The sequence below is a fragment of the Streptomyces sp. NPDC046925 genome (genome assembly GCF_040644915.1).
Taxonomy (GTDB): Bacteria; Actinomycetota; Actinomycetes; order Streptomycetales; family Streptomycetaceae; genus Streptomyces.
Map to the genome: position 1 here is coordinate 394,578 of NZ_JBEYWZ010000003.1, position 455,774 is coordinate 850,351.

The 455,774-nt window shown below is 71.0% G+C and carries 405 protein-coding genes, 4 tRNA genes, 1 other RNA gene, 4 pseudogenes and 4 riboswitches (2 of these 418 cut by a window edge); of the genes and pseudogenes, 223 read left to right on the plus strand and 191 right to left on the minus strand.

Features of this window, described 5'->3' with window-relative positions; genetic code table 11:
• The 5 genes from ABZ906_RS15010 to ABZ906_RS15030 all read left to right on the plus strand — a co-directional run.
• On the plus strand, window positions 1–741 hold the 3' portion of the coding sequence (locus ABZ906_RS15010; RefSeq protein ID WP_361382028.1) for an ATP-binding cassette domain-containing protein. 81 nt of this gene lie to the left of the window's left edge; 741 of the gene's 822 nt are visible here — the last part of the coding sequence; the start codon falls outside the window, past its left edge; the stop codon is at window positions 739–741.
• On the plus strand, window positions 713–2,797 hold the full coding sequence (locus ABZ906_RS15015) for a YhgE/Pip domain-containing protein (protein ID WP_361382031.1): 2,085 nt from the start codon (window positions 713–715) through the stop codon (window positions 2,795–2,797). The genes ABZ906_RS15010 and ABZ906_RS15015 overlap by 29 nt, the downstream gene beginning before the upstream one ends.
• Before the next feature lie 50 nt (window positions 2,798–2,847).
• Window positions 2,848–3,465: a TetR/AcrR family transcriptional regulator gene (locus ABZ906_RS15020; RefSeq protein WP_361382034.1), complete on the plus strand. Its 618-nt coding sequence runs from the start codon at window positions 2,848–2,850 to the stop codon at window positions 3,463–3,465.
• Between the two features lie 413 nt (window positions 3,466–3,878).
• Window positions 3,879–4,493 carry a DUF4126 domain-containing protein gene (locus ABZ906_RS15025; RefSeq protein WP_361382037.1) on the plus strand — a complete coding sequence of 205 codons (615 nt, stop codon included), beginning with the start codon at window positions 3,879–3,881 and terminating at the stop codon, window positions 4,491–4,493.
• Between the two features lie 45 nt (window positions 4,494–4,538).
• The gene (locus ABZ906_RS15030) at window positions 4,539–6,065 is read left to right on the plus strand and encodes an NAD(P)/FAD-dependent oxidoreductase (RefSeq protein ID WP_361382040.1); all 1,527 of its coding nucleotides are present in this window, start codon (window positions 4,539–4,541) and stop codon (window positions 6,063–6,065) included.
• Window positions 6,066–6,101: 36 nt separating this feature from the next.
• On the opposite strand, the gene ABZ906_RS15035 is transcribed toward ABZ906_RS15030, so the two are convergent.
• The 5 genes from ABZ906_RS15035 to ABZ906_RS15055 form a co-directional block, all read right to left on the minus strand.
• A complete protein-coding gene (locus tag ABZ906_RS15035; protein ID WP_361382043.1) occupies window positions 6,102–7,007 on the minus strand; it encodes a hypothetical protein in 906 nt (301 codons plus the stop codon).
• 45 nt (window positions 7,008–7,052) lie between these two features.
• Complete coding sequence (metF, locus tag ABZ906_RS15040) at window positions 7,053–7,973, minus strand: methylenetetrahydrofolate reductase [NAD(P)H] (protein ID WP_361188871.1); 921 nt, start codon at window positions 7,971–7,973, stop codon at window positions 7,053–7,055.
• Window positions 7,974–8,062: 89 nt separating this feature from the next.
• Window positions 8,063–8,722 (minus strand): thiamine phosphate synthase, encoded by a 660-nt coding sequence (thiE, locus tag ABZ906_RS15045; RefSeq protein WP_361382046.1) that lies wholly within the window; start codon window positions 8,720–8,722, stop codon window positions 8,063–8,065.
• An 85-nt stretch (window positions 8,723–8,807) separates the two neighbouring features.
• Window positions 8,808–9,173, minus strand: a complete 366-nt coding sequence (locus ABZ906_RS15050) for an Rv2175c family DNA-binding protein (protein WP_361188876.1) — start codon at window positions 9,171–9,173, stop codon at window positions 8,808–8,810.
• Between the two features lie 64 nt (window positions 9,174–9,237).
• The gene (locus ABZ906_RS15055) at window positions 9,238–10,404 is read right to left on the minus strand and encodes an FAD-dependent oxidoreductase (protein WP_361383176.1); all 1,167 of its coding nucleotides are present in this window, start codon (window positions 10,402–10,404) and stop codon (window positions 9,238–9,240) included.
• Between the two features lie 182 nt (window positions 10,405–10,586).
• A riboswitch (TPP riboswitch) is annotated at window positions 10,587–10,700 on the plus strand.
• Between ABZ906_RS15055 and thiO the strand changes: the two genes are divergently transcribed.
• From thiO to ABZ906_RS15085, 6 genes are all read left to right on the plus strand, one after another.
• Window positions 10,698–11,888 carry a glycine oxidase ThiO gene (gene thiO / locus ABZ906_RS15060; protein ID WP_361382049.1) on the plus strand — a complete coding sequence of 397 codons (1,191 nt, stop codon included), beginning with the start codon at window positions 10,698–10,700 and terminating at the stop codon, window positions 11,886–11,888. Its footprint overlaps the riboswitch before it by 3 nt.
• Window positions 11,885–12,103: a sulfur carrier protein ThiS gene (gene thiS / locus ABZ906_RS15065; RefSeq protein ID WP_361188881.1), complete on the plus strand. Its 219-nt coding sequence runs from the start codon at window positions 11,885–11,887 to the stop codon at window positions 12,101–12,103. The genes thiO and thiS overlap by 4 nt, the downstream gene beginning before the upstream one ends.
• A gap of 6 nt (window positions 12,104–12,109) precedes the next feature.
• Window positions 12,110–12,904 carry a thiazole synthase gene (locus ABZ906_RS15070; protein WP_361188884.1) on the plus strand — a complete coding sequence of 265 codons (795 nt, stop codon included), beginning with the start codon at window positions 12,110–12,112 and terminating at the stop codon, window positions 12,902–12,904.
• A gap of 90 nt (window positions 12,905–12,994) precedes the next feature.
• A complete protein-coding gene (gene pknB, locus ABZ906_RS15075) occupies window positions 12,995–14,962 on the plus strand; it encodes a Stk1 family PASTA domain-containing Ser/Thr kinase (RefSeq protein WP_361382051.1) in 1,968 nt (655 codons plus the stop codon).
• Window positions 14,963–15,052: 90 nt separating this feature from the next.
• Complete coding sequence (locus ABZ906_RS15080; protein ID WP_361382054.1) at window positions 15,053–15,937, plus strand: deoxyribonuclease IV; 885 nt, start codon at window positions 15,053–15,055, stop codon at window positions 15,935–15,937.
• Between the two features lie 98 nt (window positions 15,938–16,035).
• Window positions 16,036–16,557 carry a DUF4396 domain-containing protein gene (locus ABZ906_RS15085; RefSeq protein WP_361188889.1) on the plus strand — a complete coding sequence of 174 codons (522 nt, stop codon included), beginning with the start codon at window positions 16,036–16,038 and terminating at the stop codon, window positions 16,555–16,557.
• A 36-nt stretch (window positions 16,558–16,593) separates the two neighbouring features.
• On the opposite strand, the gene ABZ906_RS15090 is transcribed toward ABZ906_RS15085, so the two are convergent.
• Window positions 16,594–17,226 carry a sulfite oxidase-like oxidoreductase gene (locus ABZ906_RS15090; RefSeq protein WP_361188892.1) on the minus strand — a complete coding sequence of 211 codons (633 nt, stop codon included), beginning with the start codon at window positions 17,224–17,226 and terminating at the stop codon, window positions 16,594–16,596.
• A 174-nt stretch (window positions 17,227–17,400) separates the two neighbouring features.
• On the opposite strand from ABZ906_RS15090, the gene bfr reads away from it, so the two are divergent.
• Window positions 17,401–17,880 carry a bacterioferritin gene (gene bfr, locus ABZ906_RS15095; RefSeq protein WP_190081362.1) on the plus strand — a complete coding sequence of 160 codons (480 nt, stop codon included), beginning with the start codon at window positions 17,401–17,403 and terminating at the stop codon, window positions 17,878–17,880.
• A 7-nt stretch (window positions 17,881–17,887) separates the two neighbouring features.
• Here the strand turns inward: bfr and ABZ906_RS15100 are convergent, their stop codons facing one another.
• Together ABZ906_RS15100 and ABZ906_RS15105 are read right to left on the minus strand one after the other, a co-directional pair.
• Entirely contained in the window at window positions 17,888–18,157 is a 270-nt protein-coding gene (locus ABZ906_RS15100) for a (2Fe-2S)-binding protein (RefSeq protein WP_361382057.1), read from the minus strand.
• A 154-nt stretch (window positions 18,158–18,311) separates the two neighbouring features.
• Window positions 18,312–19,664, minus strand: coding sequence for a class II 3-deoxy-7-phosphoheptulonate synthase (locus ABZ906_RS15105; RefSeq protein ID WP_361382060.1), 1,353 nt, complete (start codon window positions 19,662–19,664; stop codon window positions 18,312–18,314).
• Between the two features lie 281 nt (window positions 19,665–19,945).
• On the opposite strand from ABZ906_RS15105, the gene ABZ906_RS15110 reads away from it, so the two are divergent.
• A complete protein-coding gene (locus ABZ906_RS15110) occupies window positions 19,946–21,808 on the plus strand; it encodes an anthranilate synthase family protein (RefSeq protein WP_361382063.1) in 1,863 nt (620 codons plus the stop codon).
• Window positions 21,809–21,834: 26 nt separating this feature from the next.
• Here ABZ906_RS15110 and ABZ906_RS15115 read toward each other — a convergent pair whose 3' ends face one another.
• The 5 genes from ABZ906_RS15115 to ABZ906_RS15135 all read right to left on the minus strand — a co-directional run bounded on the left by ABZ906_RS15115 (window position 21,835) and on the right by ABZ906_RS15135 (window position 26,868).
• Window positions 21,835–22,839: a 2-hydroxyacid dehydrogenase gene (locus tag ABZ906_RS15115; RefSeq protein WP_361382066.1), complete on the minus strand. Its 1,005-nt coding sequence runs from the start codon at window positions 22,837–22,839 to the stop codon at window positions 21,835–21,837.
• Between the two features lie 69 nt (window positions 22,840–22,908).
• A complete protein-coding gene (locus ABZ906_RS15120; RefSeq protein WP_361188904.1) occupies window positions 22,909–23,946 on the minus strand; it encodes a 6-phosphofructokinase in 1,038 nt (345 codons plus the stop codon).
• A gap of 134 nt (window positions 23,947–24,080) precedes the next feature.
• The gene (locus tag ABZ906_RS15125; RefSeq protein WP_361383179.1) at window positions 24,081–24,725 is read right to left on the minus strand and encodes a response regulator transcription factor; all 645 of its coding nucleotides are present in this window, start codon (window positions 24,723–24,725) and stop codon (window positions 24,081–24,083) included.
• 68 nt (window positions 24,726–24,793) lie between these two features.
• A complete protein-coding gene (locus ABZ906_RS15130; RefSeq protein ID WP_361382070.1) occupies window positions 24,794–26,056 on the minus strand; it encodes a DUF5931 domain-containing protein in 1,263 nt (420 codons plus the stop codon).
• A gap of 65 nt (window positions 26,057–26,121) precedes the next feature.
• Window positions 26,122–26,868, minus strand: coding sequence for a lysophospholipid acyltransferase family protein (locus ABZ906_RS15135; protein ID WP_361188984.1), 747 nt, complete (start codon window positions 26,866–26,868; stop codon window positions 26,122–26,124).
• 160 nt (window positions 26,869–27,028) lie between these two features.
• On the opposite strand from ABZ906_RS15135, the gene ABZ906_RS15140 reads away from it, so the two are divergent.
• Window positions 27,029–27,808: an alpha/beta fold hydrolase gene (locus tag ABZ906_RS15140; protein ID WP_361188912.1), complete on the plus strand. Its 780-nt coding sequence runs from the start codon at window positions 27,029–27,031 to the stop codon at window positions 27,806–27,808.
• Entirely contained in the window at window positions 27,801–28,433 is a 633-nt protein-coding gene (locus tag ABZ906_RS15145) for a hypothetical protein (protein WP_361188914.1), read from the plus strand. Before ABZ906_RS15140 ends, ABZ906_RS15145 begins: the two co-directional genes overlap by 8 nt.
• Before the next feature lie 16 nt (window positions 28,434–28,449).
• Here ABZ906_RS15145 and ABZ906_RS15150 read toward each other — a convergent pair whose 3' ends face one another.
• The 6 genes from ABZ906_RS15150 to ABZ906_RS15175 all read right to left on the minus strand — a co-directional run bounded on the left by ABZ906_RS15150 (window position 28,450) and on the right by ABZ906_RS15175 (window position 33,300).
• Entirely contained in the window at window positions 28,450–29,208 is a 759-nt protein-coding gene (locus tag ABZ906_RS15150) for an endonuclease/exonuclease/phosphatase family protein (RefSeq protein WP_361382073.1), read from the minus strand.
• A gap of 90 nt (window positions 29,209–29,298) precedes the next feature.
• The gene (locus ABZ906_RS15155; protein ID WP_361188920.1) at window positions 29,299–30,240 is read right to left on the minus strand and encodes an ROK family glucokinase; all 942 of its coding nucleotides are present in this window, start codon (window positions 30,238–30,240) and stop codon (window positions 29,299–29,301) included.
• 54 nt (window positions 30,241–30,294) lie between these two features.
• Window positions 30,295–30,765, minus strand: coding sequence for a DUF5304 domain-containing protein (locus ABZ906_RS15160; protein WP_361188922.1), 471 nt, complete (start codon window positions 30,763–30,765; stop codon window positions 30,295–30,297).
• A gap of 71 nt (window positions 30,766–30,836) precedes the next feature.
• Window positions 30,837–31,973, minus strand: coding sequence for an ArsA-related P-loop ATPase (locus ABZ906_RS15165; RefSeq protein WP_361382076.1), 1,137 nt, complete (start codon window positions 31,971–31,973; stop codon window positions 30,837–30,839).
• A gap of 43 nt (window positions 31,974–32,016) precedes the next feature.
• On the minus strand, window positions 32,017–32,460 hold the full coding sequence (locus ABZ906_RS15170) for an SRPBCC family protein (protein ID WP_190081350.1): 444 nt from the start codon (window positions 32,458–32,460) through the stop codon (window positions 32,017–32,019).
• 90 nt (window positions 32,461–32,550) lie between these two features.
• Entirely contained in the window at window positions 32,551–33,300 is a 750-nt protein-coding gene (locus tag ABZ906_RS15175; RefSeq protein WP_361188987.1) for a metallophosphoesterase, read from the minus strand.
• Window positions 33,301–33,639: 339 nt separating this feature from the next.
• Here ABZ906_RS15175 and ABZ906_RS15180 point away from each other — a divergent pair, with 339 nt between their 5' ends.
• Window positions 33,640–35,436 carry an AMP-dependent synthetase/ligase gene (locus tag ABZ906_RS15180; RefSeq protein ID WP_361382079.1) on the plus strand — a complete coding sequence of 599 codons (1,797 nt, stop codon included), beginning with the start codon at window positions 33,640–33,642 and terminating at the stop codon, window positions 35,434–35,436.
• 194 nt (window positions 35,437–35,630) lie between these two features.
• Here ABZ906_RS15180 and ABZ906_RS15185 read toward each other — a convergent pair whose 3' ends face one another.
• Window positions 35,631–36,773 carry a glycosyltransferase family 4 protein gene (locus ABZ906_RS15185; RefSeq protein WP_361382082.1) on the minus strand — a complete coding sequence of 381 codons (1,143 nt, stop codon included), beginning with the start codon at window positions 36,771–36,773 and terminating at the stop codon, window positions 35,631–35,633.
• 115 nt (window positions 36,774–36,888) lie between these two features.
• Here ABZ906_RS15185 and ABZ906_RS15190 point away from each other — a divergent pair, with 115 nt between their 5' ends.
• The gene (locus ABZ906_RS15190) at window positions 36,889–38,157 is read left to right on the plus strand and encodes a glycosyltransferase family 87 protein (RefSeq protein WP_361382085.1); all 1,269 of its coding nucleotides are present in this window, start codon (window positions 36,889–36,891) and stop codon (window positions 38,155–38,157) included.
• On the opposite strand, the gene ABZ906_RS15195 is transcribed toward ABZ906_RS15190, so the two are convergent.
• The 5 genes from ABZ906_RS15195 to ABZ906_RS15215 form a co-directional block, all read right to left on the minus strand.
• Window positions 38,114–39,310 carry a hypothetical protein gene (locus tag ABZ906_RS15195; protein ID WP_361382088.1) on the minus strand — a complete coding sequence of 399 codons (1,197 nt, stop codon included), beginning with the start codon at window positions 39,308–39,310 and terminating at the stop codon, window positions 38,114–38,116. The two genes, ABZ906_RS15190 and ABZ906_RS15195, sit on opposite strands and share 44 nt — an antisense overlap.
• A 42-nt stretch (window positions 39,311–39,352) precedes the next feature.
• A complete protein-coding gene (locus ABZ906_RS15200; protein ID WP_361199089.1) occupies window positions 39,353–40,381 on the minus strand; it encodes an NlpC/P60 family protein in 1,029 nt (342 codons plus the stop codon).
• Window positions 40,382–40,636: 255 nt separating this feature from the next.
• Window positions 40,637–41,668 (minus strand): C40 family peptidase, encoded by a 1,032-nt coding sequence (locus ABZ906_RS15205; protein WP_190081344.1) that lies wholly within the window; start codon window positions 41,666–41,668, stop codon window positions 40,637–40,639.
• A gap of 382 nt (window positions 41,669–42,050) precedes the next feature.
• A complete protein-coding gene (locus tag ABZ906_RS15210) occupies window positions 42,051–43,400 on the minus strand; it encodes an NYN domain-containing protein (protein ID WP_361199086.1) in 1,350 nt (449 codons plus the stop codon).
• A gap of 34 nt (window positions 43,401–43,434) precedes the next feature.
• Window positions 43,435–43,674 carry a hypothetical protein gene (locus ABZ906_RS15215; RefSeq protein WP_361199083.1) on the minus strand — a complete coding sequence of 80 codons (240 nt, stop codon included), beginning with the start codon at window positions 43,672–43,674 and terminating at the stop codon, window positions 43,435–43,437.
• 138 nt (window positions 43,675–43,812) lie between these two features.
• On the opposite strand from ABZ906_RS15215, the gene ABZ906_RS15220 reads away from it, so the two are divergent.
• The 7 genes from ABZ906_RS15220 to ABZ906_RS15250 all read left to right on the plus strand — a co-directional run bounded on the left by ABZ906_RS15220 (window position 43,813) and on the right by ABZ906_RS15250 (window position 50,117).
• Window positions 43,813–44,547, plus strand: coding sequence for a rhomboid family intramembrane serine protease (locus ABZ906_RS15220; protein ID WP_361382091.1), 735 nt, complete (start codon window positions 43,813–43,815; stop codon window positions 44,545–44,547).
• Window positions 44,544–44,825: an Lrp/AsnC ligand binding domain-containing protein gene (locus ABZ906_RS15225; protein ID WP_361199078.1), complete on the plus strand. Its 282-nt coding sequence runs from the start codon at window positions 44,544–44,546 to the stop codon at window positions 44,823–44,825. Before ABZ906_RS15220 ends, ABZ906_RS15225 begins: the two co-directional genes overlap by 4 nt.
• Before the next feature lie 106 nt (window positions 44,826–44,931).
• Complete coding sequence (locus ABZ906_RS15230) at window positions 44,932–45,279, plus strand: small secreted hydrophilic protein (protein WP_361382094.1); 348 nt, start codon at window positions 44,932–44,934, stop codon at window positions 45,277–45,279.
• On the plus strand, window positions 45,266–46,723 hold the full coding sequence (locus ABZ906_RS15235; protein WP_361382097.1) for an ATP-binding protein: 1,458 nt from the start codon (window positions 45,266–45,268) through the stop codon (window positions 46,721–46,723). The genes ABZ906_RS15230 and ABZ906_RS15235 overlap by 14 nt, the downstream gene beginning before the upstream one ends.
• The gene (locus ABZ906_RS15240) at window positions 46,720–47,382 is read left to right on the plus strand and encodes a response regulator transcription factor (RefSeq protein ID WP_361199069.1); all 663 of its coding nucleotides are present in this window, start codon (window positions 46,720–46,722) and stop codon (window positions 47,380–47,382) included. Before ABZ906_RS15235 ends, ABZ906_RS15240 begins: the two co-directional genes overlap by 4 nt.
• Window positions 47,383–47,464: 82 nt before the next feature.
• The gene (locus ABZ906_RS15245; RefSeq protein WP_361382100.1) at window positions 47,465–48,877 is read left to right on the plus strand and encodes an SLC13 family permease; all 1,413 of its coding nucleotides are present in this window, start codon (window positions 47,465–47,467) and stop codon (window positions 48,875–48,877) included.
• Window positions 48,878–48,899: 22 nt separating this feature from the next.
• Window positions 48,900–50,117 (plus strand): glycerate kinase, encoded by a 1,218-nt coding sequence (locus ABZ906_RS15250; protein ID WP_361382103.1) that lies wholly within the window; start codon window positions 48,900–48,902, stop codon window positions 50,115–50,117.
• Here ABZ906_RS15250 and ABZ906_RS15255 read toward each other — a convergent pair.
• The 6 genes from ABZ906_RS15255 to ABZ906_RS15280 form a co-directional block, all read right to left on the minus strand.
• On the minus strand, window positions 50,069–51,454 hold the full coding sequence (locus ABZ906_RS15255) for an aminotransferase class V-fold PLP-dependent enzyme (protein ID WP_361382107.1): 1,386 nt from the start codon (window positions 51,452–51,454) through the stop codon (window positions 50,069–50,071). The genes ABZ906_RS15250 and ABZ906_RS15255 overlap by 49 nt on opposite strands.
• Before the next feature lie 167 nt (window positions 51,455–51,621).
• Window positions 51,622–51,738: riboswitch (SAM riboswitch) on the minus strand.
• 74 nt (window positions 51,739–51,812) lie between these two features.
• Window positions 51,813–52,877 (minus strand): anthranilate phosphoribosyltransferase, encoded by a 1,065-nt coding sequence (trpD, locus tag ABZ906_RS15260; protein WP_361199057.1) that lies wholly within the window; start codon window positions 52,875–52,877, stop codon window positions 51,813–51,815.
• Between the two features lie 139 nt (window positions 52,878–53,016).
• The gene (locus tag ABZ906_RS15265; RefSeq protein ID WP_361382110.1) at window positions 53,017–54,648 is read right to left on the minus strand and encodes a cytochrome bc complex cytochrome b subunit; all 1,632 of its coding nucleotides are present in this window, start codon (window positions 54,646–54,648) and stop codon (window positions 53,017–53,019) included.
• A complete protein-coding gene (locus tag ABZ906_RS15270) occupies window positions 54,645–55,700 on the minus strand; it encodes a Rieske 2Fe-2S domain-containing protein (RefSeq protein ID WP_361199051.1) in 1,056 nt (351 codons plus the stop codon). Before ABZ906_RS15270 ends, ABZ906_RS15265 begins: the two co-directional genes overlap by 4 nt.
• Window positions 55,697–56,506, minus strand: a complete 810-nt coding sequence (locus tag ABZ906_RS15275) for a c-type cytochrome (protein ID WP_190081330.1) — start codon at window positions 56,504–56,506, stop codon at window positions 55,697–55,699. Before ABZ906_RS15275 ends, ABZ906_RS15270 begins: the two co-directional genes overlap by 4 nt.
• Before the next feature lie 82 nt (window positions 56,507–56,588).
• The gene (locus ABZ906_RS15280; protein WP_361199048.1) at window positions 56,589–57,209 is read right to left on the minus strand and encodes a heme-copper oxidase subunit III; all 621 of its coding nucleotides are present in this window, start codon (window positions 57,207–57,209) and stop codon (window positions 56,589–56,591) included.
• A gap of 178 nt (window positions 57,210–57,387) precedes the next feature.
• On the opposite strand from ABZ906_RS15280, the gene ABZ906_RS15285 reads away from it, so the two are divergent.
• Window positions 57,388–57,789 carry a hypothetical protein gene (locus ABZ906_RS15285; RefSeq protein ID WP_361199045.1) on the plus strand — a complete coding sequence of 134 codons (402 nt, stop codon included), beginning with the start codon at window positions 57,388–57,390 and terminating at the stop codon, window positions 57,787–57,789.
• Between the two features lie 79 nt (window positions 57,790–57,868).
• Here ABZ906_RS15285 and ABZ906_RS15290 read toward each other — a convergent pair whose 3' ends face one another.
• The 4 genes from ABZ906_RS15290 to coxB form a co-directional block, all read right to left on the minus strand.
• Window positions 57,869–59,116 carry an Ig-like domain-containing protein gene (locus ABZ906_RS15290; protein ID WP_361382113.1) on the minus strand — a complete coding sequence of 416 codons (1,248 nt, stop codon included), beginning with the start codon at window positions 59,114–59,116 and terminating at the stop codon, window positions 57,869–57,871.
• Window positions 59,117–59,270: 154 nt separating this feature from the next.
• Window positions 59,271–59,669, minus strand: a complete 399-nt coding sequence (locus tag ABZ906_RS15295) for a cytochrome c oxidase subunit 4 (RefSeq protein ID WP_361199039.1) — start codon at window positions 59,667–59,669, stop codon at window positions 59,271–59,273.
• A complete protein-coding gene (gene ctaD, locus ABZ906_RS15300; RefSeq protein WP_361199036.1) occupies window positions 59,666–61,402 on the minus strand; it encodes a cytochrome c oxidase subunit I in 1,737 nt (578 codons plus the stop codon). The genes ABZ906_RS15295 and ctaD overlap by 4 nt, the downstream gene beginning before the upstream one ends.
• Window positions 61,399–62,361: a cytochrome c oxidase subunit II gene (coxB, locus tag ABZ906_RS15305; protein ID WP_361199033.1), complete on the minus strand. Its 963-nt coding sequence runs from the start codon at window positions 62,359–62,361 to the stop codon at window positions 61,399–61,401. The genes ctaD and coxB overlap by 4 nt, the downstream gene beginning before the upstream one ends.
• Window positions 62,362–62,677: 316 nt before the next feature.
• Between coxB and ABZ906_RS15310 the strand changes: the two genes are divergently transcribed.
• Window positions 62,678–64,057, plus strand: coding sequence for an aminotransferase class V-fold PLP-dependent enzyme (locus ABZ906_RS15310; RefSeq protein WP_361382116.1), 1,380 nt, complete (start codon window positions 62,678–62,680; stop codon window positions 64,055–64,057).
• 60 nt (window positions 64,058–64,117) lie between these two features.
• On the opposite strand, the gene ABZ906_RS15315 is transcribed toward ABZ906_RS15310, so the two are convergent.
• A complete protein-coding gene (locus ABZ906_RS15315) occupies window positions 64,118–65,092 on the minus strand; it encodes a carbohydrate kinase family protein (protein WP_361199027.1) in 975 nt (324 codons plus the stop codon).
• Between the two features lie 135 nt (window positions 65,093–65,227).
• Between ABZ906_RS15315 and ABZ906_RS15320 the strand changes: the two genes are divergently transcribed.
• Window positions 65,228–65,446 (plus strand): hypothetical protein, encoded by a 219-nt coding sequence (locus tag ABZ906_RS15320; RefSeq protein ID WP_361382119.1) that lies wholly within the window; start codon window positions 65,228–65,230, stop codon window positions 65,444–65,446.
• Window positions 65,447–65,615: 169 nt separating this feature from the next.
• Window positions 65,616–67,115 carry a hypothetical protein gene (locus ABZ906_RS15325; protein ID WP_361382122.1) on the plus strand — a complete coding sequence of 500 codons (1,500 nt, stop codon included), beginning with the start codon at window positions 65,616–65,618 and terminating at the stop codon, window positions 67,113–67,115.
• A gap of 121 nt (window positions 67,116–67,236) precedes the next feature.
• On the opposite strand, the gene ABZ906_RS15330 is transcribed toward ABZ906_RS15325, so the two are convergent.
• Window positions 67,237–67,593, minus strand: coding sequence for an iron-sulfur cluster assembly accessory protein (locus ABZ906_RS15330; RefSeq protein WP_030933606.1), 357 nt, complete (start codon window positions 67,591–67,593; stop codon window positions 67,237–67,239).
• A 273-nt stretch (window positions 67,594–67,866) separates the two neighbouring features.
• Between ABZ906_RS15330 and nadA the strand changes: the two genes are divergently transcribed.
• Window positions 67,867–69,063, plus strand: a complete 1,197-nt coding sequence (gene nadA, locus ABZ906_RS15335; RefSeq protein WP_361382125.1) for a quinolinate synthase NadA — start codon at window positions 67,867–67,869, stop codon at window positions 69,061–69,063.
• Window positions 69,064–69,112: 49 nt separating this feature from the next.
• Here the strand turns inward: nadA and ABZ906_RS15340 are convergent, their stop codons facing one another.
• Entirely contained in the window at window positions 69,113–69,361 is a 249-nt protein-coding gene (locus ABZ906_RS15340) for a hypothetical protein (RefSeq protein ID WP_361382128.1), read from the minus strand.
• Between the two features lie 18 nt (window positions 69,362–69,379).
• Here ABZ906_RS15340 and ABZ906_RS15345 point away from each other — a divergent pair, with 18 nt between their 5' ends.
• Window positions 69,380–70,600 carry a multidrug effflux MFS transporter gene (locus tag ABZ906_RS15345; protein WP_361382131.1) on the plus strand — a complete coding sequence of 407 codons (1,221 nt, stop codon included), beginning with the start codon at window positions 69,380–69,382 and terminating at the stop codon, window positions 70,598–70,600.
• Window positions 70,601–70,715: 115 nt separating this feature from the next.
• Here the strand turns inward: ABZ906_RS15345 and ABZ906_RS15350 are convergent, their stop codons facing one another.
• From ABZ906_RS15350 to ABZ906_RS15370, 5 genes are all read right to left on the minus strand, one after another.
• Window positions 70,716–73,862 (minus strand): efflux RND transporter permease subunit, encoded by a 3,147-nt coding sequence (locus ABZ906_RS15350; protein ID WP_361382134.1) that lies wholly within the window; start codon window positions 73,860–73,862, stop codon window positions 70,716–70,718.
• 151 nt (window positions 73,863–74,013) lie between these two features.
• On the minus strand, window positions 74,014–74,694 hold the full coding sequence (locus ABZ906_RS15355) for a response regulator transcription factor (RefSeq protein WP_361199005.1): 681 nt from the start codon (window positions 74,692–74,694) through the stop codon (window positions 74,014–74,016).
• On the minus strand, window positions 74,691–75,929 hold the full coding sequence (locus ABZ906_RS15360; RefSeq protein ID WP_361199002.1) for a sensor histidine kinase: 1,239 nt from the start codon (window positions 75,927–75,929) through the stop codon (window positions 74,691–74,693). The genes ABZ906_RS15355 and ABZ906_RS15360 overlap by 4 nt, the downstream gene beginning before the upstream one ends.
• Window positions 75,930–75,982: 53 nt before the next feature.
• Complete coding sequence (locus tag ABZ906_RS15365; protein WP_361382137.1) at window positions 75,983–76,261, minus strand: hypothetical protein; 279 nt, start codon at window positions 76,259–76,261, stop codon at window positions 75,983–75,985.
• A 28-nt stretch (window positions 76,262–76,289) separates the two neighbouring features.
• Window positions 76,290–77,081, minus strand: coding sequence for a PspA/IM30 family protein (locus ABZ906_RS15370; protein ID WP_361198996.1), 792 nt, complete (start codon window positions 77,079–77,081; stop codon window positions 76,290–76,292).
• Between the two features lie 268 nt (window positions 77,082–77,349).
• On the opposite strand from ABZ906_RS15370, the gene ABZ906_RS15375 reads away from it, so the two are divergent.
• From ABZ906_RS15375 to ABZ906_RS15385, 3 genes are all read left to right on the plus strand, one after another.
• The gene (locus ABZ906_RS15375; protein ID WP_361198993.1) at window positions 77,350–77,976 is read left to right on the plus strand and encodes a DUF3043 domain-containing protein; all 627 of its coding nucleotides are present in this window, start codon (window positions 77,350–77,352) and stop codon (window positions 77,974–77,976) included.
• Between the two features lie 74 nt (window positions 77,977–78,050).
• A complete protein-coding gene (locus ABZ906_RS15380; protein ID WP_361382140.1) occupies window positions 78,051–78,758 on the plus strand; it encodes a class I SAM-dependent methyltransferase in 708 nt (235 codons plus the stop codon).
• 95 nt (window positions 78,759–78,853) lie between these two features.
• Window positions 78,854–79,924 carry a trypsin-like peptidase domain-containing protein gene (locus tag ABZ906_RS15385; protein ID WP_361382143.1) on the plus strand — a complete coding sequence of 357 codons (1,071 nt, stop codon included), beginning with the start codon at window positions 78,854–78,856 and terminating at the stop codon, window positions 79,922–79,924.
• 77 nt (window positions 79,925–80,001) lie between these two features.
• Here ABZ906_RS15385 and ABZ906_RS15390 read toward each other — a convergent pair whose 3' ends face one another.
• Window positions 80,002–80,223, minus strand: coding sequence for a hypothetical protein (locus tag ABZ906_RS15390; protein WP_361382146.1), 222 nt, complete (start codon window positions 80,221–80,223; stop codon window positions 80,002–80,004).
• Window positions 80,224–80,313: 90 nt separating this feature from the next.
• On the opposite strand from ABZ906_RS15390, the gene ABZ906_RS15395 reads away from it, so the two are divergent.
• A complete protein-coding gene (locus tag ABZ906_RS15395; RefSeq protein ID WP_361198981.1) occupies window positions 80,314–81,513 on the plus strand; it encodes a bifunctional adenosylcobinamide kinase/adenosylcobinamide-phosphate guanylyltransferase in 1,200 nt (399 codons plus the stop codon).
• A gap of 9 nt (window positions 81,514–81,522) precedes the next feature.
• On the opposite strand, the gene ABZ906_RS15400 is transcribed toward ABZ906_RS15395, so the two are convergent.
• Window positions 81,523–82,317 carry a class I SAM-dependent methyltransferase gene (locus ABZ906_RS15400; RefSeq protein WP_361382149.1) on the minus strand — a complete coding sequence of 265 codons (795 nt, stop codon included), beginning with the start codon at window positions 82,315–82,317 and terminating at the stop codon, window positions 81,523–81,525.
• Window positions 82,318–82,492: 175 nt separating this feature from the next.
• Between ABZ906_RS15400 and cobT the strand changes: the two genes are divergently transcribed.
• The 3 genes from cobT to ABZ906_RS15415 all read left to right on the plus strand — a co-directional run bounded on the left by cobT (window position 82,493) and on the right by ABZ906_RS15415 (window position 86,199).
• On the plus strand, window positions 82,493–83,605 hold the full coding sequence (gene cobT / locus ABZ906_RS15405) for a nicotinate-nucleotide--dimethylbenzimidazole phosphoribosyltransferase (protein WP_361382152.1): 1,113 nt from the start codon (window positions 82,493–82,495) through the stop codon (window positions 83,603–83,605).
• A 93-nt stretch (window positions 83,606–83,698) separates the two neighbouring features.
• On the plus strand, window positions 83,699–85,480 hold the full coding sequence (locus ABZ906_RS15410) for a phosphatidylglycerol lysyltransferase domain-containing protein (RefSeq protein ID WP_361382155.1): 1,782 nt from the start codon (window positions 83,699–83,701) through the stop codon (window positions 85,478–85,480).
• On the plus strand, window positions 85,477–86,199 hold the full coding sequence (locus tag ABZ906_RS15415; RefSeq protein ID WP_361382158.1) for a hypothetical protein: 723 nt from the start codon (window positions 85,477–85,479) through the stop codon (window positions 86,197–86,199). The genes ABZ906_RS15410 and ABZ906_RS15415 overlap by 4 nt, the downstream gene beginning before the upstream one ends.
• Here ABZ906_RS15415 and ABZ906_RS15420 read toward each other — a convergent pair.
• The gene (locus ABZ906_RS15420) at window positions 86,145–86,903 is read right to left on the minus strand and encodes a hypothetical protein (protein WP_361382161.1); all 759 of its coding nucleotides are present in this window, start codon (window positions 86,901–86,903) and stop codon (window positions 86,145–86,147) included. The two genes, ABZ906_RS15415 and ABZ906_RS15420, sit on opposite strands and share 55 nt — an antisense overlap.
• A gap of 80 nt (window positions 86,904–86,983) precedes the next feature.
• On the opposite strand from ABZ906_RS15420, the gene ABZ906_RS15425 reads away from it, so the two are divergent.
• The 6 genes from ABZ906_RS15425 to aceE (ABZ906_RS15450) all read left to right on the plus strand — a co-directional run bounded on the left by ABZ906_RS15425 (window position 86,984) and on the right by aceE (ABZ906_RS15450) (window position 96,813).
• Window positions 86,984–87,766: an adenosylcobinamide-GDP ribazoletransferase gene (locus tag ABZ906_RS15425; RefSeq protein WP_361382164.1), complete on the plus strand. Its 783-nt coding sequence runs from the start codon at window positions 86,984–86,986 to the stop codon at window positions 87,764–87,766.
• Window positions 87,767–87,957: 191 nt separating this feature from the next.
• Window positions 87,958–89,487, plus strand: coding sequence for a leucyl aminopeptidase (locus ABZ906_RS15430; protein WP_361198960.1), 1,530 nt, complete (start codon window positions 87,958–87,960; stop codon window positions 89,485–89,487).
• A 314-nt stretch (window positions 89,488–89,801) separates the two neighbouring features.
• The gene (lpdA, locus tag ABZ906_RS15435; RefSeq protein ID WP_361382167.1) at window positions 89,802–91,190 is read left to right on the plus strand and encodes a dihydrolipoyl dehydrogenase; all 1,389 of its coding nucleotides are present in this window, start codon (window positions 89,802–89,804) and stop codon (window positions 91,188–91,190) included.
• A 59-nt stretch (window positions 91,191–91,249) separates the two neighbouring features.
• Entirely contained in the window at window positions 91,250–93,028 is a 1,779-nt protein-coding gene (gene sucB / locus ABZ906_RS15440; protein WP_361382170.1) for a 2-oxoglutarate dehydrogenase, E2 component, dihydrolipoamide succinyltransferase, read from the plus strand.
• A 150-nt stretch (window positions 93,029–93,178) separates the two neighbouring features.
• Window positions 93,179–93,802: a GntR family transcriptional regulator gene (locus ABZ906_RS15445; RefSeq protein WP_190081302.1), complete on the plus strand. Its 624-nt coding sequence runs from the start codon at window positions 93,179–93,181 to the stop codon at window positions 93,800–93,802.
• Window positions 93,803–94,116: 314 nt separating this feature from the next.
• Entirely contained in the window at window positions 94,117–96,813 is a 2,697-nt protein-coding gene (gene aceE / locus ABZ906_RS15450) for a pyruvate dehydrogenase (acetyl-transferring), homodimeric type (RefSeq protein ID WP_361382173.1), read from the plus strand.
• Window positions 96,814–96,880: 67 nt separating this feature from the next.
• Here aceE (ABZ906_RS15450) and ABZ906_RS15455 read toward each other — a convergent pair whose 3' ends face one another.
• Together ABZ906_RS15455 and ABZ906_RS15460 are read right to left on the minus strand one after the other, a co-directional pair.
• Window positions 96,881–97,852 (minus strand): YafY family protein, encoded by a 972-nt coding sequence (locus tag ABZ906_RS15455; RefSeq protein WP_361382176.1) that lies wholly within the window; start codon window positions 97,850–97,852, stop codon window positions 96,881–96,883.
• 57 nt (window positions 97,853–97,909) lie between these two features.
• Window positions 97,910–98,866, minus strand: coding sequence for an SDR family oxidoreductase (locus ABZ906_RS15460; RefSeq protein ID WP_361198944.1), 957 nt, complete (start codon window positions 98,864–98,866; stop codon window positions 97,910–97,912).
• A gap of 181 nt (window positions 98,867–99,047) precedes the next feature.
• Here ABZ906_RS15460 and ABZ906_RS15465 point away from each other — a divergent pair, with 181 nt between their 5' ends.
• Complete coding sequence (locus ABZ906_RS15465) at window positions 99,048–99,566, plus strand: DUF4240 domain-containing protein (RefSeq protein WP_361383182.1); 519 nt, start codon at window positions 99,048–99,050, stop codon at window positions 99,564–99,566.
• A gap of 105 nt (window positions 99,567–99,671) precedes the next feature.
• Here ABZ906_RS15465 and ABZ906_RS15470 read toward each other — a convergent pair whose 3' ends face one another.
• Window positions 99,672–100,439 (minus strand): peptidoglycan recognition protein, encoded by a 768-nt coding sequence (locus ABZ906_RS15470; RefSeq protein ID WP_361382178.1) that lies wholly within the window; start codon window positions 100,437–100,439, stop codon window positions 99,672–99,674.
• A 116-nt stretch (window positions 100,440–100,555) separates the two neighbouring features.
• Window positions 100,556–101,341 (minus strand): SDR family NAD(P)-dependent oxidoreductase, encoded by a 786-nt coding sequence (locus ABZ906_RS15475; protein ID WP_361198938.1) that lies wholly within the window; start codon window positions 101,339–101,341, stop codon window positions 100,556–100,558.
• Between the two features lie 249 nt (window positions 101,342–101,590).
• Here ABZ906_RS15475 and ABZ906_RS15480 point away from each other — a divergent pair, with 249 nt between their 5' ends.
• The gene (locus tag ABZ906_RS15480) at window positions 101,591–102,214 is read left to right on the plus strand and encodes a TetR family transcriptional regulator (protein ID WP_361383185.1); all 624 of its coding nucleotides are present in this window, start codon (window positions 101,591–101,593) and stop codon (window positions 102,212–102,214) included.
• Window positions 102,215–102,271: 57 nt separating this feature from the next.
• Here ABZ906_RS15480 and ABZ906_RS15485 read toward each other — a convergent pair whose 3' ends face one another.
• On the minus strand, window positions 102,272–103,381 hold the full coding sequence (locus ABZ906_RS15485) for a PP2C family protein-serine/threonine phosphatase (RefSeq protein ID WP_361382180.1): 1,110 nt from the start codon (window positions 103,379–103,381) through the stop codon (window positions 102,272–102,274).
• A gap of 132 nt (window positions 103,382–103,513) precedes the next feature.
• Window positions 103,514–104,002, minus strand: coding sequence for a GNAT family N-acetyltransferase (locus ABZ906_RS15490; RefSeq protein ID WP_361198933.1), 489 nt, complete (start codon window positions 104,000–104,002; stop codon window positions 103,514–103,516).
• 191 nt (window positions 104,003–104,193) lie between these two features.
• On the opposite strand from ABZ906_RS15490, the gene ABZ906_RS15495 reads away from it, so the two are divergent.
• The 3 genes from ABZ906_RS15495 (at window position 104,194) to ABZ906_RS15505 (ending at window position 109,121) form a co-directional block, all read left to right on the plus strand.
• Window positions 104,194–105,132 (plus strand): TIGR01777 family oxidoreductase, encoded by a 939-nt coding sequence (locus tag ABZ906_RS15495; RefSeq protein ID WP_361382183.1) that lies wholly within the window; start codon window positions 104,194–104,196, stop codon window positions 105,130–105,132.
• A 199-nt stretch (window positions 105,133–105,331) separates the two neighbouring features.
• A complete protein-coding gene (locus ABZ906_RS15500) occupies window positions 105,332–106,672 on the plus strand; it encodes an NAD(P)/FAD-dependent oxidoreductase (RefSeq protein ID WP_361382186.1) in 1,341 nt (446 codons plus the stop codon).
• Window positions 106,673–106,961: 289 nt separating this feature from the next.
• Window positions 106,962–109,121: a family 20 glycosylhydrolase gene (locus tag ABZ906_RS15505; RefSeq protein ID WP_361382189.1), complete on the plus strand. Its 2,160-nt coding sequence runs from the start codon at window positions 106,962–106,964 to the stop codon at window positions 109,119–109,121.
• 78 nt (window positions 109,122–109,199) lie between these two features.
• Here ABZ906_RS15505 and ABZ906_RS15510 read toward each other — a convergent pair whose 3' ends face one another.
• Window positions 109,200–110,645, minus strand: coding sequence for a regulator (locus ABZ906_RS15510; RefSeq protein WP_361198921.1), 1,446 nt, complete (start codon window positions 110,643–110,645; stop codon window positions 109,200–109,202).
• 219 nt (window positions 110,646–110,864) lie between these two features.
• Between ABZ906_RS15510 and lipB the strand changes: the two genes are divergently transcribed.
• The 4 genes from lipB (at window position 110,865) to ABZ906_RS15530 (ending at window position 113,987) form a co-directional block, all read left to right on the plus strand.
• A complete protein-coding gene (lipB, locus tag ABZ906_RS15515; protein ID WP_361382192.1) occupies window positions 110,865–111,719 on the plus strand; it encodes a lipoyl(octanoyl) transferase LipB in 855 nt (284 codons plus the stop codon).
• A gap of 118 nt (window positions 111,720–111,837) precedes the next feature.
• Complete coding sequence (locus ABZ906_RS15520; RefSeq protein WP_160504647.1) at window positions 111,838–112,803, plus strand: lipoyl synthase; 966 nt, start codon at window positions 111,838–111,840, stop codon at window positions 112,801–112,803.
• Window positions 112,804–113,051: 248 nt separating this feature from the next.
• Window positions 113,052–113,255 carry a hypothetical protein gene (locus ABZ906_RS15525; protein ID WP_361198915.1) on the plus strand — a complete coding sequence of 68 codons (204 nt, stop codon included), beginning with the start codon at window positions 113,052–113,054 and terminating at the stop codon, window positions 113,253–113,255.
• A gap of 30 nt (window positions 113,256–113,285) precedes the next feature.
• Window positions 113,286–113,987 (plus strand): DUF4191 domain-containing protein, encoded by a 702-nt coding sequence (locus ABZ906_RS15530; protein ID WP_361198912.1) that lies wholly within the window; start codon window positions 113,286–113,288, stop codon window positions 113,985–113,987.
• Between the two features lie 126 nt (window positions 113,988–114,113).
• Here ABZ906_RS15530 and ABZ906_RS15535 read toward each other — a convergent pair whose 3' ends face one another.
• Entirely contained in the window at window positions 114,114–114,581 is a 468-nt protein-coding gene (locus tag ABZ906_RS15535; protein WP_361198910.1) for an RDD family protein, read from the minus strand.
• Window positions 114,582–114,798: 217 nt separating this feature from the next.
• On the opposite strand from ABZ906_RS15535, the gene glnA reads away from it, so the two are divergent.
• Window positions 114,799–116,208: a type I glutamate--ammonia ligase gene (gene glnA, locus ABZ906_RS15540; RefSeq protein WP_361198907.1), complete on the plus strand. Its 1,410-nt coding sequence runs from the start codon at window positions 114,799–114,801 to the stop codon at window positions 116,206–116,208.
• Between the two features lie 97 nt (window positions 116,209–116,305).
• Here glnA and ABZ906_RS15545 read toward each other — a convergent pair whose 3' ends face one another.
• Window positions 116,306–116,920 carry a CGNR zinc finger domain-containing protein gene (locus ABZ906_RS15545; RefSeq protein ID WP_361383187.1) on the minus strand — a complete coding sequence of 205 codons (615 nt, stop codon included), beginning with the start codon at window positions 116,918–116,920 and terminating at the stop codon, window positions 116,306–116,308.
• A gap of 170 nt (window positions 116,921–117,090) precedes the next feature.
• Between ABZ906_RS15545 and ABZ906_RS15550 the strand changes: the two genes are divergently transcribed.
• Window positions 117,091–117,903: an MBL fold metallo-hydrolase gene (locus ABZ906_RS15550; protein WP_361382195.1), complete on the plus strand. Its 813-nt coding sequence runs from the start codon at window positions 117,091–117,093 to the stop codon at window positions 117,901–117,903.
• Window positions 117,904–117,924: 21 nt separating this feature from the next.
• On the opposite strand, the gene ABZ906_RS15555 is transcribed toward ABZ906_RS15550, so the two are convergent.
• From ABZ906_RS15555 to ABZ906_RS15575, 5 genes are all read right to left on the minus strand, one after another.
• Window positions 117,925–118,722: an ABC transporter ATP-binding protein gene (locus ABZ906_RS15555; protein ID WP_361382198.1), complete on the minus strand. Its 798-nt coding sequence runs from the start codon at window positions 118,720–118,722 to the stop codon at window positions 117,925–117,927.
• Window positions 118,719–119,750 (minus strand): iron chelate uptake ABC transporter family permease subunit, encoded by a 1,032-nt coding sequence (locus ABZ906_RS15560; protein ID WP_361382201.1) that lies wholly within the window; start codon window positions 119,748–119,750, stop codon window positions 118,719–118,721. Before ABZ906_RS15560 ends, ABZ906_RS15555 begins: the two co-directional genes overlap by 4 nt.
• Window positions 119,747–120,811, minus strand: a complete 1,065-nt coding sequence (locus tag ABZ906_RS15565; protein WP_361382204.1) for an ABC transporter substrate-binding protein — start codon at window positions 120,809–120,811, stop codon at window positions 119,747–119,749. The genes ABZ906_RS15560 and ABZ906_RS15565 overlap by 4 nt, the downstream gene beginning before the upstream one ends.
• A 64-nt stretch (window positions 120,812–120,875) precedes the next feature.
• Window positions 120,876–121,062: riboswitch (cobalamin riboswitch) on the minus strand.
• A gap of 7 nt (window positions 121,063–121,069) precedes the next feature.
• Complete coding sequence (locus ABZ906_RS15570) at window positions 121,070–121,522, minus strand: VOC family protein (protein WP_361383190.1); 453 nt, start codon at window positions 121,520–121,522, stop codon at window positions 121,070–121,072.
• A 65-nt stretch (window positions 121,523–121,587) separates the two neighbouring features.
• Window positions 121,588–122,454 carry a helix-turn-helix domain-containing protein gene (locus tag ABZ906_RS15575; RefSeq protein WP_361198889.1) on the minus strand — a complete coding sequence of 289 codons (867 nt, stop codon included), beginning with the start codon at window positions 122,452–122,454 and terminating at the stop codon, window positions 121,588–121,590.
• Between the two features lie 221 nt (window positions 122,455–122,675).
• On the opposite strand from ABZ906_RS15575, the gene ABZ906_RS15580 reads away from it, so the two are divergent.
• On the plus strand, window positions 122,676–123,818 hold the full coding sequence (locus ABZ906_RS15580) for an HAD family hydrolase (protein WP_361382207.1): 1,143 nt from the start codon (window positions 122,676–122,678) through the stop codon (window positions 123,816–123,818).
• Window positions 123,819–123,915: 97 nt separating this feature from the next.
• Here ABZ906_RS15580 and ABZ906_RS15585 read toward each other — a convergent pair whose 3' ends face one another.
• From ABZ906_RS15585 to ABZ906_RS15595, 3 genes are all read right to left on the minus strand, one after another.
• The gene (locus ABZ906_RS15585) at window positions 123,916–125,268 is read right to left on the minus strand and encodes a DUF2252 domain-containing protein (protein ID WP_361382210.1); all 1,353 of its coding nucleotides are present in this window, start codon (window positions 125,266–125,268) and stop codon (window positions 123,916–123,918) included.
• Between the two features lie 247 nt (window positions 125,269–125,515).
• On the minus strand, window positions 125,516–126,436 hold the full coding sequence (locus ABZ906_RS15590) for an alpha/beta fold hydrolase (protein ID WP_361382213.1): 921 nt from the start codon (window positions 126,434–126,436) through the stop codon (window positions 125,516–125,518).
• A gap of 114 nt (window positions 126,437–126,550) precedes the next feature.
• On the minus strand, window positions 126,551–126,856 hold the full coding sequence (locus ABZ906_RS15595) for a hypothetical protein (RefSeq protein ID WP_361198877.1): 306 nt from the start codon (window positions 126,854–126,856) through the stop codon (window positions 126,551–126,553).
• A 143-nt stretch (window positions 126,857–126,999) separates the two neighbouring features.
• Between ABZ906_RS15595 and ABZ906_RS15600 the strand changes: the two genes are divergently transcribed.
• Window positions 127,000–127,368, plus strand: coding sequence for an arsenate reductase family protein (locus tag ABZ906_RS15600; RefSeq protein ID WP_361198875.1), 369 nt, complete (start codon window positions 127,000–127,002; stop codon window positions 127,366–127,368).
• Window positions 127,369–127,417: 49 nt separating this feature from the next.
• Here ABZ906_RS15600 and ABZ906_RS15605 read toward each other — a convergent pair whose 3' ends face one another.
• Window positions 127,418–128,260, minus strand: coding sequence for an alpha/beta fold hydrolase (locus ABZ906_RS15605; protein WP_361382216.1), 843 nt, complete (start codon window positions 128,258–128,260; stop codon window positions 127,418–127,420).
• A gap of 275 nt (window positions 128,261–128,535) precedes the next feature.
• Between ABZ906_RS15605 and ABZ906_RS15610 the strand changes: the two genes are divergently transcribed.
• The 5 genes from ABZ906_RS15610 to ABZ906_RS15630 all read left to right on the plus strand — a co-directional run bounded on the left by ABZ906_RS15610 (window position 128,536) and on the right by ABZ906_RS15630 (window position 132,295).
• Window positions 128,536–129,006: a hypothetical protein gene (locus tag ABZ906_RS15610; protein WP_361198869.1), complete on the plus strand. Its 471-nt coding sequence runs from the start codon at window positions 128,536–128,538 to the stop codon at window positions 129,004–129,006.
• Window positions 129,007–129,188: 182 nt separating this feature from the next.
• A complete protein-coding gene (gene glnII / locus ABZ906_RS15615; protein WP_361382219.1) occupies window positions 129,189–130,208 on the plus strand; it encodes a glutamine synthetase in 1,020 nt (339 codons plus the stop codon).
• Window positions 130,209–130,374: 166 nt separating this feature from the next.
• A complete protein-coding gene (locus ABZ906_RS15620; RefSeq protein ID WP_361199114.1) occupies window positions 130,375–130,497 on the plus strand; it encodes a hypothetical protein in 123 nt (40 codons plus the stop codon).
• A gap of 88 nt (window positions 130,498–130,585) precedes the next feature.
• Window positions 130,586–131,215 (plus strand): winged helix-turn-helix domain-containing protein, encoded by a 630-nt coding sequence (locus tag ABZ906_RS15625; protein WP_361382222.1) that lies wholly within the window; start codon window positions 130,586–130,588, stop codon window positions 131,213–131,215.
• 84 nt (window positions 131,216–131,299) lie between these two features.
• A complete protein-coding gene (locus ABZ906_RS15630) occupies window positions 131,300–132,295 on the plus strand; it encodes an NAD-dependent epimerase/dehydratase family protein (RefSeq protein WP_361382225.1) in 996 nt (331 codons plus the stop codon).
• Between the two features lie 67 nt (window positions 132,296–132,362).
• On the opposite strand, the gene ABZ906_RS15635 is transcribed toward ABZ906_RS15630, so the two are convergent.
• Entirely contained in the window at window positions 132,363–134,552 is a 2,190-nt protein-coding gene (locus ABZ906_RS15635) for an MMPL family transporter (RefSeq protein WP_361382228.1), read from the minus strand.
• 232 nt (window positions 134,553–134,784) lie between these two features.
• On the opposite strand from ABZ906_RS15635, the gene ABZ906_RS15640 reads away from it, so the two are divergent.
• The 3 genes from ABZ906_RS15640 (at window position 134,785) to ABZ906_RS15650 (ending at window position 138,298) form a co-directional block, all read left to right on the plus strand.
• Window positions 134,785–136,056, plus strand: coding sequence for a sensor domain-containing protein (locus ABZ906_RS15640; protein ID WP_361198856.1), 1,272 nt, complete (start codon window positions 134,785–134,787; stop codon window positions 136,054–136,056).
• The gene (locus ABZ906_RS15645) at window positions 136,041–136,691 is read left to right on the plus strand and encodes a response regulator transcription factor (protein ID WP_361198853.1); all 651 of its coding nucleotides are present in this window, start codon (window positions 136,041–136,043) and stop codon (window positions 136,689–136,691) included. Before ABZ906_RS15640 ends, ABZ906_RS15645 begins: the two co-directional genes overlap by 16 nt.
• A 77-nt stretch (window positions 136,692–136,768) precedes the next feature.
• Window positions 136,769–138,298 carry a DUF1996 domain-containing protein gene (locus ABZ906_RS15650; RefSeq protein ID WP_361198850.1) on the plus strand — a complete coding sequence of 510 codons (1,530 nt, stop codon included), beginning with the start codon at window positions 136,769–136,771 and terminating at the stop codon, window positions 138,296–138,298.
• A 46-nt stretch (window positions 138,299–138,344) separates the two neighbouring features.
• Here the strand turns inward: ABZ906_RS15650 and ABZ906_RS15655 are convergent, their stop codons facing one another.
• Complete coding sequence (locus ABZ906_RS15655; RefSeq protein WP_361383193.1) at window positions 138,345–138,785, minus strand: hypothetical protein; 441 nt, start codon at window positions 138,783–138,785, stop codon at window positions 138,345–138,347.
• Between the two features lie 165 nt (window positions 138,786–138,950).
• Between ABZ906_RS15655 and ABZ906_RS15660 the strand changes: the two genes are divergently transcribed.
• Both ABZ906_RS15660 and ABZ906_RS15665 read left to right on the plus strand, forming a co-directional pair.
• Window positions 138,951–142,076 (plus strand): alpha-N-acetylglucosaminidase, encoded by a 3,126-nt coding sequence (locus ABZ906_RS15660; protein WP_361382231.1) that lies wholly within the window; start codon window positions 138,951–138,953, stop codon window positions 142,074–142,076.
• 79 nt (window positions 142,077–142,155) lie between these two features.
• Entirely contained in the window at window positions 142,156–144,069 is a 1,914-nt protein-coding gene (locus ABZ906_RS15665) for a hypothetical protein (RefSeq protein ID WP_361198844.1), read from the plus strand.
• Between the two features lie 4 nt (window positions 144,070–144,073).
• Here the strand turns inward: ABZ906_RS15665 and ABZ906_RS15670 are convergent, their stop codons facing one another.
• The 5 genes from ABZ906_RS15670 to ABZ906_RS15690 form a co-directional block, all read right to left on the minus strand.
• Window positions 144,074–144,598: a GNAT family protein gene (locus tag ABZ906_RS15670; protein ID WP_361382234.1), complete on the minus strand. Its 525-nt coding sequence runs from the start codon at window positions 144,596–144,598 to the stop codon at window positions 144,074–144,076.
• Entirely contained in the window at window positions 144,595–145,299 is a 705-nt protein-coding gene (locus tag ABZ906_RS15675; RefSeq protein WP_361382237.1) for a TetR/AcrR family transcriptional regulator, read from the minus strand. The genes ABZ906_RS15670 and ABZ906_RS15675 overlap by 4 nt, the downstream gene beginning before the upstream one ends.
• Before the next feature lie 77 nt (window positions 145,300–145,376).
• Complete coding sequence (locus tag ABZ906_RS15680) at window positions 145,377–146,447, minus strand: PDR/VanB family oxidoreductase (protein ID WP_361382240.1); 1,071 nt, start codon at window positions 146,445–146,447, stop codon at window positions 145,377–145,379.
• Between the two features lies 1 nt (window position 146,448).
• Window positions 146,449–147,375, minus strand: coding sequence for a metal-dependent hydrolase (locus ABZ906_RS15685; protein WP_361382243.1), 927 nt, complete (start codon window positions 147,373–147,375; stop codon window positions 146,449–146,451).
• A 56-nt stretch (window positions 147,376–147,431) separates the two neighbouring features.
• Window positions 147,432–149,090 (minus strand): fused response regulator/phosphatase, encoded by a 1,659-nt coding sequence (locus ABZ906_RS15690; RefSeq protein WP_361382246.1) that lies wholly within the window; start codon window positions 149,088–149,090, stop codon window positions 147,432–147,434.
• Between the two features lie 296 nt (window positions 149,091–149,386).
• Here ABZ906_RS15690 and ABZ906_RS15695 point away from each other — a divergent pair, with 296 nt between their 5' ends.
• The 3 genes from ABZ906_RS15695 (at window position 149,387) to ABZ906_RS15705 (ending at window position 153,053) form a co-directional block, all read left to right on the plus strand.
• Window positions 149,387–151,036 carry a glycoside hydrolase family 13 protein gene (locus tag ABZ906_RS15695; protein WP_361382249.1) on the plus strand — a complete coding sequence of 550 codons (1,650 nt, stop codon included), beginning with the start codon at window positions 149,387–149,389 and terminating at the stop codon, window positions 151,034–151,036.
• Window positions 151,037–151,061: 25 nt separating this feature from the next.
• The gene (locus ABZ906_RS15700) at window positions 151,062–152,096 is read left to right on the plus strand and encodes a LacI family DNA-binding transcriptional regulator (RefSeq protein ID WP_361198824.1); all 1,035 of its coding nucleotides are present in this window, start codon (window positions 151,062–151,064) and stop codon (window positions 152,094–152,096) included.
• Between the two features lie 75 nt (window positions 152,097–152,171).
• Window positions 152,172–153,053 (plus strand): phosphatase PAP2 family protein, encoded by an 882-nt coding sequence (locus ABZ906_RS15705; RefSeq protein ID WP_361382252.1) that lies wholly within the window; start codon window positions 152,172–152,174, stop codon window positions 153,051–153,053.
• Here ABZ906_RS15705 and ABZ906_RS15710 read toward each other — a convergent pair.
• Entirely contained in the window at window positions 153,050–156,043 is a 2,994-nt protein-coding gene (locus ABZ906_RS15710; RefSeq protein WP_361382255.1) for a bifunctional [glutamine synthetase] adenylyltransferase/[glutamine synthetase]-adenylyl-L-tyrosine phosphorylase, read from the minus strand. The genes ABZ906_RS15705 and ABZ906_RS15710 overlap by 4 nt on opposite strands.
• Before the next feature lie 127 nt (window positions 156,044–156,170).
• Between ABZ906_RS15710 and ABZ906_RS15715 the strand changes: the two genes are divergently transcribed.
• Window positions 156,171–156,683 carry a pyridoxamine 5'-phosphate oxidase family protein gene (locus tag ABZ906_RS15715; protein WP_361382258.1) on the plus strand — a complete coding sequence of 171 codons (513 nt, stop codon included), beginning with the start codon at window positions 156,171–156,173 and terminating at the stop codon, window positions 156,681–156,683.
• 86 nt (window positions 156,684–156,769) lie between these two features.
• Entirely contained in the window at window positions 156,770–157,204 is a 435-nt protein-coding gene (locus tag ABZ906_RS15720) for a VOC family protein (protein WP_361198809.1), read from the plus strand.
• 47 nt (window positions 157,205–157,251) lie between these two features.
• Here the strand turns inward: ABZ906_RS15720 and ABZ906_RS15725 are convergent, their stop codons facing one another.
• Window positions 157,252–158,064: a helix-turn-helix domain-containing protein gene (locus ABZ906_RS15725; protein ID WP_361382261.1), complete on the minus strand. Its 813-nt coding sequence runs from the start codon at window positions 158,062–158,064 to the stop codon at window positions 157,252–157,254.
• 483 nt (window positions 158,065–158,547) lie between these two features.
• Here ABZ906_RS15725 and ABZ906_RS15730 point away from each other — a divergent pair, with 483 nt between their 5' ends.
• On the plus strand, window positions 158,548–158,949 hold the full coding sequence (locus tag ABZ906_RS15730) for a hypothetical protein (RefSeq protein ID WP_361382264.1): 402 nt from the start codon (window positions 158,548–158,550) through the stop codon (window positions 158,947–158,949).
• Between the two features lie 5 nt (window positions 158,950–158,954).
• Here ABZ906_RS15730 and ABZ906_RS15735 read toward each other — a convergent pair whose 3' ends face one another.
• Window positions 158,955–159,539, minus strand: coding sequence for a hypothetical protein (locus ABZ906_RS15735; RefSeq protein WP_361382267.1), 585 nt, complete (start codon window positions 159,537–159,539; stop codon window positions 158,955–158,957).
• A 527-nt stretch (window positions 159,540–160,066) separates the two neighbouring features.
• On the opposite strand from ABZ906_RS15735, the gene ABZ906_RS15740 reads away from it, so the two are divergent.
• On the plus strand, window positions 160,067–161,407 hold the full coding sequence (locus ABZ906_RS15740) for a tetratricopeptide repeat protein (RefSeq protein ID WP_361382270.1): 1,341 nt from the start codon (window positions 160,067–160,069) through the stop codon (window positions 161,405–161,407).
• 735 nt (window positions 161,408–162,142) lie between these two features.
• Window positions 162,143–163,348, plus strand: coding sequence for a PIN domain-containing protein (locus tag ABZ906_RS15745; RefSeq protein WP_361382273.1), 1,206 nt, complete (start codon window positions 162,143–162,145; stop codon window positions 163,346–163,348).
• 235 nt (window positions 163,349–163,583) lie between these two features.
• On the opposite strand, the gene ABZ906_RS15750 is transcribed toward ABZ906_RS15745, so the two are convergent.
• Window positions 163,584–164,423 (minus strand): serine protease, encoded by an 840-nt coding sequence (locus ABZ906_RS15750; RefSeq protein ID WP_361382276.1) that lies wholly within the window; start codon window positions 164,421–164,423, stop codon window positions 163,584–163,586.
• Window positions 164,424–164,922: 499 nt separating this feature from the next.
• On the opposite strand from ABZ906_RS15750, the gene ABZ906_RS15755 reads away from it, so the two are divergent.
• The 3 genes from ABZ906_RS15755 to ABZ906_RS15765 all read left to right on the plus strand — a co-directional run bounded on the left by ABZ906_RS15755 (window position 164,923) and on the right by ABZ906_RS15765 (window position 167,477).
• Complete coding sequence (locus tag ABZ906_RS15755) at window positions 164,923–165,876, plus strand: DNA-processing protein DprA (protein ID WP_361382279.1); 954 nt, start codon at window positions 164,923–164,925, stop codon at window positions 165,874–165,876.
• A gap of 497 nt (window positions 165,877–166,373) precedes the next feature.
• Window positions 166,374–166,778, plus strand: coding sequence for a phosphoribosyltransferase family protein (locus ABZ906_RS15760; RefSeq protein WP_361382282.1), 405 nt, complete (start codon window positions 166,374–166,376; stop codon window positions 166,776–166,778).
• A gap of 237 nt (window positions 166,779–167,015) precedes the next feature.
• Window positions 167,016–167,477 carry a helix-turn-helix transcriptional regulator gene (locus tag ABZ906_RS15765; RefSeq protein WP_361382285.1) on the plus strand — a complete coding sequence of 154 codons (462 nt, stop codon included), beginning with the start codon at window positions 167,016–167,018 and terminating at the stop codon, window positions 167,475–167,477.
• A gap of 143 nt (window positions 167,478–167,620) precedes the next feature.
• On the opposite strand, the gene ABZ906_RS15770 is transcribed toward ABZ906_RS15765, so the two are convergent.
• Entirely contained in the window at window positions 167,621–169,096 is a 1,476-nt protein-coding gene (locus ABZ906_RS15770) for a caspase family protein (protein WP_361382288.1), read from the minus strand.
• Entirely contained in the window at window positions 169,093–169,551 is a 459-nt protein-coding gene (locus ABZ906_RS15775; protein WP_361382291.1) for a hypothetical protein, read from the minus strand. Before ABZ906_RS15775 ends, ABZ906_RS15770 begins: the two co-directional genes overlap by 4 nt.
• Window positions 169,552–170,016: 465 nt before the next feature.
• Between ABZ906_RS15775 and ABZ906_RS15780 the strand changes: the two genes are divergently transcribed.
• Window positions 170,017–170,556, plus strand: a complete 540-nt coding sequence (locus tag ABZ906_RS15780; protein WP_361382294.1) for a hypothetical protein — start codon at window positions 170,017–170,019, stop codon at window positions 170,554–170,556.
• 131 nt (window positions 170,557–170,687) lie between these two features.
• Here the strand turns inward: ABZ906_RS15780 and ABZ906_RS15785 are convergent, their stop codons facing one another.
• Complete coding sequence (locus ABZ906_RS15785; RefSeq protein WP_361200875.1) at window positions 170,688–172,049, minus strand: glutamine synthetase family protein; 1,362 nt, start codon at window positions 172,047–172,049, stop codon at window positions 170,688–170,690.
• Window positions 172,050–172,357: 308 nt separating this feature from the next.
• Here ABZ906_RS15785 and ABZ906_RS15790 point away from each other — a divergent pair, with 308 nt between their 5' ends.
• Entirely contained in the window at window positions 172,358–173,020 is a 663-nt protein-coding gene (locus ABZ906_RS15790) for a DUF3105 domain-containing protein (RefSeq protein WP_361200873.1), read from the plus strand.
• Window positions 173,021–173,040: 20 nt separating this feature from the next.
• Window positions 173,041–173,640 (plus strand): DUF305 domain-containing protein, encoded by a 600-nt coding sequence (locus ABZ906_RS15795; RefSeq protein ID WP_361200871.1) that lies wholly within the window; start codon window positions 173,041–173,043, stop codon window positions 173,638–173,640.
• A gap of 141 nt (window positions 173,641–173,781) precedes the next feature.
• Here the strand turns inward: ABZ906_RS15795 and ABZ906_RS15800 are convergent, their stop codons facing one another.
• Window positions 173,782–174,753: a hydroxyacid dehydrogenase gene (locus tag ABZ906_RS15800; RefSeq protein WP_361383196.1), complete on the minus strand. Its 972-nt coding sequence runs from the start codon at window positions 174,751–174,753 to the stop codon at window positions 173,782–173,784.
• 431 nt (window positions 174,754–175,184) lie between these two features.
• Here ABZ906_RS15800 and ABZ906_RS15805 point away from each other — a divergent pair, with 431 nt between their 5' ends.
• From ABZ906_RS15805 to ABZ906_RS15820, 4 genes are all read left to right on the plus strand, one after another.
• On the plus strand, window positions 175,185–176,039 hold the full coding sequence (locus tag ABZ906_RS15805) for an ABC transporter permease subunit (protein WP_361200869.1): 855 nt from the start codon (window positions 175,185–175,187) through the stop codon (window positions 176,037–176,039).
• Window positions 176,040–176,089: 50 nt separating this feature from the next.
• Window positions 176,090–176,953: a carbohydrate ABC transporter permease gene (locus ABZ906_RS15810; RefSeq protein ID WP_361200881.1), complete on the plus strand. Its 864-nt coding sequence runs from the start codon at window positions 176,090–176,092 to the stop codon at window positions 176,951–176,953.
• 67 nt (window positions 176,954–177,020) lie between these two features.
• Complete coding sequence (locus ABZ906_RS15815; RefSeq protein ID WP_361382297.1) at window positions 177,021–178,658, plus strand: extracellular solute-binding protein; 1,638 nt, start codon at window positions 177,021–177,023, stop codon at window positions 178,656–178,658.
• A 134-nt stretch (window positions 178,659–178,792) separates the two neighbouring features.
• Window positions 178,793–179,848 (plus strand): LacI family DNA-binding transcriptional regulator, encoded by a 1,056-nt coding sequence (locus ABZ906_RS15820; RefSeq protein ID WP_361200865.1) that lies wholly within the window; start codon window positions 178,793–178,795, stop codon window positions 179,846–179,848.
• 504 nt (window positions 179,849–180,352) lie between these two features.
• Here the strand turns inward: ABZ906_RS15820 and ABZ906_RS15825 are convergent.
• Together ABZ906_RS15825 and ABZ906_RS15830 are read right to left on the minus strand one after the other, a co-directional pair.
• Window positions 180,353–181,171: an alpha/beta hydrolase gene (locus ABZ906_RS15825; RefSeq protein WP_361382300.1), complete on the minus strand. Its 819-nt coding sequence runs from the start codon at window positions 181,169–181,171 to the stop codon at window positions 180,353–180,355.
• Window positions 181,168–181,977, minus strand: coding sequence for a DUF998 domain-containing protein (locus tag ABZ906_RS15830; protein WP_361382303.1), 810 nt, complete (start codon window positions 181,975–181,977; stop codon window positions 181,168–181,170). Before ABZ906_RS15830 ends, ABZ906_RS15825 begins: the two co-directional genes overlap by 4 nt.
• Window positions 181,978–182,047: 70 nt before the next feature.
• Between ABZ906_RS15830 and ABZ906_RS15835 the strand changes: the two genes are divergently transcribed.
• From ABZ906_RS15835 to ABZ906_RS15845, 3 genes are all read left to right on the plus strand, one after another.
• The gene (locus tag ABZ906_RS15835) at window positions 182,048–182,575 is read left to right on the plus strand and encodes a hypothetical protein (protein WP_361382306.1); all 528 of its coding nucleotides are present in this window, start codon (window positions 182,048–182,050) and stop codon (window positions 182,573–182,575) included.
• 132 nt (window positions 182,576–182,707) lie between these two features.
• Window positions 182,708–184,387 (plus strand): multicopper oxidase family protein, encoded by a 1,680-nt coding sequence (locus ABZ906_RS15840; RefSeq protein ID WP_361382309.1) that lies wholly within the window; start codon window positions 182,708–182,710, stop codon window positions 184,385–184,387.
• A gap of 92 nt (window positions 184,388–184,479) precedes the next feature.
• Window positions 184,480–186,234: an NAD+ synthase gene (locus tag ABZ906_RS15845; protein ID WP_361382312.1), complete on the plus strand. Its 1,755-nt coding sequence runs from the start codon at window positions 184,480–184,482 to the stop codon at window positions 186,232–186,234.
• Window positions 186,235–186,260: 26 nt separating this feature from the next.
• On the opposite strand, the gene ABZ906_RS15850 is transcribed toward ABZ906_RS15845, so the two are convergent.
• The 4 genes from ABZ906_RS15850 to ABZ906_RS15865 form a co-directional block, all read right to left on the minus strand.
• On the minus strand, window positions 186,261–187,478 hold the full coding sequence (locus ABZ906_RS15850) for an MFS transporter (RefSeq protein ID WP_361382315.1): 1,218 nt from the start codon (window positions 187,476–187,478) through the stop codon (window positions 186,261–186,263).
• Window positions 187,479–187,657: 179 nt separating this feature from the next.
• A complete protein-coding gene (locus ABZ906_RS15855; RefSeq protein WP_361382318.1) occupies window positions 187,658–188,680 on the minus strand; it encodes an endonuclease/exonuclease/phosphatase family protein in 1,023 nt (340 codons plus the stop codon).
• 174 nt (window positions 188,681–188,854) lie between these two features.
• On the minus strand, window positions 188,855–189,454 hold the full coding sequence (locus ABZ906_RS15860) for a TetR/AcrR family transcriptional regulator (RefSeq protein WP_361200849.1): 600 nt from the start codon (window positions 189,452–189,454) through the stop codon (window positions 188,855–188,857).
• Between the two features lie 61 nt (window positions 189,455–189,515).
• Window positions 189,516–191,108 (minus strand): MFS transporter, encoded by a 1,593-nt coding sequence (locus ABZ906_RS15865; RefSeq protein ID WP_361382321.1) that lies wholly within the window; start codon window positions 191,106–191,108, stop codon window positions 189,516–189,518.
• Between the two features lie 157 nt (window positions 191,109–191,265).
• Between ABZ906_RS15865 and panB the strand changes: the two genes are divergently transcribed.
• From panB to ABZ906_RS15880, 3 genes are all read left to right on the plus strand, one after another.
• Window positions 191,266–192,156 carry a 3-methyl-2-oxobutanoate hydroxymethyltransferase gene (panB, locus tag ABZ906_RS15870; protein WP_361382325.1) on the plus strand — a complete coding sequence of 297 codons (891 nt, stop codon included), beginning with the start codon at window positions 191,266–191,268 and terminating at the stop codon, window positions 192,154–192,156.
• Window positions 192,157–192,330: 174 nt separating this feature from the next.
• Window positions 192,331–193,350 (plus strand): ATP-binding cassette domain-containing protein, encoded by a 1,020-nt coding sequence (locus tag ABZ906_RS15875; RefSeq protein WP_361200844.1) that lies wholly within the window; start codon window positions 192,331–192,333, stop codon window positions 193,348–193,350.
• Entirely contained in the window at window positions 193,347–194,174 is an 828-nt protein-coding gene (locus ABZ906_RS15880; RefSeq protein ID WP_361382328.1) for an ABC transporter permease, read from the plus strand. Before ABZ906_RS15875 ends, ABZ906_RS15880 begins: the two co-directional genes overlap by 4 nt.
• Window positions 194,175–194,193: 19 nt before the next feature.
• Here the strand turns inward: ABZ906_RS15880 and ABZ906_RS15885 are convergent, their stop codons facing one another.
• Entirely contained in the window at window positions 194,194–197,511 is a 3,318-nt protein-coding gene (locus ABZ906_RS15885; protein ID WP_361382331.1) for a BTAD domain-containing putative transcriptional regulator, read from the minus strand.
• A gap of 91 nt (window positions 197,512–197,602) precedes the next feature.
• Window positions 197,603–197,962 carry a DUF6578 domain-containing protein gene (locus ABZ906_RS15890; protein ID WP_361382334.1) on the minus strand — a complete coding sequence of 120 codons (360 nt, stop codon included), beginning with the start codon at window positions 197,960–197,962 and terminating at the stop codon, window positions 197,603–197,605.
• 107 nt (window positions 197,963–198,069) lie between these two features.
• On the opposite strand from ABZ906_RS15890, the gene ABZ906_RS15895 reads away from it, so the two are divergent.
• Complete coding sequence (locus ABZ906_RS15895) at window positions 198,070–198,873, plus strand: site-2 protease family protein (RefSeq protein WP_361200836.1); 804 nt, start codon at window positions 198,070–198,072, stop codon at window positions 198,871–198,873.
• On the opposite strand, the gene ABZ906_RS15900 is transcribed toward ABZ906_RS15895, so the two are convergent.
• From ABZ906_RS15900 to ABZ906_RS15910, 3 genes are all read right to left on the minus strand, one after another.
• On the minus strand, window positions 198,863–199,051 hold the full coding sequence (locus ABZ906_RS15900) for a hypothetical protein (RefSeq protein ID WP_361200834.1): 189 nt from the start codon (window positions 199,049–199,051) through the stop codon (window positions 198,863–198,865). The genes ABZ906_RS15895 and ABZ906_RS15900 overlap by 11 nt on opposite strands.
• A gap of 106 nt (window positions 199,052–199,157) precedes the next feature.
• Window positions 199,158–199,862, minus strand: a complete 705-nt coding sequence (gene npdG, locus ABZ906_RS15905; protein ID WP_361382337.1) for an NADPH-dependent F420 reductase — start codon at window positions 199,860–199,862, stop codon at window positions 199,158–199,160.
• Window positions 199,863–199,899: 37 nt separating this feature from the next.
• Entirely contained in the window at window positions 199,900–200,988 is a 1,089-nt protein-coding gene (locus ABZ906_RS15910; protein ID WP_361382340.1) for a sialidase family protein, read from the minus strand.
• Between the two features lie 79 nt (window positions 200,989–201,067).
• On the opposite strand from ABZ906_RS15910, the gene ABZ906_RS15915 reads away from it, so the two are divergent.
• Both ABZ906_RS15915 and ABZ906_RS15920 read left to right on the plus strand, forming a co-directional pair.
• A complete protein-coding gene (locus tag ABZ906_RS15915; protein ID WP_361200828.1) occupies window positions 201,068–201,682 on the plus strand; it encodes a hypothetical protein in 615 nt (204 codons plus the stop codon).
• 397 nt (window positions 201,683–202,079) lie between these two features.
• Window positions 202,080–203,351 carry an MFS transporter gene (locus ABZ906_RS15920; protein ID WP_361383199.1) on the plus strand — a complete coding sequence of 424 codons (1,272 nt, stop codon included), beginning with the start codon at window positions 202,080–202,082 and terminating at the stop codon, window positions 203,349–203,351.
• Between the two features lie 25 nt (window positions 203,352–203,376).
• On the opposite strand, the gene ABZ906_RS15925 is transcribed toward ABZ906_RS15920, so the two are convergent.
• Window positions 203,377–203,598 carry a hypothetical protein gene (locus ABZ906_RS15925; RefSeq protein WP_361200826.1) on the minus strand — a complete coding sequence of 74 codons (222 nt, stop codon included), beginning with the start codon at window positions 203,596–203,598 and terminating at the stop codon, window positions 203,377–203,379.
• Between the two features lie 57 nt (window positions 203,599–203,655).
• On the opposite strand from ABZ906_RS15925, the gene map reads away from it, so the two are divergent.
• Window positions 203,656–204,513 (plus strand): type I methionyl aminopeptidase, encoded by an 858-nt coding sequence (gene map / locus ABZ906_RS15930; protein WP_361200825.1) that lies wholly within the window; start codon window positions 203,656–203,658, stop codon window positions 204,511–204,513.
• A gap of 161 nt (window positions 204,514–204,674) precedes the next feature.
• Window positions 204,675–205,331 carry a biliverdin-producing heme oxygenase gene (locus ABZ906_RS15935; RefSeq protein ID WP_361382343.1) on the plus strand — a complete coding sequence of 219 codons (657 nt, stop codon included), beginning with the start codon at window positions 204,675–204,677 and terminating at the stop codon, window positions 205,329–205,331.
• Between the two features lie 220 nt (window positions 205,332–205,551).
• Here ABZ906_RS15935 and ABZ906_RS15940 read toward each other — a convergent pair whose 3' ends face one another.
• From ABZ906_RS15940 to ABZ906_RS15950, 3 genes are all read right to left on the minus strand, one after another.
• Complete coding sequence (locus ABZ906_RS15940; protein WP_361382346.1) at window positions 205,552–206,247, minus strand: PhzF family phenazine biosynthesis protein; 696 nt, start codon at window positions 206,245–206,247, stop codon at window positions 205,552–205,554.
• Between the two features lie 18 nt (window positions 206,248–206,265).
• On the minus strand, window positions 206,266–207,783 hold the full coding sequence (locus ABZ906_RS15945; protein ID WP_361382349.1) for an HtaA domain-containing protein: 1,518 nt from the start codon (window positions 207,781–207,783) through the stop codon (window positions 206,266–206,268).
• Between the two features lie 61 nt (window positions 207,784–207,844).
• Window positions 207,845–209,293, minus strand: a complete 1,449-nt coding sequence (locus ABZ906_RS15950; protein WP_361382352.1) for an HtaA domain-containing protein — start codon at window positions 209,291–209,293, stop codon at window positions 207,845–207,847.
• A gap of 176 nt (window positions 209,294–209,469) precedes the next feature.
• Here ABZ906_RS15950 and ABZ906_RS15955 point away from each other — a divergent pair, with 176 nt between their 5' ends.
• The 7 genes from ABZ906_RS15955 to ABZ906_RS15985 all read left to right on the plus strand — a co-directional run bounded on the left by ABZ906_RS15955 (window position 209,470) and on the right by ABZ906_RS15985 (window position 217,013).
• Window positions 209,470–210,483, plus strand: coding sequence for an ABC transporter substrate-binding protein (locus ABZ906_RS15955; RefSeq protein ID WP_361382355.1), 1,014 nt, complete (start codon window positions 209,470–209,472; stop codon window positions 210,481–210,483).
• 5 nt (window positions 210,484–210,488) lie between these two features.
• Window positions 210,489–211,577 (plus strand): iron ABC transporter permease, encoded by a 1,089-nt coding sequence (locus ABZ906_RS15960; RefSeq protein WP_361383202.1) that lies wholly within the window; start codon window positions 210,489–210,491, stop codon window positions 211,575–211,577.
• On the plus strand, window positions 211,574–212,419 hold the full coding sequence (locus ABZ906_RS15965; RefSeq protein WP_361382358.1) for a heme ABC transporter ATP-binding protein: 846 nt from the start codon (window positions 211,574–211,576) through the stop codon (window positions 212,417–212,419). Before ABZ906_RS15960 ends, ABZ906_RS15965 begins: the two co-directional genes overlap by 4 nt.
• Before the next feature lie 274 nt (window positions 212,420–212,693).
• Window positions 212,694–213,857: an iron uptake system protein EfeO gene (gene efeO / locus ABZ906_RS15970; protein WP_361382361.1), complete on the plus strand. Its 1,164-nt coding sequence runs from the start codon at window positions 212,694–212,696 to the stop codon at window positions 213,855–213,857.
• A 50-nt stretch (window positions 213,858–213,907) separates the two neighbouring features.
• Window positions 213,908–215,158 carry an iron uptake transporter deferrochelatase/peroxidase subunit gene (gene efeB / locus ABZ906_RS15975; protein ID WP_361383205.1) on the plus strand — a complete coding sequence of 417 codons (1,251 nt, stop codon included), beginning with the start codon at window positions 213,908–213,910 and terminating at the stop codon, window positions 215,156–215,158.
• Between the two features lie 15 nt (window positions 215,159–215,173).
• A complete protein-coding gene (gene efeU / locus ABZ906_RS15980) occupies window positions 215,174–216,172 on the plus strand; it encodes an iron uptake transporter permease EfeU (protein WP_361382364.1) in 999 nt (332 codons plus the stop codon).
• Complete coding sequence (locus ABZ906_RS15985) at window positions 216,075–217,013, plus strand: hypothetical protein (RefSeq protein WP_361383208.1); 939 nt, start codon at window positions 216,075–216,077, stop codon at window positions 217,011–217,013. Before efeU ends, ABZ906_RS15985 begins: the two co-directional genes overlap by 98 nt.
• Window positions 217,014–217,080: 67 nt before the next feature.
• Here ABZ906_RS15985 and ABZ906_RS15990 read toward each other — a convergent pair whose 3' ends face one another.
• Window positions 217,081–217,824, minus strand: coding sequence for a bifunctional DNA primase/polymerase (locus ABZ906_RS15990; protein WP_361382367.1), 744 nt, complete (start codon window positions 217,822–217,824; stop codon window positions 217,081–217,083).
• Window positions 217,825–217,994: 170 nt separating this feature from the next.
• Here ABZ906_RS15990 and ABZ906_RS15995 point away from each other — a divergent pair, with 170 nt between their 5' ends.
• Entirely contained in the window at window positions 217,995–218,861 is an 867-nt protein-coding gene (locus ABZ906_RS15995; protein WP_361198334.1) for a glycerophosphodiester phosphodiesterase, read from the plus strand.
• Here the strand turns inward: ABZ906_RS15995 and ABZ906_RS16000 are convergent, their stop codons facing one another.
• Window positions 218,862–219,491 carry a TetR/AcrR family transcriptional regulator gene (locus tag ABZ906_RS16000; RefSeq protein ID WP_361382370.1) on the minus strand — a complete coding sequence of 210 codons (630 nt, stop codon included), beginning with the start codon at window positions 219,489–219,491 and terminating at the stop codon, window positions 218,862–218,864.
• Window positions 219,492–219,637: 146 nt separating this feature from the next.
• On the opposite strand from ABZ906_RS16000, the gene ABZ906_RS16005 reads away from it, so the two are divergent.
• Both ABZ906_RS16005 and ddaH read left to right on the plus strand, forming a co-directional pair.
• Entirely contained in the window at window positions 219,638–219,820 is a 183-nt protein-coding gene (locus ABZ906_RS16005; RefSeq protein WP_361198340.1) for a DUF6243 family protein, read from the plus strand.
• 172 nt (window positions 219,821–219,992) lie between these two features.
• A complete protein-coding gene (gene ddaH, locus ABZ906_RS16010) occupies window positions 219,993–220,817 on the plus strand; it encodes a dimethylargininase (protein ID WP_361198775.1) in 825 nt (274 codons plus the stop codon).
• Here ddaH and ABZ906_RS16015 read toward each other — a convergent pair.
• The 3 genes from ABZ906_RS16015 to ABZ906_RS16025 form a co-directional block, all read right to left on the minus strand.
• Window positions 220,814–221,830 carry a small ribosomal subunit Rsm22 family protein gene (locus tag ABZ906_RS16015; RefSeq protein ID WP_361382372.1) on the minus strand — a complete coding sequence of 339 codons (1,017 nt, stop codon included), beginning with the start codon at window positions 221,828–221,830 and terminating at the stop codon, window positions 220,814–220,816. The genes ddaH and ABZ906_RS16015 overlap by 4 nt on opposite strands.
• Before the next feature lie 102 nt (window positions 221,831–221,932).
• Window positions 221,933–223,111: a serine hydrolase domain-containing protein gene (locus ABZ906_RS16020; RefSeq protein ID WP_361382375.1), complete on the minus strand. Its 1,179-nt coding sequence runs from the start codon at window positions 223,109–223,111 to the stop codon at window positions 221,933–221,935.
• A complete protein-coding gene (locus ABZ906_RS16025) occupies window positions 223,057–224,412 on the minus strand; it encodes a Bcr/CflA family multidrug efflux MFS transporter (RefSeq protein ID WP_361382378.1) in 1,356 nt (451 codons plus the stop codon). Before ABZ906_RS16025 ends, ABZ906_RS16020 begins: the two co-directional genes overlap by 55 nt.
• A 106-nt stretch (window positions 224,413–224,518) precedes the next feature.
• Between ABZ906_RS16025 and ABZ906_RS16030 the strand changes: the two genes are divergently transcribed.
• Window positions 224,519–225,520 (plus strand): Gfo/Idh/MocA family oxidoreductase, encoded by a 1,002-nt coding sequence (locus tag ABZ906_RS16030; protein ID WP_361382381.1) that lies wholly within the window; start codon window positions 224,519–224,521, stop codon window positions 225,518–225,520.
• 19 nt (window positions 225,521–225,539) lie between these two features.
• Here the strand turns inward: ABZ906_RS16030 and ABZ906_RS16035 are convergent, their stop codons facing one another.
• Window positions 225,540–227,174, minus strand: a complete 1,635-nt coding sequence (locus tag ABZ906_RS16035; RefSeq protein ID WP_361382384.1) for an alkaline phosphatase D family protein — start codon at window positions 227,172–227,174, stop codon at window positions 225,540–225,542.
• Window positions 227,175–227,307: 133 nt separating this feature from the next.
• Between ABZ906_RS16035 and ABZ906_RS16040 the strand changes: the two genes are divergently transcribed.
• Both ABZ906_RS16040 and ABZ906_RS16045 read left to right on the plus strand, forming a co-directional pair.
• Window positions 227,308–228,147 (plus strand): SDR family oxidoreductase, encoded by an 840-nt coding sequence (locus ABZ906_RS16040; protein ID WP_361382387.1) that lies wholly within the window; start codon window positions 227,308–227,310, stop codon window positions 228,145–228,147.
• A 178-nt stretch (window positions 228,148–228,325) separates the two neighbouring features.
• A complete protein-coding gene (locus ABZ906_RS16045; protein ID WP_361382390.1) occupies window positions 228,326–228,790 on the plus strand; it encodes a lamin tail domain-containing protein in 465 nt (154 codons plus the stop codon).
• Between the two features lie 193 nt (window positions 228,791–228,983).
• On the opposite strand, the gene ABZ906_RS16050 is transcribed toward ABZ906_RS16045, so the two are convergent.
• Window positions 228,984–230,042 carry an aldo/keto reductase gene (locus tag ABZ906_RS16050; protein WP_361382393.1) on the minus strand — a complete coding sequence of 353 codons (1,059 nt, stop codon included), beginning with the start codon at window positions 230,040–230,042 and terminating at the stop codon, window positions 228,984–228,986.
• Window positions 230,043–230,094: 52 nt separating this feature from the next.
• Window positions 230,095–230,418, minus strand: coding sequence for a nuclear transport factor 2 family protein (locus tag ABZ906_RS16055; RefSeq protein WP_361198366.1), 324 nt, complete (start codon window positions 230,416–230,418; stop codon window positions 230,095–230,097).
• A 195-nt stretch (window positions 230,419–230,613) separates the two neighbouring features.
• Between ABZ906_RS16055 and ABZ906_RS16060 the strand changes: the two genes are divergently transcribed.
• Window positions 230,614–231,171 carry a DoxX family protein gene (locus ABZ906_RS16060; RefSeq protein ID WP_361382396.1) on the plus strand — a complete coding sequence of 186 codons (558 nt, stop codon included), beginning with the start codon at window positions 230,614–230,616 and terminating at the stop codon, window positions 231,169–231,171.
• A gap of 3 nt (window positions 231,172–231,174) precedes the next feature.
• Here ABZ906_RS16060 and ABZ906_RS16065 read toward each other — a convergent pair whose 3' ends face one another.
• A complete protein-coding gene (locus ABZ906_RS16065) occupies window positions 231,175–232,617 on the minus strand; it encodes a cytochrome P450 (RefSeq protein ID WP_361382398.1) in 1,443 nt (480 codons plus the stop codon).
• A gap of 229 nt (window positions 232,618–232,846) precedes the next feature.
• On the opposite strand from ABZ906_RS16065, the gene ABZ906_RS16070 reads away from it, so the two are divergent.
• Both ABZ906_RS16070 and ABZ906_RS16075 read left to right on the plus strand, forming a co-directional pair.
• Window positions 232,847–233,620, plus strand: coding sequence for a class I SAM-dependent methyltransferase (locus ABZ906_RS16070; protein WP_361382401.1), 774 nt, complete (start codon window positions 232,847–232,849; stop codon window positions 233,618–233,620).
• 123 nt (window positions 233,621–233,743) lie between these two features.
• Complete coding sequence (locus ABZ906_RS16075; RefSeq protein WP_361382404.1) at window positions 233,744–234,478, plus strand: hypothetical protein; 735 nt, start codon at window positions 233,744–233,746, stop codon at window positions 234,476–234,478.
• Between the two features lie 54 nt (window positions 234,479–234,532).
• Here ABZ906_RS16075 and ABZ906_RS16080 read toward each other — a convergent pair whose 3' ends face one another.
• Complete coding sequence (locus ABZ906_RS16080) at window positions 234,533–235,042, minus strand: hypothetical protein (RefSeq protein ID WP_361383211.1); 510 nt, start codon at window positions 235,040–235,042, stop codon at window positions 234,533–234,535.
• A 215-nt stretch (window positions 235,043–235,257) separates the two neighbouring features.
• Here ABZ906_RS16080 and ABZ906_RS16085 point away from each other — a divergent pair, with 215 nt between their 5' ends.
• Both ABZ906_RS16085 and ABZ906_RS16090 read left to right on the plus strand, forming a co-directional pair.
• Entirely contained in the window at window positions 235,258–236,196 is a 939-nt protein-coding gene (locus tag ABZ906_RS16085) for a glutaminase (protein ID WP_361382407.1), read from the plus strand.
• Between the two features lie 387 nt (window positions 236,197–236,583).
• Window positions 236,584–237,237: an endonuclease/exonuclease/phosphatase family protein gene (locus ABZ906_RS16090; protein WP_361383214.1), complete on the plus strand. Its 654-nt coding sequence runs from the start codon at window positions 236,584–236,586 to the stop codon at window positions 237,235–237,237.
• Window positions 237,238–237,255: 18 nt separating this feature from the next.
• Here ABZ906_RS16090 and rnpB read toward each other — a convergent pair.
• Window positions 237,256–237,667: RNase P RNA component class A (gene rnpB / locus ABZ906_RS16095), an RNA gene on the minus strand.
• Between the two features lie 55 nt (window positions 237,668–237,722).
• Complete coding sequence (locus tag ABZ906_RS16100; RefSeq protein ID WP_361383217.1) at window positions 237,723–238,301, minus strand: Uma2 family endonuclease; 579 nt, start codon at window positions 238,299–238,301, stop codon at window positions 237,723–237,725.
• Between the two features lie 203 nt (window positions 238,302–238,504).
• Between ABZ906_RS16100 and ABZ906_RS16105 the strand changes: the two genes are divergently transcribed.
• Window positions 238,505–239,332: a MerR family transcriptional regulator gene (locus tag ABZ906_RS16105; RefSeq protein ID WP_361383220.1), complete on the plus strand. Its 828-nt coding sequence runs from the start codon at window positions 238,505–238,507 to the stop codon at window positions 239,330–239,332.
• A complete protein-coding gene (locus ABZ906_RS16110; RefSeq protein WP_361382409.1) occupies window positions 239,329–240,246 on the plus strand; it encodes a hypothetical protein in 918 nt (305 codons plus the stop codon). Before ABZ906_RS16105 ends, ABZ906_RS16110 begins: the two co-directional genes overlap by 4 nt.
• Window position 240,247: 1 nt before the next feature.
• Here the strand turns inward: ABZ906_RS16110 and ABZ906_RS16115 are convergent, their stop codons facing one another.
• Window positions 240,248–241,690: an RNB domain-containing ribonuclease gene (locus tag ABZ906_RS16115; protein ID WP_361382412.1), complete on the minus strand. Its 1,443-nt coding sequence runs from the start codon at window positions 241,688–241,690 to the stop codon at window positions 240,248–240,250.
• 396 nt (window positions 241,691–242,086) lie between these two features.
• Between ABZ906_RS16115 and yaaA the strand changes: the two genes are divergently transcribed.
• Window positions 242,087–242,887: a peroxide stress protein YaaA gene (yaaA, locus tag ABZ906_RS16120; RefSeq protein WP_361382416.1), complete on the plus strand. Its 801-nt coding sequence runs from the start codon at window positions 242,087–242,089 to the stop codon at window positions 242,885–242,887.
• 79 nt (window positions 242,888–242,966) lie between these two features.
• Complete coding sequence (gene eda, locus ABZ906_RS16125; protein ID WP_361382419.1) at window positions 242,967–243,605, plus strand: bifunctional 4-hydroxy-2-oxoglutarate aldolase/2-dehydro-3-deoxy-phosphogluconate aldolase; 639 nt, start codon at window positions 242,967–242,969, stop codon at window positions 243,603–243,605.
• Window positions 243,606–244,040: 435 nt separating this feature from the next.
• Here eda and ABZ906_RS16130 read toward each other — a convergent pair whose 3' ends face one another.
• From ABZ906_RS16130 to ABZ906_RS16145, 4 genes are all read right to left on the minus strand, one after another.
• Window positions 244,041–245,252 carry a bifunctional RNase H/acid phosphatase gene (locus ABZ906_RS16130; RefSeq protein WP_361383223.1) on the minus strand — a complete coding sequence of 404 codons (1,212 nt, stop codon included), beginning with the start codon at window positions 245,250–245,252 and terminating at the stop codon, window positions 244,041–244,043.
• A gap of 54 nt (window positions 245,253–245,306) precedes the next feature.
• On the minus strand, window positions 245,307–246,050 hold the full coding sequence (locus ABZ906_RS16135; protein WP_361383226.1) for a C4-type zinc ribbon domain-containing protein: 744 nt from the start codon (window positions 246,048–246,050) through the stop codon (window positions 245,307–245,309).
• On the minus strand, window positions 246,046–246,897 hold the full coding sequence (locus tag ABZ906_RS16140) for a Nif3-like dinuclear metal center hexameric protein (protein WP_361198669.1): 852 nt from the start codon (window positions 246,895–246,897) through the stop codon (window positions 246,046–246,048). The genes ABZ906_RS16135 and ABZ906_RS16140 overlap by 5 nt, the downstream gene beginning before the upstream one ends.
• Window positions 246,898–246,986: 89 nt before the next feature.
• Entirely contained in the window at window positions 246,987–248,057 is a 1,071-nt protein-coding gene (locus ABZ906_RS16145) for an iron-siderophore ABC transporter substrate-binding protein (protein WP_361382421.1), read from the minus strand.
• 272 nt (window positions 248,058–248,329) lie between these two features.
• Here ABZ906_RS16145 and ABZ906_RS16150 point away from each other — a divergent pair, with 272 nt between their 5' ends.
• Both ABZ906_RS16150 and ABZ906_RS16155 read left to right on the plus strand, forming a co-directional pair.
• The gene (locus ABZ906_RS16150; protein WP_361383229.1) at window positions 248,330–249,412 is read left to right on the plus strand and encodes a hypothetical protein; all 1,083 of its coding nucleotides are present in this window, start codon (window positions 248,330–248,332) and stop codon (window positions 249,410–249,412) included.
• Window positions 249,413–249,474: 62 nt separating this feature from the next.
• The gene (locus ABZ906_RS16155) at window positions 249,475–249,642 is read left to right on the plus strand and encodes a hypothetical protein (protein ID WP_361382424.1); all 168 of its coding nucleotides are present in this window, start codon (window positions 249,475–249,477) and stop codon (window positions 249,640–249,642) included.
• A gap of 105 nt (window positions 249,643–249,747) precedes the next feature.
• Here the strand turns inward: ABZ906_RS16155 and ABZ906_RS16160 are convergent, their stop codons facing one another.
• From ABZ906_RS16160 to ABZ906_RS16170, 3 genes are all read right to left on the minus strand, one after another.
• Window positions 249,748–250,701: a 3-oxoacyl-ACP reductase gene (locus tag ABZ906_RS16160; RefSeq protein WP_361382427.1), complete on the minus strand. Its 954-nt coding sequence runs from the start codon at window positions 250,699–250,701 to the stop codon at window positions 249,748–249,750.
• Between the two features lie 17 nt (window positions 250,702–250,718).
• A complete protein-coding gene (locus ABZ906_RS16165; protein ID WP_361382430.1) occupies window positions 250,719–251,795 on the minus strand; it encodes a Zn-dependent alcohol dehydrogenase in 1,077 nt (358 codons plus the stop codon).
• A gap of 79 nt (window positions 251,796–251,874) precedes the next feature.
• Entirely contained in the window at window positions 251,875–252,729 is an 855-nt protein-coding gene (locus ABZ906_RS16170; RefSeq protein ID WP_361382433.1) for a MaoC/PaaZ C-terminal domain-containing protein, read from the minus strand.
• Window positions 252,730–253,019: 290 nt separating this feature from the next.
• Between ABZ906_RS16170 and ABZ906_RS16175 the strand changes: the two genes are divergently transcribed.
• The 4 genes from ABZ906_RS16175 to ABZ906_RS16190 all read left to right on the plus strand — a co-directional run bounded on the left by ABZ906_RS16175 (window position 253,020) and on the right by ABZ906_RS16190 (window position 256,562).
• Complete coding sequence (locus ABZ906_RS16175) at window positions 253,020–253,955, plus strand: ABC transporter ATP-binding protein (RefSeq protein WP_361382436.1); 936 nt, start codon at window positions 253,020–253,022, stop codon at window positions 253,953–253,955.
• Complete coding sequence (locus ABZ906_RS16180; RefSeq protein WP_361382439.1) at window positions 253,955–254,677, plus strand: ABC transporter permease; 723 nt, start codon at window positions 253,955–253,957, stop codon at window positions 254,675–254,677. Before ABZ906_RS16175 ends, ABZ906_RS16180 begins: the two co-directional genes overlap by 1 nt.
• A gap of 131 nt (window positions 254,678–254,808) precedes the next feature.
• Window positions 254,809–255,960 carry a sensor histidine kinase gene (locus ABZ906_RS16185; RefSeq protein ID WP_361198800.1) on the plus strand — a complete coding sequence of 384 codons (1,152 nt, stop codon included), beginning with the start codon at window positions 254,809–254,811 and terminating at the stop codon, window positions 255,958–255,960.
• On the plus strand, window positions 255,957–256,562 hold the full coding sequence (locus ABZ906_RS16190) for a response regulator transcription factor (RefSeq protein WP_361198691.1): 606 nt from the start codon (window positions 255,957–255,959) through the stop codon (window positions 256,560–256,562). The genes ABZ906_RS16185 and ABZ906_RS16190 overlap by 4 nt, the downstream gene beginning before the upstream one ends.
• A 194-nt stretch (window positions 256,563–256,756) precedes the next feature.
• On the opposite strand, the gene ABZ906_RS16195 is transcribed toward ABZ906_RS16190, so the two are convergent.
• The 3 genes from ABZ906_RS16195 to ABZ906_RS16205 form a co-directional block, all read right to left on the minus strand.
• Window positions 256,757–258,181 carry an MFS transporter gene (locus ABZ906_RS16195; protein ID WP_361382442.1) on the minus strand — a complete coding sequence of 475 codons (1,425 nt, stop codon included), beginning with the start codon at window positions 258,179–258,181 and terminating at the stop codon, window positions 256,757–256,759.
• 121 nt (window positions 258,182–258,302) lie between these two features.
• On the minus strand, window positions 258,303–259,493 hold the full coding sequence (locus ABZ906_RS16200) for a lipid-transfer protein (RefSeq protein ID WP_361382445.1): 1,191 nt from the start codon (window positions 259,491–259,493) through the stop codon (window positions 258,303–258,305).
• A gap of 34 nt (window positions 259,494–259,527) precedes the next feature.
• The gene (locus ABZ906_RS16205; RefSeq protein ID WP_361382448.1) at window positions 259,528–261,765 is read right to left on the minus strand and encodes an acyl-CoA dehydrogenase; all 2,238 of its coding nucleotides are present in this window, start codon (window positions 261,763–261,765) and stop codon (window positions 259,528–259,530) included.
• 240 nt (window positions 261,766–262,005) lie between these two features.
• On the opposite strand from ABZ906_RS16205, the gene ABZ906_RS16210 reads away from it, so the two are divergent.
• The gene (locus tag ABZ906_RS16210; protein ID WP_361382451.1) at window positions 262,006–263,739 is read left to right on the plus strand and encodes an MFS transporter; all 1,734 of its coding nucleotides are present in this window, start codon (window positions 262,006–262,008) and stop codon (window positions 263,737–263,739) included.
• 288 nt (window positions 263,740–264,027) lie between these two features.
• On the opposite strand, the gene ABZ906_RS16215 is transcribed toward ABZ906_RS16210, so the two are convergent.
• Window positions 264,028–264,672 carry a CatB-related O-acetyltransferase gene (locus ABZ906_RS16215; protein ID WP_361383232.1) on the minus strand — a complete coding sequence of 215 codons (645 nt, stop codon included), beginning with the start codon at window positions 264,670–264,672 and terminating at the stop codon, window positions 264,028–264,030.
• Window positions 264,673–264,825: 153 nt separating this feature from the next.
• On the opposite strand from ABZ906_RS16215, the gene ABZ906_RS16220 reads away from it, so the two are divergent.
• The 4 genes from ABZ906_RS16220 (at window position 264,826) to ABZ906_RS16235 (ending at window position 268,643) form a co-directional block, all read left to right on the plus strand.
• Window positions 264,826–265,479: a class I SAM-dependent methyltransferase gene (locus ABZ906_RS16220; RefSeq protein WP_361382454.1), complete on the plus strand. Its 654-nt coding sequence runs from the start codon at window positions 264,826–264,828 to the stop codon at window positions 265,477–265,479.
• 22 nt (window positions 265,480–265,501) lie between these two features.
• Complete coding sequence (locus ABZ906_RS16225) at window positions 265,502–266,509, plus strand: N-acetylmuramoyl-L-alanine amidase (protein ID WP_361382457.1); 1,008 nt, start codon at window positions 265,502–265,504, stop codon at window positions 266,507–266,509.
• 148 nt (window positions 266,510–266,657) lie between these two features.
• Entirely contained in the window at window positions 266,658–267,509 is an 852-nt protein-coding gene (locus tag ABZ906_RS16230) for a hypothetical protein (protein ID WP_361198766.1), read from the plus strand.
• A 123-nt stretch (window positions 267,510–267,632) separates the two neighbouring features.
• Window positions 267,633–268,643 (plus strand): LLM class F420-dependent oxidoreductase, encoded by a 1,011-nt coding sequence (locus tag ABZ906_RS16235; RefSeq protein ID WP_361383235.1) that lies wholly within the window; start codon window positions 267,633–267,635, stop codon window positions 268,641–268,643.
• 156 nt (window positions 268,644–268,799) lie between these two features.
• Here the strand turns inward: ABZ906_RS16235 and ABZ906_RS16240 are convergent, their stop codons facing one another.
• Entirely contained in the window at window positions 268,800–269,354 is a 555-nt protein-coding gene (locus tag ABZ906_RS16240) for a hypothetical protein (protein WP_361189679.1), read from the minus strand.
• A 115-nt stretch (window positions 269,355–269,469) separates the two neighbouring features.
• On the opposite strand from ABZ906_RS16240, the gene ABZ906_RS16245 reads away from it, so the two are divergent.
• Window positions 269,470–269,760 carry a hypothetical protein gene (locus ABZ906_RS16245; RefSeq protein WP_361189676.1) on the plus strand — a complete coding sequence of 97 codons (291 nt, stop codon included), beginning with the start codon at window positions 269,470–269,472 and terminating at the stop codon, window positions 269,758–269,760.
• A 44-nt stretch (window positions 269,761–269,804) separates the two neighbouring features.
• Here the strand turns inward: ABZ906_RS16245 and ABZ906_RS16250 are convergent, their stop codons facing one another.
• The 3 genes from ABZ906_RS16250 to ABZ906_RS16260 are packed head-to-tail and all read right to left on the minus strand — an operon-like array spanning window position 269,805 to window position 273,000.
• Window positions 269,805–270,896: a prenyltransferase/squalene oxidase repeat-containing protein gene (locus ABZ906_RS16250; protein WP_361382460.1), complete on the minus strand. Its 1,092-nt coding sequence runs from the start codon at window positions 270,894–270,896 to the stop codon at window positions 269,805–269,807.
• Window positions 270,893–271,636: a class I SAM-dependent methyltransferase gene (locus ABZ906_RS16255; protein WP_361189672.1), complete on the minus strand. Its 744-nt coding sequence runs from the start codon at window positions 271,634–271,636 to the stop codon at window positions 270,893–270,895. The genes ABZ906_RS16250 and ABZ906_RS16255 overlap by 4 nt, the downstream gene beginning before the upstream one ends.
• Window positions 271,636–273,000 carry a glycosyltransferase family 4 protein gene (locus tag ABZ906_RS16260; protein ID WP_361382463.1) on the minus strand — a complete coding sequence of 455 codons (1,365 nt, stop codon included), beginning with the start codon at window positions 272,998–273,000 and terminating at the stop codon, window positions 271,636–271,638. The genes ABZ906_RS16255 and ABZ906_RS16260 overlap by 1 nt, the downstream gene beginning before the upstream one ends.
• Before the next feature lie 220 nt (window positions 273,001–273,220).
• Between ABZ906_RS16260 and ABZ906_RS16265 the strand changes: the two genes are divergently transcribed.
• Complete coding sequence (locus tag ABZ906_RS16265) at window positions 273,221–273,856, plus strand: TetR family transcriptional regulator (protein WP_361189667.1); 636 nt, start codon at window positions 273,221–273,223, stop codon at window positions 273,854–273,856.
• 545 nt (window positions 273,857–274,401) lie between these two features.
• Window positions 274,402–274,644 (plus strand): annotated as a pseudogene (locus tag ABZ906_RS16270) (LuxR C-terminal-related transcriptional regulator); the annotation flags it as partial.
• Here ABZ906_RS16270 and ABZ906_RS16275 read toward each other — a convergent pair.
• From ABZ906_RS16275 to ABZ906_RS16300, 6 genes are all read right to left on the minus strand, one after another.
• Window positions 274,558–276,924, minus strand: coding sequence for an ATP-binding cassette domain-containing protein (locus tag ABZ906_RS16275; RefSeq protein ID WP_361383238.1), 2,367 nt, complete (start codon window positions 276,922–276,924; stop codon window positions 274,558–274,560). The pseudogene ABZ906_RS16270 and the gene ABZ906_RS16275 overlap by 87 nt on opposite strands.
• A gap of 140 nt (window positions 276,925–277,064) precedes the next feature.
• On the minus strand, window positions 277,065–278,834 hold the full coding sequence (locus ABZ906_RS16280) for an ABC transporter ATP-binding protein (RefSeq protein WP_361382466.1): 1,770 nt from the start codon (window positions 278,832–278,834) through the stop codon (window positions 277,065–277,067).
• Window positions 278,835–278,945: 111 nt separating this feature from the next.
• A complete protein-coding gene (locus ABZ906_RS16285) occupies window positions 278,946–279,071 on the minus strand; it encodes a SapB/AmfS family lanthipeptide (RefSeq protein WP_361189755.1) in 126 nt (41 codons plus the stop codon).
• Between the two features lie 45 nt (window positions 279,072–279,116).
• Window positions 279,117–281,975, minus strand: coding sequence for a class III lanthionine synthetase LanKC (gene lanKC / locus ABZ906_RS16290; RefSeq protein WP_361382469.1), 2,859 nt, complete (start codon window positions 281,973–281,975; stop codon window positions 279,117–279,119).
• Between the two features lie 202 nt (window positions 281,976–282,177).
• Window positions 282,178–282,411 carry a ferredoxin gene (locus ABZ906_RS16295; RefSeq protein WP_361189658.1) on the minus strand — a complete coding sequence of 78 codons (234 nt, stop codon included), beginning with the start codon at window positions 282,409–282,411 and terminating at the stop codon, window positions 282,178–282,180.
• Window positions 282,411–283,877: an aldehyde dehydrogenase gene (locus ABZ906_RS16300; RefSeq protein ID WP_361382472.1), complete on the minus strand. Its 1,467-nt coding sequence runs from the start codon at window positions 283,875–283,877 to the stop codon at window positions 282,411–282,413. The genes ABZ906_RS16295 and ABZ906_RS16300 overlap by 1 nt, the downstream gene beginning before the upstream one ends.
• Window positions 283,878–284,061: 184 nt before the next feature.
• Here ABZ906_RS16300 and ABZ906_RS16305 point away from each other — a divergent pair, with 184 nt between their 5' ends.
• From ABZ906_RS16305 to ABZ906_RS16335, 7 genes are all read left to right on the plus strand, one after another.
• Entirely contained in the window at window positions 284,062–285,111 is a 1,050-nt protein-coding gene (locus tag ABZ906_RS16305) for an MBL fold metallo-hydrolase (protein ID WP_361189654.1), read from the plus strand.
• A gap of 100 nt (window positions 285,112–285,211) precedes the next feature.
• Window positions 285,212–285,346, plus strand: a riboswitch (cobalamin riboswitch).
• 125 nt (window positions 285,347–285,471) lie between these two features.
• Window positions 285,472–286,692, plus strand: a complete 1,221-nt coding sequence (locus tag ABZ906_RS16310; RefSeq protein WP_361382475.1) for a prenyltransferase/squalene oxidase repeat-containing protein — start codon at window positions 285,472–285,474, stop codon at window positions 286,690–286,692.
• A complete protein-coding gene (locus tag ABZ906_RS16315) occupies window positions 286,689–287,363 on the plus strand; it encodes an SCO2322 family protein (RefSeq protein WP_361382478.1) in 675 nt (224 codons plus the stop codon). The genes ABZ906_RS16310 and ABZ906_RS16315 overlap by 4 nt, the downstream gene beginning before the upstream one ends.
• Window positions 287,364–287,371: 8 nt before the next feature.
• The gene (locus ABZ906_RS16320; RefSeq protein WP_361382481.1) at window positions 287,372–288,541 is read left to right on the plus strand and encodes an energy-coupling factor transporter transmembrane component T; all 1,170 of its coding nucleotides are present in this window, start codon (window positions 287,372–287,374) and stop codon (window positions 288,539–288,541) included.
• Window positions 288,538–290,214, plus strand: a complete 1,677-nt coding sequence (locus ABZ906_RS16325) for an ATP-binding cassette domain-containing protein (protein ID WP_361382484.1) — start codon at window positions 288,538–288,540, stop codon at window positions 290,212–290,214. Before ABZ906_RS16320 ends, ABZ906_RS16325 begins: the two co-directional genes overlap by 4 nt.
• Complete coding sequence (locus tag ABZ906_RS16330) at window positions 290,211–291,056, plus strand: ECF transporter S component (protein ID WP_361382487.1); 846 nt, start codon at window positions 290,211–290,213, stop codon at window positions 291,054–291,056. Before ABZ906_RS16325 ends, ABZ906_RS16330 begins: the two co-directional genes overlap by 4 nt.
• A 343-nt stretch (window positions 291,057–291,399) precedes the next feature.
• Window positions 291,400–291,855, plus strand: coding sequence for a transglycosylase SLT domain-containing protein (locus tag ABZ906_RS16335; protein WP_361382490.1), 456 nt, complete (start codon window positions 291,400–291,402; stop codon window positions 291,853–291,855).
• An 86-nt stretch (window positions 291,856–291,941) separates the two neighbouring features.
• On the opposite strand, the gene ABZ906_RS16340 is transcribed toward ABZ906_RS16335, so the two are convergent.
• Complete coding sequence (locus ABZ906_RS16340) at window positions 291,942–293,111, minus strand: steroid 3-ketoacyl-CoA thiolase (RefSeq protein WP_361189636.1); 1,170 nt, start codon at window positions 293,109–293,111, stop codon at window positions 291,942–291,944.
• 290 nt (window positions 293,112–293,401) lie between these two features.
• On the opposite strand from ABZ906_RS16340, the gene ABZ906_RS16345 reads away from it, so the two are divergent.
• Window positions 293,402–294,646 (plus strand): cytochrome P450, encoded by a 1,245-nt coding sequence (locus ABZ906_RS16345; RefSeq protein WP_361382493.1) that lies wholly within the window; start codon window positions 293,402–293,404, stop codon window positions 294,644–294,646.
• Between the two features lie 191 nt (window positions 294,647–294,837).
• Window positions 294,838–296,460, plus strand: coding sequence for a hypothetical protein (locus ABZ906_RS16350; RefSeq protein ID WP_361382496.1), 1,623 nt, complete (start codon window positions 294,838–294,840; stop codon window positions 296,458–296,460).
• Here ABZ906_RS16350 and ABZ906_RS16355 read toward each other — a convergent pair.
• Entirely contained in the window at window positions 296,414–298,534 is a 2,121-nt protein-coding gene (locus ABZ906_RS16355) for a bifunctional glycosyltransferase 87/phosphatase PAP2 family protein (RefSeq protein ID WP_361382499.1), read from the minus strand. The genes ABZ906_RS16350 and ABZ906_RS16355 overlap by 47 nt on opposite strands.
• A gap of 495 nt (window positions 298,535–299,029) precedes the next feature.
• Here ABZ906_RS16355 and proP point away from each other — a divergent pair, with 495 nt between their 5' ends.
• Window positions 299,030–300,445: a glycine betaine/L-proline transporter ProP gene (gene proP, locus ABZ906_RS16360; protein WP_361382502.1), complete on the plus strand. Its 1,416-nt coding sequence runs from the start codon at window positions 299,030–299,032 to the stop codon at window positions 300,443–300,445.
• 105 nt (window positions 300,446–300,550) lie between these two features.
• On the opposite strand, the gene ABZ906_RS16365 is transcribed toward proP, so the two are convergent.
• Complete coding sequence (locus ABZ906_RS16365) at window positions 300,551–301,663, minus strand: serpin family protein (RefSeq protein ID WP_361382504.1); 1,113 nt, start codon at window positions 301,661–301,663, stop codon at window positions 300,551–300,553.
• Window positions 301,664–301,816: 153 nt separating this feature from the next.
• Between ABZ906_RS16365 and ABZ906_RS16370 the strand changes: the two genes are divergently transcribed.
• Window positions 301,817–302,485 carry an O-methyltransferase gene (locus ABZ906_RS16370; RefSeq protein ID WP_361382507.1) on the plus strand — a complete coding sequence of 223 codons (669 nt, stop codon included), beginning with the start codon at window positions 301,817–301,819 and terminating at the stop codon, window positions 302,483–302,485.
• 78 nt (window positions 302,486–302,563) lie between these two features.
• Here the strand turns inward: ABZ906_RS16370 and ABZ906_RS16375 are convergent, their stop codons facing one another.
• Complete coding sequence (locus ABZ906_RS16375) at window positions 302,564–302,956, minus strand: hypothetical protein (RefSeq protein ID WP_361189616.1); 393 nt, start codon at window positions 302,954–302,956, stop codon at window positions 302,564–302,566.
• Window positions 302,957–303,255: 299 nt separating this feature from the next.
• On the opposite strand from ABZ906_RS16375, the gene ABZ906_RS16380 reads away from it, so the two are divergent.
• From ABZ906_RS16380 to ABZ906_RS16390, 3 genes are all read left to right on the plus strand, one after another.
• A complete protein-coding gene (locus ABZ906_RS16380; protein ID WP_361189614.1) occupies window positions 303,256–303,585 on the plus strand; it encodes an antibiotic biosynthesis monooxygenase in 330 nt (109 codons plus the stop codon).
• A gap of 113 nt (window positions 303,586–303,698) precedes the next feature.
• On the plus strand, window positions 303,699–304,337 hold the full coding sequence (locus ABZ906_RS16385) for a LysE family translocator (protein WP_361382510.1): 639 nt from the start codon (window positions 303,699–303,701) through the stop codon (window positions 304,335–304,337).
• Between the two features lie 5 nt (window positions 304,338–304,342).
• Complete coding sequence (locus ABZ906_RS16390) at window positions 304,343–304,891, plus strand: GNAT family N-acetyltransferase (protein ID WP_361382512.1); 549 nt, start codon at window positions 304,343–304,345, stop codon at window positions 304,889–304,891.
• Between the two features lie 54 nt (window positions 304,892–304,945).
• On the opposite strand, the gene ABZ906_RS16395 is transcribed toward ABZ906_RS16390, so the two are convergent.
• Window positions 304,946–307,015 carry an MDR family MFS transporter gene (locus tag ABZ906_RS16395; RefSeq protein ID WP_361382515.1) on the minus strand — a complete coding sequence of 690 codons (2,070 nt, stop codon included), beginning with the start codon at window positions 307,013–307,015 and terminating at the stop codon, window positions 304,946–304,948.
• 136 nt (window positions 307,016–307,151) lie between these two features.
• Here ABZ906_RS16395 and ABZ906_RS16400 point away from each other — a divergent pair, with 136 nt between their 5' ends.
• The gene (locus tag ABZ906_RS16400; protein WP_361382518.1) at window positions 307,152–308,144 is read left to right on the plus strand and encodes a peptidoglycan-binding domain-containing protein; all 993 of its coding nucleotides are present in this window, start codon (window positions 307,152–307,154) and stop codon (window positions 308,142–308,144) included.
• Window positions 308,145–308,274: 130 nt separating this feature from the next.
• Here the strand turns inward: ABZ906_RS16400 and ABZ906_RS16405 are convergent, their stop codons facing one another.
• On the minus strand, window positions 308,275–308,940 hold the full coding sequence (locus ABZ906_RS16405; RefSeq protein WP_361382521.1) for an HAD-IA family hydrolase: 666 nt from the start codon (window positions 308,938–308,940) through the stop codon (window positions 308,275–308,277).
• A gap of 229 nt (window positions 308,941–309,169) precedes the next feature.
• Complete coding sequence (locus ABZ906_RS16410) at window positions 309,170–309,748, minus strand: TMEM165/GDT1 family protein (protein WP_361189600.1); 579 nt, start codon at window positions 309,746–309,748, stop codon at window positions 309,170–309,172.
• Between the two features lie 489 nt (window positions 309,749–310,237).
• Between ABZ906_RS16410 and ABZ906_RS16415 the strand changes: the two genes are divergently transcribed.
• The 4 genes from ABZ906_RS16415 (at window position 310,238) to ABZ906_RS16430 (ending at window position 315,418) form a co-directional block, all read left to right on the plus strand.
• A complete protein-coding gene (locus ABZ906_RS16415) occupies window positions 310,238–310,885 on the plus strand; it encodes an HNH endonuclease family protein (RefSeq protein ID WP_361382523.1) in 648 nt (215 codons plus the stop codon).
• A gap of 117 nt (window positions 310,886–311,002) precedes the next feature.
• A complete protein-coding gene (locus ABZ906_RS16420; protein ID WP_361382526.1) occupies window positions 311,003–312,661 on the plus strand; it encodes an alkaline phosphatase D family protein in 1,659 nt (552 codons plus the stop codon).
• 275 nt (window positions 312,662–312,936) lie between these two features.
• Complete coding sequence (locus ABZ906_RS16425; RefSeq protein WP_361382529.1) at window positions 312,937–314,907, plus strand: FAD/NAD(P)-binding protein; 1,971 nt, start codon at window positions 312,937–312,939, stop codon at window positions 314,905–314,907.
• Between the two features lie 61 nt (window positions 314,908–314,968).
• On the plus strand, window positions 314,969–315,418 hold the full coding sequence (locus ABZ906_RS16430) for a DoxX family protein (RefSeq protein ID WP_361382532.1): 450 nt from the start codon (window positions 314,969–314,971) through the stop codon (window positions 315,416–315,418).
• A 79-nt stretch (window positions 315,419–315,497) separates the two neighbouring features.
• On the opposite strand, the gene ABZ906_RS16435 is transcribed toward ABZ906_RS16430, so the two are convergent.
• Window positions 315,498–316,103: a superoxide dismutase family protein gene (locus ABZ906_RS16435; RefSeq protein WP_361382535.1), complete on the minus strand. Its 606-nt coding sequence runs from the start codon at window positions 316,101–316,103 to the stop codon at window positions 315,498–315,500.
• 233 nt (window positions 316,104–316,336) lie between these two features.
• Between ABZ906_RS16435 and ABZ906_RS16440 the strand changes: the two genes are divergently transcribed.
• Window positions 316,337–316,957, plus strand: coding sequence for a VTT domain-containing protein (locus ABZ906_RS16440; protein WP_361189587.1), 621 nt, complete (start codon window positions 316,337–316,339; stop codon window positions 316,955–316,957).
• A gap of 132 nt (window positions 316,958–317,089) precedes the next feature.
• Here ABZ906_RS16440 and ABZ906_RS16445 read toward each other — a convergent pair.
• Window positions 317,090–317,299 (minus strand): annotated as a pseudogene (locus ABZ906_RS16445) (DUF2277 domain-containing protein); the annotation flags it as partial.
• Window positions 317,300–317,557: 258 nt separating this feature from the next.
• Between ABZ906_RS16445 and ABZ906_RS16450 the strand changes: the two are divergent.
• Window positions 317,558–317,905, plus strand: coding sequence for a hypothetical protein (locus ABZ906_RS16450; RefSeq protein WP_361189583.1), 348 nt, complete (start codon window positions 317,558–317,560; stop codon window positions 317,903–317,905).
• Window positions 317,906–317,945: 40 nt separating this feature from the next.
• Window positions 317,946–318,236: a hypothetical protein gene (locus ABZ906_RS16455; RefSeq protein ID WP_361382538.1), complete on the plus strand. Its 291-nt coding sequence runs from the start codon at window positions 317,946–317,948 to the stop codon at window positions 318,234–318,236.
• A gap of 23 nt (window positions 318,237–318,259) precedes the next feature.
• On the opposite strand, the gene ABZ906_RS16460 is transcribed toward ABZ906_RS16455, so the two are convergent.
• Both ABZ906_RS16460 and ABZ906_RS16465 read right to left on the minus strand, forming a co-directional pair.
• On the minus strand, window positions 318,260–318,553 hold the full coding sequence (locus ABZ906_RS16460) for a DUF4179 domain-containing protein (protein WP_361189580.1): 294 nt from the start codon (window positions 318,551–318,553) through the stop codon (window positions 318,260–318,262).
• Window positions 318,554–318,868: 315 nt separating this feature from the next.
• Complete coding sequence (locus ABZ906_RS16465; RefSeq protein WP_361189577.1) at window positions 318,869–320,056, minus strand: hypothetical protein; 1,188 nt, start codon at window positions 320,054–320,056, stop codon at window positions 318,869–318,871.
• Window positions 320,057–320,436: 380 nt separating this feature from the next.
• On the opposite strand from ABZ906_RS16465, the gene ABZ906_RS16470 reads away from it, so the two are divergent.
• Window positions 320,437–320,943 carry a response regulator gene (locus ABZ906_RS16470; RefSeq protein ID WP_361382541.1) on the plus strand — a complete coding sequence of 169 codons (507 nt, stop codon included), beginning with the start codon at window positions 320,437–320,439 and terminating at the stop codon, window positions 320,941–320,943.
• Between the two features lie 65 nt (window positions 320,944–321,008).
• Here ABZ906_RS16470 and ABZ906_RS16475 read toward each other — a convergent pair.
• Window positions 321,009–321,080: transfer RNA gene (locus tag ABZ906_RS16475), tRNA-Val, on the minus strand.
• A gap of 452 nt (window positions 321,081–321,532) precedes the next feature.
• Between ABZ906_RS16475 and ABZ906_RS16480 the strand changes: the two genes are divergently transcribed.
• From ABZ906_RS16480 to ABZ906_RS16495, 4 genes are all read left to right on the plus strand, one after another.
• The gene (locus ABZ906_RS16480; RefSeq protein WP_361189529.1) at window positions 321,533–322,858 is read left to right on the plus strand and encodes a hypothetical protein; all 1,326 of its coding nucleotides are present in this window, start codon (window positions 321,533–321,535) and stop codon (window positions 322,856–322,858) included.
• A 199-nt stretch (window positions 322,859–323,057) separates the two neighbouring features.
• Window positions 323,058–323,711 (plus strand): DUF4383 domain-containing protein, encoded by a 654-nt coding sequence (locus tag ABZ906_RS16485; protein ID WP_361382544.1) that lies wholly within the window; start codon window positions 323,058–323,060, stop codon window positions 323,709–323,711.
• Between the two features lie 37 nt (window positions 323,712–323,748).
• Window positions 323,749–324,393 carry a bifunctional 4-hydroxy-2-oxoglutarate aldolase/2-dehydro-3-deoxy-phosphogluconate aldolase gene (locus ABZ906_RS16490; protein WP_361382547.1) on the plus strand — a complete coding sequence of 215 codons (645 nt, stop codon included), beginning with the start codon at window positions 323,749–323,751 and terminating at the stop codon, window positions 324,391–324,393.
• Window positions 324,390–325,382: a sugar kinase gene (locus ABZ906_RS16495; RefSeq protein WP_361382550.1), complete on the plus strand. Its 993-nt coding sequence runs from the start codon at window positions 324,390–324,392 to the stop codon at window positions 325,380–325,382. The genes ABZ906_RS16490 and ABZ906_RS16495 overlap by 4 nt, the downstream gene beginning before the upstream one ends.
• A gap of 349 nt (window positions 325,383–325,731) precedes the next feature.
• On the opposite strand, the gene ABZ906_RS16500 is transcribed toward ABZ906_RS16495, so the two are convergent.
• The 4 genes from ABZ906_RS16500 to ABZ906_RS16515 form a co-directional block, all read right to left on the minus strand.
• Window positions 325,732–325,944 carry a zinc ribbon domain-containing protein gene (locus ABZ906_RS16500; protein WP_361382553.1) on the minus strand — a complete coding sequence of 71 codons (213 nt, stop codon included), beginning with the start codon at window positions 325,942–325,944 and terminating at the stop codon, window positions 325,732–325,734.
• A gap of 34 nt (window positions 325,945–325,978) precedes the next feature.
• Window positions 325,979–326,722, minus strand: a complete 744-nt coding sequence (locus ABZ906_RS16505; protein ID WP_361189752.1) for an HAD family hydrolase — start codon at window positions 326,720–326,722, stop codon at window positions 325,979–325,981.
• A gap of 77 nt (window positions 326,723–326,799) precedes the next feature.
• Window positions 326,800–329,391 carry a phosphoribosyltransferase gene (locus ABZ906_RS16510; RefSeq protein ID WP_361382557.1) on the minus strand — a complete coding sequence of 864 codons (2,592 nt, stop codon included), beginning with the start codon at window positions 329,389–329,391 and terminating at the stop codon, window positions 326,800–326,802.
• A 95-nt stretch (window positions 329,392–329,486) separates the two neighbouring features.
• Window positions 329,487–330,683 (minus strand): HpcH/HpaI aldolase/citrate lyase family protein, encoded by a 1,197-nt coding sequence (locus ABZ906_RS16515; protein WP_361382560.1) that lies wholly within the window; start codon window positions 330,681–330,683, stop codon window positions 329,487–329,489.
• A gap of 181 nt (window positions 330,684–330,864) precedes the next feature.
• Between ABZ906_RS16515 and ABZ906_RS16520 the strand changes: the two genes are divergently transcribed.
• Complete coding sequence (locus ABZ906_RS16520; protein ID WP_361189509.1) at window positions 330,865–331,770, plus strand: TerD family protein; 906 nt, start codon at window positions 330,865–330,867, stop codon at window positions 331,768–331,770.
• Window positions 331,771–331,800: 30 nt separating this feature from the next.
• Here ABZ906_RS16520 and ABZ906_RS16525 read toward each other — a convergent pair whose 3' ends face one another.
• The 6 genes from ABZ906_RS16525 to ABZ906_RS16550 all read right to left on the minus strand — a co-directional run bounded on the left by ABZ906_RS16525 (window position 331,801) and on the right by ABZ906_RS16550 (window position 336,439).
• On the minus strand, window positions 331,801–332,535 hold the full coding sequence (locus ABZ906_RS16525; protein WP_361189506.1) for a Tellurium resistance: 735 nt from the start codon (window positions 332,533–332,535) through the stop codon (window positions 331,801–331,803).
• A 148-nt stretch (window positions 332,536–332,683) separates the two neighbouring features.
• Complete coding sequence (locus ABZ906_RS16530) at window positions 332,684–333,832, minus strand: DUF475 domain-containing protein (protein WP_361382563.1); 1,149 nt, start codon at window positions 333,830–333,832, stop codon at window positions 332,684–332,686.
• A gap of 64 nt (window positions 333,833–333,896) precedes the next feature.
• A complete protein-coding gene (locus ABZ906_RS16535; RefSeq protein WP_361189501.1) occupies window positions 333,897–334,472 on the minus strand; it encodes a TerD family protein in 576 nt (191 codons plus the stop codon).
• Window positions 334,473–334,617: 145 nt separating this feature from the next.
• On the minus strand, window positions 334,618–335,193 hold the full coding sequence (locus tag ABZ906_RS16540) for a TerD family protein (RefSeq protein WP_190081432.1): 576 nt from the start codon (window positions 335,191–335,193) through the stop codon (window positions 334,618–334,620).
• Between the two features lie 152 nt (window positions 335,194–335,345).
• Window positions 335,346–335,813 (minus strand): peroxiredoxin, encoded by a 468-nt coding sequence (locus tag ABZ906_RS16545; RefSeq protein ID WP_361382566.1) that lies wholly within the window; start codon window positions 335,811–335,813, stop codon window positions 335,346–335,348.
• 188 nt (window positions 335,814–336,001) lie between these two features.
• On the minus strand, window positions 336,002–336,439 hold the full coding sequence (locus tag ABZ906_RS16550; protein WP_361189495.1) for a DUF3052 domain-containing protein: 438 nt from the start codon (window positions 336,437–336,439) through the stop codon (window positions 336,002–336,004).
• 413 nt (window positions 336,440–336,852) lie between these two features.
• Here ABZ906_RS16550 and aceE (ABZ906_RS16555) point away from each other — a divergent pair, with 413 nt between their 5' ends.
• A complete protein-coding gene (gene aceE, locus ABZ906_RS16555; protein WP_361382569.1) occupies window positions 336,853–339,585 on the plus strand; it encodes a pyruvate dehydrogenase (acetyl-transferring), homodimeric type in 2,733 nt (910 codons plus the stop codon).
• Between the two features lie 136 nt (window positions 339,586–339,721).
• On the opposite strand, the gene ABZ906_RS16560 is transcribed toward aceE (ABZ906_RS16555), so the two are convergent.
• Window positions 339,722–340,138: a peptidase inhibitor family I36 protein gene (locus tag ABZ906_RS16560; protein ID WP_361382572.1), complete on the minus strand. Its 417-nt coding sequence runs from the start codon at window positions 340,136–340,138 to the stop codon at window positions 339,722–339,724.
• 282 nt (window positions 340,139–340,420) lie between these two features.
• A complete protein-coding gene (locus tag ABZ906_RS16565) occupies window positions 340,421–342,031 on the minus strand; it encodes an MFS transporter (RefSeq protein WP_361189486.1) in 1,611 nt (536 codons plus the stop codon).
• Window positions 342,032–342,234: 203 nt separating this feature from the next.
• Between ABZ906_RS16565 and ABZ906_RS16570 the strand changes: the two genes are divergently transcribed.
• The 7 genes from ABZ906_RS16570 (at window position 342,235) to ABZ906_RS16600 (ending at window position 350,014) form a co-directional block, all read left to right on the plus strand.
• The gene (locus tag ABZ906_RS16570; protein WP_361189750.1) at window positions 342,235–342,852 is read left to right on the plus strand and encodes a TetR family transcriptional regulator; all 618 of its coding nucleotides are present in this window, start codon (window positions 342,235–342,237) and stop codon (window positions 342,850–342,852) included.
• Window positions 342,853–343,094: 242 nt separating this feature from the next.
• Entirely contained in the window at window positions 343,095–344,306 is a 1,212-nt protein-coding gene (locus ABZ906_RS16575) for an alpha/beta hydrolase (RefSeq protein WP_361189747.1), read from the plus strand.
• A gap of 66 nt (window positions 344,307–344,372) precedes the next feature.
• Complete coding sequence (locus ABZ906_RS16580; protein ID WP_361383242.1) at window positions 344,373–345,266, plus strand: DUF4429 domain-containing protein; 894 nt, start codon at window positions 344,373–344,375, stop codon at window positions 345,264–345,266.
• 116 nt (window positions 345,267–345,382) lie between these two features.
• Window positions 345,383–346,747: a sensor histidine kinase gene (locus tag ABZ906_RS16585; RefSeq protein ID WP_361382575.1), complete on the plus strand. Its 1,365-nt coding sequence runs from the start codon at window positions 345,383–345,385 to the stop codon at window positions 346,745–346,747.
• Window positions 346,744–347,415 (plus strand): response regulator transcription factor, encoded by a 672-nt coding sequence (locus tag ABZ906_RS16590; protein WP_361382578.1) that lies wholly within the window; start codon window positions 346,744–346,746, stop codon window positions 347,413–347,415. The genes ABZ906_RS16585 and ABZ906_RS16590 overlap by 4 nt, the downstream gene beginning before the upstream one ends.
• 149 nt (window positions 347,416–347,564) lie before the next feature.
• Window positions 347,565–348,788: an alpha/beta hydrolase gene (locus tag ABZ906_RS16595; protein WP_361382581.1), complete on the plus strand. Its 1,224-nt coding sequence runs from the start codon at window positions 347,565–347,567 to the stop codon at window positions 348,786–348,788.
• Entirely contained in the window at window positions 348,785–350,014 is a 1,230-nt protein-coding gene (locus tag ABZ906_RS16600) for an acyltransferase (protein ID WP_361382584.1), read from the plus strand. Before ABZ906_RS16595 ends, ABZ906_RS16600 begins: the two co-directional genes overlap by 4 nt.
• A 147-nt stretch (window positions 350,015–350,161) precedes the next feature.
• Here the strand turns inward: ABZ906_RS16600 and ABZ906_RS16605 are convergent, their stop codons facing one another.
• Window positions 350,162–351,103: an aldo/keto reductase gene (locus ABZ906_RS16605; RefSeq protein ID WP_361189745.1), complete on the minus strand. Its 942-nt coding sequence runs from the start codon at window positions 351,101–351,103 to the stop codon at window positions 350,162–350,164.
• 200 nt (window positions 351,104–351,303) lie between these two features.
• Window positions 351,304–351,930: a MerR family transcriptional regulator gene (locus tag ABZ906_RS16610; RefSeq protein WP_361382587.1), complete on the minus strand. Its 627-nt coding sequence runs from the start codon at window positions 351,928–351,930 to the stop codon at window positions 351,304–351,306.
• Between the two features lie 123 nt (window positions 351,931–352,053).
• On the opposite strand from ABZ906_RS16610, the gene ABZ906_RS16615 reads away from it, so the two are divergent.
• Both ABZ906_RS16615 and ABZ906_RS16620 read left to right on the plus strand, forming a co-directional pair.
• Complete coding sequence (locus tag ABZ906_RS16615) at window positions 352,054–352,542, plus strand: GNAT family N-acetyltransferase (protein WP_361382590.1); 489 nt, start codon at window positions 352,054–352,056, stop codon at window positions 352,540–352,542.
• Window positions 352,543–352,561: 19 nt separating this feature from the next.
• Window positions 352,562–353,377, plus strand: a complete 816-nt coding sequence (locus ABZ906_RS16620; protein ID WP_361382593.1) for a serine hydrolase domain-containing protein — start codon at window positions 352,562–352,564, stop codon at window positions 353,375–353,377.
• A 54-nt stretch (window positions 353,378–353,431) separates the two neighbouring features.
• Here the strand turns inward: ABZ906_RS16620 and ABZ906_RS16625 are convergent, their stop codons facing one another.
• The gene (locus ABZ906_RS16625) at window positions 353,432–354,100 is read right to left on the minus strand and encodes a pirin family protein (RefSeq protein WP_361189468.1); all 669 of its coding nucleotides are present in this window, start codon (window positions 354,098–354,100) and stop codon (window positions 353,432–353,434) included.
• A 203-nt stretch (window positions 354,101–354,303) separates the two neighbouring features.
• Here ABZ906_RS16625 and fasR point away from each other — a divergent pair, with 203 nt between their 5' ends.
• The 5 genes from fasR to fabF all read left to right on the plus strand — a co-directional run bounded on the left by fasR (window position 354,304) and on the right by fabF (window position 359,213).
• A complete protein-coding gene (gene fasR / locus ABZ906_RS16630; RefSeq protein WP_361189739.1) occupies window positions 354,304–355,443 on the plus strand; it encodes a fatty acid biosynthesis transcriptional regulator FasR in 1,140 nt (379 codons plus the stop codon).
• 89 nt (window positions 355,444–355,532) lie between these two features.
• The gene (locus ABZ906_RS16635) at window positions 355,533–356,480 is read left to right on the plus strand and encodes an ACP S-malonyltransferase (RefSeq protein ID WP_361382596.1); all 948 of its coding nucleotides are present in this window, start codon (window positions 355,533–355,535) and stop codon (window positions 356,478–356,480) included.
• 17 nt (window positions 356,481–356,497) lie between these two features.
• Window positions 356,498–357,529 (plus strand): ketoacyl-ACP synthase III, encoded by a 1,032-nt coding sequence (locus ABZ906_RS16640; RefSeq protein ID WP_361189464.1) that lies wholly within the window; start codon window positions 356,498–356,500, stop codon window positions 357,527–357,529.
• 98 nt (window positions 357,530–357,627) lie between these two features.
• Entirely contained in the window at window positions 357,628–357,876 is a 249-nt protein-coding gene (locus tag ABZ906_RS16645; protein WP_160504853.1) for an acyl carrier protein, read from the plus strand.
• Between the two features lie 74 nt (window positions 357,877–357,950).
• Window positions 357,951–359,213, plus strand: a complete 1,263-nt coding sequence (gene fabF / locus ABZ906_RS16650) for a beta-ketoacyl-ACP synthase II (RefSeq protein WP_361189461.1) — start codon at window positions 357,951–357,953, stop codon at window positions 359,211–359,213.
• A gap of 86 nt (window positions 359,214–359,299) precedes the next feature.
• On the opposite strand, the gene ABZ906_RS16655 is transcribed toward fabF, so the two are convergent.
• Window positions 359,300–359,794, minus strand: coding sequence for a DUF3145 domain-containing protein (locus ABZ906_RS16655; protein WP_361189458.1), 495 nt, complete (start codon window positions 359,792–359,794; stop codon window positions 359,300–359,302).
• 299 nt (window positions 359,795–360,093) lie between these two features.
• On the opposite strand from ABZ906_RS16655, the gene ABZ906_RS16660 reads away from it, so the two are divergent.
• Both ABZ906_RS16660 and ABZ906_RS16665 read left to right on the plus strand, forming a co-directional pair.
• On the plus strand, window positions 360,094–361,002 hold the full coding sequence (locus ABZ906_RS16660; protein WP_361382599.1) for an SGNH/GDSL hydrolase family protein: 909 nt from the start codon (window positions 360,094–360,096) through the stop codon (window positions 361,000–361,002).
• A gap of 44 nt (window positions 361,003–361,046) precedes the next feature.
• Window positions 361,047–362,036, plus strand: a complete 990-nt coding sequence (locus ABZ906_RS16665) for an aldose epimerase family protein (RefSeq protein WP_361382602.1) — start codon at window positions 361,047–361,049, stop codon at window positions 362,034–362,036.
• Between the two features lie 78 nt (window positions 362,037–362,114).
• Here the strand turns inward: ABZ906_RS16665 and ABZ906_RS16670 are convergent, their stop codons facing one another.
• Window positions 362,115–364,619 (minus strand): glycoside hydrolase family 3 C-terminal domain-containing protein, encoded by a 2,505-nt coding sequence (locus tag ABZ906_RS16670; RefSeq protein WP_361382605.1) that lies wholly within the window; start codon window positions 364,617–364,619, stop codon window positions 362,115–362,117.
• 158 nt (window positions 364,620–364,777) lie between these two features.
• Here ABZ906_RS16670 and ABZ906_RS16675 point away from each other — a divergent pair, with 158 nt between their 5' ends.
• Window positions 364,778–365,383, plus strand: a complete 606-nt coding sequence (locus ABZ906_RS16675) for a TetR/AcrR family transcriptional regulator (protein ID WP_361189451.1) — start codon at window positions 364,778–364,780, stop codon at window positions 365,381–365,383.
• Here the strand turns inward: ABZ906_RS16675 and ABZ906_RS16680 are convergent, their stop codons facing one another.
• Together ABZ906_RS16680 and ABZ906_RS16685 are read right to left on the minus strand one after the other, a co-directional pair.
• Window positions 365,384–365,767: a RidA family protein gene (locus ABZ906_RS16680; RefSeq protein WP_361382608.1), complete on the minus strand. Its 384-nt coding sequence runs from the start codon at window positions 365,765–365,767 to the stop codon at window positions 365,384–365,386.
• A gap of 50 nt (window positions 365,768–365,817) precedes the next feature.
• Window positions 365,818–366,012, minus strand: coding sequence for a hypothetical protein (locus ABZ906_RS16685; protein ID WP_361382611.1), 195 nt, complete (start codon window positions 366,010–366,012; stop codon window positions 365,818–365,820).
• A 155-nt stretch (window positions 366,013–366,167) separates the two neighbouring features.
• Here ABZ906_RS16685 and ABZ906_RS16690 point away from each other — a divergent pair, with 155 nt between their 5' ends.
• Both ABZ906_RS16690 and ABZ906_RS16695 read left to right on the plus strand, forming a co-directional pair.
• Window positions 366,168–367,070 carry an aminoglycoside phosphotransferase family protein gene (locus tag ABZ906_RS16690; protein WP_361382614.1) on the plus strand — a complete coding sequence of 301 codons (903 nt, stop codon included), beginning with the start codon at window positions 366,168–366,170 and terminating at the stop codon, window positions 367,068–367,070.
• A 60-nt stretch (window positions 367,071–367,130) separates the two neighbouring features.
• A complete protein-coding gene (locus ABZ906_RS16695; protein ID WP_361382617.1) occupies window positions 367,131–368,411 on the plus strand; it encodes a pyroglutamyl peptidase in 1,281 nt (426 codons plus the stop codon).
• Here ABZ906_RS16695 and ABZ906_RS16700 read toward each other — a convergent pair.
• Window positions 368,392–369,210, minus strand: coding sequence for an EI24 domain-containing protein (locus tag ABZ906_RS16700; protein ID WP_361382620.1), 819 nt, complete (start codon window positions 369,208–369,210; stop codon window positions 368,392–368,394). The genes ABZ906_RS16695 and ABZ906_RS16700 overlap by 20 nt on opposite strands.
• Before the next feature lie 124 nt (window positions 369,211–369,334).
• Between ABZ906_RS16700 and ABZ906_RS16705 the strand changes: the two genes are divergently transcribed.
• A complete protein-coding gene (locus ABZ906_RS16705; protein ID WP_361382623.1) occupies window positions 369,335–371,950 on the plus strand; it encodes a M14 family zinc carboxypeptidase in 2,616 nt (871 codons plus the stop codon).
• A 177-nt stretch (window positions 371,951–372,127) separates the two neighbouring features.
• Window positions 372,128–373,300 carry a serine hydrolase domain-containing protein gene (locus ABZ906_RS16710; RefSeq protein WP_361382626.1) on the plus strand — a complete coding sequence of 391 codons (1,173 nt, stop codon included), beginning with the start codon at window positions 372,128–372,130 and terminating at the stop codon, window positions 373,298–373,300.
• Between the two features lie 87 nt (window positions 373,301–373,387).
• On the opposite strand, the gene ABZ906_RS16715 is transcribed toward ABZ906_RS16710, so the two are convergent.
• Window positions 373,388–373,816: an organic hydroperoxide resistance protein gene (locus ABZ906_RS16715; RefSeq protein ID WP_361189433.1), complete on the minus strand. Its 429-nt coding sequence runs from the start codon at window positions 373,814–373,816 to the stop codon at window positions 373,388–373,390.
• 117 nt (window positions 373,817–373,933) lie between these two features.
• Window positions 373,934–374,980 carry an NADP-dependent oxidoreductase gene (locus tag ABZ906_RS16720; RefSeq protein WP_361189430.1) on the minus strand — a complete coding sequence of 349 codons (1,047 nt, stop codon included), beginning with the start codon at window positions 374,978–374,980 and terminating at the stop codon, window positions 373,934–373,936.
• A gap of 127 nt (window positions 374,981–375,107) precedes the next feature.
• On the opposite strand from ABZ906_RS16720, the gene ABZ906_RS16725 reads away from it, so the two are divergent.
• Complete coding sequence (locus ABZ906_RS16725) at window positions 375,108–375,611, plus strand: MarR family transcriptional regulator (RefSeq protein WP_361382629.1); 504 nt, start codon at window positions 375,108–375,110, stop codon at window positions 375,609–375,611.
• Window positions 375,612–375,635: 24 nt separating this feature from the next.
• Here ABZ906_RS16725 and ABZ906_RS16730 read toward each other — a convergent pair whose 3' ends face one another.
• From ABZ906_RS16730 to ABZ906_RS16745, 4 genes are all read right to left on the minus strand, one after another.
• Window positions 375,636–376,340: a hypothetical protein gene (locus ABZ906_RS16730; RefSeq protein WP_361382632.1), complete on the minus strand. Its 705-nt coding sequence runs from the start codon at window positions 376,338–376,340 to the stop codon at window positions 375,636–375,638.
• Between the two features lie 150 nt (window positions 376,341–376,490).
• Window positions 376,491–377,339: an SMP-30/gluconolactonase/LRE family protein gene (locus tag ABZ906_RS16735; RefSeq protein ID WP_361382635.1), complete on the minus strand. Its 849-nt coding sequence runs from the start codon at window positions 377,337–377,339 to the stop codon at window positions 376,491–376,493.
• Between the two features lie 27 nt (window positions 377,340–377,366).
• Window positions 377,367–378,671, minus strand: a complete 1,305-nt coding sequence (locus tag ABZ906_RS16740) for a helix-turn-helix domain-containing protein (protein ID WP_361189736.1) — start codon at window positions 378,669–378,671, stop codon at window positions 377,367–377,369.
• A 12-nt stretch (window positions 378,672–378,683) separates the two neighbouring features.
• A complete protein-coding gene (locus tag ABZ906_RS16745; protein WP_361189422.1) occupies window positions 378,684–378,836 on the minus strand; it encodes a hypothetical protein in 153 nt (50 codons plus the stop codon).
• 191 nt (window positions 378,837–379,027) lie between these two features.
• Here ABZ906_RS16745 and ABZ906_RS16750 point away from each other — a divergent pair, with 191 nt between their 5' ends.
• The 11 genes and pseudogenes from ABZ906_RS16750 to ABZ906_RS16800 all read left to right on the plus strand — a co-directional run bounded on the left by ABZ906_RS16750 (window position 379,028) and on the right by ABZ906_RS16800 (window position 391,950).
• Complete coding sequence (locus ABZ906_RS16750) at window positions 379,028–380,062, plus strand: DUF3068 domain-containing protein (RefSeq protein ID WP_361382638.1); 1,035 nt, start codon at window positions 379,028–379,030, stop codon at window positions 380,060–380,062.
• Between the two features lie 237 nt (window positions 380,063–380,299).
• Window positions 380,300–381,478: a glycosyltransferase family 4 protein gene (locus tag ABZ906_RS16755; protein ID WP_361382641.1), complete on the plus strand. Its 1,179-nt coding sequence runs from the start codon at window positions 380,300–380,302 to the stop codon at window positions 381,476–381,478.
• Entirely contained in the window at window positions 381,475–382,194 is a 720-nt protein-coding gene (locus ABZ906_RS16760) for a class I SAM-dependent methyltransferase (RefSeq protein ID WP_361189416.1), read from the plus strand. The genes ABZ906_RS16755 and ABZ906_RS16760 overlap by 4 nt, the downstream gene beginning before the upstream one ends.
• Window positions 382,191–386,744 (plus strand): alpha-(1->3)-arabinofuranosyltransferase, encoded by a 4,554-nt coding sequence (locus ABZ906_RS16765; protein WP_361383245.1) that lies wholly within the window; start codon window positions 382,191–382,193, stop codon window positions 386,742–386,744. Before ABZ906_RS16760 ends, ABZ906_RS16765 begins: the two co-directional genes overlap by 4 nt.
• A pseudogene (locus ABZ906_RS16770) lies at window positions 386,741–387,139 on the plus strand (condensation protein); the annotation flags it as partial. The gene ABZ906_RS16765 and the pseudogene ABZ906_RS16770, both read left to right, overlap by 4 nt.
• 567 nt (window positions 387,140–387,706) lie before the next feature.
• A pseudogene (locus ABZ906_RS16775) lies at window positions 387,707–388,642 on the plus strand (condensation protein); the annotation flags it as partial.
• Window positions 388,639–389,373, plus strand: coding sequence for a class I SAM-dependent methyltransferase (locus tag ABZ906_RS16780; protein ID WP_361189411.1), 735 nt, complete (start codon window positions 388,639–388,641; stop codon window positions 389,371–389,373). The pseudogene ABZ906_RS16775 and the gene ABZ906_RS16780, both read left to right, overlap by 4 nt.
• 16 nt (window positions 389,374–389,389) lie before the next feature.
• A complete protein-coding gene (locus ABZ906_RS16785) occupies window positions 389,390–390,295 on the plus strand; it encodes a hypothetical protein (protein ID WP_361189408.1) in 906 nt (301 codons plus the stop codon).
• Window positions 390,295–390,522: a Trm112 family protein gene (locus ABZ906_RS16790; RefSeq protein WP_361382644.1), complete on the plus strand. Its 228-nt coding sequence runs from the start codon at window positions 390,295–390,297 to the stop codon at window positions 390,520–390,522. Before ABZ906_RS16785 ends, ABZ906_RS16790 begins: the two co-directional genes overlap by 1 nt.
• Window positions 390,519–391,358 carry an FkbM family methyltransferase gene (locus ABZ906_RS16795; RefSeq protein ID WP_361189404.1) on the plus strand — a complete coding sequence of 280 codons (840 nt, stop codon included), beginning with the start codon at window positions 390,519–390,521 and terminating at the stop codon, window positions 391,356–391,358. The genes ABZ906_RS16790 and ABZ906_RS16795 overlap by 4 nt, the downstream gene beginning before the upstream one ends.
• Complete coding sequence (locus ABZ906_RS16800) at window positions 391,348–391,950, plus strand: hypothetical protein (RefSeq protein WP_361382647.1); 603 nt, start codon at window positions 391,348–391,350, stop codon at window positions 391,948–391,950. Before ABZ906_RS16795 ends, ABZ906_RS16800 begins: the two co-directional genes overlap by 11 nt.
• Here ABZ906_RS16800 and ABZ906_RS16805 read toward each other — a convergent pair.
• The 4 genes from ABZ906_RS16805 to ABZ906_RS16820 all read right to left on the minus strand — a co-directional run bounded on the left by ABZ906_RS16805 (window position 391,878) and on the right by ABZ906_RS16820 (window position 395,530).
• Window positions 391,878–393,110 (minus strand): Cmx/CmrA family chloramphenicol efflux MFS transporter, encoded by a 1,233-nt coding sequence (locus ABZ906_RS16805; RefSeq protein ID WP_361382650.1) that lies wholly within the window; start codon window positions 393,108–393,110, stop codon window positions 391,878–391,880. The genes ABZ906_RS16800 and ABZ906_RS16805 overlap by 73 nt on opposite strands.
• Before the next feature lie 252 nt (window positions 393,111–393,362).
• Window positions 393,363–394,247 (minus strand): hypothetical protein, encoded by an 885-nt coding sequence (locus ABZ906_RS16810; RefSeq protein ID WP_361382653.1) that lies wholly within the window; start codon window positions 394,245–394,247, stop codon window positions 393,363–393,365.
• 112 nt (window positions 394,248–394,359) lie between these two features.
• Window positions 394,360–395,094, minus strand: coding sequence for an HAD-IA family hydrolase (locus tag ABZ906_RS16815; protein ID WP_361382656.1), 735 nt, complete (start codon window positions 395,092–395,094; stop codon window positions 394,360–394,362).
• A 130-nt stretch (window positions 395,095–395,224) separates the two neighbouring features.
• Window positions 395,225–395,530, minus strand: a complete 306-nt coding sequence (locus ABZ906_RS16820; RefSeq protein ID WP_361382659.1) for a hypothetical protein — start codon at window positions 395,528–395,530, stop codon at window positions 395,225–395,227.
• 228 nt (window positions 395,531–395,758) lie between these two features.
• On the opposite strand from ABZ906_RS16820, the gene ABZ906_RS16825 reads away from it, so the two are divergent.
• Window positions 395,759–397,447 (plus strand): serine/threonine-protein kinase, encoded by a 1,689-nt coding sequence (locus ABZ906_RS16825; RefSeq protein ID WP_361382662.1) that lies wholly within the window; start codon window positions 395,759–395,761, stop codon window positions 397,445–397,447.
• On the opposite strand, the gene ABZ906_RS16830 is transcribed toward ABZ906_RS16825, so the two are convergent.
• Both ABZ906_RS16830 and ABZ906_RS16835 read right to left on the minus strand, forming a co-directional pair.
• Window positions 397,431–397,553: a hypothetical protein gene (locus ABZ906_RS16830; protein WP_361382665.1), complete on the minus strand. Its 123-nt coding sequence runs from the start codon at window positions 397,551–397,553 to the stop codon at window positions 397,431–397,433. The genes ABZ906_RS16825 and ABZ906_RS16830 overlap by 17 nt on opposite strands.
• Before the next feature lie 376 nt (window positions 397,554–397,929).
• Window positions 397,930–401,652 (minus strand): S8 family serine peptidase, encoded by a 3,723-nt coding sequence (locus ABZ906_RS16835; RefSeq protein ID WP_361382668.1) that lies wholly within the window; start codon window positions 401,650–401,652, stop codon window positions 397,930–397,932.
• 230 nt (window positions 401,653–401,882) lie between these two features.
• Here ABZ906_RS16835 and ABZ906_RS16840 point away from each other — a divergent pair, with 230 nt between their 5' ends.
• The 4 genes from ABZ906_RS16840 (at window position 401,883) to ABZ906_RS16855 (ending at window position 409,698) form a co-directional block, all read left to right on the plus strand.
• Window positions 401,883–402,401, plus strand: a complete 519-nt coding sequence (locus tag ABZ906_RS16840) for a CU044_2847 family protein (RefSeq protein WP_361382671.1) — start codon at window positions 401,883–401,885, stop codon at window positions 402,399–402,401.
• Window positions 402,398–404,107, plus strand: coding sequence for a trypsin-like peptidase domain-containing protein (locus tag ABZ906_RS16845; protein ID WP_361382674.1), 1,710 nt, complete (start codon window positions 402,398–402,400; stop codon window positions 404,105–404,107). Before ABZ906_RS16840 ends, ABZ906_RS16845 begins: the two co-directional genes overlap by 4 nt.
• 57 nt (window positions 404,108–404,164) lie before the next feature.
• Window positions 404,165–405,181: a MoxR family ATPase gene (locus ABZ906_RS16850; RefSeq protein ID WP_361382677.1), complete on the plus strand. Its 1,017-nt coding sequence runs from the start codon at window positions 404,165–404,167 to the stop codon at window positions 405,179–405,181.
• Between the two features lie 368 nt (window positions 405,182–405,549).
• Window positions 405,550–409,698 (plus strand): SAV_2336 N-terminal domain-related protein, encoded by a 4,149-nt coding sequence (locus ABZ906_RS16855; protein ID WP_361382680.1) that lies wholly within the window; start codon window positions 405,550–405,552, stop codon window positions 409,696–409,698.
• A 28-nt stretch (window positions 409,699–409,726) separates the two neighbouring features.
• Here the strand turns inward: ABZ906_RS16855 and ABZ906_RS16860 are convergent, their stop codons facing one another.
• Window positions 409,727–410,989, minus strand: coding sequence for an MFS transporter (locus tag ABZ906_RS16860; protein WP_361382683.1), 1,263 nt, complete (start codon window positions 410,987–410,989; stop codon window positions 409,727–409,729).
• A 250-nt stretch (window positions 410,990–411,239) separates the two neighbouring features.
• Between ABZ906_RS16860 and ABZ906_RS16865 the strand changes: the two genes are divergently transcribed.
• The 3 genes from ABZ906_RS16865 to ABZ906_RS16875 are packed head-to-tail and all read left to right on the plus strand — an operon-like array spanning window position 411,240 to window position 414,183.
• Entirely contained in the window at window positions 411,240–412,277 is a 1,038-nt protein-coding gene (locus tag ABZ906_RS16865) for a rod shape-determining protein (RefSeq protein WP_361189375.1), read from the plus strand.
• 50 nt (window positions 412,278–412,327) lie between these two features.
• Entirely contained in the window at window positions 412,328–412,594 is a 267-nt protein-coding gene (locus ABZ906_RS16870) for a hypothetical protein (protein ID WP_361189373.1), read from the plus strand.
• Window positions 412,591–414,183, plus strand: a complete 1,593-nt coding sequence (locus tag ABZ906_RS16875) for a GAF domain-containing protein (protein WP_361382686.1) — start codon at window positions 412,591–412,593, stop codon at window positions 414,181–414,183. The genes ABZ906_RS16870 and ABZ906_RS16875 overlap by 4 nt, the downstream gene beginning before the upstream one ends.
• A 61-nt stretch (window positions 414,184–414,244) precedes the next feature.
• On the opposite strand, the gene ABZ906_RS16880 is transcribed toward ABZ906_RS16875, so the two are convergent.
• Window positions 414,245–414,478, minus strand: a complete 234-nt coding sequence (locus ABZ906_RS16880) for a hypothetical protein (protein WP_361189369.1) — start codon at window positions 414,476–414,478, stop codon at window positions 414,245–414,247.
• 217 nt (window positions 414,479–414,695) lie between these two features.
• Between ABZ906_RS16880 and ABZ906_RS16885 the strand changes: the two genes are divergently transcribed.
• On the plus strand, window positions 414,696–415,097 hold the full coding sequence (locus ABZ906_RS16885) for a nitroreductase family deazaflavin-dependent oxidoreductase (protein WP_361189366.1): 402 nt from the start codon (window positions 414,696–414,698) through the stop codon (window positions 415,095–415,097).
• Window positions 415,098–415,264: 167 nt separating this feature from the next.
• On the opposite strand, the gene ABZ906_RS16890 is transcribed toward ABZ906_RS16885, so the two are convergent.
• The 3 genes from ABZ906_RS16890 to ABZ906_RS16900 all read right to left on the minus strand — a co-directional run bounded on the left by ABZ906_RS16890 (window position 415,265) and on the right by ABZ906_RS16900 (window position 415,665).
• Window positions 415,265–415,338, minus strand: a tRNA-Ile gene (locus ABZ906_RS16890).
• Window positions 415,339–415,514: 176 nt separating this feature from the next.
• Window positions 415,515–415,587 (minus strand) — tRNA-Asn (locus ABZ906_RS16895).
• 5 nt (window positions 415,588–415,592) lie between these two features.
• A tRNA-Asn gene (locus tag ABZ906_RS16900) sits at window positions 415,593–415,665 on the minus strand.
• 180 nt (window positions 415,666–415,845) lie between these two features.
• On the opposite strand from ABZ906_RS16900, the gene ABZ906_RS16905 reads away from it, so the two are divergent.
• The 4 genes from ABZ906_RS16905 (at window position 415,846) to ABZ906_RS16920 (ending at window position 421,500) form a co-directional block, all read left to right on the plus strand.
• Window positions 415,846–416,148, plus strand: coding sequence for a YtxH domain-containing protein (locus tag ABZ906_RS16905; protein ID WP_361189364.1), 303 nt, complete (start codon window positions 415,846–415,848; stop codon window positions 416,146–416,148).
• A gap of 62 nt (window positions 416,149–416,210) precedes the next feature.
• On the plus strand, window positions 416,211–417,647 hold the full coding sequence (locus ABZ906_RS16910) for an FGGY family carbohydrate kinase (RefSeq protein ID WP_361189362.1): 1,437 nt from the start codon (window positions 416,211–416,213) through the stop codon (window positions 417,645–417,647).
• A gap of 197 nt (window positions 417,648–417,844) precedes the next feature.
• Window positions 417,845–419,578 carry an ABC transporter ATP-binding protein gene (locus ABZ906_RS16915; RefSeq protein WP_361382689.1) on the plus strand — a complete coding sequence of 578 codons (1,734 nt, stop codon included), beginning with the start codon at window positions 417,845–417,847 and terminating at the stop codon, window positions 419,576–419,578.
• Window positions 419,578–421,500, plus strand: a complete 1,923-nt coding sequence (locus ABZ906_RS16920) for an ABC transporter ATP-binding protein (protein ID WP_361189357.1) — start codon at window positions 419,578–419,580, stop codon at window positions 421,498–421,500. The genes ABZ906_RS16915 and ABZ906_RS16920 overlap by 1 nt, the downstream gene beginning before the upstream one ends.
• Window positions 421,501–421,518: 18 nt before the next feature.
• Here the strand turns inward: ABZ906_RS16920 and ABZ906_RS16925 are convergent, their stop codons facing one another.
• From ABZ906_RS16925 to ABZ906_RS16945, 5 genes are all read right to left on the minus strand, one after another.
• Window positions 421,519–422,844 carry an RNA polymerase sigma factor gene (locus tag ABZ906_RS16925; protein WP_361382692.1) on the minus strand — a complete coding sequence of 442 codons (1,326 nt, stop codon included), beginning with the start codon at window positions 422,842–422,844 and terminating at the stop codon, window positions 421,519–421,521.
• Window positions 422,845–422,962: 118 nt separating this feature from the next.
• Window positions 422,963–424,876: a DNA primase gene (gene dnaG, locus ABZ906_RS16930; protein ID WP_361189350.1), complete on the minus strand. Its 1,914-nt coding sequence runs from the start codon at window positions 424,874–424,876 to the stop codon at window positions 422,963–422,965.
• Between the two features lie 44 nt (window positions 424,877–424,920).
• Window positions 424,921–426,183 (minus strand): FAD-dependent oxidoreductase, encoded by a 1,263-nt coding sequence (locus ABZ906_RS16935; RefSeq protein ID WP_361382695.1) that lies wholly within the window; start codon window positions 426,181–426,183, stop codon window positions 424,921–424,923.
• Window positions 426,184–426,312: 129 nt separating this feature from the next.
• Window positions 426,313–427,626, minus strand: a complete 1,314-nt coding sequence (locus ABZ906_RS16940) for a deoxyguanosinetriphosphate triphosphohydrolase (RefSeq protein ID WP_361382698.1) — start codon at window positions 427,624–427,626, stop codon at window positions 426,313–426,315.
• A gap of 67 nt (window positions 427,627–427,693) precedes the next feature.
• A complete protein-coding gene (locus ABZ906_RS16945; RefSeq protein ID WP_361382701.1) occupies window positions 427,694–428,584 on the minus strand; it encodes a sirohydrochlorin chelatase in 891 nt (296 codons plus the stop codon).
• Window positions 428,585–428,891: 307 nt separating this feature from the next.
• On the opposite strand from ABZ906_RS16945, the gene ABZ906_RS16950 reads away from it, so the two are divergent.
• Both ABZ906_RS16950 and ABZ906_RS16955 read left to right on the plus strand, forming a co-directional pair.
• A complete protein-coding gene (locus ABZ906_RS16950; protein ID WP_361189731.1) occupies window positions 428,892–429,503 on the plus strand; it encodes an ElyC/SanA/YdcF family protein in 612 nt (203 codons plus the stop codon).
• Window positions 429,504–429,698: 195 nt separating this feature from the next.
• Window positions 429,699–431,849, plus strand: coding sequence for a molybdopterin oxidoreductase family protein (locus ABZ906_RS16955; protein WP_361382704.1), 2,151 nt, complete (start codon window positions 429,699–429,701; stop codon window positions 431,847–431,849).
• A 102-nt stretch (window positions 431,850–431,951) separates the two neighbouring features.
• Here ABZ906_RS16955 and ABZ906_RS16960 read toward each other — a convergent pair whose 3' ends face one another.
• Window positions 431,952–432,386: a gamma-glutamylcyclotransferase family protein gene (locus ABZ906_RS16960; RefSeq protein ID WP_361382707.1), complete on the minus strand. Its 435-nt coding sequence runs from the start codon at window positions 432,384–432,386 to the stop codon at window positions 431,952–431,954.
• On the minus strand, window positions 432,386–432,742 hold the full coding sequence (cutA, locus tag ABZ906_RS16965; protein WP_361382710.1) for a divalent-cation tolerance protein CutA: 357 nt from the start codon (window positions 432,740–432,742) through the stop codon (window positions 432,386–432,388). The genes ABZ906_RS16960 and cutA overlap by 1 nt, the downstream gene beginning before the upstream one ends.
• Before the next feature lie 155 nt (window positions 432,743–432,897).
• Between cutA and ABZ906_RS16970 the strand changes: the two genes are divergently transcribed.
• Together ABZ906_RS16970 and ABZ906_RS16975 are read left to right on the plus strand one after the other, a co-directional pair.
• Entirely contained in the window at window positions 432,898–433,683 is a 786-nt protein-coding gene (locus ABZ906_RS16970; protein ID WP_361382713.1) for a hypothetical protein, read from the plus strand.
• Window positions 433,683–434,969, plus strand: coding sequence for a HAMP domain-containing sensor histidine kinase (locus ABZ906_RS16975; protein ID WP_361382716.1), 1,287 nt, complete (start codon window positions 433,683–433,685; stop codon window positions 434,967–434,969). The genes ABZ906_RS16970 and ABZ906_RS16975 overlap by 1 nt, the downstream gene beginning before the upstream one ends.
• A gap of 44 nt (window positions 434,970–435,013) precedes the next feature.
• Here ABZ906_RS16975 and ABZ906_RS16980 read toward each other — a convergent pair whose 3' ends face one another.
• Together ABZ906_RS16980 and ABZ906_RS16985 are read right to left on the minus strand one after the other, a co-directional pair.
• The gene (locus ABZ906_RS16980) at window positions 435,014–435,676 is read right to left on the minus strand and encodes a GPP34 family phosphoprotein (protein WP_361382719.1); all 663 of its coding nucleotides are present in this window, start codon (window positions 435,674–435,676) and stop codon (window positions 435,014–435,016) included.
• On the minus strand, window positions 435,673–437,577 hold the full coding sequence (locus ABZ906_RS16985) for a S9 family peptidase (protein ID WP_361382722.1): 1,905 nt from the start codon (window positions 437,575–437,577) through the stop codon (window positions 435,673–435,675). Before ABZ906_RS16985 ends, ABZ906_RS16980 begins: the two co-directional genes overlap by 4 nt.
• Before the next feature lie 368 nt (window positions 437,578–437,945).
• On the opposite strand from ABZ906_RS16985, the gene ABZ906_RS16990 reads away from it, so the two are divergent.
• The 4 genes from ABZ906_RS16990 to ABZ906_RS17005 all read left to right on the plus strand — a co-directional run bounded on the left by ABZ906_RS16990 (window position 437,946) and on the right by ABZ906_RS17005 (window position 441,702).
• A complete protein-coding gene (locus ABZ906_RS16990; protein WP_361383248.1) occupies window positions 437,946–438,647 on the plus strand; it encodes a DUF3159 domain-containing protein in 702 nt (233 codons plus the stop codon).
• A gap of 145 nt (window positions 438,648–438,792) precedes the next feature.
• A complete protein-coding gene (locus ABZ906_RS16995) occupies window positions 438,793–440,052 on the plus strand; it encodes a peptide synthetase (RefSeq protein ID WP_361382725.1) in 1,260 nt (419 codons plus the stop codon).
• A 137-nt stretch (window positions 440,053–440,189) separates the two neighbouring features.
• Window positions 440,190–440,813: a helix-turn-helix domain-containing protein gene (locus ABZ906_RS17000; protein ID WP_361189320.1), complete on the plus strand. Its 624-nt coding sequence runs from the start codon at window positions 440,190–440,192 to the stop codon at window positions 440,811–440,813.
• 184 nt (window positions 440,814–440,997) lie between these two features.
• Complete coding sequence (locus ABZ906_RS17005; protein WP_361382728.1) at window positions 440,998–441,702, plus strand: helix-turn-helix domain-containing protein; 705 nt, start codon at window positions 440,998–441,000, stop codon at window positions 441,700–441,702.
• 33 nt (window positions 441,703–441,735) lie between these two features.
• Here the strand turns inward: ABZ906_RS17005 and ABZ906_RS17010 are convergent, their stop codons facing one another.
• Complete coding sequence (locus ABZ906_RS17010) at window positions 441,736–442,404, minus strand: NAD(P)H-dependent oxidoreductase (protein WP_361382731.1); 669 nt, start codon at window positions 442,402–442,404, stop codon at window positions 441,736–441,738.
• A 110-nt stretch (window positions 442,405–442,514) separates the two neighbouring features.
• Between ABZ906_RS17010 and ABZ906_RS17015 the strand changes: the two genes are divergently transcribed.
• The 3 genes from ABZ906_RS17015 (at window position 442,515) to ABZ906_RS17025 (ending at window position 445,025) form a co-directional block, all read left to right on the plus strand.
• Complete coding sequence (locus ABZ906_RS17015) at window positions 442,515–443,300, plus strand: aminotransferase class IV family protein (protein ID WP_361382734.1); 786 nt, start codon at window positions 442,515–442,517, stop codon at window positions 443,298–443,300.
• A gap of 357 nt (window positions 443,301–443,657) precedes the next feature.
• Window positions 443,658–444,224, plus strand: a complete 567-nt coding sequence (locus ABZ906_RS17020; RefSeq protein WP_361382737.1) for a hypothetical protein — start codon at window positions 443,658–443,660, stop codon at window positions 444,222–444,224.
• A 132-nt stretch (window positions 444,225–444,356) separates the two neighbouring features.
• Window positions 444,357–445,025 carry a class F sortase gene (locus tag ABZ906_RS17025; RefSeq protein WP_361383251.1) on the plus strand — a complete coding sequence of 223 codons (669 nt, stop codon included), beginning with the start codon at window positions 444,357–444,359 and terminating at the stop codon, window positions 445,023–445,025.
• A 129-nt stretch (window positions 445,026–445,154) separates the two neighbouring features.
• On the opposite strand, the gene ABZ906_RS17030 is transcribed toward ABZ906_RS17025, so the two are convergent.
• The 3 genes from ABZ906_RS17030 to ABZ906_RS17040 all read right to left on the minus strand — a co-directional run bounded on the left by ABZ906_RS17030 (window position 445,155) and on the right by ABZ906_RS17040 (window position 447,781).
• Window positions 445,155–445,937 carry a TSUP family transporter gene (locus tag ABZ906_RS17030; RefSeq protein WP_361189308.1) on the minus strand — a complete coding sequence of 261 codons (783 nt, stop codon included), beginning with the start codon at window positions 445,935–445,937 and terminating at the stop codon, window positions 445,155–445,157.
• Between the two features lie 113 nt (window positions 445,938–446,050).
• Entirely contained in the window at window positions 446,051–446,242 is a 192-nt protein-coding gene (locus ABZ906_RS17035) for a hypothetical protein (protein WP_361382740.1), read from the minus strand.
• A gap of 15 nt (window positions 446,243–446,257) precedes the next feature.
• The gene (locus ABZ906_RS17040; protein WP_361382743.1) at window positions 446,258–447,781 is read right to left on the minus strand and encodes a ferric reductase-like transmembrane domain-containing protein; all 1,524 of its coding nucleotides are present in this window, start codon (window positions 447,779–447,781) and stop codon (window positions 446,258–446,260) included.
• Between the two features lie 560 nt (window positions 447,782–448,341).
• On the opposite strand from ABZ906_RS17040, the gene ABZ906_RS17045 reads away from it, so the two are divergent.
• The 6 genes from ABZ906_RS17045 (at window position 448,342) to ABZ906_RS17070 (ending at window position 455,196) form a co-directional block, all read left to right on the plus strand.
• Window positions 448,342–449,652 (plus strand): FAD-dependent oxidoreductase, encoded by a 1,311-nt coding sequence (locus ABZ906_RS17045; protein WP_361382746.1) that lies wholly within the window; start codon window positions 448,342–448,344, stop codon window positions 449,650–449,652.
• A gap of 1 nt (window position 449,653) precedes the next feature.
• Entirely contained in the window at window positions 449,654–452,260 is a 2,607-nt protein-coding gene (nirB, locus tag ABZ906_RS17050) for a nitrite reductase large subunit NirB (RefSeq protein ID WP_361382749.1), read from the plus strand.
• Window positions 452,260–452,583 (plus strand): nitrite reductase small subunit NirD, encoded by a 324-nt coding sequence (gene nirD, locus ABZ906_RS17055; protein WP_361382752.1) that lies wholly within the window; start codon window positions 452,260–452,262, stop codon window positions 452,581–452,583. Before nirB ends, nirD begins: the two co-directional genes overlap by 1 nt.
• A gap of 49 nt (window positions 452,584–452,632) precedes the next feature.
• Complete coding sequence (locus ABZ906_RS17060; RefSeq protein ID WP_361189292.1) at window positions 452,633–453,217, plus strand: TetR family transcriptional regulator; 585 nt, start codon at window positions 452,633–452,635, stop codon at window positions 453,215–453,217.
• 93 nt (window positions 453,218–453,310) lie between these two features.
• Complete coding sequence (locus ABZ906_RS17065; protein ID WP_361382755.1) at window positions 453,311–454,123, plus strand: glucose 1-dehydrogenase; 813 nt, start codon at window positions 453,311–453,313, stop codon at window positions 454,121–454,123.
• A 134-nt stretch (window positions 454,124–454,257) separates the two neighbouring features.
• Window positions 454,258–455,196 (plus strand): oxidoreductase, encoded by a 939-nt coding sequence (locus ABZ906_RS17070; protein ID WP_361382758.1) that lies wholly within the window; start codon window positions 454,258–454,260, stop codon window positions 455,194–455,196.
• A 71-nt stretch (window positions 455,197–455,267) separates the two neighbouring features.
• Here the strand turns inward: ABZ906_RS17070 and ABZ906_RS17075 are convergent, their stop codons facing one another.
• Window positions 455,268–455,774: the 3' portion of a hypothetical protein gene (locus ABZ906_RS17075; RefSeq protein ID WP_361189286.1), read on the minus strand. 30 nt of this gene lie beyond the right edge of the window; the window shows 507 of its 537 coding nt (coding positions 31–537); its start codon lies off the right edge, out of view; its stop codon occupies window positions 455,268–455,270.

A 455,774-nucleotide genomic window follows, 5' to 3' on the forward strand; every position in this document is an offset into this window, starting at 1 on the left:
TTCCGCGAGGTCGGCGTCGAGGCGGGACCCGGGTCACTGATCGCGGTCGAGGGGCCGTCGGGGTCGGGCCGGACCTGTCTGCTGCTCGCGCTCACCGGACGGATGCGCCCCACGGAGGGCGAGGCCCGCGTGGGCGGCTTCCGGCTGCCCAAACAGCTCGCGGCGGTCCGGCGGATCAGCGCCCTCGGGCCCGTGCCCGGCGTGACGGACCTCGACCCGGCGCTGACCGTCGCCGAGCATCTGCGCGAACGGGCGCTCCTGCAGCGGCGGTTCGGGGGCTCGCTGCGGGCCCTGCTGAAGCCGCGCGCCGAGCGTGCCGCCGAGGCGCGGCTGCGGATCGACGCCGCGCTGAGCGACGCCGGGCTCGACACGGAGTCGCTGCCCAAGGGACGGCGGACCTCCGTACGCGATCTGGAACGCCTCGAGGTGCTGCGCCTCTCGGTGGCCCTGGCCCTGATCGGGCGGCCCCTGCTGCTCGGCGTCGACGACGTCGACCTCAAGCTGTCGGACGCCGAACGGGACGAGGCCTGGAACCTGTTGCGGTCCCTCACCGAGAGCGGCATCACCGTCGTCGCCGTATGCAACGAAGCGCCCGATGACGCGGTCACCGTGTCCACGGAACGCAAGACCGCAGAGGCTCCGGCCGCCCCCGAAGACGACGCCGACGCCGATGCCACCGCCGACAACAACAACGACGACAAGGAGACGGCGGATGCGCTCGCCGAAGCTGGCCGCGCTTGAGCTCAGGCGCTTCGGCAGGGGGAAGCTGCCGCGCGCGGCGCTCGTCGCACTCCTGCTGCTTCCCCTGCTGTACGGCGCGCTGTACCTGTGCTCGTTCTGGGACCCGTACGGCCGTCTCGACCGGATACCCGTGGCGCTCGTCAACGACGACAAGGGAGCCACGGCCGCGGGCAAGAAGCTCGCGGTGGGCGACGGCATCGTGGACGGCCTGGAGGACAGCAAGACCTTCGACTGGCACGAGGTGAGTTCCGCCGAGGCACGCAAGGGCGTCGAGGACGGGACCTACTACCTGTCCCTGACGATGCCGTCGGACTTCAGCAAGCGCGTGGCGTCGAGTTCGGGGGACTCTCCGGAGACGAGCGCTCTGCAGGTCCGTACGAACGACGCCAACAACTACATCGTCGGGCAGATCTCCCGCACGGTCTTCTCCGAGGTGCGCACGGCGGCCTCCACCAAGGCGTCGCGCTCCTTCCTGGACAAGATCTTCATCTCGTTCTCCGACATCCACGGGGCGACCGAGAAGGCGGCCAAGGGCGCCGACAAGCTCGACAGCGGCATCGGCGAGGCCGAGAAGGGCTCCAAGAAGCTCGCGACCGGCCTGAAGGACGCCAAGGACGGCAGCGGCGATCTGGCCGGCGGCATCAAGAAGCTCGACAAGGGCGCCGGTGACCTGGAGAGCGGGTCGAAGAAGGTCTCGGACGGCACCCAGAAGCTGGCCGACAAGGTCAACGGCACCGCGGACGAGGTGCGGCCCTTCCTGAAGGACAACGGCAAGACGATCGGGGACACCGCCCGGCTGGTCGCCGACTCCTCCAAGGCCCTGCGCGGGCACCTGGACACCTGGGTCAAGCTCGCCCCCGTGGCGGCCGACGGCGCCAAGAAGGGCTCCGAGACCATCGGCGGCCTCTACACCGAGCGCTGCGTGGACTCCCCGGTGCCCGACCCGGCCTGCCCGAAGCTCAAGGAGGCCAAGACGGCCGCCGAGAACGTGTCGACCGTCGCGGACGACATGAACACCGTGGTCGAGGACCAGAACAGCGACGTCGAGAAGCTCGACAAGCACCTGGCCACGCTGCAGAAGAAGTCACGAGAGCTCGCCGAACGCGCACCGCACCTCGACGAGGACCTGGACAAGGCCGTCACCCAGATCAACGACCTCAACACGGGCGCGGGGAAGGTCGCCAAGGGCGCCAAGAAGCTGCACACCGGCCTGGGCACCGCCAAGACCGGCGCCACCGACCTCGACACGGGCATCGGCAAGCTGGAGACGGGCGCCAGCGACCTCAAGGGCGGCATGTTCAAGCTGGCCGACGGCTCCGGGAAGCTCTCCGGCGGCCTGCACGACGGCGTCAAGAAGATCCCCGACTACGACAAGAAGGACCGCGACCAGCGCACCGACGTCATGGCCGACCCGGTCCAGCTCGCCTCCCAGTCGATGCACAAGGCGCCCAACTACGGCACGGGCTTCGCCCCGTACTTCATCCCGCTGTCCCTGTGGGTCGGCGCGATGGTGGCGTACATGCTGATCCAGCCGCTCAACCGGCGCGCGCTCGCCGCGGGCGCCTCCGCCTGGCGGATCGCGTTCGCGGGCTGGCTGCCGGTCGCCGCTCTCGGCGTGCTCCAGACGGCCGCCCTGATGTCGGTCCTGCACTGGGGCCTCGGCCTGCAAATGGCGCGGGCGGCCGGGACGGTGGGCTTCCTCTGCCTGGTGACGTGCTGCTTCGCGGCGATCGTGCAGTGGCTGAACGCGCGCTTCGGGGCGGCGGGGCGGATTCTCGTCCTCGCGGTCCTGATGCTCCAGCTGACCTCGGCGGGCGGCACGTACCCCGTCCAGACGAGTCCGTCCTTCTTCGGCGCGATCCACCCCTTCCTGCCGATGAGTTACGTCGTCGACGCCCTGCGCAGGCTCATCACGGGCGGCGGGCTCGGCCCGGTGTGGCAGGCCTGCGTGGTCCTCACGGCGTTCACCGCGGGCGCCCTGGCGCTCACCGCGCTCTCCGCGCGCCGCAAGCAGGTGTGGACCCTGGACCGGCTGCACCCGGAGCTGAGCCTGTGAGACCCGCATCCGCGCCTGTACGGGCGCCAAGACCTGTGAGAATCGGGCCCATGGACAGCAGCGCAACCAGCACCCGGCGAGAGGCCACCCGGCAGAAGCTCTACGAAGCGGCCGTCACGCTCATCGCGGAGCAGGGCTTCTCGGCCACGACGGTCGACGAGATCGCCGAGCGGGCCGGGGTCGCGAAGGGCACGGTCTACTACAACTTCGCGAGCAAGTCGGTCCTCTTCGAAGAGCTCCTGCGGCACGGCGTCGGGCTGCTCACCGCTTCTTTGAAAGAAGCGGCCGAGAAAGCGGCGGGGGGCGGTGGCCGGCAGGTCGACGCGCTCGACGCGATGATCCGGGCGGGCCTGGTCTTCATCGACCGCTACCCGGCCTTCACCCAGCTGTACGTCGCCGAACTGTGGCGCACGAACCGCGCCTGGCAGTCCACCCTGATGGTGGTCAGGCAGCAGGCGGTGGCCGTCGTCGAGGACGTCCTGCGCGCGGGCGTCGAGAACGGCGAACTCAGCGAGGAGATCGACATCCCCCTGACGGCCGCCGCGCTCGTCGGGATGGTCCTGGTGGCGGCGCTCGACTGGCAGGCCTTCCAGCCGGAGCGCTCCCTGGACGACGTGCACTCGGCGCTCTCGCGACTGTTGCAGGGCCGGGTGAGCGGAGGGCACTGAGCCGCTCCGGAGCGGCTCGCCGAGCCCCGTGCACGAGGAAGCGCCGGTCCGGTGCCGCCTGATCTCCAGGCGGCGCCGGACCGGCGCTTCTCCCGTTCCCCCGTGTTCCCCCGTACTCCCCCGTGTTTCCCCCGTTCGGCCCTCCGGGCGGTCATCCCCGGACGGTCGCCCGTCTCCCCGTGTCTCGCTCCCACCTTCGGCGAGGTGGGAGGAGCGGCCAAGGGCGCCGCGCCGTTCCGCCGCCCCGTGTCGGCGGTACGGGCGCCGCGCCCTTCTCCGTGTCCCTCACTCTTCCGTCTTCGCAGGTCGGGACCCATCCGCGCTCCTACTCATCTCCACCACTAGGTACGGATACTCAGCCCCGGGCACTCATCCCCGGGCCGGGACGTTCCCGACTGGTTACGATCGCGTCCGTGTCCGTACTCCCCCTGGTCTTCACCAGCGGCTGGGCGAGCGGGATCAACGCGTACGCCGTGGTCCTGCTGCTCGGTGTCTTCGGCGCGACCGGGATCTCCGACGAGGTCCCCGAGTCGCTGCAACGTCCTGATGTGCTGATCGCCGCCGGGATCCTCTTCGCCTGCGAGGCCGTCGCCGACAAGATTCCTTACGTCGACTCGGTGTGGGACACGGTGCACACCGTGATCCGGCCGGTCTCCGGTGCGGTGGTGGGCGCGCTGCTCGCGGGCCAGAGCGGCTCGCTGCCCGATCTGGCGGCGGGCGCGGTGGGCGGTTCGACGGCGCTGGCGAGCCACTTCGTGAAGGCCGGGACGAGGATGGCGATCAACTCGTCGCCGGAGCCGTTCAGCAACATGATCGTGAGCACGGCGGAGGATCTGGGCGTCGGCGGGATCGTCACCTTCGCGATGTTCTATCCGGAGGCCGCGGCGATCATCGCGGCCGTGCTGCTCGTGCTCGGCCTGATCGCGGTGTACTTCCTGGTCTCGCGGATCCGGCGGTTCCTGCGGCGCAGGGCACAGCGGCGCGAGGAGAAACACCTCGCGGCGCAGGCGGGACGGCCGCCGGACTGAGGGCTCCCGGCGTGACTGTCAGTGGTGGCCGATAAAGTCCCTGGCATGGCACGGATTGTGGTGATCGGCGCGGGGATGGGCGCGATGGCGGCCGCTGCCCGGCTGGCCGTCGCGGGCCACCGGGTGGTGGTGCACGAGCGGTCGGGTTCGTACGGCGGCGCGCTCGGCAGCGTCGGGCGTGAGGGCTTCTCCTTCGACACGGGCCCCGGTCTCCTGCATCTCCCCGCCGTCTATCGCGACCTCTTCGTCAAGACGGGCAAGGAACCGCTGGAGCGGTGCGTCGAGCTGTCCCAGGTCGAGCCCGCCGTGCGGCACGTCTTCGCGGACGGCACGGCGGTCGACCTGCCGAACGCCTCGCGCGCGGGCGTCGGCGAGGCCCTGGACGCGGCGCTCGGCGGCGAGGCGGGCACGCGCTGGTCGGCGTACATGAACCGCGCCCGTGAGGCGTGGGACCGCACCCGGCGCCCCCTCCTGGAAGAGCCCCTCTGGCCGAACTGGCAGGTTCTCGCCGAGCGCGAGCCCTACCCCTCGGTGCCGCGCAAGCGTCTCCTGCGGCGCGAGGTGCGCGCGACCACCCTCACCGGAGTCGGCGAGCTCGAACTGGGCGGCGACGCACGCCTCCTCGCGCTCCTCGAGCAGTACGCCCTCGCGTGGGGACTCGATCCCCGTACGACCCCGGCGAGCGCCGCCGTCCTGCCCTACATGGAGCACACCTTCGGCGCGTGGTCCGTGCGCGGCGGCATGCGCGCGCTCGCCCGTGCCGTGTACGAACGGTGCCTCGCCCGGCGGGTCGAGTTCGCGTTCGACTCCCCCGTCGACCGGATCATCGAGAAGGACGGCCGCGCGGCGGGCGTCGAGCTCGCGGACGGGACGGTGCGGGAGGCGGACTTCGTGGTCGCCGGAGTAGCGCCCGGCGCGCTCGACGGCCTGCTGTCCGGTGCGGGCGGCATGTCCGGCACCTCCGGTGTGAACATACGGGCGGAGGGTGAGGTGCAGGCCCGCTCGGGGCTGCCGAGCCGCCTCATGATCTTCCTCGCCCTGCGCGGCGCCCGGCCCGACGGCACACCGCACCGCACGGTGCTGCACACGTCCGACCGCCGGGACGAGCTCGACCGGGTCTTCGGCGACCGCCCCGGACTGCCCCTGGCCCCCACCCTCACGGTGCTGCGCCCGGCCGACCCGGCGCTCACGCCCGACGCCGAGCACGAGGCGCTCACGCTGACGGCCACGGTGCCCGCGCACGCGGAGGTCACCGCGGCGGATGTGGAGCGGCTCATCGACCGTGCCGGGTCGGTGGTCCCCCGGCTGCGGGAGCGCCTGCTGTGGCACGAGGTCCACACCCCCGCCGACATCGCCCAGGCCACCGGCGCCGACGGCGGCGCGGTCCCGCCCCCGTCCCTCGCGGCGGGCGAGGGGCGGCTGCTCCACCCGGCCAACAACACGGGCCTGCCGGGGCTCTTCGCGGCCGGCGGCTGGGCGCACCCCGGCGGCGGACTGGCGCACGCGGGCATGTCGGGCACGCTGGTCGCCGGGCTGATCGTGGAGGGACCGGAGTTCCGGGGCTCGCAGTGAGGGGCGCGCGGTGAACGGACCCGCGGGCCCCCGGCCTCAGTAGCGGTACTGCTCGTTGTAGCCCGCGTCGTAGCCGTTCCCCTGGGTCTGCTCGCCCTGGTAGGGGTAGGGCTGCTCCGGCGGGAGTTCACCGCCGTACTGGCCGTACTGTCCGTACGGGTCCTCGGCGCTGCGCTGCTGCGGCACCCAGACCCCGCCGGGCGGGGTGTCGTTGTACGTCCCCGCCCCCGTGCCGTACGGATCGGCGGCGCCGTAGGACGCGTACTGCTGCTGGTCGCCGTAGGTGTCGTAGCTGGGCTGCCCGCCGTAGGTCTGCGTCCCGATGTACGGGTCGGAGTACGCGGCGTACTGCTGCTGGCCCGTCTCGCCGTACGCGTACGGCTGCTGGGGGTCATAGCCCGCCGCCGCGTACGTGTCGTAGCCGTAGGCGTTCTCCTGCTGACCGGACTGCTGGCCCGACTGCTGCGCCGACTGCTGCTGTGCGTACGCGTCGTCGCTGTAGACGCCGTACTGGCCGGTGTCGTCGGGCATCGGCTCCGGCGCGTAGACCCCGCCGCCGGGAGGGGTCTCGGGCGGCGGCCCGGCCGGGCCCGCCGACTCGTACTCCAGGTCGGAGACCTGGAGCGTCGGCTCCTGAGCGGCCTCGCCGCCCCGCTGCGTCGTCTTGCGGCGCTTGCTCAGACCGGGCTGGCCGCCGAGCGCCCAGCCGGTCGAGAAGCCGCGGCGGAACGACAGTGTCACGTACGTCTGTCCCGTGGCGAAGGCGATCGCGCCGATCCCGATGACCACCACCGAGGGCAGCAGCACGCCGATGACCACGCCGAGGAAGCCGCCGAAGGCGAGGAGCCGCCAGCGCAGCCGCGCCTTGTACTGCAACAGCACTTCGCCGAGCAGCCACAGCGCGACGCATCCGAACGCGATGTAGAGGACCGTCCAGCCCATGTACGCCCCTCTCCCCGCGGCCGCCGCCCTCCGGGGTACGGCCGGTCAGGCCTGCGGGTGATGCAGGCCCAGATTTTCGTAGATTTCCAGAGTCGCCGTGGAGTTGTTGAGCGTGATGAAGTGCAGCCCCGGGACACCCTCGGCCAGCAACCGCGCGCAGAACTCCGTCGCGAACTCGATGCCAATGGAGCGTACAGCCGCCGGATCGTCTTTGGCTGTGAGGATGCGCTCTTTGAGCTCCGGCGGGAAGGACGCGTTGCTGAGCTGGGGCAGCCGTTCGAGCATGCGCACGTTCGTGACCGGCATGATCTCCGGAATGATCGGTGTCGAGCAGCCCGCGGCCTCGACCCGGTCACGAAGGCGCAGATACTCCTCCGGATAGAAGAACATCTGTGTGATCGCGTAGTCGGCGCCCGCCCGGCACTTGTCGACGAAGTGCCGGACGTCGATGTCCCAGTCCTCCGAGCGCGGGTGCATCGCGGGGAAGGCCGCGACGCCGACGCAGAAGTCGCCCGACTCCTTGATCAGCCGGACGAGTTCAGCGGCGTACGTCAGGCCCTCGGGGTGCTTGACCCAGTCGGCGAGCGGGTCGCCGGGCGGGTCGCCGCGGACCGCGAGCATGTTCCTGATGCCGGCGTCCGCGTACTGCCCGATGATGTTGCGCAGCTCGGCCACGGAGTGGTCGACCGCCGTCAGATGGGCGACCGGCGTGAGCGTCGAGTCGGCGACGATCTGCTCCGTCTCCTTGACCGTGCCCGCCCGCGTCGAGCCGCCCGCTCCGTACGTCACGGAGACGAAGCTGGGGGCCACCGCCTCGACCCGGCGCAGGGCGTTCCACAGGTTCCGCTCGCCCTTCGGGGTTTTCGGCGCCGAGAACTCGAAGGAGTACGTCGTCTCGCCGGTCGCGAGCATGTCACGCACGGTGCGTGCGCGATCTGATCTGGTGGAAGGTGTGCCTAGGGCCATACGGGCAGGTTAGCGACGGGCCACCGCTACCGGCCAATCCCCGTCCACCCTGCGGACAGCCTCCGCGAAGGTTGGCCGAAGATCGACGATCAGGCCGTACGCAGCCGCTTTGCGAAGTCGGCCGCCGCGGCCGCCGGATCGTCCGCCTCGGTGATGGCCCGCACGACGACGACGCGGCGGGCGCCCGCTTCGAGCACCTCGTCGAGATTGCCGGCGTCGATGCCGCCGATGGCGAACCAGGGGCGGTCAGTGCCGAGGGAATCGAGAGAAGCCGCGTACCGGACGAGGTCGAGTCCGGGGGCGTACCGGCCCGGCTTGGTGGGGGTGGGCCAGCAGGGGCCCGTGCAGAAGTAGTCCACGCCGTCCTGCGTCGCCGCGGTGGCGGCCTCGGCTTCGGCGTGCGTGGACCGGCCGATGAGTACGTCGTCGCCGAGGATGCGGCGGGCCGCGGGCACGGGCAGGTCGCCCTGGCCCAGGTGCAGCACGTCGGCGCCGATGGCGTGCGCGACGTCCGCGCGGTCGTTCACCGCGAGGAGCTTGCCGTGCCTGCGGGCGGCGTCGGCGAAGACCTGGAGGTGTTCGAGCTCCTCGGCCGCCTCCATGCCCTTGTCCCGCAGCTGCACGATGTCGACGCCGCCGCCGAGGACGGCGTCCAGGAACTCGGGGAGGTCTCCCTGGCGCTTGCGGGCGTCCACACACAGGTAGAGGCGGGCGTCGGCGAGCTGCTCGCGGGCAGGCTTGGTGGCCATGTGTGGGTCCCCCCGGTCGTCGGCGGCCTACGGGCCGTGTGCCCCGGAGGACACACGGCCCGTACGCAACGGTTTTCCGTGTCGGTCAGACGGCGAGCGCCTGTGCGCGGCGCTTCACCTCCGTCCCGCGATTCTCGCTCAGGGCCTGCGCGGGGGTGCCGGGCAGGGTCGGGTCGGGAGTGAAGAGCCACTCCAGCATCTCTTCGTCGGTGAAGCCGTCGTCCCTCAGGAGCGTCAAGGTGCCGGTGAGGCCCTTGACGATCTTCTCGCCGTCGATGAAGGCGGCCGGCACCGCGAGCGCGCGGTTCTCACCACGGCGTACGGCGATCAGCTGGCCCTCCTTGACCAGCTGGCGCACACGCGTCACCTCGACGTCCAGCATTTCTGCGATGTCGGGAAGGTGCAGCCACTCGGGGACGAGAGCATCGGTCTTTGCGTCAATCTCGGTCACGGGGACAAGCCTAGCTCCGGGCACCGACAGCGGCCGGGCAGCCGCCCCCTCGGATACGCAAGCCCTACGGCAGCACGGCCTTCTTCAGCGGTACCGCGGGGTCCGCCACCAGGCCGGGATCGAGGCGTGCGCCCGCCTCGATCAGCTTGCGGCCCTGCGCCAGGTCCCTGGGGCGGCCCACCGCGAGAACGGCCGCAAGGGCGCCCCCGCGCAGCCAGCACACGCTCCAGGCCGCGCCCGACGGATCGCCGCGCCACACCAGCTCGTCGTCGGCGGTGTGATGACCGGCGAACTGGACGAAGCGGCCGAACTGCTCGGACCAGAAGTACGGCACGGGGTCGTACGCCGACGGTGTCTCGCCGATGATGTTCGCCGCCACCGTGCGCGGGCCCTGCAGGGCGTTGTCCCAGTGGTGGACGAGAAGGCGCTCGCCATACCTTCCCGAAGGGAAGGAGGAGCAGTCGCCGACCGCGTACACATCGGGTTCCGACGTCCGCAGGTGGTCGTCGGCGACGATCTCGCGGTGGGCGCCCAGGGTGATGCCGGAGTCCGCGAGCCAGTCCGTGGCGGGGCGTGCGCCGATGCCGACGACGACCGCGTCCGCGGGCAGCCGGGTGCCGTCGGCGAGCAGGACGCTGCCGGGCTCGACGCGGTCCACGCGCGCGTGGACGCGCAGTTCGGCCCCGGAGTCGGCGTACCAGGACGTCATCGGCGCCGCGACCTCCTCGGGCAGGGCCCCCGCGAGCGGCCGCCCGGCGGCTTCGACGACGGTGACCGAGCAGCCGGCCTCACGCGCGGCGGTCGCGAACTCGGCGCCGATCCAGCCCGCGCCGACGACGACGATGCGGTGCTGCCCGGCGAGCACGGGCCGCAGCCGCTCGGCGTCGTCGAGGGTGCGCAGCAGATGGACGCCCGGCACTCCGGACGTACCGGGCAGCAGGACCGGCTCGGCGCCGGTGGCGATGACCAGGGTGTCGTAGGGCACCGGGCCCGAGGCGGTGTCCAGCGCGTGGTCCGCCGGGCGCATACCCGTGACCCGGTGGCCCAGGCTCAGCTCGATGCCCAGGGCCTCGAAGTCGATGTCGAAGGCGGAGCCCTCCGCCTTGCCGAGCAGCACGGCCTTGGACAGCGGCGGCCTGTCGTACGGCTGGTGGGGTTCCGCGCCGATCAGGGTGACCGCACCGGCGAATCCCTGCTCGCGCAGGGCCACGGCGGTCTGCACCCCGGCCATCCCCGCGCCGACGATGACCACGCGCCGTTCGTCCTGCCTCTGCTGCTCGCTCACCCGATCACTGTAGGACGGTGGGGCGGAAGCATCTCAGGGCCCGGCGAGGAGATCTCTGACACAACGTCACGGTCCGTGAGCGCACAGCCGCCCTACTGCGCCGGGGCGCCAAAGGCTAAGGTTGCCGTGCAGACACTCGCGGGAGCCCGGACGCACCGGGCTGAGAGGGAGGCTGGAACGGCCTCCGACCGTACGAACCTGATCCGGGTCATGCCGGCGAAGGGAGGGGCTGGACGCCCATGCATTCACCCACAGCACCCCAAAAGACGACCGACGTCCTGGTCGTGGGGGGCGGCATCATCGGCCTGGTCACGGCCTGGCGGGCGGCCCAGCTCGGCATGTCCGCCGCGGTCGTCGACCCCGAACCGGGCGGCGGCGCGGCGCAGGTAGCCGCGGGCATGCTGGCCGCCGTCACCGAGCTGCACTACGGGGAGCAGACGCTCCTCGGCCTCAATCTGGCCTCCGCGCAGCGCTATCCGGAGTTCGCGGCCGAGCTCGCCGAGGCGAGCGGCCGGGATCTGGGCTACCGCGCGTGCGGCACGCTCGCCGTCGCGCTCGACTCGGACGACCGCGCCCACCTGCGTGAGCTGCACGCCCTCCAGGAGCGCTCCGGGCTCACGTCGGAGTGGCTGAGCGGGCGCGAGTGCCGCCGCCTGGAGCCGATGCTCGCGCCCGGCGTGCGGGGCGGCCTGCGCGTCGACGGCGATCACCAGGTCGACCCGCGCAGGCTCGCCGCCGCACTCCTGGTGGCCTGCGAGCGGGCGGGCGTGGTCTTCCACCGCGTGTGGGCGGAGCGCCTTGCGGTCGCGGCGGACCGGGCCACCGGAGTCGTCCTCGCCGACGGCACCGCCCTGGAGGCCGGTCAGACCGTGCTCGCCGGGGGCAGTCTCAGCGGGCGTCTGGCCGGGGTCCCCGAGGGCGTCCTGCCGTCCGTGCGCCCCGTGAAGGGGCAGGTGCTGCGGCTGGCCGTGCCGCAGCGGTACGCGCCGTTCCTGAGCCGCACCGTGCGCGCCGTCGTGCGCGGCAGCAGCGTCTACCTGGTGCCCCGCGAGAACGGCGAACTCGTCGTGGGCGCGACCACCGAGGAGCTCGGCTGGGACACGACGGTCACCGCGGGCGGCGTGTACGAGCTGCTCCGGGACGCCCACGAACTCGTACCGGGCATCACGGAACTGCCGCTGACCGAGACCCGCGCGGGCCTGCGCCCCGGCTCCCCCGACAACGCGCCGATGCTGGGCCCGACCGCGCTCCCCGGCCTCCAGCTGGCCACCGGCCACTACCGCAACGGCGTGCTTCTGACGCCCGTCACCGGCGACGTGATGGCGCACGCCCTGACCACCGGTGAACTGCCCGACGAGGCGCGGGGATTCACCCCGCTGCGCTTCGCCGACGCCTCCCTCACGCAGCGCTTCATGGAGCAGCCCGCATGACTCTCCCAGCCGTTACAGCCGTCTCCGTCAACGGAGAAGCACGCGATGTGGCCGCGGGCACCACGCTCGAAGCCCTCGTGGCCACCCTCACCGCGGCCCCCTCCGGGGTCGCCGCCGCCCTCAACGAAACGGTCGTACCGCGCACGCGGTGGGCCGCAACGCCGCTCGCCGACGGGGACCGCGTCGAGGTCCTCACCGCCGTCCAAGGAGGCTGAACCGACATGGCAGACGACCCCTTCGTCATCGGCGGGCTCACCCTTTCCTCGCGCCTGATCATGGGTACGGGCGGTGCGCCGAGCCTGGACATCCTCGAACGCTCCCTCGTCGCCTCCGGCACGGAGCTGACGACGGTCGCGATGCGCCGCCTGGATCCCGGCGTGCAGGGCTCCGTGCTCTCCGTCCTCGACCGGCTCGGCATCCGCGTCCTGCCGAACACGGCGGGCTGCTTCACCGCGGGCGAGGCGGTCCTGACCGCCCGGCTCGCACGGGAGGCGCTCGGCACCGATCTGGTGAAGCTCGAGGTCATCGCGGACGAGCGCACGCTGCTCCCCGACCCGATCGAGCTCATCGACGCCGCGGAGACCCTGGTCGACGACGGTTTCACGGTCCTGCCGTACACGAACGACGATCCGGTGCTCGCCCGGAAGCTGGAGGACGCGGGCTGTGCGGCGATCATGCCGCTCGGCTCCCCCATCGGCTCCGGGCTCGGCATCCGCAACCCGCACAACTTCCAGCTGATCGTCGAGCGCGCGGGCGTGCCGGTGATCCTGGACGCGGGGGCGGGCACGGCGTCCGACGCGGCGCTCGCGATGGAGCTGGGGTGCGCGGGTGTGATGCTCGCCTCCGCCGTTACACGGGCGCAGGAGCCGGTCCTCATGGCCGAGGCCATGCGGCACGGCGTCGAGGCGGGGCGGCTCGCGCACCGGGCCGGGCGGATTCCCCGGAGGCACTTCGCCGAGGCTTCTTCGCCCGTGGAGGGGATGGCCCGGCTCGATCCGGAGCGGCCCGCCTTCTGATCTCCGGCGCCTGTCACAGCTCGGCTGCAGTCGGGGCCCGGGCCTCCCCGGGCGGGCATCGGTGTCAGCGGTGGCTCGTAGAATCCCCCCGTGGACACGACCCTTCAGGACCCGCTCGTCGGGCAGGTGCTCGACGGCCGCTATCGCGTGGACGGGCGGATCGCGGTCGGCGGGATGGCCACGGTCTACCGGGCCGTGGACACCCGCCTCGACCGCGTGCTCGCGCTCAAGGTGATGCACCCGACGCTGGCCGCCGACGTCTCGTTCGTCGACCGCTTCATCCGCGAGGCGAAGTCGATCGCCCGGCTCTCCCACCCGAACGTGGTGGGGGTGTACGACCAGGGCGCCGACGGGGCGTACGTCTATCTGGCGATGGAGTACGTGGCCGGGTGCACCCTGCGTGACGTGCTCCGCGAGCGCGGCGCCCTCCAGCCGCGCGCGGCCCTCGACATCCTGGAGCCGGTCCTCGCCGCGCTCGGCGCCGCGCACCGCGCGGGGTTCGTGCACCGCGACATGAAGCCGGAGAACGTCCTCATAGGGGACGACGGCCGGGTGAAGGTCGCCGACTTCGGTCTCGTGCGGGCCGTGGACACCGTCACGAACACGACCGGCACGATCCTGGGCACCGTCTCCTATCTCGCCCCCGAGCAGATAGAGCACGGCACGGCCGACACGCGCGTGGACGTGTACGCCAGCGGTGTCGTGCTCTACGAAATGCTGACCGGCGCCAAGCCGCACTCCGGTGAGTCGCCCGCCCAGGTGCTCTACCAGCACCTCCACGAGGACGTGCCGCCCCCGTCGGCGGCCGTCCCCGGCCTGCCCGTCGAACTCGACGACCTGGTGGCCTCCGCCACCGCCCGCAACCCCGAGGTCCGCCCGCACGACGCGGTGGCGCTCCTGGGGCAGGCCAGGCAGGCACGGGCCGCGCTCTCCGTGGAACAGCTGGACGCGGTGCCTCCGCAGGCCCTCACGGCGGACCACGACCCGCACGACAACTCCGAAGACCGTACGAACGTGATCCCGCGCGCGGGACGCGCCGTACAGCTGCCGCTCCCCGCGGACGGCGGTCAGGACGAGCCGAGCCGTCAGGACGCGCTCAACCGCACGAGCATCCTGGCCACGCCGCCCCCCGAGCCGCCCGCCGCCCCCGGCCGCAGAGGGCGCCCCAACCCGCGCCGCGGGGTCCTGGCGATCGTCGCGGCCGTCCTGCTCGCCCTCGGCATCGGCGCGGGCGTCTGGTACATCAACTCCGGCCAGTTCACGAAGGTCCCGCCGCTCCTCGCGAAGAGCGAGTCGGCGGCCAAGAAGCGCCTGGACGAGACCGGGCTCGACGTCGGGGACATCAAGCGCGCCTACAGCGACACGGACAAGCGGGGCACAGTCATGGCCACCGACCCCAAGGCGGGCGAGCGCATCCGTGACAACGGCAGCGTGACGCTGACGATCTCCAGGGGCCCGGAGATCGTGAAGGTCCCCGACCTCGAGGGCCGCCCCTTGTCCGAGGCAAGGAACAAGCTCAAGGACGCCGGGCTCGCCCCCGGAATGACGAAGAAGGCATTCAGCGACGAGGTCCGCAAGGGCTCCGTGATCAGCACGGACCCGGAGACGGGCACCAAGCGCAAGGCGGGCTCCGCCATCACGCTCGTCGTCAGCAAGGGCCGCGAGGTCGAGGTCCCCGACGTGACCGGTGACTCCCGGGAAGACGCCACCTCCGAGCTGGAGGAGGCAGGTCTCAAAGTCAAGATCAAGACCGAGCGGGTTCACTCCGAGGAGGACAAGGGCACTGTCGTCGACCAGTCCCCCCGGGAGGGCGAGAAGCGGCTCGCCGAGGGTGACACGGTCACGCTGACGCTCTCCAAGGGCCCCGAGATGATCGAGGTCCCGGACGTCGAGGGCATGAGCGTGGACGACGCCACACAGGAGCTGGAGGACGCGGGCTTCCAGGTCGACGAGGACCGCGGTCTGCTCGGCATCTTCGGCGACAAGGTGGAGAGCCAGTCCGTGGAGGGCGGCGACCGGGCGCCCAAGGGCTCGGAGATCACCATCACCATCCGCTAGTCACCGGCCGGGGGCCCGAGGACGTACGACTCGGGCCCTTGCCGGGATCCGCCGACGAGGCGCCCCCGCGCGCGTGCCATCCTGGAGCGGGTGAGCAGCAACGACTCCCCCAGCGTCCCGTCCCGCAATCCCGTCGGCGGCCATGTCCCCGTGGCCGGCGGACTCGCCTCCGTAGGACTTTCGTACGCCCGTGAGCTCGGCGCCGAGGCCGTCCAGGTCTTCGTGGCCAATCCGCGCGGCTGGGCGACGCCGATCGGCAATCCCAAGCAGGACGAGGAATTCCGTGCGGCCTGCGCCGCCGAGCGGATTCCCGCGTACGTCCACGCGCCCTATCTCATCAACTTCGGCTCGCACACCGAGGCGACCGTCGAGAAGTCCGTGGAGTCCCTGCGCCACTCGCTGCGCCGCGGCCGCGAGATCGGCGCCCTCGGCGTCGTCGTGCACACCGGCTCCGCGACCGGCGGCCGGGACCGCGCCGTCGCCCTCGCGCAGGTGCGTGAGCGGATGCTGCCGCTCCTGGACGAGCTGACGCACGACGACGACCCCTTCCTCCTCCTGGAGTCGACCGCGGGCCAGGGCTTCTCGCTCTGCTCCCGCACCTGGGACTTCGGCCCGTACTTCGAGGCGCTCGACGCCCACCCGAAGCTGGGCGTCTGCCTGGACACCTGCCACATCTTCGCGGCGGGGCACGATCTGGCCGGGCCCGGCGGCATGAAGCAGACCCTCGACCTCCTGGTGGACACCGTCGGCGAGGGCCGCCTGAAGCTGGTGCACGCCAACGACTCCAAGGACGTGGTCGGCGCCCACAAGGACCGGCACGAGAACATCGGCACCGGTCACATCGGCGAGGAGCCCTTCCGCGAGCTGATGGCCCACCCGGCGACCGAGAACGTACCGCTGATCATCGAGACGCCCGGCGGCAAGGAGGGGCACGCGGCGGACGTGGCGCGCCTGAAGGAGCTCAGGAGCAACTAGACACCCCAGAGCCCCCAGAGATCTCTTGAGGAATACCCCCTAGGGGTATACGGTTCCTGTCAGACGGCAGGAGCCGCTATCCGACGTTGGGGGATCTCATGCAGCACGACGCACACGCCGGGCACGCGCACCACGGTCACGACCACGGTGAGCACCACACCCACGAGCCGCACGGCGCGGGCAAGGTCAGCTGGCAGATGGCGGCCAGGGCGACCCTGCACTGCCTCACCGGGTGCGCCATCGGCGAGATCCTCGGCATGGTCATCGGCACCGCCCTCGGCTGGGGCAACATGCAGACGATGATCCTCGCGATCATCCTGGCCTTCTTCTTCGGCTACGCCCTGACGCTGCGCGGCATCCTCGCGGCGGGCGTCGATTTCAGGACGGCGTTCCGGGTCGCGCTCGCCGCGGACACCCTGTCCATCGCGGTGATGGAGCTCATCGACAACGGCGTGATCGCGCTCTGGCCGGGCGCGATGGACGCCCATCTGTCGGACCCCATGTTCTGGTGGATCCTCGCCATCGCGCTGGCCGCCGCGTTCGTGATCACCACACCGGTCAACAAGTGGATGATCGGCCGCGGCAAGGGCCACGCCGTGGTGCACCAGTACCACCACTGACCTGCGAGAACGGCCCGAAGGGGCCGGAGCCGGGAACTAGAGCTCGGGGCCGTCCCCGGGCTCTTCCTGGTACGAGTAGCGCTGCTCGGTCCAGGGGTCACCGACGTTGTGATAGCCGCGTTCCTCCCAGAAGCCGCGGCGGTCGGCGGTCATGTACTCGACGCCGCGGACCCACTTCGGGCCCTTCCAGGCGTACAGGTGCGGCACCACGAGCCGCAGCGGAAAACCGTGCTCCGCGGTCAGCAGCTCGCCCCCTTTGTGGGTGGCGAAAATCGTGCGCTCGTCCATGAAGTCGGCCATCCGCAGATTCGAGCTGAAGCCGTACTCGGCCCAGACCATCACGTGCGTGGCGTCGGGCGCGGGGGGCGCGATCTCGAGCAGCGAACGAGCGGTCACCCCGCCCCATTCGGCGCCCAGCATGCTGAACTTCGTGACGCAGTGCAGATCGCCGACCACGGTGGCGTACGGAAGTGCGGAGAACTCCTCGTGGGTCCAGCAGTGCTTGTCCCCGTCGGCGGTGGCGCCGAAGACCCTGAACTCCCAGCGCTCCGGGCGGAACTTCGGCACCGGGCCGTAGTGCGTGACCGGCCAGCCCCGCTGGAGTCGCTGCCCCGGTGGGAGCTCCGGCTCCACTGCTTCCCGAGATGCGCGATCCGCCGGCTGACCCATGTCTCCATCCTGACAGACCCGGGTAGGTGGAAGTGACCACGAGGCCGTAGGCCCGCCCCGGCAGGGTGTTGATTGGGGCAACTCCTACTAAGCGTGCACTTACTGGACGGTCTTCGACACCGGTGCAAGGATGCGCGGAACCTGCCCAGTTACCACGTGGAAGGAGCCTCTGCGATGCAGGGCGACCCCGAGGTCATCGAATTTCTCAACGAGCAGCTGACCGCCGAGCTCACGGCGATCAACCAGTACTTTCTGCACGCCAAGATGCAGGAGAACTTCGGCTGGCCGAAGCTCGCGAAGTACACCCGGTCCGAGTCGATCGACGAGATGAAGCACGCGGAGATCCTGACGGACCGGATCCTCTTCCTCGACGGCCTGCCCAATTACCAGCGGCTCTTCCACGTACGTGTGGGCCAGACCGTCACGGAGATGTTCCAGGCCGACCGGCAGATCGAGGCGGAGGCCATCGACCGCCTCCGGCGCGGGATCGAGGTGATGCGCGGCAAGGGAGACATCACTTCCGCGAATATCTTCGAGTCGATCCTCGAGGACGAGGAGCACCACATCGACTATCTCGACACCCAGCTGGAACTGGTCGAGAAGCTGGGCGAGCCGCTCTACATCTCGCAGCTCATCGAGCAGCCGGAGAGCTGACCTCGGGCTAGGCCGCCTCGTCCAGGCCGGTGTCCAGACTGGCGTTCAGGCCCGCATCCACGCCGGTGAGGACGGGCTTGCCCTGGTCGGCAAGGGCCCTGCGGGGGCACGTGCCCCGGCCCAGGATCGCCTGAATGCTCCGTACGCACGAACCGCAGTCGGTGCCCGCCTTGCTGGCGGACGCTATCTGGCGGGGCGTGCAGGCACCGTCCGCCGCGTGCTGCTTCACCTGCGCCTCGGTAACCCCGAAGCAGTTGCAGACGTACACGCGGTTCACCTCCCGGACAGGGACTCATCGGCGGCGCCGTCCCGATTGATCGGTGAGGCTAACCTAACCTTACCCGGGACCTCCGGTCCACAAAAGCCCCGATACGACGGTGGGGCACGGATCACATGGATCCGTGCCCCACCGTCGCGTCTCGCGGGAATTCCTACTGGTCGCGGTACATCTCCGCCACCAGGAACGCCAGGTCCAGGGACTGGCTGCGGTTCAGGCGCGGGTCGCAGGCCGTCTCGTAGCGCTGGTGGAGGTCGTCGACGAAGATCTCGTCGCCGCCGCCCACGCACTCGGTGACGTCGTCACCGGTGAGCTCGACGTGGATGCCGCCCGGGTGCGTGCCCAGGCCCTTGTGGACCTCGAAGAAGCCCTTGACCTCGTCGAGCACGTCGTCGAAGCGGCGGGTCTTGTGACCGGATGCCGCCTCGAAGGTGTTGCCGTGCATCGGGTCGGTGACCCAGGCGACGGTCGCGCCGGACGCGGTGACCTTCTCGACCAGCTCGGGGAGCTTGTCCCTGACCTTGTCGGCGCCCATGCGGACGATGAAGGTGAGGCGGCCGGGCTCGCGGTCCGGGTCGAGGCGCTCGACGTACTGCAGCGCCTCCTCGGAGGTCGTCGTCGGGCCGAGCTTGATGCCGATGGGGTTGCGCACCTTGGAGGCGAACTCGATGTGCGCGCCGTCCAGTTGACGGGTGCGCTCACCGATCCAGACCATGTGGCCCGAGGTGTCGTAGAGCCGCCCGGTGCGCGAGTCCACGCGGGTGAGGGCCGACTCGTAGTCGAGGAGCAGCGCCTCGTGCGAGGCGTAGAACTCGACGGTCTTGAACTCCTCCGGGTCGGTCCCGCAGGCGCGCATGAAGTTGAGCGCGTTGTCGATCTCGCGCGCCAGCTGCTCGTACCGCTGGCCCGAGGGGGACGACTTCACGAAGTCCTGGTTCCAGGCGTGCACCTGGCGCAGGTCGGCGTAGCCGCCGGTGGTGAAGGCGCGCACCAGGTTGAGCGTCGACGCGGACGCGTTGTACATCCGCTTCAGGCGCTCGGGGTCGGGGACGCGGGACTTCTCGTCGAAGTCGAAGCCGTTGACCGAGTCGCCGCGGTACGTCGGCAGGGTCACGCCGTCGCGGGTCTCGGTGCCCTTGGAGCGCGGCTTCGAGTACTGACCCGCGATGCGGCCGACCTTCACGACGGGCACGGAGGCCGCGTACGTGAGGACGGCGCCCATCTGGAGCAGCGTCTTCAGCTTGTTGCGGATGTGGTCGGCCGACACGGCGTCGAAGGCCTCGGCACAGTCGCCGCCCTGAAGCAGGAACGCCTCTCCCTTGGCAACGGAGGCCAGTCGGGCGCGCAGCTGGTCGCACTCGCCCGCAAAGACGAGCGGCGGATACGACTCGAGGTCCGCGATCACATCGCGCAGAGCCTCGGCATCGGGGTACTCAGGCTGCTGCGCCGCGGGAAGGTCTCGCCAGGTGTTGCCACCGGTAGGGGTGGTCTTAGCGTTCACGGTCACCCGCACAACATTACGGGGTGACGCCCGCTGTCCATCCCCCCGCTCACGAAGTGAGACGGACCCGACACAGCGGGGCGTCGGAGGACAGCCGATGCGCTAGGGTGCGACGCATGTACACGCAGACGAACCGAAACTGGTGGTGGCCCGCTCATCCGGCGGCCCACTGATTCTGCGCGTATCGAGACTCGCGAAGGCCGCCCGAGGGGCGGCCTTCAGTGTTTTTCCGGGGATCCGGGAGAGCCGGGCCGTTCCTCTCCGAGTGAGAAGGAACAAGACCCGAGATGAACACCCCGAACCCCCTCGCCGCCCTGCCGGCCGGCGATCGCCCCTTCGCCGTCCTGCGGCGCCGTACGCCCGGCCATGACCACGACACGGTCGAGGTCCTGATCGGCGCGGTCGGCACGTACGACCGGCTCGCCGACATCCCCGACGAGGGCCTTGCCCTGGTCCCCTTCCGGCAGATCAGGGAGCGCGGATTCGACGTGCGCGACGACGGCACGCCGCTCGCGGTCCTGACCCCCGAGGAGACGTACGAACTCCCGCTCTCCGAAGCCCTGGCGGCGCTGCCCACGCATGACGTGCGCGTCGAGGGCGGGGCCTTCGACGTCGACGACTCCGCGTACGGGGAGATCGTCGGGCGGGTCCTGCGCGAGGAGATCGGGCGGGGCGAGGGCGCGAACTTCGTGATCCGGCGGACGTACGAGGGCGAGATCCCCGGATTCTCCCGGGCGGACGCCCTGGCGCTCTTCCGCAGGCTGCTCGTGGGCGAGCGCGGCGCGTACTGGACGTACGTCGTGCACACCGGGGAGCGCACGCTGGTCGGCGCGAGCCCCGAGGTGCATGTGCGGATGTCCGGCGGGACGGTCGTCATGAACCCGATCAGCGGGACGTACCGCTACCCGGCCGAGGGCCCCACGGCGACCGATCTGCTCGGTTTCCTCGCCGACGGCAAGGAGACCGAGGAGCTGTCGATGGTCGTCGACGAGGAGCTCAAGATGATGTGCACCGTCGGCGACATGGGCGGTGTCGTCGTCGGGCCGCGGCTGAAGGAGATGGCCCACCTCGCGCACACGGAGTACGAGTTGCGGGGCAAGTCGTCGCTCGACGCGCGCGAGGTCCTCAAGGATACGATGTTCGCGGCGACCGTCACCGGCTCGCCCGTGCAGAACGCCTGCCGCGTCATCGAACGCCATGAGGCGGGCGGGCGGGGCTACTACGCGGGCGCCCTGGCCCTCATCGGCCGCGACGCGGGCGGCGCGCAGACCCTGGACTCCCCCATCCTGATCCGCACCGCCGACATCGCCGCGGACGGAAAGCTGCGGGTCCCGGTCGGCGCGACGCTGGTGCGCGGCTCCGACCCGGCGGGCGAGGTGGCCGAGACCCACGCGAAGGCGGCGGGCGTCCTCGCCGCCCTCGGGGTACGTCCGGGGCGGCCCCGCGACGAGCGCGTACGCCCCGCCCTGGCCGACGACCCGCGGGTGCGGGCGGCGCTCGACGGGCGGCGGGCCGGGCTCGCGCCGTTCTGGCTGCGGATGCAGGAGCCCACGGCGGAGCTGTCCGGGCACGCCCTGGTGATCGACGGCGAGGACACGTTCACGGCGATGCTGGCGCATCTGCTCCGTTCCTCGGGCCTGACGGTGTCCGTACGGCGCTACGACGAGCCGGGCCTGCGGGACGCGGTGCGCGCGCACGAGGGCCCGCTGGTGCTCGGCCCCGGGCCCGGCGATCCCTCGGACGCCGCCGACCCGAAGATGACCTTCCTGCGCTCACTGGCCGCCGACGCCGTCCGCGATCACCGGCACGGCGTCCTGGGCGTCTGCCTCGGCCATGAGCTCCTGGCCGCCGAGCTGGGCCTGGAGATCGTCCGCAAGGAGGTGCCCTACCAGGGCGCCCAGACGCGGATCGATCTGTTCGGACGGCCGGAGACGGTCGGCTTCTACAACAGCTTCGTCGCCCGCTGCGACGAGGAGACGTCCCTGGAGCTGGCCGCGCACGGCATCGAGGTCAGCGGGGATCCGGCCACGGGAGAGGTGCACGCGCTGCGGGGCCCCGGTTTCGCGGGCGTGCAGTTCCACCCGGAGTCGGTGCTTTCGCTGCGGGGCACGGAGATCGTGCGGGAGCTGCTTTCGGGGGTTCTTGTGTAAGCGGGCCTGCGCAGGTCTGGGCCGGTCTAAGTCGCGAGGGGCGCCGGGACCAGCACGTTCTCGCTGCGGCGGCCCTCCCGGTAGTCCAGGACGTTCTGCACCGTGGTCCCGACGATCTGGCCGACCGCGTCCACGGTGTAGTACGCCTGGTGCGAGGTGACCACGACGTTCGGGAAGGTCACCAGGCGGGCCAGGGTGTCGTCCGTGACGGCTTCTAGGGACTTGTCGAGGAAGAAGAGCCCGGCCTCCGCCTCGTACACGTCGAGCCCGACGCCCGCGAAGCGCCCGGCCCGCAGCTCGGAGACCAAGGCATCGGTGTCGATCAGGCCGCCGCGGCTGGAGTTCACCAGGATCGCGTCGTCCTTCATCATGCGCAGCGCGTCGGCGCCGATGATGTGCTGCGTGGCGGGCAGCAGCGGAACGTGCAGGCTGATCAGGTCGGCTTCGGCGAAGAGCCGGTCCTTGTCGACGTACTCCATGCCGAGGTCGACGCACGCGGGGTTCTCGGCGACGTCCCAGCCGAGCAGGCGCATGCCGAAGCCGTGCGCGATCCGGGTGAACGCCTCGCCGATCTTTCCGGTGCCGAGCACACCGACCGTGCGGCCCCGCAGGTCCCGGCCCATCAGCCCGTCGAGCCTGAAGTCGAAGTCGCGGGTGCGGTTGCCGGCCCGGACGATGCGGCGGTTGACGGCCATCGCCAGGGTCCAGGCGAACTCGGCGACGGAGTACGGCGAGTAGTACGAGACGCGCGCGATGGTGAGGCCGAGGCGTTCGGCGACCCGGAGATCGATGTTGTTGAACCCGGTCGAACGCTGGGCGATCATCTGCGTCCCGCCCGCGGCCAGGGTCTGCAGGACGCGGCCGCCGAGGTCGGCGTTGACGCTGGTGGAGATGATCTCGTGGCCCGCGGCGATGGGGGCGGTGTCCTCGGTGAGGAAGACGTCCAGGCACCGGACGTCGTGGTGTCCCGCGAAGGCCTTCTCGATCAGCGGCTTCTCGTCGGCCTGCACGCCGAAGGCGAGGATCTCCATGCCGGGGAGTCTATGTACCACCCGGTGGGACGGCACCCGGAGCACCGGGCACCGTCCTACCCGGACGTCTCAGCCGAAGAAGACCCCGACCTCGGAGTACAGCTTCGGGTCCACCGTCTTCAGACGGGCCGTCGCCTCGGAGATCGGGACCCGCACGATGTCCGTGCCCTGGAGCGCGACCATCTTCCCGAAGTCGCCGTCCCGCACGGCCTCGATCGCGTGCAGGCCGAAGCGCGTGGCAAGCCACCGGTCGAAGGCGCTCGGCGTCCCGCCGCGCTGGACGTGCCCGAGGACGGTCGTCCGCGCCTCCTTGCCCGTCCGGCCCTCGATCTCCTTGGCCAGCCACTCCCCCACGCCCGAGAGCCGCACGTGCCCGAAGGAGTCCTGCGACCCGTCCTTGAGGACCATCTCGCCGTCCTTGGGCATGGCCCCTTCGGCGACGACGACGATCGGCGCGTACGAGGCCTTGAAACGCGAGGTCACCCAGGCACACACCTGGTCGACGTCGAAGCGCTGCTCCGGGATGAGGATGACGTTCGCGCCTCCGGCGAGCCCGGAGTGCAGCGCGATCCAGCCCGCGTGCCGCCCCATGACCTCGACCACGAGGACCCGCATGTGGGACTCGGCGGTCGTGTGCAGCCGGTCGATGGCCTCGGTGGCGATGCCCACGGCGGTGTCGAAGCCGAAGGTGTAGTCCGTGGCGGACAGGTCGTTGTCGATCGTCTTCGGTACGCCGACGACATTGATGCCGTACTCGTCGGTGAGCCGGGCGGCGACGCCGAGGGTGTCCTCGCCGCCGATCGCGATGAGGGACTCGACCTCGTTCTTGGCGAGGTTCTCCTTGATGCGCCGGACGCCGTTCTCCTCCTTGAGCGGGTTCGTGCGCGAGGAGCCGAGGATGGTGCCGCCGCGGGGCAGGATGCCTCGTACGGCCGGGATGTCGAGCGGGACGGTGTCGCCCTCCAGGGGACCGCGCCAGCCGTCCCGGAAGCCGACGAACTCATAGCCGTACTCCTGCACGCCCTTGCGGACGACGCCCCGGATGACGGCGTTGAGCCCGGGGCAGTCGCCGCCTCCGGTCAGTACTCCGATTTTCGTGGCCGCCATGGAAACGTCCCTTCGCCTCAGTGACCTGATGCGAGTCACGCTAATGGTGATCCAGGTCACTCAGGGACGGTGCGGATGGTCAATTCCTGGCCGGAACAAGGGAGTTGATCACCCGGATTCACTCGTATGGGGGGTCACGCGTCGTCGAGACCCCGCTCGATCGCGTACCGCACGAGCTCCACGCGGTTGTGCAGCTGGAGCTTGCCCAGGGTGTTCTGCACGTGGTTCTGCACGGTGCGATGCGAGATGACCAGGCGTTCGGCGATCTGCTTGTAGCTCAGTCCCTTGGCGACGAGCCGGAGCACCTCGGTCTCGCGGTCGGTGAGCTGCGGGGCCTTCGGCTCGTCCGGGGCGCCGGGCACCGGATCGGACGCCAGACGGCGGTACTCGCCGAGGACGAGGCCCGCGAGGCCCGGCGTGAAGACCGTGTCGCCGACGGCCGTACGGCGCACCGCGTCGGTCAGCTCGGCCGTCGACGCCGACTTCAGGAGATAGCCGGTGGCGCCGGACTTGACCGCCTCCAGGACGTCGGCGTGCTCGCCGCTCGCCGAGAGGACGAGCACCCGCAGGGCGGGGTTGGCGCCGACGAGTTCCTTGCAGACCTGGACGCCCGGCTTCAGGGGCAGGTTCAGGTCGAGCACGAGGACGTCGGGAGCGGCGGCCTGTGCGCGGCGCACGGCCTGCTCGCCGTCGCCCGCCGTGGCGACCACGTCGAAACCGGCCTCCGTGAGGTCGCGGGCCACCGCGTCCCGCCACATCGGATGGTCGTCGACGACCATGACCTTGACCGGGGCCGTGTCGCCGGTGTCGCCCTGGTCGGCCCCGCCGCCGTGCTGATGCTGCTCGCTCATCGTTCCTTTCCTGCCTTCCCCCGTGTGCTGCCCGCGTCCGGCGCGCCCTGTGCGGCCCGCGGGACCCTGAGTTCCACTTCTGTCCCCTGGCCCGGCACCGAGATCAGCTCGGCCGTGCCTCCGATGTCCCGCAGGCGCCCCCGGATCGACAGGGCGACACCGAGCCGCCCCTCGCCCTCGGCCTCCGCGAGACGCCCCTCGGGGATGCCGGGGCCGTCGTCCCGCACCGTCACGATCACCGCGTCCGGTTCGTCCTCCACCAGGATCCAGGCCCCGGCGTCCGGGCCCGCGTGCCGGTGCACGTTGTCCAGGGCGGCGCCCACCGCTGCGGCGAGTTCCCGCGCGGCGCGCGGCGCCATGGCCACCGGGGCGCCAGGCTCCGAGACGGTCACCTTCGCGCCCGCGTACGGGAAGAGGAGCGTGCGCAGGTCACAGGGCTCGCCGTCATCGGCGTCCGCGTGCTCGTCGGGCTCCTCCACCGCGCGGACGACGGCCCCGAGCGAGGCGTCCTCCGACTCGTGCGACGTCCGGACCAGGCCGCCCGCCACCAGGGTGCGCAGGGCGACCTCCTGCTCGCCCGCCATCCTGCCGAGCTCCGCCGCCTCGCCGCCGAGGGCGCTGCCGCGCCGCTGCACCATCGCGAGGACCTGGAGCACGCTGTCGTGGATGTCGCGGGCGAGGCGCTCCCGCTCGCGGGTCGCGGCCTCGATCTCCAGGGCGCGGGCGAGGGTGCGCTCGGAGGCGCGGGCCACCTCGACGACGTAACCGATGGCGATGGACGCGATGCAGACGAGCAGGACGTTGTGGAGCGTGTCCTGGGTGGGGCTGCCGCGCTGCGCGATGTTGGCGGCGCCGACGAGGGCCGACGCGAAGGCCGCCCACCGCCAGCCGCCCTTGATCGCGAACGCGAGCACGGCGCCCGCCGTCCATATGGACGGCAGCGTCGGGCCGTCGTGCACGATCCGCTGGTGCGAGTCGGCGACCGGCGTGAGCAGGATGCCGACGAGCGCGATGGTCAGGTCGGTGACCAGGAACCGCTTGGTGCAGCTCGCCGCGTTCGCGACCTTCGGCAGCGTGCCCAGGGTCCAGGCCGCGAGCACGGCGTAGAACGCGATGGCCACCCAGGGGCGGTCGAACTTCTCGTACGCGGCCACGAAGAGGCCGATCGCGTACAGCATCGTCAGTACGCGATAACCCGTGAGCGCACGCCACAGCGGCTGCTCGACCGACATCCTCATGACACGCACGCGCTTGGTCATGTCCCCCCACCCCTCGGGTCGCCGCCGGTCCCCCCGGGCGCTCGCTCCCCCGTACACCGACGCGCTTACGCGCCGGACCGTTCCTTCTCGGCCGCCGCGGCCGCCTTCTCCGCCTTTTTCTCGGCTTCCTTCTCGGCCTTCGCCGCCTCCGACATCCGGCGCTTGGCCGCCGTCGCGTACTCGTCGACGTACTCCTGGCCGGACAGCTTCATGATTTCGTACATGACCTCGTCGGTCACCGCCCGCAGGACGAACCGGTCCTGGTCCATGCCGTGGTACCGGCTGAAGTCGAGCGGCTTGCCGATCCTGATGCCGGGACGCATCAGCTTCGGGAGCACCTTGCCGGGCGGCTGGATCTTCTCCGTGTCGATCATCGCCACGGGGAGGACGGGCGCCCCGGTGGCCAGGGCCACGCGCGCGAGGCCGCCGGGCTTGCCACGGTAGAGCCTGCCGTCGGGCGAACGCGTACCTTCCGGGTAGATGCCGAAGAGCTCGCCCCGCTCCAGGACCTCGATGCCGCTCTTGATGGCCGCCTCGCCCGCGCCGCGGCCGCCGGAGCGGTCCACGGGCAGCTGGCCCACGCCCTTGAAGAAGGCCGCGGTGAGCTTGCCCTTCACGCCCGGCGACGTGAAGTACTCCGCCTTCGCGATGAAGGTGACCTTGCGGTCGAGGACCGCAGGCAGGAAGAAGGAGTCCGAGAAGGACAGATGGTTGCTTGCCAGGACGGCCGGCCCCTCGGCGGGTACGTTCTCAAGGCCCTCCACCCAGGGCCTGAAGCCGAGCTTCAGCGGCCCGCCGATGGCGACCTTCATTGCGCCGTAGATCAAACCGAGTGCCTCCTGTTAAGTGTGGATCAGACCATAACCCGCAGTAAGCCCAAAGAGCCCGACGGCCCTGGTCGGTGTCAGTCCGGTCGCGTACCGTGAAGTACTCCTCGAATCCCCGCTGCCACACCTCACGAAGGAGACCGAAGTGCCGGTCCTCCCCGGAGCCGAGCCGTACCGCCACGAGGGCGGCGAGGTCGGCGTCCTCCTCTGTCACGGCTTCACCGGTTCCCCGCAGTCCCTGCGCCCCTGGGCCGAGTACTTGGCGGGCCACGGCCTGACCGTCTCGCTCCCGCTGCTTCCCGGTCACGGCACGCGCTGGGAGGACCTCCAGGTCACCGGCTGGCAGGACTGGTACGCGGAGGTGGAGCGCGAGCTGAACGCCCTCCGGGAGCGGTGCACGGACGTCTTCGTCTTCGGCCTCTCCATGGGCGGCGCGCTCACGCTGCGTCTCGCCGCGAAGCACGGGGACGAGGTGCGGGGCATCGTCCTGGTGAACCCGGCGAACAAGGTGCACGGCCTGGCCGCGCACGCGCTGCCGCTCGCCCGGCATCTGGTGCCCTCGACGAAGGGCATCGCCAGCGACATCGCCCTGGACGGCTCGGTCGAGATCGGGTACGACCGGGTTCCGCTGCACGCGGCGCACTCGATGCGCCGCTTCTTCCAGCGGCTCGACCGTGAACTGCCGCAGGTGACGCAGCCGTTGCTGCTGCTGCACAGCCCGCAGGACCATGTGGTGCCGCCCGCGGACTCGGCCAGGATCCTCAGCCGGGTCTCCTCCACGGACGTCACGGAGACCCTCCTGGAACAGAGCTACCACGTCGCGACGTTGGACCATGACGCGGACCGGATCTTCGAGGAGAGCTACGCGTTCATCGGCCGGCTCGCCCCCAGTGTCGGTAAGGAAGGGACGGCCACCGGTGGCTGAGCAGGACCGAATCGAACCCGACGGCGAGAGCCGCGAGCCCGAGAAGAGGCAGGAGCCCTCCGAGGGGCTGCCCCTGGACGAGGACGCGGCCTGGCAGGCGATCGTCGCGGGGTACGGCCAGGAGCCCGCGGACCCGCCGGGCGCCAAGCCGTTCAAGTCCATCGAGGACCTGGCCCTGCTCGAACCGGAGACGAACGACACCCCGGGAGCGGACTCCGGCAAGGCCAGGAACCCCACGGCCCCCGACGACCCCGACGACTCCGGCTCCAAGAAGACGCTTGGCGGCTCCGTCTCCTTCGCCCCCGGCGTGGGCGCGGGCCCGCGTGACTACGACGCCCCCGAGGCCTCGGACGACGACCTCGGCGAGGACGACGAGGGTCACTTCGTCCCGCCGGAGCCGCCGCCGCTGCCCGCCGCGGACGTCACCGCGAAGTTCGCCTGGCTCGCCGTCCTCGGGGGCCCGGTGCTCATGCTGCTCGCGGTGCTGCTCGGCTGGCAGATGACGTGGTGGCTCGCGACGCTCAGCATCGGCGGCTTCCTCGGCGGCTTCGCCACGCTGGTGGCGCGGATGAAGGGCGACGACGAAGAGGACGACGAGGATCCGGGCCGCGGCGCGGTGGTCTAGAGGGACCCCGAGGGGCTCACAGGCCCTTGGCGGACGCGGGAATCCTGAGGGCGGCGAGCACCGGCAGATGGTCGGTGGCCGCCCGCAGATCCGCCTCGCTCACCCCGTCGAGCTCCAACGGCACGCCGCAGCCGAGGACTTCGACCCCGGAGGTGGCGAAGATCGCGTCGATGCGCTGATGCGGGTCGCCCGGCGTCGAGGTGTTCTCGCCGCCCCAGGGAGCGGTCTCCCAACAGTCCCGCAGCGTTGAGGCCAGCCTGCGGAACGTACGGCCCTTGGGCCGGTCGTTGAGATCGCCGCCCGCGACCGCGTGCTCCACGCCCATCCCGGCGAGCCGGTCGAGCAGCATCCCGCCCTGTGCGTACCGCTCGTCGGTCTGCAGGCTCAGATGGCAGCTCAGGACGCCGAGCCGGGCTCGGCCGAACCGCACGACGGCGGTCGCGAAGCCGCGCCGGTGCAGCCCCGGCGTCAGCGGAAGCAGCACGTCCTCGGTCCGCTCGACGGTGGCCCGCAGCGAGCAGAGCAGCGCGGGCCCCGACGCGGTGGCACCGCCCGAGAGCACCACCAGATCGGCGGCGCGGGCGAGCCGCGCCAGCTTCTTGCGCCACCGGAAGAAGCGGGGCGCTTCCTGGACGAGCACGAGATCGGGCGCGCAGGCGGCGATGACCCTGGCCAGCGCGTCGGTGTCGTCCCGCATGGACCGGATGTTGTAACTGAGCACCCGGACGACGGCCGAACCGTCGTCCTCGGTCCTGGAGTTGGGCAGCGTCACCATGGGGATCAAGATACGCGCTGCGGGAGGCCGCAACGACGAGGCCCGCCGCCCCCGAGGGGACAGCGGGCCTCGTACGCATGCTGCGTGCGGCTAGCCCTGGCGGGCCAGGTCGGCGGCGCCCACGAGGCCCGCCTTGTTGCCGAGCTGCGCGGCGAGCACCTGCGCGTGCGGGCGCCATTGCCCGCCGATGAGCCAGCGGCGGAACGACTTCCGGATCGGGTCGAGCACCAGCTCGCCCTCGTCCGAGAGGCCGCCGCCCACGATGAACGCGGAGGGGTCGAAGAGCGATGCCAGGTCGGCCAGGCCCGCGCCGACCCAGCGGGCCAGCTCGCGGTACGAGTCGACCGCGACCGGGTCGCCCTGCCGGGCCGCCTCGCTGATGTGCTTGCCCTCGATGCCTTCCACCGTGCCGTCGCCCAGGCCGAGGAGGATGTCCGCGGCTTCCGGCGTCGCGTTGGCGCGCTGCTTTCCATAGCGCAGGAGGGCGCGTCCGGATGCGTACTGCTCCCAGCAGCCCTGGCTGCCGCAGCCGCAGAGCAGCCCGTCCGGCACGACCCGGATGTGGCCGAACTCGGCGGCCACGCCGAAGCGTCCGCGCCGCAGCTTGTTGCCGATGATGATGCCGCCGCCCAGGCCCGTGCCGAGGGTGATGACGATGACGTCCTCGTGGCCCTGGCCCGCGCCGAAGCGGTACTCGCCCCAGGCGGCGGCGTTCGCGTCGTTCTCGACGACGACCGGCATGCCGACCCGCTGCTCGACCTTGTCCTTGAGCGGCTCGTGGCGCCAGTCGATGTTCGGTGCGAAGAGAACGGTGGCACGCTTGTCGTCCACGTAACCGGCGGCGCCGATGCCGACGGCCTCCACGTCGTTCCCCTTGCCGGCGCCGGAGACGGCGGCACAGATCGCGTCCACGATGCCTTCGGCGGTCGGCGGAGTGGGCACCGTGTGGGTGTCGAGAATGGTGCCCTCTTCGTCGACCACTCCGGCCGCGATCTTCGTGCCGCCGATATCGACGCCGATGGTGAGTCCCATGTGTCCCTCAGTTTCGGTCGAGCCCCGCTATGGGCAACCGTACCCGAGGGGTGTTCAGTCCAGGTCGATGTGTTCGCCGGGACCGGGGCCCTCGTCGCGCGGTTCGGGGCCCTTGGCGGCGTCGCTCCCGCGGGTCCAGCGGCCCTCCTGGCCCTCGACCGCGGAGCGGTAGGCGGCGAGCAGTTCGCTGCCGGCGGCGGCGAGGTGGTCGAAGACGTCGGGGTTGCGCTCGATGACCGGCTCGACGGCGGCCTTCGCCTGCTGGACGACCTGCTTCACGGTCTGCTCGACGGCGCCCTGCGCGACCGCGCCGAGCAGCGGCGTCTGGAGCCCGGACAGCTTCTCCGACACGGCGTCGACGAGCTTGCGCAGCTCCTCGCCGGCCGAGCCGGGCGGCGGCCCGTACTGGGCACGGCGCCGGGCCTTCTCCGCGGCGAGATCCTCGGCGCACGCCTTCTCCCACGCGTCGGCGTCGGTGTCGGCCGCTTCGGGTTCGGGCGCTTCGCGCTCGGTGGCATCGCTCATGACGGAAGACTCCTGCGGAGGGCGGTCCATGGATTCGTACTCTCGACGTTACCCGAACGGCGGTTGCGCGTTCACCGTGCCTGCGGCCACAGATCGGGGTCGGGCGTGAACCGCACCCGCAGCTCGCCCTCGCGCAGACCGGCGCCCGCGACGGTGCAGCGGCGCAGGGCCGACGGCAGGGGGACGATGCGGCGGAAGGGGCCCGCGGTGACGACCAGTTCGTCGCCGCGCCGGATCAGTCCGAGCTCCTCGCGCACGGCGCCGGGGAGCGGGATGTGCCAGGTCAGTACGCCGTCTTCGGCGAGGGCGTCGATGACGGGCCACTCAACGGGTGCCGGGGCGGCGGCGGGGGCGGGCACGCCGAGGGCGGCCAGGTCGTCGGCGCCGCGCGGGTCATGTCCCAGGTGCGGCAGGGGGACGAGGCTTTCGCCGTACGTCTCCTGCCACTCGGCCAGCGTTTTGCGCTGCTGGGCGATGAGCGCGGCGAACCATGTGCCGGCGGCGTCGTCGGGCAGTACGCGGTTGGCGTGCACGGCGTCGGTGCGCAGGCCTTGCAGGGCGAGGCCGGTGGTGGCGGCGCGCACGGCGTCGGCGGCCGCGGGTCCCGGCTCGGCGACCAGGCGGACCGTCGTGCCCGGCGCCTCGATCACGGCCCGGGCGGCGGCGAGTTCGGTGTCCCAGCGGGCCGCGGTCTCGTACAGCCAGGCGGAGGGCATCGGGACGCCCGCCATGCGGCCGAGCATGGGCCGCAGGGCACGGGCCGCCTGCCGCTCGGGCGGAAGGAGCCTGCGGAGGTAGCGGCACAGCTGCTCGGGCAGAGCGAGGACCGCGAGGGCGCGGGGCGCCGGGGGCAGGTCCACCACCACGGTGTCGTACGCGCCCTGTCCGGCGTCACGCAGCGCGCGCAGGAGGGCCAGCTCCTCGCTGCCGGGCAGCGGGGTGAGCTCCTCGCCCTCCAGACGTCCGGCGCCGAGCAGGTCGAGCGCGGAGGACGCGCGGTTCTGCAGGGCCAGGAGGTCGTCCCGGAACTCGTCGCCGGGACTCGGGCGCCGGACGGTGAGGTTCGCGTGTTCCGCGCCGAGGGTGTCGACGCGGTCGGCGCAGATCAGCAGGGTCCGGTGCCCCTCACGGGCGGCACGGAGCGCGGTGGCCGCGGCGACAGTGGTTCGGCCGGAGCCGCCGGGGCCGGTGAACAGAAGGGTGCGCATAGGAGTGAACGGTACGTGAGCCGCCGGGAGCGGCCCCGCGCCGTCAGGCCTTCGGACCGGCTTCCACGCGCTTCTTCAGGCCCGCGAGCGCCCGGTCGATGATGACCTTCTCCGCCTTGCGCTTGATCATGCCGAGCATGGGGATCTTGACGTCGACGGTCAGCTTGTACGTGACCTCCGTGCCGGTGCCCGCGGGCCGCAGCAGGTAGGACCCGTCGAGGGAGCGCAGCATCTGCGACTTGACGAGGGTCCAGCTGACCTCGTTCTCGCCGGTCCACGTGTACCCGAGCGTCTGGTCGTCCTTGATCGCGCCCGCGTCCATGACGAGGCGGACCTGCTTGGCGCGGCCCTGCTCGTCGGTGTCGAGCACCTCCGCCTCCTTCACCTCACCCGTCCAGTCCGGGTAGCGCGCGAAGTCGGCGATCACCCCCATCACCTCGGCCGGTGCCGCCTCGATCGTGATGCTCGAGCTGGTGTGTTCCGCCATCTCTGTGGCTCCTCCAGATGCGGTCCGGTACGGGGGATGGTGTCTATATGTGTGACGCGTGAAGGCTACCGCGCACCGAGTGGCCCGCTGTCACCACTCCAGGGCCCACGGCCTGCCCGAGCTCGCGAAGTGCCCCACGTTCACACACTCCGTCGCCCCGACCCGCATCCGCCGGGTCAGCGGTTGATGCACGTGGCCGAAAAGTGAGTACCTCGGGCGGGTCTTGTGAATGGCCGCGAGCAGCGCGCGGCTGCCCCGCTCGAAGCGGCGCGCGACGGTGTCGTACACGAGCTCGGGGACGTCCGGCGGGATGTGCGTGCAGAGCACGTCGACCTCCCCGATGGCCTCGATCTTGGCCGCGTACTCCTCGTCGCTGATCTCGTAGGGCGTGCGCATGGGCGTACGCAGGCCGCCGCCGACGAAGCCGAAGACCCGGCCGCCGATCTCGGCCCGGCCGCCGTCCAGGACGGTGGTGCCGGGGCCCGCGTACTCGGACCAGAGGTTCGGCATGTCGACGTTGCCGTACGTCGCGTACGTCGGTGCGGGGAAGGCGGCGAAGAGCTCGGCGTACTGCTTGCGCACCGCTTTCTCGATGGCCGGAGCGCGGTCTATGCCCGCCCACAGCCGGGCGCCGAGCTCTCTGGCCTCGTCGAATCGGCGTGCGGTGCGCAGCTCGACGAGGCGGTCCGCGTTCGCCTCGCCGAAGAGGTCGGGAAAGATACCGCGCGAGTGGTCCGCGTAGTCGAGAAACAGGACCAGATCACCGAGACAGATGAGTGCGTCGGCCCCTTCGCCCGCGCGGGCGAGATCCTTTGCGTTGCCGTGCACGTCACTGACCACATTGACCCTGAAACCTGGCATGCCGATCACCCTAGAACGCTCGGGCAAACGTGGGTAGAGGCCCCGAGAAGCACAAAGAAGGGGGCGGACCTGCGGTTACTTCCGAGTCGGGAATGGCGTGGCGTACTGTGCGGTTCAGACCACAAAGACGTGTGACGCACCGAACATCTGGCCCGGACCCCCTACCGAACAAGCCATACCCATGGGTAACGTCCGGGCAGTCCAGTAGTGCTCCAGCCTTCTTTCCCCCCATTTCCACGGAGCACCTGCCCGATCTTGGACCGCACCGTCGCATCGCACAACGTCGTGGCGCCGGCGCCCTATGTAGGAGCAGCAGTCTTGCGCGAGTTCAGCCTTCCGGCCCTGTACGAGGTCCCTGCGGACGGCAATCTGACCGACATCGTCCGCAGAAATGCCGCGCAGCATCCGGATGTCGCCGTCATCGGCCGCAAGGTGAACGGCACCTGGCAGGACGTCAACGCCAAGACCTTCCTCGCCGAGGTGCGCGCTGCCGCGAAGGGGCTCATCGCCTCCGGAGTGCGCCCCGGTGACCGCGTCGCCCTGATGTCCCGCACCCGTTACGAGTGGACGCTCCTCGACTTCGCGATCTGGAGCGCGGGCGCGGTCACCGTGCCGGTGTACGAGACGAGCTCCGCCGAGCAGATCCAGTGGATCCTGGGCGACTCCGGCGCCGTCGGCATCATCGTCGAGCTCGACGCCCACACCGCCGCCGTCGACTCCGTGCGCGACCGGCTTCCCGACCTCGTCAACGTCTGGCAGATCGACGCCGGCGGCATCGAGAAGCTGAACGCCGCGGGCGCCGACGTCCCGGAGGAGACCGTCGACGAGCGCAGCGCGGTCGCGGGCGCCGACGACCCGGCCACCATCGTCTACACCTCGGGCACCACGGGCCGCCCCAAGGGCTGTGTGCTCACGCACCGCAGCTTCTTCGCGGAGTGCGGCAACGTCGTGGAGCGCCTCAAACCGCTCTTCCGTACCGGCGAGTGCTCGGTCCTCCTCTTCCTGCCCGTCGCGCACGTCTTCGGCCGCCTGGTCGAGGTCGCCGCGCTGATGGCGCCGATCAAGCTGGGCCACGCGCCGGACGTCAAGAACCTCACGGACGAGCTCGCCTCGTTCCGGCCGACCATGATCCTGGGCGTCCCGCGCGTCTTCGAGAAGGTCTACAACTCGGCGCGCGCCAAGGCACAGGCCGACGGCAAGGGCAAGATCTTCGACAAGGCCGCGGACACGGCGATCGCCTACAGCCGCGCCCTGGACACCCCGAGCGGTCCCTCGCTCGGCCTGAAGATCAAGTACAAGACGTTCGACAAGCTGGTCTACAGCAAGCTGCGGGCTGTCCTCGGCGGACGCGGCGAGTACGCGATCTCGGGCGGCGCGCCGCTCGGCGAGCGCCTGGGCCACTTCTTCCGCGGCATCGGCTTCACGGTCCTGGAGGGGTACGGCCTGACCGAGTCCTGCGCGGCCACCGCCTTCAACCCCTGGGACCGCCAGAAGATCGGCACGGTCGGCCAGCCGCTGCCCGGCTCGGTCGTCCGGATCGCCGACGACGGCGAGGTGCTGCTGCACGGCGAGCACCTGTTCACTCGGTACTGGAACAACGAGGGCGCGACGGAAGAGGCGCTCGCCGACGGCTGGTTCCACACGGGCGACATAGGAACGCTCGACGAGGACGGCTACCTCCGGATCACCGGCCGCAAGAAGGAGATCATCGTCACGGCGGGCGGCAAGAACGTCGCTCCCGCGGTGATCGAGGACCGCATCCGTGCGCACGCGCTCGTCGCGGAGTGCATGGTCGTGGGCGACGGGCGGCCCTTCGTGGGGGCGCTTGTCACGGTGGACGACGAGTTCGTGGGCCGGTGGGCCTCGGACCACGGAAAGCCCGCCGACTCCACGGCCGCGTCGCTCCGGGAGGACGCGGACTTCCTCGCGGCGATCCAGAGTGCGGTGGACGACGGCAACGCGGCGGTCTCCAAGGCGGAGTCCGTACGCAAGTTCCGGGTGCTCGGCACGCAGTTCACCGAGGAGTCGGGGCATCTGACTCCGTCGTTGAAGCTGAAGAGGAACGTCGTGGCGAAGGATTACGCGGACGAGATCGAGGCGATTTACCGCGGGTAGCGTTTGCGGGGCGCCCACTCGCCGTGGGGGGCCTGCTTTCTTCGCGACTTGCGGTCGCGGCTGGTTGCTCGCGCAGTTCCCCGCGCCCCTGAAGCCGGGGCTGCGCCCCGCTTCTCAGGGGCGCGGGGAACTGCGCGACCAGCCGACAACGACGGTCAGTCGCGCAACAACCTCCAGCGGCACCCCACTAGGCGCTAAAGCAACTCCCGCAGCTTCTCCGCCAGGAGATCCCAGCGCCAGCGCTCCTCCACCCACTCGCGGCCCCGCCCGCCCATGCGCTGACGCAACTCCGCGTCGCCGAGCAGGGTGACGATCCGGTCCGCCGCCGCCTCGGGCGAGCCGCCCCGGACGACCCACCCCGTCTCCCCGTCGAGCACCGCGTCCGGCGCCCCGCCGGAGTCCCCGGCCACGACCGGAAGGCCGGTGGCGGAGGCCTCCAGGTAGACGATCCCGAGGCCCTCCACGTCAAGGCCGCCCCGCCGGGTCCGGCACGGCATGGCGAAGACGTCCCCCGCGCCGTAATGCGCGGGGAGTTCCTCCCACGGCACCGCCCCGGTGAACCGCACGGAGTCCGAGACCCCGGTCTCGGCGGCCAGCTTGCGCAGGTCCTTCTCGTACGGGCCGCCCCCGACGATCAGGAGCACCGCCTCGGGCTCCCGGGCCAGGATCCGGGGCATGGCCAGGATCAGCGTGTCCTGTCCCTTGCGCGGCACGAGCCGCGAGACGCACACCACGACCGGCCGGTCCGTCAGGCCGAGGCGGGCCCGCACGGCGTCCCCGCCCGATCCGGGGTGGAAGGTCTTCTCGTCGACGCCGGGCGGCAGTTGCACCATCCGCCCGGCCGCAGCGGGCGACAGCGCGGTGGCGATGCGCGAGCGCGTGTACTCGCCCAGATAGGTGATCGTGTCCGTGGACTCGCCGATCCGGCCGAGCAGTTGGCGTGAGGCGGGCAGTTGCGCCCACCCCGCCTCGTGCCCGTGCGTCGTGGCGACGAGCCGCCTCGCGCCGGCTTTCCGCAGCGTCGGCGCCATGAGCCCGAGTGGTGCCGCCGCCCCGAACCACACCGACTCGCAGCCGTGTTCGCGCAGGAGCGAGACCGCGCGCCGGGTGACGCGCGGGGTCGGGAGCAGCATCGTCGTGGGGTCGCGTACGACCTTGAAGGGCTGCTCGGCGTCGAAGGCGGCCGTCGCCTCGGCGCCCTCGCGGCCCCGCTTCCACGTGGAGGCGTAGACGACGAGCTGTTCGGGGTCCAGGCGCAGCGCCATGTTGTGCAGGAACGCCTGGATGCCACCGGGCCTGGGCGGGAAGTCGTTCGTGACGATCAGGGTCTTGTGCATCGTCGCCCGACAGTACCGAAAGCCCGCCGGGGCGCCGAACGGCCTCGCCTCCCGGACGGCCCCGCCTCTTGGCCCCTGCCCGGCCGCGCCCGGCATCATGGCTCACCGAACCACAATGAAGTATCCGAAAAGGGGCGTGGTGTGTGTGGCGCGGATCCTGACCGTCTGGGTGCTGACCAGGACGGTGCTGCTGCTCTGCGTCTTCGGGGTGCTCACCGCTCCCGGCCCTGACGTGACCAGCGACGTCTCCGTCATCTACGAAGGGTGGTACGAGGTCCTGCGCACCGGCACCTTCCCCCTCGACGACGTCACCTGGCAGTACCCGCCCGCCGCCGCCCTCGCGATCCTCTCCCCCGCCCTACTGCCGTTCGCCGGTTACACGTCGGCCTTCTTCGTCCTCGCCCTCCTCGCCGACGCGCTGGTCTGCGGGCTGCTCCTGTACGCGGGCGGACGGCCCGGCAAGTCCCTGCGGGGAGCCTGGACGTGGGTCCTGGGAGCGGCACTGCTCGGCCCGACCGTGTACGCCCGCTACGACGTGATGGTGACGGCCGTCGCGGTCGCCGCGCTGCTCGCCGGGGCCCGGCATCCCCGGGCGATGGGGGCTCTCGCGGGGTTCGGCGCGCTGCTCAAGGTGTGGCCCGCCCTGCTGCTCGTCGGCATGCCACGCGGGCGTGCCACCCGCAGCTCGTGGGGCGCGGCAGCCGCCACCGCCGTCGGCCTGACCCTGGCCTTCCTCGTGACGATGCCCGGCGCGCTCGCCTTCCTGACCTTCCAGCGCGACCGCGGCACCGAGGTCGAGTCGCTCGGCGCGCTGGTCTTCCATGTCGCACGGCATCTCGGCTGGCAGGGCGACGTGCAGCTCAACTACGGCTCGGTGGAGTTCCTGGGTCCCGGGGTCACGCTGGTCAGCACGGTGGCGCAAGGGCTCTCCGCGGCGGCCTTCTGCTGGCTGGTCGTGTGGCGGCTTCGCGCACGCGTCCGGGCGGCGAGCACGGTCGCGGACGCGGCCTTCGTCGCCGTCCTGCTGTTCACGACGACGAGCCGGGTGATCAGCCCGCAGTATCTGCTGTGGCTGGTCGGGGTCGCCGCCGTGTGCCTGGCGTTCCGCGGGAGCCGCATGGTGCTGCCCGCGCGCCTGGTGCTCGCGGCCACGTTCGTGACGTTCCTGGAGTTCCCCGTCTGGTTCTCGCACGTGGTGGCGAGCGATCCGCTGGGCATCACCCTGCTGCTCGTACGCAATGGTCTGCTCGTCGCGGCTGCGCTGCTCGCCTGCCGCAACCTGTGGCGGCAGACCGTGTCCGAACCACGGGCCCGCGAAAGCGCACCGGCGCCCGCACGGGTCAGCCGAGCTCCTCGCGCAGATACGTACGCCACTGCGCCGTGAACTCCTCCGGAGTGGTGTCCAGGACCTCCTCCATCGCGTCCTCGACCGCACCGGGCCGCTTCTCGTGCGCGCCCACCGCTTCGTAGAAGTCCCGCAGGTCCGCCTCGCCCCACTGGTCCGCGATCATCCGGCAGGCCAGCCAGGAGCCTTCGTACGCGGCGGCCAGCTTCTCCGCGTCCCCGCTGAAGCCGAAGTCGTCGTCCTCGGGGAGCGCTGCGGGCAGCCGCTCCCGCTCGACGGCGCGGCGCAGTTCGGGAGCGGCCTGCGCTGCGGTGCGGCCCGTGCCGCGGTAGCCCACCCAGTCGGCGAGGCCCTCGGAGAGCCACAGCGGGGTCGCGGACGAGGTGTGCGCGCGGGTCGCGACGTGGGTCGCCTCGTGGGTGAGCACGACCTGCTTGCCGAAGTCGCCGAGCACGCCGTACGCCTCGGGGTTGACGATGATCCGGTCGGCGGGAGCGGCACCGGAGCCGCCCGCCTCCCCCGTGGTCACCGCCGCGATCCCCTGATAGCCGGAGGCAGGCGCCCCGAGCAGCCCGGCCATGCCCTTGAGGGACTTGGGCACCAGGACGACGATCCGCTGCGGCCACTTTCCCTTCCAGGCGTCCCGCACCAGGGGAACCGCCCGGTCGGCGAGGTCCGCGTACCCGCGCAGCGTCGTCTTCTCCCGCTCGCCGTTCCCGACGCCGAGCACGAGGCTGTGAGCGCCCCGTACGGACGTGACGGGCCCCTGGTCCCAGAGTTGCTCCGAGGACTTCTCGGCGGGGCGCTCAGCGGCGACGTACCAGTGTCCGTCGCGCTCTCGCAGCGTGAGCGCTCGCGAGGTGGTGAGCGGCTCGCTGTCGTAGCCCTTGATGCGGTAGCGCAGGTCCGCGGTCGCGGTGGCCCGGTCGCCGGTCCGCTCGAAGGAGGTCAGGCGGTACTTCCAGGACGTCAGCGGCACCTCGCGGAGGTTGTCGTAGACGTCGGCGGCCCCGGCATCCTGGCCCGTCGCGCGGTACGCCCCGGCGTCGCGGTCGAGCACCGCGTCCGCGCGCCGGTCGAGCATCCTGCGCACGTCCGCGGGCGCCGCGTCGGGTGCCGAAGGACCGCCGCACCCGACGAGCAGGGCGACACAGATCCCCGACACCCACGACCCACGCCCGCGACCAGCCACGTTTCAGATCGTACGGGCAGCGGGCCGCGGGGGGGGGGCCGGTCAGACCCGGGTCACCGACGAGACCGGCATCATGCCGACCGGGTCGTAGCGCACGGCGGCTCCGGGGTAGGGGGCGTGCACGACCTGGCCGTTGCCCACGTACATCCCGATGTGGCTCGCGTCGTCGCGGTAGGCGACGAGGTCGCCGGGCTGCGCCTGCGAGAGGGGCACCTGCTGCCCCGCGTACCGCTGGGCCTGCGAGGTGCGCGGCAGGCCCACGCCCGCCTGCGCGTACGACCACTGGGTGAGCCCCGAACAGTCGAAGCCGGACGGGCCGTTGGCGCCCCACACGTAGGGCTTGCCGACCGCCGAGCGTGCCGCCGCGATAGCGGCGGCGGCCCGCGACGAGGACGGGGCGGCGCTGCCGAGGTCCGGCATGTCGCCGCGTCCCGAGCGCGACGACCTGTCGTACTCCTCCCGGTCCCGTGAGGACAGCGAGTTGAGCAGCCTGCGCGCCTTGGCGAGCTTGTGCTCGACGCTCCGCTTGTGGCGGGCCACGGCGGTGCGGCTCTTCTCCAGGTCGAGGAGTTTGCGCCCCGCCTCCGTGCGCTCCTGGGAGAGGCTGCGCTGGGCCTTCTGCAGGTCGGTCAGCTCACCGGCCTGCCGGGCGCTGATGCGGTCGAGTGCCGCCGCCTTGTCCAGATAGCCGTCCGGGTCGGAGGAGAGCAGCAGGGCCAGGGAGGGATCGACGCCGCCCGAGCGGTACTGCGCCCCGGCGAGCGAACCGAGCGCGCCGCGCATCGTGTTGATGCGCTCCTGGCCGCGGGCGACGCTGTCCTTGGCCCGCTCGACCTGCTCGCGCAGGGTGTCCGCGCGCTCGTCGGCCTTGTTGTACGCCTCGGTGGCCTTCTCGGCCTGCTCGAAGAGGCGGTCCACCTTGGCCTTGGTGGTGGCCGGGGTGTCCTGCGGTGCGGCGCCGGCCGGCGTCGCGACGAGAGCCGCCGCGGCAGTGGCCGCGGCGGCCGAAAGGATGGTGACGCGCGTGCTCCGGTCCGGACCGGACAGCGCGAGACGACGATGGGACCCCACGGGAAGCCGCTCTCCCTCCGCATGACGGACCCCCGGGCGAACCGGGGGAAAGTCCCCCGATCCGTCGGGGGAATGCGCGCGACAGTAGCGGTGAGATCACGTCACGGCCAAAGACCTCGCCGGGCACACAACGTGACGCGCCCCGCCGGAGACGCAGGTCACCGACGGGGCGTGAGGTCAGCGGGAGTTCCCCGAATTCGCCCGTTCGGGCGGACCACCGGTCGTTTCAGATGCGGACGACCGGGTGCCGGGAACTCAGATGCGGACGCCGAACTGGAAGGAGCCGATGGTGGACATCGACTCGTAGCGCACCACGGCGCCCGGCTTCGGCGCGTGCAGGACCTGGCCGTTGCCCGCGTACAGACCGACGTGCGCGAGGCTGTTGAAGAACACCAGGTCGCCGGGCTTCAGCTCGCCGCGGCCGATCTTCGGGCCGTCGTTCTGCTGGGTGTACGTGGTCCGGGTGATCTGGACACCGGCCTGGTTGTACGCCCACTGCGTGAGGCCCGAGCAGTCGTAGGAGTTGGGGCCGCTGCCACCGGAGACGTAGGGCTTGCCGATCTGCGTGGCGGCGGCGCTCAGGGCGGCCTGGCCGCGCTGCGAGGCCGGCGCCTCCTTGCCGAGGTCCACACGGTCGCCGGCGTCGCGGCTGGCGCGCTGCTCCTTGGCGGCGAGCTCCTGCTTCTCCTTGGCCGTCAGGGTGTTGAGCAGCTTCTGGGCGGCGCCGAGCTTGCTCTGGACTTCCTTCTTCTTCTTGCCCAGTTCCTTGCGCGTGTCGGCGAGGTCCTTGAGCTTGTCGGAAGCCTCCTTGCGCTCCTGCGCGAGGGTCCGCTGCTTCTCCTGGACCTTCTTGAGCGCCTCGACCTGCTGACCGCTCAGCTGGTCCATGGTGGACGCCTTGTCCAGGTAGTCGTCCGGGTCGGCGGAGAGGAAGAGCTGGACGGAGGGGTCAAGGCCGCCGGAGCGGTACTGCGCGCTGGCCATCGAACCGAGGCCGCCGCGCAGGTCGTTGAGGTCCTCCTGGCCGCGGGCGACCTTGTCCTGAAGCTCGCCGATCTCCTTCTCGAGCTTCTCCTGCTTCTCCTTGGCGCCGTTGTACCGGTCGGTGGCCCGGCCCGCGTCCTCGTAGAGCTTGTCGACCTTGGACTTGACCTCGTCCTTGCTCGGCTTCTCACTCGGGGCCGCGTTGGCCGCCTGGGAGGTGAGTGCGACGGCAGCGGCGGCGGTGGCGGTGAGCACGGTCACGCGCGCGCGGCTCGGCTGCTTGGGTCGGCGGTGGGACGCCACGAAGGCGGCTCCTTCTCCTCCAGCCGCCTACCGAGGGCCGGTCGGCGGGGACCACCGCTGCCACCCCGGATGGGTGATCAACCGAGCGGAGGTTCGAGGCGAGACCCTAGTGACCTTCTTGTGATCAGTTCAAATCCTGACCGGTAAAAAGTGGGGTGCCGGGCGCATATTTTACCGATAACGCACAGTCGGTAATGATGATTTGACGCTACGTCGCGCAGCGTGTGCACCAATTCGGGCATAGGTAACAGGAGTTACTTGCGCACCCTTTGCCGCGAAAGCGGCGTGCGCCGGTCGCGCGTAAGGGCGCGCACGCCGCACCTTCAGAAGACGTACGCCGGGTGATGCGAACGGGGCTGCGGCAGGCGCGCGCGAGGCCGGCTCAGCCGCGCGAGAGCCTCTTCAGGAGGACGGCGGACGCGACGGGGCGCGCGCCCGCCTTCGCGATCCCGTCGGCCACTTCCCGGTCGGTCGACACGACCACCACGGGGCGTCCTGACGGCTCGGCGCGCACCAGCTGGCGGATCAGCTCGTCCGCCGTGACACCGGGCTTGGAGAAGAGCACGCGGACCCCGCGCGGCGGCGCGAGCAGCACGGGAGCGGCGAGTTCGGCACCGTCGAAGACACAGGTCATCTCGGCGCCGGTCTGCGCGGCGAGCTGCGAGAGCGAGCCGAGAAGGCGCAGCCGCTGCTTCTCCAGGGGCATGGTCGGATAGCCGGTCTTGGTGACGTTGTAGCCGTCCACGACCATGTGCGCCTGGGGCAGCGCGAGCAGCTGGTCCAGGATCGCCGGGTCGTTCTCGGAGAGCGCGCGGGCCGCGATGTCCTTCGGTGTCATCCGGCCGGGCTCGACGGCGTCCACCGTCTCGGCGGGGCGCACGGAGACGGGCGGCAGGGCCAGTTCGCGGCGCAGTCCCTGGGCGGACTCCAGGACCGTGTCGAGCAGCAGCCGTACGCGCATGTCCTCGACGCTGCGGCCCTCGCGCGCCGCCCTGCGGCTGGCCTCCAGGGCGGCCTCGGTCTCGCCGAGCCGTGCCTTGAGGCGCCGGGTCTCGCTCTCGGCGGCGGACAGCTGCGCCTGGCCCTCGGCCTTGGCCGCGTCGGACTCGGCGGCGGCCTTGCGCAGGGCCGCCTCGCCGCGCTTGACGTCGCTGAGGGCGCCGCGCAGCTTGCGATGCATCGATTCGGCTTCCTTCTTCGCCGACTCGAGCTCCGTGCGCAGCCGTTCGGTCTCGGCCTTCGTGTGGCCGCGGGCAGCCGCCAGCTCCTCGCGCAGTCGTTCGAGTTCGGCCCGCGTCTCGTCGTCCACGCGCTCGGCGTCCGCCCGCAGGGCCTCTTCGCCCGCGGCGGTCACCAGCTTCACCCAGCCGGTGGGGCGCAGCACATAGGCCGCGGCCGCCACATCGAGGGGGTCCGCGGCCGGGGGTGGTGTGCCCGCGTCCAGGGCGCCGGTGAGCTCGGGCTGCGCCTCTCTGAGACGTTCGCCGATGCGCTGGCGGAAGAGCGGGTCGCCCTCCAGGGCCGTCGCCATGGCGTTGCCCGCGAACTTCGTGCGCCGGGTCGGCGTGAAGCGGGCGTACTGCCGCAGCTGCGCCGGAAGTTCGCCGACCGTCAGACCGCCGAAGCCGTCCGAGACGATCTGGACGACCCGTCGGCGCACCCCGTCGGGCAGCGGACGGTCGAGCACCTCAGCGGCGCCGTCGTCCGGCTCCCCGCTCGCGCTCTCCACCATCCGTCACCCCACTAGCTGTGCGGGGCCCGCTCCCTCAGGAGCCGGCGCCCGGCCTGTCCACGAGTTCCACCTGGTCCACCGCGTTGCACCAACGACAGCGAACCGACTCGATGGTCTCACTGACCACCTCGCGTTCCTCGACGTTCGACTCACCGGCCAGGTCGAGGTGCACATATTCGACGACCTTCGAACTGCGGGTCACGTCGAAACGCGTGAGATTGCCGCAGAGCGTGCAGCGCCACCGGGTGGTGTCGGTCGGCAGGGGAACCGTCATCGTGGCTGTTCGCTTTCCTTCGGAATTCCATGGTGCGTGGTGCCCGTAACCCTAAGGCCTGTAAGGGTCTCCTCGCGGCGGCCTCTCACGCGGCGGGGCGGTCTGTACGGTTTGCCGCCCTTACGTCATGCTCTGTTCATGATCAAGACGTGGGGTACGGCGGTCGGCCGGATGCTCAGGGGGCAGTCCGCCCCGGTGACGTACGGCCTGATCGGCGCATGCTGTCTGGTCTTCCTGATCTCCCCGCTGTCCGGGTTCAATCCCTCGTACGGCACGGGCGATCAGCTGATCGCCGCCCAGCAGGCCTACTTCGAGCGCTGGGGCGTGGTGCCGTCGGAGCTGTTCAGCGGGGCGCTGCGGCCCCTGCTCGCCCCGGCGACCGCGCTCTTCGTGCACGGCAGCTGGCTGCATCTCCTGGGCAACATGCTCTTCCTCTTCGTCTTCGGGGCGATGGCCGAGGAGCGGATGGGGCACGTCCAGTTCGCGCTCTTCTACCTCGGCTGCGGCTATCTCGCCCTCTTCGGCTACGCGGTCGCGCACGCGGGCTCCGACCAGACGCTGGTGGGCGCGTCGGGGGCGATCTCGGCGGTGCTCGGGGCGTTCCTGCGGCTCTTCCCGAAGGCGCGGGTCACCAGCATCTTCCCGTTCCTCTTCTTCCTGCCGCTGCGGTTTCCGGCGTGGGTGGTGCTGCCGTTCTGGGTGGCGCTGCAGTGGCTCGCGGCGCTGCAGGGCGGGCAGGGGCCCGGGGTGGCGTATCTGGCGCATCTGCTCGGGTTCTCGCTGGGGTTCCTCTACGCGTGGGTGAGGTATGGGCGGACGGCTAGAGTGAAGGAGCAGCCAGCACCGGCCATCGAGGGAGACAGCCAGCCGTGATCACCGCGATCGTGCTCATCAAGACCAGCGTGGACCGGATCCCGGAGATCGCCGAGTCGATCGCCGCCCTCGACTGCGTCAGCGAGGTCTTCTCGGTGACCGGCACGTACGACCTGATCGCCATGGTGCGCGTCACGCACCACGACGACCTGGCGGACGTCATCCCCGGCAAGATCAGCAAGATCCCCGGCGTGGAGGGAACGGACACGCACGTCGCGTTCCGCACGTACTCGCAGCACGACCTGGAAGCGGCGTTCGCCATCGGCCTCGACTCCTGAGGCGTCTCCTGAGGCGTCGCCGGGGGCCGGTCCACGGGCGCCGGATGAGCGTTTCTTCATCTGCCGCTCATGCTCCTGACGCGCTGTGCCGCGCACGCTCACTGCCATGGTCTTCTCCCATCGCATGGCGGCACTCGCCGCCGTCGTGGCGATCCCCCTCGGCATCGCCGCGACCAGCTACGCCCTGACGGACAGCCCCGAACCTCCCAAGGCCCCGCCCAAGGTGGAGCTGGAGAGCGGCTCTCCGTCAGCGCCGTCGTCGCCCTCATCACCCGCGTCGCCCGCGTCTCCTTCTACGAAGCCCACCACCACGCCCCGGCCGACGCCCAGTGACGAGACGGTGTCGCCGCCGCCGGTGAGCGAGAATTCCTCGGGCGATGACAACGACGACGACGGCAACGAAGGCAGCGGCCGGGGCGACAACGACGACGACGGCCCCGGTGACGACGGCTGAACGCCCGCTCCGCCGGATATCCGCCCGGGTCCGCATCCTGCTCTGGCTGCTCGTGGTGATGGCCGTCGCGCTCACCGCGGTCGCGGCCACCACGCGCTCCGTCCTGCTGCGCGACGTCGACCACCGCATCGACCGGCTGCTCGCCCAGGAGACCGCGGAGTTCACCAACCTCGCCCGCGAAGGGGTCGACCCGCACACCGGCCGGAAGTTCGCGGCCCCCGATCCCCTGCTGCGGCTCTTCCTCTCCCGGCAGTACGCCGACCCCGACGAGGAGCTCCTGGGTCTCGTCGGCCGCCCCGGCAAGGCGCCCGCGAAGAAGGAGCAGTCGCGCGAGCCGCGGATCGGCCATCCGCTCGCCGAGGACACCGCCGCGCTGCGCGCGGTCTTCGAGTCCCCCGATGCCACCGGCACCCTGCACCGCGACCGCGGCGAGGTCCGCTGGGCGAAGGTGGAGATCGCGGCGAGCGCGGGCCATCCGGCCGCGGCGTTCGTGGTCGCCTTCCACCCGGCGGGCGAACAGGCCAAGGCGGGTGACGTGTTCACGATGCTGCTCGCCATCTCCGGAGTGGCGCTCCTGATGACGACCGGCATCGGCTGGGCCGTCGCCGGGCGCATCCTCAAGCCCGTACGCCTGGTGCGTACGACCGCGGCGCAGCTCACCGAACAGGATCTGACCCAGCGCATCCCGGTCCAGGGAAGGGATGACATCGCGGCGCTCGCCGAGACGTTCAACGGCATGCTCGACCGCCTGGAGCGGGCGTTCGCCGCGCAGCGCGAGTTCGTCGACGACGCGGGGCACGAACTGCGCACCCCCATCACCATCGTCCGCGGCCATCTGGAGCTGATGGGCGACGATCCGCGCGAGCGCGAGGAGACGGTCCGGATCGTGACGGAGGAGCTCGACCGGATGAGCCGGATCGTCGAGGACCTGCTCCTCCTCGCCAAGGCCGAGCGCCCCGACTTCGTCACCCCGGAACCGGTGCAGCTCGCCGAGCTGACCGCGGACGTCTTCGTCAAGGCACGGGCGCTCGGCGACCGCGACTGGCGGCTGGCCGAGGTGGCCGACGGGGAGAGGGCCCTCGACCCGCAGCGCATCACCCAGGCGATGGTGCAGCTCGCCCAGAACGCCGTCCAGCACACGGTGCCCGGCGGGCGCATCGACATCGGCTCGCGCAGCTCGGCGGGCCGCGTCGAGTTGTACGTCGCCGACAGCGGGCCCGGCGTCCAGGCACAGGACGCCGCGGTGATCTTCGAGCGGTTCAGGCGCGGCACCGCACGCCGGGGCTCCCGGGCCACCGGCGCCGGGCTCGGCCTGGCCATCGTGCGCGCGATCGCCGAAGGACACGGGGGGCGAGTCGAGCTGCGGCCCACGGAAGGCGGCGGCGCCACCTTCGTACTCGTACTGCGAGAAGTACTGCGAGAACAGGAACCAGGACTGCCATGAACCGCATTCTCATCGTCGAGGACGAGGAGCGCATCGCCTCCTTCGTCGAGAAGGGCCTGCGCGCCAACGGCTTCACCACCACCGCGGTCGGTGACGGCGACGCGGCCTACGACTACGCCCTGACCGGCGGATTCGACCTGGTCGTCCTGGACATCGGGCTGCCGGGCAAGGACGGCTTCACGGTCCTGCGGCAGCTGCGCGAGGCCCGGGTGAGCACTCCGGTCATCGTCCTCACGGCGCGCGACTCGGTCCGGGACACGGTGGCGGGGCTGGAAGGCGGCGCGGACGACTGGATGACCAAGCCGTTCCGCTTCGAGGAACTGCTCGCGCGGGTGCGCCTGCGGCTGCGTACGGCGGCGGGGGCGCCCGAGGTGACGGTCCTTCGCAGCGGGGAGCTGACGCTGGATCTGCGCACGCGCAGGGCGCGTTCGGGCGAGCGGACCGTGGACCTGACGGCACGTGAGTTCGTGCTGCTCGAACTGTTCCTGCGCCATCCGGGTCAGGTGCTCTCGCGGGAGCAGATCCTCTCGCACGTGTGGGGGTACGACTTCGACCCCGGGTCCAACATCGTGGACGTGTACGTACGGGCGCTGCGCAAGAAGCTGGGCGCCGAGCGGGTGGAGACGGTGCGCGGGATGGGGTACCGGCTGCCGGGGTGAGGGCCAGTGTCCGGAGCCGTGGGTGAAATTCCCTTCATCAGAGCCTCATTGAGGCCTCACGGCCGGGCCCGAGGCTCGTCGTGTGACCCTGAATCTCCGCCAAGCGGCCACCCTGTGCGTCGCGCTCAGCCTGTGCGCGCTGCTCCTGGTGCCCGGCAACTTCCCCGGCCTGAGCGGCGACGCGCGGCTCACCCTTGGCGTGTTCGCGCTGGCGACCTGCGCGTGGATCGGTACGCCGATCGACGACACGTACATCGCGCTCGGCGCCGGGCTCGCGCTCACCGCGACCGGAGTGATCAGCAGCGACACGCTCTTCGGCACCCTCGGCGACGAGACGGTCTGGCTGCTGATCTGCGCCTTCGTGCTCGCGGCCGCGGTCGCCCGCAGCGGTCTAGCGGGCCGGGCTGCGGCCTTCCTCGTCAGCGGGGCCCGCACCGTACGGCAGTTGACGCACCTGACCACGGCCGCGCTGGTCGTGACGGCGTTCGCGGTGCCCGCCACGTCGGGCCGCGCCGCGCTCGCGCTGCCCGTCTTCCTCGCGCTCGCCAAGGTCCTCGCCGACCGGAAGCGACTGGTGGTGATGCTCGCACTGCTGTTCCCGACGGTGATCCTGCTCTCCGCGGTCGCCACCCTGATCGGCGCGGGCGCCCACCTGATCACGGTGTCCGTGCTGTGGGAGGCCACCGGCGACCGGATCGGCTTCACGCAGTGGATGCTGCTCGGCCTGCCGCTCGCCGTCGCCTCCTCCCACCTGGCGGCCGAGGCCGTCCTCCTGACGACCACACGGCGGGCGGACCGCAAGGGCCCCGTCCGCATCACCGTCGAGCAAATCCAGGAACACAGCGAGCAGCCGGTCTCCGGGGCCTGGGAGCCCGCTGAGACCCGCTGTGCCCTCCTCCTCGCCACGGTCGTCGCGCTCTGGTGCAGCGGGCCGCTCCACCAAGTGCCGCCCGCGGTCGTCGCGTTGATCGGCGCGGTCGTCGCCTCCTCCCCCGCCCTGGGGACCGTACGTCTGAAGGACGCGCTCAAGACCGTGCCGTGGGCGCTGCTGCTCTTCATGGCGGCGACGATGGCGATGGGCGTCGCCCTGGCCGACTCGGGAGCGGCGAAGTGGCTGGTGGGCGGGGTCCCCCTCGATGTGCCGCCCTGGCTCTTCCTGACCGTCGTCGTGGCGGTCAGCACGGCCGCGCACCTGGTCCTGCAGTCCCGCTCGGCCCGCTCGTCCGTCCTGGTCCCGCTGGTCGTCGCGGCGGCGGTCGGCGCGGGCGTCAACCCGGTCGCCGCCGCGCTCGCCTCCACGGCCGCCGCCGGCTTCTGCCACACCCTGCCCGCGTCCGCGAAGCCCGTCACGCTCTTCGCCGACATCCCCGGCACCCCCACTTACACCCCGCGTGACCTGCTGCGCCTCTCCGCGGTCCTGGCACCCCTGACCGCGGCCCTCGTCCTGCTCTTCGCCGTCACGCTCTGGCCGCTGCTCGGCGTGCCCGTCCGCTGATCCCGTTCGCACTGGAGACCCCATGCTGACCCGTTTCGCCATCGCCCCCAGCGGCTTCAAGGAGTCCCTGTCCGCGCCGTCCGCGGCCGAGTCGATCGCCGAAGGAGTACGCCGTGTCGTCCCGCACGCCGAGACCGATCTGATCCCCCTGGTGGACGGCGGCGAAGGCACCGCCCGCGCCCTGGCAGCCACCGGCGGAGGGCGCCTGGTCGCGCTGCCCGCCACCGGTCCCGTGGGCCAGCGGATCGGCACGCACTTCGCGCTCCTGCCGGACGGCACGGCGGTCGTCGAGATGGCCGCGGTCGCCGGGCTCTCGCTGGTCCCGCGCGATCTGCGCGACCCCGGTGCCACCACGACGTACGGCGTCGGCGAGCTGATCGGCGCCGCGCTGGACGCGGGCGCCCGCCGCATCCTGGTGGGCTGCGGCGACTCCGGCACGTCGGACGGCGGCGCGGGGGCACTCCAGGCGCTGGGCGCCCGGCTCCTGGACGCGGACGGCTGGGAACTCCCGCGCGGCGGCCGGGAGCTGACCCGCCTGAGCCGCATCGACGGCTCGGGGCTCGACCCCCGTCTGAAGGACACCGAGATCCGCGTCGCCTGCAACCCCTTCAACGTCCTGACCGGCGAGCGCGGCGTGGCCCGCGTCTTCGGCCCGCAGAAGGGCGCCACTCCCGCGCAGGTCGAACAGCTCGCGGCGGCACTCGACCGCTGGGCGCACGTCCTGACCCGCGACCTGCACGCCACGACGGACCTCGCCCTCGGCCCCGGAACAGGCGCCTCCGGAGGCCTGGGAGCCGGTCTCGCGGCCCTCGGCGCCCGGCTCCTGCCCCGCTTCGACGTCCTGCTCGACCATCTGGACCTGGACGCGAGGCTGGCCCGCGCCGACCTGGTCATCACCGCCGAGGGGGCCCTCGACCACCAGACGCCGCGCGGCAAGGTCCCCGCCGAAGTCGCCCGGCGCGCCAAGCGGTTCGGCCGTCCCGTCCTGGTCCTCGCGGGCACGATCGGCCAGGGCGCCCACCACGTACGGGCGGTGGGCGTGGACGCCTACAGCTCGATCCTGCCCGCGCCGGTCTCGCTGACCGAGGCGCTGGGGCGGGGCGGCGAGTTCCTCACCGACGCGACCGAGCGTGCCCTGCGGATGATCGTGCTGGGGTCACGCCTGAAAGGACGGGAGGGCAGGACGAAGGCTCAGGCGGCGTTGGTGTCCGGCACGCAGCGCCCGTCCTCGGTGCGGTAGTTCCAGCGCGCGCCGTCCGCCACCAGCTCCTTGACGGCGCGCACGAAGCGCTCCACGTGCTCGTCGGGGGTGCCCGCGCCGAAGCTGACCCGGATCGCGTTCAGGGACTTCTCGCCGGGCGCGGCCTCGGGGGCACCGCACTCGCCCTGGGTCTGCGGGTCGCTGCCGAGCAGGGTGCGCACCAGCGGGTGGGCGCAGAACAGGCCGTCGCGGACGCCGATGCCGTACTCGGCGGAGAGCGCGGCGGCGAAGTGCGAGCTGTTCCAGCCGTCGACGACGAAGGAGATGACGCCGACGCGCGGGGCGTCGTCGCCGAAGAGCGAGAGTACCTTCACCGCGGGCACCTCGGCGAGGCCGTCCTGCACCTTGGCGATGAGGTGGCGCTCGCGGGCGACGAGCTCGTCGAAGCCGGCCTCGGTCAGCGCCTTGCACGCGGAGGCGATCGAGTACACGCCGATGACGTTCGGCGAACCGGCCTCGTGCCGCGCGGCGGTGTCGTGCCACTCGACGTCCACGCCGCCGCCTGCTTCCTTGGGGCGCCGCGCGACCTTGCGCGAGGCGCCGCCGCCCGCGAGGTAGGGCTCGGCCGCCTGGAGCCAGTCGGAGCGGCCCGCGAGGACGCCGGAGCCGAAGGGCGCGTACAGCTTGTGGCCGGAGAAGGCGACCCAGTCGACGTCGAGCTCGCTGATGGAGACGGGGTGGTGCGGCGCGAGCTGCGCGGCGTCCAGGACGATGCGGGCGCCGTGCGCGTGGGCGGCGGTGGCCAGCTCCCTGACCGGCCACAGCTCACCGGTGACGTTCGACGCGCCGGTGACGCAGACCAGGGCGGGCCCGTAGGGGTCGCGGTCGGCGAGGGCGCGCTCCAGGGTCTCGACGGCCTGCTCGGCGGTGCGCGGCGCGTTCAGGTACGTCACGCGGGCGTCGCGCCAGGGCAGGAGCGAGGCGTGGTGCTCGGTCTCGAAGACGAAGACCTGGCAGTCGGCGGGCAGGGCGGCGGCCAGCAGGTTGAGCGAGTCGGTGGTCGAACGCGTGAAGACGACCTGGTCGTTCTCGCGGCAGCCGAGGAACTCGGCGACGGTGACCCGGCTGTTCTCGAAGAGGTCGGTGGAGAGCTGCGAGAGGTACCCGGCACCGCGGTGCACGCTTCCGTAGTACGGCGCGTACGCGGCCACGTCGTCCCACACGCGCTGCAGTGCCGGGGCGCTCGCCGCGTAGTCGAGCGCCGCGTAGGTCACCTCGCCGCCGGTCACGAGCGGCACGGTGACGTCACGGCCGAGGACGGGCAGCGGGGCGGCACAGACGGTCTGATCGGCGGCGACAGCGGTGGTGGCAGACATGGCGAACTCCCGTGGGAAGGCAGGCGAGTTCACTGCAGGGACGCACAGAGGGCGCTGCAGTGACGAAGAGAAAAAGGGGGTGCGGAAGAGGGGCCGGAAAGCCCTATCGCATTCGCTTGCTCACGAGACTGCTCCCTTGAGGACCAGGACCCCAGGGTGTTCGCAGGGGTCCGCGCTTGCCATACGCCTTGCTGCGTACGGCCTGGTCTTCACCCGGGGCACCCCGCCACGGACGGAGGGTTGCCGGACAGCGAGCCGGGGCTTAATCGCTGTCACTCATGACCTGTGCAGCATCTTGCCACACGATCTTCCCGGTGCACACCGCAGTCCGGCATCCGGACTGCGGTGTGCGCCACACTCACCTGTTGCTGGCCGCCACCCACCGCTCGAGGGCCTGCTTGGCGGCCCCGGAGTCGATCGACTCGGCCGCCTTCGCGATACCGGCGCCGATCTGCTCCACGAGGGTGCCCTCGCCCGGCGTGCGGGCCACCAGGGCCGCCGCCGTGTTGAGCAGCACGGCGTCCCGCACGGGACCGCTCTCGCCGTCCAGGAGCCGCAGCGCCACCTCGGCGTTGTACGAGGCGTCGGCGCCCCGCAGGGCCTCCACGGGGACGAGGTCGATGCCGACGTCCCGCGGGTCGAAGGCCTCCTCGCGCACGGCGCCGTCCCGTACGACCCAGACCCGCGAGGTCGACGTGGTCGTCAGCTCGTCGAGCCCGTCGTCGCCGCGGAAGACGAGGGAGGAGTGCCCGCGCTCGGCGAAGACCCCGGCCACGATCGGCGCCATCCGCGCGTCGGCGACACCGACCGCCTGGGCCCGCACCCTGGCCGGGTTGGTGAGCGGCCCCAGGGCGTTGAAGACGGTCCTGATGCCCAGCTGGCTGCGTGCCGCGCCGGCGTGCCGCAGCGCCGGGTGGAACTTCACGGCGAAGCAGAAGGTGATCCCGGCTTCGTCGGCCACCTCGACGACCCGCTTCAGGGGCAGCTCCAGATTGACCCCGAGCTTCTCCAGGACGTCGGAGGCGCCCGACGCGCTGGAGGCGGCGCGGTTGCCGTGCTTGACGACCTTCGCGCCCGCGCCGGCGGCCACGATCGCGGACATCGTGGAGATGTTGACGGTCTTGGCGCCGTCGCCGCCGGTGCCGACGATGTCGACGGTCTGCCCCGGCACCTCGATGACGTTGGCGTGCTCGTACATCGTCTGGACGAGGCCGGAGATCTCCTCCACGGTCTCGCCCTTGGCCCGCAGCGCGACCATGAAGCCCGCGATCTGCGCGTCGGTCGCCTCGCCCCGCATGATGCGGTCCATCGCCCAGGCCGTGTCGGCGGCGCTCTGGTCGCGCCCTTCGAGCAGCCCGTTCAGTACACCGGGCCAGGAACGGGCCGCCGCGGTGTTGCCTCCTGCGGGGGTCACAGCGCTCATCTGCCGCTCCTGGGTTCGTTCAGCCATAGGACAGGAACACCTTATCCAGCCCGCAGGACGGCAAAGAGCCCCGTCCATGCACTGGATGCATGGGACGGGGCTCTCGCCGTGGCGACCTTGTGGTCAGAGTGTCATTCGATCAGTGGTGGCCGTGGCCGCTCGTGATCTCCTTGTACTCCTCGGTGGTGGGCTTGGGGATCTGGTTGTCCTCCCCGTAGTAGCCCTTGGAGAGCTTGGCCCTCAGCTTCTGCGAGCCCGACACCTTGCGCTCGACGCCGTTCTCGTCGACCGCGGGGCCGATCTCGACCGGCGCGTACTGCTCGTGCGCGGTGAGCGTGTGCAGCTGCTCCTGATTGAGCGGCTCGTGGACCTCGATGAACTCACCGTGCGGCAGCCGCTTGATGATGCCCGACTCGCGGCCGTGCAGGACCTTGTCCTTGTCGCGCCGCTGCAGACCCAGGCAGATCCGCTTGGTGATGATGAACGCGAGGACCGGCGCCACGAAGAACGCGATGCGCACGAACCAGGTGATCGAGTTGATCGACAGGTGGAAGTGCGTGGCCCAGAGGTCGTTGCCGCCACCGATGAGCAGCACCATGTACCAGGTGATCCACGCGACGCCGAAGCCCGTACGGGTCGGGACGTTGCGCGGGCGGTCCAGGATGTGGTGCTCGCGCTTGTCGCCGGTGACCCAGGACTCGATGAACGGGTAGACCGCGATCGCGACCAGGACCAGCGGGAAGATGATCAGCGGGATGAACACGCCCAGGACGAGCGTGTGGCCCCACAGGTTGATCTCCCAGCCCGGCATCACACGGATCAGGCCCTCGGAGAAGCCCATGTACCAGTCGGGCTGGGCTCCGGTGGAGACCTGGTCCGGACGGTATGGACCGAGCGCCCAGATCGGGTTGATCGTGGCGATCGCCGAGACGGCCGCGATGACACCGAAGACCAGGAAGAAGAAGCCGCCGGCCTTCGCCATGTACACGGGAAGCAGCGGCATGCCGACGACGTTGTTGTTCGTCTTGCCGGGACCCGCGAACTGCGTGTGCTTGTGGTAGAAGACCAGGATCAGGTGCGCCACCACGAGGCCGAGCATGATGCCCGGCAGCAGCAGGATGTGCACCGAGTAGAACCGGGCCACGAAGTCGCCGCCGGGGAACTCCCCGCCGAACAGGAACATCGACAGGTACGTGCCCACGATCGGCACGGACAGGACGGCGCCCTGCATGAAGCGCACACCGGTACCGGAGAGCAGGTCGTCCGGGAGCGAGTAACCGGTGAAGCCGGTGAACATGCCCAGGACGAACAGCAGGAAGCCGAAGACCCAGTTGACCTCGCGGGGCTTGCGGAAGGCACCCGTGAAGAAGACGCGCATCATGTGCACGAACATCGCCGCGAGGAAGATCAGCGCCGCCCAGTGGTGGATCTGCCGGATCAGCAGACCACCGCGCACGTCGAAGCTGATGTGCATGGTCGAGTTGAACGCCTCGGACATCAGCTGGCCCTGCAGCGGGATGTAGCTGCCGTGGTACTCCACCTCGTTCATCGACGGGTGGAAGAACAGGGTCAGGTACACACCCGTGAGGATGATGATGATGAAGCTGTAGAGGCAGATCTCGCCGAGCATGAAGGACCAGTGGTCCGGGAAGATCTTGCGCATGTTGGCCTTGGCCAGGGAGTAGATCCCCAGGCGGCCGTCGGCCCAGTCGGCGACCCGCTCACCGGCGGGCGCCTCCTTCTTACGCGTATCAGTCGTCGTAGTGCTCATCCGCGCTCCCAGAATGCAGGACCGACGGGCTCGGCGAAGTCGCCGAGCGCCTCGAGGTAGCCCTCTTCGTTCACGGCGATGCGCAGCTGCGGCAGCGCGTGACCGGCCGGGCCGAAGATCACTCGGGCACCGTCGGAGAGGTCGAAGGTGGACTGGTGGCACGGGCAGAGGACGTGATGCGTCTGCTGCTCGTACAGGGAGATCGGGCAGCCGACGTGGGTGCAGATCTTCGAGTAGGCGACGACACCTTCGTGCGACCACTCGAGCTCTTGCTTGTCCTTGATGTCGTCCGGCTGGATACGGACGATCATCAGGGCCGCCTTGGCGATCTCCTTCTGGAAGTCGTGATCGTGCTCCTCCAGGCCCTCGGGCTTGGCGAAGGTCAGCGAACCGACCGCGATGTCCGACGGACGCAGCGGCTCGTTCGTGTTCATGTTCACGAGCAGCTTGCCCTTGGACCACAGCGTGTGCCGCAGCTTGTCCTCGGGCAGCGGACCGAGGTCACGCAGCAGGACGACACCCGAGAGCGGCACCATCGCGAGCGCGCCGAACATCGTGTTGCGGATCAGCTTGCGACGGCCGAACTGCGACTCCGCGGCACCGGCCTTGAAGTCGGCCATGACCTTGGCCTTGACCTCGGGCTCGGCCTCGATCGGGTGCCGCTCGTCGGCGACCTCCACGTCGGACATCAGGGTGCGGGCCCAGTGGACCGCGCCCGCGCCGATGCAGAACAGCGCCACGCCCAGGGTCATGCCCAGGGAGAAGTTCAGGGCACTGATGTGGCCGATCGGGAAGATGTAGACGCGCTTGTCGACCGGGAAGGCCACGTACGAGGCGATGAAGCCGATCGTGGCCAGCATCGACAGCGTGAACAGGAACGCGACCGCACGCTCGGACCGCTTGGCGGCCCGCTCGTCGATGTCCTGCACACGATGCTCGTGGGGCGGAAGCCCCGGGTCGGCGAACGGGTTCTCGTCCGCCACGGCCACCGAGCCGTGCTCGGTCTCCTGCGCGCTGGGCAGGTTCTCTTCTGGATTCTCTTGGCTACTCATGACTTCTTGGCCTTTGCGGTCCGAGCGGCGACCCACACGGCGACCGCGATCAGCGTGCCGAGACCGAAGATCCAGCCGAACAGGCCTTCACTGACCGGACCCAGGCCACCCAGCTTGAGACCGCCAGGGCTCTCGGTCTGTTCGCCGTTGACCGCGTCGAGGTACGCGATGATGTCCTTCTTGTTCTTCTCCGGCATCACCGTGTCGGGGAAGGACGGCATGTTCTGCGGGCCGGTCTGCATGGCCTCGTAGATGTGCTTCGGGGAGACATCCTCCAACGAAGGAGCGAACTTGCCCTTCGTCAACGCGCCGCCCTCACCGGTGAAGTTGTGGCACTGCGCACAGTTGGTGCGGAACAGCTCGCCACCCTTGGCGATGTCCGCCCCGTCCGGGCTGTACTGCTTCTCGGTGGGAACGGTCGGGCCCGCGCCCAGCGAGGCGATGTACGCCCCGAGCTGGTCGATCTGGGCCTGGTTGTAGATGGCCTTCTTCTTCGGCGCCTGGGCGCCCGGCTGCTGGAGCGGCATGCGGCCGGTGCTGACCTGGAAGTCGACGGCGGCTGCGCCGACGCCCACCAGGCTAGGACCGTCGGAGGACCCCTGACCGCCGGTTCCGTGGCAGCTGGAGCAGCCCACGGAGTACAGCTTCTTGCCCTCGTCGATGGCGAGGGACTGGGCGGTGTCGTCGGCCTGCGCCTTGTCCGCGGGTGCGAACGCGGCGTACAGCCCCCCGGTGGCCGCCAGCGCGAGGAGTAGGACGACGACCGCCGCCAGCGGGTGGCGTCGTCGTGCGGAGAGCTTTTTCACGGATTACCCCGGTGTCAGGATCTTCTGCGTCGATGCTTCTGGAAAGAGTCGGAACGTCGGGCCCGTCTGGGCCCGGCCCCGTTTACTTGATCATGTAGATCGTGGCAAAGAGACCGATCCAGACAACATCGACGAAGTGCCAGTAGTAGGACACGACGATGGCTGCGGTCGCCTGCTCATGGGTGAACTTCCTGGCCGCGTAGGTCCTGCCGAGGACCAGCAGGAAGGCGATGAGACCGCCTGTCACGTGCAAGCCGTGGAAGCCGGTGGTCAGGTAGAAGACCGAGCCGTAGGGGTCGGACGAGAGCGAGAGGCCCTCGTGCTTGACCAGCTCGGTGTACTCGTACACCTGACCGCCGATAAAGACCGCACCCATGATGAAGGTGACGATGAACCACATCCGGAGCTTCTTCACGTCACCGCGCTCAGCGGCGAACACGCCCAGCTGGCAGGTGAGAGAGGAGAGCACCAGGATCGTGGTGTTCGTCGCCGAGAACGGGAAGTTCAGCGCGGACGCCATTTCCTTCCAGTGCTCAGGACCTGTCACCGATCGCAGGGTGAAGTACATCGCGAAGAGGGCCGCGAAGAACATCAGCTCGGAACTCAGCCAAATAATGGTTCCGACGCTGGTGAGGTTCGGCCGATTGACCGGCGGGTGCGCGTGCCCGGTATCTACTGTCGTTGCTGTCGCCACGACCGACATTATGTCGGTCGCTTATCCCGCCCTCACCCCGGGGGGTGCCGTTCGGAGTGTCTGAGGGGTGTGTCCTGCCCGTATGGCCCATCGAAGGGCTGTCCGAACCGCTGTTGACGGGGTGTTCGGAGGGGTAGCATCCGCGCATCGGTCCCCGGCGAAATGCCCTCAACGAAGCGGAGGAACAATGCAGCCGACCGCCACGGTGCTGGTCTACAGCGACAACGCGAGCACCCGCGAGCAGGTCCGGTTGGCCACCGGACGCAGGCCGGCGGCGGACGTTCCCGCGGTCGAGTTCATCGAGTGCGCGACACTGCCCGCCGTCCTGAAGGAACTGGACCGGGGCGGCGTCGACGTCTGCGTCCTGGACGGCGAGGCCACGCCCGTCGGCGGCATGGGGGTCTGCCGCCAGCTCAAGGACGAGATCTTCCAGTGCCCGCCCGTGCTCCTGCTCATGGGACGCCCGCAGGACGCCTGGCTGGCCACCTGGAGCCGTGCGGAGGCCGCGGTGACCCTTCCGGTCGACCCGGTCGAGTTCCCGGACGCCCTGGCCGCCCTGCTGCGCGACAGGCTGGCCATCCAGGCCTGACGACCTGACGGCACGGCAGAAGGCCCCGCGCCTCGGCACGGGGCCTTCTGTGCTGTTCTGCGGCGCCGCCGGAGCGGTCCTAGACCTGCGGGCGCAGCCGGGCCGCGTCGAGCGCCGTGGGGCCCTTCTTGACGCCGCCGACCAGGGCGCTGCCCTCCCGCCAGCTCTTCCAGCCGACGTTCCAGTCGCCGAAGCCGTTGCCGAACGGATCCATGTCCGCTCCCGCGCTGTTGACGACCTTGACGATGTCGCCCTGCCGTACGGTCTCGTAGAACCAGGCGGCGTCGTCGGTGCTCATGCCGGTGCAGCCGTGGCTGGTGTTGGCGTAGCCCTGGGAGCCGACCGACCAGGGTGCGGCGTGCACGTACTCACCCGAGTCGGTGACCCGCGTGGCGTAGTAGACCATCTTGTCGTAGAAGTCCGATGCGCCGATGCTGGCGCTGGTCATGCGTACGGAGTACTCCTTGCCGAGCACCACCTTGACGCCGTTGCGCGTGGAGTAGCCGGGCTTTCCCGTCGTCACCGGCATGGAGTTGATCTCCTCGCCGTTGCGGTAGACCGTCATGTAGTGCGACCCGGCGTCCGTCACGGCCTCGATGCGGTCGCCGATGGTCAGCTTCAGCGGCTTGGCGCTGCCGCCCCAGAGCCTGTCGCGGACCTTGATGCCCTCGAGGTTGCTGCGCACGTTGATCGTCGCGCCCGTGGGCCAGTACTCCTTGGGCCGGTAGTGCAGCGTCTTGCTGTCCACCCAGTGCCAGGCGCCCTGTGTGGCGGGCTGCGTCTCGACCTTCAGGGCGCGCTCCACGATCGCCCTGGCGTTCTTGTCCTTCACCTTGGCGGTGAGCTTGGCCGTGACGGGCTGGCCGACACCGTACTTGCCCGAATCGGGGCCGAAGGTGACGCCGAGGCGCTTCTTCTTCGACGGGGCGCCCGTGTCGAACGTCATGACCTTGCGGCCCGGTGAGCCGTCCTCGTCCTCGGCGCTGACCCGCACCGTGTAGTGCGCTCCCGCGGCCAGCGGCGCCGTGCTGTGCCAGCGGGCGCCGTCGGCGGCGAGTTCACCCGCCAGGTACCGCCCGTTCGCGTCGGTGGCCGTCACATCGGTGATGCGCCCGTCCTCGCCCTTGGCGGTGACCTCCAGGGGCTTGTCCGGATCTGCCTTCTGGGTGCCCACAGGGCCGTTGAAGGCGATCTGGCCCGCCGCGTCGTACGGCTTAGCCGAGAGCGGATGGCCGTCGGAGCTGCCGCATGCCGTGGTTCCCACCCCGAGGGCGGACACCAGCAAGGTGCAGCTCAGTACCGTGCGGATTCGCGGTGAGTGGCTCATGAACACACGGTATGGAGGTTCATCGGCTCCGGCGCGCCGAGTGACCCGTCCGAGGGTCGGCCGCGACACGCCGAGGGGCCCGGACGCTCCTCGCGGAGTGTCCGGGCCCCTCGGTGAAGCGGGGTTTCCCTTGGTGGGACAGGGATTCACAGACTCACTGGGTCTGGTTCTCGCCCCGGTAGTACTCGAAGACCCAGCCGAACAGGCCGATCATGATGATCGGGGCCGAGAAGTAGAGCAGCCACCAGCCGAAGACGACGCCCATGAAGGCGAGCGCGCCACCGACGGCCAGCGAGAGCGGCTGCCAGCTGTGCGGGCTGAAGAAGCCCACCTCGCCGGCCTCGTCCGCTACGTCGGCCTCCTTGTTGTCCTGTGCGGAAGCGTCGACACGCCGGGCCGTGAAGGCCAGGTAGTAGCCGATCATGATGCACAGGCCGAAGGCGAGGAACAGCGCGGTCGTACCCGCCGGCTCCTTCGACCACCAGCCGTAGACGATCGCCATGGCGAGCACGAAGACGCTCAGCCAGATGAACATCTTGCCTTGGACCTTCACTTGCCGGCCTCCTTGCCGCCCGCGAGCGCCTTGTCACCGTGGCCGCTGTTCTCGAGCTGGTCGAGAGCAGCGATCTCAGGGTGATGCAGGTCGAACGCCGGGGATTCGGAACGGATCCGCGGCAGGGTGAGGAAGTTGTGCCGCGGCGGCGGGCAGGACGTCGCCCACTCGAGCGAGCGGCCGTAGCCCCACGGGTCGTCGACCTCGATCTTCTTGCCGTACTTGGCGGTCTTCCAGATGTTGTAGAAGAACGGCAGGATCGACAGACCGAGCAGGAACGAGGAGATCGTCGAGATCGTGTTCAGCGCGGTGAAGCCGTCGGCCGCGAGGTAGTCCGCGTAACGACGCGGCATGCCCTCGGCGCCCAGCCAGTGCTGCACCAGGAACGTGCCGTGGAAGCCGATGAACAGCGTCCAGAAGGTGATCTTTCCGAGCCGCTCGTCCAGCATCTTGCCGGTGAACTTCGGCCACCAGAAGTGGAATCCGGAGAACATCGCGAAGACGACGGTGCCGAAGACGACGTAGTGGAAGTGCGCCACCACGAAGTACGAGTCCGAGACGTGGAAGTCCATCGGCGGCGAGGCCAGGATGACGCCGGTCAGACCACCGAAGGTGAAGGTGATCAGGAAGCCGACGGCCCAGAGCATCGGTGTCTCGAAACTCAGTGAGCCCTTCCACATCGTTCCGATCCAGTTGAAGAACTTCACGCCCGTTGGCACGGCGATCAAGAACGTCATGAAGGAGAAGAACGGTAGGAGTACGCCACCGGTGACGTACATGTGGTGCGCCCACACGGTCACGGAGAGACCCGCGATCGCGATCGTCGCGCCGATCAGACCCATGTAGCCGAACATCGGCTTGCGGGAGAAGACCGGGATGACCTCGGAAATGATTCCGAAGAACGGCAACGCGATGATGTACACCTCTGGATGGCCGAAGAACCAGAAGAGGTGTTGCCACAGCAAGGCGCCGCCGTTGGACGCGTCGAACACATGGGCACCGAACTTGCGGTCCGCCTCCAGGGCGAACAGCGCGGCGGCCAGGACCGGGAAGGCCAGCAGGACCAGAACGGCGGTCAGCAGGACGTTCCACACGAAGATCGGCATCCGGAACATCGTCATGCCGGGTGCGCGCATGCAGATGATCGTGGTGATGAAGTTGACCGAGCCGAGGATCGTGCCGAAGCCGGAGAAGGCCAGACCCATGATCCACATGTCGGCGCCGATGCCCGGCGAGCGGACGGCGTCCGACAGCGGGGAGTAGGCGAACCAGCCGAAGTCGGCCGCACCCTGCGGGGTGAGGAAGCCGGCCACCGCGATGAGCGAGCCGAAGAGGTACAGCCAGTACGCGAACATGTTCAGCCGCGGGAACGCCACGTCGGGCGCGCCGATCTGCAGCGGCATGATCCAGTTCGCGAATCCGGCGAACAGCGGCGTCGCGAACATCAGCAGCATGATCGTGCCGTGCATCGTGAACGCCTGGTTGAACTGCTCGTTCGACATCAGCTGCGAGCCGGGACGAGCGAGTTCGGCGCGCATGAAGAGCGCCATCACGCCGCCGATGCAGAAGAACGCGAACGACGTGACCAGGTAGAGCGTGCCGATCGTCTTGTGGTCAGTGGTCGTCAGCCACTTGATGACCACAGCACCCGGCTGTGCGCGCCGTACCGGCAGCTCGTTCGCCGACGAGTCTTCTGCTGCCGCGGCACCCTGAGGTTCGTTGAGGATGCTCACAGGTTGTTCGTCTCCCGGTTCTTCTCGTGCTTCGTCTGCTCGATGCCGGCCGGGATGTAACCGGTCTGGTTCTTCTTCGCCAGGTCCTCGAGGTGCTTCTGGTAGCGCTCGGGGGAAACGACCTTGACGTTGAAGAGCATCCGGGAGTGGTCGACACCGCAGAGCTCGGCGCACTTGCCCATGAAGGTGCCCTCCTTGTTCGGAGTCACCTCGAAGGCGTTCGTGTGGCCAGGGATGACGTCCTGCTTCATGAGGAACGGCACCACCCAGAAGGAGTGGATGACGTCACGCGAAGTCAGTACGAAACGGACCTTCTCGCCCTTGGGGAGCCAGAGGGTCGGACCCGGGTTGTTGTTCTGCGGGTTCCGCTGGCCGGGCGTGCCGACGTCGTAGACACCACCGGCGTCGGACGGGAACGCATCACGGAACTTGTCCGGGATGGCCTCCAGCTCCTTGGCCGTCTTGGCGTCCTCCTTGTCGGAACCCTTCACGTTCTCGATGTAGTTGAAGCCCCAGCTCCACTGGTAGCCGACCACGTTGACCGTGTGGGCGGGCTTTTCGTCGAGATGGAGGAGCTTCGACTCGTCACGAGCCGTGAAGTAGAAGAGCACCGAGACGATGATGAGGGGGACCACCGTGTAGAGCGCCTCGATGGGCATGTTGTAACGCGTCTGCGGAGGTACCTCGACCTTGGTGCGGCTGCGCCGGTGGAAGATGACACTCCACAGGATCAGACCCCAGACCAGCACGCCCGTGGCGAGCGCAGCCGCCCACGAGCCCTGCCAGAGGGAGAGGATCCGGGGAGCCTCCTCCGTTACGGGGGTGGGCATACCAAGGCGGGGAAAGTCCTTGTATGTGCAACCGGTGGCGGTTGCGAGGATCAGGCCCGCAGTCAGCACCTGCGGCAGCTTCCGCCGCATCGGGCGCCGCGACGAGCGGTCGGAGCCGTTGGGACTCACGTAGCGCCTTCCCGAGAGTCTCGGCCCGCGCGGTCGGGTGCGGCCTTCTCGGTCGTCGGTCGCCGCCCTGCGGCGGGCAGGGGTTTGGATGTTTATGCGGGCCAAACCTTACTGGACGCTATTTGGGGTCGCGCGGGGAGGGTGCCTAACGCGCCGCGGGTCACTCCGAAGGGTGTTCCGCCCGGCCCGCGGTGGCTTTCTGACGGGAAGTCCGGCCGCCCGCCGGCTCGGCGGAATCTGCCGGTCCGCGACTGCGGGAGCGTCGTGGCCGAGCGCGCAGTTCCCCGCGCCCCTTCGGGGCGCTTAGCGTGACCGCGTGTCCTACTTTGATGTTGCCTCCTCCGCTCCCCTCCATCCCGTGGCCCGGCAGGCTTTGCAGGCCTCGCTGGACGAGGGGTGGGCCGATCCGGCGCGGCTCTATCGCGAGGGGCGGCGGGCCCGGCTGCTGCTCGACGCCGCGCGGGAGGCGGCCGCCGAGGCGGTCGGATGCCGCCCAGACGAGCTCTCCTTCACCTCTTCCGGCACCGTGGCCGCGCACTCCGGGGTGGCCGGGGCGCTCGCCGGGCGTCGGCGTGTCGGGCGGCATCTCGTGGTGTCCGGCGTCGAACACTCGTCGGTCCTCCATTCGGCGGCGTCCCACGAGGCCGCGGGCGGGACCGTGACCGAGGTGGGGGTGGACAGGGCCGGGGCGGTGTCCCCGGACGCGTACACCGCCGCGCTGCGCCCCGACACGGCGCTCGCCTGCCTGCAGTCCGCCAACCACGAGGTGGGCACCGAGCAGCCGGTGGCCGAGGTCGCTTCGGCGTGTCGCGCCGCCGGGGTGCCGCTCCTGGTGGACGCCGCGCAGTCGCTGCCGTGGGGCAGGGTGGGCGGGGAGTGGTCGCTGCTCGCCGCGAGCGCCCACAAGTGGGGCGGGCCCGCGGGCGTGGGTCTGCTCGTCGTGCGCAAGGGGGTGCGGTTCGCCGCGCGGGGTCCCGCCGACGAGCGGGAGTCGGGGCGTGCTCCGGGCTTCGAGAACATCCCGGCGGTGGTCGCCGCCGCTGCCTCGCTCCGTGCCGTACAAGCCGAGGCGGCCGAGGAGGGCGCGCGGCTGCGGGAGTTGACGGAGCGGATCCGGGCGCGGGTGCCAGGGCTCGTGCCGGACGTGGAGGTGGTGGGCGATCCGGAGCGGCGCCTGCCCCACCTGGTGACCTTCTCGTGTCTCTATGTCGACGGGGAGACAGTCCTGCACGAGCTGGACCGGGCCGGTTTCTCGGTCTCCTCCGGCTCGTCCTGCACGAGCTCGACGCTGACCCCGAGCCACGTACTGAAGGCCATGGGCGTCCTGAGCGAGGGCAACGTCCGGGTGTCACTCCCACGGGGGACACAGGAAGCGGAGGTCGAGCGTTTTCTGGAGGTTCTGCCGGGCGTGGTGGCCTCGGTACGCGAGCAACTGGGCGCGCCGGTGGCTCCGGTGAAGGGCGCGGAGTCAGCGTCGCTCGTCGTGGACGCGCTCGGAAAGCGCTGCCCGCTCCCCGTCATCGAGCTCGCGAAGGTCATCGGGGATGTGCCGGTGGGCGGCACCGTGACGGTCCTGGCCGACGACGAGGCGGCGCGGCTCGACATCCCGGCGTGGTGCGAGATGCGGGGGCAGGAGTACGTGGGCGAGGAGCCGGCGGACCACGGTGCCGCGTATGTGGTCCGCCGGAGCTCCTGAGCCTGCCGGGCGGGGCCTGGCCGGGCTGAACCCGGCCGGGCGCGGCCTGCTCGGCCGTGGCTAGGCCAGGCGGGCCTGGACCTCGGAGGCCGCCGCGTGGCCGTACGCCTTGGTGAAGCGGTCCATGAAGTTGCTGCGCTGGAGTTCGTACTCCTGCGTGCCCACGGTCTCGATGACCAGGGTGGCGAGCATGCAGCCGACCTGCGCCGCGCGCTCGTGCGATACGCCCCAGGCCAGGCCCGAGAGGAAACCGGCGCGGAAGGCGTCGCCGACGCCGGTCGGCTCGACCTTCGCCTCTTCCTCGGGGACGCCGACCTCGATCGGGTCCTGGCCCGCGGTCTCGATGCGCACGCCGTTCGCGCCGAGGGTCGTCACGCGGTGGCCGACCTTGGAGAGGATCTCGGCGTCGGTCCAGCCGGTCTTGGACTCGATGAGCCCCTTCTCGTACTCGTTCGAGAAGAGGTACGTGGCGCCGTCGAGGAGGGTACGGATCTCCTCGCCCTCCATGCGCGCGATCTGCTGGGAGAAGTCCGCGGCGAACGGGATCTGGCGCGTCCGGCACTCCTCGGTGTGGCGGAGCATCGCCTCGGGGTCGTCGGCGCCGATCGAGACCAGGTCGAGTCCGCCGACGCGGTCGGCCACGGTCTTCAGTTCGATGAGGCGGGCCTCGCTCATCGCGCCCGTGTAGAACGAGCCGATCTGGTTGTGGTCGGCGTCCGTGGTGCACACGAAGCGGGCCGTGTGCAGCGTCTCGGAGATACGGACCGATGATGTGTCCACGCCGTGCCGGTCGAGCCAGGCGCGGTACTCGCCGAAGTCGGAGCCCGCGGCGCCGACCAGGATCGGAGCCGTGCCGAGCTGGCCCATCCCGAAGCAGATGTTGGCGGCGACGCCTCCCCTGCGTACGTCCAGGGCGTCGACCAGGAACGAGAGGGAAACCGTGTGCAGCTGATCCGCGACCAGTTGGTCGGCGAAGCGGCCGGGGAAGGTCATCAGGTGGTCGGTGGCGATGGAGCCGGTGACTGCGATACGCACGACGGCATGCTCCTGTGGAGGAGAGGCGAGGGGTTGACACTTCACGCTACCGGGTCGGTGCACCCCCGCTGAAGAGGCCAAACTACCCGTTAGTAGGTCTTTTTTCGCGAGGTGTGCGATGCGTACGGTGCGGTCATGGCCGTTATCTCGAAGCATGTCGTCACCACGCGTCCCGTCGAGCTGCCCTCCGAGACATTGGAGACTCTGCGCGGCGACTGCGCCCGCATGGCCCCGCACTGGGTGACCCCCGCCGCCGCCGCGACCGCTCCGGTGTCGCCCGCGCTGATCCACGGGATCAGCGTCCCGCCCGCGTCCGCGCGGCTGATCGACGGCATGTCGGAGTACGGCGACTGAGCCGAGGGACGCTGCCGTCGGCGCACGCCGATGGCAGCGCGCGCTCCCGATGGAACCGCGCACTCCCCCGCTGCGTCCCACCGCTGTCCCCCGTAAAGGGGACGCGGAATACGAACGAGGCCCGCACACGGGCCTCCAGGGACAGCAGTGCAGTCAAAGGAGCGATGCGGTGAGCACCGAGCGATCCGACCATGACGCGGCCGAGCAGCACCGGCGGCGTTCCCGCCTTGCCGTCGCGTCGGTGGCGGCCACGGTGCTGCTCGTCGGTGGCGGCGGCGCCTACTTCGCCGCGACCGCGTCAGGCGGCAGCGACAGCGACAGCAGTTCTCCGGCCGGCAGCGGCGGGACGCCTCCGCCTCTCGCCCTCGACGGACACACGGACGGCGACCGGCAGGAGGGCGGCCAGGACGGCGGCACCGAGGGCATCGCCCCCGGAGAGCCCGACCCGAACGGCTCCGCCTACCGCGCGGAGGGCAAGCTGCCCGGCGGCCCCGACTCGGCGGCCGTGTACCAGGCGCGGGGCACCGTCACCAGCGACCAGGTCACCGAGCTGGCCAAGGCCCTCGGTGTCTCGGGCAAGCCCACCTCGCAGGACGGCGCCTGGAAGGTCGGCTCCGCGAAGGACGGCTCGGGGCCCTCGCTCCAGGTGAGCAAGCAGGCGCCGGGCACCTGGACGTTCTCGCGGTACGCCACCGGCGGCAGCGACAACTGCCTGAAGGGCAAGTCCTGTTCGAAGAGCCCGGAGACGTCCACCGCCCCGAACGGCAAGGGCGATCCGGTCGGCGAGAGCGCGGCGAAGAAGGCCGCGGCGCCCGTCCTGAAGGCGGTCGGACAGGACGACGCGAAGCTGGACGCCGGCCAACTCATGGGCGGCGTACGCATGGTGAACGCGGACCCGGAGGTCGGCGGCCTCCCGACGTACGGCTGGTCGACCGGCATCCAGGTCGGCTCGGACGGGCAAGTGGTCGGCGGCAGCGGACAGTTGAAGGCGCCGGAGAAGGGCGCGACGTACCCCGTGATCAGCGCCGACGAGACCCTGGCCCAGCTCAACAAGGCGGGCGGCGGCGGAAGCGTCGGCATCGGCGGCTGCGCCACCGCCATGCCCGAGGACGCGTCCGGCAAGGAGGGCAAGAAGCAGGCTCCGTGCGAGCCCTCGTCCGCACCCCCGAAGCCGCAGCCGATCACGGTGAAGGACGCCACGTTCGGGCTCGCGGTGCAGTTCGTGGACGGGCGCCAGACGCTCGTGCCCTCCTGGCTGTTCGACGTGCGGCCGAACGGCGCGAAGGACACCTTCACGGTGACGCATCCGGCGGTGGAGCCGAAGTTCATCACCTCGCCGAGCACACCGCCGTCGGACCCGACGCCCACCGACAAGCCCGCGCAGGAGCCGGGCACGGGGCAGAAGGACCCGACGGCGCACGTCGAGTCCTACCGCGCGGACGGCAAGTCCCTGACGGTGCACTTCTGGGGCGGTGTCTGCAGCGACTACTCGGCGTCGGCCGACGAGAGCAAGGACAGCGTGCGCGTGAAGGTGACCGAGACCCGCAAGAAGGGCGAGGTCTGCGTCATGATGGCCAAGGAGTTCACCGAGACCGTGACCCTGGACAAGCCGCTGGGCGACCGCAAGGTCGTGGACGCGGAGGGCGGCGCGACGGTGCCGCGCAAGTAGCAGCCCCGGCCCTCACGCACCAGCCCTCACCGGCCCTCACCGGCCCTCACCGGCCCTCACCGGCGAAAACGAAGGCGGCCCCCGAAATTCTCGGGGGCCGCCTTCGCACGTACAGACAGATTTAGCTGAACGAGTCGCCGCAGGCGCAGGAGCCCGTGGCGTTCGGGTTGTCGATCGTGAAGCCCTGCTTCTCGATGGTGTCGACGAAGTCGATGGAGGCGCCGCCCAGGTAAGGAGCGCTCATCCGGTCGGTGACGACCTTCACGCCGTCGAAGTCCTTGACCACGTCGCCGTCGAGCGAGCGCTCGTCGAAGAACAGCTGGTAGCGGAGGCCGGAGCAGCCGCCGGGCTGGACGGCGACGCGCAGCGCCAGGTCGTCCCGGCCCTCCTGCTCAAGAAGGCCCTTGACCTTGGCCGCGGCGGCGTCGGACAGGAGGATGCCGTCGCTCACGGTGGTGGTCTCGTCCGATACGGACATCTGCTTCTCTCCCGGGTTGTACGGAGACTGCTTGCCGACGGTTGCAACCGGCGGGGCCGCGGATTCATTCCGGGCCGAGTGCTGTCTTTGCGACTGCCTTTCGGCTGCCTGTCCCTTCATGCTCGCACATGCGGCCCCGTGGGGCATCGGCCTGCCGGAGGCGAACGCGTCACATCGACACTATGGCCATCGTCAAACTGACGTGAAGCGGTTATGATAGATAACGTCAATTAGACGAAAAGGCTCGTCTGCAGAAGAGAAAGGGTGCGTGTCGTGACCACCGCCCAGTCCCCCGCGGATCTCGTGGATCTCGATGTTCAGCCCACGCCGCTCGCCCTCCTGCTGCTCGGCCGCGAGGCCGACCCCAAGAGCGAGCGCGGCGTGGAGTGCCCCGGCGATCTGCCGTCGCCCTCCGACCCCGACCTGGTGGAGCGCGCCCGCGCCGCCAAGGAGAAGCTCGGCGACAAGGTCTTCGTGCTCGGCCACCACTACCAGCGCGACGAGGTCATCCAGTTCGCGGATGTCACCGGCGACTCCTTCAAGCTGGCCAAGGACGCGGCCGCCAAGCCCGAGGCGGAGTACATCGTCTTCTGCGGTGTGCACTTCATGGCCGAGTCCGCGGACATCCTGACCACCGACGACCAGAAGGTCGTCCTTCCCGATCTGGCCGCCGGCTGTTCGATGGCCGACATGGCCACCGCCGAGCAGGTCGCGGAGTGCTGGGACGTGCTGGCCGAGGCCGGGGTGGCCGAGCAGGTCGTGCCCGTCTCGTACATGAACTCCTCCGCCGACATCAAGGCCTTCACCGGCAAGCACGGCGGAACGATCTGCACGTCGTCGAACGCCAAGCGTGCCCTTGAGTGGGCCTTCGAGCAGGGCGAGAAGGTCCTCTTCCTGCCCGACCAGCACCTCGGGCGCAACACCGCGGTCCGCGACATGGGCCTCTCGCTCGACGACTGCGTGCTCTACAACCCGCACAAGCCGAACGGCGGCCTGACCGTCGAGCAGCTGCGGGACGCCAAGATGATCCTGTGGCGCGGGCACTGCTCGGTGCACGGGCGCTTCTCGCTGGAGAGCGTGGAGGACGTCCGCGCGCGCATCCCCGGCGTGAACGTCCTGGTGCACCCGGAGTGCAAGCACGAGGTTGTCGCCGCGGCCGACTACGTGGGTTCGACCGAGCACATCATCCAGACCCTGGAGGCGGCTCCCGCCGGTTCCAAGTGGGCGATCGGGACCGAGCTGAATCTCGTACGCCGCCTGGCGAACCGTTTCGCCGCCGAGGACAAGGAGATCGTCTTCCTCGACAAGACGGTCTGCTTCTGCTCGACCATGAACCGCATCGACCTGCCGCACCTCGTCTGGGCCCTGGAGTCCCTGGCCGAGGGCAAGCTGGTCAACCAGATCGAGGTCGACCGCGAGACCGAGCAGTTCGCGAAGCTGGCCCTGGAGCGGATGCTGGCGCTTCCGTAGGCCCTCTAGTTCCACTGCCGTAAGGGGCACCCGCCATTGCGGGTGCCCCTTACCGCGTTCTACGCTCCTTGAGCGCGCCCCCCAGCGCCTCTAGCGCCGGTACGGACGCGACGAGCGCCGTCCGCTGCTCCTCGGAGAGCGTGGCGAGCGCGTCGGCGAAGATCTCCGCCCAGGCGTTCTCGATCAGGGCCATGCCCTGCTCCGCCTTGAGGGTCGGCTTCAGACGCACCACCCGGCCGTCGTTCGGGTCCTTCTCGCGCTCCAGATACCCCGCCAGCGGCTTCCCGTTCCCCCGCACCCCGGAGGTCTCCGAGTCATGCCCTTGCTCACCGGCGCGCTCGCGCTGCTTTCGTTCATAGGTCCGCTCTCGACCGACATGTACCTCCCGGCGTTTCCGCGGATGGCCGATGAGTTGCACACCGATGCCTCCGGGGTGCAGCTCACGCTGACCGCGTTCCTGGTCGGGATGACGCTCGGGCATCTCGTCTTCGGGCCGCTCTCCGACCGGTACGGACGACGGGCGCCGCTGCTCGCCGGGGCGGCCGTCTGCACCGCGGGGACCGCCCTGTGCGCCGTGGCCCCCTCGCTGGGGTGGCTGGTCGCGCTGCGGTTCGTGGCCGGGTTCAGCGGGGCCGCGGGGGTCGTGATCAGCCGGGCCGTGGTCACTGACCGGTTGCAAGGGGCCGCCGCGGCACGGTTGTTCGGGGTTCTCATGACGCTGGCCGGGATCGCGCCGATCATCGCCCCGCTGGCCGGCGGCGCGGTCATCGGGGCCGTGGGCTGGCGGGGCGTGTTCTGGGTGCTCGCCGGGGTCTCGCTCCTGGTGACCCTGGCGGTGGCGGTCGGCGTACCGGAGAGCCTGCCCAAGGAACGGCGGCACGAGGGCGGGGTCCGGCAGGTGGTGGCCTCGGCCCGCGAGGTCGTGGGCGATCGGGCGTACGTGGGCTACACGCTCGCCTTCACCTTCGGCTTCGGGATGCTGTTCTGCTACATCGCCGGGTCGCCGTTCCTGCTGCAGAACGTCCTCGGCATGGGGGTGGGGGCCTCGTCCGTCGCCTTCTCCGGCGGGGCGGTCGTCGCGACGCTCTCCAGCGCGGTGGGGGCCCGCCTCGTGGGGCGGGTCGCTCCCGAGGCTCTGCTCCGGGGTGGGCTCTTCGCCATGCTCACGGGGACGTCCCTGCTGCTTGCCCTGACGCTGGCGGGGCTGCTGGGGGTCGTGGTGTGCCTGGCGCTGATGGCTCTGGTGTGTGGAGGGTTCGGGCTCGTCGTGGCCAACGCGGCGGCGCTCGCTCTTGAGCGGGTTCCTTACGCCTCCGGCGTGGGGTCCGCCTTGCTCGGTACCGCCCAGAGCGCGTGGGGCGCGGTGGTCGCGCCGTTGGTGGGGCTGGGTGGGGATTCCACTGCGGTGCCGCTGTTCTTCGGGATGACGGTGTGCAGTGGGGCCGCGGTTCTTGCTCTTGTGCTGGGCGTACGCGGACGGGGTGCCCCTCTGGGTGAGGGGCACCCCGTCGCTGGTGCTGCTGAGCGTCCGTTTTAACGCTGGTCCGGCGTCTGGGCGTTGTGCCCACCCTTCCCCAAGCTCTCGGCTTCGCTCGAGCAGGGGAGGCCCCAATCGCCGTGCGGAACGCCTGCCCACAACGTGGGCAGCCTGGTTACACCTGCGCAGGCTCCGTGGCGTCGGAGGGCTGCTCGGTCGAGTCGCCCGCCTTCTTTGCTCGCTTCGCCTCGCGCTTCGCGCGGCGACGCTCCTTGCGGAGTTCCACCATCGCGTACAGCGTCGGGACGAGGAGGAGGGTGAGGAGCGTCGACGTGATCAGGCCGCCGATGACCACCACCGCGAGCGGCTGGGCGATGAAGCCGCCCTCGCCCGTGATGCCGAGGGCCATCGGGAGCAGGGCGAAGATGGTCGCGAGGGCCGTCATGAGGATCGGGCGGAGGCGGTGCCGGCCGCCCTCGACGACTGCCTCGACCACACCGTGACCCTGCGTGCGGTACTGGTTGATCAGGTCGATCAGGACGATCGCGTTGGTCACCACGATGCCGATCAGCATCAGCATGCCGATCATCGCCGGGACGCCCATGGGGGTGTCGGTGGCGATCAGGAGACCGATCGCGCCCGTCGCCGCGAACGGGATCGAGACCAGCAGGATCAGCGGCTGGACCAGCGAGCGGAACGTCGCCACGAGCAGCATGAAGACGATCGCGATCGCCGCGAGCATCGCGAGGCCGAGCGAGGCGAACGCCTCGTCCTGGTCCTCGGAGACACCGCCGATGGACGCCGTGGCGCCGTCCGGCAGCTTCAGGGCGTCGAGCTTCTTGGTGAGGTCGGCGCTGACGGCGCCGGTGTTCTCGCCGGTCGGCTTCGCGGTGATCGTCGCGGCGCGGGCGCCGTCGATGCGGGTCATGGAGACCGGGCCGTCGACGAGCTTGACGTCGGCGATGTCGCCGAGCTTCGCGGCGCCGAGGTTGAGCTTGCGCAGTTCGGCGATGGTCTTCGCGGGCTGCGCCGACTTCACCACGATGTCGCGCTCGGTGTCGTCCAGGATCGCCTTGCCGCTCTCGGTACCGCGCACCGACTGGGCGACGGCCTGGCCGAGGGTGGTGTCGTTGAACCCGGCCGCGGCGGCCTTGGCGTTGGCCTTGACCGAGATCCGCGGGATGCTCTGCGACAGGTCGCTCTGGACGTCCGTGACGTCGTCGATCTTCGCGACCTCGTCCCGCACCTCGTCGGACGCCTTGCGCAGCACGTCGCCGTCGGCGGCCTTGACGACCACGCTCAGGTCCTGGCTGCCGAAGCCGTCACCGGCCGCGATGGACGTCTGGCCGATGCCGGAGAGCTTGCCGAGCTCCTCCTCGACCTTGTCCTGCGTCTTGTCGTACGCAGCCTTGTCCTTGAGCGTCAGGGTGTAGGACGCCTGGTTGGTGTCCGTGGAGCCGCCGAAGGCCGCCATGAAGCCGGAGGAGCCGACCGTGACCTGGTAGTCCTTGATCTCGTCCAGGCCGTCGAGCATCTTCTCGATCTTCTTGGCCGACGCGTCGGACGCCGCCAGGCTGGTGCCCGGCTTCAACTCCTGCTTGATCGTCAGGACTTCCTGCTCGCCCTGGTCGAAGAAGTTGGTCTTCAGGAGCGGCGCCATGCCGAACGTGCCCACGAGGATCACGATCGCGATGACGAGGCTGGTGAAGCGGCGACGGGTCGCGAAGCGCAGGACGGGGACGTAAATGCGCTGGAGCCTGCTCTTCGCCTCCTTCTCCTCGGCCTTGCGGCGGGCCTCCTCCGGGTCGGCGCCGCGCACGTCCTTCGGGGGACGCAGGAACCAGTACGAGAGGACCGGCACGACCGTGAGGGAGACGAGCAGGGACGCCAGGAGCGCCGCCGTGACGGTCAGCGAGAAGGAGCCGAAGAGCTCGCCCACCATGCCGCCGACCAGGCCGATCGGCAGGAACACCGCGACGGTCGTCAGGGTCGAGGACGTCACGGCGCCCGCGACCTCCTTGACCGCCGTGATGATCGCGGCCTCGCGCTCCTCGCCGTATCCGAGGTGCCGCTTGATGTTCTCCAGGACCACGATCGAGTCGTCGACGACACGGCCGATGGCGATGGTCAGCGCGCCGAGCGTGAGCATGTTCAGGGAGAGGTCACGCGTCCACAGCACGATCAGGGCGAGGACGACCGAGAGCGGGATGGAGACCGCGGTGACCAGCGTCGAGCGGATCGACGCGAGGAAGACCAGGATGACCAGGACCGCGAAGACCAGGCCGAGCGCGCCCTCGGTGGTGAGACCGTCGATGGACTTGGACACGGCCGGGCCCTGGTCGCTGGCGACCGTCAGGTCGGAGCCCTTGCCCAGGTCCTTGCGCAGGTCGGGCAGCTTGTCCTTGACCGCGTCGGAGATGGCGACGGCGCTGCCGTCCTGGTCCATCGTGATCGCGACGGCGAGGCTGGGCTTGCCGTTGGTCCGCGTGATGGACGTGGCCTCCGACGGCTGCTGCTTCACCGTGGCGAGGTCACCGAGGCGCACCGGCTTGCCCGCGCCCGCCGGGGAGCCCGGCTTGGCCTCGGGGGTGACCATCAGGTTCTGGATCTGCTTCAGGGAGGTGTAGCCGCCGCCCACCTGGACGGTGCGGTTCTTGCCGTCCTCGTCGAAGGAGCCCGCGGGGAGCGTGGCGCCGCCGGCCTGGAGCGCCTGTCCGAGCGCGGCCGGGGTCAGGCCCGCCTTCGCCAGCTTCTTCTCGTCGGGGGTGACGTCGACCTGGAGGTCGCGTACGCCGTCGACGGTGACCTGGGCGACGCCGTCGATGTCCTCCATGGCGGGGACGACGGTGCGGTCGAGCTGGTCGGAGAGCGCCTGCTGGTCCTTGTCGGAGGTGACGGAGAGGACCACGGTCGGGATGTCGTCCGTGGAGCCCGCGATGACCTGCGGGTCGACGTCGTCGGGGAGCTGGGCCCCGGCGCGGTTCACGGCCTGCTGGACGTCGGCGACGAGCTGCTTGGAGCCGCTGCCGTAGTCGAACTGGGCCATGATCACGGCGTTGCCCTCGCTCGCCGTGGAGGTGATGCCGGTGATGCCGTCGACCGCGTCGAGGGACGATTCGAGCGGCTCGACGACCTGCTTTTCGACCACATCGGGGGACGCGCCCTGATACGGGGCCAGGACGGACACCATCGGGAGTTCGATGGAGGGCAGCAGCTGCTGCTTGAGCTGAGGGATCGCGATCGCGCCGAAGACAAGCGCGATGATCGATATCAGCCCGACAAGGGCCCGTTGGGCGAGGCTGAACCGGGACAGCCAGGACATGGTGGTCTCTCTCTGTGGCGTACTGCGCAGGAACGGGCACCGGCGCGCCGGTGCCCCCTACACGATCTGCCATGTCCAGGGCAGGAATCGTCACTCCGAGGACCCGTTCTTATGCGGCGCATACTGCGGGCGCAGTACGTTGCGCCCGCACTCACTCCACCCTTGGACGTACCAGGCCCGATTCGTAGGCAATGACGACGAGTTGTGCCCTGTCGCGGGCGCCCAGCTTCGCCATCGCACGGTTCACGTGCGTCTTCACGGTGAGCGGGCTGACCTCGAGCCGCTCGGCGATCTCGTCGTTCGAATGCCCGCCCGCGACCTGGACGAGGACCTCGCGCTCGCGCCCGGTGAGTGCGTCGAGCCGCTCGCCGCGCACCCCGCCGTCGTCGTCCGAACCGTCGCCCTGCGCGAGGAACTTGGCGATCAGGCCCTTCGTCGCCACCGGGGAGAGCAGCGCGTCGCCCGCGGCCGCGATCCGGATCGCGCCGAGCAGTTCGTCCGGCTCCGCGCCCTTGCCCAGGAAGCCGGAGGCACCGGCGCGCAGCGACTGCACCACGTACTCGTCGACCTCGAAGGTCGTCAGCATGACCACCCGTACGTGGGCCAGGGCGGGGTCGGCGCTGATCTGGCGGGTGGCGGCCAGGCCGTCCGTGCCGGGCATGCGGATGTCCATCAGGACGACGTCCGCGGCCTGCGACTTGGCGAGTTCGACGGCCTCCGCGCCGTCCGACGCCTCGGCGACGACCTCCATGTCGGGCTCGGAGTTGACGAGCACCTTGAACGCGCTGCGCAGCAACGCCTGATCGTCGGCGAGCAGCACCCGGATCGTCACGCGGTCCCTCCCTCTGCCGGGGTGACCGGCTTTGCCGTGACGGGCAGGATCGCATGGACGCGGAAACCGCCGCCGTAGCGGGGTCCCGCGGTGCAGCGGCCGTTCAGGGCGCTGACGCGTTCGCGCATGCCGAGCAGGCCGTGTCCGCCGCCGTCGCTCCGGCCGCTCTGCTCCTTCTTCTCGCCCCCGCCGTCGTCCAGGATCGTGATCTCGGCGTTCGGTCCTACGCGGATGACGCTGACCTCGGCCTTCGCGCCCGTCCCCGCGTGCTTCTGCACGTTCGTGAGGGCTTCCTGGATGATGCGGTAGGCGGCCAGGTCGACTCCGGCGGGCAGGTCCGTGGCCGCGTCGCCGCAGGTGACCTCGACGGGGAGGCCCGCGTGCCGGAAGGTCTCGACGAGGTCGTCGAGGCGGGCCAGGCCCGGTGCGGGTTCGGTGGGCGCCTCGGGATCGCCGGTCTGCCGCAGCAGGCCTACGGTGGCGCGCAGTTCGTCGAGCGCGGAGCGGCTGGCGTCTCGTACGTGGGAGAGGGCTTCCTTGGCCTGGTCGGGGCGCTTGTCCATGACGTGGGCGGCCACGCCTGCCTGGACGTTGACGAGGGCGATGTGGTGGGCCACCACGTCGTGCAGATCGCGGGCGATGCGCAGCCGTTCCTCGGCGACGCGGCGCCGGGCCTCCTCCTCGCGGGTGCGTTCCGCGCGTTCGGCACGCTCCCGTATGGCGTCCACGAAGGCCCGGCGGCTGCGGACGGCGTCACCGGCGGCCGCGGCCATGCCGGTCCAGGCGAAGATGCCGAGGTTCTCCTGGGCGTACCAGGGCAGGGGGCCCGCCAGCATCGCCACCGCGGTGAGGCCGGTCATGGTGATCAGGCCGACGCGCCAGGTGGTGTGGCGGTCGGTGCGGGCGGCGACCGTGAAGAGGGCGATGACCACGCTCATCACGACACCGCCGCGGAATTCGCCGGTGACCAGGTCGACGACGGTGAAGCAGCAGGTCGCCGCGAGCACGACCCAGGGGGCGCGGCGGCGGAAGACCAGCGCGACGGCGCCGAGCACCATCAGGACGAGGCTGAGCGCGCCGGGGGTGCGGGTGCCCCAGGTGGGGCCGCCGTCATGGCCGTACGGCTCGACGAAGGAACCGACGACCATGCACACGAGGACGGCTGCCGCGAGGGCGCCGTCCACGGCCAGGGGATGCGCCTTGGCCCAGCAACGGCCTCGCACGAGAGTGGTCACGCCCTAAACGGTAAGGGGCCCGCTCGCCCGACCGTTCGCCCCGGGTCCATTCCCTAGCCGGGAATCAAGCCGTCGTCGCTCAGCATGTCGCGGACCTCGTCCAGGGTCGCGTCCGGGCCCGGCAGGATCAGTTCGGAGGGTTCCAGGGCGTCGTCCGGGAGGGGTTCGCCCAGCTCCCGGACCTTGTCCAGCAACGCGCCCAGCGTCCGGCGGAAGCCGGACTCGTCGCCGCCCTCCATCTCGGCGAGCAGCTCGTCGTCCAGCTTGTTCAGTTCGGTGAAGTGGCTGTCGGCCAGCTTCACCTGCCCCTCCCCCATGATCCGTACGATCATGTCGCCCTCCTCGGACGTGAGCGGTGAACTACTGCTTGTCGAAGCGCGGAGTGTCCTGCGGCTGCTGGGCCTGGGGCTGACCCTGACCCGGCTCGATGGCCTGCTTCGCCGTCGAGCCGCCGGCCAGCTCGGCCTTCATCCGCTGCAGTTCCAGCTCTACATCAGTACCACCGGAGAGGCGATCCAGCTCGGACTGGATGTCGTCCTTGGCGAGCCCGGAGGAGTCGTCGAGAGCACCGGAGGCCAGGAGCTCGTCGATCGCGCCCGCCCGCGCCTGGAGCTGCGCGGTCTTGTCCTCGGCGCGCTGGATGGCCATGCCGACGTCGCCCATCTCCTCGGAGATGCCGGAGAAGGCCTCGCCGATCCGGGTCTGCGCCTGGGCGGCGGTGTACGTGGCCTTGATCGTCTCCTTCTTCGTACGGAAGGCGTCGACCTTGGCCTGCAGGCGCTGCGCCGCGAGGGTGAGCTTCTCCTCCTCGCCCTGGAGCGTCTGGTGCTGCGTCTCCAGGTCGGTCACCTGCTGCTGCAGCGCCGCACGGCGCGAGAGCGCCTCGCGGGCCAGATCCTCGCGCCCGAGGGCGAGAGCCTTGCGGCCCTGGTCCTCAAGGGTGGAGGACTGCTTCTGGAGCTGGCTCAGCTGCAGTTCCAGGCGCTTGCGCGAGGTCGCCACGTCGGCGACACCGCGGCGCACCTTCTGCAGCAGCTCAAGCTGCTTCTGGTACGAATAATCGAGGGTTTCGCGCGGGTCCTCGGCCCGGTCAAGGGCCTTGTTCGCCTTCGCGCGGAAGATCATCCCCATACGCTTCATGACACCGCTCATGGGCTTCGCGCGCCCCCTTCTGACGGACTTCCAGCTCCAGGTACTGCAACAGAACCCACAGTACGGGCCCTGCATCCATTACCGCACTGTTCGCGTGCGGATGCGCTCATCCCCAAGGACGACTGTGTCCGGCCGGGCTCAGGCGTAGGGAGTAGGTGCACCCCCGGGAACCGCCCGAAAACCGCTTGTAAACCACACGGAACATCCCCTTAGCCACACAATCAAGACGCCCGGTGTTGCCGGATCGTTCCCCGTCGGGCGGGGGTCCATGCGTTCGCACCACGTACCCTTGGGTTTTGTGTTCCGTAGCCGATCCAAGGACGAGAAGGCCCCGGCGAGCAAGGCCCCGGTGACCGACTCCCAGCAGCCCCGTGACCCGCAGGCCCCGAAGGGCCGCCCCACGCCCAAGCGCAGTGAGGCCCAGACCCAGCGCCGCAGCGTGGCCAATACGCCCGTGACGCGCAAGGAGGCGGCGAAGCGGCAGCGCAATGAACGCCGCGTCCAGATGGACAAGCAGCGCCAGGCGCTCGCCAGCGGTGACGAGCGCTATCTGCCCGCCCGCGACAAGGGTCCCGTGCGCAAGTTCGCGCGCGACTTCGTCGACTCGCGGTTCTGCATCGCCGAGTTCTTCCTGCCGCTCGCGGTGATCATCCTCGTACTGAGCATGGTCCGCGTTCCGCAGCTGCAGAACATCGCGCTGCTGCTCTGGCTCTTCGTGATCGTCCTGATCATCGTGGACTCGGTGACGACGGCCTTCCGCCTGAAGAAGCGCCTGAACGAGCGCTTCCCGAGCGAGAGCAAGAAGGGCGCCGTCGCCTACGCCCTGATGCGTACGCTCCAGATGCGCCGGCTGCGACTGCCGAAGCCGCAGGTCAAGCGCGGAGAGCGGCCCTGAGCGGTTTCGCCGGCGGGGCCGCTGCGTGGCTTCAGAAGCTGGGTGGCCTGCGTAACGCCGTACGCCAGGAGCTGGTGACCCGGCAGCTCGACGAGCAGATAGCCGGGCGATTCCCCGTGGGGCAGCGCCTTCGCGTGCTCGACGTGGGCATGGGCCAGGGCACGCAGGCGCTGCGGCTCGCCCGCGCCGGGCACAAGGTGACGGGCGTCGAGCAGGACTCGGCGATGGTGGCCGCGGCGCGCGAGGCGCTCGGCACCGAGCCCGAGGGCATCCAGGGGCGGGTGCGCATCGTCGAGGGCGACGGGCGCGACACCGGGGTGCACTTCCTGCCGGGCAGCTTCGACGTCGTGCTGTGCCACGGCGTGCTGATGTACGTCGAGGAGCCGGACGCGCTGCTCGCGGGCCTTGCCCGGATGCTGGCGCCCGGCGGGCTGCTCTCCCTGCTCGTACGGAACGCGGACGCGCTGGCCATGCGGCCGGGGCTCGCCGGGGACTGGGCGGGGGCGATGGGGGCCTTCGACTCCACCGTGTACCGCAATCGGCTCGGTCTCGAGGCGCGGGCCGACCGGCTCGACGCGGTGTCCGCTTCGCTCGCGGGGATCGCGGCGCCGCTGCACGCCTGGTACGGGGTGCGGGTCTTCACCGATGGCGCTGCGGATGATGCGGCCGTGCCCGGGGACGCGGAACTGGCGGCGCTGCTCGCCGCCGAGGAGCGGGCCGGGCGGACCGACCCGTATCGCCGGGTCGCGGCTCTGTTGCATGTGTGTGGGGTGCGGGACTGATTGGACTGCCGCTTCGCGGCGGATCTTTCCCACCCACCCACCCGATTGCCCTGCATCTCAGGGCGACGTATGGGGGCGAACGTGACACTCGGGACATGAACGTCTCGCGTACCCGTAACGTCACCGCCGCCGCTGTCGTCGCCGCCGGGCTGCTGCTCGGCGGCTGCTCCGCATCCGGTTCTGGTTCCGGTTCCGGTTCCGGGGAATCCGGTGGGTCCACCACTCAAGCCGCGCCCAAGGCGGACAGCGGTCTGCAGGACGACTATCAGCAGGTCATCAAGGACGTCCTGCCGTCGGTCGTCCAGATCGACGCCTCCGAGAGCCTCGGCTCCGGCGTCGTCTACGACGACAAGGGCCACATCGTCACCAACGCCCACGTCGTGGGCAAGGAGCGCACCTTCAAGGTCACGACGGCCACCGGTGAGCAGGCCCTGACCGCGAAGCTCGTCAGCTCCTACCCCGAGCAGGATCTCGCCGTCATCAAGCTCGACAATCCGCCGGACGGGCTCAAGGCGGCGAAGTTCGCGGACTCCACGAAGGCCGAGGTCGGGCAGATCGTGCTCGCCATGGGGTCGCCGCTCGGTCTGTCCTCCAGCGTCACGCAGGGCATCATCTCCGCCACCGGCAGGACCGTCAGCGAGCCCCGCTCGGAGGGCTCCCCCGGCGCCACCATCGCGAACATGGTGCAGACGTCCGCCGCGATCAACCCCGGCAACAGCGGCGGCGCCCTCGTCACCCTCGACAGCGAGGTCATCGGCATTCCGACGCTCGCCGCGTCCGACCCCCAGATGGGCGACAGCGCGGCGCCCGGCATCGGGTTCGCCATCCCGTCGTCGATGGTGAAGACGGTCGCCGACCAGATCATCAAGGACGGCAGCGTCACCGACTCGGGCCGGGCCGCCCTCGGCATCACGGGACGCACGGTCCTCGGCGAGGACTACAAGCCCGCGGGCGTCGCCGTCGTCGAGGCGCAGAAGGACGGCGCGGCGGCCAAGGCGGGCATGGAGGCCGGCGACATCATCACCAAGCTGGGCGATACCGAGATCACCACGATCACCTCGCTCTCCGAGGTCCTTGCCGGGGAGAAGCCGGGCGACAAGGCAGAGGTGACGTACACCAGGGACGGCTCCGACAAGACCGCCGATCTCACCCTGGGCGAGATGTAGCGGGAAGAGCGACGGGAACGGCGTGAGGGGCGGCCGCTGATGCGGCCGCCCCTCACGCGTTCACGTCCGGGCGTCACTCATCCCTGCGCCGCGTCCTCCGCGTGCAGGCTCATCGGTCCGTAGATCTTGTTCGTGTCCTCGAAGAGCGACACCTGGTCGGCGCCGCCCTCGGCGAGCTCTTTCCAGAACTCGCCGACCCAGGACTCCGCGTCTCCCTGAGTGGTGAACTCTTCGGGCGTCAGAGCGGGCTGGACCTCCGTCCCGTCCGCCTTCTCGAACCGCCACGTCCATGCCGCCATGCCAGCCTCCAGATGGTCCGACAGCTGTGTGAAGCCGCTTGAAGCCTAGCCGGGCGAGCGGCGCTCGCGGCGACGCGGGAGGATCTTCCTGTGGAACTGACTCTGCTCGGCACCGGCGCTCCCGAGGGCCTGCCCCGCTCCGACTGCCCCTGCGCGGCCTGCGCGACCGCGCTCGGCGGCGCCGCGCGCGCCGCCACCGCGCTCCTGGTGGACGGCATCCTGCTGCTCGACCTCACGCCTGGTGCCGCCTTCGCGGCCGCCCGCGCCGGGCACTCGCTCGGCGGCGTACGGCAGGTTCTGCTCTCCCATCCGCACGACGGGCCCTCGGTGGAGGTGCCCGCAGGGCTCCCGCAGCCCGGCCGGGTGCCCGACGGGCGCGAGCTCGCGCTGCTCACCGGGCACCGGGTGCGCGCGGTGGCGATGGACCATCCGGGCACGGGATACGAGGTGACGGGCCCCGACGGCGAGCGGCTGCTCTATCTGCCGCCGCAGGGCGCGCCGGCCGGGGTGCCGGACGGGCATCCGGCGTACGAGATGGTCGTCGCGGACGTGATCGGGCGCCCCGACGGGCTCGCGCGGCTGCGGGCGGCGGGCGCGATCGGGGCGACCACGGACGTCGTCGCCGTCCATCTGGACCATGACGTGCCGCCGGGCGCGGAGCTGACCCGCAGACTCGCGGCCGCCGGTGCGCGGGCCGTGCCGGACGGGACGACGCTGGTGGTCGGCGCCTACGAGGACGTACCGGACGTGCCGCGCCGCACCCTGGTGCTGGGCGGCGCGAGGTCCGGGAAGTCGGTGGAGGCCGAGCGGCGTCTGGAAGCCTTCCCCGAGGTCCTCTACGTGGCCACCGGCGGGACCAGGAACGGCGACTCGGAGTGGGCGGACCGGGTGAGCGCCCACCGTGACCGGCGGCCCGCGTCGTGGAGCACCACCGAGACCTGCGACCTCGTGCCGCTGCTCGCCGACGACGGTCCTCCCCTGCTCGTGGACTGCCTGTCGCTGTGGCTGACGTACGCCATGGACGAGGTGAACGCGTGGGACGACGCCGAATGGGCGGGCGGGGGCGAGCGGGCGCTGCGCAAGCGGGTCGCCGAGCTCACGGACGCGGTGCGCGCGACCCGGCGCACGGTCGTCGCCGTGTCGAACGAGGTCGGCTCCGGCATCGTCCCCGCGACCGCGTCGGGCCGCCGCTACCGCGATGAACTGGGCCGTCTGAACGCGGCGTTCGCGGCGGAGTGCGAGCACGTCCTGATGGTCGTCGCGGGTCAGGCGCTCACCCTGCGGGGCTGACCCGGCCCCTCACTTCTTGGGGCCCCTGCGGGCGATGACCCGGTAGGCGTTGGAGAACCGGGTGCGGCTGACCAGCGGGGCGAGGAGGCGGTCGACCAGGGCCGCGGCGGCCAGCAGCGGGGCCGCGACGCGGGCCGTGGCGCGCATGCGGCCGAGGGCGAGGGCCAGGCCCGCGGCCAGGTCGAACGGGATGTGCGGCTCGCGCCGCTCGGTCGCCACGACGGTGTAGCCGAGGCTTTCGAGATCGCGCCGGAGCGCGGAGAGCGGGATGTCGTGGTGGGGGCCCGGCAGCGGCTGGTGAGGGCCTGGCCGCGGGTGGTGGGGCCCCGGTCGGAGCCATCCCTTGCCGAGGAGTCTGGCGTACCGGCTCTGCGGGACGGGGACCTCGATCATGAGATGGCCGCCGGGCCGCAACACCGTGCGGGCGGCGATGAGTTCGATGCGCGGGTCCTCGCTGCGCTCCAGGTAGTGGAACATGCTCAGCACGTCGTAGCGCCCCGCGAGCCCCGTCGCCAGGTCGGCGAGGAGCCCGACATGCGCCTCCTCCACGCGCCCGGCCCTGCGCCCCTCCTCCACGCGCCCGGTCGGGTCGAGCCCGTCGAAGGCGGTGTACGGGTGCACCTCCCGCGCGACGGCGGGGAAGTGGCCGTGCCCGGTGTCGATGTCCAGCCAGCTCTCGGGCTCGCCGAACGGGGCCATCGCCCGGGCCCGTGCCCGGTGGCGGCGGACGGAGTACGGCACGGCGAAGACCTTCTCGGCCCGGGCGGCGGCGGCCCGTGCGGTGTGCGTGGGCGTGACGGGCATGGACGTAACGGGCTCCTCGGTTCGCACGTAAGGGAACATAAACGTACGTAACGGGCGGTCGGCACCGGCGCAACGACACCGTGGAGATGGCCCGCTCCGCGGTGTCGCGCACGCCCGGACGCCTGCTGCCGGGCCGTCTGATCCGGGGCCGGACCCTGCCGGTACTGTTCGGCGAATGAGCTCGCTGAATCTCGACGACTTCACCGACCTGATCGAGCGGCCCGACGGCGGGGTGCGCCGCGACGCCGAGGAGCGCAGGGAGCGGCAGAGCGTGCCGCCCGGAGCGCTCGGCCGCCTGGACGAACTGGGCGAGTGGCTGTCCGCGGCCCAGTCCTCGGTGCCGGTCAAGCCGATCGAGCGACCGCGCGTCATCCTCTTCGCGGGTGACCACGGGGTCGCGCAGCTCGACGTGTCCGCGCGGCCCGCGGGCGGCGCGGCGGACCTCGTCCGTGCCGTGCTCTCCGGAGAGAGCCCCGTGGCCGTTCTCGGGCGCCGCCTCGACGTGCCCGTCCGGGTCGTCGACGTGGCCCTGGACTGCGACGCGGCCGACCTTCCCGCGGAGGTGGCGGGGCACCGGGTGCGGCGCGGCTCGGGGCGCACCGACATCGAGGACGCGCTGACGGCCGAGGAGGCCGAGGCCGCGGTGCGCGCCGGGATGGCCGTCGCCGACGAGGAGGCCGACTCCGGGACCGACCTGGTCGTGCTCGGTGACGTGAGCGTCGGCGGGACGACGCCCGCGGCGACGCTGGTCGCCGCGCTGTGCGGGACCGACGCGTCCGTGGTGACCGGCCGCGGCGGTGCCCCGATCGACGACCTCGCGTGGATGCGCAAGTGCGCGGCGGTCCGCGATTCGCTGCGACGGGCGCGGCCCGTACTCGGAGACCAGCTGGAGCTGCTCGCGGCGGTGGGCGGGGCGGACATCGCCGCCATGACCGGGTTCCTGCTGCAGAGCGCCGTGCGGCGTACGCCGGTCATCCTGGACGGCGTCGTGGCGTCGGCGGCGGCACTCGTGGCCCAGCGGGTCGCCTTCCGGGCGCCGGACTGGTGGCTCGCGGGGCACAGCAGCGGGGAGCCCGCGCAGGCCAAGGCACTGGACCGGATGGCTCTCGACCCCGTGCTCGAACAGGGCGTGCAGGTGGGCGAGGGGGTCGGCGGGCTTCTCGCGCTGCCGCTGGTACGGGCCGCCGCGGCGCTCTCCGCGGAGCTGCCCGAGCGGAAGGCCGAGCCGGAGGCGGACGCCGGGACGGACACCGGGACGGAGCCGGATACGCAGACCGAGGCCGAGTAGCAGCAGAGGGCGGCGCGGCCCGCTCGTATCCGAAGGCGGCGCGACCCGCTCACGTCCAAGGGCTGCCCGGTATGGCCCATATGATCCCTTTTCATGGGAGATGAGCAATCTGCTGCCGCCGGGCGCCGACGCGATCTGCGCAGGCGGCGGCTCGCCGCGGCCTTCAGCGTCTGGTACCTCCGCGCCGTCACCTTCATCAACTTCCTGAGCGCGGTCTGGGTCTCCCTGGGGCAGGACCTGCGGCGGCACAACACCGAGAACTACTTCACGCCGTACATGCTCACCGCGGGCTTCGCGTCCGGCGCGTTCACGATGTTCCTGGCGATCACGATGCGCCGCCGCAAACGCGCCGCCTGGATTCTCAACCTCGTACTGAGCGGGCTCTTCCTGCTCCTCTTCGCCTTCGCGATGGTCTTCCCGGAGATTCGCCGGTACGCGCAGAACTGGATCTCGCTGGCCCTGACCGCCGCCTTCGTCGCCTCGCTGCTCGTCGGGCGGCGGGAGTTCTACGCCAAGGGCGACCGCTCCAACCCGAAGCTGGCCGCGGCGGTCGCCGTCGGCGGTCTCCTGGTGACCTCGCTGATCGCCGCGTTCCTGGTCGGCGTCACCAACCGGGCGCACGACGACTACCGTTCGACCTTCCTCGACCGCTGGCGCTACGGCCTGATGCGCCTGGTCTCGCTGGCCGCCGACGACGAGCGCTTCGAGGGCATCGCCACGCCCGGCTGGGTCAACGTCACCATCAACGTGCTCAGCACGCTGCTCCTGCTCGCCGTCCTGTACGCGGCCTTCCGCTCGCGCAAGGCGGTCGACCCGCTCACCGAGGAGGACGAGCACAAGCTGCACGCGCTGCTCGACAAGTACGGGGAGCGCGACTCGCTCGGCTACTTCGCGCTGCGGCGCGAGAAGAGCGTCGTCTGGTCGCCGAGCGGCAAGGCGGCGGTCGCCTACCGGGTCATCGGGGGTGTCTCCCTGGCCTCCGGTGATCCCATCGGGGATCCGGAGGCCTGGCCGGGCGCCATCGAGCCCTGGCTGGCCGACGCACGCGAACACGGCTGGCTCCCGGCCGTGATGGGCGCCAGCGAGGAGGCGGGCACGATCTACGCCCGGCACGGCCTCGACGCGCTCGAACTGGGCGACGAAGCGATCGTCGAGACCGGAGAGTTCACCCTGGAGGGGCGGGCCATGCGGACGGTCCGCCAGGCGTACAACCGGGTCAAGCGGGCCGGTTACGAGGTGCGGATCCGCCGCCACGAGGACATCCCGGCCGACGAGATGGCGTACCTCCTTGAGCGCGCCGACGACTGGCGTGACGGGGCGACCGAGCGCGGCTTCTCCATGGCGCTCGGACGGCTCGGCGATCCGGCGGACGGGCGGTGCGTGATGCTCGAATGCAGGGACAGCAGCGCGGGGGAAGGGGCGGGCGAGTTGAAGGCGGTGCTCTCCTTCGTGCCCTGGGGGCCGAACGGGCTCTCGCTCGACCTGATGCGGCGCGACCGCGACGCCGAGAACGGCCTGATGGAGTTCATGGTCATCGAACTGCTCCAGCGCGCCGCCGAGATCAAGATCACGCAGGTCTCGCTCAACTTCGCGATGTTCAGGTCGGTCTTCGAACGTGGCTCGCGGCTCGGCGCGGGCCCGGTCCTGCGGCTGTGGCGCTCGCTGCTCACCTTCTTCTCCAAGTGGTGGCAGATCGAGTCGCTGTACCGCGCCAACGCGAAGTACCGCCCGATCTGGGAGCCCCGCTTCCTGCTCTTCGAGAAGAGCGGCGACCTGCCGCGCATCGGCATCGCGTCGGCCCGCGCGGAGGGCTTCCTGGAAGCGCCGGGCCTGCCCAAGTGGGCGCACCGCAAGCACCTGGAGTCCCGACGATGAGTTCCCCGGCGAGTCCCCCGGCCGCGGGCCGCAGCCCGGCCCGTCTGGCGCGTGCCGAGTGGGGACCGCTGTACGCCGCCGTACGGAACGGCATCGCCGAGCGGCGGTGGCGGGCCGCGCCCATGGCCCTGACCGCCGTCTGCCTCACCGCCCTGCTCCAGTTCACGCAGAACCAGCCGTGGGGCTATCAGTTCGTGCAGAACATCGGCTCCGTACGGGCCGAGGACCCGCTCTGGCTCGCCCTGCTCCGCACCCCGCTCTCGCTCTTCGTGCCCGCCCTCGACCTGCCCGTCTGGGGCGCCCTCGCGCAGATGCTGCTGGTGTTCGGCATCGCGGAGATCTGCATCGGCTGGTGGCGCACGCTCGTCATCGGCTACGCCGCCACCCTCGCGGGCACGCTCTACGCGCGCGTGGGCATCGAATGGGGTCCCGGCGGCCCGCTGGGGCTTCCCGCGTCGGACGCGCAGGTCGTCGACACCGGCCCGTCCGCCGCGGTGGTCGGGCTCGCGGTCTATGTGTGCTGGCGCTATCGGGCGTGGTTCACGGCGGGGCTCGTGATCGTGCTGATGGTCGTCGAGGTGATCGTCAAGAACAATCTCGCGGGCCGGGAACATCTGGCGGCGATCGCGGCGGCCCTGGTGCTCTGCGCCTGCTCGGCGGTGCTTCAGCGGCGCGGGCGCGCCAGTTCCGGGTCGGGTTTGCCGCCGATCCAGTCCTGAACCCTGCGGTGCGGTCCGGCCCAGCGGCGGTCGTGGCGGAAGACGCGCAGGCCCGCACGGGCGCGGGCGCGGGGCCGGTTGCGGTAGAAGCGCCTGGCCCATGCCGACCCCGGCCGGGCGAGGCGGATCGCGCCCACAAGGGCGACCAGCGGGACCACGATGCCGATCAGGGCCGTACGGAGCTTGCCCTTGACCAGGGCGATCAGGGCGAAGCAGCAGTTGACGGCGATGTTCAGGGCGAAGCCCGCGCGGTTGCTCCGCTCCTCGGGCGTCAGGTCGTTCACCCCGAACGGCGTGAAGCCGGTGAGCACGAGGACCACCAGGGCCGCGGTCAGCATCACGACCTCGACGCTCTTGCGGCCGCGCTCGCTCCAGTAGACGTCGTCGAGGTAGAGGATCAGCGCGAACTCGTCCAGTACGAGACCGGCGCCGATGCCGAAGAACACCGCCGCGAACATCGAGGCGAGGCTGTGCCGGCCGGCCGCGACCGCCCAGAATCCGCCCACGAGCATGAGGAAGACGCCGGGCACGACGTGGTGGATATGAACGTCACCCGAACTGATGTTCCGGAAGGGGCCTTTCCCCGCACGGATGAGGCGCGTGATGGTCCTCGTGACGAGAAAGGTCCCCACGAAGGCGAGCAGGGCCAGGAGAAGCGGCAGCTTCCCCGGCTCCACGATGTTCCGGTACCACCAGTCGGCCATGGGCCCATCCTGGGCCGGTGATCCGCTTGCCGCACGCCCGGCCCGACCGGCCGGGGGGCGGACCCAGGTAGCCTTCCGCGGTGCCCCGAACCTCCCCCGCCGACGGACTCCGCTTCGCCTTCGGCACCCTCACCGCCCTCCCCGTCAAGGTCACCAAGTGGGACCGCGAAGCCGCCCGCGCGGGCATGCTCGGTGCTCCCCTGCCGGGGCTGGTGGTGGGCCTCTGCGCGGCCGCACTCGGCGGCGCGCTCATGGCACTGGGCGCAGGGCCGCTCCTGGCCGCCACGGCGACCGCCGCGACCCCCGCCGTCCTCACCCGCGGCCTCCACCTCGACGGCCTCGCCGACACCGCCGACGGCCTCGGCAGCGCCAAGCCCGCCGACCAGGCCCTGCGCATCATGAAGCAGTCCGACGTAGGCCCCTTCGGCGTCATCACCCTGCTCTTCACGCTGCTCGCCCAGGTGGCCGTCCTCTTCCAGCTGTACGAGACCTCGTGGACCCGGGGCGCACTCGCCGCGGCGGTCTCGGCGACCGCCGCCCGCCTCGCGCTCACCCTGGCCGCCCGCACGGGCATCCCCCCGGCCCGTCCGGAGGGGCTCGGCGCGGCGGTGGCCGGAACGGTTCCCCGGGGCGCCGCCCTGCTAGTGACGGCGCTCGTCACCGCGGCGGCCGGGCTCGCCGCCCTGCCGTTCGGGGCGTACGGGGTCCTGCAGCACGCGGCGTCCGTGGTCCTCGCGGTGTGCGCCGCCGAACTCCTCCTGCGGCACTGCGTCCGCCGCTTCGGGGGCATCACCGGCGATGTCTTCGGCGCGCTCGCGGAGACCGCGGCCACCGCGGCCCTAGTGGTTCTGGCCCTCGGCTGAAACTCATGGGCCCGCCATCGTGAAACATAAAAACGCCGCCACGAACGGATGAATCCACGCCGACACGATCGAACGGGCGCGACGCGCGTAGGCTCATGTCCGGCGCCCTTTCGGCCCGTTCTAGGCTGGCGCCGGGCCGGGTCGACCCACCCCATCGGCCAAGAACTCAACGGAAGCGAGAATTCACCACCGTGACTGCTCTGACTCTCAGCACTGCCGCAGCGTCCGGCCTGCGTGCCGACGCGATCGTCGTCGGCGTCGCGAAGGGCGCCAAGGGGCCGGTCGTCGCTCCGGGCGCCGAAGCCGTGGACAAGGCGTACGACGGCAAGCTCGCCTCCGTCCTGGAGACCCTCGGCGCCACCGGCGGCGAGGGCGAGGTGACCAAGCTGCCCGCGCCGTCGGGCTTCAAGGCCCCGGTCGTCGTCGCGGTCGGTCTCGGCACGGTGCCGGAGAAGGACGAGACGTACGGCACCGACGCCCTGCGCCGCGCCGCCGGTACCGCCGCGCGTGCCCTGTCCGGTTCGAAGAAGGCCGCGTTCGCGCTGCCCGCCGAGGACGCCGACGACACCGGCGCGATCGCCGAGGGCGCGCTGCTCGGCGCGTACTCCTTCGACGCCTACAAGGAAAACGGTTCCTCAAAGGGCAAGGGCAAGGACGCCAAGGGGCCGCTCGCCGAGATCGCCCTGCTCGGCGGCAAGCCCCGCGACAAGGCGTACAAGGCCGCCGTCGAGCGCGCCACCGCCGTGGCCGAGGAGCTCAACCGCGCCCGCGACCTGATCAACACCCCGCCGAACGACCTGAACCCCGAGGCCTTCGCCGCCGTCGCGTCCGCGGCCGGCAAGGAGCACGGCATCAAGGTCCAGATCCTGGACGAGAAGGCGCTCACCAAGGGCGGCTACGGCGGCATCCTCGGCGTCGGCGTCGGCTCGGAGGCCCCGCCGCGCCTGGTGAAGCTCTCGTACACCTCGTCCAAGGCGAAGAAGCACCTCGCCTTCGTCGGCAAGGGCATCACGTACGACTCGGGCGGCATCTCGCTCAAGCCCGCCGGTCACAACGAGACGATGAAGTGCGACATGGCCGGTGCCGCGGCCGTCTTCGCCGCCGTCGTCTCCGCCGCGCGCCTGGGCCTCGAAGTGAACGTCACCGGCTGGCTGGCGCTCGCCGAGAACATGCCGTCCGGCTCCGCGACCCGCCCCGGCGACGTCCTGCGGATGTACAGCGGCAAGACCGTCGAGGTCCTGAACACGGACGCCGAGGGCCGTCTGGTCCTGGCCGACGCGATCGCCAAGGCCTCCGAGGACAAGCCCGACGCGATCGTCGACGTGGCCACCCTGACCGGCGCGATGATGATGGCGCTCGGCAGCCGCACCTTCGGCATCATGGCCAACGACGACGCCTTCCGCGCCGCGATCCACGACGCCTCCGAGGAGGCGGGCGAGCCCTCCTGGCCGATGCCGCTCCCCGAGCACCTGCGCAAGGGCATGGACTCCCCCACCGCCGACATCGCCAACATGGGCGAGCGCATGGGCGGCGGTCTGGTGGCCGGTCTCTTCCTGAAGGAGTTCGTCGGCGAGGGCATCACCTGGGCGCACCTGGACATCGCGGGTCCCGCCTTCAACGAGGGCGGCCCCTTCGGCTACACGCCCAAGGGCGGCACCGGCACCGCGGTCCGTACCCTGGTCCGCCTGGCCGAGCGCACGGCCGCGGGCGACCTCGGCTGACCTGCTGATCTCTCGTACGCGGGCCGGGGCCCGGACACCCAGATGTCCGGGCCCCGGGCTGCTTCCGGCCGATTTCGCCCTCGACGAAATCCGTACGTTCATACGCCTGAGTAACGCCCGGACGTGGCGAATCAGACGTCTCACAGCCCGGCCCGCCGTCCCACCTCCCGCCGACAAGTGCGAAGATGGGTTCTCGGCAGGACAGGGCCCCCACCACAGGGCCGAAACAAGAGCGGCCGAATACCAGCCGACCGACCGGTCGTCCCACGGGAAGAGCGGTCCGGCGTACGGCGCACATGCATGGAGGACGTGACGTGGCGAACGACGCCAGCACCGTTTTCGACCTAGTGATCCTCGGCGGCGGTAGCGGCGGTTACGCCGCGGCACTGCGCGCGTCGCAGCTGGGCCTGGACGTCGCCCTGATCGAGAAGGGCAAGGTCGGCGGCACCTGCCTGCACAACGGCTGCATCCCCACGAAGGCGCTGCTGCACGCCGGCGAGGTCGCCGACCAGGCACGCGAAGCCGACCAGTTCGGCGTGAAGGCCACCTTCGAGGGCATCGACATGGCGGCCGTCCACAAGTACAAGGACGACGTGATCTCGGGCCTCTACAAGGGCCTGCAGGGACTCATCGCCTCGCGCAAGGTGACGTACATCGAGGGCGAGGGCAAGCTTTCGTCCCCGACCTCCGTGGACGTGAACGGCCAGCGCGTCCAGGGCCGCCACGTGCTCCTCGCGACCGGCTCCGTGCCGAAGTCGCTGCCGGGCCTGGAGATCGACGGCAACCGCATCATCTCCTCGGACCACGCCCTGACCCTGGACCGCGTGCCGAAGTCCGCGATCATCCTGGGCGGCGGCGTCATCGGCGTCGAGTTCGCCTCGGCGTGGAAGTCCTTCGGGGCCGAGGTGACCGTCGTCGAGGGCCTCAAGCACCTCGTGCCCGTCGAGGACGAGAACTCCTCGAAGCTTCTTGAGCGCGCGTTCCGCAAGCGCGGCATCAAGTTCAACCTCGGCACCTTCTTCGAGAAGGCCGAGTACACGCAGGACGGCGTCCGCGTGACCCTTGCCGACGGCAAGACCTTCGACGCCGAGGTGCTGCTCGTCGCCATCGGCCGCGGCCCGGTCTCCCAGGGCCTCGGCTACGAGGAGCAGGGCGTCGCGATGGACCGCGGCTTCGTCCTCGTCGACGAGTACATGCAGACCAACGTCCCGACCGTCTCGGCCGTGGGCGACCTGGTGCCGACCCTCCAGCTCGCGCACGTCGGCTTCGCCGAGGGCATCCTGGTGGCGGAGCGCCTGGCCGGTCTCAAGACCGTCCCGATCGACTACGACGGCGTGCCGAAGGTGACGTACTGCCACCCCGAGGTCGCCTCCGTGGGCATCACCGAGGCCAAGGCCAAGGAGATCTACGGCGCGGACAAGGTCGTCGCCCTCAAGTACAGCCTGGCGGGCAACGGCAAGAGCAAGATCCTCAAGACCGCGGGCGAGATCAAGCTCGTCCAGGTCAAGGACGGTGCCGTGGTCGGCGTCCACATGGTCGGCGACCGCATGGGCGAGCAGGTCGGCGAAGCCCAGCTGATCTACAACTGGGAAGCGCTGCCGGCCGAGGTCGCCCAGCTCATCCACGCCCACCCGACGCAGAACGAGGCGATGGGCGAGGCTCACCTGGCCCTCGCGGGCAAGCCTCTCCACTCCCACGACTGACCCTCAGTTTCGGGCGCGACGACACAGACTTCCGCAATTCGTAAGGAGCAACTGAAACCATGGCGGTTTCCGTATCCCTTCCGGCGCTCGGCGAGAGCGTCACCGAGGGCACTGTCACCCGTTGGCTGAAGGCCGAGGGCGAGCGCGTCGAGGCCGACGAGCCGTTGCTCGAGGTCTCGACCGACAAGGTCGACACCGAGATCCCCTCCCCTGCCGCGGGCATCCTGGCCTCCATCAAGGTCGCCGAGGACGAGACGGTCGAGGTCGGCGCAGAGCTTGCCGTCATCGACGACGGCAGCGGCGCCCCCGCGGCCGAGTCCGCCCCGGCCGCCGAGCCCGCGCAGGCCGAGGCTCCGGCCCCGGCCGCCGAGGCCCCCGCCGCTCCGGCTCCCGCCGCCGAGGCCCCGGCCGCTCCGGCCGCCCCGGCCGGTGGCTCCGCCGAGGGCACCGACGTCACGCTGCCCGCACTGGGCGAGTCGGTCACCGAGGGCACCGTCACCCGTTGGCTGAAGGAGGTCGGCGAGGAGGTCGCGGAGGACGAGCCCCTGCTCGAGGTCTCCACGGACAAGGTCGACACCGAGATCCCCTCCCCGGCCGCGGGCGTCCTGCTCGAGATCGTCGTGGGCGAGGACGAGACCGCTGAGGTCGGCGCCAAGCTCGCCGTCATCGGCGCCGCCGGTGCCGCTCCGGCCGCTGCCGCGCCGGCTGCCCCGGCCGCTCCGGCCGCCGAGAAGCCCGCCCCGGCCGCCCCCGCGGCTCCGGCTCCCGAGCCCGCCGCCCCGGCCGCGCCCGCCGCTGCCGCTCCGGCTCCGGCTCAGCCCGCGGCTCCGGCTGCTCCGGCTCCGGCCCCGGCCGCTGCTCCGGCGCAGGCGCCCGCCGCGCCCGCCGCCCCGGCCCAGTCCTCCCCGGCCGACGACGGCGCGTACGTCACGCCGCTGGTCCGCAAGCTGGCCAACGAGCACGGCGTGAGCCTCTCGGACGTCAAGGGCACCGGCGTCGGCGGCCGCATCCGCAAGCAGGACGTCATCGCCGCCGCCGAGGCCAAGAAGTCCGCGGCCCCGGCTCCGGCCGCCGCCCCGGCCGCTTCGAAGGCCCCGTCCATCGAGGCGTCCCCGCTGCGCGGCCAGACGGTCAAGATGACCCGCATGCGCAAGGTCATCGGCGACAACATGATGAAGGCGCTGCACTCGCAGGCCCAGCTGACCTCGGTCGTCGAGGTCGACATCACGAAGCTGATGAAGCTGCGCGCCAAGGCGAAGGACGCGTTCGCGGCCCGTGAGGGCGTCAAGCTCTCCCCGATGCCGTTCTTCGTCAAGGCCGCCGCCCAGGCGCTGAAGGCCCACCCGGTCGTCAACGCCCGGATCAACGACGACGAGGGCACCATCACGTACTTCGACTCGGAGAACATCGGCATCGCCGTTGACGCCGAGAAGGGTCTGATGACGCCGGTCATCAAGGGTGCGGGCGACCTGAACATCGCCGGTATCTCCAAGAAGACCGCCGAGCTCGCCGGCAAGGCCCGCGGCGGTGGCCTCACCCCGGACGACATGTCCGGCGCCACCTTCACGGTCTCCAACACCGGTTCGCGCGGTGCCCTGTTCGACACGGTCATCGTGCCGCCGAACCAGGCCGCCATCCTCGGCATCGGTGCCACGGTCAAGCGTCCGGTCGTCATCAACCACCCGGACCTCGGCGAGACCATCGCGGTCCGTGACATGACGTACCTCTCGCTCTCCTACGACCACCGTCTGGTGGACGGCGCGGACGCCGCCCGTTACCTGACCACGGTCAAGGCGATCCTGGAGGCCGGCGAGTTCGAGGTCGAGCTCGGCCTGTAGTCCTACGGCCTGCGGTTCTGCGGAGCCAGGGCTGTAAGACTCGTCTCATCAGCGCGTACGCCCCCGTTCGGAGGTTTCCGAACGGGGGCGTCGCCGTATTGTCTAGGGGTCACCACGCCCCGGGGCGCTGCCCCCGCAGGAGGAGCCCACATGACCGCGCCCGTCGTTCACTCGCTGCGCGAACAGATCCGCGAGCACATCGTGGAGGGGATCGTCAGCGGGCGCTGGCAGCCGGGCGAGCGGATCGTCGAGCGGCGGATCGCCGTGGAGCTCGAGGTCTCGCAGACGCCCGTACGGGAGGCGCTGCGCGAGCTGGAGACGCTGCGGCTCATCGAATCGGCGCCCAACAAGGGCGTGCGCGTGCGGAATCTGACCGCGGCGGACCTGGAGGAGAGCTACCCCGTCCGCGCGGGCCTCGAGGCCATCGCCGCCGAGCTCGCGGCGGAGAGCCTGGCCGGTGACTGCTCGGCCCTCGAACCCCATGTCGCCGCCCTGTACGAGGCCGACCGGGCCGCCGACGGCACGTCCCAGGTGCGCCACACGGTCGGTTTCCACCGGGAGTTGGTGCGGGCCGCGAACAACTCCGTGCTCCTGCACACCTGGGAGGGCCTGGGCATCGAGGTCTTCACGGCTCTCTCGATCCGCTGGCTCGGGACGGTGCAGCAGTCGTACGCGGAGGAGCACGAGGCCCTCGTGTCCGCCTTCCGGAGCCGGGATCCCGCGATCGCCGAGCTGGTGAAGGCCCACGTACTGGGCTGCGCGCCGCGTCCCTGACACCCGCTCACGGGCTCGCGCTCATCCGTGACAGGCCCGCTCATACGTGCTCTCACCTGCGGTGATCCTTCAATTCGAAGGCACCGCGTGCCCGCGTTAATGGCACCGGATGCCTACTTTCTGAATATAAAAGAGTTTTCCCCTTCAACCCTTTGATCGATCATCGATCACGGAGTTAGAGTCTCCGACGGGGTTGTGGCGGAGCCGCACAAACGACTCCGTACCAGAGCCTCACGCCCTGTCCTGCCAAAGACTTCGGGCAACCCCACCCCTTACCGAACAGGGGACCCCCTCCGACTCAGGAAGGCGGCGACATGACCGACCCCTCCGCAATCCAGCCGAGCGAGCTCGACCAGCTCCCGGACCGCGACCCCGAGGAGACCGCCGAATGGCAGGCCTCCCTGGACGCCGTTACCCAGGCGGCCGGGCCGCACCGTGCCGCGTACCTGATGCGGCGCACGCTGGAGCGCGCCGAGGGCGCGGGCCTGGCGCTGCCCAAGCTCCTCGAGACCGACTACGTCAACACCATCCCCACCTCCGCCGAGCCGGCGATCGAGGGTGACGAGGCGATGGAGCAGCGGATCGCCGCGTGGAACCGCTGGAACGCGGCCGCGATGGTGACCCGGGGCAGCAAACACGGCGTCGGCGGCCACATCGCCACCTTCGCCTCCGCCGCCTGGCTGTACGAGACGGGCTTCAACCACTTCTTCCACGGCAAGGAGGGGGACGGCTCCGGCGACCAGCTCTACATCCAGGGCCACGCCTCCCCCGGCATCTACGCCCGCGCCTTCCTCGACGGCCGCCTGAACGAGGCGCAGCTCGACAACTTCCGCCAGGAAGCGGGCGGCAACGGCCTGCCGTCCTACCCGCACCCGCGGCGCCTGCCCTGGCTCTGGGAGTTCCCGACCGTCTCCATGGGCCTCGGCCCGCTGTCGGCGATCTACCAGGCGCGGTTCAACCGCTACCTCACCAACCGCAACATCAAGGACGTCTCCAGCTCCCACGTGTGGGCGTTCCTCGGTGACGGCGAGATGGACGAGCCCGAGTCGACGGCAGCCCTCGCGCTCGCCGCGCGTGAGGGTCTCGACAACCTCACCTACGTCATCAACTGCAACCTGCAGCGCCTCGACGGCCCGGTCCGCGCCAACTTCCGCGTGGTCCAGGAGCTGGAGGCCCAGTTCCGCGGCGCCGGCTGGAACGTCATCAAGGTCATGTGGGGCAACGCCTGGGACGAGCTCTTCCAGCTCGACACCAACGGCGCCCTGGTCCGCCGCCTGCGCGAGGTGCCGGACGCGCAGTTCCAGACGTACGCGACCCGCGACGCCGCCTACATCCGCGAGCACTTCTTCGGCTCCGAGCCCGCGCTCGTCGAGCTGGGCAAGCTGCTGAGCGACGACAAGATCAGCGAGTGCTTCCACCTCTCGCGCGGCGGCCACGAGGCCCGCAAGGTCTACGCGGCCTACCGTGCGGCGCTCACCCACAAGGGCGCGCCGACCGTGATCCTCGCGCAGACGGTCAAGGGCTTCACGCTGGGCAAGGGCTTCGAGTCCAAGAACGCCAACCACCAGATGAAGAAGCTGACGGTGGACGAGTTCAAGGACATGCGTGACCTCCTTGAGCTGCCGATCTCCGACAGCCAGTTCGTCGACGGCGTGGTGCCTTACGGCCACCCGGGCGCCGACTCGCCCGAGGTCCGCTACCTCCAGGAGCGTCGTGCCGCTCTCGGCGGTCCGGCCCCGGCCCGCCGCACGCAGCCGCTCGCGCCGCTTCCCGCCCCCGCCGACAAGGCGTTCGCCTCGTTCGACAAGGGCTCCGGTTCGCAGTCCGTGGCGACGACCATGGCGTTCGTACGCCTGGTCAAGGACCTCGTACGCGACAAGGAGACCGGCAAGCGCTGGGTGCCGATCGTCCCCGACGAGGCGCGCACCTTCGGCATGGAGTCGCTCTTCCCGTCCCTCGGCATCTACTCGCCCAAGGGCCAGACGTACGAGCCGGTCGACCGCGACCAGCTGATGTACTACAAGGAGGCCAAGGACGGCCAGATCCTCAACGAGGGGATCACCGAGGCCGGCTCCATGGCGGACTTCATCGCCGCGTCGTCGTCGTACGCGACGCACGGCGAAGCGATGATCCCCTTCTACATCTTCTACTCGATGTTCGGCTGGCAGCGCACCGCCGACCAGATGTGGCAGCTCGGCGACCAGCTCGGCCGCGGCTTCCTCGTCGGCGCCACCGCCGGTCGTACGACGCTGACGGGTGAGGGTCTGCAGCACGCGGACGGCCACTCGCCGGTGATCGCCGCGACCAACCCGGCCGCCCTGTCGTACGACCCCGCGTTCGCCTACGAGATCGCGGCGATCGTCAAGGAGGGTCTGCGCCGGATGTACGGCGAGGCCCACGAGGGCGAAGACCAGAACGTCTTCTACTACCTCACCGTCTACAACGAGCCGATGCCGCAGCCCGCGAAGCCCGCGGGTGTCGACGAGGGCATCGTGCGCGGCCTGTACCGCTTCAACACCGCCGAGACGGCGGGGCACTCCCCCGCGGCCAACGCCTCGCGCATCCAGCTGATCGGTTCGGGTACGGCCATCCACTGGACCCTCGCGGCCCAGAAGATGCTCGCCGAGGACTGGGGTGTGGCCGCCGACGTGTGGTCCGCGACTTCCTGGACCGAGCTGCGCCGCGACGCCCTGGAGGCGGACGAGGCGATCCTGCGCGGCGAGGAGCGCACTCCGTACGTGCGTACGGCGCTTGAGGGTGCGCAGGGTCCCGTGCTTGCCGTGTCCGACTACATGCGGCAGGTTCCCGACCAGATCGCGCAGTGGGTCGAGCAGGACTACTCGTCCCTCGGCGCGGACGGCTTCGGTCTCTCCGACACGCGTGACGCGGCCCGTCGCCACTTCGGCATCGACGCCGAGTCGATCGTCGTCGCCGCGCTCGCGCAGCTGGCGCGGCGGGGCGAGGTGCCCGCTGCCGCGGTGAAGGAGGCCCGGGCCAAGTACGGTCTGTAGCCTTCGGCTTGATGCGGGTACGGGTCTCTGCCCGGGTGGCAGGGGCCCGTAGCCGTGTGCGGGTTCGCTACTCGTAGCGGTTGGCCATCTTGGTTGCCGCCGCTGCGAACCGCTCTCTCAGCGCCTGCGGCTCCAGGACCTCCGCCTCCGGGCCCAGTGACATGAGCTGGGTGTACGCAACCATCTCGTTCTCGACCGGGAGCGTCACCGTCACCCAGCCCTGCGCGTCCGGCTCACCGGCCCCGTCCATCGCCTCGCCCGCGGACGCCGAGTCGGTGGCGTACGGAAGCCGTCGTACGCCCTCCTCGGAGAGCCGCAGCACGACCTCGGACCGCAGGATCGCCCGGGCGAACTGCGCCGCCCGTTCCTCCCAGAACCCCGGCAGGTCGAACTCCTCGTCGCGTACGAAACGGTCCTCGCCCGCGGCGATCGCGGTGAACCGGTCGATGCGGTACACCCGGAACGAACCGGTGTCGGGCACCCGCGCGCACAGATACCAGACACCGGCCTTGAGCACGAGGCCGTAGGGCTCCAACTCCCTTTCCACCTCGGAGTCCTGGCGCCGGTAGCGGGCGGTGACGAGGCGGTCGTCCCACACCGCGTCCGCGAGTACGGGCAGCAGCTCGGGCGTCGTCGTCTCCTTGAACCAGCCCGGCGCGTCCAGATGGAACCGCTGCGAGGCGTTCTGCGACGCGTCCCGCAGCGAGGGCATCAGCGCCGCCGACACCTTCAGACGGGCCGCCGACGCCGCGTCCTCCAGGCCCATCTCGCGCAACGCACCCGGCACTCCGGACAGGAACAGCGCCTCCGCCTCGCTGCGTCCCAGGCCGGTGAGCCGGGTGCGGTAGCCGCCGATGAGGCGGTAGCCGCCGGTCCGCCCCCGGTCCGCGTACACCGGCACACCGGCCTCCGAGAGCGCCTGGGCGTCCCGCGTGATCGTCCGCTCGGACACTTCGAGCTCATCCGCGAGCTCGGCGGCGGTCATGGAGGGACGGGCCTGGAGCAGAAGCACCATCTTGATGAGGCGGGCAGCGCGCATGCCCCCATGATGCCGCCGACCGGGGGACGATCACGCGCACCGGTTGCGGGCGGCCTCCTAGCGGTAGCCCGTGACGTCCGCGGGCTTGCCCTTCTGCTCGACCTCCGCGATGTAGCGCCAGGCGTCCGGCGCCGAGCCGTCGATGTCCGTGAAGCCGTACTCCTTGGCGAGGCCGCCGCTGGAGAGGGACTCCCCGTTCCAGCGGGCCACTTCGGGGTCGGAGGCGAGCGCGACCAGGGCCCGGCCCACGAAGGTGGGGGTCTCGGAGATGGCGAAGTGCGGGTTCTGCTCGCAGCCGTCCCGCCAGTTGTCCTCGGTGACGTGGAAGGCCGTGTCGAGCATGGACTCGGAGCGCAGCCATCCGGGGCTGAGACAGAGCGCCGTGCAGCCGTACTCCTTGACCTCCTCGGCGAGCCCTTGCGCCATCCGCAGCGGGGCCGACTTCGCGAGGTCGTAGTAGAAGGGCTTGCGGTAGTTGGGGCCGTTGTACTCCCTGGTCCCGTCGGTGACCTCGACGACCAGGCCGCCGGGGTTCTTGACGAGCAGCGGCAGTGCGTACCGGCTGGTGACGATGTGGGTCTCGATGCCCAGGCGCATCAGGCGCAGCCCCTTGTCGAGGTCGTGCTCCCACATTTTCTTGTCCCACTCGACGTGGATGTCGCCGCCCCAGATGTCGTTGACCAGGATGTCGAGACGGCCCTGCTCGCGATCGATCCGCTCGACGAGTGCCTCGACCTGCCCGGGCTCCAGATGATCGGTGGGTACGGCGATCCCCGTGCCTGTTCCGCCCGCTTCCCGGCCCGCTGCGGTGATCAGCTCCGCGGTCTCCTCGATGGTCTCCGTGGCGCGGCCCACCTCGCTGGTGTGCTTGCGCGTCGTGCGTCCCGTCGCGTACACGGTGGCTCCGGCGCGGCCGAGCTCCACGGCCATGGCCCGGCCCGCGCCCCGGGTGGCACCGGCGACGAGCGCGACCTTTCCGGTCAGTGGCTGCGCGGATGCGTGCGTGCTCTCCATGTCCCTGCTCCCCACGTCATTTCCTTCCGTGTTCTGCGTGTTCTCCATGTCAGGGAGGCTTCCACGCAATGCCGACATCTCCTGTCGGGTTTTCCATGGGCATGTGCACGCATAACGAGAGGGCCGCATCCGCCGCACTCCGCGTGCGTACCCACCCCCCAGGGCCGATGCTTGTCCCGTGATGGACGAGACGGAGTTCTGGGAGATCGTGGACCGCACCCGCGTGGCCGCCGACGGTGACCCCGAGGACCATGCCGACCTGCTCACCGAGCGGCTTCTCGAACTCGAACCCGACATGGTGCTCGACTTCGCCCGTCACTTCGAGGCCCGCTACAACCGTGCGTACCGCTGGGACCTCTGGGGAGCTTCCTCGATCATCCTCGGCGGCGCCGGCGAGGATGCCTTCGACTACTTCCGCTGCTGGCTGATCGGCCAGGGCCGCGAGGTCTTCGAGGGAGCCCTGCACGATCCCGACTCGCTCGCGGATCTCCTGGACTACTTCGACGAGGACGTCGACGGTGACGGCGAGGAGCTCGGCTTCGCGGCGGATGAGGCCTACGAGCAGCTCACCGGCGTGGTGACCCCCGATCTCGGCATCGCCCCCGCCCCTTCGGAGCCGGAGGGAACACCACTGGACTTCGAGGACGACACGGCGATGGCCCAGCGCTACCCGAAGCTCTGGGAACGCTTCGGCGACTGACGACACCGCGCCTTTACTGCTGACGGCCGGGACACCCCGCCGCCGGTCGGGACACCCCACTGCCGGTCGGGACACCGCGCTTCCGATCAGGACACCGCGCTTCCGCTACCGGTCCTGCAGTCGTGCCGCCTCCTTCCTGATCCCGGGGAGCGCGGCCATCAGTGCCGCTCCCGGGCATTGCGTGTAGAAGCCGTCCTTGTGCCCTGACACCGCCCTGAACTTGGCGCTCTTGCCCTTCGGATATCTGCTGAGGCTGTTCGACGAGACCAGCCGCACCTCGGAACGCGGGTCCACGTCCGTGAGGCCGAGCTTCCACGCCACCAGCGCCGCCATCGCGGCGGTCATCGCCTCGGGAACGGGCACCCCCTTCGTGAACGTCCCTATCGCCGCGATTCCCACCGATCCCCGGTTGAAGCCCTGCGTGTGCGCCCCGACCACGGCCCGGCCGACGCCGCCCGCACGCCCCTCGTAGATGGTCCCGCAGCGGTCGACGAGGAAGTTGTAGCCGATGTCGTCCCACTGCCTGCTCTCGGTCTGACCGGTGTACAGATAGCGGATGGTGCGCGGGGCATCGGCGCAGTCGTAGTCGTTCGGCGTGTCCGTGTGGTGCACGAACACCGCCTTGACCCGCTTGGCATACCGGGCGGGCGGCCCGCGCTCAGCACCGTCCATCCACTCGGAGCGCGGCACGATCCGCGGCTTGGCCGCCGGATGCCCCCTGGTCTGCCCCGCCGGGTGCCCCTTCGGCTGCCGCGCCCCGCCCTGCCCCGACGCCCCCGCCACGCCGGGGCCCGCGAACAGCGCGCACATCAGCAGGAGCCCCACGGTCGCGAACCGGGGCAGACGGCCGAGCACCGCTTGCAAGACACGCATGGTCCGACTGTCCGGCCCGCCCCCTCGGCCCGCGATCCCCGGTCCGCCGTTCGAGTGAACCGGAATCCGCTGCTCCGGAGCAGCGGACCCCTCTCCCCCGGACGGCGTCCGGGCCGTCAGAAGTGGGTGCCGCCGTCGACCCGGACCTCGGTGCCGGTGATGAACTTGCCGTCCTGCGAGCCGAGCAGGGCGACCACCGAGGCCACGGATTCCGGTCCCGCGAAGCCCTGCCCGATGGCGGGCGCCAGCTTCACGAACAGGCTCATGTCGGCGTCCTCGGGCAGGCCGGGGCCCACGCTCTGCCTGCTGGCACCGCTGCCGTCGGTCATGCCGCTCGATATGGAGCCGGGCTGGACGGAATTGAAGCGGATGCCCCGCTTGCCGTACTCCGCGGCCAGCGCGTGCGTCATGGACTGGATGCCGCCCTTGCTCGCCGCGTACGCCGCCATGTACGGGTGGGCGAACATCGCGGAGGTGGAGCTGAAGTTGACGACGGCGGCGTCGTCCCCCGCGAGCAGGGCCGGGATCGCCTCGCGGATCACCAGGAACGTGCCGACGAGATTGATCCGTATGACGTGCTCGAAGGAGTCCAGGCTGGTCTCGTGCGTGTGCGAGGAGCGGAGCACGCCCGCCGCGTTCACCAGGACGTCCAGGCCGCCGAGCGCGGTGACGGCGGCGGCCACACCCTCGCGCACCGCGGTCTCGTCGGAGATGTCGACCACGAGGGTGGTGAGGCGCTCCGCCGCGGCGCCCGCCTTGTCGTAGGTGTCCTTCAGGCCCGCCTCGCTGACGTCGGCGGCCACGACCCTGCCGCCCTCCGCGAGGATCCGCAGGACGGTGGCCTGCCCGATGCCCGAGCCGCCGCCGGTGATGAGTGCGCGACGGCCTGCGTAGCGGTCCATGAGATGTCTCCGATCAACTCCGGGCTCCCGGATCCGCCCATGGATCCGGGATTCCCGATCTGATTTCAATGTACGCCTGAGTGGCACGTTTTGCCACAACGACAATTCATGTATCAGGGTGAGAATCCCGCGTAGGCTGCGGGGGTGAGCACTCAGCCGACACCGCCACCGCCACCGCGTAAATCGCCGTCATCGCAGGCCGCGCAGACCCCGCAGGCCGCCCAGGCCGCCCAGGCCCCGCAACCGTCGCTGACCGAGCGCCGCAAGGCCGCCACGCAGCTCGACATCGCCCGCGCCGCGGCCGAGCTCTTCGCCGAGCGCGGCCCGGACGGCACCACGGCCGAGGAGATCGCGGGCCGGGCCGACGTGGCACTGCGCACCTTCTACCGGTACTTCCGCAGCAAGCAGGACGCGGTCGCACCGCTCCTCGCGGGCGGCGCCGCCGAGTGGCGGGCCCACCTGGCGGGTCTCGACCCGGCCGCGGGAGTGCCGACGGCCCTGGAGCAGTCCATCGCCGAGGCGCTCACCGCGGCGGACGACCGCGCGGCCGAGGCCCTGGAGTGGACCCGCGGGCTGCTGCGCGCCGCGCAGGACGATCCGGCACTGCGCGCCGTCTGGTACCGCGTGAACCAGGAGTCCGAGGAGCAGCTCGTGCCCGTACTCGCCCGGCTCGCCCCTGGCGGAGCCGACGACCTTGACGTGCGCCTGACCGCCGCCGCGGCCACGGACGCCGTCCGCCTCGCCCTGGAGACCTGGGCCGCCACGGACGCACCCGCCGAAGGCCCCGGCTCCCCCGCCGACCTGGCGGTGCGCTGCCTGCGCGAACTGACGGGCGGGCTGCGTCTCCTGGCCGCCGGGCGCGGGGACGGCTGAATCCGGCGCCCCGGTAACCGCTGGTACCGCTACGGCGCCCGCCCGCCGCAGGCCCCGCTACGGCGCCGGGTCCAGCGAGAACGCCAGCAGCGCCACGTCGTCCCCCACCCCTCCGCAGAACCGCATCAGGTCCTGCCAGACCGCCGAGGTCAGCGCCGAAGGGTCGTCCAGGGCTTCGGCGCAGAGCACCGCGACGCGCTCGGTCAGCGGGTAGAAGGCGCCGGACGCGTTCCGCGCCTCGGTCACCCCGTCGGTCACCACGAGCAGCCGGTCGCCGGGCTTCAGGACCAGGCTCGTCTCCTCGGGCGGAGCGACCCCGGCGATCCCCAGGCCCAGCGGAGCCCCCGGAGCGACGGTCAGCTCCTCGACGCGCCCGCCCCGCAGCAGCAGCGGAGGCGGATGGCCGCAGGAGACGATCCGCAGCTCGGAGGCGTCGTCCCGGAACTCCAGGAGCACGGCGGTGGCGAAGAGTTCCGCGTGCTCGGACTCCTCGGAGTCGACCACGAGACGGCGGTCGAGCCGGGCGGCGACCCCCTCCAGGTCGGGCTGGTCGAGCACCGCCTCTCGGAAGGCACCGAGCAGGGCCGCGACCGTACCGACGGCCGCGAGGCCGTGCCCCTGCACGTCACCCACCAGCGCCCGTACGCCGACCGAGCCCTTGCGTACGTCGAAGAGGTCGCCGCCGACCAGCGCCCCGCCCTGTGCCGCGCGGTAGAGGCCCGAGCAGCGCAGCGGGCCCACGCGCTCCGGCAGCGGCGGCAGGACGGCGAACTGGGCGGCCTCCGCGACGGTGCGCACGGTGACGAGCTGGGCGTCGCGCCGGCTGCGCACCCAGGCGAACACGACGCTCAGCAGCCCCACGAAGGCGACCGTCAGCAGATCGCTGTCCCCGGGACGGCCGAGTCCGAAGCCCGGCAGTTGGAGCAGCAGCACCGCGGTGCCGCCGAAGACGGCCGTGGCCAGGGCGCCGTACGAAAGGGCGGCCAGCGGCGGCACGGCGGCGAGCAGGAAGCTGAGGTCGATCGTCACCGGCGTGGCCAGCTGGATGACGCAGATCAGGAAGAGGAGCGCGGGCGGGGGCCAGCGCACCCAGTGGGGCGGCGGAGCCCCGCGCAGCCACCCCGGCTCCTCCCGGTCCCGCCGACTGGCAGCAGCGACCCTGAACATCGGTTCGCTCCTTCCGGTCGGCCTCCCCACGCTCCTACGCGCGCGTGCCCGCCGCACGCCGGGCCGGTCCGTCGGGTGCCGGGCCCCCGGCAGCCGGACGGCGGGCCCGGGGTGCCCGGAGTGCCCGGAGCGTCAGAGCACCCGCCCCATCAGGACGTCGTCCACGTACGAGCCGTCGAGGAAGAATTCACCCGGCAGCACCCCCTCGATCACGAACCCCTCGGAGTCGTAGAGGGCCCGGGCCGCGACATTGTGGCCGAGTACCCGCAGCGTGATGCGGCGCGCGCCCTGGCGGCGGGCCTCGTCGACCGCGGCCCTGAGCAGCTCGCGGCCCACTCCCTTGCCGCGCGCCTCGTCCGCGACGGCCAGGCCCAGGATCTGGCGCACGTGGGCGTTGGCGAGGAGAGGGGTGGGAAAACCGAGCCGGATGTAGCCGACGACCACGCCGTGCCGTTCGGCGACCAAGTGGTCGCGGGGACCGAAGCGGTCGGTGAAGAACGGCGGGTACGGGGGGCGCGGAGCCGGTTGTACCGCGTGCAGGGTCGACCAGGTGGTGCGGTCGATGCGGCCGAGGGCTGCTTCGTCGTCCGGCATGGCGGTACGTATGTTCGTGTCCGACATGAGCGCCACTGTACGACGGACGCCACTTGCCTCCCGGCGAGTAACCGCAACGGGCACCCCCTGCCTCCCGGCGAGTAGCCGTACGCCGGGCGCCGCACGCCTCCCGGCGAGTATCCGCACGGCGGGCGCCACGCGCGTCTTGGCGGAGATCCGGGACGCCTCCCGGCGGGTTTCCGGGGCAGGATGGCGTCATGGAGCCCACCGAGACCGAGCAGTCAGTCCCGTCATCAGCGCGGCGGTCCCGCATCGCCGTGGCCGGTGCGTCCGGCCTCATCGGAACGGCGCTGACCCGCGCCCTCGCCGACGACGGTCACGAGGTGGTGCGGCTCGTGCGCCGGGCGCCCCGTACGAAGGACGAGGTGCGGTGGGACCCCAAGGAGGGGTACGTCGACACGGCGGGGCTCGCGGGCTGCGACGTCATCGTCAATCTGGCGGGAGCCGGAGTCGGCGATCACCGCTGGACCGCCGCCTACAAGCAGGAGATCCGCGACAGCAGGGTGCTCGGCACTTCGGCGCTCGCCGAGGCGGCGGCCTCCCTGGACGAGCGGCCCCGCGTCTTCCTGTGCGCGAGCGCGATCGGCTACTACGGAGACACCGGTGAGCGCGCGGTGGACGAGAGCGCTCCCGCCGGACAGGGCTTCCTGCCCTCCCTGTGCGTGGAGTGGGAGGGCGCGGCCGCCGCGGCGCACGAAGCGGGCATCCGCACGGTCTTCGCGCGCAACGGCCTGGTGGTGGCGCGCGAGGGCGGGGCCTGGGGGCGGATGTTCCCGCTCTTCAAGGCGGGGCTCGGCGGTCGTCTCGGCAACGGCCGTCAGTACTGGAGCCACATCTCGCTGCACGACGCGGTGGCCGCGCTGCGGCACCTGCTCGACACGGAGTCGCTCTCGGGTCCCGTCAATGTGACGGCGCCCGAACCGCGCACCAACCGTGAGGTGACGGCCGCGATGGGGCGGGTGCTGCACCGGCCCACGCTCTTCACGGCACCGTCGCCCGCACTGCGCGTCGTGCTCGGCGAGATGGCCGGTGACGTGCTCGGCAGCCAGCGGGTCCTGCCGACCCGGCTCCTGGAGTCGGGATTCTCGTTCGCGTTCCCCGGCATCGAGGAGTCCATCCGCGCGGCGCTGCGGTAGAGGCCGCCGGGCCGTTCGCCCTCTTCACGGCTGCGATCTCGACGTACGGCCTCCGTGCGACCGGCGTGCGACCGTGCTCGGTCGATGCGCGACTGCCGCCGGACGTCAGGGCTCCTAACCTCGTGCGGAACTCCGTGATTCCGAAGCCCTGTTGAGGGCATGACGTCCCCAGCAGCCGCGCAACCCCGGGGAGGGGCCCGTGCTTGAGCCTGCGCACCATGCGGATGTCGTCATCGTGGGAGCGGGGGTCGCGGGACTGTCTGCCGCCCACCAGCTGACCAGGGCCGGTGTAACGACCGTCGTCCTGGAAGCCGCCCCTTACGTGGGCGGACGCATGTCGACGGAGAAGGTCGACGGATTCCGGCTCGACAGGATCGGGCAGCTGCTCACCACGTCGTATCCCGAGTTGCGCCACACGCCGGGGCTCGACGCTCTCGTACTGCGGCCCTTCGCGCCCGGCGTCCTGGTGCACAGCGACGGACGGCACCACCGCGCCGTCGAGCCCACCGGGCCCCGGCGCGCGAGGGGCGCACTTACCGCCGCACGCGCCCTCGCAACCGCCCCCAGGGGTCCGCGGACGGCATGGACCGCCCCGCGCACCACCCCCCTCGGGGGCGCGCTCGACCAGGCCCGCCTCGGCGCGGCACTCGCCCGGCTCGCGGCGACGCACCCGAAGCGCCTGATGACCCGCCCCGAACTCCCCGCGGCCAAAGCCCTCTTCTCCCGCGGCCTGCCCGCCCGCACCGTCAACGGCTTCCTGCGTCCGCTGCTCTCGGCGCTCCTCTGCGACCCGGACCTCACCACGTCAAGCCGGTGCGCGGACCTCGCCCTGCGCTCCTTCGCGCGTGGCCGCCTGTGCCTGCCCGAGGGCGGCGCCGAGGTGCTGCCCGAGCTCCTGGCGGCCGCACTGCCACCGGGGACGGTGCACACCGGCGTACGCGTCACCGCCGTCTCCACCACCTCGGTCACGACCGCGGACCACGGCGAAGTGAGCTGCCGGGGCGTTCTGCTGGCCACCGACGCCCGCGCCGCCGCCGAACTCCTTCCCGGCCTGCGCGTGCCGCCCTTCCATCAGGTGACCGTGCTCCACCACGCGGCCCCGGAGCCGCCGCTCGCCGAGCCCGCGCTGCTGCTCGACGCCGACCGCTCGGGGCCGGTCGCGCATACAGCCGTGATCAGCCATGTCGACCCTTCGCGCGCCCCCGCGGGCCGGGCGCTCATCTCGTCGACCGTCCTCGGTCCACCGCCTGACGAGCGCGCCGTCCTCGCCCATCTCGCCGATCTGTACGGCACGTCGACCGCAGGCTGGGAAACCCTCGCCGTCCATCACACCCGCGACGCGGTGCCCGCGATGCCGCCCCCGCACGATCTGCGCCGCCCGGTGCGGCTGCTCGCGGGGCTCTACGTGTGCGGGGCCCACCGGGACACCAGCACGGTGCAGGGCGCGCTCTATTCGGGCCGTCGCGCGGCGCGGGCCGCGCTCGCGGACTTGGGTGCGGACCCCGCGTACGGGACAGGGGAGCTCCCCATGGCGGCCTGACCCATCTGGCTACCCATCCAGCTACTCATCTGCCTGCCCGTCCAGCTACCCGTCCGGCTATCCATCCGACGTATACGCCACTCCCTTCGGCCCATACGCCAACCCCGGAAGCCTCCGCACCCCCACGCGGAGGCTTCCGCCTTTCCCGCGCATCCCTGCAACTTCCCTTGCCACACCAGTACCCCGCGGCTACGGTCCCACCGGATCGCCAAGCCGCGGGAGGACTCACGTGCGTCGCACCATCCCGGTGATATCGCTCATCCTCGGCCTATTCATGGGAGGTCTCTCTTTGCCGACCACCGCAACCGCATCGGAGACCGCACCGGAGACCACAGGGCCCTCCCCAGCACCCTCCGCAGCCCCCGTAGTACCCCGCCCCACCGACTGGACCGCGCTCGGCGGCCGCACGGAACTCACCGAGCGCACCCGCATCCTGATCGACCCGCGCGCGGGCTCCACCACCGCGCTCCCCTCGGGCCGCAGCGAATTCCCCGGCCCCGCACACCAGTCCGTACGCAAGCTCGCCGCCCAACTCCGTACGGAGATCAAGCAGGTCACCGGCATCACACCCCGGATCGTCCAGCACCCGGACCGACCCGCCCACGGCGACATCACGCTCGGACTCACCGCCGAGGGGAAGCTCGGCGCGGAGGGCTACACCTTCGACAGCGCGGGCCCGGTCCGTATCGAAGCCGCCTCCACCCACGGCCTCTACTACGGCACCCGCACCCTCCTTCAGCTCCTGCGCTCCACGGCCGACGACCACCGCGCCGTGCCCCGCGCCCGCTCCACCGACCGCCCCGCGCAGGCGATCCGCATGGTCCACCTCGACGCGGGCCGCAAGTACTGGAAGATCCCCTACCTGGAGAACCTGATCCGCAGGATGGGCGACCAGAAGCTCAACACCCTCTTCCTGCACCTCTCCGAGTCCGAGGGCTTCCGCCTGTACAGCCCGAAGTTCCCCGGCCTCGCCGACCCCGGCCACAGCTACGACCGCGCCGACATCGAGCATCTGAAGGCGTTCGCGGCCCGCCATCACGTCCAGTTGATGCCCGGCCTCGAACTGCCCGGTCACGCCACCGTGATCAGCGAGGCCTTCGGGATCGGCTTCGGTTCCGGCCCGGGCGCGTGCTCCGGCGCACACACGCACTCGCACCTCACGCCCGACTGGATCATCGACATGACCAGCGACAAGGCGATCGCGAAGTCGAAGGAGATCGTCGACGAGTTCGCGGGCTGGTTCGACGCGCCGCTGTTCTCGATCGGCGCGGAGGAGGTGCCCGGTCAGCTCGCCGAGTGCCCGCGCGTGCAGAACCATCTGGCGAGCGCGCCCGACGTGTCCACGCTCGGCGACCTCCTCAACCGCTACATCAACACCCTGGACGACGTGGTCACTTCGCACGGCAAGCGCACGGCCGTCTACAACGGCTCCGAACACCTCGAAGCGCCCCAGCAGAAGGTCCACGCCCCGGTCGTCTTCCTCACCTGGGAGGGCACGGGCGCCGAACCGGAGATCCCCGGGCACGACGAGATCGCCATCGGCCCGTTCTACGACACCCCGAACAACTACCACCACCTGTATCCGGACGAGCCCTGGATGTACGACAGCTGGGCGCCGAGCACCGCCCCCGACATGCTCGGCGCCGGCGTCACCAACTGGGCCGACTACAACTTCTGGGCCGACGACGGATACTTCGAGCAGAGCATGGCGGGCGCCCGCGCGATCCTCGCCGACCGCACCTGGAACAGGACCGCGACGCCGGACACCCTTGCCGACTTCCGGGCCCGCGCCGCCCGCATCGGCGACCCGCCGGGCACGACGCCCGCGCCGCTGCCGCCCCGGGTCGAGGGCCGGCCGAGCCATCACTGGACGTTCGACGACGCCTCGTACCCCAGCGGCTGGACGTACGCGGGCAGTCCCGGCAACACGATCTTCGCCGAGGACACGGCGGGCGGCCTCCCCGGCACCTCGTACATCATCAACAACCCCACTCCCGTGGACGGTGTGCGCGGCAAGGCCTGGCGCTTCGACTCCGACCGGGACGGCGTGGGCTTCGGCGGTCTGGACGTCGCCGAGCCGTGGACCGCGTCCGTGCAGGTCCGCCCGACGGCCCGGACCGGGGACCAGGTACTGCTCAGCTCCAGGGCGGGCGCGCTGAAGCTGATGCAGCACGGCACCGGGAAGGTCGGCTTCACGCGGTACGGAACGGCCGACCACAGCTTCGACTACACGCTGCCCCTCGACCGCTGGACCCGTCTGACGTGGGTGACGACTCCGGGGCAGACCATCCTGTACGCCGACGGGCAGCGGGTCGGGAGCGTCGCGGCGTCGATCCCCCTGCCGCTGCGGTCCATCGGCACGGAGAAGGCGAGCCTGCGGGGCGACCTCGACGAACTCACCACGTGGGACGAGGCGCTCACCCCCGACGAGGTCGCGCGCCTGCGCTGACCCCGTACGCCCGAGGGGACACGGGTAAGGGGCGGGCCTGCGCAGGCCCGCCCCTTACATCGCACCCGATATCCCGTCTCAGCTCAGCGCCGCGACCCGGTCCCGGTATCCGCGCACCGCCGCCGCGTCGCGGTACGGCTCAAGACGCCGCTCGAAGTCGCGTACGTACTCGACCGCTCGCACCGACCGCATCTCGCCCGCCGCCTGCGCCGCCTCCGCGCCCAGCTGGCAGGCCTGCTCCAGCTCGCCGAGGCCCAGGCGCGAGGAGGCGAGCACCACCCGGCAGAACAGGCGGCTGCGGGCGTACCCGGGGGCGCGCAGCTGGAGCGAGCGCTCCGCGTGCTGCGCGGCCACGCGGTACTGCTGGAGGTCCCGGTGGCAGTGCCCGAACTCGTCCGCGAGCTGCGCCTCGTCGAAGAACCGCGCCCAGTACGGGACCTCGTCCCCCGGCCGTGACGTCTCCAGGGCCCGCTCGGCGCGCACCATCGACGCCGTGCACGCCCGCACCTCGCCGAGCACCCCGTGCCCGCGCGCCTCGACCGAGTGCAGCAGTGCCTGTACGACGGGCGGTGCCGACGACCCGACGCCCTGCTGCGCCACCCGCGCCAGCTGCACCGCCTCTCTGCCGTGCCCGAGGTAGACGGCCTGCCGGCTCATCGTGATCAGGACGTACGAGCCGTACGCGCGATCGCCCGCCGCCTGCGAGAGCCGCAGCGCCTGGACGTAGTAGCGCTGGGCGAGCCCGTGGGCCGCGATGTCGTACGAGGTCCAGCCGGCCAGCCGGGTGAGGTCGGCGGCGGCGGCGAAGAGCCGCCGCCCGGCCTGCTCGCCGTACGTGCCGCGCAGCATCGGCTCGGCCTCGTGCTCCAGATAGCGCACGAGTGCCTGCCGTGCGTGCCCGCCGCCGTACGCGTGGTCGAGCGCCCGGAAGAGCTCGCCGACGGAGCGCAGGGCCGAGATGTCACCGCTGGTCACTCTCGCCCCGGCGCCCCGCTCGGGCTCCTTGCGCTGGCGGGGCACGGCGGGGCGCCCCTGGGTGGGGACGCGGCCGCCGTTCAGTCCGTGGTCGCCGCGCCCCACCCGGTCGTCGGCGCGGCCGATCAGCCAGTCCCTGCTGGGGACGACGAGCCCTGCCGGGGTGAACGCGATCTTCCGCAGTTCGGCATGGCTCCCGGAGTCCTTGCGCCAGAGCCCGCCGACGATGTCGATCGCCTCTTCGGGGCTCGCCGCGAATTCGAGCCCGGCGTACACCGGCGCACAGGCGTCGAGCCCAAGATCCTGCGCGGAGAGTCTGCGCCCTAACCGCCGGGTGAAGACCTCCGCGATGAGGGCGGGGGTGGTGCCGCGCGGCTGCTGGCCGCGCAGCCAGCGGGTCACGGATGTCTTGTCGTACCGCAGATCGAGACCGTGCTCGAGGCCCAGCTGATCGACGCGGCGCGCGAGCCCCGCATTGGAGAAACCGGCTTCTGAGATGAGCGCGGCTAGCTGGCGGTTGGGCGTGCGCTGCGGAGGTCGTTCCGTCATCAGCTGTGCGGTCTCCTGCCTTTCGGGCGTTGCTTGAGCAGCCCTTATGGCTCTATGAACGGCGTGAATGTAGCGGCCCTCACAGTCCCCATCGCGGCCTTCGACCCGCATTCATCCGATCGTGTGAGGATTGACCGGAGGACTGACGAGAATCCGCTGGCCGTACAGTGGCTGGGGGCGCGATATGTGCACGGTGCAGGTTCTAGGGAGGCACTTGCCGTGAGTGAGTTTCAGTTCGTCCGACTCGGCTTCGGTCCGGACTCGGTGGAGTACCAGGAGGCCTGGGACGAGCAGCGCCGCGTACACGCCGCCCGTTTCGCCGACGAGCTCCCGGACACGTGTCTGCTGCTCGAGCACCCGCCGGTCTACACCGCGGGCCGCCGCACCGAGGACAGCGAGCGCCCGCTGGACGGCACCCCCGTCGTCGACGTGGACCGCGGCGGCAAGATCACCTGGCACGGTCCCGGCCAGCTCGTGGGCTATCCGATCCAGAAGCTGCCGCGCCCGGTGGACGTCGTAGCACACGTACGCCGTCTGGAAGAGGCTCTTATCCGTACGTGTGCGGAGTTCGGCCTGGAGACGTCCCGCGTCGAGGGCCGCAGCGGCGTATGGGTGCTGGGTGACCCGGTCCAGGAGCGTCCGGCGCTCGGCGGGCTGACCCTGGACTTCGACCCGCGAACGCAGGACGACGAGTTCGACGCCCGGTTCAACGGCCCGGAGTACGCCCCGTCCAACGCGGGCCAGCGCCGCGAGGACCGCAAGATCGCGGCGATCGGCATCCGCGTCGCCAAGGGCGTGACGATGCACGGCTTCGCGCTGAACGTGAACCCGGACAACACCTGGTTCGACAAGATCATCCCGTGCGGCATCCGCGACGCGGGCGTGACATCGCTCTCGTACGAACTGGGCCGCGAGATCACGATCGCCGACGTCCTGCCCGTCGCCGAGAAGCATCTGCGGAACATCCTGGAGAACGCGGAACTGAAGCCGCGGCTCGTGGAGAAGGCAGCCGGGAGCCCCGAAAACCCCGAGAACACGGTTGAGCGCCCGGAATCCGAGAAGGCGACCGCCTAGACCGACACGGGCTCCGGGGAATGCACCCCGCCGGCCGGAGGTTGGCCGGACGTAAGCCCAACGACATGACGGGCGTACCCTGGTGTGCGCCGAAGAATCGAAGCTACAGGGAGCCGATGTGTCCGCAGTCGCACCCGACGGACGCAAGATGCTGCGCCTTGAGGTCCGGAACGCCCAGACCCCGATCGAGCGCAAGCCCGAGTGGATCAAGACCCGGGCGAAAATGGGCCCCGAGTACACGAAGATGCAGAACCTCGTGAAGAGCGAGGGCCTGCACACGGTCTGCCAGGAAGCGGGCTGTCCCAACATCTACGAGTGCTGGGAAGACCGCGAGGCCACCTTCCTCATCGGCGGTGACCAGTGCACCCGGCGCTGCGACTTCTGCCAGATCGACACGGGCAAGCCGCAGGCACTCGACCGCGACGAGCCGCGCCGCGTCGGTGAGTCCGTCGTCACGATGGACCTGAACTACGCCACGATCACCGGCGTCGCCCGCGACGACCTGGACGACGGCGGCGCCTGGCTGTACGCGGAGACCGTGCGCCAGATCCACGCGATGACGGCGGAGCGCGCCGAGGGCAAGACCAAGGTCGAGCTGCTCATCCCCGACTTCAACGCGGACCCCGACCAGCTGGCCGAGGTCTTCTCGTCCCGCCCCGAGGTCCTCGGGCACAACGTGGAGACCGTGCCGCGCATCTTCAAGCGGATCCGCCCCGGTTTCCGCTTCGAGCGCTCGCTCGAGGTCATCACCCGCGCCCGCGAGGCCGGTCTGGTCACCAAGTCGAACCTCATCCTGGGCATGGGCGAGGAGCGCGAGGAGATCAGCGAGGCGCTGCACGCGCTGCACGACGCGGGCTGCGAGCTCATCACGATCACGCAGTACCTGCGCCCGACGCCGCGCCACCACCCCGTGGAGCGCTGGGCCAAGCCGCAGGAGTTCGTGGAGCTCAAGGAGGAGGCCGAGGAGATCGGCTTCTCCGGCGTCATGTCGGGCCCGCTGGTCCGCTCCTCGTACCGCGCGGGTCGCCTCTACCAGATGGCGATCGAGAAGCGCGGGGCGTACGTCGCTTCGCAGGCGGTCTGATCTTCCCGCAGGAGCCCGACTGTGTGAATCGGCGCACAAGTGACTACTGACCAGTAGTGGCCGAGATGGCGCGGCCCGTACAGTCCCCGCAGGTGAGGGGTCCGTACGGGCCGCGTCAGTGTTTTGCGCTTGAGCGTCAAGGCTTCATCCGTGTTTGACCGGTCAGTCACGCCCTGGTAACACCAATCAGTGACCCTGGAATTACCCCACGTACAGCCCTAGCCATAGCCGCCCAGGAGGGCCCCACCATGCAGGCCGCGCCCGTACGCGCCACCGCCATCCCGTCCGTCACCGACGCACTGCGTGCCGTCGAGTCGATTCTCATGAGCAGCGGCCAGCGCACCGCCCGCCGCAACGCCTGGACATCCGTGCTCGACGACCGGCGTCGCGCCAAGGACCGGGCGGAGGCACTGCGCGTGCTCGAAGAGGCCATGCCAACCCACACGTCGTAGTCACTTCCAGGGACACGTAGACTTCACGACATGGCGAGGAAGGAAAACGCGGCGGACGCCGCGAACCCCGGGCGACTCAAGCAGATCGCTCAGACCTACAAGATGACCCGCAGGGCCGATCCGCGGATCGGTCTCATCATCGCGGCTGTGGGAATCGTCACCTTTGGTGTCTTCCTCGGTATCGGCTTCTTGATCGGTCACCCGATCTATCTCGGCATTCTCGGCTTCGTGCTCGCCTTCCTCGCGATGGCGATCGTCTTCGGGCGCAGGGCCGAGCGTGCGGCCTTCGGTCAGATGGAGGGCCAGCCCGGTGCGGCGGCCGCGGTGCTCGACAAGATCGGCCGCGGCTGGACGACGACTCCGGCGGTGGCGATGAACCGCAGCCAGGACGTCGTGCACCGCACGGTCGGCAAGGCGGGCATCGTGCTCGTCGCCGAGGGCAACCCGAACCGCGTGAAGAGCCTGCTGGCCGCCGAGAAGAGGCGGATGGCGCGGGTCGTCTCGGACGTCCCCGTGCACGACGTCATCGTCGGCACCGGCGAGGGCCAGGTCCCGCTGAAGAAGCTGCGTACGACGCTTCTGAAGCTCCCCCGCGTCCTCCAGGGCCCCCAGGTCACGGCCACGAACGACCGGCTGCGCGCGATGGGGGACCTCATGTCCAATATGCCGCTCCCGAAGGGGCCCATGCCGAAGGGCATGCGGATGCCTCGCGGCGGCCCGAAGATGCGGTAATTCCCCGCCTCTGCTCGCTCTACTTGTCTCTACGTACGGCGAAGGCCCCGGAACCGATTCGGTTCCGGGGCCTTCGCCGTACGAATTCGCTTCCGGGGCCTTCGCCGTGCGCTGAACGCTCTGTGCTCAGATCCGCACCTGGACGGCGCTTGCGAGGCGGTCGTGCAGGCCGCGGCCGTCGCGGTCCCAGATCAGGGCCGGGATCGCCACGCAGAGCAGCACACTGCGCAGGAGGACCCGGACGATGCCGAGCCGGCCGCCGCCCTCGGCGATGACGCGCAGCCGGAAGAGGGCCTTGCCGGGGGTGCAGCCGACCGTGCCGACCGTCAGGACGGTCATGACGAAGAAGATGCCGAGCGCCCAGTTCCCCATCGCCTGCTGGTCACCGCGAGCGAACAGGCCGTATGCGATGAGCATGCACAGGGCCCAGTCGACGACGACTGCGCCCATGCGCCGTCCGGGCCGCGCGATCGAGCCCGGCCCCTCCTCCGGCAGGCCGAGCTGCTCGCCGCGATACCCGAAGTCGACGCCCGCGTCCTCCGCGGCCGCACGAGGGCCGGAGAGCCACGATCCGATTACTTGCCTGTTGTCCACCCGTCCACGGTACTGCGCCCGTTTTCGTACGAGGACGGTCGGGGTAGGGCGAATGACAGCTGGCCCGAACTCGCCTCGGTTAACTTCGGCGAAACAAATGGGTCATGCTTGAGAAATCCCCCGTCCCTATGGTCGGGTCCCAGCGTGTGCCACCGCACTGGCCGCACAACGAGCTGCAACCCCGCCCCGCCTGGGGGTCGGGAGTAGGAGGAGTTGGATGTTCCAGAACGCCGACGACGCAAAGAAGTTCATCGCGGACGAGGACGTGAAGTTCGTAGATGTCCGGTTCTGCGACCTGCCCGGAGTGATGCAGCACTTCACGATCCCGGCAGCGGCGTTCGACCCGAACGAGGAGCTGGCGTTCGACGGGTCGTCGATCCGCGGCTTCCAGGCCATCCACGAGTCCGACATGGCGCTGCGCGCGGACCTGTCGACCGCCCGGGTCGACCCGTTCCGCCGCGACAAGACCGTCAACATCAACTTCTTCATCCACGACCCGATCACGGGCGAGCAGTACAGCCGTGACCCGCGCAACATCGCCAAGAAGGCCGAGGCCTACCTCGCGTCGACCGGCATCGCGGACACCGCGTACTTCGGCCCCGAGGCCGAGTTCTACGTCTTCGACAACGTCCGCTTCCAGACGTCGGCGAACGAGAGCTTCTACCACATCGACTCCGAGGCGGGCGCCTGGAACACCGGTGCGGTCGAGAACAACCGCGGCTACAAGGTCCGCTACAAGGGCGGCTACTTCCCGGCCCCGCCGGTGGACCACTTCGCCGACCTGCGTGCCGAGATCTCCCTGGAGCTGGACAAGAACGGCCTCCAGGTCGAGCGCCAGCACCACGAGGTCGGCACGGCCGGCCAGGCCGAGATCAACTACAAGTTCAACACGCTGCTCGCCGCGGCCGACGACCTGATGCTCTTCAAGTACATCGTGAAGAACGTCGCCTGGCGCAACCAGAAGACCGCGACCTTCATGCCGAAGCCGATCTTCGGCGACAACGGCTCGGGCATGCACGTCCACCAGTCGCTGTGGTCGGGCGGCGACCCGCTCTTCTACGACGAGCAGGGCTACGCCGGTCTCTCGGACACCGCCCGCTACTACATCGGCGGCATCCTCAAGCACGCCCCCTCGCTGCTCGCCTTCACGAACCCGACGGTGAACTCGTACCACCGCCTGGTCCCGGGCTTCGAGGCGCCGGTCAACATGGTCTACTCGCAGCGCAACCGCTCGGCGGCCATGCGTATCCCGATCACGGGCTCGAACCCGAAGGCCAAGCGCGTCGAGTTCCGCGCGCCGGACCCGTCCTCGAACCCGTACCTCGCGTTCTCGGCGCTCCTGATGGCCGGCCTGGACGGCGTCAAGAACAAGATCGAGCCGCCGGAGCCGATCGACAAGGACCTCTACGAGCTCGCCCCCGAGGAGCACGCGGGCGTCGCCCAGGTCCCGACCTCCCTCCCCGCGGTCCTCGACGCCCTCGAGGCGGACAACGAGTACCTCCAGGCGGGCGGCGTCTTCACGGCCGACCTGATCGAGACGTGGATCGACTACAAGCGCACGAACGAGATCGCCCCGATCCAGCTGCGCCCGCACCCGCACGAGTTTGAGCTCTACTTCGACATTTAAGCCGACTGGGCCGACAGGTCTGACGGGTCTGATGCAGCAGCGAGGGTCGCTGCCTCCTATGGGAGGTGGCGGCCCTCGCTGTTTTTTGTGTGGCTGCTCAGGCCGGTTTCGGCTGGGTGCGGCGGGCGTAGGCGCGGGCCGCTCTGGCTCTGTCGCCGCAGCGTGTGGAGCACCAGTGGCGGCGGCCGTGGCGGAGCAGGTAGCGGTTGCAGGGCGGGGAGCCGCAGGCGGTGAGGCGCGTGGCGTCGGGGGCCGTGAGGAGGGTCGCGGCGTCCGCGGCGAGGGTCGCCAGGGCGTGTTCGACGATCTGCGTGGTGGGGTGGGACGCGGCGCGGTGCAGGCCGCGGGCCGGGTCCCAGTGCAGGAGCGAGACCGCCGGGGCTCTGGTCAGGGCTTCGTTGACCGCGGCCAGTGCGGTCGGCGGGGGTGGGCAGTTGTCGAGCCTGGCGGCGAGCAGGGACCGGATCTGTTCCCGCAGGGTGCGCAGCTGGGCCGTGCACATCTCCTGGAGGCCCGCGTCCGCCGGGGCCAGGTCGCGGTCGGTGAGCCACTGGTTCGCGGCTTCCGGGGTGCCGAGGAAGTCGGTGAACTGGCCGCCGGGCAGGGCGATGGCGCTGTTGGCGAAGTCGAGCGCGGGGTACTGCTCGGCGCCCGGCGCGGGTGGTGGCGCCGGGGCCGCGGCGCCTGCGGCGCTCTCCGTCTCCGCGGTCATCGCCGCCTTCGCCTCCGAGGGCGCGGCCTTCGGCTCCGGGGGCGCGGTCTTCGGCTCGGCGGTCGCTGTTTCCTTCACGTATCTCATGGTACGCATTGCCTTCATCCGTGAGGAACGGCTACCGTTTATCACGGATAGACTTTCCCCCAACCGTGAGGCATGTGTCTTTCATGGCTGCTGCGGCTACTTTCGGCACGTCCGGCTCGCAAGACGAGCAGATCCCGGTCCGCGTCCTCGGCGGTCCCACCGCCTTCTTCGAGTACGGCGGTCTCAGGTTCCTCACCGACCCCACCTTCGACGCACCCGGCGACTATCCGGCCCCCGGCGGCGCCGGTCTGACCAAGACCGCGCCCGCCTCCGTCTCCCCCGACGACCTCGGCCCCGTGGACGTCGTCCTGCTCTCCCACGACGAGCACCCCGACAATCTCGACCACTCCGGCCGCGCCCTGCTCCCCGGCGTACCGCTCACCCTCACCACGCCCGGCGGCGGGCTCCGGCTCCGTGACAGCCTCGGGGACAAGGTGAAGGGGCTCGTCGACTGGGAGTCCGTCGAGCTCGACCGGCCCGGCGGCGGACACGTCACCGTGACCGGTGTGCCCGCCGTGCACGGGCCCGGCAGGCGCGAGGACGTCGAACCCCTCACCGGCGAGGTCGTCGGCTTCGTCCTGACCGGCGAGGGGCTCCCGACCATCTACGTCAGTGGCGACAACGCCTCTCTCGACGCGGTCCGGGAGACCGCTGAGCGGTTCGGGGGCGTGGACACCGCCGTCCTCTTCGCCGGCGCTCCCCGCTTTCCCTTCCTGTTCGAGGGTGCTCCGATCGTCCTCGACAGCAACCAGGCCGCCGAGGCCACGCGGATACTCGGGGCGCGGCGCGTCGTCCCCGTCCACTGCGACAGCTGGGCCCACTTCACCGAAGGGCGGGACGAGTTGGCGTCCGCCTTCGCCGCCGCAGGTCTGGCCGACCGGCTGCGGCTGAGCTGAAAGGCTCGAAGAACCTGGAGATCACCGTCGCAGGAAGCGGATCGACGGTCGCGCGTCCGGGCCGTCGTCCGCCGCCGGTGTCACCACCGCCCGCACCCCGTACACCTCCGCGATCAGCTCCTGCGTGATCACCTCGGACGGTGTGCCCGACGCGTGGGCCACGCCTTCGCGCAGGACCAGTACGTGGTCGCAGAACATGGCGGCCAGGTTGAGGTCGTGCAGGGCGATCACGCTGGTCAGGGGGAGGTCCGCGACCAGGGCCAGGAGGTCGAGCTGGTGCTGGATGTCCAGGTGGTTGGTCGGTTCGTCCAGGAGGAGTTCGCGGGGGTCCTGGGCCAACGCCCGTGCTATCTGGACCCGTTGGCGTTCGCCGCCGGAAAGCGTGTGCCAGGACTGGGCGGCCCGGTCCGCGAGGCCCGTACGGGCCAGGGCCTCGCGGACCGCCTCGTCGTCCCGTGGTGTGGCGGGGGACCACGCCCTGCGGTGCGGGATGCGGCCCAGGCGTACGACGTCCTCCACCGACAGTTCGACCTGCGTGGTGGCGTGCTGGTCGACCACCGCCACCCTGCGTGCCACGGTGCGGCGGCCCGCCTCCCGCAGGGGCAGGCCGTCCAGGGTGACCACTCCCGACGCCGGGGCCAGGACGCCCGCCAGGATGCGCAGGAGGGTGGACTTGCCCGAGCCGTTCGGGCCGAGGAGGCCGACCGTGGCTCCGGGGGGCGGGGCCAGGGTCACCCCGTCGATGACGAGGTGGCCGCCGGCTGTTCTGGACACCCGGTCGGCGCGCAGGCCGGATACGGCTTCCGTGTGTGGGGTCATGTCGTCTTCCGGGTGCGGTAGAGGACCAGGACGAACGCCGGGACGCCGATCAGGGACGTCACCACGCCCACCGGCACCTCCTGCGGGTCGAGGACCGTACGGGCCAGCGTGTCCACCCACACCAGGAACACCGCGCCCGCGAGCGCCGTGACCGGGAGCAGCCGTCCGTGCCCCGAGCCGACCAGGGCGCGGGCCGCGTGCGGCAGGACGAGGCCGACGAAGCCGATGGCGCCCGCGCTGCTGACCAGGGCCGCCGTGAGCAGGGCCGTGACGGAGAGCAGCAGGAGGCGGGTGCGGGCGACGTGGACGCCCAGTGTCGCCGCCGCGTCCTGGCCGAACACGAACGCGTCCAGGGTGCGGGCGTGCGCGAGGCAGACGGTGAGCGCGACGACGAGCACCGCCCCGCACAGCCAGACGTCCGTCCAGCCGACCCCGCTCAACGAGCCGAGCAGCCAGAACAGGACACTCCGCGTCGTCTCCGCGTCGCCCGCCGTGAGGATCACGAACGAGGTGAGCGCGGAGAAGAGCTGCATCGCCGCCACCCCGGAGAGGACCACCCGGTCGGCGCTACCGCCGAGGGTGTGGCTGAGCAGCAGGACGAGGGCGAAGGACACGACGGCCCCGACGAACGCGCCCGCCGAGACCGACACCACTCCCCCACCGACCCCGAGGACGACGATCGCGACCGCCCCCGTGGACGCCCCCGAGGAGACGCCGAGCACGAAGGGGTCGGCGAGCGGGTTGCGCAGGAGGGACTGGAGGACCGTTCCGCAGACCGCGAGGCCCGCGCCGCAGACCGCCGCGAGGAGCGTGCGCGGCATGCGGAGGTTCCAGACGATGCCGTCCCGGATGGGCGTCAGCGTCGCCTCGCCCCAGCCGAGATGGGCGGCCACCGCCGACCACACGTCCGGTACGGAGATGTCGGCGGGGCCGATGGTGACGGCCACCGCCACGGAGAGGGCGAGGGCGGCGAGGCCCGTCGTCCAGAGCAGGGCGGAACGTATGCCGCCGAAGGCGGCTGCCCTCACTTGGCGAGCCCGAACTCGCGCAAGGCGTCGGCGACTTGCTCCACGCCGTCCACCGTGCGGATGGTCGGGTTCATGGCCTGGCCGCTCAGCAGGACGTACCGCTTCTTCTTCACGGCGGTCAGGTTCTTGGTGGCCGGGTTGGACTCCAGGAACTCGATCTTCTTCTTCGCGCTCTCGGCGGTCTGCGACTTGCGGGTCAGGTCGCCGATGACCAGGACGTCGGGGTCGCGGTCCGCCACGGTCTCCCAGTTGATCTGGGGCCACTCCTCGCGGGTGTCGTCGAAGACGTTCTTCACGCCGAGTTCGCGGGTGATGATGCCGGGCGCTCCGCAGCAGCCCGCGATGTAGGGGGCGTCGGAGTTGGCGAACCAGTAGAGGACCGAGGTGTCGGACGCGTCAGCCTTCTTGATGGTCTTCGCGGCCTTCGCCACCCGCGCCTTGAGGTCCGCGATCAGGCGTTCGCCGCGCTTCTCGACCCCGAACGCCTCGGCCAGGTCCCGCACCTCGCCGTAGACCGTGTCCATGGTCAGCGTCTTGACGCGCTTGCCGTCGCCGTCGCCGCTGTTGTCCTTGCCCGCGCAGTCGGACGGCGAGACATAGGCGGGTACGCCGAGTTCGGCGAACTTGGCGCGGTCGGCGACGCCGCCCTTGCTGACCGTCGCCGTGAAGGACGCGGTGACGAAGTCGGGCTCCTTGGCGAGGACCTTCTCGAAGGAGGGGTAGCTGTCGGCGATCCGCTCGACCTTGGCGTTGTCCTTCTCCAGGCCCTTGAGCACCGGGTCCGTCCAGGTACCGGTGCCAACCATACGGTCCGCGAGGCCCAGCGAGAGCAGGATCTCGGTGGAGCCCTGGTCGAGGGAGACCGCGCGCTGCGGCGGCGCCTTGATCTCCGCCTTCTTGCCGCAGGAGGTCAGAGTCAGCGGGTAGCCGTCGGTCTTCTTGCCCCCGCCGGAAGTGGCGGAGGAGTCCGACGAGCCGCCGCAGGCGGTCAGAGTGAGGGCCAAGGCCGCGCTGAGGAAAGCAGGGACGGATATACGTACACGACGGGCTGTGGAGGACACACGATCCCTTGAGTCTCATGGCTCATACGCGGAGCCTGGCCTGCTTCATCACCTGTGCCGCTCGGTGCGCGGCGCAGGCGCCAGCAGGTCTTCGGACTCGGGGATCGGCCGGACGGGGCGCCTTCCCGGGCGTCCGTGGACGCCCAGTGGCCGTGGCCCCGCCCGTTCCCCCTCACCGCTGCGCGTCAGTTCCGGATTCGCACCGGATTCCCTGGCCCTGGTGTGGGTTGACTGGCGCTCGCAAGCTATCACGCGAGGTCAGGACCTCTGGTCGGCCCTCGGTGCGCCGCGGTAGGTGCCGAAGGACCACTTGTTGCCCTCGGGGTCGGCGATCGCGAACTCCCGGCTGCCGTACGGCTTGTCCTCGATCTCCCGGGTGATCTCGACCCCGGCGTCGCTGAGCCGCCGGTAGAGGTCGTCCACATGGTCGGTGACGACGTACGTGCCGAAGGTGCCCGGCTTCAGGCACCAGTCCCCGGCCCCGTCGTCGTACGAGCCGAGCATGATCGCGCCGCCCTCGGGCCAGTCGAGCTCGGCGTGGGCCACGCTGTCGCCGTCCTGGTAGACGGCGGTGCGCAGAAAGCCGACCGTGCCGACCAGGAAGTCGATCAGGGCGGGGGCGTCGTGCGCCTGGAGGGTCGGCCAGACGCTGGGGGCGCGACCGGCGGGGGTGGACCGGGGCTGCTGGTCCTGCTTCTCGGTGGTGTCCATGTCGCTGGTGTTCATGTCGGTGGTGTTCACGTCGCTGGTGTTCATGTCGGTGGTGTTCATGGCTCCTACTCTTCGCCCCCGCCATGGCTCCCGGCTTGGATATTCCGGCACTCTTCGGCCAGCCAGCCGCTGGGGCTCGCGCCGGTGTACTGCCGGAAGTCCCGTACCAGGTGGGAGTGGTCGTAATAGCCGCAGTCGGCGGCGACACCGGCCAGGTCGGGGGCGGCGCCCGCCGCGACGGAGCGTACGACGGCGTTGCGTGCACGCTGGAAGCGCATCAGGCGGCCCGCCTGCTTGGGGCTCAGGCCCGTCTCGGCGCGGAAGAGCGTGGTCAGGCGGCGTTCGCTGAGCGCGACGTGCCGGGAGAGGCCGCGCAGGGTGCCGACGCCCTGGTGCCGGGCCAGCCAGGCCCAGGCCTCGGCGACCTCCGGGCGTACGGCTCCCCCGGCGTCCGCGTCCGCCGCGCGCTGCCGCAAATAGGCGGACAGGGAGGTGAACCGCTGCTCCCAGCCGCTCTGCTCGCACAGCAGCTCCCGTACGTCGGCGGCGCGGCGCCCCATCACGTCCGCGCCGGGCGTGACCAGGTCGGCCGCCAGCTCCGCCGCGGGTACGCCGAACAGGGCGCGGGCGGCGAGCGGGTGCACGGCGAGCTGGATGCCCGCCTCGTGCTCGGGCCGTACGACGTACGCCGGGGACTGGTGCAGGCCGCCCACGACGATGTCCGTGCGCATGGCGTCGGGGCCGGTCGCCTGCCGGGGGCTGTGGCCGGTGGCGACGGGGCCGTCGAGGGAGAAGATCAGCGTGAGATAGGGGGACGGCAGGCCGCGGTGCAGACCGGGCTGCTCGCCCGCCGTGCGGTAACCGACGGCGGACACCACCATGCCGTCGAGCCGCGGAGCGGCCCGTACGAACTCCGGGGAGACGCTCTCCATGCCTTCCAGTATGCGATGCGCGTCGCTGCCGAGCAGGGCCGGAGAGCGTCGCTCCGGAGCAGGGCCGAAAGGCGTGCGGGCGTCTGACGCTGCTACCCGCGCGCAGGCGTCCCATGCCCGTTCCGTCCGGTGATGTCGATCATGGGAATCCGCCGCTCGGCCCCATACGATGACCCGCCGCTCCGGACGGGGCGCAGACCGCTCTCAGGGGGCACAGAACCATGGCATCAATGGCAAAGGGCAAGCTTGCCGTACTCGGCACGGCGGGCGCGCTCACCGCGGCCGTCATCGCGGGGACGGCGCTCTGGCCGAGCACGGACGCGACGGCCGCCGACGCCTCCGCGAAGACCGCCGCGAAGAGCGCCGGGGCCGCGGCCGAGCTGAAGCACTGGCCCGCACCGGTCGCGAAGAAGCTGGGCAAGGTCATCGCGGAGAACGGCGGCAAGGGCGCGTACGCCGTCTTCGACGCGGACAACACGACGTACCGCAACGACCTGGAGGAGTCCCTCCTGCCCTTCCTGGAGATGAAGGGGGTACTGACCCGCAAGTCGATGGACCCGTCGCTGAAGATCATTCCGTTCAAGGACACGGCGACGCACAAGGAGAGCCTCTACAGCTACTACAACCGGCTTTGCGAGGTCGACGACCAGGTCTGCTATCCGTGGGCCGCGCAGATCTTCTCCGGTTTCACGCTGAAGGAACTCAAGGGGTACGTCGACGAGCTCCTCGCCTACAAGAAGCCCATCCCCGCCGAGTACTACGAGGACGGGAAGCTGACGAAGACCGAGGTGAAGAAGCCCGAGTTCTTCACCGGCATGCAGGAGCTCTACAAGTCCCTGCGGGGGCACGGCATCGAGGTGTACGTCGTCAGCGCGGCCAGCGAGGACCTGGTCCGGATGGTCCTCGCAGACCCCAAGTACGGCTACGACGTGAAGCCCGAGAACGTCATCGGCGTCGGCCTCCAGCTCAAGGACCGCAAGACCGGCGAGGTCACCAGCTCCCGCAAGGAGATCGCGGAGGGCCGCTTCGACGAGAAGAAGCTGGCCAAGCGCGAGCTGACGCCGAACCTGTGGGCCCCGCTCACCTGGTACCAGGGCAAGCCCGCGGCCATCAACACGTACATCGACGAGTGGAAGAAGCCCGTCCTGGTCGCGGGCGACACCCCGGCGAGCGACGGCCCGATGCTGTTCCACTCCGCCGACGTGGAGCACGGCGGTGCGCGGGTCTGGGTCAACCGCAAGGACGCGTACATGAAGCAGCTGGACGGGATGAAGCAGAAGAACGCCGACCGGCAGCGTGAGCTCGGCCAGAAGGTGACCGCGGACAAGCGGTGGCTGACGGTGACACCGGACCAGATCGGCTAGACCGGCCAGATCGACCAGATCGGCTAGATCGGCTAGACCGGCTAGACCGGCCGGACCAGCCGAACCGGTCCGGCCGGACCGGCCAGATCAGGGCCCCTTACGACGCAGGACCGTCCGGACCCGCGGCATTCACGAGTCCCGAGGCGATCGCCTCGACGAGTGCCGCGTGGTCCTGCGCGTTCTGCGCGGCATAGCGCAGCGCGAAGTCGGCGACCGCCCGGTCGAACGTGTCGGAGCCGCCCAGGTAGGCGGCGATGGCTATGCGGTCGCCGGAGCGGGCGTGGGCGCGTGCCAGGGCCGTGCCGCAGAGCCCGGCGTAGGAGCGCAGCTCCGCGGCGGACATGGCCTCGACGTCCGCGGGGCCGCGCACGTCCCGGAGCCTGCGCCAGTAGAAGGCGCGGCCCCGGGGGCCCGTCATCCAGCCGAGGAAGATGTCGCCCGCCGCCTGGAGAAGGCGCTGCCCGGCGACCACACGGTGGCCGGGATGGACGTACGGACCGGCCGGCAGGTGCTCTTCGTAGACCGAGCGGACGGCTTCCTTGATCTGGAGGAAGAGCGGATCGTCGGCGTCGCGCCCGGCCAGGAGCACGATGAAGCAGCGGGTGCCGACGCCGCCCACCCCCACCACCTTCCGCGCCGCGTCCACGAAGCGGTAGCGGTCCAGGAGGAGTCGGCGCTCCTCGGAGAGCGTGGAGCGGTAGTCGCCGAAGATCTTGCGCACGGCCGCGATGTCCGGGGGCCCGGCCGGTATGAGGAGCGGCGGTTCGTGGACGATGCGGCGGACGCCGTCGGTTTCCCGGGTCAGCTTGCCGAGCGGCGGCAGGCTCGTGCGGGGCCGGGCCCCGTTGAGGGCGCTCTTCTCCCGGTCGCGGTGGCGGGTGGTGTCGATGAGCGGCAACAGGCCCCGGGGGTCGGTGCGTTCGTACCAGACCGCCAGTTCGCCGAGTCCGGCAAGGCGCCTCATCGACGTGCGGTACGCCGCCACCGCCGCGCGGCAGGCCGCGTGCGCCCCGCTCTCCGGGTGGCCGTTGGCGCGGGATGCCACGGCGATGCTCGCGGCCAGGCGTTTGACGTCCCACTCGAAGGGGCCGGGGCAGGTCTCGTCGAAGTCGTCGAGGTCGAAGAGCAGGGTGCCGTCCGGGGAGGCGAACAGGCCGAAGTTCAACAGGTTGGCGTCGCCGCAGAGTTGGACCGTGAGCCCGGTGTTCCACTGGACGGCGAGGTCCCCCGCCATGACGGCGACGGCGCCCCGCAGGAACGAGAAGGGCGATGCGGCCATGCGGGCGTACCGCACCGGCAGCAGCTCCTGGACGCGGTCCGCGCCCTGCCGTTCGAGCACGGTCACCGGGTCGGCGCGATCGGCGGAGGGGATCCAGGCCCCGTGCGAGGAACGGGAGGCGTTCTTGCGGGCGGCCCTGCCCTGCCGGGCACGTTCTTGCGGAGTGGTCATCGCCCGGGCCCCCCTTCTCCGTCGGCAGCTCCCGGCTGCGGCCTCCCCCTCGGCAGCCGCCCCCCTCAGCAGCAGCCAATGCCGCCGCGGTCGCGTACGCATGCCGGGTACGGCGAACGGGTGAGCAGGGCCGTGGCGCGTCGGGACTTCAGCTTGTCGGGTACGCCGGTTTCCCGGGAGCGCAGGCTGCTCGGGTTCGCCGGCGTTCCCGGGACCTCAGCTTGGGTAAGCCGACGTTCCCTGGACCTCAGCTTCCGCCCGCCACCGCCCACGCCGCCACCCCTTTGGCCAGCGCGCCTCCCGCCCGCGTCCACACGAAGTGGTCGAGGCGGGCGCCCGCCTCCTGCGCGGAGTACTCCCGGCGGGTGACGCGGGCTCCGGGCACCTTGCCGACGAGGTGGTCGAGAGCGGCTGCGGGGGCCCAGGTGTCGCCCTCCACGGAGACGGCGAGTACGGGCAGGTCGAGGGTGCGCAGGGCCGCTTCGTAGTCGTGCGGGGAGCCCGGGGAGGAGTAGCGGCCCGTGCGTCCCTGCCGTGCCCAGTCGCGCATGACGCCCTTGGGCTGGTTGCCGCCGAAGCCGAGCCTGGTGCCGGGCCAGCGGCCGAGCAGCGTGGAGATGGCCGCGGTGAGCAGTTCGCCGATGAGCAGCAGGGGCCCGCGCAGGGGTCCGTACGCGCGGAACCAGACGGAGCCCGACGCGACCAGGGCGACTCCGTCGACGCCGGGGCCGATCCCCAAGGATGCGTGTACGAGGCCCAGTTGGCCGCCCATGCTGTGGCCCAGGAGATACAGCGCGGGTTCCGGGCCCAGTTCGCCGCGTATCGCCTCGATGACCGCGACGAGGTCCTGCTCGACGATCGTGCGGTAGCCGTGGTCGGCGGCGTCCGGGTCGGTCACCCGCGGGGTGCTCTCCCCCTGCCCCCGCAGGTCCACGGTCAGGGCGGTGAGCCCTTCCGCGTGCAACTGGCGGGCGAACGCGCGGTAGTAGCGGGCGGGGGTGCCCATGGCGGGGAGGATCAGGACGGCCGGGGCGGGGCGCGGTGACGCCTCGCTGCCCCGCAGGCCCCGGACGGGAAACCGTGCCCCGTCCGGGAGTTGAGCGGTGACGAGCAGCGGCAGCTCGGCTGCCGGTTCCTGCTGGGCGGGGACGGATTCCGGCTGAGTCATGGGGTCAGCATGAACCACGCGTGCGGGCGGGGGCGCTCGGCCCCCGCCCGCACGCGCCGTGACGGCCGCCGTGACGACCGCCGTGACGACCGTGGCAACCGCGGTGCCGACCGCTCAGCGGCTGTAGCGCATCAGGGCGCGCACCATGTGGCAGGTGATGTCCGACGGCGGGTGGATTCCCACGTCCTCCGCCATGCTGCGGATACGGGTGTTGCTCGCTTGGTTCGCCAGATAGACGCCCGAGTCGAGGAGTGCTATCGCCAGACGCATGGCCTTCAGGCGCCGGTTGTGCGTGATGTACCACTCGCGCGGCCGTCCGGCCGGGAGCGGATGCTTCTCCAGTGGTGCGTACGTCGGGTCGATGATCACGGGCCGGGAAGCTTTGCGCTTGGACTTCGATGTGAGTGCGGCAGCGGGCACAGGCATCCTCCTGTCGCGGTCAGGAACCCCCGTCGGGAACCCTCGAACATTGCTTCAATTCTACCGCCGGGCACTGACAATCGCCGCTGGCCAGACGGGCTTTCGGGCGCTGTGACGGGTGGGTCGCGGGTAGCGTGTGCGGCATGGAGATCTGGATCAACCCCGCCTGCTCGAAGTGCCGCAGCGCGCTCACGCTGCTCGACGCGGAGGGCGCCGACTACACCGTCCGCCGCTACCTCGACGACGTCCCCTCCGAGGACGAGATCCGCGCGGTCCTCGATCGGCTCGGCCTGGAGCCGTGGGACATCACGCGTACCCAGGAGGACGCCGCAAAGGAGCTGAACCTGAAGGACCGTGAGGCCTGGCCGCGCGACGCCTCGGGCCGCGACCGCTGGATCACGGCGCTCGCCGAGCACCCCAAGCTCATCCAGCGGCCCATCATCACCGCCGACGACGGCACCGCGGTGGTGGGGCGCACGGAGGAGGCGGTACGGGACGCGCTGTCCCGCTAGCCACCCCGCAGTCCCGCAGTCCCTGGCGCCTGGCCCCTCCCCTCTGGCCTCAGCCGAGGAACTCGGCCACCCGGCCGTTCAGTTCGGCGGTCCGGGTGTGCGGCAGCCCATGGTGGCCGACATCCCGCAGCACGGCCGTCCGCACGGCGGGCAGCAGGTCGGCGGCGCGCGCCGCCACCTTGCCCGCGTCGTGCGCACGACCGCGCCCGGCGAGCAGGACGAGCACGGGAAGCCGCAGGGCGCGCAGCGCGTCCGGCGCCGGACGCGGCCCGGTGACCGGCTTCACCGTCGGGAAGTCCGCCGTGTGCTCCTGGAGCCGCAGCCAGTCCGGGTCCAGCGGGACGCCGCCGGTCTCCCAGGTGAGGAACGCGCGCGTACGCCGCGCGGAGGGGCGCAGGAGCATCGGCAGCGCGTGCAGCAGGTAGTTGGGCCGGAATCCGGCGAAGCACTGGGTCGGGTCGACGAGGACCAGACGCCGGACGCGGTGAGGTGCGTGCAGGGCGTAATGGAGCGCGATCCAGGCACCGTACGAGTGTCCGCAGAGATCGACCGGCTCCTCGGCCCCGAGCCCGTCGAGGAGCGCGTCGAGCCAGCCGGTCAGGTCGGCCACGGTGCGGATCGGCCGGCTCGCGTCCGGCGCGCTGCGCCCCGCCTCGCCGATCAGGTCGACGGCGTACACGCGCCGCTTGCGCGCCCACTTGGCGACGTTCGCGAACCAGCTTCCCGCGGTGGCGCCCCCGCCGGGCAGCAGTACGAGCGGCGGGGCGCCGACCGGTCCGCACACCGCGGCGTAGGTGTCGCCGAAGGGGGTGGAGACCGTGCGGTGCTCCGTCCCCTCGGGCCACTTCGCGAGGACCTTGTCGTACGCGATGAAGAACGCCTCGGTCGTCATCGGACTCCCCCTCCGTCGGTCGGGCCTTGAGTCTCACCCGCACCGGCCCGGACATGTCAGAGAACGGCGGGATGTCCGGTCGGACGGGCGACCGACGACGGCACGGATGACGGCGGACGCGGATGACGGCGGACGCGGATGACGGACGACGGACCCAGATGACGGCGGACCGACGGCCCATGTCCGGCGAAGCGTTACATATGCCCCCATAGCGTTGAGCACTCCATACATCGCAGGCCGGACGACGCATCCGGGAAACGGAGAGGAGTGCGCCCGTGCAGAGCCTGAAGTCCGGGGGCGTATACGGAACCATCCTCGCGAGCGCGCTGGTCGCGGCGCTGCACTCGGAGCACCAGGCCTACACGCCCTGGTACGACGCGGCCTGGATCATGGTCACCGCGGGCACCGCGGCTCTCGCGCACGGATACGCGCACCACATGTCCACGCACCGGCCGGGAACGGGCCTGCAGCGGTGGCGGCAACTGGTCCGTGAGCTCCTGGACGAGTGGCCGGTGATCGTCGCCTGCTGGCCCACTGTGGCACTGCTCGTGCTCGCCGGGATCTTCGACTGGCCGGAGGATCCCGTCACCTGCTCCGCGCTCCTCCTGAACGCCGCCCTCCTCCTGACCTGGGGCACGGTCGGCGCCCTCCGCGCGGGCTTCCGGCGGCGTTCGGCCGTGCTGCTCGGCATGGCGGACGCGGCGATCGGGCTGCTCATCGCGGCCGCCAACGCCGTCATCAAGTGAACCCGGACCAGGGGGACGAGGGGGGCGAGGCGTGAGGTGAGCCACAACCACCGCAGGTAACACGGGGTTCACATTCGAGCAATGGCCGGGAAATCGCCCGTTGGCAGGCTGCGCGGCATCACCACGGCACCGCAGCACCCGCACGTTCTGCGCCGTACCGAGCGTTCAAAAGGATGGCCCCCGTGACCTTCAAGGCTGAGTACATCTGGATCGACGGCACCGAGCCGACCGCCAAGCTCCGTTCGAAGACGAAGATCATGGCCGACGGCGCGGAGCTCCCCACCTGGGGCTTCGACGGATCCAGCACCAACCAGGCCAAGGGTCACGCATCCGACCGCGTGCTCAAGCCGGTCTTCACCTGCCCCGACCCGATCCGCGGCGGCGACGACGTACTCGTGCTCTGCGAGGTCCTCAACACGGACATGACGCCGCACGAGTCCAACACCCGTGCCGCGCTCGCCGAGGTCGAGGCGCGCTTCGGCTCGCAGGAGCCGATCTTCGGCATCGAGCAGGAGTACACCTTCTTCGAGGGCGACCGCCCGCTCGGCTTCCCCGTCGGCGGCTTCCCGGCCGCGCAGGGCGGCTACTACTGCGGCGTCGGCGCGGACGAGATCTTCGGCCGTGACGTCGTCGAGGCGCACCTGGAGAACTGCCTCAAGGCGGGCCTCGGGATCTCCGGCATCAACGCCGAGGTCATGCCGGGTCAGTGGGAGTTCCAGGTCGGCCCGCTCGCGCCGCTGGAGGTCTCCGACCAGCTGTGGATCGCCCGTTGGCTGCTCTACCGCACCGCCGAGGACTTCAAGGTGTCGGCGACGCTCGACCCGAAGCCGGTGAAGGGCGACTGGAACGGCGCGGGCGCGCACACGAACTTCTCGACGAAGGCGATGCGCGAGGGCTACGCCCCGATCATCACCGCCTGCGAGTCCCTCGGTGAGGGCTCCAAGCCGATGGACCACGTCAAGAACTACGGCGCGGGCATCGACGACCGTCTGACCGGCCTGCACGAGACGGCCCCGTGGGACGAGTACAAGTACGGCGTCTCCGACCGCGGCGCGTCGGTCCGCATCCCGTGGCAGGTCGAGGTGGAGCAGAAGGGCTACATCGAGGACCGCCGCCCGAACGCGAACGTCGACCCGTACGTCGTGACGCGTCTGCTCGTCGACACCTGCTGCACCGCCCTGGAGAAGGCCGGCCAGGTCTGACCCGATGGGTTCGTACGTTCCTGAAGGGGGCGCCCGCCGAACCGGTGGGCGCCCCCTTCGGCATGGCGGCCCCGAGGGGCGAATTCACGCCAAGGGTTGGCCAAGGACCCGTATCAGCGTGCGAGAGGGAACGACCGCCGCCCCGCCCATCTGCTTCAATGGGGTCATGGGCAGCTACGGGAACATCGCGACGGGTCGTGACCACGACCTCGAGCCGTTCTGGCCTTCCCGTCAGCACCACGACTTCGACCGGGTGTGTTGCCGCGCGACGAACGCGCAGGCCCTCTAACGCCGTTCACCCGGCTTTCGCCTGACGCGCACGACGTACGTACGTCCTCGTTGACTGACGACTCCCTCGCGCGAAAGAGCTGACTTCCATGGCGAACTCCCGTTCCTTCTCTGCCTCCACCGCTTCCACCGCCGCCGCCACGGCCACCGCCACGCCGCCCGTCCACCCCGGCCGGGGGCGGCTGCGCGCCGTCGCCCCGGACGAAGTGGTGCAGATCACCGACTTCCTGCCGCCGGGCGCGACCTGGCTGCCCGCGCCCCAGCACACGCTGCCCACCCTGCCGGGCCAGCCGCCGATGATCGGCTACCTGGTCCTCGTACCGGCCGGTCAGGAGCCGCCCGTCGCCGCCGGACCCGAGCCGGTCCAGCCGGCGGCCGCACAGGGGCAGGGACAGGGGCAGGGGTACGGCAAGGAGCAGGCGTCCGCCGGGCCCGTGTGGATCGACTCCGTGCAGCGAGCCGCGCAGGTCGACGGACGGCAGCTCGACCTCACGTACCTGGAGTTCGAGCTGCTCGCGCACCTCGTCGCCCACCCGCACCGGGTGCACACCCGCGACCAGCTGGTAACCACGGTGTGGGGGTACGGACACGTGGGCGACGGGCGCACCGTCGACGTCCACGTCGCGCGGCTGCGGCGCAAGCTGGGCGCCGAGCACCGTCAGACGATCCAGACGGTGCGCCGGGTGGGCTACAAGTACGCGCCGCCGACGTCCCGCTGACCCGGAAGTTCCCCGGTGGGGCCGGGGTCTGCCGGTAGCAGAACCCGGTTCCGCCGACGGAACGCGGCGTGCAGAGTCGTCCCCATGAGACTTCTGATGCTGGGCGGTACGGAGTTCGTGGGGCGGGCGGTCACCGAGGCGGCGCTCGCGCGTGGCTGGGAGGTGACGGTCTTCCATCGCGGGCGCCACGAGGCACCCGCCGGTGCGGTGTCGCTGCTCGGTGACCGCACGGCGGACGGCGGCCTGGACGCGCTCGCCGCCTCCGACGCCGAATGGGACGTCGTCGTCGACACCTGGTCGGGAGCGCCGCGTGCCGTGCGCGACACGGCGCGGCTGCTCGCCGGGCGGGCGGGACGGTACGTCTATGTGTCGAGCGTCTCCGTGTACCGGTGGCCGATCGCGGCGGGCTCCGACGAGAACCACGCCCTCGTCGGGGGAGAGCCCGACGCGGATGCGGTGGCCTACGCCGAGGACAAGCGGGGCGGGGAGCTCGCGGCCCTCGCGGAGTTCGGGGCGGAGCGCACGGTGCTCGCCCGCGCGGGGCTGATCCTCGGTCCGTACGAGAACATCGGGCGGCTGCCGTGGTGGCTGAACCGGGTCGCCCGCGGCGGGCCCGTACTGGCGCCGGGGCCACGGGAGTTGGACCTCCAGTACATCGACGCGCGCGACCTCGCCCAGTGGGTTCTGGACGCGGCTTTCGCGGGCCTGTACGGCCCGTACAACATCGTCTCCCCCGTCGGGCACACCACGACGGAGGAGTTCCTGAAGGCGTGCGTGGCCGTGGCGGGCGCGGCCGACACGGAGCTGCGGTGGACCGACCCCTCGGTGATCGCCGAACACGGCATCGAGCCTTGGACGCAGCTGCCGGTATGGGCGCCGCCCGGCGAGATGCACGACTCCATGCACCGCACCTCGACGGAGAAGGCGGTGGCCGCGGGCCTGCGGGCACGGCCGGTGGCGGACACGATCGCGGACACATGGACGTGGCTCCAGTCGATCGGCGGCCAGGCCCCGCACCGCCCCGACCGCCCGACGGTGGGCCTGCCCCCGGAGCTGGAAGCGAAGGCGCTGGGGCGGTAACCCGAAGACGGGGCGGTGGCGGGGCTGGTGTCACCAGCCCCGCCACCGCCCCGTCAGGGGTGCGGGCCTACACCCTGCCCGAGGGAACCCGCCGGGGAGCAGGCTGCTCGGCCGCCACAGGCTCGCCGTGAGAGATGCGGGGCAGCCACGAAAGCCCGCGCGGCGTCCGCCAGTTCCGCTCCCCCAGGAGCGTCATCAGGGACGGCAGAAGGACCATCCGTACGACCGTCGCGTCCAGCAGGACCGCCACGCCCAGGCCCACGCCCATCTGCTGCATGTCCTGCATGGACAGGGTGCCGAAGACCGCGAAGACCGCCACCATGATCACGGCCGCTCCCGTCACCGCGCCCGCGGTGCGCGTGATGCCCTCGCGGATCGCCGTGCGGTTGTCCAGGCCCCGGTCCCGTGCCTCGCTGATCCGGGAGACCACGAACACGTGATAGTCCATCGACAGACCGAAGAGGACCACGAGGACGAACAGCGGCATCCAGTTCTCGATCGCCCACACCTGCTCGGAGCCGATCAGTTCCGCGCCCCAGCCGTGCTGGAAGACCGCGGTCATCACGCCATAGGCCGCGCCCACCGAGAGCAGGTTGAGGGCGATGGACGTCACCGCGATCACCACCGAGCGGAAGCTGAAGAGCATCAGCAGGAACGTCACCGCCGCGATGAAGGCGAACACCGGCACGATGCCCTTGCTGAGCTGATCGCTGAAGTCGACGGAGTCGGCGAGGTCTCCGCCGACGTAGGCCTGTGCGTCCAGGCCGTCGAAGGCGGCGGGCACCACGTCGTCCCTGAGCTCGCCGAGCGCCTTCTTCGCCTCGGCGCCACTGCCGTCACCGGGCAGCGGTACGTCGATCTCGGCCACGCCCGCGTTCTTGTGGACGGTGAGTTCGGCGCCCTTGCCCGCGTCCCGCACCACCTCGTCCAGCGCGTCGCGCATCTTCTGCGACCGGATGTCGCCGGCCTCGTCCGCCTTGACGACGATCTTGGCCGGGGCCGGGCCGCCGGGGAACTCCTTGGTGATCTCCCGGAACGACACCGAGAGCGGGGCGTCCGAGCCGAACTGCTTCTCCAGGCCGAGCGCTTCGGTCTTCATGCCGACGGCGGGCGCCGCGAGGGCGAGGAGCAAGGCCACCGAGGCGACGGCGAAGAACTTCGGCGCGGCGAGCACGGGACGGAGGATCTTGCGCGCGATGCCGCCGCTGGCGTGCGCGCCCTTCCTGTTCTTACGGTTCAGGAAGGGGATGCGCCCCGCGTTGATCCGGTCGCCGAGCGCGGAGAGCAGCGCGGGAAGGACCGTGACCGAGCCGAGCATGGCCACGCAGACCACCAGGATCGTGGCGACCGCGAAGCCCTTGAAGAGCAGCAGACCCGACAGGAACATGCCCGCCATCGCGACCATCACGGTCAGTCCGGAGACGAGCACGGCCCGCCCGCTGGTGGCCGCCGCGATCCGCAGCGCGGTCTCCGCGTCATGTCCCGCGGCCCGTTCGTCCCGCTCGCGCCGCAGATAGAACAGGCAGTAGTCGACGCCGACCGCGAGCCCCATCAGGAACATCACCGAGTACGTCGTCTCGAAGAGGTGCAGCTGGTGGCTGGCGAGCGAGAGCAGGCCGAAGGCGGCCACGCACGCGGTCAGCGCGAGCCCGACCGGAAGCAGCGCCGCGACCACGGCGCCGAAGGCGACCAGGAGGATGCCGAGCGCCAGCGGCACCGCGGTGAACTCGGCCTTGGTGAGGTCGTCCGAGAGCAGGTCGCCGAGCTGCTTCTCGGAGCTCGCGTCGCCGAACTGGTAGACGGAGATGCCCTTCCCCGCACCGTCGTCCTTGGCCTTCTGCACCGCGTCGAGCACCGGCTGGACGCGGTCGGCGGCCTCGTCGGACGCGCCCTTCATCTGGAAGCGCAGCAGCGCGTCCTTGCCGTCCTTTGACGGCAGCGGCGCCTGCATCCGGCGTGTCTCGCCGGTCGCCGTCAGCGCCTCGGAGAGGTCGCCCGCCGCGTCCCGCCAGCCGTCCGCGGTCCTGGAGCTGACCATGACGAGCTCGCCGGCGGGCTCCTCGACGCCCGCGTCGTCCAGGATCGCGGCGGCCCGGCCCGAGTCGCCGACCCCCATCTCGTCGTCGGACGCGGTGACCATGCCCGAGGCCCCGCCGATGGTCGTGGCGAGCACGACGAAGAGCAGCCAGCCGAGGATGGCCGTCTTGCGGTGGTGGGCACTCCACACACCGAGTCGTGCCGCGAGGTTTGGCCTCATGGCGTTTTCGCCCCCATAAGTAAGCGTCGGATAAGTCGTTCGATGACAGGGACAACGCTAGAAATCCGGGGCCTGCCCACCCAGCCGCCGAAGCCCCCACTGTCCGAAGCACAGGGCGAGGTACGGGGGTGTCGTCAGGTACACCCCGCGCTCGGGTGCCGAGGCCAATGACCGGCGCACGCCCCAGCGGTGAGAATGTGCTCATGCGACCGGAAGAGATGGGGATCAGAAAATGACGAGGGTCCGTGCATCCTTGATCGCGGCAGCCCGGGGGCTCTATCTGGCGATCGCCACGCTCGCGGGGTCGATCACGCTCTTCGTGCTGTCGGTCGTCTCGATCGTCCTCATCGTGATCGGCGTCGGCGTCTTCACGACCCCGCCGCTCCTGATGGCCGTACGCAAGTGGGCGGACCTGCGCCGCGCCCAGGCCGGCGCGTGGTCGGGCGTACAGATCCCGACTCCCTACCGCCCCTTCCCCTCGGACCTGCGCCGGGGCATCACCGGGCTCGTGGAGCGCAACTCCCTGCTCCTCAAGGACCCGGCGACCTGGCGGGACCTGCAGTGGCTGCTCGTCGACATGACCGCCGGCTGCGTCACGGTGATCTTCGCGCCCGCGCTGCCGCTCTACATGCTGTACGGGTACGTCCTCGCCCTCGGCGTCTGGGAGCCGATCTACGACGCGGGCGGCGGCGAGTGGTACGGCTTCATCCACGTCACCTCGCAGAGCGACGCCAACATGGCCGCCCTGCTCGGCACCGCGCTCGGCATCGTCGGCCTCTTCGCCAACCCCTCCATCGTGCGCGGCCACTTCCTCCTGGCCCGGACCCTGCTCGCACCCACCACGTCCATGCGGGAGCGCGAACTGGCCCAGCGGGTGGACCGGTTGACCGAGACCCGGCACGACGCCGTGGACTCCTCGGCCGCCGAGCTGCGCCGCATCGAGCGGGATCTGCACGACGGCGCGCAGGCCCGGCTGGTCGCGATGGGCATGGACCTCGGCACCATCGAGGCGATGATCGAGAAGAACCCGGCGAAGGCCAAGGAGATGATCGCCAAGGCCCGGCAGAACTCGGGCGAGGCGCTGACCGAGCTGCGCGACCTGGTCCGCGGCATCCACCCGCCGGTGCTCGCCGAGCGCGGCCTCGGCGACGCGGTGAGGGCCTTGGCGCTGCGGCTTCCGGTGGAGACCGAGGTGGACGTGGAGCTCGCCGGGCGCGCGGAGGAGCCGGTGGAGTCGGCCGCGTACTTCGCGGTGAGCGAGGCGCTGACGAACACCATCAAGCACGCGGGCGCGGACCGCGTCTGGGTGGACATCCACCACGCCGACGGCCATCTGCGCATCGCGGTCACCGACAACGGCAAGGGCGGCGCGTCCATGGGGGCGGGCTCCGGGCTGAGCGGGATCGAACGCCGACTCGGTACATTCGACGGCGTACTTGCCGTCAGCAGTCCCGCGGGCGGTCCGACCATGGTGACCATGGAGATCCCTTGCGAGTTGTCCTAGCCGAAGATCTCTTCCTGCTGCGTGACGGTCTGGTCCGGATGCTGGAGGCATTCGACTTCGAGATCGCCGCCGCTGTCGAGACCGGGCCCGAACTCACCAAGGCCCTGGCCGAGTTGGAGCCGGACGTCGCCGTGGTCGACGTCCGGCTCCCGCCGTCCCACACGGACGAGGGACTCCAGTGCGCGCTCGCCGCCCGGCGGGCACGGCCGGGGCTTCCGGTGCTCGTGCTCTCCCAGCACGTGGAGCAGCTGTACGCGCGCGAGCTGCTCGCCGACGGGAACGGCGGGGTCGGCTATCTCCTCAAGGACCGGGTCTTCGACGCCGACCAGTTCATCGACGCCGTACGCCGGGTCGCTTCGGGCGGCACCGCGATGGACCCGCAGGTGATCCAGCAGCTCCTGTCGCGCCGGTCGTCGGACCAGCCGCTCGGCAAGCTGACGCCCCGCGAGCGCGAGGTCCTCGAACTCATGGCGCAGGGGCGGTCGAACGCGGCGATCGCGGCGGAGCTCGTCGTGACGGAGCGGGCGATCGCCAAGCACACGTCCAACATCTTCGGGAAGCTGGACCTCTCGGTCTCGGACGACGACAACCGGCGGGTTCTTGCCGTACTCGCCTATCTGGATCAAGGACGTTGAGAAGATCGCCCGCGGGAATCCCGGGGGAATCGCGCGGGTGATTGAACGGGGCCCACTCCTGTTGCGTACGTAGTCCCATGGGACGCACACCACGACGCACATCAAGAAAACGATCAAAACTCGCCGGGCGCGCCATCGCCGCCTCGGCGGCGCTAATCCTGGGCGGCGGCGGAATGGTCGCGGTGAATGTCTACGCGAACGCCGGGGAAAGCTCCGATTCGCCGTCCGCCAGGACACAGGCCGGTGACTGGCGCGGCAGAATGGGTCTCGCGACCATCAGCTGCCCGGATGTCGGCACCCGCCTTTCGGACGTACCGGACAGCGCCCGCGAGGACGTCGACCGGCGGCTCGCGGAGCTCGACACCCAGATCACCGCCGCGTACGAGAAGTTCTCCGATGCCCGGAGCGCCGAGCAGGCCAAGGCCGTGCTCGAACCCCTCGCGGAGAAGCGGCGGCCCACCATCGAGGGCATCGGCTCCTCGATCGACCGGGCGGGCGGCAAGCCGCCGCGGGGCATGGACGGCATGGCGCCGTGCACCATGCGGGCCGACGACTCGGCCGGGCAGCAGCCCCCGCAGAACGGCGGCGACGGCGGCGACGGCCAGCAGCCTCCGCAGGACGGCGGCGGGCAGGAGCAGCCCCCCGGTGACGGAGGGGACCAGCAGCAGCCGCCGGACGGCGGCGACGGCGGGCAGCAGCCTCCGGACCAGCAGAACGGCAACGGACCCGAGGCCTCCGACTTCGTCGACATCCAGTCCGTCCAGCCCAACGTCAACCGCCCCGGCAAACAGCGCGGTGCCTCGCGCGGCACCTTCACCACGAAGTGCGGGACGAACGAGAACGGCAAGTTCAATCCGGACAATGTCATCGCCGCGCCCGGTGTGAGCAATGGCGCCCACCACATGCACGATTACATCGGAAATCAGGCCACGGACGCCTTCTCCAGCGATGAAGATCTCGCGAACGGCGACACCACGTGCCGCAATCAGGGAGACAAGTCCACCTACTACTGGCCGGTCCTGCGGCTCCAGAACGGAGAGGACGAGAACGACGTCGGCGCGGACGGCGGCGGCAAGGACCAGAATGTCGGCCAGATCCAGACGCCGACCTCGGTCACGCTGAAATTCGCCGGGAATCCGACGAGCAAGGTTGTCGCGATGCCGCGCTTCCTGCGCATCATCACCGGTGACGCCAAGTCGCTGACCAACGGCGACGCGAACGCCAACGCCTCCTGGAGCTGCACCGGCTTCGAGGACCGGCAGCTGAAGGACAAGTACCCGATCTGCCCCGAGGGCAGCCAGGTCGTGCGGACGTTCAACTTCCAGAGCTGCTGGGACGGCCAGAACACCGACAGCGCCAATCACCGCACGCACGTGGCCTTCGCCGACGAGCGGAGCGGCGCCTGCCCGCAGGGCTTCAAGGCCATTCCGCAGCTGGTGCAGCGCATCGTGTACGACGTGCCGCCGGGTCCGGGATTCGCCGTCGACTCGTTCCCCGAGCAGCTGCACAAGCCGATCACCGACCACGGAGACTTCATCAACGTCTTCGACGAGAAGCTGATGAACCGCATGGCCAAATGCATCAACGGAAACAAGCGCTGCACCTGAGCCGAGCCGGCCCAGTGCGCAGGCTTGACCCCCTACTGCTGCGCGGTCAGCTCGTGTGGTGACCGGAGTGGCCCGAATGCCCCGGGCCTCCGTCCTCGTGATCCCCACCACCGCTACTCCCCGAGTGGTGCGAGGACTTCTCCACCGTCCCGCCGAGCCGGCCGCGCAGCCGCATGACCACGTTCTCCTCGCCGACCGCGATCCACTTCTTGCCGATGAGGTACGTGCCGCCGTAATCGGCCGCCTCGTCGAACCATTCGGCCTGGCCACGGGCATTTGTAAAGGTTACTAGGACGTAGCGGCGGGCACCTTTGTCACAGGTGGCCTGCCGCAGTTCGGCCGCGTCCGTCTGGATGTCGGGCTTGCACCGCGCCTTGGCCGCCAGCTGCTCAAGGCTGCCGCTCGCCGTGTCCGGCGGCGCGTCGTCGCCGTCCGAGCCGCACGCCACGAGCATCATCAGCAGTCCCGCACCCATGCCCGACAGCATGCGCCCGCGCATGCCCTTCTTCGCGCCCCCAAGCGTCTTCCGCGCTGCCTTCATCGTCCCTCCAGTCCCGTCAGGCGAGCCGAACTCGCCATCTCCGTATGCACCGTTGAGCGCTGGACGCCGCACGGATACCGTGCGCCGCACCATCAGACCCAGGGGGTACACATGTCCGATCCGTCTCGACGTTCCGTGCTCGGCACCGCCGGGGCCATCGGCCTCGGTGCCGCCGTCGGCGGTGTGACGGTTCCCGCCCACGCCGCCGAGGGGCCCGTCCGGGACCCCGCCCACGCCTTCGATACGGATTCCGCGCGCTCAGCACTCAACAGACTCCTGCCGCATCACGCGGAACAGTTCCGGCTCAGACTCGTCCCCGCGAAGGGCGGCACGGACCGTTTCCGGGTTTCGGGCGCGACCGGGCGCATCGAGGTGACCGGGACGACGCCCGCCGTGCTGCTCACCGGGGTCCACTGGTATCTGAAGTACGTCTGCGGGGCCCACATCGCCTGGAACGGCGACCAGCTGGACCTGCCGCGCAGACTGCCCGCCCCCTCGCGCCCCCTGGAGCGGTCCACCGCGCTCCCCCACCGGTTCGCCCTGAACGACACGAACGACGGGTACACCGCGCCGCACGCCGACTGGGCGTACTGGGAACGCATGATCGACGTACTCGCCCTGCACGGCTGCAACGAGGTTCTGGTGATCGCCGGTGCGGAGGCCGTCTACCACCGGGTGCTCCAGGACTTCGGCTACAGCGACGCCGAGGCGCGCGCGTGGCTGCCCGCCCCCTCGCACCAGGCGTGGTGGCTGCTCCAGAACCTCTCGGGGTACGGGGGGCCGCTGTCGCCCGAAGTCATCGCGGACCGGGCCGGACTCGGCCGCAGAATCGTCGACCGGCTGCGCTCGCTTGGCATGGCGCCGGTGCTCCCCGGCTACTACGGGCACGTGCCCGACGGGTTCGTGGCCCGCAACGGCGGGGACGCGCGGGTGATCCCGCAGGGCACCTGGCACGGGTTCAAGCGGCCCGACTGGCTCGACCCCCGTACCGCGTCCTTCGGGAAGGTCGCCGCCTCCTTCTACCGGCACCAGGAGCAGCTCTTCGGGGCGGCCGACAACTTCAAGATGGACCTGCTTCACGAGGGCGGCACCGCCGGGGACGTCCCGGTGCCCGACGCGGCGCGCGGCGTCGAGAAGGCCCTGCGGAAGTCCCGCCCCGGCGCGACCTGGGTGATCCTGGGCTGGGAGGCCAATCCGCTGCCCGAGCTCCTCGACGCGATCGACCGGCGCCGCATGCTGATCGTGGACGGCGTCTCCGACCGGTTCACGAGCGTCACCGACCGCGAGAAGGACTGGGGCGGCACACCGTACGCGTTCGGCACCATCCCGAACTTCGGCGGCCGTACGACGATCGGCGCCAGGGCCCACATCTGGAACGAGAAGTTCTTCGCCTGGCGGGACAAGAACGACAGCGCGCTCGTCGGGACGGCGTTCATGCCGGAGGCCACGGACCGCGACCCGGCCGCCTTCGAGCTCTTCTCCGAGCTGGCCTGGACGAAGGAGAAGCCCGACCTGAAGGCCTGGTTCGACGGGTACGCGGACTTCCGCTACGGCGCACGCGACACCGACGCCCGGCGCGCCTGGCGGGCCCTGCACGACACCGCCTACCGGCACACCGCCGTCGAGCGCAGCGACCCGCACGACTCCCTGTTCGCCGCCCGTCCGGACCTGGCGGCCAACCGCGCCGCCGAGTACGCGCCGCGCGCCCTGACCTACGACCCCGGCCGCTTCGACGCCGCGCTCTCCGGCCTCATCGGGGTCGGCGGTGCGCTGCGGGGCAGCGCCGCCTACCGGTACGACGTGGTGGACGTGGCCCGGCAGGCGCTCGCCCACCGGAGCCGGCAGCTGCTGCCGCAGCTCCGGACCGCGTACGGGCGAAAGGACGCCGGCACCTTCAAGGCGCTGTCCACCCTGTGGCTGAGGCTGATGCGCCTCGCGGACGAGTTGACGGCGACCAACTCGGCCTTCCTGCTCGGCCCTTGGGTCGAATCGGCCCGCAGGATGGGCACGAACGACGCCGAGCGCGCCGAGTTCGAGCGGACCGCCAAGGTCCTGATCACGGTGTGGGGCGGCCGGTCGACCTCCGAGGGCGGCAAGCTGCACGAGTACGGGAACCGCGAGTGGTCGGGCCTGATGGCCGACTTCTACGTCCCGCGCTGGCAGAAGTGGCTCGACGAGCTTGCCGACGCCCTCGCGGCGGGGCGCGCGCCGCGTGAGGTGGACTGGTTCGCGGTGGAGGAGCCGTGGACCCGCGAGCGCAAGGACTATCCCCTGCGGGGCATCGGCGACGCGTACCGCACCGCCTCACGGGTGCGGGACGTGCTGGCCCGCGCTCCCTACCAGGGGTCCCTCGAAGTCGTCGCCGATCCGCCGTCGCTGCCGCCCGGCGGCCACGCGCGCGTCGAGGCCGTCTTCCGCAACGTCAACGGCCTGCGGGCCACGGGCCGCGTCGACTTCAAGCTGACCGGGATCGACGCGGACCCCTCGGGCCCGACGTCCCTGCCCCGGGTCGCCGCGGCGGGCACGGGCAAGGTGGCATGGCGGGCGAACGCGCCGGGCACACCCCTCGACCAGCCGCTGCGGCCGCTGCCGTACGAGATCGAGGTGCGCTACGGCCCCGCGGGCGAGCGGCGGGTGACGGCCGTCCACGAGGGCGTGCTCTACGAGGCGGGTCCGGTGAGCGCCGGCTGGAAGAAGTACACCAACAACGCTGCCGTGTTCGGGGAGTTGGAGGGCCGCTATGCCATCAACGGCGCGGGCGCGGACCTGTGGAAGGGCACGACGGAGTTCGGCACGCTGTACCGCGACGGCGCGCTGCGCAGCGGTGTGTCGGTGACGGTCCGGGTCGACGCCCAGGCGGCCACCGGGCCGTGGGCCAGAGCGGGCATCATCGCGCGCAACGCGATGGGGACGCCGGGATCACCGGGCATCGTCGACCTCGCGGTCACACCGGCGAACGGGGTGGTCCTGTCGTACGACACGAACGGCGACGGCACGCTGGACACCTACAAGCGCATCACCGGCATCAAGGCACCGGTGCTGCTCCGCCTCGGTCGGCAGGGCGACGTCCTGACCGGGTCGTGCTCGACGGACGGCGGGGCCACTTGGCGGACAGTGGCGGGCGTGACCGTGCCGGGGGCAGCGGCGGCGCAGGACGTGGGGCTCTTCATGAGCGCGACCAACGGCGGCGACGGAACGCGCGGAACCGTGGAGTTCAGCGACTGGAAGGTCGGCTGAGACAGGAGGACCGGCCGCCGGGGAGGGGTGACGGGTCACCGGGAGGTGACCATCCGAGGATTCGCTCGTTTTGCTGAACGTGTCGTCGAATGTGAAGTCCCCCTCCCCGCCCCAGGATCTTTCCGGCGTCGTCGACGTCGAGCAGGCCGAGGCCGCCCTCGTCGAGCACTACCCGCGTCTGGTGCGGCTGGCCTATCTGGTCCTGCCGCCCAGCCTCGGGCGCAACCGCAGAGTCCTGACCGCCCACGCGCTGACCCAGCGTGCGCTGCCGCGCAGCCGCAGGTCGGGCGAGGGCGAGGCCATTCCGGTGCAGCGTTCGGAGGAAGGGGGCGGGCGTGGCGCCGACCCCGGTTACGCGTATGTGCGCCAGCGTGTGGTGCGCACCGCGCTGGACGCGGGGCTCCCGCTGCGGCGGACCGCCCTGCCCAAGCGTGCGCAGTTGCCGCCGCTGCTGCCGCAGGTGTGGGGGCTCAGGCTCTTCCCGCGGTCGGGGGGCGCCGATGAACTCGCCCTGGACCAGCGGCTCTCGGCGCTGTCCGGGCCCGCTCGCGCCGCGTACGTGCTGCGCGGCCTGGAGCGGCTCGCCGACGGTGACGTACGCAAGGTGCTCGACGCGGCCGGGGTCGATCAGCCGGGCGCCGCGCTTGCCGAGGCGGACGGCGTGGAGGCCGCGTACGACCTGCTGAGGTCCCCCGAGTTCGACCCCTGCTCGCTCCAGGCGCGGCCCACCGATCTGATGCGCCGCAGGCAGCACATGAAGGCCGCGGCCGTCGCGGTCGCCGCCGCCCTGGTGTGCGGGGCGCTCCTGGGTCTTCCCGGCGACGGGTGGGGCCCCGACGGGGCCGCGGCGCCCGCGTACGCGCAGAACCCCGCCGCGCAGGCCGCGCTCGATCCGGGGCAGCTGACGAAGGTGTCGGCCGGGGCATGGAAACGTTCCGCCCGCGCCGACTTCTCCACGTGGCCCGCCAGGGGCGCGCTCACCGGCGACCAGGCCCTGCTGCGGCGTGCCCTGGCCGTCTGGGCGAGGCCCGGCGAGTCGGTCCAGGTCTCCGCGACGACCGGCACGCCGGCGGGTGCGCCCGCCGGGCCCGCGCAACTCCTCTTCGCCGGTGAGGTCGACGCGGCCCGGGTCGTGCTCCTCTACGACGGGCTGCGCGTCGTGCGGTACGCCGAGCCCAAGGACGGCACCAGCGGAGCCGCCCTGGACTTCGCGCGCGTGGACGGTGCGACCAGCGCCGAGGCGAGCGCCCTGGTGGTGAGCCGCGTCGACGGCAACGTGCGGTATCTGACGGCGCCCTGGGTGAGCGGTGTCGGCGTACGCGATCTGCTGAAGCCCGCGGCGAGCGCCGATGCCGTCAAGCGGGACGGCGAGGGGGTCACCGAGCCGATGGCCAGTCCGGCGCAGGCCCGCGCGTGCTCCTCGTGGAACGCGCTGCAGCTGCGGGACGACAAGGGCGTGAACCGCCTCTCCACCGACCTCGGCGAACTCGTCCCCGCGCATCTCACCGCGGGCCGCCCGCAGGCCCCTCGCGAGGCCACCGCCGCGAACTGGTCCTCGACGGCCTGCTCGCTCGGCGACGCCCGCTCGAAGGGCGTGCGCTCCGTGAACTCCTGGCAGTACGCGCGCCAGGCGCTGCCCGAGGCGAACGGCGCGGCGACCTGGCTCTGCACCCGCGCCGACACCTGGCGGGGCGCCGGAGGCCGGGCCCTCGCGCAGTTCCAGGCGGGGGGCGCGGCGGCCGTCGCGGCCAAGGCGGAGGACTCCGCGGCGTGCGGTGCGCGGGAGCCCTCGGTGCTCGCGGGCGTGCGGTGGAAGTCCCGTGCCGGGAACTGGTACCTGCTCGGCGCCGGCAGCAACGACGTCGTCGCGGTCAAGGCCGCCGGAGGGTCGCGGACTACCGGCAACACCGTGGCCGCACCCCTGGAGCGCGGCGCACGCGCCGGCCTGACCGGCCGACTCGCCGACGGCTCGAAGGTATCGACCCTGCGCTGAGCCGTCAGGCGTCGGACGGGAGCAGGTCCCGCAGATCCTTCTCCAGGAGCGTCACGCCGTACGTGCTCCCGTCCGCCGCCACCTTCCCGGGCAGCTCCCCCACGACCGTGTAACCCGCAGCCTCGTAGTACTCCCGCAGGCGCGGGTTGGCCGACACGCAGTCGAGGCGGCAGCGCTCGCGGCCCGCCTCCGCTATGCGCCGCTCGGCGCGCGCCAGCATCGCGCGGCCCGTCCCCGCCGGAGCGCCGCGCCGCGTCATCAGGCGGTGCACATACCCGGCGACGGGCGGCTGTTCGCCCCAGGCGGGCTCGTCCGCCCACCACACCTCGTACGCCCCGGTGACCATCGCGCCGTCGTACGCGAGCCACACCTCGTCCTCGTCCGATGTGATCCGCCCGCGGAAGTGCTCCGCGCCCTTCTCGCCCGGCTTCCACTGGTCGATGCCCCGGGCCCGCATCCAGTGCGCGGCACCGTCGTAGAGGGCGACGAGGGTGGGGATGTCTTCTTCGTCGGCGAGGCGGTGGGTCAACTGCTCTGCTCCTGCGGTGCCAGTGCGATCAGGCGGGTGATCAGTTCCGTGAACGGGCCTTCCGGGGGTTCCGCGGCGAGGATGCGGCGCAGGATCGCCGCCATCTCCTCGTCGTGGGCCGCGCTCACCGCGGCGAGCGCCGCGAAGTCGTGGACCAGTTGGATTTCGAGTTCGGCGCGCGGGATGCGGCGTCCGTCGAGCCAGATGAGTGCCGTGGACTCGGCGAGCGAGATCCAGGAGCGGATCACGAGTTCGAGCCTGGCGGGCGGGTCGGTGATGCCCAGGTGCGAAAGGATCTGGACGTACGCCGCCTGCCGCACCGAATCGATCAGCGCGTTGGTCGTGGAGGAGCCGACCGCGGGGCCGCCGCGCATCAAGGCGGAGAAGCCGGGGCCGTGACCGTCCACGAAGTCCAGGAAGCGGCCCATCACCCGCAGCAGGCGCGCGCCGAGCGGACCTTCCCGGGGTTCCACGAAGCGGTCGGCCAGATCGTCGGCCGCGCGCTGCAACGCGGCTTCGTACAGGCTGAGTTTGCCAGGGAAGTAGTGGTAGACCAGCGGGCGCGAGATCCCCGCGGCCGCTGCTATCTCGTCGATGGACACGTCGTCGGGCGAGCGGTGGCTGAACAGGTCGAGCGCGACCCCGATCAACTGCTGCCGCCGCTCCTCGACACCCATTCTGCGGCGCACCCCGGTAGTCATGCGAACACCTTACCGAGCAGATCCGGCCGTCCAAGGGGCTGGTCCGCTCCAACCGTTCACATCTCCCGTCCCGTTTCTCACATGTCCAGGACGATTCGGTCACCGCTCGCCCTCGACACGCAGATCAGCATCGAATCGGCGCGCTCGGCGTCCGTGAGCAGTTCGTCCCGGTGGTCGATCTCCCCTTCCAGGACGCGCTGTTGGCAGGTTCCGCAGAATCCCTGCTCGCAGGAGTACGCGGTATCGGGCAGCTCCGCGCGCACCGCGGAGAGGACCGTGGTGTCGGCGGGCACGGTGAGGGTCCGTTTGCTGCGGCGCAGTTCCACCTCGAAGGTGCCGTTGCCGTCCGCGGAGGTGTGCGGCGAGAAACGCTCCAGGTGCAGTGCGGCGCCCGCGGGCAGCGTCGCCGCCACCGCCTCCATCAGGCCCTCGGGCCCGCAGACCTGGACGGCGGCGGAGGGGGCGAGGTCCGCGAGGAAGGCGGCCAGGTCCGGTCGGCCGCCCTCGTCCTCCGCGACGACCGTGAGCCGCCCCGCCGTCGTGCCCGCCAGCTTCTCCACGTCCTCCAGGAACGGCATCGAGGCCCGGGAGCGCCCCCCGTACAGCAGCCGCCACTCGCGGCCCGCGGCCTCGGCCGCCCGCAGCATGGGCAGGATCGGGGTGATGCCGATGCCGCCCGCCACGAAGACGTACGACTCGGCGTCGGCCAGCGGGAAGCGGTTGCGCGGGCCGCGCACCTCGACCTCCGTCCCCTCCCGGAGCTGCTCGTGCACCTCGCGAGAGCCGCCGCGGCCGCCCTGCTCGGCGCCGATCAGCCGGGTGGCGACGGTGTACGACGAGGTGTCCTCCGGGTCGCCGCACAGCGAGTACTGGCGGACGAGACCCGAGGGCAGGACCAGGTCCAGGTGGGCGCCCGGCTCCCAGGCGGGCAAGTGGTCGCCCTCCAGGCGCAGTTGTACGACTCCGTCGGCGACCGTCTCGTGCCGGGTGACGACCAGGCGCAGCGCGCGGGAGCGCGGGCGGCCCGACACCGGCTCCTCCAGGGCGGGCAGCGGCCACAGCGGGGACGCGTCGATGCGGCGCCGCATGGCCCGCTTGGCGAGCAGGGCGGCGCCGGTGACGAGCAGGACGGTGCGGATGCGGGGCATGTCAGCGCGCTCCCTTCGGCAGTGATTCCGTCGCGGTTTCGGCGGCGGTGGCCGCCGGTGACGAGGCGAGGTAGGCGACGGCCTGGGCGGTGCTGCCCTCGTGAGAGGGGTGGTAGGCGCGGCTCAGATAGCGGGGGATGGAGCGGAGCATGTCCGGAGTGGTGGGCAGCGTGCCCTTCTTGCCGCCCTGGTAGAAGTCCTTGAACGACGCCTTGCCGCCGATCAGGGTCGGGTCGTTCTCCATGAAGAAGCGCGCGCCGCGCTGCCAGAGGAAGACCAGGGCGGAGAAGGCCGTGGCCCAGGTGCGGGCGCGGCGGCGGTAGCTGCCGTCGACGTGCATGAAGAGCTCGAAGGCGACGGAGCGGTGCTCGACCTCTTCCGCGCCGTGCCAGCGCAGCAGGTCGAGCATCGTCGGGTCGGCGCCCCTGCGGTCGAGTTCGTCGGCGTTCAGGACCCAGTTGCCGAGGAAGGCGGTGTAGTGCTCGATGGCGGCGATCAGCGCGACGCGCTCCATCAGCCACCACTTGCGGGCCTTGCCGGGCGGCAGCGTCCGGTCGCCGAGCATCTTCTCGAAGAGCCAGTCGACCTGGGCGGTGTAGGGCGTGGGGTCGAGGCCCTGCTCCTTGAGGTGCGGCAGGACCTCGTCGTGGGCCTGCGCGTGCATGGCTTCCTGGCCGATAAAGCCGATCACGTCCTCGCGGAGCCGGTCGTCACGGATGTACGGCAGGACCTGCTTGTACACGTGGACGAACCAGCGCTCGCCCGCCGGGAGCAGCAGGTGCAGCACGTTGATCGTGTGCGTGGCGAAGGGGTCGCCCGGCACCCAGTGCAGCGGGGTGTCTTCCCAGGAGAAGGAGACTTTGCGTGCCTTGAGCGGTATGTGCTCGGACGCGACGGGCCTCGGCTCCCGGCTCTGCGTATTAGACATGGCGTCAATGTACTGACGGGTAGGCCCGTGGGTACAGGTGCGTGCGACGGTTTCTTTCAGACCGTCCCGGCGCCGGTGCGGCGCAGCGCGAGCAGTGCGATGTCGTCCTCGCGCGCACTTCCGAAGCAGGTGAGGAGCGTGTCGCAGAGGGCGGCGACGCCTCTCGGCGCCCCCGCGGCCGCGAGCCGCAGTTGCTCCATCGACACCGCCAGATCCGTGCCGCGCGTCTCGATGAGCCCGTCCGTCACCATCAGCAGGCGGTCGGTGCACGCGAGGACCACCTCGCTCGGCTCCGGCCGGTCGAGGCCGAGCCCCATCAGCGGCCCGCACGCGTCGACGTACGCGGCCGTGCCCTCGTCGCGCACCACGAGCGGCGGGATGTGGCCCGCGTTGGCGATCCGGGTGCGTCCGGTGGCCGGATCGACCAGGCTCAGGCACATCGTGGCCGTCACGCCGGGGTGATAGTGCTGGAGCATCCGGTCGAGGCGCAGCGCGAGCACACCGGGATCGGGGTCCTCGACGCAGTACGCGCGCAGGGCGTGCCGGATCTCGACCATCACCGTGGCCGCCTCCAGGGAGTGCCCCACGACATCACCGATGCCGGTCAGGACACCGGCCGGGGTGGGAAGCGCCGCGTAGAAGTCCCCGCCGATCTCGGCCTGGCTCGACGCCGGCTCATAGCGGACGACGACATGCGTGCCGGGCAGCTCCGGCAACTGCGCGGGCAGGAAGCTGCGTTGCAGGGTCAGCGCGATGTGGCGCTCCTCCTCGTACCGCAGGAGGGGTTCGGCGGCGAGCGCGGTGGCGTGGGCGAGCCGCTCGACGAGGTGCCCCGTCTCGTCCGAGGGGCCTGCCTCCTGCACGGGTGTCGCGAGGCACACCAGCGTGCGCCCGTCGCGCAGCCGGGCCAGGACAAGCCCGGCCTCCTCCGGCAACCCGTCGCACCACGGCCCGGCGGCCCCCACCGGGCGGAAGAAGCCGCCGGGCCACAGCGGGGCAGGTACGACGGTGTAGCGCACGCCCGAACGCCCCGACATGACGCGCCGCATCAGCCGGGCCACCGCCTCGTGCGCGGCGGCGTCGGGCAGCGTGGAGGCGGCTCTGCGCCGGGAGAGCCCCCGGTGGATCTCGCCGTCCTCGCCGAGCACGAACACCGTCGCGGGACCGCCGGTCAGCCGTGCCGTACCGGTGGCCGCCGCGTCGGCCAGCTCGCCGAGGCAGCGCGCCGACTGCACGTCCAGAATCGTCCCCGCGAGCATCGCGAGCCGCCCGACGCGCAGTTGGGCGTCGCTGCGGCAGCGGCCCCCGCGCACGGCGGCCCGGACGACCGCCTGGATCTCCTCCGGTTCGGCGGGCACCGTCAGATAGGACTCGCCTCCCGCGTCGAGCCCCCGGCACCGGTCGGCGGGCGGGCGGGCCGCCGCCGAGAAGTGCACGACGGGCAGGGCGGCGATGGGCGGCAGCTGCTTCATGCGGCGGCACAGCTCATAGCCGCTCATGTCCGGCAGGCCCACGTCGACGAGCGCCACGTCCGGGAGGTCGCCCGCCCGCATCCGTACGTCGAGTTCGATCAGGGCCTCGGCCGCGCTCGCGGCGAGCAGGACGCGATGGCCGTCCCTGCGCAGGACCGCGCTCAGCGCGTACCTGCTGGCCGGTACGTCGTCGACCACCAGGACCGTACTGACCGTATTCACTGCCTTGCCCTTGACGCTCACGCGGGACTGCCCCTCGGCGCGGAACGAGGCAGGCCGACTCGTGCCTGCCTCCTCAAGTTAGCGCTCCGGCGCGCGCCTCGGGGGAAGTCCGCGGCAGCGCGACCCGGTCCGGTGGAGGTCGTCGAACTCTCCGCTCGCGCGGACTCCTTGACGGTAGGATCAACCGCTTTGGCCCCGATGAGCTGCGGCGCGTACCCGACGCGCCCGCGCGCTCCGCCCGCACGGAACGTCGTGACCTTCACCTTCCGCGGGGCGTTCAACGGAGTGCCGCACATCCCGTACTACTGAGGGACTTCATGACCCAGCACGTCACCGCCGCCCTTCCCGCCGACGCCCCGGCCGACGACTCCGCGCGCCGCGAGTGGTGGCGCGACGCCGTCATCTACCAGGTGTATCCCCGCAGCTTCGCCGACGGGAACGGCGACGGCATGGGCGATCTGCCCGGCATCACGGCCCGCCTGCCCCATCTGAAGCGGCTCGGCGTGGACGCCGTCTGGTTCTCCCCCTTCTACGCGTCCCCGCAGGCCGACGCCGGGTACGACGTGGCCGACTACCGCGCGGTCGACCCCATGTTCGGGACCCTGTCGGACGCCGCCGAACTCGTACGGCAGGCGCATGTGCTCGACCTCAGGGTGATCGTCGACGTGGTGCCCAACCACTGCTCGGACCAGCACGAGTGGTTCAGGCAGGCGCTGCGCGCGGGGCCGGGGTCGCCGCCGCGCGAACGCTTCCACTTCAGGAGCGGGAAGGGCGAGAGCGGTCAACTGCCGCCCAATGACTGGGAGTCCGTCTTCGGCGGCCCGGCCTGGACCCGGGTCGAGGACGGCGAGTGGTACCTCCACCTCTTCGCGCCCGAGCAGCCCGACTTCAACTGGGACCACCCGGCGGTGCACGAGGAGTTCCGCTCCATCCTGCGCTTCTGGCTCGACCTCGGCGTGGACGGCTTCCGCATCGACGTGGCCCACGGCCTGGTCAAGGCGGCGGGGCTGCCCGACATCGGCCACGAGGAACAGGTGAAGCTCCTCGGCAAGCAGGCCGTGCCCTACTTCGACCAGGACGGCGTGCACGAGATCTACCGCAGCTGGCGGCGGATCCTCCGGGAGTACCCGGGCGAGCGGATCGCCGTCGCCGAGGCGTGGACGCCGACGGTGGAGCGCAGCGCGCGCTACCTGCGCCCCGACGAGCTGCACCAGGCCTTCAACTTCGAGTATCTGACGACCGGTTGGGACGCGGCCGGGCTGCGCGACGTCATCGACCGCTCGCTGACGGCGATGAACGCCGTGGAGGCGCCCGCGACCTGGGTCCTCTCCAACCACGACGTCGTGCGCCACGCCACCCGCTTCGCCGACGGCGACGCCGCGCGCGGTCTGCGCCGGGCGAAGGCCGCCACGCTTCTGATGCTGGCGCTGCCCGGCTCCGCGTACATCTACCAGGGCGAGGAGCTGGGCCTGCCCGAGGTGACCGAGCTGCCCGACGAGGTGCGCCAGGACCCGGCGTTCTTCCGCGGCACGGGGCAGGACGGGAAGCGCGACGGGTGCCGGGTGCCGATGCCGTGGTCGGGGCAGCGGGCGCCGTTCGGCTTCGGACCGGTCGAGGGCGGCCCCAGCTGGCTGCCGCAGCCCGCGGGGTGGAAGGGCCTGACGGCCGAGGCGCAGGACGGCGACCCCGCGTCCACCCTGGAGCTCTACCGCGGCGCGCTCGCCGTGCGCCGCGCGCACCCGGCGCTCGGCGCGGGCCGTGCCGTGGAGTGGCTCGACTCCCCCGAGGGCGTGCTGGCCTTCCGCCGCACCTCGCCGCGGGGCACGTTCGTCTGCACGGTGAACCTCTCCGCCGTGCCCATCACCGTCTCCACCCCCGGCGCCGTCCTCCTGTCCAGCGCGGACGTGACGCCCCGCGCCGCGGGGACGAAGCTCCCGGCAGATTCAACGGTCTGGTGGGCAGCCTGAGATGTGACCGGTACAGTCCAATCCTGTGACCGCGCGACTGGCCGACATCGCAGCGCAGGCGGGGGTCAGCGAGGCGACGGTCAGCCGGGTGCTCAACGGCAAGCCCGGCGTCGCCGGGGCCACCCGCCAATCCGTGCTTGCCGCACTCGACGTCCTCGGCTACGAACGCCCGGTGCGGCTGCGGCAGCGCAGCGCGGGCCTGATCGGGCTCATCACGCCGGAGCTGGAGAACCCGATATTCCCCGCGCTCGCGCAGGTCATCGGGCAAGCCCTGACCCGGCAGGGGTATACGCCGGTGCTCGCCACGCAGACGCCGGGCGGCTCCACCGAGGACGAGCTGACGGAGATGCTGGTGGACCGCGGTGTCAGCGGCATCATCTTCGTCTCGGGCCTGCACGCGGACACCTCCGCGGACATGCAGCGCTATGAGCAGCTGCGTGCGCAGGGGGTGCCCTTCGTGCTCGTGGACGGCTTCTCCCCCAAGGTGCAGGCGCCCTTCATCTCGCCGGACGACCGCGCCGCGATGCGCCTCGCGGTGACCCACCTCGCCTCCCTGGGGCATACCCGGATCGGCCTCGCCCTGGGCCCCAAGCGGTTCGTGCCCGTACAGCGGAAGATCGAGGGGTTCGTACGCACGGTGCAGGACCTGCTCGGACTGACTGCGCAGGAGATCGAGTCCGAACTCGTCCAGCATTCGCTGTACACGCTGGAGGGCGGGCAGGCGGCGGCGTCCGCACTGATGGACCGCGGCTGCACGGCCGTCGTGTGCGCGAGCGACATGATGGCCCTGGGCGCGATACGGACGGCGCGGCAGCGCGGATTCGAGGTTCCCGACGACATCTCGGTGGTGGGGTTCGACGACTCTCCGTTGATCGCGTTCACCGATCCGCCCCTGACCACGGTGCGTAAACCCGTGCCGTCGATGGGGCAGGCGGCCGTCCGTACGCTCCTGGAGGAGATCGGCGGCACGCCCGCCCCGCACAGCGAATTCGTCTTCATGCCGGAGCTGGTCGTTCGGGGTTCAACAGCTTCTTCCCCTCGGGGATGCACTCGTCCGTAGGGCGTAGAGAATGCGGCCTGAACCAGACCTTGGGATGATCGGGCGGATGGTCGGAATCTGGCAGACTCTGTGCCTATGGGTGAGATGACTGTGACGACACTGGAAGGCCGGCAGCGGCCCACCACATCACCCATCGCGGGCGAGCAAGAGGACCGCAATGGGCGGGCATTCCTGCGCCGTCTTCGCGCGCCGCGACGCCCGCGGCTCTGGTTCGAGATCCTCCTGATCGCCGTCAGTTACTGGACGTACTCCCTGGTCCGCAATGCCGTGCCGGAGCAGAAGGCGCAGGCCCTGCGCAACGCCGACTGGATCTGGCAGGCGGAGCAGCATCTGGGGATCGCCGTCGAACAGAGCGTCAACCACGCGGTGAACTCCGTGTCGTGGCTCATCGTCGGCATGAACTACTACTACGCGACGCTGCATTTCGTGGTGACGCTCGGTGTCCTGGTCTGGCTGTTCCGCAAGCATCCGGGGCGCTACGCGGCGACGCGCATGGTGCTGTTCGCGACAACCGCCGTCGCGCTCCTCGGTTACTACCTCTATCCCCTCGCACCCCCGCGCCTGATGAACGGCCACGACTTCATCGACACGGTCCTCGTCCACCAGACGTGGGGTTCGATGGCCTCCGGCGACCTCAAGCACATGTCGAACCAGTACGCGGCGATGCCCTCGATGCACATCGGCTGGTCCCTGTGGTGCGGCCTGACGATCTTCGCCCTGGCGTCGGCTCCCTGGGCCAAGATCCTCGGCCTGCTCTACCCCACGGCGACCCTCATCGTGATCGTGGCCACCGCCAACCACTTCTGGCTTGACGCGGTGGGCGGCATGATCTGCCTGGCCTTCGGCTTCGCGGTGGCCTGGCTCTGGTACGGGGCCCAGCCGCACAGGCTGCCGCGCGAGGTGGCGGCGCGGGCTCCGGACCCTGATCCGGCCCCGGCCCCGGCCTCAGCCGCCTAGGCGCCGTAGAACCTCTCCTCCATCACGGCCCGTGCCCTGCGTGTGGTGCGGCGGTAGTCGTCCAGCATGTCGCCCACGTGGCCCGGGTCGTATCCCAGGTAGCGGCCCACCGCCGCGAGTTCCCGGCCGTCCGAGGGGAACGTGTCGCCGGCCCGGCCGCGCACCAGCATCACCGCGTTGCGCACCCGGGTGGCAAGGACCCAGGCCTCGTCCAGGATCGCCGCGTCCTCGGTCGGGATCAGCTCGGCGGCGCAGGCCGCCGCGAGGGCTTCGCGGGTGCGGGTCGTGCGCAGGCCCGGTTCGGCCCAGCCGTGCGTCAGCTGCATCAGCTGGACGGTCCACTCGACGTCCGAGAGGCCGCCGCGGCCCAGCTTGGTGTGCAGGGTGGGGTCGGCGCCGCGCGGCATGCGTTCGGCCTCCATGCGGGCCTTGAGGCGGCGGATCTCGCGGATCGCGTCGTCGCCCAGGCCCTCCGCCGGATAGCGCAGCGGATCCACGAGTTCGATGAAGGCGCGCCCCAACTCGGCGTCCCCCGCGATGGGTTCGGCACGCAGCAGCGCCTGGGCCTCCCAGACGAGTGACCAGCGGCGGTAGTAGGCCTCGTACGACGCGAGGGTGCGCACCAGCGGGCCGCTCTTGCCCTCGGGCCGCAGATCCGTGTCGATCAGGAGCGGCGGGTCCGCGCTGGGGATCTGGAGGAGCCTGCGCATCTCCGAGACCACCTTGGCGGCCGCGTTGCCCGCCTCCTGGTCCCCCACGCCCTCACGTGCCTCGTGGACGAACAGGACGTCCGCGTCCGAGCCGTACCCCAGTTCGTGGCCGCCGAGGCGGCCCATGCCGATCACCGCGAACCGCACCGGAAGCGTGTCGCCCCAGCCCTCGCGGACCACCGCGCGCAGCGTCCCCGCGATCGTCGCGGCCGTGAGGTCGGAGACCGCGTCGCCCACCCGGTCCACCAGGGCGCCGGGATCGGCCTCGGCTGGGCTCTCCTCGGTGCCGTACGAGCCGATGATGTCCGCCGCCGTCGTGCGGAACAGCTCGCGGCGGCGTACGCCGCGCGCCGCCGCGACGGCCTGTTCGCCGCCGTCCGCGCGGCCCACCGCGGCCAGGACCTCCTGCTCCAGGTGGGCGTGGTCGCGCGGTTCGAGGCCGCGCTGGTCGCCGAGCAGGGCCACCGCTTCGGGGGCGCGCATGAGGAGGTCGGGGGCGAGGCGTCCGGCGGACAGGACGCGGGCGAGGTTCTCGGCCGCGGCGCCCTCGTCGCGCAGGAGCCGCAGATACCAGGGGGTTTTGCCGAGGGCGTCGGAGACCTTGCGGAAGTTCAGGAGGCCCGCGTCGGGGTCCGCCGAGTCCGCGAACCAGCCCAGGAGCACGGGCAGCAGGGTGCGCTGGATCGCCGCCTTGCGGGTGACGCCGGAGGCCAGGGCCTCCAGGTGGCGCAGGGCGGCCGCGGGGTCGTGGTAGCCGAGGGCCACCAGGCGTTCGCGAGCCGCCTCGGTGCTCAACCTGGTCTCGCCGGGCGCCAGTTGGGCCACGGCGTCCAGAAGCGGGCGGTAGAAGAGCTTCTCGTGCAGGCGGCGCACCACCGACGTGTGCCGCTTCCAGGCGCGGTTCAGCTCGGTGATCGGCTCCGTGCGCATGCCCAGGGAGCGGCCGATGCGCCGCAGGTCAGCGTCGTCCTCGGGGATCAGATGGGTGCGCCGCATCTTGAACAGCTGGATGCGGTGCTCCAGGGAACGCAGGAAGCGGTACGCGTCGTCGAGCTGGACCGCGTCCACGCGCCCCACATAGCCGCCTGCCGCGAGTGCTTCCAGGGCCACCAGGGTCGAGCCGCTGCGGATCGAGGTGTCGCCGCGGCCGTGCACCAACTGCAGCATCTGTACGGCGAATTCGACGTCCCGCAGCCCGCCGGGTCCCAGCTTCAGCTCGCGGTCGACCTCGCCCGCGGGGATGTTCTCCACGACCCGGCGGCGCATCTTCTGCACGTCGGGCACGAAGTTGTCGCGCTCGGCCGCATGCCAGACAAGGGGCGCGAGCGTACTGACGTACTCCTCGCCGAGGGCCAGGTCCCCGGCCACCGGGCGGGCCTTGAGCAGCGCCTGGAACTCCCAGGTCTTGGCCCACCGCTGGTAGTAGGCGAGGTGGCTGCTGAGGGTGCGCACCAGGGGGCCGTTGCGGCCCTCGGGGCGGAGGTTGGCGTCGACCGGCCAGATGGTGCCCTCGACCGTGGTCTCCGAGCAGATCCGCATCATGTGCGAGGCGAGCCGGGTGGCGGCCTGGATCGCCTTGCCCTCGTCGGCGCCGTCCACCGCCTCGCCGACGAAGATCACGTCGACGTCCGACACGTAATTCAGCTCGTGGCCGCCGCACTTGCCCATCGCGATGACCGCGAGCCTGCACTGCGAAGCGTCGGCGGGGGCCGCCGCCTCGGCCATGCCGAGCGCGGCGCGCAGGGTCGCCGTCGCCAGGTCCGCGAGTTCGGCCGCCGCCTCGGCGACGTCCGTCGTGCCGCAGACGTCACGTGCCGCTATGGCGAGCAGGCAGCGGCGGTAGGAGACACGCAGCGAGACCGGGTCGGTGGCGTCCTCCAGGCCGCGCTCGAACTCCTCGACGCCGGGGTGCAGGTCGGCCAGCTCGTACGTGGCCAGGGCACGCCAGTCGCCGGGGTGCCTGGCCAGGTGATCGGCCAGGGCCTCGGACGCGCCGAGCACGCCGAGAAGCCGGTCGCGCAGCGGCTTGGCGCTGACCAGGGTGTCGAGCAGCTCCCGGCGGCTCGTGTCGTCGGGCTGCCCCTCGACCAGGCGCAGCAGGCCGAGGAGGGCCAGGTCCGGGTCGGCGGCGGCGCTCAGGGCGTCGAGCAGCACCGGATCGGTCCGCACCGCGGACAGCTCGGGGGCGCCGAGAAGCCGCTCGGCGGCGGACGGATCGGTGAAGCCATGCCGCAGCAGCCGCGTGAACGTACTGCTCCTGCGCCCTTGCGGCAATGTCATCCCCGCGCCTCCGTTCGATCACTCCTGGCCCGAGCCTACGGCCTGACCGATGAGTTCTGCCCGCGTGCGGGGTCCGTACTTGGACGGGAGCATTGTTGGCGGCAACGGGAGGCGGACCATGGCGAGCATGTCGAGCGGGCAACCGCGTACGGAACTGGACGCCCGGTACAGCAGCACGGGGGCCGTAGCGACCCCCTGGCCCGACGCCGTGCGGCAGCTCAGGGCGGCCGAGCTGTTCTGGATCTCGTCCGTACGTCCCGACGGGCGCCCGCACGTCACGCCGCTGCCCGCGGTCTGGCTGGACGGCGCGCTGCACTTCTGCACGGGCCCCGAGGAGCGCAAGGCACGGAACGTGGCGGCCAACCCCGAGGTGGTGCTGACCACGGGCGTGAACCTGTGGGACAAGGGTTACGACTTGGTCGTGGAGGGAGCGGCGGTCCGGATCACGGACGAGGACAGGCTGCAACTTCTGGCGACGGCGTGGGAGGAGAAGTACGGCAGCTTCTGGCACTACGAGGTGCGGGACGGCTGCTTCCATCACGGGGCGGGCCACGCGTACGTCTTCGAGGTGGCCCCGCGTACGGCGTTCGGCTTCGGCAAGGGCGAGCCGTTCAGCCAGACGCGGTGGCGCTTCGCGTGAGGGCGCTTCGGGGCGAGGTACGGGGCGTCGGAGCGGACGCCGCCGTTCACGCTGACAGCTCCCCGGAGCCCTGATGTACTCGCCCCATGGAATACACACTCGAGGTGATCCCGCTCCCCGTCAGTGACGTCGACCGGGCCAAGGAGTTCTACCGCGACAAGCTCGGGTTCCACGTGGACATCGACCAGGAGGTCATGCCGGGCATGCGCATCGTCCAGCTGACCCCGCCGGGCTCGGGCTGTTCCATCGCCCTCGCCGACACCCTCTGGGACACGATGGACGGCCCCACCCCGGCCCCCGGCTCCTACCAGGGCCTCCAGCTCTGCGTCGCCGACGCGAAGGCGGCCCACGCGGAGCTGACGGCACGCGGCCTGGACATCTCGGAGCCGGTGGCGCACGCGCCGCAGGACGGCGGCACGTTCATGTACTTCAAGGACCCGGACGGGAATGGCTGGGCGATCCAGGAGTACCGGGTCCGGGCGGACACGCCTTTGCGGGCGGCGATCGTCAGCGCGCCGTAGGAGGTACGGGGCTGAACCGCGCGGGGCGGTCTGACCGCGCGGGCCAGTCATCCTTCCTGGAGGCACGCCTGACCTTTTGCCCTGAGGTCAGCCCCCAGGGCTGCGATACCGGTCATCGCGGCTTCGCAGGCCCGGCAGAGTCCTGGCTCCAGGCTTCGAAAGGCCCGGTCGCAGTGGTCACAGTTCTGGAGTGGGTCAGGACGGTGCTGCTCGATGGGCGAGGCCGGGAGCAGCGGCGGCAGGAGCGCGGCAAGGCGGTACGCGAGAAGTGCGGCCGGGCGATGGATCGCCTCGACCGGCAGTGCTGCGGTGAGCGTACGGCGTACGGCGTCGGGAGCGACATCGCGCTCCAGCCAGGCGGCGACGGCTGGCGCGAGGCGGCGGATGTCACGTTCGGCGAGCAGGAGGCGGGGGTCCTGGCGCCGCAGGCCGGTGAGCAGGGTGATCGCGGTGCGGTGATGGACGAGGTCGGGGGCGCCTGGAGCGGGGAGAGGGAGGGGTGTGGTGCTGGCAACGTGAGGTGGCGCGGGCTGCTCGGGTGCGAGCGGCCTCGGGCTGCGCGGCTGCGGGGCCCGGGGCTGGTCTCCCTCTGGAGGGCGCTTCATGGCTGCCGGGTTGTTGTACGACACCGTGCGGGTGATGACGCAGCCGGACGGCAGACGCTCACGGGTACGGGTGAGATAGCCGTGCTTTTCGAGTTCGCGAAGGGCGCCTGCGATACGAACTTCCCCCTCGGGGAAGCGGTCCGTGAGGCACTTGATGGACACCTTGGCGCCGGCGGGGAGCGACTGGATGTGGGTCGCGAGGCCGATGGCCGTGAGGGAGAGTTCGCGGTGCTGGGAGAGGTGGTTTCCGACCACGGTGAAACGGTCGGAGTGGCGGCGATTGATGTGCCGGACGCCGCTGGCGGGAACGGGGGGCGACGCGCAGGCGGGCGCGTTAAGCTGCTGATCAGCCATCGGGAAGTGTCGCTTCCTCGGTGGTCAGGCCCTCGCACCGGGATTGCACTCCCTGCGGGGGCCGTCGCATGTATGGGGTTGTGTCGCTGTCGGGCCGAGCCTGCATCGCGAACCGGCATATGCGCCAGCCGAGTTGGGGTGCACCACTCTTACGGGTGACGGACCTGCTGAGAAGGAAAGCCGCAAGGGCTGGGGCTGGTTGGGGTGGGTTCTCTCCCAAAGAACTTTGATCCTTGATGTCGGGCACCGCCGAGTGCTGGACGACCGGGTCGCGAAAACCTCGATGCGGCGCCCCGAAGCTGACCCGTGCGCACGTACGGCAACTGTTCGGCCGTTGTCCCGGCCGGAGAAGGCGCTGGGTCATGTGCCGCTACGCTGCCGCCCATGGCTGAGGCATTCGTCACCGGTGACGGCCACCGCGCATGCGGCATCTGCCCTTCGCGTCGCTTCCCGCTCGGTGAGTTCGACGTGGTCGACCGTCCCTCTCCGGCGTGTCCCTTCAGTCCCGAGGACGGCCATCGGTACACCCTGCGTGGTGTGCCCGTCTGTGTGCACCCGGAGAAGGTGGGCCTGCCGCCCGCGCCGTACAAGACGGACGGTGTGGCTCTGGTGGCGGACGTCGCGCTGCCCGATGACGTCGCCGAACTCGATGGGTACCTACGTGAGCTGGTGCACGGCGCAGCGCCTGGTGCGCTGGAGCTGCTGATCGACCTGGCGGACCGCGAGATCCGGCGCGCCTTCCCGGAGGTCGATGCGACTTTGGCGCTGCGCCGTGCGTTCAACTAGTGTCCCTAGCTGGCCATGGGGAAGCCGGGAACGAAGCGGCGGCCACCGTCAAGGACGCCGATGGGGCCGTACTTCGCGGTGACGACCGCCTTGCGCCTGGCGGTTTCCTCCTTGCCGAACCAGTAGCGCTCGTTCATCGGTCCCCAGGCTGCCCGGTAGACCTGGTGGGTGTAGTCACCGTGGTCCCACTCGCCGATGCTCTCGCGGTCAGTGGCGTGCACGAACTTGATGTCCGTACGTTCCTGGATGCGGCAGAGCACGGTGAACTGCGCGGCGAGCGCGTGGATCATCTCGTCCACAGGCACCGCTACGGGAATCTCAGCGGCCTCCTCGTCCTGGTCCGTCATCTCGTAGACGGCCGACTTGATCGCCATGGCGCGCATGGCCTCGGGGAACAGAGGTTCGGTGTCCTTCGCGACATCGAACCCGTCCACCAGGGCGTACCCGGTGAAGCTCTGCCAGTCCTCGTCGTACTTCGCACATGCCGTGCGCAGGCGGCCGAACTCACGGTCAGCCTCAACGATCGCGAGGATGTCGCGGGCTCGCCGCGCCACGATCTCCGGGGCGGGCCGTACTAGCGTTGTGGACACTGCTGCACTCTCCTTCGGTGGTTGGTGCATCGGTGGGCCCGTCCGGCTGCCGACCGCCGTCACGCTGAGGCAGTCGGACGGGGAGCTACCGCCGTTCACGGGCGGCAGTACCGCCCTCCCCGGCCGCCCGTAAGTGGGCACTTCACGCGGCCGGGGAGGAGTTCATGGGGTGGCCGGACTCGCGGGAGTCACGCCAAGCACGCCGCTGCCGTCCTCCTGGGCAGGGGCCGCTCTGTGCTGTGGGCACTGACACGGTGGGTACGTCATCGACCCGGGCGGCAGCTCGTACTCGTCCAGGACGTCGACCTTCAGCACGCCGCTCGTGCCCTGCTCCTTGGTCATCCGGGCAAGTTCTGCCCGCGCTTCGCTTCTCATGACTCAACCCCTCGGGGGATGGCAACGACGAGAGTTTCGCCGATCTTGCGTGTGCTCTACGTAACCGCGCGACCACGTACGGCGGTACCGTTGCAGCAGCCTCTGGACTTGAAAGCCTTGAAAGCACGCAAGGGCGTGGGGAGTTGAAAGTCATGGCGAAGCGCGAACCGAACGCAGCGCTCGGCCACCTGCTCACCGAGAGCCGTTGGACGTACCGCCAGTTCGCGCGGTCCGTGAACCGCATAGGTACGGAAACCGGCACCCCCTTGCGCTACGACGAGTCAGCCGTAAGCCACTGGCTCGGCGGCACGGTTCCGCGCGTCGCTGTACGGAGTTGCATCCTCGAAGCCTTCTCCCGCCGGCTCGGTCGTCCAGTCACGCACGCTGAAGCGGGCCTGCCCGTTCCCCCCGATCACTCCCCCATGTCCACGGATACCGTGGAAGGGCTGATTGATCTGGGGAGGCAAGATATGGACCCGTCCCGCCGCAGAGTGCTCGGCGCAGGCTTGTTCTCGGTAGCCCTGACGATCCCCGGCTGGCCCGACGTCATCGGACGTGCCGAGGCCGTACAGTCCGGACGCGCATCCCGCATCGGCATGAACGAAGTCGACATGGTCATAGCGATGACCGAGCGGGTCTCGGAGCTGGACGACCAGTTCGGCGGACGTCACGCCCGTCCCATGGCCGCCTCGTTCATGGTCAACACGGTCGCCTCGTACCTGCGGGCCGACGCTCCCGAGAACGTCCGGCAAGCGATGCAGTCCGCCGCATCGGACCTGCTGTACCTGACCGGCTACATGGCCGTGGACGAAGGGCTCCACGGGCTCGCCCAGCGCTACTACGTCAAGGCTCTGCAGCTGGCAGGGGCGGCTGACGATCACCTCACGTACTGCACGACCCTGCGTGGCATGAGCGTGCAAGCGGTCGACCTGCACCACGGGTCCAAGGCCATGGAACTGGCGGACGCCGCTGCCGCAGCATCCCCGAAGGCCGGGCCTAGGATGCGGGCCTTCCTTGCCGGCCAGCAAGCGCACACGGCAGCGCAGACGGGCGACCGTGCGAGCGCGCTGCGGTACATCCGGGAGGCAGAAGCCGCCATGGACCGTGCCGAGTCCCGGGGCAAGGCCTTCGGCTCGTACGATCCGTCATCGCTGAACTACCACATCAGCCAGGTGCGTTACGAACTCGGTGACGTGCCCGGAGCGGTGGAAGCGATGCTGCAGTCGGACAAGGTCCGGTTCAGCGTCTACCGGCGCACGCGGGTACGAAACCGCGCCACGCTCGCTGAACGGCAACTGGAGATCGGCCACTTGGAAGCGGCCTGCGCCACCTGGCATCAGGCGCTGGACGACTACCCCATGGTCCAATCCGGACGGGCAGATGATCGCGTGAAAGCCATGTTCGGCCTCATCCGCCCGCACCTGAAGAACGCAGCAGCCCGCGATCTCTACGACCGCGCACGGACGCTTGCACCCCCGTCATTGGCCGGTTGACTCGCCCGTCAAGGCCCAGCGATAGCCGGGCAGTCGAGAGGGCTCATGGTCGGCGCCCACGTCTCGGAACGGTCTTTCCGTTACCTGGCTGCACAGCGAACAGCTCCCATCCCACGCTTCGGGGCCGCCAGTCTCAGACCGGCGGCCCCGAAGGCTCAATGTAGTAAGAAACCCGTCCTGACCTGCGACTACAGCACCGGCAAGTCCTCAGCTCAAAGGCCGTGACCTCCGAGCGGTACTCCTCCCACTCCTGCTTCTTGTTGCGCAGGAATTGATCAGCGCTCCCGGCGGCCTGCGGCGATCCGTTGCGGAACCCTTCTGACCTGCTGGGCGAGAGCCGTTAGTGGTCGTCGTTGGTCGCTCCGGGCCGCCCTCTGACGGCCCAAAGACGGCCCAGAGACTGGGCTGCCGACCCTTGCAACACCGGCAGATTTGCAGTCGCCCGGGGATCAGTAGGGCACACCACGTCTGATATGCATTTCTGCTGCCTAGCAACACACCTGCCGTGCTTGGCGTCCACGCGTCGTTGAGCGAGCGACCTCCCGAGTGCACGTCAACCGTGCTCGCGCAACAGATGGTTGTCGGACGGCAGGCGCAACCACGGTTTTGTGACGCGGGTGAGGCGGACGGCAACCAGCCAATCGGCGAGCTGAGAATTTCGCCTGCGCCCAAGATTCAGACCTTGAGAGGGTGTGGCCGTAGGACCCTGATCTGAGGAAGATGGAGCCACCCACTTTGATCATTCTGGACGCGAACATCCTCTACAAAGGGCCGGACACCGTCACGACGGATCTACTCCAGACCATCCGAGCCGCAGGCGCAGAGAAGGTGGGCATCCCTTCGGTAGCGCTTGAGGAGCTTGTGGCGCAGCGCGTCAACCCATACCGGGAACGGTACGAGGCGGCCTCGGCAGCCTGGAGGAAGATCGCCGAAGACACCCCGTGGTCCCTGCCACAGAGCCTCCCCCATGTGGATGTAAACCGGTACGCGCACCACTGGCGCCGGCGGTTTGAGTCGGTCGCTGACAGCCTGGCGGCAAACGTGGGAATCCTCCGCGAGGCGCTAACCCGAGAGATGAATATTCTTCCTCCGTGCAAGCTCGTGGGCACTGATGGAGACAACAAGGGCCACAAGGTCGGAGCGCGGGACGCAGCAATCTGGCTGACAGCGGTCGATTACGCCAGAAACCATCCTGACGAGACGGTCTACTTTGTCAGTGCAAACACGCACGATTTCGGCAGCGGCGCCCCCTACCAACACCCAATGAATGAAGACCTCAATGGGATAGAGGACCGGTTCGTTCACGTCACAAACATGAACGAACTGGTCGATCTTTTCACTAAGAAGACGGTGCCGGACGATGCGGCGGTCAAGACCGTACTTGCATCCCCAGACACTGCTCGCCTTATGGGACGCGAGGCATTCCGACGGATGCGTAGCGGGGGCTTCCGTCGTTCGGTTCTTGCGTCGCCGCGGTTCGGTTGCTTCGACGCGGAAGCGATCGGCCAAGAGCCCACTGTCGCTCGAGGGTGGGTCGAAAAGCCGCTCGCCCAACTGGAGCACATCGGGGAGGCAAAGGCACACAGCATCGGGGATCACGTTTGGTCTTCGGTGGAGGCACGCTGGACCCTTGTCGGCATTGCCGAACTCCCCATGCGGGAGCAACGGGTCGTCGTGTGCTCCTGGCAGACTCGAATCCTCATCAGCACGACCAAACAAGACGCGGAGCCATCATTGCTGAGGTCTGAATCGCCGCAGCCGCCCTCGCCCGAAACGATGGAGAAGATGGGTTCGCTGGTACATCAGTCAGCGAAGAGTCTCCGACGGCGAATGACCCACATCGAAGACGTGAGGCGATTTATCGACGAAGAGCGAGCGGAGAAAGTACGCATGGACATCGAATGGGACGCCATGGCAGAGGAAGACGCAGAAAGCGAGTAGTGCCGGTCTGCCGGTGGGACAGTTTCGAGGCGATCTTGGCGGCGAGCCACCGAGACTCCGAGCATCCGAGTACTACGTCGGCCAGCCAGCAGGGCGCGAGCTGGCCATTCCCGAGACCTTGCAGGCTCGGTGACGCTCTCCACCGGCTCCAGCAGGAATCTCGATGGGAAGCAGGCCCCACGTCGGCGCTAGCCCGATCGCGGACGCAAGTGGGCCGCGGCGTGCAGCGGCAGTCCTAGAACGGTGGCTCTTGGGAATCACCGCCGTCCCAAGAGCCCAGAGTCGACAGACCAGATGAAGGCGTCTTGCGCTCTGGGATCGGAAGCTCATCCGGTAGATCAAATAGTTCAACCATCAATTCCCGGTTCCCAATCCCCGGATAGATCCTATTCTCTAAAAGGAGATTCCATAGCGGCTCGACCGTTAACGCCACTCCATAACCAAGCTCAGGCGCATTATAGTCAGTGAGCAGCGAAGTAGTAATAACTCCAAGCAGATATCCGTTGCTAGTCAGCGCTGGACCACCACTAAAGCCCCCGCGCGCCATCGGCGAAAGCACAAAGAGCGGATGTTTTGACCCCATGTATGGATCGATGACTGCATTAACCTCCCCGCGGGTGGCAACCAGCACCGGCGCGGGCGAGCTCGGTATTGGGGGATACCCGAGGATCACAACCTCCGTGAGGATCAGTGTATCGACAATCCAGTCGTCAAGATGTCCACCTATCTCTATGTGTTCAGTCTTTTCCCGAACGGGGCCGTCACTAAGCATTATGTTGGTGTACTTCATGTAATGCTCAAGCGAGAAGTCTGTTCTGAGTAGCGCGAGGTCAACGGTCTCATCGGCGGGATAGATCACCTCGACCGAATCTACCGATATGGTTCCAGTGTGAGGTACTAGACTGGCAATTTCCCTGCTCTCGACCACATGCCTGACTGTGACAAGGTATCCATCACCGATATGAAAGGCCGTTCCAACGCTCAGGGCGCCATCTTTACCCCGCGTCTCGACGCAGACTAGGCATGGCGCATACCGCGAATAAAAGTCAAGCTTCGACCCAGCTTGCTCTGTCATGTACGCATAGTATTCTGCTGCCCCCGATTAGTAACACCCCGTCGCACCAAAATGTCCGTGCGCCTTGCTGTTGGCGACGGCTCGGGTGGGGGTGTGCGCGGCGCCGACGGCCGGCGGTCTACCTGTCCGATGGCATCCGCAGATCGCCCCTCAGGTCCTCACCTTCAATTGAAGCGTGAACACGAGCTGGGCGTGGCTCTGAGGACAGCCCTCCATCAGCCGGAACTTGAAAGCCTTCGCCTTCAGACCCGCAAGGGGCCACCGGACTTGGAGAGGCCAGTCCATCGGAGCCGACCCACAGCACGCGCCGCCGCCTCATCGCCGGCCGCGCACCTGACGCCTGCTGCATCGTCACGCGGGCCACACTGGAACGGATCATCTTCCTGAGGTACTCACGTGAGTATCTACTGTGCGAGTGTATGGCCCAGCCCCGCGGATCCCCCTAAACTTTCAGCCATCGATCCTTCGAACATTGATCTTTGAGTAGAAGGAGCAGACGATGATCGATGAAGCACGGCTACGCCTCTTAGCCCTCTGCTCACTCCGCACAGACGGCAAGAGCGTGGACTGGTCAGTACTCGCGAGGGCAGCCCTGAGCGGCCATCTCGACGACCTGTGCGAGGGCTTCATTCCGGAAGCGTCGCCTTCAGCACGCAAGGCCCTGCCGATCCTCCGCCAGGCTCTCCAAGAGCATCCCCTCGATACACATCGAGCGCGCATCGAAGCCGAGTTGGAGCAAGCGGACGCGGTTGACGCCCGCTTGGTAACCGTCCTGGATGCTGACTACCCGGGTAACCTGCGAACCGTTCCCGACCTCCCGCCATTCCTCTTCTACCGAGGGAAGCTTGACCACGACTCTGACGCCCGCTCCGTCGCGGTCGTAGGCACGAGGGACGCCACTGAGCTTGGCCTCTCGCGCGCCCGAAGGGTGGCCCGCGAGCTAAGCGAAGCCGGTTTCACAATCTCGTCAGGACTAGCACGAGGCGTAGACACAGAGGCTCATCGAACCGCCCTCCATTTCGGACGCCGGACGATCGCAGTGATCGGCACAGGGATCACGAAGTGCTACCCCAAGGAGAACTTTGACCTCGCCGAAGAGGTCGCCGACGCGGGGCTCCTCGCCTCACAGTTCTGGCCGTCCCGTCCCCCCGGCCGAGACACCTTTCCACGTCGGAACCATGTCACTTCCGGGGTCAGTCTTGGCAGCGTCGTAATCGAGGCATCAGGAACGTCCGGCGCCAAGATGCAGGCCCGCATTGCCGGCGAGCAAGGCAGGCACGTTCTTCTACTCCAGTCGCTCGTCGACAGCCAGCCATGGGCTCAGAAGATGGTCGACTCGCGGCGAGCTACGGCGGTCACGACATCCGAACAAATGATCGAAATTCTAGATGCCCCCGCACGCTCCACGGAGGCTCCCCCCGCCCCCGCACAGCTCCTACTTGACGCCAAGTGATTGCCCAGCGACCGAATGTGCGCTTAGCCTTTCGGTTGGGGTCGGGATCGCGCAGGGGGGGTCGAGTGGCGTCTTACCGCCGTTTCAGGCGTCCGAAGGACGAGAACTGGGGTGCCAAAGGCTGGGTGCAGTGGCTACGCGAACAAGACGTAGCCCCATCCGCATCCGAGAGCGACGTCGGCGTATGCTGCTCGTTATGTAGGACCCCCACGCCGGTTGGGCGCTTCGGAACGCACTACGATCTATGCCTCGATTGTCGGTCTACATTCTCGGACGTACTGGACGGACTTGTTCCTATCTGCTATTCCCTTCACGACGGCTTTGAGGGAATACTTGCATGCGCCAAGAATGAACCCGCCGACTCTTGGCTCCGCTTACCTTTAGGCTCCCTTCTTTGGACCTTTACGAAAAAGCATAGAGGGTGCATAGAGTCCTCTTACGGAGGAACATTCGACCTCCAAATCCCCATACCATCTCACGCTTCAACCCGAAACGGCGTGAGCCACTTAGAGGAAATAATCCGTCGCGTTCGGGGCTTTTCTGCGGAGTGGACAACAAACGCCCTCGCCAAGACCGATGAATCAAAAGCAGGCGACAGGCGAAGAACGGTAGTTCCCGGTCTGTTTCAAGCCAGCCCGGCAGTCAAGGGCAAGCGAATACTCCTCTTCGATGACACGTACACTACGGGCAGCACCATGGGGAGTGCGGCACACGCACTGAAAAAACAAGGGGCAACCGCTGTAGTCGGCCTCACGCTTGGTCGTCAGCTAAGGGCCGAATGGTCGAATTCTCGCGATTTCGTCGCGTCACTTGAGGCCAGAGAACTGGACACGGACCAATGCATTGTTCACGGACACGGCCGCGAAGACCCATTCGACTTCTTCTACCAGCAGTCTGGGTAGTTCCTGTGCCTGAGGAGCTCATTCGTACCGGATCTGAGTCGGTACTTCACTGATCGAGGAAGAGCCAGAGTCCCTCTCAGCTCTCCCCAAACCCAGCCCGGACAGTCTGTCCGGGCTCTGGCTTCGACAGACGCGCACCCTGGACGTGCTGGTGGCGCTCCCAAGAGCACCTACCCGCCCCGAGAGCGGCTCTGTACCGTGAAACGGGCCCCTTCAAGCATCTGGAGGCAGCACGCAATGCGCGGTCTGGGAGATCACCTCAGCATCGGCGAACGGATCGCCTTCTACCGGAAGCGGCGCAGCTACACCCAAGAGGTGCTGGCCGGCCTGGTCGGTCATAGCACCGACTGGCTGGCGAAGATTGAGACCGGCCGCCGGAAGCCCTCTCGCATCGACATGCTCACCGAGCTCGCGCGCATCCTGCGGGTATCCCTCGGGGACCTGCTCGGACAAGCGATCCTCGTAGAGGACGACAAGCAGCAGGACGACGTGCCGGCCGTGCGCGACGCGCTCATGAGCCCGCGGCGGCTCTCGTGGCTGCTCTTTGGGTCCGAGGCAGAGACTCAACTCCCCACGCCTGCGCCCGTGGCCGCGCGCGTTGAGCACGCCTGGAACGACTACCAGGGCGGTCGGCTCCACGGCGTTAGGCAGCCACTTTGGGGCGAGCCTCTAAGATCATGGCCCAACGTCGTGCTTTAACGGGCAGGTCCACAGACTGCCCGACTCGCCATCAGCTTAACGGGCCATGATCACTCGCCCGAAAGCAGCTCCAGCCCAAAGCCGCTCCACCGACCTTGTCTGGGCGAACACCGAGGACCCGACTTACGTAGAGTCGTTAAACGTCAGTTAAGCCGTGTACGTTCCTCAAGAAATGCGTCTAGCACCTCACTATCTACGGTAATTTCAAGTTTGAGGTTCACGCTGATAGACGCTGCCTCCCCCGTGGCATATCGGTCACTCAAAGCATCAATCTCCGAGAAGTACTGATTGATGAATTCCTTAACCTGCCGGACAGGGGTGTCAGCAATAAGGGCAGTCATCTCGATCAAACGAGACGCTCTGTGAGGCGCAACAATGCCTCTGATTGCCATGGCCCAGTCCATGTAGTCTTCGTAGATGCCAACCAAGTCGCTGGCCATGCGCTTGATCAGGTTAGGGTCGGCCCGATCTGGCGATGCCTCAAATGCCCTGTCTTGCAATTCCTGGCTCAGACACTCGTCGATCCGGCCAGTGATTTTCTGTATCTTTTCTAGAGAACCGTCGACGTAATGACACAGTTGCGCAACACTCATTCGGCGCGACCGAGAAGATCGACCAGCTTCATACTGCGCCCACTTTTCGCTCAAAGAATTCATCCCGAGGCGCAGAGAAGAGGCGTACAGAAGATAATCCCAATGCGGCGGCTTAACGCGAATCAGCTCATCCCGCCCGTCAAGCGTCAGCGGGACGCGCGGGATATCGAGGGTCGCATCATCAACAAACGTACCCGAGCTGAGCGGGTTTCCATCGGATTCATTGACAACTGAAGTTACAATGGCCGATTGATCGAGGATCTGTCTATCGCGACCGGCTGCGGGATTTCTACCCAGAGCCATAACGTCGGAATTTTCAGTGATCTGTTGCTGAGGGATAGGGTTTCCGCTAGCGCGGAGCGAGGCCTGCAAATGCTTATAGATGGAATTCAGCGTTAGGAGACTCTCTCCACCAGAAATCCGCTCTTGCAGAATCCGAAGCAGCTCCCCGGTAAACGCCGTGAAGCGATCCTCTGGATGAGCCTTCGCCACCCCATGCCCGGGCGAGGCAGCCAGCACATAAGTTCCAGCCACGCGTACCTGGTTGAAAAATGCCGTATCCGATTCGGACGTGGATAGCGCACCCGTAATCGCTCGACCCGAGTAACAGCAATCCAAAATTACGACACGGGTCCTGGCCGTGCTTTCCATACACGCATCGCGAATGTGCGAATAGTCCACCCCAGTAAAAGGGAGTCGCAATCCTGGCGCAGTGTTCATGGTGGACAGGAAAAGTTCGTGCCGCGCGGCACTCAGCAACCCATGCCCCGCGTAATAGATCAAGAGCAGATCCTCTGCTTGATCTGCTGCGGTAGTTACCAATTCTCCAACACTGGACTGGTCTTCAGGGTCCAGAAGTGTTGTGCAGTTTTGAGGGGTGACGATGCCCGTAAGATCGTCTGTGAAAGTGTCGAATAGCGCCGATACGTTGTTCTTGACGCCGGGAACATCGGGAAGCTCAGACGACCCATATTGAGAACAGCCGATTAGGACAATGCGGGATTTCTCACTGTCGGGCAGTCTCATTCATCCCCTGCCTTGCTGGCCTCAAGCGCTTTGTTGAGCAATTCAGTGACCTCTTGCACAGTTGCCCTGGTGGCACCAATCTCAACGCTGGTTCCAGTCGGCCCCGTGACCTTCAGCGTGAAATCTGACTTCTTTGGTTGCTGAAACCATGCACTCAAGGAAGTGGCTAGAACTGAAATGACGCCTCCGCTGCCGACAGCAACGGCGAGCAGCTCAACTGCGGTTCCAAGGTCAGCATCCGACGGACTACCAGAAAGCCTCGTTCGCCCACGAAAACTGGGGTCGAGCCGCAGCCAAGACTCCAGGGACTCAAGCTGCCTTCGATCGTCGGCGTCGATGACAGTAATTTGAGCTTCAATTGGCCATGCTGCGGTCAACGGTTCCGCCACCTTCCAGATGCACGATGCATTCCCCCATGCGTTATTCATGATAATACGGGGGCGGTTGATACGCATGGTGGTTTTAGGAAATTTGGCCACTTGCAGTCGAGGGCCGCGATACCTAGCAGCTCAACGCCACAAGCGCCCTCCCGGGCCGTCCTGGGCCGTGGAAGGGCGCTCGTTGGTGACCAGCGCTGACAACTGGCGACGGCTGCGCCGCAGTTCAGAGCGTTGATCCAGTAGAGGGCCGCAGGTCACGGCCGTCCGTGATCGGTTGTGGCTGTACTGGTCCGCGACCATGAGTCCAGCGATCAAGCGACGGAAGAGTCTTGCGCCCCGAGAAGGATCACTCAGCGGCCGGAGCCGGCCGCCGTGGCCAGTTCGCCCCCTTGTGAGGGCTTGGTGCACCTGCCACACAGTTGATAGGTGAACCTGCAGGGGGGAGCGTGTCGTATGGCTGCGTTAGGTGGGGACGGGACCGAGCCGTCAGCTTGGGCAGTTGAACGGTTCGGGAGACAGGCCAGCGCGCTCGCTGCCGCCGTGCCGCTGCAACTGGTCAGGGCGCACGCGAAAGCGCACGACACGCACCTCACGGCAGGCCTGAAGAAGCGGAGCCCATACGGGGTAACGCGCGCGCAAGCCGTACGCGAGTACCTCGCGTACATGGCTCGGGAGTTGGGCGAGGCGGTTCGCGACGTGCGCGGCTATGAGTACGCGGTGGTCAACGAGTGCGCCCTCTTCCCATACCGGTACTCAGACCGGCCGCGACCACTTGACCGCGCTCGGCTGCCCGCAAACGTGTCCCCCACGCGCCGGCGGCTGTTCTGGGCCCACGGACCGCAGCAGCCGGAGGGGCTGTTCGAGCTTGATGGTGGCCTCACGACAGAGGAGTACCGCGGGCTACACGAAGCGTTCGAAGAACTCGGAGCCACGACAAAGCTCGTCTGCGTGTTCTTCACCGCGGATGCGGAGAACGGCATCCACGTCATCCAATGGGGCGAAGCCCTTCTCGAACCTGACCGCTCCTTCACGTGGCCGCACAGCGAGCAGCTCACGGTTGCGCCCGTGCCGCTGGAGTGAGGCATAGGCGGCCCGGTCTGGCGCCAGACGGCCCACAGACGGCCCAGTCGCAGTCAGACAGCCGAGAGGTCCCACGGTCGCTGACCGTGGGACCTCTCCGGTAAGTGCGCGAGAAGTGCTCTGACCTGCGACTAAAGCACGGGCAGGTTCTTCCGCAGCTCGAACGCCGTGACCTCGCTGCGGTACTCCTCCCACTCCTGCTTCTTGTTGCGCAGGAAGAAGTCGTAGACGTGCTCGCCGAGCGTCTCGGCGACCAGTTCCGACCGCTCCATCAGAGCAATCGCCTCCCCCAGGTTCTGGGGAAGCGGCTCGATGCCCATCGCGCGGCGCTCGGCATCGCTCAGGGCCCAGACGTCGTCGTCGGCGCCCGGCGGGAGTTCGTAGCCCTCCTCGATGCCCTTGAGGCCCGCGGCGAGCAGGACCGCGTACGTCAGGTACGGGTTCGCGCCCGAGTCGATCGAGCGGACCTCCACCCGGGCGGAGCCGGTCTTGCCGGGCTTGTACATGGGCACGCGGATGAGCGCGCTGCGGTTGTTGTGGCCCCAGCAGATGTACGAGGGTGCCTCGCCGCCCGCGCCTGCCGTGCGCTCCGAGCCGCCCCAGATGCGCTTGTAGGAGTTCACCCACTGGTTGGTGACCGCGGAGATCTCGGCGGCGTGCCGCAGGAGGCCCGCGATGAAGGAGCGGCCGACCTTGGAGAGCTGGTACTCGGAGCCGGACTCGTAGAAGGCGTTGCGGTCGCCCTCGAAGAGGGAAAGGTGCGTGTGCATGCCCGAGCCGGGGTGCTCGGAGAACGGCTTCGGCATGAAGGTCGCATTGACCCCCTGCTCCAGCGCGACCTGCTTCATGACCAGGCGGAACGTCATGATGTTGTCGGCGGTGGAGAGCGCGTCCGCGTAACGGAGGTCGATCTCCTGCTGGCCCGGCGCACCCTCGTGGTGGCTGAACTCGACCGAGATGCCCATGGATTCGAGCATCGTGATCGCCTGGCGGCGGAAGTCCATCCCGACGTTCTGCGGGGTGTGGTCGAAGTAGCCGGAGTTGTCGGCGGGGGTGGGCCGCGAGCCGTCCAGCGGCTTGTCCTTCAGGAGGAAGAACTCGATCTCGGGGTGGGTGTAGAAGGTGAACCCGAGGTCGGAGGTCTTGGCCAGGGCGCGCTTGAGGACATAGCGCGGGTCCGCGAAGGACGGGGAGCCGTCGGGCATCAGGATGTCGCAGAACATGCGGGCGGTGCCGGGGGCCTCCGCGCGCCAGGGCAGGACCTGGAACGTCGACGGGTCCGGCTTGGCAATCATGTCCGACTCGTACACCCGGGCGAATCCCTCGATCGCCGAGCCGTCGAAGCCGATGCCTTCGTCGAAGGCCTGCTCCAGCTCCGCGGGAGCCACCGCGACCGATTTCAGGAAGCCGAGGACATCCGTGAACCACAGGCGTACGAACCGGATGTCGCGCTCCTCCAGAGTCCGGAGCACGAATTCCTGCTGCTTGTCCATCTTCCGCTTCCACCCATCCTTGCTGGTCAGGCCGCCTGCGTCCCCGCTGCGTTCGGGCCGTTCTTGCGTTCGGGGACACATCGGGGCACATGAGCATCCCACCACACGGTTTCGAGCGCGTTGCGGGCCATGTGCCGCCCTGTGCCCATAGTGCCTGCTGATCGGCGCGCCCGTAACAGCGGGCGGCTTCGACTACCCCTACAGCCCGCCCGGCTCGCCCATTACGATCAGCGAACCGCTCCACCTTGTTCCGCATGTTCTGCCACGCGCGTCCCGCCCTTTACGTCGTCACCGCCGAAGGACACATCATGGGTTCCGCCAAGAAGTCGAGCACCGCATCCCGCAAGGCCCGAATAGAGGAGATGCGCAGGGCCGAGCGCGCACGCGACCGCCGGGGGCGTGTCATCACGATCACCCTGAGCGCGGTGGTGGTCGCCGCGCTCGTCGTCGGCGGTGTCGTCCTCTTCCAGAAGGGCGAGGACTCCGACACGGCATCCGACGGGAACTCCGCGCCGACGTTCAAGACGACCGCGGACGGCGAGAAGGTCTGGGACGCCAAGAAGCTGGGCCGCACGCACGTCACCAAGGACGTCAGCTACTCGATGACCCCGCCGGTGGGCGGCGACCACGACCAGGTCTGGATGAACTGCAACGGCGACGTCTACAAGGACGAGCTCCCCGAGCGCAACGCCGTGCACTCCCTGGAGCACGGCGCGGTCTGGGTGACGTACAACGACAAGGCGAAGCCCGCCGACCTGAAGAAGCTGGAGCAGAAGGTCAAGCAGACCCCGTACTCGCTGATGAGCCCCGTCAAGGACCAGAAGGACCCGGTCATGCTGTCGGCCTGGGGCCACCAGCGCACGGTGACCGGCGCGGACGACCCGAAGGTGGGCTCCTTCTTCTCGAAGTACGTGCAGGGCAAGCAGACCCCTGAGCCGGGCGCCGCCTGCACGGGCGGCAAGTCCCAGTGAGGCGGCGCACCTGCTGGGCCGTGGGCGCCGTGGCCGCCGTGGTGGTGGCCGGCGGCGGGATCACGGTCGCGGTCGCCTCGTCGAGCGGCTCGTCCGGCGCTTCCGTCCCGTCCACGGAGTCGGCCGACGCGGGCTTCGCCAGGGACATGGCCACGCATCACCAGCAGGCCGTGGAGATGTCGTACATCGTGCGCGACCGCACGAAGGACGAGGAGATCCGCCGCCTCGCGTACGACATCGCCCAGACGCAGGCGAACCAGCGGGGCATGCTGCTCGGCTGGCTCGACCTGTGGGAGCTGCCGAAGGTGCCGGAGAGTGCGCCGATGGAGTGGATGGGCATGGGGGACATGCCGCCGGGCGAGGACGGCGCGCTGATGCCGGGGATGGCGACGAACACCGAGCTGAAGAAGCTCGGGAAGCTGGACGGGCGGGCCGCGGAGGTGCGCTATCTCCAGCTGATGATCAAGCACCACAAGGGCGGGGTCCATATGGCCGAGGGGTGCGTGGACCGGTGTGAGGTGGGGGCCGAGGTGCGGCTCGCGCGGGGCATGGTGGCTTCGCAGGAGTCGGAGATCGAGCTGATGACGGATCTGCTGAAGGCGCGGGGCGCGAAACCGTAGGCACGGGGCTTTGCGGTGCCGTCATCGCCGGCTGCGCCGAGCTCGTCCTCACACGCCGGACGGGCTGACAGTTCCCCGCGGGTCCGGCGAGTTCTGTCAGCCGCCCGGCGCCTGACGACCGGTGTACGGGGCGGAGCCCGTTCACGCCATCCGCGGCAGCTCCTCCCTCAGCAAACGCCCCCGCAGCTCCTCCCCCCGCACGAACCTCTCCACCTCCCCCACCGCGTACTCCCCCAGCCGCCGCACCTCGCTCCCCTGCGCCCCCGCCACATGCGGGGTGACCAGGACGTTCGGCAGGGTCAGTAGGGGGTGACCGGGTGGCAGGGGCTCGGGGTCCGTCACGTCCAGGAACGCGTCCAGGCGCCCCGCCCCGCACTCGCGGGCCAGCGCTCGCGTGTCGACCAGTGAGCCCCGCGCCGTGTTGATGACGGTGCCGCCGTCCGGGATCAGCCGCAGCATCTCCTCGCTCACCATGCCCCGCGTCTCGGGGAGTTGGGGCGCGTGGACGCTGACGATCGAGCTGCGCCGGCACAGCTCCGGCAGGTCGACCAGCTCCACGCCGAGCCCCGCCGCCTCCTCCCGGCTGACGTAGGGGTCGGTGAGCAGCACCCGCATGCCCGCGTCGGAGGCGCGCAGCCCGGCCATGACCCCGCGGCCGATGCGGGAGGCCCCGATGATGCCGACGGTGCGGGCGTCGGCGCCCGTCCGTTCGGTGAAGGGCGGCCACCCGGAGGAGTAGCCCGCCGCGGCCGAAAGGGCGCCCTTCGCCGCGAAGGTGATCGCGGCGAGCGTGTAGGCCACGACGGGCCCCGCGTTCGCGTCGGCCGCCGAGGAGACCACCACGCCCCGGTCCCACAGCGCGTCCGTCACCACGGGTTTCACCGATCCCGCGGCATGCACGAGGGCCCGCAGCCGGGGCGCGTGGGCGAGGACGTCGGCCGTGACCGGCGGGCAGTTCCAGCCGGTGACCAGGATCTCCGCTTCGGCGAGCACCGCACGCGCGTCGGTGCCGGTGAGGGAGCCGCTGAGCAGGCCGGGCGCCAATTCCACGCCGCGGGCGAGCCGTTCGCGGATGTCGGGGGCGAACACCCGCTCCGCCACGTCCGCGCTCATGGCGAGCGCGGCTCTCGGCCGACGGACCGGCGCACTGACCGACGTACTGGCCGACGCACCGACCGGCTCACTGACCGGCTCACCGACCGGCGTACTGATCGGTGCGCTCTGCAACTCTGCCTGGTCTGCCACGCGTGACCATCCCTCGTAGTAACCGGTTACCCAACAGCGCCTGGAGGCTAGGCCGAAGTCGGGACGGCGGTCAAGAGATCGCGGGGTCAGGGGGGTTGACCGGCGTTAGTAACCGCTTTAGATTCCGGTCACCTTGTTCCGACGACGGAGGGGCTGCCGTGTCAGCGGTGACGAAGGACCGGACGGAAACCGAGGCGGTGAAGCCGCCCGGCGAACGCGAAATCCTGCCAAATGGCAACAAAGTAAAGCGTGATGAGCGATGGAAACGGTTTCGCTCCTCGCGAGTCCTGTTGCTGCTCATGGTGCCGGGGGTCGCGTACTTCCTGGTGTTCCACTACGGCGCGTTCATCGGGAACGCCGTCGCGTTCAAGGAGTACGTCCCCTTCGACGGCCTCTGGGCCAGCCCCTGGGTCGGCTTCGAGAACTTCGACCGGATGTTCGGCGACCCGGAGTTCTGGCACGCGACCTGGAACACGCTCTTCCTCGCGGTGCTCCAGCTCGTCTTCTTCTTCCCGGTCCCGCTCGGCCTCGCCCTGCTCCTGCACAGCCTGACCTCGGACCTGACGCGGCGCTTCGTGCAGTCCGTGGTCTATCTCCCGCACTTCCTGTCGTGGGTCATCGTCGTCGCCCTGTTCCAGCAGGTGCTCGCCGACACCGGCCTCCTCAACTCCGTGCTCGGGCAGGCGGGTCTGCACTCCGTCGACATCATCGGCAACCCGGACGCGTACCCCGCGCTCGTCGTCGCGCAGGTCGTCTGGAAGGACGCGGGCTGGGGCACGATCATCTTCCTCGCCGCGCTGATGCAGGTGGACGAGCAGCAGTACGAGGCCGCCGCCATCGACGGGGCGGGCCCCTGGCGCCGCTTCTGGCACGTGACGCTGCCGTCCATCCGGCCGGTCGTCATCCTGCTCCTGATCATGCGGCTCGGCGACATTCTCTCCGTCGGCTTCGAACAGATGCTGCTGCAACGGCAGTCGGTGGGACCCGAGGCCGGTGAGGTGCTCGACACCTTCGTCTTCTGGCAGGGCATCGTCGGCGGCGACACCGGATACGCCGCGGCGGCGGGCCTGTTCAAGGGCGTGGTCGGCGCGATTCTCGTCTTCGCGGCCAACAAGGTCGCCCATCGCCTCGGCGAGCAGGGGGTCTACAAGTGAGCACGAAAACCGCCGCGATACGGGCCGGACGCCCCCCACGCCCCTCCTGGATGGAGAAGCCCAAGCCGGTCACCCGGGTGGCCAAGGCCCTGGCGATCGTCACCATCCTGGTCATGGTCTTCGTGCCGTTCCTGGTCATCGTCTCGACGTCGTTCGCGTCGAACCGCGAGGTCATCGCCAACGGCGGCTGGGTCCTGTGGCCCACGCACCCGACCCTGCGCGCCTACGAGCAGGTCTTCGAGGGCGGCATCGTCACCAAGGCGCTCGGGGTCAGCGCCGGCATCACGATCATCGGCACCCTCGCCTCGCTGGCGTGCACCACGTTCCTGGCGTACGCGCTGAGCCGCCCCAAGGTGTACGGCGGGAAGCCGATCCTGCTGGTCGTCCTGTTCACCTTCCTCTTCCCGCCCGGCATGATCCCCGCGTTCCTGCTGGTCAAGGGCATGGGAATGCTGGAGAGCTATAGCGCTCTGATCGTCCCCGTCCTCATCAACGTCTTCAATCTGGTCGTCCTGCGGGGCTTCTTCCAGGGCGTTCCCGAGGAGTTGTTCGAGGCCGCGCGGCTCGACGGCGCGAACGACTGGCAGATCCTGTGGCGGGTCGTGCTCCCGCTCTCCAAGGCGGCCCTCGCGGTGGTCGGCCTCTTCTACGCGGTGAGCTACTGGAACGCCTGGTTCCATGCCTCGATCTATCTGGAGTCCGACCACTGGCCGCTCCAGCAGGTCCTGCGCACCTACGTCATGGGCGGCTCGCAGATCGCGGACACCGGGCTCAGCGACGCGGCGAACGTCTCGGCCCCGCAGACGATGCAGATGGCCGTCCTGGTGATCGCCACCGTGCCGATCCTGATCGTCTACCCCTTCCTCCAGAAGTACTTCACCAAGGGCGTGCTCACCGGCGCCATCAAGAGCTGAGCCAGTTCCTCGTGAGCTGAGCCAATTCCCGTGGTTTTGAAAGGTTGTCACTGTGTCCGGTTCCTCGATGTCGCGCCGTACGCTGCTGCGCTCCATAGCCGTCGGCGGGGCCGCGGTCGCGGCCCCCTCCCTGCTCACCGCCTGCTCCACCGGCTCCGGCTCCGGCGGTTCGGTCAGCAACGCCAACAAGAAGGCGGCGCCCTGGCCGACGTACACGCCCGCCAAGGGCCCCACGCCCGACCTCGCGCCCACGACCGAGGGCGTACAGCCCGGCTTCACCAAGTACCCCGGGAAGCTGGTGCAGGCGACGGCCGAGAAGCCGGGCAACGGCAAGCAGAAGATCAAGGTCATGACCATCACCTACGGCACCCCGCCGAAGCCGGTCGGATCGAACAAGTTCTGGCAGGCGATGAACGAGGCCCTCGGCGTCGAGGTCGAGTTCTCCGTGGTCCCGGACGCGGACTTCCGCTCCAAGATGTCCACGCTGATGTCGGGCGACGACCTGCCCGACATGATCAACTTCGGTGGCGGTTACGTCCTGCCGCGCGAGTCGCAGTTCGTGAAGTCGCGCTGCGAGGACCTCTCGGACCACCTCTCCGGGGACGCCGTCAAGGACTACCCGAACCTCGCCAACATCCCCACGTACGCCTGGGAGGGCATGGGCCGCGTCTCCGGCCGCATCTACGGGCTGCCGATCGAGCGCGCCAAGGTGCAGGGCGCGATGTTCATCAACCGTGAGGCCTTCGACAAGGCGGGCTACAAGCCGGGCATGGCGGCGGCCGACTTCCAGTCGATGGCGCGCGAGGCCTCCCGGAACAAGAAGTCCGCGCTCGGCGCCTCGTCGGTCGGCTTCTTCGGCTACCTCTACCACGCGATGTGGCACGGGGCGCCGAACCAGTGGCAGATCAAGAACGGCAAGGTCACCGACATGTTCGGGACCGACGAGTTCAGGGCCGCCCTGGAGTACATGTCCAAGATGCGCAAGGCGGGCTCGTACAACTCCGACGCCACCTCGATCTCGCAGGTCGACCTCAAGACGCAGTTCTACAACGGCACGGTCCGCTCGATGACGGACGGCTGGGGCGCGGCCATCTCCAACGCACAGGGCATCAAGGACGAGTTCACACTGGACGCCGCCGTGCCGTACGTGGTCGACGGTGCGACGCCGGTCTACCAGCAGAACCGCGGCTGTTTCGGCTACACCGTCATCAAGAAGGCGTCCAAGGACCGCGTCAAGCTGATGCTGCGGGTCCTGGACTGGCTGGCGTCGCCGTTCGGCTCCAAGGAGTACGAGCTGATGCACTCGGGCGTCGAGGGCACGCACTTCGAGTACGACAAGAACGGCGACCCGATTCCTACGTCGCTGGGCCTGGTGGAGAACAGAACGAATCTCCCCTTCGCGTATGTGATGGACGCACCGCAGCCGCTGTACTTCCCCGGCTTCGCCGACCTGACCAAGCGGCTGCACACGTGGGAGAAGGCGGTCGTCCCGAACCTCGTGCGCGACGACCACTGGGGCCTGATGTCGGACACGTACAACCGGCAGGGCGCGTCCATGCAGCAGATCGTCGAGGACGGCGTCACGGCGATCGTCTCGGGCCGCAAGAAGCTGTCCGACTGGGACGCCGTCTACAAGAAGTGGCAGGCGCAGGGCGGCGAGAAATCGCGCGAGGAGTTCGCGAAGGAGTACGAAGCGGCGCACTGATCCCGGCGGGCGCGGGATGCGTGCGGGCGCGGGATGATGGGTCCGGGGCAGGCTGCGGACAGGCTGCCGTGGGGGCAACCCCGCCCCGGATTCTGCTACTTGTACGTGACGGGCCGAGGACTTGAGGAGACACAGTGGGCGAGCGGGTCACCATCCGCGATGTGGCGGCGCGGGCGGGCGTCTCGGTCGCGACCGTCTCCCGGGTCCTGGCGGGCAACTATCCGACGTCGACGGCGTCGCGGGCGAAGGTGCTGCGGGCCGTCAAGGACCTCGACTACGTCGCCAACGCGCACGCGCGCGCGTTGGCGGGCGCGGGCCGCAAGACGATCGCGGTGCTCATGTTCGACGTGGTGAGCTCCTTCTACGCACATGTGGCGCAGGGCGTGGAGATGGAGGCGGCCCAGCGGGGCAGGCTCACCCTCGTCTCGTCGACGAACAGCGACCCGGCCCGTGAGCTGGCCCTGGTCCAGATGATGCGCGAGCAGGCCGCGGAGGCGGTGGTGCTCGTGGGTGGTGTCATCGAGGACGACGAGTACCGCGAGCGGATGGCGCGGTACGCGGAGGCGCTCGCGGCGGCGGGCTCCCGGCTCGTCCTGTGCGGGCGGCCCGCGCCCGCGCCGGACGTTCCCGCGCTGGTCGTCGAGTACGACAACGAGGCGGGCGCGTACGCGATCACGAGCCATCTCCTCGGGGCGGGCCACCGCAAGATAGCCCTGATCGGCTACCAGCCCGGCCACACCACGGGCGAGGCCCGTGTCGCCGGGTACCTGCGGGCCCTCGCCGATCACGGGGTGCCGCGCGAGGAGGCGATCCTGCACGGCATCGGGTTCGGGCAGAACCACGGTTACGAGGCGATCATGGACCTCCTCAAGAAGGCGGACGGACGCCCCGACTTCACGGCGGTGTTCGCGGGTGACGACAGGGTGGCGGCGGCCACGGTGATCGCGCTGCGGGAGCACGGGCTTCGGGTGCCCGAGGACATCTCGGTGGTCGGCTACAACGACGATCCGGTGGCCGCGGACATCACCCCCGGCCTCACGACCGTGCACATCCCCGCGGAGGAGATGGGCCGCACGGCGGTCCGCCTTGCTCTGGCGGGGGCGCCTCGATCGGGCCAGGAGAGGCATCTCCTGGGGACGCACATCGTGATCCGGGAGAGTGTACGGGGGCTCCGGGGGAGCCGGTCCTAGCCCGGTGGCTTCGGGCGAGCCCGCAGCGACGCCACTTTCACAGTGACCCGGCGGTGTCCCCGGGCCGGGGGGGCGGCGTTCCTCTGCAACCCGGCGGTATCCCCGGGCCGGGGGGACGCTGCATCCCGGTTGCCCGGCGGTATCCCCTGAACCGCCGCTTCGCGGCGGATGTCTCCCACCCACCCACCCGATTACCCGGCAGCTGCGAGGTGCCCCGCTCAACCGGTGGGTGGGTGGGCGGGCTGATTCCGCTGCGGGGTGACCGGGCGGCTGGGCGGTGTGAATCTGCTGCGGGGCAATCGGGTGGGTGGGCGGGAAAAGTTCGCCGCGAAGCGGCGGGCAGGGAGAGCACCGGCAGTCGGCGACGCACCCGAGCAGGACCCGATGCCGGGTGATCGGGTGGGTGGGTGGGGAAGGTTCGCCGCGCAGCGGCGGGTAGGGAGAGCACCGGCAGTCGGCGACGCTCCCGAGCAGGGGGAGATTCGGCGCGGAGCGGCGGGCGCTTCAGCGCGGCGTGGTGAGGATCGTCTCTGCCACTGACCGAGGCGCGTCCCGTATCAGGAGGTGGCCCGAGGGGTGGGCCACGTGGAAGGCCGCTTCGAGTGATGCGGCGAGCTTGCGCTGACGGGTGAGCCACGCCGTCCCTCCCCCCGCATACGCCGCCAGTACCGTCACCGGGAGCCGCCCCCGCAGGGGGAAATCCCGGCGGAGGTCGGCTAGTTCGACCGCCACGTCGCCGTACGTGGCGTACTCCAGGAGCGCACCCCGCAGCACCCGGCTCGCCCCGTAGACCCGCCGTACCTCGTCCGCCCGCGCCGCGTCCCCCCGTACCGCCGCCCTCCGCAAGGCAGGGCCGAACGCGCGCGGCAGCCCCGCCCCGGCCAGTACCGCCCCGCACGCCACCGCCGCCCCCACCCGCACCCCTCGCGGAACCCGCACCCCCGGCCGTTCCTCGACGCTGGAGTCGGCCAGGACCAGGCCCGCCGTACGCGCGGGGAAGAGGCGGGCGAACGCCTCGCAATGGAAACCGGCGAGCGAGTGTCCGACCACGGTGGCCGGGCCGGGGATGCCCACCGCGTCCAGGACCCGCGCGATCCGCTCGGCCTCACCCGCGAGCGTGGGCGCCACGCGCGCGTGCCCGCTCAGTCCCGCCCCCGGCCGGTCGAAGCGGACCACCGTCCGCCACGGGGCCAGGAGCTCCACCACCGGGTCCCAGTCGAACCACGCGAGCCCGAGCCCCGCGCTCAGCACACACACCGGCCCGCTCCCCGTCACCTCCACGTGGTGCGGCACTCCCCCGGCCCCGAGCCGTACGAATGTCATCCGCGTCGCGCCACCTCACTCGCGAGCAGCCCCACCCAGGCCGCGATGAGCAGCACCTGCAACCGCTGCCCCATCCCGAGCGCCCACGTGCCGTACCCCGCGTCGAACGCGGCGATGGCGGCCAGGGTCCAGACGGTGGCGGCCAGTTCGAGGAGGACGAGGAGCAGGCAGAGGGGGCTGACGAGGGACGGCAGGGTCCCGTACCACCGCGCCGCGAGCGTCAGCGCCACCATCCCCGCAAGCGCCCCCGTCACCGCGACACTGCTGCTCACCACGTGCGCCGCGTGCGCCAGGGGCAGGAGCCCCGCCCGCTCGCTCGCCTCGCAGACCGCGTCGGCGGTCGGCGCGCAGCTCATCGGCAGCCGGGAGTCGATCACGGTGGCCGCCCCGTACAGCGCGATCCCCGCCCACCCCAGCACCGTCCCCCGCCGGCGCGGCAGCCACCGCAGCGCGCCCGCGGCGCCCGCGAGGACGAGCAGCCCGGCGGTCAGGTCGGTCGTGCGGAACAGCGTGCCGTACGGCTGGTCCAGGGCGGCGAGTTCACTGACGTACGAGCTCACCGGCGAGAGCCCCGTCCCGAGGAAGGCTTCGCCGAGCCACGCGCTGTAGGCGACGGCGCCGAGCACGAGCAGGAGCGCGACGGCGTTGCGGGGGCCGGATCCGGTCCGGCTCACGACGGGCCCGACACTCGCGACGGACCCGACGCTCGCGACGGACCCGACACGCGCGACGCCACTCGCGGCACCGCTCACGGCGCCACCCGCGACCGCCGATGCCGTCTGTACCGGTTTATCCGTATTCGCCATGGGGTCATGATCGGTCCGGCACCGGGGGGCCGCACGTCGTCGGATACCCGGCCGGGGTAAGGTTCCGCCAATGGTGGCAACGGAGAGATCAGCGAACGGCAGGCAGCTCCTGCTGCTCGCCGCCCTGCTCTTCGGCATCGTGACGATGCATACGCTGGGCCACCCCACGGGGCACTCCGCGAGCACCGCGACGAGCCACACCGCGAGCCATTCGACGAGCCAGTCAGTGAGCCAGACGGTGAGCCAGTCGACGAGCCAGACGGTGAGCCAGTCGACGAGCCAGTCGGTGAGCCACGCAAGCGAACAGGCCGCCGGTCAGCATGAGATGAGCGCGGCCCACCCGGCACCGGACACGGCAGCCCCCGCGGACGCGAGCGCCGACAGCGGAGCCGCCGGAACCGGCGGGATGGACCCGCTCTCCGTATGCCTGGCCGTCCTCGCCGCCCTCACCCTCGTCCTGCTGCTCAAGGCGGGCCTGCTGCGGCCCGGCGGCTTCGCCGTCGCCGTGCGGCCGCTCGCCCGGCTGCTCGACGGCCTGCGGCCCAACCCGCCGCCGCCCCGCATACTCCTGTCCCGCCTCTCGGTGCTGCGCATTTAGGCCGACGCACCGGCTGCTTCGCTGCCCGCGAACCGATGGGGCCCCTGGTGGGAACCACCGGCGTCGAGCGGTGTATCAGAAGCAGCAGATGCGCCCATCTGCACGCACCACCACGACGAGGTGTACTCAGCCATGCGCAATCAACTCCGAGGCGATCAACACCCCCTGCGCTTCCCTTCCCGCCGCGCCCTGCTCGGCGCCGCGACCGCCGTCGCCGGTTCGGGGCTCCTGGCGGCCTGTTCCGGCTCCGGTTCCGGTTCTTCGGGACACGCCGGACACGGCAGCGGCTCCGAGCCCCAGGGCAGCCCCGAGGGCTATGTCGACCCGTCCGGCAAGGAAGTCGCCGCCGCGGAAAAGAAGCGAGCAGGCAGCGGCACGGTCCGCGAGGTGAAGCTCACGGCCACGACGACCGAGGTCGACCTCGGCGGCCGCAGCGTCAAGACCTGGGCGTACGGCGACCGGCTGCCCGGCAGGGAGGTCCGCGTCACCGCGGGCGACACCCTCGCCCTCACGCTCGCCAACCATCTCCCCCGGGCCACGTCCCTGCACTGGCACGGCCTGGCGCTGCGCAACGACATGGACGGCGTCCCCGGCCTCACCCAGAAGGCGATCAAGCCCGGCGCCGACTTCACCTACCGCTTCGCGGTGCCGCACCCGGGGACGTACTGGTTCCATCCCCACTCGGGCACACAGCAGGACCGCGGCCTGTACGCGCCACTGATCGTCGAGGACCCCAAGGAGCCCCTGAAGTACGACAAGGAGTGGGTCGTCGTCCTGGACGACTGGGTCGACGGGGTGGACGGCTCGACACCGGACGGTGTGCTCGCCGAGCTCAGCAAGGGCATGAGCGACCACGACATGGGCGACGACGACATGGGCGGCCACGGCACGGGCGGCCACGACATGTCGAACATGTCCGAGCCCGAAGCCGCGTCCTCAGGCCCCTCGGCATCCTCGGCGTCCTCACCGCCTTCAGGACCCTCCCGCATGATGATGGGCGCCAAGAGCGACCTCCTCGGCGGCGACGCGGGCGACGTGGCCTACCCGCACTACCTGATCAACGGCCGTACACCGGACGCCCCTTCCTCCTTCAGGGCCCGCCCCGGTGACCGCATCCGCCTGCGCATCATCAACGCGGGCGGCGACACGGCCTTCCGGGTGGCGCTCGGCGGCCACGAGATGACGGTGACGCACACGGACGGCTTCCCGGTGGAGCACGCGAAGACGGACGCGCTGCTGCTCGGCATGGGCGAGCGCTATGACGTCCTGGTCACCGCCAAGGACGGCGCGTTCCCGCTGACCGCGGCAGCCGAGGGCAAGAAGGCGGCGGCGCTCGCGGTCCTGCGCACGGGCGGCGGCGCGGCACCCGGCCCCTCGGTCCGCCCCGGGGAGCTGAAGGGCCGCCTCCTGACGGCGGACAAGCTGCGGGCGGCCCGGTCGGTCGCCCTCCGCTCCCGCAAGCCCGACCGGACGATCAGGATCCAACTGACGGGCGGCATGGCGAAGTACGACTGGGCCTTCGACAAGAAGCCCTACTCGCCCGGCCAGCGCCACCCGGTCCGCGCGGGTGAACGCGTCCGGCTGGTCTTCGCCAACTCGACGGCGATGTGGCACCCGCTCCACCTGCACGGCCACACCTTCACCCTGGCGAACACCCCGAACGGCCCCCGCAAGGACACCGCGGTCATCCTGCCGAACGGCACCCTGACGGTGGACTTCGATGCCGACAACCCGGGCCTGTGGATGCTCCACTGCCACAACGTCTATCACTCGGAGGCAGGAATGATGACGGTCGTCGGATACCGCGCCTGACCGGCGGCCAGCCCGTGGGGCGCCCCCTGCGTGGGGCGCCCCACACCTGCCGCACAGGACATCGCGTCGCTCTGACGATTAGACTGTGTTCCGTGCCTCAACTACGCCTCGCCCTGAATCAGATCGACTCGACCGTCGGCGATCTCGCCGGGAACGCGGAGGCGATCGTCCGCTGGACCCGGCACTCCGCCGAGCAGGGAGCGCACCTCGTCGCGTTCCCCGAGATGGCGCTGACCGGCTACCCCGTCGAGGATCTGGCCCTGCGGTCGTCCTTCGTCGACGCCTCGCGGGCGGCGCTGCGTACGCTCGCGACGCGGCTGGACGAGGAGGGGTACGGCGAACTGCCGGTCGTCGTCGGCTATCTCGACCGCACCGAGGAGGCCAAGCCGAAGTACGGCCAGCCCGCGGGCGCCCCGCGTGACGCCGCCGCGGTGCTGCACCGCGGCCGGGCCGTTCTGACGTACTCCAAGCACCACCTGCCGAACTACGGCGTCTTCGACGAGTTCCGCTACTTCGTGCCGGGCGAGACCCTGCCGGTCGTGCGGGTGCACGGCGTCGACGTCGCGCTCGCCATCTGCGAGGACCTCTGGCAGGACGGCGGCCGCGTCCCGGCCACGCGCACGGCGGGGGCGGGCCTCCTGCTCTCCATCAACGCGTCGCCGTACGAGCGGAACAAGGACGACCAGCGTCTTGAGCTGGTGCGCAAGCGTGCGCAGGAGGCCGGTTGCACCACCGCCTACCTCGCCATGATCGGCGGTCAGGACGACATCGTCTTCGACGGCGACTCGCTCGTCGTGGACCGCGACGGCGAAGTCATCGCGCGGGCACCGCAGTTCTCCGAGGGCTGTGTGGTCCTGGATCTGGAGCTGCCCGCCGCCGCTCCCGAGCCGCCGTCGGGCGTCGTGGACGACGGGCTGCGCATCGAGCACGTCACCCTCTCCGAGGAGCCCCTGGCGTACGAGCCGGAGCTCACCGGCGGGTACGCCGAGCGGCTCGACGACGACGAAGAGGTGTACTCGGCGCTGGTCGTCGGGCTGCGCGCGTACGCCGCGAAGAACGGATTCAGCAGCGTTCTGGTCGGCCTCTCCGGAGGCATCGACTCCGCGCTCACCGCCGCGATCGCCTGCGACGCGCTCGGCGCGAAGAACGTGTACGGCGTCGCCATGCCGTCCCGCTACTCCTCGGACCACTCCATCGGCGACGCGGAGGACCTGGCCCGGCGTACGGGGCTCAACTTCCGTACCGTGCCGATCGCGCCGATGTTCGACGCGTACATGGGCTCGCTTGGTCTGAGCGGTCTCGCCGAGGAGAACCTCCAGTCGCGGCTGCGCGGCACGATGCTGATGGCCCTCTCCAACCAGGAGGGTCACATCGTTCTCGCACCGGGCAACAAGTCCGAGCTCGCGGTGGGGTATTCGACGCTCTACGGCGACTCGGTCGGGGCGTACGGGCCGATCAAGGACGTCTACAAGTCCGTGGTCTTCCGGCTCGCGCAGTGGCGCAACCGTGCGGCGCTGGACCGCGGGCAGACTCCGCCGATCCCGGAGAACTCCATCAGCAAGCCGCCGAGCGCGGAGCTGCGGCCCGGCCAGGTGGACACGGACTCGCTGCCGGACTATCCCGTCCTGGACGCGATCCTGGAGATGTACGTGGACCGCGACCAGGGCGCGGACGCGATCGTCGCCGCCGGGTACGACCGTGAGCTGGTCGTCAAGACGCTGCGGATGGTGGACACCGCCGAGTACAAGCGGCGGCAGTATCCGCCGGGCACGAAGATCTCCGCGAAGGGCTTCGGCAAGGACCGGCGGCTGCCGATCACCAATCGGTGGCGCGAGAAGTCCGTCTGACCCCTCGCGCCCGTCCGGCCGCCTGCCTACCCGGCGTGGGTCGTCTCGCGGTCGGGCACCGAGTGCGCCGCCACCAGGCGGCCGCTGCCGGCCACGGGCGAGCGCAGGTCCACCAGATACGCGAGCCCGGCCACGGCCAGGCCGAGCACCGCGAGGAACGCCCCCGCCACCGCGGGCGACGTCACGCCGAAGCCCGCGGCGAGCGCGATGCCGCCGATCCAGGCGCCGCCCGCGTTGGCGAGGTTGAACGCCGCCTGGTTCGCGGACGAGGCCAGGGAGGGGGCCGCGGACGCCTTCTCCATGACCATCAGCTGCAGCGGCGAGCCCGTCGTGAACGCCGCCATGCCGAGCAGTGCCACGGCGATCGCCGCGCTCCACGCGGCCCCCATCATGAGCGGGAAGAAGGCGAGGACGACGACCAGGGCGGTGAGCCCGCCGAAGAGCGTGCCCCGCAGGGAGTGGTCGGCGAGCCGGCCGCCGAGCAGGTTGCCCGCGGTCGCGCCGACACCGAACAGGGCGAGCAGCAGCGTGACGCTGGATTCGGCGTAGCCCGCCGCGTCCGTGAGCATGGGCGTCACATAGCTGTACGCGGAGAACAGGGCGCCGAAGCCGGCGACGGTCGTGCCGAGCGCGAGCCAGACCGGAACGCTCCGCAGCGCCCGCAGCTCGCCGCGCAGGCCGCCGCTCTCGCCGTGGGCGTGGTCGGCGGGTACGAAGAAGGCCAGCGCCGCGATCGCTCCCAGGCCGATCGCGCTGACCGCGAGGAACGTGGCGCGCCAGCCGAGCTGCTGCCCCATGGCCGTGGCCACGGGCACGCCGACGATGTTGGCGACGGTCAGGCCGAGGAACATGAGCGAGACCGAGCGCGCCTTGCGCTCGGGAGCCACCAGACCGGTGGCGACCACCGCGCCGACGCCGAAGAACGCGCCGTGCGGAAGGCCGCTGAGGAAGCGGGCGGCCATCAGCCAGTGGTAGTCGGGGGCGGCGGCCGAGAGCGCGTTGCCCAAGACGAAGAGCACCATCAGGCCGATGAGGACGCGGCGGCGCGGCATGCGCGCGGTGACCGCGGCGAGCAGCGGGGCACCGATGACGACGCCCAGGGCGTACGCCGAGACCAGGTGTCCGGCGGTGGGGATGGATATGCCCAGGTCGTCGGCGACGTTGGGCAGCAGGCCCATCATCACGAACTCGGTCGTACCGATGCCGAAGGCGCCCACGGCGAGGGCGAGCAGGGCCAGGGGCATGAAAAACCTTCCGGGGGGAGCGCAGGAGGGGATGCATCGGGGAGGGGATGCAAGGGGGACGGGTGTTCCGTAAGTTTACGTACGGAACAAACCCTCTCAGGCTCAGTATTCCGTGAGGTTAAAAACGGATGTGCACCATGTGGCGGGAGTGACGCCCGCCGGGGGGGCAGGGCTAGGAGCTAGAGCTCCAGCCGCGCCGCGATGGGCAGGTGGTCGCTCGTCGTCTCCGGCAGTGTCCAGGACGACATCGGCTCGACGCCCTTCACCATGATCTGGTCGATCCGCGCCATCGGGAACGACGCCGGCCAGCTGAACCCGAAGCCGTCCCCCGCCGCACCCTGCGTGGAGCGCATCTGCGCGGTGACCGCGTTCAGGGCCCGGTCGTTCATCGTGCCGTTCAGGTCGCCGAGCAGCACGACCTTGGAGAGCTTCTCGTCGGCGATCGCCTCGCCGAGCGCGTCGGCGCTCGCGTCACGCTGGTTGGCGGTGAAGCCCGCGTCGAGCTTGACCCGCACCGACGGCAGGTGGGCGACGTGGACGGCGACCTCGCCCTTGGGGGTGACGACCGTCGTCCGCATCGCACGGACCCAGCCCAGCTTGATGTCCACGGGCTTGGTGCCGGTCAGGGGGTACTTGCTCCACAGGCCGACGGTGCCCTGCACCGAGTGGTACTTGTACGTGCCGGCCAGGGCCTTCTCGTACGTCGGGACGGCGTTGGCCGTGAGCTCCTCGAGCGCCACGACGTCGGCGCCGGACGCGGCGACGTCACGGGCGGTGCCCGACGGGTCGGTGTTGTCCGCGTTCACGTTGTGGGTGGCGACCGTCAGATCGCCGCCGGTGGCGGACTTGCCGGTGATCAGGCCGCCGAAGGAGCTCACCCAGATGACCGCGGGCAGCAGCACGGCGATCAGCGCGGTGGCGGACTTGCGGACGAAGCCGACGACGAGCAGGACCGGGATCAGCACGCCGAGCCAGGGCAGGAACGTCTCGATGAGACTGCCGAGGTTTCCCACGCCGTTCGGGATCTGTGCGTGGAAGAGCATCACCAGGGAGAGCAGGACCGCGATCCCCGCCGTGACGAGGCCGCGCTTCCAGATGCCCCGGTCATTGCGCCACCCGTCGACCAGGCGCCGGAACCGGGACCCCTGGCGGCCGGGTCCCGTGCCCCCGCTGCCTGTCTCCGTCACATACGCCTGCGCCATACGCTCGTCGCCTCACTGGTGCCGTGCAACCGTCCTCGCCCCTGAAACCCTAGGCGATAAACGGGAGTCCTCCCTGCCGTCCGAGACGGCCGTACGGGACGATGACGAGCCGGGCGGCTCGGTGGGTTCCGCATCTCCCCGCACAACGGGTCGGCTGTGACGAAACGCGCACATTCACCCCGTGGGCCGCAATCCCTCGAGGACGGTGTCCACGATCTGCTCGGCGAGGCCTTCGTGAAGGGGTGCGTCGGAGCGCAGGATGGTGCGCACGAGCATGGGGCCCACGAAGAGATCGTTGGCGAGCACGATGTCGACGTCCGCGCGCAGTTCGCCGTTCTCGACGCCCCGGCGCAGCACCTCGCGCATGACGCGGCGCTGGGGTTCGATGACGGTCGCGTGATACGCCTCCCACAGCTTCGGCAGGCTCTTCATCTGCGCGAACACGTTGTGCAGCAGGGCGGACGAGCGCAGGTTCACGCCGCGCCTGCGCAGATGTTCCAGGCAGACGATGATGTCGCCGCGCATGGACACCCCGGGCAGTTCGGGAGGGGGGTCGTCCATGCCGCGCAGGATGTCGACGAAGAGCTCCTCCTTGCCGCTCCAGCGACGGTAGATGGTGGCCTTGCCCACACCCGCCGTGCGCGCGATCCGCTCGATGGAGATTCCGGCGAGGGGCTCGCCGTCCTCGATCAGCTTCAGGGCACCCTCGACGATCGACCGCTCCACGGCCTCGCTTCGGGGACGCCCCCTGGCGCCTTTGGCGATGTGGCCCACGTCTGCTCCGCCTCTCGTCGTCCGCCGCTGCGCAGGGTCGATTGTCCCTGCCCGGGAGCCGTCAGTGCCCGGCGCCCACCGGGTCGGCCTTCCGCTGCCCGGGCTCCGGCTCCCGGGGCGTGCGGCCCGGCAGGAACAGGGCGACGACCACGACGCCGATCAGGGCGACGCCCGCGCCGCAGAGCGCCGTGACGTGCATGGCGTGCAGGAAGGAGTCATGGGCGGCGGTCACCAGGGGTTCGCCGCGCGGGCCGAGCTTGGCGGCGACGCCGAGGGTGGCCTCGATGGACTCGCCGGCGGTGTGCCGGATGTCGGCGGGCAGCAGGGTCAGCTTGTCCTCGACGCCGCTGCGGTAGGCCGCGGAGAGCACGGAGCCGAGCACGGCGATGCCCAGGGCGCCGCCGACCTGCCGGAAGGTGTTGCTCAGCGCGGAGGCGGAGCCGGCCTTCTCGCGGGGCAGGGCCTGCATGATGACGACGCTCGCGGGCGTCATGATGTGCGCCATGCCGGTGCCCATGAGGAAGAACATGACCTCCAGGATCCAGATCGGCGTGTCGGCCTCCAGGATCGTGAAGGCGGCGAGCATCGCGGCCAGGAGCAGCAGGCCGCCCGCGCACACGGCGCGGACACCGAAGCGGTCGACGACCAGGCGGGCGCGCGGCGCGAAGATGAGCTGGGCTGCGGCGAGCGGCAGCATGAGCAGGCCGGTCTGGAGCGGGGAGTAGCCGCGCACGCTCTGCGTGTAGAAGACCGCGAAGAACGTCACGCCCATCAGCGCGAAGAAGACGAGCGCGAGGGAGCTGATCGCCGCCGAGAAGACGCGGTTCTTGAAGTACGAGATGTCGATGGACGGGTGGTCGCTGCGCTTCTCGTGCAGCACGAAGCCGACGAGTACGGCGATGCCCGCGACGATGGTTCCCAGGACCTTGGGGTCGGTGAAGTCGGCGAGCTGGCCGCCCTTGATGATGCCGTAGACGAGCAGGACGAGGCCGACGATGGACAGGCCCACGCCCACCAGGTCGATGCGGCCCGGCTTGGGGTCGCGTGATTCGGGGACGAGCCAGATCATCAGGCCGATCGCGACGATCACGATCGGCACATTCACCAGGAAGACCGAGCCCCACCAGAAGTGGTCGAGCAGGACGCCGCCGGTGATGGGTCCGATCGCGATGGCGAGGCCGACGCCGCCCGCCCAGATGCCGATGGCCTTGGGCTGCTCCTCGCGCTCGAAGACGTTCATCAGGACGGCGAGGGTGGCGGGCATCACGAAGGCGGCGCCGAGGCCCATCACCGCGCGGAACAGGATGAGTTGGACGGGTGAGCCGGACTCGGCGGCGAGCGCGGAGCCGATGCCGAAGACGGCGAGGCCCACTAGCAGCATCTTCTTGCGGCCGAGCCGGTCGCCGAGCAGGCCCGCCGTGAAGAGGAGCCCGGCGAAGACGAGCGTGTAGGAGTTGATGGCCCACTCCAGGTCGCCCTGGGTGGCCCCCAGGCCCGTGGGCTCCGGGGTCGAGATCGTCTTGATGGCGACGTTCAGGATCGAGTTGTCGAGCACCACGATCAACAGGCTCAGCATCAGGACGCCGAGGATCGCCCAACGGCGCCGGTGCACGGCCTCCGGTATGCGAGGGGTGGAGACGGCGGGAGTAGTCATGGCATCAAGCCTAGAGCCATTCCGATACGAGACCGTCTCGTATTGTAAAGACTTTACCGAAGGAGGGCACTAGCCGACTTGCGGCACGCGATGCCACCATGGAGGAGATCCGGGGACGCCGTCAGGGCGCCTCGAGATAACAGAAGGAGCCGTTGCGATGACGCAACTTCCGGCTGCCCAGAACCAGCCTGCGGGTCCCGCCGCGAGCCAGTCCGCCGACAGCAGCAAGGCGCTGTACGGAGGCAAGAGCTCCCGCCGCATTACCGTCCGGGACATCACCGCCGCCAAGGAGCGGGGCGAGAAGTGGCCCATGCTCACCGCCTACGACGCGATGACCGCGTCCGTCTTCGACGAGGCAGGCATCCCCGTGATGCTGGTCGGCGACTCGGCGGGCAACTGCCACCTCGGGTACGAGACGACCGTGCCCGTCACGCTCGACGAGATGACCATGCTGTCCGCGGCCGTCGTACGGGGCACGTCGCGCGCCCTGATCGTCGGTGACCTGCCCTTCGGCTCGTACCAGGAAGGGCCCGTCCAGGCGCTTCGCTCGGCGACGCGCCTGGTGAAGGAGGCCGGGGTCGGCGCGGTGAAGCTCGAGGGCGGCGAGCGCTCGCTCGCCCAGACCGAGCTGATCGTCTCCTCCGGCATCCCCGTCATGTCCCACCTCGGCCTCACGCCGCAGTCCGTGAACACCATGGGCTACCGCGTCCAGGGCCGCGGCGACGAGGCGGCGCACCGCCTTCTTCGCGACGCGAAGGCCGCGCAGGACGCGGGCGCCTTCGCCGTGGTCCTCGAACTGGTACCGGCGGAGCTCGCGGCCGAGGTCACCCGCTCGCTGCACATCCCGACGGTCGGCATCGGCGCGGGCGCCGCCTGCGACGCGCAGGTCCTGGTCTGGACGGACATGCTGGGCCTGACCGGCGGCAAGATGCCGCGCTTCGTGAAGCAGTACGCGGAGCTGCGGAACGTGATGAGCGGCGCGGCCAAGGCGTTCGCCGAGGACGTCGTGGGCGGCACGTTCCCCGCCGCGGAGCACTCGGTCCACTAGCACCACCGGCGGGTTGACCCCGCCGCACAAGCCATAGCGGCACCACCGGCAGCCCGTCGATTTCCCCCGTCGACGGGCTGTCCGCTTTTCCCGCCGACATGCGCCCCGCGGCCCGGCATCCGGGTGTAGGCGGGCTGTCGGTGGTTTGTCGGTGGGGGCTGCCACTCTTACGGCATGAAGCGAATCGACGACATCCCCGGCGGCGCAGGAAGCGCCGTCACCGTGAGGGGACTGGTCAAGCACTACGGCGAGACCAAAGCACTGGACGGCGTGGACCTCGACGTACGCGAAGGCACGGTCCTCGGCGTTCTCGGTCCCAACGGCGCCGGCAAGACCACCCTCGTACGCTGCCTCTCCACCCTCGTCACCCCGGACTCGGGCACGGCCGTCGTGGCCGGGTACGACGTGGTGAAGCAGCCCCGCCAGCTCCGCCGGGTCATAGGCCTGACCGGCCAGTACGCGGCCGTGGACGAGAAGCTCTCGGGCCGCGAGAACCTCTACATGATCGGGCGGCTCCTCGACCTCTCCCGCAAGGAGTCCCGGTCGAAGGCCGACTCGCTCCTGGAGCGGTTCTCCCTCACCGAGGCGGCGGGCCGCCCCGCCAAGACCTACTCCGGCGGCATGCGCCGGCGCCTCGACCTCGCGGCGTCGATGATCGGCAGCCCCTCCGTCCTCTACCTCGACGAGCCGACCACCGGCCTCGACCCCCGCACCCGCAACGAGGTGTGGGCCGAGGTCAAGCGCATGGTCACCGACGGCGTCACGGTGCTGCTCACCACGCAGTACATGGAGGAGGCCGAGCAACTGGCCTCCGAACTGACCGTCATCGACCGCGGCAAGGTCATCGCCAACGGCGGCATCGACGAGCTGAAGGCGAAGGTCGGCGGCCGCACCCTGCGCATCCGCCCGGCCGACCCGCTGGAACTGCGCCCGCTGGCCGGTGCGCTCGACGACATGGGCCTGACCGGCCTCGCCACCTCCACCGTGGACGCCGAGTCCGGCACGGTCCTGGTGCCGATCCTCAGCGACGAGCAGCTCACCGCCGTGGTCGGCGCGGTCACCGCGCGCGGCATCACGATCGGCTCGATCGCCACCGAACTGCCCAGCCTGGACGAGGTGTTCCTCTCCATCACCGGCCAGAAGGCCAGCGCCCCGCAGGACGCCCGCCCCGAACTCGAGGAGGTTGCCGTATGAGCACCACCACTCTCACGCCGCCCCTCCACCAGGGCGAGGCGGACGCCCGCATAGGCCTGCGGGACCACGTGCGCCACACCAGCGCCCTGGTCCGCCGCAACCTCCTGTGGATCCGCCAGGACCCGGAGTCGATGCTCGACGCGATCCTGATGCCGATCATCTTCACGCTCCTGTTCGTGTACGTCTTCGGCGGCTCCATCGGCCAGGCGCTCGGCGGCGGCCAGGACCAGTACGTGCAGTACGTGGTGCCCGGCATGATGGCGATGATGAGCATGAACATCGCCATGGCCGTCGGCACCGGCTTCAACCAGGACTTCCAGAACGGCATCATGGACCGCTTCCGCACCCTGCCGATCGGTCAGGGTTCGGTGCTCTTCGCCAAGATCGTGGTGGAGCTCATGCGGATGCTCGTCGCCACGGCGGTCATGATGATCGTCGGTGTCCTGGTGGGCTTCGACATCACCAACTGGGGCGGTCTGTTCGCCGCAGTGGGCCTGTCCGCCCTCTTCGGCTCCGCCATCATGTGGATCTTCCTGGTCCTCGGCGTGTCGCTGAAGAGCGCCCAGTCCGTGCAGGCGATGGGCTTCCTGGTCCTGATGCCGCTGCAGTTCGGTTCGTCGATCTTCGCGCCGACGCAGTCGATGCCGGGCTGGCTCCAGGCCTTCACCGACTACAACCCGCTGTCCTCGCTCGCGGACTCCGCGCGCGGCCTGATGGTGGGCGGCCCGGTCGCCCACGACATCTGGGTGACGGTCGGCTGGTCGGTGGTGCTCACGGTCGTGATGGCGCCGATCGCGATCCACAAGTTCCGCACCAAGAGCTGATCGGCCGATACTCCACGGGCTACTTGATGTACCTGTCGCAGAGGGCGGCGGCCTCCTCCAGGGAGAGTTCGCCGCCTTCCGCGTACGCGGCTTCGTACGCGGCGTCACCCAGTGCCGCGCGCGCCGTCTCTTCGGCGGCCGTGTTGATCTCGCGCTCCGCGGCGGCGGCGAAGTGACCCGGCGGCAGCTCACGGCGGGCGACGGCGATCAGCCGCGCGGCGTCGGCGGCATGCCGGCCGCCGTCCAGCGCGGCCAGGGCGCGGGCGGCGGTGGTGAGATGCACGGAGGTCATCTGCGGCGCCATCATCTTGGTCAGCGGGTCGAGGGACTTGTCGAGCGCGGAGCGCGCCACGGCAAGACCCTCCGCATGGCGGCCGTCCACGGTGTCGAGCCACGCCTCGGCGCCCAGCATGAAGCCCTCGAAGATGACGAACTCGACGGCCTTGAAGTCCTCCCGCAGCAGCCGCAGTTGTTCGCGGGCCTCGGCGGAGCGGCCCGTACGGCCGAGCAGGTCGACGAGGAAGAACCGGGCGGCGGGCATCGACTCGCCGTTGCTGCTGGTCACGCCGTCACGCTCCATGACCGCCCAGAGCAGCTCCTCGCCCCTGGCCAGTTCGCCCGCCTCGGCGAGCACTCCCCCGAGCCGGGCCATGAGCACGCTGACCTGCGCGGGGGCGCCCAGCGTCTCCGCGTGCTCGATGGCGGCGCCGAAGTCCTCGGCGGCCAGGGTGTAGCGTCCGCGCCGCTCATGGGCCTCGCCGCGCGAGGAGAGCGCCTCGGCCATGCCCCACACGTCGCCGAGCCGGGTGAAGATCTCCAAGGACTCGTCGGCGTCACGGCGCGCGTCGCCCGCCCAGTCGGCGCGGTTGGCGCGGATGTTGGCGCGCTGCTGGAGGGATGCGGCGAGCTCCCAGTCGTAGCCGAGCTCGCGGCAGGAGGCGATGGTCGCGTCGATGATCTCGTACAGCCGGGTGATGTCCCCCTCGAGCATCACCGCGAAGAACCACAGGCTCCCCGGCGACCAGCACGTCTGCGGAAGACCCGGCCGGTACGCCTCCCGGATGCCCGCGAGTTTGTCGACGGCCTCCGGCGTCTGCCAGGCCTCCAGGTTCATGTCCATGCAGGAGAGCTGGATGAGGTGGACTCCGCGCCGCGCCTCTTCGAGCACCTCGGGGCGCATCGGCGGCGGGCTGTCCGTGCAGCGTTCGTAGAGCGGTTCCACCGGGGTGACGGGGCGGGCGAAGGGGTCGGGGCCGAGCGCGACGACCTCGCGGGACCAGTTGCGGATCTCGACGCGCAGGTCGCGGATCGTCCAGAACCAGGAGAGCGAGAGGACGAGGCAGAGCGCCTCCTGCTCCTGACCGGCGGCGACCGCGTGCCGCAGGGCGGTGCGCAGATTCTCGTACTCGATCTCGAGTCCCTCGACGGCTTCCCGCTGGCCGCCGCCCCGCAGCCGCGGTTCGGTGAGCCGGGCGAACTCCCGGAAGTACACGAGGTGGGCCCGCTCGGCGGCGGCGCGGTCACCGGCCTCGTCGAGGCGTTCGCCCGCGTACTCCGCGACGGTTTCGAGCAGCCGGTAGCGCATGCCGCCCCGCTGCGAAGGGGCGGCGACGACGAGGGACTTGTCGACCAGGGAGCCCAGTACGTCCGCGATGTCGAGCGGCCGGTGGAGGGGCGGGGCCCCGCACACCGCTTCGGCGGCGGCCAGGTCGCAGCCGCCCGAGAAGACGGAGAGGCGGCGCAGGACGGCGCGTTCGGGGTCGTCGAGGAGGTCCCAGGACCAGTCGACGACCGCGCGGAGGGTCTGCTGGCGGGGCAGGACCGTACGGGCGCCGTTCGTCAGGAGGCGGAAGCGGTCGTCGAGGCGGTCGGCGATCTGGCGCGGGGTGAGCACGCGCAGCCGGGCGGCGGCCAGCTCGATGGCGAGCGGAAGCCCGTCGAGACGCCGGCAGATCTCGGCGGCGGCTTCCGCGTCGTCCTCGATGCGGAAGCCCGGCCTTGCCGCCGCGCCGCGATCCGCGAGCAGGCGAAGCGCGATGGGCTCCGGCAGCGGCTCCACGGGGCGCAGCAACTCCCCCGGTACGCCGAGGGGTTCGCGGCTGGTGGCGAGGACGGTGAGGCCGGGGCAGTGCGCGAGCAGCCGGTCCGCGAGGCGGGCGGCGACGTCGATGACGTGCTCGCAGTTGTCGAGGATCAGGAGCATGCGGCGCGAGGCGCAGTGTTCGGTGAGGCGGACGACGGGGTCGTCGCCGTGCCGCTCCGACACCGCCCGCAGCTCTTCGGCGCCCGCGCCGCGCAGCACCGTCTCACGGGCGCCGAGCGCGGTCAGGACCGCCTCGGGCACGGCGTCGGGGTCCTCGACCGGCGCGAGCTCCGCCAGCCATACGCCGTCGGGCACGCCGTCCGCGTGAGCCTCGGCGACCTCCTGCGAGAGCCGCGTCTTGCCGGCGCCGCCGGGGCCGAGCAGCGTGACGAGGCGGGCCCGCTCCAGATCGCCCCGGATGGCCTCGATGTCGCCCTCGCGGCCGACGAAGGAGGTGAGCCTGGCGCGCAGATTGCCCTGCGGTCTCTGCGGCGGGCGGGGCCCCGCGGGCGGCTGCGGCGGGGTGTCGCTGCGGAGCAACTCCTCGTGCAGCGCGCGCAGTTCCGGTCCCGGATCGGCTCCGATGCGGTCCGCGATGAGCCGCCGTACGCCGTCGTAGGCGGCGAGCGCCTGAGCCGGGCGGCCCGCGTCGCGCAGCGCCCGCAGCCGCAGGGCCTGGAGCGGCTCGTCCAGGGGGTGGGTGTCGCACAGGGCGGCGAGCTCGGGCAGCGCCTGCTCGGCCCTGCCCAGGGCGAGCGCCGCGGCAAGGCGTGCGCGGCGGGCTTCGAGGCGGCGCGACTCCCACCGGGCGGCCTCCGCCGTGCGGTCGGGGAGGTCGGCGAGCGCGGGCCCCTGCCAGAGGGCGAGCGCGTCGTCCAGGATCGTCGCGGCCTTGGCCGCGTCACCGTCCGCGAGGGCGTCCACGCCCTCGCCCGCGAGCCGGTCGAAGCGGTACAGGTCGATGTCGTCCGGCGCGGCGCACAGCCGGTAGCCGCCGTCGGTCGAGGCGATCGCGTCGGCGCCGACGGCCCTGCGCAGCCGCCCCACGAGCGCCTGCACCGCCCCGGTCGCGTCGGCGGGCGGATCACCGTCCCACACCTCGCCGACCAGCGCGGCCACCGGGACGGGACGGGGAGCGCGCAGGGCAAGGACCGTCAGGAGAGCACGCAGCCTTGAGCCGCCGACGGGGGCATGGGTTCCGTCGGCGTGAAATGCCTGGGTGGTGCCGAGAATGCGATAGCGCACGGGGTCCATTGTCTCTGGTGGAGGTGCGGAGCGATGTCAGGTGCCGCGCCGGGCCGAAAGCACTGCGGGTCCCGGGTGCCGGCGTATCCGGCGGTGGCGGTCAGGCCGAGTCCTCCCGTACCTCCAGGGAGACCAGCACGCCCACTTCCCTGCGGAAGTGCCCCTTCTCCCGGCAGCCGTCCACCGGGTCCGTGAACCACTTCGGGCACTTCTCCACCGGGTGGAGCGACCTCTCCCCCTCCACCGGCTCGTACGTGCCGGCCCGCAGTGCGAAGCCCTGCGTCACCAGCTGGATCGACCGCACGCGCCCCACCGTGTCGGGCCCGTACTTCCCGTGCCGTTCCACGGAGTAGAGCGCCGGGCCGCCGCCCAGCTGCCACGTCACCTCGTCCCCCACGGAGAACGGCGTCCCGCAGCACTCCATCTGCCAGTCGTCGTACATCACGTTCCACAGCGCCATGCCTCCACCTTCCCCGGAACTCCCCACCGAGTGCGAGACGTTTTCGGCGTACACCGGGGTACGGTCCCGTACGACAACCGGCCCGCCAGACCCAGGAGCCCCACTCCATGACCACCGCTCCCACTCGACGCAGCGACCGGCGGATCAGTCCCGTCTTCCTCGGGATCGCCGCCGTCACCGCGGTCTCCGGCTGGGCCGTGTGGACCGGATTCGCGGACAATCCCGGGCTCGCCGTCTTCCTCTTCGTGACGGCCGCCTGGATCGTCTCGCTCTGTCTGCACGAGTACGCGCACGCGCGCACCGCCCTGCACAGCGGCGACATCTCCATCGGCGCGAAGGGCTATCTGACCCTCAACCCGCTCAAGTACACGCACGCGCTGCTCAGCATCGTGCTCCCGGTGCTCTTCGTGATCATGGGCGGCATCGGTCTGCCCGGCGGCGCCGTCTTCATCGAGCGGGGCCGGATCCACGGCAAGTGGAAGCACAGCCTCATCTCGGCCGCGGGGCCGCTGACGAACGTCCTCTTCGCGATCGTGTGCACCGCGCCCTTCTGGCTCGACGCGCTCTCCGGCGTCCCGGACACCTTCCGGTTCGCGCTCGGCTTCCTGGCCCTGCTCCAGGTGACGGCCGCGATCCTGAACTCGCTGCCCATCCCCGGCCTGGACGGCTACGGGGTGATCGAGCCCTGGCTCTCGCACAAGATCCGCCGCCAGGTGGAGCCGTTCGCGCCGTTCGGCCTGATCGCCGTCTTCGGCATCCTGTGGATCCCCGAGGTCAACGGCGCGTTCTTCGACGCGATCGACGCGATCCTGCGCGGCCTGGGCGTCGGCGATCTGGAGACGTACTGCGGTCAGGACTTCTACCGCTTCTGGGACGGCGACCCGAGCCAGTACTGCACGCTCAACCCGTAGCGGCGCGCGCGTTCCGCTCGGCCTTCGCCCGGCGCAGGTAGTACCACGCCATGTTCGACGAGAGCCCCGCGAGCAGCACCCAGACGACGCCGATCCAGTTGCCCTGGACGAAGGAGACCACGGCCGCCGCGACGGCGAGGACGCAGACCGTGAGGGCGTAGAGAGCGAGGCGGGGCATGGGGGTCGGCTCCTGTCGGGGGTCGGTTCGGGTGACGCGGGGACACCGCACGCAGCGACGTACGCGAACGGCGTCCGCATCCAGTGTCCCCCATGCCCGCTACGTCCTAGACGTCGGTCACGCGCAGCCCCGCGTGCGCCTTGTAGCGCCGGTTCACGGAGATCAGGTTGGCCACGAGGGACTCGACCTGGTGCGCGTTGCGCAGACGGCCCGCGAAGACGCCCCGCATGCCGGGGATGCGGGCGGCGAGCGCCTGGACGATGTCCGTGTCGGCGCGGACCTCGCCGAGGACCATGACGTCGGTGTCGATCTCCTCGACGGCCGCGTCCTGGAGCAGCACCGCCGAGAGGTGGTGGAAGGCGGCCGTGACCCTGGAGTCCGGAAGCAGGGCGGCGGCCTGCTCGGCGGCGCTGCCCTCCTCGGGCATCAGGGCGTAGGCGCCCTTCTTGTCGAAGCCCAGCGGGTTCACGCAGTCGACGACGAGCTTGCCGCTCAGCTCCTCGCGCAGCGCCTCCAGGGTCTTGCCGTGCCCGTCCCACGGCACGGCGACGATCACGATGTCGCTGCGCCGCGCGCACTCCGCGTTCTCGGCGCCCTCGACGCCGTGGCCGAGCTCGTCGGCGGCGGTCTGCGCCCGCTCGGCCGCACGGGAGCCGATGATCACCTTCTGGCCCGCGCGGGCGAGGCGGTAGGCGAGGCCGCGTCCCTGGTCGCCGGTGCCGCCGAGCACGCCGACGACGAGCCCGGAGACGTCGGGCAGCTCCCACGGGTCCTTGGCCGGAGCCTTCTGCACACTGTCGTTAGAGGTCATGCGGCCGACCTTACTCACCGTCCGCCGACCACCCGCGTCAGACCAGCGCCGCCACCGGTATCCGCCGGAAGGTGATCGTCTCGTACGCGCTGAAGTCCCCCGTCTCGTAGAGAAGTCCGACGGTCTCGTCGTCGACGCGGACGAGATCGGAGTACGCGGCGGGCAGCCCGTCCACCGTGTACGCGTCCTGCCACGTGATGCCGCCGTCGCGGCTGCGGCGCACCGTCATCAGGGCGCGGAAGCCGGGGTCGGCGGGCCCGGAGAAGAGCAGGACGTCGGGCGTACGCAGCTGGAGCACGCTGCATTCGACGACGGGGCCGACGAGACCCGCCTGCGGCCGGAAGGGCTTGACCAGCTTGTGGCCGCCGTCCGCGGAGTAGGCGTCGCCCCTGGTGCCGGGGGCCGGGGAGTCGTTGCGGGTGTTGAAGTAGAGCCGCCCGTCGGGGAGTTCGGCTGCGGTGGTCTCGTTGACGTTCACATAGCCGTCGGTGTTGTCGTCGATGTAGCCGATGCGCCAGGTCTGCCCGAGGTCGTCGCTGAGCAGGCAGTGGCCGCCGTTGTACTTGCCCTCGGTGCCGTTGTCCGTACCGGAGGGCGGCAGGGAGTGATTGGCGGGCACGACGATCCGTCCGGCAGCGCTGCCTTCGCCCAGCTGGACGGCGTGGCCCGGCGTGGTCGCGTACCAGCGCCAGTTCGCCTTCTTCGCCTGGCCGGTGATCTCCCTGGCCGCCGACCAGGTCAGGCCGTCGTCGTCGCTGTGCTGGACCCAGACCCGGCGGCCGTTCGCGGCGGAGACCTTGCCGCGCCGGATGGCGTCCTCGGTCGCGGCGGCGGCGTTGCGTACGTGCACGAGGAGGACGCGGCCGGTGTCCAGGACGACGGGGGCGGGGTTGCCCGCGAGGTCGGCGCCGTTCTTGGCGGCGACCTGGAGCGGGCCCCAGGTGCGGCCGCCGTCGGCGGACCGCTTCAGGACCACGTCGATGTTGCCGAAGTCGTCCTGCGAGCCGACCCTGCCCTCGCAGAAGGCGAGCAGGGTGCCGGAGTTCGTGCGCACGACGGCCGGGATGCGGAAGCTCGCGTAGCCCTCGCGTCCGGCGCGGAAAGGAACACTTGTCTCATCAGCCATCCCCGGTCCGTCCCCACCTCGGGCGAATTCCCGGTGAACGCCGCCTGACGACTCGCCCGTTGAGGCAGGATGCCGCCCCATGGACGCCGTACGGGTCGCGCTCCTTCGCGAAGTGCTCGCCGGAACCGAGTGGGTGGGCGCGACGCGCCGCTTCGCGGGGACGCTGCGGTCCTCCGTGGTGCCGCACGGGGGCGGGCTGCTCCTGGTGGGCACGGAGGCGTACGAGCCGTGGCATCTGGCCGCGCATCTCGTGGACGAGGCGGCGTGGTCCGGGACGCCGGAACTGACGCCGACGCTCGTACGCCACCGGGTACGGGAGGGGGATCCCGCCCATCTCTCGACCGGGCTCGGCCGGATCGAGGCGGCGCGGCGCGGCGAGACGCTGCTCGTGGTGGCGCCGGACACGCCCGCGGAGCCGCCGGGGGCGGGGCTGCTCGAGCGGGTGCACGACGCTCGCGCGGCGGGGGCGACGGTGCTTGCCCTGGGTTCGGGGCACGGCGATCTGCGGTCCATGGCGCACGAGGCGCTCGCCGTACCGGAGTCGCCGGACCTCGATCTCGACATGGTCCAGCATCTGGTGAGCGCGGCGGCGGGCGAGAACGCGGGTCCGGCTGCGCGGGGGCGGCGGCGACTCCGGGACCGCCTCTCCCGCCTGGCCGACCACCTCACTTCCCCACCACCGGCACGGTGGTGAGCCGGCCTGTCCTGGCCGGTGGCCGTGAGCGCGGCGGGCTTCCGCTCCAGACCGCCGCTCCGCGGCGGATGTCTCCCGCCCACCCACCCGAGCACCCCGCGTCATCCGCCGGGTAACGGGCGGGCGGAAAAGATCCGCCGCGAAGCGGTGGGCCCAGGGGCAAGCGCGCGATGAGGGGCAATCGGGCGGGTGGGTGGAAGACATCCGCCGCGGAGCGGTGGGCCCGGGGGCAACCGGGCGATGTGGGGTAATCGGGTGGGTGGGTGGGATAGATCCCCGCGGAGCGGTGGGCCGGGGGCACGCGCGACGCGCCCCGCCCCGGCCCTGGGGCCACGCATAAAGCTCCCCCGGCCGGAAAAATACGGTTGCCGCGGGCACGCCTGCGCACAGAGCATGGCTGTTCGTGTCTCTCTCCTCCGTGTTGCCCGATCTCTCCCCCTGGCGTTCCACCCGTGACTTCCGGCTGCTCTGGGTCCAGGGGCTCGTCACCACCTTCGGCAGCTTCATGGCGCTGGTCGCGCTGCCGTTGCAGATCAAGGACCTCACCGACTCGCCGCTCGCCGTCGGGGCGATGGGCGCGGTCGAACTGGTGCCGCTGATCGTCTTCGGGCTCTACGGCGGCGCACTGGCCGACGCGGTCGACCGGCGCAAGGTGATCCTCCTGACCGAGGCGGGCCTCGGCCTCCTCGCGGCCGTACTCCTCGTGAACGCCCTGCTCCCCGAGCCACTGCTCTGGCCGCTGTACGTGGTCGCCGCGGGAGTCTCCGCGCTCGCGGGCCTGCAACGCCCCGCCCTCGACTCCCTCATGGCCCGCATCGTGCCGCACGACCAACTCACCGCCGCCGCGGCGCTCAACTCCCTGCGCTGGAACGTCGGCGCCATCGCGGCCCCCTCGCTCGCGGGCCTGGTCGTCGCCTACGCGGGCCACCCACCCGCGTACGCGATCACGGTGGCCTGCTTCGCCGCCTCCGTGGCCCTGTGCGCCCGCATCGCCCCCGCGCCTCCCGCGCACGACGCGGAGAAGCCGTCGCTGCGGGGCCTCGCGGAAGGCGCGCGGTACGCCTGGTCACGGCCGGTGCTGCTCGGCACGTACGCGATCGACATGGCGGCGATGTTCTTCGCCTTCCCGAACACGATCTTCCCGTTCCTCGCGGAGGATCTTGACGCCGAGTGGTCGCTCGGCCTGATGTACGCGGCCGGGGCGGTCGGCTCGCTGCTGCTGAGCCTGACCAGCGGGTGGACGTCACGGGTGCGGCGGCACGGGCTGCTCGTCGTGTTCGGCGCGGCGGGGTGGGGCCTTGCGATCACGGCCGCCGGATGGTTCGGGAACGTCTGGGTGGTCCTGGTGTGCCTGGCCTTGGCCGGCGCGGGCGACATGCTCAGCGGCCTCGGCCGCTCCACCATCTGGAACCAGACGATCCCGGACGAGCTGCGCGGCAGGCTCGCGGGCATAGAGGTGCTCAGCTACAGCGTCGGACCGCAGCTGGGCCAGGTCCGCGCCGGGGCCGCCGCCGGCTGGACCGGCACCCGTACCGCGATCTGGTCCGGCGGCCTCGCCTGCGTGGCCTCGGTCGCGGCGCTGACGGCGCTGCTGCCGAAGCTGGTGTCGTACGACGCGAGCACGGACGAGGACGCGGCCCGCCGCCGGGAGGGTTCGGCCGCCCGGTAGCCGGCCGCGGCGCCCCGGCGGCGGGTCAGGAGCCGCCGGGGTCCTTGTCGTGCCACTTCGGGTCGGTCTCCCACTCCAGGTTCCGCTCGGCGGCGGTCTCCATCGCGCGCTGGGCCTCCTCGCGCGACGCGTAGGGTCCGAAGCGGTCCTTGCCCGGACAGTCGGGGCCCTCCTCGACCGTCTTGTGCTCCAGGCAGTAGTACCACTCGCCCGGTTTGCCGACGGTCCGCTTCTTGAACAGTGGCATGTCTGCTCCTCTCTCTCCCGCCATGCTGCCCCACGACCGCTGGTTAGACTCGCTGGCATGTCTGGCCAGTCACTGCTCGTCCCAGGGGAGCTCTCCCCCATCCGCCCCGTCCCGGGAAACATCAGGCGCCCGGAGTACGTGGGGAAACCCGCACCCACCCCGTACACCGGGCCCGAGGTGCAGACCCCCGAGACCATCGAGCTGATGCGCACCGCGGGCCGTATCGCCGCGCGCGCGATGGCCGAGGCCGCCAAGCACATCGCGCCCGGCGTGACCACCGATGAGCTGGACCGCGTGGCCCACGAGTACATGTGCGACCACGGCGCCTACCCCTCCACGCTGGGCTACCGCGGCTTCAAGAAGTCGCTGTGCACCTCCGTCAACGAGGTCATCTGCCACGGCATCCCGGACTCCACCGTCCTGAACGACGGCGACATCATCAACCTCGACGTGACCGCGTACATCGGCGGTGTGCACGGCGACAACAACGCCACGTACCTGGTCGGAGACGTCGACGAGGAGTCCGTGCTCCTGGTGGAGCGGACCCGCGAATCACTCGACCGCGCCATCAAGGCGGTCAAGCCCGGCCGCCAGATCAACATCATCGGCCGCGTCATCGAGTCGTACGCCAAGCGCTTCGGCTACGGCGTGGTCCGCGACTTCACCGGCCACGGCATCAACACGTCGTTCCACTCCGGCCTGATCGTCCCGCACTACGACAGCCCGCACGCGACGACGGTGATCAAGCCCGGCATGACGTTCACCATCGAGCCGATGCTGACCCTCGGCACCCACGACTACGACATGTGGGACGACGGCTGGACGGTCGTGACGAAGGACCGCAAGCGCACCGCGCAGTTCGAGCACACACTCGTGGTGACGGACAGCGGAACCGAGATTCTCACGCTTCCCTGACCTCTGAGCGGGTAGCGTTTTTACCGACAGGACGTCGGGAACCAGTTGACTTAGGTAAGCCTAACTTAGATGATCGGTAGCGGTCGTACTGGTTCCCGCCATCCGTCGGGATGGTGCGTTCCTTCGCTTTCCCGCGCTTTCTTCGGCTTCGGAGGTCCCTCATGGAACCGTTCTCCACGGTTATCCGCACCGCGTCGCACGAGCAGCACACGGAGGCGGAGACCTCGACGTTCATGAGCGACCTGCTGGGCGGCAAGCTGGGCGTCGACGCGTACGCGCGCTACACGGAACAGCTGTGGTTCGTGTACCGCGCCCTGGAGGAGGGCGCCGACGCGCTGCGCGACGATCCGGTCGCCGGGCCCTTCATCCGGCCCGAGCTGCTGCGCGTCGCGGAACTGGAGCGGGACCTGGCCCATCTGCGGGGTGCGGGCTGGAAGTCCTGGGCCGCGCCGCTGCCCGCCACCGCGGCGTATGCGGCGCGGGTCGCGGAGTGCGCGCAGGAGTGGCCCGGCGGTTATGTCGCCCACCACTACACCCGCTACCTCGGCGATCTCTCCGGTGGCCAGATCATCCGCGGCAAGGCGGAGCAGACGTGGGGCTTCGCCCGCAAGGGCGACGGCGTCCGCTTCTACGTCTTCGAGGGAATCTCGAACCCGGCCGCGTTCAAGCGGGGCTACCGGGAGCTGCTCGACGGGCTCGGGGAGGTCGTTCCCGATGAGCTTGAGCGGCAGCGGATCGTGGACGAATGCAAGCGCGCTTTCGCTTTGAATACGCAGGTGTTCCGTGAGCTGGGAGCCGAGTTCCCCCTGTCGGCGTAGGACGAACCCTGCGGGGGCTTCGCCCCAGACCCCGTACAAGATGGCCTCAAACGCCGGCCGGGCTGGAACTATCCGGCCCGGGCCGGATGTATCCAGCCCGTCCGGCGTTTGAGGACGAACTCGGCGAAGCCGGTGATTAACGGCACGCACAAGGCCCTCGCGCCAGCGAGTTTTTGGGAAGGGGCGGGGTTGGGGACAAATCCGCCGGAGGCGTGGAGCCTCAGGCCCCCGTCAGGCTGACCCGTCCCCCCACCTCGATCAAACCGCCCGGCGCCGGCGCCGTAAGGATCTGTGAGCCACGCCCCTGCGTGATGTTGAGCGCCCGCCCGAGCCGCTCCGTCAGGAGCAGCGCCGCCGCCCCCGTGGCTTCGTCCTCCCGGATGCCGTCGTCCCGGCCGGGAAAGCCCCGCGCACGGACCCGCCCAGCGGCCTCGTCCTCCCACGCCCAGGCGTACACCCACTCCCCCGGCGGGGGCACCACCAGGGCGTCCACCTGGGCCGGAGTGCCGTAGGCGCGCAGCGTCCGCGCCGGAGCCCACTCAGGCCGCGCCGCGATCCAGCTGAACTCCCCGTCCTGGCGGGCCTCCACCACCCCCGCGGGAGTGACGAGTTCGGGCACGTCCAGGAGCCAGGACGTCCCCACGCAGGGGTGCCCGGCGAAGGGGAGCCGCAGCGTAGGGGTGTAGATGTCGATGACCCCGCGCTCGGGGTCATCGACGAACACCGTCTCGCTGAAGCCGAGCTTCGCGGCGATCTCCTGCCGCTCGCCCCGCCCGGGCACGCGGGCCCCGTCGCGCACGACACCCAACTCGTTGCCGTGCCGGCCGTCGGGCCCGCAGAAGACTCGCAGGACGTCAAGGATCTCAAGACCCTCAAGGCCTTCAAGGCCCTCAAGGCCGCCAAGTGGTTCTGTCACTCCGGCATTCAAGCATCCTCAGGCCGTACGGCGCCGGGCCACGTAGACAGCTCCCGCACCCGCGGCGATGACCGCCCCCGCCGTGCCGAGCAGCGCCCCCGTGGGCATCGACGCACCGGTGGAGGCCATCGAGCCCCCCGTACCCCCGCCGACCGAGCCACCACCGAGGTCGGACGAACCCCCGCCGGTGGTACCGGAGGTGGAGCCGCCCGTCGAACCGTCACCGTCACCGCCACCGCCGCCCGGCAGCTCCGCGCCCTCGGCGACCGAGAGCGCCACCGTCACGGGGTCGATCGCGTCGCCCTCCTTGTAGCCGGACGGCGCGTCCTCGCTCTCGAACTGCTTCGCGCCCGCCGCGGTGAACGCCGCCGGCACCTTGTCGAGCACGACGACATCGTCCTTCGCCGCGTACGACGCCTTGGAGAGGTCCAGCGTCGCGAACTTCACGTCGTTGTCGGTGCCCTTGGGGGTGGTGACGTCCACGGTCAGCGTGCCCTTGGTGCCGTTCGCCGCCACCTTGATGTCGCTGAACTTCATGTCGATGCCGTGCGCCTTGTACTCGAAGCGGACGGCGCCGCCGAAGGACGCGTTCAGCTTCTTCGCGTCGCTGTCCACATCCCCCTCGGCGAACGGGAAGTCGTAGCCGTTGTCGTTCTTCTCGGCGCCGCCGGAGAGCGTGGCGCCGCCGCCGGACTCGATGTAGCGGCGGAAGCTCTCCTTCACGCCCCAGGCGAGCGAGCCGTCGTACACCTCGCCCGCGGGCTGCTCGGTGCCGGACGTCGGCTTGGGCGTCTCGGTCGGCTTCTGCGTCGGCTCGGGCGTCTGGGTGGGCTTCGCGGTCGGCTTCGGGGTCTCGGTGGGCTTCGGCGTCCCGGTGGGCTTGGGTGTCTCGGTCGGCTTCTCGGTCACGGGGCCGCCCGCCGTCACCGTGAGCGTGGCCGGGTCGAGCTTGTCGCCCTCCTTGTACATGCCGTCGAAGGCCTTGGCGCCGTCCGCCGTGAGCGTCGCCGGGATGTCCTTGAAGGTCATCGCGCCGCCCTCGCCCTGGCCCGGCCTGATTCCGGTCAGGTCGAGCGCGGCGAGGTCGATGTCGTTCTGGGTGGCGCCGTTGAGGGTGACGTCGGCCTGGATGGCGCCGCCCGTGCCCTCGGTGCGGACCTTGACGTCGGCGACCTTGATGTCGAAGCGGTGGGCCGTGGAGACGAAACGGACGCTGCCCTTGAAGGCGGTGTCGGTGGCGTGCGTCCCGGTGTCGTACGTCCCCGTGCCGTCGGTGAAGGTGAACACCCCGTTGTCGGCGGCCTGCTTGGCGCCGTCCGTGGCCTCGATCTTGCCCGCGGCGATGCCCGTGACGTACTTGCGGAAGGACTCCTTGAGGCCCCAGTCCAGCGTGCCGTCCTTGAGCTCCAGCTTCGGCGGCGCGGCGGCGGAACCGCCGTCGGCGGCGAGCGCGGGGAGGGTCAGGGCGGTCGCGCCGAGCGTGACGGCGGTGGCGACGGCTGCCGCGAGGGTGATGGGTCTACGGGTGGCGGCCATGATCAGGCTTCTCCTTGGAGAGGTACGGAAGAAGAGTGGATGAGCGGGGAGGGAGAGAAAGTCAGGAGTCCGACGCGGCACCGGAAGTGGCCGTCGTCGCGCGCTTCTTGCGTACGACCCCGAACGTGACCGCCCCGGCGAGCAGCACCGCCACGCCCGCGCCGATGCCGATCGGCACGGCGGGCGACGAGGAGTCGGAGGAGTCGGCGGCGTTCTCGGTCTTCGGCTCGGCTGCGGCCTTCTTCGCCTTGGGCGTCGGGCTCGCGGACGAACCGAGGTCGGGCAGCGCGGGCAGCTTCGCGTCGGCGTCGAGGGCGACGGCGAGCGAGAGCGGGTCCATCTCGGAGCCCGCCTTGTACATGCCGCCGAACGCCTTGGAGCCGTCGGCGGTGAGCTTCGAGGGCACTTCGGTGAGGGAGACGAGTCCGTCCTCGGGCTTCAGCTCCTTGGCCGCGAAGGTGATCAGCGGGGCCTTCTTCAGCGTGACGCCCTTGTCGCCCTTGCTTTTCACGTCAGCGAGGAGCGTGCCCTTGCCGTCCTTCACCTCGACGGCGACCTTGCTCAGCGCGAGGTCGAGGCCGTGCTCGCCGGTGAAGCGCAGCGTGCCCGCGAAGTCCGCGTCGAGGGTCTGCTTCTTCTTGTCGTACGTCCCCTCGCCCTCGGGGAAGCGGAAGAGCGCGCCGCCGTCCTCGGCCCCGTCCGTCAGTTTCCACTCGCCCTTGGCGATGGAGCCGGTGACGTACTCGCGGAAGGTGCGGCGCACGCCCCAGTCGACGGCCGCGTCCTCGATCCGGCCGGCCTTCGTCTTCTTGCCGGAGTCCGGGGTCTTTGAGGGCTTGGGCGACGGCTTCTTCGAAGGACCGCCGGAGCCGGACTTCGCCACGAGGTCCGTGGACAGGCTGACCCGGTCGAGTTCGGTGCCCGCGGTGTAGTACCCGGCGAAGGCCTTCGCGCCCTGCGAAGTGAGCGTCGCGGGAAGGTTGTTGAGGGCGATCGGTCCCGATCCGCCCTTCATGTTGATGCCGGACATGCCAAGGTTCGCGAGGGGCACCTGAGCGGTGGACGTGACCTTGCCCGTGCCCTTCTCCTTGCTGACCATGTCGGCGTAGAGCGTGCCGGAGCCTCCGGAGATCTTGACGGTGGGGCGGCTGATGGTGAGGTCGAGCTCATACGAGCCGCCCTTCTTGTGCCCGAGGAAGTGCACCCCGCCCGAGAACCCGGCGCTGAAGGCCCCGCTGTCCGGGTCGTACGAGCCCTTCGCCGAATGGAAGCGGAACTGGCTGCCGCCGACCGTGGCGGCGCCGCCCTGAAGCGTCGAACTCCCCTGGGCTATCGGCCCGGTGACGTAGCTCTGGAAGGAGGATTTGATGCCCCAGTCGAGCCGTCCGCCCTGGACCGTGCGGTCCTCGGCGTGCGCGACACCCGCCGGGAGCAGCGCTCCGACGAGTGCGGTGAGCACGGCCACGGCCGAGCCGCGGGCGACGGCTCGCGCCTGTCCTGACGACGACATGGGACCCCTCCAGATGTGGCTAATGAGGTAAGGCTAACCTAAACTACGATCACTCCGGCTGGAACCCCCATCCCGGCCATCCAGACCCGGGCACCCCACGGCAACCCTCCCGACACCACGGACAACGCCGGCGACAGGCCCTCAACTGCACGACAGGACGGTGGACTTCGGTGCGTATGCCGCGCTCAATCCGCAGGGCCGGCGCGTGGACCGCCGTTCTCGCCCTGACCCTCACGGGCTGTGGATCGTCGTCGGACGACGGCGGCGGAACATCCCCGAAGGCGAAGGCGGCGGCCTCCGCGCCCGACCGGGTCGAGCCCCTGAAGACCCGCCCCGATCCCGTGCTCCCCGCCACCGTCACGTCGGCGGACGGCAAGAAGGTCACCGTCGAGGACACGAGCCGGATCGTGCCGCTCACCGGCAGCCTGAGCGAGATCGTGTTCACGCTGGGGCTCGGCGAGAACGTCGTGGCCCGCGACATCACCGCGACCTTCGAGCAGGCGAAGAAGCTGCCGGTGGTGACGCGCGCGCACGACGTGTCGGCGGAGAGCGTCCTTTCCCTGAAGCCGACGGTCGTCCTCGCCGACACCTCGACGGGGCCCGCGGAGGCCATCGAGCAGATACGTGACGCGGGCATCCCGCTCGTGGTGTTCGACCCGGCGAAGAGCCTCGACGACGTGGGCCCCCGGATCGACGCGGTGGCCAGGACGCTGGGGGTCGGGAAGTCGGGCGACGAGCTCAAGTCCCGTACGCAGGAGCGCATCGCGCAGGTCCGCAAATCCATCCCGGCCGCCGCCCGCACCGAGAAGCCCCGCGTCGCCTTCCTCTATCTGCGCGGCTCCGCGTCCGTCTATCTGCTCGGCGGCCGCGAGTCCGGCGCGGGCTCGCTCCTGGAGGCGGCGGGCGCGGTCGACGCGGGCAAGGCGTCGGGCCTGAAGAAGGACTTCACGGCGATCACCAGCGAGGCCCTCGCCAAGGCCGCGCCGGACGCGATCCTGGTGATGTCCAAGGGGCTCGCGTCGGTGGACGGCGTGGAGGGTCTGCTCAAGGTCCCCGGTGTCGCCGAGACCCCGGCCGGTCTCGACCGCCGCGTCGTCTCGATCGACGACGGGGTGCTCCTGAACTACGGGCCGCGCACGGACCAGGTCCTGAAGTCCCTGGTGGAGCAGTTGTACGGGAGCAAGAAGTGACCGTCCTGACCAAGCAGGCGGACGCCGGGTCCGCCGCCGGTGAGCCGCCCGCGCCCCGCGCCCGCCGCCGGGGCGCGACCGCCTCCCTGACCGCCGGGCTCACGGCCGCCCTCGTGCTCCTGTGTCTCCTCTCCGCCGGTATCGGCGCCTACGACATCCCGCTGGGGGACGTGCTCGGTTCCGTGCAGCACCGGATCGGACTCGGCGGCAGCGCGCTCGACCGGGTCGCGGAGAGCGTCCTGTGGAACGTGCGGCTGCCGCGCGTGACGCTCGCGCTGCTCGTCGGCGGGTCCCTGGGGTGCGCGGGCGCGCTGATGCAGGGCGTGTTCGGCAATCCGCTCGCCGAGCCCGGCGTCATCGGGATCTCGGCGGGCGCGGCGGTCGGCGCGGTGGCGTCGATCGCGCTCGGCCTGAGCTTCTTCGGGAACTGGACGGTGACGGTCTGCGCGTTCGTCGCCGGGCTCGCGACCGTCCTGCTCGTATACGTCCTCTCGCGCAACGGAGGGCGTACGGAAGTCGTCACGCTGATCCTCACCGGTATCGCCGTGAACGCGTTCGCGGGGGCGCTCATCGGGCTCTGCATCTTCTTCGCGGACAACGCGCAGGTCACCCAGATCACGTTCTGGCAGCTCGGCTCGCTCGCCCAGGCGACGTGGCCGAAGGTCCTCGCCGTGCTGCCGTGCGCGGTGGCGGGCCTGGCGGTGGCGCCGCTGTACGCCCGGAAGCTGGACCTGCTCGCGCTCGGCGAGCGGCCGGCCCGGCATCTCGGGGTCGACGTCGAACGGCTGCGGCTCGTCCTGGTGCTGGTGGTGGCGCTGCTGACCGCCGCTGCCGTGGCCGTCGCCGGGATCATCACGTTCGTCGGTCTCCTCGTCCCGCATCTGCTGCGGATGGCGGCGGGGCCGGGGCACCGCTTCCTCGTGCCGGGCAGCGCGCTGGGCGGGGCGGTCGTCCTGGTCAGCGCGGATCTCGCGGCGCGGACGGTGGCGGCGCCCGCGGAGTTGCCGCTCGGGGTGCTCACCGCGCTCTTCGGGAGCCCGTTCTTCTTCTGGCTGCTGCGCAAGACCCGTCGCAAGCAAGGGGGTTGGGCATGATCGGGCGGATCGCGGGGCGGCTTCTCGCCTCCGGGCGCGGGCTCGCGCTGCCGGAGTCTTTCACTCCGGGCGATGTACTGGCGGAGACATCGGAGCTCGTCGTGCGGCTCGGGGGGCGCGAAGTGCTTTCGGGGGTGGCCGTCGCCGCCCGCGCGGGAGAGGTGCTCGCCCTCGTCGGGCCGAACGGGGCGGGGAAGTCGACGCTCCTCGCCGCGCTGGCCGCCGATCTCGCGGCCGACGAGGGGGGCGTACGGGTCTGCGGGCGGCCGGTCGCGGATTGGCCCGCGCGTGAACTCGCCCTGCGCCGTGCGGTGTTGCCGCAGGCGGCCGCGCTCTCCTTCCCCTTCGCGGTGGAGGATGTCGTACGGATGGGGCGCGCGCCCTGGGCCGGGACCGTGCTGGAGGACGACGACGACCGTGTCGTACGCGAGTCGATGGCCGCGACGGAGGTCATCGAGTTCGCCGCCCGCCCCTTCTCGGCGCTCAGCGGCGGTGAGCGGGCGCGGGTCGCGCTGGCCCGGGTCCTCGCCCAGCGGGCGCCGCTCCTGCTGCTCGACGAGCCGACCGCGGCGCTCGACCTCCGCCATCAGGAGCTGGTCCTGCGGATCTGCCGGGAGCGGGCCGCGGCCGGGGACGCGGTGGTGGTCGTACTGCACGACCTGGGGCTCGCCGCGGCGTACGCGGATCGGGTGGCGGTGTTGCGGGGCGGGGCAGTGGCCGCGGAGGGGGCTCCGGGGGAGGTCTTCACCGGGGAACTCCTGAGCGAGGTCTACCGACAGCCGGTCGAGGTCTTCCCCCACCCGCGAACGGGGGCTCCACTGGTGACGCCGGTGCGGGGCTGAGGCGCGGGCGGTCCCTGCGGGGCTCTCCCCAATCCCGCCCCTTCCCGAAACCAAGGGGCTCCGCCCCCTGGACCCCCGACAAGATGTCCTCAAACGCCGGACGGGCTGGAATTTCCAGCCCGTCCGGCGTTTGAGGACGAACTCGGCGGAGCCGGTGATGACGGCCACAAAGGCTTGACCCGCACTTTGCCGTTCTCGCAGGTAAGGGGAGGTTAAGTTAGGGTCCCCTCACCCCGGTCCGCCGGGGTTGTTCGTGAACCGCCTTGGAGTCCCCATGCACCCCGCCCGCCTCCCCCTCGCCACGGCCATCGCCGCAGCCGCCGCGCTCACCGCCATAACGGGCTGCACCGAGAAGAGCGACGCCAAGGGGGGCGGCAACACCGTCGAGGTGACCGCCACCGACGACAAGTGCGACGTCTCCACGACCAAGCTCCCCGCCGGGCACGTCGAGCTCGCCATCGAGAACAAGGGCTCCAAGGTCACCGAGGTCTACCTCCTGTTCCCCGACGACCGCATCGTCAGCGAGCGCGAGAACATCGGCCCCGGCACGAAGCAGAAGCTCACCGCCGAGGTGAAGGCGGGCTCGTACCAGATCGCCTGCAAGCCCGGCATGAAGGGCGACGGCATCCGCCAGAAGGTCACCGTCAGCGGCGGCAAGACCGTCAAGCGTGACCCCCGCCTGGACAAGGCCGTCGCCGACTACCGCGCCTACGCGCAGGAGCAGGCCGACGCGACGCTGCCCAAGGTGAAGCTCTTCACCGACGCCGTCCGCGAGGGCGACGTCGACGCCGCCAAGAAGGCGTACTCCACCTCCCGCATCGGCTGGGAGCGCACCGAGCCGGTCGCCGAGTCCTTCGGCGACATCGACCCGAAGGTCGACGTCCGCGAGGACGGCCTGGAGGAGGGCCAGGACCTGGAGAAGGACTGGACGGGCTGGCACCGTCTGGAGCGGGCCCTGTGGAAGGACAAGAAGATCGGCGAGCGGGAGAAGGAGCTCGCCACGCAGCTCGACAAGGACCTGAAGGACTGGCAGAACCGCGTCGGCAAGGCGGAGATCACCCCGACCTCCATGGCCAACGGCGCCAAGGAGCTCCTCGACGAGGTCGCCACCGGCAAGGTCACCGGCGAGGAGGAGCGCTACTCGCACACCGACCTCGTCGACTTCAAGGCGAACGTCGAGGGCGCGGAGAAGGCGTACGGCCTGCTCAAGGCCGTCGCATCGGAGAACGACCCGGCGCTCGTCAAGGAGCTCGACAAGCAGTTCGCGGCGCTGGACAAGCTGCTCGACAAGTACCGCCAGGGCGGCGGCAAGGACTCGTACACGTTCACGTCGTACGAAAAGCTCGACAAGGCGGACACCAAGGAGCTGCAGGACGGCGTCAACGCGCTCGCGGAGCCGCTGTCGAAGCTGGCCGCCGCCGTCGTCGGCAGCAAGTAGCGGCAGGGGGTGGCGGAGCGATGACCGAGACCACGAACGAGACCGGCAGCATGTCCGTGCCGGAAGAGGACACCGGCTCCGGTACCCCTTCGCGACGTTCGCTCCTCGGCTGGGGCGGTGCGGGGCTCGCGCTCGGCGCCGCCGTCACCGGGGGCGCCGTGGCGGTGGCCCGGTCCGGGGACGAGGCCGTGCCCGCCTCGTCGGCGGGCGGCGCGATCGCCTTTCACGGCAAGCACCAGGCGGGCATCGCCACGGCCGTGCAGGACCGGCTGCACTTCGCCGCGTTCGACGTGAAGACGGACGACCGCGAGCAGTTCGTGCAGCTCCTGAAGGACTGGACGAAGGCCGCCGCGCGGATGACCGCGGGGCACGAGGTCGGCGAGGGCGCCTTCGGCGGGCTCGCCGAGGCGCCGCCGGACGACACCGGCGAGGCCCTCGGTCTCAAGCCGTCCCGGCTCACCCTCACCATCGGCTTCGGGCCCGGTCTCTTCGAGAAGTTCGACCTCGCGGACAAGCGGCCCGACGCCCTCGTCGATCTGCCCAAGTTCCCCGGCGACAACCTCGACAAGTCCCGCGGCGGCGGCGATCTGTGCGTGCAGGCCTGCGCGGACGATCCGCAGGTCGCCGTGCACGCCATCCGCAACCTCGCCCGCATCGGCTTCGGCAAAGTCGCGGTGCGCTGGTCGCAGCTCGGGTTCGGCAAGACGTCCTCCACGACGCCGGGCGCGCAGACACCCCGTAACCTCTTCGGCTTCAAGGACGGCACCCGCAACGTCTCCGGCGAGGACGGCTCCGCGCTGGCCGAGCATGTGTGGGTGGGCGAGAAGGACGGGCCCGGCTGGATGGCCGGGGGCTCGTACCTCGTCGCGCGCCGCATCCGCATGAACGTCGAGACGTGGGACCGGACTCCGCTCGGCGAGCAGGAGGACATCTTCGGGCGCGACAAGGGCAAGGGCGCTCCGGTCGGCAAGGCCAAGGAGCACGACGAGCCGTTCCTGAAGGCGATGAAGCCGGACTCGCACGTCCGGCTCGCGCACCCGGACACCAACGACGGCGCGAGGATCCTGCGCCGCGGCTACTCCTTCACGGACGGCACCGACGGCCTGGGCCGCCTGGACGCGGGGCTCTTCTTCCTCGCCTACCAGCGGGACGTCCGCAAGGGTTTCATTCCGGTGCAGCGCAGTCTGGCGCGCTCCGACGCGCTCAACGAGTACATCCAGCACGTGGGTTCAGCGGTCTTCGCGATCCCGCCGGGCGTCCGCGACAAGGACGACTGGTGGGGCCGGGCACTGTTCAGCTGAGGGGATCTGACGGACATGTTCGGTAACTACCTGATCGGGCTGCGCGAAGGGCTTGAGGCCAGCCTGGTCGTCTGCATCCTCATCGCCTATCTGGTGAAGACGGAGCGGCGCGACGCGCTCAAGCCCATCTGGATCGGCATCGGCGTCGCGTGCGGGCTCGCGCTCGGCTTCGGGTGCGCGCTGACCTTCGGCTCGCAGGAGCTGACGTTCAAGGCGCAGGAGGCGCTCGGCGGTTCGCTGTCGATCGTCGCCGTGGCCCTGGTGACGTGGATGGTCTTCTGGATGCGGCGTACGGCCCGCCATCTCAAGACGGAGCTGCACGGCAGACTGGACGCGGCGCTCCAGATGGGCACGGCCGCCCTGGTCGCCACGGCGTTCCTCGCCGTGGGCCGCGAGGGCCTGGAGACCGCGCTGTTCGTGTGGGCCTCGGTGCGCGCGTCGAACGACGGGACGCCGGGGCCGCTGATCGGCGTGCTCCTGGGCCTGCTCACCGCGATCCTGCTCGGGTGGCTGTTCTACAAGGGCACGGTCCGCATCAATCTGGCCAAGTTCTTCACCTGGACCGGCGCCATGCTGGTGGTCGTGGCGGCGGGCGTCCTCGCGTACGGCGTGCATGACTTGCAGGAGGCGGAGTTCATCGGCGGCCTGCAGAACAAGGCGTTCGACATCAGCGCGACGATCCCCCCGGACAGCTGGTACGGCACGCTCCTGAAGGGCATCTTCAACTTCCAGCCGGATCCGACGGTTGTCCAGGTCACGGTGTGGCTGCTGTACCTGATCCCGACGCTCGCACTCTTCTTCGCCCCGGTAGGGTTCGGGCCCGGGAAGGGGAAGGTGAACGCAACGCATGAGCAGGCTTCCAAGGCAGCGCACTCCGATGCGGGTCGGACGGCGGCAGCGGCCGCTCCGGTACGCGATGGTGGCGTCGACGGTGACCGCACTGACGGTGACGGCGAGCGGGTGCGTGACGGTGCACGGGGAGCGGGAGGTCGTCCCGTCGGCGACGAAGGCTGAGGCCGACCGCGCCCTGAAGGACTTTCTCGCCGCGTACAACAAGGCCGAGAAGGCGTACGACCCGGCTCTGGACGCGGCGCGGGTCACCGGGCCGTTGAGCGCCATCAACCAGGCGGGCCTGAAGGTGCGGGGCACGCAGAATCCGGGCGGCAATCCCAAGCAGGTGCCGCTTGAGCTGACGGACGCGAAATTCTCGATCCCGAAGAAGGCCGGCTGGCCCCGGTGGTTCGTCGCGGACACGAAGTCCAACCGCAGGGGCGATCTGCGCTGGGTCCTGGTCTTCACCAAGGGCAGCAAGGACCAGCTGTGGGAGGCGTCCTACCTGAACCTGGTGTCGCCCGAGAAGATGCCCGAGCTGAAGAAGGACAAGGACGGCTGGGCCGAGCCGGTCGCGGCGGACTCCAAGGCCCTTGCGGTGGCGCCGCGGAACCTGGGCAAGGAGTACACGACGTATCTGAAGTCGGGCGGCGACACGTTCGCGCCGGGCAGCCATACGTCGCTGTGGAAGGAGGCCCGCGACAAGAACACCAAGCGCCGCGGCATCGCCGTCCAGTACATCGACGAGCCGCAGAACGAGGGAACGTTCGCTCCGGTGGGCCTGCGCACGCGGGACGGCGGCGCGATGGTCTTCTTCTCGACGCACCACTACGAGAAGCGGACCGCCGCGAAGGGCGTGGAGCTCGATGTGGATCCCGCGGTGAAGCCTCTCCTGAAGGGCGAGGTCAAGGAGTCGGTGACGCTGGAGCGCGTCTCGAACCAGCTCGTCGTCGACCCCGCGGGCACGGGCAAGGTGTCGTTCCTGAGCCGCATCCAGGGCCTGACGGGCGCGCAGGGGCAGTAGGCCCGCCGAGCGGCGGGCGGGATCTGATCCCCCTCGCGTGTGCGCCGACCCCGCCTTCGCGCGTGCGTCAGCCCCGCAGCGGCCAGGCGGCGGCTTCGTGCTGGGGCTCGCCCGCGACGCGGGCGCATTCGTCGGTGAGGATCTCCAGGAGCGTCAGCGGGTCCGGAAGGGCGTGCTCGGGGCCGCGGATCCAGCTGACGGCCAGATCGCCGGGGAGCCGCGCGGGCGGCACGAGGACGTACGAACCGCGGCAGTGCCAGCGCAGGCCGGGGTGTTCGTTCGTCGTCTCGGGGTGGCAGTCCAGCTCACAGGGCCACCACTCGTCCTCGTCCTCCGGGGTGCCGCGCGTGAGCGTGAAGAAGAGCATCCGCCCCTCGTCCATGACGCCCTCGGACTCGGCGACCGGGCCCACCTCGATGCCGTCCGCGAGGAGCCTGGCCAGGGCCTCGCGCCCGGCGTCCACCGGTACGTCGAGGACGTCGTGGACCATGCCCGTCGCGGTGATGAAGTTGGCCTGCGGCTGATGCCTGGCCCAGCGCTCGATCTGCCCGCGGTCGGTCGTGGCCTGCGTCTGCCAGGCGAAGGAGATGGGGTGCCTGGCGGGCGTGGGACAGCCGATGCGGTCGCACGAACATCGGTACGCGGAGGGGTGCGCGGCCGGTGAGAGCGGCAGGCCCGCTGCCGCCGCGGCGACCAGCAGGGCCTCGCGGCCCGCTTCCTCGCCCGCCGTGTCCTCCGGTCGGGGACGTCGGCGAAGCCACTGGGAAATCCTGCCCTGCCCGCCGGACCGGCGGCCGAACTCCGCGCCCATCAATCCCCTCACCTCGCATGTGTGCCGAGAAGCATGTCCCATGGTCGCACCATCCTGCTCCTCGGGGGGCCAGAGCCCACATCCGGGGTAGCTGGGGTGATGCGCGGCGCAGGGTGACATCGCGCGTCATTGCGTAGCAACAAGGGATATACGCCCCTACCGTGTTCGCCATGGTCACCAGGACTGTGCTCACGGGACTCTCGGGGTTCATGAGCCTCGCCACATTGACCCTCGCGACGCCCGCCGGAACCCTCAACCCGCTCGAATGGGGCGGCGGCCCTTTGACGGCGGAGGCACTCCCCCGCGTCACCTACACCGCCCACCGCGGCGGCGCCCTCGAGGTGCCGGAGAACAGCATGTCGGGCCTGGTGGCGGCGTACGAACGCGGTACGGCCCAGGTCATCGACGTCGATACGCGGATACTGCGCGACGGCACGCTGGTGGCCATCCACGACGCGACCCTGGACCGTACGACGACGTCCAGGGGCCCGGTGCGCTCGCTCACCCTGCGCCAGTGGCGGCAGGTCAGGCTGCGGCCGGGGGCCGGTCTGCCGGGCAGCTGGCGTGCCGAGCGGCCGCCGACGGTCGCCGAGGTCCTCGACCGTTTCGGCGGGCGCATCGTGCTGATGCTGGAGGCGAAGGACCCGGACAGTCTGCGCAGGCTCGGTTCGCTGATCCGCGCGCGGGGTCTGACCCGCTCGGTGTTCGTGAACTCCAACGACCCCGGCGTCGCCCTGCGCGCGCACCGCATGGGCCTGCTCGCGCAGGTGTGGCGCTCCAGGCAGCAGATGCGCACGGACCGGCCCGCGCGCTGGGCCGGGTTCGTGGACGTCCTGGACGTGGACCACAAGGCGCGGGACGCGGATCTCCTGCGCGCGGTCAACTCCGGGGTTCCGCGGGTGTGGGCGCACACGGTGACCACGCCGGGCCAGCGCGACCGGGCGCTGCGGCTCGGCTGCAACGGCGTGATCACGGACGCTCCAGGGCTGCTCGCGCGGACGCCGGTGAAGAAGGGGTGGCCGGTCGGAGCCGTGTGATCAGCGGGGTGCGATCCCGTGGAGGGCGTACTCGACGAGCTTGTCGCCGTACTCGTGCGTGAGCGGTCCCGTCCGCTGGAGCCAGCGCTGGGCGATCGGGCCGGTCCACAGTTCCAGGGCGATGCGGGGGTCCACCTCGGAGGAGACCTGGCCGGCTTCCTGGGCGGACCGCAGGCGCTTCACGTAGAGCTGGAGCGAGGGTTCGAGGAGCTTTTCGACGTACTCGGCGCCGATCTCGTCGTTCAGCATGCCCTCGGCGGCGAGTGCCCGGTAAGGGGCGTCGTACTTGGGGTTCTTGAGCTCGTCGATGGTGGCCCGTACGACGTACTTGAGGTCGGCCTCCAGGTCCCCGGAGTCCGGGATCTCGTGCTCCAGTTCATGGCCGGCCGCGGTGCTCGCCTCCTCGCTCGCCTGGTGGCCGAGGTCCAGGAAGGCGTCGAGCAGGACGGCGCCCTTCGACGGCCACCAGCGGTAGATCGTCTGCTTGCCCACGCCCGCGCGGGCGGCGATCGCCTCGATCGTGAGCTTGGCGTAGCCCACCTCGGAGACCAGTTCGAGGGCGGCGTCATAGATCGCGCGGCGCGAGCGTTCGCTGCGGCGCTTGGAGTCTGGGGCGGATTTCGTGGCCATGCCGTCGAATGTAACAGCGGACGAGCCGAGACGTACCGTCTCGTAAAAGCTTGACAAGACGAACCGTCTCGTTCAAAGTAAGTCAACGAAGCGAGACGATACGTCTCGCCCAAATCGCTCGATCCACTCGATCCGGAGGTACGCACATGTCGCGAGGCGGAGCAGGAAACATGCTGGGCGTGGGCGGTACGCGCACCAACCTCTCCCGCAAGGCGTTGCGCGGCGGGGGCCGCGGCGGTCAGATCGGCGGCGGGCTCAGCCCGCAGGCGCAGAAGCGTGAGCTGCTGCGCAAACTCCAGGAAGGCCGCTCGGCGCGCAGCGAGTCATGAGACGGGAACGTGGACGGTGGATTGACCATCCACCGACCCGGGTGGACCACTTGCCGAACCACCCGTTCAGATCACAGCGCGAGGGCTCCTCAGACCGCACCATGGGCAGCAACTGACCCGATACGGGCAGGAACTGACCACCGCGGTACGTGAGGAGCCCTCGTTGAGTCGTATTCCTCGTCGCGCCACACCCCGGCGCTATCTGATGTGCTCACCCGCACACTTCAAGGTCACGTACTCCATCAACCCCTGGATGGATCCCTCGAAACCGGTCGACGTCCCTCTCGCCATCGCCCAATGGGAGGACCTGCGCGACCGCTACCGCTCGCTCGGCCACACCGTCGAGGAGCTCGTCCCGCGTCCCGGCCTGCCGGACATGGTCTTCGCCGCGAACGGCGCGACCGTCATCGGGGGCCGCGTGCTCGGCGCGCGGTTCGCCCACCCCGAGCGCGGGCCCGAGGCCGTCGCCCACCTGGAGTGGTTCCGTGAGCACGGCTTCACGGACCTCCTCGAACCCACGCACGTGAACGAGGGCGAGGGCGACTTCGCCGTCACGTCCTCGTACGTCCTCGCCGGACGCGGCTTCCGCGCCAGCCCCCTGTCGCACGGGGAGGCCCAGGAGTTCTTCGGCCGCCCCGTCATCGGCCTCGATCTCGTCGATCCGCGCTACTACCACCTGGACACGGCGCTCGCGGTGCTCAGTGACACGGGGGACGCGGCGGACGACGTCATGTACTACCCGCCCGCGTTCTCGCCCGGCAGCCGGGCCGTCCTGCGCGGCCTGTTCCCCGACGCGCTGATCGCGGAGGAGCCGGACGCGGTGGCCCTCGGGCTCAACGCGGTCTCGGACGGCCTGCACGTGCTGCTCCCCCAGGGCGCGGTCGGCCTCTTCGCCCCGCTGCGGGAACGCGGCTACGAACCCGTCGCCATGGACCTGAGCGAACTGCTCAAGGGCGGCGGCAGCGTGAAGTGCTGCACGCAGGAGCTGCGCGACTAGCCCTCCGCGCTGTCCAGGTGGGGCGGCGGCCATGCGTCGCCCCACTCCGCGTCGCGGGCCGCGCGGTACAGCGGGCCGTGGCGCTTGGTCACCGTCTCGCGGTGCAGTCTCTCGTCCGCCGCGCACAGGTCGAGCAGGACCTGGCCCTTGCGGATCTGGGGTTTGCGCACCACGCGCTCGGCCGCCGGGACGGCGTCGAAGCGGACCGCGGCCACATAGCTGAACTTCTCGTCCTCGTACGGCAACGAGCCGCCCTTGACCTTCCGGTGCAGGGACGAGCGGCTGACGCGGGCGGAGAAGTGGCACCAGTCGTCGCCGGGCACGATGGGGCAGGCCGAGCTGTGCGGGCACGGCGCGGCGACCCGGAATCCGGCGGCGACGAGGCGGTCGCGGGCCTCGATGACGCGCGCGTAGCCGTCGGGGGTGCCCGGCTCGACGATGACGACGGCCTGCGCGGCACCGGCCGCCGCGTCCACGACCGAGCGCCGGTCGTCCTCGGTCAGCTCCTTGAGGACATACGACACCGTGACGAGATCAGTGCTCTCGATGCTGAGCGCCGATCCGATACGAGAGCGCTGCCACTCCGTGGCCTTCAACCACGGGTTGGCGGCCGCCAGTTCACGCCCCAGGGCCAGCGCGGGCTCGGCCCAGTCGAGGACCGTGACGGGCCGCTCGCCGCCCCAGGTCGCACTGACCGCCCAGGTCGCGGCGCCGGTCCCGCCGCCGACGTCGACATGGCTGCCGGGCGCCCACCCGGCGGGCGCGGCGTCCGCGAGCGCGCCGAGCGCGGAACGCACCGCCTCGAAGGTCGCGGGCATGCGATACGCGGCATACGCGGCGACGTCCGCGCGGTCCCGCAGGATCGGCGCGTCGGTCGGGGTCTGCCCCCGGTAGTTGGCGATCAGCCGCTCGACGGCCTGCGCGGCCTGCTTGGGCGGAAGCCCGTCGAGCAGCCCGGCGAGGGCGGCACGCAGGGCCTCACCGGGGACTACCGGGGAATGGGGGACGTTCACCCGGCGATTCTACGGGGGTCCAGGCCCCGTAAGGGGCGCGGGGAACTGCGCGACAAGCCCCCACCGGGCCCGCGGACGAAAAATCACCGCCCCCGGCGAAGCTCAGCGCGCAGCGCGTGCGAGCCGGGTACCAGCCCGCGCCCGAGGCCCACTGTCGGCAACCCCCCGCCGAGGATGAACCGTGTTCGCCAGCAGGATCAGAAACGAATCCGTGGCGGGGTCGATCACCAGGGACGTCCCGGTGAACCCCGTATGCCCCGCGGCCCCGCGCCCCGCGAGCTCCCCCATGAACCACGCCTGATCGAGCCCGAACCCGAACCCCGGCGGCGTCAGCATCAGCTCCACGAAATCGGGACCGAGTATGCGCGCCGTGCCGTACGACCCTCCGCACAGCAGCGCCCGGCAGAAGACCGCGAGGTCGCGCGCGGTGGAGAAGAGCCCGGCGTGCCCCGCGACACCGCCGAGCGCCCAGGCGTTCTCGTCGTGCACCTCGCCCCGCAGCATCCCCCGGTCCGCCTTCGCCCAGGGCCTGCGCTGATCCTCGGTGGCGGCCGCGTCGGGGCGCGGGCCGAAGCCGGTGGCCGCCATGCCGAGCGGCCGGGTGATGCCCTCGCGTACGAGGACGTCGAGCGGGCGGCCCGTGATGCGCTCCAGGACGTGCTGGAGGAGCAGCATGTTCAGGTCGGAGTACAGATACTGGCCCGGCGTCGACGACGGCGCCTCCGCGGCCAGGGCGGCGAAGCGTGCCGCGTCGTCCGGGCAGGCGTAGAGCGGCAGTTCGGGACGCAGGCCCGAGGTGTGCGTGAGCAGCTGGCGCACGGTGATGCCGTACTCGGCGGCGGCGGTGAACTCGGGGACGTACGCCGAGACGCGCGCGTCGATGCCGAGCGTGCCGCGCTCCAGCTGCTGCATCGCGGCGACCGTGGTGAAGAGCTTGGTGAGCGACGCCAGGTCGAAGGGCGTGCCGGTGCGGGTCAACACCTGCTCCGCGGGCGGCAGTTCGACGCCCGCGTCGGTCTTGGCGTCGTAGGCGGCGTAGCGCACCGCACGGCCCACCGCCTCCTCGACGGCGACCACGGGCCCGCGTCCGGCGAGCACGACGGCGCCCGCGCACCAGGGCCGCTCCCCGCGCGTCAGGGCGCGCACCTCGCGTACGAGGTGGTCCATCTCCTGCGGGTCGAGCCCCGCGCGGTCCGGCGTCCCGGCGCGCAGGAGGCGTGGCGCGGTCAGTGGTCCGTCCCCTCCCGGTTCGGTCTGGCCGTGTGCTGCCAGGGGCGGCACAGTCCCACGAAGCAGCCGATGGCCGCCAGCCCGCAGAAGAGCTGGACGACGGCCATCGGCACGGCCGTGGCCTCGCCCGCGATGCCCACGAGCGGGGATGCGATCGCGCCGATGAGGAAGGAGGACGTGCCGAGCAGCGCCGACGCGGAGCCCGCGGCGTGCGGGGTGCGCATCAGGGCGAGGGCGTTGGTGTTGGGCATCGCGAGGCCCATCGCCGACATCAGGACGAAGAGCCCGGCGGCGACGGGGAACAGGCCGACGTCCCCGAAGACCCCCGAGGTCATCAGGAGCAGCGCGGTGGCGGCGAGCACGATGACCGTCAGGCCGAAGGCTAGTGCCTTGTCGAGGCTGACCCGGCCGACGAGGATCTTGCCGTTGATCTGGCCGACGATGATCAGGCCGACGGAGTTCACGCCGAAGAGGAGGCTGAAGGTCTGCGGGGAAGCGCCGTAGATCTCCTGGATGACGAACGGCGAGGCGGAGATGTAGGCGAAGAGGGCGGCGAAGGCGAAGCCGCCCGCGATCATGTATCCGGTGAAGACGCGGTCGGCGAGGAGCGACTTCATGGTGCGCAGCGCCTCGACGGTGCCGCCGCTGTGCCGCTTCTCCGGGGCGAGCGTCTCGGGCAGGCTCCGCCAGACCACCACGGTCAGGGCGATGCCGATGACCGTGAGCACGGCGAAGATGCCGTGCCAGTCGGTGAAGCGCAGGACCTGGCCGCCGATGAGGGGCGCGACGACCGGGGCGACCCCGGAGATCAGCATCAGGGTGGAGAAGAAGCGGGCCATCTCCACGCCGTCGTAGAGATCGCGCACGACGGCGCGGGCGATGACGATGCCCGCGGCGCCCGCGAGGCCCTGCAACAGGCGGAAGCCGATGAGGAGTTCGACGGTGGGCGCGAAGGCGCAGATCGCGGTGGCGAAGATGTAGACGAAAAGACCGATGAGCAGCGGCCTGCGCCGGCCCCATTTGTCGCTCATCGGCCCGACGACGAGCTGTCCGAGCGCCATGCCGGTGAGGCAGGCGGTGAGGGTGAGCTGCGCGGTCGCGGCGGACGTGTGCAGCGAGCGGGTGACCTCCGGGAGCGCCGGCAGGTACATGTCCATGGAGAGCGGCGGGACCGCGGTGAGGCCGCCGAGGACGAGGGTGACCAGGAGGCCGGTGCGGCGCTTGGCGGCGAGGCCCGCGGCGGGGGCCGGAGCGGCGGGTGCGGCAGGTGCGGGGCCCGGGTCTGCCTTCCGGGACTGCCGTATGAGGGAGCCTTCGGACTCACTCGTGGTGCGGCTGCCGTGCTCCGGCATGCGGATTCCTTTCCGATTAGGCGTGCGATTACCTATGCTCTCAGCTCAGTCGTGCTGGTTGAGACCATTTCCGCGGTACTCCGCGGTACGGACAGGGGCCCCAGTGGTGGAAGACAACCGTGAACCCGTGCGCTGGGGCATCCTCGCGACGGGCGGGATCGCCGCATCGTTCACGGCGAACCTCCTGGACATGCCGGACGCGGAGGTCGTCGCCGTGGCGTCGCGGACCGACGCGTCGGCGAAGGTGTTCGCCGAGCGGTTCGGGATACCGCGCGCGTACGGGAACTGGAGCGCGCTCGCCGAGGACGAGGACATCGACGTCGTGTACGTGGCGACGCCGCACGCCTCGCATCTGGCGGCCGCGGGCCTGTGTCTGGACGCGGGCCGTGCGGTGCTCTGCGAGAAGGCGTTCGCGCTGAACGCGCGCGAGGCGCAGGAGCTGGTGACGCTCGCCCGGCGGCGCGGCCTGTTCCTGATGGAGGCCATGTGGATGTACTGCCATCCGCTGGTCAGGCGGCTGAAGGCGCTGGTCGACGACGGGGCGATCGGTGAGGTGCGGACCGTGCAGGCCGACTTCGGGCTCGCCGGTCCCTTCCCTCCCTCGCACCGGCTGCGGGACCCGGCGCAGGGCGGTGGCGCGCTGCTCGATCTGGGGGTGTACCCGGTCTCGTTCGCGCATCTGATGCTCGGGGAGCCGTCGGGGGTGACGGCGAGAGCGACGCTCTCGGACGAGGGCGTCGATCTCCAGACGGGAATGCTGCTCTCGTGGGAGAGCGGTGCTCACGCTCTGTTGCACTGCTCCATCAACGCGGGCACCCCGGTCAGCGCGTCCGTCACCGGTTCGCGGGGCCGCATCGACGTCCCGGACGGCTTCTTCTTCCCGGAGCGCTTCGTGCTGCACCGCGACGGCCGCGATCCCGAGGAGTTCACCGCCGCCCCCGGGGACGGCCCCCGCGACAGCCTCAAGCACGAGGCCGCCGAGGTCATGCACCGCCTTCGCGCGGGCGACACCGAGTCCCCGCTCGTCCCCCTCGACGGCACCCTCGCGGTCATGCGGACCCTGGACGCGGTGCGGGAGCGGATCGGGGTGCGCTACCCGGGCGAGTGAGCGCACCCCCGCGCGGGGCCTAGGCGGGCTTCAGGCCGGGGTCGCCCGCCTCCGTCACGAAGGACGCCGCCGTGGTGATCGGCGCGCCGGGCGTCGTCACCGCCGACACGGTCTTGAAGTCGGCGCGCGCGGATTCCTTGCCGAGGTCCACGGTCACATAGCCGCGGCGCCCGTTGTAGAACTTCATGTGCGGGTTGGCCTTGGTGTAGGTCTCCCAGTTCGCGGGCTTCTCGGCGCCGTCCTTGCCGCTCGCGATGGACGTGGCGACGATCTCCGTGCCGACCGTCTTGGACGAGGGGGCGTCGAAGTCCTTCTTGATGTCGTAGGCGTAGCCGACGTGCACGTCACCCGTGAGCACCATCAGGTTCTCGATCCCGGCCGACGCCGCGCCCGCCAGGACGCGCTCGCGCGATGCGGGGTAGCCGTCCCAGGCGTCCATGCTGACCTTCGCCACGGGGTTGAGGTCGAGCTTGCGCTGGGAGAAGTTGACCTGCTGCGGTACGACGTTCCACAGCGCCTGCGAGCGGCGCCAGCCGTCGATGAGCCAGCGCTCCTGGGTGGCTCCGGTGAGGGTGCGCTTGGGGTCCTGCGACTCCGGTCCGGGGATGTCGGAGCCGTCTCCGTAGGCCTGGTCGGAGCGGTACTGGCGGGTGTCCAGGACGTCGAACTGGGCGAGGTTGCCCCACTTCAGGCGGCGGTAGAGCTGAAGGTCCGGGCCCTTGGGCTGCTGGGGGCTGCGCAGCGGCAGGTTCTCCCAGTACGCGCGGTAGGCGGCGGCGCGGCGGATCAGGAACTCGGCGGGCGGGTTGCCGTTCTCGTCGAGGTCGCCCGCGTAGTTGTTCTCGGCCTCGTGGTCGTCCCAGGTGACGACGAAGGGGTGCGCGGCGTGCGCGGCGCGCAGATCGGGGTCGGACTTGTAGAGGGCGTACCGCAGGCGGTAGTCCTCCAGGGTCTGCGTCTCGCGGTTGTAGAGGGCGGGCAGGGTGCGGTCGGTGTAGTTGCGGGCGCCGCCGACCGAGTTCACCGCGTACTCGTAGAGGTAGTCGCCGAGGTGGAAGACGACGTCCACGTCGTCCTTCGCCAGGTGTTTGTACGCGGTGAAGTAGCCGTCGTGGTAGGCCTGGCAGGAGACGGCGGCGAGTTTCAGGGAGCTCACCCTGCTGCCGGCCGAGGGGGCGGTGCGGGTACGGCCCGTCTCGCTGATCCACTTGCCCGTCTTGAAGCGGAAGTAGTAGGTCCGGCCGGTGTTCAGGTAGTCGACGGCGACGCGCACGGAGTGGTTGTACTCGGGGTGGGCGGTGACGGAACCGCGTCTGACCACCTGGCGGAAGCGGGCGTCGCGCGCGATCTCCCACTCGACGACGACACGCTGCGCGGGCAGACCGCTGCCCGGCTCGTACGGGGACGGGGCGAGGCGGGTCCAGAGCAGGACCGAGCCGGGCAGCGGGTCGCCGGATGCCACGCCGAGCGTGAAGGGGTTCTCGGCGATCTTCCGGCCGTCGAGCTCGGCGGCGCTCGCAGCGCCCGCCGTCGGCAGATTGGTGGCGAAGGCGAGCGCGGCTGCGGCGCCCGTGACGGTGAGGAAACGCCGACGGCCGAGGTGGCGCGCGGCGGCTCGGAGCTCTGCGGTGTCCTGCTGGCCTGCGGATGTCATATGGCCCTCCCCTGACGATTGGTGTCCAGGGCATGCAAGTGGTGGGGGAAGACGCGCGACTGTCGCGTACACAACACCTGCATGGCGGACGGATGATGTCCGCATGGACGCCCCTCCCGTACGCTGCGGGGCCATGAACGCTGAGCCAACAGAGCAGACGAAGACCGCCGTGGTGACCGGAGCGGGCTCCGGAATCGGCAGGGCCGTGGCCGTGGAACTGCTGCGGGCCGGCTGGTCCGTGGCGCTCGCCGGGCGCCGCGTGAAGACGCTTGAGGAGACGGCGGCGATCGCCGCGGGGGTGTCGGAGGGCGCCGCGGTGCGGCCCGTGCCGCACGCGGAGGAGTCCACCGAGGCGAACGCCCCGGCCAGGACCGACGCCCTGTGCGTGGCCACCGACGTCTCGCGCCCCGAGGACGTGGCCGCACTCTTCTCGGCCGTACGGGACCGCTTCGGCCGCCTCGACTTCCTCTTCAACAACGCTGGTACGTTCGGCCCCGGCGGCGTCCCGGTCGACGAGTTGCCCTACGACGCGTGGCGGCACGTCGTCGACACGAACCTCAACGGCTCGTTCCTGTGCGCGCAGGCGGCCTTCCGGCAGATGAAGGAGCAGGACCCGCAGGGCGGCCGGATCATCAACAACGGCTCCATCTCCGCGCACGTGCCGCGCCCGCACTCCGTCGCGTACACGGCGACGAAGCACGCGATGACCGGCCTGACGAAGTCGCTCTCCCTGGACGGCCGCCCCTACCGCATCGCCTGCGGGCAGATCGACATCGGCAACGCGGCGACCGACATGACCGAGCGAATGCAGACCGGAATCCTCCAGGCCAACGGCGAGTTGGCGCCCGAGCCGGTGATGGACGTGGCGGACGTGGCGCGCACGGTGCGCCATATGGCGGAGCTGCCCCTGGAGGCGAACGTGCAGTTCGCGACGGTGCTCGCGACGAACATGCCGTTCGTCGGGCGGGGCTAGGTCCCTTCCGGAACCCTTCCTGCACCCTTCCGTGGCCGACCGTGATCCCGTGTTCACGGTCGGCCCACATCTGCACAAACGGAATAGATAACTCCGCGTCAATTACGCGCATCACGCCCCGTATGCTCAACGAGCCCTACACGGGAACTCCACATTCAGAGCACACACGGAGCACACCTTGCGCATACGTTCCGCCGTCCCGGCCGTCCTCGCGTCCGCCGCACTTTCGGCCTCGCTGCTCGCCGTCTCCCCCGCGAGCGCCGCCGCGCACCAGGGCGGACTGCACCTCGGGTACATCCAGTACGACAGCCCGGGCCGGGACACCCGCTCCAACTCCTCGCTGAACGCGGAGTGGGTGAACATCCACAACAACACCGGCTCGGCGATCCAGCTCAAGGGCTACAAGCTGAAGGACAACACCGGCTACACGTACACCTTCGGCAGCTACAAGATCGGCGCCGGAAAGACCGTCAAGGTCCGCACGGGCAAGGGCACCAACGCGTCCGGCGTCCGCTACTGGGGCCGCGGCTCGTACGTCTGGAACAACACCAGCGACAAGGCCCGCCTCATCAAGCCGAGCGGCTCCCTCAAGGACTCCTGCTCCTGGACGACCAGCAACCGCGGCTACAAGAGCTGCCACTGACGGCCACAGGCCACCTGAAGGGGGAGGGGGGCAGGGCAGCCGCTCCGTGACGGCCGGAGGGGGCCCGCGACGGGGAGCCGCGGGAATGACCGGGGTCGCGGAACGGTTGCCCTGCCGCATGACGCAGCAGGAAGAGGTGAGCGGGGCGGGGGCCTGCTCCCCGTAGAGCAGGGAGGTGCGACGGGGCGGGGGTCTACTCCCCGTCCGTCCCGCGCACCCCAGCCAGGATCCGCTCGACCTCCGCAAGATCCCCCGCGGTCAGCGGCCCGTACTCCAGCGCCCCCGCGTTCTCCTCGACCTGCGCCACGGTCCGGAAACCCGGCACGGGAACAGCCTGCGGGCTGCGCGCCCAGAGCCAGGCGAGTGCCCCCTGCGCGAGGCTCCGGCCGCCGCCGGTCAGCACCGATCGCACCGCGTCCACCCGCCCCAGCCACTCGGGATCGGCGCCCCCGCCCGTCCCGAAGCCCGGCAGCCAGGCGGGCGGAGCACTGCGGATGTCACCGGCCGCGGGCACGCGCCCCGCACCGAACTTCCCGGTGAGCAGCCCCATGGCAAGGGGACTGCGCAGCACGCTCGCGAGCCCGAGCTCCGCGCAGAGCGCCAGCATCCGGGGCGCGTCCTGGAGCACGTTGCAGCGGTGCTGCACCGCCGCGCAGTGCGGCCCCTCGGCGAAGATCGCCGCCCTGTCCGGGTCGTCCGTGCTCCAGCCGTAAGCCCGGATGAGGCCTTCCCGTACGAAGTCCTCGCAGGCGTCCCTCAGTTGCGCGGCACGCTCCGGGTCCGCGTCGCCGATGTGCAGCTGGTAGAGGTCGACGTGATCCGTGCCGAGCCGCTTCAGCGAAGCGGTCAGCGCACGGCGTGCGTACGCCACCGAGTCGTCCGCGCCGCCGAGCGCGGCCCGCTTCTCCTCGTCGAAGAGGTTGCCCCACTTGGTGGCGATGACGACGTCGTCCCGCCGCGCGCCGAGAGCGCGCCCCAGGACGCGCTCGCTGTGCCCCGTCCCGTAGTTGTCCGCGGTGTCGAAGAAGTTCACGCCGAGATCGACGGCCCGCCGGATCGCCCGCACCGACTCCTCGTCGTCGACCGCGCCCCAGCCGTACGGCTCCCCGGCCGGCCCCGACCACTCGCCCCCGATGGCCCAGCAGCCGAGCCCCAGCGCGCTGACCTCGATGCCGCTGCGCCCCAATGTCCTGTGTGCCGCCCGTGTCGTCCGTGTAGTCCGTGTCGCCCGTGTAGTCCGTGTCGTCTCCATGACCGGGGACGCTAGGAGTTGAAGCGCACGCGAAGACAAGCCCTCCGCGGATTTACGCCTGCCCCGTCTCGAACCGGGAGACCTTCCCGCCGTCGACGGTGAAGTGCCACTTCGTCCGCATCTCGCCCCACGTGTCGTTGCGGTACGTGACGATCAGCGTCTGCCCGCCGTCCGACTCGTTCTCCACGTCCATGTGGCCGTTCGAGGAGAAGACCTCGCGGTCGGTCCAGTCGGCGATGTCCCGGTCGGAACCGTCGTCGGACATGGTCGCGCCGGGCGTGAGGAGGTCCTCGAAGGCGGCCTTGTCGTGGGAGTTCACCGCGGTGACGAAGGCCCGGACCGTCGGGTCGGAGAGCCGGTTTACCTGGATGCTCATGCACCCACGGTCACATCGGCCGCCCGGCCCCGCCACCGGACGGGGTCACCCGTACGGCCGACTGAGCCGGTACGCGGCGGGGCTCTGACGGACGGTGGGAGGACGAGCACCGACACGCTCTCGCACACGCACGGGCAAAACCAGCACGGGCAACCAGCACCGGCAACCATCCGCTCACCCCCGGGAGACAGCACCATGACCAGTTCCTGCTTCGACCGCCGCGACCTGGGCCTTCTCCTGCTCCGGGTCGGAGCCGGCGGGGTCCTCGCCTCGCACGGGGCCCAGAAGCTCTTCGGCTGGTTCGGCGGCCACGGCATCGAAGGCACCGGCGCCTTCATGGAGTCCATCGGCTTCACCCCCGGCAAGGCCAGCGCCGTCGTCGCCGGGCTCGCCGAAGCGGGCGGCGGCACGCTGCTCGCGCTCGGCCTCGCGACCCCCGCCGCCGGTTCCGCGGCGGCGGGGGCCATGGCAGGGGCGACCGCGGTGCACGCCCCCAACGGCTTCTTCAGCCAGGGCGGCGGCTACGAGTACCCGGCGTTCCTCGGCCTGGTCTCCGCCGCCCTCGCCGTCACGGGCCCCGGCGCCTACTCCCTCGACAGCTCGCTCGGCCACTCCTTCAACCGCAACTGGATGGTTCCCGCGGCCCTGGCGGGCACGGCCATCGGCGTGCTCGTGTCGGTGGGGTCGCGGGCCAAGAACGTACGCGACCAGGAGAGCGCCGCCACGCCGGACGATCCGGGCACGTCGGCCTGACGGTCACACCGCCACGCTGCGGTCGTCCCCGTCGCTCTCCTTGCCGCTCTCCTTGCCGCTCTCGTTCGCCGGGGTCACGCCCGCGTGCGGAGTCATGGTGAGGCCGTCCGGCTTCACGGTGACCAGGGCCTGCGCCTTCGGTTCGGGCGAGGTGAGCGCGAGGCGCGGCCAGAGCTGTTTGACCGTGGCGAGGATGATGAGCAGTTCGGTCCAGGCGAAGGCCTCGCCGACACAGTTGCGGCGGCCCGCGCCGAAGGCCAGGAACGCGCCGCGGGTGGCGGCGTCGGGCCTGCCCGACCAGCGGTCCGGGTCGAAGCGTCCCGGCTCGGGGAAGACCGCCGGGTCGTGCTGGTGGAGGTAGGGGCTGTAGACGACGTCCGCGCCCTCGGGAATGCTGTGCCCGCCGAGCGTGACCGTGCGGGTCGCGGTCCTCGTGACCAGCCAGGCCGGGCCGTACATCCGCATCGTTTCCTGCAATACGGCGCGCGTGTAGCCGAGCCGGTCGAGGTCTTCCTGGCCCACGGGGCGGTCGCCGCAGACCGTGTCGAGTTCGTCCTGTATGCGGCGCGCGATGTCGGGGTTCTTCTCGATCTCGACGAACGCCCAGGCCAGGGTGGTGCTCGTGGTCTCGATCGCGCCCGTGAGCAGGGTGATGGCCTCGTCCTGGAGCTGGCGCCGGGACAGCGGTCCTGTCTGCGGGTCATGGGCGGTGAGAAGGGTGTCGAACAGCCCGGCGTCCGACGGCTGCGCCGCGTGCGGGCAGGCCGCCTCCGGGGCAGGGCTCCCGGCCTGTGCGGCGCTGCGGTGGTCGATGGCCTGGTCGATGAGGTGACGCAGCCGGGCGACCCGCTCGGCGTGCGCGCGGTTGGCGGGCAGCGGGAGGCGGGTGATCCAGCCGGGCAGGAGCGTCTGCCGGATGGTGCCCTGCATGATGGGCGGCATCAGGGCGATGAAGTCACGCTGCAGGTGAGCGGGGAGGTCCGCGCCGAACAGGGCGGTGAGGAACGCCGCGAGGGTCAGCTCCGTCATGTCGGCGAGGGTGTCCCGCGGCTCCCCTTCCGCCCATCCCCCGACGATCTCCCGCACCTTCTCGATCATGGTGTCGCCGCGGGTGGCGATGTGCGCCTTGTTGAACATCGGCTGCATGAGGCGGCGGTTCCGCATATGGGTGTCCCCGTCGGCGACCGTGGCAAGGCCGTCCCCGAAGAACACCTTCAGGGCGTCGATGATCCGCCCGCCCTTGGCATAGCTCTCGACGTCGGTGACCAGTACTTCCTTGGTCAGGGCCGGGTCGGTGACCACGTAGGCGGGGGTGCGGGCGAGTTGTATTCGCACCACCGGTCCGTGCTCGCGCAGGGAGTTCATGAACTCCAGCGGCTGCCGCTTCAGTTGCAGGCCGTGCCCGATCAGGGGAAGCGCTCCGGGCGCGAGAGGGGTGGGCGACATCCGCGTGGTTCTCCTTGCGTGGGGGGTGTGGTGCCTGTGGGGAGGTGGTGCCGGTGGGGACTGTGGTGCGTATGGGGGTTGTAGCGCGTTCGATGCATGCCCCACGGACATGTGATCAAATCCGCTTGATCGCGATCACTGCGTCACTGCTTCCGTACGAGGGGGCGGCGACGCACCACGTCGAAATTGGCTGTCTCCTGCCGGAGTTGCCGGGATAGCGTCGTCGCCCATGACCGAAACCACCGCCGCCCCGGACCTCCCGCCCCGCCTCACCCGCCTCACCTTCCACGGCCCCCTCTCCGAGGCGCGGGCCGCACGCATCGTCGAGCGCGTCGCGCCGGGCACGGGCTCCGTGCTTGATCTCGGCTGCGGCTGGGGCGAGTTGCTGCTCCGTGTCCTCGACGCGGCCCCGGACGCCACCGGCGTGGGCGTCGATCTGTCGGCCGATGACCTGGCCAGGGGACGGGCCAACGCCAAGGAGCGCGGTCTTGCCGACCGGGTCTCCTTCGTGGAGGAGTCGGCCACGGACACCACCCGAGGCCCCGCCGACCTCGTCCTGTGCCTGGGGTCGAGCCACGCGCTCAGCTCAGCCGAACCGCCCGGCCACACCGAGGCGGCCCTGCGCGCGCTGCGCGGCCTGGTGAGCCCCGGCGGCCGCGTCGTGCTCGGCGAGGGCTTCTGGCAGCGCACGCCCACCCCCGCAGAACTCGCCGGTATGTGGCCAGAAGCCCACGCGGGCGAACATCTCTTCCTCGGCGACCTCGTGGACGCGGCGATCTCCGCGGGCTTCCGCCCCCTGTGGGTGGAGACGGCGAGCGCGGCGGAGTGGGAGGACTTCGAGTCCGGCTACCGCACGGACGTGGAGGAGTGGCTGGCCACGCACCCGGACCACCCGCTGGCCGCCGAGACCCGCGAGAAGACGGACCGCCAGCGCAACACCTGGCTCCGGGGCTACCGCGACGTGCTCGGCCTGGCCTACCTGACCTTGATGCCGGTGAGCTGAGGCCGCCGCGGCCCCGCACCGGTCCGTGGACATCCGTCGGCCGCCGGGATACCGACCGAAGTCTGCCGCCCATCGACTTTCGGCGGCTGCCCCGCACCCCTCCGCCCGCCTAGCGTCGGGGACATGACCAGCGAAGAGAGCCTCGGCCCCGTACCGCTCCGCAAGGACCGTACGACGGTGCTCGGTTACCCGCGCCGTGACCTGCTGACCATCGTCATCGGCATGCCGCTCCTCGGCCTCCTGCTCGGCCTCGCCCTGCCGCCCCTCGCCCGGTGGCTGAGCAAATCGCCGGTACTGCCCTGGCGGGACCCCATCGAGTTCGCCGGCTCGCTGGACAAGCCGTGGCAGACGGCGATCGCGGTGGGCCTCGGTCTGGTGGCCGGGCTGCTCATCGCGGTCACCGAGATGGCCGAGACCCTGAAGCTGAAGCTGACGAACCAGGAGCTGGCGGTCGAGCAGCACGAGCGGACACGGACCATCGAACGCGCCCGTGTCTCGGCGGTGTTCCTGGACGGCAAGAACCTGGTGGTCCTGGACGAGACGTCACGCCAGTTCGCGCGCGGCGTCCACGAGGCGGCGGCACCGGTCCTGGCCGAGGCGTTCCGCTCGCACGGCTACCCGTGGCGGGACACCGACCCGCACGCGTCCCTGTTCAGCCGCTGGATCCCCGGGGCCCCCGGCCTGCCCGCCGAGGCGCACGCGGTCCTCGCGGCACGGAAGGTCGCGCTGAAGAGCAAGGCCGGGGAGGACGTACGGGACCTCGGCGAGACGATGCAGGGCCTGGGGTACGTCGTACGGGACGAGGGCAAGGACCAGTACTGGCGTCCGCTGGCGGCCGGGGCCGAGGAGACGGGCTAAGGGGGCGGCGCCGCTCGGAAGTGAGCGCCACCGCCCCCGCACCGGCTTGCTCCGTCAGAAGACGAACGGCCCCGGTGACTGCGCCGATGTGGCGTTACAGGTCGCGGTGATCCCGAGTACCACGACCTGGAGCGACTTGCCCTCCAGGCTGTCCCCGGCGGCGACGGTCCCGTCGAGCGGGCCAGTGGACACCTCGCCACCGGCCGGGATGGCCGGGTTGGAGCTGCCGGTGAAGGTCGCCGTGTCCGAGCCGTTCTTGGTGAGGGTGAGCGTGGAGTCGACCGAGTTCGCGGCGATGTCGATGGGGGCGCTGATCGCCGTCGTGGAGACGCTGATGGTCGCTGCGGTCCCGTCCTGGGTGGCCTTGAGCGTCGCCGAGCCCGAGCCCCACGACCCGCAGTCGAACGAGATGGTCGCGGTGTCCGGGGTGACGGCGGTGGCGGCGGGCGCCATCGCCAGCGCGCCCAGGGCGACCAGGCCTACGCCGAGCGCCGACCCGGCACCGAGCCTGCCGACGCCGTGCCGGAGGAAGCCGGATCTGCCCTGCCTGCCGAGTGCGTACATGCCATGCCTCATGAGGTCCTGCCTTCAAGTGGGGGGGAATGCGGGGGGACTTCGAGTCGTAACTGACGAGCAGTCAGCAACTCGGATCGCTGCTCATTGAGGCACGGACCCCATGAGGTGACAAGGTGCGCCTCCATGATTCTTGACATGCACCGGCCAATTTCGGCCGCGACCGCACGCGCTCCGAGACCCCCTCCCGGCACCGCGGGTGCAAAATGGCGATCATGACCTCGTCCTCGCCCCAGACCTATCAGCCGGTCCTCGACCGCATCGCGGCCGAGATCGAGAAGACGCCGGGGCGCGGCAGGCCCGCCGACTACATCCCGGCGCTCGCCGCCTGCGACCCGCGCCGGTTCGGCATGGCCGTCGCGGAGCCGGACGGCCGGGTGTACGGGGTGGGCGATTGGCGGCAGCCGTTCTCCGCGCAGTCCATCACCAAGGTCTTCACCCTCGCGCTCGACCTGGCGCGCGAGGGCGACGCGCTGTGGGAACACGTGGGCCGCGAGCCGTCCGGCAACCCCTTCAACTCGCTCGTGCAGCTGGAGTACGAGAACGGCATCCCCCGCAATCCCTTCATCAACGCGGGCGCCCTCGTCGTCACCGACCGCCTCCAGACGCAGACCGAGGACGCGTCGGGCACGCTGCTCGACTTCCTGCGCCGGGAGAGCGGCAACGACGGGCTCGCCATCAACGAAGCCGTCGCCGCGTCCGAGTCCGCGCACGGGGACCGCAACGCCGCGCTCGGCCACTTCATGGCGGCCTACGGCAACATCGACAACCCGGTCCCCGTCCTCCTCGACCAGTATTTCCGCCAGTGCTCCGTCGAGGCGTCCTGCGCCGACCTCGCCCTGGCCACCGGCTTCCTGGCCCGGCACGGCATCCGCGCCGACGGCACCCGCCTGCTCAGCCGCAGGCAGGCCAAGCAGATCAACGCCATCATGCTGACCTGCGGGACGTACGACGCCGCGGGCGACTTCGCCTACCGCGTGGGCCTGCCCGGCAAGAGCGGAGTCGGCGGCGGCATCATCGCCGTCGTCCCCGGCCACTGCACGATCTGTGTGTGGAGCCCCGGCCTTGACGAGCGGGGCAACTCGGTGTCGGGCGTCGCGGCACTCGACCGGTTCACGACGCTGACGGGGCTCTCGGTGTTCTGAGGATGACGAACATATCCACGCGCACCGGCGCGCGCCGCACCGCAGGCGGGAAGCGGGACACCGACCGCCGCGGCCGCAGGCGGGGACCGCTCGCAAGGAGCGCGTACGGCGTGTACGTCGCGCTGCTCGCCCTGCTGTTCCTGCTGCTCGTCGTACGCCTTGCGGGACTGGACGCGGGAACCCCGCTCGCCGTGCCCGTTGTCCTGTTCCCCTACGTGGCCGTACTCAGCGTCCTCACCCTGGCCACCGCGCTCGCCGTCCCCGCCCTCCGCTCCCGCCGGCCGCTCCTCGTCGCCGGACTCCTCACAGCCGCGTACGTCGTACTGCTGGTGCCGCGCTTCGTACCGCACAAGGGGCCGCATCCCGGCGGAGGCGGCCGAGTTGAGGGTGGCCACGCTCAACACCCATGTGGGCCAGGGGGACGCGCATGCGCTGGTGGAGCTGGTGAAGTCGGAACGCATAGACGTCCTGGCCGTGCAGGAGCTGCCGTCCGCCGGGATCACCGCGCTCGCCGAGGCGGGCCTGGGCAAGGTCCTGCCGCACCAGGAACTGCACCCCGAGAACGACTCCTCGCTCTACTCCCGGCTTCCGCTGACGCACGGCGGCCCCCTGAAGGCGGACACGGCCTGGCCGCAGACGGCCGCACAAGTGAGGGTCGGCGGACGCGCGGTGCGGCTGGTGGCGGTACACACGTACTACCCACTGGGCGACGCGGACCGCTGGGCCAGGGACATGACCGCGCTCACCACCGTCGCCCGCGACAGCGGCCCCGACACGGTGCTCCTGGGCGATTTCAACGCATCCACGGACCACGCCCCGATGCGCGACCTGCTCGCATCGGGCGGCCTCAAGGACACGCACGCCGAACTCGGCAAAGGCTGGCCCCGCACCTGGCCGGCCAACAAGAGCCTCCTCCCACCCCTGCTGCACCTGGACCACGTCCTGCACGGCTCGGGCCTGGCGGGCATCTCGGTAGCCGAACGAACAATCCCCGGCACGGACCACAGGGCAGTGATCGCCACACTGGCGATTTTGCCCTGAGGGGCCTGCGGAAAGGGGCAGACGAGTCGGGCTGTACGCCGGGTTCTGTCGCCCGGTCGCCTCGCGGCGGCCGGGGAGACGGCCATCCATCTAGGGTCCGCATTGCTGCGGACCTCGTGCGGTCTACCCGCGGACTCGGGCGGGCAGCCCTCGATCATCCGCGCAGGGCCCCGTCTCCGAGGCCCCTCTTGACCTTGCTCCAGGTGGGGTTTACCTAGCCGCCTGAGTCACCTCAGGCGCTGGTGGTCTCTTACACCACCGTTTCACCCTTACCGGAGGCCTTACGGTCTCCGGCGGTCTGTTTTCTGTGGCACTGTCCCGCGGGTCACCCCGGGTGGCCGTTAGCCACCACCTTGCCCTGTGGAGCCCGGACGTTCCTCGGGAAGACCCCCTGGTGAGGGAGACTCCACGCGACCGTCCGCCCGGCTCGTCTGCCGTGCCGCCCATGCTACCCGCCGGGCGCCGCAGCTCCGCGCCGCGGATCCTCAGTCGAACTCCGCGGTCTCCAGCTCGAAGCCGAACGGCTCGGGGAGGGCCATCGCCTTGCCGAAGGGGAGCGTGCAGTGCTCGCGGTAGTCATCCCCCTCCGGGTCGCGGAACAGCGTCACCGAGGAGCCCTCGCGGTCGATGAGCAGGTAGAGCGGAATGCCGCCACGGGCGTAGCAGCGGCGCTTGGCTTCGCGGTCCGCCTGCGGCTTGGCGCCCGTGACTTCGGCCACCAGGGAGACGCCCGCACAGGGCATCCATGGCTCGGCTCCGCGGAAGAGCCTCAGCTCTCCGGGGACGAACGTACCGTCCGGGATCGCGTGATTCTCCGGGCAGGCATCCCCGCTCTTCAGCTTCAGGCCCTTGTTCCCGGAGAACTGCATGTCTGTTCTGGATCGCCTGATCACCTGGCTCACGATCAGGCTGATGCAGTGCTCGTGATCCCCGTCCGGCGGCGGCGTCACGACAATTTCCCCCTCGATCAACTCCGCCCGGAAACCCTCCGGGGTGTCAAAGGCGAGGAAGCCCTCCAGGAGGACCTCCGCATGCGTGAGCTGCTCGTGTGCCTTGGCAGTAATGGTGACGCCCCTTCCGCGGTCGCTAGCCAGACTGGGACATCTATTGATCCGCCGCCCGAGAGATCGGGAGGTATTCCCTCGATCGAAGTGCGGGTACACGGGCGGACGTCAGGCTTCGCCCGCCCGGCGGGTCCCGGCCCGCGCCGCTTGACCTTGTCGCAGCGTCAACGTTTCTACTGGGGGGCATGAACGGGACGAGCGGGATGCGGATCGGGGAGCTTGCCGGGATTGTCGGGGTCACTACGCGGACCATCAGGCACTATCACCATCTCGGGCTGCTTCCCGAGCCCGAGCGGCGGGCCAACGGGTATCGGGCGTACGGGCTTCGGCACGCCGTCGTGCTCGCGCGGATCCGGCGGCTCACCGAGCTCGGGCTCGGGCTCGCCGAGGTGCGGGACGTGCTCGCGGACGACGCGGGGCGCGAGCTGGTCGAGGTGCTCGGCGAGCTTGACGCCGACCTCGCCCGGCAGGAGGACGCGATCCGTGAGCGGCGGGAGCGGCTGCGGGTGCTGCTCGACGGCGCGAAGCGCGGGGTGTTGTCCGCCGAGGGGCCTGTCTCCCCCGAACTGGGCGAATTCTTCGCCGAGGTGGCCCGCTCCACCGCCGAACGCGAGGGGCCCGAGTCCGTGATGGCCGCGAGGGACCGGGAGCTGCTGGCTGTCATCGACACGACCGCGCCGCCGGAGGACCGGGACAGGCTCCTTGCGGCGATGCGGCCCGCGCTGGCCACGCCGGGGGCGGTGGAGCGCGCGAACGAGGTGTACCGGTTGCTCGACGAACTCGCGGACACCGACCTCGCCGATCCGCGCACGCAGGCGGCCGTCGACGAGGCCGCCCGCGCGCTCGCCGACGCGCTGCCCGACTCCCTCCTGGACGACCTGGACGCGAAGGGCGTGCAGGCGGTGGCCGACGGGCTCGGCCGGGGCGGCGACGACCGGTTCCTCGAAGCCTTCTTCGCCGACTTCGCGCCCGCGCAGGCGGAGGCCGTACGCCGCGGGATGCGGCTGCTCATGGAAAGGGGTGCACGATGAGAGGCCGTGGACTGCACGGACTACACGGACTGCACGGACTGCTGCGGGGTATCGCCTGGGTGCTCATACCCGCCGAACTGGTCCTCCTCACCTTGCTGCTGGCGGGGGTCTCGCTCCCCTCTGACGTGCTCCTGGGCGTGGAGACCGTCGCCGTGACGCTTCTCCTCGTCGAGGTCACGGGACTCGCCGTCCTGTACCGGCGGGGCGGCAGCGCGGCGGTCAGGGAGGTCGTGCCGGAGCCGGTGCGCAGGATCGTCGGGCACGAGCTGCGGGTGCTCGGCAGTCTCGCTCTGTGGGTGACCCGAAGGCGGCACGGCGTACGGCAGGGGGACCTGGCGTTCGGGCACGCCCGCGATCAGGCCGCGATGATGTACGGCATCGTCTTCGTCTCCGTCGTGGAGACCGTGGGTCTTGCCGTGCTGCTGCGGAACTGGCCCACCGTCCACGCCGTGACGCTCTTCGTCGACGTCTACAGCGTGGTGCTGATGCTCGGCATCCACGCCGCGTCCGTGACCCGGCCGCACGTCCTTTCCGCCGACGCGCTGCGCGTACGCAAGGGCGCCCACCGGGATCTGCTGATACCGCTGGAGCGGATCGCATCGGTCAGCGGTGAGCGGCGCTTCACGCACGAGCCCGCCGACGGGGTGCTCGACCTGCCCGTCGCCGCGCAGACCTCCCTCACCCTGGAGCTGACGGAGCCCGTCACGGCGGTCGGACTGCTCGGCAAGAAGCAGCAGGTGACGACGGTACGGCTGCACTCCGACGAGCGGGAGAAGCTGCGGGCCGCGCTCAAGCAGGCCCTGGAGCTCAGGCAGGCCCCGGAGCTCAGGCAGGCCCCGGAGAACGAGCAGTCCCCGGAGAACGAGCAGTCCCGGGAGATCGAGCAGGCCCCGGAACTCCAGCAGACCCCGTAGCTCACGCGGGCGCGAACCGCACCTTCGCCGACCCTGGATCAGCCTGTGTGAGCCGCACCCGCAGCCGCTCCCCCAGCGGGAGGCCGCCCGTGCCGCCCTCGATGCGGGCCACGATCGCGGGGTCGGTCAACTGGACGGTGCCGACGTCGGGCGCACGCTCCTGGACGTCCACCACCACCGCGTCGAAGAGTTCGCCGACCCGGTCCTCGAGCAGCGCGGCCTCGACGAGGTCCACGCACTCGCGCTCCACGGTGTTGCCGCGCCGGGTCCCGTCCGCCATCTCCTTGGGCAGCTCGGGCAGCGCGGCGAGCACCCACTCCGGCGGCTCATCGCCGGCGGCAGCCGCCAGGCACAGCTCGGCGGCGTAACGGTCGACGAGGCGGCGCAGCGGGGCCGTGCAGTGGGCGTAGGGCGCGGCGACGGCGGCGTGCGTGGTGAGCTCGGGGACCTCGCCGCCGCTGAACGCGGTGTAACCGGCGCCGCGCAGCAGCGTCGTGCACTCCTGGAGGAACGCGGCGTGGTGCGGCAGGCGCGGGTCGAGGGAACGGACAAGACGGGCGTACGGGACGTGGTGCGGCCAATCGATGTGCAGGGCCTTCGCGGTGCGGCGGAGCCTGCCGACCGCGCCGTCGGGGGCGGTGGGCAGGGTGCGCAGGATGCCGTTGCCCGACTGGATCATCAGTTCGGCGGCGGCCATGCCGGTGAGCAGGGAGATCTGGGCGTTCCAGCCGTCGGCGGGGAGCGGGGCGCGGAAGTCGAGTTCGTACGACCCGTTCCTCTCGACGATCTCCTGCTCGGGCACGTTGAGGGAGATGCCGCCGCGCTCGACCTCCAACTGCTCGCGCAGCCGCCCGATGTCGGCGAGCAGCGCGAGTGCCTCTTCGGCGGTGCCGCCGTCGATGGCCTTCTGCACGCCGTCGTAGTCGAGCTTGGCGCGGCTGCGGACGAGGGCGCGGCGTACGTCGGCGGCGACGGTGCGGCCCTCCGCGTCGAGGTCGATGGTCCACAGGGCCGCCGGGCAGTCCTGCCCCGGCAGGAGGCTGGCCGCGCCCTCGCTCAGCGAGGTGGGGTGCAGCGGCACCTTCTCGTCGGGGAAGTAGAGGGTGGTGACCCGCCGGTGGGCTTCCGCGTCGAGCGGGGCGCCGGGCGTGACGTACGCGGCGACGTCGGCGATGGCGTACCGCACCCGGAAGCCGCCGTCTTCCCGCCGCGAGAGGTGCATGGCCTGGTCGAGGTCGACGGAGGTGGGCGGGTCGATGGTGAAGAGGGGGATGCCGGTGGCGTCGTACGCGGGAAGCCGTGGCGCGGCGAGGGCCCGCTCGGCATCGGCGAGAACGTCCGGCGGGAATTCCCCGGGAACGTCCAACTTCGCACGCAGTTCCCGCAGCACACCCCGCAACGGAGCTTCGGCTGCGCCGGTCACGCTGAGATGACGACGTGGCATGGGTCGAGCGTAGGCCGCGGGGGGCGGGGCGGCACGGTGGAGGGAGCGGGGCGGGACGCGCGCCGCGGAGGGGGCAGAGGTCTGCGTACGGCTCTCGCGCACCACTCAGTCGTGCGGGCGGGCATGCGGGCGGGCGGGAGACCCGCCGCCGGGCGGCGGAGGTGAGCACCCGCTGCCGGGTGTGCGGACGTGAGCACCCGCTGCCGGGTGTGCGGACGGCAAGGCGTCACGCGCCGCCGCGCAGGGGCGGCAGCGAGCACCGCCGCCGGGCTCGACGCGGTGCGGCACGCCCCGGCGCGGTGCGTCACGCGCCGCCGCAGGCGGATCCCGTTCCCCGGGGCGATTACCCTGGCGCGGGGCCGCATCCCCCACCCCGTTGCCCTCCGAAGGAGAACCATGCTCGTCCTGCTGCCGCCCTCCGAAGGCAAGGCGCCCTCCGGCCGCGGAGCCCCCCTGAAGCCGGAGTCGCTCTCCCTGCCGGCGCTCGCGGACGCGAGGAAGGCGGTTCTCGACGAGTTGGTCGACCTCTGCGTGGCGGACGAGGAGAAGGCCCGTGACGTGCTCGGCCTGAGCGAGGGCCTGCGCGGCGAGGTCGCCAAGAACGCCGAGCTCCGTACGGCGGGCGCGCGCCCCGCGGGCGAGATCTACACCGGTGTCCTCTACGACGCCCTGGGCCTCGCCACCCTGGACGCCGCCGCCAAGCGCCGCGCGGCCCGCTCGCTGCTCGTGTTCTCCGGGCTCTGGGGCGCCGTCGGCATCACCGACCGCATCCCCTCCTACCGCTGCTCGATGGGCGTCAAGCTGCCCGGCCTCGGCGCACTCGGCGCCTACTGGCGTACGCCGATGGCCTCGGCGATGCCGGAAGCGGCGGGCGACGGACTCGTACTGGACCTGCGGTCGTCGGCGTACGCGGCGGCGTGGAAGCCGAAGGGCGAGGTCGCCGACCGGACGGCGACGGTACGGGTGCTGCACGCGCAGATGGTCGACGGAGTCGAGAAGCGCTCCGTCGTCTCGCACTTCAACAAGGCGACGAAGGGACGGATCGTGCGCTCCCTGCTGGAGACCGGCGCGCAGCCGAAGGGCCCGGCCGAGCTGGTCGAGGCTCTGCGGGATCTCGGGCACGTGGTGGAGGCCGAGGTGCCCGCGAAGGCGGGTCGGGCGTGGGCGCTCGACGTGGTGGTGCGGGAGATCCACTGACGTTCCCGGATTACGGCCTTGATTGCAGCATGCGCAACGCCCTTTGCGCATGCTGCGTGGGGCGAGGCAGGATGCTCCCATGACTTCCCCCTCCGCCGCGGCCTCCGGCTCCGTGCTCGATCTCGCCCCCGTCGTTCCCGTAGTCGTCGTGGAGGACGTCGCCGACGCCGTGCCGTTGGCGCGCGCGCTTGTCGCGGGCGGGTTGCCCGCGATCGAGGTGACGCTGCGGACACCCGCCGCGCTGGACGCGATCCGGGCCATCTCGGCCGAGGTGCCGGACGCGGTGGTGGGCGCGGGTACGGTCATCTCGCCCCGGGGCGTCGAGGAGTCCGTGGACGCCGGGGCCCGGTTCCTGGTCAGCCCCGGTTGGACGGACACGCTGCTGGCCGCGATGAAGGCGTCCGGGGTGCCGTTCCTGCCGGGTGTCTCTACGACGTCCGAGGTCGTGGCGCTGCTTGAGCGGGGCGTGCGGGAGATGAAGTTCTTCCCGGCTGAGGCGGCGGGCGGTACCGCCTATCTCAAGTCGCTCGGGGGGCCGCTGCCGCAGGCCCGCTTCTGCCCTACGGGCGGTATCGGCCTCGCGTCCGCGCCGTCGTACCTTGCCCTGCCGAACGTGGGCTGTGTGGGGGGCAGTTGGATGCTGGCCGCTGACGCGGTCTCGGCGAAGGACTGGGGCCGGATCGAGACTCTGGCCCGCGAGGCCGCTGCGCTGGGCTGATGCTGGCCCCTGGCCCCTGGGCCTTGGGTGGGTGCGTTTCTGCGGGTGCGTTGCGGCTGATCGCGCAGTTCCCCGCGCCCCTTACGGGGCCGGAGGTGCGCTGGCCTCTGCGGGTGCGTTGTGGTTGAGCGCACCGTTCCCCGCGCCCCCTGCGGGGCCGAAGGTGCGCTGAATCCTGCGGGTGCTTCGTGGTGAGCGCGCCGTTCCCCGCGCCCCTTACGGGGCCCGAAGCTGCGCTGGCCTCTGCGGGTGCGTCGCGGCTGGTCGCGCCGTTCCTCGCGCCCCTGCGGGGCCCGGAGGTGCGTTGGCCTCTGCGGGTGGTTCGTGGTTCAGCGCGTCGTTCCTCGCGCCCCTTGCGGGGGCGAGGCTGCGGCGCCCGTAGGGGGGCGGGGAACTGCGCGGGCAGCCACGACGCAGCTGCAGGGGATCCGTTCGTTACCGCAGGTGTGACGTGTCGTTCAGGAGGCGGACCGATGCGTTGCCGTCGGAGTAGTACGCCACCGCCGAGACCGACGCCGCCGAGAGTTCCATGCGGAACAGGGACTCCGGGGGTGCGCCCAGTGCCAGGCGTACCAGGGTCTTGATCGGGGTGACGTGGGTGACCAGGAGGACCGTGCGGCCCGCGTACTCGGCGGCCAGACGGTCCCGCGCGGCGGACACCCTCACGGCCACCTCGGCGAAGGACTCACCGCCCGGCGGTGCCGCTTCCGGCGAGGCGAGCCACGCGTTCAGCTCATCGGGCTGACGCGCCCGCACCTCGCCGAACGTGAGGCCCTCCCAGGCCCCGAAGTCCGTCTCGCGCAGCCCGTCCTCGATGCGTACGTCGAGGCCGAGGCGGGCGGCGACGGCCTGCGCGGTCTCCTGGCAGCGCTTCAGCGGCGAGGAGACGATCGCCTGGATCGTGCCGCGCACGGCGAACGCCGCCGCCGCACGCTCGGCCTGTTCCCGACCGATCTCGGAGAGGGAGGGGTCGGTTCCGCCGCTGCCGGAGAAGCGCTTCTGCGGCGTCAGCGCGGTCTCGCCGTGCCGCAGCAGCACAAAGGTCGCCGGAGCGCCGAGGTCGGCCGGTGCCGCCCAGCCGACGGACGGCACCTGAGCGGCCGCCACGTTGCCCGCGGCGCGGGCGTCATCGGCACCCGAGGGCTCGGAGGCCTGCCCCACGGCCCCCGCGGCCCGCGCGGCCCTCGCGTCCTGCGCGTCCAGTTCCGCCGTCGACTCCGACGCCACCCACTGCTCGCCCCGCTTGCCCGCGTCCATCGCCTCGTTGGCGAGACGGTCCGCGTGCTTGTTCTTCTCGCGCGGGATCCACTCGTACGTGACCCGGTCCGGCGGGAAGACCCGCGCGGCCTCGGCGGCGAGGGGCTTCATGTCCGGGTGCTTGATCTTCCAGCGGCCCGACATCTGCTCGACGACGAGCTTGGAGTCCATGCGGACGTGGACCGAGGCGGCCGGGTCGAGTTCGTGCGCCGCCTTCAGGCCGGCCACGAGCCCCTTGTACTCGGCGACGTTGTTCGTCGCGACGCCGATGTACTCGGCGGCTTCCCGCAGGGTCTCCCCCGTGGCCGCGTCGATGACGACCGCGCCGTAGCCCGCGGGCCCCGGGTTGCCCCGCGACCCGCCGTCGGCCTCGACGATGAACTCCCGCACGGACGACACGGACGGCACGGACGGCACGGACGACACGGACAAGGCTCCCTGCCCCTAGATGCCGGACTCGGACGTGCGCACCAGGATGCGGCGGCAGTTCTCGCACCGCAGGACCGTGTCCGCGGACGCCGCCTTCACCTCGTTCACCTCGGTGATGTTCAGCTCGAGGCGGCAGCCCTCGCAGCGCCGCTGGTAGAGCTTGGCCGCGCCGACGCCGCCCTGCTGGTCGCGCAGCTTGTCGTAGAGCTTGAGCAGGTCGGCCGGGACCGAACCCGCCACGACCTCGCGCTCCTTGGTGACCGTGGCGGACTCGCCGTCGATCTCCTCGAAGGCCGCGTCACGCCGTGCCGTCGCGTCGTCGATCTTCGACTGGACGGAGGAGACACGTTCCGCCAGCTCGGAGACGCGCTCCTGGGCGGACTCGCGGCGCTCCATGACCTCGAGGACCACGTCCTCCAGGTCGCCCTGGCGCTTGGCGAGCGAGGCGATCTCGCGCTGGAGGTTCTCCAGGTCCTTGGGGGACGTCACGGCGCCCGAGTCCAGACGCTGCTGGTCGCGGTTGGCGCGCTGGCGCACCTGGTCGACGTCCTGCTCCGCCTTGGTCTGCTCGCGGGCGCAGTCGCTCTCTTCGGTCGTCGAGGCGACGTGCAGATCGCGCAGCTGCGCGAGGTCCTTGTTCAGGGACTCGATCTCGGCGTGCTCGGGCAGGGACTTCTTGCGGTGCGCCAGCTGCTGGAGGCGTACGTCGAGTGCCTGGACGTCGAGGAGTCGGATCTGGTCGGCGGGCGCGGCGTTAATGGGGGGCTCCTGTTGTGTCGGTAGTCGAGGCCGCGTGGGCGGTCCAGGGGTCGGTGACCGTCTTGGAGACGTGGACGCGAAGTCCCCATCCGTGACGGTCGGAGATCTGATCGAGCTGTGCCGCGGCCAGTTCGCACCACGGCCACTCGGTGGCCCAGTGCGCGGCGTCGAGCAGCGCGAGCGGGGTCTGCGCGCGGGCCTCGGACACCGGGTGGTGGCGCAGGTCCGCGGTGAGGAAGGCGTCCGCGCCGGACGCGCGTACGTCGTCGAAGAGGCTGTCGCCGGAGCCGCCGCTGACCGCGAGGGTGCGGACGAGCTGCTCGGGGTCGCCCGCGACCCGGATGCCCTGCGCGGTGGCGGGCAGCCGCTCGGCCGCGCGGGCGGCGAGTTCCCGGAGCGTCAGGGGGTGTTCGAGTTCGCAGATCCGGCCGAGACCGCGGCGGCCCCGCGGGTCTGCCGGGTCCGGTACGAGGGGACGGACGATCCGGAGGTCGAGCGCGCCCGCGAGGGCGTCGGAGACGCCCGGATCGGCGCGGTCGGCGTTCGTGTGGGCGACGTGCAGCGCGACGTCGTTCTTGATGAGGTCGTGGACGACGCGGCCCTTGAAGGTGCCGGCCGAGACCGTCGTCGTGCCGCGCAGATAGAGCGGGTGGTGCGTGACCAGGAGTTGGGCGCCCAGCTTCACCGCCTCGTCGACGATGTCCTGGACGGGGTCGACGGCGAAGAGGACACGGGAGACCTCCGCGTCGGGGTCTCCGCAGACGGTGCCGACCGCATCCCAGCTCTCGGCCAGTTCGGCGGGCCACAGGGCGTCGAGGGCGGCGATGACTTCAGACAGACGGGGCACAGAGGAAAGGCTACCTGCCCTCTGCGCCCCACTGGCCATGGCTTACGTACTGCTACCGGCCGCCCACCCGGCGCGTACCGCCTCGCACCCTACTTGACGAGGAAGCCCCTGAGATCGCCCAGGACCTCGTTCGCCGCCGTCACGCCGAGGCCCAGGTACCAGGTCTCGTCCGGGACGTCCTTCGCCTGCCCGGCCTTGACCGCGTCGAGCTTCTTCCACAGGGGGTTCTTCTCGGCCTCGGAGCGGCCCGTCTTCTTCGCGTCGCCGTAGACGCCGGTGAAGATCCAGTCGGCGTCGGCGTCGTCGATCTTCTCGGTGCTGATCTCCGTGGCGAGGTCGTTGACCTGCTGGTTCTTGGGGCGGGGCAGGCCGGTGTCGTCGAGGATGGTGCCGATGAAGGACGCCTTCGCGTAGAGGCGGACGCGGTCGGGCATGTAGCGGAGCATCGTGATGGTCGGCTTGTCGCCGCCGATGTCGCCGCCCAGGGACTTCGCCTTCTTCTCGTACGCGGCGAGCTCCGTCTTCGCCTTGGCGGTCTTGTCGAGCGCGGCGGCGTTCAGGAGGTAGTTCTCCTTCCACGTGAAGCCGGGGCGGATGGAGAAGACGGTCGGGGCGATCTGGGAGAGCTGCGGGTAGAGCTTGGCGGCGCGCAGTTCGCTGCCGAGGATGAGGTCCGGCTTGAGGTTCGCGATCGCTTCGAGGTTGAGGGCGTTGATCGTGCCGACGTTCTTGGGGTCCCCCGCGTCCTTCTTCAGGTAGCCGGGGATGCCGTCGTCTCCCTCGGTGGGGGCATAGCCGACGGGCTTGACGCCGAGCGAGACGACGTTGTCGAGTTCGCCGACGTCCAGCACGACGACCCGCTTGGGCTGGGCCTTCAGCTCGGTCTTGCCGCGCGCGTGCGCGATGGTGCGCGGGAACTCGCCCGGCTTGGCCGTGGTGCCCATCTTCGCGGTCTGCTCGGCGGCCTTGGAGAAGTCGTCGCCGCCCTGGGCCACGGCCTTGCTGCCGCTCCCGTCGTCGGAGGTGCCCGAGCTGTCGCCGGACCCGCAGGCCGCGAGGGAGAGAGCCCCGGCCACGGCGAGGGCCAGGGCCGTGGTGGCACGGTGGCGGCGGGATCTCGGGGATCGCGGGGATCGTACGGACCGCGGGGACGGGGACATCGGCGTGCTCCTGGGGTGCGCTGGTCGGTCTGCCGCCCGGCGGGTGCCGCCCGACCGCTCCCCAACCACTTAGGTTCGCCTTACTTTAAGCGCGCGCCTCCCGCGCAGCACAACCACCCCCACCCCCTCAGGCGAATCGGTACATCGCCACCCTTCTGTGTGAAGCGGGCGTCCACAGGTGCCACGGCAGTGCGTACGAAAACTAGCTTCGTGGCCCGGAGGTACCCCCCATGACAGCGCCCACGCTTGAGCCCGAGAATCTGACCGCGCCCATGACCGCGCCGACGTCCCGCCCGGCCCCCGCGACGCCCCTGGTGTTCACCGCGAACGGCGCGTACGCCGCCCGTCTCAGCCACACCGGCGGTTCCTGGTTCCCCGAGCGCTGGACCCTCGACTCCCCCGAGCCCTATGCGGTGCCGCTGCCCGGCAACCAGCCGGAGGAGCCCGGCACGGAGGTGCTCCCGATGGCCGACGGGAGGGTCCTGATCCACCGCGTCGCCGACCGCCGTCACCTGTTCGCTCTCCTGTACCCGACGGGCCCCGAGACCGGTGAGGTGCCGCTGGGTGCCGTGGAGTGCGGCGAGTCCCGCCTCACGCTGCTGCCGCCCTCGCCGGTCGGCAGCCAGGCCTACGCGCTCGCGGTGGGCACGCACTCGACGGCCCTCTGGCTGGTGGCGGGCGGCGCCTTCGGGCCCGAGCACGTCGCCGAGATCCCGGGGCACTGTTCGGGCGGGGTCTGGCTGGACGGCGAGGGCCGGATGCTGGCCCTGGACCGGGAGTCGGGCGGGCGGGTCAAGGCGGTGGCGGTGGATCTGGAGCGGGGCGGCGAGGTCTCTCCCCTCCTGCAGATCGCCGACGAGAGCGACGACCGGCTGCTGCTCGCGGACGCCGACAGCGGGCTGCTCCTGATCCGCTCGGACGCGCCGGGGCACGAGCGGCTCGGCTGGGGGGTCCTCGGCGGTACGCGTCCGGTGCGTTTCCCCGAGTGCCTGCGCCTGCCCGACGTCGCGGTGACGCCGTTCGCGATCCAGCCGGGGCAGACGCTGATGCCGGAGAGCTGCGCGGTGGCGTTGCGGATCGACGGGGCGGCGGGGAGCTGGCTCGGCATCTGGCGTCCCGCCGAGCGGCGGCTCCATCAACTGGCCGCGCCCGCAGGGTGGTTGGCCGGTGCGGGGTGGTGGACGCGGGAGGGAACCCTGCGTCTTCCGTATGCGACGGAAACGGTGCCCTGCGGGGTCGAGGAGGTGGAACTCCCGGTGGAACTTCCCGCTCCGGCGGAGGTGCCCGCGCCGGTCGCCGCGCGGCCCGTTCCGTTGCAGCAGGCGCCTCTCACCGGGCGCGGGGCGGTTGGTTAGACTCGCCCGGCCACACCGAACGATCTTCTTTACAGAGTTAACGGAATTACCGGTTATACGGGGTGAGTATTTTGACGGAGACCGAGATCCGCACGAATTCCGAGCGGAATCCCGAGCCGCGGGAGGCGGCGGACACCTCCGGTGCGGGCAAGCACCGGGGGCCGGTGGCCGAGCATGACGAGGCAGGGACGCCGCAGGGCCGGCACCGTCGGCAGGGCGACGAGAACTGACTGGCGCGGGGGCCTTGTAGGCGCCCTCATCACCGGCTTCGCCGAGTTCGTCCTCAAACGCCGGACGGGCTGGAATATCCAGCCCGTCCGGCGTCTGCGTATCGGCTAATCCCGCTTCAGGCCCAGCACCTCAGACGCCGCGAAGGTCTCGTTCGGGGGGCGGTCCGCGTAATAAGGGGACAGGGCCCCGTCCAGTTCCTCGTACGTGAAGACGCCCTTGGACGTGTCGAACTTCGCCGCCACCTTGGGGCGTTCGACCACGGCCACCATCCCGCCGTGGACCACCAGCAACTGGCCGTTGACCCCGGCCGCCGCGGGCGAGGCCAAGTAGCCCACCAGCGGGGCCACATGCTCGGGAGCGAGCGCGTCCAGCTCGCCGTCCCCCGGCTCCTGGAAGCCCGCGAAGACGTCCTCCGTCATCCGCGTCCGGGCCCGCGGGCAGATGACGTTCGCCGTCACCCCGTACTTGCCGAGTGCCAGCGCGCTCGACGTGGTCAGGCCGACGATGCCGCCCTTGGCCGCCGCGTAGTTCGGCTGACCGGCCGAGCCCGCGAGGAACGCCTCCGACGAGGTGTTGACGATCCGGCCGTACACCGGCCCGCCCGCCGCCTTGGAGCGTTCGCGCCAGTGCGCGGACGCGAAGTGCGTCGTGTTGAAGTGGCCCTTGAGGTGGACGTGGATGACCGAGTCCCACTCGCTCTCGCTCATCGAGAAGATCATCCGGTCCCGCAGGATGCCCGCGTTGTTGACCAGGATGTCGAGCTTGCCGTACGTGTCGACCGCCAACCGGACCAGCTCGCGTGCCTGTTCGTGGTCCGCGACATCGCCCAGGTGCGCGATTGCCTGTCCGCCCGCCGCCCGGATCTCGGCCGCGACCTCCTCGGCGGGCGCCGCCGACGCCTCGCCCGAGCCGTCCCGGCCGGGCTGTCCGAAGTCGTTGACGACGACGCTCGCCCCGAGCCGGGCGAGTTCCAGGGCCTCCGCACGCCCCAGGCCCCGGCCCGCTCCTGTCACGATCGCGGCCAAACCGTCCAGCGGCCGCGGCAATGGCTGTGCCATCAGGGATCGAAGTCCTCTCAGATCTCGATGCACGTACGCAGCGCGACGCCCGTACGCATCTGGTCAAGCGCTTCGTTGATCTCGGAGAGCGGCACCCGGTGGGTGATCATGCTCTCCAGGTCGATCCGGCCCGCGCGCCACAGGGCGATGGCCCGCTCGTAGGACTGCAGGACGTCACCGCCGCCGTACATGGACGGCAGGATCTTCTTCTCGTCGAAGAACAGCTCGAACATGTTCAGCTGGAGGTGGTCGTCCATGGCGCCCGCGCCGACGACGCACAGCGTGCCGCCGCGTCGCGTCGTCTCGTACGCGGTGCGGGCGGTGGCGGACTTGCCGACGACCTCGAAGACGTAGTCGAAGCCCTCGCCCCCGGTGATCCGCTGCTTGGCGTCTTCGAGCGCGTCCGGTGCGACCGCCTCCGTCGCGCCGAACCGCAGCGCGGCCTCGCGGCGCGACTGGACGGGGTCGACGGCGACGATCTGCGCGGCGCCCTTGAGCCGCGCGCCCTGGATCGCGGAGATGCCGACGCCGCCGCAGCCGATGACGGCGGCCGACGAACCGGCCTTCACGTCGGCGGTGTTGATGGCGGCGCCGAGCCCCGTCGTCACCCCGCAGCCGATGAGCGCCGCGATGTCGAAGGGCACGTCGTCCGGGATCGGCACGGCGCAGCCCGCGTCGACCACGACCTCCTCGGTGAACGTCCCCGTGCCCGCGAAGCCGAAGACATCACCGCCGGGGCGCTTGAAGTTGGGCGTGCCCGCGTTCATGAACCCGGCCAGGCACAGCTGGCTCTGGCCGCGCTTGCACGCCGGACACGTGCCGCAGGCGGGCAGCCAGCACACCAGGACCCGGTCACCCCGGCTGAGCCCGCTCACGCCGTCGCCGACGTCGACGATCTCGCCCGCGCCCTCGTGGCCGGGGATGAACGGCGCGGGCTGCGGCAGGACGCCGTTCATCGCGGAGACGTCGGAGTGGCACAGGCCCGTCGCCCGCACCCGGATCTTCACCTTGCCGGGGCCGAAGCCCACCGGCTCGACGTCGTCGAGGACCTCTAGTTTGTCCTGGCCTATCTCATGCAGTACGGCTGCGCGCATGGTGCGGCTCCTCTCGTACGAAGATTCAGGCGTGTCCCTGGCTTCCGGTGCGTCCGTGGTTTCCGGCGTGTCCGTGGCGTCAGGTGTGCTCGACGATCGTGTCGGCGAGGACCGGGGCGTCGTCCCGCTCGACCGCCGTGACCGCCACCTGGATCCGGCCCTCGGTGCGCCACATCCGGATGCGCAGGGTCTCGCCGGGGAAGACGATCCCGGTGAAACGGGTGCTGTAGCCGCGCACGCGCGACACGTCGCCGCCGAGCAGCGTGTCGACGACGGCCTTGAGCGTCATGCCGTAGGTGCACAGACCGTGCAGGATCGGCCGGTCGAAGCCCGCGAGCTTGGCGAACTCGGGGTCGGCGTGCAGCGGGTTCCAGTCGCCGGAGAGGCGGTAGAGCAGCGCCTGGTCCTCGCGGACGGCCCGCTCGACGGTCTTGTCGGGCTCGCCTTCGGGTGCCGGGAGGCGGGTGGAGGGGCCGCGTTCGCCGCCGAATCCGCCTTCGCCGCGTACGAAGATCTGGGCGTCGCTGGTCCACAACGGCCCGTCTTCGTCGGCGACTTCGGTGCGCAGCACGAGGATCGCGGCTTTGCCCTTGTCGTAGACGGCGGCCACCTTGGAGGTGGTGACGGCCTTGCCCTTGACCGGGATCGGGCGGTGCAGCGTGATGCTCTGGCCGCCGTGCAGGACCGCGGCCAGGTTCACCTCGATGCCGGGCGCCGAGAGTCCGCCGACGACGCCCATGCCGGCGCCCGCGACGGTCGCGAAGCTGGGCAGGACGTGCAGCTTCGACTCCAGGGTGTAGCGCAGCTCGTCGAGGTCGGTGGCGGGGGTGCCCGCGCCCAGGCCCAGGTGGTAGAGCTGGATGTCCTTGTGATCCCAGCCGATCTCGGCCGACCGGGGCTCCGCGGCCAGTGCTTTCGCGGCGTCGATGGGCATGTGGTTGGCAGCTCCTTGGCCGGTCCGACAACTGTCTGAAGACCTCGGTGCGGCCGTCCGCACCGTCGGTCGCACCGAGGTCGCAACAGGGCCGGAGGAGCCCGTTCTAGAACGCGTTCCAGTCCGGCGATCCCATGTATAGCCGAGCGTCCGGTAGTTGTGAAGACTCCTGACGTCACGTCAGATATGTGGCGCGGCAAGGCAGTCGATCACCGTGTGACATTTGTACCGGCGCAGTCCGTACAACCGCATCTGCCGCCTCCCCGCCCCCGGTTCGTAGCGTCATAGCCATGACGAAGACAGTTACCGGCGCCGAGCGGGCCGTGGCGTTCACCGGCGTGGTCAAGGCCTTCGGCGCGCTGCGCGCGGTCGACGGGGTCGACCTGGAGATCGGCCGGGGCGAGACCGTGGCCCTGCTGGGCCGCAACGGCGCCGGCAAGTCGACGACGATCTCCCTCCTGCTCGGCCTTGACGACCCCGACACCGGCCGCGTGGAGCTCTTCGGCGGGCCGCCCGGGGATGCCGTGGGCGCCGGGCACGTGGGCGCCATGCTCCAGGAGGGCCGCCTCGTCCCGCGGGTCACCGTGCGTGAACTGGTCTCCTTCGTGGCCGGGCGCTATCCGGCGCCGCTGCCGGTCGGCGAGGCCCTCGTGCTCGCCGGGATCGAGGATCTCGCCGGGCGGCGCGTCGACAAGCTGTCCGGGGGCCAGACGCAGCGGGTGCGGTTCGCGCTCGCCCTCGCAGGGAATCCCTCGCTGATCGTCCTCGACGAGCCGACCGCCGCTCTCGACGTGGAGGCGCGGCAGGAGTTCTGGGCGTCGATGCGGGCCTACGCGCGGCGCGGCCACACCGTCCTGTTCTCCACCCACTACCTGGAGGAGGCGGACCGGCACGCCGACCGGATCGTCGTCATGGACCACGGCCGGATCGTCGCCGACGGCAGCGGCGAGCAGGTCAAGCGGTCCGCGGGCGGCAGCACCGTCTCCTTCGACCTGGCCGGGCGCGGCACCGAGGGCCTGACGCTGCTGCCCGGCGTGGTCTCCGTCGAGGTGCGCGGGGACCGGGCACGGCTGCGTACGGAGGACTCGGACGCCACGGTGATCGCGCTCGCGGAACTCGGCGCGATACGCGGCCTCGAAGTCACCGCCGCCTCGCTCGACGAGGCGTTCCTGGCCCTGACCGCCCCTGGCTCCCCGCTCACCCCGCTCACCACGGAGGCCGTGTGATGTTCGCCTACGCCAGGCTCGAAGTGCGCAGAACGCTCCGCGACGTCGGCTTCATGATCGGCGGCATCGGCCTCCCGGTCCTGATGTATCTCCTCTTCACCAACATCGGCGGTGGTTCGGACTACGAGGAGTGGAGGACGACGTCGATGATCGGCATGGCCGCGTACGGGGCCGTGATCGCCGCCCTGAACACCGGGACCGGTGTCGCCGAGGACAAGACGATCGGCTGGCTGCGGCAGCTGCGGGTCACGCCCATGACGCCGCGCGAGGTCGTGACGGGCCGGGCCCTGACCGGTGTGGTGACCGTGCTCCCGGCGATCGTGGCGGTGTTCGCCGCGGGCGGCCTGGTCAACGGCGTACGCCTGGCGGCCTGGCAGTGGGCGGCGGCCGCGGTGCTGCTCTGGCTCGGCTCGCTGCCCTTCACGATGCTCGGGCTCGGCAACGGCTACCGGCTGACCGCGCAGACCACCGGTGTGGTGAACACGGCCTGCAATCTGGGGCTCGCGGTGCTCGGCGGCCTCTGGTTCCCCGTCGACCTGTTCCCCGGCTGGCTGCGCGCCCTCTCCGACTACACGCCCACGCACCGCTTCGCCCAGCTCGGCACCTCCGTGACGGACGGCGGCGGCATCGGTTTCGGCACGGTCGCGGTGCTTGCCGCATGGCTGCTCGCCTTCGGTTCGTACGCTGTGATCTCGTACCGCCGGGCTGCGCGGACGGTATGACGAGGCACCGCATGACGACCTCGACGATGCGCCACGGCGCGACAGGAGAAGCAATGCCGGCGAAGAACTTCTGGCAGAGGCACACACGTCTCGCGGGATGGAAGCACAGCAGCAAGGAGCAGCTCGCCGAGATGCGGGCGCAGGAGAAGTCGGGCCGCAGCAAGCCCGAGGACCTGGGCCCGCCCAACGGCTTCGCGATGCTGCCCTGGCTCCTGATGGGCATGGGCTCCTTCTCCAACCTCCTCCAGGGCAAGACGGGCAACCCCTGGCTCGCCGGCATCGGGCTGCTCGCCTTCAACTCCCTCTACATCAGCGTGGTGTTCCGCGCCTTCACCAGGCAGGCCCGCGAGGCGCGCGCCACCAAGTACTCGCTGCTCGGCCTGACCGCGGTCACCTTCGCCCTCGCCATCGGGTACGGCGGCAGCTGGCTGATGTTCTTCCCGCTGCTCGGCCTGGCGACAGGATCGGTCCTGCGGGGCAAGCAGCTGGTTCCCGCGGGGTTCGCCCTGAGCATCGCGGCGGCGGTGGTCGGCGGGCTCAAGGACGGCTGGGACGCGGCGGGCATCGCGTACGGCACGTTCCTCTCCGTCATGGTGACGGCGGCGATCCTGGCCCTCTCCGAGACGGTCAAGGAGCTGCGCACCACCCGTGAGGAGCTGGCGCGCACCGCGGTCGAGAAGGAACGCCTTCGCTTCTCCAGGGACCTGCACGACCTGCTCGGCCACACGCTCTCGGTGATCGTGGTCAAGGCGGAGGCCACGCGCCGTCTCGCCCCGCGCGACCTGGAGGCGGCGCTCGGCCAGGTCTCCGACATCGAGTCCGTCGGCCGCCAGGCCCTGACCGAGATCCGCGAGGCGGTCACCGGCTACCGCGAGGGCAGCCTCGCCACGGAGCTCGACCGGGCGCGCGACCTCCTGGACGCGGCGGGCATCGATGCGGTCGTACGCCAGTCGGGTCCGCCGCTCGCCCCGCAGACGGCGGCGCTGCTCGGCTGGGTGGTCCGCGAGTGCGCCACCAACGTCGTACGCCATTCCGGGGCGACCCGCTGCGAGATCGAGGTGAGCGGCACCGCCGAACGGACTCGGCTGCTGATCACCGACGACGGACGCGGCGTAGGCTCGACCACGCCCGGCAGCGGGCTGAAGGGCCTGGCCGAACGCCTGGCGGCGGCGGGCGGCTCCCTGGAGTCCGGCCCCGCACCGCGCGGCGGCTTCCGGGTCACGGCGGAGCTGCCGGTCACCGAGGTCGGCACCGGTCACGTTGTGGAGGAGCGCACCCCATGATCAGAGTCCTGCTCGCCGAGGACCAGGGCATGATGCGCAGCGCCCTCGCGCTGCTGCTCGGCATGGAGGAGGACATCGAGGTCGTCGCGCAGGTCGGCGCGGGCGACGAGATCGTGGACGCGGCGCTGAACTCCCGGCCCGATGTGGCGCTCCTGGACATCGAGCTGCCGGGGATCAGCGGGATCGACGCGGCGGCGGCGCTGCGGGAGGAGTGCCCCGAGTGCCGGGTCCTCATCCTCACGACCTTCGGCAGACCCGGCTATCTGCGGCGGGCCATGGAGGCGGGGGCGGTGGGGTTCCTGGTCAAGGACGGTCCCGTGGAGGATCTCGCGGAGGCGATCCGGCAGGCGCTGCGGGGGGAGACGGTGATCGACCCCGCCCTTGCGGCGGCGGCCCTGAGCGCGGGGCCCAGTCCGCTGACGGCGCGGGAGGCGGACGTCCTGCGGGCCTCCGTGGACGGAGCGACGGTCGCCGACATCGCGTCGAAGCTGCACCTCTCCGAGTCGACGGTGCGGAACTATCTCTCGGGGGCGATCGGGAAAACGGGGACGCGGAACCGGATGGAGGCGGTACGGGAGGCGAGACAGCGAGGCTGGCTTTAGCCGACCCAGAGGACTTTTTCCCCAACCCCGCCCCTTCCCGAAAACCGGCTGCGCCGGGGCGTCCTCAAACGCCGGACGGCTGGAAGATTCAGCCCATCCGGCGTTTGAGGACGAACTCGGCGAAGCCGGTGATGACCGTACGCACAAGGCCCCCGCGCCAGCGGGTTTTCGGGAAGGGGCGGGGTTGGGGAAAGTTAACGCTTAGAACTGTCCCGCGGCATCCACAGCAGCAGCACAAGGACCCCGGCCAGCAGAATGCAACCGCTCGTCCGGAAAGCCATCGCGTACCCGGACGTCAGCGCCTCCGGAGTCGTCGAGCCCCCCATCCGCGAAGCGGAGACAGTGGACAGGACCGCGAGGCCCAGCGCCCCGCCCATCGTCCGTGAGGTGTTGATGAGCCCCGAGACCAGGCCCGCGTCCTGCGGGTCCGCCCCCGAGGTGCCGAGGGAGGCAAGCGGGGTCGTGGCGAGCCCCGCGCCCAACATCATCACGATGCCGGGCAGCATGATCGAAGTGACGTAGTCGCCGTCGGCGGTCATCAGGGACTGCCAGCCGAACCCCGCCGCGGCCACCAGAATCCCGAGCACGGACACGTTCTTCGCCCCGAGCACCCGCATCAGGCGGGGCGCCAGCTTCGAGCCGAAGACGATCGTCAGCGAGGAGGGGATCAGCGCGAGGCCCGCCTTCAGGGCCGAGTAGCCGAGGACGTTCTGCGCGTACAGCGTCATGAAGAACCACATGGCGAACATCCCGCCGCCGCACACGAACATCGCCGCGTTCGCCGCCGAAACGGACCGCACCCGGAACAGCTTGAGCGGCATCAGCGGCACCTTCGTACGCGCCTCGACCAGCAGGAAGAGGCCGAGCAGCACGAGCCCGGCGGCCAGCGGCACCAGAGTCGCCGCGGCCGTCCAGCCCTTCTCCTCCGTCTGCACGATCCCGTACGCGAGCGTCGCGAGCCCCGCCGTCACGAGCACCGCGCCCGGCACGTCGAGCCGGCGCGCCTCACCCGCCCGGCTCTCGGTCAGCCAGGCCACGCCCGCGACGACGACGAGAGCGCCGATCGGCACGTTGATCAGGAGCACCCAGCGCCAGGAGAGCAGGTCGGTGAGGACACCGCCGACGAGACCGCCCGCGGCGCCGCCGCCCGCGCCCACCGCGGACCAGGTGCCGATCGCCCGTATCCGGGCGGGCCCCTCGGGCACGGCCGAGGTGAGGATCGTCAGGGTGGACGGGGCGAGGACCGCCGCGCCGAGGCCCTGCACGGCCCGCGCCACGAGCAGCTGCCACTCGGCCTGCGCGAGCCCGCCCGCGAGCGACGCCACCGTGAAGAGACCGAGCCCGACCAGGAACATCCGCTTGCGGCCGAAGAGGTCACCGGCCCGCCCGCCGAGCAGCATGAAACCGGCGAAGGCGATCGAGTACGCGTTGACCACCCATTGCAGTCCGACCGCGCTCATGCCCAGGTCTGACCGCATGGAGGGCAGCGCGGTGTTCACCACCGACACGTCGAGGACGACCAGGAACTGCCCGGCGCAGGCGGCGAGCAGCACCGCCCATACGGGGGCGGGCTTCCGCGCGGTCGCGGCTATGTAAGTGTCGGGGGGCGTTTGGACCATGACGGGAATGTTCTCAGGGATTGCATGCCCCGTGCATCGGGGTTTCGGCGCAAAGATTCTCGGCCGTGGGTCCTAGGACCCACGGCCACCTTCCGCCCCCCGAGGTGCCCCGGTCGGTCCCCTATCCCTTGCGCAGCAGCGTCACCACCGCCGCTCCCCCGAGCCCGATGTTGTGCGCGAGGCCCACCCGTGCCCCCGCCACCTGGCGTGCGTCCGCTTCACCCCGCAACTGCCAGGTGAGCTCGGCCACTTGAGCGATGCCCGTCGCGCCGAGCGGGTGTCCCTTGGAGATCAGGCCGCCCGACGGGTTCACCACCCACTGCCCGCCGTAGGTCGTCGCCCCGCTCTCGACGAGCTTCCCCGACTCGCCCGCCGCGCACATGCCAAGGGCCTCGTAGGTGAGGAGTTCGTTGATCGAGAAGCAGTCGTGCAGCTCGATCACGTCGACGTCCTCGATGCCGAGCCCCGACCTCTCGTACACCTGCCGCGCCGCCGCCCTCGACATCGGCTGCCCCACGACGTCGATGCACGAGCCCGAGTCGAAGGACTCCCCCGTGTCCGTCGTCATCGCCTGCGCGGCGATCTCCACGGCGCGGTCCTGGAGGCCGTGCCGCTCCACGAAACGCTCCGAGACCACCACCGCCGCGGCCGACCCGTCCGACGTGGGCGAGCACTGGAGCTTGGTGAGCGGGCGGTGGATGGTCTTGGCGGCGAGGATCTCGTCGACCGTGTACTCGTCCTGGAACTGGGCGTAGGGATTGTGCACCGAGTGCCGGTGGTTCTTGGCGCCCACGGCGGCGAGCTGCGCCTCACTGATGCCGTACTTCTCCATGTGCTCGCGCGCCGCGTTGCCGAAGATCTGGGCGGTGGGCGGGGTCATCTCGAAGCCATGCCGTGCCGCCATCACGCCGTAGTGCCGGGCGACCGGCGACGTCTTGAAGTCGCCGCCGTCCGAGCCGCCGCCGAGCGCGCCCCGCGCCATCTTCTCGAAGCCCAGCGCGAGGACGCAGTCGTTGATGCCGCCCTCGACGAACTGCCGCGCCATCATCAGCGCGGTCGACGCCGTCGCGCAGTTGTTGTTCACGTTGTAGACGGGGACGCCGGTCAGGCCCAGTTCGTACGCGGCCCGCTGGCCCGCCGTCGAGGCCTGGAAGCAGTAGCCGACCGGCACCTGCTCCACGTCCTCGTAACTGATCCCGGCGTCGTCGAGCGCCTTGGTGCCCGCCTCCTTCGCCATGTCCCAGTACTGCCAGTCCCGCGTCTCGGGCTTCTCGAACTTCGTCATGCCGACGCCGACTATGTACGCCTTCACTGTCCGGCTCCTTCTCCGTGGTGGGGCCAGGGCCCTAGATGATCGGGCGGGGCTCGGGGTCCCTCGGCAGGCCGAGGAGCCGTTCCGCGACGACGTTCAGCTGCACCTGCGTGGTCCCGCCCGCGATGGTCAGGCAGCGCGACATCAGGAAGCCGTGCAGCGCCCGCTCCCCCGCGCCCTCGCGGACCGCGCCCGCCGGGCCGAGCAGTTCCAGGGCGAGTTCGGCGACCTTCTGCTGGTGCGGGGTCTGCACGAGCTTGCGGACGGAGGCACCGGCCCCCGGTTCGGCGCCGGACACCTGCCGCATCGTCGTCCGCAGGCCGATGCAGGCGAGCGCGTGTGCCTCGGCGGCGAGGGTGCCGATCCGCGCGCGGCACGCGTCGTCGAGGTCGGCGGCGCGCCCGATGAGCGCTTCGAGACCGGTGTCGAAGGTCAGCTGGTCGGCCATGTGGACGCGTTCGTTGCCGAGGGTGTGGCGCGCGACCCGCCAGCCGTCGTCGACCTCGCCGACCACCGCGTCGGCGGGCAGCAGGACGTCGTCGAAGTAGACCTCGTTGAAGAGGGAGTCCCCGGTGATCTCCTTCAGCGGGCGGATGTCGATGCCCGGGGCCCGCTTCATGTCGACGAGGAAGTACGTGAGGCCCTTGTGTTTGGGGGCTTCGGGGTCCGTGCGGGCCAGGAGGATTCCGTGGTCCGCCCACTGCGCCGCGCTCGTCCACACCTTCTGGCCGTTGATCAGCCAGCCGCCCTCGACCCGCTGGGCCCGCGTCCGCAGCGAGGCCAGGTCCGAACCCGCTCCGGGCTCGCTGAAGAGCTGGCACCACAGCACCTCGCCCCTGAGGGTCGGCGCCAGGAACCGCTCCTGCTGCTCCCGTGTCCCGTACGCGATGAGCGAGGGCACCACCCAGGTGGCGATCCCGAGATCGCTGACGCGCACCCCGGCGGCCGCGAGCTCCTGCTGGACGGCGAGTTGCTGGACGGGGCCGGCGCCGAGGCCGTACGGCTCGGGCAGATGGGGCGCGGCGTAGCCGGTCGGGGCGAGGGCCTTGCGGGCGGCTGCCGGGTCGAGCCCCCGCGCCGGGGCGACGGCCTCGCGGGCCTGCTCCCGGTAGGCCTCCGCCTCCCGCGGCAGCTCCGTCCGCAGCTCCCTGCGCGCGCCGCCCTCCGCGAGCCGCACCGCCCGCAGCCGGTGCGCGTCACCGGTGCCGAGCAGCTGCCGGGCAACCAGTGACCTGCGCAGATACAGATGCGCGTCGTGCTCCCAGGTGAAACCGATGCCGCCGAGGATCTGGATGGCGTCCTTGGCGCAGGAGTACGCGGCGTCGAGCGCGGCCCCGGCCGCGAGCGCCGCCACGAGTCCCCGCACCTGCGGCGGCTCACCGGCCGCCCGCGCCGCGTCCCACGCGAGCGCCCGCGCCTGTTCGAGGCGCACCAGCATGTCGGCGCAAGCGTGCTTGACCGCCTGGAACTGTCCGATGGGCCGCCCGAACTGCTCGCGCACCTTCGCGTGCTCGACGGCCGTTTCGAGCGCCCAGCCGGCCACCCCGCACGCGTCCGCCGCGTACAGGACGCACGCCAGATCCCGTACGAGTGCCGTGTCCACGTCGAGCACCCGCCCGGCCGGGACCTCCACCCCGGAAGCCGTCACCTCGGCGGTGGGCCGCGTCGGGTCGGCGCTCTCCTGCGTGCGTACGGTCAGCTCGGCGGCGTCGACGGCCAGCCATACCGTGCCGGGCGCGGACGTCGCGGACTCCGCGGCCTTCGCGGCCTTCGCGGCCTTCGCGGCCTTCGCGGCCTTCGCGGGCAGGATCAGGAGGTCGGCGTCGGCTCCGCAGAGCACGGGCGGGGCAGCTCCGTCGAGGAGCCGGCCGTCCGCCGCGGGCGCCGCGGTCAGCGTGCCCGCACCGAGCGCGACGGCGCCGATCCGCGCCCCGGAGGCCAGGTCGGCGGCAAGGTCACGGGCGCCCGCCGCGTGCAGCACGGCCGAGGCGAGGGCGCTGGCCAGGTACGGCCCCGGCAGCGCGGCGCGTCCCGCCTCCTCCAGGACGACGGCGAGGTCCACGAGGCCGCCGCCCCCGCCGCCGCACTCCTCCGGCAGATGCACCGCGAGCAGCCCCTGTTCGGCGAGGCCGTCCCAGTACGCGGGCCTGCCGCCCGTGCCGGGCGGGGCGTCGAGCAGTTTGCGTATCTCCTCGGGCGGTACGGCGCGGGCGGTCCAGCCGCGCACCGCCGCCGCCAACTCCCCTTGTTCCTGCGTGATTCCGATGCCCATGCGCGTCCTCGCCGGTAGCAGCTTCCGGGACGGCGACAGACTAGAACACGTTCCAGTACGGCGGAAGCCTGACGGAGGGTCAGATATCGGGCCGCTCGGCGCACCGCCTATCCGGCCGGTTAACAACAGGTCAAGAATTCCCCTCGTACGACATCCGTCGGAATAGTCGCCTCGGGAAACAGGTTCGCACTGCACGTACCCCTGCCAGCTTTTTCGCAGCGCCCCCGGAGGCCCCACGTAATGACGCAGTCGACGACCCACCAACGCGGCCCCCGCGGAGTCGTCCCCGTACTCGCCTTCGCCGGCATCGTCGTCGCGGTGATGCAGACGCTCCTGGTGCCGGTCATCAAGGACCTGCCGACACTTCTGAGCACCTCGCCGTCGAACGCCACCTGGGTCATGACGGCGACCCTGCTCGCGGGCGCCGTCTCGACCCCGATCATGGGCCGCCTCGGTGACCTCTACGGCAAGCGCCGGATGCTCCTGACGAGCCTGGCCGTGATGGTCGTGGGATCGCTGATCTGCGGTTTCACCGATGACCTCGTCGTGATGATCGTCGGCCGCGCCCTCCAGGGCTTCGCGATGGGCGCCATCCCGCTCGGCATCGGCCTGATGCGCGACGAGCTGCCCCGCGAGAAGCTCGGCTCCGCGATGGCCCTGATGAGCTCCTCCATCGGCGTCGGCGGCGGCCTCGCGCTGCCGCTCGCGGCGCTGACCGCGCAGCACGCCGACTGGCACGCCCTCTTCTTCGGAGCGGCGGGCCTGGGCGTCATATCGATGCTCCTGACGGTGGCCTTCGTACCGGAGAGCAAGGTCAAGGCGCAGGGCACCTTCGACGTGATCGGCGCGCTGGGCCTCTCCGCGGGCCTGGTCCTCTTCCTCCTGCCCATCACCAAGGGCAGCGACTGGGGCTGGACCTCCGGCATGACGCTCGGCCTGTTCGGCGCGGCGGCGGTCGTCCTGGTCCTGTGGGGCGTGATGGAGCTGCGCCTCAAGGCGCCGCTGGTGGACCTGCGCACCACGGCCCGCCCCGCGGTCCTGTTCACCAACCTGGCTTCGATCATGGTCGGCGTGGCGTTCTACGCAATCTCGCTCGTCCTCCCGCAGCTGCTCCAGCTGCCGACCGCCACCGGCTACGGCCTCGGCCAGTCCATGGTCGTCGCGGGCCTGTGCGTGGCACCGCTCGGCCTCACGATGATGTTCACGGCTCCGGTGTACGCGCGCCTCTCGGCGAAGTACGGCCCGAAGGTGACCCTCATCCTCGGCATGCTGATCATCGGGATCGGCTACGGCGCGGGCCTCGGCCTGATGAGCGCCGCCTGGCAGACGATCATCATCGCGGTGGTGATCGGCGCGGGCATCGGCCTCGCCTACTCCTCGCTCCCCGCGCTGATCATCGGCGCCGTGCCGCCTTCGGAGACGGGCGCGGCGAACGGCCTCAACACGTTGATGCGCTCCATCGGTACGTCGGTCTCCAGCGCCGTGATCGGCATGGTCCTCGCCAACACCGCGGACCACGTGGGCGGCGTCGCGATCCCGACGATGACGGGCTTCAGGACCTCGTTCCTGATCGCCACCGGCGCGGTCGCCCTGGGCCTGGTCTTCGCCCTCTTCCTCCCCTCCGCCCGCCGCTCGGTCAAGACCCAGCTCCGGGCCAGCAGCGAGGAGGACGCGAACCTGCGCGCCGCTACGGAGGCGCTCGCCGGCTTCCACGGCCGTGTCCTCAGCCCCTCCGGGGCGCCGGTCGCCCGCGCCAAGGTCACACTGATCGACCGCCGGGGGCGGCAGGCCGGTTCTGCCCTCACGGACGAGGGCGGCCACTATGCGCTCCCGGTGCCGGGCGACGGCTCCTACGTCCTCGCGGCAACGGCCGCGGGGCATGCGCCGCTTGCTTCGGCGGCGGCGTATCGCGCGGACGACCGGGCGGTCGAGATGGACCTGCCGCTGCCGGGCGGGAGCGACGTGCTGGCGTAGGGGCGTTCCCTGCGGGGCCTTCCCCAGTCCCGCCCCTTCCCGAAACTGTGGGCTCCGCCCCCAGACCCCCGGGTGGGCACCCGGCGGAAACAGACCGGGGGCTTCGCCCCCCAGACCCCCGGAAAGACTGGCCTCAATCGCCGGCCGGGCTGAGATTTCCCCGAGCCGGGAAATCTCCAGCCCGTCCGGCGTTTGAGGACGAACTCGGCGGAGCCGGTGATTGCGGCACGCACAAGGCCCTCGCGCCGAGCGAGTTTTCGGGAAGGGGCGGGGTTGGGGAGAAATCCCTTACCCCCGCGGAGCGGCCTGCTCCAGCTCATCGATGGTCCCGGACATCACAGTCCGGACATGCTCCGTCAGATGCTCCGCAGGCCAATCCCACCAAGCAACAGCCAACAGCCGCGCAACCTCATCCTCGCTGTACCGCGTACGAATCAGCTTCGCCGGATTCCCCCCGACCACCCCATAGTCGGGCACATCGTCCACGACAACGGACCCCGAAGCGACCACCGCCCCGTTCCCGATCCGCACCCCCGGCATCACCGTCACCCCGTACCCGAACCACACGTCATGCCCGACGACGGTGTCCCCGCGCCCCGGCAACCCGCTGATCAGGTCGAAGTGCTCGCCCCACGAGCCGCCCATGATGGGGAAGGGAAACGTGGAGGGCCCGTCCATCCGGTGGTTCGCGCCGTTCATGATGAACCGCACCCCCGTCCCGAACGCACAGAACTTCCCGATACGGAGCTTCTCCGGCCCGTAGTGGTAGAGGACGTTGCGCGTCTCGAAGGCCGTCGCGTCATCCGGGTCGTCGTAGTACGAGTACTCCCCCGCCTCGATCAGAGGAGACTTCACCAGCGGCTTCAAAAGCACGACGCGAGGCTGATCCGGAAAGGGATGCAGCACCGTCGGATCAGCCGGTACGAGTTCCATGACCGTTCCCTTCACCGCTGTGTACCGCCCCGCCGCCATGATCAGCCGGGCCATGCGGCAGCATAGGTCGGCCCACGGCACAGACCCACCGCTTTTCCGCCCGCTCGTGCGCCCGCTCGTGCGACCGCATTCCCGAAGCCCAGGAGGACCCCCATGGCCGCCCCCCAGCCCAAGCCGGAAATCCTCGCCGCCTTCGAAGCGGCGAAGGGCTTCATGCCCACCGGCGAGGGCCTCGCCCTGTACGCGGCGGCGGCGGAAGCGGCGGCGCTCGGGCTGCCCCTCCTGGAGGTCGGGACGTACTGCGGCCGTTCCACGATCCTGCTCGCGGACGCCGCCCGCGAGGCCGGCGTCACGGCGATCACCGTGGACCACCACCGCGGCAGCGAGGAGCAGCAGCCGGGCTGGGAGTATCACGACCCGGCGACGGTCGACCCGGAGGTCGGCCGGATGGATACCCTCCCCACCTTCCGGCGCACCCTCCACCACGCGGGCCTCGAAGAGCACGTCATCGCGATCGTGGGCCGCTCGCCGCAGGTGGCGAAGGCATGGGGCGGACCGCTCGGTCTCGTCTTCATCGACGGCGGCCACACGGACGAGCACGCGACCGGCGACTACGAGGGCTGGGCCCCGCACATCGCGGAGGGCGGCCTGCTCCTGATCCACGACGTCTTCCCCGACCCCGTCGACATCATGACGGGCCAGGCGCCGTACCGCGTCTACCTCAGGGCCCTGGAGTCCGGCGCGTTCACCGAAGTCTCCGCAACAGACTCTCTGCGCGTCCTGCGCCGAACGGGCACGGGGATCTGACCTCGCGGTTAGAGTCGCTCTCGTGTCGTACGTAGGTCCGGACAGTCAGCCCCCACGCCCGCCCCGCCGTTTCACCGGCGGCCCCCTCACCGTGACGCTCGCCGCGCTGGTGCCCACCTGCCTGGCCGGGTGGCTCATCTATGAGGCGACGAGCGGGCCCGGAGGCGACGAGCCCGCCAGAACGCTCCCCGCCTCCAGCCAGTCCGCGCAGGGCTCCTCGTCCGCCCGGCCCTCCCCGTCGGCCTCCGGGAAGGACGACGACAAGGGGAAGGGGGACGACAAGGACAAGGACAAGGCGAGCGACGAGCCGAGTACGTCGAAGCCTCCGAAGTCGTCGGGCCGTCCCGCCGCCTCCGGGCCCCTCAAGGGCAAGGTCGTCGTCATCGACCCCGGTCACAACCCGGGCAACGGCAAGCACACGGCCGAGATCAACCGTCTCGTCAACGTCGGTACGCACCGCAAGGAGTGCGACACCACGGGCACCTCCACCAACAACGGTTACACCGAAGCCGAGTTCACCCTCTCCGTCTCGCGCCACCTGCGCACGCTGCTCCAGAAGGAGGGCGCCACGGTGAAGTTCACGCAGGACGGCGACCGCCCCTGGGGCCCCTGCGTCGACGAGCGCGCCCGCATCGGCAACGAAGCCCGCGCGGACGCCGTCGTCTCCGTGCACGCCGACGGATCGGCGGCCGGCAACCGCGGCTTCCACGTGATCCTGCCCGCGTCGGTGAAGTCCGGCGCCGCGGACACCTCGAAGATCGTCGTCCCGTCGCGCGACCTCGGTGAGCGCATCGCGGGCAAGTTCCTGAGCGCGACGGGCAGCGCCCCGTCCAACTACATCGGCGACGGCACCGGCCTCGACGTACGCAAGGATCTGGGCGGCCTCAACCTCTCCACCGTCCCCAAGGTGTTCATCGAGTGCGGCAACATGCGGGACTCGAAGGACGAGGCATTGATCACTAATGACGCCTGGCGGCAGAAGGCAGCCCGGGGGATCTCGGACGGAATCGTGAGTTTTCTGCGGGGATAACGCGTCGGTAGCTCTTTATGCCGAGCAGACACCCCGCCCGTGGGAACGATAATGTCCTCCGTACGATGGGGGGCCATCCCCGCGCTCTGCGCCGAGACCTGCGGCGAGCGACGCCTCCACCGACGAGACGACTTACGAAGGACCTGAAGTGAATATCCGCTCTCTCACTCGAGGCGACGGCGTGGTGATCGGGGCAGCGGTGTTGCTGTTCATCGCCTCGTTCCTGGACATCATCGACCTCGAAGGTGCTCCGGACTCAACCGATATGCCAAACGGCTGGAACAGCGGTCCGTTCCTGCTGGGGGTCACCCTCGCCGGGATTATCGGTGCCGTCTGCATCATCGTGGCCCGCGGCCTGCCCGCGGCCCCGAAGGTCCTCGGCATCGACCTCGGTCACTTCGGCGTCGCCTTCACCGTGGCCGCCCTCTGGAGCGCCCTCGGGCAGGTCTTCGACCCGGCCGGTGGCTTCGACAACATGGGGTCGGGTGACAGCGGCGTCGACGTCGGTGTCGGCACCATCCTCTCTCTCATCGCGACGCTGATCCTGGCCGCCGGAGCGATCCTCTCCCTGACCGTCCCCGCCTTCAAGGCCCCCCTCGTCGGCGCCGCGCGCCCCGCCCCGCAGCCCTACGGCGGGCAGCCGCAGGGTGGCTACGGCTACCCCGGTGCGCAGGGCCAGCCGCAGCAGGGTCAGCCGTACGGCGCCCAGCCCGGTCAGCCCCAGCAGGGTCAGCCCTACGGCGCCCAGCCGGGTCAGCCGCAGGGGCAGACGCCGCCTCCCGCGGCGGCGCAGGCCACCGGTGACTTCTCGCCGTTCTGGTTCGCCGTGCCGGTGCCGCGTCCGCTGTACGCGGAGGACGGTTCGCCCACGCCGATCGCCGAACTGGCGCCCGGCACCTGGTACCTGGCCGTCGAGCAGCGCGGTCCCGGCCTGGTGGCGCAGACGCAGGACGGCCGTCGTGGCGTGCTGCAGGACACCACGGGGATCCAGCGCGGCTGATCGACCGCACTCTCCCGCACCTCGCGGCCCCTCGCCCTTCCGGGCGGGGGGCCGTTGTCGTACAGTCGCCTCTCTGCACTGAACTGACGGACCGTCAGGAAGGAATGGGGCATGGGCACGGACATGCGCCTGGGGCTCGCACTCGGCTACTGGGGGCGCGGCCCCGACCCCGGGCATGTGGCACTCGCCCGGGAGGCCGAGCAGCTCGGTTATGACTCCGTGTGGACGGCGGAGGCGTGGGGCTCGGACGCCTTCACGCCGCTGACCTGGATCGCGGCACAGACCTCGCGGATCAAGCTGGGCACGGCGGTCGTGCAGATGGCGGCGCGGTCGCCGGTGACGACCGCGATGCACGCGCTGACCCTGGACCACCTCTCCGGCGGGCGGATGATGCTCGGGCTCGGGCTTTCCGGCCCGCAGGTGGTGGAGGGGTGGTACGGGCGGCCGTTCCCGAAGTCGCCGCTGACCGCGACGCGGGAGTACGTGGACGTCATCCGCCAAGTACTGCGGCGGGAGGGCCCGGTCACCCTCGACGGACGCTTCCACTCACACCCCTACCAGGGCGATGACGGCAGCGGTCTGGGCAAGCCCCTGAAGCCGATCACGCATCCGCTGCGGGCGGATCTGCCCGTACTGCTCGGGGCTGAGGGGCCCAAGAACATCGCGCAGACGGCGCGGATCGCGGACGGGTGGCTGCCGCTCTACTGGTCGCCGATGCGGTCCGACGTGTACGAGGCGTCGCTCGCGGGGGCGCCGGAGGGATTCGTGGTCGCGCCCATGGCGCGGGCGAAGGTCTGCGACGACGTTGCGGAGGGCTTGCTTCCGGTCAAGGCGATGCTGGGGTTCTATATCGGCGGAATGGGGCACTCCGCGCGAAACTTTCATGCGGATCTGATGGCGCGGATGGGGTTCGAAGCAGAGGCGCGAAGGATCCAGGAACTGTTTCTGGCGGGGCGCCGGGAGGAGGCAGTCCTCGCGGTGCCGGATGCTTTCGCCGATGAGATTTCGTTGGTGGGGCCGCGGGAGCGTATTGCGGAAAGGCTGGAGTTGTGGCGCAAGGGCCCGGTGACGGATCTGCTGGTACTGGCGCCTGACCCCCATACCCTGCGGGTACTGGCGGAGCTGAATAGCTAGGCAAGGGCGGCCCCTGCGGGGACCCCCGACAAGATGTCCTCAAACGCCGGACGGGCTGAATGTATTCAGCCCGTCCGGCGTTTGAGGACGAACTCGGCGGAGCCGGTGATTTACGGCAACCAAGGCAAACGTCAATGCCAGGCCCCCGCGCCAGACCTACCCCTTGGCCAGTTCCCCCGCCGACGGCACCTTGTCCTTGACCTCCGCGCCCGCGCCCTTGCCCGCGTCCTTCACCTTGTTGATGACGTCGTCGAAGGAGTTCACGACCGAGTCCGTCGAGTCGCCCTTGCGCAGCTTCTTCGGCAGGTCCTTCAGGGCGTCGATCCCGGCCGTCAGCGGCGCCACCGCCTTGGCGAGCGCCGGGTCGCCCTTCGCGTTCTTCGACGCCGCCTTCAGGCGGTTGTAGGCGAGCGTCCCCGCGAGCCCCGCCTTGATCAGGGCGAACTTCCGCCCGTCGGCGCCCTTCTTGAACTTCCCGGCCTTGAAGGGCTTCACGATCCACTGGTACGTCGCCCCGGCGGCGATGCCCGCGTTCGCGACGAACCGCGTCTTCGCGAACTTCTGCTTCTGTGCCGAGCTGGAGGCCGACGGCGAGGACGACGCCGCGTTGGCGTCGTCGTTGCCGCTGCACGCGGTCGTACCCGCGAGCAGGGCGCCGCACAGCACAGGGGCGACAAGTGACCGGCGTACGGCCGCAGCGGACAGCGACACGGGGGACCTCCAGGAGTGGACAGTTCTCCTGGCAGCCTCACCCCGCACGACGGGACCTGCCACCCGGGCGAGCCCGTACGGGTTTCAACCGCGTCTTTCCAGGTACACGGATGACATGTCCACCCGACAAGCACGTGGCAGCACCGCAGCGAGGGTCATCGTCATCGTCGCCGACGTGATGGCCATCATCCTCGGCCTGTGGATCCTCATGTATCTGTTGGACGCGAACCGCGCCAACGACCTCGTCCAGTTCATCCACGACGTGGCCCGCTGGCTCGCCGGCTGGTCGCATGATCTGTTCACGTTCGACGAGGCCTGGGCCCGCGTGGTCTGCGGATACGGCCTCGCGGCGCTGGTCTACGTCTTCGTGGGCCACGCCATTGCGGGACGGCTGCGCCGCTACTGACCGGTGCCGCTGCTACCCCCGGCAGCGGGATCGCTGCGGCGTCGCTACTGACCCCCGGTAGCGGCGCCGCAGCACTCCGGCGCGAGGCCCACCGGCAGGCGTTCTCCCGAGAACACCGCGCAGGTGGCCTCGTCGCCGCCCAGTGCCGCCACCGCGAGCAGCAGGGAGCCCGCCGTCCACGTGGTGAGTTCCTCGGGCCAGATCGCCTGGTCGTCGAAGACATAGCCCGTCCAGTAGAGGCCGGACTCCGGGTCCCGCAGGTGCTGGATCGACTGAAGGATCTCCAGGGCGCGGTCGGATTCGCCCAACACCCAGAGGGACAGGGCCAGTTCGGCGCTCTCGCCGCCCGTCACCCAGTTGTTGGGGATGACGCAGCGCACGCCGAGGTCCGGCACCACGAAGCGGTCCCAGCCCTCCTTCATGCGGGACTTGGCGTCCGCGCCGCTCAACGCGCCGCCGAGGACCGGGTAGTACCAGTCCATCGAGTAGCGGTCCTTGTCGAGGAACCGCTCGGGGTGGCTGCGGATGGCGTGGGCGAGGGCACCCGTGGCCAACTCCCAGTCCGGCTGCGGCTCTTCGCGCTGCTCGGCGATCGCCAGAGCGCACCGCAGCGCCTGGTAGATCGATGAACTGCCCGTCAGGAGCGCGTCGTTGACCGGCTCACCGTCCGACTCGCGCTTCCAGCCGATCTGGCCGCCCGGCTGCTGCAGGGCGAGGACGAACTCCACCGCCCCCACCACCGTCGGCCACAGGCGGTCCAGGAACGTGTCGTCGCCCGTCGAGAGATAGTGGTGCCAGACGCCCACCGCGATGTACGCGCAGAAGTTCGTCTCACGGCCCCGGTCCGTCACGTCGTGCGGGTCGCCGTCGGCGTACGCCGCGTACCAGGAGCCGTCCGGGTTCTGGTGCCGCGCGAGCCAGTCGTAGGCGCGGCCCGCCGCCGTGTGCTCGCCCGCCGCGTCCAGGGCCATGGCGGCCTCGGTGTGGTCCCAGGGGTCGAGGTGGTGGCCGCGGAACCACGGGATCGCGCCGTCCTCGCGCTGGACCGCCAGAATCCCGCGGACCGTCCGCGTGGCCTGATCCGCCGTCAGGACGCCCGGCAGGACCAGGTGTTCCGTCCGCTCCGGGCTCGTCACGCGTCGGTCTTCGCGTCGGCCTTCGGCAGGTGCGGCTTCGTCGCGTACGCCACGAAACTCTTGCCCACGACCGGGTTGAGCAACTGCTCCGCCACCTTCGTCGCCAGCGGCTTCTTCATGATGTCCCAGACCAGGAGCTTGTGGTACGCCCGCACCGGCAGCGCCTTGTCGTTGTCCACGCCGAACGCGCACTTGAGCCACCAGTACGGCGCGTGCAGGGCGTGCGCGTGGTGCGTGCCGTACGGCTTCAGGCCCGCCTCGCGCATCCTGCCGAGCAGTTCGTCCGCCTTGTAGATGCGGATGTGACCGCCCTCGACCTCGTGGTACTCGTCCGACAGGGCCCAGCAGATCTTCTCCGGGCCGTAGCGCGGCACCGTCACGGCGATGCGGCCGCCGGGCTTGAGGACGCGGACCATCTCCGCGAGCACGCCCTTGTCGTCGGGGATGTGCTCCATCACCTCGGAGATGATGACGACGTCGAACGAGGCGTCGGGGAAGGGGAGGTTGAGCGCGTCGCCCTCCATCGCGGTGGCGGTCGCGCCCGCCGGTGCCTCGCCCGCCTCCTTCATCGCGGCGAACCACTTGGCGACCTCGCGGATCTCCTCGCCGTTCTGGTCGAGGGCCACCACCTGGGCCCCCCGCCGGTAACACTCGAAGGCGTGCCGGCCCGCACCGCAGCCCAGGTCCAGGACGCGATCGCCCGCGGCGAGCGGGAAGCGGGTGAAGTCGACGGTCAGCATCAGCGATGGCTCCCGGAGTACGTCGGGGTGGTGGCCGGGCGGCGGCCGGATTGCGGGGCCGCGTTCTCGGCGATCGCCGCGCGGTACAGCTCTGCGGTGCCCCGGGCGGCTCTGGCCCAGGTGAATTTGGCGAGGACCCGCTCGCGTCCCGCCGCGCCGAGGCGCACCCGCAGGTCGCGGTCGCCGAGCAGGCGGTTCAGGCCCGCGGCGAGCGCGTCGGGGTCGGCCGGGGGCACGGCGAGGCAGGTCTCGCCGTCGGGGCCCGCGACCTCCGGGATCGCGCCGCCGGTCGTCGCGAGCAGCGGCGTTCCCGTCGCCATCGCCTCGGCCGCGGGGAGCGAGAAGCCCTCGTAGAGCGACGGCACGCAGGCAACCTCGGCCGAGCGGACCAGGTCCACCAGTTCCTCGTCGGTGATGCCCTTGACGAATTCGACGGCGTCGGCGAGGCCGTACTTCTCGATGGCCTGCGCGACGGGGCCGTCCTCGGCGCGCTTGCCGACGACGACGAGGTGGGCGGCGGGGTTCTCGGCGCGGACCTTGGCGAGCGCCTCGACGAGGTACACGAGGCCCTTGAGGGGGACGTCCGCGCTGGACGTCGTGACGATGCGGCCCGGCACCTCGGCGACCGACGGGTCCGGCGAGAAGAGGTCGGTGTCGGCGCCGATGTGCACGACGTTGATGCGGTCGTCGCGTACGCCGAGGTGGTCGATGATCTCCTGGCGTGACGTGCCGGAGACGGTGAGCACGGAGGGCAGCCTGCGGGCGACGCGCTTCTGCATGCGCGTGAACGCGTACCAGCGGCGGACCGACATGCGGCGGCGCCAGTCGGGCGCCGCGTCGAGGTCGAGGCGGCGGTCCACGGTGATGGGGTGATGGATCGTCGAGACGAGCGGGGCGCCGATGTCGCCCAACAGGCCGTAGCCGAGCGTCTGGTTGTCGTGCACGACGTCGAACTCGCCTCGCCTCGCGCGCAGATGGCGGCGGGCGCGCAGGCTGAACGTCGCGGGCTCGGGGAAGCCGCCGGTCCACATCGTCGCCACTTCGAGCGCGTCGACCCAGTCGCGGTACTCGCCGCGCTTGGGCGTGCGGAACGGGTCGGGCGAGCGGTAGAGGTCCAGGCTCGGCAGCTCGGTGAGCCGGAGTCCTTCGAGGCCCTCGTCGAGGACGGGGTAGGGCTGCGCGCCGATCACTTCGACGCTGTGCCCGAGGCGGGCCAGTTCGCGCGAGAGGTGCCGTACGTAGACGCCTTGCCCCCCGCAGAACGGGTTCCCTTTGTACGTGAGGAGAGCGATGCGCAACGGTCGGTCACCATCGGAGCCCTGCGGGCCCGTCCGGGGGCCCGCCTCCATGGCCTCAGCGGTCACTCTCGGCCCCCTTCTGCCTGCGGTTGTCCGCGAGGTTACGCCGGGACGGTAATCTAGAACAAGTTTCAGACTTGATCGTTGAATGATCGCTGAACGAGGTCTGAATCTACCGGCAGGTAGCCGCGCTGTAAGGCCCGGATCAGGTGATTCGCGCCACGGCGGGTGCCCTGCCATGCTGGCCCACCACATATCCGGACCGGGACGACGGACTACGGGACCTATGACATCGGAAGCCAAGGCAGCGGAAGTCGCAGCAGCTGATCCGGCGTCGCCGCCCCTGACCGAACGGCAGGAGGCGCGCCGTCGCCGCATCCTGCACGCCAGCGCCCAGCTCGCGAGCCGGGGCGGGTTCGACGCGGTGCAGATGCGCGAGGTCGCCGAGTCGTCGAGCGTCGCGCTCGGCACGCTGTACCGCTACTTCCCCTCCAAGGTGCATCTGCTGGTCGCCACCATGCAGGACCAGTTGCAGCACATGCACACGACGATCCGCAAGCGTCCGCCCGCCGGTGAGACGCCCGCCGAGCGGTGCGCCGAGACGCTGATGCGGGCCTTCCGCGCCCTCCAGCGCGAGCCGCATCTGGCGGACGCCATGGTCAGGGCGCTGACCTTCGCCGACCGCTCCGTGAGCCCCGAGGTGGACACGGTCTCGCGGCTGACCACGGCGATCATCCTGGACGCGATGGGCCTGGCGGAGGCGCCGACCCCCGAGCAGCTCTCGGCGGTCCGGGTCATCGAGCACACCTGGCACTCCGCGCTGATCACCTGGCTCTCGGGGCGGGCGTCGATCGCACAGGTCAAGATCGACATCGAGATGGTGTGCCGGCTGATCGACCTGACGTCTCCCGAGAGCGCGTAGCGGGCCGCCCAGGCCGCACGAGGCCGCCCCGAGTCTCCCGAAGCCGCTCGAAGGCCACCCGAAGCCACTCGAAGGGCGCTCGAACGCAAGCTCTGAACAGTTGCACGGGGGGCGCACACCCATCTGGCAATTGCGCCCCTGAGCCTCCTCTGGTCCCGCTTGGCCAATTCTGCGCGTCCGCATCGACGGTCCGCGCGGCTATGAATGGTCTACGTGCTGTACGAAGCCATCGGACCAAATGCGGAGAGCTGGAGTATCGGAACGTGATCCGGGTTCTTCTCGTGCACGACGCCTGTCTGCTGCGATCGGCCCTCGCCGAACGCCTCGCCCGTGAGCCGGACCTGGAGGTGTTCCATGCACCGTGGCGCAACGCCCGCGACCGTATCGGCGTGGTGCGGCCCGACGTCTGCGTGGTCGACCCCGAGGGCGACTCGGCGTACGCGTCCGCCGAGTTCGGGGAGCATTCCCATCCGGTGACCGGCGGACTCGGCACCCCGCTGCTCGTTCTGGCGTCCGGCAGCCGGCCGGGGCTGCTGCGGCGCTGCATGGAGGCCGGCGCCCTCGGCTACGTGGACAAGGCGAGTCCGCCGGACCGGCTGCTCGCGGGGATCAGGCAGGTGGCGGCCGGTCGGCGGTTCGTGGACGAGTCCCTCGGCTTCGGCTTCCTGAAGGCCTCTCAGATGCCGCTGACACACCGGGAGTTACTGGTCCTCGCGCTCGCCGCCGGGGGCGCGCCCGTCGCCGAGATCGCGAACCGACTGCATCTGTCCAACGGGACGGTGCGCAACTACATGGCCGCCATCACCCGCAAGACCGGGGCCCGCAACAGGATCGACGCGATACGGATCTCGCGGGTGGAGGGCTGGGTATGACGTCCCGTCCGCTCCGTTCGCGCCGTTCGCGCCGTTCGCCGGGCTCCAGCTGCCGCAGAGCTCGCGGTAGAGGGACGAGCTCCGCAGCAGCTCTCCATGGCTGCCGCACAGCGTGTGCGTCCCGTCCATCACCAGGATGCGGTCGGCGCGGCGGGCCGAGCTGATGCGGTGGGCGATCACCACGAGGGTGCCGCCGGGCCGCGCCGCGAACGCCCGCTCCGCGCGGGCCTCCGCCGCCGGGTCGAGGTGGCAGGTGGCCTCGTCGAGCAGGGCGAGGGGCGCGTGCGAGACATGGGCGCGGGTCAGCGCGACGAGCTGGCGCTCGCCCGCGGAGAGTGCGGCGGGGTCGACCGGGGCGTCGAGCCCGCCGAGCCGCTCGATCACCCCGCCGAGCCCGACAGCCCCGGCGGCGGCGATCAGCTCGGCGTCCCCGACGGCATCCTCACGCAGATACGCCAGGTTCTCCCGCACGGTCCCGCTGAAGACGTAGGCCTCCTGCGGGATCAACACCCGCCGCCCGACGGCCTCCGGCCCCCGCACACCCCGCCCGTCCACGCGCACGACACCGCTCCCGGCCTGAAGCATCCCGGCCACAAGCCCCACCAGCGTCGACTTCCCGATCCCACTGGGCCCGACAACGGCCAGATGCCCGCCCCGCGGAACGGTGAGCGAAAGATCCCGCACGACGGGCTCGGCGAAGGGCCCGTAGGCAAAGGAGACGGAGGAGAGCTGAAGGGCGGGGGCGGGGCGCCCACCGGCAGCAGTCGGGGCCACAGAAGTACGCCGATCGCCGCCCACGGGCTCGGCGTCACACGCCGCGGGCCGCACGGCGTGCGAGGCCGTGCCGTCTCCGCCGGCGGGCGTCGGGTGCCCGCCCGGAGCAGTCGGGGGCTCAGGAGCCGGTCGGCCGGTCGGCACGGGCTCGGCGTCACACGCCGCGAGCCGCCCGGCATCCGAGGCCGTACCGCCTCCGCCCACAGGCGTCGGGTGCCCGCCCGGAGCAGTCGGGGGCTCAGGAGCCGGTCGGCCGGTCGGCGCGGGATCGGCGTCACACGCCGCGGGCCACCCGGCATCCGAGGCCGTACCGCCTCCGACCACGGGCGTCGGGAGCCCGCCCCGAGCGGTCGGGGGCTCAGGAGCCGGCCGGCCGGTCGGCGCGGGATCGGCGGCGCACGCCGTGGGCCACACGGCGTGCGAGGCCGTGCCGTCTCCGCCCGCGGGCGTCGGGTGCCCGCCCGGAGCGGTCGGGGGCTCAGGAGTCGGTGGGGGCTCGGCGGCGGTCGCGGAGGGCGCGCTGCTGCCCGCGTCTCCGGCGGGGGTGGGCGGCGGGGTCCATGTCAGGCGGCGTAGGACTATTGCCAGGCGGGAGCCGCTGGTGCCCAGGCCGTGGATCAGGTTGTTCAGGGCCGGGAGCAGGGCCTGGGTGACGTAGGCGATCGCGCCGACCAGGGCGCCCGGTGTCACTCCGCGGTCCAGGAGCCAGGGCGCCGTCACGAGGAGCAGGACGAGCGGGAGCTGGCCGCCGGTCACGAGGGCCGCCGTGCGCAGGATGCCCCAGCGGGCGAGTGCGCCCGCCGCCCCGTACTCGGCGGCGACGGCCCGGTCCAGGTCCCCGGCCACTTCCCGCTCTGCACCGGCAGCCGAGATGTCCCGCAACCCCGGTGCCACGGAACCCAGTTGTGCGGCGATCTCCTCGTCCGCCACGAGGAACCTCTCCTGGCGCCGGGCCAGCGGACGCAGGCTCGCCGCGAACAGGGCGATCCCGGCGAGCAGCGGGGGCGCGACGACCAGGAGCAGCAGCGGGGCCAGCGAGAACAGGCCGATCAGCGCGCCCGCCGCCGTGAAGACGAAGGAGCGGGAGACGAGCACCAGGCCCGCGAACGTGTCCCTGGCGATCTCCACCTGCTGGGTGAGCCGGGAGACTGAGGCGCCGTCCGCCTCCCGCAGCCCCCGGCCGACGACTTGCCGTACCAGGGTGTCCCGCAGTGGCTCCACCAGATCGGCGACCGCGCGGAACACCCGCCCCGTGCCGTACGCGGCGACGACCACGCCGAGCCCGGCCCCGCCGAGCCACCCGAACCCCACCGCCGCGCGCCCGGCGAGGAACCCGTCGTCCAGGGCGCGCGCGAGGGCGTACCCGGTGAGGAAGGTCTGCCCCGTTTCGAGCACGGACCAGAGCGCGAGCCGCAGCAGCACCGGCCACCTGCGCCACAGAAAGCGGACACCCCGGCGGTACGGGCCCGACGGGGCCGGAGCCGGGGCCGGAGCCGGAGCCGGAGCCGCGGCCGGGTTCGAGTCCGAGGCCGGGTTCGAGTCCGAGGACAGCGCCGGACGGCTCACGCGCCGAACACCTCCCTGTACTCGGCCCGCTCCCACAGCTCCGCATGGGTCCCCACCGCTCTGATCCGGCCGTCGTCCAACCAGGCGACCACGTCCGCGCGGGCCGCCGTCGCCGCGCGGTGGGCGATGATGAGGCGGCTGCGGTGCGGGGTGTGGTGGAGGAGGGCCTCGGCGATGTGGTGTTCCGTCACCGTGTCCAGGCTCGACATCGCGTCGTCCAGGATCAGGATCCGGCCGCCTCGCGCGAACGCCCGTGCCAGACCGAGGCGTTGGGCCTCTCCCCCGGAGAGCGGCGCGTCGGCGCAGGGGGTGGCGTACCCGTCGGGGAGGCGGGTGATGAACGTGTCGGCGCGGGCGGCGCGCGCCGCGCTGCGGATGCGGCCGGGCGCCGGGCGCGGGGTGCCGAAGCCGATGGTGTCCTCCAGGGTCGCGCCGAGCAGGGCAGGGCGCTCGAAGGCGTAGCCGATCTCGCGGCGCAGCTCCTCGCGCCCGAGCGACCGCAGGGGGACGCCGTCGAGGCGTACGTCCCCTTCGTCGGGGTCGGCGAGCCGCCCCGCGAGGGCCGCGAGCAGCGACTTGCCCGCGCCGGAGCGGCCGACCACGGCGAGCGTGCCTCCTGCGGGCACCGTCAGGTCGACGCCGTCGAGCACGGTGCGTCCGCCACGGTCCGCCTTGATCCCTCGTAGCTCCAACAGACCGTCACCGGGAGGTAGTTCAGCGGATCCGTAAGAAGTCGTGGGCTCCGCGGCCACCTCCCCCAGGCGGCGTGCGGCGGCCCGCGCCCGTACCAGGCCGCCGAGTTGGCCGACGAGCATGCCGATGCCGGTGGCGAGCACCGCGTACCGGGAGGCGGACAGGAGCTCGCCGACGGTGATGCGGTCCTGGACGACGAGGTGGCCCGCGACCGCGATGACGCAGATCTGGAGCAGCGGCGCGACCGCGACCGCCTGCGCCTGGGAGCGGCCCTGGACCCGCCACATGCGGTGTCCCTGGCGGGAGAGTTCGGGCAGCGCCCCCAGTACGCGTTCCGCCTCTTTGTCCTCGGTGTGCGCCGCCGCGACGGTCCTGGCCCCGCCGATCGCCTCGCCCAGGCGGCCCGCGATGTCCCCCTGGACCTGCTGGTAGCGGGCCACGCAGTCGGACGAGACCCGCACGAACGCGCGCAGGAGCAGGACGAGGACGGGCGCCCCCGCGACGAACACCACGGCGAGCCAGCCGTCGATCAGGGCGAGGGCCACTACGGCGCCGACAGGCGCGACCAGGGCGGCGAGCAGCGCGGCGAGCGTGGCGGGCGCGACGCCCGCGTGTGCCGCGTTGTCGACGAGGCGGGCCACCAGGTCGCCGGGGGCGAAGCGCGCGGTGGCGCGCGGTCCGACGGCCAGCACATGGCGTCCGATACGGCCGCGCAGCCAGGCGGTGGCGCGGGCGTTGGTGGTTCCGGTGAGGACGCCGTCCAGGGCGTCCAGAAGCGCACTCGCCGCGACGAGCGCCGTACACAGGAGGATCCAGCGGCGGGCATCGGCACCGACGTGGCCCGCGGCGTGCCCCGCGAGTACGGCGTCCAGGGCACGGCCGATCGCGAACGGCAGGAGAAGACTCGCGCCCGCGCCGGCGACGCTGCACAGCGCGAGGACCACGCAGCGCACGGCGTTGTGACGGGTCACGGCCTTCAGCAGACCGGCGTCGTCAGCGGCGGCGGGTCGGGGTCGGTCGGATCCGCGCCGGTCGGATCGGCGCCGGTGAGGACGGGTGGTCGTGGTCGCCATGCGATCCGGGTCCTCACAGTCCTCGGGGTAGGAGATGGAGCCGGGCGGCGCCTCGGGGAGAGGCACCGCCCGGGTCCTCACGGCGTGCCGTTCAGACGGCACGGGCCGGCATCAGAGACAGAGGACGACACTCGCGTCGCTCCAGCACAGCAGCAGGCTCACGTTGCTGCCGCCGCCACCGTGGCCGCCGCCGGTCATCTCGTCGGATTCCATGCTCTGCAGGTCGAGAAGCGCCATGATCTTCCCTCTCATTTGGGGACGTTGTTGTCCTTGTGGGCGGTGTCACGACCCCGCGGATTCGCGGGACCGGCTCTGGGGCCGCCTCAGGGGCGGCAGGAAGGGGACGTGTGCTCCGCCGTCCCCCAGCGGGGCGGCGAGCGCGAGAAGACAGCCCGCCGTTCCGGTGTGCAGGTCCATGGAGAGCCGGAGCATCTGGTTGCCGGGGAAGGCCAGTTGGCCCGCGTACGGCATCGAGAACCAGCCGAGTCCCTCGATCTGCGCGGCGACCTCCCCCGGCGGGATACCGGGTGCGGTGCTGCGGTCGACGTGCAGGAGCAGTCCGGCCCGGCCCTGGAACAGGCCCGGCTGTACGCAGAAGCGTGAGCGCGCGGTGGCCAGGATGCCCGGCCGTACCGCCTCGAATCCGGCGTCGTCCCGGTGCGCGAGGTAGTCGTCGACGACCATGCCGATGCCGACGCTGCCGTCGCCGAGGTACGGCATCGTGCGCCACCCCTCGTCCACCCCGATACTGCCGTCGGGCCGCGCCACGCACCGGTCGAGGTCCGCGCGCAGGGCGCGTGCCGCCAGGTCGAGGAGCGCGGGGTCGCCGTTCCGCTCGTAGAGCCGCAGGAAGAGGAGTGCCGGGCCGGTGGCCCCGTGCAGCAGGCCGGCTCGTGGCCGCCCCTTCGGCGGGGTCCCGGCGGTGAGCCGCTCGCCGATCAACTCGGCTGCTCGTAAGGCGTGTTGTGCGAGCCCTTCCTCACCGGCGCTGTGCGCGAGGGAGTCGAAGGCGAGTCCGAGTCCGGCGAGACCGCCGTTCAGGTCGGAGGGCAGCCGCTGCCAGTTCTCCTGGAGGACGCTCTCCATCAGGTCGAGCGCCCGGGTGCGGTGACCGAGCCGTTCGAGTACGTGGGCGATGCCCGCGAGGCCGTCGTTCAGGCCGAGGGGCGTGCCGGGCGGGGCGGACTCGGTGTGCTTCAGGAGCCAGCGTTCGCCCTCCTCGTAGCGCTCGGCGCCGCTCTCGGCGAGGGCGTAGAGCACTCCGGCCGCGCCGTGCGCGAGGCCGAGCCCGCCGCCGTCGGCGAACGTCGCGATGTCGCCGGGGAAGAGCCGGTCGTCGCGCTCCGGGGTGGCCGAGGCGAGGATGGCCTTGACCATCGAGTCCCGGCTGCCGGGCCAGTCACCGAGATCGACGAGGCCGACGTGGCCGACGAGCGATGCGGCGACATCCGCGGCCGTCCTGGCGGCGGGCGCCCCGGCGACGGGCCTCCCGGCGGCGGGCCTCCCGACGGAGGCAGTCCCAGTGGCGGTCGTCCTGGTGACCGGCGACCCGGCAGTAAACGACCCGGCAGCGGACGACCCAGCGACGGGCGAGCCCGCAGCAGACGCCCCGGCCGCGGACGACCCGGCGACAGGCGACCCGCCGAAGGGATCCCCCGCAGCAGACGCCCCAGCCGCAGCCTCCGCACCCCCCGTCACGCCCTCCCCGCCCCGCTCGATCTCCGCCACCGCCTCCGCGAGGAACTCGGCCGGCACGTCGGGGAATTCGGCCGCGATCACCTTCGCGAGGTGCGCGGCCTTGTCGCGGTCGATGGCCAGCAGCGTGGTGATCGGCAGGAAGAGGGCGAGGCGCAGACAGGCGAGGGCGTAGAGGTCGACGTCGACGCCCTTGCGGTCCGCGGGTGCGAGGAAGCCGGGGTGGGCCACGACCTGTCTGCCGCCGTCCCCCACCCGCGTCGCGGCCTCGAAGTCGAGGAGCGAGACGGACTGTTCGTCGGGCGCGACCATGATGTTGAACATGTGGAGGTCGTTGAAGACGACCCCCCGCCCGTGCACGGCCGCGACGGCTTCCTCGACGGCACGGTGGATCCGCAGCGCCCAGGCCGTGTACGCGGCGACCGCATCGGCGTCCGGCTCGCTGACAAGCAGTGGATGCCGGTCCGCGAAGAAGGAGTTGAGGGTGCGGCCCTCCAGGAAGTCCATGACGAGGAAGCGGTGGCCGCCGAGTTCGAACCAGTCCCGTACTTCGGGCGCGACGCCGAGGCCCGCCAATCTCCCCAGCGCGTCCCGCTCGCGCTCCAGGCGGGCCACGGCGTCGGCCCCGTCGGATGCCAGGCCCGCGTGCGGCCGGCCCTCCTTGAGGACGACCTTGCGGCCGTCCCTGGTGTCGGTGCCCACATAGACCCCGCCGCCGTTGGAGAAGTGCAGCGCCTTCTCCATGCGGTACGGCAGGTCGGTGACCGTCGTGTTGTTCCGCGCCGCAAGCTGCGATTCGAGGAACGGCGGCAGCGTCACCCACTCGGGGACCCGGAAGGCCGGGTCGCGCGAGTCGGGGACGAGGCGGCCCCGATCATCCTCGATCGCGGGGACCAGACCGCCGCGCTCGTCGACGCACATACGGCGGGTGAAGGCGCCGTACCTGACGTACAGCGGGCCTTCCTGCCAGCGCAGGTCGGTGAGGATGTACGGGCCCTCGTTCCCCGCCAGTTCCTGTCCCAACTCCTCCAGAATGGAATGGAGTTGGCGCTCGTCGGCGGGGTAGATCGTGGCGAACTTCCCGCTGCCGTCGCGTCCGGCGTACTTGCTGTTGCGCAGGTGCAGCAGGGGCCGTCCCGCGATGAACTTGAAGGGGACGTAGCGCGGCACGCAGTGGTCCCAGACCGCCGCGGCGATCCGGTCGGCGTTCTCTAGCGTGGCGGAGACGTGGATCTTCCAGCCCTGCTGGGGCGCGGGCCTCGCGTGCCCTTCCTCGTCGACGGGGACGAGGGTCAGCCAGTCGCCCTGGCGCGCCGACCGCCATCCCCGCGGGACGGGGCGTTCCGCCGTCCCGAAGACGGGGGCGCTGCCGCCCACGGACAAACGGTCCGGAGTCTCGTAGAAGTGCCTGTCGGCCAGACAGTAGACCTCGTACCGCTTGTCCACGGCGTCCCCTCCCCAAGTGGTCCGGACTTGAGATTTCCAGACCGCAAAGGGGGCGGACAGTCACGGATGTCATCGATCGGGCATGCGGAACGCATGGGTAACTTCCTGTTCGCACCTGTTCGATCGAACACAATACGTACAGGACGTATACGAGTCGGCGCGGACGGCATCGCGTTAGTGAAGCCCGCTGCCGCCGGACCGATCAGTCCTCCGGGGGGAAGACGACCTCCCCACTTCCGGACAGCGTGATCGTGATCGCCTCGACCGGACATCCCTCGGCCGCTTCGAGCACCTTCTCGTTGGCGTCGGTCTCGGGCTCCGCGGGGTGCGACTGGCGGGCGGAGTCGAGCGAGAACCCGCCCGGCGCCGTGATCACGCACATCCCGGAGCCGATGCAGACGGACCGGTCCACCTCGACGTGCCAGCGGTCACCCATCAGGCACCCGCCCCCTCGTACCCGGCGGGGAGGTGGATCATCTTGTGCTCGAAGTACTCGCCGTACCCCTCGGGCCCGAACTCCCGCCCCAGGCCGGAGTTCTTGTAGCCGCCGAACGGTCCGAGCATGTCGAGGCTGAAGGTGTTCACGGAGTACGTTCCGGTGCGCACCTGCCGGGCGATGTCGATGCCGCGCTCCGTGTCCGCCGTCCAGACGCTGCCGCTGAGGCCGTAGTCGGAGTCGTTGGCGATCTTCACGGCCTCGCTCTCGTCGCCGTACGGGAGCAGGCAGATGACCGGGCCGAAGATCTCCTCGCGGGCCACGCGCATCGAGTTGTCCACGCCGCCCAGGAGCGTCGGCTCGACGTACCAGCCCTCGTCGAGTCCGGGCGGACGGCCGCCGCCCGTGAGGATCTTGGCGCCTTCCTCCTGGCCGATGCGGATGTAGTCGAGGGAGCGCTGCTGCTGTCGCTGCGCGACGAGCGGGCCGAGTTCGGTGGCAGGGTCGAGCGGGTCGCCGACCTTGAGCGCACCGGCCGCGGCGGCGAAGGCGTCGGCGAACTCGTCGTGGCGCGAGCGGGGCACGAGGATGCGGGTCTGGGCGACGCACGCCTGGCCGTTGATCATCCAGGCGAAGGGGACGATGCCGGCCACCGCGGAGGCCGCGTCCGCGTCCGGCAGGATCACGGCGGCGGATTTGCCGCCCAGCTCCAGGGTCACGCGCGTGAGGTTGCGGGCCGCGACCTCCATGACGCGCTTGCCCGCGCCGACGGAGCCGGTGAAGGACACTTTGTCGATGCCGGGATGCCCGACGAGGTACTCGCTCACCTCGCGGTCGGCCGAGATGATCGAGAGCACGCCCGGCGGCAGCCCCGCCTCGGTGGCGATCTCGGCGAGTATGTAGGCGTCGAGCGGCGCCTCGGGCGAGGTCTTGAGGATCACCGGGCAGCCGGCGAGCAGCGCGGGCGCGAGCTTGGCCGCGGCGGTGAACTGCGGGACGTTCCACGGCACGACGGCCGCCACGACGCCGACCGGCTCGCGCCGGACGAGGATCTTGCCGAGCGCTCCGTCGCGCTCCTCCTCGTAGGTGAAGTTCCGCGCGACGGTGAGCGCCGAGTCCCAGACCATCATCGCGGCGAGGGCCTGCACCATGATGCTGGAGGTGTACGGGGTGCCGTTCTCGGAGCTGATGACACGGGCGATCTCCTCGTGCCGTACGGCGAACGCGTCCTTGATCTTTGTGATGACCTCCATCCGCTCGTCGAGCGTCATCCGGGGCCATGGGCCGTCGTCGAAGGCCTTGCGCGCGGTGGCGACGGCCCGGTCGACGTCGGCGGGCGCGGCGTGCGGCACGCGCGCGAAGACCTGGCCGGTGTGCGGCGAGATCACCTCGATGACGTCCTTGCCGAGGGGGTCCACCAGCTCCCCGCCGATGAAAAGCTGCCCGTGTTCCACGATCTCGGTCATGGCTGACTGCCTCCTGCGGGATTCCGCCTGCGCGGCACGCTTTCTGACACTGTTTCAGAACTGATACCAGTTCTAGTTCCACTAGTCCACGGAGGGCAAGACTCAAGTAGCCTGACGAAAAGGTCGACTTGGGCGATCATTGGAACTAGTTCTAGTTGCGGACGAGAGAAGAAGAGGGCGCCCGATGACGCAGGTGACCGAACCGCAGGTGACCGAGCACGGCGGGGGCGTGTGGAGCATCAAGGTCCCGATCCCCGACAACCCCCTGGGCTTCACCCTCGTCCATCTCCTGGACACCGACGCGGGCCCCGTCCTCATCGACACGGGCTGGGACGACCCCACGTCCTGGGACGCGCTCGCCACCGGCCTCGCCGCCTGCGGCACGTCCGCCGACGCGGTGCACGGCGTCGTCATCACCCACCACCACCCCGACCACCACGGCCTCTCGGCCAAGGTCCGCGAGGCATCGGGCGCGTGGATCGCGATGCACGAGGCGGACGCGTCGGTCGTACGCCGCACGCGGACCGGGCCGCCCGCGCGCTGGTTCGACTACATGGCGGAGAAGCTGACGGCCGCGGGCGCCCCCGCCGACCATCTGGCCCCGCTGCTCGCCGCACGTGACGCGGGCCGCGCGCCCCGCCTGCCGGGCCTGGCCGCCGCGCTCCCCGACCGCGACATCACGCCGGGCGAACTGCTCGAACTACCGGGACGCAGGCTCCGCGCGATCTGGACCCCCGGCCACACGCCGGGCCACGTCTGCCTGCACCTGGAGGAGGAGCACCCGGCGCGGCTGCCCGGGCACGGGCGGCTGTTCTCCGGCGACCATCTGCTCCCCGGCATCACCCCGCACATCGGCCTGTACGAGGACCCCGACGACGACACGGTCACCGACCCCCTGGGCGACTACATCGACTCCCTGGAGCGCATCGGCCGCCTGGGCGCCGCCGAGGTGCTGCCCGCCCACCAGTACGCGTTCACGGACGCCCCGGCCCGCGTCCGGGAGATCCTGGCCCACCACGAGGAGCGCCTCACCGACCTGCTCGCCCTCCTCGCCGAACCCCTCACCCCCTGGCAACTCGCCGAGCGGATGGAGTGGAACCGCCCCTGGGACCAGATCCGCTACGGCTCGCGCAACATCGCCGTCTCCGAGGCCGAGGCACACGTACGGCGCCTGGTGAAGCTGGGCCGCGCGGAGGCGGTGGGCAACGATCCGGTGCGGTACCGGGCGGTGTGACCTTCACGGCGGGCCGTGCGACCTCCGCGGCGGGCCGTGTGGCCTCCGCGGGGAGCCGGTGCGGCCTTCGGGCGGGGGCGGGCAGCCCGGGCCGCTGCCCTACGGGCCGGTAGAGTGGGCTCGTCGTCATCATGCCCGTACAGGGGGAAGCCGGTGCGAATCCGGCGCTGACCCGCAACCGTATGCCGCACCCGCGCGGTAAGCCGGAATGCCCGGTACGGAACATGACCGGCTCGCGTCATCGGAACCGCCGATGACCGGCACCGTCGAGGTATACGGAGCCGGAGCCGCCCGGTGCCCGTGCCCAGCTACGCGCCCGTGCTGCCTCCGCTCCCCGCAGGGAGAGGCACCCGCCGCATCATGAACGTTCGCCGCAGCGCAGCGGTCCTGGCCGCCGTCGCCGTGTTCGGTTCGGTCGCCGCCCCGGCCGCCTTCGCGGACACCGCGTCCCCGTCGCCCTCCGCCAAGCTGCCCTCCGGCCTCTACGGCGACAGCGACCCCAAGTTCGACGGGGTGTTCCGGCAGTCGTACGCCCTGCTCGCCCAGGACTCGGCCGGTGTGAAGCCCGCCGCCAAGGCCGTCGACTGGCTGACGGGGCAGCAGTGCGCGAGCGGCGGTTTCGCCGCGTTCCGGGCCGACGCGGGCGAGCCGTGCGACTCCAAGACCATGGTCGACAGCAACTCGACCGCCGCCGCCGTGCAGGCGCTCGGCGCGCTCGGGGGCCAGGACAAGACCGTCAAGAAGAGCGTCGACTGGCTGAAGTCGGTGCAGAACGGCGACGGCGGCTGGGGCTACAACCCCGGCATGGACTCCGACGCCAACTCCACCGGCATCGTCATCGGCGCCCTGACCGCCGCGGGCCAGAAGCCGCAGTCGGTGAAGTCGCAGGATGGCAAGTCCGCGTACGACGCGCTGCCCGCGCTCTCCATGAGCTGCGACAAGGACGGCGGCGCCTTCGGCCTCGCGGACGTCAAGACCGGCAAGCTCTCGCCGAACGCGGACGCCACGGCGGCCGGTGTCCTCGGCGGCCACGGCAAGGGTCTGGTCGTCGACGAGGCGAAGAAGGAAGCCGCCGCCCCCAAGTGCGAGAAGGCCAAGACCGCCGAGCAGGCCGCGTCGAACGGCACGGGCTACCTCCTGAAGACCCTCGCCGAGGGCGACGACCACCTGATGTCCTCGCTGCCCGGCGCCAAGAACATGCCCGACCTCGGCAACACCGCGGACTCCGTGCTCGCGCTCGCCGCGGCCGGTCAGCCGGAGCAGGCGAAGAAGTCGGCCGAGTGGCTGTCGAAGAACTCCGCACAGTGGGCAGAGAAGTCCGGCCCCGCCGCCTACTCCCAGCTGATCTTCGCCGCCCACGCCGCGGGCATGGACCCGCGTGACTTCGGCGGCGCCGACCTCGTCAAGCAGCTCAACGCGCAGGGTCCCGCCCCGCAGGCTGCCGAGAAGGGCGACGAGAAGAAGGACAGCGACGACGACGGCAGCGGCGTCAGCATCTGGTGGATCATCGGCGTCGGCATGGTCGCCGGTATCGGCATCGGCTTCCTGTACAGCGGCAACAAGAAGAAGCAGCAGCTGTGACGCGGGGTCGCGCGCGGTGCGGGCGCCTGCTGGTCGGGGCGCTCGTCGCCGCCCTGCTCGGTGTCCTCGCCGCCGCCCCCGCACAGGCCGCCGGTTACCGCTACTGGTCCTTCTGGGACCGGGACGGCTCCTCGTGGGCGTACGCGAGCCAGGGGCCGAGCACCGCACGCCCCGACGACGGGTCCGTGCAGGGCTTCCGGTTCTCCGTGTCCGAGGACTCCAAGGACGCCGCGAAGCCGCGCGGCGCCGCCGACTTCGACACGATCTGCGCCAAGACCCCCGCCAAGGACGACCGCAAGCGGATCGCCCTAGTCATCGACTTCGGCACGGCCGCTGACGCCCCCGACGGCGAGACCCCGCAGCAGCGGCGTACCGCCTGCGCGCTGATCGCGGACGACGCGACGAGCGCGGACGCCCTCGCCGCGGTCGCCGGTCCGCTGCGCTACGACAGCAACGCCCTGCTGTGCGCCATCGCCGGCTACCCGAAGTCGGGCTGCGGCGAGCAGGTCGCGGGCAACGGAGAGCCCCAGAAGAAGAAGTCGGCCGCGAGCGAGGCAGGCGACAAGGAGGGCGGCTCCGGCGGCCCCTCCGTCGGCCTGATCGCGGGCGTCGCCGCCGTCGCCCTGCTCGGCGTGGCCGCCCTCTGGCAGGCACGCCGCCGACGCGGCTGAACCGCGCCATGAACGATCACCCGAGCACCGCTCCCGGTGCGCTGCGCAGGCGCCTGGCCCCCGAAGCGCACCGGAGCAACGCGCTGCACCCGGGCGCCTGGTGGGTATGGGCGCTCGGCCTCGGCGTCGCGGCGTCCCGCACCACCAATCCCCTGCTGCTCGGACTGCTCATCGGGGTCGCGGGCTATGTCGTCGCGGCCCGCAGGACGTCCGCCCCGTGGGCGCGGTCGTACGGCGCCTTCGTGAAGCTGGGTCTGGTCGTGATCGCGATCCGGCTCGTCTTCGCCGTCGTGCTCGGCTCCCCCATTCCTGGTTCGCACGTCGTCGTGACGCTGCCCGAAGTGCCGTTGCCCGACTGGGCGAAGGGCGTGCGGATCGGCGGCCGGGTGACGGCCGAGGGGCTGCTCTTCGCGCTCTACGACGGGGTGCGCCTCGCCGGGCTCCTCATCTGCGTGGGCGCCGCCAACGCCCTCGCGAGTCCGGCCCGGCTGCTCAAGTCGCTGCCGGGCGCGCTGTACGAGGTGGGGGTCGCCATCGTCGTGGCGATGACGTTCGCACCGAACCTGATCATGGACGTGCAGCGTCTGCGTGCCGCGCGGCGCCTTCGCGGGCGGGCGGACAAGGGCATCCGGGGGCTGCTCCAGGTCGGCCTGCCCGTCCTCGAGGGCGCCCTCGAACGGTCGGTCGCGCTGGCCGCCGCGATGGACGCGCGCGGCTTCGGCCGCAGCGCGCCGGTGCCCGCCGGGGTGCGCAGGGCGACCGCGGTACTGACCCTCGGCGGTCTGATGGGCGTCTGCGCGGGTACGTACGGACTGCTCACCGCGGGCGGCACGGGCTACGGCCTGCCGGTGCTTGCCGCCGGGCTGCTCGCGGCCCTCGCGGGACTGCGCCTGGGCGGGCGGCGCTCCGTGCGCACCCGCTACCGGCCCGACCCCTGGGGCGTGCGTGCCTGGCTCGTCGCCGGGTCGGGGGTCGCGGTGGCGGGCCTGATGATCTGGGCCGCCTCGTACGACGCGTCCGCCCTGCACCCCGGTGTCGTTCCCCTGACGGCGCCGACGCTGCCGCTGTGGCCCGCGGCCGCCGTACTCATCGGCCTGCTGCCCGCCTTCGTGGCACCGGTGCCCGCCGATTGTGCCGCCCCCGTTCATTCCCCCCCGCGTGCCGAGGAGCCCTCATGATCCGCTTCGAGGATGTCTCCGTGACGTACGAAGGGGCCGCCGGGCCCACCGTGCGCGGGGTCGATCTCGCCGTGCCCGAGGGCGAGCTCGTGCTCCTCGTCGGGCCTTCCGGGGTCGGCAAGTCGACGCTGCTCGGCACGGTGAGCGGGCTCGTGCCGCACTTCACCGGGGGCACCCTGCGGGGGCGGGTGACGGTGGCGGGGCGCGACACCCGTACCCACAAGCCGCGTGAACTCGCCGACGTCGTCGGCACGGTGGGCCAGGACCCGCTGTCGCACTTCGTGACGGACACGGTCGAGGACGAGCTCGCGTACGGCATGGAGTCGCTGGGCCTCTCCCCCGACGTGATGCGCCGCCGGGTCGAGGAGACACTGGACCTCCTCGGCCTCGCCGATCTGCGCGACCGCCCCATCGCCACGCTCTCCGGCGGCCAGCAGCAGCGCGTCGCGATCGGCTCGGTGCTCACACCGCACCCCGAGGTCCTCGTCCTCGACGAACCGACGTCGGCGCTCGACCCGGCCGCCGCCGAGGAAGTCCTCGCCGTACTCCAGCGGCTCGTGCACGACCTGGGCACGACGGTCCTGATGGCCGAGCACCGCCTTGAGCGGGTCGTGCAGTACGCGGACCAGGTGCTGCTGCTGGCGGCGCCCGGCGAGGCGCCCGTGCTCGGAGACCCCGCCTCGCTGATGGCGGTCTCTCCGGTCTACCCGCCGGTGGTGGGCCTGGGCCGCCTCGCGGGCTGGTCGCCGCTGCCGCTGACGGTGCGGGACGCCCGGCGCAGGGCGGGGGCGCTGCGGGAGCGGCTGACCGGCCCGGCTCCCGCCGTGACCGAGCCGCGCGAGGCACCTCCGGCGACGCGCAGGTCCGTCCTGCGCAGACGTACGAAGACGGAATCCCCGGAGGCGGCCGCCGCGAGCGTGTCGGGGCTTGCCGTCCGCCGGGGCCGCGTGGAGGCCCTGCGCCGCGTCGACCTCACCGTCCGCGCGGGCGAGACCGTGGCCCTGATGGGCCGCAACGGCGCCGGGAAGTCCACGCTCCTGTCCACACTGGTCGGCCTGCTCGAACCGGCGGCGGGCTCGGTCCGCGTCGGCGGCGCGGTTCCGCACCGCACGGGCCCGCGCGAGCTGATCCGCCATGTGGGCCTGGTCCCCCAGGAACCGCGCGACCTCCTCTACGCGGACACGGTGGCCGCCGAGTGCGCGGCGGCCGACCACGACGCGGCCGCGGAGCCCGGCACCTGCCGCGCGCTTGTGTCGGAGCTGCTCCCCGGCATCACGGACGACACCCACCCCCGTGACCTCTCGGAGGGCCAGCGCCTCACCCTGGCCCTCGCGGTCGTCCTGACGGCCCGCCCTCCTCTTCTCCTCCTGGACGAGCCGACCCGCGGCCTCGACTACGCGGCCAAGGCCCGCCTGGTCACGCTCCTGCGCGGACTTGCCGCCGAGGGCCATGCGATCGTCCTGGCCACGCACGACGTGGAACTAGCGGCGGAACTGGCCCACCGGGTGGCGATCCTCGCCGACGGCGAGATCGTCGCGGACGGTCCCACCCCGGAGATCGTCGTCTCGTCCCCGTCCTTCGCCCCGCAGACCACCAAGATCCTCGCCCCGCAGAAGTGGCTGACGGTCACGGAGGTACGGGAGGCGCTGGAGGCCGGGGGCGATGCCGCGTGAGCCCCGCCGTACCCCGCCCCGCCGCCACCCGCCAGGCCCGCCCCATCCGCCTGGGCCCGCGCTCCGTCGGCGCCCTCGCGCTCGTCAGCGCGGTCGGCGTCGTGGCCTTCGGGTGGCCGCTCATCGCGGGCGGGGACTCGGGGCTGAGCGCACACGCCGGTGACGCGCCCTGGCTGTTCGCGGCCCTGCTGCCGCTGCTGCTCGCCGTCGTCGTGGCAACCATCGCCGATGTCGGGCTCGACGCGAAGGCCATCGCGATGCTCGGGGTGCTCGCCGCCGCCGGGGCGGCGCTGCGGCCGCTGGGTGCGGGGACGGCCGGGATCGAGCCGATGTTCTTCCTCATGGTGCTCAGCGGGCGGGTGCTCGGGCCGGGCTTCGGGTTCGTGCTGGGTGCCGTGTCCATGTTCGCCTCGGCGCTGCTCACCGGGGGCGTCGGCCCGTGGATGCCGTTCCAGATGCTGTCCATGGGGTGGGTCTGCATGGGCGCGGGGCTGCTTCCGGGCGCCGACACCCTTCGCGGCCGGCGCGAGCTGTGGCTGCTCGCCGCCTACGGAGCGGTCTCGTCCGTCCTGTACGGCACCGTCATGAATCTGCAGGGCTGGCCCTACCTCGGCGGCCTGGCGACCGGCGTCTCCTTCGTGCCCGGTGATCCGGTCGCCGAGAACCTGGGCCGCTTCATCGCGTACTGCCTGGCGACCTCGCTGGGCTGGGACCTGCCCCGCGCCGTGGTCACCGTCCTGCTGAGCCTGGCCCTCGGGCCCGCCGTACTGAAGGCGTTGCGCCGGGCCACGCGCCGGGCCGCCTTCGAGGCGCAGGTCACATTCGAGGGGCCCAAGGCGTAGGCAGCCGCCCGCTCTCCGTTACATGGAGCTGCCTTCGAGGTGAGGCGGCCCACAGGACTTAGGTCCTCTACGAAGGAGGGCCGTAGATCATCCGTCTTGGCGCGTACGCGTCAATATTGGCTCTGACCTGGGGATTGAGAGCCAGATCACATGAAGGACTTTTCGCCTTGATGCGACATCCACTAGTAAAAGGGGGCATTGCGGAGGCGTAACAGCCCTGCTTCTCTGGATCGAGTCGCACAGCGCCACAAGATCGAACACCGGCGCCGACGCAGCCCCCGAGCCACACCCCCGTGGCCCACGGCAGGCCCGCGACACCATGTCCCCCACGGAAGGTCACGCTTTGTCCGCCACGCTCATCCGCCGCATCGCCACCCCGAAGAAGGCCCTCACCGGTGCCGCCGTGGCCGTCGCCACGACCGGCATGGTGTTCAGCGCGGGCGCGGCCCAGGCCGCCGCCCCGTCCGAGGCGAAGGCCGCGGCTCCTGCCGCCGCCCACGCCGCGGCGCCCACCTCGGCGAAGGCGATCGCGAAGAAGATGATCCCGGACCCCGCGCAGTACAAGGCGTTCAGCAAGATCGTGGAGCACGAGAGCGGCTGGAACGCCACCGCCACGAACTCCTCCTCCGGCGCCTACGGCCTGGTCCAGGCGCTGCCCGCCTCGAAGATGGCTTCGGCGGGCTCGGACTGGAAGACCAACCCCGAGACCCAGATCAAGTGGGGCCTCGACTACATGAACGACCGCTACGGCAGCCCCGTCGGCGCGTGGAACCACTGGCAGGCCAACGGCTCGTACTGAGCCGCCGGAACTGCCTGCAGCACCCGAGAGCGGCCACCCCCGGACAGGGGGTGGCCGCTCTCGTCGTACGTGAGAAAGCCCGCGGCCTACAGCCGCTGAATGATCGTCCCCGTGGCCACCGCCCCGCCCGCGCACATCGTGATCAGCGCGAACTCCTTGTCGCGGCGCTCCAGTTCATGCAGGGCGGTGGTGATGAGGCGGGCCCCGGTCGCGCCGACCGGGTGGCCGATGGCGATCGCGCCGCCGTTCACGTTCACCTTCTCCAGGTCCTGCTCGAAGACCTGCGCCCAGCTCAGGACCACCGAGGCGAAGGCTTCGTTGATCTCCACGAGGTCGATGTCCTTCAGGGACATCCCCGCCTTGCCGAGGACCGCCCGCGTCGCGTCGATCGGCCCGTCCAGATGGAAGTGCGGATCGGCCCCCACGAGCGCCTGCGCGACGATCCGCGCGCGCGGCTTCAGCTTGAGCGCCCGCGCCATCCGCTTCGACGCCCACATGATCGCCGCCGCGCCGTCGGAGATCTGCGAGGAGTTGCCTGCGGTGTGCACGGCGGTCGGCATCACCGGTTTGAGGCGCTCAAGGCCCTCCATCGTCGTGTCCCGCAGCCCCTCGTCCCGGTCGACGAGCCGCCACATGCCCTGCCCTGCGGCCTGCTCCTCCTCGGTGGTGGGGACCTGGACGGCGAACGTCTCGCGTTTGAAGCGCTCCTCGGCCCAGGCGGTGTTGGCCCGCTCCTGCGAGATGAGGCCGAGCGAGTCGACGTTCTCCCTGGTGAGGCCACGGTTGCGGGCGATACGTTCGGCCGCCTCGAACTGGTTGGGCAGGTCGACGTTCCACTCCTCGGGGAACGGCTTGCCGGGACCGTGCTTGGAGCCCGAGCCCAGCGGAACCCGTGACATCGCCTCGACACCGCAGCTGATGCCCACGTCGATGACACCGGCGGCGACCATGTTCGCGACCATGTGGCTCGCCTGCTGGGACGAGCCGCACTGACAGTCCACGGTGGTGGCCGCGGTCTCGTACGGAAGGCCCATCGTGAGCCAGGCCGTGCGCGCCGGATTCATGGACTGCTCCCCGGCGTGGGTCACGGTGCCGCCGACGATCTGCTCGACGCAGTCGGCGTGGATGCCCGTACGGCCGAGGAGTTCCCGGTAGGTCTCGCCGAGCAGATAGGCGGGGTGGAGATTGGCGAGCGCGCCGCCGCGCTTACCTATGGGGGTGCGTACGGCTTCGACGATGACAGGTTCCGCGGCCATGGGCGTCCTCTCCATCCACATCCCTCGGGGATGTCCCGGCACCCCCGAAGAGAACTAGTACGCGTTCTAGTTCTGCATGCAGTCTGCTGAGCCGGAGCCCGGCACCGCAAGGGGCTTGCACGCACCTTGCGCAGTACCTGCACGAAAGCGGGCCCGTCACGGGCCTTGCCACTTGTAGAACCCGTTACTACCTTGCGGACATCTCCTGATGGCCCGTCAGAACTACAACGCGCCCCAGCACCGCACCAGTAGACGACTCAAGACCCGGAACTGAACTCCTGGAGTTGCCGATGCCCTGTCCAGCGCTGCCCGACGGGTTCGACTTCACCGATCCCGACCTGCTCCAAGAGCGCGTACCGCTCCCGGAGTTCGCCGAGCTGCGGCAGGCGGAACCGGTCCGCTGGATCGCCCAGCCGCCGCGCATCTCGGGATTCGACGACGCGGGATACTGGGCCGTCACGCGGCACGCGGACGTCAAGTACGTCTCCACGCACCCCGAGTTGTTCTCCTCGAACCTCAACACCGCCATCATCCGCTTCAACGAGACGATCAGCCGGGACCAGATCGAGGTCCAGAAGATGATCATGCTCAACATGGACCCGCCCGAGCACACCCGGGTCCGCCAGATCGTGCAGCGCGGCTTCACCCCCCGCGCCATACGGTCGCTCGAAGACGCCCTGCGCGACCGCGCGGGCTCCATCGTCGAGACGGCCCTGGCGAACGCCGCCGCCGACGGCTCCTTCGACTTCGTCACGAACGTCGCCGTCGAACTTCCCCTCCAGGCCATCGCCGAGCTCATCGGCGTCCCGCAGGACGACCGGACGAAGATCTTCGACTGGTCCAACAAGATGGCCGCCTACGACGACCCGGAGTACGCGATCACCGAGGAGGTCGGCGCCGAGGCGGCCATGGAGATCGTCTCGTACGCGATGAACCTCGCCGCCGCTCGCAAGGAGTGCCCGGCCAAGGACATCGTCAGCCAGCTGGTGGCCGCCGAGGACGAAGGAAACCTCTCCTCGGACGAGTTCGGCTTCTTCGTCATCCTGCTCGCCGTGGCCGGCAACGAGACGACCCGTAACGCCATCACCCACGGCATGCACGCCTTCCTCACCCACCCCGAGCAGTGGGAGCTCTTCAAGCGCGAGCGCCCCCAGACCACCGCCGAGGAGATCGTGCGCTGGGCGACCCCGGTCGTCTCCTTCCAGCGCACCGCGACGCAGGACACCGAGCTCGGAGACGTGACGATCAAGAAGGGCGACCGCGTCGGGATCTTCTACTCGTCGGCCAACAACGACCCCGAAGTCTTCGACGAGCCCCATAAGTTCGACATCACCCGCGACCCGAACCCGCACCTGGGATTCGGCGGCGGCGGCCCGCACTTCTGCCTCGGCAAGTCGCTCGCGGTCCTGGAGATCAACCTCATCTTCAACGCGATCGCGGACGCCCTGCCCGATCTGCGGTTGGTCTCCGACCCGCGCAGGCTCCGCTCGGCCTGGCTGAACGGCGTCAAAGAACTGCAGGTCAGCACGGGCTGACCTGCTGCCGGGGAGGCAGCGGCCATTCATCCCTACGCCCCGCCCCTGCCCTCCCCGGCTCCCGACCGCACTTGGCCGCCATCCAGGTGGCATATCCGGCCAGGTGTGGTCCCGAGCCAACGTTTCCGTTGCGTAACGCGTCTTGAGAAGTAAACGTTGCCTCTCCAAGACTTCGAACGGAAACGGTTGCCGTGGTCTCCGCAGGTCTCCCCCTCGCACCATCGGGCAGCGCGCCGTCGGACCGGAAGACCTCCCTCCGCGCCTTCTGCCGACGCCACCGGATCCCGCTCATCGCCACGCTGCCCACCCTGCCGCTGTACGCGGTGTGGGCGGCGTTCCTCGCCACCGGCGGCGGCGATCTCGCGGCGCAGGAGGCCTGGGCGCGCTTCGCGTCCGAGCACGGGGCGTCCGCGTACGGCCTGTTCTGGTACGGCGGCATGCACACCGCCAACTACAGCCTGATCTCGCCCTACTTGATGGCGGCCCTGGGCGTGAAGACGGTGACCGTGGTGTCGGGTGTCGCCGGTGCCTGGCTGGTCGCGGCCCTCGTCGAGCGCACCGGGATGCGGCGGCCGCTGTGGCCCGCCGTGCTCGCCTCCCTCGCCGTGTGGTGCAACGTCGCGTCGGGGCGCACCACGTTCGCGCTCGGCATCGCCTTCGGGTTCGCCGCGTGCCTGGTGCTCGTGCGGGAGCGGCGTATCGGGGCGGCCGTGGTGTGCGCGGCCCTGGCCACCATGTCCAGCCCGGTGGCGGGCCTCTTCCTCGTGGTGGCGGGCGCCGCCTACTTCCTCGTACGGGACTGGGGGCGGGCCGCGGCTCTCGTCGTACCGCCGGTGGTGGTCGTGGGGGCGACGACCGTGCTCTTCCCCTTCAACGGCGAACAGTTGATGCCGTTCGACCGGATCTTCCCGCCCGTCCTGTTCAGCCTCGCGCTGATCGTGGCGGCGCCGCGCGAGTGGCGGGTGCTCCGCTGGGGGGCCGGGGTGTACGCGGCGGGGACGGTCCTCACCTATCTCATCCCCTCCCCGATCGGCACGAACGTGGAGCGTCTGGCCGAGCTGCTCGCGCCCACCGCGCTGCTCGGGGCGCTCCTGATCCCCGCGCTGACCCGCGCGCGCCGCACCGTGCTCATCGTCGCGCTCGTCCTCTCCTCGGCCTGGGTGGGGCAGAAGACCGCGGACGATCTGACGGTGTCGACGACCGTGCCGGAGTGGGCAGCCGACACGCGGGGCGTGGTGGAGGAGCTGGAGCGGCTCGGCGCCGACCGGGGGCGCGTGGAGGTGGTCCCGGCCCGCAATCACCGAGAAGCGACGGCCCTTGCCCCGTACGTGAACATGGCGCGCGGCTGGAACCGGCAGCTCGACATCGAGCGTGGCCGTCTCTTCTACGACGGGACCTTCTCGGCCGCCACCTACCGGGCCTGGCTGGACAAGTGGGCGGTCGGCTATGTGGTGCTTCCCTCGGGCAAGCCGGACGGGTTCGCCGAGGACGAGGCCGCCCTTGTCGCCGGCGGGCCCGAGTGGCTGGAGCCGGTGTGGCGGGACGCCCATTGGCGGGTGTTCCGGGTGAAGGACGCGGTGCCGATGGTGTCGAAGCCCGCGTCCGTCGTCCGCTCCACCGGGTCGACCATGGTGGTCCGCGTCCCCACCCGCGAGCCGGTGACGCTGCGCCTGGTGTACTCGCCGTGGCTCCGGGCGGAGGGCGCCTGCCTGAAGAAGCACGGCGACTTCACCCGGCTCACGGCCTCCGCACCGGGAACGTACAAGATCAGCTCGGGGTACGGTCCCTCGCCGGGTCCTTCGACATGTCGATGACCGGCTTCGCTCCGGTGGCGGGCGCTGCTCCCGTGGCCGGTTCCGCTCCTGTGGCCGGTTCCGCTCCTGTGGCCGGTTCCGCTCCTGATGCCACCTTCAGGGTCCTGCCGACGCGGGGCCCTGCCAGGAGGTAGCCGAGGCCGAAGCCCGCGCCGACCACGGCCGCGCCGCCCACCGCGTCCAGGATCCAGTGGTTTCCGGTGGCGACGATCGCGGAGACCGTGAACAGCGGGTGCAGCAGGCCGAGCGCCTTCATCCACCACTTCGGGGCGAGGGCCACGATCACCACACCGCACCACAGCGACCAGCCGAAGTGCAGCGAGGGCATCGCCGCGTACTGGTTGGTGAGCGCGGTCAGCGTGCCGTACTCCGGCTTGGTGAAGTCCTGCACGCCGTGGACCGTGTCGATGAAGCCCAGGTCGGGCATGAGGCGCGGCGGGGCGAGCGGGTAGAGCCAGAAGCCGACAAGCGCGAGGATCGTCGCGAAGCCGAGCGCGGAGCGTGCCCAGCGGTAGTCGGCGGGGCGCCGGGCGTAGAGCACGCCGAGGACGGTCAGCGGCACCACGAAGTGGAACGACGTGTAGTAGAAGTTGAAGAACTCCTCCAGCCAGCCGACCTTCACCACCGCGTGGTTGATCCAGTGCTCGATGTCGATGTGCAGGAACTGCTCGATCGAGTGGATCTGCTCGCCGTGCCGCTCGGCGGTGGCCCGTCCGCCGGAGTTGGTGCCGCCCGTCGCGGCGAGCCGCGCCTGCTGGTAGGCGGAGTAGCCGACGCGGATCAGGAGCAGTTCGAGCAGGAGGTTCGGCCGGGTGGTGACACGGCGCCAGAACGGGAGCAGCGGCACCCAGCTCCAGCGCGCGGGCGCGGGCCGCGCGTAGTCGGTGGGGACGGGGGTTTGGTACGTCGGGGCCGAGCGGGACAGGAACGGCACGACGGTGGCCGCGGCGAGGGCGGCGATCAGCACGATGTTGTCGCGGATGGGCTCCACGACGGGCATGTTCGGCAGCATCATCTTCGCGGGCAGCGTCGACACGAGGACGACGGCCACCGGCCACATGTACCGGTCGGACTGCTTCTTGCCGACCCGGCCGACCACCGCGAGCAGCACCCACAGGAGCTGGTGCTGCCAGGTCGTCGGGGACACCGCGACCGCGACGCAGCCGGTGATGGCGACGGCGAGCAGGAGCTGCCCGTCCTTGGCGTACCGCACGGCGCGGCGCAAGCCGAGCCCGACGACGGCCACGCCGAGGGCGACGAAGAGGCCGATCTCCAGCGGTCCTTCGAGGCCGAGCCCGAGCAGCGCGCCGTGCAGCGACTGGTTGGCGAGGCCGCCCGGGTTCGCGCCGAGGCCCGCGCCCGCCAGGTGGTGGATCCAGTACGTCCAGGAGTCGTGCGGCATCGCGGCCCAGGCGAGCGCGGTGCAGGCGAGGAAGGTGGCGCCGGTGGAGAGGGATGCGCGTCTGCGGCCGGTGAACCAGAACAGCGCGGCGAAGAGCAGCACGGTGGGCTGGAGCGCGGCTCCGATGCCGATGAGGATGCCGCCGGCGCGTTCCCCGCGGACCGCGAAGCAGCCGAGCAGCACGAGCAGGACGGGGATGATGCTGGTCTGGCCGAGGTACAGGGTGTTGCGCACCGGGAGCGACAGCATCAGGAGGCAGATCGCGACGGGCGCGGCGAGCAGTGAGGTGCGCCGGGACACGGGCTGCGGCAGGGCGCGGGCGGCCACCAGGCCGAGGACGACGACCAGGGTCAGCGTGCCGAACGTCCAGCCCCAGCCGAGCGCCTGTTCGGCGGCGCGGGAGAACGGCTTGAGCACGAGTCCGGCGAAGGGGGTGCCGGTGAACTTGTCGGTGTCGTAGAAGGAGCCGTTCACATGGAGGACTCCGTCGGGGCCGATCCAGGTCTCCAGATCGGTGAGCCGGTCCCCTTCCGGTGTACGCAGGACGACGATCAGCTGCCGCAGCGCCAGTACGGCGGCGATCAGCCAGAGGGCGGCACGGACCGCCCCGATCCGCGCATTCGGTGGACTCCCGAAGGCATTTCCCGGTCCTCCGTGCTCAACATTCGCCACGCGTCGTCGGCCCTCCCGCCCCGATCTTCATCTCTGCTCGGCCCAACGTCCGGCCCGCGCCGAGAGTTCACCTCCGGCACCCGGGACCGGCAGTCGGCTCCGAGAGGCTCGCGCCCTCTGGTGAGACGCAAGCAACCCCCATTTCACCTGTCGGCCACCACCGATTTCTACCGGCTTTTGCGCAGACTTCCCAACTGACTGATTCGTCCGAGTGGACCGCCGGATCTCCACCGAGTGCCCACTTCCCCTCCATGAGACGCCTGCCGGCCGTGCGATGCGGTTCCTTGGGCGAAGGGCGACATAGATCACAAAGGCGTCTTGTCGCCGCCTTCACAACCGGAACCATTCGCCCTGGATAGCGGCACATTCCGAACGGTGTGCGGCCATCCGGGCACCCAACGTAATGGTGCTGTCTACACCTATGGTCGTTTTCGAGCCGCCCCCCGCTGGGCGGCTCTGTCCTTGTCGTCAACCGAGAGGCAGGCGAGCGAACCCTTGCCGGCAGCCGCACCCGTCGCACCCGTAGCGCCGCAGACCCAGGCCCCTCCGTCCGCGCCCACCTCGCCGGACGTCACCGTCGTCGACCCGGCGATGGTCAAGCGGGCGGTGAAGGCGGCCGCGCTCGGCAATGCGATGGAGTGGTTCGACTTCGGCGTCTACAGCTATATCGCCGTGACGCTCGGCAAGGTCTTCTTCCCGTCGGGCAACCCGACCGCCCAGCTTCTCTCCACCTTCGGCGCCTTCGCCGCGGCCTTCCTGATCCGCCCGCTGGGCGGCATGGTCTTCGGCCCGCTCGGCGACCGCATCGGCCGTCAGAAGATCCTCGCGCTCACCATGATCATGATGGCGGCGGGCACCTTCGCGATCGGCCTCATCCCCTCCTACGCGTCCATCGGCGTGGGCGCCCCGATCCTCCTGCTGATCGCCCGCCTGGTGCAGGGCTTCTCGACGGGCGGCGAGTACGCGGGCGCCTCCACCTTCATCGCCGAGTACTCCCCCGACAAGAAGCGGGGCTTCCTCGGCAGCTGGCTGGAGTTCGGCACGCTCGCCGGCTACATCGGCGGCGCGGGCCTGGTGACCCTGATGACGGCCCTCCTCTCCACGGAGGACCTGCTCTCCTGGGGCTGGCGCATCCCCTTCCTGATCGCGGGCCCGATGGGTCTGATCGGCCTGTACCTGCGCATGAAGCTGGAGGAGACCCCCGCGTTCGCGGCGGAGCTCACCAAGGCCCACAAGAACGAGCAGTCCCGCCCGAAGGTGCGCCTGCGCGAGATGGTCACGGGCCAGTGGAAGTCGCTGCTCCTGTGCATGGGCCTGGTCCTGGTCTTCAACGTCACCGACTACATGCTGCTCTCGTACATGCCGAGCTATCTGACGAGCGAGCTGAAGTACGACGAGACGCACGGGCTTCTGGTCGTGCTCGCCGTGATGGCGCTGATGATGTGCGTCCAGCCGTTCGCGGGCGCGCTGACCGACCGCGTGGGCCGCCGCCCGGTGATCGCCGCGGGCTGCGCGGGCTTCCTGCTCCTCTCGGTCCCCGCCCTGCTCCTGATCCGCCAGGGCTCGCTCTGGGCGATCGGCCTCGGCATGGCGGCGCTTGGCCTGCTCCTGGTCTGCTTCACGGCCTCGATGCCGTCGACGCTCCCGGCCCTGTTCCCCACGAAGGTCCGCTACGGCTCGCTCTCCATCGGCTTCAACATCTCCGTCTCCGTCTTCGGAGGCACGACCCCACTGGTCGTCACGGCACTGATCGGCGCGACGGGAAACATGATGATGCCCGCGTACTACATGATGGCGGCGGCCGTGGTGGGCGGAGTAGCGGTGTGGTTCATGAGGGAGAGCGCGGGCCGCCCACTGCCGGGGTCGCTGCCGGCGGTGGAGGCAAGCAGTTCCAGCCCGTCCGGCGCTTGAGGACGAACTCGGCGAAGCCGGTGATGACGGCCACCGAGGTCAAAGCCAAGGCCCCTGCGCCAGCAGGTTCTCGGGAAGGGGCGGGGTCGGGGAAAAATCCCGCCCCTACCCCACCGGCACCCCCGCCTGCCAAGCAGTGAACAAGGGCACCTCCCCCGCCCCGTCGAGCACCACAACCCCAAAGGGCCGGTTGAAGGCAAGCCACTCGATCCGCCGAGGAACATACGCACTGCCCGGCGCCATAGGCACGGCCGTAACCGCCGCCGCCTCAACCCCCTCCTCCGCGACCTTCACCACCGCCTCCTGCACCACCTGTGATATCGCAAGCCTCTCCGGCGACATCCCGGAGAAGTCGGCCCCCTCGGAGAAGGCCCACCGCACCCCCAGCGCACCCAACTGCTCCGAGGCGTCGACCCGCGTCCGCAAGGACATCCGCGGCACCGCCATATTGATCTGCTCGGCGTCGATCCCGGTCCACCGCCCCTCCGGAGCCCAGGCGAGCGGCAGCACCTCCGCGGCCCCCGCCCCCGGCTCGCCGAGCACGAACCGCACCCGCGCAGGCGCCCGCCCGCCCTCCGCCCGGCACTTCAGCTCGACGACGCTCGCCCCGCCCACCGTCCACGCGCAGTTCAGCGGAACGGGCCGGTGCATGGTGGGCACCCGGTGCCGCACGCCGAGCGCGTCCGTGAAGTCCTGGTCGCGCGTGCCACCACCCTCGAAGGGGATCTCCCAACGCGCCTTGAGAGCCAGCGCGTTGACCAGCACCAGCAGCACATCCGGCGTGATGACCACGGGCAGCCGCTCGATCGACCCGCCCGTGGCCTCCCGCACCCAAGCGTCGATTCCGCCCGGGTCCATCGGCCCGAACCCCACCTCCGGCAGCGCCTCGCGAAAGGCGCGGTACACCGGAACCCGGCTCCACACCCCGGTGGCGACGGCCACCGCGTCCGTCCCGGCCAGTGCCCCCGCGGCGGCCGTGACCGCACCGGCGGCGTCCTCCCCCGCCACGCCGAGCAACTCCCGCAGCTCCCCGGCGGTTTCCTCCCGCGCGCCCACCGCGACCGCGGCCAGCGCGAGCCACAGCCCGGCGGGCGAGCACACGAAGTCCCCCGCGGCCCCGCCCTCGCCCTCGCGGCCCCCGGCCATCAGCGGCAGCCATCGGTCGGCGAGCCCCCTGATCGCCCCCGCCGGCAACATCTGCTCGGTCCCGTACGTCATCTCAACCCCCGCAGCTCACTGCACACGCCCCGCCACTACAGCTCGACGACTTCAGTATGCGAGTCCCCACTGACAATCGACCCCCACCGCATTAACATCGTTAGCGAACCTAATGAAAACGCAAAGTCGAACACCGGAAAGGCCCGGGCCCTCATGACCCAGCAGCAATGGACCGCGGTGGACACGTACTTCACCGACCTGCTCGCCCCCGGCGACGAGGCACTGACCGCGGCCCTGCACGACAGCGACGCCGCCGGACTGCCGCAGATCAGCGTCGCGCCGAACCAGGGCAAGCTGCTCCAGCTCCTGGCCCAGATCCAGGGCGCGCACCGCATCCTCGAAATCGGCACGCTCGGCGGCTACAGCACGATCTGGCTGGCCCGCGCCCTGCCCGCGGACGGCCGCCTGATCACCCTGGAGTACTCACCGGTCCACGCCGACGTGGCCCGCGGCAACCTCGCCCGCGCCGGCCTCGACAAGCTCACCGAGATCCGGACGGGCCCGGCCCTCGACTCGCTCGCCGGGCTCGTGGCCGAGGACGCGGCCCCCTTCGACCTGGTCTTCATCGACGCGGACAAGGCCAACAACCCGCATTACGTGGAGTGGTCGCTCAAGCTCACGCGCCCCGGCAGCCTCATCGTCATCGACAACGTCGTGCGGAGCGGCGCGGTGGCCGACGCCGACAGCACCGACCCCGGCGTGCAGGGCACGCGCGAGGCGCTCGACCTCATCGCCCGGCACCCGAAGCTGACCGGCACGGCGCTGCAGACGGTGGGCACGAAGGGCTACGACGGCCTGGCCCTGGCCCGCGTACTGGACTGAGCCCCCGAACCGACCGCGCCGGCAGCCGCAACCCCTGCCCTGCCGACCTCGCCCCCGCCCCTCGTATCGACCCTCGTATCAATACTCGTGATAGAAGCCGACGTTCACGCTGCGCGGCCCGGACCTGTCCTGGATGACGACGTCACCGGACCCGCCCCTCGGCAGCGGCGCCGTCCCCCCGTACTCCAGGGGTGACGCCACCCCGCTCACCGTCAGGCGGACCTGTGAGGCGGGCTCGGGATGCGAGCCGCGCAGCCAGGTCACCGTCCAGGCCCCGTCGGCCCCGCAGCGGAACTCCAGATGCGTACGCGACACGAACAGCCAGTCCTCCGGCGGCACCAGACGGCACACCCCGCGATCGCGCCCCACCCGCAACACGGCACCCGGCGCGCTCGGCGCGTCGGCCATGAGCATGCCCGCGGTCGCCCCCTCATCGGCCCCGGCCAACGAAGCCATGGTCAACTCCAGCACGTGCGTCCCCCCACTCTCGACGAACCGGACGCGAACCCCCGGAGCACGCTTACAAGCGCTCCGCACCGCGCCGCCGCATCCTAAGTCGCCCCTCGCGCGAAAGCACGGGCCCTTGGAACAATGAACCCATGACCGAACGGAAGCCACCTGGAGTCAACTTCGAGTCGTGGACTCCCCGACGCCCCCTCCGAGCGGGCGGCCCGGCAACTGGTGACGGACTGAACGTCAAGATCGCCCTGCTGAGCGCGTCGGAGGCATGCGCGACCGAGCGCGTCGGGGGCATGCGCGAGGATGGGCGGATGAGCATCGTGAAAATCAACGTCCTGACCGTGCCGGCCGAGCAGCGAGAGGTCCTGGAGAAGCGCTTCGCGTCCCGCGCCGGCGCCGTGGAGAACTCGGACGGCTTCGAGTGGTTCGAGCTCCTGCGCCCCATCGAGGGCACCGACGACTACCTCGTCTACACGCGGTGGCGTGACGAGGAGTCCTTCAAGGCGTGGATGGAGGGCCCCATGAAGTCGGCCCACCAGGGCGGCGGCGCGGCCGGCGGGGAGCGGCCCAAGCCCGCGTCGACCAGCGCCGCGGTGTGGTCCTTCGAGGTCGTGACGCAGGCCGCGCCCAAGGGCCAGTAGCGGCGAGAAGCGACCGGCAGCGGCCGGGAGCAGCCAGGAGCGGTCGGCGGCGGTCGGCGGCGGCCGGGAAAACCGATACCGGTGCGCCGCTCCCTCGTGGTGCGATGGGGCTCATGATGTCCACAGACCGGATACTCGCCTTCGCGGCGATGTCCTTCCTGCTGATCGTGATCCCCGGGCCCAGCGTCCTGTTCGTGGTCGGGCGGGCGCTGGCCCAGGGGCGCCGTGCCGCGCTGACCACGGTGGCGGGGAACACGATTGGCGCGTACGTGCTCGTCGTGGCCGTCGCGTTCGGGGTCGGGTCCGTCGTGGAGCGCTCGGTGGCCGTCTTCACGGCACTCAAGCTGCTCGGCGCCGCCTACCTCGTGTATCTGGGGATCAAGGCGGTGCGCCAACGCAAGGCGCTGCATGCCGCGTTCACCGGTGAGGGACCCGCGCACAGCGGTCTGCGTACGTTGTGGGAAGGGTTCGCGGTCGGCGTGGCGAACCCCAAGACCATCGTCTTCTTCGCCGCCGTGCTGCCGCAGTTCGTCGACCGCGAGCAGGGGCACGTCTGGTTGCAGATGCTGGTGCTCGGTCTCGTCTTCAACGCCATCGCCGTGGCGTCCGACAGCGTGTGGGGTCTGGCCGCGGCCACCGCGCGCGGCTGGTTCGCGCACTCGCCGCGGCGGCTTTCGATGATCGGCGGGGTCGGCGGCCTCACCATGATCGGTCTCGGCGTGAGTGTCGCCGCGACGGGACGCAAGGAGTGAACGCCGTGCACCGCACCGATACCCGTACCGAAGGCTCCGTTTCCTGGACCGTGGCCCCGGAGGCGGTCGGCTCGCCCGACGCCGCCGCGCTGTGGCGCACGTACTACACGGAGGTCAGCGACCGGTACTACCTCCTCCATGAGCGGCGCAGGACCGCACCCGAGGAGCTGGAGCGCGAGATCGCGGCCGAGACGGGCGACGACCTCCGCCCGCCCGCCGGCACACTCCTCGTCGCCCGGTATGGCGGCGAGCCCGCGGGGACGGCGGGGGTGCGGCTCCTGGACGACGTGAAGGGCGTCCGTACCGCCGAGCTCAAGCGCGTCTTCCTCCGCGAGGAGATGCGCGGCAGGGGCGGCGCCGCGCTCCTCCTGGCCGCCGCCGAGGACGCGGCCCGCGCGCTCGGCGCGGAGCAGATCGTCCTCGACACGCGCCTCGACCTGGTCGAGGCCAGGGCGCTCTACGCACGGCACGGCTACGAGGAGAGCGAGCCGCTCACCGAGCGGATGTACGCCGAGTGCTGGTACGTCAAGAAGCTGGTCCCGGCGGCCGGTTGAGGCCGCCTCCCAAGCCCGCCCCGCCGCTCAAGCCTGCCTTTCGAAGCCCGCCGCTCAAGCCGCGAGGCCACGCTGCACCGGCCTGCCTTCGTGCGGCCGTTCGCCGTCCGAGCCGCACATCTCGGCGCCGAGTTCCTCGACGAGCTTGACCAGGTCGGTGGGCCGGTCGGGGCCCCACCAGTCGCCGAGCAGTTCCGCGAGGGACTGCTCGCGGGCCTTGGACAGGGCCGCCACCGCCGTCCGCCCCTCGTCGGTCAGGGTCAGGGCCATGCCCTCGCGGCGGGCCAGGCGGCGCTCCTCGACCTGCCGGGACGCCGCCGTGATCACGGACAGCGGCACGGTGCTGCGGTCGGCGAGCGCCGCCGGTTCGACGTGGCCGTGGCGGCTGATGCGCAGCAGCAGCCAGCTGGCGGCGGGCAGCAGGTCGAGGCCCGCGCGCTCCGTGATGCGCACGTAGATCTCGCGGCGGCCCTCCCGTGTGCCGAGCGCCGAAAGGGCGCGCGCCACCTCGTCGTGCGACGAGCGCTCGACGGGGTTGCTCGCGAGGGTCTGCGTGGTGTCGGGCGCCGTGACCGAGCGCCGCAGCTTGTCCTCGCGCAGGAACCAGGCGAGGACGAAGGCGACCAGGGCCGCGGGCACCGCGTAGAGGAAGACGTCCGTGATGGACGAGGCGTAGGCGTGCAGGACGCCGGGGCGCAGGGACGCGGGGAGTTCGGCGATGCCGCGCGGGTCGGCCTTGAGGGAGTCCGCGCTGACGCCGGGCGGCAGCGCCTGGCCCGCGACGGCGTCGGAGAGCTTGGTGACGAGCCGGTTGGCGAAGATCGTGCCGAAGATGGCGACCCCGAACGAGGCGCCGATGGAGCGGAAGAACGTCGCGCCGGAGGTGGCGACGCCCAGGTCCCCGTACGGGACGGCGTTCTGCACGATGAGCACGAGGACCTGCATGACCAGGCCGAGCCCGAAGCCGAAGACGAAGAAGTAGGCGCTCATCTCGGCCGTGCTGCTCTGCTCGCTGAGCTGGTGGAGCAGGAGCAGGCCGAGCGCGGTGACGCCGGTGCCCGCGATCGGGAACACCTTCCAGCGGCCCGTACGGCTGACGATCTGGCCGGACCCGGTCGACGCGATCAGCATGCCGATGACCATCGGCAGCATGTGCACGCCCGACATCGTCGGCGAGACGCCCTGGACGACCTGGAGGAACGTCGGCAGATAGGTCATCGCGCCGAACATCGCGAAGCCGACCACGAAGCTGATGATCGCGGAGAGGGTGAACGTCCTGACCCGGAAGAGCTTCAGCGGAATGACCGGTTCGGCGGCCCTGCGCTCGATGGCGACGAAGGCGGCGGCGAGTACGACGCCGAGCACCGCGAGGCCGATGATCTGCGGCGATGCCCAGTCCCATGTGGTGCCGCCGAGCGAGGCGACGAGGACGAGGCAGGTGGCGACGGCCGCGATCAGGAAGGTGCCGAGGTAGTCGATGGTGTGCTTCGTGGAGCGCACCGGGATGTGCAGGGCGGCGGCGATGACGACGAGCGCGACGACGCCGATGGGCAGGTTGACGTAGAAGACCCAGCGCCAGCTGAGGTGCTCGGTGAACAGGCCGCCGAGCAGCGGTCCCAGGACACTGGTGGCGCCGAAGACCGCGCCGAACAGGCCCTGGTACTTGCCTCGTTCGCGGGGCGGGACGATGTCGCCGACGATCGCCATGGACAGGACCATCAGACCGCCGCCGCCGACGCCTTGCAGCGCGCGGAAGCCGATGAGCTGCGGCATGTTCTGCGCCATGCCGCACAGGGCCGAGCTGATCAGGAAGATCACGATGGCCAGCTGGAACAGCTTCTTGCGGCCGTACTGGTCGCCGAGCTTGCCCCAGAGCGGCGTCGCGGCCGTCGCGGCGAGCAGATACGCGGTGACGACCCAGGACAGGTGCTCCATGCCGCCGAGTTCGCTGACGATGGTGGGCAGCGCGGTGGAGACGATGGTCTGGTCGAGGGCGGCGAGCAGCATGCCGAGCAGCAGCGCGCCGATGGAGACCAGTACACCGCCGTGCGCGTGTCCGTCCTGCGGCCGGGGGACGGGGTCCGGCTCCGGTTCCACGGAGCGGGTGCTGACGTCCTGTGTCATGGACACACACCTCCTGAGGCGCCTGCGCGAGCTGCGGGAACCTCTCCCTCCATCCTGGTCCGTGCGACCCGTTATGGCCTGTTGAAGCCGGGATCTGCATAATCGCTGGAGTTCTCTAGGGGTGGGGTACGAAAGAGTGAACAGCGACGACATACGTCCGAGCGGCGCCGATGACGGCCCGCGGTGCCCGCAGTGCGGTACTTCGCGCGAGCGGGGCAGCGCGCCCGTCTGCGGCTGTACGGAGCGGGCCGCGGACGCGGCACGGGAGACGAGGTCGGCGGATGCCGCCGCGGCGGAGGACTTCGATCCGCTGCGCATCCGTCCGTACGTGACGCTGCCGGAGCCCGGCAGCACGGAAGAGGCCGAGCCCGAGCCCGCGGCGGCCGCCGCGCACGTTCTGCCACCGGAGACGGCGGCCGTGCCGCCGCGGTCGGCGGATGTGGGGCTGTTCGCGGCGGGCGGCGCACGGGAGGGCGATCCGCGCCTGTCCCCGCCCCCGCCGCCGTACGACGAGGAACCGGAGCCGCGGCGCGCCCGTGTCGGCCTGTACGCGGGCGTGGGCGCGGTGGCCGTCATCACCGTCGCGGTGCTCGCCGCGGTGCTGTTGCCGCCGGACAAGCCGCAGCGGGACGACCGCGCGCTGCCGGAGGTGCCCACGCGCGCGGTGAACGCCCCGTCCGGCGCCGGCACGGAGTCGGCGACGGTTTCCACGCCGCCGCCCTCCACGCCCGCGTCCCCGTCCGCGGACCCGTCCACGTCACCCACGGCGAGCCCGTCCCCGTCGCCGTCACGCAGCGCGTCGGCCGAGGAGAGGCCCACCCGGCCGCCGAGCCGTTCGACGGCGCGGGCGACGGAGTCGGCGAAGTCGGACGCGGCAGCGCAGGACACCGCCCTGAGCCAGGGCGACAGGGGCCCGGAGGTCGAGGAGCTGCAGTACCGCCTGCGACAGCTGTACCTCTACATGGACGACACGGACGGCAGCTACGACGCCGGGGTCGCGGACGCGGTGGCGCGCTACCAGTTCGCCCGCGGCATGCGGAAGGACGACCCGGGGGTCTACGGGGCGGAGACGCGGGCGTCGCTCGAGGCGGAGACGTCGGAGCCACGACGGCACGGGCCGCGGCGGTAGCCGCCCAGCGTCCCGCGCCCCCTCCCGACGGCAAGGCAAAGGCGCCCGGCAAGGCAAAGGCGCCCGGCACCGTGAAGGTGCCGGGCGCCCGATGCGTGAGCCGTGAACCGTGAACCGTGAGTCGCGAGCCTCAGCCGAACGTAAGCCGAAGCGTCCCGTCCCCGGTGGCCGTGACCCGCACCTGCGTCAGGTCGGGGACGTGCACGGTGGGCCCGTACTCCCCGGCCCTGGGCCCGATCCCCACGACCTGCATGCCGGCGGCGAGCCCCGCGGCTATCCCGGCGCCGGAGTCCTCGAAGGCGATGCAGTCGGCGGGGTCGAAGCCCAGCTCGGCGGCCCCCTTGAGGAACCCCTCGGGGTCGGGCTTGCTCGCGCCCACGCTCTCCGCGGTGATCCGCACGGCGGGCAGCGAGAGACCGGCGGCGGCCATCCGCCCGGTGGAGAGCGGCACGTCGGCGGAGGTCACGAGCGCGTGCGGAAGCCCTTCGAGGGACTCCAGGAAGGCCGCGGCACCCGGCACCGGGACGACGCCCTCCATGTCCGCGGTCTCGGCGGCCAGCATCTCGCGGTTCTCCGCGTAGTTCTCCTCCATGGGCCGCTCCGGAAGGAGCACCGCCATCGACGCGTACCCCTGCCGCCCGTGGACGACCCTGATGACCTCGTCGAAGTCGAGACCGTGCCGCTCGGCCCAGCGCTGCCAGCAGCGCTCGACCACGGCGTCGGAGTTGACGAGGGTTCCGTCCATGTCCAGGAGCAAGGCCCGGGCGGTCAGAACAGAGGCGGTCTCAGCCGTCATCGACGTACTCCAGAGCACAGAGGGGGTCTCCGCGGAGGAATGAGCGGAGGACATGGGGAGGCATGCGGAGGAAGGATCAAGGCAGCCCCGCCCGCCGGTCAGGGAACACGGGCGGAGCCACTTTGTTCCCCCACGGTACAAAAAGAGGCCCCCAGACGCCAGCACCGCAGGTCACACCCACAACGGAGCCCCAGTTAGATGCCCCAGACACCTAACTGAACCAGACGCCTCAGGCAATCGCCTCGTACAGGCTCCACACACCGAGCGCGGTCATCAGGAGCGCCGCGATCTTGGTGATGAGCGAGAGCGGCACGCGCTTCATCAGCGCCTTTCCGCCGACGATCCCGAGCCCGGCGACCGCCCACAGCGCGAGCACCGCGCCAAGACCCACGGAGAGCGGGTCGTCGTAGCGCGCGGCCAGGTTCGCGGTCATGATCTGCGTCAGGTCACCGAACTCCGCGACCAGGATCAGCATGAATCCGGCGCCGGAGACCTTCCAGAAGCTCTGGTCCTTGGGCTCGCGGACCTCTTCCTCCTCGTCGCCGCCCTTCAGGAGCAGCATCGCCGCGCCGCCGAGGAAGAGGACGCCGGTGATCGCGTGCAGGAGTTGCTGCGGCAGGAGGGTGAGCACGCTGCCCGCCGCGACGGCGAGCACGACATGGACGACGAAGGCGGCGGCGACCCCGACGAAGACGTACGAAGCGCGGTAGCGCGTCCCGAGGACGAGCCCGGCCAGCGCTGTCTTGTCCGGGAGTTCGGCAAGGAAGACGACGCCGAAGACGAGCGCCATCACGCTGATGCTGATCAAGGTTCCTCAATCGGTCGGGGCTGCCCCACCGAGAGCAATCTGTACATCACGTACGACACCTCGGCACGGCAGCACACACGGACGCACACGGTCGTGTACGTCGGGCACTGCTTGCCGAAGGTCTCGCTGGCCGGTCACGTCGATGACGGGACCTGCCTCCGGGCGCCGGCTCAGACGAGCTGAGCAGTATGTCGACGGTCCGGCGAAGAGCTACTCCCCTTCTGCGCCATCCATCGTACGGGACGTCCGCACCGCCCGGACCAGGGCCTTTCGACCCCCCGGAAAAGTGACGCGGGCCACACTCCACGCCCTTCGGACACGCTTTCGGCAACTCCCTTACAGGTGAGCGGACATGACACGGCGCCAGAACTCTTGAACTGACCACCTGTTTGACGCGACCCTGTCACCTGACGCACATCCACAGGAAACCCCGCCGCGTCAGCATGGCCGCCCCAACGGCCAACATCCCCCCACATCAAGGGAGTTCGTATGTCCGCTGTCTACGCGCGTCGACGCCTCGTCACTCTCACCGCCCTGACCGCCCTCGCCTCCGGGGCGGCCCTCCTCACCGGCGCCCCCGCCCAGGCCGCTCCCCCGGCCCCGGTCTCCGCCGCCACCGCCCGCACCTACCTGGGCGACCTCACGGAGAAGGCCGAGGGCTCCTCCGACGGCTACAGCCGCGAGAAGTTCCCGCACTGGAGCACCCAGTCCGGCGCCTGCAACACCCGCGAGGTCGTCCTCAAGCGCGACGGCACGAACGTCGAGCAGGACTCCAGCTGCGCCGCCACGTCCGGCACCTGGAAGTCCCCCTACGACGGCGGCACCTGGACCGCGTCGGGCGACGTCGACATCGACCACGTTGTCCCGCTCTCCGAGGCCTGGAAGTCCGGCGCGAGCAGCTGGACCAACACCCAGAGGGAAGGTTTCGCCAACGACCTGACCCGCCCGCAGCTGATCGCCGTGACCGACAACGTCAACCAGGCCAAGGGCGACAAGGACCCGGCCGAATGGCTGCCGCCCACCGCCTCGTACCACTGCATGTACGCGCGGATGTGGGTGGACGTGAAGCACCACTACAAGCTCACGGTGAACCCGGAGGAGAAGAGCAAGCTGTCCTCGATCCTCAACGGCTGCTGAGCTCACCCCTCCGCAAGCAGCGAGGTCACCGGCCTGTAACCGGCGGGAATCCCCGGAACCTCGCCACGGACCTCCGTCGTTCCGTACCGTACGGGGCGACGGAGGAGAGTGATCATCGTGGCACGGCTGCGCCTGGGTCCGCTGCTGAGGTACGTCGACGGTTCGTCGGCGACGGTCTGGGTCGAGACCGACCGCCCCTGCACCGCCGAAGTGCGGTGCGCGGACGGCGCCAAGGGCACGGCCGACACATTCCAGATAGCGGGTCACCACTACGCGCTCATCCCGGTCACGGGCCTGAACCCGGGCACGGAGACCGCGTACGAGGTGCGGCTCGGCGACGGCGGCGTCCCCGTGTGGCCGCTGCCGGACTCGCCCTTCCCACCGAGCACCATCCGCACGCCGGGCGAGGGGGAGGACGAGACACTGCGCGTCACCTTCGGATCCTGCCGCTGGGCGGCCCCGCCGAGCGGGGAGCACGACCCCGTGGGGCCCGACGCCCTGGACACCCTTGCCGCGCGGATAGCGGGCGGTACCGATGCCGACCGCCCGGACGTCCTGCTCCTCCTGGGCGACCAGGTGTACGCGGACAACACGTCGGAGGCGACGCGCCGCTGGCTCGCGGCGCGGCGGAACCTGAACGACCCGCCGGGCGACCAGGTCGCGGACTACGAGGAGTACACCCACCTCTACTACGAATCGTGGCTCGACCCCGAAGTGCGCTGGCTGCTCTCCACCGTGCCCAGCTGCATGATCTTCGATGATCACGACGTGATCGACGATTGGAACACCAGCGCCGCCTGGCTCGCCGAGATGCGCGAGACGCCCTGGTGGCGCGAGCGCGTGCTGAGCGGCCTGATGTCGTACTGGGTCTATCAGCACATCGGCAATCTGCCGCCCGCCGAACTGGAGCGCGACGAGCTGTACGCCTCGCTGTGCGCGACGCCCGACGGCACGGACGACCTGCGCGCCTTCGCCGCCGCCTCGGACGCCGACCCCGCGGCGACCCGGTGGAGCTACCGCCGGGACTTCGGCCGCGTACGCCTGCTCATGGTCGACACCCGGGCCGCGCGCGTCCTGGACGAGCAGAACCGCGCCATGATCGACCCGGACGAGGCGCGCTGGCTGCGCGAGCAGGCCCTGGACGGCGCGGGCGGGGAAGGCGGCTGCGATCACCTTCTGATCGGTACGTCGCTGCCCTGGCTCCTGCCGCACCTCATCCATGACGCCGAGGGCTGGAACGCCGCGCTGTGCCGCGGTGAACGGGGCGCGCGCTGGGCCCGCTTCGGCGAGAACCTGCGCAGGCGCTCGGACCTGGAGCACTGGGCGGCGTTCCCCGCGTCCTTCGACGCGCTGACCTCCCTGATCGCCGAGGCGGGCACGGGGGAGGGCGCACCGGCGACGGTGTGCGTGCTCTCCGGCGACGTCCATCACGCGTACATCGCCGAGCCGACCTGGCCGGGCGGCGGCGGCCCCGACGCCCGTGTCCTTCAGCTGACGTGCTCCCCCGTCCACAACTCCATCCCCGCGTCGATAAAGCTGGGGTTCCACTTCGGCTGGAGCAAGGCGGGCCGGGCTCTCGGCCGCCGCTTCGTGCGACACGGACGGATCACGCGAGCCGCCATCAACTGGCGCAAAACGGGTGGCCCTTGGTTCGGCAACCAGCTCATGACGCTGACGTTGCGGGGCCGTTCGGCACAGGTGCGGCTGGATCAGGCGCAGACGGTGAAGGGCGCGGGAGTGCGCCTCGCGACGACGCAGGAGTCGCGGCTTTCGTGAGCCCGCACTCCCTGTACTCCCTTAACCCCCTTTCGCGTCCCTTTGATTCGCATTGCCCCGCATCGGCGACCGGCGCGCCACGGCACTGACGTGACACAGGCCACACCCGTCAGGCGAACCTCCGATCCGGGGTTCGCCTGCGGGGCTTCCGGCGGCATGATGAGGCGGACCGTCCGCTTCCAACGCCCCCCCAGTCCCTCGCAGTCCTCACAGCCCCTACAGCTTCCACAGCCCCACTCCCCCCACCGCCCCCTCGATGCCCGGGAGCCACGCCTTTGTCCGCACCATCCGCAGCGGCCGTACCGGGACGTGACATCGCTGTCGCCGTCGTCGGCGCGGGACCCCGCGGCACGAGTGTCCTGGAACGCCTCTGCGCCTCGGCGACCGAACTCCTGCCACCGGGGGCGCGGCTGACGGTCCACGTCGTCGATCCCTCGCCGCCGGGTCCGGGACGCGTCTGGCGGACCGCCCAGCCGGGCGAGCTGCTCATGAACACGGTCGCCTCGCAGGTGACCCTCTTCACCGACGAGAGCGTCGACTGCGCGGGCCCGATCCGGCCCGGACCGAGCCTGTACGCGTGGGCGGCCGCCGGGCACGCGCCGGGGCTCGGCCCCGACGACTACCCCACGCGCGCCTGCTACGGCCGCTATCTGGAGTGGGTCTTCGCCGAGACCCTGCGCGGCGCCCCCGGAACGATCCGGGTCGAGGTGCACGCGGCGCGCGCCGTGCGCCTCGACTCCGAGGACGGCACGGACGACGGCGCCCAGCGCCTCGTACTCGACGACGGCCGTGAGCTCCCCGGCCTCAGCGCCGTCGTCCTCGCGCAGGGCCATCTGCCCGTGGTGAGCGACGAGGGGCAGGAGCGCTTCGCCGCGCACGCCGCACGGCACGGCCTGCGCCACATACCGCCGGCCAACCCCGCCGATGTCGACCTGTCCGCCGTCGCCCCCGGCGAGCGCGTCCTGCTGCGCGGGCTCGGCCTGAACTTCTTCGACCACATGGCGCTCCTGACCGAGGGCCGCGGCGGACGCTTCACGCCGGCTCCGGGGGGCGGCCTGCGCTATCGCCCGTCGGGACAGGAGCCGAAGCTGTACGCGGGTTCGCGGCGCGGCATCCCGTACCAGGCGCGCGGCGACAACGCGAAGGGCCCGTACGGGCGGCACCTGCCGCTGGTCCTCACCCCCGACGTCATAGCCCGCTTCCGCAAGCGCGCGGACAGCGGTGACGCACCGGACTTCCTCGACGAGATATGGCCGCTGGTCGCTAAGGAGGTCGAGACGGTCTACTACACGGCCCTCGTCCGGCCCGCCGGGCGGGCCGCGGACTTCCGGGACGCCTTCCTCTCGGCGGCACACCGCAGCGCTCAAGAGGCCCTGCTGCTGGACGAGTTCGGGATCCCTGAGGCCGCGCGATGGTCCTGGGACCGCCTTGCACAGCCACACTTCGGCCATACTTTCCGCTCCCCCGGTGACTTCCGCGCCTGGCTGCTCGCGTATCTGCGCGAGGACACCGCGCAGGCCGCGCTCGGCAATGTCGCCAGCCCCCTGAAGTCCGCCCTGGACGTGCTGCGCGACCTGCGCAACGAACTGCGCCTGATCCTCGACCACGGCGGCCTGGCCGGAGTCTCCCGCCGCGAGCACCTGGACCGCTGGTACACGCCGCTCAACGCCTTCCTCTCCATCGGCCCGCCCCGGCGCCGTATCGAGGAGATGACGGCCCTCGTCGAGGCGGGCGTCGTCGAGGTGGTCGGCCCGCGGCTCGACGTGCGGCCCACCGCGGACGGGACGTTCCTCGCGCACTCGCCCGACGTACCGGGGTCGGCTGTGTCCGTCACCACAGTCATCGAGGCCCGGCTCCCCGAGCCAGACGTGCGGCGCACGGCGGACGAACTGCTCGGCCGTCTCCTCGCGGCGGGCCAGTGCCGCGCCCACGTCGTCGACGGCTACGAAACCGGAGGCCTCGACGTCACACCACGCCCCTACCACCTGATCAACCGTCAAGGTCGTTCCCACGCAAGGAGGTTCGCGTTCGGGGTGCCTACGGAGGGTGTGCACTGGGTGACGGCGGCGGGGGCCAGGCCAGGCGTCGATTCGGTGACCCTGTCGGACGCGGACGCCGTGGCGCGGGCCGTGCTGCGGGCGGCGGCGGGAGCCGCGGAGATCCCCCGCGCGGCAGGAGCGGCCCCCTCCGCGGCCGAAGTGGAATCCGCCGAATGGCCAGATGTTGAACTTGCAAGCATTGATTAGGTTCCCCTAACCTTGGGCCTCCGCTCGGTTACCGTCCCCAAAACCGAAGGAGTCCCCCACCATGACTGGACGTCTCAACAGCGCCCAGCCCTACGCCCTCGGGCTGTTCCGCATCGTCATCGGCCTGCTCTTCGCCTGCCACGGCGCCGCCTCGCTCTTCGGCGTGCTCGGCGGCGCCGCGGGCGGCGGCACGGTCGACGCGGGCACCTGGCCCGGCTGGTACGCCGCCGTCATCCAGCTGGTCGGCGGCGGTCTCGTCGCGCTCGGTCTCGGCACCCGCGCCGCGGCGTTCATCTCGTCGGGCTCGATGGCGTACGCCTACTTCAAGGTGCACCAGCCGGAGGCCCTGTGGCCGATGCAGAACGGCGGAGAGGCCTCCGCGATCTTCTGCTGGACCATGCTCCTGCTCGTCTTCACCGGCTCGGGCGCGCTCGGCATAGACCGCCTCTTCGCCTCGCGCGGCGAGAGCGGGGCGAAGGCGGAGTCGGAGCGGACTCCGGTGGCCGCCTGACGCGCACCCGCCCATGTGACGGCGCCCCCTCCCCCGTACGCACACGGAGGAGGGGGCGCCGTCACGTTCCGGTGACCCGTCAGCCGACGGGCGCGAACGGCACCGTGAAGCACGCCACCCGGTCCCCCGCGCCACCCGGCTCGTGGTGCACCACGACGGATCCGGCGGCGCCCCTGCGGAACTCCCAGCCGTGGCGGGCCTGAGCCCCGCCCGAGCCGTCCGGGCCCGGCGTGAAGTCCAGCCAGACCTCGTTCTCCGGGTTGACGTAGGCCGGGTCCTTCGAGGGCTGGTGGGGGTCCTTGCGGTGCTGATAGTGCCCTCCGGCCGCTTCGGGGTCGGCGCCGCACGGCTTCTGGTGCACGTGCGCGCCGTACGCGTGGCCCGGTTTCAGCCCCTTGACCCGGAGCCTGACCTCCATGCCACCCGGCCCGCCGCGCTGCTCGACCTCGATCGAGGAACCGGCGGGGACGAGCTTCTGGTCGTACGTGATCGCCGACGAGGGCAGCAGGGCCGTGGGCGGCGCGAACCGCGCCCCGACCCGCATCCAGTAACCGGGCGTCGCGTCACCCGCCACGCCGCCACCCGCACCCGCTCCGGTACCTGCTCCTGCACCTGCACCTGATACGCCCGCGCCCGCCGCAAGCACCGCCGTGGCCACGGCCCCGGCCAGCATTCCTGCCACCATCGTCCCGCTCCTTCCGTACTGCCCCTGGACTTAGTTGCTACGGGACATCGGCCCCGTACGCCCTGCCGGGAGCGGCAGCCGGGTGAACGTGATGTAGCGAACATATGAGCCCCCCATGAATCTCCGACGGGGAGCGCGGCGTACGCTGTACAGCTGTCACCAAGCCGCCCCTGCCGCTCCCCCACGACGTCGCGGCAGCCAAGCCGTCGACGGGGGAGTTACGGGGAATTTCGGTGCTTGAGACTCTGGGCGCACTGACCAGCAGCCCATGGATCTACGTGGCGGTAGCGGTTTCCGTACTGCTCGACATCGTCGTTCCGGTGCTGCCGAGCGGCGTTCTCGTCATCACGGCGGCCACGGCTGCCGCCGCGGCGGGCACGGCGGGCGCGGGGGCCGTTCCGCACGAGGTCCCGGACATCCTGCTCCTGCTGCTCTGCGCGGCCACCGCATCGGTCCTGGGCGACATGGCCGTCTACCGCCTCGCCCTGCGCGGCGGCGAGCGCCTGGACCGCGCCATCGCCCGTTCGCGGCGTCTGACCACCGCGCAGGAACGACTCGGCACGGCGCTCTCCCGGGGCGGCGGCATCCTCGTCGTCATCGCACGCTTCGCCCCCGCGGGCCGCTCGATCGTCTCGCTCGCGGCGGGCGCGGCACATCGCAAGGTGCGCGAGTTCCTGCCCTGGTCGGCGCTCGCGGGCGTGGCATGGGCGGGCTACAGCGTCGCGCTCGGTTACTTCGGCGGGCAGTGGCTGGGCGCGTCCTGGCTGGCCACGGGCGTCTCGCTGCTCGCGCTCTTCGCGGCGGGCGCGGGGGCGGCGTTCCTGGTGCGGCGGCCGCGGGCGGCGGCGGCCTAGACCGGCCTGGTCCGGGAGGGCTTACGCGGCCGGGGCTTCTCGGGCCTCTCGTTCCTCTCGACCTTCCCGGCCCTCCCGGCCCTCCAGACCCTCCCGGCCTTCTTCGGCCGTCTGTTCGGCGGGCCGCGACCTGGCCCCGCGCACCTCGATCCCGGCGAGCAGTTCGGCGGTGGCTTCGGCGATCGCGTCCACGGCGCGGTCGAAGACCTCGCGGTTGTGCGCGGCCGGGGCGCGGAACCCGGAGACCTTGCGCACGTACTGGAGCGCGGCGGCCCGAATCTCCTCCTCGGTGGCGTCCTCGGGGATGGCTGGCGGACGGAGCGTCTTGATGCTGCGGCACATGCCTCCAGCTTGCCGCGTCGGGGGCGCGGGCGGGAAGTCGTCGCGCCCGGGCCGTGCGCGGGAAGCCGTCCCGCCGGGGACGTAAGCGGAACACCGTCGCGTCCGGGCGTGGCCGGCAAGCAGACGCGCCCGCGAGCGCCCCCGCGAGCCCCCACTCGTCACCGGCAGCCCTCTGGAGCCCTCGGGCGCCCCGAAGTTGTCCTACATCATGCGTGGCGACCCTCGCACTCGAAAATCGAACAGGAGTACCATTAGCGGGTGCCTGAAACCCCTGCATACGACTTCCCTGACGACCTCCTCGCGGGTCAGGAGGAACTGCACCAGGTCCGGGCCGAACTCCTGGCCCTGCTCAAGCGGCTCCCCTGGTCCGTCACGCCCCTGGAGGGCTTCAGCGACGACCACGGCTGGCGAAAGGTGGAGCGCCCGGCTTCGCCCGGCTGGACGCCCGACGAACAAGCGGAGGTGGAAAAACTCCGCTCACGGGAGCGGGAGTTGGCGGTTTTCGTCACCTGCCACCGCTTCTGGGCTCAGGTGTCCGGTCCGGACGCCGTGACGGCCCGCGCACGGCTCAAACACACGCACGAGAAAGCCATTGACACCGAGTGACAGCGGGCGTTGACTCCAGCTACGCCGAGGAGGTGTGGCCATGAATGTATGGCTGGTCGTCCTGCTCCTTGTACTGGTCGGCCTTGGTTTCAGCCAGCCCCTCATGTGGCTGGCGGCGGCGGTACTCCTCTACTTCATGATCCAGCAGTACGACCGCGCGGGCTCGAAACGGAGCAGCGGCAGCAGCCCGGGCTCGAGCGCCGGAGGCGGCGGGGGTGGCGGCGGAGGCGGCGGCTTCCCCAAGACCTACCGCGACTACCGCATCCGCAAGGAACGCCAGGAGCGCTGGGACCGCAGGTACCGCCGGACACACCCCCATTCGGGCAACTGAGCGGGCCCCCGCGCCCGGACGGGTCAGCCGGTCGGCGACCCGGCGGCAAGGCCTCCGAGCATCGGGACCGCGCTCTGCGCCGCGTCGTCGACCACGGCCGTGGGAGCCGTGGGGTTGTCCGCCTTCAGCTCGCCGCTCTGCTCGTCGACGTCGAGCCCGCCGAGAGTCTCCTGCAGGTCGTGCGTCGTCGCCGTGACGGGGTCGAGCACCTGCGGGTCCCCGCCGGCCGACGGCTGCGGCAGGGCGAAGGCGGGCGACACGGCCCCCAGAGCGAGGCCGATACCGACGAGGCCTGCGGCAGCCTTGGCGATCTTCACGAGACGTGTCCCTTCCGGCAGGGCCCGGGAGCGGCACGACGGTCGTGCGCCCGGAGCGTCCGCAGGTCGGACACTCATGACCCTGTCCGGATGCCACAACTGCCGGGCGATCCCCGAGGTTCTGGCCGACCACCCGATCGATTTCACGGGCCCCTGCCGCGTCCCCCCGCCTAGTCCCCCGTCGAGCCCCCGCCGAGTCCTCGTCGAGCCCCCGCCGCGCCCCCGCCGCGTCCCCGTCGATCCACAGACGCCGGGTGGCCCGGCAGGAGCAGTGCTCCCGCCGGGCCACCCGGTCCGTGCTCGCCGCCCGGAGGCTCAGCCGCCCTGTACGGGGCGCCGGTTGGCCGCGGCCCGGAGGCCGGCGACCGTGAGCGCCACGACCAGCAGCGCGGCCAGCGTCGCTGCCGCCGCCGAGAGGGCCGGGAGCGGCGCAGACACCCCGTCGGGGCGCAGCACGTAGGCGAGCGTCGTGGAGTCGACCCGGTCGCCCACCAAATGGCTGACGGTCAGCACACCTGCCACCAAGGTGGCCGCCACCGCCACGATCGGCGACCCGCTGAAGCACAGGGCCAGGCCCGCGAGGACGCAGACGCCGAAGACGCAGAACGCGGCGGTGAGTCCGAAGGTGGACGCGTCGGACCAGTTCAGCGGGAAGTGGGCCGCCGCGCAGAGCAGCAGCAGTACGCCTGCCGCGCGACGCAGCCACACCAGGGCCGTCCTGCCCTGCGGCTGCGCGGCCGCGGTGTCCGGAGCGGACGACGGGGCCGCGGCCGCGACGGGCGGCTTGGTCGGCGCCGCCGGGGCCTGGCCCGGGGCCGGCGCCTGGCCCTGTGCCGGGGCCATGGCCTCGGTGCTGTCGGCGTCCTTGCGGTCGCTCAGCCTGCCGATCAGCTGCATCAGGTCCTCGACGGACCTGGTCGTGCCCGCGGCGTGCACCGCCTCGGCCCCGCTGTGCGGATCGTGCGGCGGGCGGGACAGCAGGTGAACCAGACGGCTCACCTCGGGAATCGGCCGTTCTTCGGCGGCGTGCCGGATGGCCTCGTCCATGTGCTCGGCGGGGTGCTCCGGCGGGCCGAGGAGGTCCACCAATTTGGTGACGTCGTCGACGGAGCGGGCCACGCAGGCCAGACGGAGTACGGAGGCGGCGGTCGGCATGCCTTCGGGTGACTGCTCCAGGAGGGTGACGAGGTCGACTACGTCGTCCAGTGGCCTGGACACCACGGCGACCCGGATCAGCTCGTCGACGGCATCGTCGTCGACGTCCGGCGTCTTCTGGCGCGGCGGTCCGTCGTCGTCCGCGGGTGGGGTCCGCTCCGGAGGAACGTCGCCGGAGACGTCGTCGGGGACGCCGGGGGCTTCGTGGTCGACCGGCTGCTGCCAGGGCGCGGGCTGGTGGCGGGGCGGGGCGCCGAGTTGCGCGGTGCCCCAGTGAACCGACGTCGTCACCAGAGGTTCGCCGTTCCCGGATATGTCCCCCGCGGCAGAGAATGACTCAGCGGCCATTTTCTTTCTCCATTTCAGCGGGGCTTCCTCACCCCGCACGTGAGCGTGTCTCCCGTTCTATGCACGCTTCTTCCACCCCGCCACCGGAGGAGCCGTCCGGCGGTACGTCCCGGGGCGCCCCGGGACGCATGTGAACTGGTGGGGCGAGTGCGGAGCCCGGCGCCGCGTCCGCCGGGATCCGGAGGCGGCGCGACCCGCGCCGCCGAGGGGGCAGGAGCACGGCCTCGCGCAAGCGGAACCGCCCGCACGGGTGGAAGGGAGGCTTCCGCTGTTCCGCCCGGGACTGCCGTCATGCAGTTGGGTAGCGCCCGTGTGGTGACAAACGGATACTGCAACTCGGCTTCGGCATAGCGTGGTTACCGGGAGAGGGGGTCAAGTCCATGTCGACCAACTACGTGATCCTCGTCGTCGACGACCACAGGGACACCCTGTTCGCGCTGGAGAGCGCACTGGCCCCTCTCGGCTACCCGCTGGTGAGCGCGACCAACGGCGACGACGCCCTCCGAGTGGTCCTGCGGGGCAACGTCGGGCTGATCCTCCTGGACGTCCGCATGCCGGGCGTGAGCGGATTAGACGTCGTGCACTATGTGCGCCGTCTGGACCAGACCCGTTCCATCCCCATCGTCCTGCTGACCGGTTTCGACGTGAGCCGGGAGGTGGCGGCCAAGGCCTTCCTGCTCGGCGTGGCCGACGTCGCCCTCAAGCCCATCGACCCGCTCACCCTGCGCACCAAGGTCCGCTATCTCTTCGAAACCCACCGGCAGCTGAAATTGATGCAGCTGGAAATCGAGGAACTCCGGGCCCTGGTGAAGGACGGAGCCGTCGAATCGACCAACAACAGCCACTCCGAGGCACAGAGCTCACCCGAACCTCGGATTGAATCGTAAAAAGCCCCCCGGCCGAGCACGGCCGAGGGGTCAAAAGCAGGCTCTCACCTGCCACTTGTCCAGGGTGGGCGCGGACGGTTTCGAACCGCCGACATCTGCCTTGTAAGGGCAGCGCTCTACCACTGAGCTACGCGCCCCGGAATATTTCGACAGCCTACCTTGCCGGTGGCCCCGCCCCGCAAACCCGTATGGGGGGTGCCCGGGAGCCCGCGCGCCGGGCCGCCGGCCTGCCCCGCGTGTCCGCCCGCAGCGAAGACGGCAAAGTCGCGGTGCGCGGCGCGAACTAACCGGCCCGTGTGTTCGTCATTAACCGGTGGGAGAATGTGACACCGGGCAGGGCGGATGACAGCACGGGAGAGGGATAGTGACGGCGACACCTTCGCAGCCGTACACACCGGATACGTCGGGCGAGTCAGTGGTGCTGGTACCGGATGAGGATGTACGTGGCTGCGGGAGCGTGCGGCCGCGATCTCTCCCGGAAGACGGTCCGGGCCAGCGGAAACAGCACGAACGGCAAGAACAGCAAGACCAGCAGGACCAGCAACGTCACCGCCGGGGTCGTCGGGACCGTCGCGGCCCGCGGCGCCCTGTGTCCCCCCTCCGCGACGCCGTGGCGCTCGCCCTCCTGCCGCTCCCCCTCCTCGCCCTCGCCCTGCCCGCCGCCTTCGCGGGCGGCGGCACCCGGCGGTGGTTCGGCGGGCGCGGGGAGAGCATGCGGGCCGACGCCCAGGCCGCCAAGGACGCGGCGGCCGCCGCCTTCTACGAACTGGACACCGCCCAGCGGGACCTGCGGATCTCCATCGAGACCATCGTCGCCGTGGACTCGACGCCCGCCGCGCAGCGGGCCGTCTCCGACTTCGAGGCCATCGGGCGCCGGATCGACGAGGTCAGCCATCAGTACATCAGCGCGGTGGACGCGCACGACCTCGACCGCGACGACCTGGAAGCCTCCGTCGCCGCCCGCGCCCGCACGGAGCTGACGCAGGCCAAGGGCGAGCTGGACAAGGCCAGGGGCGACCTGGAGCGGTTCCAGCAGGGCCTCGGCCCGCTGCTCGACAAGGCGGAGACACAGCTCGCCCGGCTCGCCCCCGCCGTCGAGCGCGCCCGGCAGACCCTCCTGGCCGCCACGAACGCCCTCGACGCCGTCCGGGCGGCCGGGCTCAAGGCCGACGACCTCGCCGCGCGCCTCGCCGCCCTCGGCCCGGAGCTGACCAAGCTCAATCAGGGCGCGGGACAGCACGGCGTGCCGGAGACGCTGCAGCGCGCCGACCGCGTCCTGCGGGACGCCGAAGCCGTCCGCGCCGAGGCCGAGCGGCTGCCCGAGCGGGCCGCCGAGACAGACCGCCGGCTGGTCTCGCTGCGCACCCGCGCGCAGGCCCTCACCACCCGCAGCGGCCAGGTCGATCCGATCCTCAGCGAGTTGCGGCGGCGCTTCACCGTCGCCTGCTGGCAGGACCTGCAGCACGTCCCCGACCAGGCCGCGGAGAACGTACGGCAGGCCGAGGCCAAGCTCAGGGAAGCCCGGCAGGCGCGCGAGGAACAGCGCTGGCCGGACGCCACATCGCTGCTCTCGACGGTCCGTGCCCTGCTGAACTCGACGGACGAGGCGGTATCGGCCGCGGGCGACCGGCTCCAGCGGCTCAACGCGGTGTCGAAGGACCCCCAGCAGGAGATCGAGCGCACCCGCTTCGCGATCCGGGACGCCCAGCGCCTGGCCATGGCGGGGCGCCAGACACCGGAGCAGCGGCACGCACGCCCGCTGGACGAGTCCGTGGCCCGCCTGGACCGCGCGGTGTCCTCCCTGGAAGGCCGCCACCCTGACTACTGGCACTTCCTGACCGAGACCGAAGCCGTCCGGCAGACGGTGGCGGGTGTGGTCTCCCGGATCCGGGAGGAGCGGGGACAGGGGGCCTAGGAGCGCGGCAATGGGCCTGCGGGGCGGCCGGCCGGGGTTCCGGTGGTCGGTGCTCCGGTTCCGCTGGTTGGCGGTCCGCGGTCCGGGGGCGGATCCTTGAGGTACGTACGCCGACGTCACCGTACGCGGGTGAAGGCGATCGGCGTCCGCCGCAGCACCGTACAGAAGCGGCCTCCGCGCGCACCCAAGGGAGGCGGACATGGCCACGCATGTACTTCATCACTCGGGGACGAAGCGCCCCGGCCGACGTGTCACGTTCAACGAACACCTGCCCGTCGACCACCACCTCAGCACGATCTACCGCGTCGGCGCGGGCCTCATGGGGCTCGTCCTGCTCGCGTTCGGCATCCTCGGTCTGATCGACAAGGTCGGCTTCTTCGACACCGGGGGCGACACCGTCGCCGGTCTGAACACCAACGGCGCGCTGAGCGTCCTGTCGATCTGCGTCGGCCTCCTCCTGTTCGTCGGCATGGTGATCGGCGGCAACTTCGCCTCGACGCTCAACATGGTCCTGGGCTGCGCCTTCGTCCTCAGCGGCTTCGTGAACCTCGCCATCCTGGACACCGGCCTGAACTTCCTCGCCTTCCGCATGCCGAACGTCCTGTTCAGCTTCGTGGTGGGCCTGCTTCTGATGGTCTTCGGCATGTACGGGCGGGTCGGCTCGGCCCTGCCGCACGACAACCCGTACTGGAAGGCACGCCACCCCGAACAGGTGCGGCACGTCGAGAGCGGGCGGGCACGGCACCTGGAAAGCGGCCGGGCGCGGCACGCGGAGAGCGTCGGGAGCGGGCGGGATCGTGGGGCCCACAAGGCCGTGACGGGACACCGTCCGGAGCGTGCGGACCAACCCTGAGCAGGCACGTCGTACGCCCTGTGCGAGTCTGGGTGGCATGTCGGACCTCACCACTGCCTTCAGTAAAGCCCTGCGGACCCGGCGCCTGGTCGCCATCGTGCGCGGCACCGACGCGGAGGCCTCCTTCCGGACGGTCATGGCGCTCGTCGAGTCCGGAGTGCCGCTCGTGGAGGTCTCCCTCAGCGGCGCCGACACCCCGGGTGTCCTGCGCCGGGCCCGCGCCGAACTGGGCGACGAGGCCTGGCTGGGCGCGGGCACGGTCCTGACCGCGGACGACGCGCGGCGGGCCGCCGACGCGGGCGCGAACCTGATCGTGACGCCGGGCCTGGGCGCCGGGGTGGACGAGGCGCTGCGGCGGGAACTGCCCGTCGCGGCCGGGGTGCTGACCCCGACCGACGTGATCGCGGCGAGCACGTCCGGCGCGACGGCCCTGAAGATCTTTCCCGCGTCGGCGATGGGCGGGCCCGCCTACCTCAAGGCGCTGCGGGCCCCCTTCCCCGACCTGCCCTTCGTACCGGTGGGCGGTGTGGACGCGGCGGCCGCCGAGGAGTATCTGGCGCTCGGCGCGGTCGCCGTGGGCGTCGGCTCCCCGCTCATCGGGGACGCGGCGGACGGCGGCGACCTGGACGCGCTGCGCAAGCGCGCGGCGGAGTTCGTGGCGGTCACGGGAGCGGGCCGATGAGCGCCGCGCACCCCGGGGACGCTGTCCGTGACGTCCTGACGCTGGGCGAGACCATGGTCGCCCTGCGCGGCAGCGGCCCGCTCAAGCTGGGCGGATCGATGGACGTGTCCATCGCGGGCGCCGAGTCGAACGTGGCCATCGGCCTCGCCCGGCTCGGTCACGCGACGCGCTGGGCGGGCGCCGTCGGCGACGACGAGGCGGGCGAACTCGTGCTGCGCACGCTGCGGGCCGAGGGGGTCGACGTCAGCGGGGCGTCGCGCGACCGGGACGCGCCCACGGGGCTGATCCTCTTCGAACCGCGGCTGCCCGAAGTGACCCGCGTGCACTACTACCGCGCGGGCTCCGCCGGTTCGCGCCTGGCGGCGTCCGCCGTCGAGCGCGCCTTCGCCGCCGGCGGCGCGCCCCGCGTCCTGCACCTCACCGGCATCACCCCGGCTCTCGGCCCTGCCGCCCTCGATGCCTGCCGCCGCGCCCTCGAACTCGCCAAGGAGCACGGCACGACGGTCTGCCTCGACGTCAACTTCCGCTCACGGCTGTGGAGCGAGAAGGAGGCCGCCGGGGTCATGCGGTCCTGGATTCCGTACGTCGATGTCCTCATCGCCTCGGACGACGAACTGCCCCTGTGCGTACCGTCGACGGCTGCTGCCGCTGCCGGTGAGGTCTCCGCCCTGGCCGACGGGCTGCTGGCGCAGGGCGTGCGCGAGGTCGCCGTCAAGCTCGGTGCCCACGGGGCGACGGCGTACACCGCCGGGGGCGAACTGCACGCGCCCGCACGGCCGGTGCGTGCCGTGGACGCCGTGGGCGCAGGGGACGCGTTCGTCGCCGGGTATCTGTCGGCGCTGCTCGACGAGGCCGATGTGGCGGGGCGCCTCGACCGCGCCGTGACGACGGGCGCGTTCGCCGTGGCGTCGCACGGGGACTGGGAGGGGGCGCCTACGCGGGCTGAACTGGGGTTGTTGGGGGCGGGGGCGGGGACTGTCGTTCGGTAGCGGGGTAGCGCGGTGGCGCTGCGCTGGCCTTTGCGGTGACCCCGGCCGTGGGGCGGTCGGTCTGGTCTGGTCTCCGCGGGGCGGTGGGGGCTGGTCGCGCCGTTCCCCGCGCCCCCTACGGGGCGCCACCTCAGCCGCGGGTCCCCGCTGCCGCGCTGGCGGGGGCTCGTTGCGTAGATCCCTGCGGGCCGGTGGGGGCTGATCGCGCCGTTCCCCGCGCCCCCTACGGGGCGCCACCTCAGCCGCGGCAGCCCCCGCCGCCGCGCTGGCCGGGGCTCGTTGCGTAGATCCCTGCGGGCCGGTGGGGGCTCGTCGCGCCGTTCCCCGCGCCCCTTGCGGGGCGCCCCCCTCAGCCGCAGCAGCCCCCGCCGCAGCAACCGCCTCCGGCTCCCTGGGTGGGGGTGGGGGCTGAGGCTGTGCCGGCTACTGCCACCGTTGACAGCAGTTTCACCGAGTCCTCGTGGCCTGCGGGGCAGGTCGCGGGGGCGGCGGACTCGGCCATCGGGCGGCTCAGCTCAAAGGTGTCGCCGCAGGAACGGCAGCGGTACTCGTATCGAGGCATGGGCCAAGGCTAGCGGCAGCGGACCGGCCACAGGTCAGACGCCGGACGAGGCGTGGTGCAGGAAGCCCCGCAGGATCTCCTCCCCCGCCGCCACGCCCCGCTCCGGCAGCACCGTGAGCCCCGGCGCGGTCCAGCCCGTGTCGGCCAGCTCGCCGTGCCCGGGGCGCCACGAGCGGTCCGCGGCGAGCAGCAGATCGGCGTCGAGGAGCGAGTCACCGGCGGCGAGTATCTCGTCCGCGCCGATACGCCGGGCCACCTCCCGCACCGCCGCGCTCTTGGTCAGCGGCTTCGGCACGGCGTAGATCTTGCGGCCCTGCAACGAGACCGTCCAGCCGCGGCTCTCCGCCCACACGGCGAGCTCCTTGACCCACCCTTCCGGCAGCAGCGCCCGCTCGACGACCAGATAGGCGAAGAGGTCCTCGGCCACCCGCTCCTTCAGGAGCCAGGCCGGGTCGGCGGCACGCACCATGTGTGCGCGGACCTCGTCGAGGGACGCGCACTCGGCGGCGAGACGCCGGTCGACGGCCGCCCGCCACTCGGCGTCGGAGACGCCGTCGACCAGCAGGTGCCCGCCGTTGGCACAGATCGCGAACTTCGGCGCGGGGCCCGGCAGATGGATGCGGCCGTACTGTTCGCGCGTGCGCGTGGTCGTCGGCACGAAGACCGTCCCGCGCCCCACCTCGTCGAGCAGACCCGCGGCGGTCTCGGTGACGTACGACAGTGGCTTGCTCTCGTACACCTCGACGCAGAGCAGGCGCGGCGCCTCGGCGTCGGGCATGGTCAGGCCGAGAGCGGCGGCGGAGTAGATGAGGGTGCGGTCGAGATCGCTGGCGACCAGCACCGTCCGGGGCGTACTCACTTGGCGGCCACCGCCTTGCCTACCGCCTTGCCGTCCGTGCCGGTGGCGCCGCGGGTGAACTTCGGGTGGATCAATCCGACGCAGGTGTAAGGGAGTTCGGCCACTTCCTCCACCGGCACACCGCGCTGCTCCGCGAGGAGCCGTACGTGATCGAGGTCGGCCCCCGCTCCCGCGCGCGCCAGGATCTTCCAGGGGACACGGCGGAGCAGGACGCGTGTCGTCTCGCCGACGCCCGGCTTGACCAGGTTCACGTCGTGGATGCCGTACTCCTCGCTGATCCGCTCGACGGCGGCCCAGCCCTCCCAGGTCGGGGCCCGGTCCGCGGAGAGCAGTTCCTTGACCCGGCCGTCGACGGAGTCGGTCACCTCGTCGAAGCGGGCCGTGATGGCGCCGAGGAAGTCGACGGACACGTCCGTCCCGGCGAGTTCGCGGTAGAACTTCGCGCCGTGGAAGTCGTCGGGTCCGACCAGGTCCGCGCGCAGGACCGTGCGCGATATGAGCCCGGAGACCGTCGAGTTGAGGCACGCGGAGGGGATGAGGAAGTCCTCGCGGGTGCCGTAGGTGCGCACGCAGGAGCCGGGGTCGGCGAGCACGGCGATCTCGGGGTTGAAGCCGGCGGGCCCGCCCGCCTCCTCGAACTCCCGCACCGCGTCGGCGAGTTCGCGCGTGATCGCGCCCTTGCCCGTCCAGCCGTCGACGAAGACGACGTCGGCCGTGTCGTGGTGGGCGGCGAGCCAGCGCAGCGCGTTGGCGTCGATGCCCCGGCCGCGCACGATCGACACGGCGTAGTGCGGCAGGTCCAGGCCGTGCCGGTGCTCGGCCCAGCGCCGCATCAGTACGCCTACGGGGGTGCCCGCGCGGGCCAGCGAGACCAGGACGGGGCGGGGAGAGCGTTCGGCGAGCACGGTCTCGGTGACGGTGCCGACGGCCTGCGCGATGCGCGCGGCGGAGGTGCCGAGCGCCGCGCGGAACAGCTCCTGGTACTGCGGGCTCGGCTGGTACTCGACCGGCAGCGACTCGGCGTAGTGCGCGCCACCGCTCTGTATCGCCTCCTCGCGCTCCTCGGTGGGCGCTTCGAGCCGTACGTCCGAGAGGTCCTGGAGCAGCCAGCCGACGTCTTCGGCCGCGTACGAGGAGAAGTCGGGGCCGCGAAGGGGCTCGGGCAGCATGGAGGGCCTTTCGGGGGTGTGCTCGGAGGCGCGCTTGGAGGTGTCCTCGGGGGCGCGCTCAGGTACGTACGAGGGCACCACGGCCAGCAGCACCTGCGGAGTGTGCGCGGCGAGCTGCGCCAGCAGGCCGCCGGGGGCGTGGAGTTCGGGGCGGTCGGCCACGGAGTCGACCACGAGGACGATCGCGTCGAAGCCGCCGCCCGCGACGTTGTACGCGTACCTCTCGCCGGGTCCGTCGGCGGGCGCGTCGTGCGCGGGGAAGACGAGGCGGCTGCGGATGGCGTAGCCGGGGTCGTCGACGGCGAGCACGGGCGAGCGGGTGGTGGTGGAGTAGCGCACCTCCGCGGCACCGGCGGGCAGCCGCTCCTCCAGTGCCTTGCCGAGGGCCAGCGGCGCGTACATCAGCTCCTCGAAGCCGAGCACGAGGACGCGCGAGCGGGCGGGGGCAGGGGTGGAAGCGGGGGCGACGGCGGGAGCAGGGGTGGGGGCGGGAGCAGGGGTGGGGGCTGGTGCGGGCGCAGGGCCGGGTCCCGCGACGGGAGCCAGCGCCTCCGCGATCCGGTCCGCCATCCCCGGAAGCGCCGCGTCGAGCGCCGCCCGGTGCCCGGGCGCGAAGCCGTGGCGCCCGCCGTCCGGCACCCCGGCGGGCCAGCCGAGGTCGACCCTGCCGACAGAGCCGCCCTCCCTGCGCGGCGCGGGAAGCGCCGCAGCCTCGTACTCCTCGACCAGTGCCTGCCCCTTCTCCAGGACCCCGTCCGGCAGGCTCACCGTGCCGGACGCCAGCGTGATCAGGTCGACCCGCGCGCCGATCTCGCGGGCGAAGCCTGCCAGGCGGCCCTGGTCCTGCGGGGAGCGCATGTCGACGAGCGCCACGATGACGTACCGCTCGCGCGGGTACAGCTCGTGCAGGGCGCGGATCGTGTTGAGGACGGTGTTTCCGGTGGAGAACTCGTCGTCGACGAGGACCAGCGGGCCGTCCCTGGTGAGCAGCCGGGGGTCCTCGGGGAGCAGCAGGTGCGAGGTGGCGTGCGAGTGGGACTCCTCGAAGCCGCCCGCCCTGCGCACTCCGTCGACCGGGCGGCGCGTGGAGTGCAGGTAGGGCGCGAGGCCGATGCCGTCCGCGACGCAGTGGCCGAGGCCGGTGGCCGTCTCCGCGTACCCGAGGACGACCGCGCGCCGGGCCTCCGCGTCGCCCAGGAGCGCGCGCGCCCGGACGCCGAGGTCGTGCCCGGCCGCGTACACGACGGAGGGCAGCTGCGGCACATGCTTGCCCAGGACGTTCGACACCAGGAGGTGCGCCCGCTTCGGGTTGCGGCGCAGGGCGAGGCCGAGCAGGTCGCTCAGCCCCGGGTCCCCGGCCAACTCCACGCCGAGCCGCTCGGCGACCCACGTCCCTGACCACACCACGTCGTCGTTCACAGTCCTCGCACAGTCCTTAGGTTCCTTGGGTTCTTCCGCATTTACGTTCTTCGTTGCGTTCTTCGCCGTCGGCCGGAGACCCGGCTCGGCCGGGGTCAGTCGGAGAGCCCGGCGGAGAGCAGTTCCACGAAGCCGATGTCCTCGCGCGCGACGCCGAACACCTCGGCGCGCATGAGGGTCCCCTCGGCCCACGCGCGGTGCGGCTTCACCTCGTTCATCTTGTTCGTGTACGCCGAGCGCATGACCCCGCCGCCGTCCCGCTCGGGGCGCAGGATGTCCTCGGCGTCGCTGAACTCCTCGTGGGTGACGACCGAGAGGGCGTGCACGGGCAGGACGTGCGAGGGGTGGATGCAGGTCTTGCCGAGCAGGCCGTTGGCCCGGTCGAGCTCGATCTCGCGGAGCAGCCCGTCGATGTCGTGCTCGATGAGCGCCTGCCGCAGCTCCTCCGCCCGGCCCTCCAGGAAGGGGCTCCGGCGCAGCTGCGGCTTGAACATCCGCTCCTGGACGCGGAAGTACTCCCACACGGGCCCTGTCACGGTGAAGCCCGTGCCGTCGGCGCGGCCGAGGCGGTTGACCACGTCGGCGATGACCGAGGCCACGATGTGGACGTCGTAGGCGGTCATGTGCGGCGGCCTGCGCAGTCCGTACGCCGAGCAGAAGTCGGTGACGCCGAGCCGCAGCGCGAGGACCCGCTCGCGGTACTTGTCGACGGTGCGGGCGATCCCGGCGAGGGTCTCGGCGCGGCTCTCCAGGTGCAGCAGCTCGGGCGATTCGAGGACGGGCATCGCGAAGAGCCGCCGGCCGGTCGCGGCCTCCGCCGCTGCGAGCGACTCCAGGAAGGCGACGCCGCGCTCCTCGGTGAACTTGGGCAGTACGAATCCGGACAGCAGCCGGATGCCGGGACCGAGGCGGTCCGCGATGTCGGTTATCTGCTCGGGGTCCCGGACCCGGATGAACAGGAGCGGCAGTTCCGGACCGTCCGCGTCCGCACCGATACGGCCCGCGGCGTCCCGCTCCGCGAGGTCGGCGAACTGCCTGACCAGGTTCTCCTCGGCGCCGATGACCTCGGCGTCGTCGATCGAGTCCTCGAGGCAGAGCACCATCGAGATCACGCCACGTCCGGCCTGCTTCAGGATGTCGTCGGCCAGGCGGGGGCGCGTGGCGGGGCTGTAGAGCGTGGCCCCGAGTGCGGCGGCGAGCAGGCGCGGGGAGGAGTCCGCGGTGAAGGAGCACGGCTCCCGATGGAAGAGACGCTGTCGCACCTCTGGGGCGATATGCCCGAAATGACGCATGATTTCCCCTGTACTCGTCGGCGCGACCCGACGTGATGTGGCCGGTAATAGTACGTAGGGACGGGTGTCAAGGGTTCCCCATGGGCATGAAATTCAGGTAACCCGGCCGTGTCGGACACACGGGCCACACACCGTCACCCCCGCGTTGTCCCGTTCGAACCCGGGAAGGCAGGATGACCGCATGACGCACGCGATGTTGAAGGGGTCGAACGTCCCGCTCGAAGCCACGGCCGTCCGCGCAGTCCTGCGCTGGACCCCCGGGCAGGGCGTCCCGGACGTCGACGCGTCGGCCCTGCTGCTCGGCGCCGACGGCCGCGTGCGGTCCGACGAGGACTTCGTCTTCTACAACCAGCCGCGCCATCCGTCGGACAAGGTCTGGCGGCTCGGCAAGAAGCGCGTGACCGGGGGCCTCTCCGAGGGCTCGACCGACACGATCCAGACGGATCTGGCGGGCCTGGACGGGGCGGTGAGCCGGGTCCTGCTCGTCGCATCCGCCGACGACACCGCCTTCAAGCACGTACGCGCCCTGCGCATCCTGCTGTACGACGCCGCGGCGGGCGAGGCCGAACCGCTCGCCTACTTCGACATCACCCCGCAGACGGGCGACGAGACCGCCCTCATCTGCGGCGAGCTCTACCGCCGCGGTGACGTGTGGAAGTTCCGCGCCCTCGGCGAGGGCTATCTGAACGGCCTGGAGGGTCTCGCCGGTGACTTCGGCATCTCCGTGGACGAGTCGGAGGCGGTGACCGAGCCGACGACCGAGGCATCCCTGCCGCAGCCCTACCCCCAGCATCACCAGCCGCTGCCCGAACCGGCCACGCAGGCGCTGCCCCCGCAGGTCCCGGCCACGCACGCGCCGGCTTCCCAGCCCTTCCCCGCCCCGGCCCCGCAGCCCGCGTACGGCTACCCTCCCGAGCCCCCGCGCCACCAGCCGGCCCCGCAGCCTTCCTACGGCTACCCGCAGCACGCGCCCGCCCACGCGGCTCCGGCTCCGCAGCCCAGTTACGGCTATCCGCAGCCCGTGGCGCCGATGCCGGACCCGAACTTCCGGCTGCCGCCCCAGGGCCCGCAGTTCCTGGCGCGCTGAGCCCGCGGCGAGGGCCCGGGGCGGGGCCGCTCACACCTTGGACTTGTAACCGCGGCCCCACTGCAGCCCCCAGCCGTAGAGGCGGTCGAGCTCGGCCTGGAAGCCGTAGACGAACTTCACCTCGCGGCGCACGACCAGCTCGTCCTTGACGTTCTCCAGCGTGAATATCGCGCAGGAGCGTGCCTGCGGCTGGCGCTCGTCCAGGTCGATCTCGATCCGCGGCCCGTTGCTGGGGTAGAGCGTCACCTTGGCGTGCGTGCGGTCGAAGGCCGGCGTCTGGTCGTAGATGTAGGCGAAGAACAGCAGCCGCTTGATCGACTCGCGGTGGTCGAGGTTCACGTAGATCGTCTCGCCGGACGGTGAACCGAACCGGTCGTCGCCGCTGAGCTTCACGAACGGCGGTGCGTTCAGATCCCCGAAGAAGCTGCCCAGGGGCTGTACGACGCCCTTGGCGCCGTCCACCGTCTCGTACAGGCAGCCGAGGTCGAGGTCCACGTTGACCACGCCCTGGGTGTGCGCCTGGACCACGTCGGGCTGGAACATCCGGAAAGGATGCCGCAGCAGGCCGCCGCCCTTGCGCTTGCCGATGATGTCGGACGTCCGCATCTGCCAGGAGAGGTTGACCCGGAGATTGCCGGTGGCCGCGCCCTGTTTGTTGAGCGAGACCGTCGGGTGCCGCTTGGTGAGTTCGATGGAGTTGGTCGCGGCGCTCCCCGACTCGAAGTCCATCGAGCGCCCACGGAATAGACCGTCCCAGAAGGACATCGCCGCCCCCAAAAGTTTCCGGAGCCCCATGGGCCCGTCACGAATGCCGACGGGGCGGCCAGGAGGACTCGTCCTCGATGGCCGCCCCGTTCAGAAGCGTTCCTCACTCATCCGCCGGTCACACGCCGGGAACGAGCCGGACCCGAACTCACACGCCCGACGAGACCTCTGTCTTCTCGTCCGAACCCGAGCCGTTGCCCTCGGCGGCCGCCAGCCTCTTGTTGCGGCGCACGGACGACCAGAAGGACCAGGCGATCAGGACGACGCCGACGAGGCCGGTGATGACCTCGTGGATCTCGTACTGGATCGTGACGAGCAGGATCACGGCGAGGGCGCCGATCGCGTAGTGCGCGCCGTGCTCCAGGTAGACGTAGTCGTCGAGGGTGCCCTGGCGGACCAGGTAGACGGTGAGCGAACGGACGTACATCGCGCCGATGCCCAGGCCGAGCGCCATCAGGACGATGTCGTTCGTGATGGCGAAGGCGCCGATGACGCCGTCGAAGGAGAACGACGCGTCCAGGACCTCGAGGTAGAGGAACATGAAGAAGGCGGCCTTGCCGGCCAGGACGACCGCGGGAACCTTCTTGCCCGTCTTCTTGGCCTCTTCCTCCTCCTCGTGCTCGCGCTCCTCCTCTTCCTCGAGTTTGTTCTCGAAGAAGCCGGACAGACCGCCCACCACCAGATACGTGATGAGTCCGGCGATACCGGAGATCAGTACTGTCTGTGCCTTGTCCACATGCGCGCCACCGTGCTGGTGGGCGTGGGTGGCGACGGTCATCGCGGAGACCATGAGCACGATGAGCGCGATGCAGACCGACAGCATGTCGATCTTGCCGAGCTTGGCGAGCGGGCGCTCAAGCCAGCCGAGCCACTTGATGTCACGGTCCTCGAAAATGAAGTCGAGGAAGATCATCAACAGGAACATGCCACCGAACGCGGCGATCGACGGGTGAGCGTCGGTCACCAGCTGCTGGTACTTGTCCTTGTCGTTGAGCGCGAGACGCACAGCCTCGATGGGGCCGATCTTGGCGCTGATCGCCACGATCGCGACGGGGAACACGAGCCGCATGCCGAAGACGGCGATCAGGACACCGATGGTGAGGAAGATCTTCTGCCAGAAGGCACTCATCTTCTTCAGGATTCCGGCGTTGACCACCGCGTTGTCGAAGGACAGCGAGATCTCGAGGATGGACAGGATCGCCACGACCCCGAAACCCGTCCACCCCCCGTAGAACACCGCCGCGACCAGGCCGAGCGCGGTAACCGCGAACGACCAGCCGAAGGTTTTCAGAAGCACTGGCTACCCAATCGTGTGTGTACGGGCTCCCGTGTAGCGGTCTCCCCCGCGCCGGTCCCCGGCTTTACGAAACATTGACCCCGAAGTCTAGAGCGATGCCCCGCAGACCTGACGCGTACCCCTGCCCTACTGCACGGAACTTCCACTCGCCGCCGTAGCGATAGACCTCGCCGAAGATCATCGCGGTCTCCGTGGAGGCGTCCTCGGAGAGGTCGTACCGCGCGAGCTCCTGGTGGTCGGCCTGGTTGACCACGCGGATGAACGCGTTGCTCACCTGGCCGAAGGTCTGGCCGCGATTGTCCGCGTCGTGGATCGAGACCGGGAAGACGATCTTGTCGCAGTTGGCGGGCACCTTGGCGAGGTCGATCAGGAGCGACTCGTCGTCCCCGTCACCCTCACCGGTGAGGTTGTCACCGGTGTGTTCGACGGAGCCGTCCGGGCTCTTGAGGTTGTTGTAGAAGACGAACCACTCGTCGCCGATGACCCGGCCCGAGTTGCACATCAGCGCGCTGGCGTCGAGGTCGAAAGGGGCTCCGGTGGTGGAGCGCGCGTCCCAGCCGAGACCGACCAGGACCTGTGTGAGGTTCGGTGCGGCCTTGGAGAGGGAGACATTGCCTCCCTTGGCGAGCGTGACGCCCATGATGTGGTCCTCCCCGTGGTTCGTGAGCAGAAATCCCCGGGCCCCCGTGCGGGCGCCCCTGTCCGGGAACAAGAGTTTTGAGCACGTCCGGCGCCGCACTCGTGGTGTGCGGCGCCGGACGACAAGGCGGAGGGTGTTGCTCGGCTCAGACGTTGACGCCGAAGTCCTGCGCGATGCCGCGCAGGCCCGAGGCGTAGCCCTGGCCGACGGCGCGGAACTTCCACTCCGCTCCGTTGCGGTACAGCTCGCCGAAGACCATGGCCGTCTCCGTGGAGGCGTCCTCGGAGAGGTCGTACCGCGCGATCTCCGCGCCGCCCGCCTGGTTCACGACGCGGATGAACGCGTTGCGCACCTGGCCGAACGACTGCTGGCGGGTCTCGGCGTCGTAGATCGAGACCGGGAAGACGATCTTGTCCACGTCGGCCGGAACGGCGGACAGGTCGACCTTGATCGCCTCGTCGTCGCCCTCGCCCTCACCGGTGGTGTTGTCACCGGTGTGCTCGACGGATCCGTCCGGGCTCTTCAGGTTGTTGAAGAACACGAAGTTGCCGTCGCTGCTGACCTTGCCCTCGGCATTCGTCAGGATGGCGCTGGCGTCGAGGTCGAAGTCCGTACCGGTGGTGGTACGGACGTCCCAGCCCAGGCCGACCAGAACCGCGGTCAGGCCGGGGGCCTCCTTGCTCAGCGATACGTTGCCGCCCTTGCTGAGGCTGACTCCCACAAATCCTCCCAAATAGATGTCCAGGGGCGGGGAGCCCCAGTCGTGCTTTGCCATCGGATCAACGAATGGATCCTAGTGACCGGTTCCCGGCCGACACAGGCTCTGCACCCGAAGAATCACAGGGTGTCACCCCTGAGGAAGCACAGGGTCGGTCACAGGGCGTCGAGAGCCTTGACGTACTCGTTGAGGTCGCGGGCGTCCGGCAGGCCGTTGACGACGGTCCAGCGCACCACGCCCTGCTTGTCGATGATGAAGGTGCCGCGCACCGCGCAGCCCTTCTCCTCGTCGAAGACGCCGTACGCCCGCGAGGCCTCGCCGTGCGGCCAGAAATCGGAGAGCAGCGGGTACTCCAGGCCTTCCTGGTCGGCGAAGACGCGCAGGGTGTGGATGGAGTCGTTCGAGACCGCGAGCAGCTGGGTGTCGTCGTTGACGAACTTCGGCAGTTCGTCGCGCAGGGCGCAGAGCTCGCCCGTGCACACGCCGGTGAACGCGAACGGGTAGAAGAGCAGCACCACGTTCTTCTCGCCGCGGAAGTCCGACAGCTTCACGGTCCGGCCGTGGTTGTCCTTCAGCTCGAAGTCCGGGGCCTTGGTGTCGGTCGCGATTCCAGCGAGCGCCATGAGCTGAGCATCCCTTCGATGAGGCTGTTCGGGTGACGTCCACCCTACGCAACGGGCGTTTCGTCCGATCACTGCCCATGGCGGGCGCCTCGCAGACCCCGCACATACGCATGAGCCCCCACCGGCACGTACCGGCGGGGGCTCACGGCGATTGACTCAGTCGACTTCCTGCTGCCTGAGCGGCAGCTTCACCGCTTCTTGGCTGCCGCCTTCGGCGTGACCAGACGGCTGCCCGTCCAGTCCTTGCCCGCGTTGATGCTCTTGGTCTGAGCGAGGCCGGCGGTCTGGGCTGCTTCGTTGATGTCGCTCGGCTCGACGTAACCGTCGCGGCCGGTCTTCGGCGTCATCAGCCAGAGGTCGCCGCCCTCTTCGATCAGCTGGGTGGCGTCTACCAGCGCATCCGTCAGGTCGCCGTCGTCCTCGCGGAACCACAGCACCACGGCGTCAGCAGTGTCGTCGTAGTCCTCGTCGACGAGCTCGCTGCCGATCACCCCTTCAATGGCCTCGCGGAGCTCCTGATCGACATCGTCGTCGTAGCCGATCTCCTGGACCACCTGCTCGGGCTGGAAACCCAGCCTCGCGGCAGGGTTGGTCCGCTCCTCCGCGTGGTCCGCGGTCGCGCTCACGGCTTGCCTCCTGATCATGTTTTCGGGAATGCCTTCATCCACGCGCGTGCGCGGGACATTGGCGGTAGTCCACACGGGCGGACCGGATCGCGCAAGTACCCGGCCGTCAAGACCGCTGAAACGGTGACGTTCCCGGCCGTGTCGCCGCAACTCAAGGCCCATCTGCCAGAACCTTCTCCGCTCGCACTTCGCTCGCGCGACGCCGGTCGGAACTGGGCTCCGAACGGCCTTACGAACCGGCTAGGCAGGATGGGCGTATCGTTGCGATTTGGTCGAGCCTACCCCAGGGCCGCCGGACGGGCGCCTCGGTTACCTCTGAGTAGAGATGACGATTAGGCCTACGCGGTACACGATGGGGAACGTCTCACAGCCAGGCAGAACCCAGGCGAAAGCCCCAACAGCGAAGGAACAGCGTGGCTTCCGGATCCGATCGCAACCCGATCATCATTGGCGGCCTGCCGAGTCAGGTCCCGGACTTCGATCCCGAAGAGACCCAGGAGTGGCTCGACTCCCTCGATGCCGCGGTGGACGAACGCGGCCGCGAGCGGGCCCGCTACCTGATGCTCCGACTTATCGAACGTGCGCGCGAAAAGCGCGTAGCCGTACCCGAAATGCGCAGTACGGACTACATCAACACGATCGCCACCAAGGACGAGCCTTTCTTCCCCGGCAACGAGGAGATCGAGCGGAAGGTCCTGAACGCGACCCGCTGGAACGCCGCGGTGATGGTGTCGCGCGCCCAGCGCCCCGGCATCGGCGTCGGCGGCCACATCGCCACCTTCGCCTCCTCCGCCTCGCTCTACGACGTGGGCTTCAACCACTTCTTCCGCGGCAAGGACGAGGGCGACGGCGGCGACCAGATCTTCTTCCAGGGGCACGCGTCCCCCGGTATCTACGCCCGCGCCTTCCTCCTGGACCGGCTCTCCGAGCAGCAGCTCGACGCGTTCCGCCAGGAGAAGTCGAAGGCCCCGAACGGACTTTCGTCCTACCCGCACCCGCGCCTGATGCCGGACTTCTGGGAGTTCCCGACCGTCTCCATGGGCCTCGGCCCCCTCGGTGCGATCTTCCAGGCCCGCATGAACCGCTACATGGAGGCGCGCGGCATCGCCGACACCTCCAAGTCCCACGTCTGGGCCTACCTCGGCGACGGCGAGATGGACGAGCCCGAGTCGCTCGGCCAGCTCTCCATCGCCGCCCGCGAGGGCCTGGACAACCTGACCTTCGTCGTCAACTGCAACCTCCAGCGCCTCGACGGCCCGGTACGCGGCAACGGCAAGATCATCCAGGAGCTCGAGTCGCAGTTCCGCGGCGCCGGCTGGAACGTCATCAAGCTCGTGTGGGACCGCAGCTGGGACCCGCTGCTCGCCCAGGACCGCGACGGCCTCCTGGTCAACCGGCTCAACACCACGCCCGACGGCCAGTTCCAGACCTACGCCACCGAGACCGGCTCGTACATCCGCGAGCACTTCTTCGGCGACGACCAGCGGCTGCGCGCCATGGTCGAGAACATGACCGACGAGCAGATCCTGCACCTGGGCCGCGGCGGCCACGACCACAAGAAGGTCTACGCGGCGTACGCGGCCGCCAAGGCCCACAAGGGCCAGCCGACCGTCATCCTCGCCCAGACGGTCAAGGGCTGGACCCTCGGCCCGAACTTCGAGGGCCGCAACGCCACGCACCAGATGAAGAAGCTGACGGTCGACGACCTCAAGGGCTTCCGCGACCGCCTGCACATCCCGATCACGGACCAGCAGCTCGAGGACGGCGCCCCGCCGTACTACCACCCGGGCCGCGACTCCGAAGAGATCCAGTACATGCACGACCGCCGCCAGAGCCTCGGCGGCTACGTCCCCACCCGCGTCGTCCGTTCCAAGCCCCTCCAGCTTCCCGAAGACAAGGCGTACGCGACCGCGAAGAAGGGGTCGGGCCAGCAGTCGATCGCCACCACCATGGCGTTCGTCCGCATCCTGAAGGACCTCATGCGGGACAAGGAAATCGGCAAGCGTTTCGTGCTGATCGCCCCCGACGAGTACCGCACCTTCGGCATGGACGCCTTCTTCCCGAGCGCGAAGATCTACAACCCGCTCGGCCAGCAGTACGAAGCCGTCGACCGCGATCTGCTCCTGGCCTACAAGGAGTCCCCGACCGGCCAGATGCTGCACGACGGCATCTCCGAGGCCGGTTGTACGGCCTCGCTGATCGCCGCGGGCTCGGCCTACGCCACCCACGGCGAACCGCTGATCCCCGTGTACGTCTTCTACTCGATGTTCGGTTTCCAGCGCACCGGCGACCAGTTCTGGCAGATGGCCGACCAGCTGGCCCGCGGCTTCGTGCTCGGCGCCACCGCCGGCCGGACGACCCTGACCGGCGAGGGCCTCCAGCACGCGGACGGCCACTCGCAGCTGCTCGCCTCGACCAATCCGGGCTGCGTCGCCTACGACCCGGCGTTCGGTTACGAGATCGCGCACATCGTCAAGGACGGCCTGCGCCGGATGTACGGCCCCGACAGCGAGGACGTCTTCTACTACCTCACCGTCTACAACGAGCCCATCCAGCACCCGGCCGAGCCCTCCGATGTGGACGTCGACGGCATCCTCAAGGGTATCTACCGGTTCAAGACGGGCGAGCAGGGCGCCATCCCGGCGCAGATCCTCGCCTCCGGTGTCGCGGTCCCGTGGGCGGTCGAGGCCCAGCAGATCCTCGCTTCGGAGTGGAACGTCAAGGCGGACGTCTGGTCGGCGACCTCCTGGAACGAACTGCGCCGTGAGGCGGTCGACGTGGAGCGCCACAACCTCCTCCACCCCGAGGAGGAGCAGCGCACCCCGTACGTGACGCAGAAGCTTTCCGGCGCTGAGGGTCCGTTCGTGGCCGTCTCCGACTGGATGCGGAGCGTCCCCGACCAGATCTCCCGCTGGGTCCCCGGCACCTACCAGTCCCTGGGCGCCGACGGCTTCGGCTTCGCGGACACCCGCGGTGCGGCCCGCCGCTTCTTCCACATCGACGCCCAGTCGATCGTGGTCGGCGTACTGACCGAGCTGGCCCGTGAGGGCAAGCTCGACCGCTCCGTGCTGAAGCAGGCCATCGACCGCTACCAGCTGCTCGACGTCACGTCGGCCGACCCGGGCGTCGCCGGAGGCGACGCCTAGGCCGCGCGGCGCCTGAGCACGTAGGTCGCCCGGAGGGCGGTGGGACGGTGACTCCCGCCGCCCTCCGGCGTTTCCTGCGAAGTGGCGTTCCCTGCGAGCTGGCGTTCCCTGCGAGGTCAGGTCTCCCGCGACCCGGTCAGTTCTCCCAGACCTTGAAAGCCCTCACGCGGTAGGGCGATTCGGGGAGCCAGGTGCCACCTCCCGGATAGGTGTCGAACTCGCCGGTCTCCCCGCACTCCGCGGATTGATACGTGGTGACCGGCCGGCCCGTGCGGTTGGCGAGAGCTTGAGCGCTGCCCCCCTCCGGCAGCGCTACACAGCTCTCGATGTCGATCCCGGACAGCTCATACGTCTGTCGGGCGCCCTTGAACTGCGCCTTCCCCCATAGACAGAGCTCTCCCGGCCCGCAACGGCCGAGCCCCGGCGGCGCGGCGGCCCCCGCGTACTTCGCAGGTGTCGCGGAATCGGCCTTGGCGAGCGGTGTCGTGGCCCCGGCCGGTACGGGGGCCAGGATCACCGAGGCGAGTGCGGCGACGGCGAAGGTCGTGGGCATGGTCGTACGCATCTTCATCAACTCCCGTTTTGTGTCGAGCACTTGTGTGCCGCGTCGATCACTTGCGAGAACTGTGACCCACTCGCTAGCTCCGTCGGAAGGGGTACGAATGTGCGTCACCCAGATAGGCGAAAGCCCCCCAGTTGAACCCTGAGGGGCTTTCCCTGATACGCGGATGCGTGGCCCGTGCGCGAGCGACCGGACGCCGCCGGCGTCGGACGCGGGCGCCAGGCGTCGGCGCCAGACGTCGGCGCCAGACGTCGGCGCCAGACGCCCGCGCTGCTAGATGTGTCCGACCCCCGCGCCCGCCTCGGCGTTGGCGCCTCGCTTGGTCAAGGTGGCGACCAGGGCCGCGATGACCGCGACGACACCGGCGACGGTGAAGGCCAGGCCCATGCCGGACACGAACGTGTCGTGCGCGACCTTGGTGATCGCCTCGGCGACCGGCTCCGGCGTCTTCGGCGGAATCGGGGCCCCGCCCATCTCGACGGCGCCGGACGCCTGGCCGAGCTGCTCCGGCGTCAGGGGCGGCAGCTTGGCGTCCGCCCAGTTCGCGGGAAACTCCTCATCGACCCGGGATGCCATCACCGCGCCGAGCACCGCTGTGCCCAGCGCGCCGCCGACCTGCATGCCGGCCTGCTGCAGACCGCCCGCGACGCCGGACAGCTCCAGCGGGGCGTTGCCGACGATGACCTCGGTGGCTCCCACCATCACGGGGGCGAGGCCGAAGCCCAGCATGGCGAGCCAGAGCGACATCGGCAGCGTCGCGGTGTCCGTCGTCATCGTGGACATGCCGAACATCGCGACGGCCGTGGCCACCATGCCGCCGACGAGCGGGACGCGGGGCCCGAACTTGGTGATGAGCGCGCCGGCGATCGGCGACGAGACGATCATCATGGCCGTCAGCGGCAGGAGATGCAGTCCGCTGTCGACGGGGCTCATGCCGTGCACGTTCTGCAGGTAGAACGTGACGAAGAACAGCCCGCCCATGAAGGCGAAGGCCATGAGGACCATCAGGACCACGCCCGCGGACAGCGGGACGGACCTGAACATGCCCAGCGGGATGAGCGGTTCCTTGACCTTCGTCTCCCAGAAGGCGAAGAGCACGAAGAGAACCACCGCGCCCGCGAGGAAGAGCAGCGTCTTGGTCCCGCCCCAGCCCCACTCCGAGCCCTTGATGAGGGAGAGGATCAGCGCGAACATGCCGCCGGACAGGAGGACGATGCCGGGGATGTCGAAGGACTTCGGCGCGTTCTCCGCGCGGTGGTCCTTGAGGATCACCAGGCCCAGGCCGAGCGCGATGACGCCCACGGGCACGTTGATGAAGAACACCGACTGCCAGCTGACGTGCTCGACGAGCAGGCCGCCGACGATCGGGCCGCCCGCGGTCGAGGCGCCGATGACCATGCCCCAGATGCCGATCGCCATGTTCAGCTTCTCGGCGGGGAAGGTGGCGCGCAGCAGGCCGAGCGCGGCCGGCATCAGCAGGGCTCCGAAGAGGCCCTGGAGCACGCGGAAGGCGACGACCAGGCCGACGCTGCTGGAGAACCCGATCGCGCCGGAGGCCACGGCGAAGCCCGCCACGCCTATGAGGAAGGTCTGCCGGTGACCGAACCGGTCACCCAGCTTGCCGGCGGTGATCAGGGCGACGGCGAGCGCGAGGAGGTAGCCGTTGGTGATCCATTGGACGCCGGCCATCGTGGTGCCGAGGTCACTGGCGATGGCCGGGTTGGCGATCGCCACGATGGTGCCGTCCAGGGCGACCATCATCACGCCGATCGCGACGGAGAAGAGCGTCAGCCAAGGGTGGCCGCGGAGCCCCTTGGCCGGGGCAGGAGCGGACGATGGCTCCGGCGCCTTGTCCGCCTTGTCGACGGTGATCTGACTAGTCATACGTTCGAGGCTAGTGTCAGCCGCTGACAGTTGACCAATCATTTCACAAGTCGGTAGCTGTCATGTAGCTCACAGGTATGCTGAGCTGGTCATATCGGCGGAAAGAGGGCCATGGTGTGAGGACCGAGCAGCGCGCGGCGGACCCCGCGAAACCGCAGGCCGAGGCCTCCGGAGGCAGCTCCGACGAGCCCTCCCGGACCGGACTGCGCGAGCGGAAGAAGCAGCGCACCCGTGACGCGCTCCTGCGCGCCGCTCTCGAGCTCTTCACGACCAAGGGGTACGAAGAGACGACGGTCGACGAGATCGCCGAAGCCGTCGACGTCTCCCAGCGCACGTTCTTCCGGTACTTCGCCAACAAGCAGGAAACCGCTTTCGCCGTACAGGAGATGGTGGAGCAGCGGTTCGTGGAGGTGCTGCGCGAACGCCCCTACGCGGAAACGCCGTTCGTGGCCCTGCGCAGGGCCGTCATGGACGCCTGGGACGCGATGGGAAGGTCCATCGAGGAGGTGGTCCCGGTCGAACTCCACATGCGGACCTACCAGATGATCGAGTCCACCCCTTCCCTGCTCGCCGCCCACCTGCGTCGCTCCATCGAGATGGAGGAGGAGATCGCGCGCGTGATCGCCGAGCGCGAGGGGCTCGACCTGGACACGGACCCGCGACCGCGCGTGGTGGTGGCCGCCTTCAGTGGCGTGATGCGCGTGACGGGACGGCTGTGGGGCGCGGGCGAGGACTACAGCGTGGAGTCCATCCGCGCGATCACCGAGACCTATCTCGACCAACTGGGGCCCGCATTGACGGAGAACTGGCGCACAGAGTGACGACACGTGCACTCCGCACGGTTCACCCGGCAGATCGAAGCATCGAACAAACAACACACTGAGTGCCGATTGATGCACCGTCAGTAGGGGTCAACGCCCGGCGCGCTGCGCATATGCGCCACCTACGGAGTGTTACGAAAGCGCTCGAAGTGCGCCCGCTATGCCTCAATTACCCCACAGGAAACGTGATCTGCCTCACCCGATGTACGGCGGGCATCACGATTCTCCTAGGGTGTCCCGTAGTGACTTCCTTCGACTCCTCCCCTCAACTCAGCGCCTGGCGCGCTCTGCTTGCGCTCGCCGTCGTGTTCGTCATGCTCGCGACCACCGGCTGGACCGCGGTACGCCACCACAAGGACGACGCGTCGCCGCTCGCTGCCTCGCTCTCCGCCTGGCAGAGCGGGCACATCAACGGACGGGCCCTGCCCGACGCCAGTGCCCCGGCCGGCAGGCTCGCCCACTTCTTCGCCTCGCTCGACGCACATCAGCGCACTCGTCTCGCCGCCCGCTATCCCCTTGCGGTCGGCAACATGAACGGCGCCCCCGTGGAGCTGCGATATCGCGCGAACCGCATCGCCCTGGACCAAGCGCGCAAGATCGAGCAACAGCGCATGCACGACAAGCGCCTCTCCCCGATCGGGCAACAGGAGGCGGAGCGCAGAATGAAGCGCTTCGGCGTGATGATGCGCCCTGAGCGGCATGTCCTGTCGTTCGATCCCATGGGGTCGGGTCGTATGGCCGAAGTCTTCGGAGATCTCGACCGGGCCTCCCGGGTGTCGGTCGTGGTGCCCGGCGTGGACACGAACCTGCTGACCTTCGAGCGGACGAACCGCAAGTACTCCGCGCCTGTCGGCATGGCCAAGTCCCTGTACCGCGCGGAGCGCGCGGCGAGCCCACGCGCGCGTACCGCCGTGATCGCCTGGGCCGACTACACCGCGCCCATCGGCCTCGGTGTCGACGCGGCCACCTCCATGCGCGCGGACGAAGGTGCGATCCGGCTCAACTCCCTGGTGCGCGGGCTGCCGGGGCACTCATCTGTCGCGCTGTACTGCCACAGCTACGGCTCGGTGGTCTGTGGCGTCGCCGCACGGCAGCTGCCCTCCCGTGTTTCCGACATCGCGGTCGCGGGCAGTCCCGGCATGCGCGCCGACACGGCCGCGCAGCTGGGTACGGGCGCCCGTATCTGGGCGACCAGGGACGGCGACGACTGGATCCAGGATGTGCCAAACATGGAGGTCGGCGGGCTCGGCCACGGTGCCGATCCCGTCTCGAAGGACTTCGGCGCGCGCGTGCTGTCCGCACGGGGCGCAATCGGCCACACCGGCTACTTCGAGCCGGGCACGGAGAGCCTCAGGAACTTCGCCGACATCGGCACCGGCTCGTACCGTTCGGTCCGCTGCGCGAGCGGGAATGATGCCTGCCGGAGTGAATTTTCCGGCACGACAGTGGCCTGACGCGCGTAGAAATCAACGAAACAGCGGCACGCCGCAGGAGGGACGGAGGCGCGCGTGCCGCCTACGATGAGCCGCATGGGTGATGTACTGGCCGGATTTCACGCCGCCTGGGAGTTCGAGTCCGACTCCGTGCTCATCCGCTTCGAACGGGGAATCCGCACGCCGAAGCTTCTCCAGGCACTCGGTGAACGTCGCATCCCCCACGAGGCGATCGCGGCGGTGACACTTACTCCTGGCAAGCGCGGGACGGTCGTCCTGCACGCTGTGCCGAGACCTGGCGCGGATCCGCTGATGGAGGCGGCCGCGGGCCAGCTCAAGGACGGCTACGACCCGTATCGACTCGTGCTGCCCGCCGAGCGGGAGACGCTCGCCGAGTACTACGCGGACGAGCTGCGGGAACAGATCACCCGGGACGACTGCGGGCCTCCGGACCGCTACCTGGTGGCGCCTCCGGAGACGCCGCTGCAGTTCAAGGCGTACGACGGCAAGGCGTCCTTCGACGGCAAGTCGGTGGCCTTCCGGTGGTTCTGGACGGGCGCTTCCTCCGCGAAGTGGAAAGCCGGCGACCAGAGTTTCCTGGTCACGGACCTGAGCGGCGTCGAGTGGCGCTCTCCGGAGGTCTTCGAGGGGCATCTGCGGCTGCTGCGCCGTGAGACTCCGCTCGCCCAGCCCGCGCAGGCGGACCAGGACCCCGCGGCCGTCGTCTTCGGTCTGGGGTACGGCCCCGTGCACGAGTCGCTGCCCTTTGCGGCGTCGGTGCTCGCCGCGGTGCGGGCATCGGGCCCGGCCCTGACACCCGGCATGACGCCCGGCACGGTCCCGGGTGCCCCCGCGGTGACCCGGCGTGACCCTGCGGACATCGCGGAACGCATCCGGCACCTCGGCGAGCTGCACCAGGCCGGTCTGCTCACGGACGAGGAATTCACGACGAAGAAGGCCGAGCTGCTGGCGGAGCTGTAGATCACGGCTCATACCGGGGTATCACCGCAAGCCCGGTTCATACCTGGGTATGAAGTGCAGGTCAGCTCCGCAGTACGATGCCGCGCGGCCTGCTTCTTGCCTACGCTGATCAGGCCATGAGCAGCGCATCGACACCACCGGACCAGGACCCCCGCCCACCGGCCGCCGAGCCGGACGGGAGCGGGGTCGCCCTTCAGCGCGTGACCGCGGGCGTCCGCGACGGGCTCGGCAGGGCGGGGGCCTTCCTCTCGACGCCCGCGGGACGAGCCGAGCCGCTCCTTGCCCGGGCGCCCAAGCGCTGGATACGGATGCTGCCCCTGACCGTCGCGCTGGCGTTCGTCGCGGCACTGATCCCGGTCACCACCCAGGTACTGACGAACGACTACGGCGTGGACGGCGGCCTGGCGGGCGCCCTCGGCGTCGCCCAGGCCGCACCGCTGCTGCTTGCGGTCAGCCGCCCGCTGGCCGCCTGGTGCATCGTGATCGTCGCGGACGTCGTCGGGGCGATCGTGACGCTGTCCTCGGGCAACGACCGGCCGGCCCCCTGGACCGCCATGATCATCGTTGGCTATGTAGTGGTGTGCCTGCTGCTCTCCCTGCGCGAAAGCCGCCGCACCCTTCTGGGCATCTGGCTGGTCACCGTGGTCGTGAGCCTCCTCCTCGGAGCGTTCCGGGACGACGGCAGCCAGGACACCAGCGTGCTGCTGATCGTGCTGAGCGGTGTCGCGCTGCTGCTCGGCGCGCTGCTGCGCGAGCGTGGCGACGCGCAGCGCAGACTCATCGAGCAGGAATCCATCAGCGAGGCCGAGCGCGCCCAGCGCACTCTCCTCGAAGAACGAGCCCGCATCGCACGTGAGTTGCACGACGTCGTCGCCCATCACATGTCCGTGATCACCGTGCAGGCCGATTCCGCTCCCTACCGCCTCGACGGCCTTCCGGACGAGGTCCGTGAGGAGTTCGGGAGCATCGCCACCAGCGCCCGTGAATCCCTCACCGAGATGCGACGGCTGCTCGCGGTGCTGCGCAGCGAGGACACTCCGGGCGAGCGGGCCCCGCAGCCGGGGCTCAGCCGACTGCCGCATCTGGTCGAGGCGACGGTGCGCGCCGGTATACCCATCGATCTCTCACGCCCCGAGTTGACGGTGCTCACGCAGCTGGCCGAGGTCACACCGGCCGTCGACCTGTCCGCGTACCGCATCGTCCAGGAAGCCCTGTCGAACGTGATGCGGCACGCGCCGGGAGCGCGCACCACCATCACCGTGAGCCTGGACGAGGAACACCTGCTGATCCTGGTGGTCAACGACCCGCCCACCGGAACACCCGCTTCGTTGGAGCACAGCGGCACAGGTCACGGCCTCGTCGGCATGCGCGAACGCGTACGTTTGGTCGGCGGCACGGTCGACGCCGGGCCGCTGCCCGGCGGCGGTTTCCGCGTGGCAGCCCAACTTCCCCTCCTCAAGAAGGAATCCGGCACCGCATGACCATCCGCGTGATCATCGTCGATGACCAGAACATGGTGCGGGCCGGCTTCGCCGCACTCCTCGCGTCCCAGAGCGACATCGACGTCGTGGGCGAGGCACCGAACGGCAAGGAAGGTGTGGACGTCAGCCGCAAGACCCACCCCGATGTCGTCCTGATGGACGTCCGCATGCCGGAGATGGACGGACTCGCCGCGGCCCGCGCCCTGTTGGAGCCGCCGCCCGGCGTGGTGCACGTGCCGAAGGTACTGATGCTCACCACCTTCGACGTGGACGACTATGTGTACGAGGCGCTGCGCACCGGAGCCTCGGGCTTCCTGCTCAAGGACGCCCCGCCCGCCGACCTCATCTCGGCGGTACGCGTGGTGGCGTCGGGCGAGGCGCTCCTCGCTCCGACGGTGACGCGCCGTCTGATCACGGAATTCATCAAACGGCGGCCACGCACCGACCAGTCACTGCGACTGAACGGCCTGACACCGCGTGAGACCGAGGTACTGGGGCTGATCGCGCGCGGCCTGTCCAACCAGGAGATCGCCGAACGCCTTGTGCTCGCCGAGCAGACGGTGAAGACCCACATCGGCAAGGTCCTCTCCAAGCTGAACCTGAGGGACCGCGCGCAGGCCGTGATCTTCGCCTATGAGTCGGGCCTCATCACGCCCGGAGAGCAGTAGGCCCTCACTCCCATACCGCGGTATGACCTCCACATACCCAGGTATCACCTGCTAGTTGGCACCCCAGTGTGAGGTGCGGACAGGCACCGTCTCCCTACTTTTCCCTCGTCACGCCAGAGCGTGCCACGAGTTGGGGAGGGAGACGGGCCATGCGCCTTCGTTCTTGGAAAGCCCGCGAGAGCTGGAAGAACCGCGGCAAGCGGACGTTGATCGCCGCGGCGCTCACGACGACGATCGCGGCCGGTACGACCGGATGGGCCGTCGGCAACGAACAGCAGCCGCTCACGGGCCCGCCACCGGGCACACACGCCTGGCGCGCGGATCATACGTGGGGGGTGCGGCTGCCGGACCCGGCCACTGCGGCCCCCGCCCGAGTCGCCGCGTTCTTCGACTCGTTGAGCGAGGCCGAGCAGCAGAGGCTGGCCGGTCGGCACCCCTCGGTGGTCGGCAATCTGGACGGCGCTCCGACCGCCCTGCGGTATGAGGCGAACTCCCTCTCCCTCAAAGCCGAGCGTGCCCGGGAGCAGGCCCGCGAGAGCGATCCGGACCTCACCTCGCAGGACCACGAGCGGGCCCGGTCTCTCGTTGCGCGTTATGAAGAGCTTCTGGCGCCCGGTCGGCAGATACTCGCCTTCGACCCCCGCGGCAGGGGTCAAGTGGCCGAGGTGTACGGGGACTTGGCGGGCGCTCGACACGTGTCCGTGGTCGTGCCGGGCTCCGACATCGATCTGAGCACCTTCGACCGCTCGAAGGACAGGTACGGCACACCCGCCGGGATGGCCCGCTCCCTGCGTGCCGCGGCCGGCAAGGACACCGCCGTGGTCGCCTGGGTCGGGTACACCACTCCGGTCGGCCTCGGTCCCGACGCCGCGACGGGACGACTCGCCGCGGCCGGCGCGCCCCGGCTCGCTCGGTTCGTGCAGGGCCTGACGGCATCGGGTGCGCCACGCCCCGCCGTGTTCTGCCACAGCTACGGCTCGGTGGTGTGCGGCCTGGCGGCTCCCCGGCTGACGGCTTCCGACCTGGTGGTGCTCGGCTCCCCCGGCATGCGTGCGGACAGCGTGGCCGATCTGCACACCTCCGCCCGCGTCTGGGCGGCCAGGGACGACAGCGACTGGATCGGTGACGTGCCGAACGTCGAGCTGTTCGGCCTCGGCCACGGCGAGGATCCGGCCGACCCTGGATTCGGCGCGCGCCGCGTCCCCGCGGAACGGGCCGAGGGCCACACCGGCTACTTCGCCCCGGGGACGGATTCCCTCCGGGCCTTCGCCGCCATCGCGGCCCACACCACTTCCCCCGGAACACCGGACAACGGCACCGACGGCAGCACACCTGCCGCCGAGGCCCGGCAGGTCGGAGAGCGGCAGTCATGAGTCTCACCCCACTGACCACCCTGCGCAGGACTGCGTCGGAGATCGACGCCAAGACCCCCGCACACCGCGACCGGGCCATAGACGGGCTGCGTGCGCTCGCCCTGCTCGCCGTGCCGACCGGGCACTGGCTGCTCGGCGGATTCACGCTCGACACGGGCGGCGCGCTGCACAACGCCAGCCCCCTGGCTTCGTTCGGATTCTTCGCGCCGCTCAGCTGGGTGCTGCAGATGCTCGGCATCTTCTTCCTGGTCGGCGGCCACGCCTCCGCCCTCTCGTACCGCCGGGCGGTGGTGCGCGGTGAGTCGACGGGGCGCTGGCTGCGCGGACGGGTGGCGCGTCTCGGCCGCCCGGTCCTCGGAGTGACGGCCGTCTGGGCGGCGCTGATACCGGTGCTCTACGCGACGGGCGTGCCGGGCACGACGCTGCGCACGGGGTCCACGCTGGTGATCCAGCCACTGTGGTTCGTCGGGATCTATGCGGTCGTCACCGCGCTCACTCCGTGGTGCATCAGGGCGGCAAAGCGGCTCGGTGCCGGGGCCGCGGTGCCCCTGCTCGGCTCGGTCGCCGTCGTCGACTTCCTGCGCTACGGCCCGTTCTCCGACGCCATGCCGTCCTGGCTGAGCCTGCTGAATCTGCTGCCCGGCTGGCTCTTCGCCTATCAACTGGGCGTCAGCTGGGGCGAGAAGAGGCTGGGCAGGCGCGGTGCGTGGCTGCTGCTGATCGGAGGGACGGTCCTCTTCGCCGCTCTGCTGCTGGTCTTCCACTATCCGGCGTCGATGGTCGGCGTTCCGGGTGAGGCCCGGACGAATTCGCACCCGCCGTCACTGCTGGTCCTGGCGCTGGCGGCCGCGCAGAGCGGGGCGGCGATCCTGTTGCACGAGCGCATCGGCACGTTGCTGCGCAGGCCGGCTCTGTGGGCGCCGGTCGTCGTGATCAACCTGTCGGCGATGACCATCCTGTGCTGGCATCAGACGGCGATGCTCGCGGCGGCCGTGCCCGGTTCGTTCTTCGGCGGCACGGTGCCGGGACTGACGGCGGGTCCGGACACCTGGGGCTGGATAGCCGCCCGGGTGGCGTGGCTTCCGGTCTTCGGAGCGCTCCTGCTGCTGATAGGCCGGTACGCCCGCGGTTTCGAGGCGCCGTGGAAGCGTGCCACGCATGCGCGGCGGGCACTCGCCGGGCTCCTGGCGGCCGGGTTCGCGGTCTTCGCGCTGGGTCTGGCGTGAGCGGCGGGACCGCGCTGGCCTCCGCCGGGGCGACCGGCCGGGCCCGGGGGGGGGGCAGATTGGCGGGAGCAGCCGCTAGTCCCGGTGCCTCGCCGGGTGGGGACCGTTGCGACTCGGTTCCCACCCGGCGGAGGGGCCCGCTGTCCGCTACTCGCGACCGGCCGAGGTGAAGGTCATGTCGGCGTAGCGGTCGCCCGCGACCCGGGAGGCGATGGGGTCGAGGAGGGCGAGTTCGGAGGAGGTGAGTTCGAGGCGGGTGGCCGCGGTGTTCTCCTCGACGCGGGTGCGCTTGCGGGTGCCGGGGATCGGGACGACGGCCAGATCGTGGGCCCGGGCCTGCTGCTGGACCCAGGCGAGGGCGACCTGGCCGAGGCTCGCGCCGTGGGCGTCGGCGACGGTGCGGACGGGTTCGAGGAGGGCCGCGTTGGCGGCGGCGTTGTCGCCGGTGAAGCGGGGCTGCTGGCGGCGGAAGTCGTCCTGGCCGAGTTCCTTGTCGGCGCTGACGAACGAGCCGGTGAGGAAGCCGCGGCCGAGCGGGGAGTAGGGGACGAGGGCGACGCCGAGATCGGCGGCGACGGGGACCACGCCCCGCTCGATGTCACGGCTGAAGAGCGACCACTCCGACTGGAGGGCGGCGATGGGGTGGACGGCGTGGGCGGCGCGGAGTTCGGGGCCGGTGACCTCGCTGAGGCCGAGGTGCTTGACCTTGCCCGCGGCGACCAGTTCGGCCATCACGCCGACGGTTTCCTCGATGGGCACCTGGGGGTTGCGGCGGTGCATGTAGTAGAGGTCGATGGTGTCCACGCCGAGGCGCTGGAGGCTGGCGTCGATGCAGGAGCGGATGTAGGAGGGGTCGTTGTTGATGATCCGCTTGGTCGAGTCGTTCGGGTCGATCGACAGGGCGAACTTGGTGGCGATGACCACCTCGTCGCGGTGGGCCTTGAGGAAGGGGGCGAGGAACTTCTCGTTCTCGCCGGCGGCATAGGCGTCGGCGGTGTCATAGAAGGTGACGCCCAGTTCGAGGGCGCGCTCCAGGGTCGCCCGGGCCTCCTGTGCGTCGGTGGGGCCGTAGGCGAAGCTCATGCCCATGCAGCCGAGTCCCTGGACGCCGACTTCGGGGCCGCCCGTCCCGAGCCGCACCTTCGCGATCGGGCCGGGCGCCTGGCCCGCGGACCCGGTGGTGCCGGGGGTCCCGGTAGTGCCGGGTGCCCCGGTGGTGGAGGCCGAGCCGGTCGTCGCAGCCGTCTCGGGGGTGTCGGGGGTGTCGGGGGTCTTGGCGGTCATCAGTTTCAGAGCCTCTCCGACGCCGGGCGGGCGTCAGCGTAAAAGTTGATCTTGTAGTCGAGGACGGCGAGCGTGTCCTGGAGCTCCGTGATGCGGGTGCGGACGTCGCGGCGGGTCTGTTCGAGGAGCTCCTGGCGCTCGGTGAAGGTGTCGTCACCCTCGCGCACCAGCTCGGCGTAGCGGACCATGTCCGCCACCGGCATGCCGGTCAGGCGGAGCTTGCCGACGAAGGTGAGCCAGTCGAGATCGCGGTTGCGGTAGCGGCGCTGGCCCGTGTGGGAGCGGTCGATGTGCGGCATCAGGCCGATGCGCTCGTACCAGCGCAGGGTGTGTGCGGTCAGGCCGATGAAGGCGACGACCTCGCTGATCGTGTAGCGGTCCTGCCCGTTCGGGCGGGGGTGCGGGGAGGGTGCCGAGGCGCAGCCGTCCGCCTTGGTGCCGGTGCCGGTGCCGGTGGTGTCGGCGCCCGTGCCCGTACCTGTACCCGTACCGGCTTCGGCGCCCGTGCCGGTGTCGGTGCCAGTGCCGGGGCCGGTGGCGCCGTCCGTGGTCTCGGCGGAACCGGGGGGCGTCTTGGTCACGCCTCGCGCGGGGCCCTGTGTGCGGGTGGTCTCGGTCTCCATCACCGTCATGACCACCACGCTAGAACCTTGGAGTGCGCTCTAAGCAAGCAGAACCGGGAGGAAATATGTGACGGAAACAAATCCTCGGAAAATCGGGGGACGCCGCCATGGGTGGTGGCTACGGTGCCGATCATGAGTGCTGCACGTCGTGCCACGCCAGAGGATGCCGAGGAGCTGATGAGGCTGCGGCAGGTGATGATCGACTCGATCTTCGCCACCCGCCCCGCCGGGGCCGCCGAGTCCGACACCGGGTGGCATGCCGAGTCCCTTTCCGTGGTGCGGGCCAAGCTGGATGACCCGGAGGGCGACTTCGCCGCCTTCGTCGTCGACCAGCCAGGCCGTGCCGGGAAGCTGGCGGCGCTGGTGGTAGGGACGCTGGATTACCGCATCGGGCGGGCCGGTAATCCGCGGGGGCTCATCGGTCATGTGTTCAGCGTCGCCACCGATCCGGATCACCGGCGGCGGGGGTATGCGCGGGCCAGTATGGAGGTGCTGCTCGACTGGTTCAGGGAGCGGGGAGCGGGGAGCGTCGATCTCAATGCGTCGGCGGAGGCGGAGCCGTTGTATGCCTCGCTGGGCTTCGTGCGCAAGCCCGACCCCTCGATGCGGTTGAGCCTGTAGGCCGCTTAGTCTCGTACCCATGCAGAGCCTGGCGTTGATCGAGAACTGGCCGGTCCCCACCGCTGCCGCCGCCGTCGTCCGCGCGGACGGCACGGTCGTCGGGGCGCACGGACCCACCGGGCACCGTTTCGCGCTCGCTTCGGTCACCAAACCGCTGGCGGCGTACGCGGTGCTCGTGGCGTACGAAGAGGGTGCCGTCGAGCTCGATGAGCCCGCCGGGCCCGAGGGGTCGACGGTGCGGCATCTGCTTGCGCACACCAGCGGGCTCGCGTTCGACGAGCACCGGGTGATGGCTCCGGCCGGGACGCGGCGGCTGTACTCCAACGCGGGGTTCGAGGTGCTCGGGGATCACATCGCCAAGGCGACGGACATTCCCTTCGGGGAGTATCTGCGGCAGGCCGTGCTCGAACCGCTGGGGATGGGGGCGACCTCGCTCGACGGGGATGCGTCGCCCGCCAAGGACGGGGTGTCCACCGTCGACGACCTGGTGAAGTTCGCCGCCGAGGTGCAGGCGCCGCGGCTGCTCGATCCGCGGACGGTGGCCGACGCGATGTCCGTGGTGCATCCGGGGCTGAAGGGTGTGCTTCCCGGTTACGGGCATCAGAGCCCCAACGACTGGGGGCTCGGGTTCGAGATCCGGGACTCCAAGTCGCCGCACTGGACGGGGAGTTCGTCCTCGCCCAGGACGTTCGGGCACTTCGGGCAGGCGGGGACGTTCCTCTGGGTCGATCCCGATGCGGGGGCGGCGTGTGTCGCTCTGGCGGACCGGGCGTTCGGGCCGTGGGCCGTCGAGGCGTGGCCCGCTTTCACCGACGCGGTACTTGCCGAGCTGTAGTCCGTTCCTTCACGCCGGCCCGGCGGAGGCTCCGCACCCGCGCCGCGCGGCGCCTCAGCCTGCCGCCATCTCCCACACCAGCAGCTCCGCGCCCTCGCTGCCCGTCGGCGACACCGCCTCCAAGCCGTCGGCGTCCGTGATGCGTGCCGCGTCGCCGGTCAGCAACTTCTCGCCGCCCAGGTCGACTTCCCCCCGTACGACGTGGACGTACGCGAAGGGGGCGTCCGGGATCGCGGTGCGTTCGCCCGCGCCGAGTCTGCGGACGTGGAGGAGCGCGCCCGCCGCCGGTACCGCGTACGGGGTGGAGTCCGCGATGCCGTGGACCACCTCGTAGGACGGATCGCCGCCCGGCGAGAGAGGGGACAGCCACATCTGGACGAAGACCAGGGGGCCCTCCCCGTCATTGCGTTCCACATGGCGGACGCCGCCCGCCGCGCTCAGATGCTGGACGTCCCCCGGTCGCACGACCGAATCGTGCCCGGCCGAGTCGCGGTGGGTCAGTTCGCCCTCCGCCACCCAGGTCACGATCTCGGTGTGGCTGTGCGGGTGTTCGTCGAAGCCCGCGCCGGGCGCCAGACGCTCTTCGTTGCAGGCCAGGACCGCGCCGAAGCGGACGTTGTCCGGGTCGTAGTGCGGCCCGAAGGAGAAGGCGTGGAAGGTCTCGATACCGGCGCCGGGCTCCCCGCCGCGGTACCGGTCGCCTGAGCGCCGTACATCAATCACACACCCCACGTTAGACCCGGCACCGCACACCCCCGTCCCGATAAGGCAGTCTTGTCCCCGTGCCCGAACCCTCTGCGAACGAAGCCCGCCAGGACGCTCATCAGGCAGCCCACGCTCAGCAGGCAGCCCACGAGGAAGCCGCGCGCCACGAGGAAGCCGCCCGCCAGGACGCGCACCGGAAGGCTCACGCGCACTCAGCCACGCTGAAGCGCCTCGAGCAGTCATCCGGCAGCCTCGCGGCGCAGGCCATCGCGCGCATGGACGAGACACTGTCCTGGTACCGGGCCATGCCCCCGGAGAACCGCTCCTGGATCGGCCTGGTGGCGCAGGCCGGCATCGCCGCCTTCACCGAGTGGTTCCGTCACCCGGACGCCCCCCAGGCCATCTCGACCGACGTCTTCGGCACCGCCCCGCGCGAGCTGACCAGGGCGATCACCCTGCGCCAGACCGTCGAGATGGTGCGTACGACGATCGAGGTGATGGAGTCCGCGATCGACGAGGTCGCGGCCCCCGGCGACGAGTCCGTCCTGCGTGAGGCACTCCTCGTGTACGCCCGCGAGATCGCCTTCGCCACCGCGCAGGTCTACGCGCAGGCCGCCGAGGCACGCGGTGCCTGGGACGCCCGCCTCGAATCGCTCGTCGTGAACGCCGTGCTCTCCGGCGAGGCCGACGAAGGGGCGGTGAGCAGGGCCGCGGCGCTCGGCTGGAACTCGCCCGAGCACGTCTGCGTCGTCCTCGGCACCGCGCCCGACGGGGACAGCGAGCTCACCGTCGAGGCCATCCGCCGCGCCGCACGGCACGCCAAGCTCCAGGTCCTGACCGGTGTGCTCGGCGACCGTCTGGTCGTCATCGCGGGCGGCAGCGACAACCCGCTGCAGGTCGCCAAGGGCCTGATCGGCCCGTACGCGGCCGGTCCCGTCGTGGCGGGCCCCATCGTCCCCGACCTGCTCGCCGCCACCCGCTCGGCGCAGGCCGCGGCCGCCGGGCTCAAGGCCTGCGCCGCCTGGCAGGACGCCCCGCGTCCCGTCCTGGCGGACGATCTCCTGCCGGAGCGCGCGATCGCGAGCGATCCCGCCGCGCGCGAGCAGTTGGTGGAGGAGATCTACAGACCACTGGAGGAAGCGGGCTCCGCACTCCTGGAGACCCTCAGCGTCTACCTGGAACAGGCCAGCAGCCTCGAAGGGGCGGCGCGGATGCTCTTCGTGCACCCCAACACCGTGCGCTACCGGCTGCGACGTGTGACAGACGTCACCGGTTGGTCACCCTCCGATGTGCGCTCGGCATTCACTCTGCGGATCGCGCTGATCCTGGGGCGTCTGGCCGACGGAGATCTCCAACCATAGGATTTTGTCGGGCCCCTACAATTCCCCCAGCGGTTCTTCGTCCCTGTCCCCACGGGCGGCTCCCACCGTCCACAAGAGAGAGTGTGAGAGTGCTCGTACTCGTCGCTCCCGGCCAAGGCGCCCAGACGCCCGGCTTCCTGACTCCCTGGCTCGACCTTCCCGGCGCCGCTGACCGCATCGCCGCCTGGTCGGACGCCATCGGGCTCGACCTTGCCCACTACGGCACGCAGGCCGACGCGGACGCCATCCGCGACACCGCCGTGGCCCAGCCCCTGCTGGTGGCCGCCGGTCTGCTGTCCGCCGCGGCACTCGGTGACGCCCTCGCCGCGAACAAGCCCGGCGCGGTCGCGGGACACAGCGTCGGCGAGATCACCGCCGCCGCGTACGCGGGTGTCATCGGCGACGACGCCGCGCTCGGTCTCGTCCGTACGCGCGGTCTGGCCATGGCCGACGCCGCCGCGATCACGGAGACCGGCATGGCCGCCCTGCTCGGCGGCGACCCCGAGGTCACCGTCCCGCACCTGGAGAAGCTCGGCCTGACGCCGGCGAACGTGAACGGCGCGGGCCAGATCGTCGCCGCGGGCACCGCGGAGCAGATCGCCGCGCTCGCCGAGGACAAGCCCGAGGGCGTGCGCCGCGTCGTACCGTTGAAGGTGGCGGGCGCGTTCCACACGCACCACATGGCTCCCGCGGTCGCCACGCTGGAGGAGGCCGCCAAGTCCCTCTCCCCGGCCGACCCCAAGCTGACGTACGTCTCCAACCGTGACGGCCTGGCCGTCACGAGCGGTTCGGAGGTCGTGTCCCGCCTGGTGGGCCAGGTGGCCAACCCGGTGCGCTGGGACCTGTGCATGGATACGTTCAAGGACCTCGGCGCCACGGCGATGATCGAGCTGTGCCCCGGCGGCACGCTCACCGGTCTCGCCAAGCGCGCCCTGCCCGGCGTGCGGACGGTGGCGCTCAAGACACCCGACGACCTCGACGCCGCTCGTGAGCTCATCGCCGACACCGCATCCGCCGCCGACGCGGCGGGTGCCTGAGAAGGAGCCAGGAGAGCATGTCGAAGATCAAGCCCAGTAAGGGCGCCCCGTACGCGCGCATCATGGGTGTCGGCGGCTACCGCCCGACTCGTGTCGTGCCCAACGAGGTGATCCTCGAGACGATCGACTCGTCCGACGAGTGGATCCGCTCCCGCTCCGGCATCGAGACCCGGCACTGGGCCTCCGACGAGGAGACCGTGGCAGCGATGTCCGTCGAGGCCTCCGGCAAGGCGATCGCCGACGCGGGCATCGCTCCGGAGCAGATCGGCGCGGTCGTCGTCTCGACCGTCTCGCACTTCAAGCAGACCCCGGCCATCGCCACCGAGATCGCGGACAAGGTCGGCGCGGGCAAGCCCGCCGCGTTCGACATCTCCGCCGGTTGCGCGGGCTTCGGCTACGGCCTGACCCTCGCCAGGGGCATGGTCACCGACGGCTCCGCCGAGTACGTCCTGGTCATCGGCGTGGAGCGGCTGAGCGACCTGACCGACCTGGAGGACCGCGCGACGGCCTTCCTGTTCGGTGACGGCGCGGGCGCCGTGATCGTCGGCCCTTCCGAGGAGCCGCAGATCGGCCCCACCGTCTGGGGCTCGGAGGGCGACAAGTCCGAGACGATCAAGCAGACCGTGGCGTGGAACGACCTGCACGTCGGCGATGTCTCGAAGCTGCCGCTCGACAGCGCGGGCAACGTCAAGTTCCCTGCGATCACGCAGGAGGGCCAGGCGGTCTTCCGCTGGGCCGTGTTCGAGATGGCGAAGGTCGCGCAGCAGGCGCTGGACGCGGCCGGAATCACCGCGGACGATCTGGATGTCTTCATTCCGCATCAGGCCAACGAGCGGATCATCGACTCGATGGTGAAGACTCTCAAACTGCCGGCTCATGTCACGGTCGCCCGTGACGTGCGCACCACCGGCAACACGTCGGCAGCCTCGATCCCGCTCGCGATGGAGCGGCTTCTGGCGACCGGCGAGGCGAAGAGCGGCGACACCGCGCTCGTCATCGGCTTCGGGGCGGGTCTCGTGTACGCCGCCACGGTCGTTACCCTCCCCTAGGCATCACGTCCGGATCATTCGGTCCGTACGGCTGTAAACCAACCTGCCGCTGCCGCGGCGGGCGCCACACCCTCTGGATACATAGAAGGAGCGCCAACATGGCCGCCACTCAGGAAGAGATCGTCGCCGGTCTCGCCGAGATCGTGAACGAGATCGCCGGCATCCCGGTCGAGGACGTCCAGCTGGACAAGTCCTTCACCGACGACCTGGACGTCGACTCGCTGTCCATGGTCGAGGTCGTCGTCGCCGCCGAAGAGCGCTTCGACGTCAAGATCCCCGACGACGACGTCAAGAACCTCAAGACGGTCGGCGACGCGACCAGCTACATCCTCAAGCACCAGGCCTGATCCAAAAGGCCGTACTGCTGTCGCCACCCGGCGGTGGCGCCGCTGATCCCCTCAACACCGTGGAGAAATTTCCTGTGAACCCGACCAATCGCACCGTGGTCGTCACCGGTATCGGCGCAACCACACCGCTGGGTGGCGACGCAGCCTCGACCTGGGAGGGTCTGCTCGCGGGCCGTTCCGGCGTCCGTCTTCTCGAACAGGACTGGGCGGCCGAGCTGCCGGTCCGCATCGCGGGCCAGATCGCGGTCGAGCCGGGCGAGGTCATTCCCCGCCCGCAGGCCCGCAAGCTGGACCGTTCGGCGCAGTTCGCGCTGATCGCGGCCAAGGAGGCCTGGGCCGACGCGGGCTACACCGCGAAGGCCGGCGAGGACACTGCCGTCGACCCGCACCGCCTCGGCGCGGTCATCGCCTCCGGCATCGGCGGCGTGACCACCCTGCTCGACCAGTACGACGTGCTCAAGGAGAAGGGCGTACGCCGCGTCTCCCCGCACACCGTGCCGATGCTGATGCCCAACTCGCCGTCGGCCAACGTCGGCATCGAGCTGGGCGCCCACGCGGGTGTGCACACGCCCGTATCGGCGTGCGCCTCGGGCGCCGAGGCCATCGGCTACGCGATCGAGATGATCCGCACCGGTCGCGCCGACGTCGTCGTCGCGGGCGGCACGGAGGCGGCGATCCACCCGCTGCCGATCGTCGCGTTCGGCAACATGATGGCGATGTCCAAGAACAACGACGACCCCGAGGGCGCCTCGCGCCCCTACGACGTCGACCGCAACGGCTTCGTGCTCGGCGAGGGCGCCGGCGTGATCGTCCTCGAGTCCGAGGAGCACGCCAAGGCCCGCGGCGCGAAGATCTACGCGGAGGCCGTCGGCCAGGGCATCTCGGCCGACGCCCACCACATCACGCAGCCCGAGCCCTCCGGCAACGGCATCGCGGCGGCGCTGCAGAACCTCATCGACGGCACGGACCTCAAGCCCGCCGAGATCGTGCACGTCAACGCGCACGCGACCTCGACGCCGCAGGGTGACGTCGCCGAGATCAAGGCGCTGCGCAAGGCCTTCGGCGACGACGTCGACCACATGGCGATCGCCAGCACGAAGTCGATGACCGGCCACCTGCTCGGCGGCGCGGGCGGCGTGGAGACCGTGGCCACGGTCCTCGCGCTGAAGAACCGCATCGCCCCGCCGACGATCAACATCGCGAACCTCGACCCCGAGGTCGACGCGGACGTCATCCGCGACGAGGCGCGCCCGCTGCCCGAGGGCAGGATCGCGGCGCTGAACGACTCGTTCGGCTTCGGCGGCCACAACGTGGTCCTCGCGTTCCGGACCGTCTGACCCGGTCGCACACGACGCGAAGGGGCCCCACCGGACGGTGGGGCCCCTTCGCGTCGTCTCAGACCACCTGTCTCACACCACCTGTCTCACACCACCTGGTGCAGCCAGCGCACCGGGGCGCCCTCTCCCGCGTACCGGAAGGGCTCCAGCTCGTCGTCCCAGGGCTTGCCGAGCAGCTTGGCGAGCTCGGCCTCCAGATCGCTCTCGCCGCCCTTGGAGCGGGCCAGGGCGGCGCGCAGACGGTCCTCGGGGATCAGGATGTCGCCGTGGATGCCGGTGACGGCGTGGAAGATCCCGAGCTCGGGCGTGGCGCTGTACCGCTCGCCCTCGGCCGTGGGGCACGGCTCGGAGGTGACTTCGAAGCGCAGCAGCTGCCAGCCGCGCAGGGCGGAGGCGAGTTTGGAGGCGGTGCCCACCGGGCCGCGCCAGGAGAACTCCGATCTCCAGCTGCCGGGCGCCGCCGGCTGTCTGATCCAGTCGAGGTTGACGCGCGCGCCGAGGACGCCCGCGACGGCCCATTCGACGTGCGGACACAGCGCGCGCGGTGCGGAGTGCACGTACAGGACTCCACGTGTCGTCACCGGGACCTCCAGTGTGGGTCGAGGTTCGCCTTCCCCAGCGGCCTCGCGCCCGTGCCGAGCGTTGCGGCCCCGAATCCGGGAAACTCCCGAAAACGGGACAGATGTGACGTGATGTAATTTAGCGGAACCGAAAAGGCTGGGTGCCACTGGGTGGCGAGGCTACCGTGCGGCGGGGCAAGGAGTGTGACGTACCGTCGGTCCCAAGGCCAGGAATCTCACCATTCACTCGCAGGTGCGCCGAAACGGCGCGGTCGGCCTACGGCGAGCAGATGGCCTACGGCAACAGAGGGGACCCGAGGATGCGGAATCGAAGCCACCGCCCGCGTGCCGCCGTCGCCATGGCCACGGCGGTTCTTCTCGGCGCAGGCGCGCTCACCGCGTGTGACGCCTCCGGCGGCGACTCCCCCGCACCCAAGGGCCCATCGGCGACGAAGCCCTCGCCCAAACCCACTCCGACCTGGGACGCGAGCCCGGACTCCCTGGCGGCCGTCGGCGACTCCATCACCCGCGGCTTCGACGCCTGCTCGGTGCTCGCCGACTGCCCCGAGGCGTCCTGGGCGACCGGCACGGACTCCGAGGTGCGCAGCCTCGCGACGCGCCTGCTCGGCAGGGAGCGGGCCGCCGACCACAGCTGGAACCACGCCAAGACGGGCGCGCGCATGGCGGATCTGCCCGGCCAGGTCGAGCAGGCCGTGGCCAACCGCCCCGAACTGCTGACGGTGATGGCGGGCGCGAACGACGCCTGCCGCCCCTCTGCGGCCTCCATGACCCCGGTCGCCGAGTTCCGCGCCGACTTCGAGAAGGCGATGCGCACGCTGCGGCGCGAGCTGCCCAAGACCCAGGTGTACGTCAGCTCGGTGCCGGATCTGATGCGGCTCTGGTCCCAGGGGCGCACCAACCCCCTCGGCAAGCAGATCTGGAAGCTGGGCATCTGCTCCTCGATGCTGGCGGACCCGGACGCGCGGGACGCGGCGGCGACGGAGCGGCGGGAGACCGTGCAGAGCCGGGTGATCGCGTACAACAAGGTGCTCAAGGAGGTGTGCGCGAAGGATCTGCGCTGCCGGTACGACGGCGGTGCGGTCTTCGAGTACCGCTTCGACGGCGACCAGTTGAGCCACTGGGACTGGTTCCACCCCAGCAAGAACGGCCAGTCGCGCCTGGCCGAACTGGCCTACCGGCAGGTGAAGGCCAAGGATCCCGAGGGTTGATACCGAGGGCCGCGGGCGGCGCGGCCCGGCGTAGGGTCACGATCATGCGCAGTGAACTCTTCGGGACGCTCCCCGACGGCACCTCCGTCCATCGCTGGACCCTGGAAAGGGGCGGGGTGCGGGTACGCGTCCTGACGTACGGCGGCATCATCCAGTCGGCGGAAGTTCCCGACCGGTCGGGACGGCGCGAGACGGTGGTCCTGGGCTTCGACGACCTCCAGGGCTATCTCGACCACCCCGGGCCGTACTTCGGGGCGCTGGTGGGCCGGTACGCGAACCGGATCGCGGGCGGCGAGTTCACGCTCGACGGGCGGACGTACCGCCTGGCGCGGAACAACGACCCCAACGCGCTGCACGGCGGCACCGCGGGCTTCGACAAGCGGGTGTGGGAGGCCGCGGAGGTCGAGCACGGGGTGCGCCTCACGCGGGTGAGCCCGGACGGCGAGGAGGGGTATCCCGGACGGCTCGCGGTGTCGACGACGTACACCCTGGACGAGTCGGGAGCGCTGCGGATCGGCTATGAGGCGACGACGGACGCCCCGACCGTCGTGAACCTCACCAACCACTCGTACTGGAACCTCGCCGGAGCCCGGAGCGGGAGCGGCGCCGGGGGTCACGAGCTGCGGATCGACGCGGCGCGCATCACGCCGACGGACGCGACGCAGATCCCGACCGGGGTGTTCGAGGACGTCGACGGGACGCGTTTCGACTTCCGGGCGGCCCGGAAGGTCGGCGACGGCATCGACCACAACTACGTCCTGGACAAGGGCGTCACCGCGCGGCCGGTCGAGGTGGCGGAGCTGGGCGACCCGGCGTCCGGTCGCGTGCTGACCGTCGCGACGACGGAGCCGGGCCTTCAGCTCTATACGGCGGACCACTTCGAGGAGCCGCTGCCCTTCGCGCCGGGCGACGGGGTCGCCCTGGAGACGCAGCACTTCCCCGACTCCCCCAACCAGCCGCAGTTTCCGGGCACGGTGCTGCGGCCGGGTGAGGTGTACGGGTCGGAGACGGTCTACGGCTTCTCGGTCCGATAGGTCCGATGGGTCCGATGGGTCCTATGGGTCCTATGGGTCCTATGGGTCCTATGGGTCCGATAGGCCGATCGACCCGCGTCAGACGGCGATCGTCTCGCTCAGCCTGCGGTCGGTGAGCGAGCGGCCCGCCTGGATCTCGTACGAACCGCCCTGGTACGCCCAGGAGTTGCTGTCCTCGTCCCAGATCTCGAAGGCGCGGCGCGGGAGTTCGATCCGGACCTCCGCGCTCTCGCCGGGCCCCGCCTCGACGCCCGCGAAGCCGGCGAGCCAGCGGGCCGGGCGGCGGCCGTCGTCCGCGGACGGGGCGAGGTAGACCTGGACGACCTCGCGGCCCGCGCGCCTGCCGGAGTTGCGGACGCGGACCGTGGCCGTCGTACCCGTAGTGCCCGTAGTGCCGTCGATGTCGAGGGATTCGTACGTCCAGTCGGTGTAGCCGAGGCCGTGGCCGAAGGGGTACGCGGGGGTGGCGCCCGCCTTCTCCCAGGCGCGGTAGCCGATGAACACGCCCTCCGTGTAGGCGAGTTCGCCGTCGGCCGGGGTGACATCGGTGACCGGCGCGTCCGCGAGGGCGCCCCATGTCGTGGGCAGCCGCCCGCCGGGCTCCTCGGCGCCGAGCAGCACGTCGGCGAGCGCGGCGCCGCCCTCCTGGCCGGGGAACCAGCTCAGGAGCACCGCCGCGACGTCCTCGCGCCACGGAAGTTCCACCGGGGAGCCGGAGTTGACGACCACGACCGTACGGGGGTTGGCCGCGGCCACCGCGCGTACGAGGTCGTCCTGGCGGCCGGGCAGCCGCAGGTCCTTGCGGTCGAAGCCCTCGGACTCGACGCGCTCGGTGGTGGCGACGACCACGACCGCCGTTTCGGCGCCGCGCGCCGCCTCGACGGCCTCGGCGATCAGCTCGTCGGGGTCGCGCCGCGGCTCCAGGTGCACGAAGGAGAACACGACGCCGGGCAGCGGGGCCGCGTACTCCTTGTCGAGCGGGTGGAGCAGGGAGACCTCGACGGTCTCGCCCTGTGTCAGGCGCACCTTGGCGCGCTCGACCGGTGAGCCGAAGAACGCCTCGAAGGGATCGGACTCGGAACCCATCACCTGGGACCCGTCGAAGACGACCTCGCCGCCGACGCTCAGCGTGAAGGCGCCGAGGCCGCGGGTGCCGAAGGAGTGCTCGCCGCTGACGCGCGGCGTGAACGTGCCGACGACCTCGATGGAGGCCATCGTCTCGTGGGTGACGCCTTCGGGCAGGTCGTCGCCGATCCACTGGACCTGGCCGGTGGGGAGATTGCCCTCGCCCAGGATGGTGCCGTCCGCGTCACGGCAGACGGCGCGCAGCTCGAACCCCTTGTCGGCGGGGGCGAGTTCGTCGCTCGGGTCGGCGCCGAGCGCGTACGTCAGCCGGTCGTCGCCGAGGGCCGCCGTGAGGCCGTCGAGCGGGGAGACCACGTGCGCGGGGAAGACGGTGGCGGAGCCGCCGCCCAGGACGCGGGCGTCGCGCGCGGCGGCGCCGATGAGGGCGACGGAGGCGGTCGGCTTCAGCGGCAGCACTGCGTTCTCGTTGTTCTCGTCGTGTGCTTCGTCGCGTACCTCGTTGCGTACGAGGACGAAGGCGCGGCGGGCGATCTCGCGGGCCAGTGCCTCGCCGTCGATCTCGGCGAGCGCGTCGGTGACCACGGGCTCGGCGCCTTCGAGGATGCCGACGCGGGCGGCGAGCCGCAGGACCCTGCGTACGGCCTCGTCGACCGTGGACTCCTCGACCCGTCCGCCGCGCACCGCCTCCGCCAGCGCCTCGCCGTAGACGGTCCGCGGTCCCGGCATCGCGACGTCGAGGCCGCCCTCGATGGCGCCGGTGGTCGAACGGGCGGCCATCCAGTCGGAGACGTTGTAGCCGTCGAAGCCCCATTCGCCGCGCAGGACCTCATTGACCAGGTAGCGGTGCTCGGTCATCGTCACGCCGTTGACCTGGTTGTACGCGGTCATGATGCCCCAGGGGTGGGCGTTGGCGACGATCGCTTCGAAGGGCGCGAGGTACAGCTCGCGCAGGGCGCGCTCGTCCACCTTGTTGTCGACGGTGAAGCGGTCGGTCTCGGCGTCGTTCGCGACGAAGTGCTTGACGGTCGTGCCGACGCCGCCCGACTGCACGCCCCGGACATAGCCGGTGCCGATGACGCCGGTCAGGTACGGGTCCTCGCTGTACGCCTCGAAGTGCCGGCCGCCGCGGGGCGAGCGGTGCAGATTGACGGTGGGCGCGAGGAGGACGTGGACGCCCTTGCGGCGGGCCTCCTGGGCGAGCAGGGCGCCCGCGCGGCGGGCGAGGTCCTGGTCCCAGGTGGCGGCGAGCGCGGTCGGGGACGGCAGCGCGACGGAGGGGTCGTCGGCGGTCCAGCGGGTGCCGCGCACGCCGATCGGGCCGTCCGACATCACGAGGGACGCCAGGCCGATGGCGGGCAGCGGGTGCAGCGACCACATGTCGCGCCCGCCGAGCAGCCGGGCCTTGCCGCCCAGGTCGAGCTTGCCGAGCGCGGCCTCCACGGCCGCCTCCCGCGCCTGGTCGGCCTGCGTGGCTCCGGGTCCCCGGGTTCCCGCCATGGCGGTACCTCCTCGTTGAAGTCCGTTCCGTACGTCCTCTCCATCCTGCCTCGCCTACCTGTAGACCGGTAGATTTCGTAATCTGGACGTTATATTTTGATCGGTATGGCGTACGGTCGTCCCGCGGGCAGGACCGAGAACGTGAAGGGGCGGACGCGATGGCTCCCAAGACCAGGACCACGGCGAAGGCAACGGCCAAGGCCACGACCAGGGCCAGGAGCGAGGAGCGGCGCGCGGAGATCCTGCGGGCCGCCCTGGAGGTGATCGCCGAGCGCGGTTACCGCGGCGCGAGCCTGGGCGCCGTCGCCGAGCGGGTCGGGCTCACCCAGCAGGGCCTGCTGCACTACTTCCCCACGAAGGACGCGCTCCTGGTCGCCGTCCTGGAGGCCCGCGACCAGTGGGACGCGGTCCCGTCGAACGAGATCCGCCTCGATCTGCTCGGCTCGCTCGTCGAGTACAACGCGATGCGCCCCGGCATCATCCAGACCTTCTCCGCGCTGCTCGGCGAGAGCGTGACGGACGGACATCCGGCACGGGAGTACTTCACCGAGCGGTACGGATCGGTGCGGGAGAAGTTCGCGGCGGTGCTGCGCGCGGAGTACGGGGAGCGGCTGCCCGGCGGCCTGACTCCGGAGGCCGCGGCGCCGCTGCTCGTCGCCGTAATGGACGGGCTCCAGTACCAGTGGCTCCTGGACCCCGGATCGGTGGACATGGCGGGGGCGTTCAGGGACTTCCTCGCCCTCCTGAACGGCGGGAGCGAGTGATCAGGCGTCCCGGACGGCCGCCACGACGTCGATCTCGATGAGCGCCTCGGGGCGGAAGAGCCGGGGCACCTCGACCGTCGTGCTGGTGGGCGGTGTCGCGGTGAGGAACCGCGCGCGTACGGCGGCGTAGGCGGGCAGGTCGCCGAGGTCCGTCATGAACGTACGGATGTTGATGATGTCGTCGAGTGTCGCGCCGTGTGCCTCGAGCAGGGCGGCCAGGGTCTCGAAGATTCCGCGGCTCTGCGCGGCGGTGTCGTCGCCTTCGGCGATCTGTCCCGAGAGGTACAACAGGGCGCCCCCGTCGTCGAGTTCGACGCGGGCGACCTGGGAGTAGGGGCCGAGGGGGCGGGGCGCGGAGGCGGGGTTGTCGATGGTGACGCGCATGGTGCGGGGTGCTCCTTCCGGGGTGCGGGTGTGGGGCGTTGCGGGTGGGGCTACCGGGCGTTGCGGATGTGGGTGACCGCCCGTGCGATGTCCTCGTGGACGATCTGCGGGTCCGCGGCGGCCGCCTCGTAGTGGGCGAGGACCGCCTCCATGGCCGGGAGGCGGGTGGCCTCCGTCGCGAGCGCCACGTCCTTGACGGCGAGGTCGCTGCCGATGTGCACGCCAGTGGCGAAGGCACGGCCCACCGCGCCTCCCAGGGGCTTCCTCGCGGCGCTGCGGGACGCCGAACGGCACGGGCGCTGACGCTCCATCGGGAATCGGGTTGACCCGCCGTCCCCGTACCGCTTCGATCAGCGTCGGTCCTTACTGTGCCGCTGTCCCGTCACACGGAAAGTCCCGTATGCCTTCTGCCAAGATGCACGCCCACGAAGCCGACATCGACGCGCACCTCATACGCCGGTTGCTCGCCGCGCAGTTTCCCGACTGGGCGGACCTCGACGTCGAGCCCGTCGACTCGAACGGCACCGTCAACGCCATCTACCGCCTCGGCGACGACATGGCCGTCCGGCTCCCGCGCATCGAGGGAGGCGTCGCGGACGTACGGCGGGAAGTGCTGCACCTGCCGCGGCTCGCGCCCTCGCTGCCCGTCGCCATCCCCGCGCCGCTGGGGCAGGGCGAGCCCGGCGAGGGCTTCCCGTGGCCCTGGTACGTGTACCGGTGGCTGGAGGGCGCGAACCCCGTCGTCGGCGGTGCGGGACAGTCCGCGCTGTTCGCCGCCGACCTGGCCGAGTTCGTCATGGCCCTGCAACGCGTCGATCCCGCGGGCGCGCCTGCCGCGTACCGCAGCGGACACCTCGCGCCCCGCGACGCCGACACGCGTGACGCGATCTCGCGGCTCCACGGCGTCATCGACACCGACGCCGCCACCGCCGCCTGGGACGCGGCCCTGCGCACGCCCCGGTGGGAGGGGCCGCCCGTCTGGGTCCACGCCGATCTCCAGCCGGGGAATCTGCTGGCCGCCGACGGACGGCTCGGCGCCGTCATCGACTTCGGGTGCATGGGGTACGGCGAACCCGCCGTCGACCTGATGACCGCGTGGAGCCTGATGGCGGCCGACACCCGGGAGACCTTCCGTACCGCTCTGGGCGTCGACGACGCGACCTGGGCGCGCGGGCGGGGCTGGGCCCTGTCGATCGCGCTCATCGAGCTGCCCTACTACCGGACCAGGAACGCCACCATCGCGAGGATCGCGCGCCATGTGATCGAGGAAGTGCTCGCGGATCATGCCGGGGTGAACCGCTAGCGGACAGCGCCTTCCTGGCGGAATACTGCGATCACCCCCGCCGGCCACGGAAGGACTCCCGTGTCACTCTCGCCCCTCGTCTCCCCGCGGCTCGCCGCGATCGGTGTCACCCTCCTGCTCTCCCTCGCCGCCGTGCCGTCCGCGTCGGCGGCCACCGCGCCGGCCGCCACCGCGCCGGCCGCCACCGCCGAGGAGCAGCGCCTCGACCGGGCGGCGCCGCAGGAGATCCTGCGCAGCAGCGGATTCGACACCGTGGCACCGAAGTTCGCGCGGGCCCTGGAGCGCGCCCACTCGTACGCCGAGGCCAAGCGCGTCGTCGTACGGCAGGGAGAGGCGCTGTGGCGGCGTGCCGTCGACCGGGCGCAGGGCCGGGGCCCCGCCGGTGAGCTGAGCCGCGACGACGACCGGCCGCTGTACTGGGCGCGGCTCGGGATGACGCGTGAGCTGCGGCAGTGGGAGCCCGCCCGCTTCAAGATGAGCGAAGCCCGGCAGGGGCTTCTCATACGGGCCCTCGAGGACGCGTCCCGCGGGCACGACTCCATCAGCTACCCGAAGAAGGATGCCGCGGGCCACCGCCTCAAGCGCATCCTCGTCACCGGCTTCGACCCCTTCACGCTCGACCGGGACGTCCGCATCAGCAACCCGTCGGGGGCGACCGCCCTCGCGCTCGACGGCACCGTCATCGAGACCGCCGACGGTCCCGCGCGCGTGGAGACCGCCGTCTTCCCCGTGCGCTGGGACGACTTCGCCGAGGGCACGGTCGAGCGCACCCTGCGCGCGCACCTGCCCCGCGTCGACCTCTTCACCACCATCAGCCAGGGCCGCGCGGGCCGCTTCGACATCGAGCGGACCAACGGGGCCTGGCGGGGCGGCTTCCCCGACAACGAGAACCTGTCGCGCACGGAGACGGTCCCGGTGGCCGATCCGGCGTCGCAGCCCCAGTGGACGTCCACGACCCTCCCGTACAAGGAGATCGTGGGCGCGCAGACGGGCCGCTTCCCCGTGTACGACAACACCTCGGTGACCGAGATCCCGGCGGGCCAGAGCGCTCCCGTGGTGCGGCCCGACGGACCCACCGCCGGTTCGACGGCCCGTGAGGGCGGCGGCGGCAACTACCTGTCGAACGAGATCGCCTACCGCGCGACGCTGCTCCGCGACCGCCTCGGCCTGCACGACCGCCTGCCCGGCGGCCATGTGCACACGCCGATCCTCCAGTTCGGGGCGGGCAACACGGACCCGGCCACGGGCAAGATCACCGATCCCGAGTTCGTGCGCAACCGCCTCGACATCATCGCGCAGGTGCGGCAGATCCTGACGACCGCTATGGACGCTCGCCGGTAGCGGGCATCCGGCCGCCGGGACCGGGCGAACCGTCCGGTCCCTGCGGGTCGTCGTCCCCCGTGTCCTCGCCCGCGAGTTCCCGTGCCATCAGCGTCGCGCCCGCGACCGCGCCCGGCATCAGGAACACCGCGACGAACGGGACGAGGAAGGCCACGGCGAGCGGCGTTCCGAAGCCCCAGGCCAGCATCTTGCGGCCGCGCAGCCGCGTGAGCCGCTCGCGGAGTTCGACGCCCCGGCGCTGGAGCGCCACCGCGGTCAGCTCCTCGACCAGGAAGAAGCCGGTCACCATGAAGCCGAGCACCGGCACCACGGTCTGGCCGACGACCGGGATGAAGCCGAGGGCGAAGAGGAGGATGCCCCAGATCACGGCCCGTACGACGATGCGCAGGCTGTCGCGCGCGGAGATCCACAGCTCCCGCCAGAGCGGCAGGCCCGACTCGGGGGCGTACCCGGCGACAGAGATGTCGACCTTCTCCGACAGGGACTCGTAGAAGGGCTGGCCGATCAGGAGTGTCACGGCCGTGAAGGTGATCACCGAGAGGAGGAGGGCGAGCGCGAAGAGCAGCGCGGTGAGGAAGCCGCGGAACAGGCCGACCCACGGCGATGACCAGTCGTCCGCGAAGGGCGTCGCCCAGCCGACGAAGTCCGTGCCCCACAGGGCGAGCGCCACGAGCGCCGCCGCGTACAGGAGCAGGGTGATCAAGCCGGGCAGCAGGCCGACTCCGTACTGCTTGCCGTGCTGGGCGACCCAGCGCTGGCCCTTCATCAAATAGCCGAAGCCTCGTCCCAGATCACGCATGCGGCACAGCCTATCCGCCGGTCGCGGGCCTGTGATCGACGGGATGCACGGGGCCGAAGGCCCTCTTGTTGCACGGGGGTTGAAACGGTAGACCACGCGTACCGAATCTCAACCGGAGGTACGTATGGGGATGTCCCGGCCATCCAGACCCGTTCTGCTCACCACGCTCGCCTCGGCGGGAGCGCTCCTCTTCACCACGCTCGCCCCCGGCAGCGCGACCGCCGACCCCCGGCCCGGCGGCCGCGACATCCTGCGCGAGGGCTCGCCGCTCAGCAGCACGGAACGGGCCGCCAGGAGTCCGGAGAGCGCCGCCGACCGTGCCCTTGGAGCATCGGACGGCTCCGGCCTGGCGAGCGGCAAGAACCGCGGCTATCCCCGCGAGCAGAAGCTCACCCCGCCGCCCGCGAACCCTGACGACAAGTCGATAAAACTGGGCCTCGCGCCCTATCACTCCATAGCCCCGAAGCTGAATGACATCCAGGGCATCGGCGACCGCGTCAGCGTGGAGATCGCGGGCCGGTCGGCGGGCGGGCACCAGCTCTACCTGGTGACCGTCACCTCCCCCGAGTCCGCCAAGGAGACCGCGCGCCAGGAGCGGATGCGCGACCTCATCGAGCACGCGCCCGCCAGCGCCGCCAAGGACCCGTCGATCAAGTCCTCGTACAAGACGCCGGTCTTCGTCAACAACAACATCCACGGCAACGAGTGGGAGGGCACGGACGCCGCCCTCAAGCTCATCGAGAAGCTCGCGAAGGCCACGGACGGCAAGACGAAGGACCTGCTCGCGCACAACCGGCTGTACTTCAACGTCACGGCCAACCCCGACGGCCGCATCGCGGGCACCCGCGCCAACGCCAACGGTTTCGACCTCAACCGCGACTTCATCACCGCCTCGCAGCCCGAGGTCCGCGCGATGCGGCAGATCGCGATCGACAAGCAGCCCGCGGTCATGATCGACCTGCACGGGTACGTCAACGGCACCCTGATCGAGCCGACGACTCCCCCGCACGGCGAGAACTACGAATACGACCTCTTCCTCAAGAACACCTACGCCAACGCCCTGGGCATGGAGGCCGCGGTCAACGGCCTCGGATACACCCCCGAGAAGGACGGCGTGGAGCCCGCGATCATCCCCTTCCGCGACCAGGAAGAGGGCTGGGACGACTGGCCGCCGATCTTCACCCCGCAGTACATGCCGTTCCACGGCGCGGTCGCCGCGCACACCATCGAGTTCCCGATGACCGTCAACAACGACGAGTACGACGAGCTTCCGGTGCCGGAGCTGCGAAGGCGGTCCGCGATCAACGTGGACATCGCGGGCGCGGCGATGACGGCGACCCTCAAGTACACCCAGGAGCACCGCACTTCGGTGATCGCCGACCAGATCGAGACGTTCCGGCGGGGCGCGGCGGGCGCGAAGCAGGTGCCGGTATCCCCGGAGACCGTGCCTGGGGTGCCCGGCATCGGCCCGGAGGACGTCTACACGACCGACTTCCCCCGCGCATACGTGATTCCGCGGGTCATTCCGGCGGGCAAGGAGAAGGGCGAGCGCGGCCAGCGTTCGGCGGCGGCCGCCTCGCGCCTCGTGCAGCATCTGCTCGACAACGACGTGGAAGTCCGCCGTGCGACACGGGACTTCAGGCTCGGCGGGACCTCGTACGCCGAGGGTTCGTACGTCGTCGACATGCGGCAGCCCAAGCGCGGGCTCGCCAATGTGATGCTCGCCGACGGGCGCGACATCAGCGACAAGGTGTCCATTATGTACGACATCTCGGGGTGGAGCCTCGGGCGGTTGTGGGGTGCGACGGTGGACTCCGTGAAGGGCGGCTCGCTGTCCGGCGTGCGGTCGCGTGCCGTGGACTCCGCGTCGCGGGTCGGCCATGTCGCCTCGCGCGGGGATCTTCGCCTGCGGCTCGACGACGCGCGGGAAGTCGCGGCTCTCAACTGGCTGCTCGCGCGCGGTACTTCGGTGCGCAGGGCTGACGACGGAAGCGTGATCCTGCCGTCGTCCGCGCGGGGTGCGGCGGTCGCGGCGGCGAAGAAGTACGACGTGGCTTTCGACGCGACGAAGGCGAAGGGCGGCGCTGTCGTCCGCTCGACGCGGGTCGCGGCGGCCGTCACTCCGGGTGAGCTGTTCGCGCTGCGCGAGATGAACTTCGACGTGGTGCCGGTGTCGACGGATGTCCTCAACGCCGGGTTCGACTGGAAGAAGTCGGGGGCGGACGCGCTGTTCGTGTCGGCGGGGCTTGCGTACGGGGAGCTGAACGCGGGGGCCAAGGCCGGGCTCGACGGGTTTCTCTCCCGTGGCGGCGGGCTTGTCGGGCGTGGGTCCGAGGGGGCCTCGCTGAACTCCGACGCAAAGCTGCTTTCCGTTGAGGCGGTCTCCGGGAACGGGGATGCCAATGGTGTGGTGCGGGTCGTCAACTCCGGTGGGGTGGTGACCGGCGGGGCGCCTGAGCATTCGTTCGTGTACGCGCCGATGTGGTTCACCGGGCTGGGGAGCGGGGTGCGGGTCGAGCAGTCCTATGGGGGTGGGAATCCGCTGGTCTCCGGGCACTGGCGTGCGGTGGAGGGTGGCGCCGGTGGACCCTCTGACGCCGCGGGTCAGGCGTCTGTGGTGAGTGGGGCCGCTGCGGGGTCCCGCGTGGTTCTCTTCGGCACCGAGCCGCTGTTCCGGGACCACCCCAAGGGGGTGTTCCCGCAGGTGGGGCGGGCGCTGCTGAGCGTGGGGCGGGGCTAGGGCGATCCCTGCGGGGCTTTCCCCAGTCCCGCCCCTTCCCGAAACTGGGGCTCCGCCCCAGACCCCGTACAAGATGGCCTCAAACGCCGGCCGGGCTGAAACAGCCCGGCCGGTCTGCAACCAAGGCCCCTGCGCCGGCGGGTTTCTGGGAAGGGGTGGTTAGGGGAATCGAAAAGCATGACCCGCGAGATCAAAGTGCAAGGCACCACCTCAGCCGGATACGAAGCCGTGCGGGACGCGTTCACCGCGCTGCTGGCCGCGGAGAAGCCCGATCACGCCGCGCAGCTCTCCGCCTATGTGAAAGGGCAGCGCGTCGTCGACCTGTGGGTCGGCCCGGACACCGGGCCGGGGACGCTGTTCGGCGTCTACTCCTCCACGAAGGGCGCCGCCTACCTCGTCGTGGCGCTGCTCGTCCAGGACGGCGTCCTGGAGCTCGACAGAGAAGTGGCCCACTACTGGCCGGAGTTCGCCGCCGAAGGCAAGGGAGAGATCACCCTCAGGGAACTCCTCTCGCACCGCGCGGGCATCGTCGGCGCCGACTCCGGATTCACGCCGGAAGAGGTCGCCGACGACCGTGCCGTCGCCGCCCGCCTGGCAGGCCAGCGCCCGTACTGGCGCCCCGGTACCGCCTTCGGCTACCACGCCCTCGCCATCGGCGCCCTGGCCGGCGAGGTCGTCCTGCGGGCCACCGGGCGGACCCTGGGCGAGTTGTACGAGGAGCGGGTCCGCGCCCCGCTCGGGCTCGACTTCTATCTCGGGCTCCCCGAAGAGCTCGAACCCCGGTTCCGCTCGGTCCTGCCGATGCTCCCCACCCCGGCGGAACAGGCCGCACTGGACGCGCAGCCCCCGCAGCCCGGCACCCTGAACGCCATCGCCTTCAACCGCAACGGCGCACACCCCACCGACCTGGAGGCGTTCCCCAACTCCCGTCTGGTGCGCGCCAAGGGGCCCGCCTCGGCGGGCGGTGTCGGCTCGGCGCGCGGCCTCGCCGGGATGTACGCGGCGGCGGTCACCGGGCTCGACGGCCGGGAGCCTCTTCTGAAACCGGACACCGTGGCCGAGTTCGGGCAGATCCACTCCAATGGGTTCGACCTGGTGGCCAGGGCCCACAAATCGTTCGGCGTGGGGTTCCAGAACGTCGCCGAGGCCTGGTATCCGTTCCTCGGCGCAGGGTCCATCGGGCACAAGGGCGTGGGCGGCTCGCAGGCGTTCGCCGACCCGCGCAGCGGGCTCGCCTACGGGTACACGCGGCGCAGGTTCCCCTTCCCCGGCGGTTCGGTCCCGGAGGACGAGCCCCTGGTGCGGGCCATCCACACTGCGGCCATCCGCACGACGGCCGTCACCCGCTGATCCGTACGACGCAGGGCCGCGCCCCGGCATTCCGGGGTGCGGCCCTGCGTACGGTGCCAGCGGTGCCAGCTGCGCCGAAGAAGAGCGTCAGGCGACCGCGAGCTCCACCTTGATGTTGCCGCGCGTGGCGTTCGAGTACGGGCACACCTGGTGCGCCTTCTCGACCAGGGACTGCGCGGTGGCCGTGTCCACGTTCGGGATGGAGGCGCTGATCGCGACCTCGAGGCCGAAGCCGCCGGCCTCGGTCGAGCCGATGCCGACCTTGGCGGTCACGGTCGAGCCCGTGATGTCGACGTTCTCCTTGCGGGCGACCACGCCGAGCGCGCCCTGGAAGCAGGCGCTGTAGCCGGCCGCGAAGAGCTGCTCGGGGTTGGTGCCCGCGCCGCTGCCGCCCATCTCCTTCGGCGGGTTCACGACGACGTCGAGCTTGCCGTCGTCGGTGGCGACGCGGCCGTCACGGCCGTTCTCGGCGGTGGCGACGGCGGTGTACTTGACGTCGATCTGCTGGATGGACATAAGTGCCGGTTCCTCCTGAGATGTTCCGCGATGCGCGCCCACAGTCGCGACAATGTGGAATCACTTTATCGGATGCCGGAAAGTAACTTCCGGGGGTGCGTCTCGCGTGCCCGCGTCTCAGACCAGGGAAACGACCATCTTTCCGGTGTTCTCGCCGCGCAGCATGCCGAGGAACGCCTCCACGCCGTTCTCGACGCCCTCGACGAACGTCTCGTTGTACTTGAGCTCACCGGAGCGGATCCAGGCGCCGACCTCGTTCACGAACTGCGACTGGAGGTTCTCGTGGTCCCCGACGAGGATGCCCTGGAGGCGCAGGCGCTTGCCGATGATCATGGCCATGTTGCGCGGGCCCGGCGTCGGCTCGGTGTCGTTGTAGCCCGCGATCATGCCGCAGATGGTGGCGCGGCCGTGCACGTTCATGCGGCTGATGGCCGCTTCGAGGTGCTCGCCGCCGACGTTGTCGAAGTAGACGTCGATGCCGTCGGGGGCCGCCTCCTTCAGCTGCTCGACGACCGGGCGCGGGTCCTTGTAGTTGAAAGCGGCGTCGAAGCCGAGCTCCTCGACGAGGTGCTTCACCTTCTCGTCGGAGCCCGCCGAGCCGATGACGCGCGAGGCGCCCTTGAGCTTGGCCATCTGGCCGACCTGGGAGCCGACGGCTCCCGCGGCGCCGGAGACGAACACCGCGTCGCCCTCCTTGAAGGAGGCGACCTCGAAGAGCCCCGCGTAGGCGGTCAGACCGGGCATGCCGAGCACACCGAGGTACGCCGAGAGCGGCGCGGCCTGCGCGTCCACCTTGACGGCGTGCTTGGCCGGGACGGTCGCGTACTCGCGCCAGCCGGCGAAGTGCAGGACGTGGTCGCCCACCTCGTAGCCCTCGGCGTTCGAGGCGACGACCTCGCCGACCGCACCGCCCTGCATGGGCTCGTCCAGCTTGAACGGCGGGGTGTACGACTTCACGTCGTTCATCCGGCCGCGCATGTACGGGTCCACGGAGAAGTGCAGGTTGCGGACCAGGATCTGGCCGTCGGCCGGGGCGGAGACAGGGGCCTCGCGCAGCGCGAAGTCCTCCGGGACCGGCCAGCCGTGCGGGCGGCGCACGAGGTGCCACTCACGGCTGACGTCGGGGAGCTGCGCGGACCCGGGGGCCTCGGGGGTGACGGACATGCGGGCGTCCTCCTCCTGCTCAGACTGCCGTCGCCGGCAGACTGACGTTGCGGAAATGCTTCAGGTTGTGAAACAACCATGCGCCTACATATTTCATGATGTCAAGTATCGGGGTAGCCTGGAGCGCATGGCCACCACCAGCTCCCGCACCCCGCGCACCGATCCCCTGACGCTCGAAGTCGTCGAGCTCATCGGCACGGTCGTCGCGCGTTACTACGAGGAGTACGACGCCGCGGCGGGCAAGCACGCCCTCACCGGGGCGCAGGCGCGCGTTCTCGGACTGCTCTCCCTCGAACCGCTGCCCATGCGTCGCATAGCCCAGAAGCTGAAGTGCGAGCCGTCGAACATCACGGGGATCATCGACCGTCTCGAAGCGCGCGGACTCGTCGAGCGGCGGCCCGATCCGGCCGACCGCCGCGTGAAGCTGGCCGCGCCGACGGACGAGGGGCTCGCGGTCGCCCGCAGCCTGCGCGAGTCGCTGGACTTCGCCAGGGAGCCGCTGGCCGAGCTCTCCCGCGAGGAGCGCCTGTCGCTGCGCGCGCTGCTGCGCAGGATGATCGGCGAGGGCGGCGAGACCAATGGGACAGGTGGGACCGTCGGGGTCGGCGAAATCACCGAGAACGAGCGCTGACCCCAGCGCGTCCACAGCCGACCGCTACGTGCACCACCACAGAAAGCGGTCACAGGTCTCCGACGGCTCCGGGTCGGGCGTCGGGTCCGGGCGCTGTGTGGTCGGCGGGGGCGTGGGGCGCGTGGTTCCGGGGGTGCCCGGGGCCTGTGGCGAGTCCGGGGTGCCGGGGGCGGACGTCGTGGCCGGAGCGGTCGAATCGGGGGACTCGCCGGCCTCGCCCGTCTCGTCCGCCTTCTCGGCGTTCTTGGCCTTCCGCGTCTCCTCGGCCTCCTTGTCCTTCGCGGACTCGGACGCCGAAGCCGATGCCGAGGGGTCGGCCGACTGGTCCGCGGCGGCCTCGGCGCCCACCGCCGCACCGCTGCGGGGGTCGTCCGGCTTCCGCGACGCGGACTTGCTCGCCGAGCCGTCCGGCGACGAGGACGCCGTGGGTTCGTCCGAAGAGCCCTCGATGCCGAGTTCGGCCAGGCTCAGACCGCCGGCCGCGAGCGCGAGACCGGCGGTGATCAGCAGGACCTTGCGGCGTTTGCGGCGGTGCGCCCGGCGACCGCGCTCCCGGCGGCGACCCCTGCCGCGCGGTGCCTCGTCGTCGTACGCGTGCTCGGAACCGTCCGGTTCGTTCTGTGCGGCGACCGCCTCCGCGTACTCACGGCAGGCTTCGGCCGGGGTTCCGCACCCCGGGCAGGCCAGGGCGCCGTTGAGGTGCCTGTGGCACGGGTGGCAGTAGTCCATGAGGCATGGAGGCTAAGTGAGGCGCGGGTGACAGAGGAAGCCGCTGCCGTGAAGGTTGTGTGCGGAATCGAATGTTCCAGCGGCTCCTGCTTCCGCTATGGGGCAATCCGCCTGTTCCGCGCCGGTCACGAACGCCGACCGGCAAGGGCGCTAACCCGCGAACGCCGTCTGCTCCACGCCCTGCCCCGCGTCCGGCACCACGAGCACGGATCCGGACAAGGGGTGCGGTGCCTCAAGTCCCGTACAGGCGGAGGTGATGTAGAGGTCGCGCAGTCCCGCGCCGCCGAACGCGCACGCGGTCGGGCGGGCCACCGGAAGTTCGATCACCCGGTCCAGGGCGCCGGAGGGGGTGTAGCGGCGCACGGCCGCCCCGTCCCACAGGGCGACCCAGACGCAGCCGTCGGCGTCGACGGCGAGCCCGTCGGGGTATCCGGCCACGGGCTCTATGGCCGCCAAGGTGCGCCGGGAGACGGGGAGTTGGTCCTCACCCATCTCCAGTACGTCGATGCGCCGGGTGAGGGTGTCTATGTAGTACATGGAGCGGCCGTCCGGGCTCCACCCCGTGCCGTTGCTGACGGACACGTCGTCGAAGACCTCGGTCACGGTGCCGTCGCCGGTCAGCCGGATCAGGTTGCCGCCGCCCGTCGCCTCGTCGTAGCGCATGGTGCCCGCCCAGAGCGAGCCGTCGGGGGCGACGGCCGCGTCGTTGCCCCGGCGGCCCGGAACGGGCTCGTGGTGCAGCCAGCGGAACGCGCCGCCGTCGGCCATGGAGTCGTAGAGAGCCACGCCGTCCCGGAGATTGACCACCAGGCCGCCGCCCGCGCGCGGTTTCGCGGCGCCGACGTGCTGCTCGGTGGCCATGACCGAGCGGCGTCCGTTCGACGGGTCGTACGTGTGCACGCGGGAGCTGAGGATGTCGACCCAGATGAGCCGCCGGGCGGCATGATCCCAGGTGGGGCCCTCGCCGAGTGCTGCCTGCGCGCGTACCGCTATGTCCATTGCCGCAGGCTACCCGCACACCCCCGCTCAGCCCACCCGCCCGAGCTCGCCCCGCAACCGCCGGGCCCTGAGCACCAGTTCCAGCTCGAAGCGGCGGTCGGGATCGTCGACCTCGTCGCCCCACAGCTCCCTGATCTGCCGCAGGCGGTAGCGCACCGTCTGCGGATGCACCCCGAGACGGGCGGCGACCTCCGGCGCTCCGCCCCGCGTCTCCAGCCAGGCCAGCAGGGTCTCGGCGAGGCGGCGGCCGTGCGCGGGGCCGCAGTGGGCGAGCGGGGCGAGGCAGCGGCGGGCCAGGTCCTCGATGAGTTCCTCCGGCTGGAGCAGGACCAGGGCCTCGGTGTGCTCGGTGCAGTGCAGGACCTCGCCGGAGGGCAGCAGTCCGCGCTCCATGAGACGGACCGCGGCCTCGGCCCAGCGCAGTGACTTCGCGGCGTCGGCGAGCGGCACGGGCGGGCCGATCGCGCCGGACCAGCCCGCCATGGCGCGCCGCAGCAGCTCGGGGCGGCCCGCCGCTTCCGGGTCGGGGACGACCATACGGGGCTGTTCGGTCTCCATGTCGAGCAGGACGCCCTGGCCGACGGCGGGCGCCACGGCTTCCCTCGCCGGGCGGAGCAGCACCCCGACGGCGACCCGTTCGGGCAGCTGCCAGCCGACGCGGGCGGCCCGTTCGTCGAGCGCGCTGCGGACGCCGGGCCGCCGCTGCCCTGAGTGCGAACCGGAACCCGAACGGGAACCGGAATCGGCCGGCGCTCCCGGCCCCGGTTCGCCGCGCCGCTCGGAGAGCAGCAGCTCCATCAACTTCCTTTGCAGGCGCAGTCGTTCACCCGCCTGCCGGGCCGCGGCCTCGGCGTATCCGCGGACGGACTGGTCGACCAGACCGTCCAGATACTCGAAGCCCGACTCGGCGAGTTCGTACATGGCCGGTGGCGGGATCTCGATCTGCTGGCCGATCTCGGCCAGGCGGCGCCAGGCCAGCCGCACGCCGAGGCGGTAGATCGCCTGGAGCGAGTCGAGGCTGCGGCCGTGCAGGCCCTCGCCCCTGCCGAATTCCTGGAAGACCTCCAGCGGATAGCGGGGCCGCCCCTCGGCGGACGCGATCTGCTGGACGAATCCCTCCAGGGCACGGCGTATGCCGATGAGCGCCATGGGCTCGCCCGAGTCGTCGAGGACGACCGGCAGGCCGGGGTACTCGGCGCGGATCTCCCGGAGTATGTCCTGGGCCAGGGCGGGCACTTCGTCCAGGGCGAGCGCCGCGAACCGCCGTACGAGCACGGGCGGCACGTCGCGCCAGGCCGAGCGGACGGACAGCGAACCCTGGCTCTCGGTCACGGGCACGGCCACTCACTGTCCCCGAGGGGCAGTCTCGTAGTGCACGAGTGGTGTGTTGGGCTGTTCCGGCGTCGCGTTCAGGGCGGCGACGATGCCGAACGCGGCGCCCACGGCGAGTGCCGCGGCGACGACGACGGTCAGACCGGCGGCTAGCAATCGGTGCATGTCAGGGTCAGCCTCTCTGCTGGAGGTCGTCCCCACCCTGGTCGTACGGACATCGATCACACAGTCCCGAACCGGCCCCGCCCGGCAAGTGCACAGTCTCATCAACGCATTGACACTTCGTCAAGGGTCCGCCTAGCGTCACGGCCCCATACGGCTCGGTAACACTTCTCACCCGCCCCCAGGAGTGCCGGATGCGCCGCACAGCTTCACCCCTCTCGCTGATCCTCCTCGGTCTGGGCGTGTTTCTGCTCGTCCTGGCCCCGATGCTTGCCTGGTACGTCGCACCGCAAGCGAAACGCACTCCCGTCGACATCGACACCACCACGGTCTTCAAGGGCAGAGGCAGTTATTTCGACACCGAGAAGATCAAGACCGTGCACGGCAAGAACCTGACGATCACGCGTCAGGTGCGCGGCGACGTGGCCGACAGCAACGACGAGCACGCGGTCTGGGACGTGGTCACGTCCGTCGACCCGGACTCGTCGCTTCCGGCCTCCGACCCGCATGATTCGCTCCAGTTCACGACGGAGCGCTGGGTCACCGACCGCGAGACGAACAGGCCGGTGCACTGCTGCGGCGAGAAGCCGTACTTCGAGGGCGAGGCCTACCTCAAGTTCCCCTTCGACGTGCAAAAACGCTCCTACATCTGGTGGGACAACACCCTGGGCGCCACCGTCCCGCTGACCTTCCGGGGCACCAAGAAGATCCAGGGCTACGAGGGCTACCGCTTCACCGCGAAGGTGAAGCCCGCGAAGACCGGAACGCGTCTTGTGCCGGGCCGCCTGGTGGGGCAGCCCAAGCGCAGCAACGTGCTCGCCGAGGAGTGGTACGCCAACCACGGCGTCGAGCTGGTCGCCGACAAGCGCACGGGCCGGATCATCTACGCGGCGATCGGCCCCCGCAAGACGCTGCGCGCCCCCGGCTCGGACAAGGACGCGACGGTGCTGCTCGACAGCAAGCGCATCGCGTTCACGACGAAGACGCAGAAGGCACAGGTCGAGCTCGCCGACGACGACAGCAGCCGGCTCGAACTGGTCGGCGGGACGCTGCCCGTGGGGGCGGCCGTGCTGGGTGGGCTGCTCGCGATCGCGGGAGGCGTTCTGGTGCTGCGGGGACGGCGGTCCGACAGCGGGACACACGGGTCAAATGGGCCGGGCAGTGCGGCGGAGCCGAACGGTCCGAATGGCGATACGTCCCCAACCACCCTGCAACCCAGCACGATGTGATGAGACGTCAGCCGTTGAAAGCCCAGAACTTGTCACTTCGGTGAGTAGCCGCGTCGAAGACTGCGGCGAAAACTAACGTTCCCACCCGAGCACAGTCCCCGCACGACCCCCGCACCACCCCCGCACAGTCACAGCACCGCGCACAGTCCGAGCACAGCACGTCCGCAAGCGACCCCCGAACGGTGCAACCCCCCATAAGCGCCTCACGGTTCCGCACCCTGACGAGTTGGAGCACGCATGCCCCAGCACGTGCCTTCTCCGCTGCGCGCCGCCACCCCGCGGGCCGCGCAACGGCTTCCGGCACTTCCCCCGCAGCCGCGCCGGATCGTTTTTCTCGCCCGCCGCGATCTCGCGAACCCGGCCGCGGGCGGGTCCGAACTGCTCGTCGACCGACTGGCCGACGGCCTGAGCAAGCTCGGCCACCAGGTCACCCTCCTGTGCGGGGGCCCGGCCGCGTTCCGCGACTACCGCGTCGTGTCGGCGGGCGGCGACCTCGGGCACTATCTGCGCTCGCGTTCCGCCTTCACCCGGCAGGTCGGCGACTGCGACCTCCTCGTCGAGGTCTGCAACGGCATGCCCTACCTGGCGCCGCTGTGGCACCGCGGGCCCACGCTGTGCCTGGTCAACCACGTCCACACCGATCTGTGGGGGATGCGCTTCCAGGGCGCGCTCGCCCCCGCGGCCCGGCTCGGCCGAAGACTCGAACACTGGTCGCTCTCCGGCGCCCAGCGCGGGAATCTCCTGGTGGCCGTCTCGCCGTCGACGGCCACCGCCCTGCGCGCGATAGGCGTCGAGCGTGAGCGCATACGGATAGTCCACAACGGGGTCGAGGAGCCGGGGACGCTGCATCCCCGCTCGGACGAGCCGATGTTCCTGGCGATGGGACGCCTCGTCGAGTACAAGCGCATCGATCTGCTCCTTCGCCTCTGGGAGCGCGTCAGACCCGTCACCGGAGGACGTCTGGTGATCGTGGGCGACGGCCCCGAGCGGGAGCGCCTGGAACAACTCGCAGGTCCAGGCGTGGAGTTCAGGGGCCATGTCTCCGAGGCGGAGAAGCACCGGCTGCTCTGCGAGGCGTGGATGCTGCTCCATCCGTCGGCCGTGGAGGGCTGGGGCCTGGTGATCACCGAGGCGGCGAGCCGTTCGACACCGGCCATCGGTTTCGACGTACCGGGTGTACGTGACTCCATCGAGGACGGCGTGACGGGACTGCTCGCCCGCGGCGAGAGTTCCTTCGCCGCCGCCTGGTGCACCCTGGCGCTGAGCGCCGAGCGCCGCAGGGCCTTCGGCAAGGCCGCCGGTGAGCGGGCCGCCGGCTACCGGTGGGCCAATTCCGTACGCGAGTTCCAGGCGGTGGCCTCCGAGGCGATCGTCACGCACCAGGCAGCACAGCAGGCACCCCAGGGGTCCGTGTGAAGGACCCGTCCCTGCGCCGTTCCGCCACCCTCTTCCGGGCCTTCATGCGCGAGCAGCAGGAGCCCGAGCGGTGTTACACCCTGCTCGCCCGTGACGCCGCCGACCAGGTCGAGGCCTATGGACCGGTCAGGGACCGCGTCGTCGTCGATGTCGGCGGCGGCGGGGGCTACTTCACCGAGGAGTTCCGGCGGCGCGGCGCGCACAGCTTCCTCTTCGAGCCGGACCCGGCCGAGCTGGGCGCCAAGCCGCCGGAGGGCTCCGTCGTCGCCGACGGCTACCTCCTGCCGCTGGCGGACGGCGTCGCCGACGTCACCTTCTCCTCCAACGTCCTGGAGCACGTGGACGATCCGCAGACGTTCCTCAGCGAGATGGTGCGGGTGACCAGGCCCGGCGGCCTGATCTACGTCTCCTTCACCAACTGGTACTCGCCGTGGGGCGGCCACGAGTGGGCGCCCTGGCACTACCTGGGCGGCGCCCGCGCGCGGGCCCGCTATGAACGGCGTACCGGCAGAGCAGCCAAACACACGCTCGGCGAGAACCTCTTCGCCCACCACGTCGGCCCGACCCTGCGCCAAGTGCGGGCGAGGGACGACGTGTCCGTCGTGTCCGCACGGTCCCGCTACTGGCCCTTCCTGGCCGGTGCCATCACCAAAGTGCCGGGTGTACGCGAGTTCGCCACCTGGAATCTCCTCCTCATCCTCAGGCGGTGTCCATGACCACGGTGCAGGCCCCACCCCCGGCGTCGGTCCGGCCCACGGCTGACGCCCCCGAGCCCGGACGGGGGCCGCGCTCCAAGCGCTGGCTGTTCGGGTTCTGGGCCGTGGTGTTCGTCCTCTTCCTGGCCGTGCAGCCGGGGCGGATGACGTTCGACACCAAGCTGGGTGTGGCCGTCGACCCCTGGCAGTTCCTCTCCGACCTGGGCCAGCTCTGGCACGACCGGGGCGGGTTCGGCGGAATCCAGGACCAGTACGTCGGATACACCTGGCCGATGCTGCCGTTCTACGGTCTGGCGAAGCTCGTCCAGCTCCCCGTGTGGCTCGCGGAGCGGCTCTGGCTTTCGCTGATCGTGGCCACCGCGTTCTGGGGTGTGCTGCGGCTCGCCGAGCGGATGCGGATCGGCAGCAGCGCGAGCCGGCTGCTCGGCGCGATGGCGTACGCCCTGTGGCCGACGTTCACCGTGGTCGTCGGGTCGACGTCGGCGGCGGCGCTGCCCGGCGCCCTGCTCCCGTGGGTGCTTCTCCCGCTCCTGAACGACCGGATCAGCGCGCGCTCGGCCGCCCTGCGCTCCGCGCTCTTCATCCCCTTCATGGGCGGCGTGAACGCGGCGGCGACACTGGCGTCCCTGCTTCCGGTGGGCCTGTATCTCCTGTCGAGACCGAACGGACCGCGCAAGCGGAAGCTGATCACCTGGTGGGTGCCCGGCGTCATCCTCGCCACCGCCTGGTGGGTGGTGCCGTTGTTGATGCTCGGCATCTACGGCGAGAACTTCCTGCCCTATGTGGAGACCTCGGCCACCACGACCGGCACGATGTCGGCCACGGAGACCCTGCGCGGCGCGGGCAACTGGGTCGCGTACCTGAACTTCGGCGAGGCATGGCTGCCCGCGGGCTGGACGGTCGCGACGGCCTGGATCGTCGTGGTCTGCTCGGGGTTCGCCGCCGCCCTGGGCCTCGCCGGGCTCGCGCGGCGCGATCTGCCCGAGCGGCGCTGGCTCGTCCTGACCGTGCTCTCGGTCGCGCTCGTCACGCTCGCCGGGTACGGCGGCGCGTTCGGCGCGCCCTTCCACGACACCGTGCAGTCGTGGCTGAACGGCGGGCTCGTCCCCTTCCGCAACATCTACAAGTTCCAGACGGGCCTCGCGCTCGCCCTGGTCTTCGGCCTGATGCACCTGGTGGGCGTGGCCGCGCAGTCGCGCGGGGCGCGGCCGGTGCGGGGGCGGCGCTACGCCCCGCTGATCGCGGCCCTGCTCGTCCTTCCGGGCCTCGCCTTCCCCTACCTGAACGGCTCGATCCTCCAGCCCGGCTCGTTCAAGAAGCTGCCGACGTACTGGCAGGCGACGGCCGACTGGCTGGAGAAGTACTCCCCCGACTCCCGCGCGCTCGTGGTGCCCGCCACCGCGCACGGCATCTACACCTGGGGCTCGCCCATCGACCAGCCCCTGGACGTGCTCGCCGACTCGCGCTGGGCACAGCGGGACTACGTCCCGTTCGGCACGCCCGGCAACCGGCGCGCGATGGACGCGGTGGAGCAGGCGCTCGCCACGGGTGGCGCCGTCCCCGGCCTCCAGGACTATCTGACGCGCGCGGGCCTCTACTACGTCGTCGTACGCAATGACCTCGACCCCGACCAGATCGGCAACGTGCCGACGTCGACCGTGAAGCGGACCCTGGAGGAGTCGGGCTACGACCGCGTCAAGGGCCTGGGTCCGACCGAGACCGGCGGGATCATCCCCGACGACACGCCCCTCCAGGTCGAGGGCCTCTACCCGCGCGAGCGCGCGGTGGAGATCTACGCCCCGAAGTCGGGCGCCGAACGGCCGGGACAGGCCGGGATCAAGCCGGTGTCGAACACGGCCGTGGTGAGCGGCGGCCCCGAGTCGCTGCTCCAGCTCTCCGCCGACCCCTCCATGCGGGACCGACCGTCCGTCCTGACCGGCGACAACCACCCCGGAGTGGGAACTCCCGCACTCCAGGCGGTCGGTGACGGTCTGCGCCGCGCCGACACCCGCTTCGGCCTGGTCAGCTCCAACACCTCTTATACGTACACACCCGGCGAACGCAACGCGAGCGGCGCCCTCCAGGATCCGGGCAAGAAGCCGCACCAGATCCTGCCCACCGACGGGATCGAGCACCAGACGACGGCGGTGCTGCGCGGCGCGAAGTCCGTGACGGCGTCGAGCTACGGCAACTGGCTCTTCCATCTGCCGCAGTACGACCCCGTGAACGCCTTCGACGGCAACCCTGCGACGTCGTGGGCCGAGGGCAGCCCCGGAACGCCGAAGGGCGCCTGGATCAAGGCGGAGTTCAGGTCCAAGGAGTCGATCCCCTCCTCGATCCGGGTCATACCGCTGCCGCAGGAGGGCGTGCGGGCCGCGCCGACGCGGGTGCGGGTGGAGACGGAGCAGGGCAGCCGTACGAGTTTCCTCCAGCCCAACGGCATGCGGCAGCGCATCAAGGCGCCCGCCGGTGAGTCGAGCTGGCTGAAGGTCACGATCCTGGACGCGCAGATCGGCAGGGAGGGTCTGACCGGCGCCGGGTTCTCGGAGATCACCGTTCCGGGTGTGCGCGTGACGAAGCTCCTCCAGCTGCCGAAGGACACCGGGGCCGACGCGGGCCGCGACGCGGCTGCGGGCGCCGACGCGACGACGTACTCGATGCACCGCTCCTCCGACCCGGGCGCGCTGAACCCGGTCAACGCCGAGTCGGGGCTGCACCGCCGCTTCTCGACGCCGGCCGACGGCGAGTACGAGGTGAAGGCGAGCGCGCTCGCCGTTCCGGGGTCCGAGCTCGACGAGCTGCTCTACAAGGTGGCTCCGGAGCAGAAGGACCAGATCATCGCGAGCGCCGACTCCACGTCGAAGCTCGGCGGCGGTCTGTCCCCGCGCAATCTCACGGACGGCGATCTGACGACGGCGTGGATCGCCGGCGACAGTCCGGTGGTCCATCTGAAGTGGAAGGGCAAGCAGGAGATCGACGAGATCGTCCTGCCTGCGGCGGGCGGGCTCTCGACGCGCCCCGAGAAGATCGAGATCAGCTCGCCGGACGGCGCGGCGGTCGCCGGTGTCGACGAGAACGGCAACGCGCGGTTCGCGCCGATCACCACGGACGAACTGACCGTCACCATCACGCAGACCGCGCCGCTCACGGTCCACAACCCGGTGGCGGACGCCCAGTTGCAGCTGCCGGTGGGGCTCACCGAGGTCTATGTCCCGGCCCTCGACAAGTTCCGTACGGAGCAGCCTCCGGCCTCGGAGAAGTTCGAGCTCGCCTGCGGGGAAGGCCCGGATCTCGCCGTCGACGGCAAGCTGCACGCGACGAGCGCGAAGGGTTCCGTACGGGATCTGGTCGAGCGGCGGCCCATCGAGGTGACGCTCTGCTCGCGCGGATCGGAGAACACGACGATGTCGCTCGGTTCCGGCGAGCACACCGTCGAGGCCGGTGACGCGGGTCCGCTCGCCCTCATGGACGTCTCGCTGACGCAGGGGACGCCGGGGTCGGTCGACAAGGAGTCGCGCTCCCTGAACATCAAGGACTGGCTCGGCGACCGGCGCGAGGTGGCGGTGGGCGCGGGCTCGGCCTCCTACCTCTCGACGTACGAGAACATCAACGACGGCTGGAAGGCCACGCTGAACGGCAAGGAGCTGTCGTCCGTGCGGCTCGACGGCTGGCAGCAGGGCTTCCTGATACCCGAGGGCGAGGGCGGCACGGTCAAGCTGTCGTACGAGCCCTCGCGGATCTACGAGATCGGTCTGATCGGCGGCGGTATCGGCGTCCTCGCGCTGATCGCCCTGGTCCTGATCCGGCGCCGCGACCCGAACCCGGACGGTCCGGACGTGGCGCCGCCCGCGCCGGGGCTGATCCTGGGCACGGTGGCGCTGACGCTGGTGGGTGTCGTGATCGCGGGCTGGTTCGCGCTGCTTGTGCCCGCGCTCGCGGTCCTCGCGTGGCGCCGGCACTCCCTTCTTGTCCCGCTGGCCTTCCTGGCGATGGGGGCGGCGGGGATCGTGGCGGCGGTGAATGCGGGTGAGCCGACCACGTCGGACGCGGGCGCGTTCAGTCCCGCGGCCCAACTCCTCGCGCTGATCGCGCTGTTCGCGGCGCTGGTGAGTGTGCGGGGCACCGCTGCGGGGGCGCGCGGCGACACCGGGGAGCCCGGTGAGGGCGGCGAGGCTGCCGCCTGGGAGCCGCCTCCGCATCAGCCGCCGCCCGCCGCTCCCCCGGTAACGCCTCCGCCTCCGGGTGGCAGCACGCCGGTGCCCGGGCCCGACCAAGACCCGGGTACGAGGCCGCTGCCCCGCCGCAAACGCGGGGAGAGCGGGGCGGGTGCTGATGCGGGTGGTGGCGGCAGTATGGACGCGGGGGGTGCTCCGCGGGCCGCGAGTTCGACCATCTCCGCGCGGGGCCCGGCGTCCGCACAGGCGGAACTTCCGCCGCCGGGCGCGCGGACCGCACGGACCACGCGCTTCAGGCGGCGCAGGCCAAGGACGACGGAGGGGCTCGCGGGAGCCGCGGCGCCGTCCGCCCCCGGGGAGGACACCAACCGATGACCGCACTCGATCACCCGGCACGTCACGCGGACGGACCCGAACGGCCCCCGGAGCGCGTGCCGTTCCCCGTCGTCGACGAGGTCGCCCGGCACTGCCTCCAGGAGGAGGAGCCGGAGACGGTACACATCGAGGTCCACCTGCCCGGCACCCCGGACCCGGCCCGCCTGAAGGCCGCGTTCGCCGAGGCCCTGCGCCGCCACCCGCGCATCCTGATGCGGGAGGCGCGGGGGCCCTGGTACCGGCGCCGCTACGAGTGGGAGCTGACGGGGGAGCCGGACGTGGAGGTGGTGACGTTCCCGCCACCGGAACGGGACGCCTTGAAAAAGGCCCGCACCCGCTCCCTCTCGGAGGCCCCACCCTTGACGGCATCCCCACCGATCCGCCTGGAGGTAATAGCCGCCGAGGAAGCCTCCGACGCGGCCGCCTCCAGCACGGCCGGAGCAGCCACCTCCCAGAACGGCCGCGCGAACGCGGCTCTCGGCGAGGCGGCCGGTACGGGCTCCGCCCCCGCCGGGGCGGACCGCCCGGGCTCAACCCCTGCCCCGGACGGGGCAAGTACCGCACGGAATGGCAACCCGAACACTGCCCTCGGCGGGGCCGACGGCTCAGGTCCGGACAGGACTGCCGCCACCAACGGCAGTGACGCAGGCGCCCGACCCGGCGAGGGCGCCGGCCCGGGCGGGGCGCCCGCCAGCGGCACGACCGTCGTCCCGGGGGGTGGCGGGGCGGGAGCCGCCGAAGGTGCTCCACCCGCCACCGGTGGCGCACCAGCCCCGAATCGCGAAGAGGCAACCGCCGGGTCGGGCGAGGGCACCGACCCGGGCGGCGCACCCGCCCCCGGCACTCCGGGGGTCGGCGAGGCGACCGCCTCGGGCGTCGGCCCGGACGCGGGCGGTGTCGAGGGGCCCGGCGCCCCCGGCGCGGGCCCCGCACCCACCAGCGCAGGGCGACCCGCCAGCAACGGCAGTGTTCTCTTTCTCACCATCAATCACACCGCCCTTGACGGCCCCGCCTGTCTGCGCGTGCTTGCCACCGCCGCCGAGTTGTACGGCGGGCAGGACAACTCGCCCGCCGCGCCTCCCTTGCGTACGGCCTCGTCCTCCGGGGCCGAGAGTGACGCCGAGCCGGTCGCGGATGCGCCCGGTGGGTGGGCTCCGCCTGCCCGGGTCTCGCGCGGGACGCCCGAGCCCTCGCCCGGCAACGGCATGCTCGTCGCCGAACTGGCCGTGCCGAGGCGGCCGAAGGGGGCGCCGTTCACCGTGAACGACCAGCTCATGGTGGCGACCGCGCTGATGATCGCGCACTGGAACCGGGAGCACGGAGCGCGGCCGAAGCCGTTCCGGATCACCATGCCCGTCGACGACCGGCCCCGCAGCATGGACATGCCGATAGGCAACGGCACGCGGCTCGTCGAAGTGCCTTTCAGCGCGGCCGAGTTGACCTCCGAGGATTGGGGCCCCGAGGACATCGGGGCACTCCTGCGCCGCACCGCCGAACGTACCCGCGCCCTCAAGGCCCTCCCCCGCCCCCAACTGGGCCACGGCGCCGCCCTGCTGACCTCGCCCGTCCTGCCCGTCACCCTCAGGGCCGCACTCACGCGCGGTCTGCGCAGAGCCGCCGCGCCCTGGACCTCCACCACGCTGCTCAGCAACATCGGGCGCGTCCCCTACCCCCTCGACTTCGGCGACGCCGGCCGCGCCCACGCCGTCTGGTTCTCCGCGCCCGCCCGTCTCCCCCGCGGCCTGACCGTGACCACGGCCGCCACCGCCGGGCGTCTGCACGTCGCCCTGCGCTGGTCGAAGACCCTGCTCAGCAGCGGCGACGGAGCCCATCTGCGCGACCTCTTCGAGCACTACCTCCACGCCACCGAGCACACGGAGGAGGGAACGAAGCGATGACCAGCACCAGTACCGCACCCCGCGACCTGCGGGACTTCTACGAGGACCCCTCCGTCCCCGTCGCGTCCGGCGACGCCCGCAGCCTGCGCCAGGCCCGGATGCTCGCCGACGCCATAGGACCGGCCACCGCCCGCACCTGCGTCGTGCTCGACATCGGCTGCGGCGACGGCACAGCGGCGGCGACCGCGGCCCCGCTCCTCGCGGGCCACCGCGTGATCGGCGTCGACTGGTCGCAGGACGCCCTGAAGCGGGCGCACGCGCACCTTCCGTACGTCGTGCGCGGCGAACTGACCGACGGCGGGCTCCCGTTCGCCGACGGTGCCGCCGACGCCGTCCTCTTCAGCGAGGTCATCGAGCATCTGGTCGACCCCGACAGCGCACTCGACGAGCTGCGCAGAGTGCTCAGGCCGGGCGGTCACCTGATGCTGTCCACGCCCAACCTCGCCGCCTGGTACAACCGCGGGCTCCTGCTCGCGGGGGTGCAGCCCGTCTTCTCGGAGGTCAGCCTGCGCGGCATCCACGGCCGCCCCGGCAGCGAGGTGGTCGGGCATCTGCGGCTCTACACCGCCCGCGCGCTGCGCGAGTTCGTCGCCGCTTCCGGATTCGACGTCGTACGGGTCGCCGGCGCCCCCTTCCACGGCGTGCCACGCCCGCTGCGCGCCCTGGACCGGCTCGCCTGCGCCGTGCCGAGCGCCTCGTCGATCCTGCTGCTGCACGCCCGAAAGGCGTAACGCCATGTGGTGGGGTGTGACCGCCGCACTGCTCGCGAACGTCCTCTACAGCACGGGGTTCGTCCTGGAGAAACGTGCCCTCACCGCGATGCCGTCCGTCAGCGTGCGCAGCCCGGCACGGCTGCTCAGGCAGGTGATCTCCAGCCCGCTGTGGATCGGCGGATCGCTCGCGCTCGCCGCGGGGTTCGGCGCGCAGCTCGCCGTCTACCGGACGCTGCCCATCGCCGCCGCGCAGGGCATCTTCGTCTCCGGGCTCGTCCTCCTGCTCCTGCTCTCCTCCGTGCTGCTCGGGGAGCAGACCTCGGGGCGCGAGCGGTACGCCGTCGGGGCCATCCTCCTCGCGCTGCTCATGGTCGTCCTCTCGCTGAGCGAGGAGGCGGACACCGTGAGCCGCAGCGCGCCCGTGCCACTCGTCCTCACGGTCTGCCTGCCCTCCCTCGCCGCGGGAGTCCTGCTCTACGGCTCGGCCGAGCGCCGCGCGAAGCACCGGCACCGCCTGCCGACGACAGGCGTGGAGTACGGGGTCGCCGTGGGGCTCCTCTACGGAGTCAGCTCGCTCGCCATCAAGGGCGTCTCCAGCTATCTGACCACGCAGGGCCTCGGCTCCGCGCTGCTGCACCTGCTCGCCAGCCCGTACCCGTATCTCCTGCTGTTCACCGGCGCGTTCGGCCTGGTCATGTCCCAGGCGGCGCTCCAGCGGTGCCGGGCCTCGCTCATCGTGCCGGTCTGCACGACGGTTACCGCGCTCTTCACCGCGGTACTCGGAACGCTGGCGTTCGGCGAGCCGCTGCCCGACGAGCCGCTGCGGCTCGCCCTGCGGATCGCGGGCACGGCGCTCGCGGTGACCGTACTCCTCGCCATGCCCAAGCATGACGCGCCACCACCGCAACCCACGCCCCCCACCAAGGAGTTGACCAGCTGATGAACCCCGAAGATCCCTTGCTGAAGATCCTCGCCTGCCCGCTGGACAAGGGGCCCCTGCATCTCCTGGAACCCTCGGAACCCCTCGTACCGGAGGAGGTGCTCTACAACCCGCGGCTGCGCCGCCGCTACCCGATCGTCGACGGCATACCGCAGCTCCTGCCCTCATCCGGCGAGCAGTTGTCGGAGGACGAGCACGAGCAGCTCCTGAAGCGGATATCCACGTGACGGGCCCGCATAGGACCGAGGCGAGCCCCCACAAGACCGTGGCCGCCCGCCTCGCCCCGCACCTCCCCGCCCGGCTCATCGCCTCCCTGGCCCGGCTCGTCTATCCGCGCTTCGAGCCGGAGCTGGCCCGCCTCGCGGACCTCTGCCCGCGCGACTGCGGCACCGCGGTGGACGTCGGCGGCTGGTACGGGCCCTGGTCGCGCCGCCTGGCCTCGCGTGCGCGCCGCGTGGTGACGGTGGAGCCCGTCCCGCATCTGGCCCGGCTCCTGGAGACCTCCACGCCCGGCAATGTGCGGGTGATCCAGGCCGCGGCGACGGACCGCCCCGGCACGGCACGGCTCTGGCTGCCGCGGGGCGACCGCGGCGACCGCGGGGTCTCCTCGCTCATCCGCAGGGACATCCACGCCGAGGCGGTCGACGTGCCCTGCCTGACCCTGGACGGGCTCGGCCTGCGCGACGTCGACTTCATCAAGATCGACGTGGACGGCAACGAACTCCCGGTCCTGCAGGGCGCCCACGATCTGCTCGTCCGCGACCGTCCGGCCCTCTTCATCGAGCTGGAGTCCCGCATCCAGCCGATCGAGCCGATCGTCGATCTGCTCACCCGCCACCACGGCTACCAGGGCTGGGTCCTTCCCGACCGCACCTGGCTGCCGCTCGCCGACTTCGACCTGGAGGCGCACCAGAACGACACGTCGTACGTCGTGTCGCAGGGACTGCTGCGCAGGGTGCTCACACCGCGCAGGCCCCGGTACGTCAATTCGGTCCTGTTCCTTCCCGGCGGGCGGCGCCCGGGAGCGGCGGCGGTGCGCGACCATGGAGCGCATGTCCGCTAGCTCCGCCTCCAAGTCCTCCGGCCCGTTCACGCCCCTCGATTTCCAGTTGGTCCTGCTGCGCCGCATGGCCGACCACAATCCGGACCTGGTGGAGGCGGCCCGGCACGAGCTCGGCGTCTCCATCGCGGACATGCGCGAGGCCAACCGCCGCTGGCAGGCGATGACCCGTTCCGCGCGCTCGCGCGGCGCGGCCGCCCGCTACCGCTCGGTGCTCGGCGCCCCCGAGGCCACCGTGACGCGGCGGATGGGAGACCTGGAGTGCGAGGCGCTGCTGTGGCCGGTGCCGCTCTGGCCGAGCCTGCGCTTCGAGGTCCTGCGCGCACCGAACGGCGCGGTGTGGAACGAGTGGCTGATCCGCGGGCCGGGCGCTGAGGGGCCCGCGCTGCGGACGCTGGACGACCTCACCCCCTGGTCGTGCACGGTCGACGAGGCCGCCCGCGCGTTCGCCCCGGCCCGCCCCATGGAGGGCACGGCGCCCACGCGCTGGCGGCTCGCCTTCACGGCACCGGACGCGGCGGGTCAGCCGCGGCGCTGCGTCGCGGAGTTCACCTGGGGGCTGTTGCAGAGGGTGGCGTTCCCGGACGGTGACTGACGCTTCCGCAGCGCCGCGGCGCCGACCGCCAGGGCCAGCGCCACGAGCAGCGCGCTGACCCACGGGGGCGAGCGGTGGCCGAGCCCCGCCGCGAGGGCGAGGCCGCCGGCGGCGGGGCCGATCGCGGCGCCCACGTTCAGCGCGGCCGTGGCGAAGCCGCCGGAGAGGGTGGGGGCGCCGGTGGCCGCGTAGAGCGCCTGCGTGATCAGTGCGGAGCCGACGCCGAAGGACAGCGCGCCCTGGACGAGGACGAGCACGACCGCCGCCACGGGATTCCCCGCGGTCAGCGCGAAGAGCGCCCACCCGGCGAGCAGCGCTACCGCGCCGGTGAGGAGGAACGGCACGGGCCGCGCGTCCGCGAACCGCCCCGCGACCGTGACCCCGATGAACGACCCCGCCCCGAACAGCGCGAGCAGGGCGGGCACCCAGCTCTCCGGGAACCCGGTGACATCGGTGATCACCGGCGAGAGATAGGTGAACGTACAGAAGGTCGCGCCGTTCACGAGCGCCCCGAGCAGCAGGGTCACGACCAGACGCGGCTCGCGCAGCGCCCGCAGTTCCCCGCGCACACCGGACCGCTCGGGGCCGGACACGCCGCCGGACGCGCCGCCGGGCATGCCGCCGGGCACGGACCACAGGATCGCGAGGACGGCGGGCACCGACACCAGGGCCACCGCCCAGAACGCGGACCGCCACCCGAAGAACTGCCCGAGCAGCGCGCCGCCGGGGACGCCCACGACACAGGCGAGGGTGACGCCGGCGAGCAGCACCGAAGTGGCCCGCCCCTTGGCGTTCGGCCCGACCATGCCGACGGCGGCGACCAGGGCCACCGCGAGGAACCCGGCATTGGCGAGCGCGCCGATGACCCGGGTGACGAGCAGCACGGCGAAGCTGCCGGTCAGGGCGCCGACGACATGGACGAGCAGGAAGGCGAGAAGAAATCCGAGCAGCGCGGTCCTGCGCGGCCAGCGACGGCTGAGGAGGGCCATCACCGGGGCGCCGATGACCATCCCCACGGCGAAGGCCGAGGTGAGGGTGCCCGCGGTCGAGAGGGACACGTCGAGGTCGGCGGCGATGTCGGGGCCGAGACCGGAGAGCATGAACTCGGAGGTGCCTTGCGCGAAGACGGCAAGTCCGAGCATGTAGAGGGCAAAGGGCATGAGAGTACTCCGCGAGGGAAAAGTGAGTCCGCACGACAGCGCGCCCCGATAGGGCGCGGGGCTGTGAAAATGCGGCTCCGCCGCGTGGGCGCGTCCAGCCACGACGCACGCAGACGCACGCTGCGGTTCCGCATACCTGCTTGGCCACCGGACATGCCGGGCCGGTGGCTAAGGTCTGTCGGACTCAGGGCTGGACATGGCGGCAGGGTATGCAGCCCCCGGCCGCCGCGTCCATCCGATTACCCCGCCCGATCACCCCGCGGCGTCGAGGATCTCCTCGGTCACGGCGGACAGCGATCCCGGATGCAGGCCGAGGAAGAGATTCGGCTCGACGAGTTCCAGCTCCATGACGCGGAGCCCGTCGCCCTCGGCCCCGTCGATGAGGTCGACCCGCGCGTACAGCAGCTCGGGCGTCCCCGGAACCGCGGCCAACGCCCGTTCGGCGAGGGCGAGCTCGGCGGGCGTCGGCTGCCACGTCCTGAGGTCGGGATGGGGCATCTTCGCGTCGTCGTACGCCGTGCCCGGAGCCAGTACCGCGCCCTTCCGCACGGCGTGCAGGAAGCGCCCGCCGACATACACGAGCGCGCGTTCGCCGGTCTCGTCTATGCGCGGCATGTAGGGCTGCACCATGGCGGTGAGACCTTCCGCGTGCATCCGCTCGATGTGCCGTACGGCGGCTTCGTATTCGCCCTTCTCGTACCGGCCCGCGTAGCGCGCGCCCGCCCCGGACGCGGGCTTGACGACGAACGCGCCGTCGTCCGGGATCTCCAGCGGATCACCGGGCGCCAGATAGCGCGTGGGCACGACGGGCACGCCCGCCGTCTCCAGCGCCTCCAGGTACCGCTTGTCGGTGTTCCACCGCACCACGGACGCCGGGTTGGCGAGGACGGTGAGCCGCGCGACGCGCCCCGCCCAGGCCACGAACTCGGCGAGGCGCTCGCTGTAGTCCCAGGCGGACCGTATGACGACGAGGTCGAACCGCTCCCAGTCGACCCGCGGGTCGTCCCAGGCCACGGTGGCGACTTCGGCGCCGGCCGCGCCGAGCGAGCGCGCCAGTTCGGGGAGGTCGCGGTCGAGACCGGTCTCCAGCTGAGGCCTGCTGGTGACCAGGGCAATCGTGGGGCGGTCTGGTGACACGGAGGCCTCCTGGGTTCGATGATCCGCCCCGCAGGCTAACAACTTCTCGTCGTGCTCCCGACAAGTGCCTTGCCCAGGTCAGCGGGGCGTCCAGGCGCGCGCCCCGCCGTGATCAGTGCGGGCCGTCGACCAGCCGGAGCACCGCGTCGAGGCCGCGCACCGCTCCCGGCGCCGCGCCGCCCGGCAGTACGTAGGACCGCAGCCCCGCGCCCGCGGCCCCGCCGTCCTTGGCGGGGTGGTCGCCGACCATCAGGGTGTCCGCGGGGGCGACGCCCAACTCGGCGCAGGCGTGGGCGAAGAGACGCGGGTCGGGCTTCTCCGTGGCGTGTTCGTACGAGTGGACCCAGCTGCCGAACCAGCGGTCGAGGCCGTGCCGCGCGAACGTCGGCCGCAGATCCCAGCCGACGTCACTGACGACGCCGAGCACGATGCCGCGTGCGTCGAGTGCGGCCAGCGTCTTCTCCGCGTCCGCGTACGGCAACCAGTGCTCCGGGGAGCGGAGTTGGTCGTAGAGGACGTCGGCGAAGGGGGCGAGGACCGGGGCGGAGGCGTACCACGTGGTGAACGCGTGGCGGTGGGCCGCGGACGAGACGTCGCGTGCGTGCTGGGCCTCGATGACGGCGGGGTCCGTGAGGCCCGCCTCCAGGGAGGTGAGGATGGCGTCCATCGCGGTCTCGTCCACCGGGCCGGGCAGCGCGGCGCGGATGCGGTCCTCGTACGACTTGATCTGGAACAGCGTGCCGGAGAAGTCGAAGAGCACCGCCTCGGGCCGTGTGACCGGGGCGGGAGCGACGGTGCGGATGGGGCCTTCGGGGCCCGCGACGGGCAACGGGCGGGGAGTTGGCATGGGGTCTGCCTATCGGCCGTCGCGTAAAGCCACGATGAAGGGCCCCCGGAGACTCCCCACGGAGACACGCACGCGGCGCCCCGGGGGAGCGGGGCGCCGCGCGCCGTGCCGGGCCGTGCAGGGCCGGGTCTCAGAGGATGAAGACGCTCTGGGCGGTCTCCGTGTGGTACGTCTCGCCCGGGTACACCAGCCACTCCACCGGGCCGCTGCAATCGGGGCCCGAGTGGACCTCGGCGATGGCGTCGGTGTTGTTGGTCACCGATGTCGGGAACCAATCGACGGCGTAGCAGCCGCTCGGGTTTTCGTACTCCTGGCCGTTGATGCTCAGGACACCCTGTGCCGCGTACGCCGAACCCGGCACCGCGATCGTCAGGGTCGCGGCGGCCGCGAGCGCCCCCAGCGCCACGGCCATGCGTCGTCGCATCGTGTCGATCATGTCGAGATCCCCTCCACCGTGCGGATCGCTCCCACGCGATCCGCTGGAGTCACTAAACGTAGGCGATCAGGCACGCCCCGTATCCGGCGCGCGGTTGCACGTGCCCTCAGCACGTGTGCCCTCTGCCTCCCCCGACCCCTCTTCACCGCTCGGTCACGCCACTCACGCACCACGGTCACCAATCAGCCCAACTGCGCCATTTGCAACGTGAGTTCGTATGATGCGGCCATGGCGAGTCACGGGGATCACATAGCGGGGCGCTACCGCATCACGGCGCCGCTCGGGCGCGGCGGCATGGGCACGGTCTGGCGCGCACAGGACGACCTTCTGGGCCGCGCCGTCGCGGTGAAGGAGTTGCACGTCGACGCGGGGCAGTCGGCCGCCGACGCCGCGGGGCGGCGCGAGCGCACGCTGCGCGAGGCGCGCACGGTCGCGCAGGTGAAGCACCCCGGCATCCTGGTCCTGCACGACGTCGTCCAGCACGACGACCAGCCCTGGCTCGTGATGGAGCTGATCGACGGACGCTCGCTCGCCGACCGGCTGGCCCTGGAGGGCCCGGTCCCGCCCGCCGAGGCCGCCCGCATCGGTCTCGCCCTGATCGCCGCCCTGCGCGCCGCGCACTCGGCCGGAGTCCTGCACCGCGACCTCAAGCCCGCGAACGTGCTCCTGGAGGCGGGCACGGAGCGCGTGGTGCTCTCCGACTTCGGGATCGCGCAGGTCGACGGGCAGACGACGCTCACGGAGACGGGCGCCTTCGTGGGGTCCCCGGAGTACACCGCCCCCGAGCGCATGGCTGGCAAGCGCACGGGCCCGGAGTCCGACCTGTGGTCGCTCGGGGTGCTGCTCTGCGCCGCCGTCGCGGGCGAGTCGCCGTTCCACCGCGACTCGGTGGCGGGGGTCCTGCACGCCGTCGTCATGGACGAGATCCGGATTCCCGACTCGGCGGGCCCGCTGCTCCCCGTCCTGCGCGGCCTCCTGGAGCGGGACCCCGGTCGGCGGCTCGGCGCGGACGAGGCCGAGCAGGCGCTGCGCGGCTTCCTGGTGGAGGAGCGGATGCCCACCGTGCCCCGCACGCCGGTGGCCCCCAAGCCCGTACAGCCGCCCCCGCCCGACCCTGCGATCGTGCTCGGCGCCGCCCCCGCGCCGCCCGCCAGGACCCGGTTCCGTACGGCCCTCCTGGCCGGCGCCCTGGCGGTCGTCCTCGCGGCGGGCGGCACCGGCGCCTGGCTGATGACGCGGGACTCCGGATCGCGGTCGGACGCGACGGCGAGCGGCGGCCCCGCCGCCGAGGTGCGCGAGAAGCAGGAGAGGACCAAGGAACCGTCCAAGAAGCCCGCCAAGAGCGCCGACAAGCCCAAGAACCCCGGCAAGAAGGGCCCGGCCGCGCCCGAGCCGTCGCCCGGGGGCAGCGGCAAGGAATCCCCGGCGGGGACGGCCACGCCCGACAAGCCGGACGACCCCGCCGACGATCCGGCCCCCGCGGGCTACCGGACGGTCTCCGACCCGACCGGCTTCACGATGGCGGCACCCACCGGCTTCGTCCGCTCCGCCGAGCCGCCCCGCGTCTTCTACAACTCGGCGGACAACGCCTTCCGCATCGGCGTCCACCCCCAGCCCCTTGACCCGGACGGCCCCCTGGCGGTGATGCGCCAGGCACACGAGGACGGCCCGTCGGACTACCCCGGCTACCGCGACGGCTCGGTCCGGCAGACCACGCACAACGGCCACCCCGCCGCCGTATGGGAGTTCACCTGGAACGGCGGCTCCGGCGACGGCGGACCGCGCCGCACCTTCGACCTGAGCTGGGACGAGGGCGGCAAGATGTACGACCTGTGGGTGTCCGCGCCCGCGGGAAAGGCGGCGGCGGGCGAGCGCCACTTCATCAAGGCGCACCACTCCTTCACACGCACGGGCTGAGGACAGCCCCGTCCTGCTGCTCCGGGCCTTCGAGCTCGGCGCGGTAGCGGCGGCCGAACTCCTCGTACGCGTCGCGGTGTTGGTGGCCCATCGTCACGCGTCTCAAGCCCCTCCGCATCTCGAAAATACGAACACGGGAGCAGTTGTTCCCTTGAACAGGTGATCGTTCCGTCAGGGATTGCATGTGACGCATGTGATTGACGATGATTACGGAAAGCAAGCAACGGGCTGCAGACCGTAGTTGCCGCGTTCCCGGTCCATGTCCCATACGAGGACCGGCAGTTGAAAGATCCTGAGCAAGTCCCACAAGGAGAAGCACCACCATGAACATCATCACGGACGTCGTCGCCGGTATCGCCCACTTCCTCGGCTGGCTGATCTGACGTCACCCGGAGACCCACCCGGGTCCTCCCCGGGCACTCACGCAGCGGCGCCGCCTTCCCCGTCCCAGGGGAGGCGGCGTCGCCGCGTTCCGCCCTCCGCTACTTCACCCCCACCGCCCGCACGATCTCCTGCGTGACGGAGCCGCCCCGGTCATCCTTCGCCGAGGCCCGCAGCGAAACGAACTCCGCGGATCCGGGCACCTTCAGCTTCCCGTCCCACGCGGCCCTGCCGCCGTCCCGGTCGAGGCCGACGCCCTTCCAGGTCTTCCCGTCGTCGTAGGACACCTCCAGCTTTCCGCCCCCGACGGCTCCGGTGCCGACGGCCCCCTTCACGTACTCGGCGTAGATCCCGACGTCCACGGAGCGCCCGCCGCGGACGTTCCCCGCGAGATCCGTGTCCACGTCGAAGCCGAGGTTCAGCAACGGCAGGAACGTCTTGCGGTCGGCTGCCGTCTCCTTCGACTCGAAGGTCCACTCCGAGTGGCCCTTCGTGGCGAGCCGCCACCGCCCCGCGTCGAGCGTCGTGTCCGTGACGACCTTGTACGTCGTCGGCTCCGGATCCGCGTCCCACGCGTACACACCCGAGCTCTTCTTCCGGTCGACCAGCTCACCGTCCGCGTAGACCTCGCTGACCTGCGTCATCGAGTCGTCGTTCCACACGTCGCCGAACCCCGTGTGATCGGGCCCGGAGTCACCCCAGCCGGGAACGTTGAACTCCAGGTTGTTGCCGGTCCGCGTCTGGCCCCAGCCGAGCCCCGTACCCAGCCACGGGTGCCACACGGGCTTGAACCAGTTCAACTCGCCGCGCTTGCCGCCCCGGTAGGCGACCAGCCCACTCCGCTCCTCGATGGCGCCGGGCCCGACGGACACCGACTCGTGCCACAGCTGACCGGCTCCCGTGGACGCGTAGTCCGTGCGCTCGACCGGGTAGTCGATCTTCTCCTGGAAGCCGAACCCGACGGAGAAGGTGTCCGTCAGGGAGTAGCGGAACTCGCCGCCCGCCACCGGCTTCACCGCGTGGAACTTCGTGTCGAGCACCGCGAGGTCACGCTTCGACGGCTCGTACGTGAGGTCGCGGGGCACCGCTCCCTCGTGGCCCTCGGACAGGTCGTAGACGTAGGGCGTGCGGGACGTCGCCGTCGTCTCCGCCGTCCGACCCGCCTTCGCCGCCGCGAGCAGCCGCGCGCCGTCCGCCGCGTCGACGGTGCCGATCGTCAGCGGCCGGTCGGCGTTGTCGTCCGTGCCGAACCACGCGTTGAGCCGCCCGGGCACGTCGTCGGTCACGAACAGCGTCTTCGCGCCCGCGTCCTGGGCGGCCTGGCCCAGCTGAGCGGGCGTCACATCGGAGTCGGCGGACCGCCGTACGACGACCGCCTTGCCCTTGACGTCCTTGCCCGCGTACTCGGCGGCCGTACCGCCGCCGACGTCCACGAGGCGCAGCCTGCTCCGGCCGTCGGTCACCGTGCCGCCGGGCTGGGCGACCACCTCACGGAGGCCCCGCACGTCCAGGGTCGGCTTTCCGAGGCGCCAGACGGTGCGGTACTCGAAGCTGCCCTCGGCCACCTTCGCGGTGGGCGCCGCGAAGACGCTGTCGTACGTGACCGGCACCTGGACCGCGCCCTGCAGCCTTGCCCCGTTCGCCTGACGGTCGTACTCCATCAGGAGCTGGCGCGTCTCGGTCCGCTTGCCGACGTCCACGCCGACCTCACGCAGCTTCCGCCCGTCGAGGGTGACCTCGCGGTCCCTGTCCAGGACGATCTCCGGCGCGGTGAGGAAGCCGAGGCCGAGGGAGTCCTTGCCCTTGCTGCCGCGCACGTCGAGGAAGGAGGAGAGGGCGTACGTCCCGGGCTTCAGGCGCAGCTCAAGGGTGCCGGAGTCCCCGACGTCCGCCTGGACGGGGTCGACCTGCTCGGCGAGCCGCTGGAGCACGAGACCGGCTCCGGCAGCGGCGCCGTCACGGTCCTTGACGCGGACGGTGAGCGTGTACCGCTCCTCCTCCTTGACCAGGCCGAACGCGGTGTGTGCGACCGGCTTCCCGGCGGCGCTCGCGACGATGCGGCCACTGGTGTTGCCGACGGGCGCCTTCGCGCCGTCACCGGTCACCGTGGTCGACGCGGTGCCGTGCGCGGGGACGGTGAGCGTCTTGTCGGCGAGGGTCGCGACCCCTTCCGCCGCGCCTTCGGCGGCGAGGCTCAACTCGACCGCCGCGTCCGACGAGTTGGTGTAGGTCAGCGTCTTCGTGACGGGCTTGTTGTCCTCGTAGGGCCAGGAGTAGAAGCCGAGGTCGGCGCTGCCGCTCGCGGTGACCCGCGCGTCGACGGCGCCGGGCACGCTGACACGCCCCGCACCCAACTCATAGACGGAAGCGTCGAGTTGTTCGGAGGTCGACATCAGCGCGTCCTTGAGGCGCGCCCCGCTCCAGTCCGGGTGCTTCTCGGCGAGCAGCACGGCGACGCCCGCGATGTGCGGGGTCGCCATCGACGTACCGCTCATCTCTGTGTAGTAGCCCTCGCCGCCGACCAGTTGCGAGCGGGCGGCGAGGATGTCGACGCCGGGCGCAGAGAGGTCGGGCTTGAGGGCGTTGTCGCCGTAGCGGGGGCCCTGGCTCGTGAAGTACGCGGCCCGGTCGGCGGAGTCGACCGCGCCGATGGTCAGCGCGGAGTCCGCGGCGCCGGGCGAGCCGATCGACGAGGGGGCGCCGTTGTTGCCCGCGGCGACGACGAAGAGGGCGCCGGTCTCCTCGGAGAGCGTGTTGACGGCGGCGGCCATCGGATCGGTGCCGTCGCTCGCCTCCTGCGAACCCAGGCTCATCGAGACGACCTTGGCGCCGACGTCCTTGGCCGCCCACTCCATCCCGGCGATGATCTGCGACTCGGTGCCGGAGCCCTCGTCGCTGAGCACCTTGCCGACGGAGAGTTCGGCGCCGGGCGCCACGCCCTTCTCCTTGTTGCCGTCGGACTCGGCTCCGCTGCCACCGACGGTCGAGGTCACATGGGTGCCGTGGCCGTTGCGGTCGGCGACTTCCTCGCCCGGTATGAAGCTCTTCGTGGCGTCCACCCGGCCCTTGAGACCGGGGTGTCCCGCGTCGACACCCGTGTCGAGCACGGCGACCTTGACGCCCTTGCCGGTGAGCCCGGCCTCCCAGGCCTTCGGGGTGCCGATCTGCTCGTTGCTCTGCGCCATGTCGGCCTCGACGCGGCCGTCGAGCCAGATCTTGCCGATGCCGTCGGCGAGGCTGCCGCCCTTCGTACGCTGCGTTCCGGCCATGCCCAGCGCGACATCCCGCCAGAACGTGCCCGGCTTGTCCGCCCGCACCGCCACACCGCCCACGCTCGGCAGCGCGCGCACCTTCTGCGCGCCACGGGGCGTCGCCGGGCCCGCGTCGCGCCGCGCGCCCTTCTCGTACGTGACGATGAGCGGAAGCCCGCCGCCCTTCTCGTCCCCGAGCCCCTGGCGCAGCAGCTCCGTCACGTCGAAGAGCCGCTCGTCGAGGGTGCCCGCGCTCAGATAGGGCCGCGCCTCGTCCGGTACGACGGTGATGCGGTCCCCCGCGATCTCGCTCCGGACGGCTCCGGTGGCCCCGGCGGGCCGGTCGACGGTGACGGTCTTCTTGCCGCCGCCGAGTTCCGTGACGGTGACCTTGTCGCCGGTCACGAGGGTGACCGTACGGGCGGCGCGCGCGGCGGAGGTGGCGGGGGTGGCCCGCGCCTGCGGTGCGTCCGCGGGGGCGGCGGTGGCGCTCTGCCCCGCCGGGAGCAGCGCGAACGCGAGGCCGACGGCAGGCAGCAGCCCCGCTCTTCGGCGGCCGGATGATCGGGTCATGGGTGCCCTCTCTTCGTCGGACCCGGGCGGGGGTGGTTCCCGGGTGCTGCGAAGAGTGTCAGGGGGCTTGTGTTGCGGGGGTGTTGACCGGTGCTGGCGGGAAGCCGCCAGGGCACCTTCCCGCCAGTATCATCCGTGCACCCGTGTTGCCCGTGACCGTGATGACAGGGCCAAGGACCATCCGTAACAATGCAGTTGGCACGTGCGGTGAACGTTCGACGGGGGCAGCGATGGACGATCTGGTGGAGTTCACTACCGACGACGGCACGCCCGTCGTCATGGCCGACGTGGACGACATGCACGGCTCCCGCCTCGTCTCCCGCGGCGGCGACGGCCCCGCCCGCGCGGTGCGCACCTTCGAGGATTCGCTCGCCGGGGCGCGCGCGGCGGCGGAGTCCGCGCTGCGGGTGTTCCGGGACGGCAGCCTGCGCCCCGACTCGGTGGAGATCGAGTTCGGCGTGCGGATGTCGGCGGAGGCGGGCGCGGTGATCGTGAAGGGCACGGCGGAGGGCCACCTGGTGGTACGCCTCGCGTGGACCCCGGACGGGTCGGCGGCGCGGCCGGACATGAGGGCGGCGCAGCAACCGGGCGTGGCCGCGGTGGAGCCGGGCGGGGCCGCGGCGACGCCCGGCGGGTTCGCGGTGACGCCGGGCGGGGCCACCGTGACGCCCGGCGGGTCCTCCGTGGCACCGGGCGGGTTGCCGGCCGCGCCGCCCGTGAACCCGCCGGAGGCCACCCCCACCCCATGAGCAGCGCATCATGGCATGCCCGCATCGCGTGCGGGGGCGAGGCGGGAGCCGGGTTCCTCGTGTCCGAGCGGCACGTCCTGACCTGCGCGCACGTCGTCCGCGACAGCGCCCGCGCACCCGTCGCCGTCTCGTTCCCGCACCGCGAGGACCTCGGGGTCGTGACCGCGGCCGTCCGCGCGCACGGCGGCTGGGTCGGCCACGGCGACGACCTCGGCGACCTCGCCGTCCTGGAGCTCGACCACACGGTGCCGGTGCGGCCCGCCGAGTTCGCGGGCCCCGAGGACGCCTACGCCGAACCCCGCCCCCGGCTGCTCGTCTACGGCTTCCCCAAGGGCTACCGCGAGGGCACCCTCGCCGAGTACCGCGCCACCGCCGCCCAGCGGATCGCCGACGAGTGGGTCCAGCTGGAGGCGTGGAGCGCCCACGGGCAGCCCCTGGCACCGGGGTTCAGCGGCGCGGCGGTCACCCTCGCGGACAGCAACCGCGTCGTGGGCATGGTGTCGGCCGCCGCCCGCGCGTCCAGCGGTGTGCGCAACGGACGGATGCTGCCCACCTCCGTCATGGCCCGCTACTGGCCCCCGCTCGGCGACCTGATCCCGACCCCCGGCCACCGGCGCTCCGCGAAGGAACGGCTGCGCGCCCTGGTGGACCGGGCGACGGCGGCCGGAGTCGCCGACGACCCGGAGCGTCTCTACCGCGACGCGGTCGGCCCCTTCGACCCGCCCGTGCCGCGCGAAGGCTTCGGCTCGCTGTGGTCGGCGGCCTGGTACGTGCTCTCGGAGGTCGACGATCCCGACGCGGTGACACGCCTGGCGGACCGCCTCGCGGGGCTGCTCGAAGCGCCGTCGGCACCCGCGGCGCCGACGCCCGGCACGTTGCCCGTCTGGTCCCCCATCCTCATCGAGATCGACCACAGCGGGGCGGGCGACGACCAGCTCCTCGTCGAGGTGTCCGCGTACCGCGAGGGGCTGCGTCACCTGGTCGACTCGGACACCGTCGCCGCCGGGCACGTCCGCTCGTACGTCCAGAAGCACGTGGACGACGCCTTCTCCCATCTCACCCCCGGTACGGACGAGTTGCTGGCCTTCGTGCTGCCCCGCGCGCTGCTCAACTGGCCGGTGGCCCAGTGGGAGTGCGGCGCCGACGACCCCACCCCGCTCGGCTGCTCGTACCCCCTGGTCGTGACCGACCGGGCGCGCCGCAAGGGCGGCCTGCGCTTCCGGCTCGCCCAGAAGTGGGAGCACCTGGACGAGGGCGCCACGACCGTCCTGCACCGCGTCGAGTGCGGGACGCCGGAGAAGCCGAACAAGCTGCGGTTCCGGCTGCGGCACGGCGGCGCGAATCTGGCGGGATTCGCGGCGCCGCCCCGCGCCGAGCGGGCCGGGCCCGACGCCGGCGTGACGCACTTCGACGTCTCGCTCACCGTGCCGGTGCCGATGCTGCTTTGGCCACGCACGGGCTGCGAGGACGCCGAGCACCAGGACGGCGCCGGCTGCCAGGGCTCCGACTTCCTCGACCGTCTCGCCGCCCACATCGACGGGCATCCGCCCGCCGAACTGCCGCGCACCATCCTGTCGTTGCGCGAGAGCGCCGATGCGGCCGACGAGCCCGAGAAGCACTGGGCGCGGGACGTCCAGCTCCTCTGGGACGACCCGCGCTGCTTCCCCGACGCCCCCGCCGCCGCCAGCCACTCCCCCGTCGCCTGATCCAACGCACCTGCCGTACCTGACGTACCCGACGTACGAATACGGAGAACCCCGACCATGTCCCTGTGGCCCGTCTACACCGGCACGAACGAGCCCCACGACGGGATCTCCGAGCTGCCCGCGCCCCCGCCCTGGCGCGCCTTCGACGGCGGTCCCGTCCTCGAAACGCCCCCGGACGACGGCTCGGCGACCTCTCCGGACCGGGTGCACCGGGCGCACACCTACCGGGCCACGGAGACCTGCGTCCAACTGGTCAACGCCGCCCTGTACCTGCGGCGCCCGCTCCTGGTGACGGGGCCGCCGGGCAGCGGCAAGTCGAGCCTCGCGTACGCGGTGGCGCGGGAGCTCGGCCTCGGTCCCGTCCTGCGCTGGAACATCACGAGCCGCAGCGCCCTGCACGACGGCCTCTACCAGTACGACCCGCTCTCGCGCCTCTACGCGGCGGGCCGCTCGCCGAAGTCGCGGGCGCCGCGGGACGGTGCGGGCGTCGAGGACCATCTGCGCCTGGGCCCGCTGGGCACGGCGCTCCTGCCCTACCACCGGCCGCGCGCCCTGCTCATCGACGAGATCGACAAGAGCGACCTCGACCTGCCCAACGACCTCCTGAACATCCTGGAGGAGGGGCAGTACGAGATTCCCGAGCTGGTACGGATCGCCAAGCACACCCCGAAGGCACAGCTCCTGACCGACGGCTCCGACGTTCCGGTGACGGTCGCGCGGGGGCGCGTGCGCTGCCGGGCGTTCCCCTTCGTCGTCCTGACCAGCAACGGCGAGCGCGAGTTCCCGCCCGCGTTCCTGCGCCGCTGCGTGACGCTGCGTCTTCGCCAGCCGCGCGACGAGCACCTGGAGGAGATCGTCCGCGCCCACCTCGGCGAGCCCGACGCGTACGCCCGCACCCTCATCGCCCGCTTCCTGGAACGCGGCACCGGCGGCGAACTCGCCACGGACCAACTCCTGAACGCGATCTACCTCACGGGAGCGGCAGGCATCGACGCCACCTCCCGCGACGAACTAGCCCACCAACTGATGCCGTACCTCACCCAACCAACAGGCCCGGGCCCCGATGCACCCTGACCCTTCCCCCGCACCCCGTCACCGGGGCCCGGCAAAGGCGGCAACCACCGCCACGGGCACACGCAACGGGCTCGTACGACAACCGCCGCCGCATCCGGCACAGGCGGCGGCCCCGCTGCTCTCTACCCCCTCAGCCACGCCCAGGCATCTGCGCCTTGCAAAGGCGGCAACCGGCGCGGTAGCACGCGACGAACTCGTACCACCGCCAGCGCCGTGCCTGGCCCGGACCCCGATACACCCCACCACCTCCACCACACCCCAGCACCAGAGCCCCGCAAAGGCGGCAACCACCGCCACGGGCGCACGCAACGAACCCGTACGGCAGCCGGCGTCGTGCCCGGCGCGAGTAGTTGTGGATCTGAGCCGCGATGCAACCTGACCCCACCGGCACGCCCCCGCACCGGGGACCCGTCGCGCGTCTCGCCGATGTGTTGGCCGAGGCGGCGGGCGGTGCGCGGCCCGCGTCGATCGAGCTTGCCGAGTTGTTGTGGCTCGCGGGGCAGGCCGGTGGGGGCGCTTCGGCGGGGCAGGAGGACGCGGCCGAGACGCCGCCGTCGCCCACGCCCTCGCCCGTGCGCCCAACTCCCCCGGTCCCGGGACCCGTCGCCCCCGCCCCGCCCCCTCTGCCCGACGACCGAGTGCCGCTGCGGCTGCCCGGCCGTCCGGATGCTTCGGCTCCGCACGCGTCGGCAGAGCCCCCGCCCACCGCGCCCGGCCCCACCCCCGGCCACACCCCCGTCCGGGTCCCCGTCCCCCCGATGGTGACCCACCCCCTCACCCTGCAGCGCGCCCTGCGCCCCCTCAAACGCCGCGTCCCCTCCCCGGTGGGCCAGGTCATCGACGAGGAGGCCACGGCCCACCGCATCGCACGCCTCGGCGGCCACCCGCAAGGCTGGCTGCCGGTCCTGCGCCCCGCCGACGAACGCTGGCTGCGCCTGTGCCTGGTGTACGACGCGGGCCCCACCATGCCGATCTGGCGCCCCCTGGTCCACGAACTCCACACGGCGCTCGCCCAGTCCGGCATCTTCCGTACGGTCGAACTGCACCGCGCGCAGCCGGACGGCACGGTCCCGCCGCAGGTGGCCCACGCCCCCGCGACGGGCCGCACGGTCACCCTGGTGATCAGCGACTGCATGGGCCCGCAGTGGCGTACGGGCGCGGCGGGCGACCGCTGGTACCGCACGCTGCGTCGCTGGGCGGGCCGGATGCCGACGGCCGTGATTCAGCCACTCCCGGAACGCCTCTGGCGCACCACGGCTCTGCCCACGACTCCGGGCACCCTCCGCGCCCCGCACCCGGCGGCACCGTCCGCCGCCCTCACCTTCACGCCGTACACCGCCGATGCGCCGCCGCCCGCCGGCGCGGTACCGGTGCCGGTGCTCGAACCCGCCGGGACGTGGCTTTCGCACTGGGCGGAGCTGGTGGCGGACGCGGGCGGGGCGCAACTGCCGGGCGCGGTGGGCTGGCTGGGCCCGGCGCCCGCGGACGCCGAGTCGGGCGGCGAGGACGTCACCCGGCTCTCCGCCGAGGACCTGGTGCTCCGGTTCCGCTCCACGGCCTCCCCGGAGGCCTTCCGTCTCGCGGGCCATCTGGCGGTGGGCGTACCGCGGTTGCCGGTGATGCGGCTCGTCCAGGCGGCGGTCGAGGAGCGTCCGCGTCCGCAGCATCTGGCGGAGGTGATCCTGAGCGGAATGCTTGCCTCTGACGGGGGCGCCGGGGCGTACGAATTCCGTGACGGCGTCCGGGAGTTGCTGCTCCGCTCGCTGCCGCGTACCGCACGGGGGCGTACGCGGGAACTGCTTGCCCGAGTGGGCGGCCTCATCGACGAGCGGGCGGGGACGGCTCCCGGAGAGCTGGGAGCCGTGGCCGCCTCCGGCACCGGCGCCGGGCCGAAGACGCCGCTGGGCGAGCCGTTCGCGACGGTCACCCCGGAGAGCGCGCGGCAGTTGGGCGTGGGCCGGGACACGGGGCTGCTCGGCGATCGGTACCGCATGGTGCGGCAGATCGGGCAGAGCGGCAGGATGTGGCTGGCGGAGGACCAGCGCCACGACGGAGCGCCCGTGGTGGTGCAGCGCTACCCGCAGGCACCACAGTGGCTCCGCCTCGACTTCACCCGGGTGGCACGGCAACTGTCCCGGTTCCGGCACCCGCAGGTGGCCGCCGTGCAGGACTACGCCAACGGTGAAGTCCCCTACCTCGTCATGGACTTCGCCGACGGCCCCAGTCTCCACGACCTCCTCGCTGAGCATCCGGGCGGGCTGCCCGCCCATCGGCTCCTGGAACTGGTGCCGCCCCTCGCCGCTGCGGTCTCCGCCCTGCACACCGTGGGCCTGGCCCATGGCGGACTCTCCGCCTCGTACGTGCGGCTCCCGGCGACGGGCCCGGTCCTGTGCGGCTTCGCTCTCGTCCCCCACAACGAGGAGACCCGAGCGGCCGACCTCCGCGCGCTCGGCCGCCTGGTGCTGGAGATGTACGGCGACGGCGAGCTGAGCGACGAGCCGGATCAGCAGAACACGCACGGCACCCTGACGCCCTCCGGGCTCGGCTTCATACTGATGTCGGCCGTCGCGGAACTCGACTCGTTCGACGCGGATCTCCGACAACAGGGACTTCAACGGCTCACGCAGCTCGCCGCGCGCACACCGGTCGAGCGCGTCTACTCCCTGTTCGGCCCTCTGCGCGTCACACAGAACGGCCGCCCTCTCGCCACCGGCGCCCCCCGCGAACGGGCCATGCTCTGCATGCTCCTGCAGCGGCGCGGCCGGGGCGTGAGCCACGACGAGCTGATCGAGGGCATGTGGGGTTCCGGCGCACCCCCGGACGCGCGCCGCCTCCTCGGCACCTACGCATCGCGCCTGCGCAACGCCCTGGGCCCCGGTTCCGTGGTGACCGAGCGCGACGCGTATGTCCTGCCCCTGCCCACGGGCCCCGACGTCGTCGACCTGTTCCACGCCCAGAGGCTCTCCTCCGACGCCCAGCACGCCCGCTTCTCGGGTGACTTCACCCGCGCCCGGGAGCTGGTCGGCGACGCCCTGGACCTCTGGCGCGGCACCCCCCTGGAAGGCATCCCCGGCCCGGCGGCCAAAGCCACCCGCGCCGACATCAACCGCCTGCGGCAGTCCCTTCTGCGCACGCAGCTTGAGCTGAACAGGGAGGTCGGCGCCACCGAACAGGAGCAGGCGGAACTGGACGAGCTGCTGCGGGAGTTCCCCCACACGGAGGACGAGGTACTCACCCCGTACGAGGAGCTGCCCAGCGACCAGCTGGACGATCTCGGCGTAAGCCGTGAGCTGCCGGACGACCAGCCGACGCCCCCGCGAACCACCCTCACCTTCGAGTACCTGACCCGCCCCTCCGGCACCCGGTCGGAGACTTTGCACAAGCTGGGCCGGGAGATCTCCCATCTCCTCATCGCGGGCGGCATCGGCCCGGACCACTTCGAACTGCGGCCCCGCGCCCGCGGCTGGGACGTACACGTCGCCCCGGAAGTGCACGTACTGCACGCACTGACGGCCATGCTCCAGCAGCTCCCTGCCGCCCTCGCCGCGTTGCCGCACATCGGCCTCGGAGTGACCCTCACCCACGAGCCGGACCCCACGGTCTCCGCCCTCACCTTCCCCGCCGAGCTGCGCCACCTCTTCGACCGCCCCGGCAGCCGCGCCACCGTGATCGTCTCGAACGACCTGCACGACCGGCTGAGCCGCTCCGGCCGTATGGGCGACGCCCGCTTCGAGCCGGTCCCGCAGTCCGACGACTGGTACTGCGAGGTCACGGCGCCCGCGGAACCCCGCCCCGCGGGCACGGCCACCTCCGCCGCCCTGAGCGCGCTGCTCGCGGGCCGCACCGCCGTGATCCTCGGCTTCGACGGCCCGGTCGTACCCCTCTACACCGACTCACAGGCACGTGGCGGCGTCCTCCACCTGATGCGCCCCGTCCTGGAGGCCGGTGGCATCGCGGACACCCTCGACGGAAGTCCGCTGCTGGCCGATGAGCTGAGCGGTTACGAGGGACGGATGCACCCGATGGACCTGCTCCGCGCCCACCAGAGCCATGAGCTGGCCGCCGAACTGCGCACCCGGCTCACCTACATCGAGCGGCAGAACCTGATGAACGCCCGGCCCACCCCGCATCTGCCCCAGCTCCTGAACGCCCTCGCGGACCGGGGCATCGCCGTCGCGGTCGCCGGTGACTGCGATTCCGGCGTCATGGCGGAACTGCTGATCCGGCGGGATCTGGCCCCCGCGGTGCCCGGCGGCGCGCACGGCCGCAGCGGCGGCTCTCCCCTGCTGCCGGACCCCGACTGCCTGCGCCGCGCGCTCCTCGCCCTGGACTCCGATGCCGAGCACTGTGTGTTGGTCGGCTCCTCGTCGGCCGAGCTGCTCGCCGCCCGGCAGCTCGAACTGCCGTTCATCGGTTTCCGCCGCGACGAGAGTTCCTACCGCAGGCTCCGGGCCGAAGGCTGCGAGCTGACGCTCGACTCGCTCGCGCCACTGACCGGCACATTCCACGGCACCTGAGAGCACCGAGCCCCCGGATACACCGCCCTCACGCCTCCGGCGCCCGCGCGTCGTACCGGGCGAACCGCCGCCACCGCAGCGCGAGCAGCCCCACGGCGACGACGCACGCGATGCCGCCGCCCACCACCGCCACCCCCGGCGAGCTCAGATCCCCCACCGAGCCCGCGATGAAGTCCCCCAGCCGCGGCCCGCCCGCCACCACCACGATGAAGACCCCCTGGAGCCGCCCCCGCATCTCGTCCGGCACGGCCGCCTGCAGCATCGTGCTCCGGAACACCATCGAGACGGTGTCCGCGCACCCCGCGAGGGCGAGGAAGAAGAGGCCGAGCCACAGGTTCCGCGTCAGGCCGAAGACGGCGATCGCCGCGCCCCATCCGGCGACCGCGCACAGGATCGCGAGCCCGTGCCGCCTGATCCGCCCCAGCCACCCGGAGAAGACCGCGCCGAGCAGCGCTCCCACCGCGGGCGCCGCGACCAGCAGGCCCGCCGTCTTCGCGTCGCCCGCGAACCACACCACCGCGACCGCGGGGAACAGGGCCCGCGGATGGGCGAGCACCATCGCGCACATGTCCGTGAAGAAGGTCATCCGCAGGTTCGGCCGCGTGGCCAGGAACCGCAGCCCGTCGAGGACCGAGGCCCGCTTCCTGCGGACCCCCTCCTGCGAGCCCTCGGGCCGCATCGCGGGGAGCCGCCACATCGCGTACAGCGCCGCGCTGAAGGCCACCGCGTCCACCGTGTACGCCGCCTGATAGCCCCACAGGCCGACGACGAGCCCGCCCAGCATGGGCCCGAGCATCGTGCCCGACGTGGTCGTGATCGACGAGAGCGCGTTGGCCGCGGGCAACTGCTCGGGCGGCAGCAGGCGCGGGATCATCGACGAGCGCGCCGGCGAGTTCAGCGCCCCGCACACCGCCTGGAGCGCGACCACGGAGTACAGGAACCACACGTGGTGGAAGCCCGCGAAAGCACCCGCGGCCAGGGCCACCGAGAGCGCGCACGAGCCGAGCGACGAGTAGAGGCCCAGCTTCCGCCGGTCCACCGTGTCGGCGATCGCGCCCCCGTACAGGCCGAAGACGACGAGCGGGACCAGCGAGAAGAGCCCCACGAGGCCGACCGAGAAGCTGGAGTGCGTGATGTCGTAGACCTGGAGGGAGACCGCGAGGGCGGTCATCGCCTGGCCCATCCAGGAGATGGTGTTGCCGACCCAGAGGCGGCGGTAGTCGACGGACGTACGCAAAGGCGTCAGATCGGCGAGTATGCGCCTTTTCGTGACGGGCTCCCGGGGCTCCACTGGTACCGGGGACAGCGGGGGGTTACTGGCGGCTTCGGGTATCCGGGGACCGTCGGCTTCGTCTTCTTCAGGGGGCGTTTGCTTCACACGGGATGCTAACTGCGCCGCCCGCGACGCGATCAAGACCACCCGTGCGGCGGCACCCCGCCCGGCTCAGCCCAACGCGCGCGCCGCCCGCGGCCACCGCACGATGCGAGATGGGACCGTCGTCCGGCGGTCCGTACGGTCTGCGCTCTCGGGAGGATCTGCCATGACCGTCAGTCTGGAGCAGTTGCGCCGCTGCCACATCGCCGTCGACCTGGGTGCCGCGAGGACCCGGGTGTTCGTGAAGGGCGCGGGTCTCGTCGTCGACGAGCCGAGCGCCGCCGCCGTGAACACACGGACGGGCGCGCTCATCGCGGTCGGCCGGTTCGCCGAGCAGATGACGGGTCGCACGCCGGGCTATATCCGCGTCGTACGGCCGGTATCCGGCGGCACCGTCGTCGACATCGAGATGGCCCAGCGCATGCTGCGCCACCTCATCGGCGAGAAGCTCCGCCGCAATCTGCGCCGCAAGCCGCGGCTGCGTGCCGCCGCCTGCACGCCGCACGACGCGGACCCGCTGGCGCGCCGCGCCGCCGTGGAGACGATGGTCGGGCTCGGGGCGCGCAGGGTCGAGCTCGTGGACACGCTCATCGCGGCGGCCGTCGGCTGCGGGCTGCCCGTGGAGCAGCCGGAAGCGACCATGATCCTGGTGTGCGGGGCCGCGACCACGCAGGTCGCGGTGTTGTCGCTCGGGTCGATCGTCACCGCCCAGCGGATCCCGGTCGGCGGTGAGGCCATCGATCACGCGATCGTCCAGCACCTGCGCCACCACCACGAACTGATGCTGCCGAGCCAGTCGGTACGTCCCCTTCAGCTCGCCCTGCGCGGCAACGGCCTCACGTCGCAGGGGCCCGAGTCGACCGAGATCCACGGCCGCGACGTCGCCACGGGCCTTGCCCGCTCGGTGCACGTGGACACCGCCGCCGTCCGCGAGGCGATCCACACGCCGCTCACCGCCGTGCTCGACGGCATCGGCAAGGTGCTGCGGGACTGCCCGCCGGACCTGGTGGCCGACCTGGCCGATCGCGGGATCATGATGGTCGGCGGCAGCGCGCTGCTTCCGGGGCTCGACCAGATGCTGCGGGACGCGACCGGGATGCCGGTGGAGATCGCCGAGCGGCCCGACGTGTGCGCCGTGATGGGGCTCGGGGCGATGCTGGAGGGCAAGATCCAGCCGCTGGCCCTCAACCCGCTGTCCGGCTGATCGCGGCCCTCCCCCGCTGATCTCAGCACCTCCCGCGGAGGAGTGCCCGTATGTCGATGACCGTGCAGTTGGTCGGCTCCGCGCTGATCCTGCTCGCCTTCGTCCTGGCCCAGGCGGGCAGGCTCGGCACGGGCACCTGGTCCTACCTCTGGCTGAACTTCACCGGGTCAGGGCTCACGGCGGGTGATGCTCTCTACGAAAGGCAATGGGGGTTTCTGCTTCTGGAGGGCGCGTGGATGGTGGTCTCGCTGCTGGGCCTGGTCAGGAAGGCGCGGCGCGGCGGGGCCGCGGGCAACCCGGCGGGCGCCGCGCGATGAGCGGCACCGACCTGCCCCTGCCCCTCGTGCCGCTCCTGGACGCGGTGCTCGGCGTCGGCTCGGACCTCGAACTGCACACCACGCTGCAGCACATCGTGGAGAGCGCGGCCGAGCTGACCGGGGCGCGGTACGGCGCGCTCGGCGTCATCGACCCCGGGCACGGCAAGCTGACCGATCTGTTCACGGCGGGCCTGACCGAGGCCGAGCGGGAGCGCATCGGCCCGCTGCCCGACGGCCAGTCGGGCCTCCTGGGCACCCTGATCCGCGAGCCCCGGCCGCTCATCCTGGACGACCTGACGGCGGACCCGCGCTCGTGCGGCGTGCCGCCGGGGCACCCGGAGATGCACAGCTTCCTGGGCGTTCCCGTGCACGTCCACGACGAGGCGTTCGGCAATCTCTACCTCACCGAGAAGCGCGGGGGCCGCTTCACCGACGAGGACCTGCAACTGCTCCGTGTCCTGGCGAGCCAGGCGGGCATCGCGATCGGCAACGCCCGTCTGTACGAGGCGGCGAGGCAGCGCGAGCGCTGGATCGACGGGGCCGCGGCGGTCACCACGGCGCTGCTCACCGGCGAACCGGCGTCCGACGCCCTGATGACGGTCGCCGAGAAGGCCCGCATCCTCGCCAACGCCTCCGCCGGGGTGATCCTGCAGCCCACGGAACAGGGCGGCATGCGGATCGTGGCGGCGGCGACGGCGGAGGACACCGACGATCCGCCGAGCACGGCCCCCTCCCACCACCTCCAGAACGACCTCATCGGCACCACCATCGAACCCGGCAGCGCGGTCCTCGAACAACTGCTCGGTGGTGAGCCGGTGTTCATCGAGGACTCCGCGACCGACCCCCGGATGACCACCCACGTGCGGACCAACTTCGGGCCCAGCCTGATGCTGCCGCTGCAGGCCGGCGGACGGCTCATCGGGACGCTCGCGCTGCCCCGCCGCAGGGGCGAGCGGGCCTACACCTCGGTGGAGCGCCTGCTGGCCACGCAGTTCGCCTCGCAGGCCGCCCTGGCCCTCGTCCTGGCGGACGCCCAGCAGAGCAGGCAGCGCCTCGCGGTGTTCGAGGACCGCGACCGTATCGCCCGCGACCTGCACGACCTCGTGGTGCAGCGGCTCTTCGCCACCGGCATGATGCTGGAGTCCACCCGGCGCAGGGACCGATCGCCGCAGGTCGAGTCCACCCTCGAGCAGGCCGTGGACGAGCTGGAGTCCACCATCCAGGAAGTCCGTACGGCGATCTTCGCGCTCCAGCAGCCGCCCGCCGACGCCCCCACCACGTTCCGCGGCAAGGTGCTGCGCGAGACGGCGGGCGCGGCCGCGGTCGTCGGCGTGCAGCCCTCGGTGCACTTCTCCGGCGCCGTCGACACCCGCGTCACGGAGCCGGCGGCGGGCCATCTCCTCGCCGCCCTGCGCCGCGCCCTGGCCACCGCGTCACGCCGCCCCGACGTGACCCGCATCGAGGTGGCGGTGGACGCCAGGGCGACACTCCCGGACGGCCGGACGGCGGTACGCCTGACGGTGTACGACGACGGCACGACGGACGGCGCGGGCCCCGGCACGACGACGACGTGGCAGGCGCCTCTCTGAACAACCGGGCGGGCGCCTCTCTGAACGACCGGGCAGGCGTACGCCGATTCGGGTGACCGGCTCAGGCCGCCTCGTAGTGATGCGCGTCCCCGCCCCGCCACTTCACCCAGGACGGATCGTCGAGCAGCCCCTCCGCGCCCCGCAGGCCGGTATCCCGCAGGAACGCGACGACATCGGCGTCGGAGTGCGCGAGGCCGAGGATCTCTCCGCGGACCGTGATCCGGCGGCCGCCCGTGCCGACCGGGGGGTGCACGGTCACCGGCGCGGCGGACGCACGTCCGTCGTGCGCGTTCACCGGCGCTTCCGCGACTGCAGGTACCAGGCGGCGGCAAGGCCGACGACCACCAGGACGATCAATATCTTCATGACGCCCTGGTTCCCCGGATCCCGGACCTGAAGCTCACTCCCTGCCGGGCGCGTCGATTCGACGCCCGGCAGCCGGGAAAGCGCAGGGTTGCCATGACGCCGGGCAGGCCCGGCGCGCGCCCGCGAGGACACGAAGGAGAGAGCAGATGCTGTTCGGCAAGGAGCACGTCAAGCGCTACGTCGAGACCGACGGCGAGGAAGGCCACGACTGGCAGGGCACCACGGTGCTCATCCTCACCACCACCGGCCGCAAGAGCGGCGAGCAGCGCAGCACCCCGCTGATCTACCGGCCGCACGGTGACGCGGTGCTCGTGGTGGCCTCGAACGGCGGGGCCGACACCCCGCCCCTGTGGTTCCGGAACCTGGAGGCGGACCCGGAGGTGCAGGTGCAGATCAAGGGCGATCGCTTCACCGCCCGCGCCCGCACCGCGACCCCGGACGAGAAGCCGGGTATGTGGCGGACGATGGCCGCGACGTGGCCCGCCTATGACGAGTACCAGACCAAGACCGACCGGTCGATCCCGGTCGTGGTCCTGGAGCGTGTCTGAGGGCCGGGCCGCAAGAAGCGGCGGGACGCGGTGGCACCCCGCGCCGATCGGCGGAGCCACCGCTTGTCCCGTGCTGTGCGTGTCCCCGCATGTCACCGCAAAGAGCACGGCCGGGAGGTTTGCACTGTTGACGCAGGTGGAATCGTTCCTGCGCCCCAGCGCTTGAGTGGGGCGGGTGGGACTCGAACCCACGGCCGACGGATTATGAGTCCGCTGCTCTAACCGGCTGAGCTACCGCCCCTAACGGCGCGTCGCGCACATTTGTGCGCGCCGTCTGCCGCAGCATAGCCGCTCATACGATCTCCTGCTTCGGATGGTCGGCATCGCTCGACCATGAGGACTGCAGCGCTGCCCACATGGTTCCACCAGGCATGAAAATGGACCCCTGAGGTGAATCTCAAGGGCCCATCTCACTTGCTCTCCCGACTGGACTCGAACCAGTAACCTGCCGGTTAACAGCCGGCTGCTCTGCCAATTGAGCTACAGGAGACCGAGCTCCCCCGACTGGACTCGAACCAGTAACCTGCCGGTTAACAGCCGGCTGCTCTGCCAATTGAGCTACAGGGGATCGTCTCGTTTGCATCGAACGCAGCTGCCTGGGAACTCTCCAGGCGGCGGGCGGTCGCTGCGACACATACATTAGCGCAAGCAGGGGGGTGCTCCGCCAATCGGTATCCCCCACCGCCGACGCAGAGCAGCCGACGAGCGAACAGACGCTCGACGCCGACGTAAGGGAAGGGTGGCAGACATGCGCTACCGGCTCACATTCGTGGCGGGTCTGGCTCTCGGGTACGTGCTCGGTACCCGGGCCGGCCGCGAGCGCTACGAGAAGCTGAAGAAGTCCGCCCGGGAGATCGCGCAGAACCCGGCCGTGCGCAACACCGTCGAGTCCGCGACCCAGCAGGGCCGCGACGTGGCGGGCAAGGCCTTCCACTCCGTGTCCGAGAAGGTGGGGGACCGGGTTCCCGACTCGGTGAGCGACCGGGTGCGGTCGCTGCGCGAGCGCGGGCAGGGCGGCGGCGAGGACGACTGGGGCACCAGCAACACCTAGCCGGGACGATTCCCGGGAGCTGAGGTGCGGGACACGTCGCGCGGTGCGGCAGAATTCGTGGCATGGGGATAGTCGCAGGGTTGGACAGTTCGCCCGATTTCACTCGCATCGTGGTCTGTGACGCGGACACGGGTGCCGTACTCAAGCAGGGCTATGCCCCGCATCCGACGGAGAACCCGGAGGGCGGGCGGCCCTCGGACGTCGATCCGCAGGCCTGGCTGCTGTCTCTGGGCGAAGCGGCGGGCGGCGGCCTCCTCGAAGGCGTGCAGGCCATCGGCGTATCCGCCCAGCAGAACGCGGTCGTCCCCCTCGACCAGCACGGCAACACGGTGCGGCCCGCGCTCGTCGGCAACGACCGGCGGGCGCAGGTCGCCGCCGCCGACCTGATCGACGGCCTCGGCAGCCGCGAGGCCTGGGCGCAGGCCGTGGGATGCGTCCCGCAGGCCGCCCACCCCGTGACGAAGCTGCGCTGGCTGGCGAAGACCGAGCCGGAGGCCGCGCAGCGCGTCGCCGCCCTCATGCAGGCGCACGACTGGCTGGTGTGGCAGCTGCTCGGCAGGCCCGCACGGCGTACGACCGACCGCGGCGGCGCCTCCGGGACCGGTTACTGGTCGGCGGCGACCAGCCAGTACCGACCCGATCTCGTCGATCTCGCGCTCGGCCACCAGGCGATGCTGCCCGAGGTGATAGGCCCCGCGGAGGCCGCGGGGACGACGCCCGAGGGGCTGCTGATCTCGGCGGGGACCGGCGAGACGATGGCGGCGGCGTTCGGGCTGGGGGTGCAACAGGGTGACGCGGTGGTGTCGTTGGGGGCCTCGGGGTCCGTGATGGCGGTGCACCACGAGGCCCTGGTCGACCCGAGCGGGACGATCACCTCGCTCGCGGACGCCACCGGCATGCATCTGCCGGTGGTGCATACGCTGAACGCGGTGCGCGTGCTGCGCGGCGCCGCCGAGATGCTCGGGGCGGCCGACCTCGAAGCGCTCTCCGAGCTGGCCATGAAGTCGACGCCGGGTGCGCACGGGCTCGTGCTCCTGCCGTATCTGGAGGGCGAGAAGACGCCGAATCTGCCGCACGCCGCGGGCACGCTGACCGGCCTCCGGCGTGAGTCGATGCGGCCCGAGCATCTGGCGCGGGCCGCGTTCGAGGGCATGCTGTGCGGGCTCGGCGACGCGCTGGACGTGCTGCGGGGGCGGGGCGTGGAGGTGCGCCGGGTGTTCCTGCTCGGCGCGGCGGCCGAGCTGCCCGCGGTGCAGGCGGCGGCGCCGATGCTGTTCGGCACGCAGGTCGTGGTGCCGCAGCCCGCGGACTACGCGGCGATCGGCGCGGCACGCCAGGCCGCCTGGGCGCTGAACGGCCAGTTGCCTTACTGGCAGGGAGCGTCCGCGCAGGTCTTCGAGCCGGGCGAGGAGCACGCCGTGGGCCAGGCGGTCCGCCAGCAGTACCGGACGGTACGGGAACAGACGCATCCGGGGGCATTGGAGATCGGCGGCTACTGAGGGGCGCCCGTCAGGGGCGCCCCTCAGGGGCGCGGGGAACTGCGCGCTCAGCCACAAGAGAGCCGCAGCGACAAACCCGCTTCTTGACCCAGCCCATATTTTTACCGGGTCATGGCTTAATCGGTTGCGCACGCCGGGGTGCGGTACCTGAGTATGGAGGCGCCCACGCCAGAAACCCCGCCTCTCGAAGAGACTCCGTGCTCATACGACTCCTACGGGCCCACCTGGGTCCGTACAAGAAACCCATCGCCCTGCTGGTGCTGCTGCAGTTCCTGCAGACCTGCGCCTCGCTCTACCTGCCCACGCTGAACGCCGACATCATCGACCAGGGTGTCGTGAAGGGCGACACGGGCTACATCCTCTCGTTCGGCGGCATCATGATCGCCGTCACCGTCGCCCAGGTGGTCTGCAACGTCGGCGCCGTCTACTACGGAGCCCGTACCGCGTCCGCCCTCGGCCGCGACGTCCGGGCCGCCGTCTTCGACCGCGTGCAGTCGTTCTCCGCCCGCGAGTTGGGGCACTTCGGGGCGCCGTCCCTGATCACCCGGACGACCAACGACGTCCAGCAGGTGCAGATGCTGGTCCTGATGTCGTTCACGCTGATGGTGTCGGCGCCGATCATGTGCGTCGGCGGCATCATCATGGCCCTCGGTCTCGACGTACCCCTCTCGGGTGTCCTGGTCGCGGTCGTGCCCGTCCTCGCGATCAGCGTGAGCCTGATCGTCAAGCGCCTGAGGCCGCTCTTCCGCACCATGCAGGAGCGCCTGGACACCGTGAACCGCGTGCTGCGCGAGCAGATCACCGGCAACCGCGTGATCCGCGCCTTCGTCCGCGACGACTACGAGAAGGACCGTTTCCGCGAGGCCAACTCCCGGTTGACCGACGTCTCGCTCGGCACCGGCAAGCTGCTCGCACTGATGTTCCCGATCGTCATGACCGTCGTGAACCTCTCGTCGATCGCCGTGGTGTGGTTCGGCGCGCACCGCATCGACAGCGGCGGCATGCAGATCGGGGCGCTCACCGCGTTCCTCGCGTATCTGATGCAGATCGTGATGTCCGTGATGATGGCCACCTTCATGTTCATGATGGTGCCGCGCGCCGAGGTCTGCGCCGAGCGCATCGAGGAGGTCCTGGACACCGAGAGCAGCGTGGTGCCCCCGGTCTCCCCCGTGACGGAGCTGCGCAGCCACGGCCATCTGGAGATCCGCGGCGCGGGCTTCCGCTACCCCGGCGCCGAGGAGCCCGTCATCAAGGCCGTCGACCTGGTCGCGCGGCCCGGCGAGACGACCGCCGTGATCGGGTCCACCGGCAGCGGCAAGTCGACGCTGCTCAGCCTCGTGCCGCGGCTCATCGACACCACCGAGGGCGAGGTCCTGGTGGGCGGCGTGCCGGTGCACACCGTCGAGCCCGCGCTGCTCGCGAAGACCGTGAGCCTGGTGCCGCAGAAGCCGTACCTCTTCGCGGGCACGGTCGCCACCAACCTGCGCTACGGAAACCCGGACGCCACGGACGAGGAGCTCTGGCACGCGCTGGAGGTCGCCCAGGCCAAGGGGTTCGTCGAAGGCCTCGAAGAAGGCCTGAACGCGCCCATCTCGCAGGGCGGCACGAACGTCTCCGGCGGTCAGCGGCAGCGGCTCGCGATCGCGCGGACCCTGGTGCAGCGCCCCGAGATCTACCTCTTCGACGACTCGTTCTCGGCCCTGGACTACGCGACCGACGCCGCCCTGCGCGCCGCGCTCGGCCGCGAGACCGCCGAGGCGACCGTCGTGATCGTCGCCCAGCGCGTGGCGACGATCCGCGACGCGGACCGCATCATCGTCCTCGACGAGGGCCGGGTCGTGGGAACAGGACGCCATCACGAGTTGATGGAGAGCAATGAGACCTACCGGGAGATCGTGCTCTCCCAGCTGACGGAAGCGGAGGCCGCGTAATGGCCGGTCCGGGCGGCGGACAGATGATGGGGCCGGACTCCCGGTCGATGGACTTCAAGGGATCCGGCAAACGGCTCCTGGCGCAGTTCAAGCCGGAACGCACCACGATGTACGGGATGCTCGCGGCCGGAGTGCTCAGCGTGGCGCTCAGCGTGCTCGGCCCCAAGATCCTCGGCAAGGCGACCGACCTGCTCTTCGCGGGCATCGTCGGCCGTGACATGCCGGCGGGCATCACCAAGGACCAGGCCATCGAGGGCCTGCGCGACAAGGGCGACGGCGGCATGGCCGACATGCTCTCCGGGGTCGATTTCACGCCGGGCGAGGGCATCGACTTCGGCGCCATGGGCGAGGTCCTGCTGCTTGCCCTCGGCGTGTTCCTGATCGCGGGACTGCTGATGGCGGTGGCGACGCGGCTCTCGAACCGCGCCATCAACAAGACCGTCTTCCACATGCGCGGCGCCGTCCAGGAGAAGCTGTCGCGGCTTCCGCTCTCGTACTTCGACAAGCGGCAGCGCGGCGAGGTGCTCAGCCGGGCGACGAACGACCTCGACAACATCGGCCAGACCCTCCAGCAGACCATGGGCCAGCTGGTGAACTCGCTGCTCACCATCGTCGGCGTACTGATCATGATGTTCTACGTCTCGCCGCTGCTCGCCCTGGTGGCGCTCGTCACCGTGCCGCTGTCGTTCTTCGTGGCGACGAAGGTGGGCAAGCGGTCGCAGCCGCAGTTCGTGCAGCAGTGGAAGACCACCGGCAAGCTCAACGCGCACATCGAGGAGATGTACACCGGGCACAACCTGGTGAAGGTCTTCGGGCGCCAGGAGGAGTCGGCCAAGGCCTTCGCCGAGCAGAACGACGCGCTGTACGAGGCAGGGTTCAAGGCGCAGTTCAACAGCGGGGCCATGCAGCCGCTCATGTTCTTCATGTCGAACATCAACTACGTGCTCGTGGCCGTGGTGGGCGGCCTGCGGGTCGCTTCAGGCGCCCTGTCGATCGGTGACGTACAGGCCTTCATCCAGTACTCGCGGCAGTTCTCGATGCCGCTCACGCAGGTCGCCTCGATGGCGAACCTGGTGCAGTCCGGTGTCGCGTCGGCCGAGCGGATCTTCGAGCTGCTCGACGCGGAGGAGCAGGAGGCGGACCCGGTGCCGGGGGCGCGTCCCGACCAGTTGCGCGGCCGGGTCGAGATGGAGCAGGTCTCCTTCCGCTACGAGAAGGACAAGCCGCTCATCGAGGACCTGTCCCTGAAGGTCGAGCCGGGCCACACGGTGGCGATCGTCGGACCGACCGGCGCGGGCAAGACCACGCTGGTCAATCTCCTCATGCGGTTCTACGAGGTGACCGGCGGGCGCATCACCCTCGACGGGGTCGACATCGCGAAGATGTCGCGCGACGAACTGCGGTCCGGCATCGGCATGGTCCTCCAGGACACCTGGCTGTTCGGCGGCACCATCGCGGAGAACATCGCGTACGGGGCGCCCAAGGACGTCACCCGCGAGGAGATCGAGGAGGCGGCGCGGGCGGCCCACGCCGACCGCTTCTGCCGCACGCTGCCCGACGGCTACGACACGGTGATCGACGACGAGGGCACGGGGGTGAGCGCGGGCGAGAAGCAGCTGATCACGATCGCGCGGGCGTTCCTCTCCGATCCGGTGATCCTGGTCCTCGACGAGGCGACGAGTTCGGTCGACACCCGCACCGAGGTGCTCATCCAGAAGGCCATGTCGCGGCTCGCCCACGGGCGGACCTCGTTCGTCATCGCCCACCGGCTCTCCACGATCCGGGACGCGGACACCATCCTGGTGATGGAGGACGGCGCGATCGTGGAGCAGGGCACGCATGACGACCTGCTGGCCGCGGGCGGGGCCTATCAGCGGCTGTACAAGGCCCAGTTCGCGGAGGCCGTGGCCGAGGTCGACTAGCGCCGTCGGGTCCGGGGCTCAGTCTAGATAGCCCCGCAGCTGGTCCGCGAAGGCGTGGTCCCGCAGCTTGTTGAGGGTCTTGGACTCGATCTGGCGGATGCGTTCGCGTGTCACGCCGAAGATCCGGCCGATCTCCTCCAGGGTGCGGGGCCTGCCGTCCGCGAGGCCGTAGCGCAGCTGGACCACCTTGCGTTCGCGCTCGCCGAGCGTGGAGAGCACCGCCTCCAGGTGTTCGCGAAGCAGCAGGAAGGCCGCCGATTCGACGGGGCTCGTCGCGTCGCCGTCCTCGATGAGGTCGCCGAGCGCGACGTCGTCCTCCTCGCCCACCGGCGCGTGCAGCGACACCGGTTCCTGGGCGAGCCGCAGGACTTCGCTGACGCGCTCGTGCGGCAGGTCGAGCTGGGCGGCGACCTCTTCGGGGGTCGGTTCGTAGCCCCGCTCCTGGAGCATGCGGCGCTGGACGCGGACGACGCGGTTGATCAGCTCGACGACGTGCACGGGCACGCGGATGGTGCGGGCCTGGTCGGCGAGGGCCCGTGACATCGCCTGGCGGATCCACCAGGTGGCGTACGTGGAGAACTTGTAGCCGCGTGCGTAGTCGAACTTCTCGACGGCCCTGATCAGGCCCAGGTTTCCCTCCTGGACGAGGTCGAGCATGGTCAGTCCGCGCCCGACGTACCGCTTGGCGACGGAGACGACCAGGCGGAGGTTGGCCTCGATCAGACGGCGCTTGGCCATCCGGCCCATGACGACCAACTTGTCGAGGTCCAGGGCGAGTTGCGAGTCCAGGTCGGTGGAAAGGCGCAGCCTCTCCTCGGCGAAGAGACCGGCCTCGACACCGCGGGCGAGTTCCACTTCCTCCGCGGCCGTGAGCAGCGGAATCCGGCCTATCTCGCGCAGATACTGCCGGAACAGGTCGGACGAGGGGCCGCCGGTGTCGGCGCGGCTACGAGGGGCCGCGGGAGGCAGCGGGAGCGCGCCGCTCTCCGGTTCGAGCGCCTCCGGGGCGTCCCGCGGGTCGGGGGCCGCCTCCGCTTCGGGGCTTTCGGGCCCCGCTTCCGGGTGCCGTGCGGCGCGGCTCTGTGGGGGCACGGCCGCGATGACGTCCGTATCCGCCTCCGCCTCCGCTTCCGCGGCAACGGCGGTCTCGGTCTGGGTGAGGGTCTGGGTCTGCACGGGGGCGACCTCCATGATGATCGCTGCTGAGGCGTGCGGCAGCGGTACAGCGGGATCGGCTTCCACGGCCTCGCCGCTGTCCGTCCCGAACACGATGTGTGGAATCGCGGGTTCACCGGATCCGCATCCGCTGTCTGCGGGCCGGCCGCGCTCCGAGGACTCAGGCACCGCAACCCAGTGTGGGGCACGACACACGGCCGCCACGAGGGGCGTGCGGGGACTTTTTGAGTCCGGTCCGTAACCGCGTGGTTACCCGGCGGGTAACCAGACCCGCGCTCCGTGAACCTCAGAGAGCGTCGGCGCCGCGCTCGCGAAGCGCCCTGCCGTACTGCTGGAGGACCCACAACTCGTTCTGTACGGCGGCCAGTTGGGCGGCATCACCCTGGGCGCTCAGGCGGGTCAGACTGCCCTGGACGTCACGGATACGGCGGTCGACGGCGCGCAGCCTGACCTGGACGAGCTGCATGCCCGCGTAGATCTCGTCCACCGATCTGCGCAGGATGGCCTCGACGGCCAGCTCGGTGACCATGGCGCGGACCGTGTCGTCGGGAGCCGCGTCCAGGACGCGGGCGAGGTAGGTCTGCGGCTCGGGGATGCCCGCTTCCGCGCCGCCGGCCTCCTCGACGCACCGGCGCACCGCAGCGTACGGCGGGGCGGTGAACTCGTCCGCGCCATACGCGTCGAACGCCGGGGAGACCAGCTCCGGGCGCTGGAGGGCCAGCTTGAGCAGCTCGCGCTCGGTGCGGTGCGCGGGGCTGCGGAGCGTGAGCGCCGGGCCGGAGGGCCCTGAGGGCACAGCCGGCGCGGAGGGAGCGTACTGCTGGCCGCGGGGCGGGCCCTGCTGGGGGGCCGGGCCCCTGCCGCCCCGGTCGCGGGCCCAGCGCGCCAGCTGGGCGACGCGCTTGACCACGAACTGGGTGTCCATGATGCCGAGCATCCCGGCGAGCTGTACGGCCACTTCGTGCTGTGCGCCGCTGTTCTTGATGCGGGCGACGACCGGCGCGGCCTCGTCCAGGGCGGCGGCGCGGCCCGCGGGGGTCTCCAGGTCGTACCGGCCGACGATCTGGCGCAGCGCGAACTCGAAGAGCGGCGTACGGGGTTCGACGAGGTCGGCGACCGCCGCGTCCCCCTTGGCCAGGCGCAGCTCGCAGGGGTCCATGCCCTCGGGCGCGATCGCGATGTACGTCTCGGCGGCGAACTTCTGGTCGTCCTCGAAGGCGCGCAGGGCGGCCTTCTGGCCTGCCGCGTCACCGTCGAAGGTGAAGATCACCCGCGCCGAGCCGTTGTCCATCAGGAGGCGGCGCAGGATCTTGATGTGGTCGCCGCCGAAGGCGGTGCCGCAGGTCGCGATGGCGGTGGTGACACCGGCGAGATGGCAGGCCATGACGTCCGTGTAGCCCTCGACGACGACCGCGCGGGAGGTCTTGGCGATCTCCTTCTTGGCCAGATCGACTCCGTAGAGCACCTGGCCCTTCTTGTAGATCGGCGTCTCGGGGGTGTTCAGGTACTTCGGGCCGTTGTCGTCCTCGCGCAGCTTGCGGGCGCCGAAGCCGACGACCTCGCCGCTGATGTCGCGGATCGGCCACATCAGCCTGCCGCGGAAGCGGTCGATGGGGCCGCGGCGGCCCTCCTGGGAGATGCCGGAGAGGATGAGCTCCTTGTCGGTGAAGCCCTTGCCGCGCAGGAACCGGGTGAGGTGGTCCCAGCCCGCCGGGCTGTAGCCGACGCCGAAGTGCGCCGCCGCTGCCTGGTCGAAGCCGCGCTCGGCCAGGAACTTCCGGCCGATCTCGGCTTCGGGGCTCTCCAGCTGGTCGACGTAGAACTGCGCGGCGATCTTGTGGGCCTCGACCAGGCGGATGCGCTCGCCGCGCTGGCTCGACGGGTTGTACCCGCCCTCTTCGTAGCGAAGGGTGATGCCCGCCTGGGAGGCGAGGCGCTCGACCGTCTCCGAGAAGGTGAGGTGGTCGATCTTCATCACGAAGGCGATCGTGTCGCCGCCTTCCTGGCAGCCGAAGCAGTGGAAGAGACCCTTGCCCGGGCTGACCTGGAAGGACGGTGACTTCTCGTCGTGGAAGGGGCACAGGCCCTTGAGGTTGCCTCCGCCCGCGTTCCGCAGCTGGAGGTAGTCGGAGACCACGGCGTCGATCGGGACCGCGTCCCGAACCGCCTTCACGTCCTCGTCATTGATCCTTCCAGCCACGTTGGAATACTACGACCCGGCTAGGACACTCCCGCCCTGCCCCGTCACCCGAGCAGCGACTCCAGGGGGACGGACGGGTCGGAGAGGGACTCGGCGGGCGGTCGTGCCCCCGTGCTGATCAGCTTCTGGATGGTGTCCGTGACGTCCCACACATTCACGTTCATCCCGGCGAGGACGCGTCCCTCGCTCAGCCAGAAGGCGACGAACTCGCGCTTGCCGGCATCGCCCCGGACCACGACCTGGTCGTACGAACCCGGCGGCGCCCAGCCCGAGTACTCCAGGCCCACGTCGTACTGGTCGGAGAAGAAGTAGGGCACCCGGTCGTACGTCACGTCCTTGCCGAGCATCGCGCGGGCCGCGGCCGGGCCGCCGTTCAGGGCGTTCGCCCAGTGCTCCACGCGCAGACTCGTGTCGAAGAGCGGGTGGTGGACGGCGGCCACGTCGCCCGCCGCGAAGATGTCCGGGTCCGAGGTCCGCAGGGAGGCGTCGACCACGACACCGCCGCCGTGCGCCCGCTCCGCGATCTCCAGACCGGCGGACTCGGCGAGCGAGGTGCGCGGGGCGGCGCCGATCGCGGCGAGCACGTCGTGCGCCGGGTGCTCCTCGCCGTCGTCCGTGCGGGCGGCCAGGACCATGCCGTCCTGGCCCGCGATCTCGGTGAGTCTGGCGCCGAAGTGGAAACGCACGCCGTGCTCGGCGTGCAGGTCGGCGAACATCTGGCCGAGCTCGGGGCCGAGCACCGCGTGCAGCGGGGTGGGCTCGGGCTCGACGACGGTGACCTCCGCGCCGTACTCCCGCGCGGCGGCGGCGATCTCCAGGCCGATCCAGCCCGCTCCGGCGATCACCAGATGGCCGTTGTCCCGGCCGAGACTGGCGAGAACCTGCCGCAGCCGGTCGGCGTGCGCGAGACGGCGCAGGTGGTGCACGCCCGCAAGGCCGGTGCCGGGGACGTCGAGGCGGCGCGGCTCGGCGCCGGTGGCCAGGAGGAGCTTGTCGTAGTGGATGACGGCGCTGTCACCGAGGCGGACGGCCTTGGCCGCGCGGTCGATGGAGACGACGGTCTGGCCGAGATGCAGCTCCACGTCCGCCTGCGCGTACCAGGCGGGTTCGTGGACGAAGACGGTGTCGCGCTCCTCCTTGCCCAGGAGATACCCCTTCGACAAGGGTGGGCGCTCGTACGGGTGATCGCGTTCGTCGCCGATGAGGATCACCCGGCCGGTGAAGCCCTCGGACCGGAGTGTCTCGGCCGCTTTCGCGCCCGCGAGACCTCCTCCGACAATGACGAACGTCTGATCCGCGTCGACCACTTGATGCCTCCTCAAAGCCTTGCCGTCAGGGGGGAGCGTCCCGCACGGAGCGTGATGGGGGAAGGGGTTGCGAACCGATCCGGCCAGTTTTCGTCACGCCCCGTGGTCGAACGGCTCATTTCGCATATGTCAGGGGTGTCTTGCCGTGAGCCGCGCGTGCAGGGAGCGCGCGGCGGCGTCCGTGAGCGACGCGATCTGGTCGACGACCACGCGCAGCGCCGCACGGTCGTCGGACGCCGTGTCGTACAGCGCGCGGAACTGCGGGTCGAGCCCTTCGGGGGCGCGGGCCGTGAGCGCCTGAGCCAGTTCGGCGACGACGATCCGCTGGTCCGCGCGCAGCCGCTCCTGGGCGGGGCGCTGCATCACGTAACGGTCGGCGACGGCCTTGAGGACCGCGCACTCGTGGCGGGCCTCGCGCGGCACGACGAGTTCGGCGGCGTACCGCGTCAGGGGGCCCTTGCCGTACCGCAGGCGGGTGGCGGTCTCGGCCGCCAGGCAGAAGTGGCCGATGAGCTGGCTCGTCGCGTCCTTCAGGCGGCCCTGGGCGACCGCCGAGCCGTCGTACCCGTGCGGCCACCACTCCTGGTCCAGGAGGCGGTCGAGGGCCTCGGACAGCTCCTCGGGGTCGGTGTCCGCCGGTACGTAGCGCCCTATGGCCACGGCGAAGATGTCCCGGCGCTCGGGCTCGGCGTGCAGCACGTTCGGATCGATGTGCCCGGCGTGCAGGCCGTCCTCCATGTCGTGCACCGAGTACGCGACGTCGTCCGACCAGTCCATGACCTGGGCCTCGAAGCACGTGCGGCGGCCCGGCGCCTCCTTGCGGACCCAGTCGAAGACCGGCCGGTCGTCCTCGTAGACGCCGAACTTGGGGGACTCGGGGTCGGTGGGGTGGGCGCCGCGCGGCCAGGGGTACTTGGTGGCGGCGTCCAGGGCGGCGCGGGTCAGATTGAGGCCCACGCTGACGAGTTCGCCCGTGTCCTCGTGCGTGACGAAGCGCTTCGGTTCGATACGGGTCAGGAGGCGCAGGGACTGGGCGTTTCCCTCGAAGCCGCCGCAGCTCTCCGCGACTTCGTTCAGCGCCTGCTCGCCGTTGTGCCCGAAGGGCGGGTGGCCCATGTCGTGGGAGAGGCACGCGGTCTCCACCAGGTCGGGGTCGCAGCCGAGGGCGGCGCCGAGCTCGCGGCCGACCTGGGCGCACTCCAGGGAGTGCGTCAGACGGGTCCGTGCGCTGGCGTCCCACGCCTCGTTGCTGCGCGTGCCGGGGGTGACCACCTGGGTCTTTCCGGCGAGGCGGCGCAGCGCGGCGGAGTGCAGAACGCGCGCGCGGTCCCGCTGAAAGGCGGTGCGCCCCGGCCGTTTGTCCGGCTCGGCGGCCCATCGCTCGACGGCGGCCTCGTCATAGGCCGCCTCAGCGCCGTACGCGTTCGATGCAGTGCCTTCCATGCACCGACAGTAAACGCAAGCAGTGACAAAGAGGGCTTCAGGGGCCCTCCGTGGCCGTCAGTGGCCGTCAGGCGGAGGCGAGCTGACGGGGCGGAGCCTGCGGGGCGGTCGCGCGGGCCCGGTCGTAGCGGTGCAGGAGGAGGCGGGCCATGGCCGGGTGGGCGCCGAGCGGGGCCGACGCGATCCAGGGCGCGGCGTCGGCGCACTGGGTGGCGAAGCGGCCGGGTGCCGTGAAGTACGAGGCCACGGCGGTGCGGTGGCGGCCACGGGCGGCGAGGGCACGCACCGCGTCGGGCACGCCGGGCGCGGAGGCGTCGGTCGGGGTGGCGTACGCGGGCACCACCGGTACGCCGAGCCGCTGGGCGAGGAGGTCCGCCGTGCGCCGGGTGTCCGTGGCGGAGTCCGGGTCGCGGGAACCCGCGGCGGCCAGGACCACCGCGTCGGTGCGCCGGTCGGGCCGGGTCGGCCAGCCCGCTTCGAGGAGCCGGTCGTGCAGCGCCTCGACGAGCAGGGGGTGCGGGCCGAGCGGGGCGGCGATCCGCGTGTCGAGATGCGGAGCGTCCGCGGCGGCGCCGGGGATGTCGTGCTTGACGTGGTAGCCGCGGGCGAGCAGCAGCGGCACGAGGACCGCGGAACCCCTCTCCGCGGCGAGGGTGTCGGTGAGCAGCGGCTCGTTCAGCTCGATGTGGCCCGGGCGCACGGCGAGTCCCGGCCGCAGCTCACGGACCCGGTCCAGGAGCGCCGTGACGGTGGCGAGCGCGCGCGGGTCACGGCTGCCGTGGGCGACCACGACGAGGGCAGGCGCCGGGGCGGCGGGTTGTTCGGTGCGGCGTCTGCCGTGCAGGGAGACGAGGTTCAGCTGGCTGCCGAGCTGGCTGGTGATCCGGTCCATGATTTGCGCCGTACTTTCGAGAGGGGTGTTGCCGGACTCGTCGCGAAGAGGGTTCGACGGCGTCATGGACCGAGGATGGCCGGGCCGCGTTTCGGTCGCGTTGCGCGCCGGTGACGGGTCCTTTCGGCCTGGCTCACCGGCGCGAACGCGGCGTTGTCAGTGCGGTCGCTTACCGTTGTGCGCAGAGATCGGATCGGGGGGATCCGGCATCGGTGCACGGGGGAACGGAATGGAGCTGCCGGGATGGATGCGGCGGTCGGGGGCGCGGGAGCCGTCCCGCCTGCGGGGCCTGACCAGTAGGTGTGTGGCCGGGCTGCGCGGCCTGCGGCTGCCGCGTACGCGTCGGGGACAGCGGCGGGCCGTGCAGGCCTTCATGGCCGTCTGCGTCCTCGCGCTGCTGCCCGCGACCTGGCTGTTCGTGACGACGGAGGGGCGGCTGCACACGACGGCCGACGTGCCGCGCGCCCGGGTCGCGGTCGTCTTCGGCGCCGGTCTGTGGAACGGCGAGCCGTCGCCCTATCTGGCGCACCGCCTCGACGCGGCCGCCGAGCTGTACGAGGCGGGGCGGATACAGGTCGTGCTCGTCACCGGCGACAACAGCCGCGAGGAGTATGACGAACCGGACGCCATGCGCGCCTATCTGACCGAGCGCGGCGTGCCGGGGCGGCGGATCGTCAGTGACTACGCGGGCTTCGACACCTGGGACAGCTGCGTGCGCGCGAAGAAGGTGTTCGGCGTCGACCGGGCGGTGCTGATCAGCCAGGGCTTCCACATACGCAGGGCCGTCGCGCTCTGCCGCGCGGCGGGCGTCACGTCGTACGGCGTCGGGGTCGACGCCAAACACGACGCGACCTGGTACTACGGCGGCGCGAGGGAGGTCTTCGCGGCGGGCAAGGCGGCGTTGGACTCGGCGTTTCAACCGGATCCGCGCTTCCTCGGCCCCCGGGAGCCGGGCGTGGACCGGGCGCTGGCCGCACCTCGCTGATCCCGGGCCTTGAGCGGGGTTGCGTCTGCCTGCTTTCGCTCATCGGCCGGGTGCGGGTCGTGGTCCGTCCTCGCGCAGTTCCCCGCGCCCCTGAAGGGGCTCACAGCGGGGTATGGGGCTCGCTGAGGTCGGCTTACCGCGTGTGTAACGCGATCGCGTCGGGGCGCGTAACACGCTCGGCGGACGCTGGACCGCATGCACACCGAGGCGACACCGACCCACTGTCCGTACTGCGCGCTGCAATGCGGGATGAGCCTGGCCGGCGGCCCCGGCGGGGTGGAGGTCGTGGAGCGTCCGCAATTCCCCGTGAACAGGGGCGCGCTGTGCGGCAAGGGCCGCACCGCACCCGCCGTGCTCTCCTCCCGGGTGCGCCTGACCGAGCCACTCGTCCGATCCCACGCCACGGGCCGGCTCGAACCGGCCACCTGGGAGGAGGCCGTCGCCCGCGTCGCCGAGGGCCTTTCGCGCACGCGCGGGGAGCATGGCGCGGATGCCTGCGGGGTGTTCGGCGGCGGGGGTCTGACCAACGAGAAGGCGTACGCCCTGGGGAAGTTCGCGCGGGTGGCGCTCGGCACGTCGCAGATCGACTACAACGGCCGGTTCTGCATGTCGTCGGCGGCAGCGGCGGGGCAGCGTGCCTTCGGGCTCGACCGGGGTCTGCCGTTCCCGCTGGAGGACATCCCGCGCACCGGGTGCGTGATCCTCGTCGGGTCGAACCTCGCCGAGACGATGCCGCCCGCGCTGCGGTATCTGACGGAACTGAAGGAGAACGGCGGGAAGCTGATCGTCGTCGACCCGCGCAGGACCCGCACCGCCGAGCAGGCCGACCTCCATCTCGCGCCGCGCCCCGGCACGGACCTCGCTCTCGCGCTCGGGCTGCTGCACCTGGTGGTGGCCGAGGGGCGGACGGACGAGGCGTTCATCGAGGAGCGGACGAGCGGCTGGGGCGAGGCGCGGGCGGGGGTGATGGCGCACTGGCCGGAGTACGTGGAGCGGATCAGCGGGGTGCCCGTGCCGCAACTGCGGGACGCGATGCGGATGTTCTGCGACGCCGAGGCCGCGATGGTGCTCACCGCGCGCGGGCCCGAGCAGCAGTCCAAGGGCACGGACACGGTGGGCGCGTGGATCAACCTCTGCCTCGCGACGGGCAACGCGGGCCGCCCGCTCGCCGGATACGGCTGCCTGACCGGGCAGGGCAACGGCCAGGGCGGCCGGGAACACGGCCAGAAGGCCGACCAGTTGCCCGGCTACCGCAAGCTGACGGACCCCGCGGCGCGGGCGCACGTGGCGCGGGTGTGGGGCGTCGACCCCGACTCGCTCCCCGGCCCCGGCCGGTCCGCGTACGAACTGCTCGACGCGCTCGGCGGGGACATCAAGGCCCTGCTCCTGATGGGCTCCAACCCGGTCGTGTCGGCGCCGCGCGCCGCGCACGTGGAGGAGCGGCTGCGCTCGCTCGACTTCCTCGCGGTGGCCGACGTCGTGCTCTCCGAGACGGCGCGACTGGCGGATGTCGTGCTGCCGGTGACGCAGTGGGCCGAGGAGACGGGAACGGTGACGAACCTGGAGGGGCGGGTGCTGCTGCGCCGCCGGGCACTGAGCGCGCCTGCCGGGGTACGCAGCGATCTGGACGTACTCCACGGCCTCGCCGCGCACCTCGGCCACGAGAAGGGCTTCCCGACGGACCCGGAGGAGGTCTTCGACGAACTGCGCCGCGCCAGCGCGGGCGGAGCGGCGGACTACTCGGGGATCTCGTACGCACGCCTGCGGGAGGGCAACGGGGAGGGCGTCTTCTGGCCGTGCCCCGGGGACGAAGTCGCGGGCGCTGACGTGGGCGCGGGCGCTGACGTGGGCGCGGGCGCGGCGGGTGTCGTGCATCCCGGTACTCCCCGCCTCTTCCTCGAGCGGTTCGCCACCGAGGACGGGCGGGCGCGGTTCGTGCCGGTGGTGCATCGGGATGCCGGTGAGGAGCCGGACGCGGGGTATCCGGTGCTTCTGACCACGGGGCGGGTCCTCGCGCAGTATCAGTCGGGGGCGCAGACGCGCCGCGTCGACGAGCTCAACTCCGCCGCCCCCGGCCCGTTCGTGGAGCTGCATCCGCGGCTCGCCGCACGGCTCGAGGTCGGGGAGGGCGAGCCGGTGAGCGTCGTGTCGCGCCGGGGGCGGGCCGTCGCCCCCGCGCGGATCACGAGCGCGATCCGCGCCGACACGGTCTTCATGCCGTTCCACTGGCCGGGCGAGGGCCGAGCCAACTCCCTCACCAATCCGGCACTTGACCCGGTGTCACGGATGCCGGAGTTCAAGGTGTGCGCGGTGCGGCTGGAGCGGGCCCAGCTCACGAAGCCGTAGACGCAGTCGCACCCGTAGCCGTAGCCGTAGCCGTACGAGATCCCGCCACCCCCGCCCGCCCACTAACCGCCGCCCCTCCGCCCTCCCCTCACCGCCGCCCCCTCACCCCCGCGCCCGGAACGACGCCCAGTCGCCTCCCCCGATCACCGCCCCCGAGGCCCGCAGTCGCGCCGCCACCCGCGGCGCCGCCACGTACACCCACGCGCGCGCCGCCGCCCCGTCCAGGAGGGTCACCTCGCGCACCACGCGGTCGTACAGATTGCGGGGGTCGCCCGGTGCGCAGACCTCCAGTACGTCGAGATCGGCGAGGAGCCGTTCGTACGCGGACGGCAGGGCGGTGATCAGCTCGCCGCGCACCTGGCCGCCCCCGGGGTCCTCCACCAGGTACGGGTAACCGGGCCCCTCGTAGAGGACCGCCCCCGTGAGCCGGGCGGGCGCTTCCGCCGCCGAGCGGCCCCGCAGATAGGCGCCGTGGTTAGGCTCCCCCGGCCGCAGCGTCCCGTACACGAAGAACGGCAGCCGGACCCCCCGCGACATCACTCGGCCGTCTCCTGCTCCACCCACTCCAGGTACGCCGCGCTCCCCCGTACGACCGGCGTCGCGATGATCTCGGGGGTGTCGTAGTCGTGGGCCTCGGTCAGCCAGGCCTCAAGGGCGTCGTACCGCCCGGCGGTCGTCTTGAACAGCACCTGCCACTCCTGCGCGGTCTCGACGGCGCCCTCCCACCGGTACACGGACACGACGGGCCCCGCGATCTGCGCGCAGGCGGCGACACGTGCCGCCACCGCGCCGCTCGCGAGGTCCTGTGCCTTCTGTGCGGCATCGGTCGTGGTCAGCACGGTGAGCACCACGGCCTGCCCGAACCGGGATCCGGCTTCGTTCGTCGACGTCATGCACCGATTGTCACCGGGCCGGAAGCCGCTTCGGCCCGGCAGGGGACACCGGCCTGGTCGAAGGTCCCGAACCCGGCGGTTCCAGCCTGCTTACCCCTGTCTGTTACACAATCTCCCGTTTTCCGTGATGGACGGTTCCTAACGTCGGCAGGGACATGAACCTCACCTGCCCCCACCGCCGCCTCCTGCGCCGTGCCGCCCTGCTCACCGTCACGGCTGCCGTCGTGCTGGCCGGCTGCGGCAGCCTGGACGGGCTCGGTGCCGGTGAGCCCGCGCCGTCCGTGTCCGTGCAGCCGCACCCCGACGCGCTCTGGCCCGCCTGGTCCGGTACGTCGTCCGACACGCCCGGCGCCGACACCGCGACCCACCAGCCGCCGCCGGAACCCCTGGAGGGACTGCCGAAGCTGGGCAAGGGCGGACTCGGCGCGGCGGACTTCCGCAAGATCCTGCGCGCCGATCCGCGGATGAAGCCGCTCGCGGACCGCGGCGAGATCGACCGCCCCGGCAAGGCCGGGCTCCGGCCGCCGCTCCTGACCGACCTGACCGGCGACGGACGGCCCGATCTGCTCGTGGCCGCGGACACGGAGAGCGGACGCAGCGTCCTCGCCGTCTACCGGGAGCACGAAGGCCGCGTCTACCCGATCCTGCTCACCGCGGGCAAGCGCGTGAGCGTCGCGACGATCGGCCCCGACCTGCTGGTGCGCAGCTCCTGCGCGGACGGCGGCGAGCAGGCCGTGCGCTACCACTGGGACGGCGTACGGATGTCCACGGTGAGCGACATCAAGAGCTACAAGAAGACGCCGGACACCGTCGGGAACACGACGGCGGAGCCCACCCCCGACCCGGAGTCCACGCAGTCCCCGCAGTCCCCGCACGACACCGAATCCCCGCACACCCCGCACGACACCGAATCCCCGCACGGCAAGAAGGACGGGCGGTGATGAGGGGCATCGCCGGGCGCCCCCGCGCCGCGTTCAACGCCCTCGGCCTCCGCTGGAAGATCGCCGCGCTGCTCGCCGCCGGCTGCGCGGTCGTCGCCGTCGCCATCGGCATCCTCGTCCACCAGGCACGCCTCGAACAGGTCTCCACGAGCGCCAGGTCGGGGGCGACCGCGCAGCTGGTACGGGTGCGCCAGCTGTACGAGCTGACGGGGCAGGTCGACCCGGACGACGAGACCGGCATGGACGCCGCGCTCGACGCCCCGGACCTGCCCGCGTCGCTGCGGGCCGCGGCGCTGGACGGGCGGCGGACCACCTACCTCGACATGGGCGCCGACCATCCCGTCGTGTGGGCGGCGCGGCCGGTCGGCGACCGGGTGCTCTCCGTGCGTGAGCCGCTGACCGAACAGGCCGCCGAGATGGCGGAGTTCGACGAGAAACTGATGGCGTCGGGTGCCATCGTCGTCCTTCTCGCGGCGCTCGGCGGTGCCGCGCTCTCCAGCCGCCTCAGCCGGGAGCTGCGGACCGCCGCGGCCACCGCGCGCCGCATCAGCCAGGGCGAACTCGACGCCCGTATCGATCACCCGAGAGCGCCGGGCAGCCGCCCCGGCAAGGACGAGGTGGCCGAACTCGCCGCGGCGGTCGACACGATGGCGGCGTCCCTTCAGCAGCGCCTGGAGGCCGAGCAGCGCTTCACCGCGGACGTCGCCCACGAGCTGCGCACCCCGCTGACCGGTCTGCACACCGCGGCCGAACTGCTGCCGCAGAGCCGCCCGACGGAACTCGTGCGCGACCGGGTCACGGCCCTGTGCACCCTCACCGAGGACCTGCTCGAAGTGGCGCGCCTCGACGCGGAGATGGAGCGCCCCGATCTGGCATCGCACCGCCTGGGCGCGCTGGCCGAGGGGATCGTGCGGCGCTCGGGGTGCCCCGTGCGGTTCGCGGCGGCGTGCGGCCCGGACGACACGCTCGTCCGCACCGACGCGCGCCGCCTGGAGCGGATCATCGCCAACCTCGTCGCCAACGCCCGCAGGCACGGCGCGGGCACGGTCGACGTACGGGTGGCCGGGCCCGTGGTCACGGTCAGCGACCGCGGGCCGGGCTTCCCCGAACACCTCCTGAAGGACGGCCCGCAGCGCTTCCAGACCGGTGCGCGTGAGCGCGGTCAGGGCACGGGCCTCGGCCTGACGATCGCGTTGGGCCAGGCGCAGGCCATCGGGGCGCGGGTGGAGCTGCGCAACGCGGAGGACGGCGGCGCGGTGGCGGCGGTGCACCTGCCGGAGCCCTGAGGCGCCGCGCCCCGGCCGCCCGGATGCCCGGCCTCCGCTGGAGCTCAGGCGCTCCAGCCGCCGCCGACCGCCCGGCTCGACAGGTAGGAGTCGCGCAGCGCCTTGCGCAGGCCGGGGACCAGCTCGTCGAACCGTGCGGCGAGCTCCTTCAGCGCCTGCTTGTGGGTACGGACGTCCGCGCGGCTCCACACGCAGGTCACTTCGAGCTCCACCGCGAACACGGCCATGGCCAGTTCGTCCAACGGGATCGTCATCGGGGCGAATCCCTTGAGCACGGTGTCGCGCACCCGCTCCTGGAGGGCGCGCACCGCGTCCGGGTGCACGACGGTGACGCGGTCGGCCGGGATGAGCCCCATCACCCTGCCGCGCGAGACGGTGACCTCGCCCGCGGCGGCGAGCTGGTCGCGGACCGGTGTCTCCGCGGTGTGGGCCTTGTTGTGCACGAAGGAGAGCCAGCCCTTCGGCCTGCTGTCGGGCAGGTCGCCCCATACCGACGCGGCGAAGGAGTCGTCCGGCGTCTTTCCCGGCACGCGGATCACCTTCCCTCCCTTCGCGTCGAGCAGCCCGTCGCGCGCCAGCTCGGTCAGGGCACCGGCGCGCAGCAACTGGCCCCGGCCCTGGAGGTTGTCGAGCTGGAACTTGCCCTTGTCCACGGTGTAGCAGAGCAGGTAGAGCTGCTGCGGCAGTGTCTTGGTCAGGGTCGTCATGCCGTCTCCTCCGGTGTTTCGCGGGATTCGAAGCCCAGGTGGCGGGCCAGGAAGCGTTCCGCCCCGGCGTAGAGGGCGAGTACGTTCTCCGGGTTCTCGATGGCGTGGCCCTCGTCCTCCATGACCGTGTATTCGACGGGGACATCGCGGGCGCGGAGGGCTTCGACGAGCCGGTCGGACTCGGCGAGGACGACGCGGGCGTCGTTGGCGCCGTGCACGACCATCAGCGGGGTGCGGATCTGGTCCACGCGGCTGATCGGGGAGCGGGCCATCATGTCGGCCTCCTGATCCGGGTCGGCCGGGTCGCCGACGTACGTGAACCAGTTGTAGGCGAGCATCGGTTTCACGAAGTCGGGCTGGTTGCGCATGAAGTTGGCCAGGTCCGAGATTCCGACGACGTCGACGGCGGCCGCGAAGACGTCCGGGGTGAAGCTGACGCCGACCAGCGTCGCGTAGCCGCCGTAGGAGCCGCCCATGATCGCCACGCGCCCGGGGTCGGCGTACCCCTGGTCGACCGCCCACCGCACCGCGTCGATCAGGTCGTCGTGCATCTTGCCCGCGAACTCGCCGATGCCGGCCCTGGTGAAGGCCTTGCCGTAGCCGGTGGAGCCCCGGAAGTTGACCTGGAGGACCGCGCAGCCGCGGTTGGCGAAGAGCTGCGCGGGCGGGTGGTAGCCCCAGCTGTCCCTGGTCCAGGGGCCGCCGTGGACGAACAGGACCAGCGGAAGCCGGGACGGCTCGACGCCGATCGGCAGCGTCAGGTGCGAGGGCAGGGTCAGTCCGTCGCGGGAGGTGATCGACACCGGGCGCATCGGGGCGAGGGACTCGGGGTCCAGATGCGGCTTCGCCCGGTGGAGCAGGCGGGTCTCGCCGGTGGTGTGGTCGTAGAAGTAGGTGACGCCGGGGTCGCGGTCGTGGGTGAAGCTCGCGACCCACCGCTGTCCGCTCTCGTCGGACGACACTCCGGCGAGATCGCCGTCGGACAGCTTCTCCAGGTTCTCCAGTACGGCGGCGAAATGCGGGTCGAGGGCGTGGATCACCTGCCGCTCCCCCAGGTAACGGACGCCGAGCAGTTCGCCCGTACGCCTGTCGCGGATCAGCGGGGAGGGCAGGGCGGGAAAGACCCGTGCGCGGGTGTCCAGGTCGTAGCGGGGGTGGGAGTCGACCTCTTCCTCCTTGCCGGTGGCCAGGTCGAGCCGGGCCAGGCGCAGGCGGTCGCTCCCCTGGTGCGAGCCCACCCACAGCCCGGTGCCGTCCGGCGTGACCTCCATGGGGTAGACCCCCAGCGGGGCGTCGCCGCCGTCGAACCGCGCCACCGGGTCCAGCGCACCCGTCGCCCCGTCCCAGCGGGACAGCTCGATGTCGCCCTCGGCCGTCGTCGCCACCGCGAACGGCTCGCGCTCGCCGTAGAGCCACCCTTCGACACTGTCTCCGGGGCTCTGCGCGAGGGTCACCAGGTCGCCGGTGGCGATGTCCAGTTCGACCAGGTCGAAGCGGGCCCGGTCGCGCGCGTTCAGCTGGGTGATCACCTTGCCGGGCCGCCCGGCGGGCAGATCCACGCCGACGGTCCGCGCGCCGGGGTAGGGCGTGAGGTCCACCGCGGGGGCGTCCGGGTCCTCCAGGTCGACGCGGTAGAGGTGCACGTTCTCGTCGCCGCCCTGGTCCCGGGTGTAGAGCAGCCACCGCGGGTCGCGGGTCCAGTGGTAGCTCACGACTCCGCGGTCCTCGGCGGTCACGCACCGGGCGTCGTCGGGTGCGTCGACGCTCTCGACCCAGACGTTCATGCGGTTCTTCCACAGCGCCAGGTACGCCAGCTTCGTGCCGTCCGGCGAGAGGGTGACCATCGCGCGGGGCGGCGGCCTGAAGAACTCCTCGACGGAAATCGTCTCCCGCGGTTCCATGTCGATCCTTCCCTCGGTGGGCGCTCAGCGGCGCGAGTGGGCGCAGCGGCGCGAGTGGGCGCACGGCGGCGCAAGGAGGCCAGGCCAAGCGGCCCGCCTGTCACTTAATGACAGTGTCACTAAATGACAAACGCTTCAAGACCACCCCCGGGAAGTTGCGACCGCCGGGCACGTACGGCGATTGAGATCCGCATCCCGGAGCAGAGGAAGCACGAACACCTCGACGGAGGCGATTACCCGGACGAAAGGCCGGGTGTGACGTGCGTCACACGCAGAGGGGGTGGCCAGTGAGTGTCACTTAATGCCAAGCTATCACTTAGTGACACGGCAGCATCGCATCTTGTCCCCCCACGACGACCTCGGGAGAACTGACCACCATGAAGACCGTGAGCTTCCTGGAGACAGAGTCCGACACGCAGGCCGCACAGACGGCGCAGACGGTGCCCCCGAAGCGTCCTTCAGCCCTCGAACAGGCGGGCGGCACCGAGGGAATCATCTACTCGTCACTGCCCGCGGTGGCCTTCGTCGTCGCCAACAGCGCCGCCGGCCTGAAGGTGGCCGTCTTCGCCGCCCTCGGCGTCGCGGTGGCCATCGGCGTCCTGCGGCTGGCGCGCAAGGAGTCCCTGCAACCCGCGATCGGCGGCGTGTTCGGCGTCGCGGTCGCCGCCGGCATCGTCTGGTTCACCGGCTCGGCCAAGGACTACTTCCTCATCGGCATCTGGGCCAGCCTGGGCGGCGCCGTCCTCTTCCTCGCCTCCGTCCTGGCCCGCTGGCCGCTGGCCGGCGTGATCTGGAACGGCGCCACCGGCAAGGGCAACGCCTGGCGCGCCGACAAGCGCTCGCGCCTCTACTACGACATCGCCACCCTGGTCCTCGCCGCCGTCTTCGGCGCCCGCTTCGCCGTCCAGCAGTACTTCTACGCCACCGACCAGGTCGGCTCCCTCGGCGCCGCCAAGATCGCCATGGGCTTCCCTCTCCTCGCCGTCGCCTTTCTCGTCGTCGCCTGGGCCGCCCGCAACTCCAACAAGCGCCTGAAGGCCATCGGCCTCCTCCCCGCCAAGGGCGCCTGACCCACCCCCCTGCGGCGGCCTGACCCACCCCCCCCTGCGGCGGACGGCGACCCCTCCACTCGGACAGGGCCGCCGTCCGCCGCTGCGTGTTCGTACGCCCCGCAAAGAAGTTCGTACGCCCCGGAAAGAAAGAAGAGGCACGACGATGGCGACAACGAGCCGAGGAGAAGCGGTCCGACCGCTGGGCGTGTTCGAGCGGAGCATCGACTTCTACATGCGCCGCAATCCCCTCCAGTTCTCCCTGGTCGCCGAGCTCGACCGGCACGTGACGGAGGCCGAACTGGCCGCGGCGCTGGTGAAGCTGCGCCGGCGTCACCCGATGCTCGGAGTGACGGTGGACCGCACCGGGCCCGCGGCCGTCTACCGGAAGGCCGACGGCGCGATCCCGGTGACGACGCTCGCCGACGGCACGCCCTGGCAAGCAGCCGTGGCCGCCGAGCAGACCCGTCCGATCGCCCCGGCCCCGGACCACCCGCCGGTGCGCGCCCTCCTCCTGCCGCGGGGCGGGCGGTGCGCCGTCGTGCTGACGTTCGCCCACCAGATCGCCGACGGGGTCGGCGGGCTGCGGGCACTGCTGGATCTGGTGGCAGTCCTGGACGGCCAGGAACTGGCGCCCCTCGGCGTTCCGGCGGCGCTGGAACACCTGCTCGACCGCGTCGCCACGGCACCGGACGCCGGAGAAGCCGCCCTGCCGGTGGACGCTCCACCGGCAGGGGACGCTCCACCGCCGGTGGACGATCCGCGCATGAACGCGGCCGGCGAACTCGTGCCGTTCTCCGGGCAGTTGCCGCACGTGCAGGCTCTGGCCCTTGACCAGGAGCTGACCACCCGGCTCGTCGAACGCTGCCGTCGGGAGAACACGTCGGTGCATGCCGCGCTCTGCGCCGCCGCCGCGACGGTGTTCCACCGCCGCGGACGGGAGTTCGTACGGGTGCTGACCCCGATGGACCTGCGTCGGGCCTGCGGCATGCCCGACGAGGTGGTGAACCGCTTCACCGGGGCGAGGACCGCGAGCGAGGCGCACGAGGCGGACGACTTCTGGAAGCTCGCCCGCGGCACCCGCGAGTCCCTGGCGCGACAGCGCACTCCGGGCGCCCTCAAGACGGCCGGTGCGGCGCTCGCGGAACACGCCCCCGCGAGCGCGGAGGAGGCCGAAGCGATGATGAGCGTCGCCACCGCCGCCGACATCCAGATCACGAACCTCGGTGTGGCGCATTCGCCGCGGCAGAGCACGGACACGCTCACCGCCCTGTGGGGCCCGGCGCAGATCACCCAGATGCGCGGGGAGCACGTACTCGGCGTCGTCACCGTCGGCGGGCGGCTGCGGATGACGGAGTTCACCCACGATCCCGTCGCCGGGCTTGTCGGTGAGATCGCCGCCGTGCTCGCCGAAGCGTGCGCCTGACGCCGCCTACCGGAGCCGTACCACCGTGCCCCACTGGCACCAGGGCGTCACTTAATGTCATTATGACACTCAAAGTGGCGGCAGGGACCCGAGCGGAGGTGACCGGCATGGCGACGGCCAAGCGTGGTGGAAACGGAATGAGTGAGCAGCGGCGTCACCGGCTCCGCCTGGAGATCTCCCGGGAGGCATCACGCCTGTTCTGGGAGCAGGGCGTGGACGCCACCAGCGGTGATCAGATCGCCGAGGCGGTGGGCCTGTCCACCCGCACCATCTGGCGCCACTTCCGCAGCAAGGAGAGCTGCGCCGAACCCATCGTGACGCAGGGCGTCGAATGGGAGATGCGCACGCTGCGCGAGTGGCCGCTGGATCTCTCGCTCGAAGAACGCTTCAGCACGGAGTCGAGCCGTTTCCGCCGCGAGGCCAGCGCCGTCGAAATCGCCGACAACGCGCTCGCGATGCGGATGATCCGCCTCGCTGACACGGAACCAGCCCTGCGCACCGCCTGGTTGATGGCCTGCGACCAGGTGGAGCGCGAGATGGCGGAGATCATCGCGAAGCGCCTCAAGCTCCCGGCCACCGACGTCGACGTGCGCCTGCACGCCGCGGCGGCCTCCGCCGCCATCAGGATCCTCAACGAGGAAATCGGCGCGGCCCTCCTCGACGGCGTCGACCCCGCGGAGTTCGCCGACACCCCGGCACGCCTGGCGCACGCCGTTCGCCGGGCCACGGGAGGAGCCGTGGGAGACCCGGTCGCCACCTGAGCCGGGTAGCCTGAGCCGGGTGACCTGAGAAGGGCGACCCGAGCAGGGCGACCTGAGCCCGGTGTGGGCACGGTGTGGGCACGGCGTGGGCACGGTGACGATGCAGACGCTTGCCACATGCGCCACTTAATGCCATCGTGACACTTGATGACATCTGTGTATGTGTCGCGATGAGGTGATCCGGATGGCAGCGCTCTCGACTCCCGCCACCAGGGGAACGAGCGAGCGGCGGCGGCATCGGCTGCGCCTGGAGATCTCCCGCGAGGCCTCCCGCCTGTTCTGGGAGCACGGCGTCGCCGCGACCAGCGGCGACCGGATCGCCGAGGCGGTGGGCCTGTCCACCCGCACCATCTGGCGCCACTTCCGCAGCAAGGAGAGCTGCGCCGAACCCATCGTGATCCGAGGTGTGGGATGGGAGACGCGCGCGTTGCGGAGCTGGCCGCGCCATCTCTCCCTTGAGGACCATCTCGCCGCGGAGGTCATCAGGTACGAGAACGCCGCCGACGCCGTGGACCACGCCGACACCTTGCTCGCGGTCAAGATGATCCGGCTTGCGGACCACGAGCCGTCGATCCGGACGGCCTGGCTCATGGCCTGTGATCACGTGGAGCGCGAGATGACCGCGATCATCGCGAAGCGCCTCAAACTCCCGGCCGACGACCTTCGGGTGCGACTGCACGGGGCGGCGGCCTCGGCCGCCTTCCGAATCGTCAACGAGGAGCTCGGCGCCGCCGCACTGCGCGGTGTCGTCCCCGCGGACTTCGAGGACGACGTGATCCGACGCGTGGCGCGTGCGGTACGCGATGCCACCGGGGGCGCGATCGGCGACGCGCTCGCACCCGACGCCGTCGCACCCGACGCGGCGGAGTTCCCGGAACCGCCTCGCTGACCCGCTCCCCCCCGGCGCCCTTCGGCGATGCGCTCAACTCCCGTACGGACGTACCTCCTTGGCGCCCCGAAGCGCCCACGCCCACCAGTGGAGCTGGTCGAGCATCGACTTCGCGGCGGCGTTCGCGGCCGCCGGGTCCCTGTGGGTGCCGTCGTCGGCGAAGAGCGCGCCCGCGTTGTGGAAGGAGACGGTCTCGCGAATCGTCATGGTGTGCAGTTCCGCGAAGACCGGACGCAGGTGCTCGACCGCGCGCAGGCCGCCGGAGAGCCCTCCGTAGGAGACGAAGGCGAGGGGCTTGGCCTGCCATTCGGCGTTGTGCCAGTCGATGAGGCTCTTGAGGGACGCGGGGTAGGAGTGGTTGTACTCGGGGGTGAGGACGACGAAGGCGTCAGCGGCGGCGAGCTTCGGGGTGACCTTGCCGAGTTCGGCGAGGGTCTCGGGCGAGGGGTTGTGGGAGAGCGCGGTGGGCAGACGGGAATCGGCCAGGTCGACGACGTCCGCCTCGAAGTCCGCGTGTTCGCGGATCCGGGACAGCAGCCAGTCGGCGACGATCGGCCCGAAGCGGCCCTCGCGATTGCTTCCGATGATGACGGCGACGCGCAGGGGCGTGGTCGGCTCGGCGGTGAGCGCGGTCGACGCGGCGGGCGTGACAGTAGACGTGACGGTGGACGCGGCATCAGCGGCAGTCGTGTTCGTGGTCATGAGAGGAGCCTCCTTCCTCAACCTAACTTGAGGTCAAGCGGCTCCCGCGGACGAGTTCGCCGGACGACTCGCTCGCCGGACGCCCTCCCCCACGTCGTACGGTGAAGCCCATGACAACTCCCGCGCCTCTCCTGCGCCTTGAGATCGACGGCCGGGCCGCCACCGCCGACCGGCTGCTGTGGCCCGCACTCGGCGGCGTGGGGCACTTCACCGCGATGCAGGTCAGGGGCGGCGCGACGCGCGGACTCGGGCTGCATCTGGCCCGGCTCGACGAGGCCACCCGCGAGCTCTTCGGCCACGGACTCGACGGCGAACACGTCCGCACGCTCATCCGGAACGTACTCCGCGACGACATCACCGACGCCTCCGTACGTGTCCACGTCCACGCACCGGAGGGCGAGCCGTCCGTGACGGTCACCGTCCGGCCGCCGGGCGGGATGCCCGAGAGCGCTCAGGCGCTGCGGCCCGTGCCCTACCAGCGGCCCTTCCCGCACATCAAGCACCTGGGCGGCTTCGGCCAGGCCCGGCACGGGGAGCTCGCCCGGCGCGCGGGCTTCGACGACGCGCTGCTCACCGCGCCCGACGGGACGATCAGCGAGGGTGCCGTCACGAACATCGGCTTCTACGACGGCTCGGAGATCGTCTGGCCCGACGCGCCCTGCCTGACCGGCATCACCATGCGGCTGCTCGAACCGCGGCTCGCGGCCGCCGGTCTTCCCACGCGCCGGGCCCCGGTCACGCTCGCGGACCTCTCCTCGTACACGGCCGCCTTCGTCACGAACGCGCGGGGCATCGCACCCGTGCGGCGGATCGACGCCACGGACTTCACGGTCGACGAGAAGCTGATGGAGACACTGGCGAAGGTGTACGCCGACACCCCGTGGGACACCGTCTGAGGCGTCCCGCGGGACGCCGTCCGAGGTATGCCGCGGGACACCGTCCGAGGTCTGCCGCAGGACGCCGTCTGAAGCGGAATCAAGTCCCGCGCGGGGCTGCCGCGGAGTACCGGGTCACCCATTCACAGGCGCCGTGGGCCCCCTTCGGAGTCTCCTCGGCGACACGCCGGGTGACCTGCTGGAATGTTTCCGTCGATGTGTCAGAAGCGGCTCCCCCGCTGCATTTCTGACGAGCCTTCAGGAGGCGTGCGCCGCCGAGTGCCACTTACCTCGGTAGAGCGGGGTTCGACCGACTCAGCGGCACGCGGAGGTGCCGCGGGCCGTGCCCTCTGAAGGCTTCTCGGAGGAGCAAGCACGATGCGCAAAGCCCGCCTGCTGACCACTGCCGCGTTCGCCGTCGCATCGGCGAGCCTCCTCGTCCCGCCCGCGGCGGCCACCGCGTCCGCCGACGGCGCCGGGAGCGCGGGGGGAGGCCTCGAAGTCCGGCCCGCCACCGTCATGCCGGGCGACGCGGTCACCGTGAGTACCACCGCGTGCGGCAGCGAGGGGGCCGCTTCGGGGGATGCCAGCGCGGTCGGCGCCGGCATGTTCACGCTGACGCCGGGCGCGCAGAAGGAGAAGGCGGTCGGTGAGTTCAAGGTGCCTCCGTCGGCCCAGCCCGGCACCTACGAGATCGTGGCGAAGTGCTCCGGTTCCGGCGCCGAGGGCAAGGAGACGGCGGGCGACCTGGTCGTGACGATCACCTCCACGGCAGCCGCCCGCGAGGAGCAGCCGGTGGCTCCGAAGGGCTACGTGAAGACGGGGGTCGGCGGCGCTCTCGGCCCCGATCCCGTGCAGACCGCGGCGGGTGTGGCGGCGCTTGCCGTGGCCGCCGCGGGCGGTACCTGGCTCCTGCATCGCCGGGCGAGAGGCGACAGGATCTGACGGACACCCTCCGCTGTCCACCGGTACCGCCAGCCCCCTCCCCCTCCGGGTCCGCATGTCCGTCGTGGGACCGGAGGGGGATGCGGGGACCGGCTTTCCCGAACCCCGAGGGGGACGAGTCGAGTGAGACCCCTGGGAACCCCGGGAAGAGAGAGCTCCGCCCGCGGACCTCTCGGCAGAAAGAGCCTCAACTCCGCCATAGGCGCGGTCACGGTCCTTGCCCTGTGCTCAGGGGCGTGGCTGCTGCACAACGGCCAGGAGGCCCGTACGCCGCCCCAGCCGTCCGCGGCGCAGGCCGCGTCGGCCCATCCCGGTCACGACCGCGCTCCGGCCGCCGCGGCACTCCCCCCGTCCCCGCCCGACCGGATCCGCATCCCGGCGATCCGGGTCGACGCGCCCCTCATGGGGCTCGGTCTCACGCGGCAGGGCAGCCTCGACGTACCGCCGCCGAAGAAGACGAACCTGGCGGGCTGGTACGAGTCGGGGACGACGCCCGGCGAGACGGGCACGGCCATCGTGGCGGGCCACGTCGACAACGCCGAAGGGCCGTCCGTCTTCTACGACCTGGGGAGACTGACCAGGGGCAGCACCATCGAGCTCGAACGCAGGGACGGCAGCGTCGCGGTGTTCACGGTCGACGCGAACGAGGTCTACGAAGCGGAGAAGTTCCCCGACGAGAAGGTGTACGGGGCCGCGGACCGTCCCGAGCTGCGGGTGATCACGTGCGGTGGCAGCTACTCAAGGAAGACGGGCTACCAGGGCAACGTGGTGGTCTTCGCGCACCTGACGAGCGTGCGCTGAAGCCGGGCTCGTCAGCGGGCGCTGAGAACTGGCTCAGGCCAGCCGCGGAGAACTGGCTCAGGCCGGCCGTGGAGAACCGGCTCAGGCCAGCCGCGGAGAACCGGCTCAGGCCGGCCGCGGAGAACTGGCTCAGGCCAGCCACTGCTCGTATGCCATCTTGGCCACGAGGCCGAACACCGTGGTGAGCAGCACGATCCGGACGAAGCCGCTGCCCCGCTTCAGCGCGGTGTGGGCGCCGAACATGCCGCCCGCGAGGTTGAAGACGGCCATCAGGGCGGCCAGTTGCCACAGGACCGCGCCCTGCCAGGCGAACATCGCGAGGGCGCCCGCGTTGGTGCAGACGTTGACGATCTTGGCGGTGGCGGAAGCGGAGACCAGGTCGAGGTGGAGCACGGCGGTCAGCGCGAGCACCAGGAAGGTGCCGGTGCCGGGCCCGATGAGGCCGTCGTAGAAGCCGATGCCGAGGCCCGCGAGGCCGATGGCGGCGAGGATGCGCCGGGGCGAGGCGGGCCGGGCCGGGGGTGCGGTGCCGAAGGCGGGCCTGAAGATGACGAAGGCCCCGACGGCGAGCAGCACCACCATGATCACGGGCTTGAGGACCTCGGTACTCATCCCGGCGGCGAAGAAGGCACCGCCCATGGACCCGGCGAGTGCCGCGAGCCCGATCCGTACGGCGGTGCGCACGTCGACGCGGGTCTTCCTGACGTACGTCACCGCGGCGCCGGTCGTCCCGACGATGGCGACGGCCTTGTTCGTCCCGAGCGCGTGCGCGGCCGGGGTCGATCCCGGCAGACCGAGAAGCAGCGCGGGCAGCAGCAGGAGGCCGCCCCCGCCGACCACGGCGTCGATCCAGCCGGCCGCGAGGGCGGCGACGCAGAGGACGACGACGGTGGTCAGAGATATGTCGGGCATGGTCCGGAGCCTATGGAGGGGGTGATCTTCGCCTTCCTCCGGGGGCACGTTCCGCCGGGTTCTTGTCTTGCCGAGGTCTTATCCTGTCCCTCCTGTCCCCTTCGGCCTCGCCCTCAGGGCGCCGCCCGGGGTGCCGGGACTCCCGTCGGGATGCGGTCGGGCGCCGGGGGTGCCGCCGGGTCGACCGTCAGCGCGAGGACCGTGGCGACCAGCACGCTCGCTCCCGCGAGGCCCGTCGCCAGCTTGCGGCGGGCCTGCAATGTGGGGCCCTTGGCCGGGCCCGCGGGTTTGCGGTGACGTCCCATGTCAGCTGGGCCCTTTCAGAAGGTGAAGCACTCGGCGTGGATGCGGTCCTGCGGAACCCCGGCCCGTTCGAGCGCGGCGGTGGCGGATGCGGTCATGCCGGGCGGCCCGCACAGATACACGTCGTGCTCGGCGAGGTCGGGGACAAGATTGCGCAGGGCCTGCGGGGCGAGCGGGTCGAAGGCGGCGTCGGAGCGCCCGAGCAGGAAGTGCAGCCCCGCTTCCCTGCGCCGGGCTATCCCCTCCAGCTCCTCCCTCAGGACGAGCTGTTCCGCGCTGCCGGCCCGGTAGAGCAGGGTGATGTCGCCCGGACCGCCGGGCAGCGTCTCGAACAGCGCCCGCATCGGAGTGATCCCCACGCCGCCCGCGAGCAGCAGCACCTTCCGCCTCGTACGGCGGTGAGCGGTGAGCGCTCCGAAGGGGCCCGTGGCAAGGACCCGCGTTCCCGGCTTCAGGCGCCGCATACGCCGGGTGTGGTCGCCGATGGCCTTCACGGTGATGCGCAGGGTGTCGTCGCGCACCGGGGCGGACAGGGAGAACGGCAGCGCGGTGCGCCAGAGCCTGCGCTGGAGGAAGCGCCAGCGGAAGAACTGGCCGGGTTCGGCCCTCAGCTCGTCGAGGCCGATGCCCTGCACGAGGACCGATACGACGCCGGGGCCTTCGTCGCGTACGGCGATGACGCGCAGGCTGTGCTTGAGCGCTTGCCGTACGGGCACGACCACGCGGTACCAGACGAGGAGCACCGCCACCGTGGCGTGCAGCATCGACCACACCCACACCGTCACGATGCTGCCCGCCACGTCGGGACCGGCGAGCTGGTGCACGAAGGCGAGGGCGACCGCGAGGTAGGTCAGCAGATGCACGGCCCGCCAGGTCTCGTGCGGGACGCGGCGCCGCATCGCACGCGCGGAGGTGACGCCGACGGCCATGAGGAGCGCGGTTCCGGCGGCGGCGAGGGCGAGGCCCGGGTAGCCGAGCAGGTCGAGGGTGGCTCTGAAGAGGTCGGTGTCGGTGTGGACGGCGTATCCGCACAGGGCGAGCAGGGCGTGGCCCAGGCACAGGGTCAGTACGTAACGCCCGCCGAGTGCGTGCAGCCGGGCGAGGCGGTCGGCGCCGACGCCGTGTTCGACCGCGGGGACGCGGGCCATCAGGAAGAGCATGACGAGCACGCCGTATCCCGCGAGCAGTCCGGTGAGGTGGGCGCCGGTGGCGAAGAGCACGTCCAGCCGGGCCGAGGGTTCGGCCTGGACTCCCCAGAGCGCGGTGACGCCGAGGGCTCCGCCGATGAGTGCGCCGCGCAGGGCGGCGGGGGTGAGGCGGATCGGCGGTATGGGGGTGGCGGCGCGGGCTCGCGGGGCGCGGGGGGCTCGCGGGGCGCGGTCGGCTCGGGGAGCTCGCGGGGCTCGGTTAGCTCGCGGGGCTCGGGGGACCCTGGGAGGCATTACCGGCATCGGGGGGACCTCCATCCCCTCCGTCTGCCGCAGATACGCGGACAGCGCGGGATACGCGGCAAGTCGGGAGTCGGCTACATCGCTGGTCACCGCCGCAGACTAGGCGCGGGGCGCCAACAAAAACGGCTGGTCAGGGGGTTACTGCTGATCCTTAAGGCGGACTTGAGGATCGGCTCAACGGGGGTTAAGTCCGGGGGCGAGGTGGCGCGGCGCGGCGTTCCGGCTGCGGGTACGCGGGGGGGCGCGGGGCGTTCCGGCTGCGGGTGCGTTCGGGGGCGGTGCGGGATCGTCTGTGGGTGCGGGGCCGCGCCGGTATACCCGTCCTCGCCATCCGCCTGTGGTCGCCCATTTGCTTCGGCTGGGGAGCGCCGCGAACCGTGCTCCGGGCGGGAATACCGACACACCCCCTCCCGTCTCGCCACCGACTGCGGGCCGTCACCAACCGGCCTGCTCCTACGCCCGGCCGTGACCCGGCGAGACGGGCGGGTGGGTGGGAAGTGCTTGTTCGTCCAGGACCGGACGCGGGGCAATCGGGCGGGTGGGTGGGAGGGCGCCCTCACATCCCGTTCCGGCGCCCGCTGAGGGCAGCGTTCCTCGTGGGAAACAGTCAGGATGCCGCCGGGTAACACCGCCCCCGCACGCTGCCGTACATGACCTCTTCGAGCCCGAGCCCCGCGACCCCGCCCGGCGTGGTGGTGATCGGCAGCGGCCTCGCCGGAGTCCGCCTCGCCCAGCGGCTCGGGGCCGGCCAAAGCAGCAGCACCGGCAACGGCACCGGCACCGGCACCGGCGCCAGCACAGGCGCCCCCGTAATCATCGGCGACGAGCCCCACGCCCCGTACAACCGCGTCCTCCTCGCCGACGTCCTCGCGGGCCGCTACGGCCCGGACGTCATCGCCCTTCCCCCCGCCCCCGGCGAGTTCCTCCGCACCCGCGCCGTCCGCGTGGACCGCGCGGACCGGCTCGTGCACTGCGCGGACGGCAGCGTCGTCCCGTACACCACCCTCGTACTCGCGACCGGCTCGAACCCCGTCCTGCCGCCCCTGCGCGGCCTCTTCGAACCCGGCGCCACCGAACTGCCCCGCGGCGTGCACGCCTTCAGGACCATGGACGACTGCCTGGCCCTGTCCAAGGCCGCGCGGCCAGGCACCGGCACCCGCGCAGTAGTCATCGGCGGCGGCCTCCTCGGTGTCTCCGCCGCCCGCGCGCTCGCCGCCCGCGGCGTCCAGGTCGTCCTCACCCAGCAGGGCGACCGGCTCATGGAGCGCCAGCTCGACCCGGCCGCCAGCGCCCTGGTCCACCGGCATCTCACCGATCTCGGCGTCGAGGTGCACACCGAGTGCCGGGTGCGCGGCGTGCGGCAGGCCGACGGAGCCGTACGGTCGGTGGAGCTCGCCGACGGCTACGTCCTCGGCACCGACCTCACCGTCCTGGCCTGCGGCGTCCGCCCCCGTACGGGACTCGCGCAGGCCGCCGGACTCGACGTACGACGCGGCATCGTCGTCGACGACGAGCTGCGCACCTCCGATCCGCACATCCGCGCCATCGGCGACTGCGCCGAGCACTCCGGCGAGGCCCGCTGCCTCGCCGCGCCCGCGCTCGAACAGGCCGACGCCCTCGCGGACTCCCTGCTCTCCCCGCAGGACGCGCGCCCCTACTCCGGCACCCGCGCCCTCACCCGTCTCACCCTGCACACCGGACGCCCCGGCTCCGCTCCTCTGGACCTGGCGGCCTTCGGCGACCCCGAGCACCGGCCCGACGACGACGTCGTCCAGCTCGCGGACGCGACGCGCGGCACGTACCGCAAGGTCATCGTGCGCGGTGACCGGCTCGTCGGCGGCGTACTGCTCGGCGAGCTCACGGCGGTAGGCGCGCTCGCCCGCGCCTGGGAGGCCGACGACCCGCTGCCCGCCGACGGCAGCCCCCTGCTCCACCTGCTCACCCACGACGGAGGCCTCTGAGATGCCCACGGACACCCCACGCCACAGCGCGCACGACAACACCATCGTGCTGGTCGGGCACGGCATGGTCGGCCAGCGCTTCCTGGAAGCCATCGCCGCGCGCGGCCTCACCGCCACGCACCGCGTGGTCGTGCTGTGCGAGGAGCCGCGGCCCGCGTACGACCGCGTACAGCTCACCTCGTACTTCTCGGGGCGCACGCCCGACGAACTCTCCCTCACAGACCCGGAGTTCATCGAGCGGCACGGCATCGAGCTGTACGTCGGCGATCCGGCCGAGAGCGTCGACCGCGACGCGAAGACCGTCACCGCCCGCTCCGGGCAGACCTTCGCCTACGACACCCTGGTCCTGGCGACCGGCTCCTTCCCCTTCGTGCCGCCGGTGCCGGGCAAGGACACCACCGGCTGTTTCGTCTACCGCACCATCGAGGACCTGCTGGCCATCGAGGAGTACGCGAAGACGTACGCCAAGACCGGCGCCGTCGTCGGCGGCGGGCTGCTCGGCCTTGAGGCGGCGGGCGCGCTGCGCGGGCTCGGACTCGACACGCACGTCGTGGAGTTCGCGCCCCGGCTGATGCCGGTGCAGGTGGACGAGGGCGGCGGCGCGGCGCTCCTGCGCACCATCACCGGCATGGGCCTGACCGTGCACACGGGCGTCGGCACCCAGGAGATCGTCGCCGCGCAAGGCGCGGTCAGCGGGATGAAGCTGTCGGACGGCCAAGAGCTCGCCACTGATCTGGTGGTGTTCTCTGCGGGTGTGCGTCCTCGCGACCAACTCGCCCGTGACTGCGGCCTGTCGGTGGGCGAGCGCGGCGGCATCACCGTCGACGAGCAGTGCCGCACGAGTGACCCGGCCGTGTACGCGATCGGCGAGTGCGCCCTGGCGTCGGACGGCCGGGTCTACGGCCTCGTCGCGCCCGGCTACGAGATGGCCGAGACCGTCGCCGCCTCGATCGCCGCCGAGGAGTCGAGCTTCACCGGCGCCGATCTGTCGACGAAGCTGAAGCTCCTCGGCGTGGATGTCGCCTCCTTCGGCGACGCGCACGGCGCGACCCCGGACTGCCTGGACGTCGTCTATTCCGACTCGCGCTCGGGAACGTACAAGAAGCTGGTCATCGGCCCGGGCGGGGAGCTCCTTGGCGGTGTCCTGGTCGGTGACGCGGAGGCGTACGGCGTGCTGCGGCCGCTGACCGGGAGCGTGCCGCCGGTCTCGCCCGAGCAGCTGGTGCTCCCCGCGGGCGCGAGCGGCCCGGTGGCGCTCGGCCCGTCCTCGCTGCCGGACTCCGCGGTCATCTGCTCCTGCCACAACGTCACCAAGGGCGCGATCCGCGGCGCGGTCACCGAGCACAGCTGCACGACCGTGCCCGAGGTCAAGAAGTGCACCAAGGCCGGTACGGGCTGCGGCAGTTGCGTGAAGGTGCTCGGCCAGCTGGTCAACGACGAGCTGGAGGCGTCGGGCGTCGAGGTCGACAAGGGCCTGTGCGGCTGCTTCGGCCAGACCCGCCAGGAGCTGTACGAGATCGTCCACACCCTGGGCATCACGTCCTACCGGCGGCTCCTCGACACGCATGGCAGGGAGGCGGCGCGCGGCACCGAGGGCTGCGAGACCTGCAAGCCGACGGTCGGCTCGATCATCGCCTCGCTTGCCCCGACGATCGGCGCCGACGGGTACGTCCTGGAGGGCGAGCAAGCTTCCCTCCAGGACACCAACGACCACTTCCTCGCCAACCTCCAGAAGAATGGCTCCTATTCGGTCGTGCCGCGCATTCCGGGAGGGGAGATCACCCCGGACAAGCTGATCGTGATCGGCGAGGTGGCGCGGGACTTCGGGCTCTACACGAAGATCACCGGCGGGCAGCGCATCGACATGTTCGGGGCGCGCGTGGAACAACTGCCGCTGATCTGGACGCGGTTGGTGGATGCCGGGTTCGAGTCGGGGCACGCGTACGGCAAGTCGCTCCGCACGGTGAAGTCGTGCGTCGGGCAGACCTGGTGCCGTTACGGCGTGCAGGACTCGGTCCGGATGGCGATCGACCTGGAGCTGCGCTACCGCGGCCTGCGCTCCCCGCACAAACTGAAGTCGGCGGTCTCCGGCTGCGCCCGCGAGTGCGCGGAGGCCCAGTCCAAGGACTTCGGCGTGATCGCCACGTCGAGCGGCTGGAACCTGTACGTGGGCGGCAACGGCGGCGCGACCCCGCGCCACGCGGATCTGCTCGCCCAGGATCTCAGCGATGCCGAACTGGTGCGCCTGATCGACCGGTTCCTGATGTTCTACATCCGCACGGCGGACCGCCTGGAGCGCACGTCGACCTGGCTGGAGCGGATCGAGGGAGGCCTCGACCACGTGCGTGACGTGGTCGTCCACGACTCGCTCGGCCTCTGCTCCGAGCTGGAGGCCCTGATGGCCGACCACGTCGCGCACTACCGCGACGAGTGGTCCGAGACCATCAACGACCCCGAGCGCCTTGCGCGGTTCGTGTCCTTCGTGAACGCGCCGGACACCCCCGACCCGACCGTGAGCTTCGTCCCGGAACGGGACCAGATCAAGCCGGACCTGCCGCTGCTCTCCATCGGCTCCCGCCCTCGCGACCTGGAAGGTGCTGCATCCTGATGAGCGTTCAACTCCGCCTGGAAGACAACTGGTTCGAGGTCTGCGACCGCGCGCACCTCCAGCCGGGACGCGGTATCGCCGCCCTGCTCCCCGACGGCCGCCAGGCCGCGCTGTTCATCGACCGCGAGGGGCGTGCGTACGCGATCGACAACCGTGACCCGTTCACAGGGGCGGCGGTGCTCTCGCGCGGACTGCTCGGCGCGGCGGGCGGCCGGACGTTCGTGGCGTCGCCGCTCCTGAAGCAGCGCTTCGACCTGGAGACGGGGCGGTGTCTGGACGATGACTCGGTGACGGTGGAGACGCACGCGGTCCGCCTCGCCTGACCAGAACCACAACTTGACCGATCGTTCCATTATTACTTAGTCTCTCCTCGTGGCCAGGACCAAGGAATTCGATCCGGACGCCGCGCTCCAGTCGGCCCTAGAGCTGTTCTGGCGGCGCGGCTACGAGGCGACGTCGATGGCGGACCTCGTGGAGGAGCTGGGCATCGGACGCGCCAGCATCTACGCGACGTTCGGCAACAAGCACGAGCTGTACCTGAAGGCGCTGGAGCGGTATGCGACGCTCCAGAACCCGCGCCTGCTCGCCGAGCTCTCACAGCCGGGGCCCGCACTGCCCGCCGTCCGCGCCGTGGTGCGCCGCTTCGGGGCCGAGGCATCCTCCGCCGAAGGCCGCCTGAACGGCTGTTTCATCACCAATACGGCGACCGAGCTCGGCCCGCACGACGAGGCCGCCGCCCGCCGCGTCGAACGCAGCTGGGAGCACATCGAGACGCTGCTGCACTCCGCGCTCGTCCGCGCGCAGGCACAGGGCGAACTCCCGGAGAGCCGGGACCCCCTGGCGCTCGCGCGCATGCTTCTGACCCTGATGCAGGGCCTTCGCGTGATCGGCAAGGCGTCGCAGGACGGGGCGCGCCTCCGGGACGCGACGGAGCAGGCACTGAGCCTGCTCGACTGAGCCTGCCCGACTGGTATTCCGATCCGCTCTCCGCTCTTGGCCTCTTTTTTCATGCCCTCATACTGAACCGATCGTTCAAGAAAAGAGCTCGTCATGACTACAGCGACTTCAGCGACTTCACCGGCTTCAGCGGCTTCTGCGGCACGCACCCGTTTCGCCGGCCGCACGGCCCTCGTCACCGGCGGCGGTTCGGGCCTCGGCCGTGCCATGGCGCTCGCCTTCGCCGCAGAGGGCGCGAACGTCGTGGTCGCCGGGCGGACCGAGGGCCCGCTCAAGGAGACCGTGGGCCTCATCGAGGACGCGGGCGGCACGGCGCTCGCCGTCACCGCCGACGTCTCGCGCTCCGCCGACCTCGCGGCGCTCGTCGACGCCGCCGTCGGACGGTTCGGCTCCCTGGACGTGGCCGTCAACAACGCGGGCGTCCTGCGTGCCGGGCAGCCGGTCGCGGAGCTGCCCGAGGAGGACTGGCGGACGATGCTCGACATCAACGTCACCGGCGTACTGCTCGCCCTCCAGGCCGAGGTGAAGCAGATGCGCACGCAGCCGAACGGCGGGGCGATCGTCAACATCGCCTCCACCCTCGGCGCTCATATCCGCCGCCCGGGGACCACCGCGTACGCCGCCACGAAGGCCGCGGTCTCCGCGCTCACCAAGGGCGCCGCGGCCGAGCACGTCAGGGACGGGGTACGGATCAACGCCGTGAGCCCCGGTTCGTCGGACACCAGCATGTCGTTGCAGGGCGGCGAGAGCGAGGCCGAGCGCACGGAGCGCATGAAGACGGCGACGCCGCTCGGCCGTGTCTCGTCGACCGAGGAGGTGGCCGCCGCGGTGCTCTATCTGGCGTCGGACGAATCCGCGTCGGTGGTCGGGGCGGACCTGGTGATCGACGGTGGCGCGGCGGCCTGACTCCCGCCGCCCTCTCCACCGCCCTCTCCGTCTCCCTCTCCGCCTCCTCACTTCGTCTCCCTCACTCCCCCTCCCCCGGGGCCTACTCTCGGGTAAGAACAGGCGTGTGCCGCCCAAGCAGAGGGAGCCGTGTCATGACGGGCTGGAGCGCGAGCGACATACCCGACCAGAGCGGCCGCACGGCCGTGGTCACCGGCGCCAACAGCGGCATCGGCTATGTCACCGCCCGCGAACTCGCCCGCCGTGGCGCGCGCGTGGTGCTCGCCTGCCGCAGCGTGGAGCGGGGGACGCGGGCGCTCGAGCAGCTGCGGTCGGACGTCCCCTCCGCAGAGGCGGAGTTCAGGCGGCTCGACCTCGGGGACCTGCGCTCGGTGCGGGACTTCGCGGCCTCGTACGACCGTGACGGCGAGGGAGACGGCCTCGATCTGCTCATCAACAACGCGGGTGTGATGGCGCTGCCCTACCGGCAGACCGCGGACGGTTTCGAGATGCAGTTCGGCATCAACCACCTGGGGCACTTCGCGCTCACCGGTCTCCTTCTGCCCCGGCTGCTGCGGACGCCGGGGGCCCGCATCATCACGGTGTCCAGCGCGTTCCACGCCCTGGCCAACATCGACATGGGCGATCTCAACAGCGCGCGCGGCTACCGCCGTTGGGTCGCCTACTGCCGCTCCAAGTCGGCGAACCTCCTCTTCGTCCACGAACTGTCACGGCGCCTGGCGGCCCGCGGCTCCGGCGTCGTGGCCGCGGCGGCCCACCCCGGCTACGCGCAGACGAACCTCACGGCCGCCGCGCCCAGGATGGAGGGCCGCAAGGTCGCGGAACGCGTGATGTGGCTGGGCAACCGCGTCCTGGCGCAGCCCGCGACGACGGGGGCACTCCCCACGCTGTACGCGGCCACGGCCCCCGGCGTCCGCCCGGACTCCTTCACCGGTCCGCGCGTCCTGGGGTGGCAGGGGGCACCGGGCAAGTCATGGCGGGCGAAGTGGACCCTGGACGACACGGCGGGCGCACGGCTGTGGTCGGCTTCGGTGGGGCTGACGGGGGTGGAGTACGGGGCGCTGAGGGCGTGAGGGCCTGAGGGAGTGAGGTGCCGAGGTTCAAGTACGTTCAAGGGGTTCGGCGGGGCTCACGGAAACCCCCCTCACCGCAGCCCTGACGCCTCGAAAACCCCCTTCGCCGCATCCCCGTCGAGCCGGGCCGAGAGGCGTCCGACCACCTCGGAGCCGGTCCGCAGCAGCCCGCACGCCCGCGCGTCCCGTGCTCCGGTGTCGAGCCGGTGCAGCAGCAGCGGGTTCTCCGCGAGCACCCTGGGGTCGACCTCCACCCGGTTCCCGAGCGAGTCGCACAGCACGAGCCGCGCCGCGATCCCCTCGCTGTACCGCACGGCGGTCAGCAGCCCCGTACACACATGCCGGCGCCGCAGCAGCCCCCGCACGCCGAGCCATCCCGGCCCCGCCGTCACCCGCACCGGATGCAGGACCAGATAGAGCAGCCCGGAGACGGCGGCCCACAGCCCGCCCCGCAGCGTGTCCCACGTGCCGTTCGCCCAGTCGACGAGATCGATGAGGACGAAGAGCGCGAGGGCGCAGAACACGGCGGCCCGCACGTCGCCCGCCCAGCGCCGGTCGCCGACTACCCCTGACCCGCA

Bases quoted from the DNA above. Each gene is read 5' to 3' on its own strand.
- ABZ906_RS15015 (WP_361382031.1), top strand. From the start codon at position 713: ATGCGCTCGCCGAAGCTGGCCGCGCTTGAGCTCAGGCGCTTCGGCAGG.
- ABZ906_RS15020 (WP_361382034.1), top strand. From the start codon at position 2,848: ATGGACAGCAGCGCAACCAGCACCCGGCGAGAGGCCACCCGGCAGAAG.
- ABZ906_RS15030 (WP_361382040.1), top strand. From the start codon at position 4,539: ATGGCACGGATTGTGGTGATCGGCGCGGGGATGGGCGCGATGGCGGCC.
- ABZ906_RS15035 (WP_361382043.1), bottom strand. From the start codon at position 7,007: ATGGGCTGGACGGTCCTCTACATCGCGTTCGGATGCGTCGCGCTGTGG.
- metF (WP_361188871.1), bottom strand. From the start codon at position 7,973: ATGGCCCTAGGCACACCTTCCACCAGATCAGATCGCGCACGCACCGTG.
- thiE (WP_361382046.1), bottom strand. From the start codon at position 8,722: ATGGCCACCAAGCCTGCCCGCGAGCAGCTCGCCGACGCCCGCCTCTAC.
- ABZ906_RS15055 (WP_361383176.1), bottom strand. From the start codon at position 10,404: ATGGCCGGGGTGCAGACCGCCGTGGCCCTGCGCGAGCAGGGATTCGCC.
- thiO (WP_361382049.1), top strand. From the start codon at position 10,698: ATGCATTCACCCACAGCACCCCAAAAGACGACCGACGTCCTGGTCGTG.
- thiS (WP_361188881.1), top strand. From the start codon at position 11,885: ATGACTCTCCCAGCCGTTACAGCCGTCTCCGTCAACGGAGAAGCACGC.
- ABZ906_RS15070 (WP_361188884.1), top strand. From the start codon at position 12,110: ATGGCAGACGACCCCTTCGTCATCGGCGGGCTCACCCTTTCCTCGCGC.
- ABZ906_RS15085 (WP_361188889.1), top strand. From the start codon at position 16,036: ATGCAGCACGACGCACACGCCGGGCACGCGCACCACGGTCACGACCAC.
- ABZ906_RS15090 (WP_361188892.1), bottom strand. From the start codon at position 17,226: ATGGGTCAGCCGGCGGATCGCGCATCTCGGGAAGCAGTGGAGCCGGAG.
- bfr (WP_190081362.1), top strand. From the start codon at position 17,401: ATGCAGGGCGACCCCGAGGTCATCGAATTTCTCAACGAGCAGCTGACC.
- ABZ906_RS15110 (WP_361382063.1), top strand. From the start codon at position 19,946: ATGAACACCCCGAACCCCCTCGCCGCCCTGCCGGCCGGCGATCGCCCC.
- ABZ906_RS15115 (WP_361382066.1), bottom strand. From the start codon at position 22,839: ATGGAGATCCTCGCCTTCGGCGTGCAGGCCGACGAGAAGCCGCTGATC.
- ABZ906_RS15120 (WP_361188904.1), bottom strand. From the start codon at position 23,946: ATGGCGGCCACGAAAATCGGAGTACTGACCGGAGGCGGCGACTGCCCC.
- ABZ906_RS15125 (WP_361383179.1), bottom strand. From the start codon at position 24,725: ATGGTCGTCGACGACCATCCGATGTGGCGGGACGCGGTGGCCCGCGAC.
- ABZ906_RS15130 (WP_361382070.1), bottom strand. From the start codon at position 26,056: ATGACCAAGCGCGTGCGTGTCATGAGGATGTCGGTCGAGCAGCCGCTG.
- ABZ906_RS15135 (WP_361188984.1), bottom strand. From the start codon at position 26,868: ATGAAGGTCGCCATCGGCGGGCCGCTGAAGCTCGGCTTCAGGCCCTGG.
- ABZ906_RS15150 (WP_361382073.1), bottom strand. From the start codon at position 29,208: ATGGTGACGCTGCCCAACTCCAGGACCGAGGACGACGGTTCGGCCGTC.
- ABZ906_RS15155 (WP_361188920.1), bottom strand. From the start codon at position 30,240: ATGGGACTCACCATCGGCGTCGATATCGGCGGCACGAAGATCGCGGCC.
- ABZ906_RS15160 (WP_361188922.1), bottom strand. From the start codon at position 30,765: ATGAGCGATGCCACCGAGCGCGAAGCGCCCGAACCCGAAGCGGCCGAC.
- ABZ906_RS15165 (WP_361382076.1), bottom strand. From the start codon at position 31,973: ATGCGCACCCTTCTGTTCACCGGCCCCGGCGGCTCCGGCCGAACCACT.
- ABZ906_RS15170 (WP_190081350.1), bottom strand. From the start codon at position 32,460: ATGGCGGAACACACCAGCTCGAGCATCACGATCGAGGCGGCACCGGCC.
- ABZ906_RS15185 (WP_361382082.1), bottom strand. From the start codon at position 36,773: ATGCACAAGACCCTGATCGTCACGAACGACTTCCCGCCCAGGCCCGGT.
- ABZ906_RS15190 (WP_361382085.1), top strand. From the start codon at position 36,889: ATGAAGTATCCGAAAAGGGGCGTGGTGTGTGTGGCGCGGATCCTGACC.
- ABZ906_RS15210 (WP_361199086.1), bottom strand. From the start codon at position 43,400: ATGGTGGAGAGCGCGAGCGGGGAGCCGGACGACGGCGCCGCTGAGGTG.
- ABZ906_RS15215 (WP_361199083.1), bottom strand. From the start codon at position 43,674: ATGACGGTTCCCCTGCCGACCGACACCACCCGGTGGCGCTGCACGCTC.
- ABZ906_RS15220 (WP_361382091.1), top strand. From the start codon at position 43,813: ATGATCAAGACGTGGGGTACGGCGGTCGGCCGGATGCTCAGGGGGCAG.
- ABZ906_RS15230 (WP_361382094.1), top strand. From the start codon at position 44,932: ATGGTCTTCTCCCATCGCATGGCGGCACTCGCCGCCGTCGTGGCGATC.
- ABZ906_RS15240 (WP_361199069.1), top strand. From the start codon at position 46,720: ATGAACCGCATTCTCATCGTCGAGGACGAGGAGCGCATCGCCTCCTTC.
- ABZ906_RS15250 (WP_361382103.1), top strand. From the start codon at position 48,900: ATGCTGACCCGTTTCGCCATCGCCCCCAGCGGCTTCAAGGAGTCCCTG.
- ABZ906_RS15255 (WP_361382107.1), bottom strand. From the start codon at position 51,454: ATGTCTGCCACCACCGCTGTCGCCGCCGATCAGACCGTCTGTGCCGCC.
- trpD (WP_361199057.1), bottom strand. From the start codon at position 52,877: ATGAGCGCTGTGACCCCCGCAGGAGGCAACACCGCGGCGGCCCGTTCC.
- ABZ906_RS15265 (WP_361382110.1), bottom strand. From the start codon at position 54,648: ATGAGCACTACGACGACTGATACGCGTAAGAAGGAGGCGCCCGCCGGT.
- ABZ906_RS15270 (WP_361199051.1), bottom strand. From the start codon at position 55,700: ATGAGTAGCCAAGAGAATCCAGAAGAGAACCTGCCCAGCGCGCAGGAG.
- ABZ906_RS15280 (WP_361199048.1), bottom strand. From the start codon at position 57,209: ATGTCGGTCGTGGCGACAGCAACGACAGTAGATACCGGGCACGCGCAC.
- ABZ906_RS15285 (WP_361199045.1), top strand. From the start codon at position 57,388: ATGCAGCCGACCGCCACGGTGCTGGTCTACAGCGACAACGCGAGCACC.
- ABZ906_RS15290 (WP_361382113.1), bottom strand. From the start codon at position 59,116: ATGAGCCACTCACCGCGAATCCGCACGGTACTGAGCTGCACCTTGCTG.
- ABZ906_RS15320 (WP_361382119.1), top strand. From the start codon at position 65,228: ATGGCCGTTATCTCGAAGCATGTCGTCACCACGCGTCCCGTCGAGCTG.
- ABZ906_RS15330 (WP_030933606.1), bottom strand. From the start codon at position 67,593: ATGTCCGTATCGGACGAGACCACCACCGTGAGCGACGGCATCCTCCTG.
- ABZ906_RS15345 (WP_361382131.1), top strand. From the start codon at position 69,380: ATGCCCTTGCTCACCGGCGCGCTCGCGCTGCTTTCGTTCATAGGTCCG.
- ABZ906_RS15350 (WP_361382134.1), bottom strand. From the start codon at position 73,862: ATGTCCTGGCTGTCCCGGTTCAGCCTCGCCCAACGGGCCCTTGTCGGG.
- ABZ906_RS15365 (WP_361382137.1), bottom strand. From the start codon at position 76,261: ATGATCGTACGGATCATGGGGGAGGGGCAGGTGAAGCTGGCCGACAGC.
- ABZ906_RS15370 (WP_361198996.1), bottom strand. From the start codon at position 77,081: ATGAGCGGTGTCATGAAGCGTATGGGGATGATCTTCCGCGCGAAGGCG.
- ABZ906_RS15375 (WP_361198993.1), top strand. From the start codon at position 77,350: ATGCGTTCGCACCACGTACCCTTGGGTTTTGTGTTCCGTAGCCGATCC.
- ABZ906_RS15385 (WP_361382143.1), top strand. From the start codon at position 78,854: ATGAACGTCTCGCGTACCCGTAACGTCACCGCCGCCGCTGTCGTCGCC.
- ABZ906_RS15390 (WP_361382146.1), bottom strand. From the start codon at position 80,223: ATGGCGGCATGGACGTGGCGGTTCGAGAAGGCGGACGGGACGGAGGTC.
- ABZ906_RS15400 (WP_361382149.1), bottom strand. From the start codon at position 82,317: ATGCCCGTCACGCCCACGCACACCGCACGGGCCGCCGCCGCCCGGGCC.
- cobT (WP_361382152.1), top strand. From the start codon at position 82,493: ATGAGCTCGCTGAATCTCGACGACTTCACCGACCTGATCGAGCGGCCC.
- ABZ906_RS15410 (WP_361382155.1), top strand. From the start codon at position 83,699: ATGGGAGATGAGCAATCTGCTGCCGCCGGGCGCCGACGCGATCTGCGC.
- ABZ906_RS15415 (WP_361382158.1), top strand. From the start codon at position 85,477: ATGAGTTCCCCGGCGAGTCCCCCGGCCGCGGGCCGCAGCCCGGCCCGT.
- ABZ906_RS15420 (WP_361382161.1), bottom strand. From the start codon at position 86,903: ATGGCCGACTGGTGGTACCGGAACATCGTGGAGCCGGGGAAGCTGCCG.
- sucB (WP_361382170.1), top strand. From the start codon at position 91,250: ATGGCGGTTTCCGTATCCCTTCCGGCGCTCGGCGAGAGCGTCACCGAG.
- ABZ906_RS15445 (WP_190081302.1), top strand. From the start codon at position 93,179: ATGACCGCGCCCGTCGTTCACTCGCTGCGCGAACAGATCCGCGAGCAC.
- aceE (WP_361382173.1), top strand. From the start codon at position 94,117: ATGACCGACCCCTCCGCAATCCAGCCGAGCGAGCTCGACCAGCTCCCG.
- ABZ906_RS15455 (WP_361382176.1), bottom strand. From the start codon at position 97,852: ATGCGCGCTGCCCGCCTCATCAAGATGGTGCTTCTGCTCCAGGCCCGT.
- ABZ906_RS15460 (WP_361198944.1), bottom strand. From the start codon at position 98,866: ATGGAGAGCACGCACGCATCCGCGCAGCCACTGACCGGAAAGGTCGCG.
- ABZ906_RS15465 (WP_361383182.1), top strand. From the start codon at position 99,048: ATGGACGAGACGGAGTTCTGGGAGATCGTGGACCGCACCCGCGTGGCC.
- ABZ906_RS15470 (WP_361382178.1), bottom strand. From the start codon at position 100,439: ATGCGTGTCTTGCAAGCGGTGCTCGGCCGTCTGCCCCGGTTCGCGACC.
- ABZ906_RS15475 (WP_361198938.1), bottom strand. From the start codon at position 101,341: ATGGACCGCTACGCAGGCCGTCGCGCACTCATCACCGGCGGCGGCTCG.
- ABZ906_RS15485 (WP_361382180.1), bottom strand. From the start codon at position 103,381: ATGTTCAGGGTCGCTGCTGCCAGTCGGCGGGACCGGGAGGAGCCGGGG.
- ABZ906_RS15490 (WP_361198933.1), bottom strand. From the start codon at position 104,002: ATGTCGGACACGAACATACGTACCGCCATGCCGGACGACGAAGCAGCC.
- ABZ906_RS15495 (WP_361382183.1), top strand. From the start codon at position 104,194: ATGGAGCCCACCGAGACCGAGCAGTCAGTCCCGTCATCAGCGCGGCGG.
- ABZ906_RS15510 (WP_361198921.1), bottom strand. From the start codon at position 110,645: ATGACGGAACGACCTCCGCAGCGCACGCCCAACCGCCAGCTAGCCGCG.
- ABZ906_RS15525 (WP_361198915.1), top strand. From the start codon at position 113,052: ATGCAGGCCGCGCCCGTACGCGCCACCGCCATCCCGTCCGTCACCGAC.
- ABZ906_RS15530 (WP_361198912.1), top strand. From the start codon at position 113,286: ATGGCGAGGAAGGAAAACGCGGCGGACGCCGCGAACCCCGGGCGACTC.
- glnA (WP_361198907.1), top strand. From the start codon at position 114,799: ATGTTCCAGAACGCCGACGACGCAAAGAAGTTCATCGCGGACGAGGAC.
- ABZ906_RS15545 (WP_361383187.1), bottom strand. From the start codon at position 116,920: ATGACCGCGGAGACGGAGAGCGCCGCAGGCGCCGCGGCCCCGGCGCCA.
- ABZ906_RS15550 (WP_361382195.1), top strand. From the start codon at position 117,091: ATGGCTGCTGCGGCTACTTTCGGCACGTCCGGCTCGCAAGACGAGCAG.
- ABZ906_RS15555 (WP_361382198.1), bottom strand. From the start codon at position 118,722: ATGACCCCACACACGGAAGCCGTATCCGGCCTGCGCGCCGACCGGGTG.
- ABZ906_RS15570 (WP_361383190.1), bottom strand. From the start codon at position 121,522: ATGGACACCACCGAGAAGCAGGACCAGCAGCCCCGGTCCACCCCCGCC.
- ABZ906_RS15575 (WP_361198889.1), bottom strand. From the start codon at position 122,454: ATGGAGAGCGTCTCCCCGGAGTTCGTACGGGCCGCTCCGCGGCTCGAC.
- ABZ906_RS15580 (WP_361382207.1), top strand. From the start codon at position 122,676: ATGGCATCAATGGCAAAGGGCAAGCTTGCCGTACTCGGCACGGCGGGC.
- ABZ906_RS15585 (WP_361382210.1), bottom strand. From the start codon at position 125,268: ATGACCACTCCGCAAGAACGTGCCCGGCAGGGCAGGGCCGCCCGCAAG.
- ABZ906_RS15590 (WP_361382213.1), bottom strand. From the start codon at position 126,436: ATGACTCAGCCGGAATCCGTCCCCGCCCAGCAGGAACCGGCAGCCGAG.
- ABZ906_RS15600 (WP_361198875.1), top strand. From the start codon at position 127,000: ATGGAGATCTGGATCAACCCCGCCTGCTCGAAGTGCCGCAGCGCGCTC.
- ABZ906_RS15605 (WP_361382216.1), bottom strand. From the start codon at position 128,260: ATGACGACCGAGGCGTTCTTCATCGCGTACGACAAGGTCCTCGCGAAG.
- ABZ906_RS15620 (WP_361199114.1), top strand. From the start codon at position 130,375: ATGGGCAGCTACGGGAACATCGCGACGGGTCGTGACCACGACCTCGAG.
- ABZ906_RS15625 (WP_361382222.1), top strand. From the start codon at position 130,586: ATGGCGAACTCCCGTTCCTTCTCTGCCTCCACCGCTTCCACCGCCGCC.
- ABZ906_RS15630 (WP_361382225.1), top strand. From the start codon at position 131,300: ATGAGACTTCTGATGCTGGGCGGTACGGAGTTCGTGGGGCGGGCGGTC.
- ABZ906_RS15635 (WP_361382228.1), bottom strand. From the start codon at position 134,552: ATGAGGCCAAACCTCGCGGCACGACTCGGTGTGTGGAGTGCCCACCAC.
- ABZ906_RS15640 (WP_361198856.1), top strand. From the start codon at position 134,785: ATGACGAGGGTCCGTGCATCCTTGATCGCGGCAGCCCGGGGGCTCTAT.
- ABZ906_RS15650 (WP_361198850.1), top strand. From the start codon at position 136,769: ATGGGACGCACACCACGACGCACATCAAGAAAACGATCAAAACTCGCC.
- ABZ906_RS15655 (WP_361383193.1), bottom strand. From the start codon at position 138,785: ATGCTGTCGGGCATGGGTGCGGGACTGCTGATGATGCTCGTGGCGTGC.
- ABZ906_RS15660 (WP_361382231.1), top strand. From the start codon at position 138,951: ATGTCCGATCCGTCTCGACGTTCCGTGCTCGGCACCGCCGGGGCCATC.
- ABZ906_RS15675 (WP_361382237.1), bottom strand. From the start codon at position 145,299: ATGACTACCGGGGTGCGCCGCAGAATGGGTGTCGAGGAGCGGCGGCAG.
- ABZ906_RS15680 (WP_361382240.1), bottom strand. From the start codon at position 146,447: ATGCCCCGCATCCGCACCGTCCTGCTCGTCACCGGCGCCGCCCTGCTC.
- ABZ906_RS15685 (WP_361382243.1), bottom strand. From the start codon at position 147,375: ATGTCTAATACGCAGAGCCGGGAGCCGAGGCCCGTCGCGTCCGAGCAC.
- ABZ906_RS15695 (WP_361382249.1), top strand. From the start codon at position 149,387: ATGACCCAGCACGTCACCGCCGCCCTTCCCGCCGACGCCCCGGCCGAC.
- ABZ906_RS15705 (WP_361382252.1), top strand. From the start codon at position 152,172: ATGGGTGAGATGACTGTGACGACACTGGAAGGCCGGCAGCGGCCCACC.
- ABZ906_RS15710 (WP_361382255.1), bottom strand. From the start codon at position 156,043: ATGACATTGCCGCAAGGGCGCAGGAGCAGTACGTTCACGCGGCTGCTG.
- ABZ906_RS15715 (WP_361382258.1), top strand. From the start codon at position 156,171: ATGTCGAGCGGGCAACCGCGTACGGAACTGGACGCCCGGTACAGCAGC.
- ABZ906_RS15720 (WP_361198809.1), top strand. From the start codon at position 156,770: ATGGAATACACACTCGAGGTGATCCCGCTCCCCGTCAGTGACGTCGAC.
- ABZ906_RS15730 (WP_361382264.1), top strand. From the start codon at position 158,548: ATGGCTGAGGCATTCGTCACCGGTGACGGCCACCGCGCATGCGGCATC.
- ABZ906_RS15740 (WP_361382270.1), top strand. From the start codon at position 160,067: ATGGCGAAGCGCGAACCGAACGCAGCGCTCGGCCACCTGCTCACCGAG.
- ABZ906_RS15750 (WP_361382276.1), bottom strand. From the start codon at position 164,423: ATGACAGAGCAAGCTGGGTCGAAGCTTGACTTTTATTCGCGGTATGCG.
- ABZ906_RS15755 (WP_361382279.1), top strand. From the start codon at position 164,923: ATGATCGATGAAGCACGGCTACGCCTCTTAGCCCTCTGCTCACTCCGC.
- ABZ906_RS15765 (WP_361382285.1), top strand. From the start codon at position 167,016: ATGCGCGGTCTGGGAGATCACCTCAGCATCGGCGAACGGATCGCCTTC.
- ABZ906_RS15770 (WP_361382288.1), bottom strand. From the start codon at position 169,096: ATGAGACTGCCCGACAGTGAGAAATCCCGCATTGTCCTAATCGGCTGT.
- ABZ906_RS15775 (WP_361382291.1), bottom strand. From the start codon at position 169,551: ATGCGTATCAACCGCCCCCGTATTATCATGAATAACGCATGGGGGAAT.
- ABZ906_RS15785 (WP_361200875.1), bottom strand. From the start codon at position 172,049: ATGGACAAGCAGCAGGAATTCGTGCTCCGGACTCTGGAGGAGCGCGAC.
- ABZ906_RS15790 (WP_361200873.1), top strand. From the start codon at position 172,358: ATGGGTTCCGCCAAGAAGTCGAGCACCGCATCCCGCAAGGCCCGAATA.
- ABZ906_RS15800 (WP_361383196.1), bottom strand. From the start codon at position 174,753: ATGAGCGCGGACGTGGCGGAGCGGGTGTTCGCCCCCGACATCCGCGAA.
- ABZ906_RS15805 (WP_361200869.1), top strand. From the start codon at position 175,185: ATGGTGCCGGGGGTCGCGTACTTCCTGGTGTTCCACTACGGCGCGTTC.
- ABZ906_RS15810 (WP_361200881.1), top strand. From the start codon at position 176,090: ATGGAGAAGCCCAAGCCGGTCACCCGGGTGGCCAAGGCCCTGGCGATC.
- ABZ906_RS15815 (WP_361382297.1), top strand. From the start codon at position 177,021: ATGTCGCGCCGTACGCTGCTGCGCTCCATAGCCGTCGGCGGGGCCGCG.
- ABZ906_RS15825 (WP_361382300.1), bottom strand. From the start codon at position 181,171: ATGACATTCGTACGGCTCGGGGCCGGGGGAGTGCCGCACCACGTGGAG.
- ABZ906_RS15830 (WP_361382303.1), bottom strand. From the start codon at position 181,977: ATGGCGAATACGGATAAACCGGTACAGACGGCATCGGCGGTCGCGGGT.
- ABZ906_RS15835 (WP_361382306.1), top strand. From the start codon at position 182,048: ATGGTGGCAACGGAGAGATCAGCGAACGGCAGGCAGCTCCTGCTGCTC.
- ABZ906_RS15840 (WP_361382309.1), top strand. From the start codon at position 182,708: ATGCGCAATCAACTCCGAGGCGATCAACACCCCCTGCGCTTCCCTTCC.
- ABZ906_RS15850 (WP_361382315.1), bottom strand. From the start codon at position 187,478: ATGCCCCTGGCCCTGCTCGCCCTCGCCGTGGGCGCCTTCGGCATCGGT.
- ABZ906_RS15855 (WP_361382318.1), bottom strand. From the start codon at position 188,680: ATGGCGCAGGCGTATGTGACGGAGACAGGCAGCGGGGGCACGGGACCC.
- ABZ906_RS15865 (WP_361382321.1), bottom strand. From the start codon at position 191,108: ATGACTACTCCCGCCGTCTCCACCCCTCGCATACCGGAGGCCGTGCAC.
- panB (WP_361382325.1), top strand. From the start codon at position 191,266: ATGACGCAACTTCCGGCTGCCCAGAACCAGCCTGCGGGTCCCGCCGCG.
- ABZ906_RS15875 (WP_361200844.1), top strand. From the start codon at position 192,331: ATGAAGCGAATCGACGACATCCCCGGCGGCGCAGGAAGCGCCGTCACC.
- ABZ906_RS15880 (WP_361382328.1), top strand. From the start codon at position 193,347: ATGAGCACCACCACTCTCACGCCGCCCCTCCACCAGGGCGAGGCGGAC.
- ABZ906_RS15885 (WP_361382331.1), bottom strand. From the start codon at position 197,511: ATGGACCCCGTGCGCTATCGCATTCTCGGCACCACCCAGGCATTTCAC.
- ABZ906_RS15890 (WP_361382334.1), bottom strand. From the start codon at position 197,962: ATGGCGCTGTGGAACGTGATGTACGACGACTGGCAGATGGAGTGCTGC.
- ABZ906_RS15895 (WP_361200836.1), top strand. From the start codon at position 198,070: ATGACCACCGCTCCCACTCGACGCAGCGACCGGCGGATCAGTCCCGTC.
- ABZ906_RS15900 (WP_361200834.1), bottom strand. From the start codon at position 199,051: ATGCCCCGCCTCGCTCTCTACGCCCTCACGGTCTGCGTCCTCGCCGTC.
- npdG (WP_361382337.1), bottom strand. From the start codon at position 199,862: ATGACCTCTAACGACAGTGTGCAGAAGGCTCCGGCCAAGGACCCGTGG.
- ABZ906_RS15910 (WP_361382340.1), bottom strand. From the start codon at position 200,988: ATGGCTGATGAGACAAGTGTTCCTTTCCGCGCCGGACGCGAGGGCTAC.
- ABZ906_RS15915 (WP_361200828.1), top strand. From the start codon at position 201,068: ATGGACGCCGTACGGGTCGCGCTCCTTCGCGAAGTGCTCGCCGGAACC.
- ABZ906_RS15925 (WP_361200826.1), bottom strand. From the start codon at position 203,598: ATGCCACTGTTCAAGAAGCGGACCGTCGGCAAACCGGGCGAGTGGTAC.
- map (WP_361200825.1), top strand. From the start codon at position 203,656: ATGTCTGGCCAGTCACTGCTCGTCCCAGGGGAGCTCTCCCCCATCCGC.
- ABZ906_RS15935 (WP_361382343.1), top strand. From the start codon at position 204,675: ATGGAACCGTTCTCCACGGTTATCCGCACCGCGTCGCACGAGCAGCAC.
- ABZ906_RS15945 (WP_361382349.1), bottom strand. From the start codon at position 207,783: ATGGCCGCCACCCGTAGACCCATCACCCTCGCGGCAGCCGTCGCCACC.
- ABZ906_RS15950 (WP_361382352.1), bottom strand. From the start codon at position 209,293: ATGTCGTCGTCAGGACAGGCGCGAGCCGTCGCCCGCGGCTCGGCCGTG.
- ABZ906_RS15955 (WP_361382355.1), top strand. From the start codon at position 209,470: ATGCCGCGCTCAATCCGCAGGGCCGGCGCGTGGACCGCCGTTCTCGCC.
- ABZ906_RS15965 (WP_361382358.1), top strand. From the start codon at position 211,574: ATGATCGGGCGGATCGCGGGGCGGCTTCTCGCCTCCGGGCGCGGGCTC.
- efeO (WP_361382361.1), top strand. From the start codon at position 212,694: ATGCACCCCGCCCGCCTCCCCCTCGCCACGGCCATCGCCGCAGCCGCC.
- efeB (WP_361383205.1), top strand. From the start codon at position 213,908: ATGTCCGTGCCGGAAGAGGACACCGGCTCCGGTACCCCTTCGCGACGT.
- efeU (WP_361382364.1), top strand. From the start codon at position 215,174: ATGTTCGGTAACTACCTGATCGGGCTGCGCGAAGGGCTTGAGGCCAGC.
- ABZ906_RS15985 (WP_361383208.1), top strand. From the start codon at position 216,075: ATGGTGGCGTCGACGGTGACCGCACTGACGGTGACGGCGAGCGGGTGC.
- ABZ906_RS15990 (WP_361382367.1), bottom strand. From the start codon at position 217,824: ATGGGCGCGGAGTTCGGCCGCCGGTCCGGCGGGCAGGGCAGGATTTCC.
- ABZ906_RS15995 (WP_361198334.1), top strand. From the start codon at position 217,995: ATGGTCACCAGGACTGTGCTCACGGGACTCTCGGGGTTCATGAGCCTC.
- ABZ906_RS16000 (WP_361382370.1), bottom strand. From the start codon at position 219,491: ATGGCCACGAAATCCGCCCCAGACTCCAAGCGCCGCAGCGAACGCTCG.
- ABZ906_RS16005 (WP_361198340.1), top strand. From the start codon at position 219,638: ATGTCGCGAGGCGGAGCAGGAAACATGCTGGGCGTGGGCGGTACGCGC.
- ABZ906_RS16025 (WP_361382378.1), bottom strand. From the start codon at position 224,412: ATGCCGGAGCACGGCAGCCGCACCACGAGTGAGTCCGAAGGCTCCCTC.
- ABZ906_RS16035 (WP_361382384.1), bottom strand. From the start codon at position 227,174: ATGACATCCGCAGGCCAGCAGGACACCGCAGAGCTCCGAGCCGCCGCG.
- ABZ906_RS16040 (WP_361382387.1), top strand. From the start codon at position 227,308: ATGAACGCTGAGCCAACAGAGCAGACGAAGACCGCCGTGGTGACCGGA.
- ABZ906_RS16050 (WP_361382393.1), bottom strand. From the start codon at position 230,042: ATGGAGACGACACGGACTACACGGGCGACACGGACTACACGGACGACA.
- ABZ906_RS16055 (WP_361198366.1), bottom strand. From the start codon at position 230,418: ATGAGCATCCAGGTAAACCGGCTCTCCGACCCGACGGTCCGGGCCTTC.
- ABZ906_RS16060 (WP_361382396.1), top strand. From the start codon at position 230,614: ATGACCAGTTCCTGCTTCGACCGCCGCGACCTGGGCCTTCTCCTGCTC.
- ABZ906_RS16065 (WP_361382398.1), bottom strand. From the start codon at position 232,617: ATGTCGCCCACCCCTCTCGCGCCCGGAGCGCTTCCCCTGATCGGGCAC.
- ABZ906_RS16070 (WP_361382401.1), top strand. From the start codon at position 232,847: ATGACCGAAACCACCGCCGCCCCGGACCTCCCGCCCCGCCTCACCCGC.
- ABZ906_RS16075 (WP_361382404.1), top strand. From the start codon at position 233,744: ATGACCAGCGAAGAGAGCCTCGGCCCCGTACCGCTCCGCAAGGACCGT.
- ABZ906_RS16080 (WP_361383211.1), bottom strand. From the start codon at position 235,042: ATGTACGCACTCGGCAGGCAGGGCAGATCCGGCTTCCTCCGGCACGGC.
- ABZ906_RS16085 (WP_361382407.1), top strand. From the start codon at position 235,258: ATGGCGATCATGACCTCGTCCTCGCCCCAGACCTATCAGCCGGTCCTC.
- ABZ906_RS16105 (WP_361383220.1), top strand. From the start codon at position 238,505: ATGCGGATCGGGGAGCTTGCCGGGATTGTCGGGGTCACTACGCGGACC.
- ABZ906_RS16110 (WP_361382409.1), top strand. From the start codon at position 239,329: ATGAGAGGCCGTGGACTGCACGGACTACACGGACTGCACGGACTGCTG.
- ABZ906_RS16115 (WP_361382412.1), bottom strand. From the start codon at position 241,690: ATGCCACGTCGTCATCTCAGCGTGACCGGCGCAGCCGAAGCTCCGTTG.
- yaaA (WP_361382416.1), top strand. From the start codon at position 242,087: ATGCTCGTCCTGCTGCCGCCCTCCGAAGGCAAGGCGCCCTCCGGCCGC.
- eda (WP_361382419.1), top strand. From the start codon at position 242,967: ATGACTTCCCCCTCCGCCGCGGCCTCCGGCTCCGTGCTCGATCTCGCC.
- ABZ906_RS16145 (WP_361382421.1), bottom strand. From the start codon at position 248,057: ATGTCCCCGTCCCCGCGGTCCGTACGATCCCCGCGATCCCCGAGATCC.
- ABZ906_RS16150 (WP_361383229.1), top strand. From the start codon at position 248,330: ATGACCGCGCCGACGTCCCGCCCGGCCCCCGCGACGCCCCTGGTGTTC.
- ABZ906_RS16160 (WP_361382427.1), bottom strand. From the start codon at position 250,701: ATGGCACAGCCATTGCCGCGGCCGCTGGACGGTTTGGCCGCGATCGTG.
- ABZ906_RS16165 (WP_361382430.1), bottom strand. From the start codon at position 251,795: ATGCGCGCAGCCGTACTGCATGAGATAGGCCAGGACAAACTAGAGGTC.
- ABZ906_RS16170 (WP_361382433.1), bottom strand. From the start codon at position 252,729: ATGCCCATCGACGCCGCGAAAGCACTGGCCGCGGAGCCCCGGTCGGCC.
- ABZ906_RS16175 (WP_361382436.1), top strand. From the start codon at position 253,020: ATGACGAAGACAGTTACCGGCGCCGAGCGGGCCGTGGCGTTCACCGGC.
- ABZ906_RS16180 (WP_361382439.1), top strand. From the start codon at position 253,955: ATGTTCGCCTACGCCAGGCTCGAAGTGCGCAGAACGCTCCGCGACGTC.
- ABZ906_RS16185 (WP_361198800.1), top strand. From the start codon at position 254,809: ATGCGGGCGCAGGAGAAGTCGGGCCGCAGCAAGCCCGAGGACCTGGGC.
- ABZ906_RS16190 (WP_361198691.1), top strand. From the start codon at position 255,957: ATGATCAGAGTCCTGCTCGCCGAGGACCAGGGCATGATGCGCAGCGCC.
- ABZ906_RS16195 (WP_361382442.1), bottom strand. From the start codon at position 258,181: ATGGTCCAAACGCCCCCCGACACTTACATAGCCGCGACCGCGCGGAAG.
- ABZ906_RS16205 (WP_361382448.1), bottom strand. From the start codon at position 261,765: ATGGGCATCGGAATCACGCAGGAACAAGGGGAGTTGGCGGCGGCGGTG.
- ABZ906_RS16210 (WP_361382451.1), top strand. From the start codon at position 262,006: ATGACGCAGTCGACGACCCACCAACGCGGCCCCCGCGGAGTCGTCCCC.
- ABZ906_RS16215 (WP_361383232.1), bottom strand. From the start codon at position 264,672: ATGGAACTCGTACCGGCTGATCCGACGGTGCTGCATCCCTTTCCGGAT.
- ABZ906_RS16220 (WP_361382454.1), top strand. From the start codon at position 264,826: ATGGCCGCCCCCCAGCCCAAGCCGGAAATCCTCGCCGCCTTCGAAGCG.
- ABZ906_RS16235 (WP_361383235.1), top strand. From the start codon at position 267,633: ATGCGCCTGGGGCTCGCACTCGGCTACTGGGGGCGCGGCCCCGACCCC.
- ABZ906_RS16245 (WP_361189676.1), top strand. From the start codon at position 269,470: ATGTCCACCCGACAAGCACGTGGCAGCACCGCAGCGAGGGTCATCGTC.
- ABZ906_RS16255 (WP_361189672.1), bottom strand. From the start codon at position 271,636: ATGCTGACCGTCGACTTCACCCGCTTCCCGCTCGCCGCGGGCGATCGC.
- ABZ906_RS16265 (WP_361189667.1), top strand. From the start codon at position 273,221: ATGACATCGGAAGCCAAGGCAGCGGAAGTCGCAGCAGCTGATCCGGCG.
- ABZ906_RS16280 (WP_361382466.1), bottom strand. From the start codon at position 278,834: ATGGCGACCACGACCACCCGTCCTCACCGGCGCCGATCCGACCGGCGC.
- ABZ906_RS16285 (WP_361189755.1), bottom strand. From the start codon at position 279,071: ATGGCGCTTCTCGACCTGCAGAGCATGGAATCCGACGAGATGACCGGC.
- ABZ906_RS16295 (WP_361189658.1), bottom strand. From the start codon at position 282,411: ATGGGTGACCGCTGGCACGTCGAGGTGGACCGGTCCGTCTGCATCGGC.
- ABZ906_RS16300 (WP_361382472.1), bottom strand. From the start codon at position 283,877: ATGACCGAGATCGTGGAACACGGGCAGCTTTTCATCGGCGGGGAGCTG.
- ABZ906_RS16305 (WP_361189654.1), top strand. From the start codon at position 284,062: ATGACGCAGGTGACCGAACCGCAGGTGACCGAGCACGGCGGGGGCGTG.
- ABZ906_RS16310 (WP_361382475.1), top strand. From the start codon at position 285,472: ATGAACGTTCGCCGCAGCGCAGCGGTCCTGGCCGCCGTCGCCGTGTTC.
- ABZ906_RS16320 (WP_361382481.1), top strand. From the start codon at position 287,372: ATGAACGATCACCCGAGCACCGCTCCCGGTGCGCTGCGCAGGCGCCTG.
- ABZ906_RS16325 (WP_361382484.1), top strand. From the start codon at position 288,538: ATGATCCGCTTCGAGGATGTCTCCGTGACGTACGAAGGGGCCGCCGGG.
- ABZ906_RS16340 (WP_361189636.1), bottom strand. From the start codon at position 293,111: ATGGCCGCGGAACCTGTCATCGTCGAAGCCGTACGCACCCCCATAGGT.
- ABZ906_RS16345 (WP_361382493.1), top strand. From the start codon at position 293,402: ATGCCCTGTCCAGCGCTGCCCGACGGGTTCGACTTCACCGATCCCGAC.
- ABZ906_RS16365 (WP_361382504.1), bottom strand. From the start codon at position 301,663: ATGACGTACGGGACCGAGCAGATGTTGCCGGCGGGGGCGATCAGGGGG.
- ABZ906_RS16370 (WP_361382507.1), top strand. From the start codon at position 301,817: ATGACCCAGCAGCAATGGACCGCGGTGGACACGTACTTCACCGACCTG.
- ABZ906_RS16380 (WP_361189614.1), top strand. From the start codon at position 303,256: ATGAGCATCGTGAAAATCAACGTCCTGACCGTGCCGGCCGAGCAGCGA.
- ABZ906_RS16385 (WP_361382510.1), top strand. From the start codon at position 303,699: ATGATGTCCACAGACCGGATACTCGCCTTCGCGGCGATGTCCTTCCTG.
- ABZ906_RS16395 (WP_361382515.1), bottom strand. From the start codon at position 307,015: ATGACACAGGACGTCAGCACCCGCTCCGTGGAACCGGAGCCGGACCCC.
- ABZ906_RS16405 (WP_361382521.1), bottom strand. From the start codon at position 308,940: ATGACGGCTGAGACCGCCTCTGTTCTGACCGCCCGGGCCTTGCTCCTG.
- ABZ906_RS16415 (WP_361382523.1), top strand. From the start codon at position 310,238: ATGTCCGCTGTCTACGCGCGTCGACGCCTCGTCACTCTCACCGCCCTG.
- ABZ906_RS16430 (WP_361382532.1), top strand. From the start codon at position 314,969: ATGACTGGACGTCTCAACAGCGCCCAGCCCTACGCCCTCGGGCTGTTC.
- ABZ906_RS16435 (WP_361382535.1), bottom strand. From the start codon at position 316,103: ATGGTGGCAGGAATGCTGGCCGGGGCCGTGGCCACGGCGGTGCTTGCG.
- ABZ906_RS16455 (WP_361382538.1), top strand. From the start codon at position 317,946: ATGAATGTATGGCTGGTCGTCCTGCTCCTTGTACTGGTCGGCCTTGGT.
- ABZ906_RS16465 (WP_361189577.1), bottom strand. From the start codon at position 320,056: ATGGCCGCTGAGTCATTCTCTGCCGCGGGGGACATATCCGGGAACGGC.
- ABZ906_RS16470 (WP_361382541.1), top strand. From the start codon at position 320,437: ATGTCGACCAACTACGTGATCCTCGTCGTCGACGACCACAGGGACACC.
- ABZ906_RS16485 (WP_361382544.1), top strand. From the start codon at position 323,058: ATGGCCACGCATGTACTTCATCACTCGGGGACGAAGCGCCCCGGCCGA.
- ABZ906_RS16490 (WP_361382547.1), top strand. From the start codon at position 323,749: ATGTCGGACCTCACCACTGCCTTCAGTAAAGCCCTGCGGACCCGGCGC.
- ABZ906_RS16495 (WP_361382550.1), top strand. From the start codon at position 324,390: ATGAGCGCCGCGCACCCCGGGGACGCTGTCCGTGACGTCCTGACGCTG.
- ABZ906_RS16500 (WP_361382553.1), bottom strand. From the start codon at position 325,944: ATGCCTCGATACGAGTACCGCTGCCGTTCCTGCGGCGACACCTTTGAG.
- ABZ906_RS16505 (WP_361189752.1), bottom strand. From the start codon at position 326,722: ATGCCCGACGCCGAGGCGCCGCGCCTGCTCTGCGTCGAGGTGTACGAG.
- ABZ906_RS16515 (WP_361382560.1), bottom strand. From the start codon at position 330,683: ATGCGTCATTTCGGGCATATCGCCCCAGAGGTGCGACAGCGTCTCTTC.
- ABZ906_RS16520 (WP_361189509.1), top strand. From the start codon at position 330,865: ATGACGCACGCGATGTTGAAGGGGTCGAACGTCCCGCTCGAAGCCACG.
- ABZ906_RS16525 (WP_361189506.1), bottom strand. From the start codon at position 332,535: ATGTCCTTCTGGGACGGTCTATTCCGTGGGCGCTCGATGGACTTCGAG.
- ABZ906_RS16535 (WP_361189501.1), bottom strand. From the start codon at position 334,472: ATGGGCGTCACGCTCGCCAAGGGAGGCAATGTCTCCCTCTCCAAGGCC.
- ABZ906_RS16545 (WP_361382566.1), bottom strand. From the start codon at position 335,813: ATGGCGCTCGCTGGAATCGCGACCGACACCAAGGCCCCGGACTTCGAG.
- ABZ906_RS16560 (WP_361382572.1), bottom strand. From the start codon at position 340,138: ATGCCCACGACCTTCGCCGTCGCCGCACTCGCCTCGGTGATCCTGGCC.
- ABZ906_RS16565 (WP_361189486.1), bottom strand. From the start codon at position 342,031: ATGACTAGTCAGATCACCGTCGACAAGGCGGACAAGGCGCCGGAGCCA.
- ABZ906_RS16580 (WP_361383242.1), top strand. From the start codon at position 344,373: ATGAGCCGCATGGGTGATGTACTGGCCGGATTTCACGCCGCCTGGGAG.
- ABZ906_RS16585 (WP_361382575.1), top strand. From the start codon at position 345,383: ATGAGCAGCGCATCGACACCACCGGACCAGGACCCCCGCCCACCGGCC.
- ABZ906_RS16590 (WP_361382578.1), top strand. From the start codon at position 346,744: ATGACCATCCGCGTGATCATCGTCGATGACCAGAACATGGTGCGGGCC.
- ABZ906_RS16595 (WP_361382581.1), top strand. From the start codon at position 347,565: ATGCGCCTTCGTTCTTGGAAAGCCCGCGAGAGCTGGAAGAACCGCGGC.
- ABZ906_RS16600 (WP_361382584.1), top strand. From the start codon at position 348,785: ATGAGTCTCACCCCACTGACCACCCTGCGCAGGACTGCGTCGGAGATC.
- ABZ906_RS16605 (WP_361189745.1), bottom strand. From the start codon at position 351,103: ATGGGCATGAGCTTCGCCTACGGCCCCACCGACGCACAGGAGGCCCGG.
- ABZ906_RS16610 (WP_361382587.1), bottom strand. From the start codon at position 351,930: ATGACGGTGATGGAGACCGAGACCACCCGCACACAGGGCCCCGCGCGA.
- ABZ906_RS16615 (WP_361382590.1), top strand. From the start codon at position 352,054: ATGAGTGCTGCACGTCGTGCCACGCCAGAGGATGCCGAGGAGCTGATG.
- ABZ906_RS16620 (WP_361382593.1), top strand. From the start codon at position 352,562: ATGCAGAGCCTGGCGTTGATCGAGAACTGGCCGGTCCCCACCGCTGCC.
- ABZ906_RS16640 (WP_361189464.1), top strand. From the start codon at position 356,498: ATGTCGAAGATCAAGCCCAGTAAGGGCGCCCCGTACGCGCGCATCATG.
- ABZ906_RS16645 (WP_160504853.1), top strand. From the start codon at position 357,628: ATGGCCGCCACTCAGGAAGAGATCGTCGCCGGTCTCGCCGAGATCGTG.
- ABZ906_RS16660 (WP_361382599.1), top strand. From the start codon at position 360,094: ATGCGGAATCGAAGCCACCGCCCGCGTGCCGCCGTCGCCATGGCCACG.
- ABZ906_RS16665 (WP_361382602.1), top strand. From the start codon at position 361,047: ATGCGCAGTGAACTCTTCGGGACGCTCCCCGACGGCACCTCCGTCCAT.
- ABZ906_RS16670 (WP_361382605.1), bottom strand. From the start codon at position 364,619: ATGGCGGGAACCCGGGGACCCGGAGCCACGCAGGCCGACCAGGCGCGG.
- ABZ906_RS16675 (WP_361189451.1), top strand. From the start codon at position 364,778: ATGGCTCCCAAGACCAGGACCACGGCGAAGGCAACGGCCAAGGCCACG.
- ABZ906_RS16680 (WP_361382608.1), bottom strand. From the start codon at position 365,767: ATGCGCGTCACCATCGACAACCCCGCCTCCGCGCCCCGCCCCCTCGGC.
- ABZ906_RS16690 (WP_361382614.1), top strand. From the start codon at position 366,168: ATGCCTTCTGCCAAGATGCACGCCCACGAAGCCGACATCGACGCGCAC.
- ABZ906_RS16700 (WP_361382620.1), bottom strand. From the start codon at position 369,210: ATGCGTGATCTGGGACGAGGCTTCGGCTATTTGATGAAGGGCCAGCGC.
- ABZ906_RS16705 (WP_361382623.1), top strand. From the start codon at position 369,335: ATGGGGATGTCCCGGCCATCCAGACCCGTTCTGCTCACCACGCTCGCC.
- ABZ906_RS16710 (WP_361382626.1), top strand. From the start codon at position 372,128: ATGACCCGCGAGATCAAAGTGCAAGGCACCACCTCAGCCGGATACGAA.
- ABZ906_RS16715 (WP_361189433.1), bottom strand. From the start codon at position 373,816: ATGTCCATCCAGCAGATCGACGTCAAGTACACCGCCGTCGCCACCGCC.
- ABZ906_RS16720 (WP_361189430.1), bottom strand. From the start codon at position 374,980: ATGTCCGTCACCCCCGAGGCCCCCGGGTCCGCGCAGCTCCCCGACGTC.
- ABZ906_RS16725 (WP_361382629.1), top strand. From the start codon at position 375,108: ATGGCCACCACCAGCTCCCGCACCCCGCGCACCGATCCCCTGACGCTC.
- ABZ906_RS16730 (WP_361382632.1), bottom strand. From the start codon at position 376,340: ATGGACTACTGCCACCCGTGCCACAGGCACCTCAACGGCGCCCTGGCC.
- ABZ906_RS16735 (WP_361382635.1), bottom strand. From the start codon at position 377,339: ATGGACATAGCGGTACGCGCGCAGGCAGCACTCGGCGAGGGCCCCACC.
- ABZ906_RS16745 (WP_361189422.1), bottom strand. From the start codon at position 378,836: ATGCACCGATTGCTAGCCGCCGGTCTGACCGTCGTCGTCGCCGCGGCA.
- ABZ906_RS16750 (WP_361382638.1), top strand. From the start codon at position 379,028: ATGCGCCGCACAGCTTCACCCCTCTCGCTGATCCTCCTCGGTCTGGGC.
- ABZ906_RS16755 (WP_361382641.1), top strand. From the start codon at position 380,300: ATGCCCCAGCACGTGCCTTCTCCGCTGCGCGCCGCCACCCCGCGGGCC.
- ABZ906_RS16765 (WP_361383245.1), top strand. From the start codon at position 382,191: ATGACCACGGTGCAGGCCCCACCCCCGGCGTCGGTCCGGCCCACGGCT.
- ABZ906_RS16780 (WP_361189411.1), top strand. From the start codon at position 388,639: ATGACCAGCACCAGTACCGCACCCCGCGACCTGCGGGACTTCTACGAG.
- ABZ906_RS16790 (WP_361382644.1), top strand. From the start codon at position 390,295: ATGAACCCCGAAGATCCCTTGCTGAAGATCCTCGCCTGCCCGCTGGAC.
- ABZ906_RS16800 (WP_361382647.1), top strand. From the start codon at position 391,348: ATGTCCGCTAGCTCCGCCTCCAAGTCCTCCGGCCCGTTCACGCCCCTC.
- ABZ906_RS16805 (WP_361382650.1), bottom strand. From the start codon at position 393,110: ATGCCCTTTGCCCTCTACATGCTCGGACTTGCCGTCTTCGCGCAAGGC.
- ABZ906_RS16815 (WP_361382656.1), bottom strand. From the start codon at position 395,094: ATGCCAACTCCCCGCCCGTTGCCCGTCGCGGGCCCCGAAGGCCCCATC.
- ABZ906_RS16820 (WP_361382659.1), bottom strand. From the start codon at position 395,530: ATGATCGACACGATGCGACGACGCATGGCCGTGGCGCTGGGGGCGCTC.
- ABZ906_RS16825 (WP_361382662.1), top strand. From the start codon at position 395,759: ATGGCGAGTCACGGGGATCACATAGCGGGGCGCTACCGCATCACGGCG.
- ABZ906_RS16835 (WP_361382668.1), bottom strand. From the start codon at position 401,652: ATGACCCGATCATCCGGCCGCCGAAGAGCGGGGCTGCTGCCTGCCGTC.
- ABZ906_RS16840 (WP_361382671.1), top strand. From the start codon at position 401,883: ATGGACGATCTGGTGGAGTTCACTACCGACGACGGCACGCCCGTCGTC.
- ABZ906_RS16845 (WP_361382674.1), top strand. From the start codon at position 402,398: ATGAGCAGCGCATCATGGCATGCCCGCATCGCGTGCGGGGGCGAGGCG.
- ABZ906_RS16850 (WP_361382677.1), top strand. From the start codon at position 404,165: ATGTCCCTGTGGCCCGTCTACACCGGCACGAACGAGCCCCACGACGGG.
- ABZ906_RS16855 (WP_361382680.1), top strand. From the start codon at position 405,550: ATGCAACCTGACCCCACCGGCACGCCCCCGCACCGGGGACCCGTCGCG.
- ABZ906_RS16865 (WP_361189375.1), top strand. From the start codon at position 411,240: ATGACCGTCAGTCTGGAGCAGTTGCGCCGCTGCCACATCGCCGTCGAC.
- ABZ906_RS16870 (WP_361189373.1), top strand. From the start codon at position 412,328: ATGTCGATGACCGTGCAGTTGGTCGGCTCCGCGCTGATCCTGCTCGCC.
- ABZ906_RS16875 (WP_361382686.1), top strand. From the start codon at position 412,591: ATGAGCGGCACCGACCTGCCCCTGCCCCTCGTGCCGCTCCTGGACGCG.
- ABZ906_RS16885 (WP_361189366.1), top strand. From the start codon at position 414,696: ATGCTGTTCGGCAAGGAGCACGTCAAGCGCTACGTCGAGACCGACGGC.
- ABZ906_RS16905 (WP_361189364.1), top strand. From the start codon at position 415,846: ATGCGCTACCGGCTCACATTCGTGGCGGGTCTGGCTCTCGGGTACGTG.
- ABZ906_RS16910 (WP_361189362.1), top strand. From the start codon at position 416,211: ATGGGGATAGTCGCAGGGTTGGACAGTTCGCCCGATTTCACTCGCATC.
- ABZ906_RS16920 (WP_361189357.1), top strand. From the start codon at position 419,578: ATGGCCGGTCCGGGCGGCGGACAGATGATGGGGCCGGACTCCCGGTCG.
- ABZ906_RS16940 (WP_361382698.1), bottom strand. From the start codon at position 427,626: ATGGAAGGCACTGCATCGAACGCGTACGGCGCTGAGGCGGCCTATGAC.
- ABZ906_RS16945 (WP_361382701.1), bottom strand. From the start codon at position 428,584: ATGACGCCGTCGAACCCTCTTCGCGACGAGTCCGGCAACACCCCTCTC.
- ABZ906_RS16950 (WP_361189731.1), top strand. From the start codon at position 428,892: ATGGCCGTCTGCGTCCTCGCGCTGCTGCCCGCGACCTGGCTGTTCGTG.
- ABZ906_RS16955 (WP_361382704.1), top strand. From the start codon at position 429,699: ATGCACACCGAGGCGACACCGACCCACTGTCCGTACTGCGCGCTGCAA.
- ABZ906_RS16960 (WP_361382707.1), bottom strand. From the start codon at position 432,386: ATGTCGCGGGGGGTCCGGCTGCCGTTCTTCGTGTACGGGACGCTGCGG.
- cutA (WP_361382710.1), bottom strand. From the start codon at position 432,742: ATGACGTCGACGAACGAAGCCGGATCCCGGTTCGGGCAGGCCGTGGTG.
- ABZ906_RS16970 (WP_361382713.1), top strand. From the start codon at position 432,898: ATGAACCTCACCTGCCCCCACCGCCGCCTCCTGCGCCGTGCCGCCCTG.
- ABZ906_RS16975 (WP_361382716.1), top strand. From the start codon at position 433,683: ATGAGGGGCATCGCCGGGCGCCCCCGCGCCGCGTTCAACGCCCTCGGC.
- ABZ906_RS16980 (WP_361382719.1), bottom strand. From the start codon at position 435,676: ATGACGACCCTGACCAAGACACTGCCGCAGCAGCTCTACCTGCTCTGC.
- ABZ906_RS16985 (WP_361382722.1), bottom strand. From the start codon at position 437,577: ATGGAACCGCGGGAGACGATTTCCGTCGAGGAGTTCTTCAGGCCGCCG.
- ABZ906_RS16995 (WP_361382725.1), top strand. From the start codon at position 438,793: ATGGCGACAACGAGCCGAGGAGAAGCGGTCCGACCGCTGGGCGTGTTC.
- ABZ906_RS17000 (WP_361189320.1), top strand. From the start codon at position 440,190: ATGAGTGAGCAGCGGCGTCACCGGCTCCGCCTGGAGATCTCCCGGGAG.
- ABZ906_RS17005 (WP_361382728.1), top strand. From the start codon at position 440,998: ATGGCAGCGCTCTCGACTCCCGCCACCAGGGGAACGAGCGAGCGGCGG.
- ABZ906_RS17010 (WP_361382731.1), bottom strand. From the start codon at position 442,404: ATGACCACGAACACGACTGCCGCTGATGCCGCGTCCACCGTCACGTCT.
- ABZ906_RS17015 (WP_361382734.1), top strand. From the start codon at position 442,515: ATGACAACTCCCGCGCCTCTCCTGCGCCTTGAGATCGACGGCCGGGCC.
- ABZ906_RS17020 (WP_361382737.1), top strand. From the start codon at position 443,658: ATGCGCAAAGCCCGCCTGCTGACCACTGCCGCGTTCGCCGTCGCATCG.
- ABZ906_RS17030 (WP_361189308.1), bottom strand. From the start codon at position 445,937: ATGCCCGACATATCTCTGACCACCGTCGTCGTCCTCTGCGTCGCCGCC.
- ABZ906_RS17035 (WP_361382740.1), bottom strand. From the start codon at position 446,242: ATGGGACGTCACCGCAAACCCGCGGGCCCGGCCAAGGGCCCCACATTG.
- ABZ906_RS17045 (WP_361382746.1), top strand. From the start codon at position 448,342: ATGACCTCTTCGAGCCCGAGCCCCGCGACCCCGCCCGGCGTGGTGGTG.
- nirB (WP_361382749.1), top strand. From the start codon at position 449,654: ATGCCCACGGACACCCCACGCCACAGCGCGCACGACAACACCATCGTG.
- nirD (WP_361382752.1), top strand. From the start codon at position 452,260: ATGAGCGTTCAACTCCGCCTGGAAGACAACTGGTTCGAGGTCTGCGAC.
- ABZ906_RS17065 (WP_361382755.1), top strand. From the start codon at position 453,311: ATGACTACAGCGACTTCAGCGACTTCACCGGCTTCAGCGGCTTCTGCG.
- ABZ906_RS17070 (WP_361382758.1), top strand. From the start codon at position 454,258: ATGACGGGCTGGAGCGCGAGCGACATACCCGACCAGAGCGGCCGCACG.